At 50.2% G+C, this 435,611-nt stretch carries 348 protein-coding genes, 7 tRNA genes and 3 riboswitches; of the genes, 184 read left to right on the top strand and 171 right to left on the bottom strand.

Going from position 1 to position 435,611, the window contains the following annotated elements; translation table 11 throughout:
- Positions 1-458: 458 nt before the first annotated feature.
- From EFA69_RS13525 to EFA69_RS13550, 6 genes are all read right to left on the bottom strand, one after another.
- On the bottom strand, positions 459-932 hold the full coding sequence (locus tag EFA69_RS13525; RefSeq protein ID WP_123133652.1) for a hypothetical protein: 474 nt from the start codon (positions 930-932) through the stop codon (positions 459-461).
- Between the two features lie 49 nt (positions 933-981).
- Positions 982-2,019, bottom strand: coding sequence for a hypothetical protein (locus EFA69_RS13530; RefSeq protein ID WP_123133653.1), 1,038 nt, complete (start codon positions 2,017-2,019; stop codon positions 982-984).
- Between the two features lie 98 nt (positions 2,020-2,117).
- Positions 2,118-2,702, bottom strand: coding sequence for a hypothetical protein (locus EFA69_RS13535; RefSeq protein WP_123133654.1), 585 nt, complete (start codon positions 2,700-2,702; stop codon positions 2,118-2,120).
- Between the two features lie 180 nt (positions 2,703-2,882).
- Complete coding sequence (gene xerA / locus EFA69_RS20670) at positions 2,883-4,328, bottom strand: site-specific tyrosine recombinase/integron integrase (protein WP_123133655.1); 1,446 nt, start codon at positions 4,326-4,328, stop codon at positions 2,883-2,885.
- A 276-nt stretch (positions 4,329-4,604) separates the two neighbouring features.
- Positions 4,605-4,676 (bottom strand) — tRNA-Glu (locus EFA69_RS13545).
- A gap of 276 nt (positions 4,677-4,952) precedes the next feature.
- Positions 4,953-6,287, bottom strand: coding sequence for a hypothetical protein (locus tag EFA69_RS13550; protein WP_148041356.1), 1,335 nt, complete (start codon positions 6,285-6,287; stop codon positions 4,953-4,955).
- 284 nt (positions 6,288-6,571) lie between these two features.
- Between EFA69_RS13550 and yjjX the strand changes: the two genes are divergently transcribed.
- Positions 6,572-7,144: an inosine/xanthosine triphosphatase gene (yjjX, locus tag EFA69_RS13555; protein WP_123133657.1), complete on the top strand. Its 573-nt coding sequence runs from the start codon at positions 6,572-6,574 to the stop codon at positions 7,142-7,144.
- Here the strand turns inward: yjjX and EFA69_RS13560 are convergent.
- Both EFA69_RS13560 and EFA69_RS13565 read right to left on the bottom strand, forming a co-directional pair.
- A complete protein-coding gene (locus EFA69_RS13560; protein WP_123133658.1) occupies positions 7,131-7,337 on the bottom strand; it encodes a hypothetical protein in 207 nt (68 codons plus the stop codon). The two genes, yjjX and EFA69_RS13560, sit on opposite strands and share 14 nt — an antisense overlap.
- Before the next feature lie 56 nt (positions 7,338-7,393).
- Positions 7,394-10,612: a S41 family peptidase gene (locus tag EFA69_RS13565; protein ID WP_123133659.1), complete on the bottom strand. Its 3,219-nt coding sequence runs from the start codon at positions 10,610-10,612 to the stop codon at positions 7,394-7,396.
- A gap of 415 nt (positions 10,613-11,027) precedes the next feature.
- On the opposite strand from EFA69_RS13565, the gene EFA69_RS13570 reads away from it, so the two are divergent.
- Entirely contained in the window at positions 11,028-13,478 is a 2,451-nt protein-coding gene (locus EFA69_RS13570) for a TonB-dependent receptor (protein WP_221175747.1), read from the top strand.
- An 85-nt stretch (positions 13,479-13,563) separates the two neighbouring features.
- Positions 13,564-14,886, top strand: coding sequence for a PepSY-associated TM helix domain-containing protein (locus tag EFA69_RS13575; RefSeq protein WP_123133661.1), 1,323 nt, complete (start codon positions 13,564-13,566; stop codon positions 14,884-14,886).
- A gap of 358 nt (positions 14,887-15,244) precedes the next feature.
- Here EFA69_RS13575 and EFA69_RS13580 read toward each other — a convergent pair whose 3' ends face one another.
- Complete coding sequence (locus tag EFA69_RS13580) at positions 15,245-16,885, bottom strand: amidase (RefSeq protein ID WP_123133662.1); 1,641 nt, start codon at positions 16,883-16,885, stop codon at positions 15,245-15,247.
- A 154-nt stretch (positions 16,886-17,039) separates the two neighbouring features.
- On the opposite strand from EFA69_RS13580, the gene EFA69_RS13585 reads away from it, so the two are divergent.
- Positions 17,040-18,176, top strand: coding sequence for a DmpA family aminopeptidase (locus EFA69_RS13585; protein WP_123133663.1), 1,137 nt, complete (start codon positions 17,040-17,042; stop codon positions 18,174-18,176).
- Complete coding sequence (locus tag EFA69_RS13590; RefSeq protein WP_123133664.1) at positions 18,160-19,008, top strand: aminotransferase class IV; 849 nt, start codon at positions 18,160-18,162, stop codon at positions 19,006-19,008. Before EFA69_RS13585 ends, EFA69_RS13590 begins: the two co-directional genes overlap by 17 nt.
- A 176-nt stretch (positions 19,009-19,184) precedes the next feature.
- Here the strand turns inward: EFA69_RS13590 and EFA69_RS13595 are convergent, their stop codons facing one another.
- The 4 genes from EFA69_RS13595 to EFA69_RS13610 form a co-directional block, all read right to left on the bottom strand.
- Entirely contained in the window at positions 19,185-20,312 is a 1,128-nt protein-coding gene (locus tag EFA69_RS13595) for an endo-1,4-beta-xylanase (protein WP_123133665.1), read from the bottom strand.
- 202 nt (positions 20,313-20,514) lie between these two features.
- A complete protein-coding gene (locus EFA69_RS13600; RefSeq protein WP_123133666.1) occupies positions 20,515-21,273 on the bottom strand; it encodes an SDR family NAD(P)-dependent oxidoreductase in 759 nt (252 codons plus the stop codon).
- 23 nt (positions 21,274-21,296) lie between these two features.
- On the bottom strand, positions 21,297-23,462 hold the full coding sequence (locus EFA69_RS13605; RefSeq protein ID WP_123133667.1) for an alpha-glucuronidase family glycosyl hydrolase: 2,166 nt from the start codon (positions 23,460-23,462) through the stop codon (positions 21,297-21,299).
- A 195-nt stretch (positions 23,463-23,657) separates the two neighbouring features.
- Positions 23,658-24,710, bottom strand: a complete 1,053-nt coding sequence (locus EFA69_RS13610; RefSeq protein ID WP_123134832.1) for a LacI family DNA-binding transcriptional regulator — start codon at positions 24,708-24,710, stop codon at positions 23,658-23,660.
- Positions 24,711-25,458: 748 nt separating this feature from the next.
- On the opposite strand from EFA69_RS13610, the gene EFA69_RS13620 reads away from it, so the two are divergent.
- From EFA69_RS13620 to EFA69_RS13650, 8 genes are all read left to right on the top strand, one after another.
- A complete protein-coding gene (locus tag EFA69_RS13620; protein ID WP_245964583.1) occupies positions 25,459-28,599 on the top strand; it encodes a SusC/RagA family TonB-linked outer membrane protein in 3,141 nt (1,046 codons plus the stop codon).
- A gap of 10 nt (positions 28,600-28,609) precedes the next feature.
- Positions 28,610-30,562: a RagB/SusD family nutrient uptake outer membrane protein gene (locus tag EFA69_RS13625; protein ID WP_123133669.1), complete on the top strand. Its 1,953-nt coding sequence runs from the start codon at positions 28,610-28,612 to the stop codon at positions 30,560-30,562.
- 106 nt (positions 30,563-30,668) lie between these two features.
- On the top strand, positions 30,669-33,545 hold the full coding sequence (locus tag EFA69_RS13630; RefSeq protein WP_123133670.1) for a glycosyl hydrolase 115 family protein: 2,877 nt from the start codon (positions 30,669-30,671) through the stop codon (positions 33,543-33,545).
- Between the two features lie 13 nt (positions 33,546-33,558).
- A complete protein-coding gene (locus EFA69_RS20715) occupies positions 33,559-33,711 on the top strand; it encodes a beta-xylosidase family glycoside hydrolase (RefSeq protein WP_394342835.1) in 153 nt (50 codons plus the stop codon).
- Positions 33,712-34,151: 440 nt separating this feature from the next.
- On the top strand, positions 34,152-35,324 hold the full coding sequence (gene uxuA / locus EFA69_RS13635; protein ID WP_123133671.1) for a mannonate dehydratase: 1,173 nt from the start codon (positions 34,152-34,154) through the stop codon (positions 35,322-35,324).
- 5 nt (positions 35,325-35,329) lie between these two features.
- Positions 35,330-36,799: a glucuronate isomerase gene (gene uxaC, locus EFA69_RS13640; protein WP_123133672.1), complete on the top strand. Its 1,470-nt coding sequence runs from the start codon at positions 35,330-35,332 to the stop codon at positions 36,797-36,799.
- Positions 36,800-36,806: 7 nt separating this feature from the next.
- Positions 36,807-39,737, top strand: a complete 2,931-nt coding sequence (locus EFA69_RS13645) for a glycosyl hydrolase 115 family protein (RefSeq protein WP_123133673.1) — start codon at positions 36,807-36,809, stop codon at positions 39,735-39,737.
- Positions 39,738-39,936: 199 nt separating this feature from the next.
- The gene (locus EFA69_RS13650) at positions 39,937-41,703 is read left to right on the top strand and encodes a glycoside hydrolase family 43 protein (protein ID WP_245964585.1); all 1,767 of its coding nucleotides are present in this window, start codon (positions 39,937-39,939) and stop codon (positions 41,701-41,703) included.
- Positions 41,704-42,093: 390 nt separating this feature from the next.
- On the opposite strand, the gene xylA is transcribed toward EFA69_RS13650, so the two are convergent.
- Both xylA and EFA69_RS13660 read right to left on the bottom strand, forming a co-directional pair.
- On the bottom strand, positions 42,094-43,425 hold the full coding sequence (xylA, locus tag EFA69_RS13655; RefSeq protein WP_123133674.1) for a xylose isomerase: 1,332 nt from the start codon (positions 43,423-43,425) through the stop codon (positions 42,094-42,096).
- A gap of 26 nt (positions 43,426-43,451) precedes the next feature.
- Positions 43,452-44,933: a xylulokinase gene (locus EFA69_RS13660; protein ID WP_123134835.1), complete on the bottom strand. Its 1,482-nt coding sequence runs from the start codon at positions 44,931-44,933 to the stop codon at positions 43,452-43,454.
- A gap of 376 nt (positions 44,934-45,309) precedes the next feature.
- Between EFA69_RS13660 and EFA69_RS13665 the strand changes: the two genes are divergently transcribed.
- The 10 genes from EFA69_RS13665 to EFA69_RS13710 all read left to right on the top strand — a co-directional run bounded on the left by EFA69_RS13665 (position 45,310) and on the right by EFA69_RS13710 (position 55,893).
- On the top strand, positions 45,310-46,332 hold the full coding sequence (locus tag EFA69_RS13665) for a LacI family DNA-binding transcriptional regulator (RefSeq protein ID WP_123134836.1): 1,023 nt from the start codon (positions 45,310-45,312) through the stop codon (positions 46,330-46,332).
- A gap of 183 nt (positions 46,333-46,515) precedes the next feature.
- Positions 46,516-47,361, top strand: a complete 846-nt coding sequence (locus tag EFA69_RS13670) for an MBL fold metallo-hydrolase (protein WP_123133675.1) — start codon at positions 46,516-46,518, stop codon at positions 47,359-47,361.
- Positions 47,362-47,633: 272 nt separating this feature from the next.
- On the top strand, positions 47,634-47,933 hold the full coding sequence (locus tag EFA69_RS13675) for a hypothetical protein (RefSeq protein WP_123133676.1): 300 nt from the start codon (positions 47,634-47,636) through the stop codon (positions 47,931-47,933).
- A 492-nt stretch (positions 47,934-48,425) separates the two neighbouring features.
- Entirely contained in the window at positions 48,426-48,926 is a 501-nt protein-coding gene (locus EFA69_RS13680) for a CsgE family curli-type amyloid fiber assembly protein (RefSeq protein ID WP_123133677.1), read from the top strand.
- Between the two features lie 77 nt (positions 48,927-49,003).
- Complete coding sequence (locus tag EFA69_RS13685; protein WP_123133678.1) at positions 49,004-49,438, top strand: curli production assembly/transport component CsgF; 435 nt, start codon at positions 49,004-49,006, stop codon at positions 49,436-49,438.
- 141 nt (positions 49,439-49,579) lie between these two features.
- Positions 49,580-50,920 (top strand): CsgG/HfaB family protein, encoded by a 1,341-nt coding sequence (locus tag EFA69_RS13690; protein ID WP_123134837.1) that lies wholly within the window; start codon positions 49,580-49,582, stop codon positions 50,918-50,920.
- A gap of 574 nt (positions 50,921-51,494) precedes the next feature.
- Positions 51,495-52,244, top strand: a complete 750-nt coding sequence (locus EFA69_RS13695; RefSeq protein ID WP_221175748.1) for a hypothetical protein — start codon at positions 51,495-51,497, stop codon at positions 52,242-52,244.
- A gap of 130 nt (positions 52,245-52,374) precedes the next feature.
- Complete coding sequence (locus EFA69_RS13700) at positions 52,375-53,316, top strand: hypothetical protein (RefSeq protein ID WP_123133680.1); 942 nt, start codon at positions 52,375-52,377, stop codon at positions 53,314-53,316.
- Positions 53,317-53,674: 358 nt separating this feature from the next.
- Positions 53,675-54,202, top strand: coding sequence for a hypothetical protein (locus EFA69_RS13705; protein ID WP_123133681.1), 528 nt, complete (start codon positions 53,675-53,677; stop codon positions 54,200-54,202).
- A gap of 188 nt (positions 54,203-54,390) precedes the next feature.
- A complete protein-coding gene (locus EFA69_RS13710) occupies positions 54,391-55,893 on the top strand; it encodes a carboxypeptidase regulatory-like domain-containing protein (RefSeq protein ID WP_123133682.1) in 1,503 nt (500 codons plus the stop codon).
- Positions 55,894-55,981: 88 nt separating this feature from the next.
- On the opposite strand, the gene hrpB is transcribed toward EFA69_RS13710, so the two are convergent.
- Both hrpB and EFA69_RS13720 read right to left on the bottom strand, forming a co-directional pair.
- Complete coding sequence (gene hrpB / locus EFA69_RS13715) at positions 55,982-58,528, bottom strand: ATP-dependent helicase HrpB (protein WP_123133683.1); 2,547 nt, start codon at positions 58,526-58,528, stop codon at positions 55,982-55,984.
- 237 nt (positions 58,529-58,765) lie between these two features.
- Positions 58,766-59,257: a YciE/YciF ferroxidase family protein gene (locus EFA69_RS13720; RefSeq protein WP_123133684.1), complete on the bottom strand. Its 492-nt coding sequence runs from the start codon at positions 59,255-59,257 to the stop codon at positions 58,766-58,768.
- Positions 59,258-59,625: 368 nt separating this feature from the next.
- On the opposite strand from EFA69_RS13720, the gene EFA69_RS13725 reads away from it, so the two are divergent.
- On the top strand, positions 59,626-60,540 hold the full coding sequence (locus EFA69_RS13725) for a lytic transglycosylase domain-containing protein (RefSeq protein ID WP_123133685.1): 915 nt from the start codon (positions 59,626-59,628) through the stop codon (positions 60,538-60,540).
- Between the two features lie 90 nt (positions 60,541-60,630).
- Here the strand turns inward: EFA69_RS13725 and EFA69_RS13730 are convergent, their stop codons facing one another.
- The 3 genes from EFA69_RS13730 to EFA69_RS13740 all read right to left on the bottom strand — a co-directional run bounded on the left by EFA69_RS13730 (position 60,631) and on the right by EFA69_RS13740 (position 63,025).
- Entirely contained in the window at positions 60,631-60,987 is a 357-nt protein-coding gene (locus tag EFA69_RS13730) for a SpoIIAA family protein (RefSeq protein ID WP_148041357.1), read from the bottom strand.
- Between the two features lie 107 nt (positions 60,988-61,094).
- Positions 61,095-62,030: a gamma-glutamyl-gamma-aminobutyrate hydrolase family protein gene (locus EFA69_RS13735; protein ID WP_183906790.1), complete on the bottom strand. Its 936-nt coding sequence runs from the start codon at positions 62,028-62,030 to the stop codon at positions 61,095-61,097.
- Positions 62,018-63,025, bottom strand: a complete 1,008-nt coding sequence (locus EFA69_RS13740; RefSeq protein ID WP_123133688.1) for an amidoligase family protein — start codon at positions 63,023-63,025, stop codon at positions 62,018-62,020. Before EFA69_RS13740 ends, EFA69_RS13735 begins: the two co-directional genes overlap by 13 nt.
- 234 nt (positions 63,026-63,259) lie before the next feature.
- On the opposite strand from EFA69_RS13740, the gene EFA69_RS13745 reads away from it, so the two are divergent.
- Positions 63,260-64,624: an FAD-binding protein gene (locus EFA69_RS13745; protein ID WP_123133689.1), complete on the top strand. Its 1,365-nt coding sequence runs from the start codon at positions 63,260-63,262 to the stop codon at positions 64,622-64,624.
- Positions 64,625-64,642: 18 nt separating this feature from the next.
- On the opposite strand, the gene EFA69_RS13750 is transcribed toward EFA69_RS13745, so the two are convergent.
- Positions 64,643-65,431 carry an oxygenase MpaB family protein gene (locus EFA69_RS13750; RefSeq protein ID WP_123133690.1) on the bottom strand — a complete coding sequence of 263 codons (789 nt, stop codon included), beginning with the start codon at positions 65,429-65,431 and terminating at the stop codon, positions 64,643-64,645.
- A gap of 275 nt (positions 65,432-65,706) precedes the next feature.
- On the opposite strand from EFA69_RS13750, the gene EFA69_RS13755 reads away from it, so the two are divergent.
- A complete protein-coding gene (locus EFA69_RS13755; RefSeq protein ID WP_123133691.1) occupies positions 65,707-66,105 on the top strand; it encodes an NUDIX hydrolase in 399 nt (132 codons plus the stop codon).
- Positions 66,106-66,295: 190 nt separating this feature from the next.
- Here EFA69_RS13755 and thiD read toward each other — a convergent pair whose 3' ends face one another.
- Positions 66,296-67,126 carry a bifunctional hydroxymethylpyrimidine kinase/phosphomethylpyrimidine kinase gene (thiD, locus tag EFA69_RS13760; RefSeq protein WP_123133692.1) on the bottom strand — a complete coding sequence of 277 codons (831 nt, stop codon included), beginning with the start codon at positions 67,124-67,126 and terminating at the stop codon, positions 66,296-66,298.
- 164 nt (positions 67,127-67,290) lie between these two features.
- A riboswitch (TPP riboswitch) is annotated at positions 67,291-67,386 on the bottom strand.
- A gap of 243 nt (positions 67,387-67,629) precedes the next feature.
- On the opposite strand from thiD, the gene EFA69_RS13765 reads away from it, so the two are divergent.
- Complete coding sequence (locus tag EFA69_RS13765; RefSeq protein WP_123133693.1) at positions 67,630-68,256, top strand: thiamine phosphate synthase; 627 nt, start codon at positions 67,630-67,632, stop codon at positions 68,254-68,256.
- Here EFA69_RS13765 and moeB read toward each other — a convergent pair.
- The 7 genes from moeB to EFA69_RS13800 form a co-directional block, all read right to left on the bottom strand.
- Positions 68,242-69,345, bottom strand: a complete 1,104-nt coding sequence (gene moeB, locus EFA69_RS13770; RefSeq protein ID WP_123133694.1) for a molybdopterin-synthase adenylyltransferase MoeB — start codon at positions 69,343-69,345, stop codon at positions 68,242-68,244. The two genes, EFA69_RS13765 and moeB, sit on opposite strands and share 15 nt — an antisense overlap.
- A gap of 9 nt (positions 69,346-69,354) precedes the next feature.
- Entirely contained in the window at positions 69,355-70,488 is a 1,134-nt protein-coding gene (gene thiH / locus EFA69_RS13775) for a 2-iminoacetate synthase ThiH (protein WP_123133695.1), read from the bottom strand.
- A 162-nt stretch (positions 70,489-70,650) separates the two neighbouring features.
- Positions 70,651-71,424 carry a thiazole synthase gene (locus EFA69_RS13780; protein ID WP_123133696.1) on the bottom strand — a complete coding sequence of 258 codons (774 nt, stop codon included), beginning with the start codon at positions 71,422-71,424 and terminating at the stop codon, positions 70,651-70,653.
- Between the two features lies 1 nt (position 71,425).
- Positions 71,426-72,082: a thiamine phosphate synthase gene (locus tag EFA69_RS13785; protein WP_123133697.1), complete on the bottom strand. Its 657-nt coding sequence runs from the start codon at positions 72,080-72,082 to the stop codon at positions 71,426-71,428.
- A gap of 198 nt (positions 72,083-72,280) precedes the next feature.
- Positions 72,281-74,152, bottom strand: a complete 1,872-nt coding sequence (gene thiC, locus EFA69_RS13790; RefSeq protein WP_123133698.1) for a phosphomethylpyrimidine synthase ThiC — start codon at positions 74,150-74,152, stop codon at positions 72,281-72,283.
- Positions 74,153-74,164: 12 nt separating this feature from the next.
- Complete coding sequence (gene thiS, locus EFA69_RS13795; RefSeq protein ID WP_123133699.1) at positions 74,165-74,368, bottom strand: sulfur carrier protein ThiS; 204 nt, start codon at positions 74,366-74,368, stop codon at positions 74,165-74,167.
- A gap of 74 nt (positions 74,369-74,442) precedes the next feature.
- Positions 74,443-74,532: riboswitch (TPP riboswitch) on the bottom strand.
- A 188-nt stretch (positions 74,533-74,720) separates the two neighbouring features.
- Positions 74,721-76,025, bottom strand: a complete 1,305-nt coding sequence (locus EFA69_RS13800) for a DEAD/DEAH box helicase (RefSeq protein ID WP_123133700.1) — start codon at positions 76,023-76,025, stop codon at positions 74,721-74,723.
- 380 nt (positions 76,026-76,405) lie between these two features.
- Between EFA69_RS13800 and EFA69_RS13805 the strand changes: the two genes are divergently transcribed.
- From EFA69_RS13805 to EFA69_RS13815, 4 genes are read left to right on the top strand one after another with little or no spacing between them, the layout of a single operon-like run.
- Positions 76,406-76,843, top strand: coding sequence for a hypothetical protein (locus tag EFA69_RS13805; protein ID WP_123133701.1), 438 nt, complete (start codon positions 76,406-76,408; stop codon positions 76,841-76,843).
- An 11-nt stretch (positions 76,844-76,854) separates the two neighbouring features.
- The gene (locus EFA69_RS13810; protein ID WP_148041358.1) at positions 76,855-77,946 is read left to right on the top strand and encodes a toxic anion resistance protein; all 1,092 of its coding nucleotides are present in this window, start codon (positions 76,855-76,857) and stop codon (positions 77,944-77,946) included.
- Positions 77,946-78,122 carry a hypothetical protein gene (locus EFA69_RS20335; RefSeq protein ID WP_183906791.1) on the top strand — a complete coding sequence of 59 codons (177 nt, stop codon included), beginning with the start codon at positions 77,946-77,948 and terminating at the stop codon, positions 78,120-78,122. Before EFA69_RS13810 ends, EFA69_RS20335 begins: the two co-directional genes overlap by 1 nt.
- Positions 78,119-78,949 carry a hypothetical protein gene (locus tag EFA69_RS13815; protein WP_123133703.1) on the top strand — a complete coding sequence of 277 codons (831 nt, stop codon included), beginning with the start codon at positions 78,119-78,121 and terminating at the stop codon, positions 78,947-78,949. Before EFA69_RS20335 ends, EFA69_RS13815 begins: the two co-directional genes overlap by 4 nt.
- 49 nt (positions 78,950-78,998) lie before the next feature.
- Here EFA69_RS13815 and EFA69_RS13820 read toward each other — a convergent pair whose 3' ends face one another.
- The 3 genes from EFA69_RS13820 to EFA69_RS13835 form a co-directional block, all read right to left on the bottom strand.
- Positions 78,999-80,045: a COX15/CtaA family protein gene (locus EFA69_RS13820; RefSeq protein WP_123133704.1), complete on the bottom strand. Its 1,047-nt coding sequence runs from the start codon at positions 80,043-80,045 to the stop codon at positions 78,999-79,001.
- A 179-nt stretch (positions 80,046-80,224) separates the two neighbouring features.
- Positions 80,225-84,358 carry a chemotaxis protein CheB gene (locus tag EFA69_RS13830; protein ID WP_123133706.1) on the bottom strand — a complete coding sequence of 1,378 codons (4,134 nt, stop codon included), beginning with the start codon at positions 84,356-84,358 and terminating at the stop codon, positions 80,225-80,227.
- Between the two features lie 39 nt (positions 84,359-84,397).
- On the bottom strand, positions 84,398-85,954 hold the full coding sequence (locus tag EFA69_RS13835) for a GAF domain-containing protein (protein WP_123133707.1): 1,557 nt from the start codon (positions 85,952-85,954) through the stop codon (positions 84,398-84,400).
- A gap of 807 nt (positions 85,955-86,761) precedes the next feature.
- On the opposite strand from EFA69_RS13835, the gene EFA69_RS13840 reads away from it, so the two are divergent.
- On the top strand, positions 86,762-90,238 hold the full coding sequence (locus tag EFA69_RS13840) for a T9SS type A sorting domain-containing protein (RefSeq protein WP_183906792.1): 3,477 nt from the start codon (positions 86,762-86,764) through the stop codon (positions 90,236-90,238).
- A 99-nt stretch (positions 90,239-90,337) separates the two neighbouring features.
- On the opposite strand, the gene EFA69_RS13845 is transcribed toward EFA69_RS13840, so the two are convergent.
- Positions 90,338-92,230: an amidophosphoribosyltransferase gene (locus tag EFA69_RS13845; protein ID WP_123133709.1), complete on the bottom strand. Its 1,893-nt coding sequence runs from the start codon at positions 92,228-92,230 to the stop codon at positions 90,338-90,340.
- A 454-nt stretch (positions 92,231-92,684) separates the two neighbouring features.
- Between EFA69_RS13845 and EFA69_RS13855 the strand changes: the two genes are divergently transcribed.
- The 10 genes from EFA69_RS13855 (at position 92,685) to EFA69_RS13900 (ending at position 103,710) form a co-directional block, all read left to right on the top strand.
- Positions 92,685-93,575, top strand: a complete 891-nt coding sequence (locus EFA69_RS13855; protein WP_123134838.1) for a DMT family transporter — start codon at positions 92,685-92,687, stop codon at positions 93,573-93,575.
- 81 nt (positions 93,576-93,656) lie between these two features.
- Entirely contained in the window at positions 93,657-93,917 is a 261-nt protein-coding gene (locus EFA69_RS13860; RefSeq protein WP_148041359.1) for a hypothetical protein, read from the top strand.
- 176 nt (positions 93,918-94,093) lie between these two features.
- Entirely contained in the window at positions 94,094-95,506 is a 1,413-nt protein-coding gene (gene aspA / locus EFA69_RS13865) for an aspartate ammonia-lyase (RefSeq protein ID WP_123134839.1), read from the top strand.
- A gap of 197 nt (positions 95,507-95,703) precedes the next feature.
- Complete coding sequence (locus EFA69_RS13870; protein ID WP_123133712.1) at positions 95,704-95,958, top strand: hypothetical protein; 255 nt, start codon at positions 95,704-95,706, stop codon at positions 95,956-95,958.
- 314 nt (positions 95,959-96,272) lie between these two features.
- Positions 96,273-97,070 (top strand): alpha/beta fold hydrolase, encoded by a 798-nt coding sequence (locus EFA69_RS13875; RefSeq protein ID WP_123133713.1) that lies wholly within the window; start codon positions 96,273-96,275, stop codon positions 97,068-97,070.
- Positions 97,071-97,428: 358 nt separating this feature from the next.
- Entirely contained in the window at positions 97,429-98,742 is a 1,314-nt protein-coding gene (locus EFA69_RS13880) for a sensor histidine kinase (protein ID WP_245964586.1), read from the top strand.
- Positions 98,743-98,757: 15 nt separating this feature from the next.
- A complete protein-coding gene (locus EFA69_RS13885; RefSeq protein ID WP_123133715.1) occupies positions 98,758-99,135 on the top strand; it encodes a response regulator in 378 nt (125 codons plus the stop codon).
- A complete protein-coding gene (locus EFA69_RS13890; protein WP_123133716.1) occupies positions 99,135-100,178 on the top strand; it encodes an adenylate/guanylate cyclase domain-containing protein in 1,044 nt (347 codons plus the stop codon). Before EFA69_RS13885 ends, EFA69_RS13890 begins: the two co-directional genes overlap by 1 nt.
- 324 nt (positions 100,179-100,502) lie before the next feature.
- The gene (locus EFA69_RS13895; protein WP_123133717.1) at positions 100,503-103,277 is read left to right on the top strand and encodes an NTP/NDP exchange transporter; all 2,775 of its coding nucleotides are present in this window, start codon (positions 100,503-100,505) and stop codon (positions 103,275-103,277) included.
- A complete protein-coding gene (locus tag EFA69_RS13900; protein ID WP_123133718.1) occupies positions 103,264-103,710 on the top strand; it encodes a Crp/Fnr family transcriptional regulator in 447 nt (148 codons plus the stop codon). The genes EFA69_RS13895 and EFA69_RS13900 overlap by 14 nt, the downstream gene beginning before the upstream one ends.
- Here EFA69_RS13900 and EFA69_RS13905 read toward each other — a convergent pair.
- Both EFA69_RS13905 and EFA69_RS13910 read right to left on the bottom strand, forming a co-directional pair.
- Positions 103,694-104,293 (bottom strand): HD domain-containing protein, encoded by a 600-nt coding sequence (locus tag EFA69_RS13905; protein WP_123133719.1) that lies wholly within the window; start codon positions 104,291-104,293, stop codon positions 103,694-103,696. The genes EFA69_RS13900 and EFA69_RS13905 overlap by 17 nt on opposite strands.
- A 111-nt stretch (positions 104,294-104,404) precedes the next feature.
- Positions 104,405-105,217: a hypothetical protein gene (locus tag EFA69_RS13910; RefSeq protein WP_123134840.1), complete on the bottom strand. Its 813-nt coding sequence runs from the start codon at positions 105,215-105,217 to the stop codon at positions 104,405-104,407.
- Positions 105,218-105,759: 542 nt separating this feature from the next.
- Between EFA69_RS13910 and EFA69_RS13915 the strand changes: the two genes are divergently transcribed.
- The gene (locus EFA69_RS13915; protein ID WP_183906793.1) at positions 105,760-106,743 is read left to right on the top strand and encodes a helix-turn-helix domain-containing protein; all 984 of its coding nucleotides are present in this window, start codon (positions 105,760-105,762) and stop codon (positions 106,741-106,743) included.
- A gap of 10 nt (positions 106,744-106,753) precedes the next feature.
- On the opposite strand, the gene EFA69_RS13920 is transcribed toward EFA69_RS13915, so the two are convergent.
- Positions 106,754-109,507 (bottom strand): choice-of-anchor Q domain-containing protein, encoded by a 2,754-nt coding sequence (locus EFA69_RS13920; protein WP_183906794.1) that lies wholly within the window; start codon positions 109,505-109,507, stop codon positions 106,754-106,756.
- 1,071 nt (positions 109,508-110,578) lie between these two features.
- On the opposite strand from EFA69_RS13920, the gene EFA69_RS13925 reads away from it, so the two are divergent.
- The 3 genes from EFA69_RS13925 (at position 110,579) to EFA69_RS13935 (ending at position 113,377) form a co-directional block, all read left to right on the top strand.
- The gene (locus EFA69_RS13925) at positions 110,579-111,703 is read left to right on the top strand and encodes an acyltransferase family protein (protein WP_123134841.1); all 1,125 of its coding nucleotides are present in this window, start codon (positions 110,579-110,581) and stop codon (positions 111,701-111,703) included.
- 319 nt (positions 111,704-112,022) lie between these two features.
- Complete coding sequence (locus EFA69_RS13930) at positions 112,023-112,757, top strand: DUF6597 domain-containing transcriptional factor (RefSeq protein ID WP_123133722.1); 735 nt, start codon at positions 112,023-112,025, stop codon at positions 112,755-112,757.
- Between the two features lie 77 nt (positions 112,758-112,834).
- Entirely contained in the window at positions 112,835-113,377 is a 543-nt protein-coding gene (locus tag EFA69_RS13935; RefSeq protein ID WP_123133723.1) for a dihydrofolate reductase family protein, read from the top strand.
- A 310-nt stretch (positions 113,378-113,687) separates the two neighbouring features.
- Here EFA69_RS13935 and EFA69_RS13940 read toward each other — a convergent pair whose 3' ends face one another.
- The 4 genes from EFA69_RS13940 to EFA69_RS13955 form a co-directional block, all read right to left on the bottom strand.
- Positions 113,688-114,584: a helix-turn-helix domain-containing protein gene (locus EFA69_RS13940; RefSeq protein ID WP_123133724.1), complete on the bottom strand. Its 897-nt coding sequence runs from the start codon at positions 114,582-114,584 to the stop codon at positions 113,688-113,690.
- A 72-nt stretch (positions 114,585-114,656) separates the two neighbouring features.
- On the bottom strand, positions 114,657-115,664 hold the full coding sequence (locus tag EFA69_RS13945; protein ID WP_221175750.1) for an aldo/keto reductase: 1,008 nt from the start codon (positions 115,662-115,664) through the stop codon (positions 114,657-114,659).
- 140 nt (positions 115,665-115,804) lie between these two features.
- Positions 115,805-115,990, bottom strand: coding sequence for a hypothetical protein (locus EFA69_RS13950; protein WP_123133725.1), 186 nt, complete (start codon positions 115,988-115,990; stop codon positions 115,805-115,807).
- A 409-nt stretch (positions 115,991-116,399) separates the two neighbouring features.
- The gene (locus EFA69_RS13955) at positions 116,400-117,302 is read right to left on the bottom strand and encodes an SDR family oxidoreductase (RefSeq protein WP_123133726.1); all 903 of its coding nucleotides are present in this window, start codon (positions 117,300-117,302) and stop codon (positions 116,400-116,402) included.
- A gap of 111 nt (positions 117,303-117,413) precedes the next feature.
- On the opposite strand from EFA69_RS13955, the gene EFA69_RS13960 reads away from it, so the two are divergent.
- Entirely contained in the window at positions 117,414-117,791 is a 378-nt protein-coding gene (locus EFA69_RS13960) for a winged helix-turn-helix transcriptional regulator (RefSeq protein WP_123134843.1), read from the top strand.
- A gap of 817 nt (positions 117,792-118,608) precedes the next feature.
- On the opposite strand, the gene EFA69_RS13965 is transcribed toward EFA69_RS13960, so the two are convergent.
- A tRNA-Glu gene (locus tag EFA69_RS13965) sits at positions 118,609-118,680 on the bottom strand.
- A gap of 179 nt (positions 118,681-118,859) precedes the next feature.
- Here EFA69_RS13965 and gap point away from each other — a divergent pair.
- From gap to EFA69_RS13980, 3 genes are all read left to right on the top strand, one after another.
- Complete coding sequence (gene gap, locus EFA69_RS13970; protein WP_123134844.1) at positions 118,860-119,858, top strand: type I glyceraldehyde-3-phosphate dehydrogenase; 999 nt, start codon at positions 118,860-118,862, stop codon at positions 119,856-119,858.
- Between the two features lie 176 nt (positions 119,859-120,034).
- Positions 120,035-120,940, top strand: a complete 906-nt coding sequence (locus EFA69_RS13975; protein WP_123133727.1) for a diacylglycerol/lipid kinase family protein — start codon at positions 120,035-120,037, stop codon at positions 120,938-120,940.
- A gap of 4 nt (positions 120,941-120,944) precedes the next feature.
- Positions 120,945-121,289 carry a translation initiation factor gene (locus tag EFA69_RS13980; protein ID WP_123133728.1) on the top strand — a complete coding sequence of 115 codons (345 nt, stop codon included), beginning with the start codon at positions 120,945-120,947 and terminating at the stop codon, positions 121,287-121,289.
- A 497-nt stretch (positions 121,290-121,786) separates the two neighbouring features.
- Here the strand turns inward: EFA69_RS13980 and kdsB are convergent, their stop codons facing one another.
- A complete protein-coding gene (gene kdsB, locus EFA69_RS13985) occupies positions 121,787-122,539 on the bottom strand; it encodes a 3-deoxy-manno-octulosonate cytidylyltransferase (protein WP_123133729.1) in 753 nt (250 codons plus the stop codon).
- Between the two features lie 242 nt (positions 122,540-122,781).
- On the opposite strand from kdsB, the gene EFA69_RS13990 reads away from it, so the two are divergent.
- Positions 122,782-123,546: a YdcF family protein gene (locus EFA69_RS13990; protein WP_123134845.1), complete on the top strand. Its 765-nt coding sequence runs from the start codon at positions 122,782-122,784 to the stop codon at positions 123,544-123,546.
- On the opposite strand, the gene EFA69_RS13995 is transcribed toward EFA69_RS13990, so the two are convergent.
- Positions 123,537-124,916: an NAD-dependent succinate-semialdehyde dehydrogenase gene (locus EFA69_RS13995; protein WP_123133730.1), complete on the bottom strand. Its 1,380-nt coding sequence runs from the start codon at positions 124,914-124,916 to the stop codon at positions 123,537-123,539. The genes EFA69_RS13990 and EFA69_RS13995 overlap by 10 nt on opposite strands.
- Before the next feature lie 235 nt (positions 124,917-125,151).
- Between EFA69_RS13995 and EFA69_RS14000 the strand changes: the two genes are divergently transcribed.
- The 5 genes from EFA69_RS14000 (at position 125,152) to EFA69_RS14020 (ending at position 129,207) form a co-directional block, all read left to right on the top strand.
- Positions 125,152-125,685 (top strand): RNA polymerase sigma factor, encoded by a 534-nt coding sequence (locus EFA69_RS14000; protein WP_245964587.1) that lies wholly within the window; start codon positions 125,152-125,154, stop codon positions 125,683-125,685.
- A 2-nt stretch (positions 125,686-125,687) separates the two neighbouring features.
- Positions 125,688-126,527: an anti-sigma factor gene (locus tag EFA69_RS14005; RefSeq protein ID WP_123133731.1), complete on the top strand. Its 840-nt coding sequence runs from the start codon at positions 125,688-125,690 to the stop codon at positions 126,525-126,527.
- Between the two features lie 137 nt (positions 126,528-126,664).
- Positions 126,665-127,246 carry a DUF2064 domain-containing protein gene (locus EFA69_RS14010; protein ID WP_123133732.1) on the top strand — a complete coding sequence of 194 codons (582 nt, stop codon included), beginning with the start codon at positions 126,665-126,667 and terminating at the stop codon, positions 127,244-127,246.
- Between the two features lie 137 nt (positions 127,247-127,383).
- Entirely contained in the window at positions 127,384-128,073 is a 690-nt protein-coding gene (locus tag EFA69_RS14015) for a DUF2461 domain-containing protein (protein ID WP_123133733.1), read from the top strand.
- Positions 128,074-128,319: 246 nt separating this feature from the next.
- Positions 128,320-129,207, top strand: coding sequence for a TolB family protein (locus EFA69_RS14020; protein ID WP_123133734.1), 888 nt, complete (start codon positions 128,320-128,322; stop codon positions 129,205-129,207).
- 92 nt (positions 129,208-129,299) lie between these two features.
- On the opposite strand, the gene EFA69_RS14025 is transcribed toward EFA69_RS14020, so the two are convergent.
- The gene (locus EFA69_RS14025; RefSeq protein ID WP_394342828.1) at positions 129,300-130,613 is read right to left on the bottom strand and encodes a metal-dependent hydrolase family protein; all 1,314 of its coding nucleotides are present in this window, start codon (positions 130,611-130,613) and stop codon (positions 129,300-129,302) included.
- Complete coding sequence (locus EFA69_RS14030) at positions 130,603-131,532, bottom strand: PhzF family phenazine biosynthesis protein (RefSeq protein WP_123133735.1); 930 nt, start codon at positions 131,530-131,532, stop codon at positions 130,603-130,605. The genes EFA69_RS14025 and EFA69_RS14030 overlap by 11 nt, the downstream gene beginning before the upstream one ends.
- A gap of 349 nt (positions 131,533-131,881) precedes the next feature.
- On the opposite strand from EFA69_RS14030, the gene EFA69_RS14035 reads away from it, so the two are divergent.
- Positions 131,882-131,964, top strand: a tRNA-Leu gene (locus EFA69_RS14035).
- A 592-nt stretch (positions 131,965-132,556) separates the two neighbouring features.
- Entirely contained in the window at positions 132,557-133,036 is a 480-nt protein-coding gene (locus tag EFA69_RS14040; RefSeq protein ID WP_123133736.1) for a hypothetical protein, read from the top strand.
- 34 nt (positions 133,037-133,070) lie between these two features.
- On the opposite strand, the gene EFA69_RS14045 is transcribed toward EFA69_RS14040, so the two are convergent.
- From EFA69_RS14045 to EFA69_RS14065, 5 genes are read right to left on the bottom strand one after another with little or no spacing between them, the layout of a single operon-like run.
- Positions 133,071-134,642, bottom strand: a complete 1,572-nt coding sequence (locus EFA69_RS14045; protein WP_123133737.1) for an NFACT RNA binding domain-containing protein — start codon at positions 134,640-134,642, stop codon at positions 133,071-133,073.
- Between the two features lie 2 nt (positions 134,643-134,644).
- On the bottom strand, positions 134,645-135,406 hold the full coding sequence (locus tag EFA69_RS14050) for an MBL fold metallo-hydrolase (protein WP_123133738.1): 762 nt from the start codon (positions 135,404-135,406) through the stop codon (positions 134,645-134,647).
- Entirely contained in the window at positions 135,403-135,681 is a 279-nt protein-coding gene (locus tag EFA69_RS14055; RefSeq protein ID WP_123133739.1) for a hypothetical protein, read from the bottom strand. Before EFA69_RS14055 ends, EFA69_RS14050 begins: the two co-directional genes overlap by 4 nt.
- A 21-nt stretch (positions 135,682-135,702) precedes the next feature.
- Entirely contained in the window at positions 135,703-136,080 is a 378-nt protein-coding gene (locus EFA69_RS14060; RefSeq protein ID WP_123133740.1) for a response regulator, read from the bottom strand.
- A gap of 2 nt (positions 136,081-136,082) precedes the next feature.
- Complete coding sequence (locus EFA69_RS14065) at positions 136,083-141,350, bottom strand: PAS domain S-box protein (protein ID WP_123133741.1); 5,268 nt, start codon at positions 141,348-141,350, stop codon at positions 136,083-136,085.
- Between the two features lie 164 nt (positions 141,351-141,514).
- Here EFA69_RS14065 and EFA69_RS14070 point away from each other — a divergent pair, with 164 nt between their 5' ends.
- Both EFA69_RS14070 and miaA read left to right on the top strand, forming a co-directional pair.
- The gene (locus tag EFA69_RS14070; RefSeq protein ID WP_123133742.1) at positions 141,515-142,600 is read left to right on the top strand and encodes a glycosyltransferase; all 1,086 of its coding nucleotides are present in this window, start codon (positions 141,515-141,517) and stop codon (positions 142,598-142,600) included.
- Entirely contained in the window at positions 142,597-143,517 is a 921-nt protein-coding gene (gene miaA / locus EFA69_RS14075) for a tRNA (adenosine(37)-N6)-dimethylallyltransferase MiaA (protein ID WP_123133743.1), read from the top strand. Before EFA69_RS14070 ends, miaA begins: the two co-directional genes overlap by 4 nt.
- 103 nt (positions 143,518-143,620) lie before the next feature.
- On the opposite strand, the gene EFA69_RS14080 is transcribed toward miaA, so the two are convergent.
- Complete coding sequence (locus EFA69_RS14080) at positions 143,621-144,676, bottom strand: aldo/keto reductase (RefSeq protein WP_123133744.1); 1,056 nt, start codon at positions 144,674-144,676, stop codon at positions 143,621-143,623.
- Positions 144,677-144,849: 173 nt separating this feature from the next.
- Positions 144,850-145,821 carry a 6-phosphofructokinase gene (gene pfkA, locus EFA69_RS14085; RefSeq protein WP_123133745.1) on the bottom strand — a complete coding sequence of 324 codons (972 nt, stop codon included), beginning with the start codon at positions 145,819-145,821 and terminating at the stop codon, positions 144,850-144,852.
- 305 nt (positions 145,822-146,126) lie between these two features.
- Between pfkA and EFA69_RS14090 the strand changes: the two genes are divergently transcribed.
- The gene (locus EFA69_RS14090) at positions 146,127-146,555 is read left to right on the top strand and encodes a tellurite resistance TerB family protein (RefSeq protein ID WP_123133746.1); all 429 of its coding nucleotides are present in this window, start codon (positions 146,127-146,129) and stop codon (positions 146,553-146,555) included.
- Between the two features lie 14 nt (positions 146,556-146,569).
- Here the strand turns inward: EFA69_RS14090 and EFA69_RS14095 are convergent, their stop codons facing one another.
- The 10 genes from EFA69_RS14095 to EFA69_RS14150 all read right to left on the bottom strand — a co-directional run bounded on the left by EFA69_RS14095 (position 146,570) and on the right by EFA69_RS14150 (position 157,461).
- Positions 146,570-147,205 carry a hypothetical protein gene (locus EFA69_RS14095; protein ID WP_148041360.1) on the bottom strand — a complete coding sequence of 212 codons (636 nt, stop codon included), beginning with the start codon at positions 147,203-147,205 and terminating at the stop codon, positions 146,570-146,572.
- 103 nt (positions 147,206-147,308) lie between these two features.
- Positions 147,309-149,066 (bottom strand): SLC13 family permease, encoded by a 1,758-nt coding sequence (locus tag EFA69_RS14100; protein WP_123133748.1) that lies wholly within the window; start codon positions 149,064-149,066, stop codon positions 147,309-147,311.
- A 158-nt stretch (positions 149,067-149,224) separates the two neighbouring features.
- A complete protein-coding gene (locus tag EFA69_RS14105; RefSeq protein WP_123134848.1) occupies positions 149,225-150,418 on the bottom strand; it encodes an aspartate aminotransferase family protein in 1,194 nt (397 codons plus the stop codon).
- 442 nt (positions 150,419-150,860) lie between these two features.
- Entirely contained in the window at positions 150,861-151,316 is a 456-nt protein-coding gene (locus EFA69_RS14110; RefSeq protein WP_148041361.1) for a hypothetical protein, read from the bottom strand.
- Positions 151,317-151,326: 10 nt separating this feature from the next.
- Positions 151,327-151,767, bottom strand: a complete 441-nt coding sequence (locus EFA69_RS14115; protein WP_148041362.1) for a hypothetical protein — start codon at positions 151,765-151,767, stop codon at positions 151,327-151,329.
- A 38-nt stretch (positions 151,768-151,805) separates the two neighbouring features.
- Positions 151,806-152,345, bottom strand: coding sequence for an RNA polymerase sigma factor (locus tag EFA69_RS14120; protein WP_123133751.1), 540 nt, complete (start codon positions 152,343-152,345; stop codon positions 151,806-151,808).
- Between the two features lie 402 nt (positions 152,346-152,747).
- Positions 152,748-154,142, bottom strand: a complete 1,395-nt coding sequence (locus EFA69_RS14130) for a vWA domain-containing protein (RefSeq protein WP_245964588.1) — start codon at positions 154,140-154,142, stop codon at positions 152,748-152,750.
- 231 nt (positions 154,143-154,373) lie between these two features.
- Positions 154,374-154,820 carry a thioredoxin-dependent thiol peroxidase gene (gene bcp, locus EFA69_RS14140; protein WP_123133755.1) on the bottom strand — a complete coding sequence of 149 codons (447 nt, stop codon included), beginning with the start codon at positions 154,818-154,820 and terminating at the stop codon, positions 154,374-154,376.
- 141 nt (positions 154,821-154,961) lie between these two features.
- Complete coding sequence (locus tag EFA69_RS14145; RefSeq protein WP_123133756.1) at positions 154,962-156,863, bottom strand: M23 family metallopeptidase; 1,902 nt, start codon at positions 156,861-156,863, stop codon at positions 154,962-154,964.
- Positions 156,850-157,461: a fumarylacetoacetate hydrolase family protein gene (locus tag EFA69_RS14150; RefSeq protein WP_123133757.1), complete on the bottom strand. Its 612-nt coding sequence runs from the start codon at positions 157,459-157,461 to the stop codon at positions 156,850-156,852. The genes EFA69_RS14145 and EFA69_RS14150 overlap by 14 nt, the downstream gene beginning before the upstream one ends.
- A gap of 237 nt (positions 157,462-157,698) precedes the next feature.
- On the opposite strand from EFA69_RS14150, the gene EFA69_RS14155 reads away from it, so the two are divergent.
- A complete protein-coding gene (locus tag EFA69_RS14155) occupies positions 157,699-158,499 on the top strand; it encodes a M48 family metallopeptidase (protein WP_123134849.1) in 801 nt (266 codons plus the stop codon).
- A gap of 1,045 nt (positions 158,500-159,544) precedes the next feature.
- Here EFA69_RS14155 and EFA69_RS14160 read toward each other — a convergent pair.
- Positions 159,545-160,366, bottom strand: coding sequence for a 3'-5' exonuclease (locus EFA69_RS14160; RefSeq protein ID WP_123133758.1), 822 nt, complete (start codon positions 160,364-160,366; stop codon positions 159,545-159,547).
- Positions 160,367-160,376: 10 nt separating this feature from the next.
- A complete protein-coding gene (locus tag EFA69_RS14165; protein ID WP_245964589.1) occupies positions 160,377-161,729 on the bottom strand; it encodes a UDP-N-acetylmuramate--L-alanine ligase in 1,353 nt (450 codons plus the stop codon).
- 303 nt (positions 161,730-162,032) lie between these two features.
- Between EFA69_RS14165 and EFA69_RS14170 the strand changes: the two genes are divergently transcribed.
- The 16 genes from EFA69_RS14170 (at position 162,033) to EFA69_RS14250 (ending at position 175,867) form a co-directional block, all read left to right on the top strand.
- Positions 162,033-162,359 (top strand): hypothetical protein, encoded by a 327-nt coding sequence (locus EFA69_RS14170; protein WP_123133760.1) that lies wholly within the window; start codon positions 162,033-162,035, stop codon positions 162,357-162,359.
- A gap of 199 nt (positions 162,360-162,558) precedes the next feature.
- Complete coding sequence (gene dnaB / locus EFA69_RS14175; RefSeq protein ID WP_245964649.1) at positions 162,559-164,127, top strand: replicative DNA helicase; 1,569 nt, start codon at positions 162,559-162,561, stop codon at positions 164,125-164,127.
- 256 nt (positions 164,128-164,383) lie between these two features.
- Positions 164,384-165,079 carry a CFI-box-CTERM domain-containing protein gene (locus EFA69_RS14180; protein ID WP_123133762.1) on the top strand — a complete coding sequence of 232 codons (696 nt, stop codon included), beginning with the start codon at positions 164,384-164,386 and terminating at the stop codon, positions 165,077-165,079.
- Positions 165,080-165,125: 46 nt separating this feature from the next.
- The gene (locus tag EFA69_RS14185; protein WP_123133763.1) at positions 165,126-165,611 is read left to right on the top strand and encodes a hypothetical protein; all 486 of its coding nucleotides are present in this window, start codon (positions 165,126-165,128) and stop codon (positions 165,609-165,611) included.
- A 134-nt stretch (positions 165,612-165,745) separates the two neighbouring features.
- Positions 165,746-166,117, top strand: coding sequence for a hypothetical protein (locus EFA69_RS14190; protein ID WP_148041363.1), 372 nt, complete (start codon positions 165,746-165,748; stop codon positions 166,115-166,117).
- A 124-nt stretch (positions 166,118-166,241) separates the two neighbouring features.
- On the top strand, positions 166,242-166,802 hold the full coding sequence (locus EFA69_RS14195) for a hypothetical protein (protein WP_148041364.1): 561 nt from the start codon (positions 166,242-166,244) through the stop codon (positions 166,800-166,802).
- A 421-nt stretch (positions 166,803-167,223) separates the two neighbouring features.
- On the top strand, positions 167,224-167,685 hold the full coding sequence (locus tag EFA69_RS14205) for a hypothetical protein (RefSeq protein ID WP_123133767.1): 462 nt from the start codon (positions 167,224-167,226) through the stop codon (positions 167,683-167,685).
- A 168-nt stretch (positions 167,686-167,853) separates the two neighbouring features.
- Positions 167,854-168,447 (top strand): DUF4145 domain-containing protein, encoded by a 594-nt coding sequence (locus EFA69_RS14210; protein ID WP_183906795.1) that lies wholly within the window; start codon positions 167,854-167,856, stop codon positions 168,445-168,447.
- Positions 168,448-168,571: 124 nt separating this feature from the next.
- Positions 168,572-169,582, top strand: coding sequence for a DUF4932 domain-containing protein (locus EFA69_RS14215; protein ID WP_183906796.1), 1,011 nt, complete (start codon positions 168,572-168,574; stop codon positions 169,580-169,582).
- A 274-nt stretch (positions 169,583-169,856) separates the two neighbouring features.
- Positions 169,857-170,213 carry a nuclear transport factor 2 family protein gene (locus EFA69_RS14220; RefSeq protein WP_123133770.1) on the top strand — a complete coding sequence of 119 codons (357 nt, stop codon included), beginning with the start codon at positions 169,857-169,859 and terminating at the stop codon, positions 170,211-170,213.
- A gap of 193 nt (positions 170,214-170,406) precedes the next feature.
- Positions 170,407-171,162 carry an aminoglycoside 6-adenylyltransferase gene (locus EFA69_RS14225; protein ID WP_123133771.1) on the top strand — a complete coding sequence of 252 codons (756 nt, stop codon included), beginning with the start codon at positions 170,407-170,409 and terminating at the stop codon, positions 171,160-171,162.
- 306 nt (positions 171,163-171,468) lie between these two features.
- Entirely contained in the window at positions 171,469-172,092 is a 624-nt protein-coding gene (locus EFA69_RS14230; RefSeq protein WP_123133772.1) for a hypothetical protein, read from the top strand.
- Positions 172,093-172,158: 66 nt separating this feature from the next.
- A complete protein-coding gene (locus EFA69_RS14235) occupies positions 172,159-172,407 on the top strand; it encodes a winged helix-turn-helix domain-containing protein (RefSeq protein WP_394342836.1) in 249 nt (82 codons plus the stop codon).
- 113 nt (positions 172,408-172,520) lie between these two features.
- Positions 172,521-172,817, top strand: coding sequence for a potassium transporter KefB (locus tag EFA69_RS14240; RefSeq protein WP_245964590.1), 297 nt, complete (start codon positions 172,521-172,523; stop codon positions 172,815-172,817).
- Between the two features lie 48 nt (positions 172,818-172,865).
- Positions 172,866-174,110 carry a DUF4153 domain-containing protein gene (locus EFA69_RS14245; protein ID WP_123134850.1) on the top strand — a complete coding sequence of 415 codons (1,245 nt, stop codon included), beginning with the start codon at positions 172,866-172,868 and terminating at the stop codon, positions 174,108-174,110.
- A 383-nt stretch (positions 174,111-174,493) separates the two neighbouring features.
- A complete protein-coding gene (locus tag EFA69_RS14250) occupies positions 174,494-175,867 on the top strand; it encodes a B12-binding domain-containing radical SAM protein (RefSeq protein ID WP_123133775.1) in 1,374 nt (457 codons plus the stop codon).
- Positions 175,868-175,937: 70 nt separating this feature from the next.
- Here EFA69_RS14250 and EFA69_RS14255 read toward each other — a convergent pair whose 3' ends face one another.
- Positions 175,938-177,779: a glycoside hydrolase family 15 protein gene (locus EFA69_RS14255; RefSeq protein ID WP_123133776.1), complete on the bottom strand. Its 1,842-nt coding sequence runs from the start codon at positions 177,777-177,779 to the stop codon at positions 175,938-175,940.
- Between the two features lie 258 nt (positions 177,780-178,037).
- Between EFA69_RS14255 and EFA69_RS14260 the strand changes: the two genes are divergently transcribed.
- The 12 genes from EFA69_RS14260 to EFA69_RS14315 all read left to right on the top strand — a co-directional run bounded on the left by EFA69_RS14260 (position 178,038) and on the right by EFA69_RS14315 (position 186,886).
- Positions 178,038-178,484, top strand: coding sequence for a hypothetical protein (locus EFA69_RS14260; protein ID WP_148041365.1), 447 nt, complete (start codon positions 178,038-178,040; stop codon positions 178,482-178,484).
- Between the two features lie 288 nt (positions 178,485-178,772).
- On the top strand, positions 178,773-180,638 hold the full coding sequence (locus tag EFA69_RS14265; RefSeq protein ID WP_123133778.1) for a S41 family peptidase: 1,866 nt from the start codon (positions 178,773-178,775) through the stop codon (positions 180,636-180,638).
- A 344-nt stretch (positions 180,639-180,982) separates the two neighbouring features.
- On the top strand, positions 180,983-181,486 hold the full coding sequence (locus EFA69_RS14270) for a DUF3805 domain-containing protein (RefSeq protein WP_148041366.1): 504 nt from the start codon (positions 180,983-180,985) through the stop codon (positions 181,484-181,486).
- A 79-nt stretch (positions 181,487-181,565) separates the two neighbouring features.
- Entirely contained in the window at positions 181,566-182,072 is a 507-nt protein-coding gene (locus EFA69_RS14275; RefSeq protein WP_123133780.1) for a hypothetical protein, read from the top strand.
- A 153-nt stretch (positions 182,073-182,225) separates the two neighbouring features.
- On the top strand, positions 182,226-182,684 hold the full coding sequence (locus tag EFA69_RS14280) for a GNAT family N-acetyltransferase (protein ID WP_123134851.1): 459 nt from the start codon (positions 182,226-182,228) through the stop codon (positions 182,682-182,684).
- Between the two features lie 364 nt (positions 182,685-183,048).
- A complete protein-coding gene (locus EFA69_RS14285; RefSeq protein ID WP_148041367.1) occupies positions 183,049-183,687 on the top strand; it encodes a hypothetical protein in 639 nt (212 codons plus the stop codon).
- 424 nt (positions 183,688-184,111) lie between these two features.
- Positions 184,112-184,564 carry a hypothetical protein gene (locus EFA69_RS14290; protein ID WP_148041368.1) on the top strand — a complete coding sequence of 151 codons (453 nt, stop codon included), beginning with the start codon at positions 184,112-184,114 and terminating at the stop codon, positions 184,562-184,564.
- Between the two features lie 30 nt (positions 184,565-184,594).
- Positions 184,595-185,050, top strand: coding sequence for a GNAT family N-acetyltransferase (locus EFA69_RS14295; RefSeq protein WP_123133783.1), 456 nt, complete (start codon positions 184,595-184,597; stop codon positions 185,048-185,050).
- A gap of 84 nt (positions 185,051-185,134) precedes the next feature.
- The gene (locus EFA69_RS14300) at positions 185,135-185,515 is read left to right on the top strand and encodes a PH domain-containing protein (protein ID WP_123133784.1); all 381 of its coding nucleotides are present in this window, start codon (positions 185,135-185,137) and stop codon (positions 185,513-185,515) included.
- Positions 185,516-185,704: 189 nt separating this feature from the next.
- Positions 185,705-186,091, top strand: coding sequence for a methionine-R-sulfoxide reductase (locus EFA69_RS14305; RefSeq protein ID WP_123133785.1), 387 nt, complete (start codon positions 185,705-185,707; stop codon positions 186,089-186,091).
- 86 nt (positions 186,092-186,177) lie between these two features.
- On the top strand, positions 186,178-186,555 hold the full coding sequence (locus tag EFA69_RS14310) for an AAA family ATPase (protein WP_245964591.1): 378 nt from the start codon (positions 186,178-186,180) through the stop codon (positions 186,553-186,555).
- Positions 186,548-186,886 carry a peptide-methionine (R)-S-oxide reductase gene (locus tag EFA69_RS14315; protein ID WP_123133787.1) on the top strand — a complete coding sequence of 113 codons (339 nt, stop codon included), beginning with the start codon at positions 186,548-186,550 and terminating at the stop codon, positions 186,884-186,886. The genes EFA69_RS14310 and EFA69_RS14315 overlap by 8 nt, the downstream gene beginning before the upstream one ends.
- A 275-nt stretch (positions 186,887-187,161) precedes the next feature.
- Here EFA69_RS14315 and EFA69_RS14320 read toward each other — a convergent pair whose 3' ends face one another.
- On the bottom strand, positions 187,162-187,845 hold the full coding sequence (locus tag EFA69_RS14320) for a peptide-methionine (S)-S-oxide reductase MsrA (RefSeq protein WP_183906797.1): 684 nt from the start codon (positions 187,843-187,845) through the stop codon (positions 187,162-187,164).
- 121 nt (positions 187,846-187,966) lie between these two features.
- Here EFA69_RS14320 and EFA69_RS14325 point away from each other — a divergent pair, with 121 nt between their 5' ends.
- Positions 187,967-189,010 (top strand): flavin reductase family protein, encoded by a 1,044-nt coding sequence (locus EFA69_RS14325; protein ID WP_123133789.1) that lies wholly within the window; start codon positions 187,967-187,969, stop codon positions 189,008-189,010.
- An 87-nt stretch (positions 189,011-189,097) separates the two neighbouring features.
- On the opposite strand, the gene EFA69_RS14330 is transcribed toward EFA69_RS14325, so the two are convergent.
- From EFA69_RS14330 to EFA69_RS14340, 3 genes are all read right to left on the bottom strand, one after another.
- Positions 189,098-189,556 (bottom strand): hypothetical protein, encoded by a 459-nt coding sequence (locus EFA69_RS14330; protein ID WP_123133790.1) that lies wholly within the window; start codon positions 189,554-189,556, stop codon positions 189,098-189,100.
- 150 nt (positions 189,557-189,706) lie between these two features.
- The gene (locus EFA69_RS14335; RefSeq protein WP_123133791.1) at positions 189,707-192,175 is read right to left on the bottom strand and encodes a S9 family peptidase; all 2,469 of its coding nucleotides are present in this window, start codon (positions 192,173-192,175) and stop codon (positions 189,707-189,709) included.
- A gap of 144 nt (positions 192,176-192,319) precedes the next feature.
- Positions 192,320-193,492 carry a transglutaminase domain-containing protein gene (locus EFA69_RS14340; RefSeq protein ID WP_123133792.1) on the bottom strand — a complete coding sequence of 391 codons (1,173 nt, stop codon included), beginning with the start codon at positions 193,490-193,492 and terminating at the stop codon, positions 192,320-192,322.
- A gap of 155 nt (positions 193,493-193,647) precedes the next feature.
- On the opposite strand from EFA69_RS14340, the gene EFA69_RS14345 reads away from it, so the two are divergent.
- Positions 193,648-193,926 carry a hypothetical protein gene (locus tag EFA69_RS14345; RefSeq protein WP_123133793.1) on the top strand — a complete coding sequence of 93 codons (279 nt, stop codon included), beginning with the start codon at positions 193,648-193,650 and terminating at the stop codon, positions 193,924-193,926.
- Positions 193,927-194,117: 191 nt separating this feature from the next.
- Complete coding sequence (locus EFA69_RS14350) at positions 194,118-194,486, top strand: hypothetical protein (protein ID WP_123133794.1); 369 nt, start codon at positions 194,118-194,120, stop codon at positions 194,484-194,486.
- A gap of 90 nt (positions 194,487-194,576) precedes the next feature.
- Here EFA69_RS14350 and EFA69_RS14355 read toward each other — a convergent pair whose 3' ends face one another.
- Entirely contained in the window at positions 194,577-195,335 is a 759-nt protein-coding gene (locus EFA69_RS14355; RefSeq protein ID WP_123133795.1) for an MBL fold metallo-hydrolase, read from the bottom strand.
- Between the two features lie 160 nt (positions 195,336-195,495).
- Complete coding sequence (locus EFA69_RS14360) at positions 195,496-197,415, bottom strand: glycoside hydrolase family 2 protein (RefSeq protein ID WP_123133796.1); 1,920 nt, start codon at positions 197,413-197,415, stop codon at positions 195,496-195,498.
- A 425-nt stretch (positions 197,416-197,840) separates the two neighbouring features.
- Here EFA69_RS14360 and EFA69_RS14365 point away from each other — a divergent pair, with 425 nt between their 5' ends.
- Positions 197,841-198,956: a glycoside hydrolase family 43 protein gene (locus EFA69_RS14365; protein WP_123133797.1), complete on the top strand. Its 1,116-nt coding sequence runs from the start codon at positions 197,841-197,843 to the stop codon at positions 198,954-198,956.
- Between the two features lie 263 nt (positions 198,957-199,219).
- Here EFA69_RS14365 and EFA69_RS14370 read toward each other — a convergent pair whose 3' ends face one another.
- The 4 genes from EFA69_RS14370 to hppD all read right to left on the bottom strand — a co-directional run bounded on the left by EFA69_RS14370 (position 199,220) and on the right by hppD (position 206,716).
- A complete protein-coding gene (locus EFA69_RS14370) occupies positions 199,220-200,230 on the bottom strand; it encodes a PorP/SprF family type IX secretion system membrane protein (protein ID WP_123133798.1) in 1,011 nt (336 codons plus the stop codon).
- Between the two features lie 5 nt (positions 200,231-200,235).
- Complete coding sequence (locus EFA69_RS14375) at positions 200,236-202,869, bottom strand: gliding motility-associated C-terminal domain-containing protein (protein ID WP_123133799.1); 2,634 nt, start codon at positions 202,867-202,869, stop codon at positions 200,236-200,238.
- 729 nt (positions 202,870-203,598) lie between these two features.
- Positions 203,599-205,347: a phospho-sugar mutase gene (locus tag EFA69_RS14380; protein ID WP_123133800.1), complete on the bottom strand. Its 1,749-nt coding sequence runs from the start codon at positions 205,345-205,347 to the stop codon at positions 203,599-203,601.
- Positions 205,348-205,615: 268 nt separating this feature from the next.
- Positions 205,616-206,716, bottom strand: a complete 1,101-nt coding sequence (gene hppD, locus EFA69_RS14385; RefSeq protein ID WP_123133801.1) for a 4-hydroxyphenylpyruvate dioxygenase — start codon at positions 206,714-206,716, stop codon at positions 205,616-205,618.
- A 155-nt stretch (positions 206,717-206,871) separates the two neighbouring features.
- Here hppD and EFA69_RS14390 point away from each other — a divergent pair, with 155 nt between their 5' ends.
- Positions 206,872-207,270, top strand: coding sequence for a hypothetical protein (locus EFA69_RS14390; RefSeq protein WP_123133802.1), 399 nt, complete (start codon positions 206,872-206,874; stop codon positions 207,268-207,270).
- Between the two features lie 281 nt (positions 207,271-207,551).
- Here EFA69_RS14390 and trpS read toward each other — a convergent pair whose 3' ends face one another.
- From trpS to EFA69_RS14420, 6 genes are all read right to left on the bottom strand, one after another.
- Positions 207,552-208,526, bottom strand: coding sequence for a tryptophan--tRNA ligase (trpS, locus tag EFA69_RS14395; protein ID WP_123133803.1), 975 nt, complete (start codon positions 208,524-208,526; stop codon positions 207,552-207,554).
- A 102-nt stretch (positions 208,527-208,628) separates the two neighbouring features.
- A complete protein-coding gene (locus EFA69_RS14400; protein WP_148041369.1) occupies positions 208,629-209,327 on the bottom strand; it encodes an alpha/beta fold hydrolase in 699 nt (232 codons plus the stop codon).
- A 60-nt stretch (positions 209,328-209,387) separates the two neighbouring features.
- Positions 209,388-210,182, bottom strand: coding sequence for a queuosine precursor transporter (locus EFA69_RS14405; RefSeq protein WP_123133805.1), 795 nt, complete (start codon positions 210,180-210,182; stop codon positions 209,388-209,390).
- 365 nt (positions 210,183-210,547) lie between these two features.
- Complete coding sequence (locus EFA69_RS14410) at positions 210,548-211,465, bottom strand: ribonuclease Z (RefSeq protein ID WP_123133806.1); 918 nt, start codon at positions 211,463-211,465, stop codon at positions 210,548-210,550.
- Between the two features lie 19 nt (positions 211,466-211,484).
- Complete coding sequence (locus EFA69_RS14415; protein ID WP_062545662.1) at positions 211,485-211,862, bottom strand: STAS domain-containing protein; 378 nt, start codon at positions 211,860-211,862, stop codon at positions 211,485-211,487.
- A 68-nt stretch (positions 211,863-211,930) separates the two neighbouring features.
- Entirely contained in the window at positions 211,931-212,866 is a 936-nt protein-coding gene (locus EFA69_RS14420) for a phosphoribosylaminoimidazolesuccinocarboxamide synthase (protein WP_123133807.1), read from the bottom strand.
- A 204-nt stretch (positions 212,867-213,070) separates the two neighbouring features.
- Positions 213,071-213,185, top strand: a riboswitch (SAM riboswitch).
- 277 nt (positions 213,186-213,462) lie between these two features.
- On the opposite strand from EFA69_RS14420, the gene EFA69_RS14425 reads away from it, so the two are divergent.
- The 3 genes from EFA69_RS14425 to EFA69_RS14435 are packed head-to-tail and all read left to right on the top strand — an operon-like array spanning position 213,463 to position 217,087.
- The gene (locus EFA69_RS14425; RefSeq protein ID WP_123133808.1) at positions 213,463-214,800 is read left to right on the top strand and encodes an O-acetylhomoserine aminocarboxypropyltransferase/cysteine synthase family protein; all 1,338 of its coding nucleotides are present in this window, start codon (positions 213,463-213,465) and stop codon (positions 214,798-214,800) included.
- 5 nt (positions 214,801-214,805) lie between these two features.
- Positions 214,806-215,861: a homoserine O-acetyltransferase family protein gene (locus EFA69_RS14430; protein ID WP_123133809.1), complete on the top strand. Its 1,056-nt coding sequence runs from the start codon at positions 214,806-214,808 to the stop codon at positions 215,859-215,861.
- A complete protein-coding gene (locus tag EFA69_RS14435; RefSeq protein WP_123133810.1) occupies positions 215,840-217,087 on the top strand; it encodes a homoserine dehydrogenase in 1,248 nt (415 codons plus the stop codon). The genes EFA69_RS14430 and EFA69_RS14435 overlap by 22 nt, the downstream gene beginning before the upstream one ends.
- A gap of 452 nt (positions 217,088-217,539) precedes the next feature.
- On the opposite strand, the gene lysA is transcribed toward EFA69_RS14435, so the two are convergent.
- The 12 genes from lysA to EFA69_RS14495 all read right to left on the bottom strand — a co-directional run bounded on the left by lysA (position 217,540) and on the right by EFA69_RS14495 (position 237,433).
- Positions 217,540-218,685 carry a diaminopimelate decarboxylase gene (lysA, locus tag EFA69_RS14440; RefSeq protein WP_123133811.1) on the bottom strand — a complete coding sequence of 382 codons (1,146 nt, stop codon included), beginning with the start codon at positions 218,683-218,685 and terminating at the stop codon, positions 217,540-217,542.
- Entirely contained in the window at positions 218,678-220,012 is a 1,335-nt protein-coding gene (locus EFA69_RS14445) for an aspartate kinase (protein WP_123133812.1), read from the bottom strand. Before EFA69_RS14445 ends, lysA begins: the two co-directional genes overlap by 8 nt.
- Positions 220,013-220,142: 130 nt before the next feature.
- Positions 220,143-226,007: a cadherin domain-containing protein gene (locus EFA69_RS14450; protein ID WP_123133813.1), complete on the bottom strand. Its 5,865-nt coding sequence runs from the start codon at positions 226,005-226,007 to the stop codon at positions 220,143-220,145.
- 924 nt (positions 226,008-226,931) lie between these two features.
- The gene (locus EFA69_RS14455; protein WP_123133814.1) at positions 226,932-228,155 is read right to left on the bottom strand and encodes a beta-ketoacyl synthase N-terminal-like domain-containing protein; all 1,224 of its coding nucleotides are present in this window, start codon (positions 228,153-228,155) and stop codon (positions 226,932-226,934) included.
- 27 nt (positions 228,156-228,182) lie between these two features.
- Positions 228,183-229,481: an adenosylmethionine--8-amino-7-oxononanoate transaminase gene (gene bioA, locus EFA69_RS14460; RefSeq protein WP_123133815.1), complete on the bottom strand. Its 1,299-nt coding sequence runs from the start codon at positions 229,479-229,481 to the stop codon at positions 228,183-228,185.
- Positions 229,468-230,124: a dethiobiotin synthase gene (gene bioD, locus EFA69_RS14465; RefSeq protein WP_123133816.1), complete on the bottom strand. Its 657-nt coding sequence runs from the start codon at positions 230,122-230,124 to the stop codon at positions 229,468-229,470. Before bioD ends, bioA begins: the two co-directional genes overlap by 14 nt.
- Positions 230,082-231,236, bottom strand: a complete 1,155-nt coding sequence (locus tag EFA69_RS14470; protein ID WP_123133817.1) for an aminotransferase class I/II-fold pyridoxal phosphate-dependent enzyme — start codon at positions 231,234-231,236, stop codon at positions 230,082-230,084. Before EFA69_RS14470 ends, bioD begins: the two co-directional genes overlap by 43 nt.
- Before the next feature lie 9 nt (positions 231,237-231,245).
- On the bottom strand, positions 231,246-232,289 hold the full coding sequence (gene bioB / locus EFA69_RS14475) for a biotin synthase BioB (protein ID WP_123133818.1): 1,044 nt from the start codon (positions 232,287-232,289) through the stop codon (positions 231,246-231,248).
- 348 nt (positions 232,290-232,637) lie between these two features.
- Positions 232,638-233,969 (bottom strand): toxin-antitoxin system YwqK family antitoxin, encoded by a 1,332-nt coding sequence (locus EFA69_RS14480; protein WP_245964592.1) that lies wholly within the window; start codon positions 233,967-233,969, stop codon positions 232,638-232,640.
- Between the two features lie 69 nt (positions 233,970-234,038).
- Positions 234,039-235,223 carry an acetyl-CoA C-acyltransferase gene (locus EFA69_RS14485; protein ID WP_123134853.1) on the bottom strand — a complete coding sequence of 395 codons (1,185 nt, stop codon included), beginning with the start codon at positions 235,221-235,223 and terminating at the stop codon, positions 234,039-234,041.
- Positions 235,224-235,556: 333 nt separating this feature from the next.
- Entirely contained in the window at positions 235,557-236,468 is a 912-nt protein-coding gene (locus EFA69_RS14490; protein WP_123133819.1) for a hypothetical protein, read from the bottom strand.
- Positions 236,465-237,433, bottom strand: a complete 969-nt coding sequence (locus EFA69_RS14495; RefSeq protein WP_123133820.1) for a VWA domain-containing protein — start codon at positions 237,431-237,433, stop codon at positions 236,465-236,467. The genes EFA69_RS14490 and EFA69_RS14495 overlap by 4 nt, the downstream gene beginning before the upstream one ends.
- Before the next feature lie 355 nt (positions 237,434-237,788).
- Here EFA69_RS14495 and EFA69_RS14500 point away from each other — a divergent pair.
- The 6 genes from EFA69_RS14500 (at position 237,789) to EFA69_RS14530 (ending at position 241,782) form a co-directional block, all read left to right on the top strand.
- Positions 237,789-237,876, top strand: a tRNA-Ser gene (locus EFA69_RS14500).
- A gap of 114 nt (positions 237,877-237,990) precedes the next feature.
- Positions 237,991-238,064 (top strand) — tRNA-Pro (locus EFA69_RS14505).
- Positions 238,065-238,129: 65 nt separating this feature from the next.
- Positions 238,130-238,203, top strand: a tRNA-Arg gene (locus EFA69_RS14510).
- A gap of 747 nt (positions 238,204-238,950) precedes the next feature.
- Positions 238,951-239,952, top strand: a complete 1,002-nt coding sequence (locus EFA69_RS14520) for a phage/plasmid replication domain-containing protein (protein WP_123133822.1) — start codon at positions 238,951-238,953, stop codon at positions 239,950-239,952.
- Between the two features lie 69 nt (positions 239,953-240,021).
- Positions 240,022-241,236, top strand: a complete 1,215-nt coding sequence (locus EFA69_RS14525; RefSeq protein WP_245964593.1) for an XRE family transcriptional regulator — start codon at positions 240,022-240,024, stop codon at positions 241,234-241,236.
- 9 nt (positions 241,237-241,245) lie between these two features.
- Positions 241,246-241,782: a hypothetical protein gene (locus EFA69_RS14530; protein ID WP_123133823.1), complete on the top strand. Its 537-nt coding sequence runs from the start codon at positions 241,246-241,248 to the stop codon at positions 241,780-241,782.
- A 177-nt stretch (positions 241,783-241,959) separates the two neighbouring features.
- Here EFA69_RS14530 and EFA69_RS14535 read toward each other — a convergent pair whose 3' ends face one another.
- The 7 genes from EFA69_RS14535 to EFA69_RS14570 all read right to left on the bottom strand — a co-directional run bounded on the left by EFA69_RS14535 (position 241,960) and on the right by EFA69_RS14570 (position 252,223).
- Positions 241,960-242,580, bottom strand: a complete 621-nt coding sequence (locus EFA69_RS14535) for a recombinase family protein (protein ID WP_123133824.1) — start codon at positions 242,578-242,580, stop codon at positions 241,960-241,962.
- 163 nt (positions 242,581-242,743) lie between these two features.
- Complete coding sequence (locus tag EFA69_RS14540) at positions 242,744-243,538, bottom strand: cation transporter (protein WP_123133825.1); 795 nt, start codon at positions 243,536-243,538, stop codon at positions 242,744-242,746.
- 91 nt (positions 243,539-243,629) lie between these two features.
- On the bottom strand, positions 243,630-245,816 hold the full coding sequence (locus EFA69_RS14545) for a TonB-dependent receptor (RefSeq protein ID WP_123133826.1): 2,187 nt from the start codon (positions 245,814-245,816) through the stop codon (positions 243,630-243,632).
- Positions 245,817-246,261: 445 nt separating this feature from the next.
- Positions 246,262-247,764 carry a site-specific integrase gene (locus EFA69_RS14555; RefSeq protein ID WP_123133828.1) on the bottom strand — a complete coding sequence of 501 codons (1,503 nt, stop codon included), beginning with the start codon at positions 247,762-247,764 and terminating at the stop codon, positions 246,262-246,264.
- A gap of 292 nt (positions 247,765-248,056) precedes the next feature.
- Complete coding sequence (locus tag EFA69_RS14560; RefSeq protein ID WP_123133829.1) at positions 248,057-249,919, bottom strand: DUF2075 domain-containing protein; 1,863 nt, start codon at positions 249,917-249,919, stop codon at positions 248,057-248,059.
- Positions 249,903-250,244, bottom strand: coding sequence for a nucleotide pyrophosphohydrolase (locus EFA69_RS14565; protein WP_123133830.1), 342 nt, complete (start codon positions 250,242-250,244; stop codon positions 249,903-249,905). The genes EFA69_RS14560 and EFA69_RS14565 overlap by 17 nt, the downstream gene beginning before the upstream one ends.
- 2 nt (positions 250,245-250,246) lie before the next feature.
- The gene (locus EFA69_RS14570) at positions 250,247-252,223 is read right to left on the bottom strand and encodes a tetratricopeptide repeat protein (RefSeq protein ID WP_123133831.1); all 1,977 of its coding nucleotides are present in this window, start codon (positions 252,221-252,223) and stop codon (positions 250,247-250,249) included.
- A gap of 188 nt (positions 252,224-252,411) precedes the next feature.
- Between EFA69_RS14570 and EFA69_RS14575 the strand changes: the two genes are divergently transcribed.
- Together EFA69_RS14575 and EFA69_RS14580 are read left to right on the top strand one after the other, a co-directional pair.
- Positions 252,412-253,329, top strand: a complete 918-nt coding sequence (locus tag EFA69_RS14575; protein ID WP_245964594.1) for a DNA/RNA non-specific endonuclease — start codon at positions 252,412-252,414, stop codon at positions 253,327-253,329.
- A 13-nt stretch (positions 253,330-253,342) separates the two neighbouring features.
- Positions 253,343-253,786, top strand: coding sequence for a nuclease A inhibitor family protein (locus tag EFA69_RS14580; protein WP_221175752.1), 444 nt, complete (start codon positions 253,343-253,345; stop codon positions 253,784-253,786).
- 14 nt (positions 253,787-253,800) lie between these two features.
- Here EFA69_RS14580 and EFA69_RS20725 read toward each other — a convergent pair whose 3' ends face one another.
- Together EFA69_RS20725 and EFA69_RS14590 are read right to left on the bottom strand one after the other, a co-directional pair.
- Positions 253,801-253,989, bottom strand: coding sequence for a WCX domain-containing protein (locus tag EFA69_RS20725; protein WP_123134856.1), 189 nt, complete (start codon positions 253,987-253,989; stop codon positions 253,801-253,803).
- A gap of 132 nt (positions 253,990-254,121) precedes the next feature.
- Positions 254,122-255,516 (bottom strand): hypothetical protein, encoded by a 1,395-nt coding sequence (locus EFA69_RS14590; RefSeq protein ID WP_123133833.1) that lies wholly within the window; start codon positions 255,514-255,516, stop codon positions 254,122-254,124.
- A 1,141-nt stretch (positions 255,517-256,657) separates the two neighbouring features.
- Between EFA69_RS14590 and EFA69_RS14600 the strand changes: the two genes are divergently transcribed.
- Positions 256,658-257,590, top strand: a complete 933-nt coding sequence (locus EFA69_RS14600; RefSeq protein WP_123133835.1) for a translation initiation factor IF-2 N-terminal domain-containing protein — start codon at positions 256,658-256,660, stop codon at positions 257,588-257,590.
- A gap of 146 nt (positions 257,591-257,736) precedes the next feature.
- Complete coding sequence (locus EFA69_RS14605; protein ID WP_123133836.1) at positions 257,737-258,027, top strand: helix-turn-helix domain-containing protein; 291 nt, start codon at positions 257,737-257,739, stop codon at positions 258,025-258,027.
- A 95-nt stretch (positions 258,028-258,122) separates the two neighbouring features.
- On the opposite strand, the gene EFA69_RS14610 is transcribed toward EFA69_RS14605, so the two are convergent.
- Positions 258,123-258,524 carry a hypothetical protein gene (locus tag EFA69_RS14610; RefSeq protein ID WP_123133837.1) on the bottom strand — a complete coding sequence of 134 codons (402 nt, stop codon included), beginning with the start codon at positions 258,522-258,524 and terminating at the stop codon, positions 258,123-258,125.
- Between the two features lie 301 nt (positions 258,525-258,825).
- Here EFA69_RS14610 and EFA69_RS14620 point away from each other — a divergent pair, with 301 nt between their 5' ends.
- A complete protein-coding gene (locus EFA69_RS14620; protein WP_123133839.1) occupies positions 258,826-259,602 on the top strand; it encodes a hypothetical protein in 777 nt (258 codons plus the stop codon).
- Positions 259,603-259,645: 43 nt separating this feature from the next.
- Here the strand turns inward: EFA69_RS14620 and EFA69_RS14625 are convergent, their stop codons facing one another.
- Positions 259,646-260,269, bottom strand: a complete 624-nt coding sequence (locus EFA69_RS14625) for a recombinase family protein (protein ID WP_123133840.1) — start codon at positions 260,267-260,269, stop codon at positions 259,646-259,648.
- A gap of 125 nt (positions 260,270-260,394) precedes the next feature.
- On the bottom strand, positions 260,395-261,846 hold the full coding sequence (locus EFA69_RS14630; protein WP_123133841.1) for a toll/interleukin-1 receptor domain-containing protein: 1,452 nt from the start codon (positions 261,844-261,846) through the stop codon (positions 260,395-260,397).
- Positions 261,847-262,544: 698 nt separating this feature from the next.
- On the opposite strand from EFA69_RS14630, the gene EFA69_RS14635 reads away from it, so the two are divergent.
- The 5 genes from EFA69_RS14635 (at position 262,545) to EFA69_RS14655 (ending at position 267,658) form a co-directional block, all read left to right on the top strand.
- Positions 262,545-263,504 carry a hypothetical protein gene (locus tag EFA69_RS14635; protein WP_123133842.1) on the top strand — a complete coding sequence of 320 codons (960 nt, stop codon included), beginning with the start codon at positions 262,545-262,547 and terminating at the stop codon, positions 263,502-263,504.
- Positions 263,505-263,831: 327 nt separating this feature from the next.
- Complete coding sequence (locus EFA69_RS14640) at positions 263,832-264,560, top strand: hypothetical protein (protein WP_123133843.1); 729 nt, start codon at positions 263,832-263,834, stop codon at positions 264,558-264,560.
- A 68-nt stretch (positions 264,561-264,628) separates the two neighbouring features.
- Positions 264,629-265,468 (top strand): hypothetical protein, encoded by an 840-nt coding sequence (locus EFA69_RS14645; protein ID WP_123133844.1) that lies wholly within the window; start codon positions 264,629-264,631, stop codon positions 265,466-265,468.
- 405 nt (positions 265,469-265,873) lie between these two features.
- Positions 265,874-266,248 carry a response regulator gene (locus EFA69_RS14650; RefSeq protein WP_123133845.1) on the top strand — a complete coding sequence of 125 codons (375 nt, stop codon included), beginning with the start codon at positions 265,874-265,876 and terminating at the stop codon, positions 266,246-266,248.
- Positions 266,249-266,578: 330 nt separating this feature from the next.
- On the top strand, positions 266,579-267,658 hold the full coding sequence (locus EFA69_RS14655; protein WP_123133846.1) for a sensor histidine kinase: 1,080 nt from the start codon (positions 266,579-266,581) through the stop codon (positions 267,656-267,658).
- A 732-nt stretch (positions 267,659-268,390) separates the two neighbouring features.
- On the opposite strand, the gene EFA69_RS14665 is transcribed toward EFA69_RS14655, so the two are convergent.
- The gene (locus EFA69_RS14665) at positions 268,391-269,827 is read right to left on the bottom strand and encodes a hypothetical protein (RefSeq protein WP_123133848.1); all 1,437 of its coding nucleotides are present in this window, start codon (positions 269,825-269,827) and stop codon (positions 268,391-268,393) included.
- A gap of 409 nt (positions 269,828-270,236) precedes the next feature.
- Here EFA69_RS14665 and hsdR point away from each other — a divergent pair, with 409 nt between their 5' ends.
- The 7 genes from hsdR (at position 270,237) to EFA69_RS14700 (ending at position 280,053) form a co-directional block, all read left to right on the top strand.
- Positions 270,237-272,624, top strand: a complete 2,388-nt coding sequence (gene hsdR, locus EFA69_RS14670) for an EcoAI/FtnUII family type I restriction enzme subunit R (RefSeq protein WP_123133849.1) — start codon at positions 270,237-270,239, stop codon at positions 272,622-272,624.
- Positions 272,625-272,626: 2 nt separating this feature from the next.
- A complete protein-coding gene (locus tag EFA69_RS14675; protein WP_123133850.1) occupies positions 272,627-273,835 on the top strand; it encodes a PDDEXK-like family protein in 1,209 nt (402 codons plus the stop codon).
- Between the two features lie 22 nt (positions 273,836-273,857).
- Positions 273,858-275,297, top strand: a complete 1,440-nt coding sequence (locus EFA69_RS14680) for a type I restriction-modification system subunit M (protein WP_123133851.1) — start codon at positions 273,858-273,860, stop codon at positions 275,295-275,297.
- Between the two features lie 6 nt (positions 275,298-275,303).
- The gene (locus tag EFA69_RS14685) at positions 275,304-277,061 is read left to right on the top strand and encodes a restriction endonuclease subunit S (RefSeq protein WP_123133852.1); all 1,758 of its coding nucleotides are present in this window, start codon (positions 275,304-275,306) and stop codon (positions 277,059-277,061) included.
- Between the two features lie 170 nt (positions 277,062-277,231).
- Positions 277,232-278,188, top strand: coding sequence for a hypothetical protein (locus EFA69_RS14690; protein ID WP_123133853.1), 957 nt, complete (start codon positions 277,232-277,234; stop codon positions 278,186-278,188).
- A 105-nt stretch (positions 278,189-278,293) separates the two neighbouring features.
- Positions 278,294-278,650: a hypothetical protein gene (locus EFA69_RS14695; protein WP_123133854.1), complete on the top strand. Its 357-nt coding sequence runs from the start codon at positions 278,294-278,296 to the stop codon at positions 278,648-278,650.
- Between the two features lie 80 nt (positions 278,651-278,730).
- On the top strand, positions 278,731-280,053 hold the full coding sequence (locus EFA69_RS14700; protein WP_123133855.1) for a hypothetical protein: 1,323 nt from the start codon (positions 278,731-278,733) through the stop codon (positions 280,051-280,053).
- A gap of 207 nt (positions 280,054-280,260) precedes the next feature.
- Here EFA69_RS14700 and EFA69_RS14705 read toward each other — a convergent pair whose 3' ends face one another.
- Both EFA69_RS14705 and EFA69_RS14710 read right to left on the bottom strand, forming a co-directional pair.
- Positions 280,261-281,847 carry a M20/M25/M40 family metallo-hydrolase gene (locus EFA69_RS14705; RefSeq protein WP_123133856.1) on the bottom strand — a complete coding sequence of 529 codons (1,587 nt, stop codon included), beginning with the start codon at positions 281,845-281,847 and terminating at the stop codon, positions 280,261-280,263.
- A gap of 110 nt (positions 281,848-281,957) precedes the next feature.
- Positions 281,958-282,392: an acyl-CoA thioesterase gene (locus EFA69_RS14710; RefSeq protein WP_123133857.1), complete on the bottom strand. Its 435-nt coding sequence runs from the start codon at positions 282,390-282,392 to the stop codon at positions 281,958-281,960.
- A gap of 405 nt (positions 282,393-282,797) precedes the next feature.
- On the opposite strand from EFA69_RS14710, the gene EFA69_RS14715 reads away from it, so the two are divergent.
- Positions 282,798-284,594, top strand: coding sequence for a glycosyltransferase (locus EFA69_RS14715; protein WP_123133858.1), 1,797 nt, complete (start codon positions 282,798-282,800; stop codon positions 284,592-284,594).
- 136 nt (positions 284,595-284,730) lie between these two features.
- Here the strand turns inward: EFA69_RS14715 and EFA69_RS14720 are convergent, their stop codons facing one another.
- On the bottom strand, positions 284,731-287,136 hold the full coding sequence (locus EFA69_RS14720; protein ID WP_123133859.1) for a glycoside hydrolase family 31 protein: 2,406 nt from the start codon (positions 287,134-287,136) through the stop codon (positions 284,731-284,733).
- A gap of 239 nt (positions 287,137-287,375) precedes the next feature.
- On the opposite strand from EFA69_RS14720, the gene EFA69_RS14725 reads away from it, so the two are divergent.
- Entirely contained in the window at positions 287,376-288,737 is a 1,362-nt protein-coding gene (locus EFA69_RS14725; protein WP_183906802.1) for a glycosyltransferase family 4 protein, read from the top strand.
- 190 nt (positions 288,738-288,927) lie between these two features.
- On the opposite strand, the gene EFA69_RS14730 is transcribed toward EFA69_RS14725, so the two are convergent.
- Positions 288,928-290,949 carry an alpha amylase C-terminal domain-containing protein gene (locus tag EFA69_RS14730; RefSeq protein WP_123133861.1) on the bottom strand — a complete coding sequence of 674 codons (2,022 nt, stop codon included), beginning with the start codon at positions 290,947-290,949 and terminating at the stop codon, positions 288,928-288,930.
- A gap of 194 nt (positions 290,950-291,143) precedes the next feature.
- Here EFA69_RS14730 and EFA69_RS14735 point away from each other — a divergent pair, with 194 nt between their 5' ends.
- Positions 291,144-293,966 (top strand): DUF4961 domain-containing protein, encoded by a 2,823-nt coding sequence (locus tag EFA69_RS14735; protein WP_183906803.1) that lies wholly within the window; start codon positions 291,144-291,146, stop codon positions 293,964-293,966.
- 353 nt (positions 293,967-294,319) lie between these two features.
- On the opposite strand, the gene EFA69_RS14740 is transcribed toward EFA69_RS14735, so the two are convergent.
- Positions 294,320-297,133: a choice-of-anchor Q domain-containing protein gene (locus EFA69_RS14740; protein ID WP_221175753.1), complete on the bottom strand. Its 2,814-nt coding sequence runs from the start codon at positions 297,131-297,133 to the stop codon at positions 294,320-294,322.
- 665 nt (positions 297,134-297,798) lie between these two features.
- Between EFA69_RS14740 and EFA69_RS14745 the strand changes: the two genes are divergently transcribed.
- Positions 297,799-298,395: a porin family protein gene (locus tag EFA69_RS14745; protein WP_183906804.1), complete on the top strand. Its 597-nt coding sequence runs from the start codon at positions 297,799-297,801 to the stop codon at positions 298,393-298,395.
- A gap of 132 nt (positions 298,396-298,527) precedes the next feature.
- On the opposite strand, the gene EFA69_RS14750 is transcribed toward EFA69_RS14745, so the two are convergent.
- Positions 298,528-299,052 (bottom strand): SRPBCC family protein, encoded by a 525-nt coding sequence (locus EFA69_RS14750; RefSeq protein ID WP_123133864.1) that lies wholly within the window; start codon positions 299,050-299,052, stop codon positions 298,528-298,530.
- Positions 299,053-299,333: 281 nt separating this feature from the next.
- A complete protein-coding gene (locus EFA69_RS14755) occupies positions 299,334-299,786 on the bottom strand; it encodes an SRPBCC family protein (protein ID WP_123133865.1) in 453 nt (150 codons plus the stop codon).
- Positions 299,787-300,013: 227 nt separating this feature from the next.
- Here EFA69_RS14755 and EFA69_RS14760 point away from each other — a divergent pair, with 227 nt between their 5' ends.
- On the top strand, positions 300,014-301,006 hold the full coding sequence (locus EFA69_RS14760) for a GlxA family transcriptional regulator (RefSeq protein ID WP_123133866.1): 993 nt from the start codon (positions 300,014-300,016) through the stop codon (positions 301,004-301,006).
- Positions 301,007-301,098: 92 nt separating this feature from the next.
- On the opposite strand, the gene EFA69_RS14765 is transcribed toward EFA69_RS14760, so the two are convergent.
- From EFA69_RS14765 to EFA69_RS14790, 5 genes are all read right to left on the bottom strand, one after another.
- A complete protein-coding gene (locus tag EFA69_RS14765; protein WP_123133867.1) occupies positions 301,099-301,506 on the bottom strand; it encodes a VOC family protein in 408 nt (135 codons plus the stop codon).
- 302 nt (positions 301,507-301,808) lie between these two features.
- A complete protein-coding gene (locus EFA69_RS14770) occupies positions 301,809-302,546 on the bottom strand; it encodes an SDR family oxidoreductase (RefSeq protein ID WP_123133868.1) in 738 nt (245 codons plus the stop codon).
- Positions 302,547-302,623: 77 nt separating this feature from the next.
- Positions 302,624-303,190, bottom strand: coding sequence for a Crp/Fnr family transcriptional regulator (locus EFA69_RS14775; protein WP_123133869.1), 567 nt, complete (start codon positions 303,188-303,190; stop codon positions 302,624-302,626).
- Between the two features lie 264 nt (positions 303,191-303,454).
- A complete protein-coding gene (locus EFA69_RS14780; protein ID WP_148041370.1) occupies positions 303,455-304,294 on the bottom strand; it encodes a TlpA family protein disulfide reductase in 840 nt (279 codons plus the stop codon).
- Positions 304,295-305,199: 905 nt separating this feature from the next.
- The gene (locus EFA69_RS14790; RefSeq protein WP_123133872.1) at positions 305,200-305,973 is read right to left on the bottom strand and encodes an SDR family oxidoreductase; all 774 of its coding nucleotides are present in this window, start codon (positions 305,971-305,973) and stop codon (positions 305,200-305,202) included.
- Between the two features lie 111 nt (positions 305,974-306,084).
- On the opposite strand from EFA69_RS14790, the gene EFA69_RS14795 reads away from it, so the two are divergent.
- Positions 306,085-306,411, top strand: a complete 327-nt coding sequence (locus EFA69_RS14795) for a winged helix-turn-helix transcriptional regulator (protein ID WP_123133873.1) — start codon at positions 306,085-306,087, stop codon at positions 306,409-306,411.
- A gap of 406 nt (positions 306,412-306,817) precedes the next feature.
- Here EFA69_RS14795 and EFA69_RS14800 read toward each other — a convergent pair whose 3' ends face one another.
- Both EFA69_RS14800 and EFA69_RS14805 read right to left on the bottom strand, forming a co-directional pair.
- The gene (locus tag EFA69_RS14800) at positions 306,818-307,606 is read right to left on the bottom strand and encodes a transporter (protein WP_123133874.1); all 789 of its coding nucleotides are present in this window, start codon (positions 307,604-307,606) and stop codon (positions 306,818-306,820) included.
- Between the two features lie 221 nt (positions 307,607-307,827).
- Positions 307,828-308,166, bottom strand: a complete 339-nt coding sequence (locus EFA69_RS14805; RefSeq protein ID WP_123133875.1) for a tetratricopeptide repeat protein — start codon at positions 308,164-308,166, stop codon at positions 307,828-307,830.
- A gap of 60 nt (positions 308,167-308,226) precedes the next feature.
- Here EFA69_RS14805 and EFA69_RS14810 point away from each other — a divergent pair, with 60 nt between their 5' ends.
- The 4 genes from EFA69_RS14810 (at position 308,227) to EFA69_RS14825 (ending at position 311,965) form a co-directional block, all read left to right on the top strand.
- Positions 308,227-308,964, top strand: coding sequence for an electron transfer flavoprotein subunit beta/FixA family protein (locus EFA69_RS14810; RefSeq protein ID WP_123133876.1), 738 nt, complete (start codon positions 308,227-308,229; stop codon positions 308,962-308,964).
- Positions 308,965-308,966: 2 nt separating this feature from the next.
- Positions 308,967-309,941, top strand: a complete 975-nt coding sequence (locus EFA69_RS14815; RefSeq protein WP_123133877.1) for an electron transfer flavoprotein subunit alpha/FixB family protein — start codon at positions 308,967-308,969, stop codon at positions 309,939-309,941.
- A 10-nt stretch (positions 309,942-309,951) separates the two neighbouring features.
- Complete coding sequence (locus EFA69_RS14820) at positions 309,952-310,566, top strand: bifunctional nuclease family protein (protein WP_123133878.1); 615 nt, start codon at positions 309,952-309,954, stop codon at positions 310,564-310,566.
- 97 nt (positions 310,567-310,663) lie between these two features.
- Positions 310,664-311,965, top strand: a complete 1,302-nt coding sequence (locus EFA69_RS14825; protein WP_123133879.1) for a NupC/NupG family nucleoside CNT transporter — start codon at positions 310,664-310,666, stop codon at positions 311,963-311,965.
- A gap of 225 nt (positions 311,966-312,190) precedes the next feature.
- On the opposite strand, the gene EFA69_RS14830 is transcribed toward EFA69_RS14825, so the two are convergent.
- Entirely contained in the window at positions 312,191-312,994 is an 804-nt protein-coding gene (locus tag EFA69_RS14830) for an ABC transporter ATP-binding protein (RefSeq protein WP_123133880.1), read from the bottom strand.
- Between the two features lie 43 nt (positions 312,995-313,037).
- Positions 313,038-313,766 carry an MlaE family ABC transporter permease gene (locus tag EFA69_RS14835; protein WP_123133881.1) on the bottom strand — a complete coding sequence of 243 codons (729 nt, stop codon included), beginning with the start codon at positions 313,764-313,766 and terminating at the stop codon, positions 313,038-313,040.
- A 107-nt stretch (positions 313,767-313,873) separates the two neighbouring features.
- Here EFA69_RS14835 and EFA69_RS14840 point away from each other — a divergent pair, with 107 nt between their 5' ends.
- From EFA69_RS14840 to EFA69_RS14865, 6 genes are all read left to right on the top strand, one after another.
- Complete coding sequence (locus EFA69_RS14840) at positions 313,874-314,581, top strand: SDR family NAD(P)-dependent oxidoreductase (protein WP_123134857.1); 708 nt, start codon at positions 313,874-313,876, stop codon at positions 314,579-314,581.
- Positions 314,582-314,852: 271 nt separating this feature from the next.
- Entirely contained in the window at positions 314,853-315,566 is a 714-nt protein-coding gene (locus tag EFA69_RS14845) for an SDR family oxidoreductase (RefSeq protein WP_123133882.1), read from the top strand.
- An 8-nt stretch (positions 315,567-315,574) separates the two neighbouring features.
- The gene (gene gldA / locus EFA69_RS14850; RefSeq protein WP_123133883.1) at positions 315,575-316,495 is read left to right on the top strand and encodes a gliding motility-associated ABC transporter ATP-binding subunit GldA; all 921 of its coding nucleotides are present in this window, start codon (positions 315,575-315,577) and stop codon (positions 316,493-316,495) included.
- Positions 316,496-316,716: 221 nt separating this feature from the next.
- Positions 316,717-317,445: a gliding motility-associated ABC transporter permease subunit GldF gene (gene gldF, locus EFA69_RS14855; protein WP_123133884.1), complete on the top strand. Its 729-nt coding sequence runs from the start codon at positions 316,717-316,719 to the stop codon at positions 317,443-317,445.
- A complete protein-coding gene (gene gldG, locus EFA69_RS14860) occupies positions 317,439-319,142 on the top strand; it encodes a gliding motility-associated ABC transporter substrate-binding protein GldG (RefSeq protein WP_123133885.1) in 1,704 nt (567 codons plus the stop codon). The genes gldF and gldG overlap by 7 nt, the downstream gene beginning before the upstream one ends.
- Positions 319,132-319,557 (top strand): GNAT family N-acetyltransferase, encoded by a 426-nt coding sequence (locus tag EFA69_RS14865; RefSeq protein ID WP_123133886.1) that lies wholly within the window; start codon positions 319,132-319,134, stop codon positions 319,555-319,557. The genes gldG and EFA69_RS14865 overlap by 11 nt, the downstream gene beginning before the upstream one ends.
- A gap of 207 nt (positions 319,558-319,764) precedes the next feature.
- Here EFA69_RS14865 and EFA69_RS14870 read toward each other — a convergent pair whose 3' ends face one another.
- Entirely contained in the window at positions 319,765-320,811 is a 1,047-nt protein-coding gene (locus EFA69_RS14870; RefSeq protein ID WP_123133887.1) for a LacI family DNA-binding transcriptional regulator, read from the bottom strand.
- 341 nt (positions 320,812-321,152) lie between these two features.
- On the opposite strand from EFA69_RS14870, the gene EFA69_RS14875 reads away from it, so the two are divergent.
- From EFA69_RS14875 to EFA69_RS14895, 5 genes are all read left to right on the top strand, one after another.
- The gene (locus tag EFA69_RS14875) at positions 321,153-324,179 is read left to right on the top strand and encodes a SusC/RagA family TonB-linked outer membrane protein (protein WP_183906805.1); all 3,027 of its coding nucleotides are present in this window, start codon (positions 321,153-321,155) and stop codon (positions 324,177-324,179) included.
- Between the two features lie 17 nt (positions 324,180-324,196).
- Positions 324,197-325,789: a RagB/SusD family nutrient uptake outer membrane protein gene (locus tag EFA69_RS14880; RefSeq protein WP_123133889.1), complete on the top strand. Its 1,593-nt coding sequence runs from the start codon at positions 324,197-324,199 to the stop codon at positions 325,787-325,789.
- 72 nt (positions 325,790-325,861) lie between these two features.
- Positions 325,862-327,004, top strand: a complete 1,143-nt coding sequence (locus EFA69_RS14885; protein ID WP_148041371.1) for a SusE domain-containing protein — start codon at positions 325,862-325,864, stop codon at positions 327,002-327,004.
- A gap of 161 nt (positions 327,005-327,165) precedes the next feature.
- The gene (locus EFA69_RS14890; protein WP_123133891.1) at positions 327,166-328,734 is read left to right on the top strand and encodes an alpha-amylase family glycosyl hydrolase; all 1,569 of its coding nucleotides are present in this window, start codon (positions 327,166-327,168) and stop codon (positions 328,732-328,734) included.
- Positions 328,735-328,951: 217 nt separating this feature from the next.
- Positions 328,952-331,159: a glycoside hydrolase family 97 protein gene (locus tag EFA69_RS14895; RefSeq protein ID WP_123133892.1), complete on the top strand. Its 2,208-nt coding sequence runs from the start codon at positions 328,952-328,954 to the stop codon at positions 331,157-331,159.
- 371 nt (positions 331,160-331,530) lie between these two features.
- Here the strand turns inward: EFA69_RS14895 and EFA69_RS14900 are convergent, their stop codons facing one another.
- The 9 genes from EFA69_RS14900 to EFA69_RS14935 form a co-directional block, all read right to left on the bottom strand.
- Positions 331,531-332,856 carry an MFS transporter gene (locus EFA69_RS14900; protein WP_245964595.1) on the bottom strand — a complete coding sequence of 442 codons (1,326 nt, stop codon included), beginning with the start codon at positions 332,854-332,856 and terminating at the stop codon, positions 331,531-331,533.
- Positions 332,857-332,982: 126 nt separating this feature from the next.
- Positions 332,983-334,746 carry an alpha-amylase family glycosyl hydrolase gene (locus EFA69_RS14905; RefSeq protein ID WP_123134859.1) on the bottom strand — a complete coding sequence of 588 codons (1,764 nt, stop codon included), beginning with the start codon at positions 334,744-334,746 and terminating at the stop codon, positions 332,983-332,985.
- Between the two features lie 504 nt (positions 334,747-335,250).
- The gene (locus EFA69_RS14910) at positions 335,251-337,569 is read right to left on the bottom strand and encodes a glycoside hydrolase family 65 protein (RefSeq protein WP_123133893.1); all 2,319 of its coding nucleotides are present in this window, start codon (positions 337,567-337,569) and stop codon (positions 335,251-335,253) included.
- A 313-nt stretch (positions 337,570-337,882) separates the two neighbouring features.
- Positions 337,883-338,545 carry a beta-phosphoglucomutase gene (gene pgmB / locus EFA69_RS14915; RefSeq protein WP_123133894.1) on the bottom strand — a complete coding sequence of 221 codons (663 nt, stop codon included), beginning with the start codon at positions 338,543-338,545 and terminating at the stop codon, positions 337,883-337,885.
- 190 nt (positions 338,546-338,735) lie between these two features.
- A complete protein-coding gene (locus tag EFA69_RS14920) occupies positions 338,736-340,634 on the bottom strand; it encodes a glycoside hydrolase family 13 protein (RefSeq protein WP_123133895.1) in 1,899 nt (632 codons plus the stop codon).
- 782 nt (positions 340,635-341,416) lie between these two features.
- Positions 341,417-341,629, bottom strand: a complete 213-nt coding sequence (locus EFA69_RS20145) for a hypothetical protein (protein ID WP_148041372.1) — start codon at positions 341,627-341,629, stop codon at positions 341,417-341,419.
- A gap of 149 nt (positions 341,630-341,778) precedes the next feature.
- Positions 341,779-342,225 carry an NAD(+)--rifampin ADP-ribosyltransferase gene (gene arr / locus EFA69_RS14925; protein ID WP_123134860.1) on the bottom strand — a complete coding sequence of 149 codons (447 nt, stop codon included), beginning with the start codon at positions 342,223-342,225 and terminating at the stop codon, positions 341,779-341,781.
- A gap of 293 nt (positions 342,226-342,518) precedes the next feature.
- Complete coding sequence (locus tag EFA69_RS14930; protein ID WP_123133896.1) at positions 342,519-343,295, bottom strand: hypothetical protein; 777 nt, start codon at positions 343,293-343,295, stop codon at positions 342,519-342,521.
- A 230-nt stretch (positions 343,296-343,525) separates the two neighbouring features.
- Entirely contained in the window at positions 343,526-344,503 is a 978-nt protein-coding gene (locus EFA69_RS14935; protein WP_123133897.1) for an ROK family protein, read from the bottom strand.
- Between the two features lie 411 nt (positions 344,504-344,914).
- Here EFA69_RS14935 and gyrB point away from each other — a divergent pair, with 411 nt between their 5' ends.
- Both gyrB and ppk1 read left to right on the top strand, forming a co-directional pair.
- Positions 344,915-346,870, top strand: coding sequence for a DNA topoisomerase (ATP-hydrolyzing) subunit B (gene gyrB / locus EFA69_RS14940; RefSeq protein WP_123133898.1), 1,956 nt, complete (start codon positions 344,915-344,917; stop codon positions 346,868-346,870).
- A 135-nt stretch (positions 346,871-347,005) separates the two neighbouring features.
- A complete protein-coding gene (ppk1, locus tag EFA69_RS14945; protein ID WP_123133899.1) occupies positions 347,006-349,108 on the top strand; it encodes a polyphosphate kinase 1 in 2,103 nt (700 codons plus the stop codon).
- 207 nt (positions 349,109-349,315) lie between these two features.
- On the opposite strand, the gene EFA69_RS14950 is transcribed toward ppk1, so the two are convergent.
- Entirely contained in the window at positions 349,316-350,242 is a 927-nt protein-coding gene (locus EFA69_RS14950) for a Ppx/GppA phosphatase family protein (RefSeq protein WP_123133900.1), read from the bottom strand.
- A 267-nt stretch (positions 350,243-350,509) separates the two neighbouring features.
- Between EFA69_RS14950 and greA the strand changes: the two genes are divergently transcribed.
- Together greA and EFA69_RS14960 are read left to right on the top strand one after the other, a co-directional pair.
- Positions 350,510-350,983, top strand: a complete 474-nt coding sequence (greA, locus tag EFA69_RS14955; protein WP_123133901.1) for a transcription elongation factor GreA — start codon at positions 350,510-350,512, stop codon at positions 350,981-350,983.
- A gap of 11 nt (positions 350,984-350,994) precedes the next feature.
- Complete coding sequence (locus EFA69_RS14960; protein ID WP_123133902.1) at positions 350,995-351,387, top strand: HIT family protein; 393 nt, start codon at positions 350,995-350,997, stop codon at positions 351,385-351,387.
- Between the two features lie 154 nt (positions 351,388-351,541).
- On the opposite strand, the gene ruvC is transcribed toward EFA69_RS14960, so the two are convergent.
- A complete protein-coding gene (gene ruvC / locus EFA69_RS14965; RefSeq protein ID WP_123133903.1) occupies positions 351,542-352,114 on the bottom strand; it encodes a crossover junction endodeoxyribonuclease RuvC in 573 nt (190 codons plus the stop codon).
- On the opposite strand from ruvC, the gene EFA69_RS14970 reads away from it, so the two are divergent.
- From EFA69_RS14970 to EFA69_RS15010, 9 genes are all read left to right on the top strand, one after another.
- Positions 352,106-353,116, top strand: a complete 1,011-nt coding sequence (locus EFA69_RS14970; RefSeq protein ID WP_123133904.1) for a lysylphosphatidylglycerol synthase domain-containing protein — start codon at positions 352,106-352,108, stop codon at positions 353,114-353,116. The two genes, ruvC and EFA69_RS14970, sit on opposite strands and share 9 nt — an antisense overlap.
- A complete protein-coding gene (locus tag EFA69_RS14975; RefSeq protein ID WP_123133905.1) occupies positions 353,113-354,246 on the top strand; it encodes a glycosyltransferase family 2 protein in 1,134 nt (377 codons plus the stop codon). The genes EFA69_RS14970 and EFA69_RS14975 overlap by 4 nt, the downstream gene beginning before the upstream one ends.
- A complete protein-coding gene (locus EFA69_RS14980; RefSeq protein WP_123133906.1) occupies positions 354,243-354,500 on the top strand; it encodes a hypothetical protein in 258 nt (85 codons plus the stop codon). Before EFA69_RS14975 ends, EFA69_RS14980 begins: the two co-directional genes overlap by 4 nt.
- 202 nt (positions 354,501-354,702) lie before the next feature.
- The gene (locus tag EFA69_RS14985; protein ID WP_123133907.1) at positions 354,703-355,926 is read left to right on the top strand and encodes a PP2C family protein-serine/threonine phosphatase; all 1,224 of its coding nucleotides are present in this window, start codon (positions 354,703-354,705) and stop codon (positions 355,924-355,926) included.
- 168 nt (positions 355,927-356,094) lie between these two features.
- Entirely contained in the window at positions 356,095-356,700 is a 606-nt protein-coding gene (locus EFA69_RS14990; RefSeq protein ID WP_245964596.1) for a polysaccharide deacetylase family protein, read from the top strand.
- A gap of 3 nt (positions 356,701-356,703) precedes the next feature.
- Entirely contained in the window at positions 356,704-357,795 is a 1,092-nt protein-coding gene (locus tag EFA69_RS14995) for a glycosyltransferase (protein ID WP_123133908.1), read from the top strand.
- Between the two features lie 89 nt (positions 357,796-357,884).
- Positions 357,885-358,649: a TatD family hydrolase gene (locus tag EFA69_RS15000; RefSeq protein ID WP_123134862.1), complete on the top strand. Its 765-nt coding sequence runs from the start codon at positions 357,885-357,887 to the stop codon at positions 358,647-358,649.
- 3 nt (positions 358,650-358,652) lie between these two features.
- On the top strand, positions 358,653-359,726 hold the full coding sequence (locus EFA69_RS15005) for an asparaginase (protein WP_123133909.1): 1,074 nt from the start codon (positions 358,653-358,655) through the stop codon (positions 359,724-359,726).
- 75 nt (positions 359,727-359,801) lie between these two features.
- A tRNA-Ser gene (locus EFA69_RS15010) sits at positions 359,802-359,888 on the top strand.
- A 392-nt stretch (positions 359,889-360,280) separates the two neighbouring features.
- Here the strand turns inward: EFA69_RS15010 and EFA69_RS15015 are convergent.
- The 5 genes from EFA69_RS15015 to EFA69_RS20150 all read right to left on the bottom strand — a co-directional run bounded on the left by EFA69_RS15015 (position 360,281) and on the right by EFA69_RS20150 (position 365,207).
- Entirely contained in the window at positions 360,281-360,541 is a 261-nt protein-coding gene (locus tag EFA69_RS15015; protein ID WP_123133910.1) for a hypothetical protein, read from the bottom strand.
- 189 nt (positions 360,542-360,730) lie between these two features.
- The gene (locus EFA69_RS15020) at positions 360,731-361,819 is read right to left on the bottom strand and encodes an ABC transporter permease (RefSeq protein WP_148041373.1); all 1,089 of its coding nucleotides are present in this window, start codon (positions 361,817-361,819) and stop codon (positions 360,731-360,733) included.
- Positions 361,785-363,149 carry an ABC transporter permease gene (locus tag EFA69_RS15025; RefSeq protein ID WP_123133912.1) on the bottom strand — a complete coding sequence of 455 codons (1,365 nt, stop codon included), beginning with the start codon at positions 363,147-363,149 and terminating at the stop codon, positions 361,785-361,787. The genes EFA69_RS15020 and EFA69_RS15025 overlap by 35 nt, the downstream gene beginning before the upstream one ends.
- 8 nt (positions 363,150-363,157) lie before the next feature.
- Positions 363,158-364,900 carry an ABC transporter substrate-binding protein gene (locus tag EFA69_RS15030; protein WP_123133913.1) on the bottom strand — a complete coding sequence of 581 codons (1,743 nt, stop codon included), beginning with the start codon at positions 364,898-364,900 and terminating at the stop codon, positions 363,158-363,160.
- A 106-nt stretch (positions 364,901-365,006) separates the two neighbouring features.
- Positions 365,007-365,207 carry a hypothetical protein gene (locus EFA69_RS20150; protein ID WP_148041374.1) on the bottom strand — a complete coding sequence of 67 codons (201 nt, stop codon included), beginning with the start codon at positions 365,205-365,207 and terminating at the stop codon, positions 365,007-365,009.
- A gap of 278 nt (positions 365,208-365,485) precedes the next feature.
- Between EFA69_RS20150 and EFA69_RS15035 the strand changes: the two genes are divergently transcribed.
- Entirely contained in the window at positions 365,486-366,949 is a 1,464-nt protein-coding gene (locus EFA69_RS15035; protein ID WP_123133914.1) for a hypothetical protein, read from the top strand.
- Positions 366,950-367,098: 149 nt separating this feature from the next.
- Here the strand turns inward: EFA69_RS15035 and EFA69_RS15040 are convergent, their stop codons facing one another.
- The 4 genes from EFA69_RS15040 to EFA69_RS15055 all read right to left on the bottom strand — a co-directional run bounded on the left by EFA69_RS15040 (position 367,099) and on the right by EFA69_RS15055 (position 372,756).
- Complete coding sequence (locus EFA69_RS15040; protein ID WP_148041375.1) at positions 367,099-369,684, bottom strand: carboxypeptidase regulatory-like domain-containing protein; 2,586 nt, start codon at positions 369,682-369,684, stop codon at positions 367,099-367,101.
- Between the two features lie 509 nt (positions 369,685-370,193).
- On the bottom strand, positions 370,194-370,928 hold the full coding sequence (locus EFA69_RS15045; protein WP_183906807.1) for a head GIN domain-containing protein: 735 nt from the start codon (positions 370,926-370,928) through the stop codon (positions 370,194-370,196).
- A gap of 35 nt (positions 370,929-370,963) precedes the next feature.
- Entirely contained in the window at positions 370,964-372,025 is a 1,062-nt protein-coding gene (locus tag EFA69_RS15050; protein ID WP_123133917.1) for a FecR family protein, read from the bottom strand.
- Positions 372,026-372,096: 71 nt separating this feature from the next.
- A complete protein-coding gene (locus EFA69_RS15055; protein WP_123133918.1) occupies positions 372,097-372,756 on the bottom strand; it encodes an RNA polymerase sigma-70 factor in 660 nt (219 codons plus the stop codon).
- Between the two features lie 99 nt (positions 372,757-372,855).
- Between EFA69_RS15055 and EFA69_RS15060 the strand changes: the two genes are divergently transcribed.
- Entirely contained in the window at positions 372,856-374,175 is a 1,320-nt protein-coding gene (locus EFA69_RS15060) for an MFS transporter (RefSeq protein WP_123133919.1), read from the top strand.
- A gap of 90 nt (positions 374,176-374,265) precedes the next feature.
- On the opposite strand, the gene EFA69_RS15065 is transcribed toward EFA69_RS15060, so the two are convergent.
- Positions 374,266-375,918, bottom strand: coding sequence for an amidohydrolase (locus tag EFA69_RS15065; RefSeq protein WP_123133920.1), 1,653 nt, complete (start codon positions 375,916-375,918; stop codon positions 374,266-374,268).
- A complete protein-coding gene (locus tag EFA69_RS15070; RefSeq protein ID WP_123133921.1) occupies positions 375,911-376,681 on the bottom strand; it encodes an AMP nucleosidase in 771 nt (256 codons plus the stop codon). Before EFA69_RS15070 ends, EFA69_RS15065 begins: the two co-directional genes overlap by 8 nt.
- A 76-nt stretch (positions 376,682-376,757) precedes the next feature.
- Here EFA69_RS15070 and EFA69_RS15075 point away from each other — a divergent pair, with 76 nt between their 5' ends.
- The gene (locus tag EFA69_RS15075) at positions 376,758-377,213 is read left to right on the top strand and encodes a type I restriction enzyme HsdR N-terminal domain-containing protein (RefSeq protein ID WP_123133922.1); all 456 of its coding nucleotides are present in this window, start codon (positions 376,758-376,760) and stop codon (positions 377,211-377,213) included.
- Positions 377,214-377,327: 114 nt separating this feature from the next.
- On the opposite strand, the gene ald is transcribed toward EFA69_RS15075, so the two are convergent.
- Positions 377,328-378,443, bottom strand: a complete 1,116-nt coding sequence (gene ald, locus EFA69_RS15080) for an alanine dehydrogenase (protein ID WP_123133923.1) — start codon at positions 378,441-378,443, stop codon at positions 377,328-377,330.
- Positions 378,444-378,872: 429 nt separating this feature from the next.
- Positions 378,873-379,667: a DUF1573 domain-containing protein gene (locus tag EFA69_RS15085; RefSeq protein WP_123133924.1), complete on the bottom strand. Its 795-nt coding sequence runs from the start codon at positions 379,665-379,667 to the stop codon at positions 378,873-378,875.
- A 187-nt stretch (positions 379,668-379,854) separates the two neighbouring features.
- Here EFA69_RS15085 and EFA69_RS15090 point away from each other — a divergent pair, with 187 nt between their 5' ends.
- A complete protein-coding gene (locus EFA69_RS15090) occupies positions 379,855-382,266 on the top strand; it encodes an alpha-ketoacid dehydrogenase subunit alpha/beta (protein ID WP_123133925.1) in 2,412 nt (803 codons plus the stop codon).
- An 81-nt stretch (positions 382,267-382,347) separates the two neighbouring features.
- Here EFA69_RS15090 and EFA69_RS15095 read toward each other — a convergent pair whose 3' ends face one another.
- The gene (locus EFA69_RS15095) at positions 382,348-382,917 is read right to left on the bottom strand and encodes a hypothetical protein (protein ID WP_123133926.1); all 570 of its coding nucleotides are present in this window, start codon (positions 382,915-382,917) and stop codon (positions 382,348-382,350) included.
- Between the two features lie 78 nt (positions 382,918-382,995).
- Here EFA69_RS15095 and EFA69_RS15100 point away from each other — a divergent pair, with 78 nt between their 5' ends.
- On the top strand, positions 382,996-383,988 hold the full coding sequence (locus tag EFA69_RS15100; protein WP_183906809.1) for an acyl-CoA synthetase family protein: 993 nt from the start codon (positions 382,996-382,998) through the stop codon (positions 383,986-383,988).
- A 96-nt stretch (positions 383,989-384,084) separates the two neighbouring features.
- Here EFA69_RS15100 and EFA69_RS15105 read toward each other — a convergent pair whose 3' ends face one another.
- From EFA69_RS15105 to parS, 7 genes are all read right to left on the bottom strand, one after another.
- A complete protein-coding gene (locus tag EFA69_RS15105; RefSeq protein WP_123133927.1) occupies positions 384,085-385,239 on the bottom strand; it encodes a sigma-54-dependent transcriptional regulator in 1,155 nt (384 codons plus the stop codon).
- A 244-nt stretch (positions 385,240-385,483) separates the two neighbouring features.
- The gene (locus EFA69_RS15110) at positions 385,484-386,299 is read right to left on the bottom strand and encodes a PhzF family phenazine biosynthesis protein (RefSeq protein ID WP_123133928.1); all 816 of its coding nucleotides are present in this window, start codon (positions 386,297-386,299) and stop codon (positions 385,484-385,486) included.
- 155 nt (positions 386,300-386,454) lie between these two features.
- Entirely contained in the window at positions 386,455-388,215 is a 1,761-nt protein-coding gene (locus EFA69_RS15115; RefSeq protein ID WP_123133929.1) for a S41 family peptidase, read from the bottom strand.
- Between the two features lie 96 nt (positions 388,216-388,311).
- Entirely contained in the window at positions 388,312-388,737 is a 426-nt protein-coding gene (locus EFA69_RS15120; RefSeq protein WP_148041376.1) for a hypothetical protein, read from the bottom strand.
- Positions 388,738-388,826: 89 nt separating this feature from the next.
- A complete protein-coding gene (locus EFA69_RS15125) occupies positions 388,827-389,339 on the bottom strand; it encodes a hypothetical protein (protein ID WP_148041377.1) in 513 nt (170 codons plus the stop codon).
- A gap of 158 nt (positions 389,340-389,497) precedes the next feature.
- On the bottom strand, positions 389,498-389,959 hold the full coding sequence (locus EFA69_RS15130) for an RES family NAD+ phosphorylase (RefSeq protein WP_123133932.1): 462 nt from the start codon (positions 389,957-389,959) through the stop codon (positions 389,498-389,500).
- Entirely contained in the window at positions 389,956-390,384 is a 429-nt protein-coding gene (parS, locus tag EFA69_RS15135; protein WP_123133933.1) for a type II RES/Xre toxin-antitoxin system antitoxin, read from the bottom strand. The genes EFA69_RS15130 and parS overlap by 4 nt, the downstream gene beginning before the upstream one ends.
- Positions 390,385-390,732: 348 nt before the next feature.
- On the opposite strand from parS, the gene EFA69_RS15140 reads away from it, so the two are divergent.
- Complete coding sequence (locus tag EFA69_RS15140; RefSeq protein ID WP_123133934.1) at positions 390,733-391,995, top strand: dicarboxylate/amino acid:cation symporter; 1,263 nt, start codon at positions 390,733-390,735, stop codon at positions 391,993-391,995.
- A gap of 44 nt (positions 391,996-392,039) precedes the next feature.
- On the opposite strand, the gene EFA69_RS15145 is transcribed toward EFA69_RS15140, so the two are convergent.
- Positions 392,040-392,405 (bottom strand): winged helix-turn-helix transcriptional regulator, encoded by a 366-nt coding sequence (locus EFA69_RS15145; RefSeq protein WP_123133935.1) that lies wholly within the window; start codon positions 392,403-392,405, stop codon positions 392,040-392,042.
- 119 nt (positions 392,406-392,524) lie between these two features.
- Between EFA69_RS15145 and EFA69_RS15150 the strand changes: the two genes are divergently transcribed.
- Both EFA69_RS15150 and EFA69_RS15155 read left to right on the top strand, forming a co-directional pair.
- Entirely contained in the window at positions 392,525-393,157 is a 633-nt protein-coding gene (locus tag EFA69_RS15150) for a nitroreductase family protein (protein ID WP_123133936.1), read from the top strand.
- Between the two features lie 112 nt (positions 393,158-393,269).
- Positions 393,270-394,220, top strand: coding sequence for an aldo/keto reductase (locus tag EFA69_RS15155; RefSeq protein WP_123133937.1), 951 nt, complete (start codon positions 393,270-393,272; stop codon positions 394,218-394,220).
- Between the two features lie 923 nt (positions 394,221-395,143).
- Here the strand turns inward: EFA69_RS15155 and EFA69_RS15160 are convergent.
- Positions 395,144-395,629: an NUDIX domain-containing protein gene (locus EFA69_RS15160; RefSeq protein WP_123133938.1), complete on the bottom strand. Its 486-nt coding sequence runs from the start codon at positions 395,627-395,629 to the stop codon at positions 395,144-395,146.
- A 37-nt stretch (positions 395,630-395,666) separates the two neighbouring features.
- Between EFA69_RS15160 and EFA69_RS15165 the strand changes: the two genes are divergently transcribed.
- The 3 genes from EFA69_RS15165 to EFA69_RS15175 are packed head-to-tail and all read left to right on the top strand — an operon-like array spanning position 395,667 to position 398,049.
- On the top strand, positions 395,667-396,101 hold the full coding sequence (locus tag EFA69_RS15165; RefSeq protein ID WP_123134864.1) for a PaaI family thioesterase: 435 nt from the start codon (positions 395,667-395,669) through the stop codon (positions 396,099-396,101).
- 21 nt (positions 396,102-396,122) lie between these two features.
- Positions 396,123-397,553, top strand: coding sequence for an ATP-dependent DNA helicase (locus EFA69_RS15170; protein WP_123133939.1), 1,431 nt, complete (start codon positions 396,123-396,125; stop codon positions 397,551-397,553).
- A 46-nt stretch (positions 397,554-397,599) separates the two neighbouring features.
- Positions 397,600-398,049 (top strand): DUF1573 domain-containing protein, encoded by a 450-nt coding sequence (locus EFA69_RS15175; RefSeq protein WP_245964597.1) that lies wholly within the window; start codon positions 397,600-397,602, stop codon positions 398,047-398,049.
- 96 nt (positions 398,050-398,145) lie between these two features.
- Here EFA69_RS15175 and EFA69_RS15180 read toward each other — a convergent pair whose 3' ends face one another.
- From EFA69_RS15180 to EFA69_RS15200, 5 genes are all read right to left on the bottom strand, one after another.
- Positions 398,146-398,529, bottom strand: a complete 384-nt coding sequence (locus tag EFA69_RS15180) for a DUF423 domain-containing protein (protein WP_123133940.1) — start codon at positions 398,527-398,529, stop codon at positions 398,146-398,148.
- Between the two features lie 51 nt (positions 398,530-398,580).
- A complete protein-coding gene (locus EFA69_RS15185; protein ID WP_317125640.1) occupies positions 398,581-399,264 on the bottom strand; it encodes a YggS family pyridoxal phosphate-dependent enzyme in 684 nt (227 codons plus the stop codon).
- Positions 399,264-400,313, bottom strand: coding sequence for a VWA domain-containing protein (locus EFA69_RS15190; RefSeq protein ID WP_123133942.1), 1,050 nt, complete (start codon positions 400,311-400,313; stop codon positions 399,264-399,266). The genes EFA69_RS15185 and EFA69_RS15190 overlap by 1 nt, the downstream gene beginning before the upstream one ends.
- Entirely contained in the window at positions 400,294-401,226 is a 933-nt protein-coding gene (locus EFA69_RS15195) for a hypothetical protein (protein WP_183906811.1), read from the bottom strand. The genes EFA69_RS15190 and EFA69_RS15195 overlap by 20 nt, the downstream gene beginning before the upstream one ends.
- Before the next feature lie 112 nt (positions 401,227-401,338).
- Positions 401,339-402,220: a DUF58 domain-containing protein gene (locus EFA69_RS15200; RefSeq protein WP_123133944.1), complete on the bottom strand. Its 882-nt coding sequence runs from the start codon at positions 402,218-402,220 to the stop codon at positions 401,339-401,341.
- Between the two features lie 54 nt (positions 402,221-402,274).
- On the opposite strand from EFA69_RS15200, the gene EFA69_RS15205 reads away from it, so the two are divergent.
- A complete protein-coding gene (locus EFA69_RS15205; RefSeq protein WP_148041378.1) occupies positions 402,275-402,670 on the top strand; it encodes a DUF4296 domain-containing protein in 396 nt (131 codons plus the stop codon).
- Between the two features lie 14 nt (positions 402,671-402,684).
- Here EFA69_RS15205 and EFA69_RS15210 read toward each other — a convergent pair whose 3' ends face one another.
- Entirely contained in the window at positions 402,685-403,023 is a 339-nt protein-coding gene (locus EFA69_RS15210) for a tRNA-binding protein (protein ID WP_123133946.1), read from the bottom strand.
- Between the two features lie 144 nt (positions 403,024-403,167).
- Here EFA69_RS15210 and EFA69_RS15215 point away from each other — a divergent pair, with 144 nt between their 5' ends.
- On the top strand, positions 403,168-404,703 hold the full coding sequence (locus tag EFA69_RS15215) for an FAD-dependent oxidoreductase (RefSeq protein WP_123133947.1): 1,536 nt from the start codon (positions 403,168-403,170) through the stop codon (positions 404,701-404,703).
- Between the two features lie 153 nt (positions 404,704-404,856).
- Here the strand turns inward: EFA69_RS15215 and EFA69_RS15220 are convergent, their stop codons facing one another.
- The 5 genes from EFA69_RS15220 to egtB all read right to left on the bottom strand — a co-directional run bounded on the left by EFA69_RS15220 (position 404,857) and on the right by egtB (position 410,458).
- Positions 404,857-405,405 (bottom strand): DUF922 domain-containing protein, encoded by a 549-nt coding sequence (locus EFA69_RS15220; protein ID WP_123133948.1) that lies wholly within the window; start codon positions 405,403-405,405, stop codon positions 404,857-404,859.
- 62 nt (positions 405,406-405,467) lie between these two features.
- A complete protein-coding gene (locus EFA69_RS15225; RefSeq protein ID WP_317125635.1) occupies positions 405,468-406,802 on the bottom strand; it encodes an MATE family efflux transporter in 1,335 nt (444 codons plus the stop codon).
- Between the two features lie 150 nt (positions 406,803-406,952).
- Complete coding sequence (locus EFA69_RS15230) at positions 406,953-408,053, bottom strand: pyridoxal phosphate-dependent aminotransferase (protein WP_123133949.1); 1,101 nt, start codon at positions 408,051-408,053, stop codon at positions 406,953-406,955.
- Positions 408,054-408,151: 98 nt separating this feature from the next.
- Positions 408,152-409,159: an L-histidine N(alpha)-methyltransferase gene (gene egtD, locus EFA69_RS15235; protein ID WP_123133950.1), complete on the bottom strand. Its 1,008-nt coding sequence runs from the start codon at positions 409,157-409,159 to the stop codon at positions 408,152-408,154.
- 15 nt (positions 409,160-409,174) lie between these two features.
- Positions 409,175-410,458, bottom strand: a complete 1,284-nt coding sequence (gene egtB / locus EFA69_RS15240) for an ergothioneine biosynthesis protein EgtB (RefSeq protein ID WP_123133951.1) — start codon at positions 410,456-410,458, stop codon at positions 409,175-409,177.
- Between the two features lie 77 nt (positions 410,459-410,535).
- Here egtB and menC point away from each other — a divergent pair, with 77 nt between their 5' ends.
- The gene (gene menC / locus EFA69_RS15245) at positions 410,536-411,612 is read left to right on the top strand and encodes an o-succinylbenzoate synthase (protein ID WP_123133952.1); all 1,077 of its coding nucleotides are present in this window, start codon (positions 410,536-410,538) and stop codon (positions 411,610-411,612) included.
- Between the two features lie 48 nt (positions 411,613-411,660).
- Here the strand turns inward: menC and EFA69_RS15250 are convergent, their stop codons facing one another.
- Together EFA69_RS15250 and topA are read right to left on the bottom strand one after the other, a co-directional pair.
- Positions 411,661-412,350 (bottom strand): SIR2 family NAD-dependent protein deacylase, encoded by a 690-nt coding sequence (locus EFA69_RS15250; RefSeq protein WP_123133953.1) that lies wholly within the window; start codon positions 412,348-412,350, stop codon positions 411,661-411,663.
- Between the two features lie 123 nt (positions 412,351-412,473).
- Positions 412,474-414,924: a type I DNA topoisomerase gene (topA, locus tag EFA69_RS15255; protein ID WP_123133954.1), complete on the bottom strand. Its 2,451-nt coding sequence runs from the start codon at positions 414,922-414,924 to the stop codon at positions 412,474-412,476.
- A gap of 151 nt (positions 414,925-415,075) precedes the next feature.
- Between topA and EFA69_RS15260 the strand changes: the two genes are divergently transcribed.
- The 12 genes from EFA69_RS15260 (at position 415,076) to recQ (ending at position 431,574) form a co-directional block, all read left to right on the top strand.
- Positions 415,076-415,552: a SixA phosphatase family protein gene (locus tag EFA69_RS15260; protein ID WP_148041379.1), complete on the top strand. Its 477-nt coding sequence runs from the start codon at positions 415,076-415,078 to the stop codon at positions 415,550-415,552.
- Between the two features lie 123 nt (positions 415,553-415,675).
- Entirely contained in the window at positions 415,676-416,425 is a 750-nt protein-coding gene (locus EFA69_RS15265; RefSeq protein WP_123133956.1) for a ParA family protein, read from the top strand.
- 133 nt (positions 416,426-416,558) lie between these two features.
- Positions 416,559-422,024 carry a methyl-accepting chemotaxis protein gene (locus tag EFA69_RS15270; protein WP_221175754.1) on the top strand — a complete coding sequence of 1,822 codons (5,466 nt, stop codon included), beginning with the start codon at positions 416,559-416,561 and terminating at the stop codon, positions 422,022-422,024.
- Positions 422,024-422,524 (top strand): chemotaxis protein CheW, encoded by a 501-nt coding sequence (locus tag EFA69_RS15275; RefSeq protein WP_123133957.1) that lies wholly within the window; start codon positions 422,024-422,026, stop codon positions 422,522-422,524. Before EFA69_RS15270 ends, EFA69_RS15275 begins: the two co-directional genes overlap by 1 nt.
- 25 nt (positions 422,525-422,549) lie before the next feature.
- Complete coding sequence (locus tag EFA69_RS15280; protein ID WP_123133958.1) at positions 422,550-422,933, top strand: response regulator; 384 nt, start codon at positions 422,550-422,552, stop codon at positions 422,931-422,933.
- Between the two features lie 30 nt (positions 422,934-422,963).
- Positions 422,964-424,094 (top strand): chemotaxis protein CheB, encoded by a 1,131-nt coding sequence (locus EFA69_RS15285; protein WP_123133959.1) that lies wholly within the window; start codon positions 422,964-422,966, stop codon positions 424,092-424,094.
- Positions 424,091-425,722 carry a chemotaxis protein CheA gene (locus tag EFA69_RS15290; protein ID WP_123133960.1) on the top strand — a complete coding sequence of 544 codons (1,632 nt, stop codon included), beginning with the start codon at positions 424,091-424,093 and terminating at the stop codon, positions 425,720-425,722. The genes EFA69_RS15285 and EFA69_RS15290 overlap by 4 nt, the downstream gene beginning before the upstream one ends.
- 38 nt (positions 425,723-425,760) lie before the next feature.
- Complete coding sequence (locus EFA69_RS15295) at positions 425,761-426,384, top strand: chemotaxis protein CheC (RefSeq protein WP_123133961.1); 624 nt, start codon at positions 425,761-425,763, stop codon at positions 426,382-426,384.
- A gap of 191 nt (positions 426,385-426,575) precedes the next feature.
- The gene (gene speE / locus EFA69_RS15300; protein ID WP_123133962.1) at positions 426,576-427,859 is read left to right on the top strand and encodes a polyamine aminopropyltransferase; all 1,284 of its coding nucleotides are present in this window, start codon (positions 426,576-426,578) and stop codon (positions 427,857-427,859) included.
- Positions 427,860-427,863: 4 nt separating this feature from the next.
- On the top strand, positions 427,864-428,955 hold the full coding sequence (locus EFA69_RS15305; RefSeq protein ID WP_245964598.1) for an agmatinase family protein: 1,092 nt from the start codon (positions 427,864-427,866) through the stop codon (positions 428,953-428,955).
- A 21-nt stretch (positions 428,956-428,976) separates the two neighbouring features.
- Positions 428,977-429,312 (top strand): phage holin family protein, encoded by a 336-nt coding sequence (locus tag EFA69_RS15310; protein ID WP_123133963.1) that lies wholly within the window; start codon positions 428,977-428,979, stop codon positions 429,310-429,312.
- 120 nt (positions 429,313-429,432) lie between these two features.
- Positions 429,433-431,574, top strand: coding sequence for a DNA helicase RecQ (recQ, locus tag EFA69_RS15315; protein ID WP_123133964.1), 2,142 nt, complete (start codon positions 429,433-429,435; stop codon positions 431,572-431,574).
- A gap of 113 nt (positions 431,575-431,687) precedes the next feature.
- On the opposite strand, the gene EFA69_RS15320 is transcribed toward recQ, so the two are convergent.
- The gene (locus tag EFA69_RS15320; protein WP_245964599.1) at positions 431,688-432,980 is read right to left on the bottom strand and encodes a S8 family serine peptidase; all 1,293 of its coding nucleotides are present in this window, start codon (positions 432,978-432,980) and stop codon (positions 431,688-431,690) included.
- Positions 432,981-433,208: 228 nt separating this feature from the next.
- Between EFA69_RS15320 and EFA69_RS15325 the strand changes: the two genes are divergently transcribed.
- From EFA69_RS15325 to EFA69_RS15335, 3 genes are all read left to right on the top strand, one after another.
- Positions 433,209-433,970, top strand: a complete 762-nt coding sequence (locus EFA69_RS15325; RefSeq protein ID WP_123133966.1) for an XRE family transcriptional regulator — start codon at positions 433,209-433,211, stop codon at positions 433,968-433,970.
- A 142-nt stretch (positions 433,971-434,112) separates the two neighbouring features.
- A complete protein-coding gene (locus EFA69_RS15330; protein WP_123133967.1) occupies positions 434,113-434,829 on the top strand; it encodes a pirin family protein in 717 nt (238 codons plus the stop codon).
- Between the two features lie 404 nt (positions 434,830-435,233).
- On the top strand, positions 435,234-435,611 hold a 378-nt coding region (locus EFA69_RS15335), incomplete at its 3' end, for a hypothetical protein (RefSeq protein WP_221175755.1).

A 435,611-nucleotide genomic window follows, 5' to 3' on the forward strand; every position in this document is an offset into this window, starting at 1 on the left:
TTTATGCATTGTTGGCGGACGTTGTTCTTTTATTTTCCCGCGCGTTTTTCTTTTTCTGTTTTTGCCCGGATTTCAGAAAAACAGCCGCTAATCAGCTTCACGGAGAATTTTCCCCTTTTTACGTTTTAGGCCTCTTTTCGGAAAAACAGGCCTAAAACAGATTTCAGTTGTCCGTCCGCTTGCACGCATTGAGGATAAATTCATTTGCTCAAACGCAACGTCAATTCCTCTTCTGCCGGTCGAAGTCGGGTGGCGTTCCCAACTTCTGCTAAGCTAATCAAAATCCTCTGCTGATTTTCTTCTGCAAGTCCAGCCGAATTCCTCTAGAACTTCTGCTACTCTTGCTGATGTTTTTCTGCCGTTCCAGCTGGTAAAATGTTCTTTCAATGACCGCCAACGGCCTCGTGTAAAGAGCGTGCTAGGCCGTCGGCCGACGCATGGTATTTACACAATGTTAGCTAATGTGATTCTTTTACTTTATTGAAGTATAACTTTCTAGAGAAGTCTTGATTATGTGTGGTAATCTCTAGTTGATTTTCATTCACGAGCTTATAGTCAAAGGTTTCTTCCGTGTCGCTTTTGACAATAGTTATTTCTTTATGGGTTACACTATAATTGTCTGCAAGAGTATCTCCCGCGCAGAAAGCTGAAAGTCTGTTGTCGCTAAACTTAATTTGTAAATTCCCATCTGACTTCAAGCATCCTAAGAAAAGCGGTCGCTCGTCTTTTATACTGTTTATATACTGCTGTCCTTCATCCGTCAAATAAGCTGAATCTATTTTTGAAATTTCTTCTTTAGCTAATTGCCATACACCTACCAGTCCGTTGTTGAACTCTTTGTAAGTATCTGATTCATTATTCGTTTCAGGATGTTTAGTTTCGCATGAACAGAACAAGAAGGTAATTAAGAGTAGTATATTTATTTTATTCATATTAGCTAACGGTTGGACTAAAAAGCGTTTTAATGCTTTTTAGTTATTGTTAGATTTTGTTATTTTTATTAAACAACCAAGAGGTTATTCTATTTAAGATGGTTGGCATCTTTTCGACCTTTTGAATATTGTTGTTATTAAAGCCGGGTGAATTTGTAGTTTTATTTCTACTATAAGGAGAATAATAAGAATATTTGTTTAAATAATTTTTTATCAGTTCATTACTTCCATTAATAGCATTAGTAACGAGTTTTTCAGTTGGTGTTAAATTATAAACCATCCTTGCAAATTGATATGGTTGGACAACCTTGGATAAATCCTCTAAATTAGGCAATATTTCTTCCAAACTATTTGGTAAATGGCATATAATAATAGTTGATGGTGCTACGCCTGCTTTTTCATATGCTAATAATTTATGATGACCATCAATTACATAATATTCTGCACGAACAGATTCTTCTGAAATACTCCCGTCGAAATTTACCCTTCCTTTCTCAAAAAACGATGTAAATATTACTGCTGTCGGCTTTTTGCCAGCATTAATTTCTTCCAAATAATGCTCTACTCTATCTATATTTATTTCTCTTTGCGTTGCCGTAACCCAAAAGAATCGCCCATAAGGTTCAACTAGAAGATTATTTGCTTTAAAATCTTTGTCGTCAGATTCAAATTTATCATATCTGGAATAAAAGCTATGGTAGTCAATTGTTTCCTCAATGATAGGAGAAAATAATAATTTTGTATTTTCCTCCAGGTAAGTATGAAATATTGCGTATTTACCGTTTTCAAAAATATCCAATAGCGGTTCCAAACGCTCAAAAGCTAAACGATTGATTTCCTCAGGCGGGCCAAGCAGTTCCTGATTCATACTTTCATCAATCTCCTTTTTAATTTTCCAACTTAGAGGTAATGAGGTTAAATAATCACATAATGTCGTGGAAGGCCCACTATCCAACCAATGAATAATTTTTGGGGATTTATATTCAAGATAATCTAAGTATTCCGAACTTCTAATTTTCAGGAGCCCTTTTCCATTTGTTATCTCAAATTTATAGCCATATTCAATTTCGCATTCGATATCTCCCATAATTATAATAAAATCTAACGGCTAGTATAAAAAACGTGCGAGGCCGACGGCCGAAGCATGGTTTTTATACAATGTTATGTGCAGGCATTTCTTTCTTTTTATTCTGATTTTACGATGAAGTCATAGGAATGCTCTGTGAAGTACAAAGGCAACTCTGCCCACTCCATATTCTGCTCCTTAGCCTCCTTATGTGCTGCGCCCATCAATTCCATGAATCTAGCGATGACGAGTTGCTCGCACCAGTCCCTCGCGTCCTGTTGTTCGTCCGTGTCGAGCTCAATGTTCTCAAAAGCCTCTTGTAGGTTTTCATAACCAGTAATCACATATTCTTCAGTTGTCATGGTTTCTTGGCTAACGTCGCTAAGCCAGTCCATGTCCTCAAGGTTAAGTCCGCCGTCCTCGCTGAATGCGAATCCGTCTATGTACCAGGTGTCTGTGTTGATGTCGAACTCGTTCATCTCAAAGTACAGCGCCCTTGGCTCAATTACTTTGGAAACCGTCTTGTGAAAATTATCTATCCAATTTGCTACTCCGCCAGCCTGACCGACAAGAGATTGGCCGATAATTGAGTGGAAGTCCGTTGTCGGGATACTTTTGAGAGCTGTCTCCGCTATGCTCACTGCTTTTGAATAGTCCTTTTTTTCTAAGTCTGGATTGATTTGCTCACCGAAGTCAAAGTTCATGTTTTAATTTCTTAAAGATTATTTTATTGCTTGCACATAACACTTAGATAACATCACCGGTGATGTTATTTTCAATACCTCCGCACCTTCCGGGAGGTGATGTTATTTTTTTAATATTGGCTTAAATGTCTGATTGTCAGTGTGTAGTGTTTTCATAAAAACTCCTTCGTCTTCTAATAGTTATATCTCCAGATTATCAAGCGGGCTCTTTATCTTCTCCATACCCTTGCGGGTGATGTGGGTGTAGATCTCCGTCGTCTTGCTGGAGTGGTGCCCCAGCAGCGCCTGGATGTAGCGCAGGTCCGCCCCCTGCTCCAACAGGTGCGTGGCGAAGCTGTGGCGCAGGGTATGCAGGGACACCTTCTTTTTTATCCCCGCCGCATCGCAGGCCCGCCTGAAAACTTTCTGGGCGCTTCCGTAACTGTAGGCCTCCCCGTCCTGCCCCTCAAAGAGCCAGTCCTTGGCCCGGTATGCCCTGTAATATTCCCTTAAGTAAATGAGGATTTTCTCGGAAAGCAAGGTGACCCTGTCCTTTTTCCCCTTCCCGGCCCTTATGTTGAGGACCTTCCTGCCGGAGTCCACGTCGGCGACCCTGAGGTTGATCAGCTCACCGGCCCGCAGGCCAGCCGAGTAGATCAGCAGCAGGATGCACTTGTGCTTCAGGTTGACTACCGACCGCATGATGCGGGTGACCTCCTCCTCGCTGAGCACCTCCGGCAGGGTCTGCGCTTTCCGGGGCCTTTCCAGATGGTAGACGGTGCGGGGGCGGTGCAGCACCTTCTCATAGTAGAACTTGATGGCGTTCACCGCCGAGTTCTGGTGGGAGGCGGAGATGTCGTAGTCATCTATCAGGTGGAGCATGTAGGCCTTTATGTCGGCCTCGTCCAGGGTGTCGGGTTCCCTGTCCGGGAAGTGGTTGACGAAGTCGCGGAACAGGCTGCCGTACTGCCGCACGGTGCTGGGGCTGTAGCCCTTCAGCGTGAGCTTGTCCAGGTAATCCTGCGGGCACGGCTTCGCCTTCGCCGGCTTGGGTTTGGCTGCCGGGCTTGGCTTGCCTGGCATTGTTTCCTCCTTCGTGAGTGACAGCTGGAGGCCGTACCCCCCGAAATACTCCCGCAGCTCCTCCACGACGGCGCCGGAGTAGGGGAGCGTCCACAGCCTCAGCCCCGCATCCCAGAAATAGTAGGGGATGGACTTCACCTTGCGGATGTGGGCGGGGTGGAAGGGGAAGCGGAGCTGCATCCTGCGGTTGGGGAGGACCGTTACCGTCACCCCGTTCCCTGCCGCGGGGCTCCGGGGCTCGGTGGGGACTTCCCCCTTGGGCGCCGGGGGATCGCTGGGTGCTGCCGCGGCCTTAGCTTCAGGCGATCGCTTGCTCTGTGGCCCCACTTCTGGCCCTGCCGTAGCTATCTGCAGGCCTGGGAAGCTCTCTCGCAGTTGGGCGAATGCCTCCTTGGTATAAGGGACATGCCAGCACCGGTGGGTCTTGCTCCACTTCCTGCCGGGTATGGCCTTTATCCTGTCCGTGTGGGAACTGTCGGCCGGCAGGTCGACCCGTATCCTCCTCTCGTTGCGGTGCTCCAGCGGGCTGGCCTTCACCAAATTCCTGTTCACGGGTTCCTCCATGGCCTTGCTCCTGTTTTTCAGTGATGTACAAGCGGCGGGGCGTTTTCGTTCCGGCCCAGGGAGGTCACTCTATGGCCTAGCTTAGTGGGAACAGGCGAAGGGTCGCAGACGGATGGAGGAAAAGCCGCAAAACCTACACTTTTGGGGTAGGGCAGGCCATTGTTCCGAGAGTGGGGTTGTTGCGCTGAGGGTAGGGAATGAAAAATCCATCGGTGTCCGGATAGTGTCCGAGGGGCAATAAAAAAGCCCCTCGGCGTTTACTGAGAGGCTTTTTAGTAGTCCGTAGGGGAATCGAACCCCTGTTACCAGAATGAAAATCTGGTGTCCTAACCCCTAGACGAACGGACCATCTTTCGGTTTTGATGGTGCAAATATAGAGGAGGGATTTTGATTTGCAAAACTGAAGATCAAAAAAACTTAATTTTTTGCCGGTGAAAAGATTGATCTTAAACTAAGATGCTCATTGTCAGATTTTAAAAATAGAGGTTTTGGTTAGGGAATTTTTCCGTTTAGGGGCTCTTTTTTGAAAAAGAGCCCCTAAACGGAAGGAGCAAGTGGTAAGTGATTGCCTAAAGAGAATGGTTAGGCAGGCACTTTAGACTTAATTTTTATGAGAAAAGAAGCTTAGCCTAGATTCGGCTTTCCCCCAAATTTTTGGAGCGTGTATAGCTGTTGCGCCAAGGCAAATAGGGTAGGGTCTTCAAGGCCACTGTTTCTTCGGGCTTTTTTCTCACTTATTCCTTCCTGTAGCAGGAGCAGGTAGGAATAGTACGACTGGACAATGTGCTGGAGCAGACCCTCCACTGCTTCTTGGGCTGAAGCAAGGGCGGTGGCTTTGTAAGTTTCTTTCTCCACTACCTCGTCCACTAAATAAAAATCGTCTTCCATGATCTTATGGCGGCCGTTTTCATCTAGCATCAGGGGTTTGTACACTTTGAAGTAATGCTGGCTCGCCAACAGGGCATTGCCTATGGTGTCGGGGACGTGGATGATGGTAGGCGAATCTCTTGAAACATCTTTCTTTTCCTTTTCAAAGTACGCCAGAAGCCGTTCCCCCTGGTCTGGGTAGCCGCGGAGAAGGCGAATGAACACTTCCCGGTCAAACCCTAGTGAGATGGGGGCACTGCCATGGCTGGTGCGTAGTTTGCCATTCACCGTGACAGCGGTATCTTGATCATAGACGATTTCCTCCATTTCGAGCGTGTCGGTGAGGAGGATCATCTCCGGCAGGTACGTGGAAGGCTCAATGTTATCTGAGGCAGATTTCTGCTTTATTTGGGGAGCTACGGTAGCCGCTTCTTTGGCTTTCTGGAGCAAGGAGGCCGCGAAGACACTATGTCCCTCGTTATTCTCCAGCGCTTCCAGTTGTTGCAGGTAAAGGTCCAGAAACTGGAGATGCGGTTTTAAAACCTTATAACGCTTGGTTCTCTTATAGGACTTTCGGTGGTAGTATAGGAGAGTAGCCACATCTCCGTAACAGTCCAGCTCCTTTATCTTTTCCATTTCCTGCAAAATTGCTTCAGGTGAAAAGCTGCGGTTCAGGAGCAGTTCTTCGTACAGAAAGATGGGGTAGTCGTGGGTGGGCTGCCCTACTTCGGGTAAAAGATTGAAGGCACTGGGCCTTTCTTCCAGTGCTTCCTGTAAAATCTCCAGATTGGTTTTGACCGGTGCCATCAGGTGCTGGGTAGCCGTTTCCTGGAGTTGCTGCTGCGTTTGCTGCAGTACCTCCTCAGACAGATCAGGCGCCTCGGTCAGCTGCCAGAGAATCTGGAGATGGTCATGTGATGGGGGAAGGCCGTACGCAGACATGATATCTTCCTCCAGTTCTATCACCGTCTCAAATAACTCTGTATCTTCTTCAGGTCCGCCTTTTGCCTTCAGGTCCTGGTAATAGTGGTAGTATGTCTTCAGTTTTTCCGTCACCTGCATATCCAAGGTATTTCTGTCTGCATTAAGCATAGAGCCGCGCTTGTTGAAGAAGTGGGGCTGAAGATCCTTCAGGTTGCCTGAAGGACTGAGAATGCCGGCAGCCTTTCATTTTCTTCTCCGCGGTGTTGGCTTGTACGCAAATACCTGAAGGAAGATCATGCCAGCTCCTGGGTTGCCCACAGAAGTACTCCAAACGTTACCGGAAGGGGGGCGCCAGCAGAACCGAATAACAGCCTTCGGGAGGAAGTATTACCTTTGCCCGCCCGTTGGGTCTCTGGTGGGGAGCAGCGGGCAACTCAACTTTAGTGAACTTTATGAAGAGCAACGTGCTAAAAGTGGTGGTGGCTTCCACTAACCCAGTTAAAGGGAAAGCGGCATTGGGTGGTTTCCAGCGCATGTTTCCGCAGGAGCAATTTGAATTAGTGGCGGTAGAGGTGCCCTCCGGAGTGGCCGACCAGCCGATGACCAATGAAGAAACCTGGCAGGGAGCCCGTAACCGAGTTATGAACGCAAAGCAAGCGTATCCAGAAGCCCACTATTGGATTGGCATTGAAGGCGGCGTGGAGGAACTGGAGGGCGAATTAGCCTCCTTTTCCTGGGTAGCCGTTTGTACCGGCGATAAATGGGGGAAAGCCCGTTCGGGGATGTTCTTCCTGCCTCCCGCCATGACGGAGCTGATTGCGCAAGGAGTGGAGCTGGGCAAAGCCAATGACCAGGTATTCAGTCAGCTGAACTCAAAGCAGAAAGGCGGGGCCATTGGCATGCTCTCAGACGGAGCCTTAGACCGGAAAGAATTGTATGAGCAAGCCGTAATTCAGGCGTTGGTGCCGTTTAAGAATCCGGAGTTGTACTGGAAGGAGGCAGGAGAAGATCCTATGAAAAGATAAATGCGTTTAGGGGCTCTTTTTCCAGAATTTCGTCAAAAAGAGGAAGGCCATTGGCAAAGGCAACCTTATTGCTTGGGCGCCAGGCCAAATTATGGTTTTCACCTGATTTTGAAAAAAGAGCCCCTAAACGCTCTAAGGACGTTACCGCCCATTGTTCCTGCGTGGTCCAGGAAGACTTGGCAATGCGATTCATCTGCCCTAAACAAAAGAGCCCGGTACTACCGGGCTCTTTTGTTTGAAGGGATGGGGTTATTTTACTTCTTTCAGCAGCTCTTGTACCGCTATTTCCAGCTGTTGGTCTTTGCCTTTGCTCACCAGTTCGTATTCGTTCATCACTTTCACGTCTGGTTCAGTTTGGAGATTCTCCAGGTAGCGGCCCTGTACGTCTTTCACGCCCAGAGGGGGTACTCCCCAGCGCAGGCTGTTGTCCTGCAAGCTTTCCCAACCCGCGAAGGTACAGGTGCCGGGCACGGGCATCCCCACCAATTTACCTAGTTTCAGGTCCTGGTAACTGAACGCGAAGCAATGTCCGTCTGAGTAGTTGGCCTCGTTGGCTAGCGCAATGGAAGGTTTGGTCCAACGGAAAGAAGGCTCCAGGCCCACTGAACGGTTGTCTGTGGTATAGCTCAGGAACATTCGGCCGCTGAGGAACATGGCCAAATCAGCTACCAAGTCACCCCCGCCATTGTTGCGGGTGTCTACCACCATGCCTTTGCGGTTGGCGTATCTGCCCATTACTTCTTCATAAACAGTGCGGTAGCTGGGGTCATTCATGCCGGGGATGTGCACGTAGCCCAACTGCCCATTGCTGAGGCGGTCCACTTCCTCGGCGTTGCGGCGTACCCAGCGCTTGTAGAGCAACGCACTCTCTTCGCCCGCTGAGATAGGTTTCACGGTGATGTCTCTGCGCTTTTTGGTCTTAGGGTCATAGATACTCAGGAGCGTGTTCTTGCCGGCTTTGCGGTTCAGGAACTGGGCGTAGTCTTTGTCTGAGGTCAGGGTTTCGCCGTCAATTTTCTCAATCACCATACCGGCTTTCAGGTCAAGCCCGGCTTTCTGCAGCGGGCCTTCCAGTATGATTTCCTCAATCTTGAGTCCGTCTCCCGTGAAGTTCTGGTCATAGAAGATGCCCAGGGAAGCAGTGGCATCGGCGTTAGCCGGAACGTTAGAGAAGCTGGCGCCCGAGTGGGACACATTCAGTTCGCCTAACAATTCACTCAGAAGTTCAGAGAACTCGTAGTTGTTGCTGATGTGCGGCAGGTACTTTTCATAGTCTGGCTTCAGGGCTTCCCAGTTGGCGCCGTGGAAACCAGCGGTGTAAAACGTCTTCTGTGTGCGGCGCCACACGTGCTCCAGCATGAAGGCTCTCTCGGCGGCCACATTCAGGTTCATGTCTCCGCTGATGCTCACGTTTTCCTGTTTGCTAGCGGTAGGGTCTAGTTTGATCACGCGGCCATCGGCGAGCAGGAACATGAATTTCTGGTCTTTGTCCCAATCCATGCTGGCGCGGTTGGCGTTCAAGGTTACCGCCATTTTGGTTTCCTTTGTGCGCAGATTGGTGCTCCAGAGGTTGTAGCCTTTCTCAAAGCGGGCCAGGTAGTAAAGTGTTTCCCCGTCTTTAGACACCAAAGCGTCTCCCAGGTTAGAGGAATGTAGGGTAAGACGGGCTTTGCGGGTTTTCAGGCCTTCCCAGTCAATGGCCAGTGGCTCCTCCTCCTTTTTCTTCTTTTTGTCTTTCTCCTTCGCTGCTTTTTCCTCCTGCTCTTTGATGAGCGCATAGTCTTCCTTGCTCAGCCTGTACTTGTCAAAAGCGTCTTGGGTCATGAACAGGGCAAACATGTCTGTTTGGGCACCGCCGCTGTTGGCCTGGGAGCGCATGCCCTCGCGGGTGCTGTTCCAGATGAGCATCTTGCCGCCTAGCATCCACTGAGGCTCAGAATCCTGGTAGCCGCTCTCGGTGAGGTTGATTTTCTTGCCCTTGCCATCGGCTGCAATGATGCCCACCTCGCCGTTCCAGTAGCCGGGTTCAGAGAATTCAAAGGCAATCCATTTGCTATCTGGGCTCCAGGTGAAGTACTGGTCATTGTCGCGCATGGAGAAAAGCTCATTGGTGGTGAGCAGCGTGCGTACTTTCTTGCTGTCCAGGTTATAGACCTTAAGGGTCATGCGATCTTCTACAAAGGCGACCTCTTTCCCATCTGGCGAGTATTGGGGCTCGTAGTTTTCTTTGTCGTTGTCAATAAGAACGGTTTCTTTGAGCAGGGTAGAGGCGTAAAAATAGGGCTCCTCTTTACGGCTGATCTGGGTCTGGTAGATTTTCCAGCCTTTGCCGCGCTCACTGGCGTAGATGAGGGATTTACCGTCTGGCGAGAAGCTCACGCTGCGTTCCTGCTCCGGAGTGTCTGTAATGCGTTTGGTCACGCTGCCCTCCACCGCCGACACAAACACTTCGCCTCTATAGATAAAGGCTACTTCTTTGCCGTTGGGCGAAACTGCCAAGTCCTGTACCCCATTACCCGCTACGGGTACAATGCGCTCATTATTGATCTTGGCATCGGTGGCAATGGTCACGTTTACTTTCTGTGGCTGTCCGTTGCCCTGCAGCGTGTAGAGCTCGCCGTCATAGCTGAAGCAGAGGGTGCCGTTGTTAGACGAGGAAAGAAACCGCACCGGATGTTTGGTGAATTTGGTAACCTGAGTAGACGCAGCCGGATTGTTAGCCGCCATGCGGTGCACGTTGAAAGTGCCGCTTGCCTCGCTCAGATAATAAATAGTTTGGTCATTATCGGCTAAAACAGGGTTGCGGTCTTCTCCGGCGTAGGTGGTAAGCTTGGTGTGCTTGCCCGTTTTGGTGTCGTAGCTCCACAGGTCGCGGGCGATGGAGGACACTTGATGCTTCCGCCATTGGTTTTCGCCGCCTTTTTTGTCATGGTACAGCATCAGCTGGCCGTTCTGGCTCAGTTTTACATCTTCGGCGGGAGTCGTGAGTACCTGTTGTACCCGTCCGCCGGCCAGTCCTACTTTGTAAAGCTCCGGCTGAGAGAACGTTGGGAATTGCCGGTTGCTGGCGGCATCCATGCGGGTAGAGCCAAAATAGACGGTCTTGCCATCGGGGCTGAACTCATACGGATACTCATTGGCCGAGTGGAAGGTCATGCGCTGTGCCTCACCGCCGCTGGCGGGCATCTGGAACAGGTCAAAATTGCCGTAACGGTCAGAGGCGAAGACAATGGTCTTGCCGTCTCTGCTCCAGACCGGCATAAAATCATGCGCCTCATGGGCGGTGAGGGGAATGGCGTTACCACCAGAAGCGGCTACACAGTACAGATCCCCTTTGTAAGTGAAGACAATGGTTTGTCCGTCTGGGGAAATGGAAGGGTAGCGTAGCCAGGAAGGAGCGTTCTGGGCGTTCACCACACTCACAGAACAGGCCAGCAGGGCGCTGGCGCACATCAGTTGCTTAAGCATAGGTTTAGTTAAATGCGCAGTAAGTTACGGAGCTAGAGGGTTATTTAAAAGAGGCGCAGGCCCCAGGCACCCCTACCGCTTCCTCCTGTAAACAGGGAGCTGCATAGTGACTCTTCCTGCCCAGCAACACTCTCCGTTTTCAGCTTATACTAAGAGTTTACAGGTGTCTAGTCTAGGCTCTGCAAAGCGGTGCTGAAAAATTTTGGTAGAACCTTTCCCTAAGAATATAGCTGTAGCGTCTGAATGGGCACATTTTCAAAAGTTCAATAAAAACAAACTTAATTTTATTTGTAATAAATCTAAATAGGTGTTTAGTTTGCTACTGTTTAGAAGTAGTCTAAATAAAGTAAGCCCAGGTGGTGAACTGCATAGATTGCCAACTATGAGCGCCCATTATCTACTAAACCAGTGTGTGATGCATAAAAAAATTACCCTTTTCAGCTTCTTCTTTCTGTTCTTTGTGCAGGTCTCCTTTGCCCAACGCCATACCTCAGCGGTAAGAGGAACGATTCTACAGGAAAACGGAGTTCCGCTTGCCTTTGCCACTGTGGCACTGGTAGGTACTTCTTATGGTACTTCCACCAACGAGGATGGAACCTATGAGTTAAAGCCTCTGGCCGAGGGAACTTACCAAATCAGAATCTCCATGATTGGGTTCCAGACCATTGACAAGAAGTTCCAGTTGCAGAGCAACCAGGCCCTGGAGCTGTCCTTCTCCATGAAACCCGTGACCAACCAGATAGGCCAGGTGGAAGTTTTTGGCGAACGTGAAAAGCAGCCAGAAAAATTAGATGCCATTACCCGTCTGCCGCTTAAACCCATTGACCAGATTCAGTCTATCTCTGTTATCTCAGACAGATTAATTGAGCAGCAAGGAGCACTTACGGTGATGGAAGCCGCCCGTAACGTGCCTGGTGTGTACACTTACGCTACCTACGGCGGGGTACGCGAAAGTATCTCTTCCCGTGGTTTCAGAGGAATTCCTACCTTAAAGAATGGGGTACGTGTGCAAACTGACTTCAGAGGAATGGGCTTCATAACAGATATGCAGGGTGTTGAAAGTATTCAGGTTCTCAAGGGATCTAGCGCCGTTACCATGGGAGCAGCCACTGATTTAGGTGGGCCAGGGGGCATTGTGAACGTAGTCACCAAAACACCAAAATTTGAGAATTCAGGTAATGTCTCTATGCGAGTAGGCAGCTGGGGGCTGGTAAGGCCTACTTTTGATGTGCAGAATGTTCTGAATGAAGCAGGAACGGTTGCTTTCCGTCTCAATGGAGCTTATGAGACTGGTGGGAAATACCGCGCGCACATGAGCAATGAGTCTTTCTATATCAACCCATCTTTGGAGTGGCGGCCAAATGCAAAAACCACTATCACTTTGGAGATGGATTATTTGAATGACAACCAGTCTATTGATGCCGGGACGGTTAACATGTCAGTAGGAAACGTAGCCAATGAAATATTTGATATACCTAATGACATGAACCTGGGCTTCAGGTCAGACATTCAGATTGTAAAGCACACAACTTACGCTGCCCGATTCAAAAGATATTTGGACGATGAAAACAAGCTCTACCTGAGAGGTGCTTATTTCCAGTCAGATTATGACCAAGATGCAATCAGAACTTCATTAACAGCTCTACCTAAATCTGATGGGGTTAATGATAGACAGGTAACCAGATTCAAACGTTCTATTGGGCACAACCAAACCCGGATTGATAAGAACAAAGTGATCCAAATGGATTTAGTGGGCGATGAAATTGCAACCGGGCCTATCCGGCATACCTTCCAAGTAGGAGTTGACTTCCGTATCACAGATTTAAGACAACCTACTTTCAATACCATTGCAATTCCTGGAGAGATAGACATTCTGGATCCAAGCACAATTACCAATGATTTGCCAGCGGGAACGCCTAATTTTACATCTACAGGAGGCACCCAAGGCTATGATACCAGAATGGGAGTAACTATCCAAGATGTGATTCATATAACCAATTGGGTGAAAGTATTTGGAGGAATCAGATACAGCACTAACCAGAGCAATTCTCCTACCTCTTCGCTCATCAGTAGGTCAAAATACTGGAATCCGTTGGCAGGGGTAATGTTTACGGTAAAACCAGGGCTTAACGTGTTTGGCTCCTACACCAACAGTACTGCGCCTGAAAGCGCTACTCAAATGGATGAAGCCGGTAATACCTTTGGTAATTCTACCATTGATCAGTGGGAGACAGGTTTAAAATCTGAGTGGTTAAACCAGCGCTTGCGTTTCAACCTGACTCTCTATAGAATTCACGAGCAGAATATCGTGCAACAGCTGTATGACATCAACAACCAGCCTGTTTTAGTGAATGGCAGAGCTGTTTACCGTCAAGCTGGAGATGATATCAGAAAAGGAGCAGAAGTGGAGTTGACTGGCCGGGTGCTTGAGAATCTGGAAGTGATTGTAGGATATTCTTACATTGACGCAAAGTTCAAGAATACTTTGGTTAATGTAGAAGGTTCAGCGCCAAATAACACTCCTAAACATACTTACAATGCTTGGGCAAACTACAGAATCAATATGGGAGCTATGAGAGGTGTGAACTTGGGGGTAGGAGTGTACTATATAGGCAAACGTCCTTACAACGACTGGACACAAGCAGGTTACCTTACCCATGGTGTAGACACTAGCAAAAAGCCCTGGTATAACAAAGCCTACACTACGGTTAATGCTCAGTTAGGCTATGAGTTTGGCCAGAATTGGGGAGTGCGTGTTCTTTTCAACAACATTCTGGATGAAGTAGGTTATGACGCATACCGCACCTCTTTCATTGACAGAATCCAACCCAGAAACTTCTCCGGAACCGTTACCTACCGCTTTTAATATTTAAGTTCCTATTAACGTCCAATAGCTGCCGGTGCCTGGGTGCCGGCAGCTTTGCTGCTAAAAAACATAACCTTAAACTTATATGAAAAAGGAGTTCACCTGGCGAAAATTGTTCAATGACATCCACCTGTGGCTGGGGCTGGCCAGCGGGTTGGTGCTGTTTGTGGTCTGCCTTACCGGCACCATCTTCACGTTCCACACAGAAATTGAGGAAATGCTGGAGCCCGAGAAATACGAGGTGCAGGTACCGGCCAACGCAGTAGCACTCTCGCCAGATGAACTGATCAGTAAAGTTGAGAAAGCCCAGAAAGGGAAAGTGACCGCCCTGCAAATCGTGCAGGACCCTGCCAAGCCATACCGGCTCACCCTGAAGAAAGAAGAAGGCAAGCGTGGCGGGGCCGAAGGCGGGAAAGCCAAAGGAGAGGGAGCGTCTAAAGCCATAGCGGGCGCACCAGGGGCCGGAGGCAAAGGCGGCGAAGGCCGTAAAGGCGGCAAAGGTGTTCCGGGCGGCGGCGGTCCCGGGGGCGGACGCGGTACCGTTTATCTGGTAAACCAATACACCGGCGAAATCAAAGGCACCACCGAAGGCCCGGCCAGCAAGTTCTTCCACACCGTAGAAGACCTGCACCGTACGCTCATGGTAAAAGGAGAGCAGGGCCAACTGAACTGGGGCAAGATTGTGGTAGGTGCATCTACCATCATCTTCGTGTTCCTCATCTTGACTGGTTTGGTGATCTGGTTCCCCAAGAAAATCAAAAACTGGAAGCAGGGGCTCAAAATCAAAACCAGCGGCAACTGGAAACGCACCAACCATGACCTGCACAATACCCTCGGCTTCTATTCTTCCATGCTGCTCCTGATCATGGCTTTAACCGGCCTCTGCTGGTCGTTTGAGTGGTACCGTGATGGTGCCAGCGCCGTGTTGGGAGACAAGATCTTCAAACAACGCGGCGAAAAACCGCTTGATTCTAACCCACGTCCAGCCAATGCCCAGAAACTGGCGGTGGCAGATTACATCAGAATCACCAATGGGATTCTGCCCTATGAAGGGAATTACCGCATCACCTTGCCCACCGATTCTACCAGCGCCGTGGTGCTGAGCAAGAGCGAGAGCGGATTCTTCGCCCCATCGGCGGCCGACAAGGTGCAGTTAGACCAGCACACCGGGGAGTCCCTGAAGGTGGAGAAGTTTGAGGAGAAGCCGTTCAATGAGCAGGTAGCTGCCTCGGTGAGAGCCCTCCATTTAGGCGAAGTTTTCGGGACGTTCTCCAAAATCATTTACTTCATCGCCTGTCTTATTGCCACCAGCTTGCCTATCACGGGTACCTTTATCTGGCTGAACAAGCTGAAGAAGAAGCCCAAGAAAAAGATGCCTTACGTGAAACCATCGGTTTCCAGAGTTTAGTGCACGTTTCCGTTTAGGGGCTGTTTTTCCAAAAAGAGCCCCTAAACAGAAAAGGTAAGTTTAGCGGTACAACAAAAGGGCCTGCATATTGTATGCAGGCCCTTTTGTTGTAGACGCTGAAAAGGAGACCTAATAACTTGTCACCTTCCTGTGTATTCTCCCAGGCCAGGGGAAAACTCCATACCTCTGGATTGTTGGTAATAACACCAACAACGGCGGCTGCTCCTACTATTTTTCTGCTTTACGAAGTAGGCTCCATCTTAGAGCGCAGATAGGACGTACTGGAGGCGAACTTCGGCCTGTGGGTTCATTTGTGTTTAGGGGCTGTTTTCGGAAAAACGGCTCCTAAACGCAAGGATCAGGAGGGGTTGGTGGTTTTCAGGAACGTAGGCGCTTTTCGGTTCTTAGAGACTTGCTCATAGGCATAGGCAATGCGCAGCAACTCCGGCTCCGTATACGCCCGCCCAAAGAAGGAAAGCCCGATGGGTAGACTTTGTACCTGGCCCAGCGGCACCGTGATGTGCGGGTACCCCGAGATGGCCGCTGGGGTAGAAAGGCCGTAGCCCGTAAAGGAATCGCCGTTCACCAAGTCAATGCACCAGGAGGGACCGTAGGTAGGGCCGGTGATGGCGTCCAGCTTATGCTCCTGCATGATCTTGTCAATAGCGGCCCGGGAACCGCTCACCTGCTTGGCGACGGCCTCTTTATACTCCTTCGTGTTCAGGTCGCCTAGTTTCTCAGACATCTCCAGAATTTCCTGCTTAAAGTAGGGCATAGACTGGGCTTCGTGCTGCTTGTTGTAGGCAATCACGTCTTTGAGGGACTTCACAGGGGCGTTGGCGGTGGCCAGGTAGTTGTTTACGCCGTCTTTGAACTCGTACTGCAGAATCTTGAAGCTGGCACCAGACACCTCCCGGATGCTCTTCATCACTTCCACCTCCACAATGGTAGCTCCCTGGCTTTTGAGTTGTTCCAGCGCTTTTTGCAGCAGTGCGTCAATGGCGATGTGACCTTGCAGAAAGGATTTTTCTACGCCAATATGTTTCCCCTTCAGGCCGTTGGCGTCCAGAAACTTAGTATAGTCGGGGTGGGCTTTGCCGGTGCTTTCTTTGGTGACAGCGTCTGCGGGGTCAACAGCGGCCAATACGCTCAGGAGCAGTGCGGCATCGGTGACGGTTCTGGCAATGGGTCCGGCGGTGTCCTGCGTGTGCGAAATGGGGATAATACCGGAGCGGCTCACCAAGCCCACAGTGGGTTTAAAGCCAACCACTCCGCTCACGGCAGAGGGGCACACAATGGAACCGTTCGTTTCTGTGCCCACAGCCACCACGCATAGATTGGCCGACACCGCTACCCCGGAACCCGAGCTGGAGCCGCAGGGCGTTCGGTCCAACACATAGGCATTCCTGGTTTGTCCGCCGCGCCCGCTCCAGCCGCTGGAAGATTCCGTAGACCTAAAGTTTGCCCACTCGCTCAGGTTAGTCTTGCCAATGAGCACCGCGCCCGCTTCCCGTAGTTTACCCACAATAAAGGCGTCTTTGGCGGCTTTGTTCTGGGCTAGGGCCAGGGCTCCCGCCGAGGTAGACATTTTATCATGGGTATCTACGTTGTCTTTGACCATGACCGGAATGCCGTGCAGCGGCCCCCGCACTTTACCGGCCTTGCGTTCCTGGTCCATCGCCTCGGCAATTTGCAGGGCATCGGGGTTTACCTCAATCACGGAATTCAACTTAGGACCGGATTTGTCCACGGCCTGGATGCGGTCCAGGTAGCGTTGCGTAATGGCTTTGGAGGTCAGTTCGCCGGAGGCCATTCGGCGCTGAAGATCCTGGATGGTGGCTTCGTTCAGGTCAAAGCTTTCGGGATTGGCTTGTGCCGAGGAAGTTTCAGTGGTGGGCGGTTGGGTATTGGCAGTTGTGGTGGCACAGGCCCCCAAGCCCAGCGCGGAGAAAGAGAGTCCGGCCAGAGAGCCTGCTTTAAGAAAGTTTCGTCTGTTCATTCGTTTGGATTTTGTAGTAAGTTACTGCATCCGGAGCAAAAAAGAAACGGGCTTTTACAGAGGAAGAAAGGGGGAGGGGGAACAGTTTTTTGAGGTGATACAGCAAGAATTCGGACAGAACCAATAGATTTACCCAGTCATTCACCAGAGCCCTATGAAACATCGCCTGCTTTTTGTGCTGCTTATCCTTATGGTCACCGTAGCGGAGGCGCAGGAGCGCAAACGGGTGCGGGAATACGGCATCAAGATAGGGGTGCTCCCCACCGGGCAGTGGAACGCCATCACAGATGTGCCCGGGGTGCAGGTGGGGCAGGTAACGGTGGTAAAAGGTCAAGACGTGCGTACTGGGGTCACAGCCATCCTTCCGCACGGCGGCAATCTGTTTCAGGAGAAAGTGCCGGCGGCGGTGTTTGTGGGCAACGGCTTCGGGAAGCTGGCGGGCAGTACGCAGGTGCGGGAACTGGGTAACCTGGAAACCCCCATCGTCCTGACCAATACCCTGAGCGTAGCCACCGCCATGAACGCTGTGATCACGCACACCCTGCGGCAGCCGGGCAACGAAAAGGTGCAGTCTGTGAACGCACTGGTAGGCGAAACCAACGACGGCGGCCTGAACGACATCAGAGGACGGCATATCACCGAAGACCACGTGCTCACCGCCATCAGGAAAGCCCAGAGCGGAGCCGTGGAGGAAGGAAACACGGGAGCGGGCACAGGTACCATCTGCTTCGGGTTTAAGGGCGGCATTGGCACCGCTTCCAGAAAGCTGCCCCAGAGTTTGGGCGGTTATACGGTGGGCGTGCTGGTGCAGACCAACTTTGGCGGCGTGCTGCAAATAGCCGGAGCGCCGGTGGGCGAGGAGCTGGAAAAGTTCTCTTTCCGGCAGCAGATTCTGGAGAAGGCCGATGGTTCTTGTATGATCATTGTGGCCACCGATGCCCCCGTTGATGCCCGCAACCTGGAGCGCATGGCCAGTCGGGCTATGCTGGGATTGGGGAAAACCGGCGGAATTGCCTCCAATGGCAGCGGCGACTACGTCATTGCTTTCTCCGCGAACCCGGGGCTGCGGGTGCCATACGAGACCATCCAAAAAACGCAGACCGTTACCTTGTTGCGCAACGATGAAATGTCGCCGTTGTTCATGGCTACCATTGAGGCCACCGAAGAAGCCATCCTGAACTCCCTGTTCAAAGCCCAAACCACCCAAGGCAAAGACAAAACCAGCGTAGAGGCCCTGCCGCTGGAGAAAACCATACAGATTTTAAAGCAACACCATGTTATCAGACCATAAAAACTACGCCTACCTACACGGTGAATTCGTGCCGCTGGAGAACGCTTACCTGCACGTGAGCGACCTGTCCATTCAGCGCGGGTACGGCATCTTTGACTTTTTCAAAGTGCAGGAGGAAGCGCCCCTGTTTCTGGAGCACTACATCAGCCGATTCTTCCAGTCGGCGCAGCTGATGGGGTTGCCGGTGCCCTTATCTGAGGAGCAGCTGAAAGCCACGCTGGCGGAACTGCTCCAGAAAAACAAGCTGCCCAACTCCGGGGTGAAGATGATCCTGACGGGCGGATATTCGGCCAATGGCTATGACCCTGCGGCGCCAAACCTGCTCATCACGCAGCAGGCCCTCACCCTGCCCACGCAGGAGCAGGTGGCGCGGGGCATCAAGATCATCACCCATGAATACGTGCGGGAGCTGCCGCTGGCCAAGACCATCAACTATTCCATGGGTATCAGGCTGTTGCAAGAGGTAAAAGCTCGGCAAGCCGATGACGTGTTATACCACCACGGCGGCGTGGTCACTGAATTTCCTCGCAGCAATTTCTTCCTGCTCACCCAGGACAATGTGCTGGTTACCCCGGCGCAGGAGGTACTGCTGGGGGTAACGCGCCGAAATGTGCTGGAACTGGCGCGCCAACAATATCAGGTGCAGGAGAGAACGGTCACGTTAGAGGACATTGCCCAGGCCCGGGAAGCGTTCATGACCAGCACCACCAAACGGGTGCTGCCCATTGTGGAAGTGGACGGTAAGCCCGTGAACGACGGAAAACCAGGGCCAGTGACCCTGCAACTACTGGAGCAACTGCTGGAACTGGAACAAAAGCAGTTTATAGACTAAGTGCGTTTAGCGACCCTTTTTCTGAAAATTGGCCTAAACCAGAAGCGGCTCAAAACACTAGCTGTATTGATACAATAGAGCTTCATTTCCCTTAAATGAAAATCCCTGCGTTTAGGGGCTGTTTTTGGAAAAACGGCCCCTAAACGCAGGGATTTTCTGTACCACCTAGGTGATGCTTATTTTTTCTGCACGGCCTGCACAATGGCCTGGAAAGCTGGTTTAGGTTGGTAGTTGCGGTCAAAGATCATAGGGTAGCTGGTGCGGCCTTTGATGGGCCAATCGTTCAGCCAGGAATCTGCATCGGTGACGCCCCAGAAGGTGACGCGGCTGATTTTGTCGCGGTGCTTGTGGAAGAGGGCGAAAAGATCGGCGTAGCGCTTGGCCAGTTTCTGCTGCACGTCCTCCGGCAGGCCGTTGGTGTACAGGTTGTATTTCTGGTCAAATTCAAAGGTGGCATCAATGTCGGCGCCCTGGCGGTTGGAGGGGTTGGGCAGCACGTCAATGTCCAGTTCGGTGATCATCACTTTACCCAGCACCGAGAACTTGATGATGCTTTCCTCAATCTGCGCCAGAGACGGAGACTCCAAGCCGTAGTGGCCCTGCATGCCAATGCCGGTGACCTTCAGTCCCTTGTCTTGCAGACTTTTTACCAGTTTAATGGCGCCGTCACGTTTGGCAGGTTTCCAGAGGTTGTAGTCATTATAGTACAATTCAGCTTTGGGGTCTGCTTTGCGGGCAGCCTCGTAGGCTTTGGCCAGGTACTCTTCGCCGGTGATCTGGTGCCATTTGCTTTTCCGGAGGGTGCCATCGTCGTTGAGGGCTTCGTTCACCACATCCCAGCCGTTGATCTGGCCTTTGTACCTGCCGGCCACGGCGGCAATGTGCTCTTCCATGCGCTGGAGCAGTTGGGCTTTGCTGGCGGGTTTGCCGGCCTGGTCCTCAAACACCCAGTTGGGGGTCTGCTGGTGCCACACCAGCGCGTGACCCACAATGAACTGCTTGTGCTTCTTGCCCAAGGCCACGTAGGCATCGGCGGGCTTGAAATTATAGGTATTGGGCTGTGGATGCACACTTTGCCATTTGAGCAGATTCTCGGGCGAAACTGTGCTGAAATGCTGGGCAATGATGGCTTCGGCTTTGGGGTCCTGGCCCATGGCCTGCTTGTAGTTCAGCGCCGCGCCAATCACGAAGTCATCTTTGAAGACGTTTTTGAGCGATGGCTCCGCCGCGTTGTTTTGACTGGCCACACAGCCCAAGGCCGCAATAGCCACGGTGGCCGCCAACAAGATTCGGTTTTTTCTCATGGGCAATAGGTTTTATCTGCTGTTAGATGGGTGGGGAAGGAGGAAATCAAACTTGTGGGCAGCGTTGGGTCATCGTTCTGAAACCCGGACAAGAGGGGAGGTGCGGCGCCAAGGGCATCAAATTCCGGTGGCCAGTTGATGTTGCGTTTAGGGGCCCTTTTTTGGAAAAGAGCCCCTAAACGCAACATGAATCATGGTTGCGCTAGAACCCGATGGCGTTACCGCCGTCAACGGGCAGTACGGTGCCGGTCACGTATTTAGCGCCTTCGGTGGTGTAGAAGTAAACGGCCTCGGCAACGTCTGCCGGGCTCCCGAATTTCCCCATGGGCGTACGGCCCAAAGCCTTGTTTTTACGCTCGGGATCGTTGTCCATGGCCTTGGCCGACATGGCGGTGGCAATGAAACCGGGAGCCACGCAGTTGGTTCTGATACCCATGGGCGACAGCTCCGTAGCCATAGCCTTGGTCATGCCCTCAATCGCGGATTTAGACGCGGTATAGGCAATCACTTTGGGAATACCGTACTGCGAGGCCATGGAACTGATGTTGACAATGGAGCCTTCGCCGTAGGGGAGCATGTTCTTTACCACTTCGCGGCTCAACGCGAAAACGGCGGTCACGTTGGTGAGCAGAATGCGCTGAAAATCCTCGTCGGTTACCTCCACAAAAGGCTTCTTCATGTTGATGCCCGCGTTGTTCACCAAAATGTCTATTCTGCCGTGTTCCTGGGTGATTTTCTCCACCAGCGCCGGGATTCCGCTCAGGTCGCTCAGGTCATGCGCAACGGTGATGCACAGATCTCCGAAGGCTTCTTTGGCGCTTTTCAGCTTCTCCTCGTCGCGGCCAATAACAATGGTCTTGATCTTCTCCTGGATGAATTTCTCTACAATGGCCAAGCCGATGCCAGAGGCGCCACCGGTAACAATGGCGGTCTTGGTGGCGGGTGCGGTAGTTTGTGTCATATTTCTTGGGTGTTACTTCAAATTTAGATGCCTGGGGCAAATTTGGGGTCTATCTTCATATACTCCTCCAGGGTGCCCGCAGGTTTCTCAAGCGCTTGGGGAATAGGTCTTTTGGAGAACGTCTGGAAATAGAGCAGACAAGCGTCTCGCCACCATCTGGCGTCTTTTTCCTGTATGGCCAGGTATTGCTTCACTTGCTGGTATCTTTCCTTGTCTACCTGCCCTTGCAGGGAGTCCCAGTCTTTCTGCATGGCCCGTACCGAGTCTACCCCTTCAGAGTACTTATAGCATAACTCGTCCCATAACGTTCTACCCGACTTCATTTTCCAGTCCCAGGGCAGGTGGTGGAACCAGAGCAGCACGTCTTCTGGGCAGGTGGCGGGGTTTTGCAACAGCGCCTGTACTTCTGGGGCATATTGGGAGAGGGCATTGCTGCCGGTGCGGGTGCGGTCAAATCCAATGCCTTTCTCATCGGCGCGGTGGTAGTAGACAGAGGTCCAGTCGGCGCGGGGTTTGTCTTTGATCCAGGGTCCTGGGCCATAGTGGTGGCTCCAGCCCATGAGGTGGTGTAATCCCAGAGGCGTCATATAATTCACCACGGCCTCCCGGGAGCCCATCATCATCTGCTTCACGGTAGAAACAAGGGTAGGGGAACCGGAGAAGGTCATTTTAATCCATTCATCGGCAATCGCTTCTGACGTAAGATTGTAGTCCCAGGCCAGACGGCCGAAGGTGTACCAGTTGGCTTGCCCGAAGGGATGGCTGGTCCAGTTGCGGTCATTGCCAATGTTGGCTACCCCGGCCATTCCTGAATGGTAGTGGTTGTCTAAACTGCCGTCTACCACTTTGGCCACCGTTGAGCCTTTGCCTTTGGCGTAGGTGTCTGCCATGAGCGTCTCTTTGAACATGGGCGCCAGATAGGCCAGGTGCGTGCCCTGCCCCAGGTATTCCTGCGTGATCTGGAACTCCATCATGAGCGGAGTTTTGGGCATGGCCCCAAACAGCGGGTGGAACGGCTCGCGCGGCTGGAAGTCAATGGCTCCGTTTTTCACTTGCACCATCACGTTGGGCAGGAATTTTCCGTCTAGTGGCTTGAATTCAGTATAAGCTTGTTTATGACGGTCATCGGGTACTTTATCATCATACACGAAGGCGCGCCACATCACCAGACCGCCTTTAGGGGCTAACGCCTCTGCCAGCATGTTGGCGCCATCGGCGTGGGAACGGTTGTAGTTCTGCGGGCCCGGCTGACCCTCTGAATTTGCCTTCACCAGAAACCCGCCAAAATCCGGGATGTGACGGTAAATCTCCTCCACCTTGTTTTTCCACCAGGCTTTCACTTCCGGGTTCAGCGGATCGGCGGTTTTCAGTTTGCCTAATTCAATGGGCGAGCTGAAACGCGCGGTGAGGTACACCTTGATTCCGTAGGGCCTAAAAGTGTCAGCGAGGGCTTTTACTTTCTTAAGGTATTCTTCAGACAGTACCAGCGAGTTGGCGTTTACGTTGGTGAGTACCGTGCCGTTAATCCCGATGGAGGCGTTGGCGCGGGCATAGTCCAGGTAGCGCTGGTCTATATAGTCTGGGAGCTTGTGCCAGTCCCAGATGGAAAAACCCGCGTATCCGCGCTCTACGGTGCGGTCCAGGTTGTCCCAGTGGTTTAAGATGCGGTGCTGGGTTTTGGGGCTGCTGCTGATGTCTAAATTGTTGATTCTCTGTTGGGTTTGCAGGAGGCGCAGCAAGTGAAAACTGCCATAGAGCGCGCCCACTTCTGTGTTGGCGGCCACAACGGTATAGTTCTTTCCGCCAGCCTTGCGGCTTAGGAGCAAATAACCGTCCTTGCCCACTGCTTTCAGTTTATCTTCCAGTCCCAAGCCTTTGAGTACCGGAGAGGTAGCGGGAGTGCCCACCAACAGCACATTCTTCTTTTCTGGGTTCTCTGCCGCGGAGAAGGGTTGCCCTAAAAGTCCGCTCAGGCCTGTAGACAGTTCATCTTCAATAATGGAAAGGGTAGGCGAGGAACCTTGCACCACGAGTTGCCCCAATGCTTTCTGGTATTCCTTTACCAAAGGCTTGTTCTGGAGGAGGTCATACCGTTGCCACAGCCGGTAACCATCTTCGGCACGTGCCGCACCGGTAAACCATAAAAACAGGCATAGAAAAGAGAGAGGGGAAATGATCTTCTTGCGCATGACAGGGGAACAACTCAGGTTCAATAGATGAGACAAAACAATAGGTGCTGTATAGTTGCTTCGCTTTGCGTTTAGGGGCTGTTTTTCAAAAAACAGCCCCTAAACGCAAAGCGAAGAAGTATTCTCACAAGCAGAATGCCTACTGGCTTCACGCTATACCTTTGTAAGCATGATTTAATCTATATTGAAAAGGGCTTATAAATGAACCGCTTTCTTTTTCGCGTTGCTTTTACTCTTAAGGGAAGATTCCCGGATTATCAATTCTGAACGAAGGTTAATGGTGTTGCTAGGTACGTTGTCTCTGGAGCCATTCAACTGTAACAGCAATACCCGCAGGGCCACTTCCCCCATTTCCTGGCCCGGATAGTTGATGGTGGTCAGGTTAGGTTCAACCACCCGGGAGATGGCGTCATTGTTAAACCCTATCACCGCTATGTCTCTAGGAATGGAAATGTTGGCTTTTTTCAACGCTTTGAGACAGCTAACGGCACAGGTGTCATTAGACACAAAAATACCGTCTGGTAACGGGTCCATTTCCAGAATCTGTTGCGCAGCCAAGGTGCCCGCTTCCTCCGTCATTTTACTGATGATGACATTCTCCTCAGAGAATGGAAGATTATGGTCTATGAGCGCGTACTTAAAGCCCTTTAGGCGGTCTGCGTAAACATTCCTTTTAAGGTTACCGGTAATGTGTACAATGTTGGTGCAGCCCTGCTCAATTAAGTGCGAAGTGGCTTTATAGGCTGCCTGCAAATTGTCAATGACAATGCTGGTGCATTCTTTATGTTCGGCCACGCGGTCATAGAAGATCACCGGAATGCCTTTGCTCACGAAGTTCTCAAAATGTTCCAGCGTTTCCGTCTCAAAGGACAAGGATACCAATAATCCATCTACCCGGCTGTTGAACATGGTGTTGGCATTGGCGATCTCTTTCTGCAGCGTCTCCAGGGATTGGCTGATGATGAGGTTATAGCCCGCCTCATTGGCCACTTTCTCCATGCCGGCAATCACAGACGAATGGAAAGGACTATCCAGTCTGGGTACGATCAAGCCAATGGTGTTGGTGCGCTGGCGCCGGAGGTTACTGGCGAAAAGATTGGACCGATATCCCATTTGGGCAGCTGCCTCAGAGATTCGCTGTTTCGTCTTTTTATTCACCGCCGGATGGTCGTTCAACGCTCTGCTGATGGTGGTAGGAGACAGATCAAGTTCTCTCGCTATGTCATAAATGGTAATGTCTTTCTCCATGCCGCAATGTTCGTTCTGTAACAAATATATGAAATCGGTTTCAATAATTGCAATACTTGATAGGTTCTCTATTGTGATATTGTTAAAGAATTTAATATCTGCACAAATAAGAAACAGGGTTGTTTTGCACTAATCTGTTCAAAAATTAGGGGTAATTAACTAAATGCTTCCTTTGACTACTCCTTATAGATGTAAACTGCTTTTGATGTAGCCTAGTTGCAAAGTAAAAATAGGGGCATTTTGCATAATTCAAAAATAGGGGCTTTTGAGCTGCTGATTTTTTTGAGAATATTTATGAAATCGGTTGTAATATTTGAAAATTATATTCAAGTTTGTAGAGCAAGAGCAGAGGGGAGAGCTGCTACAGCTCTTTCGTGGAGGGAAACAAAGGCAGAGAAAGCGGTCAAAGTCTCTGAAATGCCTGTCTTTTGGTCTCTTGCTGTCTCCTTTTATGGCTGGAGATAGGTGGTTAGATGAAGTTGTTTTGAAATACTGTGAAGAACTGGGTCCAGGAGATGGTTGCCGGGCTTTGTTGCGAATTTGTCAAAAATTGCTGTTTCCTACTGTTGTGAAGATGGCTTGATAATGTAGTGCAAAGAGATGGAAAGCTGTAGTGCCAGCCTTTGTTGTATGGTGTAGGCTTCCCGTCTTTCATCAGGAATACATAAGAGTGAATTACCAAAGCTTTAATTGATATAATTCTACATCCTAATCCTTACTAGCACCTTTAACTTAAAAACATTCATGTATGAAAGGTAATCTTACCCAAAATCCCAGATCTACGATTTCGCTCCTCAGGAAATCGGAAATCATGAAAGTTGCTCTCTTGCTCTTTGCTGCCCTCCTGGTGAGTGTGCAGGTGTTTGCGCAGGGAGGGGTGACCGTAACCGGCCGAGTAACGGATAACACCGGGGCAGGCGTGCCCGGAGTGACCGTGATGTTGAAAGGTACCACCACTGCCGCACCAACTGATGTGGAAGGAAACTACTCCATTTCAGTTCCGGCTCCCACTGGTACTTTGGTCTATTCTTTTATTGGCTATGTAACCCAGGAAGTACCCATCAACAACAGAACTTCCATTAATGTGACGCTGGCCACTGACCAACAGACCATTGATGAAGTAGTGGTAGTAGGGTACGGTGTTCAGAGGGCAGAAGCGGTGACAGGTTCAGTTGCTTCCATTAGTGGAGAAGCATTAAATGAGGTTCCGTCTGCGAATATCTCTCAAGCCTTGCAAGGCCGTTTGCCAGGTGTAGAACTGACACAAACCTCTTCACAACCTGGTGCTGCTATGCAAATTAGGATTCGGGGAACGCGTTCGCTGACTGCTAGTAATGACCCACTGGTAGTTTTGGATGGAATTCCTTATCCAGGATCTATTGGTGATATAAATCCTAATGATATTCAGAGTGTTGATATCTTAAAGGATGCCTCGGCAACCGCTATTTATGGTTCTCGCGGTGCGAATGGTGTTATTCTGGTTACAACTAAAGGGGGTAAGGCAGGGCAAAAACCTCAGGTTAGCTACAACAGTTATGTTGGTGCAAGAACTGTTTTTTCCAAATTTCCCATGATGAATGGGCAAGAATTTGCTGCTTTACGTGAATATGCGAATCGATATGATAACGGTGTGGATGAGTCTTATGAAGTAAATACAGATTGGCAAGACTTGTTTTACAAAACCGGAATCACAACTAGCCATGACCTAGGGGTTTCTGGTGGCACTGAGCAGGGGCGCTACAACTTTAGTGTAGGTTATTATGAAGATGAGGGTGTGATTCCTACGCAGCAATATACGCGGTACTCCATGCGCGGTAGCATTGACCAAGGAGTAGGTAAATTGTTTCGCTTCGGCTTCTCTACCTACAATAACTACAACGTGACGGAGGGTTCAAACATAGGTTTGTATGGAATTCTAAGTGCGTCTCCCATTGTCAATCCATATAATTCTGATGGCACATTGAAAAGAGTTGTCAATACCGGAGGTGATGGCGATGTATGGGTGAATACTAGAGATGTAGTTGAGGGGCTAAAAGATAGATGGCTTAGCCAGACTAGAGCGTTCGGGACATACAACACGCTATTCGGTGAAATGAAGATTCCAGGAGTGGAGGGCTTAAAACTACGCACTAATCTAGGTGTCAATTACCGCCAAAGTCAGGGTGGGGCATTCACGGGAGAGGGAGTGAACAGTACCACTGATGATACCCCTTCGTCTGCTTCTTTAAGTAACCAGGTTACAACTGACTGGACCATTGAGAACCTGCTCACATATGACCGTACCTTTGCTGAGAAGCATAATGTGAATGTAGTAGCGTTATATTCCGCCTCAGATAACCAATTTAACCGTTCTCGCATAGCAGGAAGAGGAATTCCCAATGAAGACTTTCAATTCTACAATATTGGAACCGCTACCGAAGAACTTACCGTTGCCCCTAATGATCAGCTATATTCAAAGAGTGGCTTGATGTCTTGGATGGGACGCGTGATGTACTCCTATGATGATCGTTACTTACTGAGTGTTACCTTGCGCTCAGATGGCTCCTCAAGGCTGGCTCCTGGTTACAAATGGCATACTTATCCGGCTGTTTCTGTGGGATGGAATATTGCCAAAGAATCCTTTATGGAGAATGTGAAGCCTATTAATATGTTAAAACTGCGTGCGGGCTATGGTAAGACCTCTAATCAGGCTGTTGAGCCCTACGCTACCCTAGGTTTATTATCCACCAGACCTTACAATTTTGGTCCCACAGACTATCAGACTGGTTTCTATGTATCTGAACTACCTAATGCTAGCTTAGGATGGGAATTCTCTGAAACTTGGAATTTTGGGTTGGACTTTGCTCTCCTTAACCATCGTCTATCAGGTTCGGTTGAATACTATGTAACTGATACAAAGGATATTCTATTAAGAGTTGGTTTGCCTGCTACATCGGGTGTGGGAAGCGTTGTACAAAATATTGGTCAAACCCAAAACAAAGGTGTAGAACTCTCCCTTAACGGTGTGATTCTGGACAACCTTAACGGTTGGACATGGGAAGCCGGTGTTAATATGTATGCCAACCGCAATAAACTGGTGGCGCTTGCTTCAGGAGCGCAAAGGGATGAAGGCAACTGGTGGTTTGTAGGCCATCCTATTAATGTGATCTACGACTTTGAGAAAATAGGACTATGGCAAGAGGATGATCCATATAGAAACATTTTGGAACCGATTACGGGTAACAATGATCCTAATCAAACAATAGGTTCAATAAAAGTAAGATATACCGGAGGTTACAACCCCGACGGCACACCTGTAAGAGCAATTGGACCAGATGATCGGCAAATTATAGATGTAAACCCTAACTTTCAGGGAGGCTTTAACACCCGTGTAGCTTATAAAGGTTTTGACCTTAGCGCTGTAGGTGTTTTTCAAAATGGTGGAATCCTTAATAGTACGCTCTATGGTTCTTCGGGCTATTTGAACATGTTATCTGGCCGCCGGGGGAATGTTAAAGTGGACTATTGGACGCCAGAGAACACCGACGCCAAGTATCCAAGACCCGGTCAATATATAAGTGGCGATAACCCAAAATATGGAAGTACCCTTGGTTACTTTGATGCCTCTTATCTGAAGATACGTACCATCTCACTTGGCTACAACTTTGATAACAACAACTGGTTGAAAAACGCTGGTGTTAACAGATTGCGGCTTTACGTAACAGCACAGAATCCGTTTGTGCTATTCTCACCCTATCACAAAGAAACAGGGATGGACCCTGAAACCAACTCTTATGGCAACGAAAATGCGGCAGTACCACTGTCTGAAAACCTGCGCCGGATACTGACGATAGGAACTAATGCACCTGCCACGCGAACTTACTTGGTTGGTTTGAATGTCACTTTTTAAAAAGAAACAAATGAAACGTAGTAATATAAAATCAATCATTGGAACAGCCATGTTGGCTGTATTCCTGGGAGGGTGCTCTGATATTTTAGAAGAACAGCCACGTGGCAGGTACGAACCCAGCTTTTTTCAAACAGAGCGTGGTGTCTATGGCGGATTAACGTCTATGTATGCCCATCTTCGTTATATATATGGACAGGCCTACTATTATAATACCACTGAGACCGGCACTGATGAGGTAACACATGGGCAACAAGCAGACGAAAACTTTAGGGTTATGGATCTTTCAGGTCTTGGACCGATTACTCCATCTAATAGCCGTGCTGATGCCTTGTGGGGAGCTGCATTTCTTAACATAAACACTGCTAGCGGTATCATTGAGAATGCAGCCCTAGTAGGAACCATCTCACCAGCATTAGTTGCCGAAGCCAGATTCTTCCGCGCCTTTGATTACTTTCAACTGGTGCAAACCTTTGGTGGAGTGCCTTTGGATTTGGGTGCAGGAGAACTTAAGTTCAACACAAACCCAGTGAGAACCTCTGTGCGCAACACAGTACCTGAGGTCTACACCAAAGCCATTTTTCCAGATTTGCTGACCGCAGTAAATGATTTGCCCTCAAGCCCACGTGTTACTGGTGGTGCAACCAAAACGCTTGCACGTCTCTATTTGGCAAAAGCTTATTTGACCTATGCATGGTGGTTGGAAAACCCCAATAACATCCCTACTTACCCAGAAACTCCTCGTACAGATCCAGATGGACATAATGCTCAGTGGTATTTTCAGCAGGCGTATGATGTAGCCACAGCAGGTATTGAGAATCCAGGTCCATTCCGTCTACAGGAAACTTTCTATGACGTAAATCTTGGTTCCAATGACCGCAATAGTGAGATTCTGTTGTATGCTGACCATACTGAGACAAGTGAATTTTATAATGCATCTAGTCTTAGTTATGCCAATGGCGGTGCCCCTGATAACTTTGCTGGTTGGATGATGCAGTGGAATTATACTGAGATTAGAAGTAGTTCTTCCAATACAACATGGACAGCAGTAAGTTCTGTTCAAAGAGAAGCTGTACAGTCGCTTGGACGCCCTTGGACTCGTATGGCACCTACTATTGGAGCCATTAAAAACACCTTTTCTGATAAAACAAATGACTCGCGCTATGATGGTACCTTTGTAACTGTTTACCGCGGCAACTGGCCTAAAGGTGGTGTTACTAATACAACCTTGTACAATGCCAACTTTTTGCCCGTTCAACCAGGTGATGCTATACTTACTTTCTTGAATGATGAACCAGCAACTTCCATTACTTATCCATTAGGTGCAGGAAATAGCGGTGTAGGAGCAGGAGTTTTGCCTGGAAGAGCCGATTTTGTGGTCTCGCCGAATGGCATTAGTAGGATTATGTATCCAGGCCTTTGGAAACTTGGTGTCTACCGTACAGATAACGGGACTGGTTTGGGGCAGCCTAATGCTGCCAGTACACGCCCTTTTAACATAGCCAAATTTTCAGAACTTTACTTTATAGCTGCCGAAGCCGCTGTGAAGGGTGCAACAACGGTGGCTAATAAAAGTGCTGTAGACTTGATCAATGTAATCAGGGCTCGTGCTGGGAAATGGCGCTGGGACAACAACGGAAATGTGGCAAAAGTGGTAGATAATAGTGCCGCTATGATTGCAGCCACGCCAGCGACTATTGATATTAACTATATCTTGGCAGAACGTTCGCGTGAGTATTATGGTGAGGGCTACCGATGGTACGATTTGATTCGTACACAAAAATGGAATGAACTAGCTTCTACTTACCAAATTAGTGGTGCAAATAAAGGCGACCATACACCCCAGACAGTAACGCGTACCATTCTACCATATCATTATTTGCGTCCTATCCCACAAGGTCAGATTGATGCTTTGGATATTTCTGCAGCAGAAAAAACAGCGTATCAGAATCCAGGGTATTTATAGTTCTTATTAATGATCGTTTAAAAGAAATGGCTGCCTAATCTAAGCAGCCATTTCTTTTAAACGATAAAACCGACCATCAATAAGAATTAAGAATAACTATTTAAATATGAGATTTTTTTTGATTCTACTAGTGTTTTTGCCCTTAATGTCATTCTCGCAAATAAGGGTAAGTAACAAAAGTGAAAACCGGAGCAAGTACTTCGCGATAGCCGACAAAGACGCCACGCCAACGATTCTGTATGACGCCTCTGAAAACGTATTGGTGAAAAAGTCAGCCGGATTCCTGGCCGACGATATTAAAAAGGTCTCAGGCAGGAAGGCACCCGTCTCATCTACAGGCGACGCCCCGGAGGGTGACATCATTATAGTCGCCACGGTCGGGAAGAGCCCCCTTGTCGAAAGGCTAGTTGCTGCAAAGAAGCTAGATGTTGCCCCTATAAAAGGGCAGTGGGAACGGTTTATTATCCAAACTGTCAAGGACCCTTTCCCAGGGGTGAAGCAGGCGCTAGTGATTGTGGGGAGCGATAGGCGCGGGGCTGCCTATGGGGTATTTACCCTTTCAGAAAAGATGGGTGTCTCACCATGGTATTGGTGGGCTGATGTCCCGGTCAAAAAGAATGACAAAATATACCTTCAAAATGGCCGGCATGTTTCGGAGGGCCCGTCCGTAAAATTCCGTGGGATTTTCCTCAACGATGAGGCCCCGGCCCTTACCAATTGGGCAAAGGAAAAATTCGGGGGTTTCAACCACGTGTTTTACGAGAAAGTGTACGAGCTCCTGCTGAGGAACAAAGCCAACTACCTCTGGCCGGCTATGTGGCTCCCCAACGCCTTCTCCGCCGATGACCCAGAGAACCCACGCGTGGCCGATGAATACGGCATCGTCATCTCCACAAGCCACCATGAACCCATGATGCGGTCCCACCACGAGTGGAGCCGGTTCAACGGCGGGGCTTGGAACTACGAGACGAACAAGGAAAAACTGCGGGAGTTCTGGCGCGGCGGCGTCAAGCGCATGGGAAACTATGAGAGCGTGGTGACGGTGGGCATGCGGGGCGATGGTGACGAGGGCATGTCGGAACATACAGCTGTAGACCTGATGAAGACCATCATCGCTGACCAGCGGCAGATTATAGCAGAGGAGACCGGAAAACCGGCGAAAGAAACACCGCAAGTGTGGGCCATCTACAAGGAGGTGCAGGATTACTATGACAAAGGGATGCGGGTGGACGAGGACATCATCACCCTTTTCTCCGATGATAACTGGGGTAACATCCGTTACCTGCCCAAGAAGGAAGACCAGACAGCCAAAAGGAAGTACGGCATGTACTATCACTTTGACTATGTCGGCGCTCCGGTATCCTACAGGTGGCACAATGTCACCCAGATAGAGCGCGTCTGGGAACAGATGAACCTTACCTACGAATGGGGAGTGAGAGACCTGTGGCTGGTGAACGTGGGCGATTTAAAACCGATGGAGTTCCCCATCAGTTTCTTCCTTGACTACGCGTGGGATACCAAAATGAAAGCCTCTGATTTGCCTAACTATTACGTAAACTGGGCGGAGCAGCAGTTTGGAGCGGATCATGCCCGGGAAATCGCCCAAATCATGTCCCTCTATAACAAATACAATGCGAGGCGGACCCCGGAGATGCTGGCTCCGGACACCTACAGCCACCAGAACTACCGGGAAGCGGACAGGGTAATAGAGGAGTTCAACCAGTTGTTGAGCAAAAGCAAGGCCATCTATGAAAAACTACCTAAAAGTCATAAATCTGCGTTTTACCAGTTGGTTCATTCTCCCATAGAGATGAGCGCTAATCTAAACGAGATGTACGTGGCCGCCGGGAAAAACAAGCTATACGCTGAGCAGGGAAGGGCCTCAGCAAACTCCTATGCCGAAAAGGTGAAAGGCTTGTTCTTGAAAGATGCCGAGCTTACCCGCCAGTTCCATGAGGAATTGGAAGGTGGCAAATGGAACCACATGATGTCTCAGACCCATATCGGATACACCAGCTGGAACCACCCACCTGCAAACAAAATGCCTGCAGTATCATACATTCAAATGGATAGTTCGGCACTGCTTGGTTTTATGGTGGAACATGGGGTGAACCCCGCCTGGGGAGGATTCAGCGTAGAAGGGCATGGGCTTTTCAGCCCCGCGTTCAGCAGGTTCGATCCGATTAACAGGCAGAGCTACTACTTGGAGATGTACAACAGAGGTGGTGGTATTTTAAACTACTCAATAGAGCCTAAAAACGATTGGATTAAACTGTCTAAAAAAGAGGGCAGCATCAGGTACGACGAGAAGGTGTATGTCAGCATTGATTGGGACAGAGCCCCGAAAGGGAAAGCCACCGGAGCGATCCTAGTCAAAGGGGCCGGTAAGGAATACACTGTGGCAGTCCCTATCCGGAATAACCTGCCCAAAGCCTCCGGTTTCGTCGAGAACAATGGCGTAGTATCGATTGAGGCTGCCCGTTTTATAAGGAAATCCGACTCCAAGGACATCAGCTGGACTGTGGTCCCCAATCTGGGCCGAACCAGCTCCTCCATCACAATTGAGCCCGCGAATGCCGAGAGGCAAAAACCAGGCGAGAACGCGCCGCGGGTGGAGTACGAATTCACCATTTTCGATGGGGGTGACCTGAAGGTGGAGGCTTACCTTTCCCCAATCCAGAACTATAAAAAGAATGAGGGGCTAAAATACGCCATCGCCATTGACAACGAGGAGCCGCATATCGTCAATATCAACGAGGGGGAGGTTAAGCCGGACTACGAGTATGCCGAGTGGTGGTCAAAGTCCGTGGCGGATCACATCAAGAAGAAGACCTCCGTCCACAGGGCCGTCAAACCAGGCAAGCACACCTTAAAAATCTGGATGGTGGACCCGGGCGTTGTTTTCCAGAAGTTCGTGATTGACGCGGGTGGGCTGAAATCAAGTTACCTGGGGCCTCCGGAAAGTATCAATTTGAAACCATAATATAAAACTATCCATACCTGTCGCTTCTAACGAGTTTGCAGGTATGGTTGCCCTTCAGAGTGAGAAGCACTACTATGCCTTGGGCAAGACTAACTCCAATGGTCAGGAAGTGGTACAACTGAGCAATTCTCTGGACAGGCGACCCAGAAACCACCGTGCTGGCTGAGGCTCCTTTAAAAAGCAAAGACTCAAAAAAGCCGCTTTACCTTAAAGTAGAATTTAAAGCAGGACAACACGCCTTATATCATGGTACAAAAGAAGGCGCCTAGATGCTGCTAAAACACGAGGTAGTTAAAATGTTTTTGAGCACACGCACAGCAGGTGGCTTTGTGGGAGTAACCTTGGATAAGTATGCGAACTCATAAGAGAAGCCCTCCACCAATAAAGCTACTTTTGATTGGTTCAATTACGAGGGCAAAGACCCAATCTACGAGGCAATAACCACCGCAAAAGCTAAATAAGAGTACTTGTGCCTTCCGGTTAGCGGGGACGGATTCAGAAATGGAAGCTTCGCAACGTATAATAAAGAGTACTTTAAGACTCAAGATTCCAAAAAATCAATAATTACCATCAACTTAACCGTTGAGCTTTTAACCTACTAAAACTATGCCATTACTACAAAGCTGGAGATGGTACGGGCCAAATGACCCTGTAACCCTCCAAGATGTGAAACAGGCCGGGGCTACCGGTATTGTCAGTGCCTTACACCATATTCCTCATGGTGAAATCTGGCCATTGGAGGAGATACAAGAACGGAAACGCATCATAGAAGAAGCGGGCCTTACCTGGGCGGTGGTGGAAAGTGTGCCCGTACACGAGGCCATCAAAACTCGTACGGGTAACTATGAACATTACCTGGAAAATTACCGGCAATCGCTCCGTAACCTGGCTTCTGCTGGCCTCAAAACCATCTGCTACAACTTCATGCCCGTACTGGACTGGACCAGAACAAATTTAGGACTGGAACTCTGGAACGGGGCCAAAGCCCTTTACTTTGACTGGGCAGATCTTGCCGTTTTTGATCTTTATATTTTAAAGAGAGAAGGCGCGGAGCAAGATTATACGGAGGCTGTAGTACAGCAAGCCAAAGATCGTTTTAAATCTTACTCGCAGGAGAAACTGGAGGAACTAAGTGAAATTATCCGGATGGGCGTGCCCATGGAAGGATATATTTCATTGGAACACCTCACAGAAAGTATCGGGATATATAAAGAAATTGGTCATGCCGGACTGCGGGAGAACCTGGCCTATTTCCTGGAATCCATTATGGATGTGTGCGAGGAGAACGGCCTCAAAATGACCATTCACCCAGATGACCCACCTTACCCAATCCTGGGCCTGCCCAGAATTGCCTCCAATAAAGAAGACCTGGAGTATATCATCAACCGTGTAGACCGAGTGCCAAACGGTATCTGTTTCTGTACGGGTTCTTTGGGAGCCGGCGGACACAATAATCCGGTAGAGATTCTTAAATCAGTGGGGCACCGCGTGTACTTCGCGCACTTGCGCAACGTGAAGAAAGATGAAAATGGCAACTTCTATGAGTCTGACCATTTGGCCGGCGATGTGGACATGTACGGGGTCATGAAAAAGTTAGTGGCAATCAATCGGGACCGCCAGGAGCCTATCCCGTTCCGCCCAGACCATGGACATCAAATGCTGGATGATTTGCATAAAGTAACCAATCCTGGTTATTCCGCTATTGGGCGTTTACGCGGTTTGGCTGAATTGCGCGGATTGGAAATGGGAATTGAAAAGTCCATCTACAGTACTAACTAAATGCTATGCAAGAGAGCTTCATTTCAAGCCCCCCGGATGCTTCTCGCGCAGTACAGCCCGCTACCGCGAGCTTCCTCAACGAGCATTTCCTGCTTTATACTGAAACCAGCAGGAGATTGTATCATGAGTATGCTAAAAGCTTACCCATTATAGATTACCATTGCCACCTCTCGCCGGAGGCCATCGCCAAAAACCAGAACTATGAGAACCTGACCAGCATTTGGCTGGCAAGTGATCATTACAAGTGGCGCGCTATGCGCGCCCTAGGTGTTGAAGAGAAATTTATCACAGGCAATGCCACAGACGAGGAAAAGTTTCTGAAATGGGCGGCGGTAGTGCCTTATACTTTGCGCAATCCCCTGTACCACTGGACGCATATGGAGCTCCAGAATCCGTTTGGTGTGCACGAACTCCTGACTGAGCGGAACGCGCAACAAGTATATACCCATTGCAACGGATTGCTGCAACAGCCCAGTTTCACACCACAGGGTTTGCTTACCCATTTTGGAGTGGAAATGGTAGGCACCACAGATGACCCCACCGATGACCTGGCGTACCACCAACAGATAGCAGCTTCTGGCTTTAAAACGAAGGTGTTGCCCTCGTTCAGGCCAGACAAAGTTTTCAACTTAGCCGGGGGCGATGCCTTCCGAGAATACATCCGGCTGCTGGCAAACGTAAGTGGCGTGGACATCTTCAATCTGGATACGCTGCTGGAGGCTCTGGAAAAGAGAGTCACCTATTTCCATGATCATGGCTGCAGAATCTCAGACCACGGTCTTACTAACTTACCCAGCCTCGGTTTACCTACTCATCAGCTAGAAAGAGTTCTGACGGACGTACTAGCTGGAAATGATGCCGAGGCCGCTGCCCACCAGGAATCCTTCACGGCTTTTCTGTTGCTGGAGTTGTGCCGCATGTACAGCCATAAAGGCTGGGTACAGCAGTTCCATGTGGGGGCGTTGCGCAATAGCAATACCCGCATGCTTAAAGTAAATGGACCAGACACGGGCTATGATTCCATTGGCGATTACCCGCACATCCAGAACATGGCCAACTTTTTTAATGAGCTGGAGAAGCAGAACAGCCTTACCAAAACTATTATCTACAACCTGAATCCTGCAGACAATGCCGCTTTCGCGACCATGATCGGGAATTTTCAGGGGGGTGGAATCAAAGGCAAGATGCAGTTTGGTTCTGCCTGGTGGTTCCTGGACAACCTGGATGGTATGAAACAACAGTTGGATGCTCTTTCCACCATGGGGCTTATCAGCTGCTTTGTGGGTATGCTCACAGACTCCCGCAGTTTTCTGTCTTACTCCAGACACGAGTATTTCCGGCGTTTGCTTTGCAACATTCTGGGCGAGGAGATGGAGAAAGGACTGCTGCCCATGGACCTACCCTGGATTGGTAAAATGGTACAGGATATCTGCTACTTCAACGCAAAAGATTATTTCCCTTCTTCCACTCAATAACGCATTCATGAATACACCTAACCCAACTTACCCCGCAAAAGAGAGCCACCGCCATACGTTATGGAAAAGCCTGTTGGTGTTCCTGTTAACAGTAGTGGCAGCTCCTTCGGCGTTTGCTTTAGATGATGTTTCTTATATCTCCAGCGTAAAGAAAAACAGTTCCTTTCCCTTGGCGGAAGCCGGTAAGCCAGCCCAGTTCTTTATCAATGACAGTGACTTTCCGGGGGTGATCAGAGCGTTCCGGGATCTGCAGGCCGATGTGAAACGGGTCACCCAAACAGAACCTGTCTTTACCGTAGGCAAGAAAGCACCTAAATCCAGAACCTTAGTACTGGCCGGCACATTAGGCAAAAGTCCTCTCATTGACCAGTTGGTGAAAAGCAAAAAGCTGGATGTGCAGGACCTGAAGGGGAAGTGGGAGAATTTTGTGGTGCAGGTAGTGAAGAAGCCCATGAAGGGAATAGACGAAGCCTTGGTGATTGTGGGGAGTGATAAACGCGGCACCATCTACGGCATCTATGACGTATCGGCGCAGATAGGAGTAACCCCGTGGTATTGGTGGGCAGATGTGCCCGTAAAGCAGCAGCAGAATCTGTATGTAGCGGAAGGCCGCCACACCAAAGGAACTCCGGCCGTGAAGTACCGCGGCATTTTCATCAATGACGAGGCTCCGGCGCTTTCCAATTGGTCTAAAGAGCAGTTTGGCGGCTTCAACCACAAATTCTATGAGAAGGTGTTTGAGTTGATCCTGCGCATGAAAGGCAATTACCTGTGGCCCGCCATGTGGGGCAGCGCCTTCAACGACGACGACAAAATCAATCCGCAGGTAGCCGATATGTACGGGGTGGTGATGGGTACCTCGCACCATGAGCCGCTCATGCGGGCCCATGATGAGTGGCGCCGGTACGGCTCCGGTCCCTGGAACTACAACACCAACCCCGAGAAACTGAGAGAATTCTGGAAAGGCGGAATAGAGCGCATGAACGGGTATGAGAGCATCGTCTCAGTGGGCATGCGCGGCGATGGCGACGAACCCATGAGCGAGGAAAGCAACATAGGGCTATTAGAGAAAATTGTGGCCGACCAGCGTAAAATCATTTCTGAGGTAACGGGCAAAGACGCTTCGCAGCAACCGCAGCTTTGGGCGCTCTACAAAGAAGTGCAGGATTACTACGACAAAGGCATGCGGGTACCCGATGACGTAACTCTACTGCTGGCCGATGACAACTGGGGCAACATCCGGAAGTTACCCAAAGTAGGGGAAAAGCAGCACGCGGGCGGGTACGGCATCTACTACCACTTTGACTATGTGGGTGGACCACGTAACTACAAATGGTTGAACACCAATCCTATTGCCAGAATATGGGAGCAGATGCACCTTGCCTACCAACACAAAGCCGACCGCATCTGGATTGTGAACGTGGGAGACATCAAACCCATGGAATTCCCCACGGAGTTCTTCCTGGATTATGCCTGGAACCCTGAGAAATGGCCAGCCAGTAGGTTAGAGGAGTATACCCGACTCTGGGCCGAGCGTCAGTTTGGTGCAGAGCATGCCCCGGCCATTGCAGATCTTCTAGCCAAGTACACCAAGTACAATGGTCGCCGTAAGCCCGAATTGATATCTCCGAACACTTACAGCCTTACCAACTATCAGGAAGCCGAAACCATAGTAGCTGACTACAACCGTTTGGCGGAAGAAGCGGTGCGCGTTGGCAAAGCGCTGCCCGCCCAGTATCAAGACGCGTATTACCAGTTGGTGCTGTTCCCGGTTCAGGCCAGCGCCAACCTGAATGAGCTGCATGTGACGGTAGGCCGTAACCGCCTGTACGCCCAGCAGGGGAGAGCCACCACCAACGACATGGCCGCTAAAGTGAAAACCCTGTTTGACCGTGACGCAGAGTTGACCAGAATCTACCACCAAGACATTGCCGGTGGCAAGTGGAACCACATGATGTCACAGACCCACATCAGCTACACCTACTGGCAGCAACCGGAGAAAGATGTGTTGCCAGAGGTGAAGCAGTTAAAGCTGCCCGCCACGGCAGAGATGGGCGTAGCCATTGAAGGGGCAACCCAGTGGTGGCCACAGGAGAAAGCCGAGGCGGTGTTGCCTACGTTCACTTCCTTTGAGCCCAAAGTACATTACCTGGAGATCTTCAACCGAGGGCAGGAGCCGTTCAACTACAGCGTGAAAACGGGAGCACCCTGGCTGAAAGTATCGCAGGAAACCGGAACCGTGACTCAGGAGCAGCGCTTGTGGCTGAGCGTGGATTGGTCTAAAGCACCCGCCGGAACCCAACGCATACCGGTAACCATCACAGGTCCCAAAGGCAAAAAAGTGGTAGTGCAGGCCGTGGTGCAGAATCCGGCGGCTCCCAAACCGAATCAATTTACAGGTTTTGTGGAAAGCAACGGCTACGTTTCCATAGAGGCCCAACATTATACCCAGGCGGTAAACAACGGTTCCATCCAGTGGCTGCTGGTTCCAGATTTAGGACGTACCGCCTCGGCCATGACCACTACTCCGGTTACCGCGCCCAGCCAGACACCTGGCGGAAACAGTCCGCACCTGCAGTACAAAGTGCATCTGCAGAACAGCGGTGAAGTGAAAGTTCAGGTGTATCTGTCACCCACCCTCAACTTCCATAACACCCAAGGCCTGCGCTATGCCATCTCCTTTGACGATGAAGCGCCGCAAATCATCAACATGCACGCCAACCACACTGAGGGCGAATGGAACAGGAACGCGGGCAACAACATTGACATTGCGGTCTCTACCCATCAACTGACCAAACCCGGCGAGCACGTGCTCAAATTCTGGATGGTAGACTCCGGAGTGGTCTTGCAGAAGATTGTCATAGACACCGGCGGACTGAAACCTAGTTATTTAGGGCCACCAGAAAGTGCCTATCAGCCGGAGCAAGCGGGTAAATAATTGCGTTTAGGGGCTGTTTTTCCAAAAACGGCCCCTAAACGCAGTTGGCATTAAGAAAGTCAACTACTCCCGTTGTTAAGCCTAAACATTGAATTAGAAACAAGCACGAGGAGCAGGTTCATCGTTTAGAGCCTCTTTTTCTGAAATTCGCTCAAAACTGAGAACCGGCTCCTCGCGCTTGCCTAACTACCAAACGAAGATGAAAAAATCGTTCAACATGATCTGTTCAAATTTACGCGCGCGGCGACTCCAGAATTGGAAGCTACTCTTCAGTACCCTGCTTTTGGGGTTTCTTTTTGGGTTTACAGCGCAGGCCCAGCAGCAACGGCAAACGTTTCAGAACCCCATCTTCCCGGGCTTTTACCCAGACCCCAGCATCTGCCGGGTAGGGGAGGACTACTACTTGATTCACTCCTCGTTCGCGTATTTCCCCGGCGTGCCCATCTTCCACAGCAAAGACCTGGTGAACTGGAATCAGATTGGCAACATTCTGGACCGACCAGAGCAGCTGAACCTGGACGGACATGGCGTGTCACGGGGAATTTTCGCGCCCACCATTTCCTACAAAGACGGCACGTTCTACATGGTTACCACGCTCATAGACAAAGGGGGGAATTTTGTGGTGACGGCCACCAATCCGGCTGGGCCGTGGTCTAACCCGCACTGGATTCCCAACGTGAACGGTATTGACCCTTCGCTTTTCCATGACGATGACGGAAAATCTTACATCATCTACAACTCTGATGCCCCAGACAATAAACCCCAGTACGACGGGCACCGCACCCTCCGGATGTTTGAGTTCGACCTCAAAACCATGAAAACCGTGGGGCCTCAGCATCTGTTGGTCAACGGCGGCGTGGATTTCTCCAAGAAACCTGTCTGGATTGAAGGACCGCACGTGTACAAAGTGAACGGCTATTATTATCTCATGGCCGCGGAAGGCGGAACCAGCGTGCACCACTCAGAGGTGATTCTGCGCAGCAAGTCGGTTACCGGGCCGTATGTACCTTATGAGCAGAACCCTATCCTTACGCAGCGGGATTTACCGGCCAACCGTCCCAATCCGGTATCGGCCACTGGTCACGCCGACTTGGTGCAGACTCAGAAAGGTGAATGGTGGGCGGTTTTCCTGGCCACCCGACCCTATGACGGTGCCGGAGATCATTACAATACCGGGCGCGAAACTTTTCTGGCCCCTGTTGCCTGGAAAGATGGCTGGCCCATCATCAACCCCGGGAACGAGTTAGTGCAGTACCGTTATTCCGTTCCTAATTTGCCGGCGCAGAAAAAAGCAGCCTTCCCCCTGACCGGTAATTTCACTTACCGCGAGGAGTTCAAGAGCAAGACCTTGCCCATGTATTGGCTGCAACTCAGAACGCCGCGTACGCCGTGGTACAGCCTGAGCCAACCCGCCGGTAAACTGACTCTGGACGTAAGACCGGAGAGCTTCAATGAGAAAGTGAACGTCTCCTTCATCGCCCGGCGGCAGCAACACGTGAAAGGGAGCGCCAGTACGGTGGTGGAATTCACCCCGCAGAAAGAAAATGAGTTCGCCGGTCTAGTCGCTTTCCAGAACGACGAGCACTACTACACCATAGGCAAAACCATGAAAGGAAGCGAACCGGTGGTGAGGCTGTTCAAAGCTGACAACACCGTATTAGCTGAGAAAACCCTTACCTCCAAAGAAAACAAGCAACCGCTGTACCTCAAAGTGACGTTCAACGGCGGGAGTTATGCTTTCTATTATGCCACCCAAAAAGGGAAATGGCTCCTGCTGAAAGACAACGTAGATGGTAAATACCTGAGCACCCGCGTGGCCGGTGGTTTTGTGGGCGTGACGCTAGGCATGTACGCCACCTCTAACGGACAACCCTCCACCAACAAAGCCTCCTTTGACTGGTTTGACTACGAAGGAAACGATGCCATTTTTGAACCTGCTTCTGCCCCAGCTCAACCGGGGAAGTAAGTACGTTCACTACCTCTGTTTTTTTACCAAATCATTTAATTGTTAAGCATACAATTAAATAGGGTTCTACACGTATAATAAATGTAACTAAGCTCTCGCAAAGCCTTGAGAATTTACCTAGTTACGTCAGGATAAGTAAATTTTACACATAGGATTAGGGAAAAAGCGGGCTCTACTAGAGTCCGTTTTTTTTGCGCAATCTTGCGTTTAGAGGCTCTTTTTTAGGAATAATGCCCAAACCAGTCACTGATGGATTTCTTAAAAAAGAAGGCTGCCCTCGTGAGAGAGGCAGCCTTCTTTCTACTCTATCCACTGAAACTTCCTGTCTGGGCTAACCACACTAAAGACGCGGCTACCTTAAACAGTATATTCAGTTGGTCTATCTGAATGTTAGATAAACCGGTTGATCAGGTTCTCCAGGTACTCTTGGCGTCCGCTCTTCGCGGCTGGCTCACCCTGCTCAACGGCGTAATTGCGCAGGTCTTCCAGCGTCAGTTTGCCTTGCTCAAACTCCTGACCTTTGCCGCTGTCAAAAGAAGCGTAGCGCTCCTCGCGGATTTTCAGGTAATCTGAGTTTTGCAGGATGTTGTCAGCGGTGATGAGGGCACGGGCGAAGGTATCGGCACCACCAATATGGGCGTAGAAAAGGTCTGCCGGGTCAGTGGAGTTTCTTCTGATTTTGGCGTCAAAGTTCACACCGCCACCTTGCAGACCACCGGCCTGTAAGAAGATGAGCATAGACTCCGTAAGCTCATTCAGGTTGTTGGGGAATTGGTCAGTATCCCAGCCGTTCTGGTAGTCACCGCGGTTGGCGTCAATGGAACCTAACACACCGGCATCGGCGGCCACTTGCAGTTCGTGCTGGAAGGTGTGGCCTGCCAGGGTGGCGTGGTTTACCTCAATGTTGATTTTGAAGTCACCTATCAGATCATGCTGACGCAGGAACCCGATCACGGTTGCGCAGTCATAGTCATACTGGTGTTTGGTAGGTTCCATGGGCTTAGGCTCAATGAAGAACGTGCCTTTAAAGCCTTGTGAACGGGCGTAGTCTTTGGCAGTGTGCAGGAAGCGGGCGAAGTGCTCCTGTTCACGCTTCATGTCGGTGTTCAGGAGGGTCATGTAGCCTTCGCGGCCACCCCAGAACACGTAGTTCTCGCCGTCAAGGGCAATGGTGGCATCCATGGCAGCTTTCACCTGAGCGCCGGCGTGCGTCAATACGTGGAAGTCTGGGTTAGTGGAGGCACCGTTCATGTAGCGGCTGTGCGAGAATACGTTGGCAGTTCCCCAAAGTAGTTTCACGCCGCTTTCGGCTTGTTTCTGCTTGGCGTATTCCACCATGGTTTGCAGGCGACGCTCATTTTCGGCAATGTCATTGCCGTAGTCCACCACATCCACATCATGGAAGCAGTAGTAAGGCATGCCAATTTTGGTGATGAACTCAAACGCGGCGTCCATTTTCGCCTTGGCGCGGGTGATCACATCTGAGCTCTCGTCCCAGGCGAAGTGAAGGGTAGGACCCCCAAACGGATCAGACCCATTGGCGTTGAAAGAGTGCCAGTAGGCTACCGCAAACTTCAAATGCTCTTTCAGGGTTTTGCCGGCTACCACCCGGTTCTCATCGTACCAGCGGTACGCCAACGGGTTGTCAGACTCAAGGCCTTCAAATTTTATCTGCCCTATTCCTTTAAAAAATTCTTTTTCTCCTATCAAGGGATTTGCCATAGCTATGTTATGTAAGGTGTTTAAATTTAGTTGCTCAATTGTTTCAGTAGGAGGGTTTTCCAGTCTTGGTAAGCAGCCTCGTAGGCTTCGGTCTGGCTGGGCTCAATCACTTTGAGGCGCTCAAAACGGCTGAAGGCTTCCTGCGCCGACGCGAATACCTTAGACCCTATTCCCGCTCCAAGGGCCGCGCCCACGCTTCCGTCGTTCTGGTAGAGTTCTACCGGCACGTTGGTGGTGTTCACGAAGGCCTCGGCAAACAGGTCGCTGAGGAAGAGGTTGGCTTTCCCAGCCCTGATCACCTGCGGGTTCATGCCGTTCTCGCGCATAATGTCAAGTCCGTAGCGGAACGTGAAGGCAATGCCTTCCTGCACCGCCCTGAACACGTGGGCTTTGGAATGTAAGTTGAAATCAAGGCGGTGGAACTGGGCCCCGATGATGCGGTTGTTGAACACGCGCTCAGCCCCGTTCCCGAAGGGGAAGATGCGCAGCCCATTGCTGCCAACCGGCACTTTCTGCGCCTCTTCGTTCATCTGCGGATAGCTCAGCCCGTGGCCCATGTTTTCTTTGATCCAGCTGTTCATGATGCCCGTGCCGTTAATGTTCATGAGCACGCCCACGCGTTTAGATTCTGGGCTGTAGTTGACGTGCGCAAACGTATTCACTCTGGACTGCGGGTCATACACCAGTTGGTCGCTCACGCCGTAGATCACCCCGGAAGTGCCCGCCGTGGCGGCTACTTCGCCCGGGTTTAATACGTTCAAAGACAAGGCGTTGTTAGGCTGGTCCCCCGATTTATAGGCCACCGGAATACCGGCTTTAAGGGAGAGCGTACTGGCAATTTCTGGCTTCACCTCGCCGTGCGTGGAGAACAGCGGCCTCACCGCTGGGATAATCTCCTGGCTGAACCCGAAGAAGTTCATGACATCGGCGGAGACTTCGTCTTTCTGGAAATCCCAGAAGATACCCTCAGACAAGGCCGAGGCGCTTGTGGTAATCTCACCGGTCAATTTCATGGCGATGTAGTCGCCGGGCAGCATGATTTTGTGGATCTTACTGAACGTCTCCGGCTCGTTTTCCTTTACCCAGGCCAGTTTGGCCGCTGTGAAGTTGCCCGGAGAGTTGAGCAGGCGCGAAAGGCTCTGTTCCTGGCCAATGTGTTCAAAGGCTTTGGTTCCGTAGGGAACGGCACGGCTGTCGCACCAGATAATAGAATCGCGCAGCACCTGCTGGTCTTTGTCTACCACCACCAGGCCGTGCATCTGGTACGCAATGCCAATGGCGTTGATGTCCTGCGGGTTATAGGCGCCCGTGGCGTTGGCTTTCCTGATGGCCTGCTGCGTGTGCTCCCACCACATCTCCGGCGACTGCTCGGCCCAGCCGGGCTGCAGCGAGGTGATTTTGGATTCGGTTTCCGGGAACTGCGCAGAAGCCAGGCATTTTTGGGTGGTGGCATCTACCACCGATACTTTAATAGAGGAAGTGCCTACGTCTATTCCTAATAAGAGCATATAGAGTTGGTTATAAGTAGAACCAATGAGCCGCGGGTGGGGCAGTTGCACAACGGGAATAACCTTCTTGCCTGCCTTAATGCCAACGTTGGCATAAGTTTAAGATTAAAAATTGAAATTAGAAAATTTACCTCGCTATTTCTCTTTCTTTTTATGAAATCGGTGTCTTTTTTGAGGGATTCTTGTCAAACTTCATGAAGGGAGAGTTTATTTGACTTCTAGATGGTACAGGCTCTTTATCAAGAAGTTAAAGATGTAAGGAAAGAAGTGAAGCCGTTTAGCGGCTCTTTTTCCCAAAACAGGCTCAAAACGCAGGCGATCTTGGTGCTTTGGATAAAGAAATGTTTTAGTAGTTTAGTAGCCTTACCCCTTGAGCGTGAAGAAGACCACCATACATGACATTGCCCGGGAACTGAACGTGACGTTCTCCACCGTTGCGCGGGCCCTGAACGATCATCCGGCCATTAGTGTGGCTACCAAGGCGGCCGTGCTGGAGACAGCCAAACGCCTGAACTACCAACAGAACAAACTCGCCTCCTCGCTGCGGTCTGGGAGAACCAATGTGATTGGGATTATTGTGCCCAGTCTGGATACCAGCTTCTTCAGCTCCGTGGTGCATGGCATTGAGAAAGTCATGAATGAGAACGGCTACAGCGTGCTGCTGTACCAGACCGGGGAGTCGCTCACGCGGGAGCAGAAGGGGATAGAGACCTTTTTGCAGTCCAGGGTAGACGGGGTGCTTTCCTCGGTTTCGTCAGAAACGGACGGCCATGAGATGTACGCCCAGCTCCGGAAGCGCCAGGTGCCGCTGCTGTTCTTTGACCGTGCCATCCAGGAACTACCCGTACCGTCTGTGACCATCAACGACTACCAGGGCGGTTTTTCGGCCACGGAACACCTGATTGGGCAAGGCTTCCGGCGCATCGCCCACATCACCTCAGACCAGAACCTGACCATTTTCAATGAACGCTTAAGAGGCTACCGTGAGGCGCTGCTCAAGCACGGTCTGCCGTTTCAGGAAGATTTAGTGTTCAGGGGAAGGGTTTCGCTGGAGTTGGGAAAAACCTCTGTGCAGCAGCTGCTAGCTCAAGGCCACTCTTTTGATGCCGTGTTTGCGGCCGAGGATTACACGGCAATGGGTGCCCTGCAGCAATTACTGGAGAACGGGATACGTGTGCCGAAAGAGGTGGGCGTAGTAGGTTTCGCGAATGAGGCCTTCGGGGCGTTCGTGACGCCGTCGCTCTCCACCGTAGACCAGCAGACCGTGAAGATGGGGGAGGAGACGGCCCGCCTGTTCCTCAAACTCTTCGGGAGCAAAGACTACTACGGCACCAACCCTGAGCACATCGTCTTGGATCCCATCCTGATTCCGCGCAATTCCTCACAGCCGGTATCTTAATAATAGCGCACTTTCCGTTTAGGGGCTCTTTTTCCAAAAACAGCCCCTAAACGGAAAGTGCCCAACGTAGCTGCTGATGTGTCTTTGGGTGGTATTTTATGTTAAGTCTGTAGGTGGCAAAATTTTCTTTCCTTGAAAGGGTAGAGAGGAATTACCGGAAACTTAGGTTAATTTTGCAGCGCTATGGGATTGAAGATAACGGCGTTGGCATCTGGGAGTAACGGGAACTGCTACTACATTGGCAATGACCAAGAGGCGGTATTGGTAGATGCGGGCATTTCCTGCCGCGAAACCGAGACTCGGATGCGCCGCCTGGGCCTCTCCATGGAGAAAGTGCGGGCCATCTTTATTACACATGAGCACTCAGACCACATCAAAGGCTTGCCGGTGCTGGCCAAAAAACACCAATTGCCCGTCTACATTACGCCCGGTACGTTGCAGAATCTGCGCTTCGGGCTGGAGCGGCATTTGGTGAGGAGTTTCCAGGCGTATGCGCCCGTCCAGATTGGAGATTTGGCCGTGACCGCTTTCCCTAAATACCATGATGCCGCCGACCCTCACAGTTTCATCATTACCGGCGACGGAATTAACGTAGGCGTCTTCACCGATATTGGCACGCCCTGCGACCACGTGATCAGCCAGTTCAGGCAATGCCACGCCGCCATTCTGGAAACCAACTATGATGATGCCATGCTGGACCGGGGGCATTACCCGTACTACCTCAAGGCCCGCATCAGGGGCAACCACGGTCACCTTTCCAACAAGCAGGCACTTACTTTGTTTACGGGCTACAAGCCGGCGTTTATGAGCCATGTGCTGCTGGGCCACCTTTCCAGAGACAACAACAGGCCAGAGCTGGTGCAGGAGTTGTTTGCCGCCCACGCCGACGGAACGCAGGTGGTGGTGGCTTCCAGATACGAGGAGACACCTGTCTTCCACATCAGCGGTGAATTGGTGCCCACGCCTGCGGTGACCATGTCAGCTCCCCAAAAATTCGGAGCCGCCCAATTATCGCTGGAGCTGTTCTGATTCTGTGGAGGGCGTTTAGCGGCCGTTTTTCCTAAAACTGCTTTAAACCAGCTGGTCGGCAAGCTTCTCCATCTTTGCTTATACTTTCTTAGAGCGTGCTTTATAAATGGTAGTCCTCTGCGGTGGAACTAAGGGGCTGTTATATGCCCACTTATAGGAAAGAAGGGGTTTTACCTGGGAAGGAGGCACTTCTTGTTATTTTTTGCCAACCCTATAAATGCTTCCTACGTTTTCATAGGCATGTACCATCTATCATAACAAAAAATAACGCTATGGAAGCAAGAGATTTAAAAGACGCAGCTGATAACTTCAATCCAGAACATAGAGAAGGTCCAGTTGCCCGGACAATTGAAGAGTATACCGCAAAATTGCCTTCAGACCTTTTCCTGTGGGCCGCACTTGGCTCAATGGCTGTTTCGGCTACGCTTAAAATCATGAAAAAAGATGACGAGGCGCTGTTTGTAGGCCAGTGGCCAGCACCGTTCCTGTTGCTGGGCCTTTACAACAAAGTAGTGAAGGTGAAAGGCCACGAAGGCGAGAAAACCGGTGGCACAAGAGGTGGCTCCAGATAAGTTGTCTTCACCAACCCATGAAAGAAGAGGAGGCTTAGGCCTCCTCTTCTTTTTTATAGCCACACCGGTGCGTTTAGCGGCCGTTTTTCCAGAAGTAGCTCTAAAACAGGTCTAGGAAATAAATGCTCCCTTCTGCTGCTCAACCCAAAGATAGGGTGCTGCCTCCTGTTCAGGAGGTGGAAAACAGTGGCGGAATATTCCTATTCCTGAGGCATTAATCCTGAACTTCTTTTTTTAAGCGGAAGCAGATTTTCGCCTCTTTTCAATCTTTCCTCAGGCTAATACAACACACTTCTTCTCGCTTTCCTTCATTTGCTGATCGCTCCCCAGCCATTTTCCAAAGCGGGAGTAGAGCCTCCCCAATGGGACCAACGCATTGTATGGACCAAAAGCAGGGATATGACCTAAAATTATTTTAACTTGATCTAGGTTTTTAGCAAACTATATTGTAAATATGTTATCTGATCTAAGAATAAGACACAAATAAGAGCCATGACTCCAGCCCCAACCAAGAATTGGATTTTTATATTTCTGGCGGTGGTGGTATGGCTTTTGGGCAGTTCAGACGGGCACGCCCAGATTTACTTGCAGGTAGACACCACCCAAAGCCTGAACAACGAGCAGCAGAACCGGCTGAACGAGCAGCGCCTTAAAACGTCCGCCGATCTGGAGATTGACGGTTTGGTGATGGATGAGACGGTGACTAAAATTGGCCGCACCTTCTATGATGTGTTCCATATGCAGTGGGAGGCGCCGCAGGGCGTGCGAAACTTTACCATTGTGGTGAAGGAGAAGCCTGCCCGCGGCAACGGGGCCATTGTTTCGGTAGCCGTGAATGATGAAAACATATTTGAGTACCAGCTCCAGCCCCGGCAGGAAGTGATTGAGGAAGTGGCTTCCTACGTGGTGGCCCTTGTCACTGAGCACCTCATGAAAGACCAGTTGGCCAAACAATTGGAGGCCGAAGGCCGGAAAGCACGGGAAGTATATTAACCAGAATTCTATTACGCTTAAACTTATATACCTAAACCTTAAAAGACACTATCCCCTTACTACATCTACCGCTGCATATGAGAAAACAACTTTACGCGCTGGCTGCTTTCCTGTTAATTCTTTTGGTGGCTCCTACCGCAGACCTGCAGGCGCAGGACTTTGTGTATGAACCCCGTAACCCCGCCTTTGGAGGCTATTATTTCAATTACCAGTGGCTGCAGTCATCGGCGCAGTCTCAGGACAAACTCAAAGACCCAAACGCCACCACCGGCAACACCGGGGCCAACCAAGACCCGCTCAAGCAGTTTGAAGACAACCTGAACCGGCAAATCCTGAATCAGCTTTCCAGGCAACTGGTTTCTTCCCAGTTTGGCGACGAGGGCCTGGAGCCGGGCAGCTATAACATTGGCAATTACCAGATCAATGTCTCTGAAGGGGCTGGAGGGGTTTCCATTGTAATCGTGGATCAGAATTCCGGGAGCCAGACCACGGTGACCATTCCGTATTTCTAGGGAAGGGCCCTATTGCTACCCCTTCCGCCGCCCATAATCCCTTTTACAAGCTACACCCTTTCTTTTCCCATGCTTCACCGCAACTTTAAAACAATTACCCATTTATTGTTAGTGGCTCTGCTTGCCTCAGCAGTTTCCTGCATGCCTCTCTTCAACAAGTCTATGGAGACCTCCCGGGCATCTCTGGGGGTTGCCGCCCCAGGCAATGAGAATCTGGTGAATATGCCGCCGCCGCAGCAGAAAATTGTGGCAGCCGTGTATAAATTCAGAGACCAGACCGGGCAGTATAAACCCTCGGCTACCGGGGCCAACTGGTCTACGGCCGTAACGCAGGGTTCTACCACCATCCTGCTGAAATCTTTGGAAGAATCTGGTTGGTTTACCCCCATTGAGCGGGAGAACCTGGCAAACCTCCTCAATGAACGGAAGATAGTGCGCTCCACCCGCGCCGAGGCCGAAGCGGCCACTGGTAGGAAAGAACCGGCGCTGCCCTCGTTGTTGTTTGCGGGCATCCTTTTGGAAGGCGGTATTATTTCCTATGATGCCAACGTGATCACCGGTGGGGCGGGTTTGCGCTACTTCAGTGCCGGTGGGTCTGGGCAGTACCGCGAGGACAAAGTGACCGTGTACCTCAGGGCCATCTCCACCAGCACCGGCGAGATTCTCAAGACAGTATACACTACCAAGACCATTCTCTCCCAGTCGGTGGATTTTGGTTTGTTCCGGTATGTCAAGTTCAAGCGGCTGCTGGAGGCCGAAACAGGGTTCACCTATAATGAGCCCTCTGAAATGGCCGTGAAGGAAGCCATTGACAAAGCAGTGCAAAGCCTCATCATTGAAGGAATCCATGCCGGGTATTGGGGCCTCAAGAACAAGGATGACATGCAGTCTCCTATTATTAAGGAGTACCAGCGGGAAAGAGAGGATGTGAAGAACACCAACGTGCACGGCGAAGTCATGGCTAACAGAAGAGGTGTGGTGGGCGTGTCCATCGCCGGGGGCGGAATGTATTATAACGGGGACTATTCACGTGCCCAGGTGGAGCCCATGGCCGAGATAGGAGTCAGAGTCAGTACCCATAACAACCTGGGTTTTGATTTTAGGCTGGGGCGGGGAGACCTTTCCACTTCCCGTGAATTCTTTCACCGTACCCTCAGCTATGCAGAACTGAACCTGAATTACAACTTTGCTCCTAAACTGCGGCACACGCCGTATGTGCAGATTGGCGGTGGTGCCGCGGTGGTGCAACGCGACGGTGGTACCCTTCTGGATGGGTTTGGCTCTGCTGGTTTTGACTCCTATATTAAAGGAGGACTTGGGTACGAATACCTGATTACTCCGCGCATAGGCATAGATATAAACGCCTCTAGTTCCTATTTCCTGAATGACGAGGTAGATGGAGTAAAGCAAGGCCGGTTCAATGACTATTTCTGGACTGCCAAAGTGGGCGTCAATTTCTATCTGGGGCTCTTTAAGAAATAAGTAGTATCCCTCAATTCACCAAAACCAGAAGGGCCGCGCTTGCATGTGCGGCCCTTCTGGTTTTGGTGTGCTACATAATTTGTTTGCTGTTCCTGTAAGTGGCATTTCTGTTTAGGGGCTCTTTTCGCGAAAAGAGCCCCTAAACAGAAATGCCTGGCTGGTGGAGGTGCGTGGTGCAAGCTCCCCAGGCAGTTATTTCCCCTAAACAAGCATAGCTTTTAATCAAGACAGTAAAGAAGCAATAACCATTCATAACCCAAAAACTAGACAAAGAGAATTAGAAAGCTAATTTAGAATCTTTATAAATTATTGAGAATTATTTGTGTTTTGTAAAACATAATAGGATTATTTTAAAAATAGAATGCATAAATATAGATTTAAGCTCTTTTTTGGTATAATTATATCATAAAGTGAAATAGTATAAAAAATTAATGTATCATTTGTATGTTTTTTATTTTTTATTGATACATTTGACCTACAAATCAATCACATCTATCTTAAACCACTAAAACACAAACCAATGAAAAAATCTATCCTTCTATCCGCCGCCGTAATGTTTGCAGCTGGTACAGCTATGGCACAAAGCAACGTGAGCACCGTGAGCCAGTCTGGTGATTCTCATTTAGCCGATGTGCTCCAGTTGGGAAGCACCAACTCTTCAACCGTAACGCAGTCAGATTTCGCTAACTGGGCATTTGTAACCCAGGTAGGATCTACTAACTACTCTGCTATTACCCAGGTGAACAACTCTCAGATCAACACCGCTGAAGTATATCAGGAAGGCGATGGCAACTATTCAACCCAAGACCAGAGCAATGGTAGCCTTGCTAACAATGCCCTAACTGTGCAGTTGGGTAATGATAACACAGGTGTTCAGGTGCAGAGCAATACATCTGTGTTTAACAACGCTTATATCTACCAGTCAGGCGATGGTAACGTGGCCCAGCAGCTGCAAGACCAGGTGTCTGGTTACAACATTGCTGAAATTGAGCAATTTGGTTCTGATAACACTGCGCAGCAGTGGCAAGGGTTGAGCAGTGCTGATAACACTGCCTATGCCATGCAAAGCGGTACTGGTAACACCTCTGTTCAAATTCAGGATGAGGCCCTGGGTCTGTTTGGTTACAACTATGCAGAAGTAATGCAGTACGGTTCTTACAATGATGGTACTCAGTTACAGAGCGGTGCGGCTGACGTATCAGCTATCTTGTATCAAAGCGGAACTATGAACATGTCACTTCAAGAGCAAACTGGAACCTTTCACCAGTCTTCTGTAAGACAAATTGGTTCTTTCAACGAAGCTACTGTAGTACAAGGCAACTAGTAACCTAGAGGCGGGGGTGTTGAATTTCCGCCTCAGTTGCTGTAGAAGTACTTTAAATACCTTTTCTTTTACTTATGAAGATGATAATGGGAGAAACCTCTCCCATTATCATTTTTTAACAAACAGACCAATGAAAAAAGTAACTGTATTTGCGGCTGCATTAGTTTTTGCCGCCGGGGCCGCTATGGCGCAGGGCAATACCAGCACTGTAAACCAAACCGGAGAGGAACATCGCGCCGAAGTTCAACAGACTGGCGCTGCCAATAGCTCGGCTGTCACTCAGACCGACCTTTCCAACTGGGGCTTCGTGACGCAAACCGGGAACACCAACGTTTCCAGGGTTGAACAAGTGGCTGGTGCTGCTTATAATACCGCCTATCTGTTCCAGACCGGAGATGCCAACACCTCGTCCATCTCGCAGTCTGATGTTTCTGAGGGTAACTTGGCCTATGTAAGGCAAACCGGTACGGGTAACGCCTCTACGGTAGTGCAAGACATGGCCGCTTACGCTAACATAGCGGAAGCGTGGCAAATAGGTAATGCAAACAGCGCCAGCCAGGAACAAAGCGGCGAAAGCGAATCAAATGAGATGTACGTTGAGCAAAGCGGTAACCGCAACATGGCGCAGCAATACCAGGGGGGCGTTTCGTTGGCTAACACTGCCTACATCTACCAGTGGGGAGATAATAACATGGCCGTACAGAGCCAGGACGAGGTTTCAGGCTATAACAGCGCCATCGCCAGCCAAGACGGTAACAATAACTTAGCAGAACAGTACCAGGGCTTTTCCAGCGTGGCCAACACCGCCGACATCATGCAGAACGGTGACGGCAACATGGCGTTCCAAAGCCAGGATGACTTGAGTTATTATGAGAACTTTGCCGGCATCCAGCAATTCGGCTCAGATAACGAAGGTGCTCAGTACCAAAACACAGGCGGAGATCTGTATTCTACCTTGTACCAAGATGGTAGCCTTAACTCCTCACTGCAGAGACAGACTGGCCAGAGCCACAGTTCTGTGGTGAATCAGATTGGTTCCTTGAACACCTCTACCGTTATTCAGGGCAACTAAGCGTAACAATAGCAAAGGTGCTTAAGCAATTTGCACTGGCAGAAGTCTAACAGTTGGAAAGGAAGCAGTAGCCTCCTTTCCAACTTCTTCTGTTTTAATTTAGCAGGCGTAGTTTGTGCGTTTAGCGGCTCTTTTTCCAAAATGGACGTAAAACTGGAACAGAGCCTACTTAAAGTGCGATTGATTTTTCCGGGGTAAAGGGCTATCTTAACGTTTGTCAGTTGTTACATGATGAAACTATAACCTGAGGCAACTCTGCTAGCCAGAAAAAGTGTTGCTTGTGCCTGAATGTTACAAAGTGAAGGAGGTTAAGCGTGGATCTATCCCCGCTTGTCACAATCTGCCAAAGAAGATGAAAATGAAAAAGCTAGTTTTATTTCTGTTGTTCGCCCTGGGCGGATCATCTGCCTTCGCCCAGACAACCATTGCCGAAGAACTGCTCCTGAAGCAGGTAAACGAAGAGAAGAACTATATTCGGCAGAACCTCAACCAAACCTCGGCCGCCAACGGAGGGCTCACGTTCCAGCAATTGGCTTCCAATGTGGCCCGTGTCCAGCAGGAGGGGGAGCAGAACGTGGCAATGCTTCAGCAGTACGGAGTGGGCAATGTGGTGAACTTACAGCAGCAAGGCAGCGGAAACAGCTATGAGGGCTATGTGTCTGGCAACTACAACGTGAGCGATCTCTACCAGATTGGCAACGCCAACAGAATTGAGCAGGACCTGCAAACCAACAACCAGAATTATGTGATCAGGCAGCAGGGTTCGGGCAATGTACTCACCCAAATAGAAATGGGCAGCAACGCTAAATCCTATAGCGTTGAACAATTAGGAAATGACATGAAAATCACCATTGTCAACGGTGGTGCCACGGTACCTTTCCAGTAAAGAGTTGTAAAAAAGCCATCTGTACCTTAAGGGGGTAAAAAATCTGTATTTCTTGTTGTGTTGCCCGCAATTAATTATAAATTGCTGTAATATTATATTCTATCCCTTTATTATAACAGATTCTACGCAAAGCTAAGGCAGTCTTTCTATGCTCAAGCTTTGGGCTTTTAACTCTTATTCTTTACCACATGCTAAAAACAGCTTCTACCCTTTGGCTTGTTTGCTTCTTTTTCCTGTTTGTTTCCTGTAATGAAGACCCCATTGAGCCCACCGGCGAAGGGTCTATTGCCGGAATCGTTTTAGATGCCGTTACCGGAAGGCCTTTACCGGCGGTAACCATCAACACCAATCCCGCCACCTCCGCCATCATTACAGACTCAGAAGGGAAATTTGTGTTCAACAACATCCCCGGTGGCGATTATTCTATCTCGGCGAAGAAGACCGGTTATAAAGCAGAGACGGTGACCGTAGCGGTGCGTGATTCTGAGCAAACCCCCGTTACCATTCAGTTGGAAGTGGGCACTACCACAAGCAACAATGCGGCTCCCAACCCGGCAGCCAACCCCAGCCCCGGCACCGACAGCCAGAACCAACCCATTTCAGTTCTTTTGAAATGGTCAGGCTCAGACCCTAACCGCGCTGATTCTGTGCTGACCTATGATGTGTACCTGTTTGAAGCGGGTTCTACCCAAAAAAAAAAATTAGCTGAAGGCACTAAGGATACGTCTGTGGTGGCCCATGGCCTCCAGTACAACACTACGTATTTCTGGCAGGTTATTTCCAAAGACATCAAAGGAGACAGCTCTATTGGCCCTACCTGGAGCTTTAAAACCATTGGTTTCCCAGACCATAGATATTACTTTGCCCGTTCTGTAGACGGAAACTTTGACATTTATAGCTCAGATGGCACAGAAGCCGCTTCGGCGCGGTTAACCACGGCTTTCACCCGCGAGTGGTGGCCCATCATGAGCCCAAGAAGAGACCTCATCGCTTATTCTTCTAACGCTTCCATTGAACCGCAGATCTTCACCATGAACCGTGATGGCTCTGGCAAACGGCAGATTACCACCTTACCCGTAATTGGGTACCACAACCAGGGCATCGGGTTTGCCTGGTCGCCAGACGGCGGAAGAATTGTCTATGCCAACTATGACAAGCTCTACACCATTGACTACGACGGCTTCAATCTAACTTTGATAGCCACCGCACCCGCTAACCGCCACTTCCGGATGGTGGACTGGACGGCCCAGGGAAACAAAATAGTAGTGCAGACCATTGGCTCCAACATCAACGACTCTGAAATCTACCTCATGAACGCAGATGGTACCAACATGACCAAGCTGGTAGATAACCTGCCGGGCAGAGTGGAGAGTCCGTCCTTCTCCATTGATGGAAACTACGTGCTCTTCACCCGTGACGTAGACGGATTTGAGAACGCCACCGGCCGCCAGCTTAATTCCCATATCTATATGGTGAAACTGGATGGCACTGGCCTGGTAGATTTGTCAACCTCCAAGCCAGCCGGCACCAATGATGTTTTCCCACGCTTCTCACCAGACGGCGCCAAAGTAATTTTTGAGAACGTGTCTAATGACGGATTGGGCGAAAGCAGCATCTGGACTTTAGAGATAGCAGAGAAAACTAAGCGGGTGAAGCTCTTGTCAAATGCCACCATGCCTGAGTGGAAGTAGAAGCTACCCATAACTATCTATAACACCAAGGGCACCGAAACCATAGTTTCGGTGCCCTTGGTGTTCTTAAATCGCCTTATCCAAAATCTTATCCGGGTCGCTTCTTGGTGCCACGGGTGGGCGGGGCCGTGAGCGGATCATCGGGCCAATGGTGCTTGGGATAACGGCCTCTCAGGTCTTTCCTTACCTCAAAATAGCCGTTGCTCCAGAAACTCTTCAGGTCGCGGGTCACCTGCACGGGGCGGGAAGCAGGTGAGAGCAGGTGCATAAGCACAGGCACTTTACCGCCGCCAATGCGGGGAGTGTCCAGCATCCCGAATACTTCCTGTAGCCGAACAGCCAGTACGGGCGAATGCACGTCTGTATAATCCAACGCAATGCGGGAGCCGGTGGGTACTTCTAAGTGAGAAGGGGCCAAGCGATCCATTTCCTGCCGTTGTTCCCAAGAGAAATCGCTGAGCAGAATCTCCTTGAAATCCAGACGGCTGACCTGCTCCAAAGTTTTTAAGCCTACCAAATGGGGCAGAAGCCATTCCTCCAGGTTTGCTTCCAGGGTACTAAAAGAGACATCAGGCCACTGGTCTGGATTGAGTTGGTGCAGAAAGGTCAGCCTTTGCAGGGTGCGCAGGGCTTCATCGGGCCAGGGGAGGCGTTGGATGCCCTTTTCCTGGAGCCCCTGTAAAAGTGCCTGAGCCACTAAGGTGGCGTCTGGCTGGGTGATGGCGGTCTCGTCCAGCGTTAAGGCGCCCATGCGCGTGAACTGCCGGGCTACTACTTTCTCTGCGTTGGCATCCCAGCGTACTTCCGTTACCCGTTCCAGTTGGTCAGTGAAATGGGTGAGCAGGTCTCCCTTGGATACGGGTGCCGCCGAGAGCACCCTGGGTTTGGTACCCAACTCCAGATGCGCCACGGCGTAAAATTCCGCTTCCCCAAACAGCTCGGTCTGGAGCGAAGCACGCTGTCCGGAAATGAGTCTGATCCGTCCGGAGGTTTCGCGTTGGGCAATTCGGTCTGGGTAGGCCAGGGCGGTGAGCAGGCCGGTTGCCTCCAGCGCCAGCAGTCCCCGCTTCTCCCTGATTCTCTGCCGAAGGTTCTGGGCCTGTTCCTTTATTTTCCGGAGGGTGTTGGCGTCTACGGTATACCCGGGAGTGGGCGGAGTTTGTCCGTTCAGCAGTTCCAGACGCAGGGTAAGGTCAGGTAGGGGATCTGCCCAGGAAATCTGCATGGGTTTCAGGATGTCGCGGTCTGAGAGGAGAGCGGCCAGATCACAGGCGGTTGTTCCCAAGCCCAGGGCGTGCCCGCGCATGACCAAATGCCCAAGCCTGGGCGATAAACCTAATGCCGCCAGCGCTTTGCCGTGGGCCGTGGCTTTCCCATTTTTATCTATGGCTTCCAGCCGAACTAATAAATCGCGCGCCAGCGCCAAGGCCGCAGCGGGCGGTACATCCAGCCATTTCAGGTCTGTGGCTTCCTGGGTGCCCCAGATGGAGAGTTCCAGTGCCAGACCCGTTAAGTCTGCCTCACAGATCTCCGGGGTTTGACGGTCAGCGAGTTGGAGTTGGTCGGCGGAGGACCACATGCGGTAGCACACGCCCGGCCCCAGACGGCCCGCCCTACCGCATCTTTGATCGGCGGCGGCTCTGGAAACCGGAATGGTGGCCAGCGTGGTGAGGCCAATGCGTGGCACAAACTTGGGTACTCTGGCAAAACCTCCGTCTATCACAACTTTCACACCCTCAATGGTTAAGCTGGTTTCCGCAATGCTGGTAGCCAACACAACTTTCCTTCGACCCGCCGGGGCCGGACGGATGGCGGCCAGTTGCTGGGTCAGGTTCAGGTCTCCGTGCAGCAGGTGCAGGTCTACGGTAGAAGCCAATTTCCCCTCCAGGGATTGGGCAACGCGGCGCATTTCGCCCATGCCGGGCAGGAAAACCAGCACATCACCTTCAGGCTCCTGCGTAAGCGCCTGCCGGATAGCTTTGGGTACAAGGTTGTTCAGGCGCTCAGCGGGTTTCTGACCAGCCTGAGCCATTTCTGCCGCAGAGAGGTAATGGGTCTGCACCGGAAACTGGCGGCCTTCACTTTTGATGACCGGCGCCTGTAGCCACTGGGCCACCGAGGCCGCATCTAACGTGGCACTCATCACCAGCAGCCTGAGGTCGGGGCGTAGTACAGCTTGGGCATCCAGGGCCAGGGCTAATCCTACATCAGCCTGCAGGCTGCGTTCATGGAACTCGTCAAAGATGATGGCGGCAATTCCTTCCAGCCCCGGATCGCTCTGGAGCAGGCGGGTAAGAATGCCTTCGGTCACTACCTCAATCTTGGTTTTGTCTGAGACAATGTGCTCCATGCGTACCCAATACCCCACAGTCTGTCCTACTTCCTCGCCCAGAAGGTCAGACATGCGTTGCGCGGCGGCCCGGGCGGCTAGCCGGCGGGGCTCCAGCATCAGGATTTTACCCCCGCTACGCCAGTGGGCGTGCAGCAGGGCCAGAGGTACCAACGTGGTTTTACCTGCCCCGGGCGGCGCCTCCAGTACGGCGCGCGAATTGTTTTCCAGTGCAGTCAGGAGCCGCGGCAATGCCTCCGTGACGGGTAAATCTGGTAAATAGGAAGGAAGGGTTGTAACAGACATGCTGCCTCAAATTTCTGGATTCTCTCCTTAAACTCCCTAAGCCTGGCTATTATTTTTGCTGATTGCAGGAAAGACCGGGGCCTCAAGACGGAATATTTGCTGTTTAGGGGCTGTTTTTGGAAAAAGAGCCCCTAAACGCCTTTCGCTGCGAAGGGTGGTTTCAGGCACGTTCACTATAAAACAGAAGAGCCTGCTACCGGGGCAGCAGGCTCTTGCAGGAAAAGAAAGGAGTGAAGTCTATTCGGCTTTCTCGTTGATGTAGCTCTTGGCCAGTTGGTTCAGGAGCGTATCAGTTTTCTGTTCTTCTTCCAGGGTTTGTCTCAGCAGTTTGGCCGCTTCTGCGTGCCCTAGGCGCTCCGCGAAGTGGGCGGCAGTACCGTAACCGGCAATCTCATAATGCTCAATGCGTTGCGCGGAGGCAATAAGTCCGGCGTCTTTCACTTCTGGGGTGGCGTCTTCCTCAATGGTTTCCTCGCCTTCCTCTACCAGACCTTCCATGGCTTTGCACTTCATGCGGCCCGGGCTGATGCCTACCAGTTCGCACACTTTCTCCAGGCGGACTTTCTGCTCTTTGGTTTCCTCTAGGTGGGTTTCAAAGGCGGCTCTCAGTTTAGGGTCTTCCGTTACTTTCGCCATTTTGGGCAGGGCCGCGATGAGTTGTTTCTCGGCGCTGTATAAGTCTTTAAGCTGATGCTCAAACAGGTCTTCCAGTGTTTTTAACTTAGCCATAGGGTATAAATTCTGTTGTTAGTTTTCCTAGCTATACGCTGGGGTAGGCACAGGGTTAAGGCAGGTGGAGAAGCAAAGCTGATTTTTTTTGACGGTTTCAGACATGGCCAAAGACTTAGCGGGTGGGAGAGAAGCAGGCGTTTAGCGGCTCTTTTTCCTGAATTAGGCTTAAAACGGCGGTCTTCAAATCTAGCCTGTAAACCACCCAGAGGCACCGCTGGCCGTAAAGCCTAAGAAATTTTTGGCACGTATCCTGCACTCAGAGCGGCAGGTTGTGCGTAAAAAGAGAAAGAAGTGGCCCCAGCATAGACGAAAAAGGCACCTTTAGGGGTTAAGGAAGTAAGGGCACAGACCAGAAAGGAGGAAGTATGACACAAAACATCTGGAAATATTTTGGCGGGTTGGGCTTTATTGCCCTCACCCTCAACCTCTGCAGTCAGCAGCCTTTCTACCAGAGCACCGCTACGGGGGAGGCGGGGGCGGGTTTCGCGGCGCGTGAAGCGATCAAGAGTCCGGCGCTGCCAACGGCCATCTCCTTTGCCGGTGAGCCGGTTCCGCTGGAGGTGCCCGATGTGGCAGAACGCCTGGACCGAGAGCTGCTGGTCAACTCGTACCTGCACGCCACCACGCTCCTGGGCCTCAAACGCATGCAGCGGTACCTGCCCGAGATTGAGCGCCTGCTAAAGGAAAACGACATTCCCGCCGATTTTGTGTATCTGTCTCTGGCCGAGAGTCTGTTCAGTCAGGTGACTTCGCCGGCCGGGGCTTCGGGTTTTTGGCAGCTCATGCCAGACACGGCCCGCGGCTACGGCCTCCTGGTGAACGCCGAGGTAGACGAACGGTACCACGTGGAGAAAGCCACCAAGGCCGCTTGCCGGTACCTCAAATCTGCGAAGAAAAAATTCGGGTCCTGGACCAATGCCGCCGCCTCGTACAACCGGGGCATGAACGGGCTGGACCGGGCGCTGGAGCAGCAGAAAGTAAGCTCGTTCTATGACCTGTACCTGAACGACGAGACTTCCCGGTACATTTTCCGGATCCTGGCCCTGAAAGAAGTGCTGGGCAATCCGCAGAAATACGGTTTTGATTTGCCTAAGGAGCAGGGGTATGATGTTTTGCCTACCCGTACGTTCAAAGTGACATCCTCCATTCCAGACCTGCCCGCGTTTGCCCTTCAGCAGGAAACCAATTACAAAACGCTTCGGCTGTACAACCCCTGGATCAAAGGCTATAAACTCACGGTGCCCCCGGGCAAGGAATTTGAATTGCTCCTGCCCAAATAGAAACCAAGAAGTACATAAAAACTAAAATGCGTTTAGGGGCCGTTTTTCCAAAAACGGCCCCTAAACGCATTTACCGGTGGCACCTCTCGCTTATTGAGTGACCCACAGCATGGCTTGCGCGCTTTCTTCAGCGGGAAAGAACCTGACCTGCGCCGAGGTGAAAGGCTTCAAGGCTTGGGTCATCCAATCTTCCCACTTCTGGTCACCCACAATGGCTACTTTCTGAAAGCTGTTGGCGTGGGTTACGTCAAATTTGATGTCTTGCCAGAAGCCCGCGGGCTCCCAACCGTCAAAGTTGGTCATCTCCCAGTACAGGTTGATTTTGCCGTGCTGTTTAATCTTGGCCTCCAGGGCCGGAAGCAACTGGTCATAGTCTGCTTTATCTAACGTTCCGGTTGCCTTCACGGCAAACAGGTCTGAATTTTCAGTTTCAACGGTCTGTATCATAGTGTTTGAGTTCTTGCCTTCTTTACGGCAGGTGGTTCTGGCGAGTTGGATGACGTCAACTACAGGCAAGGTGGCTACTCTATAAGCTATTTCATCTTCTTCCAGCACTACCCCTGTTGCCGGATGGCTGCTTCTTCTTGCTGTTCAATGGCTTCCAGTTGGCTGTCTCTGGGGCTGTTGAGCGCTTCCTGCATGTCGGGTCCTTCTATCTGTTCCTGTACTTCCCTCGCTTTCCAGACCAAGGCCTTAAAGATGCGGCGCTGCTCGCGGTGCTGGGGGAGGTACTCAGGGTGCCACTGCACACCAATCATGAAGTCCTGCTGCGTATGTTCAATGGCCTGCACCACCTGGTTTGCTTCCTGGGCTACAATGGCAATGCCATTGCCGGGTGTATGTACTGCCTGGTGGTGCAGCGCATTTACCCTAAGCTGTGGTACGCCTACCACCTGCGCCAGTTGGGAGCCGGGTTTCAGCGTTACCGTTTTCACCGGGAAGATGCTGGAGGGGTTGGGTTCCTCGCGGTAAAAGGTGCCAATGTCTTGGTAAAGGGTGCCTCTGAAGTAGACATTCATGAGCTGCGAGCCCCGGCAGATGCCCAGTACCGGGAGGTTTTTCTTTACCGCCTGATGAATGAGCTGAAACTCCAGATGGTCCCGGTCCCGGTCTATGTGCCACTGGGGCTTTCGGCTGAAAACTTTGCGTACGAAGAACAACGCCGGATAGTAGAACCACCGGGTAAAACGGCTGATGCGCTGAAAAAGGTTTTTCCGGGGATGCTTTAAAGTGCGTTGCAGGTACTCGTTTAACACATGTTCCTGCTGGTATACTGCTGGGTCAATATCGGCCCCGCCGCCCACAATAAGCCCCTGCAGGCCGTCGGCGGTGCGGGGGCTCGAAGGGGTGATGCGCACGGGTTTGCCTCCCGCCAGCAGCACGCCCAGCGCCGTGAAGAGCCATGCAGCGCCACCACCCCGGTCTGGACCGGTAACGCCAATGGTGGGCCGGCCTCTGTTAATGCGGTATTTTTTCGTTAAGAGTGCCACTGTTCTATCTGTTGAATCCATTTCTCGTCAAAGCCCAGCAGGGTCTCTTTTTTAAGCGTGAGGTGCGCTTGGCTCAAGAGGTTGATCTGATCTGGGGCATTGGCTAGTTCCTCTATGCTTACCCAATTGTTCCATTCATGGGACAGCCTCCAGTCTGGGTCTGAGATACGGCTGTTGGGCAAGCGGTAATGGAATGTATTTCTGGCTTTCACGCTGCCCAGGTTGGTATAGCCATTTACTTTCTCCGCGTTCAGAAAGGCCAGCACAGGGTATAAATCCAAAGGCCTATTACGGTCAGGGTTGTACCGGTGGTAGTCGTCAATGAACGTGTCCAGGTCTGGGGCATAGGCGGGGGCTAGAACCAGCGCTGTATACTCTGCCGGATATGGATTGATAAAAGAGGTCATGCGCAAGCGGGCGAAATCCGTTTTCCCCACCTTGAGAAGCCAGGGGTAGAGCAGGAGAAAGGCGCGTAAATACCGTAGAATGGTGGAACAGTGCGTATCTGGCAGCTCAGGGTTGATATGGGTGCCAAACGCATTGGTCATGGAAGCCTCAGTGCCTTGGGCATGGTGCTCATACAAGGCCTGCCGCAGGTCTTCCAGTGGCTCTAGGTGGGTGCACGGCAAGGGAGGAGTGCCAATTTCATAGGGTATCACCTGCCGGATCATAGCCTCCAGCGCGTTTTCCACCTTCTCCTCCAAGGTGGTTTGCCCTACCTTAATGCTCTCCAGGTCAATGTTGAGCCTGTCAAAAATGTACTTGTATTTCTTTTCAGTTAGGAGCTTTAGGTCTATTTCAATAGAAAAATCGCCCAGCCTGGTATTGACCACTTTCTGTGAGAACCGGTGTTCCCTCTGGACGGTGCCGCCATACAGTTCCTGCACAATCTGGACGCACTCCTCTATTCCTACCTGGGAGAATTCCAGCTCAAAGCCCACCTTTCTAATCTCGCCCTGTGCATTATGTGTAATCGGGAGTTGTTTGAACTGCATATTTAAAACTTTAAAGCTCAGATATTTGCAAACGGAGTTTGGGAGAGCGTGTTGCAGCCCAATACAGAAACAAGGGCAAATCTGGATGAAACGCTGGCTCATTGGCCCAAACTAATGCGCTACCAGAAGAGAATAGTGCCACCACAGGCAAGTAGAATGCACGATGCACTTATTAATGGGGTAGAAACTTAAAAGCAGATTCCGTACCTTGATTCTTTCTTTTACTGGAGTAGTATGGCTAAAAAAGTCTTTGTTTCACTTGCCCTGGCTTTTGCCGGTGGAGTGGTTGTGTCAAAAATCATGGCTGCCAGGCGCCAGGCAAAAGAAGCCGCAACAACAGGCGATAGGCTAACCAACTGGGCGGGTAACCTTACTTACAGCACGCCCCAAATCTTTTTTCCAGCCACGGTGGAAGAAGTGCGGTCTATTGTCAGAAGATGCGCTAAACTACGGGCGCTGGGCTCCAGGCACTCCTTCAACACCATCGCTGACAGTGAAGAAAACCTGATTTCTCTCCAGAACCTGAACAAAGTAGTGGCGCTGGATAAAACAGCCCAGACGGTAACGGTTGAGGCCGGAATGCGTTACGGCGAGCTGGCCGAGTTTCTGCACGGGGAGGGTTATGCGTTGCCCAACATGGCTTCGCTGCCGCACATCACGGTGGTAGGGGCTTGCACCACGGCCACCCATGGGTCAGGCATACAGAATGGCAATTTGGCTACTTCCGTCTCAGCGTTGGAGTTTGTGAATGCTGCGGGCGAGTTGGTGACCATGTCGCGTAAGGAAGATGGAGATGTTTTCAAAGGAGCGGTGGTGGCGCTGGGGGGATTGGGTGTAGTGACCAAAATCACGCTCGATCTGGTGCCAGCATTTAACATGACCCAGATAGTGTACCGCAACTTGCCCATGCGCGCCCTCAAAGATCATTTTGAGGAAATCATGTCTGCAGGCTACAGCGTGAGTTTGTTCACCCATTGGCAAGACCAGAATATTAATCAGGTCTGGATCAAAAGCAAAGCAGAAGGCAAGGTGTCCGGTACGTTGACTCCCGATTTTTTCGGGGCGACACCTGCCAGCCTCAAGTTACATCCCATAGAAGACCAATCGCCGGTGAATGCCACAGACCAGTTGGGCAAAGTAGGCCGATGGTATGAGCGATTGCCGCATTTCAAGATGGGCTTCAAACCCAGTGCCGGCGCTGAGCTGCAGAGTGAATACTTTGTACCCTTTAGGTATGCCTATGAAGCCATGACGGCCATTGAGTCTTTGCACCAACAGATAGCGCCCCACTTGTTTGTCTCTGAGATAAGAGCCATACAGGCCGATGATCTGTGGCTGAGTCCGCAGTACAAGCAAACTACCGTGGCGTTTCATTTCACCTGGAAGCAGGACGTGGCCGCGGTCATGCAACTTTTGCCATTACTGGAGGAAAAGCTGGAGCCTTTTGAGGTTCGTCCGCATTGGGGCAAGCTTTTCACTATGGCCCCAAAAGCGTTGCAGGCACGGTATGAGCGCCTGGAGGATTTCAAGCAGCTGCTGCAACAGCACGATCCGGAAGGCAAGTTCAGAAATAAATTCCTGGCCCATTATCTGTATTAGGCACACGCTTGGAGTAGCTTAGGCCGCTTTGGGTACAGACGCTGAAGCGGGAGCTTTGTCCAGTTCTTTGATTTGGGCCATATAAGCGTTGGGCAGCAGCAGTGTTTTCAAAACCCAGTCCAGCTTGAGCTTCTGGCTGAATTTGTACACCGGCAGCAATGGCGCCACCAAGGAGACGCGCCCTAACTTGAGCATGGAATTCACGGTTTGGGGCACCACCAGAATTTGGGCCTGCAAAAGCACGTGGTACCGCACCAGCCCCAAATGTTTTTTGTACTGCCGAAACAGGTCCCGGGTGAAATGGCTCTGGACAAGGTTCTGCTCCAGGTGCTCCTGCCGCATAGTGAGCCAAGCCTGATAATCAGTAGGGAGGCCGGTGAGGCCCATGCGGGTGCCCACGCGGGAGAACACTTCAAAAACTTCTTCTTTTTCTAGGAGCGTCAGTTTCCTTTCCAGGAGCTCATAAGACCTTATAGAATAATCAATGAGCATGAAGAGCACATCGCGGTACGCCCAGTCTGGGATAGCCATACCGCGCTTGGCTTCCACCCCGGCGTGGATTTTGGCCATGGTGTCAATGGCCCGGTGGGCCGCGTCCTGCTCTGAGAAAACAATCTGGCGGGCGTAGCCTACGGTGGAGAACAATCGCCCCAGCGGGTCTTTGGGCAAACGGCCGGTGAAGTAAAGCCAGTCTACCGCTTTGTTCAGTGCGAACTCGGCGGCGGCGCCGGCAAAAATAAAGAGGATGGTATCGCCTTTTCCCCAGATTTCCCTTACCACAGAGTCTTTCGGTACAAAATAAATCATGGTCTTCATGGAAGCAACAAGTGAGGCGGCACGTGAAGATACGCTGCCGCTACAGAAACAAGAGCCTGAACTACCGTTTAGTTCCTGTGAGGGCGGCGGTCTTTCCTCTTTGAACGTGGTTGCCGGGCTTACCGGGATAGAACTTGCGTTTAGCGGCTCTTTTTCCTGAATTGGCCTCAAACCAGCGTTTCCCTGAGCAGCTTAATTTTTGTGCACGGATGGGGTAGAGGTACCGAAGAAAAAATTACCTTGCGTACCACCATAGCCGCAAACACATGAAGACCATAGACAAACTTGCCTGGATTGAGATCAAAGACGGCCAGATTCTAAGCACCCGCAGCAAAGGCCGCACCAAGTACTACTTTCCGGGCGGAAAACGGGAAGCGGAAGAAAGTGACTTTGCGGCTCTGTCCCGGGAAATTGCCGAAGAGCTAACGGTGCAGCTGGTGCCCGAAACGGTCAACTACTTCGGGACTTTCCGGGCCCAGGCCGACCAGCACCCCGAGGGCGTGGAAGTGAAAATGACCTGCTACACCGGCCACTATACCGGCACCATACAGGCCGCCAGCGAGATTGAGGAAGTGGTGTGGTTAACCTACGCCGACCGGGAGAAGGTGTCGGCGGTGGACCAGATTATCTTTGACTGGCTGAACGCCGAAGGTTTGCTGAACTGATCTAACTTGGGCCGTTGCGTTTAGGGGCTCTTTTTCAAAAAACAGGCTCTAAACGCTACAAAATACGGAGGCACCCCATTCCCGGGTGCCTCCGTATTTTGTAGCGTTTTTTGATTTAAGCGCGGTACAAGGAGACTGGGCCACATGAGGAGCCTGTCTGTAAATGCTGCCTACCGGTTACCCACTCAGTTCACTTCCGTTGCCTTTTCTGCATGGGCTGTGGACTGAAGAAATGGTTGAGGGGGCCGTGGCCTTCACCGGTTTTCACATCTTTGCCTTGATCAATGGCCTGGTACACGTAGTGGCGGGCGTGCAGTATTGCCTCAACCGTAGGGAATCCCTGGGCTAAATAGGCCGCAATGGCCGAGGAGAGGGTACAGCCGGTACCGTGGGTGTTCTGGCTTTGAATGGCGGCAGACTCGTACACGTGCCCTTCACCTTGCCGCGGAAGGTACACATCAAAAAGCCTGGCCCCCTTCAAATGACCTCCTTTGAGTAGCACTGAGCGGCACCCGGTGTGTAGAAGCTCTTGGGCGGCCGCCTGCATTTCTTCCACGTTTTGGATGGACATTCCCGTCAGAAGCTGGGCTTCATCCAGATTGGGGGTAATCACCAGGGCCAGCGGGAAAAGTTCCTGCTGCAGTAGTGCGATGGTCTCCTCTTTGATGAGCGGATCACCGCTGCTGGCTACCATAACCGGGTCTATCACCACGGGAACCTGGTATTGTTTCAGTTGTGCGGCAATGGCCAGGACTAGCTCCGGGCTGTGCACCATCCCAATCTTGATGGCGGCGGGCTTTATGTCGTCCATGACGGCCTTGATCTGGCCTTGCACAACAGACGCAGGAATGCTGTGGATTCCTGTGACACCGCGGGTGTTCTGTACGGTGACCGCCGTAATGGCCGAGGTCCCGAAGCAACCCAGCGCGGAAAAGGTTTTCAAATCGGCCTGAATGCCGGCTCCGCCGCCGCTGTCTGAGCCGGCAATGGTGAGCACGGCAGGGTATTGATAGGTTGTCATAAGCTTTCTCACGTCAGATCCTGAGTTTCCCGGCCGCTCAGGCAGAATCACGTCGCGTATGTGCGCAGACTGATCCAGATGAGTACCCGTTTGGGTGGGCGGCAAGGATGTGGCTCAGGAGCCTTCGGAGAGGAGGTAGAATTGAAAAGAGAGAAGGCTTGCAAAAGTGCTTCCGTGCTTTTCCCTACGCCAGTATGACCTGGATCAGGTTCAAAGGGTACTGTCTCAGCTCCTGTGTAGGAACGCCCCTAAAGCCGCTTCTAAGGTAGTGAATATTTTCTTCAAATGAGACACCTATGGTAGGGAATCCTCTGAGACTCCTGTTCGTCCTTGCTTTTCCGTTTAGGGGCTGCTTTTCTAAAATAAGCCCCTAAACGGAAAGGCGAGGAATATTATACATGAGCTTTCATCCTTCTGTATTTCAGTGGATTGGGGTAATGTGTCTTATGGCTATTCTTACTTCTGGCCTCAATGAAGTATCTTGATCGCCTATAGCCACAGCCATGTCTTTCCATCCGTTTCAGATTGTTGTTGTTACGCCAGATATTCCTTTGCAGAAGCAGGCAGGTTTTTGGCGGCCTCTGTTAGAAGCCGGGGCAGATTACCTGTATCTGCGGAGCCCCATAGTGTTGCCTGAAGAGAAAGTGCTCCTGAGAAATCTTTTAGATCATGGGTATGCTGACCGTTTGATTCTACCGATGGCTTCCGCCGGAGAGTTAGGGCCTGGTGGAGCAGGTTACCGGCATGTAAAGGAATGGGAGCGGATAAACCATGAGCAGGAATATAAGCCAGGAGTGGTCTATTCTACCTCAGTGCATGCCCTGGCAGACCTGCCCCATTTACAAGCTGTGTTTAAGATGGTTTTTTACAGTCCGCTGTTTCCCAGCATCAGCAAGGAAGGATACAGACCAAGCGCAGAGCTGTCCGTGATTCAAGAAGAATGGCAAGCACTGAAGGCTCAAACAACTTCTTTACCGAAAGTGATAGGTCTAGGCGGAATCACCGCGGCTAATATTCTTCAGGTAAAGCAAGCCGGTTTTGATGGGGCCGCTTTGCTGGGAGCTGTTTGGCAGGCCCCTGATCCGGTGCACGCGCTGCGCTCCATCAAAGCGGCGCTAACGGAGGTTTAAACCGCTTACCTTCTCAAACTGCTCCGGCGTTAAGGCGTTCAGGCCACCGGTTAGGTTATACAGGTTCGTAAATCCGTTTTTCTGCAAGATCTGGCAGGCCTTCCTGCTTCGCAGGCCGCTCTGGCAATGCACCAGCAAGGGTAAGCCAGTGCCAATCAAATGCCACTTCTCCTCTAATGACGATAACGGGAATAACTGCCCGCCAATGTTTTGCCGCTGGTACTCGTCTTCCTCCCTAACATCTAAAACAGTAAAAGTTTCGCCCCTATTTAACCTGCTCAGGAACTCAGTAAAAGCAATTTCCTGAATAGGTACATCACATAGCAGGGTATGCTGGGGTAGTTCTTGGATGTTCAGGTTATCCGGATTTAAACCGAAAACATAGGTGTTAAACTGAAGGGTAAGCGCATGAAGAAGTAGAAGCTTTCCTGTGGCCACCTCACCGATGCCTGTAATTACTTTGATGGCTTCATTGGCCATAAGGCAACCCACTAAACCAGGCAAAACCCCCAGCACCCCCACTTCTGAGCAGGAGGCCAGGTCGCTGGCCTCGGGGTACAGGCAGCGGTAAGTTGGGCCGCCCCGGTAATTGAAGACGCTTACCTGCCCCTCAAACTTGAAAATAGAACCAAAGACCAGCGGCTTGTGCAGCATCACGCAGGCATCATTGACCAGATATCTGGTAGTGAAGTTATCTGAACCGTCTATTACCAGATCATACTCGCGCATGATTTTTAGTGCATTCTGGGATTGAAGCTGAACCGGGTGGCTAATGATAGAGATATAGGGATTCTGCGCCAGCAGCCTTTCTTTGGCGGCATCGGCCTTTAAGCTGCCTACATCTGAGGTGGAGAAGAGAATCTGCCGTTGCAGATTGCTTTCCTCTACCCGGTCAAAATCAATAATGCCTAGGGTACCCACTCCGGCTGCCGCCAGATACTGTAACACCGGGCAGCCCAGGCCGCCCGCCCCAATGACCAGCACTTTGGCGGCTTTCAGTTTCTGCTGGCCCGCCAAACCAATCTCCGGCAAGATCAGGTGACGGGAGTAGCGGTTGGTTTCTTCAGGGGTGAGTGTTGCGGCAGACATAAATCTAGATTACTTTACTTGAAAGGAACGGTCCCAGTCTTTCCAGACAGGCTCATAGCCTTGGCGGCGAATCATTTGGGCAATTTCCTGGGGTGAGCGTTCATCAGAGATCTCAAACTGCTCCAGTGATTGTGGCTCCACGGCATAGCCGCCGGGGTTAGTTTTGGAACCTGCGCTAATGCTGGTGATCCCCAGTTTGATGACATGGTCACGGAAGCGTTCACTTTCGCGGGTGGAGAGGGAGAGTTCCACTTCTTCTTTCAGCAGACGGTAAGCGCAGATCAATTGCACCAGTTCCTTGTCCGTCATGTAGGTGTTGAAACTCTTCAAAGCGCTTTGTTCTGAGGTGCCTACCTCAATAGGCCTTAGCCGGGGGAAAGAGATGCTGTACTTTGTCTGCCAATAGGTTTTCTCCAGATAGTCCAGGTGCAGGGCGGTGTAGAAGCAGTCGGTGCGCCAGTCTTCCAGGCCTATGAGTACACCAAGCCCCATTTTGTAGATTCCTGCTTTGCCTAAGCGGTCTGGCGTACTGAGCCGGTAAGAAAAGTTTGACTTCTTGCCTTTGGGGTGATGCAGCTTGTAGTTCTCCTGGTGGTAGGTTTCCTGGTACACCAGCACCGTATGCAGCCCTGCCTCCATGAGCACTTCATACGCATCCTGATCCAGTGGCTGCACCTCCATGGAAATATGCGCGAAATGAGGCCTGATCAGTTCAATGGCATTCTTCAGGTAAGGAACGCCTACGGTGTGGTTGGCTTCGCCCGTCACCAGCAACACATGATCATAGCCCATCTCCTTCAGTACCGCTACCTCTTGCAGAATCTCAGTATCGGTGAGGGTGCGGCGCGGGATCTTATTGTCCAGGCTGAAGGCGCAGTAAGTGCAGATATTCTGGCATTCATTGGAAAGGTAAAGGGGCGCGTACATCTGTAAAGTTTTCCCAAACCGTTTTTGGGTTGCCAGGTGGCTCAGCTGGGCCATCTGCTCCAGGTAAGTCAAGGCGGCAGGGGAAACCAGCGCCTTAAAGTCCTCCAAAGAGCGTTTAGGTTTAAGCAAAGCACGTTCTACATCTGCGGCGGTTTTGCTGTAGATGCTGCGCTTCACCTCATCCCAGGAGTATTGATGAAAAACTGATTCAAACACAGACTTTTAATTAAGAATTAGGAATTAGAAATTAAGAATTAAGGCAGTACCTTTTGAGCTAGATGAGTCAAACTATCTGTGGTATGTCCCCCTTCAAAGGAGGACGGAATGCGTGCAGATCTAAACCACATCTAAACTCTGCTTCTAATTCAGGGCTTTTGATTAATCAAGAAATGCAGTTAAAGGACTGCTGGCTTCGGCATGGGAGCGGGGTTGGGCTAGCTTGGCCTCGTAAGCCATTCTTCCGGCCTCCACGGCCAGTTTAAAGGCCTGCGCCATTTTAACAGGGTCTTCAGATACGGCAATGGCTGTGTTCACCAGTACAGCATCTGCGCCTAGTTCCATGGCTTCTGCGGCGTGGGAGGGAGCGCCAATGCCGGCGTCTACCACCACGGGTATTTTGCTTTGCTCAATGATGATTTCCAGCAGATCACGGGTGCGCAGGCCTTTGTTGGAGCCGATGGGGGCACCCAAAGGCATTACCGCTGCGGTGCCGGCTTCCTCCAGATGCTTGCAAAGAACCGGGTCCGCGTGGATGTAGGGCAGCACAATGAAGTCCAGCTTTACCAGTTCTTCGGCGGCTTTGAGGGTTTCAATAGGGTCTGGTAACAGGTACTTAGGGTCTGGATGGATTTCCAGTTTCAGCCAGTTGGTCTCCAGAGCCTCACGGGCAAGTTGCGCCGCAAAGATGGCTTCTTTGGCGGTGCGAACGCCGGAGGTGTTGGGCAGCAAGTTAAACTGCGCATGGGACAGATGGCTGAGGATATCATCCTGGTCGTCGGCCAGGTCTACTCTTTTAAGAGCCACGGTGACCAGCTCAGAACCAGAAGCCAACAGAGCTTCCTGCATGGTGGCCGAGGAATGAAACTTGCCCGTTCCCGTAAACAGGCGGGACTGGAACGTTTTATCTGCTATGGTAAGGGGAGAAGAGAACATCTTACGCTTGTGTGAATGGGTGAGTAGTAGTTGATTCTTCCAAAGCTTGCCACAACGCCTGCACAGCTGCGGCCGCGTTATCGCTTTTGTTGATGACCGAGGATACCGCAATACCGTGCAGACCCGCTGCGAGCAAATCAGGGACATCTGCGGCGGTTACCCCGCCAATGGCAAGGAGGGGCTGCGTAATTCCGGCTGCGCGGCACCGGGAAATAATCTTCTGATAGCCTTCTAAGCCCAAAATTGGGCTCAGCTTCTCTTTGGTGCTGGTAAACCGGAAGGGCCCTACCCCAACGTAGTCAACGCCGGCCGCCGCATGCATCTGAATATCTTCGAAGGTGTTGGCTGTACCGCCAATGATCATACCTGGGCCAAGTTGCTTCCGGGCTTCCTTAGTAGACATATCCTGTAAGCCAAGGTGTATACCGTCTGCTCCAATTTCCTGCGCCAGGGCAACATTGTCATTGATGATCAGCTTGGCTCCGTAGTGTTGGCAAACTGCCTGTGTATCCAGGGCTTCCTGTCTCCAATGATCTGGGGAAACATTTTTTAGGCGCAGCTGAACCCAATGCACGCCTGCGGCACAGGCTCTGGCCGCTAACTGGGCATGCGTGTAGCCCGCAATATCTTGGGTGATGTAGTGAAGTCTGGAAATCATGGTCTAGTAAAAAGTGTCCCTTTAACGAAGGCAAAAGGAAATTTAGGTCATCTTCAGGATTGTCAATTTCAGGCGTGAGCGCTTGCTGGTGTTACTAGGTGTCTGAAAAGAAAGCGCTCTTCTGAGAGGCCGTTTAGGGGCTCTTTTTCCAAAAACAGCCCCTAAACGGTGATCTTGAAAACAGGCGTCTGCTACTCTTTACAGATACACTTCGCTGCCTTTTTCCTTGAATTCAGAAGCTTTCACCTCCATGCCTTTCTCCAGGGCGGCATCTGCTTCCATCCCCAGTTTATCGGCGTAGTCACGTACGTCCTGGGTGATTTTCATGGAGCAGAAGTGAGGCCCGCACATAGAGCAGAAGTGCGCGATTTTAGCACCTTCGGCGGGTAGGGTTTCGTCATGGAACTCGCGGGCAGTGTCGGGGTCCAGCGACAGGTTGAACTGGTCTTCCCAGCGGAACTCAAACCGGGCTTTGCTCAGGGCATTGTCGCGGTATTGAGCACCAGGATGGCCTTTGGCTAAATCGGCGGCGTGGGCGGCAATTTTGTAGGTGATCACGCCGTCTTTCACGTCTTTCTTGTTAGGCAGGCCCAGGTGTTCTTTAGGGGTTACATAGCAAAGCATGGCGGTACCGTACCAACCGATCATGGCCGCGCCAATGGCCGAGGTGATGTGATCATATCCCGGAGCAATGTCGGTGGTAAGGGGGCCGAGGGTGTAGAACGGAGCTTCGTCGCAGTGTTCCAGTTGCTTCTCCATGTTCTCCTTGATCAGGTGCATGGGTACATGGCCCGGGCCCTCAATCATCACCTGCACATCATGCTTCCAGGCAATTTTAGTCAGTTCGCCCAGGGTTTCCAGCTCGGCGAACTGAGCGGCGTCATTGGCATCGGCGATAGAGCCGGGGCGCAGACCGTCTCCCAGCGAGAAAGACACATCATAAGCCTTCATGATCTCGCAGATTTCCTCAAAGTGCGTGTACAGGAAGTTCTCTTTGTGGTGCGCCAGACACCATTTGGCCATAATACTGCCGCCGCGGGACACAATGCCGGTCACGCGCTTAGCCGTCAGCGGAATGTAGCGCAACAGCACACCCGCGTGAATGGTGAAGTAGTCCACGCCTTGTTCAGCCTGTTCAATGAGCGTATCCCGGAAGATCTCCCAGGTAAGGTCTTCGGCTTTGCCTTTTACTTTCTCTAAAGCTTGATAAATGGGCACAGTGCCCACCGGAACCGGACAGTTGCGGATGATCCACTCGCGGGTTTCATGGATGTTCTTGCCCGTGGAAAGATCCATGAGGGTATCTCCGCCCCAGCGGCAGCTCCAGACGGCTTTCTCCACTTCTTCCTCAATGCTGGAAGAAACCGCCGAGTTACCGATGTTGGTGTTGATCTTCACCAGGAAGTTACGGCCAATGATCATGGGCTCACTTTCCGGGTGGTTGATGTTGGCTGGGATAATGGCTCTGCCCGCGGCAATCTCCTGGCGCACGAACTCCGGCGTAATGTAACTGCGCGGCGTATTGGCCCCAAAACTGTTCCCCGCATGTTGCTGCCAGAGCGTGTGGTCATTCTTCAGCTCGTCTATGCGCTGATTTTCCCGGATGGCCACGTATTCCATTTCGGCGGTGATGATTCCCTGGCGGGCATAATGCAACTGCGTTACGTTATGCCCGGCTTTGGCGCGGTATGGGGGCTGAATGTGCTCAAAGCGCAACGAGTCTAACGTAGGATCTGCGGCGCGCATACGGCCATAGTCTGAGGATAGCGCAGCCAGCTGCTCCACGTCTTGCCGGGCATTGATCCAGGGCTCGCGCAGCCGGGGCAGGCCTTTTTGGAGGTCTACTTCATAGTTAGGGTCTGTGTAAGGGCCGCTGGTGTCATACACGGTCACGGGGGCATTCACTTCCCTGCGCTCACCGCCAATGACTTTGGAAACGGTGTCATTGAGCGAGATCTCCCGCATGGCCACCTGTATGGGGTGCAGTTGGCCGGGTACAAATACCTTGCGGGAATTAGGCAGGGGAGTACGGGTAATCACCTGCCGGTCTGGGGTTTTTTCCTCTTTCATGGCTGTTCTAGCTTAACCACCTTGCGTGGCCTGAATAATGGTTACTTTGTCGTTTTCTTGCAAGGGGTAGGTAGACCAGGTGCTCCTGTGAACAATCTGTTGATTGACCGCAACGGCAATGCCTTTCTTCTCCGCGAACCGGAGCTCAAGCAGTAGGCCAGACAAGGAAGTGCCCGAGGTAAACGGGACTAGTTGATTGTTGACAGAAATTAGCATGGCAGATTTACCTACATGTAAATGGGTACACCAATGCTTTAAGAGGCAGGAAATGGCAGAATGCCGGATGTGAAATACGGTAGCACACTTTTCCCTTCGCAGGCATTATCCTGTTCAGGTTCCAAGGGTATCATCTCAGCCTTTCGGCACCCCTAAAGCGTTTCAAACGTATGGATTTTTTATTCTGAAAACAAAAACTGCTGCCCTTAAATTATTTTCAGGAGCAGCAGTGGGCGTTGGGTAAATACTGTTTGGCGCTGAAATCCCTGCTTGCGTTTAGGGGCTATTTTTGGAAAAAGAGCCCCTAAACGCAAGCAGGCAGCCGGTACCGGGAGTACCGTGAAAGGCCAAATTACATGGCTTTTTCTATTTTTACTTTTTTGCCTTTGAGTTTCTCCTGCCGTAGGAGTTGTACTGCCTGGTCCAGCTTTTTCTTGGCCACGGCCACGTAGGCAGCATTGTCCTGCAACTCAATCTTGCCCAGTTCGGTTTTGTCCAGGCCGCCTTTCTGGAGCATCCAGCCTACAATGTCCACCTTGTTCACTTTGTCTTTCTTGCCGGCGCTGATGTAGATTGTCTCCCAGGGCGAGGGCGGGGGCAGCATAGGTTTGGCAGGCAGCTTTTCAATGGGCGGAATTTTAGTCAGATAAGACGGTTTCTCGCCGGGCTGGAGCAGCAGGTAGCTGGTGCCTTTGGCGTTCATGCGGGCAGTGCGGCCGTTGCGGTGGGTGTAATTGTCCTCATCGGGCACCTGAAAATGCACCACGTATTCCACCTCCGGAATGTCCAGCCCGCGGGCCGCCAGGTCTGTGCTCACCAGCGTACGGTACGTGCCGTTCCTAAATTTCATCAGGACACGTTCACGGTCGGGTTGCTCCATGCCGCCGTGGAAAATGCCGTGCGGTAGGCCTTTGCTTTGCAGGAAGTCGCTCACGGCCTCCACCGTTTCGCGCTGGTTGCAGAACACAATGCTGGGCGCGGTGCCAATGGCGCAGAGAACCCCCAGTAAAGCCTGCTGCTTGTTGCCTTTCTCCACTTCCACGGTTTTCACCTCCAGTGCCGGGGCATTGGCCGCCGCCTGCAGGTAATTAACCGTGATGGGATTTCGGAGCCCAGTGAACGCCGGAATTTCTTCCATGGCCGTAGCCGATACCAGAATGCGCCGCTTCAGACCTTTCAGGTGCCATATAATGGCGCCCATGTCATCTTTAAACCCGTATTCCAGAGATTTGTCAAACTCGTCCAGCACCAATGTCTTGAGGGCCGAAGTCTCAAAGTTCTGCTCCCGCAGGTGATAGGCAATGCGCCCCGGCGTACCTATGAGCAGGGCCGGCGGATTGGCGAGGCTGCGTTTCTCGGGGTTGGTGGCGTGTCCGCCGTAAAGGCAATCTACCTTAAAACCGGTGGCCATGCTCCTGAACACCTGCTCAATCTGTAGCGCCAGCTCGCGGGAAGGCGCCAGCACCAGCGCCTGCACTCCCTTTGCCTCGGGCTGGAGCCGCGGTAGCACAGATAGCAGATAGGCCAGCGTTTTGCCGGAACCGGTGGGGGAGAGCAGCACCACATCGCTTTTCTGGGCCGCCGCCAGGGTGGCTTCCTGCATGGCGTTGAGGTGCGGAATCTTGAGCGACTGCAGGATTCGGATCAATTCGTTCATAGGCAACAGTTAAGTACACGAAGGTACGCCGCTATTTCTGAAATACGGTGGCGGGAGAGTATTTCAGGGCAAAACCGTACTGTCGCTGCGGGTGAACCAGCGGAAGAACCTGCCGTTTAGCGGCTCTTTTTCCGGATTTAGCCCCAAACCAGCCATTGGGGTAAAGCCGGGTTATTATTTCATTGCGTTGATGTTATAATCAGTGCCCAACCACGACTAATATGCAGGAATAGGGCTGCCAGGGAGCGAATGTCGCAATTGGAAGCTACAGACTTGCAGAAGAATTACTATCTTGATTGGGAGAGGAGCGGCAATGCGACACGCATTCGCGTATAGAATGGGGTGATTTCATCGTTCTCAGATAAAACAGCTTACAACCTATGGCATTTTTCTTTGCATTTCTACTGGCCGCATTTTTAGGATATCTCTACGGCTACTACATTAGGCCCAACCAAAAGCTGCGGAAGGCGGTGGAAAAGGTGAAGGCCCAGTGTGTGGCGGCGCTGGAAGAGGGGAGGAAAGGCGTGTACAAAACCATTGTCACAGACCAGCAGAACGCCTCTGAGTTGGTGGTGGAGGTAAAGGAACTGGCCCTTACGCAGGGTGGGCAGGTGAAAGTGCAGTACCTGAACGCCTTCTACAAGAACCCAGAGTTCAGGACCCGCAAAGGCGAGGCGCTGCTGCAGGAAGTACGCGGCCTGCTGGGCGAGTATCTGCCCGCCAGCGAGGTGGAGTGGTATGAAACCGAAGCGCGCCATGCCCGCATCAGAGAGCTGGTGCAAACCATTGACCCTAAACACAGTACCCACTTAAGTTGATAATAGACACCATGGAAAATAACAACGAGATCACTCTGTCAGAGAACAAAGAGCTAGTGCAGCAGAAAGCGCTGGAAATCTCCAAAAGCATAGATCCCTCCAAACCCGAGAGCCTCAGCACCTTTGGCGTAGAGACGCAGCGCAAATTGGGCTATTACTCCAACGAACTGCTTTCTAAAGTGAAAGCCAAAGACTCCGGCGATGCCGGCGAGGCCATCAATGAGCTGTTGGCGCAGATCAACATGATCAAGATTGACGAGACGGAGAAACCCGGTTTCTTCTCGCGCCTGCCGTTCATGAAAAAGATCACCGACAAAACCAAGAAGCTGGCCAGCCAGTACAACACCGTGTCTGAGAACGTAGACGATGTGGTGGTGAAGCTGGAGAAAACCCGCCAGAGCGTCATGAAAGACAGCACCGGGCTGGAGGTCATGTTCAAACAGGTGGTGGAGTACATCCATGAGGTGCGCGCGCTCATTGCCGCCGGCAAGATGAAGATTGAGGAAATAGACACCGAGATCATCCCTAAACTGCGGGCCGAGGTGGAGAGCAGCGGCAACGATGAACTGGTGGTGCAGCGCCTGGCCGATATGGTGGCGTTCAAAGACCGGCTGGAGAAGAAAGTGCATGATTTCACGCTTTCGCACACCATTGCCACGCAGTCTATGCCGCAGATCCGCATGATCCAGACCACCAATGAAGTGCTGGCGCAGAAGATCCAGAACTCCATTGTGACCGTGATCCCGGTGTGGCGCCAGCAGGTGGCCATCGCGCTGGGGCTGGAAAAGCAGCGCAAGGCCCTGGAGATTCAGAAGAAAGTCACGGATACCACCAATGAGATGCTCATGAAGAACTCCCAGATGCTCAAGACCAACGTGGTCACGGCGGCGCAGGAAAATGAGCGCGGCATTGTGGACGTGGACACGCTCAAGAAAGTAAATAAAGACATGGTGGAGACGCTGGATGCCGTGCTCAAGATCTCTGAGGAAGGCCAGCGCAAACGCGCCGAGGCAGTGAAAGAGCTGGCGCAGGTGCAGGAGGAACTCAGCAGTAAAATTGTGGGTGCCCTGGGTACCAAATCCAAAAGAATTGAAACCGAATAATGGCCCATACTTCCCCCACCGGTACAGATCTGAACGCCATCCTCACACAGGAGCAGGATGCGCTCTTGGATCTGTACCTGCAAAACCTGGACAACTTCTTTGAGAATCAGAAAAACGCTGAGAAGATTCAGGTAGAAATTGAGACGCAGCACCTTAAAAAGATACTGTCTGAATGATGGATTTCATGCGCTCCCTGTTTGGGAGGAAAGAAGAGACGGGCAGCAGAAAAGTGGTGGGCGCTCCGGCCGATTTCGGGTTGCAGGAGGTGGCATACATGCAGGAATCCAATAGGCGGCTTAGTCAGTTGCAGGAACTCTCCACGCGCTTTGCCGGAACGCCGCACGCCCCCAAAATGAAGGCGGTGTATGAGAAGTCCCGCAACATCCATGCGTATCTGGTGTCGCGTAAGAAAGTGCATGAACTGGAAATGTTCCACCTCCAGAATACAGACCATTTCATTACCGCGTTCACCGCCATTCTGGATGTGCACCAAAAGCACCAGGACCTGTTGCTGGCCTCTACCCACGGCTCAGAAAAGGTAGAGCCCGCTATGAAAAGCAGCGCGGCGGAGCGCCTGAAACGCTTGGAAAAGGCTGCCACGCTGCCTGATCTGGTAAAGCCCGTGGAGACATCTGTGCAGGTGTACCATGACCGCGGCGCCAAAGCTACCGTGCCCCGCCTCTATGTGCCCGAAATCTCCATCAATACCTTTGAGCGCATTACGTACTATGCTCCCACTAAGGCGGAGGAACTGGTGCCTAAACAGGTAGGGTTCACTTCGTCCAAAGAAGAGAAAGAAGCTTTTCAGGATTTTCTCATGCTGCGGTTGGGGCTTAAGGATGTGTCTTATGTGGGCAACGCGCTGGTGACCATCCCCAACAACAACGGCATCACACCCACCGGACTGGTGCCCGTGCTCCACTGGGAAGGCTTTCTCTATGCCCTCAACCTGAATGACTACCGTCTGTTCCCCGTCAAGATTTACCGTTCCAGCGGAAAATAACGCATCTACTAACCAAGCCGTTTAGGGGCCGTTTTTAGAAAAACGGCCCCTAAACGGCTTGGTTGTTTGGGGCATACGTATACCGTAATTGGTGCACCGTAAGCAAAGTACTGGAGTAGAGAACCACCGCCACCACTTGGTGCAGCACTCCCAAACTTACCGGCACCTGCATTACCAAGGTGGCAATTCCTAAACCCACCTGCACCAATACCACCAGCAGCAGAACCTGAATAGTGTGTTTCGTACGCAGCGATATTGCCGCTGACCGGCTCATGAACCAGAACCGCAGGAACAGGAGCAGCACCAGCATGGCTACCCAACGGTGCACAAACTGCATGAGCGACCCGTTTTCCATGAAATTGCCCCAGGTGAGGATTTCGCCCAGCACAGATGGGAAGAACTCGTGATTCATGAGCGGGAAGGTGTTGTAATAGAACCCCGCCTTGAGGCCGGCCACAAATGCGCCTAAAACAATCTGTACCAGCACCGCGCCCAGCAGCCAATAAGAGAAGCGGGTTAAAGAGGTGGCGAAGTGTTGCCGTTGGTCATGTTTAAGCCGCAGGTCAGCCACTGTCCAAAGGATGGTGCCGATGAGCGCCAGAGCCAAACAGAAATGGGCAGCCAGCCGGTAATGGCTCACGTGGGGGTTGTCTACCAGTCCGCTTTTCACCATGAACCACCCCATGGCACCCTGGAGCATCCCCAGGAACAGAATGAACAGCAGCCGCTTGAGCAGCCAGTCCTTGAGCCTTTTCTGGAGCAGAAACACCCCGAACGGAATGAGAAAAACAATGCCTATGACCCGGCCCAGGAGACGGTGCAGGTACTCCCACCAGAAGATCTGTTTAAAGCCCGCCAGGCTCATGCTGTAGTTCACTTTCTGGAACTCAGGAAATTGCTGGTATTGCCAGAACGCTTTCTGCCAGGCTTCTTCAGAGAGCGGCGGCAGCGTGCCGGAGATGACGTTCCATTCCACAATGGAAAGGCCGGAACCCGTTAACCGGGTAATGCCCCCAATAACCACCATGGCCAGAATGAGAAAAGCGCCCGTGAGGAGCCAGTACTGTATGCTTTTGGTATTGCTTGCGGTATGCATGTGTCCAGAGAAATAAGGCAAAACTCTGGAAAAGGGCAGGAGGAATCAGTGACCAATCTCATCCCTAAAGATGACCTGCGTCAGTTTCTGGGAATGGAGACGGATGAAAAGGAACGTGATTCGTTTTTGCGTTTAGGGGCTCTTTTTCCAAAAAGAGCCCCTAAACGCAAATTACAGCTTTAATTAAGACTGCTGAAAGGGAAGCGGTTGGTGTTGAAGTATACTTTAAAGGTAGTGCCTTCACCCAGCGTGCTTTCTACCTCAATTTTGCCGCCTGCGTTGTTGATGATCTTTCTCACCATGTAAAGGCCAATGCCAGACCCGTCTACGTGGTCATGGAAGCGCTGGAACATAGAGAAAAGCTGTTCCTTTTGCTCCGGACTTAGCCCCAGACCATTGTCCTGCACGCGCAATACCACAAACTCGTCCTCTTTTTTGCAGGAAAGCTTGATGTGGACCGTGCGTTCTGGGGAGCGGTATTTCACGGCGTTGGAAAGCAAGTTGTAGACAATGCTCCGGAGGTTCTTTTCAGAGAAGGAGATGTAGGGGCAGGCGGCAATGTCAAGATCTATCTTGGCCTGCGCTTCCTTGAGCATAGGCTCCAGGTCAAGGGTGACGTCTTGTATCAGCTGGGCCAGGTCTATGGTGCTGACTTCGGTGGTGTTGTGCTCGTTCTGTAGTTTGGTGATCTCGGTGAGGTTGCCAATGGTTTTCTTGAAACGCTCCACCGCGCCCTGCATCATGTTCATGATCTGCTGCACGTCTACCATCTCATACTCTTCCTGCGGCAGCTCTACCTGCAACTCACGCAAAAGCGCCTCTATGTTATGGATAGGGGCCTTTAAGTCATGCGAGGCGGTGTACACGAAATTGTCCAGGTCATCAATCACGCGCAGCAGGTGGGCGTTGGTTTCCTTCAGCTTCAGCTGGGTGTCTTTGAGGTCTGAGAGATCAATGAACGAGCCCAACACGCGGTACGGCATCTGGTACTCGTTGTGCAGGATGTAGGCGCGGTTGTAGACAAAGGCGTACGTGCCGTCTGCCCTAATCAGCTTGAACTCCTCCACCCATTGGTCCTGGCCCGTGTTGATGGCTTCATTGATACTCTGCACCACGCGTTGCCGGTCCTCTGGGTGGATTTTGCTGAACCAGCTGTTCACGCCGGTGCCCATTTGGGCGGGTTCATAGCCTAAGATGCTTTTGAGGGTGTCACTCCACCACAGTTCATTGGAGATGAGGTTCCAGTCCCAGATGACGTCATTGGTAGCCATGGACACCAGCCGGAAGCGGTCTTGGCTGGCGGTTAGTTCCTGGGTTCTCTCGGCCACCCGTAGCTCCAGCTCGCTGTTGAGTTTGAGCAGGTTTTCCTCAGCTTTCTTGAGGTCTTCATAGGCCAGCAGGATTTTCTCCTCGCTGTTTTTCTTCTCGGTGGTGTCGGCCATGGTGAGGGTTAAGCCATCGCCCATTTTGGCGGCGGCAATCTCATACCAGTTGCGCTGGCCGTTCAGTTCCAGGCTCTGCTCTATGTGCAAAGGCTGACCGGTTTCCACCACCTGCATGAATTTACGGAACAGCCCCGTTTTCTTGAGGAAGGACATCTCAGACTGCACACTTTGGTGCAGCAGTTGCTCCTGGGGTTTGCCAATGAGCTGCTCGGCCTGCTTGTTGAGCAGGCTCCAGTTGAAATCAGTGATTTCCTGCTCCTGGTTACGCACCGCCGTAAAGGCCATGATGCTGCTCAGGGAACTGTTCAGGACTCCCTGCACCACATTGCTGAGGGTTTTAAGGGTGGTCACCTCCACAAAGCTGAGCACTACGCCGTCTTTGTTGCCGTCATGCTTCAGGTAGGGGATAATGCGCAGCAGGAAATATTTGCCGTCCATGGTTTCTATCTCCTGCTCAATCTCTGCTGAGGTGTTGTTCACCTTCTGGATGTCCTCGAGCCAGCGGGTGTACTTGAAGTTGTGCGACAGGTGATGGATGGGCCTGCCCAGATCAATGTCAATGATGTTGATGAGCTCTTTCACGTTGGGCATGAACTTCCTGATGACCAGATGGTGGTCCAGGAACAGCTGCCCAATGTTGGAGCTCCGGATGTAGTTGTCCAGGTCCTCGTTGAGTTCCTGCAGCTCTTTTATCTTGAGCTGGTGCTCAGAGTTTACCGTGTGCAGCTCCTCATTGAGGGATTGCATCTCCTCATTGGAGCTTTGCAATTCCTCATTGGAAGACATAAGCTCCTCATTGGTAGACTGCAATTCTTCATTGGAGGTACTCAGGTCCTGTACGGTGAGGTGCAGGCTTTCACGGGCCTCCTTCAGTTCCGCCTCCAGTACCGACAGCTGGTGGTAGTAATCTGTGTCTGCCTGTGTGACCAGAGAAGGCTCCAGGGTTTTGAGCGAGGGACTTAGTTTGCCCATTTCCTGCAGCAGCACCAAAATAACCTTGGGCAGGTCTTTTTCCACTGAAATGGGTTTGACCGTAAGGTGCACCAACTGGTTTTTAGTACCCATCTTCACCATCACCTGCCTAGACAGGGTTTTAGGGTTTTTCAGTACTTTCCTGATGTCTACGCTCAAGGTCACGGCTAGCTCTTTGGGCACCATTTTGAGCAGGTTCAGCTGCAGGCGCTTCTCAGGAAGTTTGAGGAAGCGGTTGAAATCACCTATGCCGTGCAGTAGCTGGTAGTTGTCGTCTATGTAGAGCCCGGTCATTTTGAGGTCCTCGGCCACGGCGTCCATGAACAGCTCGTTGTACCGTAGTACCTGGGTATTGCGGTAGTTGGGGCTGCCTTCGTCTGAGAGTGCCCGCGTGTGCTGCGTTACCCCATAGGTTTGTTGAAAGCCTTTGCTTTCCTTCACCTTCTGGAAGAGTTTCCATTTGCGGTTACGCTCCACAAAAAGAGATTTGAGGTCGCTCACCAGATGCTCGCTGGGCCCCAGAAACAGGAAGCCGTGCAGCTTTAACGCGTACGGGAACACAGACAGTACCTTTTTCTGCAGGTCAGGATTAAGGTAGATGAGCATGTTGCGGCACGAGATTAAGTCTATGCGGCTGAACGGCGGATCCTTCTGGAGATCATGTTGCGCAAATACCACCAGCTTGCGCAATTCTTCTTTGATGATATAGCGGTTGCTTTTGTGGTGGAAGAAGCGCTGGAGCCGGTCTTCAGACACATCCTTGGTAATGGAAGCAGTATAGGTCCCTTTGGAGGCCTGCTTAATGGCCCGCTGGTCAATGTCTGTGGCAAACAGCTTTACGTGCGGCTCACGTCCCATGCGCTCAAAGCATTCCTGAAACAGGATGGCAATGGAATAGACTTCCTCGCCGGTACTACAGGCGGTAACCCACACTTTGATGGTTTCTTCCGGCGGCGTTTGGGCTATAATCTGAGGGATCACTTCCTGTTCCAGCGTCTCGAAGGCTTCGGGGTCGCGGAAAAAACGGGTTACCCCAATCAGAAATTCCTGGCAGAGCTGCTTGATTTCGGCCGGGTTCTCATGGATGTAGTTCAGGTAATCGGGTAGGGTGGGTACATTGAGCAAATCCACCCGCTTTTTGAGGCGGCGGTAAATAGTGCCCTGCTTGTAGTTCTTGAAATTGGTCTGGGTATGGGTGCAAATAAGGTCCAGGATTTCCTGCAACACCTCATCATTCTCTTCTAAGCTATTATTCCGCTCAATTATGGTCTGTACCAGCGGGATTTGGCGGGTGTATTCCAGAATTTCATTGGGCATACGTTCAGGGGGAAAAACATAATCAACAAAACCAGCGTCAATGGCGCTTCTGGGCATGCCGTCAAACTTGGCGGTGGATGGGTCTTGCACCATCACCATGCCTCCGGCAGCCTTAATCATTTTCACGCCTTTGGTGCCGTCTGTGCCCGTCCCGGACAAGATAATGCCTATGGCGTAGCGGCCAAGGTCATTGGCCAGGGATTCAAAGAAAACATCTATGGCGAAATTGGGCTCCCGGTTCCTGATCTGGTCTGTCAGGCGAAGGCGCCCGTTCCGGATGGTCAATTGTTTGCCGCTGGGCAACACATAGATGCAATTGGGGCGGGTAGCCATTTTATCTTCGGCTTCCTGCACCCGCATTTTGGTGTGTTTCGTGAGCAGCTCGGCCATAAGACTCTTGTGGTCTGGCGAGAGGTGCTGGATAATGACAAAGGAAAAGCTTGAATTATTGGGGAAATGGTCAAAGAGTTTATGGATCGCTTCCAGTCCGCCAGCAGATGCGCCTATCCCAATGAGGTAGTGATCTGTTTTTGGGAGTATGTCTGGTTGTTGTACGCGTACCATAGGCAAATGACTCATTCTTCAAAATTCAATAGTAAAACAGGCAATGGTGCCTTCTCAGTACCTGTCTTTGATTATTTTTTCCAGTACAGCGCTCCGCAAGGTCTCAGCGGCCTCCACTTCCTCAGCCAGCCATGGCAACGATGTGTGCTTAACCGTCTGCTGGTAAATAGCAAAAGAATTACGCGGATGGTACGTTTTGCCATCTGGCTCCATCTGGATGGCCTGGTCTGGATTACCGCCCCAACTGATGGTCTGGAGCACTTCTGGCCGGAAGCCAAGAATGTACTCGCCCTGCTCTGCGTTGATGGGCAAGGCAATGAGGCCGCTGGCCAGCTCTTTGTAATCACGGGCCCGTACATATTGGTTGGGCAGTGAATCTGTGGCGTAACTCCGTTCGGTTTTATTTCGGCGGAGCCAGTAAATGAGCTCCTTCAGGTCCTGTGCAGAGGGTACGGAGCCGCTCGTCCATACGCCGCCTTCGTATAACACGGCTGCGCCTGATAGGTTTAGGAGCGTTGCCAGACTTGTGTTTCCGGTTAAAAGTCCATCGGCGAAGTTGGGGATGGTGTATAGCTGTTCCAGCAATTGGGCATGGATACCGCTTAAACGCGCCTTTCGCTCAATGGAGTTCTCGCGCTCCTTAGAGGCTAACTGCGCAGAGATAATGCCCGACAGCAACTCCAGCGCCGACCGCATCTCATAGCCGGGGTTTTTAGGCGTTTTGTTGTGGCAGGAGATGAGGCCCCACAGTTTGTTGTCAATGATCAACGGTAATGACATAGAGGCCTGAATCTTCAGGTTACCCAAATACTCTAAATGCACGGTAGCCACACTGCGCAGGTTGCACTCAGACAAATCTGTGAAACGCTGGGTAAACGGGTTTATAACAGGGTTTAAGCGGACCGGTGTATAATCGCGCGCCGGGATAAGCCGGTAAGGGTTGCTGAAGTACAGATCTCTGGCCTGTTTGGGCACATCTGAGGCCGGGAACCGGAGGTCCATGAAATCATCCATGTCCTCTTCCTTGGCCTGGCCCACTACAATGCCGTTCCACTGTGGGTCAAACTGGTAGGCGAGCACACGGTCAAAGCCCGTCATGTCCTTGAGGGCCTCCACGGCCAGCTGTGTGATCTGCTGGGTGCTGCGGGCCTGTTTCAGTTGCGACGTGATGTACTTGATCTGCTGGTAGAGCTTCAGGAAAGATTCCTGTTGGGGAGGATTCTGGTTGTCTTCCAGTTCCATGAGCACGTATTCCTCTTTGGGGTGCAGCAGCGCGGTATACGTCACCTCCTTGCCTTGCACCAGAAACGTGAGGCCAAACGGAATCTTCTCTCTGCTTTCAGCTTTCTGTAGTTTATCCTGGAGGTCCTCCAGTTGCTGTGCCGGAAGAAATTTGGCAATGGGTTCATTTAGAATATTGAGGACCTTATCCCCCAGCAATTGCTCGGCATTCTCGCTTACCTGTATCAACCGCAGGTTGGCCTTGTCTAAGGTGAGCAGTACTCCATGAGGCTGAATCAGGTTCACCAGGTGCAGCGGAATGCTGCCGCAGAACTCTGAGTCATAGTTCTTTTCTGGAGTAATACTGATGGGGGCTTGTAAATTTTCCATTGGTGAGGGATTTGTTAGGCAAACGAAATCAAAACGCACAGCGCAGGCGGCTCCTCTGCTGTGTACTAAACGTTGCCAGACCTCCGGAAAAACACGGATCTAAAATAGGTCTGCCAAAGCAAGGTCTTCTACCCAAATGTACGACAGGTTGGGAAACTTCAAAAATAAGGCAATAAGTCAAAGGAGGCGGATAGGGGAAAGAAAGGGAAGAAGAAGAACTGCGGAGACACAAAAATAAGCATACTGTAACCTGTGGTTGAGCTAATACTTACGAAAACAACCGGAGTATTGGATTTTGGAGCGCGCTTCTTCTCCGTTTTCACCTCACAAGTCGTTGCAATGCTTTCGTTCTCCTATGTCAGTTCCAATTGCGTTTAGGGACTGTTTTTCCAAAAATAGCCTCTAAACGCCATTGGAGTGCAATCCCTCTTCTCCGGTCTCACAACAGAAATACATCTGTAACAGGTGGTTCACGCTTAATTGATTATGGATTGAATATTTTATTTCATTTAAAAATACAATTATTGTTGTGCTGGTTTAGGGGGTGAATGATTGAGGATTGAGTTTAAATTCAATAGGAATATTTCTGAAGATGGTAAAGCTTAAATAGCATTGCTGGAGTACAATTTTATGAAATATAAATGTCTATGCAATAGGAGATTGGTGAACTTATGGGTGGCGTTTCTGGTTTGACCAATCAAGATAATTATACCATATAAAATAGTTTGCTAAATATAAATTCACTGTTGCATGTTGATGTCAGGTACTCTTAGAAAAAGGAAAAATCGGCTGTTTGCTTTCTTGCTGGTGTGGACCTCTACTCTTTTTACCAGTTCCCTTTCCTTTGCCCAAAGCTCCTTTACGTATACCATCGGTGATTACCGAACCACATCGGCCGGTACTCTCTCGCAAACCGGAGGAACTGTTGGGGTAGAACAATTAACCGCCCAAGGTGCTTGGGTACCCGCCACATATCCGCTGCCGGTTTCGTCCACTCTGTTTGTGGAGCATGCCGCACAACTTGCCGGACCATTGCAGGTTGGCCAACTTTATCTGGCGCAACAGAAAGAAGTTACAGTCCCATCCGGAAGCTCCCTGCTCACTTCCAATGGCCTCACGGTTGCGGCCGGGGCTGTTTTAACCCATGAAGGGGAGATAGAGAACCGGGGAGTGCTGCAATTGCAGGCCAATGCCCGGCTGGTGATCAAAGCACCTTCTTATCAGGCCACCTCCCTGCTTTGGGCGGGAACTGAGGTGATTGATGCCTCAGCAGAGGTGAGAATTGAGGCGGCGCAGGCAAACGCGCTCCTGTTTAGTGGCAGCCAACTTACTACCCAATCTCACGGGTACTGGTTTGGGAAACTGACGGTGGCGCTGGCACAGACCAGTAACCAGTGGAAATTAACTGATTCAGGAGCACCTTTGGCCGCCCAAACCTTTACCGCTACTCTTCCTGCTTCGTCCTCATTGCTCTTGCTTACCAAAGAGAGCCAAACCCTTTCCTTCGGGCAGGACGTGAACTTAACGGGCGGTACTTATTTTCTTCAGAACCAAAGTGCAGGTACGGCATCTGTGACGGTGGCAGGACAGCTTACCTTGCAGAATGCCACGCTTACATTAAATCAAGCAGCCAGTGCCACCGCCGTTTCTACTGTAGACCTCAAAGGAAATTTAGTGGCCGATGCCACTTCAATGATCAATAACAGCAGCACCGTGAATACCACCGCTACCAGCGGTATCAGGTTTACAGGATCAGCTTGGCAGACTTTGCAGATGGCCGGTACGGTTAACCATGTGTCTTTGGCAGTGAAGCCCGGGGCGATGGTGCGGTTATCTCAGCACCTGCGGCTCAACCCTAGCAACTCGGTTTATGCGGGTATTTTCTCTGTAGAGAATCTGGCATCATTGGATTTTGGAACTGATGCCGCAGGCAACGGATACCAAGTACAGGGCCAGGGCTACTTTAAGCTGGAACAGGGCGGCACCTTGTTCATCACCAGCGCCCAGGGGCTCAATGCCACCGGTGCTGCAGGTAACGTGCAGGTAACCGATGCGCGCCGCACCTTCAGTCAGGTAGCCACCTTTGTGTACAGCGGCAAAGTGCCTCAGCAAACCGGAAACGCCCTAGGCTCTACTTCCAGCGGGAAAGTGATCATCATAGATAATCCCACTACCGTAGCAGTGACCCAGAACATTGGCGTTTCCAGCAGTACTACTGTTTCAACTTTGGGAGCAAGGTTGGAAATACGGCAAGGTACTCTTATCGCGTCGCCCACGGCAGACATTACCGGGGCCGGTAAATTGGTCATGAGCGGTGGAACCTACCAAGTGGCTGCCAATACCAACGTTCCGCAATTGTCAGGGGCCTATGAGCTTACCGGAGGTACGGTTGAATTGGTAGGAGAGGAGCAAATCTTGAGAGGGAAAACCTACCATAAAGTCATTATTGGCGGAAGTAGCGCTCCCAAAAGTATTTCTTCCACCACAACCATCAACCAGAACATCAGCATTCTGCCTAATGCCGTTCTGGACATCAGTAACAAAGCCTTGAAAGGCGACGGTGGTTTAACCATGACGGGCGGCCTGCTCAGAATCAGTAAGACCTCCAACTCCCAACCAGAACTGACCGGGAAGAATGATGCCTATAAGTTAACAGGCGGAACAGTGGAGTTTTACGGTTCTATCAACGGGCAAACGCAGAGCATCAGGGGAACTTACGGCAGCTCGCAGAAGATCACTTACCACCATCTCCTGTTAACGGCCGCTGAAGCGAACACCTTGAATGATCAGGGCAATCACCTGATCAGTGCGAACCTGGATGTGTCCGGAACCATGACCGTTACGGCTCCGGCGGTGTTGCAGCTGGCCAGTAACCGTGCCATTGGCGGTACCGGAAACTTTGTGCTGGAAGCGGGGGCTACGTTGCTGTACGGTTCGGCGCAGGGTATTAAGATGAGCGGAACAGGCACCCAGGACGGAAACATCCGCGTAAGCGGTACCCGGTCCTTCTCTTCGCAAGGGAATTACGGCTTTATTGGTCCTGCTGAGATGGTGAGTGGAGATGGCTTGCCTGCCACCGTGGCCAACCTGCAGGTGGCCAAAACCGGTGCCGGCGTAGGAGTTACGCTTTCTAAATCAGTGACGGTAACCAATACCTTCTCGTTGAAAAGCGGTCTCTTCAAAACCGGGAATAATGAACTTTCGCTCGCCAGCCAGGCTGCTACGGCTTTGCAACTGGCAGATTCTACTTTCTACATTGAAGGAAACCTGAGACGGGCGGTGGGCAGTAGCGGTACGTATTCCTTCCCGGTGGGTAATGCGAACGGCAAACGGCAGTTGGATCTGTTATCAATAGGGCTGAGCGGGAATGGTTTTCAGAGCATTAGTGTCAGTTTCAGGCCGCTGACCCACCACCAGGATGCGGATTTACAACCCACGGATGGTGAGTACAGGTACATCCACCTAGAAACGGAAGGGGTCTGGTATGTGGAGCCTAACGCGCAGCCCAGCAGCGGCAGCTTTACTGCCATGGCCTTTTTGCAAGGATTTCCTAATCTGGTGGACAACAAGTTTGCGCTGCTCATCAGGCCTTTGGCCTCCACCAGTGGCCGCGACTGGACCACGGGCGGCGGTGTTCTGGACGCTCCCGGCAAAGACGGAAGAACAGTGACCAGCGGCTACGCCAAACGCAACTTCATCAAGCCCTTCGGGCAGTTGGGTATTGCCAACATGGAAACGGTACTGCCGGTAACGTGGCTTCAGGTAGCGGCCAACCGGACCAAACAACACGTGGAAGTAAAATGGGCAACGGCGACGGAGGTAAACAACGAGAAATTTGTGGTGGAATACGCCCCAGACGGTAAGAACTTTAAAACCGTAGGCGTGGTGGCCGGTGCGGGCAACAGCAATCTGGCCAAGGATTATATATTCCGGCATTTGGCACCTTCCGCCACGACAGGCTATTACCGCATTAAACAGGTAGATTTTGACGGCAAGTTTGAATACAGCAAAACTGTGGCGGTGCAGGCGATTTCCGCCAGTCTGGCGCAGGTAACACTGTATCCCAACCCCAGCCATGATTTTGTATATCTGAGCAATGTCTCCCTGTCTGGAGATGCTTCTGTGGAAATTCTGGATACAAACGGCAGGCGCGTGCTATACACCAAGCCGGTCATGACGGGAGCTACACCGGTAGTGGAAGTGCGGCATCTGCCGGCGGGCACTTATCTGCTGAAGATCCATTCCGGCAAACAGGTCACGCAGCAACGGTTCATGAAGCTGTAGGCATTTAGGGGCTGTTTTTGGAAAAAGAGCCTCTAAACGGAAAAAGGGGAAGGCGGTTCAAACTGAACCGCCTTCCCCTTTTTTTATCTATAGCTGAGTTTAATACGCTCTCCCGGCTTTGTTCTCCATGAAGTTCACAAAGGCGCGGTTTACGACGCGCATTCCGCCGGGGGTGGGGTAGTTGCCCGTGAAATACCAGTCACCCAAGTGGTTGGGGCAGGCCTGGTGCAGCGCGTCTACCGTCTGGAAAATCACCTGAACCTCGGCCTGTATGTTAGAGGCTTTCACTATCTGCGCCACCTTGCCGCTGATTTCCTCCGGGGTAAACTGGTCGTAGAGTTCCTGCACAAAGTTCTTCTCTTTGGCGGCACCCGAGGTCAGGGCTTCCTGGCATTTCTGGTATACTTCCTGCGCCAAACCTTCTTTCTGCTGGTCTTTGAGTAAGCCCATCATGGCCCGGAACGCCACAAACTCCTTCATCTTAGACATGTCAATGCCGTAGCAGTCTGGATAACGGATCTGCGGAGCGCAGGACACAATGATGATCTTCTTGGGGCCCAGGCGGTCCAGCATCTTGATAATGCTTTTCTCCAGCGTAGTACCGCGCACAATGGAATCATCAATCACCACCACGGTGTCAACACCTTTTTTCACCACTTCATAGGTAGTGTCATAGACGTGGGCCACCAGGTCATCGCGGGAATTGTCATCGGTGATGAACGTGCGGAGCTTGGCGTCTTTGATCACCAGTTTCTCCACCCGGGGCCGGAAGGAGAGGAGGTTGTCCAGTTTGGCTTCGTCTCCGTCGGCTTCCAGAATGGCCTTGCGGCGATAGGAGCGCAGGTAATCTTCCATGCCTTCCATCATGCCCATGAAAGAAGACTCGGCGGTGTTGGGGATGTAGGAGAAAACGGTGTTCTCCAGATCATAGTCAATGGATTTGAGCACCTGCGGACAAAGCAGTTTGCCCAGCATCTTGCGCTCCTGGTAAATCTCCGGGTCGTTGCCGCGGGAGAAGTAGATGCGCTCAAAGCTGCACGATTTTTTCTCCAGGCCGGCCAGCACTTCCTTCTCGGCGGCCTCGCCGTTCTTCTGGATGATGAGCGCGTGGCCCGGCGTTACTTCCTTGATCTGGCTATAGTCAATCCCGAAGGCGGTCTTGATGGCCGGTTTCTCAGAGGCGATCACCACCACCTCGTCATCCATATAATAGTAGGCCGGGCGGATGCCCGATGGGTCGCGCACCACAAAAGCGGCGCCGTAACCGGTGAGGCCCGCCATGGCGTAGCCGCCGTCAAAGTCTTTGCAGGCCCGGCGCAGCACGCGTTGCAGGTCCAGGTGCTCTTCAATGAGGGCGGTGATTTCCTCGTTGTTGTGGTCTGGCTTGAAATAATCAAAGAGGCGTTGGTTTTCCTCGTCCAGGAAGTGGCCAATTTTCTCCAGCACGGTCACTGTGTCAATTTTCTGGCGGGGGTGCTGGCCCAGGTCGGTGAGCACGTGGAAGAGCTCGTCTACGTTGGTCATGTTGAAGTTACCGGCCACCGCCAGGCTGCGGTTACGCCAGTTGTTCTCCCGCACCATGGGGTGGCAGTTGTCTACGCTGTTGAGCCCGTGGGTACCGTAACGCAAATGGCCCAGATACACATCGCCTAAAAAAGGCAGATTTTGTCTGAGCCACTCTAGATTCTTGCTTTCCTCTGGGTATTTCCGCTTGAGCTTGCCGTACTTCATGCTCATCTTGCCAAAGATGGCGTCAATGGCTTTGGTCTTGACCGAGCGGTAGCGGGAAATGTACTCGGTGCCGGGGTTGGTGTTGATCTTGATACTGGCAAACCCTGCGCCGTCTTGCCCACGGTTGTGTTGCTTTTCCATGAGCAGGTACATTTTCTGTACGCCGTACATGGGGGTGCTGTATTTCTCTGTGTAGTACTCTAAGGGTTTGCGGAGGCGGACCAAGGCAATGCCGCACTCATGTTTTATCGCATCACTCATTTTTATTGGCTTTAAAGCGAAAGCACGTGTCCCATGACTTTCGTTCGCCCGAGGTCCTTCTGTAACGGGAAGGCAGAACAGGCATGCAAAGTAAGGGTAAAAACACGTAACCCACTACAGTAAAAACCATTTTCTGCGCGCATTCATTCCTTTTGCCCAGCACAAAAACGGAGGTCGACCAGTGGGTTATTCCTAGGCGGGGAGGAAGATGTAAGGTTAGCGGGCTCGGTTTGGATTTTCTCATGTAGCAGAAGAATTGAGGACAGTTGGCGTTTAGCGGCCCTTTTTCCCAAATCGGCCTTAAACCAGAGAGTATAGGGTGAATACAGTCTTTCTCCTAAGTCTGGAGCAGGAGCCACCGGGAATTTGCGTTTAGCGGCCGATTTCTCCAAAGTAACCCCCAAACGCCCCCAGGCGTTATTGACCCAGTGGGTTGTTTTCTACCTTTGCCGCCATGAACAGACAAGTACAGGTACACAGTGCGTTATTTCTGGTGGCGCTCATCTACGGGGCCAACTACAGCATCGCCAAGGAGATCATGCCGGCCTATGTGCTGCCCTTCGGGCTGATTGTGATACGGGTGGTGAGCGCGGTGCTGGTGTTTGGGGCTATTTCGCTGTTCATCACCAAAGAGAAAGTAACGGGCCGTGATGATTGGGCGCGTATTGCCTTGTGCGGCCTCTTCGGGATCACCATCAACCAGCTTTCGTTCTTCAGCGGGCTTAACCTTACCTCGCCCATCAACGCCTCGCTAATCCAGACGGTATCGCCGGTGGTGGTGTTGCTCATGTCTTCGTTTCTGCTGAAGGAACGGCTCAAGATCTTCCGGATGGTGGGTATTCTGCTGGCTGGGCTGGGGGCCATGCTTCTGATTTCAGGTAGGGCCGGCCAAGATGCGCAGGGCCACATGCTGGGCGATTTGCTGGTGCTCCTGAACGCGGCTTCGTATGGGGTGTTTCTGGTGCTGGTGAAACCGCTCATGCAGAAGTACAACGCCATTACCGTGGTGAGCCGGGTGTTTCTGGTGGGGTCTCTGGGGGTGGTGCCGTTTGGTTTGCAGCAGGTGATGGCTCCTGATTACGCCGCATTCTCGGCGCACGTGTGGGCCGCTATTGCGTTTGTGATCATTGGCATGACCATTCTGGCGTACCTGTTAAACGTGTGGGCTATGAAGTACGCCAGTCCGTCGTTGGTGGGCGTGTACATTTACCTGCAACCGGTATTTGCCATTCTCATTGCTGTTGGCTTGGGCAAAGATGTGTTCACCTGGCAGAAGGCGCTGTACGCGGCCATGATCTTCGGGGGCGTGTACCTGGTGAGCAAACCCAAGAAAACAACCGTATAAGCAGAACAAATAAACAGTAAAAGGGCACAGGGCACCCAAACCGGCGCCGCTGCGTTGCCCTTACAAGACCAGCACCGCTACATGATGGAACAAACTAATTATGGAGAAGACGCATTGCACCACCTCTTCCTGCTGGTGGAGGCCCAGGACGCTACCTGTATGCTTAACTTGGCGGGCCACCCGCTGCGCATAAGGGAAGTGGTGTTCCAGATGGTGGAGAACGGGTGCCGCGTGAGCAAAGTAGAGGCAGACGGCTACAATACATTTCTCTATGATAAAGAAGTAACCGAGATCTATGATTACCTCACCACCATCATTAAGGTGAAGTTCATGCATGTCTAGTGCCTGCGTCATTGCGTTTAGGGGCTCTTTTTCCAAAAAGAGCCCCTAAACGCAATGACGTTCTAAAGTCTATCTCAGCCATCCTGCCTTCGGCCCCGGGCCCTCCCGTACAACAAAGTTCTGCCAAAAGCGGTACTGTAGGGTTGATCCCCAACATCCGTACATACCACTACCGCATGAACCCATCCTTTAGAATTGAACACGATTTCCTGGGCGAGAAACAGATTCCCAATACCGCGTATTATGGCGTGCAGACGCTGAGGGCGCTGGAAAACTTCAACATCACGGGCATTACCAATGCCTCAGAGCCGCTCTTTATCGTGGCCTTCGCCTACGTGAAGAAAGCCGCCGCCATGGCCAATTGTGACCTGGGCGTGCTGGACAAGAAAATAGCCGAGGCCATCATCTTCGCCTGCGACGAGCTCATTGCCGGCAAATACCGCGACCAGTTCATCACAGATTTAATCCAGGGCGGGGCGGGTACCTCCGTGAACATGAACGCCAACGAAGTCATCGCCAACATTGGGCTGGAGTACCTGGGGCACCAGAAAGGGCAGTATGAGTTTCTGCACCCCAACAACCATGTAAACTGTTCCCAGTCTACCAATGACACGTACCCCACCGCTATCATGATGGCCGTGCACCTGAAAGTAGACGTGTACCTGAAGGCGCTGGCCAGTCTGCGGGAGTCTTTCCTGAAAAAATCTGAGGAGTTCAAAAACGTGCTCAAGATGGGCCGCACGCAGCTGCAGGACGCCGTGCCCATGACGCTGGGGCAGGAATTCCACGCCTTCGCCACCACCATCCATGATGATATCAAGCACCTGGCCGAGGCCCAGCAGAAACTCACGGAGTGCAACATGGGGGCCACGGCCATTGGCACCAGCATCAACGCGCCGCAGGGTTATCCGGAGCTGTGTACCCGTTACCTGGCGCAGATCACCAAATTGCCCATCACCCTGGCGCCCGATCTGATTGAGGCTACTTCAGACATGGGTTCTTACGTGTTGGTGTCGTCTATGCTCAAGCGGAGCGCCATCAAAATCTCCAAGATTTGCAATGACCTTCGTTTGCTGGCCTCGGGGCCGCGGGCCGGGTTGAACGAGATCAAGTTGCCGCCCATGCAGCCGGGGTCGTCCATTATGCCTGGCAAAGTGAACCCGGTGATTCCGGAGGTGGTGAACCAGACGGCTTTCTACGTGGTGGGCGCCGACATGACCATTACCATGGCCGCCGAGGCCGGACAGTTGCAGTTGAACGTGATGGAGCCCGTGATTGCGTTCAGTCTGTTCACCTCCATGAATTATATGATCAACGCCATTAACACGCTGCGCACCAAATGCATAGACGGCATCACGGCCAACGTGGAGGTGTGCCGCGAGGAAGTGATGCGCAGCATTGGCATTGTCACGGCCCTTAACCCCCTCCTGGGTTATGAAACGTCTGCGTCTATTGCCAAAGAAGCCCTGGCCACGGGCAAATCTGTGCACCAGATTGTGGTGCAGGAGCGCAAGCTCATCACGCAGCAGAAATGGGACGAAATTTATTCGTTTGAGAACATGATCCACCCGGTGTATGTGAAAGGCTAACAGAACCAATTTTTGCGTTTAGGGGCTATTTTTCTAAAAAGAGCCTCTAAACGCAAGCCTTTAGGTTAAAAAGGAAAATGGTGTGCCTAGATTTTCCGGCGGAAGAGCGGGCTTTTCCAGAAGTTTGGCCATCTTTAGATGAAACTTTATGTGCCCCGTTAAGCTTATGGAGAGAAACCCCACCCGTGAAGGATGACATGTTAGAACATTCGCTTTTCCATAAATTACCCCCCTGGCGACAGGCCGAAATAGTGGAGCAGAAAGGAGTGGCGCTGGCGCAGCGTCAGTTCAAGGACTGGTCCATTACCCTGTTTTCCTTTGAGCACCGTTTTCTGGAAGTCTGGACGAAGCCCGGCACCGAGGTGGTGACTTCTTTCCGGCCCGGAGCCGCCTATATGGACATTATTGAGCCGTATATGCACGGCCTCCCCGTTCCCACTCCCGAGGCATAAGCAAATAAGGGAACAGCGTTGCCAAGGCCCTGCGTCCGCATTTTTTACGGTGCCGATTTACTTTTTTCAAGTCTAGACCCCATATAAGCGTTTAGGGGCCGTTTTTCTAAAAACGGCCCCTAAATGCTTATATGGGGTTCTTCAAAGGGAATAGGAACCTAGGATTTATCTATGGGCAGACCTTGGTTTTACTGCCAAGGGTAAAACGAAAAGCCCTAGTTTACAAGATTATACCAGAAATAGGTTGGATTGAATATTTCGAATACCGTACCTTTGCTCCTCCGCATACTTTGCAATCAATAATACGATTCCGGATGGATATTTTGAGTAGGAACAACGTACGGGTGTTCGGGAAGGGGACGCAGGCCATGGTGTTTGCGCATGGTTTCGGGTGTGACCAGAATATGTGGCGTTATGTGACGGCCGCTTTTCAGCAGGATTATAAAATAGTTCTATTTGACCACGTAGGGGCCGGTCTGTCAGATATTGCTGCGTACAGCAAAGAAAAATACTCCAATTTAAGTGGCTACGCTTCTGATCTGCTGGAAATTTGCCAGCACCTGGAGCTTGAGAATTGTATTTTTGTGGGACACTCCGTTGGGGCCATGATTGGGGTGCTGGCGGCCATACAGGCCCCGGAGCAGTTTGAGAAGCTGATTCTCATCGGGCCTTCGCCCTCCTATATCAATGACGGTGATTATATAGGCGGCTTTGAGCCCGCAGACATCCACGCCATGCTGGAGTTCATGGAGACCGATTACATGGGGTGGTCGGGTGCGTTTGGGCCGTTTATTATGGGCAACCCAGACCAACCCTCTCTGGGCCAGGAACTCACCAACAGTTTCTGCAACACCAATTCCACCATTGCCAAACACTTCGCCCGCGTGGTGTTCCTCTCAGACAACCGCCTGGACTTACCCAAGCTGAAGACCCGCTCCCTGATCATGCAGTGCGACCAGGATATGATAGCGCCCACAGAAGTGGGGGAATACGTGCACAAGGTCCTCAAGGACTCTACGCTGGTGCACCTGAAAGCCACCGGCCACTGCCCAAACGTAAGCGCGCCTTTAGAGACCATCTCGGTGATGGAGAAATACCTGGCGGCCGTATAGTAAGATCAACCTCCGCTAATAAGTTAATTCTATTTCTTGATTTACGTTTAGGGGCTGTTTTCTGAAAAACAGCCCCTAAACGTAAAAACAAACTGCCACGGGACATACCCGTGGCAGTTTGTTTAGTGAATGGCTAAAGATCTGTTTCGCGGGCTGCGCCCATTGAATGCGCTGCAACGGGAGCGGCTACCACTTGTCTATCGCTTGGAAGGTGAGGGCCATGCGCAAATTTACACAGTGCCTCTAAGGCAGATATCATTAAAAAAACTACCTTTAGCCAAAGATAAAGGCAGTTACCGTTATGTACTTTTTTTCCTTCCTGGCCGCATTCCTGCTGTTGAGACGTCTGCGGAAATCCATGCTTCTGACCGAGATGGGGTTCAAATGGGACAAACCCCTCAACACGGCCAGTTGGGTGAGCCTGGGGTTGTTTATTGTCGCCAGCGCCACTCTGAAGGAAACGCTGCAGGATTGGCTAGGGATTCTGTACCTGACGGGCATTTTGGCCTACATCAACCGCGAGCCGGATTTTAAGCCCATCAAATCACTGGTGCAGGCGTTTTACCCCTATGTGCTCATCTGCTTCTTCAGTCTGCTGCTAGAGTTGCTGTTCCCTGATTTCCATAGAAAGTGGGAAGATTTGATTGGCATGGGAGCCTTGGCGGGTTTTGTGTATTTCTTCGCCGCCTGGGTGAACTTCAACAAAGGCCAGAAAGCGCTGGAATCAGAGCGGCAGAAAAGGCTGGTGGAGGAAGAGCAGCGCAGAATCATAGAGGCCCACAAGTCTGAGCTGGAAGTGCTGGTGGCGCAACGCACTGCCGAGCTCACAAACCAAAAGGAAGAATTGCTGCAAACGGTGGAAGAACTCAAGGCCACGCAGGCGCAGCTCATTCAGCAGGAGAAGCTAGCCTCTTTGGGTGAGCTCACCGCCGGTATTGCCCATGAGATTCAGAACCCCTTAAACTTCGTGAACAACTTCGCAGAGGTGAGCGCCGAGCTGCTGGAGGAACTGGAGGAGGAACTGCGCAAAGGCGACATTGAGGAGGCCGTGGCCATTGCCGGCGATGTGCGCCAGAACCTGCAGAAAATAGGCCACCACGGCAAACGCGCCGACTCCATTGTGAAAGGCATGCTACAACACTCCCGCGTGAGCAACGGGCAGAAAGAACTCACCGATATCAATAGCCTGGCCGACGAATACCTGCGCCTGAGTTACCATGGTTTGCGCGCGAAGGACAAAACCTTCAATGCCGGGCTGGTCACAGATTTTGCCTCAGACCTGGAGAAACTGGAAGTGGTGCCCCAGGATCTGGGCCGCGTGTTGCTCAACCTGTTCAACAATGCCTTCTACTCTGTGCAGCAGAAACAGAAAACCTCTGAGCCGGGCTTTAAGCCGCAGGTCACGGTGTCTACCAAGAGAATAGGCGACGAGGTGGAGATACGGGTAAAAGACAACGGCTCAGGGATTCCGGAGAACATCAGGCACAAGATTTTGCAGCCGTTTTTCACCACCAAACCTACCGGACAGGGCACCGGGCTGGGCCTTTCCCTGAGCCATGACATCATTGCCAAAGGCCACGGCGGCACCCTGGCCATAGAGACCAAGGAAGGGCAGTTTGCCGAATTTATCATCCGTATCCCTAGCAAAAAAGAGAAAGAAGTTCTAATTTGATTTAAAATCACCCGCATGAAAGTATTGGTAGTGGATGACGAGGCAGACGTGCAGCCTTTGTTCTTACAGCGTTTCCGGCGCGAGATTAAAAACGGCGACATAGATTTCACCTTCGCCCAGTCTGGTGAGGAAGCGTATGAGTACCTGGTGGATCATTACTCAGAGGTGGTCATGATTCTGTCAGACATCAACATGCCCGGTATGAGCGGCCTGGACCTGCTGCGCCAGATCAGGGCTAAACATGAATCGGCGCCGCCAACCATCATGATGGTGACCGCCTACGGCGATGAGGAAAATTACCAGCAGGCCATGCAACTGGGCGCCGATGATTTTCTCACCAAGCCGCTGGACTTTAGTGTATTGAAAGATAAACTTAAAACTTTTGCTTCCTAATGGCCAAAATACTGGTGGTTGACGACGAGACCGATCTAGAGTTATTGATTAAGCAGAAGTTTCGGAAGAAAATCAGGGAAAACGCGTACGAGTTTGTTTTCGCCCACAACGGGGTAGAGGCGCTGGAGAAGCTGGCCCAGCACCCAGACATGGACATCATCCTTAGTGACATCAACATGCCCGAGATGGATGGCCTTACCCTGCTCACCAAACTGCCCGAAGCCAACCCCATTGTGAAAGCCGTGATTGTGTCTGCCTACGGCGACATGGACAACATCAGGATGGCCATGAACCGCGGGGCTTTTGACTTTGTGTGCAAGCCCGTGAACTTTGAGGACCTGGAGGTGACCATGGAGAAAACCGTGCAGCACGTACTTCAGCTGCGCGAGACCATGCAGGCTATTAAGGAGAATAACATCCTGCGCATGTACGTAGATGAGAACGTGCTCAAATTCATGACCCACAAGGAGTTTGAGAACAGCCTCATGGCCAATGAGACCATTGAAGGCACCGTGCTGTTCATGGACATCTGCGGGTTCACGTCCATCACAGAAAAAGTGCAGGCCAACACCGTGGTAAAACTCCTCAATACGTTCTTTGACCTCATGGTGAAGGAGATTATCGCGCAGGGGGGCCACGTAGACAAATTCATGGGCGATGCCGTCATGGCCGTCTTCAAAGGCGAATACCACCTGGACCGCGCCATAGACGCCGGGCTGGCCGTAAGGCAGCATTTCAAAGAGGTGGAAGAGGTCAACATGGACGGGGTGGCGTTTAAACCGCAGGTATCCATCGGGATCAACTCTGGGGAGATGGTGTCGGGGAACATCGGTTCGGCCTCGCTACGACGGCTGGACTACACCGTGATTGGCGATGCCGTGAACCTGGCGCAGCGGTTGCAGTCGGCGGCCCAGCCGGGGCAACTGGTGATTTCTGAAGCGGCTTACCAGAAGGCCAAAGAGTCTTTCCACTGCCAGAAAATAGGGGAGGTCTCCCTGAAGAACAAAGCCAACCCGGTGACTATCTATGAAGTGATGGAGTAGCGTTTAGGGGCCGTTTTTCCAGAATCAGGGCTAAAACAGAATTCCTTCATCAACTTGCCAGCCGCCGGTCGTGCTCCCTTACCCCGGGAGCACGACCGGCGGTTTTGCGTTTAGGGGCTCTTTTTGGAAAAACGGCCCCTAAACGCAAAAATAGAAATTGCGTGGCCTGTACACGGCGGTTTCAGAATGTCTGCTTATATTTATCAGTTAAGAAGGAATACTCCATTTTGGCTGGCAGGAGAGAAAGCAATGGCTTTGGGAGCGGGTGGCGCGGGGCAGCATCTGGAGAGAGGTACGGTAGAAACTGAGTAATTCGCTTATCCAATGAATAGCAAAATCAATTTGCTGTTGAATATAAAACCTGCCGAAGCCAAGCTGGTGAAGCAGTTGTTTGTAGTACAGTTCTTTTTAGGCGTAGCCACGGCCTTTCTCTTTACCAGCACGCTGGCTATGTTTTTGCATGCCTTTGAGGTGCGGGAAATCCCAAGGGTATACATCCTCTCGGCGGGCTTGCTGCTGGTGGCCAATGCATTCTATGCCAGGTTAGAGGCCAGGCTTCCGGCCAAGCGGCTCCTGCAGACCATTATCCTGTTCTCCACGTTTTCCATTCTCTTCACCTGGGCGGGTGTCTCTTTTCTGGCCGCTGAGTGGCTGCCGTTGGTGCTCTCCGCCTGGAACATGGTGGTGTACATGCTGGTGGGCTACGCGTTCTGGGGCATGGCCGCCATCATCTTCAACGTGCGCGAAAGCAAGCGCCTGTTCTCTGTGGTGGGCGCCGGCGATATTCCGGCCAAACTGATGGGCTATACGGCAGTCTCTGTGCTGGCGCCGCTGCTGGGGGTGGAGAATCTGCTCTGGTTTTCCATTGCGGGTTTTGTGCTGGCGTACTACTTCCTGAAAAAGTTGGAGCACCAGGCCATCTCCGGCCATGGGCACAGCCACTCCGATGATCCTCACCACAGCCATCACCACGCCCACGGATCAGCCCACGGCGGCGGTGAAAAGTCATTCATCTCAAGATATTTCCAGAACCGCCTGATCTTTGCCATTACCCTTTTTTCGCTGGCGGCTTTCACGGTTTATTCCCTCATAGATTATACCCTGCTGGCCGAGGTAAAATCCAGGTTCACCAGCAGTCCAGACTTAGCCACCTTCATTGGGGTTTTCTTCGCGGTGGGGCGGGTGCTGGCCATGCTCATTAAACTGTTGTTCAGCAGCAGGGTCATTAGCAGGCTGGGGCTCACCAACTCCCTGTTAATTGCCCCGGTGGTACTGCTGGCCATCTCTGCGTTCATGCTCATTCCGGGGGAAAGCGAGAAGACCATTCTCTATACGTTTGGGGTGATGGTGCTGCTGTCTGAGGTCCTGAAGTCAGCCGTGCAGGAACCGGCGTTTTTTGTACTCTTCCAGCCTCTAGATCCCCATTCCCGGCTCAAGGGTCACCTGGTTTCAAAGGGGTATACCATGCCCATCGCGCTCTTGGTCACTGGTGTGTTTCTGGCCGTGTACAAGAACTTCAGCGGGGGCAGTATTGCCATTACGGTGGTCTGCCAGATTTTAGCCGGCCTCATCATCCTCTGGATTGCCACCGTTTACCTCATTAAAAAAGAGTATGTCCGCTCGTTGGTGCAGGCGCTCAGGAAAGGCTATTTCACGGGGTCGGAGCTGTTCCTGAACGATGAGCCTGTCCGGAATTTATTGCTGGAAAAGCTGGAAAGCGGGAAAGCCAAGGAAGTGATTCTGGCCTTGGGGTTGCTGGAGCGTTCCGGCTACCGTAACCTGGAGAAGCGCATGTTGCCCCTGCTGCAAAGTCCATCGGGCACCATCCGGAAATACGTGCTTTCCAGAGCGGTTGACCTTAAGCTGAGCCAGGCCTATCCGCTGCTGGAACAGACCCTGGTGCTGTATCCGGAGGATGTGCATAAACCTGAGTTCACCAGAGCTCTGTATTTCCTGAACCCTGAGATTCGTACGGTGCCAGACACGAACAGGTTAGCTTTGAAAACGGCTGCCTTGACGGGTTTATCGCGGAGGACTGAAGCGGAGGCGCAACAAGTGGTGCTCCAGCAGTTACATGGAATGGTGCAGAGCCCTGTCACCGAAGAGAAGTTGGCGGCCCTGGATGTGATGGCGCAAGCCCCAGGTCCCGCGTTTCTGCCCCTCCTGACCAGACTTTTGCAAAATGCCCAACCGGCAGTTTACAAGAAAGCCTTAGAGACGGCCGGAAAAATAAAGGCAGTAACCTTGCTACAGACCGTTTTGGATGTGGCCCATGCCCGAAAAGCTCCTTATGCCCTGCAAACGGCGCTGGTATTCTACGGAGATGAAGCGTTCACGGCACATCATCTGCCACCCGCTAAATTACCTCCTGATCTGAAATTGCCTGTCATCAAAGCGGCCGGTAAAGTGAAAGGCGAGCATTCCACCCACTTCCTCATTCAGTTGCTGGAGCAAGAACAGGCGGAGCAAGACACCATTATAGAGGCGTTGTGGAGCAAGAATGCTGTCTTAAACACAGCTGAGAAAGATTTGGTGGAAGCCTGGTTTAAAACCAAGTTGAGTCAGAGCAGGCAGAAAGCACTGTACCACCAATGCCTGAAAAGAGAGCAGGCGCTTCCGCTGGTGGCGGAGGCGTTACTGTCTGAGTTGAAACAGGACCTCAAGAAGATGATGGAAAGTCTGGCCTTGTTGCATGACCGCGTGCAGGTAAACCGAATAATGGAACTACTGGCCGCAGATTCTCCTGAGAAAGTAGCCAATGCCATAGAGATGCTGGAGCAACTGGTGCCCAAGAAATACTTCCTGCCCCTGGAGGCGCTCCTGGATTACCGCCTAGACCCTTCTAAACAACTGGTGCCGCTAAGTGAGATGCGCAATCTGGATGTTTCTGCACTGGTGCAGGATATTCTGACCCAGAACTCGGCGGGCTGCTCTTCCTGGACCAGATCAGTCACCTGCTACGGGTTGCTGCAAATGCCTTCGCCTGAATTGGCGGAGCTGTTGGCTGCTGAGCCGCTCGCTGCCCCAGACGCACTTTATTCAGAAACCCGCAGGTTCGTTTTATCACAGCTTACACCTACTGCCCATGTTGTTAATTGAGAAGGTACTCACCCTGCATTCCTCCCGAATATTTCATGACACCCCGGAGTCTGATCTAGTGGAACTGGCCGGGGCTTTGGAAGAACTTCACCTGGAACCAGATACCCAACTGTTTGCCAAAGGTGACCAAGGTGATAGCATGTATTTCGTGTACAAAGGGAAGGTGCGTATTCATGACGAGGAGCATACCTTTGCCACCCTGGGCGAAAACGAGATTCTGGGGGAATTGTCTATCTTGGATGCTGAACCTCGGTCGGCCACGGCTACCACCCTGGAAGAAACTATTTTGCTGAAACTGGAGCGGGAACCGTTCTATGAGATCATGATTTCCAATGCCGAGGTGCTGAAAGGAATCCTGAAGACACTGTGCAAACGCCTCCGGCAAATGGACATTATGCTGGTGGAAAGCAAAGCGGCTACCGCTGCCGATTAAGTTTAGCCTTGACCATTTCCAGGTGTTTCTGCTTTTGCGTTTCGCGGCTCTTTTTTGAAAAAGAGGTGAAAAACGTATGGCTCTCCAGAAACTTCACCTGTAGTTGGTTCCATTGTTCCTCGTTGTGGACTATTCCATAGCAGAGAAACTCGCGGTAAAGCGTTTCGCCAATGGGGAAGAAGTCATCTCGGCCCAGGTAATCTAAATCTGCATCGCAGATAATCTCCTGTAGTTTGGTTTCTGGTCTTTGGGGTACTTTGGTGGCCATGATGAGCCCGCAGATGGTCTCTATCTGACCAGAGGTAAATCCAAAATCGGGTAATTCCGCTTGGGCGAAGCCACAGCCGCTCTCTTCGTGCTGCTGATAGGTGTCTAAAAAGCCGGTGTCATGGTAGAGGGCGGCTACCTGTAAGAGCAGAAGTTCTTCCGGGTCTTGGATTCCTTCCGCCTGCGCAATGATCGTTACCTGTTCGAACACATCCAGGGTATGCTGTAAGCTGTGGTACGTTAAATCTGAGGAAAGCCCTTGCTGGAGTTTCTTGACGATGTGCGTATAAACAGACGCTGTATTTGCCGGTAACATAGAAGCTGAATAGAAGACTTTGAACCAGCTATGGAATGACCGTAGCCTGGAGCCTGGTAAAGATATGCTTTTTCAGAAAAGATGCCAGTGCCGGGGTTAGCGCACTTTTATTTAGACCTGTTGCCGGACTGGGGCTGCGCTTCTGGTATTCCTGAGGAAGACTAAAACAACTGCCAGTGCTACCACTGCCAACCCAATCCATGCTGCGGTGATCAAATGAGGACTTTCCTCTACACCTATTTCACGCTGTTTTAAGATAATGCCGTAGAGTGCCCATACTCCAACCAGACCAACAATTGGATTAGACCTTGTGAAGACTACGAAGGTAACAATGCACGTGGCTACCGCTATCATGATGGTTGCCCAAGCTCCGGCACTCATGTTGAAACCATCCCAACCCAAACCCACCAAGGCAGAGCTTGCATTGGCAACAGTGGCAATCATGATCCAGCCGAAGTATAGGCTCAAAGGCACTTGTGTCAACCACCGTGAGGCGGCGGACCTATTTGTATCAAAAATGCCCAGCCGCAAATGTATGACCAACAATGTGACAAGCTGGGTGAGGATAAGGAATACAGATAGCACCAGCCATTCGTGTACCCAGGCAATGGTCCAGGCACCAGTGGCCAGGTTATTGATCATGAACAAGTAGCCCAACTTCTGGAGGTCCTGATTAGCCTCATGTGCAGCGGGCTCTTGATAAGCTTTCACCAGATGATAAATACAGAAGGCTGACAGTGCCAGGTAAATTACTCCCCAGATAGAGAAAGTTATACCGGCTGGCGTAAACAGGGCGGGATATTTATCAGAAACATCGCCAATAGTTTGGTTATTGAAGAGCTTAAGTTGCGTTAATTGCGAGGGTGCTAAATGCAGCAGGAAGAACAACGTGTTGAGCACCGCCAGAACCTTTATATTTTTCATAGTGAAAGACATTATTTTCAACCTTCATATTTTACGTAAATTCCAAGGCTTAGAGAACTATTCTAAATTGCCTTACACAACCATAGTAAGACTTGTTTAATTGACATAACCTACCTGGTCTTGTCAATATGTTTATCTAATTGCTGTTAGTTTTCAATTTTATAGGAAAACATGTTGGCAGAAGTAAACTTGGCTAAATATCTCTTTAGGTATAACCACCAAAGTAGCTTGACTGTTTTTTTAACTACTTTAAAAGGGGGGCAAGATAGTTTTCTTGTCTATAGAGCAACAGACACTTTATCTAAGAATCTAAATGTAGCATTAGCCTCTTAAATATTTTCGGTTAGGTGATTGAAGGCCGCTGTTATGTATTGAAGAGAAAGAACCTCATATTGGGAGGAGCTAGTAGCGTGAAATGGAATAATATTAAGTATTTTATATGTAGTTAGGGGAACTTTGGACATTGATTGCTGATGGAATATAACTTAGCGCAATACGCATTCCGTTGCTGTTGTTCTAAGTTAATTCTGCGGTGTAACCTGATGAACCATACCTGCGAGAAATACAAACCAGCCCAAGCCGAAGACGTTGCCCATGTCCTGACGTTACTGGAGGCCATACGTCCCATTACCCCTGACCTCAAGGAGGAGTTTTACGAACATGCGATCACACTGGAGCTGCAGGAGGGAGAGCATCTGCTCCGCCAGGGAGAGAGGTGCCACCACATGTATTTTATCCGGAAAGGCGCCCTGATGGCTTATTCCCAGCATAGGCAGAAGCAGATCACTACCTACATTTCAGTGGAGAATGAATTCGTCAGTTCCCTTTCAGGGTTATACGGGCAGCAACCTTCCCGGGAAGCCATCATAGCGGTGGAGCCAACCCTGCTAGTGGGAGTGTACACTGACATCCTGTTGGGCTGGTATGACCGTTACTTTGATCTAAACTATATTATCCGTCAGGTATACGAGAATTATTACCGCGATGCCCAGGAGCGGTCCCACGTGGTACGTATTGGCAATGCGAAGGAGCGTTACCTGTATTTCGTTAAATCCAAACCTGGGTTCCTGGACCGCCTGCCCATGGAGTGTGTGGCGTCTTTTCTAGATATGAAGCCAGAGACGCTCTCCCGTATCAGAAAACAAAGCCCGAGCACCTTGGATGCACAGGAAGCTAATAACCTCCTGCGGAAAGCAGCCCAGGTAATGCATGAGACGGAGTGCTTCAAAGAGAAAACGCTGAAAGTACAAGCCTTGGCTGAGCGGCTGGGTGTCCCGGCCTATAAGTTGTCGTGGGTGCTCAACACGTACTCCAAGACTAGCTTTACTGATTTTGTCAATCAGTATCGGATTGCATATCTAAAGGAGCAGCTTGAGCAGGGCGAGGGCCTGCAGAATTTCACCCTGGAGGCCCTCGCCCTGGAAGCCGGCTTCGCTTCCCGAAGCGGATTCTATAAGGCCTTCCGCAAGGCCGAGGGCATAAGCCCCAGAGCGTACATTAACTCTATGCAGAGCATGGATAAATAAAGGGCAGCCTTTACCACTTCCACAGCTTTCCTATGAGAACTCCTTCCTCCCCGTACAGCCGGAGTATGTAAGTGCCAGCCGCATGGCCGCCGATCTCCAGGTCAACACTGCCGGCGTTTGGCGCGATGTTGATGCGTTGCAGCACTCTTCCACGCACATCAGATAGTTCTGCCCTGCCGTACCTCCCTGCCCTAAAGCGTGCTTTTACTGTCTCACCAGCGGGGTTAGGGAAGAGAACCAGCCGGTCTTCGGTTGAGGTATGGAGCACGGCTTTGATACTGAACCGCTCCCTACTCCCGTCGTAGTCTTCCTGCTCCAGCCTGTAATAATTCACCCCAGGCTCAGGCGTTTCATCCCAGTAGGAATAATCCTGCTTGGCGGAGGTATTTCCCGCCGCCGGTATTCTGCACATCTCCACAAACTGCCTTCCATCTGTTGACCGGTAGAGGATGAATTCTTTGCTGTTTATTTCGGCGGCCGTTTGCCAGGTAAGCTTGGTTCGTCCTCCCTGGACCTGAGCCGTGAATTGGATCAGCTTGACGGGGAGTGGATCGTTCGCCTGCCATTCAAAGGCGCCCATATCCACCAAATTATTGGAGAGGCGCCCATGGCCGGCCAGGTCGGTGGCAAGTCCTGGCATCAGGTATCCGTTGTCGCCGGCGTCAATAGCGGGGCTAAGCGGCTGGAGCGAATAGTTGCCGGCTGCGCTTAATCCGGGGGACAGAGGCGAAGCGAAGAGGGGGGAAGTGGCGCCGGGGATGTTGCCGTTGGCGGTGTCGGTGCGGCCCTGCACCAGGCTGTGTGACACCTGGGCGGTACCCGAATAAATATACAGACCACTCTCCCCGTAGCCGCTGCTGTTGCCGTGGAGGATGCTGTTGCGGATAGCTACCGGGCCGCCCGACTGATAGATGCCGGCCCCTTCATATTTGGCTTTGTTCCCCGCAATGGTGACATTGGTCAGGATGGGTTGAGAGTCTCTGGTGTATATCCCTCCAGCGCCATTAGCTGATAGGTTGCCGCTGATGAGCACATTGTTTAACTGCGGTGAGGAATTCTCAAAATGAAAACCGGCCCCTTCAGCAGTTGCCTCGTTGCCAGACACCGTGACGTGGGTGAGCGTGGGGGAGGAATTTGTCAGATGCCCCCCTCCGCCGTACATTGCCCTGTTGCCACTGATAATTAGGTTTGAGAGCGTGGGGGAAACATTTAAATTATACATCCCGCCCCCAAAGCCTGAATTGCCCCCCGTGAGGGTGAAGCCATCCAGGACAGCATGCGGGGTTAGCCCGTTCTTCTCGTTGCGCAGAACACTGTTGCCGTTCCCCTTCAGAATAGAGAGGTTGGCTCTGTGGTCCCGCTCTGCCAGTGTCTGCTCGGTGCCGCTGAACCCGCCGTAGACTTTCACACCCTCCTTCATGGAGAAGGAGCCTCCAGAATTGGGCTGGTACTCCCCGGCCGCCACCCAGATCTGGTCCCCGGCGGCAGAGGCGTTGATCATGGCTTTTAGGTCACCGGAGGCCAGTGCCCAAGAACTGCCGTCCCCGGTGCCCCCCACCTTCACGTAACGAATGGAGGCAGGGGCTGTCTGGTTTTCATAAGGCCCCAGGTCAACGTTACTGTTGTTGAAGCGGCGCGGCTTCCCGTCCAGATCAGTGGTAATGGAAGACAAGTCTGGGATCTGGCCCGAGTCCAGGAAGGTGTTGTTGCCCGCGTTGATGGCTGGACTGCCGCGGAAAAGCCTGTAGTCACCGGCCTGTGGGTTCACGAAACGCGGGTCAGTAGTACCGGGTAGGTTACCGTCCGTGCCGCCGGCAACGCCCTGTGCCAAGCTATACGCAAGGGTAGTCTGGGAACCGGAGCTGTTGTAGATACCGCTTTCGCCGGAGGAATTGGTGTTCCCGTGGAGGATGCTGTTGCGGATACTGGCCGAGGTGATAACGCCATCGTAGGCGCCGTTGTAAAGGGCTCCTCCCTGACCTGCCGCTGTGTTACCGCTGATGGTGACGTGGGTTAGTACTGGCCAGGAGGCGGAGTTGAAGAGGCCACCTCCGTGGTTGCGTTCGGCTATGTTGCCTGTCACAAGAGCATTGGTAAGCACAGGTGAGGAGTCGTAGCTGTAGATGCCTCCGCCGGCGAAGGTACCGATGTTATTGCTGACAGTGATATAGGATAACAATGGATTTGAATCCCTGTTGTAGATGGCCCCACCGTTGGTAGCGCTGTTGCCCCTGAGGGTGGTGTGGGTGATGCGCGGAGAAGAATTGCTCTGGTTATTGATACCCCCGCCCCGTACGTCGGCCGCGTTGGCGGTCACAGTGAGTTGGGATAGGCCGGGGGAAGAAGCCGCCAAGAAAATACCGCCGCCATAGGATCTATAAATAGATTGGCCGTTGACGGTGATGCTGCCTGATCCGAAGGCATACCCGCCCGTAATGGTAAAGCCGCTAAGCTCAGCACTGCCCACATTACCCACAGAAATGACTATGTGGTGGGCGTTCTCTATATGCTTGTCAAAGCTGCCGGGCAGATCATCTCCGTTGTAGTCTCCGCTGAGCACAGTTGAATTGGCCATGGAGTTACGCTGAGCAAGTTGAGTCTCTGTACCGGTAAATCCGCCGTAGATTTTCACGTCTGCCTTGAGGACAAAGGCATTGTCGCGGTTATTAGGAGTTAAGGTGCCTAAGGCATCGGCTTTGCGGTTGGGCTTGTAGATGCCCTTTGCCACCCAAACTTGGTGGTTTGCTGAAGAGGCATTGATCATTGCCTGTAGGTCTCCTGAGGCCAGAGCCCAGGAACTGCCGTTACCGGTGCCCCCTGGTTTTACGTAACGAATTGTCTGTGCCAGAACAGGTCCGGCGACCAACCATAAGGAAAAAAAGAGTAGGGATTTGAATAAGGGGCTGAATGCGTGGAGATGGGGGATGAGTCGGCCTTTGGACATATTGAAGGGGTATACTGTGATTGAACTTTATAATGTATAAGAAGATAGCCCCTGGGGGTATATAGGTTCCTGTTGGCAGGTAAACATGAGAGTTTAGGTTTGCAAAAGCCGCTGTTTGGGTTGCTAAAGCAAAAATGGAGCGGCTAAGGCTGGTTGTACTTAGCTTAAACTAAGATTTTCTTGGAGACAAAAGTAAGATGTGGCGTATGCTTAAAGTATTTTGCTTAAGCCGTATTTGTCTCCGTTTTTAATCCGAGACAAATTTCTCTCTATGTAAACCACAAGATAGATTCATTTGCATAGCTGTCAATATTTGGTAGCTTGGGTGCGAGCTGAGGGAAGAAGAGATAATTGACTAAAAGTGAATTTATCAATGGTTGTACATTGGGAAAAAATCTAGCAGCATATTGACAGTGCTTAAGAGTGGGGACCTTGTTAAAGCTAAAATTTTATAATTTAACAATGAATTATCCTGTTTAATGCCTTCGTTAAAATTCTAAATAGTTGGTGCAACTTCTTAGAGAGCCTGCCCCTATTGCTTCAGAACTCCAATGGGTAAGCCTTTGAATGGAATGACTAAACAGAACAACTGCTAACAAAAGAGATTACTAGCTATTAGTAACAGTATGAAGGCGGTAGATCATGTTCTTTAAATAGTAATAGCCTCAATCAATGATTTGATATAGCGCCACGTCAATTAACAGATGTGTAAGGAAATAGAAGTTTCTGAATACCAATCAAGAGTAAGGAGCTTAGCTTTGATAGCGTAGCAGATACATCATTTCAAACGTCATCTCTGTGAGTAGCTGAGATAAACTTATATATTGAGCTTTTATCCAACAAATGCTATTGCGTAGATTGCTACCGGTAGCATATCTCTATAACATAATCATGCATAAGCTTAAATTAGCCCCAGTTAATCTGAAAGGCAGCCTCAGCCTTCAGAATACAAAACAACACTTTGTCATACTAGATGGGTTACGGGGAATTGCGGCATTGGCGGTGGTGGTTTTTCATTTCATGGAGTGGATTTTCCCAGACCCCAGCAAGAACTTCATTGGGCATGGCTTCCTGGCCGTAGACTTCTTTTTCTGCTTGTCTGGGTTTGTCATCGGGTACGCCTATGACGACCGCCTCGGGAAAATGGGCGTGTTGGAGTTCTTCAAGTCAAGGTTGATCAGGCTGCACCCATTAGTGGTTTTAGGTTCTGTATTGGGTTTGTTGGCGTATCTTCTTGATCCATTCGCCATCTATACAGAAGAGTTGGGTACAGGTAAACTTTTCCTATTGTTTCTCTGCTCCATCTTTCTAATTCCCTTCCCAGTGATGAAAGACCGGGCTTTCAATCTGTTTGGCCTTAATGCACTTTCTTGGTCATTGTTCTGGGAATATATAGCCAATATTGTGTATGGCGTTTTCCTCTACAAGCTACCCCGTCGCTATTTAGCCACTCTGACTGCACTGGCGGCGGTTGCTCTTTGCCTTGTTGGATACAGGGCCGGTAACCTCTTAGGAGGCTGGTCTGGGGAGAGTTTCTGGGATGGCTGTGCCCGGGTTTCGTACTCATTCTCGGCCGGTTTATTGGTCTACCGCTTTAACTGGATCATCAAAAACAGGCTGGGGTTTGTAGGCTTGGCCCTCTTGCTGTCGCTGGCTTTTGTAATGCCGCAGTTTGGTCAATGGAATTGGGTGGCAGAGGCACTGATTGTGCTGTTCTACTTCCCATTGCTTGTGGCTCTGGGAGCTGGCTCCAGTTTGCCATCAGGTCTGAAGAAACTCTGTGTTTTCTCTGGTGCTATTTCTTACCCCCTCTACATGACGCATTATGCCATTATGTGGATCTTTGGGAATTACTACACTAACTACAAGCCCGGTTCAACTGAGCTGTTCTTTATTGTGTCCATAGGTACCATTCTGTTGGTAGGGGCTGCTTATATCGTGATGAAAGTGTATGATATCCCGGTAAGGAAGTTCCTCAGAAGGAGATTGCGCACACTTAAGAACCCCTCCGCATAGAATGGGAAGCATTTACTAGGCCGGAGGATTCAGCGGGAGCATTAAACTACAATTATGGAATTCTTGCCATATGAGGGAAATAGGCGGCCGGTTCTTTTTAACCTGAAGAATGCAATGTCTTCATGATAGAACTAACCGACTCTTCAGTTTTTATTTCTGAAGTTCATTCCCCCTTGATCCAGAATTCTTGTAATCTATCATTTGTCACTTAGGGGGTTATGAGTTATAAATTGAGTTGCCCACTTTAGAAGTACTTATAAATCTGGGAACTTGAAAAATCAAAGATGGGGAGTTATGGAAGATTGATTGCCCTATACCTATGACATATAAAGAGGTAAAACCATATTTCGCATTAGAACCCTATATTCATTCCTACTGGGAGTTGAAAGGTGATAATAGCGACAGGCAATGGGAGCGAATCTTCCCTGACGGATGCGCGGGTTTGGTTTTCAATGCCGGGGATTCCTGTCTCACCGATAATGGGACAACTGTAATGGATTATGGTAAAACCTATGTGGTAGGAGCAATGTCCTCCTATAAGGACAATTTTATTGAAGGACACACGCATTTGTTTGGAGTATGCCTAAAGCCCGGCGCTTTCTCCAATTTTTATAGCTATGCTCCGCAACATGAACTGACAAATAAAACCATTCAGCTGGAAAAAGCGCATTCGTTTGATATAGACAAGTTCAATAATAACCCGGTACAATATCTAAATACTTTTTTTACACGCAGGTTTCAAAACAAGATTGGACCCTTGCAAGCGGTTCTTGATGACATCCATCAGTCCAAGGGTCAATTAAGCGTCACAGAAATAGCTAAAAGGAATTCCATATCTATAAGACAGGTAGAACGCACGTTTAAAACCCATATAGGCCTTACGCTAAAAGAATATGCCAACATTGTTCGTTTTCAGCACGCGTTGAGCCTCATCAAAAGCTCAGGCAGTAAGCGAAGTTTGCTGGACATTGCGTTGGAGTGCGGGTTTTACGACCATTCACATCTTACCAATGAAATCAGACGCAACACCGGGCGCGTGCCGTCACAACTTTAAATTGTCGTTTTTTTCCAAAGCAGAAATGAAGGCCCCATTCTATTATTGCAGGATAATTAACCCATACATAAAGAACAATGAGACACTTATCCCTTTTCATCGCGGCAAGTTTGGACGGTTACATTGCCAAGCCTGATGATGACCTCAGCTTCTTAAAATTGGTAGAGAAAGAAGGCGAAGATTATGGTTACGCAGACTTCACGTCAGAAATTGACACCATCATTATTGGTAGAAAAACCTATGATTGGGTGGATAGGGAAATAGGTGCCGCTCACTATGACAATGGCGAAAGGGACGTGTATGTTATAACACGAACGGAAAGGCCAAGTGTGGGCAGAACACAATTTTATACCGGAGATCTGACCGAATTAGTGCAACAGCTAAAGAGCGGTGACGGAAAAAATATCTATTGTGATGGCGGGGCAGAAGTGATCAACGAACTTTTAAGAAACGATTTAGTAGATGAGTTTATCATTTCAATCGTGCCGGTACTGCTAGGTGATGGAACAAGGCTGTTCAAATATGGAAGACCGGAACAAATCCTTGAGTTTATAACCGCAAAAACATTTGATACAGGATTAACGCAGCTGCGATACAGGAGAAGAAAATATGAAATCTGAAGGAGAAAAATAAAAAGCCTCTCAGCATGAACTGAGAGGCTTTTTAGTAGACCGTGGGAGTGAATTATCAAACCTTATCCACAGTGATTTGGCGCTCTAGAGTGATTTTTTAGAATAAAGGAGAGGAGGTTTAATCTTCTAAGGGAGGCTTGCTGGGCATAAGAGTCGTTATTTGCTTTACATAAGGGTCATCATAAGGCTCTATATATCATGATATGTTAATTTTGGCCAGATTCGTATTGCGTTTCGCTTCTGGGGCTGAGAGGCTTTTTTATGGTGCGCTCGTGATTGCCTTCCTAACCTGGGGGTGTCAGTTAAATGACTGTCGAAACTCCAGAGGTGACATCTCGGTTTTCTTCTTGAAAAGCGTGCTGAATGACTGTGCATGTTCAAAGCCCAAAGCATAAGCGATTTCGCTCACCGACAGATTGGTGGTGGATAGTTTCTCTTTTGCTTTTTCAATCAACTTCCCGTGGATATGTTGCTGAGTGTTCTGTCCGGTATGCAGGCGCAGGAAATCACTCAGGTAGTTTGGCGACAGGTTCATGCGTTCCGCAATGCGCTGTACCGTCAAAAGCCCCTGTTGCATGGTAGAATCAGTATTAAAGTACTCCTCCACCAAAAGTTCAAATTTAGCAAGCAGTTGATGGTTGTGATTTTTGCGGGTGATGAACTGCCGCTCATAAAAGCGGTTGGAATAGGTAAGCAGCAATTCAATCTGTGATAGTATAATTTCTTGCGTGTGTTTATCTATATGCTGGCATTCTTTGTCAATCTTGCTGAGTATAGAAATAAGATCATCTTCTTCCTCAGCGGAAAGGTGCAGCGCCTCGTGGACTGCGTAAGAGAAGAAACCATAATCTTTGATAGAGTTTGCCAAAGAATGAGCCAGCAAAAAAAACGGATGGAAGATGAGCAGATAGCCCGATCCGCATTCTGTCTGCTGCAGATCCAGATACTGCACCTGGTTGGGTGCCGTAAAACTCAGTACCCCATTGTCATAATCGTAGTGTTGCTGACCATACCTAATTTTACTCTTGGCTTCCCTTTTCAAGGCTACGCAATAGAACCGGTTTACAAAACCGTTCCAAACCTTGTCTTCCAGGAAAACGCTTTCCGCCAGATTAATGACACTCACCAGCGGATGGCGGGGCTCGGGCAAAGACAGTAACCGGTGGAACTCCGATACAGAATTGATGGCGTTCATAACACTACTTTAGATAACACAAATTATAAAAATAACGGCTGCATTGTCAAAAATGCAGCCGCGGGGAAAGAATCAATCAATTAGCCCCATGCTGAACTCATCATATGGTTTACCGGTATCTGTACCCAGCGGCACAATGCTCTCCAGCTTGGACAGGTCTGCTCCGCTTAGCTGGATAGCGGTGGCCGCCATGTTCTGCTCCAGGTATTTTCTCCGCTTGGTGCCCGGGATGGGTAAGATGTCCTTACTCATGATCCAGGCCAACGCCAACTGGGAAGGTGTAACGTTTTTCTCTCCCGCCAAGGTCTCAATAGCATTGACTAACTCTAAGTTCTTGTAGAAGTGGGCTTCCTGAAAGCGAGGGATTGCGCGGCGGAAATCGTTCTCCGGCAGGTCATCTATGCTACGGATCTGGCCAGACAAAAAGCCGCGGCCCAGCGGTGAATAGGCCACGAAACCTATGCCCAGATCATATAAGATTTGCAATACCCCCCGTGCTTCCACGGTGCGCTCAAACAACGAGTATTCACTTTGTACGGCGGTGATGGGGTGCACCGCATGCGCCCTTCTTACCGTTTCTGAGGAAACCTCTGACAACCCGATATAGCCCACTTTCCCTTCTTTCACCAGCTCGCCCATGGCGGTAACCGTTTCCTCTATAGGGGTGTTCTTGTCAAGCCGGTGCAGGTAATACAAGTCTATATAATCTGTGTTGAGGTTTTTAAGGGAACGTTCCACCGCTTTTTTCACATATTCCCTTTTGCCGTTGATTGCCCAGGTCACCTTGTTGTCATCGTCTATTTCCCAACCGAATTTGGTAGCGATGATGTACCTGCTGCGATTGCCCTTGATGGCTTTCGCGATAAGCTGCTCATTCTTTAGCGGTCCATACAAGTCTGCCGTGTCTAAAAAGTTACCGCCCAGCTCAAGGGACCGGTGGATGGTGGCAATGGCTTCCTGCTCGTCTGCCTCGCCGTACATATTTCCTTCTTCAAAGCCGGTCATGCCCATGCACCCCAAGCCGATACTTGGCACAACCAAACCCTGGCTTCCCAATGTCATTTTCTTTATTTCCATCATGCTGATTTTTTATAGGTCAAAGTTCGCTATGGTTATACTATTGGATGTAGGCAAAGCCCTGAACCTTGTATGCAAATCAAGGGTGCTGTGAAATGTGGGGACGAATGAGCTCTAACGACGCCAAAGGTGAGCCGCGGGTGTCAAATGTGGGCTGGTTTGTGGCAAGCCCCGTGCATGGCCGCAAAGAGCTTTTTAGTGCTGTTGCCGCTTACATAATGCTGTGCGGAAGAGTTCTTAAACTTTTTTCGCCCCTTTTTATTCTTCATTTTACTTTTTTGGGCTTCTTTTCCAGAAAGTAGGCCAGAACCAGTTTCTATGTTATCCATTTTCTGTCGTCGGCTCGTTTGGCTAAAATAAGGCCGGAAATTCAAACATAAAGACGGGCTGTACGCGTCGCTGATAATTTCATTCACTCGAACGCAGTGGCCATTCCTCTTTTACTTCTTTTACTGGTCAGAGTAGGGCAGTGTTCCAAACTTCTGCTAAGGTAATCAGTTCTTTTGCTGATTACCTTTGGTGGCTTTAACCACCCCAAAAGTTTTTCTTCTTGCTTTTACAGAGGGCGTCCCTGCTTGTGCTCTTTTTACCAAAACGGCTATTCCTTTCTGCTGAGAGGAATAGCCGTTGGGCTCCCTTGCGAAGTGAATAACCCCGGCATTGGCTTACTCAGGCATGGGACTTGAGATACTTGTTATAGACTTAATCTTGGCAAATGCTACTATCTTATTAAATAAGTTAATGGTTTTCTTCTGATCCAACTGACCCGTAAACCTGATCAATAAATTGTTTAACGGTAGTAGGTTTTCTTCCCAGTAAAGACTCCAAAGTAGTATCTTCTACATCCATCATTCCTTCGGCTACTGCTGTGCCCCACATGACAAACATGCCAATGTACATATCAGGCACCCCTGCTTTTCCCAGAATAGCTTTAAAATCCTCCACATTGGGAGAACTATAATGAATGTCTTTGCCCAGCGCTGCCGTAATGTATTGCGCTATCTCTTCAAAACCTACAGACGTGTTGTTAGTCAAATTGTACGTCTTGTTTTCATGGCCTTCAGTAGTCAATGCATTAATAGCCGCTTCAGCTAGTTCTTCCCGAAGTACCCAGCTGGCTTTGCCTGCCGCCGCCGGAAATAAAATTGCTCCTGTTTCAGCTACCTTTTCACCCACAAACGCCAGAATCATTTCCTGGTAGATGCCATTCTGGAGAATGGTATACTTGATGCCGCTATCTTTCAGGAACTTCTCTGACTCTACATGAGAATTCTCAAAGTCGGCGATAGCCGAATCCTCATGACCGGGCTTCCTTACAAAAGAAGTGTAGGCAATGTGTTTTACGTTTGCTTCTTTGGCTGCGGTAATCGCGTTGATGTGGTGCTTTGTTCGGTTTTCGACCGGCCCTCGGTCACTGCTGGAGATCAGTAACAATCTATCAACGCCTGCAAAGGCTTTGCGCATGGAAACTACATCCGCGTAATCTCCCATTCTCACATCGATTCCTTTGTCTCTAAGAGGTTGTGCGTCTTCTCCTTCTCTTACCAATGCTGCAATGTCTTTAGCAGGTAAGCCTTTGTTTAACAAGTGTTGTATGGCTTTAGAGCCAAAATTTCCGGTTGCCCCTGTAATTAAGATCATGGTTGCTTTTTTTGTTGGGCGGCAAGTTCATGAATTAACTATAGGAAGTATAGTTGTTTACTAAAAAGAACTCCTATACTTTTGTATAGTAAAATAGGTAGCATCTTCATTATGAGCGACTTTAAGGAATTAGTAGAGGAGGAAAAATTAAAGCAATGTCCCAGGCAGTACATACTGGCCTTGACGGATACCCTTCATGTGATTAGCGGGAAATGGAAGTTACCCATAATTGCATCCTTACTGTATGGTAGAAGCCGGTTTAAGGATCTACAGGAGAATATAGAGAAGATAACCCCCAGGATGCTTTCCAAAGAGTTGAAGGAGCTGGAGATTAATGGCATTGTACAGCGCAAAGTGTTTGACAAAACACCTGTCTTGATAGAATATGCGTTGACTGACTCTGGCAAACGCCTAATCAATGTGGTAGATACTATGCTTGATTGGGGGTTAGCACACAGAAATGAAGTAATACAACAAGATAGGACCTAACGTTTGGATATCTGCACCGGTGCAGACAGTTTTCATATGTTTTCCGGTGGTATAGCTTAGCCAATATAGGGCAACCTCACACTATTTCAGACCCTCGAGTGGGTGACCCGTCGGCGCTGCCCCCAGGAATTGGAAAGTGTTGGCATTCGCTGGGTATGTGGTTCTTCGTTGCCTACGCCTCCTGAGAGGCAACATTGATGCCCCTGGCAGTGGCTGCAGTTCATGGACGGAAGTCACTGCTTCGCAAAGTGCCTTCCCAAAAAATGGCCGTTTCATCGTACCGAAGTCTTTGGTAGATGAATCAGCAGGTATGCAGCACTTCTATCCGTACCATAATTCGGAATAGGTACGGGTACAAGACAGCCAGGTAAAGTCTGCTTTTCCGGATGGGGGATCTTACGTTGCCAGATTCTTTGGGAGGCCACGACAGCATTGGGCAGGAGCGGGAGGAATCCTAAATCTGCCATCACTTTTGGTGGAAGGTAGGGCATTGTAGAGGATTACCTCTGTCTACGCTTTGCCCAAGTGCCTTGGCACATCATGTTCTTCTGGGTGAATGGCAGGCAGGTAAACCTTGCGCACTTCGCTCTACCCCGGAACCCGGCACCCCTGGTCGGGCATAATGGGGCAGGGCACGGTCATCAGTTAATCACGGAAACCTGTATTTTGGGGAGGTGCATGCCTTTCCTTCCTGACTTTAAAGCTTGGCAGAGCCAGAAATCTGCTGCCCTAGTTCGGACTCTTGCAACATCCGGTGTCAGAATAGTGTCCAGGTGCAATAAAAAAGCCCCTCAGCGTTAACTGAGAGGCTTTCGTGTAGTCCGTAGGGGAATCGAACCCCTGTTACCAGAATGAAAATCTGGTGTCCTAACCCCTAGACGAACGGACCATCTGTCGGTTTTGATGGTGCAAATATAGAGGAGGGATTTTGATTTGCAAAGCACCTGTTTTAAAAAAAGTGCGTTTAAACGCTAAATAGCTCACAATGAGCCTGAAAATTTTTAATTTGTTTTGCCTGCCGGAACATGTAACTTGCCGGGGCTTAATAAGAACAAAAACTTACTCAACATGTCTAAAAAAATAAGAGTAGCCATCAATGGCTTCGGCCGCATAGGCCGTCTTACCTTTAAGACCCTGGTAGAACGTGGCAATGTAGAAGTAGTAGCCATCAATGACCTCACTGATAACGCTACCCTTGCTCACTTATTGAAATATGACTCTGTGCACGGACGCTTCAAAGGAACCGTTTCTGCCGACGAGTCCAGCATCACCGTAAACGGACAGCGCATTGAGGTGTTCGCAGAGCGTGAGCCTAAGAACCTGCCTTGGGGTAAATTAGACGTAGACGTAGTATTAGAGTCTACTGGCCGTTTCGTAGATGAGAAAGGCGCTGGCGGGCACTTAGAGGCTGGTGCCAAAAAAGTGGTGATCTCTGCGCCTGCCAAAGGCAACATCCCAACCGTAGTGTTGGGTGTGAACGAAGAAACCTTGAATGGTTCAGAAACCATCGTCTCCAACGCCTCTTGCACCACCAACTGCCTCGCTCCAATGGCGAAGGTATTGGATGAAGCTTTCGGGATTGAGAAAGGTTACATCACTACTGTGCACGCCTATACCGCTGACCAGAACCTGCAAGATGCGCCGCACTCAGATTTACGCAGAGCCCGTGCCGCCGCTTATTCCATTGTGCCCACCTCTACCGGCGCTGCCAAAGCCGTTGGTTTAGTGTTGCCGCACCTGAACGGTAAATTGGACGGCGTGGCCATGCGCGTTCCAATTCCGGATGGTTCTTTGACAGACTTAACCGTTATCCTGAAGAAAGAAGTTACCAAAGACGAAATCAACGCGGCCATGAAGAAGGCTGCTGAGAATGAACTGAAGGGCATTCTGGAGTACACCGAGGACCCAATCGTTTCTATTGACATCGTAGGCAACCCGCATTCCTGCATCTTTGATGCTCAAATGACTTCTGCCAACGGTACCTTGGTAAAAGTAGTAGGCTGGTATGACAACGAGTACGGTTACTCTAACCGCGCTGCCGACTTAATGGAGCGTTTAGGGGCTTAATTTCCTATTTTAGCTTCCAACTGAAGTGGTGTTGCCAACCGGCGGCACCACTTTTTTTATGTATTTTTACCCGAACACAAAGTACAGCCCTCTTTTTTAAGATCAGGTACTTTAAAGGTTAAACCTGTTTTCACGCAAAACACGAGCTGCTGCGTTGTAAGACAGAACACACAAGCATGAACTCAACAATAGCCCCAGAAAAAGTCTGCTTTATCTTGAACCCGAAATCTGGGGTGAAGAGTAGCGTTTCGGTGCCTGACCTTATTGCGGCGCACCTGGACCATTCCCGCTGGGCTCCGGAAATCATCTATACCCAGTATGCCGGGCACGCGCCCCAGCTGGCCCGGGAAGCGGCCGCGGCAGGGGCGCGTTTGGTAGTAGCCGTGGGCGGAGACGGAACCGTGAACGAAGTGGCCCGCGGGCTTTTGGGTACCTCAGCGGCGCTGGGGATTTTGCCCAAAGGATCTGGTAACGGGTTGGCCCGGCATTTGGGCATTCCGCTGGCCCTGCCCCAGGCCTTGGCGCTACTGAATAACCCGGTGTTTCACCGGATAGATTCCTGCGCCATCAACGGACACCCGTTCTTCTGTACGGCCGGCATTGGGTTTGACGGTTTGGTGAGCTCAGTCTTCGCGAAGAGCACCAAGCGGGGGCTCAGCAGTTATGTGCAGCTGGTGGTGCGGGAATTCCGGACGTTTCAATCAGAGGCCGCTACCGTGAGCATCAACGGCAAATCACTTTCCTCAGATTTCTTTGTGGTGGCGTTCGCCAATGCCTCTCAGTACGGCAACAACGCCTATATTGCGCCCATGGCCAACATTCAGGATGGATTGATGGACGTCTGCCTCATCCGGCACGTGGGCATAGCGGAGGCCATCCAGTTAGGGTACGGTCTCATGACCAAGCAGATTGCCCATTCCAGCCTGGCCGAGTTCCACACCTGCGCCACGGTGCGTGTGCAGAGCGAGAAGCCCCAATACTACCACGCCGATGGTGAGTTTATGGGGCAGGCGCAGGAGTTTGAAGTGCAACTCTTTCCGGAGTCTATAGAAGTAGTAGCGCCTTTACCGGCAAAGTCTTAAGAACATGAGTAAAAACAAAAAGAACCGGGAAGGGGTGGTATATTCCACCAACCCAGATTTCGATTATGAATACCAGCAGGAGGAAGCGGCGCAGACCCTGCCTCCGCAGCAGCAGAACCTGCGGGTGCAGCTAGACAAGAAAAGCCGTGGCGGCAAACAGGTCACCCTCATCACCGGTTTTGTGGGCCAGGACGATGACCTGCAAACCCTAGGCAAAACCCTTAAAACCAAATGTGGGGTGGGCGGCAGCGCCAAAGACAGCGAAATCACCATCCAGGGCGATTTCCGCGACAAAGTCCTGCAACTGCTCCTGGACCTGGGCTACAAAGCCAAGAAAGCCGGCGGCTGAGCCCGAGCAAATCTAGTTTTGGGCAGATTCTGGATAAAGAGCCCCTAAATAGAAGTCCTGAGTCTTGAGTCTACATCTACAGCAGAAACTGGCGCGGGACTATTGTCTCGTGCCAAAGGATGCTGCGAGTCTCCAGACTCGCCGGGACCCACAGGCCGGAACGCATGAGTCTGGAGACTCCACGCATCCCACGGCACGAGTCTGGAGACTCGCGCCAGCCTGTAAGGCCAGTGTTCAGGGATATAGTTCTTTTATAGAATATTCAATCAGTCTCCCGTAAAGACTGCCTTTGCCAAACGCACCTATTCCAGTCTTTCCCTAGAGCGCCTCGCTTGTGGCCAAGTAGGAAAGAGGCTAAGAGAAAGCTGTATTCCTTGGCCGCAAGGGCTTGCGAGAGGGGAAGACGGGGCCCCGCGGCCGTGAGCGCTTACCGTTAAAGATGAAACAACGCAGCACTTAAAGCCATAGACAAGCGGTTTAGCCAATGGTATCAGCCTTTACCGCCCCTCCATTCCCTGTAAAAAAGCCAAGGCCTTCTCCAAATCCGCCGGAGTGTCAATCCCGATGGTTTCCAGATCAGTGACTGCCGTCACAATCCGGTAGCCGTGTTCCAGCCAGCGCAACTGCTCCAGAGATTCGGCTTTTTCCAGTGGAGAGGGCTGCAATTGCGTGAGTTCCGCCAGCACCGTGCTGCGGTAGCCGTAAATCCCGATGTGCTTGTAGAACGGGTGGGCCGAAAGCCAATCGGGCTGCTCCACCCCGCGCAGGTAGGGGATAGGGTGGCGGCTGAAATAGAGTGCCTGCTGTTGCGCCCCAATCACCACTTTGGGGCTGTTGGGGTTGAAAAGCTCCTCAGTAGACTGCACGGCTTTGATAAGCGTGGCAATCTGCGCCTGGGGCTGCGCGAAACACTGCAAGACCCGGTTAATCTGCTCCGGCTGTATGAAAGGCTCATCGCCCTGGATGTTCACCACCACCTCGTAGGTTTGGCCAAGGAGAGAATAGGCTTCGTGGCAACGGTCGGTGCCGCTCTGGTGGTGGGTGGCGGTCATGACCACCTTTCCCCCGAAATCCTCTACGTGCTGCCTGATCCGCTCATCATCGGTGGCTATGACCACTTCCTGGAGATCGGCTTTTTGGGCCTGTTCGTACACCCTCTGAATCATGGATTTCCCGTTCAGAAGCACCAAGGGCTTTCCGGGGTAACGGGTAGAGGCAAAACGGGCGGGAATAATACCAACGGCTTTCATAGTCAAATAGGCGAATGGGTGGAACGTGGGGCTAAAGATAAGGTAATTTCAGAAGGAAGCAGAAAGGCGTTTAGGGGCTCTTTTTCTAAAAATAGGCCAAAACCAGCATCTCAGCCGTTGCGGCCAAAGCTAGCCGGAGAAACAAGCCACAGCGACTTGCAAACAGGTTTGGCGGTTTGGGCCCGGCCGCGTTACTTTGGGCGCAGGTACACCAAGCGCCGTGCCGTTACGTCTTCATATATATGTTCTTCGTTCTGTCTAAGCTGCTCCAGTACGCGGTGTCTCCGTTGCTCTGGATTCTGGGTTTGCTCGTTTTCGGGCTGATTTCGAAAAAAGCGCCCCTAAACCGGAATTGCCTGCGGGCGGCGGTGCTGCTGTTGCTGTTCTTCACTAACCCCTTCCTGAGCAATGAGGTGTGGCTGGCCTGGGAACCCGCACCGGTCCTGATGCGGGAGGTAAAAACCTACGACGCAGGCATTGTGCTCACCGGGGTCACCGAAGGAAACAAAGCCCCCTATGACCGCGTGCACTACGGCGAAGGCCCCGAACGGATCTTAGATGCCATTCAACTCTACAAAACAGGCCGGCTGAAGAAAATCATCATTTCCGGGGGCTCAGGCTCCCTCTCAGCGGTAACCCGCACGGAGGCCAGCAACCTGCGGCAGACGGCCCTGTACGCCGGGGTGCCTGCGCAGGATATACTGCTGGAAGAGCGGAGCCGCAACACGCGGGAGAATGCGCTGTACACCAAGGAACTGCTCCAGGGGCAGCCACAGCTGCACAAGCTGCTACTCATCACCTCAGCGTTCCATATGCGGCGGGCGCAGGGCTGCTTTGACCAGGCTGGCCTCCAGACAGACCCTTTCCCCACCGATTTCCGGACCCACAACCGTAGTTTTGCGGTAGACGATCTCCTCATCCCAGACCCGGAGGCCCTCCAGAAATGGTCGCACCTGATCCATGAGTGGGTGGGGTACGTTACCTATAAAGTGTTGGGTTACTCCTGAGGGTTGCTTACCCAGATGGTTTTCTGGTTCACAAACTCCCTGATGCCCAGATAAGACAATTCGCGCCCGTACCCAGATTTCTTCACGCCGCCAAAAGGCAGGGCCGGGTCTGAGGCCACAATGGCGTTCACGAAAACCGCCCCAGATTCTACCTGCCGGGCTAGTTCCTGCCCCCGTTGGATGTCACGGGTCCAGATGGAGCCGCCCAGGCCAAAGGGCGAGTCATTGGCTATTCTAACCGCATCCTCGGCATCCTCAGCAACGAACACCAAAGCCACCGGCCCGAAGAATTCTTCCTCATACGCCGGGTTGCCAGGTTTGATGTCGGTGAGGATGGCGGGGTGGAAGAGGGCGCTGTCGGGATCGGGCTGGCCACCCTTGAGGTAAAGTTTGGCTCCGGCGGCCACAGAGCGCTCCACCTGCTCCGTGAGTTCCTGCGCCAGGTCTACCCGGGCCAAAGGACCGTAATCAATGTCTTCGTCTTCCAACGGGTTACCGGTGCGTTTCTCCTGCATGTTTTTAGAGAAAGCGGCCATGAAAGCCTCGGCAATGGGTTTCTCCAGGATGAAGCGTTTGGCGGCAATGCAGCTCTGGCCGGTATTGATGAGGCGGGCGCTGGCCGCTTTTTGGGCCACGGCTTCCACATCGGCATCGGCTAAAACAATGAACGCGTCTGAACCGCCCAACTCCAGCACGGTTTTCTTGATCTGGGCTCCGGCCACGGAGGCTACGTTGGCCCCGGCGCCCTCGCTACCGGTGAGTGTCACGGCTTTCACGCGTTCGTCCTTAATAAGCTGTTCCACTTCCCGCGAACCGATGAGCAATGACTGGAAGCACCCTTTGGGGAAACCCGCCTTCTCAAACACCTCCTGAATAGCCAGCGCACACTGCGGCACGTTGGAGGCGTGCTTGAGCAAACCTACATTGCCCGCCATGAGCGCCGGGGCGGCAAACCGGAACACCTGCCAGAACGGGAAGTTCCAGGGCATGACGGCCAGAATGGTGCCCATGGGCTCATAGGAGATAAAGCTGCGCACGGCACTGGTCTGGATGTCTTCGTCTTGCAGGAATTCCTCGGCGTGCTGGGCATAATAGTGGCAGACCAGGGCACACTTATTTATTTCACCTCTGGACTGGTTCAGGGGCTTGCCCATTTCCAGGGAGATGATTCTGGCGTAATGGTCCTGGTTGCCGGCCAGCTCATCGCCGGCGCGCTGCATCAACGCGGCCCGGTGGGCGAAGGAAGTGGTGCGCCAGGCCCTGAAAGCATTGTCTGCGTGGTGCAGCGTTGTTTCTATTTCCTGTGCTGAGGCCGGCTCAAAAGTTTTCTCTACGGTATTGGTGTATGGATTAAGAGTTTGAATTGGCATTGTAAAGTGTTATTATTAGATGGGGAAAAGCAGCGAAAGGGGTAAAACCTGTAGAGGCAAAGTCCGTAGAAATACGGTGTTCAGAAACTAGCTCTACCTATCTTTCTTTAAACATATTCTACAGAACTGTGTTTAAAGAGTTACGTAAAGCATGAACTTTCATCTTTCCTGCTAAGTCTTCACCGCCGGCGCTGCATATTAGTTGGCTAAAATACGTTACTTGTTGGACTCAACATTGAATATTGCATCTGAAGAGGAACTGGTTGCCCGTTTGCGCGCGCAAGACCAACGGGCCATTACTCTTCTTTACCGTAATTACTCGGCGGCCCTCTATGGCGTAATTTTACGGATTGTAAAGCAGGAAGAGCTGGCTGAGGACGTGTTACAGGAGAGTTTCCTGAAAATATGGTCGGCTTTTGCCAGCTACGATGAGCAGAAGGGGCGCCTTTTCACCTGGATGCTGAACATTTCCCGCAACCTGGCCATTGACAAAATCCGGTCAAAGCAATATCGCGTAGGTTCTAAGACCCAACCCATGGAAAACACCGTTACCCACCACATGGTGAGCGGCGATGAAATTAAACCTGACCATATTGGGTTGCAGGAAATGACAGAACAATTGAATCCAGATCAAAAAGTAATCATAGATTTGATGTACTTTAACGGTTTCACCCAAAGCGAGGTGGCAGAGGAACTGAACATCCCGCTGGGAACCGTGAAAACCAGGGCCCGCATGGCCATCAAATTCTTGAGCAAATTAATCAAATAGCGTTGAACATTCAGGAGTACATAGAGTCAGGAGTACTGGAACTGTACGCAGCCGGAGGGCTTACGCCCCACCAAAGCGCAGAGGTAGAGCAGGTGGCGGCGCAGCACCCAGAGGTGCGTGCTGCCCTGGATACTTGTCTGCGTGCCATGGAGGCTTATGCCCTTACCCACGCCAGCGCTCCGCGGCCCGAGTTGGAAGATAGGATACTTAAACAGTTGCAGGCGGCATCGGCGGTCAGGCAGGAGGAAACTGCCCCGGCAGGCAAGGTCTTCCCGCTAGACACGTTTGCCTCTGCGGTGCCGCAGGCTAACACCAGCAACCGCTGGTGGCAGATTGCCGCCGTAGTGGTGCTGCTTATTAGTGTCGCCTCCAATGTGTACCTGTACACCAGCCTGCAGGAAACCCGGGAGGAGTTGTTCAGCTCGCGGCAGAATGCCCGGCAATATGCGTTGCAGGTGAACCGTCTGGAACAGCAGAACGTGCAGTCAGAATCCTTGCTGGGCGTGCTGCGCAACCCACAGACGCTGGCGGTGCAACTGAAGGGCGTGGCCCAGCATCCGCAGGCCCAAGCCATCGTGTTCTGGAACCAGGGTACCAAAGAGGTTTACTTTGATCCGTCTGGTCTGCCGGCAGCCCCCGCCGGGAAACAGTACCAGCTTTGGGCCTTAGTGAACGGGAAACCCGTTGATGCCGGGGTGGTCACCAGCACAGACAGCAGCCTGCTTCGCCTGAAAACCGTGGCAGAAGCCCAGGCGTTTGCCGTAACGCTGGAGCAGGAGGGAGGTAGCCCCGTTCCCACGCTGGAAGAAATGTACGTAATGGGCGAAAGCAGCGCCCGCTAGTTGGTCAATAACGGAGTTGCGTTTAGGGGCTGTTTTTGGAAAAACAGCCCCTAAACGCAACCGCTTTCTGCTGGGAAAGCCAGCACTTTTGCTGAAACCCTCGTAACAGAACCTATAAAACAGAACCAAGTAGCTGTATGAGCAAACGTTTACTGCTGATCATGGCGCACCCGCTGGCACAGGGGCAACCGGCAATGGACCCGTCGTTGGTTGGTGAGCAAGAAAAATCAGCGCTGGCAATGGAGCATATAACCAAACTCGCCTTAGCGGCAGCCCTTCCGGTAGATGCCCATCGGCGCATTTGCCATACAACCTCTAATGATCTTGAGAACGATACAATTCAGGAAGGATTTGAAGCCGTGGCGTTGCCAGCTGCGCCAGACACAGGTTCCCTGTTGCAGGCATTGTTCGCTCAGTCGTTGATTGACGGTTTTTCGCCCATTGTGCTGGTAAACTCCTGCTGCCCCGGAATTACCACCGCCCTGCTGGAAGAAGCGTTTCAGCAACTGGAGCAGCATGACGTGGTACTAGGGCCGGCGCAGGCGGGACAGTTCTATTTGCTGGGCCTCAATTACCTGGTGCCAGATTTCTTTACGCAAGTGGGTTGGGGAACCCAAACCGCGCTGGCCTCTGCCCAGGAGGTGGCCCGGCAACAGGAACTAACCCTGGCGCTTCTCCCGTCTCTGGACTTGGTGCCGGAGCAAGACCTATCTCAATAAAGCATTCTGTTTTACGTCTGATTTTGGGAAAAGAGCCCCTAAACGCAAGGGTGCTAGTGCTTGGTTTTGCGCTGTAGAACTTACTTTTGGGCAGGCTTGTTCACCATCAGTAGGCCGAGGCCTCAAGACCATACCACATGAAAAAGCATTTAGACCAATCTACCTTAGATTTCATCCGGGACCTGCGCCTGAACAACCAACGCGACTGGTTTGAACAGAACCGAAGCCGCTATGAGGCCGCCCGCAAAGACTTTATCTCTTTCCTGAAAACCCTGCTCCAGGGAGCATCTGCGTTTGAGCCCGCTCTGGACGGGCAGGAAGCCAAAGACCTCATGTTCCGGATTTACCGCGATGTGCGTTTCTCCCATGACAAACGTCCCTACAAAGACCATATCTGCGCCTACCTGGCCGATGGCGGACGCAAAACCATTAACCCCGGTTTTTATCTCCACATCAGTCCCAACGACGGTTCCTTTCTGGCGGGCGGGGTTTGGATGCCGCCGGCCCCTGAACTCAAAGCCATCCGGCAGGAGATTGACTACAACTATGAGGAGCTGAAAGGACTGCTCAACGCGCCTTCGTTCAAGAAATACTTCGCCGGTTTGGGAGGGGATAAGCTCAAAACTACGCCCAAAGGATACGATCCTGAGAATCCCGCCATTGACCTGCTTCGGCACAAAAGCTGGAACGCCACCTACATGCTCCCCGATGACGTGGTGACCAGCGAACGCCTCTATGACGAAGTTCTGGCCGCCATGCAAGCCGTAAAACCCATCAACGACTTCTTCATCAGGCCCATGCAAGAACTCAAAGCCGAAGAAGTGTAAAGCTGGTTTTGGCCTAATTTCAGAAAAAGGCCCTCTAAACGGTTATTCTAAGCGCCACCCCTGCCAGGGTGGCGCTTTTCTTTGATGCATGTACAAGGGTAGTTCTCCGGGCTTAATTTCCTGCGGCGTAGGTAGCTTATTCAACCAGATTCCCTTATCTTCCTCAGAGAGACTTGCAGGAAGTAAAAAGGAGATATTACGTCTTTGGCTGTTTTAATATGTTAAGTAAATAATCTTACTATCTCTATGCTGATTATTAAGAGAGGCTTGTTTATTCTGGGCATGGGCGCGTGCGCTACGTCTGGAATGGCCCAGGGAATTCCTGATACAGAGATTTTTCTGGTTTCTTTAAAGCCGCACAAACAGGGGCTGCAGGTAGGAACCCCCGTCAATTTCACCCAGAGAACGGGCTATGACAACCAACCCAGCTTTAGCCCAGACGGAAAGACGGTGCTCTACACATCGCAGCGCGATGGAAAACAGACAGATATTTACCAATATTCCATCAGCAGCAAACAAACCGTTCAGCTCACAGCCACGCCTGAAGCCGAATACTCGCCGCTGGTGATGCCAGACGGGAAGCGGTTCTCCGTGGTACGGGGGAAGGAGCAGCACTTGTGGCAGTTTCCGTTGAAGCCAGGCAGCAGTCAGCCTGGGGTGGTTCTGGAGCTGGACCAACTCATTGGCTACCACGTGTGGTACAACCAGGATACGCTGTTGGTGGCGGCGTTTAGGGGGCAACCGCCCATGGCGCTGTATCTGACGGTGCCTGCCGCTAAAACTGAGGTGAAAATGGAAGAATCCATCGGGCGGAGCCTGCACCGGGTGCCGGGTAAAAAAGCGATTTCTTATCTGGTGCCGTTGTCAGATTCACTGGGTGAGATAAAGCAGATGGACCTGAAAACCGGCTCCCGAGAAACGATCATCCAGACGCTGCCCGGCAGCCAGGACTTCGCCTGGACTCCTGACGGACGGCTGCTCATGGCCCAGGGTGCCAAACTGTACTTCTACCGCCCCGGCACCGACCGCCGCTGGCAGGAAGTGGCTGATTTCAGCCAGCAGGGTATTAAAAACATAACGCGTTTGGCGCTGAGCCTCAATGGGAGGCATTTGGCTTTTGTGGCTACATTGTAGCATGTAACACGTTATAAAGTGCGGCAGGCGTTTAGGGGCTCTTTTTCCAAAAAGAGCCCCTAAACGCCTGCCGCACTTCTCCAAAAATTACCTTATGGTTCCCGATAGATCTGGCCGCCTTTCATGACCAGCTGTACGTTGCGTAAACTGCTGATGTCCTGGGTAGGATCACCGGACACCGAGATAAGATCGGCTAGCAATCCTTCCTTAACCATGCCCAGGCGATTGTCCAAGTGGAAGCGTTTGGCGTTGCCCGCCGTGGCAGCCCGAAGCACGTCAAGAGTAGACATACCATACGAGACCAGCATTTCCAGTTCGCGGGCATTGTCGCCGTGCGGGAAAACACCCACATCGCCGCCCACGCAGATGGGGACTTTGGCGGCCAGGGCAGCTTTGAAGCTGGCGCGCTTCTGCACGATGCGGGCCGGTTCTGGGTCAATGCCTTTGCGCCAGCCGTTGTATTGCAGAATGGCATCGCCGGCGGCCAGGGTAGGGCAGAGCGCGACGTTCTTCTTGGCCATGAGCCGGAAAACCTCGGGAGTGCCGTTGTCGCCGTGCTCAATGGTTTCAATGCCCGCCTCGGCGGCGCGGCGCATGCCCTCTGGGGTGCTGGCATGGGCTACCACGGGTCTTCCGCTGCTGGCGGCAATTTCCACAATGAGTTTGAGTTCAGCCAGGGTAAAGGTGGGCATGGCCTCGCCGTTGGGTCCCCAGCGGTAGTCGGCGTAGACTTTGATGACATCGGCACCCTTGCCAATTTGGTCCCGCACCACCCGGGAGATATTGTCTATACCGTCGGCGGCCTCTGCGCCCTGGGGCACCTCAAACGCGGGATCGAACCCTTTGGGACCGTAGCTGCCGGTGGCGATCATGGCCTTGCCGGCCACCAACATGCGCGGCCCCGGAATGATGCCTTGGTCAATGGCCTGCTTGAGCCCTACATCGGCGTACTCGGCTCCCTCAGAACCCAAGTCCCGCACCGTGGTGAAACCAGCCAGCAAGGTGGCTTTGGCATGGACGGTGGCGCGGGCTACCCGCAGGGCATCGGCTTCTTTGAGGACCTGGTCGTTCCAAGAAGTTTCATTGTAGGGGTGCAGCAGGAGGTGCGAGTGGCCTTCAATAAGCCCCGGGAGCAGGGTTTGGCCGGGTAGTTCCAGCACGCGCGCCTGCGGCGGAATGGCTACGGAGGCGGCGGGACCGGCTGCGGTAATCCGTTCGCCCTCCACCACCACTACCCAGTTTCTGTGCAGGTTCTGTCCGTCAAAGACCTGGCTAGGTTTAAGCACGAGCGTCTCTGGTTTGGGCCTGTTTTGGGAAAAAGAGCCGCTAAACGTCATGAGAACCAAGGCCAGAGCAAGTAGCCAGGAGCGATTGGCGAGGATCTGCGGAGAGGCATTAATGGACATACCATTCTCCTTTCGCGATAAGCTGGACCTGTCCGCCCACCAGCAGTTCAAATTGATCTTCTTCCGTTAGCTGACCCTGTAGTTTTATGGTGGCGAAGCGGTTAATTTCATAGCCCTGTTCTACCAGCAGTTCCAGTTGGTTTTCCTGAAAGTAGCGGTGTTTTAGCAGATAGGCGAGCAGACAGCCGTTGGCGCTGCCGGTGGCGGCATCTTCAATGATTTGCCCATTCTCCAGCGCTAGCATGCGCGCGTTGATCTGGTGCTCCGGTTTATAGGTTTGGGGGCAGAAGAAGTAGAGCGCGACGGTAAGTCCATCGGGTCGTTGGGTTTTGTACAGGCCGTGCTGTTGCAGGAAAGCCAATAGTTTCTGGGGCTGCAGCTCGAGTTTCTGTATGTCTTCCAGCCGTTGCAGCGGGATGACCAGGAACGGCAAGCCCGTAGAGACTTCCAGTACAGGGTGGGTGGGGTGTAAGGCCTCTAACGGAAGCCCTAAAAGCGAAGCGAGTTCCTGCTGGGGAAGCGGCTCTCCGAAGAAAGGAGCCATTTGGCGCATGAGCAGGAAGTCGGGCTTATCCTGGGCATACGTGAAAGCGACGGGGATGCTGCCCACTTTCAGCTTTAGCTGCAGGTGGGGCACTGGCCTTTGCAGTAGAAACTGTTGCGCCACATAGGCGGTGCCCAGGGTAGGGTGACCCGCGAACGGAACCTCATATTCCACAGTGAAGATTCTGGCCTCAAAACCTTCGGGATGGGGAGTGTTCTTCATTAGAAAAGCTGACTCCGCGAAGCCAATTTCCTGGGCTATCTGTTGCATCTGCTCCGTTGAAAGGTGCTCTGCCTCCAGAAACACCGCCAGCTGGTTCCCTTTGTATGGCGCCGATGCAAAGACGTCTACAATGTAAAATGGTAAGGTTTGCATGTCCGAAGGTAGCAAGATCTACCCTAAGTTAGTAATGGTCTGTTAGCCCTGAGAAGCAAATGCGTTTAGCGGCTCTTTTTCCGGAAACAGGTTAAAACTGGTGTGGCACTTACTGACGCGTTGGTTGATGTGCTATCCTGTGCTGCTGGTTGAAGGAAGTAATAACGTTGCTGTACCGTAATGAATCTTGACATGGATATGGCCGGGCATCTAATTCTAAATTTTTGGGGTAGAGGGGAGGGGTAAGCTTAGTGCCGGAGGGAGTCAGAAAAATTTGCAGTGGACTTGCAGAAGAAAAAAGGAAGCAATACATTTGTACCACCAAATCAGGAAATGCCTTTTGGGACATGCGCACGTGGTGAAACTGGTAGACACGCCATCTTGAGGGGGTGGTGCCCTACGGGTGTGGGAGTTCGAATCTCCCCGCGCGCACTTAAACCTTATAAAAGCCCTGTAACTTAATTAGTTACAGGGCTTTTGCCTTTTTAAGGCATCTCAATTATACTCTGCTTTCTTTAAGTGAAGTCAAAAGAAAGTGCTATACTAATTTCTATTTATCCCTTCATCTCTTTTTCTCAACATTACAGCTGTTCAGGGTTTAAAAACATGTATTCTGCCCATCAGCACTTTAGTGTCTGTGATAATAGATAGAATAATCTAAGTTCAGGTTCTATTTCCATTGAACCTGCCTATAAATGCTACTGCAAGCATTCAATGTTGCATTGATAGTAGCACCCTTCTTTTATGTATACCTTCAAGGAGTTTTTGCTAAATGATTTACCTGTACCTCTTAAGGGTAATGCTTGTCTTAAGTGGGCTAAATCTTGTGAGAGAAATTAATATTTATCAGCCTTAAAGTGTATATTAGAAGACGTAAATAATGTACCTAAATACCTCTGTTAAACTGCATTACTACTAATAAGCTGGACGTTTGGCAGCGTCATAATAAGAGAGCATCAAAGCGATAACAACCATTTATCTAATATTCTAAATCTATTTGATCTCATATTTTCTAAGAATCAAGATGAAAAAGCACCTTTTATTGATTTTAGCCTTTGTACTGCCAATAAGGATGTATGCTCAGGCTCCCTTGGTCATGGCCCCCTCCAAGCAACTTAATACAAGTCTACAGATAAGTCTAGCACCTGAGACTAAAGAAGCTGCGCCACTATCCTATAGTAAACGTGCCGATACTTTTCTATTGTTTGGGTTAGGGCTGAACATCATCAGTGCCGGAACATATCTCATGGTACCGGGTCTTGTCAAGAAAGTGCACAATCCATCTGCTGAATATTTGTTTGCGCTGGATCAAAACAGGAACAACCCTGTTGTTTACCAGCAAATAACTAAGGAGTACGAATCAGCGATGGCTGCTTACGTAATTCAAAAAGCAGATAGGGACAAAAAAATCAAGAATGCCCGTTTAGCTTGCCTGGGTGCTTTCTCTTTAGGAGTAGCATTTGATTTGGCCAGTATCTATAATTTCAAAAAAGCGAAGCAGTAATTTCTAGTTACCAGGTTGAATGGTGTGAGCAGACTCAGGCTACAGTATATTGTGTCTTAAAGGGATTCTCTGGTTTAACCAACAATACTTTCTCCCGTTCTACAATCACAGACCCGGGAGTGGCGCCCTTGGGTTTCCGTACGTACTTCTTAGGTGTATAGAGCACTGGGCAGAGGCTATCATTTTTCCGTTTGGAGTAGAAGGCAGCCAACTGGGCCGCGGCTTCAATGACGGGCGTAGGAAAGCTTTTGCCAGCTTGAAACTTAATGACAACATGAGACCCCGGAACATCTTTGGCATGCAGCCAGAGATCATCTTTGTGGGTATGCTTTAGCGTTAGTTTGTCGTTGGCTTTGGCATTTTTCCCAACTAAAATTTTAAAACCCATTGTCTCAAACGTATGGTAAGGCAGGTCTACCTGGGCAACTGCTTGCGTTGGGGCATGTTGCTTCAAAAACTGTCTCAGTTGGTTGGCCGTTTCCAGTGTCTCCAGTTCTTGTAACAACTGTGAAAGGCGTTCTACCTCGGCTTCTTTACGGGCAGCCCGTTCCTCCAAGAGCTGCAGCTCTATTTTCTGGTTTTTAGCCTTTTTGTACAGGCGTTCGGCGGTCTTCTGAGGCGTTTCTGTGCTCTGTAACTTAATCAGACGAATGGTGTCTTGGTAAAAGTCATAGAGCTCCACTTCTTTGCTCCCGGGCGGGATGTTAGTAAGGTTAGCCATGATCACATCGGCGGTTTGGGAGTAAGGGGTGCCATGGTGCCAATGTTCTAACTGCTCCTGTATCTGCCACCAAATTTTCTGCGCCCCATCCAGTTGCTTTGTCAGCTGCTTATGGGCTGCTGCGTAATTCTTCTGAAAATACTCCTGTGCACGATACTGTAGTACAAAGGCATTCAGTGCAGAGATAGGATCCTGATAAGTCTCCAGAGTTTCGCCAACAGGCAGCAGCGAAAGACGTAACATTTTGTCTTTCTGCACCAGGTAGTAGCAGGTAGGGTTCTCCAGCACTTGGAGCATGACCTGCACCAAATCCCATTGCTGCTGGATCTCCATGGATGCAAAGCCGTTCTCTAGCAAGTACAGCCAAGGAAGGTCACCTAAGGTGGGAAGGAGCTTTCTAAGGCTTTCAGGAGCTTTAAAAAAGGCCTCCTTGTCCAGATGCCACGCCTGATCCATCTGCTGGTAGTCCAGGTTGAGGTCTTTAGCCAGCTTCTTGTGGAATAGCTCTACCGGCTGGTCTTCCACGTAGAGGACCACATTTGACCTGTTCCCGAACAGCTTGAACAGCAGCACTCGCTGATTGCTGAACGTGATGTAGAAACTACGTTCCTGCCGGTGCGCACGTACCTCCAACACTTCCTCCCCCACCAGAGGAACAAAAAGATCTACTGAATTCTGCCGGGCTCTGTTGAAGGTCTGCGGAAACTGCAGGCTGGAAAAAGTGGAGGTCTGGATGGTCTTAATGTAAAACTCCTGCTCTTTTTTGCAGAACGCCAGCATTAACTCATCCTTTTCTTGACTGAAAGCCGCTTGTAGCGTAAAGCCACGCAGAAGCCCATCTAGCTGGGTCGCTAACTGCCGGATAAAGAAATAATTCTGATGCACGCTTATAAGCTAATGGAAAGCCCGTCATAGGCCAGTTTCACATAGGGAGGCAGTTCTTTCTCCACCTCGCGGTGCTGGCCTAGGAGATGACTTATATGGGTTAAATATGCCTGTTCAGGAGCTAGTTCGTCTAATACCGCCAGCGCTTCTGAGAGGGAGAAATGGGAAATATGAGGTTCTTTCCTGAGGGCATTCAGGACTACTACCCGAGAACCTTTTATTTTCTCCTTCTCCTCAGGAGAAATGAAATTGGCGTCCGTGATGTAGGTGAAATCCCCGAATCTAAACCCGAAGACCGGTAACTGGTGGTGTAGAACATGAATGGGAGTAACCGGAACCCCCTGGGCCAGAAAAGGTTCGTTCTGGATGGGATGAAGCTCTACTTTAGGAACGCCCGGATACGTATGGTTTGTGAAAATATAACTGAATTCCTGCTGTAACTGCTTGAGCACACGTGGATCTGCGTACAGGGGCATGTCAATGTGCTGCATGAAATTGAAAGCCCGTATGTCATCCATGCCAGCCGTATGGTCTTTGTGCTCATGGGTGAAGAGGACAGCATCCACGCGTTTTACCCGTTCACGCAGCATCTGTTGCCTGAAATCGGGGCCAGAGTCTATAACCAGATTTTTACCGTCTGTTTCTACCAGAATGGAGACCCGCAAGCGCTTGTCACGGTAATCTAAAGAACGGCAAACCTCACATTCACACCCAATGACGGGTACTCCCTGTGAGGTGCCTGTTCCTAAGAAAGTGATTTTCACGCAGTGGTTATGGTTTGTTGTTTAATGGCCAAATACAGGTCCTGAGTTTCCGGACGCAGTTTGTCTGCCTGAATGTCCACGGCTTTGAGTATTTCCACCAGACAGTTGATCTTTCCCTCCAGCGGGAAGTACTTGTTCACTACTGCAACTTTGGTGTCTTTCAAAATGCAGAAACCAGATTTAAAAGTACCTTTCTCATACCGCAGCATGTACTCAGACTCCGCAAAAATATCTTCTAACCGGTTTAAGAATGGCCGGGTATACTTTAGCTGCATACGTAAGTTTAGTAGTATGTGCTAGTGCACGTATTCTTTCACCGTTTGCACCAGCATGTCAAAATCAAGTGGTTTAGGCAAATAGGCGTTAATGCCCGCTTCCTTGAACTGCTCAAGAGTGTAGTTGTTTGCATTACCGGTTACGGCAATGATTGGAATCTGTGCGATCTGCGGATCTTGATTGGCTCTGATCTCTTTGGTGCACTCCATTCCGTTCTTCACCGGAATGTTTAAGTCCATAAGAATCGCGTCAATTTTCTGATCCTGCACTTTCTTTAGAACTTCCCCGCCGTTCTTAGCTGAGACTACTTTGTAGTTCTGTAGTTCCAAAATTTTCTTCGTAAGATTCAGAATTACAGAGCTATCCTCTGCAATCAAAATGGTTTTAGACTCGGCCATGGTTAGTTCGCTATGATTTTATTTCTATAGTTTGCCTTAAAAATAGTAAAACTTGACTTTAAATCAGAAAATGTATCGCCAACAAATGTCATTTTACCTTTTAAAATATCATGTTCTAGCTCTTTAGCCAGCGTGGAAATGGTACCAAGACCCAAGGTAGAGGCAGTGCCTTTGATTTGATGCAGTGTACTTAAAATACCCTCATAATGTTGTGCGGCTACTTCTTTTTCAGCTTCAGCCAGCAGTTCTGCGGTTTCTTCCTCAAAGTCTATGTAGAGTTGTAGGGCAAACTCATCGCCGCCAATGCTCTTCAACTGGTCTACTACTCCCATGTCCAGCATCAGTTCATCTGGGGCCGGGGCTTCTTCTGGCGTTGGGGCAGGCGTTGCGTCCTGGTTTTCAGGAGTTATGCTGTTCCCGTACCACTTGGAGATACGGTTATGTAAATCTGAGATTTTAACGGGTTTAGAGATATAGTCATCTAAGCCTTCTTTGATGAATTTCTCCGCGTCGTCTTTCATAGAGTAAGCAGTCATGGCAATGATAGGAGGACAATCAATGCCTAAAAGCTTTTTCAACTCATGGGTAGCGGTAACCCCATCCATCTCCGGCATCTGAATATCCATGAAAATCAGATCATATTGTTTCTGAGTAGCTTTTTCAATGGCCTCAAAGCCATTGGAGGCTACATCTGCAAAACAGCCCATTCGTTCAAGCAGCTTGAGTGCTACTTTCTGGTTGATCTGGTTATCATCTACCAGAAGCAGGATGGGAGCAGGATCAAAGCTACCTATCTGGTCTAACTCTTTGGAATGCTGTAACTGCTCATTGATTTGGGTAATGTTCTCTGCGTCTTTGCAAAGGATGGTAAACCAGAACGTGCTGCCTTTGTCTGGCTGGGACTCCACACCAATTTGTCCCCCCAGCAACTCACTTAGTTGTTTAGAGATGGCCAGCCCCAGACCGGTTCCCCCAAAGGTTTTAGAAGAAGAATTGTCTAGTTGCGTGAAGTTAGTGAACAGCAACTGTATGTCTTCTTCACTAATGCCTATGCCAGAGTCATTGACTCTGAACAGTAGCAAGTGCTTGTCTTCTTCCCCGCTTACTCGGCTTACTTCCACGCTTACGCTGCCTTCGTTCGTAAACTTGATGGCATTAGAAGTGAGGTTAGAGAGCACCTGTAGTAAGCGAATTTCATCAGTTACAATATACCTAGGCGTATCTTCTGAGATGGAGTAGGTAAACGTAAGGTCTTTCTGTAAGGCACGGTTGGCAAACAATGAATGAATCTTGTCCAGTACATAGAAGAGGTCAATACCGGTCTCATTGAGTTGTAATTTCCCTGCCTGTATTTTAGATAGATCCAGAATGTCATTCAGGATTTCCAGTAGAGCATCTGAAGACTTGCGTAGGGTATCTATGTAGTCAATCTGTTCTTCATTGGCAGCGCTGTGGTGCAACAGGTCAATCATACCAATGATCCCGTTCATGGGAGTGCGAAGCTCGTGGCTCATGTTGGCTAGGAACTGGTTTTTCACCTGAAGGGAATTTTCGGCAAGTTCTTTGGCTCTGATCAACTCACGTTGCGTGTCTTTCAGCTCTGTGATATCACGGCATACGCCTTCAATGGCTATGGGTTCCTGGTCAGCGTTAAGGATAAGGCGTGAGTTGATCAAAACTTCTATCTCCTGCTGCTGGCTGGTTCTGAGGGTAGTCTCAAAGTTGCGCACACTCCTCTGGTTGAAGAGCATGTTCAAAAGGTGTTCCCGGTCCTCCGGATACACGTAAAGCTGACTCACGTTCATGCCCATGGCTTCGCTTTGGGAATATCCCAATACCTCTTGTACCGAAGGACTTATCAACTGGAAATCACCGCCAATACCGGTTTTGTAATACAGGTCCTGGAACGATTCAAAGATCTGCCGGAATTTCTCCTCATTCTCTGCCAGGGCTAACTGGGAGATTTTCTTTTCAGTGATATCCAGGGCTATGGCCGACACATCCTCGAAGCTACCATCTTCCAGGTAAATAGGGTTCAGGAGTACCTCACGCCAGGAACTGGTCCCGTCTGGCTGGTGCAATTCAATTTCAAACTGCTGGGCCTGGCCCGCAAAAGCCGACTCATACGTCTGCTTCATGAGGTCAAAGTATTCCTGAGAAACGAAGGAGCCTACCAAATCGCTCAACAAGACACCAAAGACGGGTAAGTTCCCTGTCCAAGTGTGGATGTCGTTGGAGAAGTTCTGGTTAAACGAGGTAAGTTGGTACTGGCGGTTAATGGACCACATCAAGTGCGTTCCGCTTTCAAAGATTGCTTTGAGGCGGGCGTTCTGGATGGTGATTTGCTCTTCGTTGCGCTTCCGTTCAATGGCTAGGGCTACCTGGTTGGAGATAAAGTGCAGTATCTCAATATCAGTTTGCACATAAGCTTCTGGATTCTTATAATCTCTAACGGCAATAACCCCAATGATACGGTCGCCAATGGAGAGTGGGGAGGAAAGCATTACTTCCGGTACCACACCGTTTACTTCAATTTTGCCTTGCTCCACTAACCGCATAAAGTCAGCCTTGGAGGCGTAGAGCGGCTTACCGGTCTGAATGATGTACTCGGTCATGCCTAGCGAAAACGGTCTGGGAGCGGCCGGAACGTTAGAAAGCTGATCTACATAGTACACAAAGTTGATGAGATTGGTATCTTCATCATAGAGGGCGATGTAGAAGTTATGCGTCTCAATGATCTTGCTGAGCTCCCGGTGGATAGCACTGTACAAAGACGGCAAGTCTTTGGAACTGATGGCTAGGTTGGCAATGCTGTAGTACACCTTCTGCAGGCGTTCTGCTTTGATGCGATCCGTAATGTCGTGTAGAATGGCGCGGGTGGCAATGGGTTTACCGTCTTGCCAGCTGCAGTTGATACTGCCAATCAGGTGAATCGGTTTGCCGCTTTTGGTAAGGAAAACGGTCTCTATTTTATTGACATCATCGCCTTTGTACAAATTCCGAAGCTGGTAGATGAGCTTGGCCTTGTAGTAAGGGTGCACAATGTCATTGAGGGTGAGGTTCTCAATGTCAAAATCGTTGTAGCCCAATTTCTCTTTCCAGGCCCGGTTTACGAAAATGAATTTGTTGTCTGTAGAGATGTTCTGGATCAGGTCGTGGGCATTGTCAAACAAGTCCTGCAGACGTATCTTGTTGTCTTTGAGGGCTTCCATGGCAATCCGTTTGTCGGTCATGTCTTTGCCCACGGCCGTTACCCCCACCGCTTTGCCTTCGGCATCCATCTCAAACATGATGTTCCAGCGCAGGATTTTCACTGACTGAGATTTGGTAATCAGGTCCCATTCATAATAGCTGCGTAGCGACTGGCTCTGCAATGCCTTCCGGATTTCCTGAATACGCGCTGGCCGTTCTTTCTCAGAAACAAAGAGGTCATAGTAGTTTTGGCCTATCACTTCTTCGCGCTTGTACCCGGTGTATTGGAGGAAATAATCATTTACATACACCACGCGCAGGTCAAGGTCCATACTGACGTAGGCCAGATTCACTTGGCTCAGGAAGGAACGGAACTGGTGCATTGACTCCCGCAGAACTTCCTGCCGGCGCATCAAGGCCTGAGCTTCTTTTCTAGAAGTGATATCCCGTACAATGCACTGCACAAAACTTACCCCTTCCAGCTGGATCGCACTAAAGCTGATTTCGCTGTCAACTACGGTGCCGTCTGTTTTCTCAATGCGCCATTCTAAACTATGTGGTTGCCCGTCTTTTATGGTGCTTTCAATCATCTGCAGAGATTTCTCCACCGATGAGGTGTTATCAGCCTGAAGCCCAGGGGAGAAATCAGCCAGTCGTTTTCCTATAATATTCTGCTTGTCACAGTCCAGTAACACGGTTGCCTGAAAGTTACAGTCGGCTATCTGGGTATTGTTCAGCAGGAAAATGGCGTCGTTTGAAGATTCAAAAAGCGTTTTGTATTTGCCCTCTGAGTAATGCAGCTCCTGGCGTAGTTCAAATCTGGTTAAGTAAGAGCTTAACTCAAATCCCACATAATTGATAAAATCTGTGAGGCTGCTGGTTATGTGGGCGGCATCATCTACCAGAAGTAAAATGGTAGCCAAGAAATGTTTATCTGTGCTGATGGGCATGGCCAGCAGTTCCCGCTTATTGAAGAGGTGCTGGAAGTTGCGTGATATGCTGAGCAGAGACCTGCTCTTGTTCTTGTTTTCCAGCTGGCTAATGAAGCCAGGTTTAAGCGCCAGCACGCTTTTCTCCTGCAGTAAAATAGATTGTTCCCCTTTGCTGGTAACCAATTGGACCATGCGGGTGGCGGGTTGGTAAACGAAAACGCCGCCCCCGTTAATGCAGGGGAGTTTGATTAATTCATCCAGCGTGGCAGAAAGAATATCTTCGGCAGTTTTCAGTTTCGTGAGTAAGGGTAGTAGCCTGGCCATGAATTCCTGTTGCTGCTGGCGTTGCAGACCTATTTCAACCTGACTGCGGGCATCTTCCATGGGCTTAGCGGTGCCCAATACTACTTCCTGGCCAAAGTACCTACCCCATTTGAGGCTGAGCCACAAAGGGAAAAGGGTATCATCCTGGCTCTTGAACCACCAGTCTAACCGTTGGGTTTTGCCGTTGCAGGCGTTCCGGAGTTTTCTCTTGAAAGCGATTTTCTCCGATGGATTTAAACCAAAGGCCTCAAACACACTTTCACCCAACAACTGCTGCTTGTCAATCTGGATAAGTTTAACGGCCTCTTTGTTGATATCAATAAACACTCCTTTCTTGTCCAGGATGAACAATGGATCTGTGCTGTCTTCAAAGATGCTGCGGTAACTTGATTCTGAGGCAAACATGTCGCCAATGGGCATTACCTCGGCAGAGGCGGCCCGTACGGCTATGTACAAAAACTCAAAGCCTTCCTGCTTTACCAAACTGGACTTGAAATAGAGTAAGTCGGCGTCCAGAACTTTGTACTTGGTTTGTAGGAAACCGCTTAGGTTTTTACGTTTCCGGAGCAGGCGCACGTTTCTGTCAAAGGCAGTCCAGTGCTTCTCCTCCAACAGTTCTTTGATATTGAATCCAGGCGGTACATTCTTGTAGTTTTTCAGCAAAGCTTCCTCAGCCTGCTTGTTGAAAGAAAGCAGCGTGCCATCTGGGAGGCAGACCAAAATGCATTTCCGGCTTCCGCTCACATGCTCGGCTAAATCAATCAGGTGCTCGGCGGCCGCTATCTGTGCTGTCTCTTCTACAGATGTGCTTAATGTGTTCATACCTAAGTATTTCTGTTGTGTCTGCTGCTAGCCCGTTCTCCTGTTGGCGGCACTTGGCTTGAAAAAACCTATTTTAGCAAAAATACTTTAAATATCTGTGAAATACACGGGATACAGAGCCAAAGAAGTCCGGAGGGAGAGAGGTAGTATTAGAAGCATTTTCCATGGGTAAATCCATTGTTTTCACGGTCACCACTGACCTAAACCACGACCAGCGCATGACCCGCATTGCGGGTTCTCTGGCCAGGGCCGGGTATCAGGTTACCCTGGTGGGAAGACGTTTGCCCCGCTCCTCAAAGCTGGAGGGTAGACCCTATAAGCAGCACCGGATCACGTGCCATTTCCACAAAGGACCCTTCTTCTATCTGGAGTATAACCTTAGACTGATGCTCTGGCTTTTCCGGAATCGGTTTGACGTGTATGGAGCAGTGGATGCTGATACCGCGCTGGCGGCAATATTTGCGGCTGTATGGCAGCGGAAACCCTTGGTATACGACGCACACGAGCTGTTCTCTGAGATGCCAGAGGTGGTGAACCGGCCTATGGTGAAAAACTGCTGGGCTTTTATGGAGAAACTCGCCTTTAGGCGGGCTACCTTGGCTTATACAGTCAGTGCTTCCTTGGTTTCATACTTTCACGCGAAATACCGACGACCCGTGCATTTGGTGCGGAACATGCCCCAGCGGCAGGCCACCTATGCCTTGCCAGATAATCCACCTTACTTTATCTATCAGGGCGCTCTGAATGAGGGGAGGGCTTTGGAAACGGTACTGCAAGCCATGGTACAGGTACCGGCCCGGTTCATTATCTGCGGAGACGGACCCCTGCTGCCGCAACTGAAGGCTTTGGCCAGGCAACTGGGCTTGGAAGATAAAGTAATGTTCAAAGGAAACGTTCCGCCGGCTGAACTAGTCAAAATCACTGCAGCCGCGTGGGCCGGCATCATGCTCCTGAAGCCGCAGGGACTCAGTTACTACTACTCATTGGCTAACAAGTTCTTTGACTATGTGCAGGCGGGCATTCCGCAGGTGTGTGTGCCGTTCCCGGAGTACCAACAACTGAACGCGCAACATGAAGTGGCGCTGCTGGCGCAGGCCGAAGTAGAGGAGGTACGGAATGCACTGTTAACTTTGCTGCAAGATTCAGAGACCTACCACCGTCTGCAACAGAACTGCCTGCGGGCGCGGGAAGCGTGGTGCTGGGAAATGGAAGAGCAGCAGCTGGTAGCGCTATACGCCAGAATTACATGAAACAGAACAGATTTTTAATAGTTGTAGTGGGGCCCACCGCCGTGGGGAAGACCGATTTCTGCGTGCAGTTGGCCAAGCACTTCGAAACGCAGATTTTGTCTATGGATTCCAGACAGTTTTTCAGGGAGCTGAGCATTGGTACCGCCAAGCCTACCCCGGAAGAACAGGCTGGTGTGGTGCACCATTTCATAGATTCCCATTCCATTCTGGAAGAATATAACGCCGGGGCCTTTGAAGAAGATGCCTTGGCTCTTCTCCAAGATTTGTTTCAGAAGCATGAAACCGTGATTGCCACCGGCGGGTCAGGGTTGTATGTGCGGGCGCTGTGCGAGGGTTTGGATGAGATGCCGGAGATCATGCCGGGTATCAGAGAAGAACTGACGCAGCGGCTCACGGAGGAGGGGCTTCCTGCTTTAGCGGAGCAATTGAAGGCTCTGGATCCTACATACGCCCAGCAGGTAGATGTACAGAACCCGCAGCGGGTTATTAGGGCCTTGGAAGTTTGCCTGAGCAGCGGCCAGCCATATTCTTCCTTCAGGATGAAAAGCACGGAGCGGGAGCGCAATTTCCAGATCATCAAAATAGGCCTGAACCGGGACCGGCAGGAACTCTACGACCGCATAGACCGGCGCATGGACCAGATGCTGGAGCAGGGGCTATTGGAGGAAGTGAAACAACTGTTGCCTTACCGCCAGCACCAGGCCCTGCAAACGGTTGGGTACACAGAGCTTTTCCATTACCTGGACGGAGCCTATCCCTATGAGGAAGCGGTACGGCTGCTGAAACGCAACAGCAGGCGCTACGCCAAACGGCAACTGACCTGGTTTAACCGTGACCCCCAAATCCAGTGGTTTCACCCCAATCAATATGAGCAGGTTGTGCTGTACATCCAGCAGCAGATAGAGGCAGTGAAGTAAGTCAGAGACTCATCTCACTGTTGTATAAAAGCCGTTTGCGTTTAGGGGCCGTTTTTGGAAAAACGGCCCCTAAACGCAAACGGCTTTTCACTTGCTAAAAAGCCTAAGACATCTTGTCTGAGGGATAAAACGGCGGCAGCGGGTTGAGTTTAGTGTTCTGTCTCTGGTGCCAGTAGGGGTAAATGGGAGGGGCGGCGCTGGCGGCATCAAGTTTCTTCACTTGTTCAGTCGTCAGGTTCCAGCCTACGGCTCCCAGGTTCTGCTTGAGCTGTTCCTCATTCCGGGCCCCGAAGATGATACTGGATACGGTGGGCCGCTGCAAGAGCCAGTTCAAAGCTACCTGGGCCACGGTTTTACCCGTTTCTTCGGCTACCTCATCCAGCGCGTCAATGGTTTGGTAGAAGAGTTCCTCATTGACCACCGCCTCCGGCACGGGGCTTCCGCCCTGGGCAACACGGCTATCCGGTGGCAGGGGCTGGTTCCGGCGGTACTTACCGCCTAACCTTCCGGCCGCCAACGGGGACCAGACAATGGCACCCACTTTTTGGTCCAGACCCAGCGGCATCAACTCCCACTCATATTCACGGTTGGCCAGGGAATAATATACCTGATGACCCACATAGCGGTTCCAGCCGTACTTTTCAGACACTCCCAGTGATTTCATGAGGTGCCAGCCAGAAAAGTTGGAAGCGGCAATGTAGCGCACTTTCCCGCTTTGTACCAGGTCATCTAGGGTGCGCAGGGTTTCCTCAACGGGAGTGTTACCGTCAAACCCGTGCATGTGGTACAGGTCTATGTAATCGGTGTTCAGGCGTTTGAGGCTGCCCTCTATCTGTTTCATGAGGTGCAGGCGGGAGGAACCCTGGTTGTTGAAGCCTTCGCCGAAGGGGAAGGTGCCCTTGGTGGAGAGAATCACCTGGTCGCGGAGGCCGGTGATGGCTTTGCCCAGGATTTCCTCAGACAACCCCTGTGAGTACGTGTTGGCGGTATCAAAGAAATTCACGCCAGCGTCCATACATAGGTTCACCAGGCGGGTGGCTTCGTCTACCTGCGTGCTGCCCCAGGCCTTGAAGAATTCGTTGCCCCCGCCAAAGGTGGCAGTCCCGAAACTGAGGACGGGTACCATCAAACCTGAGGCACCCAGCTGTCTGTATTCCATAGTTATAGTGTAGTTAGAGAATGTAAAACGGTGCCTGTCCTAATTGGTTAGGCAACCGCCGCGCCCATGCTGGTAAAGCAGCGCCAGGAGCAGCTAAAACACAAAATGCGTTTAGAGCCTTTTTTTCCAAAATCAGGCTCTAAACGCATTTCGTGTAAAATAGACCGAGGTCCTTACACGCTCAACACTTCCACCAGTTTGAGGAAGCTCTCGCTGATCGGTTTTTTCTTGGTGATGGTGTCATGGAAAGGCGTGTACACCACCTCGCCGTTGATCACGCCTACCATTTCATTGGCTCTGCCTTCAATCAGGCCTTCTACGGCGGCAACACCCATCTGGCTGCTCAGGAGACGGTCGGCGGCGGTGGGGCGGCCTCCGCGCTGCACGTGCCCGATGATGGTCACTTTGGCGTCCATCTGCGGAAGCGCCTCTTTCACTTTGGCGGCAATCTCAGTGGCCCCGCCTTCGTCGTCGCCTTCGGCCACAATAATGATGAAGGAGGTTTTGGAGCGGCGCCAGCCCTGCTGTAGGGTCTCAATCACTTCAGACATGGAGGTAATGGTCTCCGGAATCATCACCATCTCGGCCCCGCCGCCAATGGCGCAGGGGAGGGCAATGTACCCAGAGTCACGGCCCATCACTTCCACAAAGAACACGCGCTCATGGCTATCGGCGGTGTCTCTGATCTTGTCAATGGCATCTAGGGCGGTGTTCACGGCGGTGTCATAGCCAATGGTATAGTCTGTCCCGAACAGGTCATTGTCTATGGTGCCGGGCGCGCCAATGATAGGAATGCCATATTCTTCATAGAAAACCTTGGCGCCGGTAAAGGTACCGTTGCCGCCAATGGCCACAATGCCCTCAATCCCGAACTTGGAGATTTGCTCAAAGGCTCTTTTTCTTCCTTCCGGGGTCTGGAACTCAAGGCAGCGGGCCGATTTGAGGATGGTACCGCCTTTCTGGATGATATTGCTCACGGAGTGGGAGAATAACCTGTAGATCTCTCCCTGGATCATGCCGTTGTAACCACGGCCAATTCCGTACACTTCTAATTTATGGTAGACTGCCGTCCGCACCACGGCACGGATACAGGCATTCATGCCCGGGGCATCTCCCCCAGACGTAAAAACAGCTATTTTCTTCATCTTAACATCTAATACGGAGCCACAAAGTAAGGCATAACTTAAGAAAACTCAAGCTTTACGGCGGGTAAGGGGGCAAAAAGTGTCTGGCCAACGGCAATTGTGGCGTTTCCCGTTTGCCCAAGATGTGGCCGTAAAGGCATAAAAACCAGCGTGGCGGGAAAAATTTGAACACATTTCCAGGTTTGGGGCGGCTATTTTTCCAAAATTCCGTAAATTATGGGAGTATATCCCTTAGCGCAGAAATTTGCGCAGTAGCAGCACTACCCACATAAATCTTTTTGGACAACACCAACTAAAGGAACTCAATGTTTTCGATTTTTGAGAGTGAAGAAACAAAGCGGCTCAAGAGCCATATTGTGAATTTAGGGGCTCTGGCTAAAATTGATGGGCACATAGATGCGGCAGAAATGGAGCACATCATCTCTATTGGCGAACGAAAAGGCATGCGCGCCCAAGACGTGCGCGCCCTGCTGGCAGATAGCCACAACGTGAAACTGACCATGCCCAACAATGACATGGACCGGTTTGACCAGATTTACGACCTGGTGGAGATGATGCTCGCCGATGGCATTGTGGATGACAGCGAGATGGAGTTCTGTATTGACATTGCCACCAAAATGGGATTCAGGAAAGCCGTGGTGGGAGTACTGGTGAAGAAAATCACCACGGGTGTGAAAGATGGTCTTTCCCGTGAGGAAATCAAAAGCGAAGCCATCAGCTTTCTGGAGCTGTAGCGCGGGCTGTTAGGCTAATCACCGGTTTCAAATTTCCTGAATTTCCCTTTCTCCCAGACGTAGGTGGCCACGTAGTTCTCCGCCCCCACAGAGATGCCGTCTTGCGGAATAGTCATGCGCTTGCGGGTGGCGTAATCATAGTACTTGTCTGTTTTCTTGGCCAGTTTGAGGTACCGGATGCTTCTCTTTTTACCGTCTATGAGGTAAAGCTGCTCACGTTCCAAAAGAAATTCCTTCCACTCATCATCTGCTTGCCGCACAAACGCATACACAAAGGCAGAATCTCTTTCCACCAGCTGAATGGCGTAGTCGGTCTGTTGGTCGCCGTTGAAATCTGCCTGTAAAAAGTAAGGTCCCTGTTCTTCCTGGGGAATTCGCTGCACATCAGAATCTGTGAGGGTGGGGAACTGCCAGAGGCCGTGAGTGCGGTCTAAATGCACCTCCAGCTCAGAGGGCAGCTGCTGTTTTACGTCCAGGCGGGGTGAGGGGGTGGTGGCGGTGCCGTCTATGCGGGTATTGGCAACGGAGTCTACGGTTTCCTCCAAAGTGGCGGGCGCCGATGCGGCCGCAGGTAACTCAGCCTGTTCCTGTACTTTCTCCGGCTTGCAGCCCCACAGCAAAAGTAAACATACGCACAAGATTCGCATCATACACAAGAAAGGTGGTCTCTCTTCTGTACGTGGCTGCGTTGGCACTGTTCCGGTAAAGGTTGTTTTAGGCCCGTTTTCAGAAAAAGAGCCGCTAAACGCCCATTTATAGCGGCCAGAACATGGGCACTACAAACAAGATGATGGTTATGAGCAGCAGCGTAAGCCCGGAGCCTATCTTTAGGAAGTCTTTGAACGTGTACTTGCCCGGTCCATACACCAGAATACAGGACGGCTCAAACGGCGTGATGAGCGATACCGAGGCCGACAGCATGATGGCAATGGCGAAGGTGCGCGGGTTTACATCTAACTGAATGGCCGTTTGCAGGGCCACCGGAAGCACCACCAGCGCGGCGGCAGCATTGGACATGGGCTGCGTGAGGAACACCGTGAGCAGAATAAACCCAGCCATAATCACCAGTACCCCAAACGGCTCCAGCAACCGCACTATGTTCTCGGCCAGGAACTTGTCGGCGCCGGTGTTTTCCATGGCCAAGCCGAAGGCCGTCATACCGCCAATGAGAATGAGCAGGCGCCAGTCAATCACCTGGTAGGCCCTGTCTGTGGAGATGCACTTGAACAGGACGCTCAGCACCGCCGCACACAGAAAACTCACCGACAGCGGCAGCAGGTTCAGGCTTCCTACAATAATAGCCATAATAAAGAACCCCAAGGTCAATAGGCCTTTGCGTTCTTTAAACAGAATGGGTTTAAATTCATCCAGCACTGCCAGGTGTTGGTTCATTTTCAGGTATTCCAGCCGCTCACCTGAGCCCTGCACCAGCAGCAAATCACCTAGTTGCAGCTGCACATCGCCAATTTTGGTTCTGATAGTTTCGCCCTGGCGCGACACGGCCAGCACCACCAGCCCGAAGCGGCGCAGAAACTCCACCTGCCTGATGGTGTTCTTCAAGAGGTCAGATTTACCCGTGATCAGGATTTCGGCCAGCCGGATGTCGCCGCCCACCAGGTCATCCTCCACAATCACGTCGGCCAGAATCTGGATGCCTTTGGTTTCCTTCACCTTGATCAGGTCTTCAATTTCGCCCTCCACCAACAACACATCACTGTTTCTGATGCGGGTGCGGTAGTCTGGCAGAAAGTTCTCTTTGTTTCTGATGATGTTGAGAATCCGGAAGCTCATCTTGGAGAGATCAGACGCGAAGGCAATCTGGCCAATGAGCGGGGAGTCATCCTGCACAATGATCTCTGTGAGGTAGGTTTTGATGTTGTATTTGGAGGTAAGGCCTTGGGTAGAGGTCTCTGGCAACAGGCGCCGGCCAATGGTCATCATGTACACAATGCCCACCGCAAAAATAACCAGGCCAATCCCGGAGAACTCAAAGAAGCCGAAGGGCTCATACCCCGCCTTACTCATGTAGCCGCTCACGGCCACGTTGGTGGAGGTGCCAATGAGGGTACAGGTACCGCCCAGAATGGAGGCATAGGCCAGCGGCATGAGGTATTTGGAGCTGCTGGTGCGCATTTTCTTGGCTACCCCTACAATAGGCGTCACGAAAAGCGCGGTTACGGTGGTGTTGTTCATGAACGCCGAGACTATGCCCGGAATGACCATGATGAACAGCAGCAGGGTGAGTGGCCGGTGCCCCGTGTGCCGCATGAGCCAGTTTACCAGAAAGTCTAGCACGCCGGTGTCTTCCAGCGCCGCGCTAATGACAAAAATGGACGCCAGAATGATGATGAAATCACTGCTGAACCCGGCAAAGGCCTCGGCTGGGCTTATGATTTTAGTGGTGGTTAAGACAATAAGCAGAATAAGGGTCACCACATCCACAGAGAGTTTCTCTGAGGCGAACATTGCAACGGCCGCCAAAAGCAAAAACAGAACTAAGGCAATCTCCATGGGGGCGCAAAGGGTTATATAGGTGTAGGGGCGTTGTCTTAAAAGGGCGCACGTAACCAGTCGGCTTTTATGCTAAGTGGTGTGTTGTACTGTAACAGGGTTTAAAAGGTTCTAGATTAAACTGGACTTATTTTATTCCTGGGCGGGTGGTATAAATGCTAGAAACCCACTTCTTCCACAATGGCCTCTAACACAAGGTCACAGGCGGTGTCAATTTCTGGGAACGTGATGGTGAGGGGAGGGGCAATGCGCATGGAGTTGTCGCAGAACAGGAACCAGTCAGTGAGCACGCCCTTCAGGATGGCTTTGTCAATGATGCGTTTCAGGGTGTCAAAAGAGTCGAATTCAACGGCCATCATCAGGCCCAGGTTCCGGATTTCCCGGACGGCGGGGTGTACCAACCGCTCTTTGAACCGATTGGCTTTGGCCTCTACCTGTGCCAGCAGGCCTTCCTCCTGAATTACCCGCAAAGTGGCCAAAGAGGCCGCGCAGGAAACCGGATGGCCGCCAAACGTGGTGATATGCCCCAGCATGGGATCGTTCTTGAGCGAGTGCATGATTTCCTGTCTGGAGATGAAGGCCCCAATGGGCATGCCGCCGCCCATGCCTTTGGCGCAGGTAAGAATGTCTGGCACTATGTTGAAGTGTTCAAAAGCCCAGAAGGTACCGGTGCGCCCAAAACCGCTCTGGATCTCGTCCAGCACCAGCAGGGCTCCTACCTCCGTGCAACGCTGCCGCAGTGCCTGTAAGTATTCTTTAGTGGGTACGCGTACGCCCGCTTCGCCCTGCACCGTCTCCAGTATCACGGCTGCCGTGCGGGAGGTGATCTGGTCCAGGTCTTCCAGCTGGTTGTGGCGGATGTGGCGCACATCTGGCAGCAACGGCCGGAACGCCCGCTTGAAATTCTCTGAGCCGTTGAGCGAAAGCGAACCCTGAGTAGAGCCGTGGTACGCATTGTTGAACGCGATTAGCTCGGTTCGGCCGGTAAAGCGTTTGGCCAGTTTGCAGGCACCTTCCACCGCCTCACTCCCAGAGGAAACGAAGTACACGTTGTCCAACCCTTCGGGGAGCGTTTGCGCCAAAGCGTGCGCCAGTTGGGCAGGCGGGGCCTGTACTATCTCACCGTACACCATGAGGTGCAGGTATTTGTCTAGCTGCTCGTGAATGGCCTGCAACACCCTTGGGTGACGGTGTCCCACGTTGCTCACCCCAATGCCGGAGATCATGTCCAGGTACCGCTGTCCGGCCGGGCCGTACATGTACACGCCCTCGGCTTTTTCTACTTCTAGAAGCAAGGGGAAATCGGTGGTTTGGGCCTGGTGTTGCAGGAAAAGCTGACGGGGAGAAAGCATAGGATTCTGAATTTTGAGCCCCAAAGATACAAATATTGCCCGAAGGCGCTCTTCCACCGTAAGTTTCCGCCAGGAGAGTGCCTCCCCTTTATCCTGCGGAACTTACTATATTTCTTGTAGTTAGATTGAGACTAAAACTACCCATTTGCTCCTAAACCCATAGCCGATAGATGCTGCGTTTAGGGGCTATTTTCAGAAAAAGAGCCCCTAAACGGTAGTTGAGGTACGGGAAGAAACGGTGTTAAATAGCGGGAGCCAACGAAGGCGGGAGGAGCTGAAACGTACGGAGAATGGAGATCATTTAAAACCCGGCGGCAAGAGGAGCGGCTCTCTATACTAATATCAATTTTGCGTTTAGAGGCTCTTTTTCCGGAAACAGGGCCAAACCGCAAAAGGAAAAGGAGGCTTCTGCCTCCTCCTCACTCTACAAATAAAACAAAAATTATTTGCTGGCCGTTTGCAGTCGCTCCAGCAATAGCTTGGTGAACTCCCGCTCAGAGCGGTAGAACGTGGCCAGCTGCCGTGGCCTCATGATGCGCAGGTATTTCTCCATGTACTCCCGGTCTAGGTCCAGTTCCCGCTGCCTTATGCTGAGGCGGCTTTCCAGGGCGTCCTGGATCTGCTCTTCAGACAGGTTGTTCAGGTTTTCTTCGCGCAGCGATTGGGTTTTCTGGCGCAGCTCGTTCTTGCGGTTCTCGTACTCTTTGTAGACGGGCCAGAAACGCTGGGCCTGCTCGGTGGTGAATTTTACTTTGTCTGTGATAAACGCGATTTTGGCGGTCTCAATTTTCTCAATCCGGGCTTTGCGTTCTTCGGGGGTTTCTTTTTTCTGCCCCTGGGCGAAGGCGGCAGAACCCATCAGAAACAAAAACAGGAACAGCACTTTTGGGAATTTCATGCTTCTTTGGTTAACGGTACTCATACGCTTCTTCCAACAACTCATTAGTATGCTCTTCATTGACTATGTCCGTCTGCCGCACGTCCAGGAACTCCAGTGACTGGCGCGGCTTCACGGCCGGCACATCGGCCAGGTCTGCGGTTTCCAGGTCTACCTGCGTGGTGAGGTACTGGTAAATCTCCTTCTGGGACACCTGCGCCATCACATCCTGGGCGCTGGGCTCAGGGCTCAGGTACTCAGTGGCCAAAAACGCCACCGCGAACACGGCACCCAGCGAAACACTGGCCAGAGCGGTTTTCAACTGCCAGAACCTGGAGACGGCAGACGGCTTAGGCGCGGCGGCATAGGCCGTGCGCTGCATAATGCGGGTGGGCAGGGCGTCAAAATAACGCTCCGGCACCTGAAAGCCTGGGTCTTTGGGTAACTCTGTCATGTCAAACTCCTTTTTCATCTCGCTCTGTGGGTTAGATGGGATTGGCCCGCCGGGGTTTAATCGTGCTTCAAATATTCTTCAATTTTTTTCACGGCAATGTGATAAGAGGCTTTCAAAGCCCCCACAGAGGTGCCCAGAATCTCTGAGATCTCCTCGTACTTGAGGTCATCAAAGTATTTCATGTTGAAGACCAGCCGTTGCTTATCGGGCAGACGCAGAAGCGCCTTCTGGAGTTTCAGCTGAATCTCGTCGCCGGAGAAGGAATCAGTGGCATCCAGCTTGTCTGAGAGTACGGCGCCCACGTCATGGAGGGGCAGGAAGAAACGTTTCTTTTTGGCGCTCAGGAAGTTGAGGCACTCATTGGTGGCAATGCGGTAAATCCAGGTGTAGAGTTGCGAATCTTTGCGGAAATTCTCCAGGTGGGACCACACTTTCACAAAGACCTCCTGGGTGAGGTCATCGGCATCGTCGTGGTCAATGACCATTTTGCGCACGTGCCAATAGACTTTCTGCTGGTACTTACGCACCAGTTGGTTGAAAGCCAGGTTCCGGGACTCAGGCTGCTGGAATTTGTCTAAGATCTCTTTGTCTTCCAAAGGAAAGTCAGGTGTTTCTGCTGATGGAGCTCTTGCCGTAGGGTAGGAAGCGCTGGCGTTTAGGGGCTGTTTTTGCAAAAACGGCCCCTAAACGCCAGCTTCTTTCCGCCTAAGACAACGCTCTGCCGCCGGGGTTCTTGTCTATGGGTAAAGATTAAGCTACAAGATAGAACTTTATTTTGGGGCAACGGCACGTTGGGCGGCTTCTACACTGCCCACCTGGAAGAAACGCGCCTGAAACTCCCTCTGCCAATGACCCTAATTAAGAGACTCATTCTGGTGGACCAAGAGGATGGCTGTGTTTGGATTGGTGCGGCCAAGTGCCGGCAGACCAGCCCCAAAACCGGAGCGGGTGCTTTTCAACGCTGCGTAGCGGAAATCCTTCATCTTATTAATTAGTGATTAGTTGAAAAGTTTGATGGTGGTGGTGAGGTTTGATCTAATGGTGAAATCCTTTACATCTGTGAACTGGCTACCCTTGGCGGTCCTCATCCTGAACACCACGCGGTAACGGCCCGGCTGTAAGGGCAAACTGATTTTGCTGCTGCCTTCGGGCAGGTTCCAGATCCATTCCTGGGTGCCGTCGGGCCGGAGCACGTACAGGCTGCCGTAGCCTTGCAAATCCTGCGTGATGCTGAGCGAGCCCGGCGGTGCGAAAGTAACCTGGGTGGCCTGGCCCTGTTTTACGGTCACCGTCTGCCTGATGCGGGGCAGGGTCAACAGCTCCACGTCATAGGTGCCGGCCAAGTATTTCTGCTGGCTGGGGAACCGCTGGGTCTGTAGAATATAGGGGCTGCCTTTCTCGCGCACCAGCGCCGTCACGGAGCCGTAAGAGGTAGGCGCGTCCTGCCGCAGGTACAGATACCCTTGCGGTACCTTCACCTTGAACACGTTGTGCTTGCCAGGAACAATGTTGAGGTTGGGCAGCGTCACGGCCGGAATGGTGTTCACCTCCAGGTCATAGGAAAGGAGCGCGTCAATCTCCAGCACATCGGGCTTGCCCGCTAGGTCACGGTAATGCACAAAGTTGTACTCAGGCTGGCCGGTCACGTTGTTCAGGAAGGTCATGTTCACGTTGCTCTCCACGGAGCGGCCGGCGTCATCGGTGAGGTCTACAGACACGGTGGTTTTTTTGAGTGCGATGCTCACCACGTTGTCCAGCACCTGCTGGAAGGTTTTGATGTCTGAGGCATTGTAATACTGGCCCATGCACCCAAACTGCTGCGCGTAGCCGGGGTCGTCGCCCAGGCCAATGATGAATGGTTTCAGGAACACCCGCTTTTTCTGCAACGCCAAAGAGGTGGCACAGGGATCGCCGCCGCAGCTTTCCAGCCCATCGGTGATGATAATGATGACGTTTCGCGCGTTAGGATCTACGGGAAAATCGTTAGCCGATTGCTGCAGGGAGTACGTGATGGGCGTGTTGCCTTTAGGGGTGATCTGCTGCAGGCGTTTCTTGATGTTGCCCGCGTTGTGGGCGGCAAACGGGACCTCCAGCTTGGAGTCTTTGCAGTTCTTCTGCGTCACCGGCGACTGGTGCCCGTACACCCGCAGGGCAATCTCCAGGTTCGCGTAGGTGTCCAGGGAATCGGCCATGCGGACCAGCATGGTTTTGGCCACTGCCCAGCGCTGGCTGTTCTCCCACTTGGCCATCATGGAACCAGACGCATCCAGGAGAAACAGCAGGCGGGTTTTCTTAGGTACAGGGGCTTTGTTCTGCGCCGCCGCAGGCAGTACCATGAACGCCGCTAGCAGGAGGCAAACCAGATTCAAACCAAGAGTACGGGCCAGCTTCATACGCCAAGGAAAAGTAGAGGCAGGAGGGTGGGCCAGCCTGCCAGGTGAGGTAATAGTCGTTCAGGGTTTCTTTGAGTTGCGCCAGGGGGTTGCTCTGAAAGCCCGTTAGTTGGTTCACGAGCAGTGCAATGGGCAGATCTGAGCTGAGCTTGCGTTTAGGGGCTGTTTTTGAAAAAATAGCCCCTAAACGCAAAAGGGCCGCCCGTTCCGGTAGGAGGGCAACCCTTTGGCTTATTTCAACAGCTGCGCGGTGTGGTTCTTGGTGTCTACCTTGGTGACGATGTCTTCAATCTTGCCTTCCTCATCTATCACGAAGGTGTAGCGCATGGTGCCCATGTATTTGCGGCCGTACATGCTTTTCTCCTGCCACACGCCGTATTTCTCCACCACCTCTTTCTCGGTGTCGGCCAGAAGGGGGAAGGGTAGGTTGTATTTCTGGATGAACTTCTGGTGCTTCTGCTCATTGTCTACACTTACCCCCAATACCACGTAGCCTTTGGCCAAAAGCGCCTCATAGTTATCTCTGAGGTTACAGGCCTGGGCGGTGCAGCCCGGGGTATCATTCTTTGGGTAGAAGTAGAGTACCACTTTTTTGCCTCTGAACTGGTTGAGTGTCACCAGCTGACCGTTTTGGTCTTTCACTTCAAAATCTGGGGCGGCATCACCTATCTGTAGCATTGCTTTTTATTAAGTGTTTAAAGGTATTAGGTTGAGGTGAAGTCTTATATGTGTGATTAGCGGCTCTTTTTCAGAAAACAGCCGCTAATCACAATCTTAAAAGCGCAGACGTTTAACGCTTCACCTTCAATTCTCACCTCATTATATCTTGGTCTGGTACACGGCTTCGTTGCCCATGGCATCGCGCACGCGCAAGACCACGTCACCGGCCAAAGGTACGGTTTTATCCAATTTCTCTGAGGTGAGGGTGGCGTTTTTGTGCTCCCATTTGAGCAGCAGCCACTGGCCGTTCACCTCACAGCTCCAGGACGCAATTCCGGAGAGGTTGTCCCGGATGATGAACTTGAGCTGGTTCGGTGATTTGCTCGCCAGTTTAATGGTAGGGGCCACCGTATCACTCAGGACTTTGAACTTGCCCAGGTCGCGGGCGCTGAACGTGATGGCGTCACCGTTCCAGGTGCCTCCCAGAAACCCGGCACCCCGTCCCCAACCCAACGCGTACACGGCTGCCTTGGATTTGTCTGCGGGCAGCTTGCTGGGTCTAATGGTAACCTGCACCGGCCGGAACAGCGTGGTGAGTGGGTTGTTGATGGTGAACACGTCGTTAGCGTCCTGGCTCGTTTGCAGGATAAGCGTGTCATACAGCGAGTTATGCCCGAAGGTGATGTCCATAAACCGGTTAGAGTACAGGTATTCCGTCTTGGGCGGTACCAGGTGGTTGAACGGGAACCTGACCTTAGTCCCCGTCACTTCAGCGGAGTCCGGTAAACCGCCAATCAGGTTGTACAGGTACACTGAGCCGGCGCTGGTGGTGTAAGACGGAATCACGGCGTATTTGTAGTTGCCAATGTAGAGGTCCAGGTTGCGGGCGGCTTTGGCCGTGTCTGCTACCGTGATTTTAAGGATGCTCTCCATGATCTCGTGTCCAATTTTAGGCTTCGTGACAGTGGGTTTACCTAGTTCCTTATAGGCGCTGCCTTCTCCCCGCACGTAGAAACGCAGTTGGGTCAGGTTCTTATAGGAATCGGTAAGGTCAGCCACTACTTCATAGATTTTGCCTTCCTCAATCCGGAACCGGCCGCGGTTGTTGTCTATCTCATAGATAGGCAGGGTATTGCCATCTGCCACGTACAGGCGCTGGAACGCCCGGTTCTTGAGCTTGAACACCGGGAAATTGATGTGCACCGACACCTGCCGCTGTAAATCAAACGGTACGCCGTCAATGTTATGGCGGTAAATGGTCTCACCGTTGATCCTGAGTTCCATGGCCTGCACTCCGTTGGTGTTGGCCGCCCCGTTGTACTGGTCAATGGCCTGAATTTCCAGCCCCAGCAAACCCGCCGCCGAGATGGTGTCCGGAATGGTGTACGTGGTGCCTTGCTTGACCGGGGTAAACTCGCGGCGCTCAAACTCGCCTTTCACGCGGGCGTCAATGCTCTGCGGGGTTAGCGCGAAATTGTAGACCGTGGGCGGAATATTGTCTACTATCTCGGGGAAGCCGTAGCGCAGCGGGTTGAGCAGGTTGTCTTTGGTATCGCGTACCTCAAAGTGCAGGTGCGGACCGCCGGAGCCACCCGTGTTGCCGGAGAACGCGATCACATCCCCTTTTTTGACTGGAAACTGCGTCTCGTTCAGGGCCACCTCCACATCAAATGCCTTTTTCTGGTACTGCACCTGCAACATGTGCTCGGCCAGGGCAGGGGGGAAATGGTTCAGGTGGGCGTACGTGGTCACCAGCCCGCCCGGGTGGGTAATGTAAATGAGGTTGCCGTAACCGTAGCTGGAGACCTTCACCCGGGAAATGTAGCCATCGGCAGCGGCGTAGACCGGCAAGCCGATTTTTCCTTCGGTCTTGATGTCAATGCCCCCGTGGAAGTGGTTGGGCCTGATCTCGCCCATGCTCCCGGAGAGAAAGTTCTGGGTGCCGGGCTTAATGGGGAATAGAAACGGATTGGCGGCAAAAGGAGCCTGCTGGGCCACGGCGGCCGCGCTGCTCCCCACCAAAAAAGCGACGATGAACGAACGGAAACTATTTAACTTCAAAATTGAGTAAGGTTTTGTCTTCAATGAACGCCTCTAAACGGTCGCCTATTTTAACCGGACCAACGCCTGCCGGGGTGCCGGTGAAAATGAAATCGCCTTTCTTGAGCGTGATGAACCGGGACATATACGAGAGAATGGCGGCAAAGTCATGGATCATCATGCCGGAATTGCCCTGTTGCTTCAACTCGCCGTTCAGCATAAGCCCGAAGTTGATGTTGTCAAAGGCCGGGAATTCCTCTACCGGCAGAAACTCAGAGACCGGGGCAGAGCCGTTGAAGCCTTTGGCCAACGTCCAGGGCAGGCCCTTGTTTTTGGCTTTGGTCTGCAGGTCGCGCGCCGTGAAGTCCACACCAATACCAATGCCGTCAAAATACTTCGCCGCGAACTTAGGCTGGATGTTCTTGCCCTCTTTGCCAATGCGCAGCACCAGCTCCACCTCATAGTGGATGTCTGTGCTGTAGTCTGGGTAGTAGAAGGGTTCGTTGTTGCGCAGCACGGCGGTATCTGGCTTGAAGAAGATGACCGGCTCCTCCGGAACTTCGTTTTTCAGTTCGGCGATATGTTCGGCGTAATTGCGGCCTATGGCTAGTATTTTCATGGTTCAGTTTTATTTTCAAAGATAAGGCTTTCTGTCTGCTACCTCAAGGGAAGTAAAAAGACTTGGGACAAAATAAAATTGGCATGGAATTGTATAGCGGATAAAATAGATTTGCGCCCGGATTCTACAAAGGGTACTACACTTTGTTTTCTTTTCTCCGTATAGGTCAACGTTCCTATACAGCGGCGAGAGGCCCGGCGGAATCCAGTTTTTGTACCACTTAACCTATCTATGAAAATGCGTACGTTCAAAAATGCACTTTTTACCCTGGCGGTTCTGCTCATGGTAGGGTGTACCACGGTTCCTATCACGGGTCGGCGGCAGTTGTCGCTGGTAAGTGACCAGGAGGTGATTGCCATGTCTTTCCAGGCTTACAATGAAACACTGAAGCAAAGCAAGCTTTCTTCCAATGCCTCCCAAACCGCTATGGTGAAACGGGTGGGGCAGCGTATTCAGGGGGCTGTGGAGCGGTATATGTCCCAGAACGGGCTAGCGGGTCAGCTGGAAGGCTACCAGTGGGAGTTCAACCTCATTGATGACCCTAACCAGCAGAACGCCTTCGCCATGGCGGGGGGTAAAACGGCGGTGTACACCGGTATTCTGCCCATCACCAAAGATGAAACGGGATTAGCGGTAGTAATGGGCCATGAGATTGCCCACGCCATTGCCAAACACTCCAATGAACGCATCAGCCAGCAGATGGCGCAGCAGTACGGCGGCGCGGCGCTTGGCGCGGTAGTGGGGGCCAAGTCTGCGGCGGCCCAGGAAATAGCCAACACGGTGTACGGCATTGGAACCGGCGTGGGCTTGCTCAAGTATGGCCGCGACCAGGAGTCTGAGGCCGACCAGTTAGGCTTGATTTTCATGGCCATGGCGGGTTACAACCCCGAGAGTGCCATTTCCTTCTGGCAGCGCATGGCGGCCAGCGGCGGAGCCGGAACCCCGGAGTTCCTGAGCACGCACCCTTCCAACGAAACCCGTATCAGCAACATTCAGAAGCACATGCCCGAAGCCAAGAAATTCTATACCGCCCGTTAAGCCATGAAAGTGAAAACGAAGTGGTTTGTGTTTGGCGCGGTGCTCCTAGCGCTGCTGCTTAAGTCTGACAAAGCCAGATAGGCTATCTTTGATAGTGCCATGGTACGGCCTCTTTCTTTTGAAAGGGGCCGTTCTGTTTAGGGGCCGTTTTTACAAAAAAGTCCCCTAAACGCTTTTTACTATATTATTATGGATGGTTCTGAATGGATAGTCCTTTAAAAGTAGTGATTCCCCTCGCTCGCGTCCCGCGAGTGTGCGCTACGTGCGGCCTCTGGCCGCGTCTTTGTGTATTTATAATGCCTGCATAGCGGGGGGACGCCGCAGATAGCTCACACTCGCGGGACGCGAGCGAGGGTTTTGTTTTAGGCAATCATTACTTACAGAGGATAACCCCTGAATGAAGTAGAAGAATCTAATTTGGTTTAATTGCTGCTGTTGCCTTCGATTGTCAGCATTTCTATGGCTCTATAAGCTGCGTTGTTCCATCTCTGCTGGTAAGCGCTCACGGCCGCGAAGCCCCGTCTTCCCCTCTCGCACTGCCCTTGCGGCCATGTGAATGCAGCTTGTGCTTAGCTTCTGCCTTTCTTTGGCCACAAGCAAGGCGCTCGAAGGAAAGACTGGAAAGGGTGCGGGTAGTGGAGGCTGTTGGGGGTTGAAACAGAGCATCTTTGCCTGTCAACAGCCCTTCTGGCGCGAGTCTCCAGACTCGTGCCGATGGATGAATGGAGTCTCCAGACTCCTGTATTCTAGCACTTTCTTTTTGTAGTTCCCGGCGAGTCTGGAGTCTCGCGCCAGTTCCTTCTTCCAAGCATCAGCAAAGGATTCACAACCCTGGATTCATTTATAACCTCGTAGCGTCTGCGCCGATTTGTGTTTAGCGCCTCTTTTTCTAAAAACAGCCTTAAACCAGAATGCCCGGCTAATCCTGAGACAGCCGGGCATTGGGAAACGGTGCTTTTCGTTTAGGGGCTTATTTTGGAAAAACAGCCTCTAAACGAAAAATGTAAATCGTGATACCTGATACGCGCTACTAGATACGCAAAGTCTACTGCTTCATGGCGGTTTGCCGGAGGGCGCCGCGGAGTTTGATGCGGGTGAGTACTTTTTTGGTGTAGAGCGGGAAATCGCCTTTCATCATCCAGTCATAGTAGCTGGGCTCGCGCTTGAGCACGTCCTCCACGGAGATGTTCTTGTACTTCCCGAAGTTGAAGACTTCCACGCCCTCGGCGTTATAGATAATGCGGCCGGAGAGGTCGGCGGTTTTGGTGAAGGTGAACTGGTGCAGGGCCTGCATGTCGTTCTTCACCGGATAATTGGCTTGGTCCTCGGCGCCGGGCAGGGGCACGTTCTCGTAGAAAGCCACCTGGCTTTTCAGGATCTCGTAGGTGGCAATGGTATCGGCCTCCGCCGAGTGGGCGTTCTCCAGGGTTTTGTCGCAGTAGAACTTATAGGCCGCTGACAAAGTACGCTGCTCCATCTGGTGGAAAATGCGGCACACGTCTACAATAGACCGGTTCTCAATGTCAAAGTCAATATCTACGCGCAGAAACTCCTCGGCCAGCAGCGGAATGTCAAACTTGATGAGGTTAAACCCGCCCAGGTCACAGCCGCGCAGGAATTCTTCCAGCGAGCGGGCCACCTGCGCAAACGTGGGGCACTCGGCCACGTCATCGTCATAGATCTTGTGGATCATGCTGCTCTCAATGGGAATGGGAATGGTGGGGTTGATGCGCCGGGTCTTGAGGATTTCCTCACCGGTGGGCATCACCTTGAGCATGCTGATCTCCACAATGCGGTCTTTGCAGATGTCTACGCCCGTGGTTTCCAGATCAAAGAAAACGATGGGTTTGCGCAGATGTAATTTCATAGGCGGCTGGTTAAGAAGCGGTGATGGTATGGGACAGTTCCTGCAAGTCAAGGTTTCCGAAGTTGCCGGAGGTCATCATGAGCAGGTTTTTGTCTTTCCAGTTGGTTTGGAGCAGGTACTCCTGTAGGGCCTGGCTGTCGGTGAAGACCTGGATCTGGTCATCGCCGAAGGCTGCTTTCAAGTCCTGTGGGTCTAGCGCGGGCATGCGCTTGTGCTCCAGAGTCTTGGGGTTGAAATACACGATCTTTACGTCTGGGGCCAGGAATGTGCCGTGGTACTGCGGTAAAAATGCCTTGTTCAGGCTGCTGAAGGTGTGCAGCTCCAGGCACGCGATCAGTTGCCGCTCTGGGTACTGCTTTTTGAGCGCTTCTGAGGTGGCCTTGAGTTTAGACGGCGCGTGCGCGAAATCTTTGTACACCAGCGTGTGCTCGTTCTCGCCAATTTTTTCCAGTCTTCTGGCCGCCCCTTTGAACGTGGCCAGCGCCTCATAAAACGCCTGCCCTTTAATGCCAATCTGCTTGCAGACCTCCTTGGCCGCCGAGATGTTGCGCAGGTTGTGCTCGCCAAAGAGCTGGATCTCTACATCGTCTTTCTTGGTCTTGAGCACGGTTTTGCCGTTCTTCTTGATCTTGTGCTCATGAATGGTGTAGCCAATGTAGTTTACGTCTGAGTTGTTGGGCACGCACACTTCCAGCACCTGCTCATCGTCTTGGTTGTAGATCATGGTGCCGGCCTTGGGCGTCATGTCCACGAAGATGCGGAACTGCTCGCGGTAGTTTTCCTCGGTGGGGAACACGTTGATGTGGTCCCATGAGATGCCGCTGATTACGCCAATGTGGTGGTGGTATTTATGGATCTTGGGCACGCGCTGAATGGGGGAGGAAAGGTATTCATCGCCCTCAATCACCATGATGGGGGCTTCCTCGGTGAGCTTCACCATGAGGTCAAAGCCTTCCAACTGGGCGCCCACCGCGTAGTCAAACAGGCGGTTGTGGTATTTGAGCACGTGCAGGATAATGGACGTGATAGACGTTTTGCCGTGGCTGCCCGCAATGACAATGCGCTGCTTGTTTTTAGACTGCTCGTAGATGAACTCCGGGAACGAGAAAATGGGAATGTTGTGCTCCTGGGCGTAGAGCAGCTCGGGGTTGTCTGGGCGGGCGTGCATGCCCACAATCACGGCATCGGGGCGGGAGTGGAGCTTCTCGGGGAACCAGCCTTCCTGCTCGGGCAGCAGCCCGTCGGCCGCTAGTCGGCCCTTGGCCGGTTCAAAGATCTCATCGTCTGAGCCTGTTACTTTCAGGCCTTTCCGGTGCAATGCCAGTGCCAGGTTGTGCATAATGCTTCCCCCAATGGCAATCATGTGTATGTGTTGATACGCCGCTGTACTCATGTAGTCCAATTCAAAGAGAGCAAATGTAGTGATTTCTGAACTTGCTAAGTGGTTACGCGAACCACGGATTTGTGGATATGTAACCTCAAATTTGTGGATTACTCTCTTCCGGGCATTGGCAACCTGCCGCATCTGAAAGTAGAAGCCTGTCCTGTTTTACGCCTGATTTAGGAAAAAGAGCCGCTAAACGCCTACAGGGCCAAGCCCCCAAAGCCCCCGCCACTGGAAAACTCCGCCACTTTTGTATATTGCCGTGCACTACAATCCGCACCTATGAAAAAGCTGCTGTCTTTTCCGTTGTTCCTTTGCCTGCTGGTCCTGCTGTTGGGCTGCGGTGGACTCTCCAATGAAGACAAAGCCCGCGCCCTGGTGCAGGAGTGGAACGCGAAAACCTTGGACGAGGCCGGCTATGTCTCCCACGGCTTTACAGACCTAACCAAGTCTGAGTACAAAAAAACACCCGCCTACCGCATCACGCACAAATTCAATTACGGCAACCGGGGCCGCCTGCGCGAATACTACTATTTCATGGACACCACCTTCACCCAGGTACTGGGCCGCAAACGCACCGACTGGGACAAAGAGAACCAAGCCGAGTAAAAACGGTTTCCAGCGGTCTGCCGCTGTTTAGGGGCTCTTTTTGGAAAAACGGCCGCTAAACGCGCAGAAGAGCTAGTGTGCTGTTGGCCAGCGCGAAGCAGGCCGCGCGCCAGAAGAGTCCGAGGCAATGTGGATATGTAGCTGATTTTTGTGGATTACCTGTGGGTTATACTTCCTTACATTTGCTAGTATGGAGGAGATGAAAGTAAAAGCGACGCGAGGTAAGGCTGCCTGGACTCCCAAGCAGACCGTATCTCCGGGATTAGGAAAGCTTCCGCCCCAGGCCCTGGAGCTGGAGGAAGCGGTGTTGGGTGCGCTCATGTTGGAGAAAGACGCCCTTACGGCGGTAATAGACCTTCTAAAGCCCCAGAGTTTCTACAAAGACGCGCACCAGCGCATTTTCAAGGCCATTCTGAGCCTCTTTGACAAATCAGAACCCATTGATATTTTAACGGTTACCCAGGAACTGCGCGAGCAGGGCGAGCTGGAGTTTGTGGGCGGCGCGTTCTACGTGACCCAGCTAACCACCCGCGTCAACTCGGCGGCCAATATAGAGTTCCACGCCCGTATCATTACGGAGGCCGCCATCAAGCGCGACCTCATCTCTATTTCCTCTGAGGTGTTGGGCCGTGCCTACGAAGACACCACCGACGTGTTTGACCTGCTGGACTCCACCGAGGCGAAGCTGTTTGAGGTGAGCGAAAGCAACATCCGGAAGAACTTTGATGACATGCAGTCTTTGATGCACAAGGCCATCAAGGAACTGGAAGCCAAGAAAAGCCAGAAAGAAGGCTTAACCGGGGTGCCCAGCGGCTTTACGGCGTTGGACAGAGTTACCTCTGGCTGGCAACCGTCAGACTTAATCATTCTGGCCGCCCGCCCCGCCATGGGTAAGACGGCGTTTGTGGTGTCTGCCATGCGCAACGCCGCCGTGGATTTCAACAAGGGAGTGGCTATCTTCTCGCTGGAGATGTCGTCCATACAGTTGGTAAACCGTCTTATTTCGGCCGAGGCCGAGTTGGATTCTGAGAAAATCAAGAAAGGAAACCTGGCCGATTACGAGTGGACGCAGCTGAACCACAAGATTACCCGCCTGAGCCAGGCCCCTATCTTTATTGATGATACGCCGGGGCTTTCCATCAGGGAATTGCGTACCAAGTGCCGCCGTCTGAAGGCGCAGCATGACATCCAGATGGTCATCATTGACTACCTGCAGCTCATGAGCGGCAACGCCGAGGGCAGCAAGGGCGGCGGGAACCGGGAGCAGGAAATCGCCTCTATCTCAAGGGCGCTCAAGCAACTGGCCAAGGAACTGAACGTGCCCGTGATTGCGCTCTCGCAGTTGAGCCGGGCCGTGGAAACCCGGGGCGGCGACAAGAAACCAATGCTCTCTGACTTACGTGAATCTGGTTCCATTGAGCAGGACGCCGACATGGTTATCTTCCTGTACCGTCCGGAATACTACGGCATCACCGAAGACGAAATGGGTAACCCAACCTTAGGGGTGGGTGAGGTGATCATTGCCAAGCACCGGAACGGTGAGGTGGGTAGCGTGGCCCTGAAATTCATTGGTAAGTACACCAAGTTCGGGAACCTGGAAGATGGTTTTGGCGGCGCCCCCGGCTTTGACGGCGGCGGCGGTTTCCCAGTCTCTGATTTTGACGGCCCGGCCGCAGGCGGTGGCCCCAGCACCATTAGGCTAGGCAGCAAGATGAACGACGGCGGCGGCTTCCCGGCTTCCTCCTTTGATGATGCTCCTCCGTTCTAGAAACCAGTACTCTATCCAACATTTTAAAGAGCCGCCTCTGCACCAGAGGCGGCTCTTCTGTTTAGAGCCTGTTTTTGGAAAAAGAGCCGCTAAACGGGAGGTGTTTCATTAAGTGGTTGCTATATAGTATATTCGGTAGTGCGATTTATGTTATCTGCCAATTTTAGTGGATAAATGGATGTTTTACCATAGATATATTGAAAATAAATGCACCGGTGCATTTACTTAGACGTTGGGTGAAATTAAAAAATAAAAAATGGAAGAAATTTACGACGATTACGAACTGAATAGAAGAGCAAACACAATTCTCGACACCATTGAAAAGACAGGAGCACCAGTAGCAGCAGGTGGCATGATGGGCTCATTCAATGAAACTGGATTAAAGATAGCAAAAGGTTTACTTGATAGATGCTTGCCAGATTTAGCATTCATAAAAAGCAGAGTAAGCTCAAATGATGAAATATATCTTCAATTGTCAGACACATTAGCTGTAATGACATCTGGTATAATTAAAATGCCAGTCAGTTCAATCAGTATGTTAGCTAACACAAGTGGATTTCATTCAGATAGCACCAATGTTCAAAAAATGAAATCAGAGCTAGCGGAAGCAACTCGGCTTATGAGTATCATTTCAAATTTGGATTTAACACCTAGAGCTAGGCAAACAATAAATCAAAATCTAAACCAACTTAATGAAGCTGAAAAGAGAGTAAATAAAAAATCCGGCGGCTGTTATATTGCTACTTGTGTATATGGCAACTATAATTCAAAAGAGGTCATGGTGCTAAGGTCATTTAGGGACAATGTTCTCTCAACAAAAACTGGTGGTAAGCATTTAATTAGATTGTATTATCAGTTCTCACCTATTCTTGTAAAATATTTAGGTACTACTACATCATTTAGAAAACTAGCAAGGTTCTTTCTTGATAAATTCATTAACAGGTATAATTAAAACAATTTAAACTAGTTTACAGAGCATTAAAATTTTCAGTTAAATTATGGCAACCCTTGAAAAAAGATTAATTATTGAAAAACTACAAAACAATTTATCTCCTAGATTTAAAGAATGGTATGGGTTTGAGAGAATACAAAACTGGGATTCAGAAGATATTCAGATAAATTTATCGACTCTTGCTAGCATGATACTTCACCCGCCGAAAGATAATCCCAATGTCACTAAGGTCTTTATTGAAGATGCTAAATTTATTACTGAATATAGCTTAACATTAGGATTTGATGAGTTTGACACTGTTCCTTTCCGGACTTTGCTTGCTGAAGTATATATCATTAAAGGACAATTTAATGAAGCTCTTCATCAAATAAATTTAAATAAATCATTTCTAGAAACAGATATTGAAACATTTAGTTACGACCTTGAAGAGGTTTCAATTCTTGAATGGCAGATATACAAGCAGTTAAATGATTCAAATAAAATGCAAGAGGTTGTGAACAAAATTAATGCCTATAGAAAAGCACGCGCTTAACCGCATCTAAGTCTCATAACATAAAAAAAATAACTTCACCCAACATTGTGTAAAAGTCATGCTACGGCCGACGGCCTTGCACGTCTTTTACACGAGGCCGTTGGGCAAAATTGATAAAATTAAAAATCAAAGGATTGGAAACTGAATTCTTGATTACCTGCAGAGAGCTTTACTTTAAAAAGATACATCCATTCGACTTTGAGAAAACTACATCGGATGACTACCAAAAAGCATTAACATTAGGAAAAAGTATAATAGAAGAAAAAGGTCTTCATAGTTTCTTGTACTTTCAAATGGAAGGACAATACAGAGTCAACCTTTGGACAGCATTAATCGGACTTGAGTATGTAAATCCAAATGACTCTCTAAAAGTACCAGAAAAGTTAATCGACGAGCTTTTAAATTCTGTTAAAGCTGGAGAAATAGCAGAGCTTCCTGAAACAACCACGAGAAACAGAGACAACTGGATTAAAGAGCAAGAAGATAGGTTCGGCAAGAGTGAGTAAAAACAACTTTGCCCCTAACGGCTAGTATAAACGTCAGCATCGGCCGACGGCCTCCGCCGCCGTTTATACTAGCCGTTAGGGGCAAGTTAAAAAATCATTATTAAACAATTTAAACAAACAATTTATGGAAACATGTATACAATGCGGAAACATTGTAAGAAATCGGGTGATGATTCGTCATATGATTATGGTTACTGGCCCTTTTTGTTCAGTCGGTTGCAAAAACAAGTTTATTGAACATGAAAAATCACAAAAAGAATCAAAAAAAGAGCAAAAACATGTAAGTAGACAAATTGATAGTGCTAAAGCTGAAAAACTTGAGTACTTGAAACTTGAAAAGGAATTACTTGAAAAAGAAGAGGAGCGTGAAAGACGTGAAGAAGAAAAAGAAAAACAGCGATTAAAGAAAATTAGAGTTGCTGAATTAGAGGCGCAAAACCGCCCTATCCAAGCTTCTCTTCTTAAATACAGTGACGGTTTACTTATAACAGGATTTCTTTACTTAGTGGCGACCTTCTTTATTTCCCTATTCGTACAACCCAATAAAGATGACGGGCCGGCTGGTTGGGTATGGATTGTGTCAGGAGTAATATTTACAGGAGTGGCCGGTTTCATCTTGTGGAAATTTTTAAAAGAATATTTTAGAAAAGAAGAAGTAGAGCAAAAAGTAAAGGTAAAAGCATGAGAAGTCAAGAGTTTGAGCATTGGTTAATCACTAACATAAATTCAAGAGTGAATGGCAACTCCATTACGAGTTATATCAAATATTTAAATAAAGTTGAGGAACGGCTCGGATTGAACATTGATACAAGACTACCTCAAGGTATTGAACAGGTGATTAGTGAAATGAATGAACACCATCAAATGATTCATTACTCGAGAAAAACCCTTCAAAACTATTCTTCTGCGTTAAGGAAGTACAATTCTTTTCTTACATCTTAAAGAAAGAATAAAAAACCAACCCCTAACAACACCTAAACGTCAGCTGGGTTATCTCTCGGCTGACGTTTCCTTGCTTTCTATTACCGTTTTCACTGGCGATAATATTTTACAAGTAATTGTCCAGCCGCCGTTTAGCCTAACCGTTGTGTAGTATTTATAAAAACATGAAAGAGAGAAAAAATGTAATTATCGCAATCGGACTGTTCCTACCGCTGGCGATTTATGTAACTCTTTCTTTAACATTAATGTGCTTCTATTTTGGTTACCTTAACCAAGGTTACACAACCCAAACTGATTCAACTGCTTTCGACAAAGAACTAACTTTCTTAAATTACCTTTTGCCGTTCTTTTTGACAATTGGCTTTATTTTTTTATTTGTAATAGATTCCATTAAAAAATTCAATAGTAAAGACAAAGGAAGTGCCTTGATTGGATTATTAATCCTATGTATATCTGGAGAGACAGCAATCTTGTGGCAAATAGAACACCTTGAATGGCTTTATAAAAAGTCAAGAACGGACTATTACGAATGGAGTCCATTTGTAATAGGGATATCGATTACAATCTATGTTGTAGCTCAGAAAATAATAAATTTTAGAAAAAGAAAGAAAAACGTCGCACAATAAGGTGCATAAGCCATGCTACGGCCGACGGCCTCCGCCGCCGCTTACACTAGACGATATCGGGAGAATGAAACTGCGCTAATCTAAAGGTTAGCTCCAATTATAAAATACAAAATGTCAAAAAATCTTTCTAAAGCAATTTCGTGTGGACATTGTTCAAACTTATCACACATGAAAATTATTGGCAATGTAGTTGACAACAAAACAGAAATTGAACCGGACTATGGGCCAATGGGAGAATATGGAATAACTTATAGTGTTTTAGAGTGCCCTGCTTGTAAAAAAGTAAATATAGTAAGTTATGAATGGGAAGAGGCAATGGACCACGATGATATTGTCTATAAAGTTCTTTCTCCCCAAAGTACCCGCTACCCAGTTGGGCTCCCAGAAAATATTCTAAGCACTTTAAAAGCCGCCGAAAAAAATAAAACAATAGACGTTAATGCATATGTAATTCTACTTAGAAGACTTTTAGAACTAGTTTGTATAGATAGAAGCGCAACCGGTACATCATTAGCTTTAATGTTAAAAGATTTGGCCGACAAGAAAGAGATTCCTGAAAAGTTAGTAAGAGTAGCTAGCGGTTTAAAAGACTTTGGAAATATTGGGGCTCATGCAGGGATTGGCGAATTAAGCGAAAAAGAGATTCCAATTGTAAAAGCTCTCTGTTTAGCTATATTAGAATATACTTACAGTGCTCCTTATTTAGCTTCTATTGCAGAGAATAAATTACTTGCAATTAAGAGTAAAGCAAAAAAGAAATAACTGGAGCTAACACAGTATAAAAAACATGCTTCGGCCGACGGCCTCTCCGTCGTTTACACAAGTACGTTGGGATTAATAAAACATAATTATGAGGATTAAATCTTTCTTGTTTGGGCTATTTTTTATGGTAGCATCCAACGCCTTGCATGCTAAGAATGGTTTAACCGTGGAAATTGACCATAGGATGGAAGCGTTGAGTATCTTCTACACATTGGCGACGGCTGATACTTTTGACATCAAACCTACCCCATCAACTTATTACAAAGACCTGCAAGAATATTTCGCGCCGTTCAAGGATCACAGGTCCCTGAATTGGTATAGGAACCTGAAATCCTGGGATGGCTATGATATCGCCTCCCTGGGACTTTTCCTATCGGACCGGCACCCTCTCAAGGTAAAGGTACAGCCGGAGGGACACTATATCGTAAGTTCCCCAGTGGATACGTTCCTGTACCACTTCAACAATTTCTACAAAGAATGTAAAGTAGGAGAGTTCATCAGAAGGCACGGGGACCTATACAGATCTATCTGCGAGAGCGCAAAGGGAACCATTGACACATCGGGAATCTTAGGTGATATCCAGGCTTTCTACGGGAAAACATCCCCTGGTGAATTTGCGGTCTACCTGGATCTACTGAACAACATGGGGAATAATGCCATCCCCTCAGACAGCAAGAAATTCAAGGGGAAGAGAATGTTCCGCCTGGCCTATCTGAATGACAAAGCCAAGAGCCTGACCAATGATGACGCTGTGGCTTTTACACCCCAGCTCAATATCATCACCCAGGAGATCAGCCATCTTTTCCTCCAAAGCTTTATCCCGTCTTACCGGCAGGAGCTATTCACAATAAGGAACCTGTTTTTAACGACAAGCAAAGGAGAAACGCTTAAAGAGTCCCAATGGGAGAATGAAGCTGACGAGCTGATCGTGAGGGTGTGTACTGCGAAGATCCTGGAGCAGAAATTTGGCAAGGAGAAAGGGAGTAAAGAGATAGAAAACCAGTCACGCCACTTTAGGCTGGCCAAGCCTATGTATGCCTTCTTTGACACCTACACGTCCAACAGAAATGAGTTTAAAACCTTTGCAGATTTCTATCCAAATCTGTTGAGATATTTGGAGGGCTACAACGAATAAAAAGCCCGCGTACAACATGGAGCAGAAGCCATGCTTCGCCCGACGGCCGTAGCATGCCTCATGAACTAGACCTTGCCCATCATTCAAAGTGTTGATTTCTGGGAAAGTAAATAAATGATAAAAATTAACATTGTCTAAGCTATCTGGTAGCCACTATCATCCCAAATGCATAGATATGTTTTTAGGCAAGACGGAGGTGGGCCATTCTACCATAAATTGCTGAAGCAGTTCTTTTCAGTTAATCTATTTACATAAACCAAAATTAAATCCGACTATGAGTGAGACGAATATTGAAATATTGGAAAAAGCAAATGCGGCTATCACGGAAGGTAACTATGAGGGTTTTCTGGCTTACTGTACCGACGATACGGAATGGACATTTGTGGGGGACATCACGCTAAAAGGAAAAGAAGCCGTTAGAAAATGGATGGCCTCCGCTTACCTGGAGCCCCCAACGTTCATGGTGGAAAAATTAATCTCTGGGGGTGATTTTGTGACCGCATTGGGTAAAATCAGCTTGAAGGATGAATCTGGAAAGGTTGCTGATTACTCTTACTGTGATGTGTGGCGGTTCAGTGACGGGAAAATGGCGGAATTGAAAGCATTTGTCATCAAAACAGAAGGAGAGTAGGCCCGCAGCGGGATCAGGTTCATCAGACACAATATACATGCATTCTTTGCCAATTGGAGAAGCTTATGTAGGTATATCTATTGAATTTTTATGCTATTATATAGATAGGAAGCATAAAAATTCAATAGATATACCTACTACTCAGCAAATCCTCACGGTTGGCACAAGCGTGTTAGCAGCAAGCTAATTATATATGAAGATTCAGCAAATATTTGCAAACAACACCGTTCAGGTGTTGAAAGACGATGAGAATGTACTTGGTTTGGCGGTAGCCGGCTCTTGGCTGACAAACGAAATAGACGAGTTTTCAGATCTTGACCTTGTACTGGTGACAAGAGAAAAGATTGGTGGCCATAAGGACAAGATGGTAGAATATGCCAAACGTCTTCCGTATTTTCTTTCTGGTTTTACCGGTGAACATGTGGGTGAACCCAGAGTTTTGATCTGTCTTTATGATCAACCGCTTTTGCACGTTGACCTTAAATTCGTGACCCTTGAAGAGTTTAGGCACCGAATTGAAACACCGATACTCTTATTGGACAAAGAAGGGCAGTTGCAGAGGGTACTGGAAGAAACTGAGCCACATTTTCCGTACCCGGATTATCAATGGATAGAAGACCGCTTCTGGACCTGGATCCATTATGCCCTGCTCAAGATAGGAAGGGGAGAATTGATAGAAGCCTTTGACTTCTTTGGCTTTTTACGAATGGTAGTGTTTGGCCCTTTGCTGCACATCAAAAATGGAAACCTGCCTAGAGGTGTCCGTAAAGTGGAAACTCAACTTCCTATTGAAGATTTTGAGCAATTGAAGGAAACTTTACCAACCTATTCCAGAACCTCCCTGTTGAATAGTCTGGAACATTCTGTAGTCTTGTACCGGCAGTTAAGGAAGGAGCTTTTTGCAACAGAAGTAGTCTGGCACTCAGAAGCAGAAGGGAAGGTGATGTAATATTTTGATGAAATTAAGCTGCTGATCAATCCTCAAATAAAAGTGAATTAGCGTAAGCACGACAGGCAGGCAAGAATAAAAGCCCATCAGTGATTTAAGTTAACACAAGGATTTAAGTTAACACAAGACTATTATCGTCTCTCGTCTTGTTATCTACAAAAGGCCTTTGCCACTCTATTCAGGAAGGGCATATTAACTCATATTCCGTTAGGTAAAGCGTTTCCAATATTACTAATAGAAAAATTCATCACCAACACTTGCTTCTTCTGGTACAATTAGTAACTTTGAAACGCAAAGTACTTTAATATGAATCCACAGCATGAACAACTAGAAGCCCTGCACGAGATCCGCAGCATCATGGATCGTTCTTCCCGCTTCATCTCACTAAGCGGATTATCGGGGGTGTTTGCCGGTCTCTCTGCATTGGTTGGGGCGGCAGTGGTGAAGTGGTACTTTAGCCAACGTAACGTTAATTATTACTATGATGCGGGCCGCTCTTTCACCGCAGAAGACATTGTCTTTCTGTTGGGGGTAGCGGCGGGGGTGCTGGTTCTTGGATTTTGTACGGCTACGTATTTTACGGTTCGTAATGCCCGCAAAAAGAACCAACGCATTTGGGACAACCAGTCAAAACGGTTGCTGTTGAACCTGGCCATTCCATTGGCTTCTGGAGGCGCCTTCTGTGGCATTTTAATCTACCATAACATTTTATACTTGGTGGCACCGGCAATGCTCATTTTTTATGGCCTGGCGCTGCTGAACGGCAGTAAGTATACCTTAAGCGACATTCGTTACTTAGGTATCATAGAGATTATGCTTGGATTAATCGCGAGTATATTTGTGGGGTACGGACTAATGCTCTGGACCGTAGGCTTTGGGATGTTGCACATTGTTTACGGAGCGTTGGTGTATTTTAAGTACGAGCGTTAATCTATTGTGAAAAAGTATCTTGAGAATATAAACAAAGCCTTTGAAAGCAGGGCACGGTTGGGCATTATGTCGGTGTTGATGGTGGAAGACAGGGTTGATTTCAATACCCTCAAAGAAACCTTGCAGCTCACCGATGGCAACCTGGCAAGCCACTTGCGCGCTTTGGAAGACGCTGAATACCTGCGCGTGGAAAAGCAGTTTGTAGGACGTAAACCTCAGACTACGTATCAAGCCACGGAGGCGGGCCGCGAGGCATTTAAGAATCATTTAGATGCTTTAGAACAGCTGATTCTGAGCAATCGGCAGAACGAATAAATTTTTTTGAACCATAACTTTGAAAAGCAAAGTACTTTTAAAATAAACCATAAACATAACTAAAATTAAAAGCCATGACACAGCAAAAAGAATTAACCAATCCTGCACTTTCCATGGGATCATTTGTCAAACCCATGATAATAGGGGCGGGAATTGCGCTACTGGTGATCTCCTTCTTTGTTTTTGGAGTAGATGCACCGCATCCGGACTGGGGAAAGTATTGGAGGGCAAGACCACTCATTGTAACTCCTTTGGCCGGTGCTATGGGAGGGGCTTTCTATGCGTTCATGGTGTACCAGAGCTCACGGGGCTTTAACCGAACACTGGCAATTCTTCTTAGCCTGATCGTCTACGTCATTGGCTTGTGGCTGGGCATTGTGGCGGGGCTAGATTCTACCATGTGGGATTAGTAAACGTCATCTTCTGAAAGCGTTTTTACATCAATGACCAATAAGACCATGCGTGAAGAAATACTATCTAACCTGCATAACCCTAAACAGCTTGAGAAGCTTTACAGGGGGAACAAAACACCTTTCAAGCGTGAGTTCAACCAACTGTATCCTCAAATGAAAGGCAACATAGTGGCAGATTACTGGAATGAGCGGCTGCATTATGAATCAGAGGAAATCTCATGGGGTTCCAGAAATGAATTCCTGTTTGTACTCATCGCTGCGCTAATTGCTGGTACTATGGCCAAGTTGCCTGCCCTCTTCGCCATTCCTGAAGAATACTTTTATCCTAGAAATATAGGTTTTTTGGTGTTCCCCTTTCTGTCTGCCTACTTTGCCTGGAAAAACGGATTAGGAGTAAGTAAGATACTTTATCTGGCGGGTGCTATTGTCATGTGTTTGGTGTATGTCAATCTGCTACCAAATAATCTGAAAAGTGATACCCTAATTCTGGCTTGCCTTCATTTGCCGCTGCTGCTATGGGTGATTCTAGGGGTGACGTTTGTCGGTCATGAACTGAACAATTACAAGAAGCAACTTGAATTCCTGCGCTTCAACGGTGACTTGGCCGTGATGACGGCCCTGCTGCTAATTGCTGGTGGAATTATGACAGCTATTACTATTGGATTGTTCTCCCTCATCGGGTATAAGATAGAGCAGTTTTATGCCGAGTACATTGTAGCATTTGCTTTACCGGCAGTTCCAATCATGGCCTCTTACCTTACCCAAACCAATCCGCAACTGGTAAACAAAGTGTCGCCGGTAATTGCCAGAATTTTCAGCCCGTTGGTATTGGTGATGCTGGTGATTTACCTGGGAGCCATCATCTTCTCAGGAAAAGACCCTTATAACGACCGGGAGTTCCTCTTACTTTTTAACGTGCTGTTAGTAGGGGTAATGGCGTTAATCTTTTTCTCCGTGGCCGAGAATTCTATCAAATCAACCTCAACCTCGGGGGTATGGGTGCTGCTTCTATTGTCTATTGTCACCGTGATAGTGAATGGGATTGCCCTTTCTGCTATTTCTTTTAGAATCTCTGAATGGGGGATTACGCCTAATCGGGTAGCCATACTGGGGAGCAATGTTCTGATGTTGGTACATCTGCTGCTGGTTACAATGATGCTGCTAAAAACTGTCACCAGAAAGACAGCGCTTACCCAGGTAGGCAGGGCAATTACTTTTTACTTACCCATTTATTTCATCTGGACAATAGTAGTCGTGTTTCTCTTTCCGTTGGTGTTCAGTTTCAAGTAAAAGGGTCTGATTTCAAAAGAATACATTAAAGTTCTTCTACCTCAATTAGGTGATAAAAGAACCGGAAGCACAGCAGTTGTACAGCCTAATTTAATGTCTTTCATTTCCCTTTTCTCTTGCGGTATTCTGAGGATTGTCTCTTTTTTTGCTTCTCAACTTTGTAATGCAAAGTGCTTTTAAAGTGTGCTCGATGCTATCAGGTAAAACTATCTATCAAAAATGATGAGGTTACCATTGTATTACCTCGCCCAGGTAAGTTAGTGAGGGCAGATGCGCGGGAAGTATCTCTTCTAAATAATGCCCCTTGACTACAATAACCCAATAGCTCACAACATTAGAATTACCCGCAGGAGGGACCAGTCATTTAACTAGAAATATTCGGTATGAAAATAGACATCATCATCGCCTATGTTCAAAGATATGAGTTTGGACATGAACGGGATTTCGTGCCGCCCATCACCGGCATCCATTTGGCCGCCATCACGCCCCCTGAGCATGAGGTAAGGGTAATCCATCAGCAGATCGACAAAATAGACTTCAATTCCGATGCGGAGGTAATCGCCATCTCCTTTTTCAGTGGGTTTGCCATGGCAGCCTATAGGCTAGCGGTAGAATTCAAGGATAGAGGCAAAACAGTAGTAGCGGGTGGTCCGCATGTTACCTACTGCCAGGAAGAGGCTCTGACTTACTTTGATGCCATCGTGACGGGAGAGGCAGAAAATGTATGGCCCACCTTGTTGCAAGACATTCAGCTCGGCCGGTTGCAAACCATCTATTCCGGTACTCCCTGCGACATGACCGGTTTACCCACCCCCAGGTATGACCTTTTGCCCGACAGATTTTTCATCAAAAAAGTGATTCAGGCTACCAGAGGATGCCCGTTTTCCTGTTCGTTCTGCACAGTTCCCTCCCTTAACCCGGGTTTCCGGTTGCGGCCGGTGGAAGATGTCCTGCGAGATGCCTCTTATGATCATTTCCGGCATTGGTGGCAGAGAAAAATAGTCTGGTTCTGGGACGACAACCTCACCATCAGGAGACCTTACATCAAACAGCTTCTCACCCAAATGATCCCCCTGAAAAAGTGGTGGCTTACCCAAGCCAGCATGGACATCGCGAAAGATGCAGAGTTGCTGGATCTCATGAAGGCTTCCGGCTGTATAGGAGTTTTTCTGGGGATAGAATCCTTTGGCGCAGATTCCTTAGCCGATGCCAATAAAAGGCAAAACAAGATCACGCATTACAAAGAAGCGGTGAACGCGATCAGAAAACGCGGGATTGCCGTGATGGCCGGCTTCATTGCCGGATTTGACCATGATGATGAACAGAGCATCCTCCAGATGGCCGACCAACTCATGGAGATAGGCATAGATGTTCCTTTCCTCAGTATCATGACGCCTTTCAGAGGAACCCCCATTTATACCAAACTAGAGCTGGAAGGACGTATGCTCCCTGAACGGAACTGGAATTTTTACAATGGCTACAACGTGGCCTTCAAGCCTAAAAAGCTAAGCGAAACCCAACTGTTGCAGGCGCACCGGGCCTTGTGGAAAAAGTCTTTCTCGCCGCTGTATTCGTTCAAACGGATTTTGCGGGGCATCTTCACGTTAAGATTAGGAGCCTTTCTGCTATCCTTCTTCATGAATTCCTTTTATTCCTACAAAAGGGTGAGAAAGAACTACCCCATTGACATGAGCAAACGGATTGATGTTAACCAGATGGTACGGCCACGTGAGGTACAGACTCCTTTAAGCGCCTAGTTTTGCGTTTAGGGGCTGTTTTTGGAAAAAGAGCCCCTAAACACAAAAGATGGAAGGAGAACGTGTGCCCTCACACAAAAAAGTCATGGAAGCTTCCTTTGTTGTCGCCGTTGATCTGGCGGTTGAGCTGGTAAGCGGCGCTGATGAGGGCCAGATGGGTGAAGGCCTGGGGGAAATTACCCAGTTGCTCGCCCTGCTGGCCAATCTGCTCTGAATACAGGCCCAGGTGGTTGGCGTACACCAGCATGGTTTCAAAATGGAGACGGGCTTTGTCGTGCTGGCCGGCTTTGGAAAGGTTTTCGGCGTACCAGAAAGAACACATGCTGAACGTGCCTTCATCGCCGGTGATGCCGTCGGTGGCGCCGTCTTTGAGGTTGTAGCGGTACACCATGGAGCCCGCCATGAGTTCGTCTTCAATGGCTTTGAGCGTGGAGAGCCACTTAGGGTCTACCGGACTGATCATGCGCACCAGGGGCATGAGGAGCACCGCGGCATCTAGGGTGTTGGCGCCTTTGTACTGCACAAACGCCTGTTTTTCCTCGCTCCAGTGCTTCTCATAAACCTCTTCATAAATAGTATCGCGCACCTTGAGCCATTTCTCCAGCGGAGCGGGGAAGGACCGGTGCTGGGCAATCCGGATGCCGCGGTCCAGGGCAACCCAGGCCATGATTCTGGAGTAGGTGAATTCCTTCTGCTCACTGCGCACTTCCCAGATGCCGTGGTCAGGGCGTTGCCAGTTATCGGCCACGAAATCTATGAGGCAGGTAAGGTCTTTCCAGAAGGCGTAGGTGATGGGGCCGCCGTACTTGTTGTAGAGGTAAATGGTGTCAATGAGTTCGCCGTAAATGTCCAGCTGGAACTGCTGGGCCGCTTTGTTGCCAATGCGCACCGGGCCGGTTTTCTTGTAGCCCTCCAGATGGTCCAGGATGGTTTCGTGCAGATCGGTGGAGCCGTCTACGGCGTACATGAGCTGCAAATCTGAGGCTTTGGGCATTTCGCGGCAGCGCTCAATAACCCAGAGGCAGAACCGCCGGGCTTCTTCCATAAAGCCTAATCTAATAAAGGCATATACCGTGAAAGCGGCATCCCTGATCCAGGTGAAGCGGTAATCCCAGTTGCGGGGGCCGCCAATGTCTTCGGGCAGGCTGAACGTGGCAGCCGCCACCGTGGAACCGTAAGTGCAGGAGGTAAGCAGCTTGAGCGTAATGGCAGACCGCATCACCATTTCGCGCCAGTAACCGTGGTACGTAGTGCCCGCCACCCATTTGTGCCAGAAGCGGTAAGTGCGGCCCAGCGTACGCTCATAGTACTGCTGGAGCGTTTCCTGCGGTTTAGTGGGGGCCGAGGTGCCGCCCTCCAGCACAAAGCAGACGGTGTCGTTTTTGTGGAGCGTCCAGGTGCCGTGCAGGTTGCCTTTGCTGATGCGGCAGGGTTGGTCTGTAGTGAAAGTGAGCACCGTTTTGTCTGGGCCGTCGCTTTGCAACTGGTACGTATGGGCGTCTTTTTTGCTGATGGTATGCGAGGCGCGGGCGTAGTTAAACCGGGGTTGGAACTCCATCTTAAACGTCATGTGCCCTTTGATGATCTTGAGCATGCGCACCACCGTGCCGTTTTCCTCCTCGCCCTTGAGCGGCATAAAATCGGTGAGTTCGGCCATGCCTTCCTGCGTGAAGAAGCGGGTATGCAGAATGGCCGTGTCTGGGATGTACTGCTGCCGGGTACGGTAATCTTTGGAGGTAGGCACTATGGACCAATGGCCGCCTTTCTTATGGTCCAGCAGACTGGCGAAAATGGTGGGCGCGTCATACCGCGGGAAAGGCAGATAATCCAGGGAACCATATTTAGAGACTAAGGCCACCGTGTGCAGGTTGCCAATGAGTCCGTACTTTTCTATGGGCAGGTAGTGTTGCATGCGTTGGTAGATCGTATTTCTACTATAACGGCGGAAGGCGGTGAGTGTTCGGGAGGAGTAGGAGTTGCGTTTAGGAGCCGTTTTTCCGGAATTTGGCCTAAACCGGCAGACAGGGGAGAAGCGCTGGAATTATTCTGCCGCTCCCACTACTTTTTCTGCAACAAGCTTTCCTTATTTCGTACTACTACCGGACCGCTGCCATTTCCAAATTTGCGATGGTTGTGGTATGTTCGTGCATTGTTGGCTTAGTTACGCTCCATGAATACGTTTAGATTGAAAAGAGGCATTTTGAGGATTGAGGGAGACCGTATTTTCATTAGCGGTGACCAGGCCGGCGGCACCAAACTGCTGTACTTGCTGCTGGCGGTGGGCTGGATGGTTTTTTTCATGCTGCAGGCCCTCAAGCACTACAAAATGTACCTGCTTACCCAGGGCGCGTCGCAGCTCTTTTTCGCGGCGCTGGCCGCCCTCATTGTTTTATTCTGGAGTTATGTGGGCTATACCCGCGGCCTTAGCCCGGGGCCCGATGAGATACCGGTGCAGCACATCCTCAAGGCCCAGAAACAAGTCCGAGCCGCCGATGATACCCCGCTCATCACGCTTTTCCTCAAGAACAACCGCCGCCGTACCCTGGAGTTCCTGCACCTGGACGATCTGCACTTCACCCAGTCTTTGGCCGGTCATGGCGTGAAGATTGTGGACTGAGCCGTAGGACTAAATATAACTTGCCCGTGAGCTGAGGTTGGGTTTAGCGGCCGTTTTTCCAAAAAGAGCCCCTAAACGCAACATACCCTAAAATCTGTTTCAGCCGAAGTAATTCCGGTTCCTAAACTGTGCAGGCCGGTTCTTGCGTACAAGCGTCTGAATCTACCAAATCGGGAGCGTTGCGAGCACCCAGGGATTTTTTTACCTTACCTTAGCGCAATCGGCCACTGAAGGCTACGCCTAAGGAGCAGGAAAAGACTTTGGAGCCACCGCCCACGTTTTAAATACATGAGAGCACTCGTTAATTGTTACCGCCTCCTTTCCACCACCTGTCAACGCTGGGGCGCAGGATTACTGTTGCTGAGCCTATGCCTTCTGCACCTGGGCGGCGCGGCGGCGCAGGATTCCTTTGACACCGAGAAGCAGCTGTACTTCTTCCGGATCTGGGGACAGGTGAAATACTTCCATCCGGCCTCGGCCATGGGCAAACTCAACGCCGATTCTCTGTTCTTGACGCATTTGCCCAAGGTAGACTCGGCCAAGAATCAGAAGCAGGCGAATGCGGTGTTCCGCGATTTACTTAAAAACGTGGGGGTGCCGGCCAGCGAGAAAATGAAGCCGCAGAAGGATGATCCCAAAGGCGCATTCCTGCTCCAAAACGTAGACGATACCTGGCGCACCAAGAGCAAGTTCCTGAACTCTGAAAACCGCAAACTGCTGGATCAGCTCTTTGAGCGCCGCTACACCGGCGACCGCCACTACTACACCTACATTCGAAACAATCCTTACGGTGGCACCATGCCCCATGAGCCCTCCTACGCCGCAGAACCCAGGGAGAACCTGCCGTACGCCCTGCGCATGCTGGCGCTTGCCAAGTTCAAAGCCTTTGTAGACTACCTGTATCCCTACAAATACCTCATGGACCAACCCTGGGACCAGGTGATAAGCCAATACCTGCCGCTGTTCGCCCAGTGTCCTACCCGGCAGGAGTATGAGCGGCTGCTGCTGGCCGTGAACGCCCGTCTGGATGATACCCAGGCTTATCCCTTTTTCCGGCAGTTGCATTACCGTGAGCAGCTGTTCAAAAACCATTATTACCCGCCGTTTGATTACCAGGTGGCCGAACAGAAGATTATAGTAACCGCCATCATAGACGAAGCCCTCTGCAAGCGATCCAACATTCGCCGAGGCGATGTGATTGAAGCCCTGGACAGCGTGGCCGTAGGGGAGTGGGTAGGGGCGCTCAACGCACTGCTGTCGGTGTCTAATTCCTCGGCGCTGTGGGCGCGGGTTGGTGAGTGGGGCGACAACCTGCTGTTCCGTTCCGAAGACCCGGTAATGCAGGTGCGCCTCACGCGCGCTGAGGAGCAGATCAGTACCACGCTCAGGCTTATGGACCCCAGCCAGACGGCCAAGGCCAAGCTGATTGATGCCTATTTTAAGAAAAAGCAGACGGCACCGGCCAAGAAGAGCAAAGCCCTGGCCTACGCCGCCCGGGGCATTGTGCATTTCAAGATTGATGACACGTTCAGGCTGATCAAAGACGAATCCTCTGAAGAAGACCTCCGGCTCATGGATTCCCTGTTAAACCGGGCCATCAAAGCGAAGGGAATCATCTTTGACATGCGCGGCGAGCCAGACAACAGCGATTTCGTGTTTTATTACCTGTACAAGAAGTTCGGGAAGAAGAACCACCATTTCGCGCGGTATTACCAGCTGAACCCGTATCAGCCCGGCACGTACCGCCTGCTCACCCACCCCGAGGTCTATTACCCCACCGACCTCACTCCCGATGAAACCGAATACAAGGGCAAGGTAGTGATTCTGGTAAACGGCACCACCCAAAGCATTGCCGAGTGGCACACCATGAGCCTGCAACGCCTCTTCCCGGGCAGCATTACCCTGGGCCAGCAAACCGCCGGGGCCGACGGTGACGTGAAAAAGATGGTCTTACCGGGTAACTATGTAGTCTCCCTCTCCGGCAACGCGGTCTATTACCCCAACAATGCCGCCACCCAACGCGTGGGAATACGCCTGAATGAACAAGTCCAACCCACCGTGAAAGGCACCTTAGCCAAGCAGGACGAACTCCTGCAAAAAGCCGTAGACCTCATCAACAGCCAAGAAGAGAAGAAGGCGGAAGCGAAGAAGTAAACCATTGGGAAAGACTACTTCTATTTTATAGTTGTCTCTGAGAAGGTAACACAAAAAGCTGTGAAGTAAAATCTTTCTGGCTTAGCCCTAATCTATTCGGATAGTTACGGTTAATTACGGCTGTGTGAACGGAGACAGCTTATAGCCCGTTCTTGTCGTTCATTAATTCTATGTTATACCCGAGTGGCGCTCTGGAGCGACATTAGGTTGCTCGGGTATTTTCGTTTAGTAGAGGCTTTTTATTACCTTCAGCAAGTAAAACCGGATTCAGTATGTTCCAGCACTCCATCCAAAGTGCCAATAACCGGACAGTTCCGTTTATCTAGTAGTTGTATGTCATATCAATGATGAAGAGAACCATTATATTTTTAGCAATAATTGTCTGCTGCTTTAGTTGCAACAATGAAACGGGTTATAAAGAATTTACCTCTGAGCAGGATTGGTTCACAATTCAACTGCCTGACAACTGGAGTGAGACTAAAGATAATGAAGGGACTTACATTTTCTATGATGAAGAAAACTGGAAAGGGACCTTCAGGATAACACCCATAAGATTAGACAGTAGGAAAGTAAAAGACACGGTTACTGATTTGCTGGCAAGACAACTTAAGGATAAAGCTTCTAAGGGAGCTAAAATGGTTAAAATTGGTGACTTTGACTGTGTTTTCTATAAAGAATACGTTCAAGAAACATCAGGAGAGGTGTTAATGTACAAATGGACATTAGGAAGCAGTAACACCGTTTTTCTGGTATCATACGCCACCAAGAAAGAAATAGAGGCAACAGAGTCACACCCTGAAGAGTTGAGGCAAGTTGAAAATGTGATAAAGTCACTACAAATAAAATAGAAACATCATACAACAACAGCTAAACGTCAGCCTCGGCCGACGGCCTAGCACGTTGTTTACACGAGGCCGTTAGGTAAAAATGAAGATAAGGAAAAGTCTGATATTAGTTCACTTTATTCCCTTTTTAACATGTCTGCCAATATTTGGTCAAACCTATTCCACAAAAGTTTCTGATATAGAAGTAATAAACTTTATCAACAGCCAAGCTAAAGGAAGTTATAGTCAAAAGATAAATAGTTGGAAATTGGAGGAGGTGTACCAGCCCGACTCCGTATTGGAAAAACTAAAGCCTAGGAAAAACTCGACACCTAGTGAAAAACGGATTAATTCTTTTACTTACGGTGTGGCACCACTACTTAATGACTTCCTAAATAAAACCGACTTTGAGTTCATTAAAGAGCAGATTGCTGGATTACAGGGTAAGGAATGGCAAACGGTAAAAGAAATTATGAAAACGAAAAAGCCAGAGCATAGCAAGGACGAGTACTTCATTTATTCTTTCCCTTTGTTCAGCAAAGACAAAAATTACGCAATAATGAAAACCGACTTCTATTGCGGCAATCTATGTGGTTGGTCGTGCATATAAGTATGCAAAAAAGCAGAAAATGGGCAATGGGAAAATCAGGGATGTTATTCTAAAAAAGTATATCATTAAAACATTTTGCCTAACAACAACTAAACGTCAGCTACGGCCGACGTTTAATTGTTTATACTAACCGTTACCTATACCGCAAAGCAAATGAAATACAGAGAAGCTAACATCAATGACATACAGCAAATACAACTTGTTAGGCATTCAGTAAAGGAGAATATTCTATCAAATCCAGACCTGGTGACAGATGATCACTGCAAAGAGTTTTTGACCCAGCGAGGAAAAGGTTGGGTTTGTGAAATAGATAGTTTGATAGTAGGATTTGCAATTGCAGATTTAAAGGACAACAATATTTGGGCTCTGTTTTTGAAGCCCGAAGTTGAAGGGAAAGGTATTGGTCGTCAGTTGCACGAGCTAATGCTGGATTGGTATTTTTCTCAAGGGAAGGAAAAGGTTTGGCTGGGCACATCACCAGGTACCCGGGCAGAGAAATTCTACAGAAAGATGGGCTGGACAGAAACAGGATTGCACGGTGATCGTGAAATCAAGTTTGAAATGACAAGAGAAGATTGGCTGGAAAGGAAGAATCAGCCAAAAGAAGCATAGAAGGGAACATTGCACCTAACCATGCCCATAGCTTAGGTGATCTTTACTGTTGGTTATAGGAGGCCTTAAAAGTAAAATAACTAGGCCTGTACCCTACCTGATATTCCTAAGAACGATTAGTTCCAAATAACTGTACTTATTTGGAATGGTAATTGCTGTTCTCCTTTTACCAATATTTCTCTATTTGCATTTGCTTTACTTTTTGGGAGAATTCTGCTCAGTAATATTACTGGCAGAATAAGCTAGCAGAAGGGAGGATGGGTTCAGGATTGAACGCTTTGCCTTGTGTCTTCCTCTGGTGTTACTGATATATAATGCTCATCTTCAAATAAATGAAAGTATACCCTTTATAAATCAATTTTATATGAAGAACTATTTATTTATACTGTTAATAACCATAGTTAGTTTACAAGTACATGGGCAGCGTATCCAAACTGACATCTTCAATGATCTTCAGTATGAGTCTAAGGGGCAAAAGTATAAGGCAACTTTAAAGAAAGACATCTTCGATAACCTGATATTTTCTGATAATAACAACAATGAAATCACCTATACAAAGAAATATCTTGATCTGAATCACAAAGGGTTAATAACCGATGAAGAAGCTAAATTAAGTTTCTTTGGGTACTTTATTAACAGATATAGCTCAGGGAGAGACTACAAAGCCAAATATGATGTAGATATTTTTGATAAAGTCATTGTTGAAGACAATAAGAACAACCGGGTAGAAATTGGAGAAGATATCTTCGGGAATTTTACCTATGAAGAGAATAGAAATAATTCAAAGTTATCTATCAAAAGAGACCTTTCCGGTAATTTAGAATTCAATTCAGAGAAAGAACAAGCTTCTCTAAGGAAAGATATATTCAATAAATGGAGTTATAAAGATAGTAGTGGCAACAACTTGGAATTCAGTAACAAGTCATGGAGAAAATTAATGCAGAGGCATGGAAGCGATGAAGAAGTCTTCTATTATTTAGTGAAAAAACTCCTCCTTTTTTAAATTCCATAGGCATAACTATTCTTAGTAAGGAGCCAAAAAAGGCTATACTGTACGTGAGGTAAGTTTTGCCCAAGGGTACAAAGCCATACTACAAAAAGGTAACGTAACTCCTACGCATGTAAGGATACGTGAGGTGAATACCCCAACATTTTGCTGTAACGCCCTTTTCGCAATGTTATAAGACCTTTAAATCACAGCCAAGCAACTATTTAGAAACTTCGCACCCCCAAGCTCTTTTTGGGTCGTCCTGAAACTACTTAAGAGTGATTTCTGGCACGGCGGCTAAAACAAAGCTTGTGTGGGAGGCTAGTTTTCAGTAAAATGCACTAGATTAACGCTTCATGCTCCTGTGGCGGGCCAAATTACTGTCCATGGGCCGTCTTCTGTCGCGGAATAATGGTTCCTGCGCGTTTTAGTGATACCAATGAATACCCTTTTAACAATTTTACTTTTCGCTTTCCCATCGGCGGGCCCGGCAGTACCACCAGCGCAAGAGCTACAGCAGTGGAAGAAATTAGATCAACAGGCTTTGGTGCAGATTTACGCGGCTCCGGAAGACAGCGTGAAACGCAAGAAGGGTTTGGAGAAACTATACACCAAAACGTTGATCTCCATGACCGACAGCGAGAAAGCGGGGGTACGGTGTTCTGCTTTTCTGGCGCTGGTAAAGCTGGACCATGAGATGGTGAAGGAGATTTTCCTGAAACACCTAGACGACGATGAGCGCCTGTTGTTTGGCGTTGTCTGGAGCCTCTTCGCCAATTATGAGCAGGTAAACCAGTTTATGCTGGAGCAATTGCACCCAGAAAACTCCAAGAGCAGCTATAGACTTACCAAGCAGGAATACGAGAAATACCGGAAGCAGATCTACCGGTAAAGAATCCCTGCGGTTTCCAAAGGCAATAACATGCAGAATGTAGGTATTAGAGTGTATAATGTAGTAGATAAGCCCCTGGTGCTGCATTTGCTGCGGTTGAACACCCCCACTTATTTTGCCCCCGAAGAGGAAAAGGACCTGCTTTATTACTTAGCGCACGAAGTAGAGGAATATTATGTATTGGAGTGTGATGGGGAAGTGATTGGGTGCGGAGGCGTCAACTATGACCAGAACCGCACAATAGGGAAAATAAGTTGGGATATACTGCATCCAGAACATCAGGGGAAAGGGTTGGGGAGTCTGCTGCTTTTGTACAGGATCAAGAATTTACGGGAGCAGCCCCAGGTAAAGCAGATCACCGTCAGGACCTCGCAGTTGGTGTATCTGTTTTATGAGAAGCATGGGTTTCAACTCAGGCAGATAACCAGAGATTATTGGTCACCGGGGTTTGACCTGTATCACATGGAGTACGAAGGTGCGTTGTGAAAGCTTCCGCGTTCACCCCAGGCGGCTACCTTAACACCAGAGTTTATACGTATCAGAGTATCCACCTCTTAAACATATTCATCTATGGGATTCTTTTCAGCCATTCTGGGGAATGCGGGTGCAGTAAGCCAGGAAACTTTATTGAAAGACTACGGCAAACTCTTAGCCCAGGGCGAAGAGATTGAGCTAGGCTTTAAACTGATCAGGGATACGTTCATGTTCACCTCCAAACGCCTCATCCTCATTGAGCGGCAGGGCCTCACCGGCAACAAAACCGAATACCTGTCGGTGTCTTACAAGAGCATTTCCCGGTTCAGCGTGGAAACGGCGGGCACTTTTGACCTGGATGCCGAACTCAAGATCTGGGTTTCCAGTGAGCTGGAGCCCAGCATCCGGAAGAAGTTCAACAAGTCAGTAGACGTATATGAGGTGCAGAAAGTGCTGGCCCTGCATGTATTACGGTAGCTAGCCCCCTGCCGCGCCATTGTTTTTAGAACCGCCACTTCCCCAAAGGAGTGGCAGTTGCGTTTAGCGGCTCTTTTTCCCAAATGAACGCCAAAACGCAAAGCGGAATTCTCCCTACTTTTGTGGTGTTCACTCCGTAGCAACGTGCCTGGCCTAAAACCAGTACAAGTACCCATAACTCTTATACCCATGGAAAACCAAGAGAAAAAATATAACGACCTCACCCCCGAAGAAGAATACGTGATCCTGCACAAAGGCACTGAGCGGCCCTTCACCGGTAAATTGTACACCGTAAAAGAAGCCGGTACCTATATCTGCCGCCGCTGCAATGCGCCCCTTTACCGCTCCGAGGACAAGTTCGAATCGCACTGCGGCTGGCCCAGCTTCGATGATGAGATTCCGGGTGCCGTGACCCGCGTACCGGACGCAGACGGAAGACGCACCGAGATCATCTGCTCTAACTGCGGCGGTCACCTGGGCCACGTGTTCCTGGGTGAGCGCTTCACGTCCAAAAACACCCGCCACTGCGTGAATTCCATTTCCATGGCGTTTGTGCCCGCCACAGACAAAGCCTAAGCCATAGGTTGGAAGCGGTTCTCTTCATAGGGCTGCAGGCATCTGGGAAGTCTACATTTTACAGACAGCGTTTTTTCAACTCCCACGTGCGCATCAGCTTAGATCTGCTACGTACCCGCAACCGGGAGCGGCAGTTCCTGAACGTGTGCCTGCAAACCAGTGCCAAGCTTGTGGTAGACAACACAAATCCTACCAGAGAAGACCGGGCCCGCTACCTGGAGCCTTGTAAAAAGCGGCGGTATAAGGTAGTAGGCTACTATTTCCAGACCTCGCTGCCAGACGCCCTGGCCCGCAACAACGCCCGCGAAGGAAAAGAAAAAGTAAAAGCCATTGCTTTGTATGATGTGCGCAAGAAGTTGCAGCCCCCGTCTTTTGACGAAGGGTTTGACCAGATCTTCAGCGTGCGCCTGCACGGCGATGGCTTTTTGGTGGAGGAATGGACCCAAGGGCAAGATCATGTTTGAGAACCGCCACATAGATTGGGAGCAGAACGCCCGGCAACAGCCCCAGGGCGAGTACATCTGTAGCCGCTGCGGCACCCCCTTGTTCGGGGCCCATCAGAAGTTCGATTCCAAAACCGGCTTCCCCAGTTTCTGGTCGCACTTGGGTGATCATGTACAGCAGCATCTGCTCAGCACCTACGGCCGTGACAGAATCCAGCTCCTTTGCCACAATTGCGGCCTGCACCTGGGCCACCTGTTCCAGGACGAGAGAACACCCACCCAAGTACGCTACTGCATCAACGCCGAGTCTATCCGGTTCAACCCAAGCCAACCGGAGGAAGGGGAGAAGTAGTGATTTATACCAATCCGGCTTAAGCCTAATTCGAGGGTATGTCCATTTAACTTAGGAGAGTGAACAGCCATTACCTATGCAAGCTACCGTGCGTTTAGGGGCGCTTTTTCTGAAAACGGCCCCTAAACGCACGGCTTTTCCTATCTTCCTTCGGCTATCGTAGCTATTTTGTTCCTGTACTGGGCTTTATTGGGCAGCAGTGTGTTTGCCTGGTTTAGGCGTAAATTTCAAAAAAGAGCCGCTAAACGGATTCTGTATTGTCGGCTACCTCTTGGTCAGGAACAATATATCTGTGTTTTAGCTGGGGTACTAGAGAGTAGCAATTGGATTGCTTCTGCCGTAAGGGTCAGGTTGGGAAGCAGTTGTTCCAACTTTTCCCTTGGCCAAAATCCGGCCAGATAGGCGTTTAAACGGGCAGCAGTGGTAGTTTGGTAGAATCGGGGCAAATTTGGATGAGTTAGTTCCAGTTCCTGGCGCAAGGCATGGTGGCGTTGCAGGTACCATTTCTGGTGCCGCGCTTCGGCGAAGTAAAAATGTTGGAAGGGCAGTACCAGCGTGTGTAGGGGCTGGTTGCGTTTCTGTTCCTCCGTGGCAATGCGTTGCCGGGCTGCGGCTTCCTGTTCCTCAGAATGGCAGAAGATGGCGGAAGTGTACTGCCGCTTCCAGGGGAGTTTGCCGGGGCTATGGTTGGAGAAGAACAGGTCCAGCAGTTGTTCAAAACTAATAGTTGCCGGATCGGTTACTAACTGTACGGTTTCCAGGTGCTGACCCAGATTCCAATAGGTGGGCGCGTCTGAATCACCGCCCGCATACCCCACGGCTGTCTGTAGAACGCCCTCCTGACCGCCAAACAGAGCGTCTGGTTTCCAGAAACAGCCCATGGCCAGGGTCACCAGCTGCGGACGAACGGCTGAAGTTTCCGTGGAATAAAAGGAGTATTCTGGTTCTGTAAACTGCATATTGGTATAACGTGAAAAGCAACGGCATCGGCACATTATTTCCCGTTGCCACGCTAGCAACAGTACCTCAACTTGCCGCCGCCTCTTTTACGTAGAAGAACTCCAGCACTAAGTATTGTACATGAATACACCTTACCTGTCTTTAACCATTACCCAGATTATTGAAGAGATTCCGGAGGTGAAGACCTTTGTGTTTGGGGGGGCAGATGCCCAAGCCATCCGGTATCAACCGGGGCAATACCTCACGTTGGTAGCCCATGATGCCCACGGCGAAGTGAGAAGGTCTTATTCCATCACGTCTGCCCCCGCGGCCGGAGAACTGCTCTCCATTGGCGTGAAACGGATAGAGAACGGCTTCCTTTCCAGACAGCTGATTGACCACGCCCGGGTAGGCGATACGGTGCAGACCATAGGGGCCGCCGGTTTCTTTACCTTACCAGAAGATCTCTCTGCTTACGGTCAGATCTTTTTCTGGGCGGCGGGCAGTGGCATTACACCTATTTACTCCCTTATCAAAACGCTGTTGCACACCCAGCCCAATCTGCCCATGGTGCTGGTATATAGCAACCACTCGCCCCAGACCACCATCTACCGGCAGGAATTGATCCAGTTGGCCATGCAATACCCGGCGCAACTCCAGGTCAGGTTTATTGACAGCGTGACGCCTAGATTAGCTGAGGCTCGTTTGCACAGGCAGTTGCTGGAAGATTTGGTCCGGCAGTATGCTGTTGTGTCTCCAGATGAAATATTATGTTATGTATGCGGCCCCGAGAACTACCGCCGGTTGTGCTTGTATGGGCTTCGGGAGGTAGGGGTGCCCGCTGATAACATCCGGCAGGAAACCTTCAGTACCACCAAAGTAGTCTCCAAAATTACGCCGCCAGACACAGCTCCCCATTCGGTGGAAATCCTGTACCAGGGGCAGGTGTACCCGTTGCAGGTGCAGTATCCAGACACCATTCTGCAAGCCGCCCGAAACGCGGGGCTTATGTTGCCCTACAGCTGTGAGGCGGGCCGCTGCGGGAACTGCGCGGCCACCTGTCTGGAGGGCAACGTCTGGATGTCTTATAACGAAGTACTCACCGACCGGGACCTAGCCCGCGGCCTGACGCTGACGTGTGTAGGATACCCGGTAGGAGGGGACGTGAAACTGGAGGTGCGGTAGAAACAATCGTTTTGGCCCTGTTTTCAGAAAAACGGCCGCTAAACCCAAACACGAAAAAGGCAGCCCTGGTTGAGGCTGCCTTTCCTGTTACTGCTGAGGATTTGTTTTCTGCGGAGAATCTTTGGAAGTGTTCTCCTTGTCTACGCGCAGGAGCCAGTCCATTGCCGTAGGCACGTCTTCAAACATCTTGATCTGGAATTGATCACTGATGCGCTGGTGCAACTGGTGGAAAGACATTTTGCCGTAAATGCCCGGGGCCAGCACCTGGGCCATGTATTGCAGACCCAGTTCCATCACCTTCGGGGTCCAGAACTGTACAATCCAATCATTGGCGATATCCCAGGGGCCAATTAGTTCTTTGTGGTCGTTCAGCAGCCGGGGACAAGGCTGCTGTTTCAGCATCTCAATGTAAAAGGTGCCTCCCTCCATCACGGTGTCCAAGCTCTGGATCCCAACCCACTGGGCATGGATATAGCTATTGTCTGCCGCCCGCTCCGCCACCAGAAACACGTCCCCGTTCGGCTTTTTCAATTCAGCTTTTGTCATAAGTTATGAGCATCAGCAGCACCACACTACCCGTCTTGCCACTGATGGTACTTTTAGTCTTTTGTCTAAAACTTGTCTGTTTTTATCGTAAAACTAAAAAAAGAGCCCAATGTTATGGCAAAGGGCTCTTTTTTTTCTGAAATCAGTCTATTATTTCATGGTTTGGGGCTGAGGTTTGTTTTTTACGTATTTCTCCAGCCACTGGTCCATTTCCCAAAGCATGTGCATGATAGACTCCTTGGCGCCATAGCCGTGGCTCTCAGCGGGCAGCACCACGTAGCGGGTGGTGGCGCCGTGTCCTTTGAGGGCATTGTAGAACCGCTCACTCTGGATAGGGAAGGTGCCGGAGTTGTTATCTGCCTCACCGTGGATGAGCAGGATAGGCGTCTTGATCTTGTTGGCGTAGTTGAACGGCGACATCTTGGCGTACACCTCAGGCGCTTGCCAGAACGTCCGTTCCTCGGCCTGGAACCCGAAGGGAGTTAACGTCCGGTTGTACGCGCCACTGCGGGCAATACCCGCAGCAAACAAGTCTGAGTGCGCCAGCAGGTTCGCGGTCATGAAGGCGCCGTATGAGTGACCGCCCACCCCTACACGGGTTGGATCTGCAATGCCCATCTTGGCAACCTCGTCAATGGCGGCTTTCGCGCTGGCTACCAATTGCTCTACGTACGTGTCATTGGGTTCAGCATCGCCTTCGCCCACAATCGGAATGTCGGTGCGGTCTAGTACGGCGTAGCCTCTGGTTACCCAGAACAGCGGAGAGCCGTAGCTTACGCGGGTAAATTCATACGGTGAGGTTTTCACCTGGCCGGCCGAGGCGGCATCTTTGAATTCGCGTGGGTAGGCCCACAGAAGCATGGGCAGGCGACCCTGCTCTTTCTTGTAGCCTTTTGGGGTGTAGAGGGTAGCCGTGAGCGTAACGCCGTCATTGCGCTTGTAGGTGAGCAACTGTTTCTGCACGCCAATCAACTCTGGTGAGGGGTGTGGGAACTTAGTCACCGCCGTGAGCTTTTTGGAGCCCACCTGGCGCAGGAAGTAGTTAGGCGGAGTGTTCTCAGACTCGCGGCGGGTAATGAAAACGCCTTTCTCCGCGTCCAGCAAATCAACGGGTCGCTCATAATAGGGAGCCTCTGACCGCCAGAGAATGTCTGCTTTCTTAGTGGCCAGGTTGAATTTGCTCAGGTACGGCCGGTTGCCCTGCGGCGAGCCACCCTCACTGATCATGTAAAGGTGCTGGCCAGCTTTATCGGTGAGGAGCACGCTGCGCCCGAACTGGTTTTTGGTCATCACCGGAGATCCTGGATCAGTATAGAGGTCTTCATAGGAACGTTCTACCAATACCACCGGTTCAGCGCCCGGCTGGCTGGGTTTAATGCGCAGTTGGCGCTCCTGGCGGGTTTTCCACCAGCGCTCGGTCACCAGCGCCAGGTCATTGTTCCCCCAGGTGATGCCGCTGTAGCGCAGTTTGGTGCCTACCAACGCCACCGGTTTCTGATTGAAAGGGGCAGCCTGCAAATAGACAATGTCTCTCACGGGAACGTCTTTCTTGTCATCGCCGCCGTCCTGGGCTTCTACCCAGTACAAGGTGGCGGGTTGGTCTGCGCGCCAGGCAACGTTGCGGGGGCCGGCGGCCACGGCATTAAACCCAACCGGAATGTTTTCTCCCAGCGGAATGTCAGCGATCTGTTTCACCATTTTGCCCTGGCGGTCCCACACCTCTACGGCGTAAGGAAACAGGTAAGACGGCACCAGGTAAGAGTACGGCCGGTGAGTGGTAGACACCAGTACATACTGCCCGTCTGGCGATACGTTAAACGACCGGATGATGCCCTGCGCACCCACCTTAGTCTGTTGCCCGTCCAAGGTAACCTGTACCAGTTGGCTCGTGAGGTAATAGTCAAAGAGGGCCTCGTCCTGGCGGTTCTTGAGCAGATCCTGGTAGGTGCGGGAAGGGGCGGTGCGGCCCAGGTTCTCCTGGATCACGGGTCCTACGGGAGTGGTGTTGGTTTTAGGCGCCTCACCGCGCGCAGTGTTCACCAGTTTCACCAGCAGTGATTTACTGTCCGGGGCCCACCCGAAGGCGTTGCCCCAGGCATCGTTCACGGTGGCCGCCGTGAGTTTGCGGGCCGAGCGCTCCTGCACGTTCACCACCCACAGCTCAATGCCGTTGTTGATGGTGTTGAGGAAGGCGATCTGCTTTTCATCCGGTGACCAGGTTACATCAGAGATCTTGGCATTGGCCGGCAAGCCCTGGATGCTGAATTCCTGGCCACCTTTCACTTTCTTGAACTTCAGGTTGTTGAAGGAAGAACCACGGCTGGTTCCGTTTACGGCAGGGTTAATGCGCAAGCCACCAATCCGGGCCTCGGGGGCGGCCACTTCCTCAATAGACGGATAGCCGGGACGCTCCATCAGCAGCATCCACTCGCCTTTGGAGTCAAACGTCACAGAAGGAGTAGCCGGGGCTTCAATGAGATTGGCAATGGATTCAGCGGGACGCTGGTAGGGGAGGTTGAGGTCTTTGGCACCCTGTGCCATGACCGCCGGACCAGAAAGGGAAAGGGCCAGCAACCAGACCGCCAGCCTTGAACGGTTGGAAATAACTGATTTATACATGTTTGCAGGTTTGGTGAGAGAATAGAGGGGCTAAGATACAAAACTTCCTGTATTTGCGTTTAGGGGCTCTTTTTCCAAAAACGGCCCCTAAACACAAATACAGGAAGCCTTAACCACGGTTACCTGCAACCTTAGAACCAAATGTTATTGGCGCTCGGCAATGGCTTGCCGGTAGAACAGCGTGTGCCGCCTGGCGGGCGCAGTGCTGAAATACACCTCCAGAAACTTTTCCTGCTTTTCTATCTCCTGTAAACCCTCGGCCACTTTCTGGTGTAGGCTCTGCACCGACAGGAGCAGAGAAGTATTGTCCAGCGGGTGCAGGCGCTGGAGCAGTTCTCGGGCTTCAGAGAAATATTTTTTATGACCGGTGATCTGCTGCCGTATGTCCTGCTCTCTCTTAGCGGTTTTAAACTGATTGTTTTTAAGCCGGATGAACCCATTTAATCCGTCAATGCCTTTATTATAAGCGCTCACGGCAGTGTTGAATAGATCTACCGCCTCATTCTTCCGGAATACAGCCAGGTTTTTCTTAGACTGGTTCAGTTGCTCCAACACCACTGGCGGGATAACTTTCTGGCTTTCCATTCTCCTGATGGCTCCCACCAATCTTGCTTTCTCTGCCGCAGACGCATAAGCCTTAAGCGTGTCTTTATAGGCGAAAACAGTTTTCGGCTTTAAGGTGGTTGGCGAGGACGATAAAAACTGCTGATAGGAAACGGGTTGTTCCAAAAGCTGCCACAGCGGGTCAAAAGGCATGTGCGTCTTGATCATCTCCGCAGGGGAAACCTTGAAGTGGCGGGGATTAAGCTTCTTTACAAAAACGCCATTCTCCACAAAACCAGCGCCCCAGGTAGGATCAAACAGATACCATTGGCCGTTTACCTGCGCTGCGCACCAGGCGTGGGTCATGGGTTTGGCCGTGCCTTTGGGCAGGATAAATCCCGTGATCAAGTGAGCCTGAATGTCGGTTTTGGTGCAGAGATCCAGAAAGACTTCGGCGTAGCCTTGGCAGAGGGCTTTTCGCGTAGCCATTGTCTGCCTGATCAGAGCCTCGCGCTCATAATAGAGGGGGGCGTTGGTGAAGGTTTTTACGTCATAGGCAATGTTGGAGACTAGCCAGAAGAAGATGGCGTGTACCTTATCTTCCTCGGTCTCGAGGTGGCTGTTCAGGTAGGTAGCCAAAGCCTGCGTGGTTTTAGTCTGGGCCGAGGGAATTGCCAACGCAGAAACCACCGGCGTAGCCTTGGCCGGAACGCTCTGCGCCTGTGCCTGCAGAACAAGGGGCAGGAAGAAAAAAAGGAAAAGCAGCCTGGGCATGCGGGTCTTTAAATAGGAAGTAGGAACATTACCTCAACAAGAAGCAGATACAGAACGTTTCTGGGTTTCTCTTTAAATATACACAGGATAACAGGTGCCGGAAAAGATTTGGCTCTATACTTGCAGCCTCTTTTGCAGATGTAACCAATGCGTATATGAAAAGACAGTTTGCTCCCATACTGCTGATGCTGGTACTGCTGGTAAGTGCCGCCAGTTGCTCCAGTTCCAGAACCACTACCAGTACTTCCAGAACTTCATCAGTGAAGCGGGTTTCCTCTGTGCGCAACCTGCCTCCGGGCCAGGCCAAGAAAATCTACGGTGAGCAGTCGGCCAAGGCTTTTGCCCCCGGGCAGCAGAAGAAACTATACAAGGCAGATGATCATCCCGGCAACGGGCACAAAGGCCGGAAGAAGGGCAAAGGAAAGAAACACTAAGTACCAGCTTCGGTCCTGAGGCTTGTTATGATTTCCGTTTAGGGGCTCTTTTTGGAAAAACAGCCCCTAAACAGCTGCCCCTTGGTGAGTTTCTGGCGCTGTACAAGCCGTTTCGCCAATAGCAAAAGATAACGGGGTCTAACCCGCTTTGCTCGCTTGCGTAAACAGGTACAGAACTAAACAGCAAGACTATGGCAACCAAAGACGAAGAGCAACTGGGTTCAAAATCCACGGGCAATATAAACGACGATTACCACCAGCGGAACGCGCCGGGCAACAGCCCAGACCCATCGGCGAAGCGCAATATTGGCCTGGGGGGCGACACCGAACGCAACGACCAGAAAGACCGCCTGGAGAACCTGCACATTGGCGGGAACGAGATCACCGGTTACGGCGCTAACGACCCTAACAGCAAGGAATCTGATACTCAAGGGCCCGGTTTTGAGTACGAGGGTAGTTATCAGGCCATGGGCGGCAGCGCCGACGGTGTACGCATGCACGACCAGCCGCTGGACAGCAAAGACACCGATGAAGAGGAAACCGATTATAACCGCTTATAAAGAAAGAACCAAGAGAGCGCAAGGTTCTCCGTAACAAAAAGGGTTGCTGTGTGTACAGCAACCCTTTTTATTTTAATAGTCTTAATCATATTACTCAGTGGGGTACCACTGCCGGAGGCGCACATCTATCTTTTTCTTACCGGCTTCTACCTTGGTTTTGAAAGCGTTCACGTCACTGAGGCCGTTCTGACCCCGGTAATGGTAAGGGTACACCACTTTGGGTTTGAAAGCGAGCACGGCAGAGGCGGCCTGGTCAATGTCCATGGTGTAGGGCAGGTTCATGCAGACAAAGGCCACGTCAATGTTCTTGAGGGCACGCATTTCCGGAATATCTTCAGTGTCTCCGGACAGGTAGAGGTGCTTGTTGCCCAGATTCAGGACATACCCGTTTCCCCGGCCTTTGGGATGGCGGCTGTCGGCGGTTTCGGGCAGGTTGTACATGGGAATGGCTGTGATTTCAATTTCGTGCTGTTTCGTTTTTGACCCATTGGTGAGCACTATTGCCTTGGGTTTCATGGATGGGGGCAGTTGGTCTACCACCGCCTGCGGGGCTACAATGGTGGCGTTGCTTACGGGCAGGGCTTGCAGCGTTTTAAGGTCCAGGTGATCGCCGTGGATGTCGGTGATCAGGATCAGATCCGGGGTCGACTGATTCGTGTACAGCGCCGCGCCGCCGTAAGGGTCTACCCAAATGGTCTTGTTGTTCCATTTCAGAACCACAGAACCGTGCGTAATGGGCTGGATGGTTAGATCACCTTTGTCGGTTTTTACTTGGTCTGGGGTGGCTAAAGTCTGTGCCCCGGCCGCGTACGTGCCCAGGCATAAAAGAAAGAGCAAAAGTTTTTTCATAGATGACAATTAGGTTTGGTGCTGATGAAGGTAAGACAAGAAGGCGGAACAATTGTTTTACTGAAGGGAGAATTAATGACTAACCCTCCGGAGGAAAGTTTGCGTTTAGGGGCCGTTTTTCCAAAAACAGCCCCTAAACGCAAACTTTCCTCCGGGTGCGTTAGCCGTTCTTTTGATCGTCGTTTCTTTCCACAAAGTCTCTGGTGCTGAGCAAGCCGGGCGGAACAGACAGCTCGCCGGTGTGGAAGTCAATGAGGCCGTTTTTCTCTTCCTCAATATTGGTGGCCTGGGTGTACACATCGCCGGCAATGCGGCGCTTGCGGAGCTCTTTCTTGAACGCCCTGATCTGCTCCGTGCGCTCTTCAGAGCTTTTGGGCCCGCCATAGTCAGAGAACCCAAAGCCTCCCCACTCGCTCACAATGACCGGCGTTTGCCCGCGGTAGAAGTACTGGTCACCAATCACGAGCGGCAGCACGGCCACGCCCTCCATCTCGCCGGCGGTGAGTTTGTCCAGCAGGATTTTCCACTGGTCCAGTTCAGGCGTGTACAAGTGGGCCGTGAGCATGTCTGACTTGAGTTTGCCCTCATAGGAAATGTGCTGCCAGCCGTCATTGTCCACCACCAGGAACTGCGGATACCTGATCTTCATGAAATGGAACACCTCCATGATGTAGGCGCGGGTTTCCGGGTTAGTGGCAATATCCTGGGCACCCCAGTCTTCGTTGTACAGACTCCAGATGATGACCGAAGGATTCGTTTCAATGAGCGCCAGCATGCGCATGAGCTCCAGGCGGTGGTTTTCGCGGCTGCGTTTGGTGGAGGAGTGGGGGCTGGGCACTTCCACCCACAGCAGCAGCCCCATCTCATCGGCCAGGTTATAAATGCGGGGGTCAATACCGGCAATGTGTACGCGCACCAGATTGCAGCCCAGTTCTTTCATGGCGTACATGTGGCGCTTCATCTCGTCATAGGTGGCGGTGCCGGGCTGGTACAGAATACCGTCCAGGTAGATCTCCTGGTTATTGAGATAAAGATGGCGGCCCCGGGCTTCAATTTTGCGCAACCCGAAGTGCCCTTCAATCTCGGCGGAGTAGCCGCTGGCATCTATGAGCTGTGCCACAAACCGGTACAGGTGCGGATTTTCCGGGCACCAGAGTTCGGCGTTGGGCACTTCTATGACCACGTACTGCGATTTCTGCCCTGCTTCCAGTTTCAACGGATAGTCTGAAGTGGCCAGAGGCACGGCATTGTCGCCGCCGTCACGCTCGTAGATGTTCAGCCGGAGGGTGTATTGGCCGGGGTCCTGAATTCTGGTGGTGAAGTTGAACCGAACCAGCGAGTCTTCAATGAGCCCCTGCACGCCCACCCGGGAACGCAGACGGTTACGCTCCACCGTTTCCAGCCAGACGCTGCGCACTGCCCCGGCGTAAGTTTGGTACCAGATGCCGCCCCGTTTATACACATGCGATTCCTGCTTGCCGCGGGGTACCTCGGCATCCATGCTGTGCGAGATGCGCACCGTGAGCCAATTGACCGGCAGCAGGTGGTCTTCGTTTATCTCAAAGGAGAAAGAGTTATACTCGCCGTAATGCACCTCGCCGCCTTCAATATCGGTGAGGAGGCGGCCGTTGAGCCACACGCGGGTTTCATAACCGCAGGCGCCAAACGTGATTTGGTAGATGCGTTTGCCGCCGCTTTCCAGTTTTTCTGGGCGGGTGAACTCACGCTCATACCAGGCAATCACTTTGTCTTGCCAGGCCGGTGTTTGCAGCTCGTCTTTGTTTTGGGCCATGTGTTCTTCCACGGAGCCGGGCCAGTTGGCAGTGTGCGGATACTTGTAGCCCAGATACCAGGCTTCGCGTAGGCCTCGGTCGTCCTGGTCCAGGGAGAACTTCCACTCGCCGTCCAGCAGGGAATAAGTGTTGGGCCTAAGTACCACCCGGGGCAGGGGGTTCTCTGTGCTTCTGGGGGAACCGGCGCCGCCGTCTGCCTCCACCTCTCTGGGCTCCTGGATTTTTTTGACCGCGGTAGATTCCTCAAAACTCTCTGTAACGCTCAGGTTAGGATGTGTAGAACTCATAGTATGATGATGTTTTTGCGTGGCGTCTATGTTTCCTGTCTTTAACGAAGATTTTTTCCAGGAGGGTTGGGTTCTGGCCAAATGAATATCTGCCTTACTGCCGGAGCCACGAATTCTGCCTTTCATGCAGTACATCCGTCACAAAAAGTAAATGTGCGTTTAGGGGCTCTTTTTCCTGAATCAGGGCTAAAACAGAGAAGTATACTTTCTGGCAGTTTTGCTGATATTTTCAAAAAACGGCCGCTAAACTCCCGCAGAATATAGTTAATGAGCAGAGGGAAACCTCTTATTCGCTCAGGTGCGGAGGTTTCTTAACAGGCTGAGACAGAAGAAGGGGAGGAAGGTAAATTTTATTGAAATCGGTTGCAATTTTTGGGGGCTTTTGTCTATCTTCACCCATACAACCTAATAAACACAACCATAAGATGACGAGAATCAAACAAGCTAAATACCTGCCAATGGTATTTCTTGCGGCTTCTGCCTTCACCAGTGCGTGTAACAAGCAGGGCGGATCTGAGACGGCCACCACCGCAGAACAGAATACGTCTGCGTCCGCAGATTCAGCAGACGCTAAATATCTGTCCCAGCCCCTGGTGAGAGACATGTACACCGCCGATCCGTCTGCGCACGTGTTCAACGGCAAAATTTACATATACCCTTCGCATGACATTGACGCCGGCACCCCGGAGAACGACAACGGCGACCACTTTGACATGCGCGATTACCACGTCTTCTCCATGGACAGCGTCAATGGCAAAGTAACTGACCATGGCGTGGCCTTAGACGTGAAAGACGTGAAATGGGCGGCCCGGCAGATGTGGGCGCCAGACGCGGCCTATAAAAACGGCAAGTACTACTTCTATTTCCCGGCCAAAGATCCTCAGAACGTGTTCAGAATTGGGGTAGCCACCTCCACCTCGCCAACGGGCCCGTTCAAACCTGAGCCTACGCCTATTGCCGGAAGCTACAGCATTGACCCCGCCGTGTACACCGATGAAGACGGTACTTCTTACATGTATTTTGGCGGTATCTGGGGCGGACAGCTGCAACGCTGGGCTACCGGAAAATACGATTCCACTGCCGCTCCTGAGCCTACCACCGGCAACGCGCTCCTACCTAAAATGGCCAAAATGCGCGCCGATATGTTAGGCTTTGACGGTCCGGTGAAAGATGTGCAGTTGCTGGACAAGAACGGCAAACCGTTCCCGGCCTCTGACCATGAGAGACGTTTCTTTGAAGCGGCCTGGGTACACAAATATAACGGCAAGTATTACTTCTCTTATTCCACCGGCGATACCCATAACATTGCCTACGCCATCGGCGATTCTCCGGCCGGTCCGTTCACCTACCAGGGCGTGATCCTGAAACCGGTACAAGGCTGGACCAACCACCATTCCATTGTGGAGTCTAACGGCAAGTGGTATCTGTTCTACCATGACACGCAGCTCTCTAACAAAACTTACCTGCGTAACATCAAAGTAACTGAGCTGACCCACAACCCAGATGGTACTATCCAAACCATCAACCCTTTGAAGTCTTAATTAAACAGTTCTAGTGGTTTAACCGGCCCCACCTCTGGCAACGGAGGTGGGGCCGGTGCATTTAAGGGAACTTCGCTTCTGAGGCAAAAGCGATTGAAGAACCCACTGCCTGAGTCAACATAATGTAACATGCGTTTAGGGGCTGTTTTTGGAAAAAGAGCCCCTAAACGCACTGTGGTAGCAGCAGAATACAGCCATAAGAAAAGCCCCTCCGGAGATGTTCCAGAGGGGCTTTTTTCATGTGGTGTGATAACGGCTTAGGATTAGTGCATCCACCGGGGGCAGATCACTTTGCCTTTGTTGAAGAGCTTGAGCCCCAGCACCACCTCATGGGTACCGGTATTGGACACGTTCAGCTCTGAGGTGTTGTAGTCATAGGAGTAACTCACGTCCATGATGTGGCTGATGTTCACGCCGGCCATGGCCGCGAAGGCATCCTGGTTCCGGTAGGAAACGCCTGCCCAAACCCGCTCGGCGTACAGTGCCCGCAGGTTGAAATCAACGGTAGTAGGGCTGGGAGTGCTCAGCTTCACCAGCACCGAAGGAATAAGCGTGAGCTCTGGGGTGAGGCTATACTTATAACCGGCCGTGGCGATGAAGTGTTTCTGCAGCACTTCACTGGTCACGGAGGTTTCGGCGGAGTTCAGGTCACGGCGGCTTTTCAGGAGCTGTTGCCCAGACAAGCCCACGAAGAAGTTCTGCGCATAGATCCAGGTGCCCACGCCCAGGTCAAAGTAGTTCCGGTTCACGTAGTTGCCTGAAATAGCCGGGTCTGGAATGTCAGAAGAGTACGTGGCCTCACTGCTGTTGATGCTATTGCGCAAAATTCCGGCACTGGCTCCCATGGAGATGGTGATGGTTCTGGTAATGGGCAGGTGGTAAGCGTAGGTCAAGTTCACGTTGGTGCGCCGCAACACCCCGGTCCGGTCACTGATGGCCTGGATGCCCACCCCGTGGTGCGGATACGCCCGCGCAAAGCGGTTCTGATTTACACTGCGGGTGCTGGTAATGCCTTTGCCCACGTTCCGGATGCTGGCTACTTGTTTGTTGATGGGGGTGTGGGCGCTCACGGTGTAGGTTTTGGGCGCTCCCTCCAGCCCCACCCACTGCTGGCGGGTACCAATCTTCACATCGGTGTAATCTTCTATACCGGTAATAGCAGGGTTGAGCAGATAACTGTTGATCATATACTGGCTATACTGCGGCCGTTGCTGCGCCCATACCGGGGCAGAGAGAAGCAGCAAGGCCACAAAAGCACCTAAATATTTCGTCATGGGGATTATCTTATAAGGGTAACGCTACCCGTGAAAGGCTTTTCGTTTTTGTTTAACCTAATAATGTAGTAGTAGGTAGCCAGCGGCAACGGGTTTCCGTTGTGGGTACCATCCCACGGTTGGGAATAGCCAGACGATTTATACACTGGGGCTCCGTAGCGGTTAAAGATCTCCACCGTGGCCTCTGGGTAGTTCTGTATGTTCGGGATTTCCCAAGTTTCATTGATGCCGTCCCGGTTAGGGCTGAATGTGTTAAACACCGTAATCCTTGGAATAACCGTGATGGTAACCTCATCTATGGCTTCGCATTCTGCGCCATTGGAAACGGTTAGGGTATAAGTGACGGTAGTGGTGGCAGTGGTGTTACCGGCAGGCGTAGCCACCGGGTTGGCAATGTTAGGATTACTCAATCCGTCGGCCGGAGACCAGGTAAACGTGGCATTGGCTCCGCCGCCGCTACCTCTCAGGGTGACCGACTGCCCCTGGATAATGGTAGTGTCATTACCGGCATTGGCCGAGATAGGAGATACCGTTACTCGCACAGCGGTACGGCGGGTGCTTATGCATTCGTTCTCATTCTGTGCCTCCACGTAGAAAGTAGCGTCAGAAGTTAATGGAGGCGTGTTGAAAGGAGAGCCTGAGCCAATTGGATCGCCGCCGGTTGCCTCTGTGTACCAGACATAGGTAAGCGTGGCGGTACCACCGGTTACGGGCACCACTTCCAGCACCGCTGAACTGTTCTCACAGGTAGTCACGGCTGCGGCTTTCACAATTGGAACGGGCGGTAACTCGTCAATGGTAATCTCAATGGCTTCCGCCGATGGAACCGGTGCGCAATTGGTGTTTCTATACTTGGCCGTTCTGCGGTACCAGGTGGTTTGGGTAATAAATCTTGGCGTAAAGGAGGCCCCGTTGGTGTTATCTGAACCCTCCGCCGGAACCGCCGGAATAAAGCCTGCGGTGGCACTAGTGGTGCTGCTTTCCCATAGGTACTCAATGTCGCCGCTCAACAGGTTGCCCGTTAAGGTGGGTACTTCTCCCTTGCAGACCACTGGTTTATCTGCTTCTATTACATTGGTGCTTGGGTCAATGATGGGAAGTACCTCTACCGTCACAATATTACTGGAGTCTGGATTAGGACAGTTAGGGAAAATAACCAACCTTCTAAAATAAGTGGTTTCAGTCAATACCGGAGGTGAGTACGTCTGCTGATCATTTCTACCTGCTTGGGTAGACGCTGCTGCGTAAATAGGACTGCTGTCTGTGCGGCTCACCCACAGGTAAGAAGGATTGCTGTTGCCCACCCTGGCATTGGAACCACTTAAGGAGGCCGGTTTAGTATCGGCGCAGATAGTCTGATCGGCGGCAATGGTGTTTTCCAGGTCCTCCTGAATGATATTGAGGGTGAACATGGCCCGCTCCAGGCTTTCGCAGCCATTTTCAAACGCGGCAATGTAATACACACTTCTGGAGGAAAGTGGGCCTACCGTATAGATGGGAGCCGGACCGCCGGTGTTCAGCGCGGTGCCCCCCGTGGGCGTTCTGTAGAAGTTGTACAGCTTGGTAGAGCTGCTTGGGCTTGGCGAAATGGTATACGTAATGCCGGAGCATACAAACTCCTCGGCTTTGGGAAGCACAGGGGTAGGAGGTCTCGGGTTAAAATTGACCGTTATTACGCCAGGCTCCAACACAGACTCACATTCATTTCTGAAGGTGACCTTAATCTCATAGGAACCGCTTCTGGTAGGGAACGTGATCTCAGGATCTTCGGCCTGTATGTCTGAAATGGTAACTCCCGGCGGAACTGTCCAGATGATGGAGGTAGGATCAATGGTGCCTAAGTTGGCGTCAAAGGTAGCTAAGCTGCTTCCTCTCACGGTGTAAGGAGGCGCGGTGAGATCTTCGCATTCTTCAATGTTGTTTGGCGTGACCTGAGGATACACAATGAGTACTTGTTCTTCGTGCACGTAACGGCCATCTTTCTGCGTGTCTGGATTCTCAGGGTCGGCGGGATCATCCGGTCCTTCTTCGCCGTTGGGGTTGCAAGGTCCCTGAATTTTAAGTTTGACCGTGTACTGTCCCTTTTCATTGAACTGCAGAACAGGTTCAAACGAATTGGCATTGGTGCCGTCCAGAAACTTAAACAGGGGAGTCTTGCCGTCTTGCCGGGTCACTTCCCAGGTGTAGGTCAGGCCTGAGCCGCTACCTTCGGGCTTAGATTCGTTTTTGAGCTCCACTCTAACCGGTATACCGCACGTGTCAGCGCTTTGGGGTTGGATTCTCTCCTTCTGGTCTGCCGTGAAACTGGCCTCTTGCTCACTCACGGTTACTGTTACGGCATCAGAGGTGTCAGTAGCGCAGGAAGTACTTTGAACAATCACCCGGTAACTACCCGAACTGGTGAGACTATAGGTTTTCTGGTTTGCCCCAAAAATGTCTTCCCCATCTTTTTGCCACCGGTAGAATACATTGCCGGTAGCCCCAGTGGTAGCCGTGAGAGGAGTGCCGTAGCATAAAGTTCCAGACGGGGGCGGCGTAATGGCGGCATTGCAAGATGCCTGCGTCTGCCCGTACAGGAAGAAGGAAGAGCTATAGAGATACAGCGCTAAGAGCAGCAGATAGCTTTTGAAGGAATGCATTTAGTTTTCTGGAAAAAGTAAACAATACCAAAAAGGTAAGCTTGCAGAAGAAACAGAATACCGCGTACAACTATACCGTTGGCCTATCCAGGAGCTGGGTACTTTCTAATATTGGTCCAGATGGAGGGGAGGAGTAGTATCAGTTATATCAAATTCTTAGTTTCTTCTTAAGTGTATGAACCTCTTGTTATTAATCGTAAAAACAGCGGTTTTAGTATGCCAATGCCGCTAATAATTTCAGTAGAAAAAATTCATGGCTAATGACATGTTCAACAAGTAATTATGAATAAAAACTAAGTTGTTCTTAGCTAAAAATACAGGATAAACTTTAGATGTACAATGGAAAGGCATAAAACCTGCACTGAGGCCTTCTCATACTCCCGTTTGTTAAAGAAAGCTAATAATATAGTTGAACAGGTAACAAAGAAACGTTTGGCCGCTGCACCACCTATATCTTAATCCTGCTAACAAAAGTTACAAACTGTTATAATCAAATAAAAGTTTAGGATACAGAAGGTGAAAGTGATAAATATATTCTTGGCTAAGTACAGAAGTAAGTGCTTCTGATTCAGTAACCTTTACTGGGGAGCGGAAAGAGCAGCAGATTTTCCTAAATAAGGGCATAATATATTTCCTGTTTAGGGGCTGTTTTTAGAAAAACAGCCCCTAAACAGGAAAAGCTCCCTCGCTTATTTGCCAAGGAGCTTTTCTGTTATAGGAAGGAATAGATTACTTCAGTTTCAGGTCAGTGATGATGCGCTGGATTTTCTCATCCAGAGCTTTGCCAACCTGATCAAATTCCTGTGCAGAGGCCAGTGGCTCCCGTACGCTGAAGTAGAACTTGATCTTGGGCTCCGTTCCAGACGGACGCGCCGAAACTTTGGTGCCGTCCTCGGTGAGGAACTGGAGCACGTTGGAGCTTTCCAGACCGGTGGCACTTTCCTCATTGGTGCGCAGGTTTCTTCTGAACCCGGTTTTATAGTCAATGAGCTCCACCACCTCAGAACCGGCAATGGTTTTAGGTGGGTTCTCGCGCAGTTCCTGCATCATCTCCTGGATTTCCTGGGCCCCGCGGTGGCCTTTTTTGGTGAGCGAGATCAGGTCTTCTTTGTAGAACCCAAACTCCTGGTACATCTGGATCATGAGTTCGTAAAGGCTCTTGCCCTGGTCTTTGGCCGCCGCTGTCATTTCCGCGATCATGGCGCAGGAGGAAACGGCGTCTTTGTCGCGCACGAAATCACCTACCAGAAAGCCGTAGCTTTCCTCGCCGCCGCAGATGTACTGCGCCTGGCCTTCTTTCTCGCGCATGATGGTGGCAATGTATTTGAAGCCGGTCAGGGTCTCGTAGCAGTCCACGCCAAAGCCTTCGGCCACGCGGTTGATGAGGTCGGTGGTCACAATGGTATTCACCACATACTCTTTGCCGGTGAGTTTGCCCGCTTTCTTCCAGGCCTGTAAAATGTAGTAGGTAAGCAGGGCGGCGGTCTGGTTTCCGTTGAGGAGCACAAACTGACCGTTGAGGTCACGCACGGCAATGCCCACGCGGTCAGCGTCTGGGTCAGTGGCCAGCACTAACTCAGCGTTCAGTTCCTTGGCTTTCTCCATGGCTAGGTTCATGGCGTCTTTCTCCTCGGGGTTAGGGTACACCACCGTAGGGAAGTTTCCGTCTGGCGTGGCCTGCGCCTCCAACACGTGCACATTGGTAAACCCGAAACGCTCCAGCGCGCGGGGCACCAGCGTAATGCCCGTTCCGTGAATAGGCGTAAAGACGATGCTCAAATCCTGCTGACGCTTGATCATTTCAGGGTCCACGGAGAGGGTGGCCACTTTGTCCAGGTAGGCTTGGTCTACCTCGTCCAGGATGTATTCTATGTTGGCCTCATTGCGCTCAAACTTCACCTGGTCAAGAGACTGGATTTTGTTTACCTCGGCAATGATATTTTTGTCATGCGGGGCCGTTACCTGGCCACCGTCGTTCCAATAGGCTTTGTAGCCGTTGTATTCTTTGGGGTTGTGCGAAGCCGTGAGCACCACCCCGCTCTGGCAGCCCAGGTGACGGATGGCGAAAGACAATTCCGGCGTAGGCCGAAGCTCCTTAAAGAAATAAACTTTGATACCGTTGGCGCTGAACACATCGGCTACCACTCCGGCAAAATAGGGGCTGTTGTTGCGGCTGTCATGGGCAATGGCCACACTTATTTGCTGCTCAGGGAAGGACTTGAGCAGATAGTTGCTGAGGCCCTGGGTGGCCATGCCTACCGTGTAGCGGTTCATGCGGTTGCTGCCCACGCCCATAATGCCGCGGAGGCCGCCGGTGCCAAACTCCAGGTCTTTGTAGAAAGAATCGGTGAGGGTGTCGGTGTCTTGGCTGTCCAGGAGGCGTTGCAACTCCGTTTTAGTGTCTTGGTCATAGGCACCTTCCAACCAACTGTTGACCTTGGTTAACACAGCTGGCTCCAGCGATAGATTATTTTCCATAGTTATGTAGAAAAAGAGAATGCGTTTAGCGCACGTTTTTACGAAAACAGGCTCTAAACGTAAGTATTATTCAAGAAAAAAATTGCTTTCTTTTTATGTTCTGCCGCCAATTCAGTTTCTGCGGTTGTTTTTTCTCCACCGCTATCAGAGCAACTTCTTCCCTTTTGGTAGTAATATGTCTTTAGAAGTCAAGTAATTACAGGTAAAGCAGGAAAGCAGCCGTTTTAGGCACGTTTATCAGAAAACACGCCTAAAACGGCTCAGAAAATTATAGGTTGCCTCTCAGGGCCTGCTCGCGCTCAATTGATTCAAACAGCGCTTTGAAATTCCCTTTCCCGAAGGACTTGGCGCCTTTGCGCTGGATGATCTCATAGAACACGGTGGGCCGGTCTTCCACAGGCTTGGTGAAGATCTGGAGCAGGTAGCCCTCGTTGTCTCGGTCTACCAGAATGTTCAGGTCTTGCAGCGGTTTCAGGTCTTCTTCAATGCTGCCCACGCGGTCCAGCAGATCTTCATAGTAGGAGCTGGGCACACTCAGGAACTCCACCCCGCGCCGGCGCAACTCGCCTACGGTATGCACAATGTCATCTGTGGCAATGGCGATGTGCTGTACCCCGGGGCTGTGGTAATAGTCCAGGTACTCTTCAATCTGGGATTTCTTCTTGCCCTCGGCCGGCTCGTTGATGGGGAACTTCACGTACCCGTTGCCATTGCTCATCACCTTGCTCATGAGCGCCGAATACTCCGTGGAAATGTCCTCATCGTCAAAGGTGAGCAGCAATTGGAAGCCCATTACCTTGGCGTAGAAGTCTACCCAGGTGTTCATCTCGCCCCAGCCTACGTTGCCCACGCAGTGGTCTACGTGTTTGAGGCCCACCGGCGTTACCGGCACCGGGCTCTTGCGGGCCACGTAACCGGGCATGAAGGCGCCGGTGTAGTTTTTGCGCTCCACAAACGTATGGATGGTCTCGCCGTAGGTGTAAATGGAGGCTATCTTCACCTCCCCGAACTCATCTGTGAGCGTCTGCGGCTCGGCCGCCGGTCTGGCTCCTCTTTTCACCGTTTCCTCATAGGATTTATAGGCGTCATCCACCCACAGGGCCATTACTTTTACCCCGTCGCCGTGCAGGCGCACGTGCTCAGAGATAGGCGAATCTGGCAGCAGAGAGGTAGTGAGTACCAACCTTATTTTGCCTTGCTGCAACACGTAAGAGGCCCGGTCACGCACGCCTGTCTCAGGTCCGGCATAGGCTACCAGTTCATACCCGAAGGCGCTTTGGTAGTAATAGGCGCTCTGCTTGGCGTTGCCTACATAGAACTCAATGAAATCTGTACCGTTGAGCGGGAGAAAATCGGTTGCTTCTGCCATAGATGATCAGATAAGGATTAGGTTAGGGGATTCATCAACTACTGGTAAAAATAAGAGAATTGCGCAGGAAAGAAAACAGAATTTGACGCACTGATTTTAGCCATCTTCTTGGAATTAGCCGCAGATGTTATAAAATTTGTAAAAAATAAGAACGAATGAACATCCAGGAACTGAATACCGCGCTGGTGACCCTTATCCAGAAAAAGCAGGAATTAAGTAAACTCTCCTATAACGATGACCGCTACGATGACGTGGAGGAAGAGCTGCATGATTTAGAAGACGAGTTCAACGACAACTACGGGGAGTACCTGGAGGATGTCTTAGGCGATGTGCACCAGAAGATCTGCCCCGATACCGATGTTCTCCTGCCCACCGCTTACCTGCCGGAAACCCTCAACGCAGAAGGCCAGGCCGACCTGAGCGGCAAGCAAGGCGTTTGGGTGGAAGCCGATGCTTACCCTAACAAAGAAGCCCGCCTGGTGCTGGTGCCCAACCCCACCCGCCTCATCCTGAGCGTAGGCAAAACCGTGCGCGAAGAGGTGTGGAACGCCTAAACGCCAAACCTAGGTTAAGAAACAGGTAACAAACAGTAATCACTAAAACGGCTCTAAGCATAGGTACTGCCTACGCTTGGAGCCGTTTCCGTTTAGGGGCTGTTTTTGGAAAAATAGCCCCTAAACGGAAACGGCTTTAGCTCAAGTGAGTGGCAAGAATCACTTTCGTCCAAATTCTCATGAAAATGGCACGGGCATAAAAAGAGAAAGCCGAAGCAAACTGCCTCGGCTTTCTCTTTTTTATCTATCTTGATACGTGCTACACGCTACTTGATACGCTTCTAAAATCCCAGCTTCTCCCGCACCCGTTTCAGAATGGGGGCGCCAATGGCGCGGGCTTTGGCGGCACCTTCGGCGAGTTTGGCGTCCAGTTCCGGTAGATTGTTCATGTAGTAGTTGAAGCGTTCCCTGGGCTGGGCGTATTTCTCCAGGATCAGCTCATACAGCGCCTGCTTGGCGTGGCCGTATCCAAAACCTCCCGCCAGGTATTTCTGGCGCATGTCCTCTACCTGCTCCGGCGTGCCCAGCAGCGAATACAGTTTAAAGGTATTGTCGGTTTCCGGGTCTTTGGGATCTTCCAGGGCTTTGCTGTCAGAGACAATGCTCATGATGCGCTTGCGCAGTTCCTTCTCGGGCAGGAAAATATCAATGGTGTTGCCGTAAGACTTACTCATCTTCTCGCCGTTAAGGCCCGGCACGGTCATCACAGTCTCGTCTACTTTGGCCTCGGGGACAACAAAAGTATCGCCGTAGAGGTGGTTAAAGGAGCTGGCCAGGTCGCGGGTGATTTCCAGGTGCTGCACCTGGTCTTTGCCTACGGGTACAAACTCAGCGTCGTACAGCAGAATGTCGGCGGCCATGAGCACGGGGTAGGTGAACAGGCCCGAGTTCACGTCAGACAGCTGGCGGCGTGCCGATTTGTCTTTGAATGAGTGCGCGTTGGCCAGCATGGGGTAAGGCGCGAAGCAGCTCAGGTACCAGGTCAGTTCCGTTACCTCCGGCACATCACTCTGGCGGTAGAAAATATGCTTGTCGGTGTCCAGCCCGAAGGCGAGCCACGAGGCCGCTACCGCGTACGTATTCGCCCGGCGCTCTTCGGCATCCCGAATAGTGGTGAGCGAATGCAAATCAGCAATGAAGTAGAGCGATTCGTTTTCGGCTTTCTTGGAAAGCTCAATCGCGGGGAGAATGGCTCCCAGCAGGTTGCCCAGGTGCGGGCGTCCACTGCTCTGGATACCGGTAAGAATACGTGCCATGTCTGTTCTGAATAATACAGCTGCAAAGTAAGCGATTGGGAGCCAAACCAGAAAGTTTCTCCTGTTTTGGGGCCGTTTTTGGAAAAAGAGCCGCTAAACGCATCAGGTTAAGTGGGCGTTGATCAGGCTGCTCACTTCCGCCGCCCGGCGCATCACCATCAGGTGTTCCCCGCCTTTGATGAGCTGCACATGGGGGTAGTGGGGCACGGGTAAGATTTTGTCGCGGTCGCCGTGGATGATCACCAGCTTTTCAGAGACCTCGGCGCGGTGCCGCCATTCCAGAATAGCCCTGAGCGACCAGCGAAGAAAGTCAATGTCGGTTTCCCGGAGGATGGCCCGGAACACCTGTTTTTCCTGCGCCGTTCTGGCCCCGAAGAGCCACTCGCCGGGGGCGGGGCAGTATTGGGCCAGCCCGAACGGAAGCCACTTCTGGAGCCGCAGAAAACCACCCACGCGGTAATGCCAGGGCAGTTCTTCTGTGTTGGCGAGGCTGGAGAGCAGGATCACCTTACGCACCGGTATCAGTTTGGCTATCTCCTGCGCCACCATGCCGCCAAAACTGAGGCCCACCAGCACGGGCGGTTCCGTGGCAGCCTGTAGCTGCGGAAGTAGTTGCCGGGCATAGTGGGCCAGGGTGGCACCGGGCTCAGGCGAAACCCATTGCACCACCACCGGCGCAGGGTGCCGTAGCCGGAGGAACTGGAACATGCGTTCATCAGCGCCCAAGCCACTGAACAGGTACAAAGGCGGGAAATTCATGCCGAAGTCTACATACTTTTCGGGCAGATTCCTAACGGACAACTGGCTTCTGGTTTTACGTTTAGCGGCTTATTTCTGAAAAAGAGCCCCTAAACGCAACGTCTATTCTTTGGCGATGAAAGTGTCAAAGGGTACTTCTCTGTCGGCGGCCAGGTAGCGGTCAATCAGGTGGTGGGCCAGGTAAAGCACGGGAGTAAGCACCACGGCCACGGTAAACTTGTACAGGTAATTGATCACCGACACGGAGAGCACCATGGTCAAAGTCCAGTCCCCGAAGAGATAGAACGCAATAAACAGCACCACCACCGTGTCTACCAACTGCGAGACCAGCGTGGAGCCGGTGGCCCGGAGCCAGATTTTTTTGCTGCCCGTCAGGCGCTTGAGCCAATGGAACACGTGCGCGTCCAGCAACTGCCCCACCAGAAATGCCACCAGAGACCCGATGATGATGCCCAAGCCCTGGCTGAAAACCTTGTTGTAAGCAAAGTCCATGTCAAATGCGGTGCCGTTGGGGCCTTGGCTGTTCACTTCCTGCCAGAACTGCGCCGGGGGTAAAGCCGTGGCCGCCAGAATGACCACAAACGCATAGGCAATGAGCCCTGCCGTTAGGAAACTGATGCGCCGCACGCCGTCCTTCCCGAAGTACTCATTGATGATGTCTGTCGTGATGAACACCACGGGCCAGATGATGACGCCTGTTGTCAGGTTAAAATCAAACTTGGTGCCCAAGACCGGAATCTGCGCGCCTGGTAGGCCAAATACGCCCTCGCCGGAGAAAATCTTCACCCCAATCAGCTCGGCCAGCAGCGCGTTGGTCAGGAAGATGCCACAGAGAACCATGTACAGCTGCCGTTTGCGGGCGCCTAGTTGCGGGGCGATGGTGGAGGAAGATTGCATAGCGGAGAAGGAAGTTAACCGGGCGTTGTTCCTGTAAAGATGGAATAAACTGCTCTAATTTAAAAAGCGGCAGCCCTGGAGGGGCAGTTTCATCTTTGCATTTAGGGGCTCTTTTGGGAAAAACAGGCTCTAAACGCATTCCAGGTTTGGATGAAGCTTGGCTATCTTTCAGGGAATCGCCTATTCTTCAATATAGTGAACAGACTTAGGAAAAGGGCTTATGCTTCCAAAGGAAAAGCTGATAAGCTTTCCTATAATTATACGAATGCCACATTCGGCAGCAACTCAATACAAGTAGGGGAGGGAACTGTATACAGCTGTTTTGGGCGCTTTTTCAGAAAAAGAGCCGCTAAACGGGAAAGGAGCTATTCCAGGATACTCACCGTTTTACCTTCCACCGCCAGATTGGTGTTGGGGAAAATGGCCTGGGCTTCTTCCAGCAGCGGGTGTAGGTCTTTGTACCTGGCGGAGAAGTGGCCTATGAGCAGGCGCTTTACCTGGGCTTTCTGGGCCAGGGTGGCGGCTTGGGCGGCGGTGCTGTGGAAGGTGTGGGTAGCCCGGTGTTCCATGTCGCTCAGGAACGTGGATTCATGGTAGAGGAGGTCTACGCCTTTCACGTAGGGCAAGATGTCTTCCTTGTACTTGGTGTCTGCGCAGTAGGCGTAGCTGCGGCTATGTTTGGGATCTGACGTGACGTCCTGGTTCCGTACCAGAATTTCACCCTGCTCATTTCTGATGTCTTCGCCCCATTTCAAGCGCACCAATTGCGGCGGCGTGAGAAACGAAGGGAGCTTGCCTTTGAGTAGATGACGGGGTTTGGGTTTTTCTTTGAAGAGATAGCCGCAGCAGGGCACGCGGTGCTGCATGGGCAAGGTGTGCACGGTGAGGTATTTATCCTCAAAGATCTTTTTGCAGACGGAGGTGTCCACTTCCACAAAATTGATGCGGTAGGGGAGTTGGGTGCCGCCGTACTTGAATTGCAGGGTAAGGATCTCAGCGAGTCCCTTGGGGCCGAAGAGATTGAGGGAGGAGGTTCGCTGCTGCAGGTGCATGGTGGAGAGCAGGCCCGCTAACCCAAAGTAATGGTCCCCGTGGAGGTGACTGATAAAGATATTACAAATGCGCTGATGCTTTACTTTGTATCGCATCAGCTGCATTTGTGTACCTTCTCCGCAGTCTATGAGGTTGATCTGGTTGCCAACCGTTAAGACCTGTGCGGTATGATGTCGTTCAAAAGTAGGGGTGGCAGAGGAGCTCCCAAGTATTTTCAGCTCAAAATCCAAACTGCAGCCCGCTTAGAAACTATTCTTCCTTTTTGGTGAGGTCGCTTTCAATCTCGTGCAGGAACACACGGTCAATGCCCTCTTCCACGGTAGGCAGGATGTTCAGCACAGACTCCAGCTTAGAGATGGTGATCAGTTTGGTCACGTGCTCCTGTAAGCCAGTCAAAATCAGAACGCCCCCAGAGGAGTTGCAAAGGCGGTTGGCAATCAATATAGAGGACAGTCCGGAAGAATCAGTATATTTTACGTTGGTAAGATCCAGGATCAGGTTAGTTATACCTTCTGCATTCAACTTCACAAACTCAGACTTCAAATCAGGCGCGATTGTGGTGTCTAGTTTCTTTTCATCTATGGTGATGATGGTGTAATTCTCTTTTTTATCAATTGTGTACTTCATAAGTAACAGCAAAAAGGTTTAGAGTGCGAATCTACCAATTTTTGGTGGAATATCTGTAACAAAGTAAGCTAAAAAATGTTCGCGGCAATGCTTTCCTGCAGCGTATCTGGCTGGCTGGCATAGTCTTGCGGAACAAACTGCTTTCCTAACAGTTGTTCATACAATTCAATGTACCGCTGAGAGATTTCGGTGATTTTGGCATCCGTCATTTCGGGGACCTGCTGTCCGTCTTTGCCCTGAAAACCATTCTCAATGAGCCATTGACGTACAAACTCCTTTGAAAGTTGCCGTTGCGGTTGCCCATTTGCCTGTCTCTCTTCGTAACCTTCTGAGTAAAAGAATCTTGAGGAATCAGGGGTGTGGATTTCGTCAATGACGTAAATCTGGCCATCTGCCTTCCCAAATTCATATTTAGTGTCTACCAGAATCAAACCCCGCTCGGCGGCCAGTTCGGTTCCTTTTTGGAAGAGGGCTCTGGTGTAAGCCTCCAATTGTAAATAATCCTGTTCAGAGACAATTCCCTGCCGCAGAATCTCTTCGCGTGAGATGTCTTCATCGTGGCCTTCAGAGGCTTTGGTGGTAGGGGTAATGATGGGTTCTGGGAAAGGATCATTCTCGCGCAGGCCATCTGGGAGAGTTACTCCGCACAACGTGCGTTTCCCGGCGCTGTATTCCCGCCAGGCGTGCCCGGCCAGATACCCCCTGATGACCATCTCCACTTTAAAGGTTTCACACTGCCGCCCAATGGTTACGTTAGGGGCCGGTTGGCTCAGCACCCAATTAGGCACTACATGGGCCGTGGCCTCTAAGAAAGTGGCGGCAATCTGGTTCAGGACCTGTCCTTTATAGGGGATGGCACGTGGCAACACTACGTCAAACGCAGAGATACGGTCTGTGGCCACCAGCGCCAGTTTATCTTTGAAATAATAGACGTCGCGGACCTTGCCCCGGTAGAAGCCGGTTTGTTCTGGGAAGTGGAAGTTGGTTTCTTTTAAAGCTTGCATAGCAGATGACTAACAGCGGCAAAGTTAGGAAAGGATACAGACGGGGCAAGAAAAAATGCAAGGTTCCTTTGATGGTCTTTCCTGTTCTCCATTTACTAACATTTGTTGGTATTTAAAAGAAAATTCAAAAATTTTTTGAAAATTGTTTGCAGGTAAAGTTTTCGTTGATAGATTTGCAGCATCAAGTCAATTATTCCGGTAGTTGATTTATAAAGAAGAGTGGAGAGACAGGCTCTGAGAAGCTCTAGCAACCTACCAGCCGTGTAAGGTGCTAATTCCTGATCCCAGGGGACATATTGCCACCTGGGGAATATAAATTGATACGAAGATGGAAAAACAAACCAACGCCACTTCTGACAATGCAGCGCCGCGCCTGACCATGGCGGCAAAAGGTAGTACCCTTCTTTCTATTATTCCCACAACAACGCGAATGTGCACCATGTCCACAACGGGCATCTGTTGCTGTTGCCGTTAATTCCTACCATTTCAATTTTTTCTCTAGGGCCTGACGCATAGCGGCAGGGGGAATCCTGTTGTCTGTCCGTTTTCAAGGCTCTTGTTTTTGTTCAATTTTTCAATTGTAACCGGCTATTGTCATGTCTAATTCATTCCGTTTTGAAACTCTTCAGCTCCACGCTGGCCAAGAAATAGATCCTACCACCCGCTCCAGAGCGGTGCCTATCTACCAAACTACTTCCTATGTGTTTGAGAATGCTGAGCACGGAGCTAACCTGTTCGCACTGAAGCAATTCGGGAACATCTATACCCGCATCATGAACCCCACCACCGATGTGTTTGAGAAACGCATTGCCGCCCTGGAAGGGGGCGTGGCAGCGGTGGCCGTGGGTTCCGGTCAGGCGGCGCAGTTCATTGCCCTAAACAACATCCTGCAGGTCGGCGACAATTTTGTGGCGTCCAGTAACCTGTATGGCGGCTCCTATAATCAGTTTAAAGTTGCTTTTAAGCGCCTGGGCATTGAGGTAAGGTTCGCTAAAAATGATGAACCGGCCACTTACGCCTCTCTTATTGACGAGAACACCAAAGCCCTGTATATAGAGACCATTGGGAACCCCAGGTTCAATATCCCAGATTTTGAGTCTATTGCCGCCGTGGCCCAAGGGCACCAGATCCCGTTGGTGGTAGACAACACCTTTGGGGCAGGCGGTTACCTGTTCCGGCCACTGGAGCACGGCGCTAATGTGGTGGTTGCCTCCGCCACCAAATGGATTGGCGGCCACGGCACCAGCGTGGGCGGCGTTATTGTAGACGGCGGTAACTTCAACTGGGGCAACGGAAAATTCCCGCAGTTCAGCGAGCCCTCTGAAGGCTATCATGGCCTTAATTTCTGGGAAGTATTCGGAGCCGACGGGCCTTTCGGAAATATCGCCTTTGCCATCAGGGCCAGGGTAGAGGGACTGCGCGATTTCGGTCCGGCCTTGAGTCCGTTTAACTCTTTCCAACTCATTCAGGGGCTGGAGACGCTTTCCCTGCGGGTAGACCGCACGGTGCAGAACGCCTTGGCGCTGGCCGAATGGCTGGAGCAGCACCCACTGGTGGAGAGCGTGAATTACCCTGGTTTACCGTCCAGCCCGTACCACGCGCTGGCCAAGAAATACCTCAAACGCGGTTTTGGGGGAGTGTTCAGCTTTAACCTCAAAGGCGGCAAAGAAGAAGCCGAAGTGTTTGTGAACAGCCTGGAACTGGTGAGCCACCTGGCCAATGTAGGCGATGCCAAGACCCTGATCATTCACCCTGCTTCCACCACCCACCAGCAACTCAATGAAGAAGAGCAACTGTCGGCGGGCGTGAACCCCACGCTGCTGCGGGTTTCCGTGGGCATTGAGCATCTGGAAGACATCAAAGCAGATTTTGAGCAGGCGTTTGCCAAAGTGAAAGTGAGAGAACCGAAGTTGGAGGCATTTTTAAGTGAGTAGAAATCATGTTGAAGGGACGCGTTTATAACCACACAGAAGAATTCACCTTGGAGTCTGGGCAACTTTTGCCCGGTTTCCAACTCTTTTACACCACCTGGGGCACGCTCAATGAAGACCGCAGCAATGTGGTGTGGGTGTGCCACGCCTTCACGGGCAATGCCTTCGTGAAAGATTGGTGGGAGGGGCTTTTTGGCGAAGGGAAGACGTTTGACCCAGCCAAGCATTTTATTGTCTGCGCCAACACCTTAGGCGGTTGCTACGGCTCCACCGGACCCTTGAGTATTAACCCAGATACCGGTAAACCTTATTACCACAGTTTCCCCACGCTCACCAACCTAGATGTGGTGCGGTCTTTTGATGCGCTGCGCCAGCATTTGGGAATTGAGCAGATCAATGTACTCATTGGAGGTTCATTGGGCGGACAACAGGCGCTGGAATGGGCCATTGAGAACCCGCAGGTAACCAAAAAGCTGGTGCAGGTTGCGTCCAATGCCCGGCAGTCGCCGTGGGCCATTGCCCTGAATGAAAGTCAGCGGATGGCCATTGAGCAGGATGTGACCTGGCAGTTGGCTACCGATGATGCCGGCCTCAACGGAATGCGTACCGCCCGTTCTATGGCCCTGCTTTCTTACCGCAATTACCACGCCTACAACCAAAGCCAGCGGGAGCATGGTCCGGAGCTGAAGCGTACCTATAAAGCCGCTTCTTATCAGCAGCACCAGGGAGAGAAGCTGGCCAAGCGCTTCAACGCGTTCACCTACTGGCAGCTCACCAAAATGATGGACAGCCACCACGTGGGGCGGAACCGGGGCGGCCTGGAGCAGGCGTTACGGCAGGTACAGGCCGAAACCTTGGTGATTGGCGTAGACACTGACCTGCTTTTCCCCTTGAACGAACAGAAGTTTGTGGCCAACTATATCCCCAAGGCGCAGCTGCAGGTCATCCACTCTGAGGCTGGGCATGATGGTTTCTTACTGGAAACCGTACAGTTGGCGCACCACTTAGATACTTTTTTACAGAACAAACAATACAGAAAAACATGGATCCCCACCGTCTTCTAAAAATTGGTTTATTTGGCTTTGGCTGCGTAGGGCAGGGCTTGTATGACATCCTCTCCCGCGAAGAATCACTTCCTTACAAAGTAGAGCGCATCTGCGTGAAAGACCCGCAGAAACTGCGCCCGCTCTCGCCAGAGAGTTTTACCTATGACTGGCAGGAAGTGCTCTCTGATGACCGCCTGGATATCTTGGTGGAAGCCATCAGCGACGCTGATGAAGCCTATACCATCGTTTCTGAGGCACTGCGCCGCGGCAAGAAAGTGGTCACCGCCAACAAAAAGCTGGTGGCTTATCATTTGCCTCAGCTCCTGGCGTTGCAGCAGGAGTTTGGCGGGGTGCTTCTGTACGAGGCAGCCGTAGCCGGCGGAATTCCAATTATTAGAACGGTAGAAGAATATTTCGCCAATGAACCCCTGGAGCGGGTGCACGGCATCCTGAACGGTTCCTCCAATTACATTCTGAGCCAGATCTTCAAGCAGCAAAAGGCCTACGATGAGGCCCTGAAGGAAGCCCAGGACAAAGGCTTCGCGGAGCTGGACCCGTGGTTGGATGTGGCCGGTGCCGATTCTAGACACAAACTGTGCATCTTAACCGCCCACGCCTTTGGCCGCACCCTGGCGCCGGAGGAAGTGGCTTTCTTCGGGATAGATTTTCTGGGGCAGCAGGACTGGGAGTACGCCAAGCAGCACAACGCGGTGATCAAACTGGTAGCCTCTACGCACTTAACCTCAGACGGGGAACTGGTGCCGGTGGTGTTGCCCAGTCTGGTAGATGCCTCAGATGATTTATACGGGGTGGAGCAGGAGTTCAACGGCGTGGTAGTGCAGGGAGCTTATGCCGGTCCGCAGTTGTTCAAGGGCAAAGGCGCCGGAGGGCACCCCACCGGAGCGGCGGTGTTGTCAGACATTATTTCCATCAGCAAGGGGTACGCCTACGGGTATAAAAAATTAGCCAAGACCACGAACGCCCCTGCCCTGGCACTGGATTACGAGCTGGAAGTTTACCTACGCAGCAGCGAACCGGAGCTGGTGGCTTCCCTGGGCTTGACCAATCTCCAGAACGTGCAACGCGGCACCGATTCCTTCAGCGTAATTGGGACAGTTTCTCTGGGGAACCTGATCAAAGCGCAGGAAGAGATCAGAAAAGCGGGGGCTTACGTAATGGCTCTATCCTCAGACTTTGTGGGGGAGAAGGCGAAGCAAGCGAAAGAGACCGTAGCGCTTTCCTAAGCTGAACCATGTCCCCACTCCAGTAACCCTAAAATTCCCGGCAGCATTTGCCGTTTAGAAAGTAGCTTGTTTAGTTCGTTTCGTTTGCGCAGACACCTGGCACTTAGTCAGGTGTTTTCGTTTAGGGGATGTTTTTAGAAAAAGAGGCGCTAAACGCAAGGGCAGAGTGGGGGACGAAGAAATCAAAATTTTGCTTTCGGACTTACTAGTATTTCTCTGCGCTTTGTTTAGGAGCGATAGGAAAGCAGGATATGCAAAAGGGGTTTAGACGGGGAATCTGTGAAGGGCGTTTAGGGGCTGTTTTTCTAAAATTAAAGCTAAAACGTGAAAGAGGAAGGAACAGCTTTCTGGCAAATACTTAAATAAAAAACTTCCGTTTAGGGGCTCTTTTTAGAAAAAGAGCCCCTAAACGGAAGTAAAAGAGAAAGCAGCGGAAGGCTGACTTTAATAGATTAAAAAAGATAAATGGCTTGCACCCTGTCACGGAGGTTGTAGGCCGAGGCCATCACTTCGCCGTAGGCACCGGCGGTTCTGAGGGCCACCAAGTCGCCGCGTTTGGTTTCCGGCAGCTCCAGGTCTTTGGAGAAGCAGTCGGTTGACTCGCAGATGGGGCCCACCACGTCATAGGTTTTCACCGGAAGTGTACTGGTGAGGTTCTCAATGTGGTGGTAAGCCTGGTAGAGGGCGGGGCGCATCAGCTCGGTCATGCCCGCGTCCAGAATCACAAAATTGGTTTTCTGTCCGTGTTTCAGATACAGGACTTTGCTGATCAGGTTACCGCACGGAGCCACCAGCGCCCGACCAAGTTCAAAATGGACCACCTGTGCGGGGCGCTTCTCCAGCAGACGGTCAAAGATGGCGAAGTAGGCCGCAAAATCAGCGACCGGCTTCTCATCCGGTGAGCGGTAATCCACGCCCAGTCCGCCACCTACGTTCAGGTGCGGGAACACCAGGCCGCGGGCTTCAAACCAGTTTTGGATCTCGTTCACGCGCAGGCACAGATTTTCAAAGGCCCGCAGGTCTGTGATCTGCGACCCGATGTGGAAGTGCAGCCCAATCAGTTTGAGGTTGGGCCATGATGGAAATCTTTCCACCAACCCCTCCAACTCCCAGGTATTGATCCCGAACTTGTTTTCCTCCAGCCCGGTGGTGATGTGCTTGTGCGTGTAGGCGTCCACGTTGGGGTTGATACGCAAGGCCACCTGGGCCACTTTTCCTTTGGCGGCGGCCAACTCCTGAATTACCTCCAGTTCCTGCACAGACTCAACATTGAAGCAGAAAATATTGGCATCCAGGGCGAAGTTAATCTCGGCGTCAGACTTGCCCACCCCGGCAAACACTACCTGTTCGGCAGGAAAACCGGCTTCCAGCGCGCATTTCACTTCATTGCCGCTCACGCAATCGGCCCCGAAGCCTCTTTGCAGCACCTCAGCCAGAATGGGGGCGTTGGCATTGGCTTTCAGCGCATAGTGCACATGGTAGCCGTATTTGCCTGCCTCGGCCTTGGCAGTGTCCAAAATCTGCCGTAGCAACCGTAGGTCATAGGCGTAAAAAGGAGTTTGGTGCTGCGAGAACGTGTTGAGGTGTTCTTTAAGCATGGTTTTCCTCTCTTTCCTGAAACACACCTTCATTGATGGAAACCAAGGCCTCCACTTTGTGTTCCGTATTCACCAACACACTGATGTTGTTCTTGCTTCCGCCGTAGGAAATCATTCTGAGCGGGATGTTGCGCAGAGACTGCACCACGCGCAGAGAAGCACCCGGTTTGTCTTCCATGAAATCGCCCACCACGCAGATAATGGTCAGGTCTGTGTCAATCTCTACAGTGCCGAAGCGTTGCAAGGCCTCCGTGATTTGCGGCAGGTACGTAGGGTTGTCAATGGTGAGCGACACGGCTACCTCAGACGTGGTGATCATGTCAATAGGTGTCTTGAACCGCTCAAACACCTCAAACACGCTACGCAGGAAACCGTAGGCTAGCAACATGCGGCTGGATTTGATCTTGATGGCGATGATGCCGTCTTTAGCCGCCACCGCCTTGATCTCGCTGCCCGATTTCTTTGAGGAAATGGTAGTTCCCTGAGCTTCGGGCTGCATGGTGTTCAGCAACCGTACCGGGATGTTCTGCTGCTGGGCCGGCAGAATGCTGGACGGGTGCAAAATCTTCGCCCCGAAATACGCCAACTCCGCCGCCTCGTCAAAAGAAAGCTCGGCAATAGGGTAGGTGTTCTTCACCACGCGCGGGTCATTGTTGTGCATGCCGTCAATGTCGGTCCATATCTGAATCTCTGAGGCTTTCACCGCCGCTCCAATAATGGAGGCGGTGTAGTCGCTGCCCCCGCGTTTCAGGTTATCTATCTCATTCTTGGCGTTGCGGCAGATATAACCCTGCGTTATGAACAACTGGTTTCCTGGATATTGGGCTAATTGCTGTTGCAGGTGCTCTCTGATGTAGGCATGGTCTGGCTCTTCCTCCGGCGTTATCTTCATGAACTCCAGGGCCGGCAGCAACACAGACGTAGTTCCTTTCTCTTCCTGGAAAATCTGGAAGAGTTGGGTAGACAACAGCTCGCCCTGCGCTAAAATGATTTTCTCCTCCACGGGGGAGAAGTTGCGGCCCAAGCAGGCGCGGATGTCGTTGAAAACTACTTCCAGTACCTTGTGCGCCTTCTCCTTGGAGGAGTCCTGTTTATATAGTTCGGCAACTACCTGTTTATAGCGTTGCTCCAATTGGTTTGTGAGAGATTCTGCCCCGGCTACGTTAGCTTGGGCCAGCTGCTCCCCAATCTGCACCAGGTAGTTGGTGGTGCCGGACATGGCCGACAGCACTACAATCACGGGCTCCTGGGAAGGAAGTAACTGTGAGACGGCACCCATACGCTCCGCAGAGCCTACGGAGGTGCCCCCAAATTTCATGATTTTCATAGATGTTAAATAAAACATGCCAATTTACTAAAACAATGTGTAGATACCTGAAAAGGAAAGTCCCCACCCCCGCTATTTTTAAATTAAAGCGGGAGTGGGGACTTAAGGTAAACTCTATACCTAAAGTAGCTTAGTTTGTTTTCACAACTCTAATCGTCTCATTGATGGAAGGTCCTTTCACCCTAAGGATATAAACGCCTACCGCTACAGTTTGAAGATCTCTGGTTAGCATAGATTCACCCACCGGAACCTGTACGTTTTCGTGCAAGATCAACTTCCCGTTTAGGTCATGCAGCTCAACGGTGAGGGTGCGGGCCTGGGTGCTGTTTACGGTGAAGGATAACTTCTGGCTGAATGGGTTGGGGGATACTCCTACCTGCGCCAAGCCTTCGGTCATCACTGCCTTATTAACCACCACAGTTTTGGTGTACTCATGCTGCCCGTCAAAGTCTACTTGCTTTAAGCGGTAGTAGCTGGTACCCTGCGGGGCAGAGGTATCTAAGAAACCATAGTTCTGAAGGATGTTGCTGTTACCGTTGCCAGTTACTTTGCCAATAGCTGTAAAACTTTTGCCATCGGTACTACGCTCAACCTGGAAGTAGTCATTGTTCTTCTCCGTAGCTGTAGACCAGTGCAACTGCACATTTGCTCCTTTGGCCTTGGCTGTAAAGCTAATCAGTTCAACCGGAAGTGTTACCACAGTAGAAGAAGATCTGAAACCATAGTTTACCATTTCAGGAGTAGTTTCAGAGCCATAGGAATTAACATCCAGAAGGTCTACTAAACCATCATTGTCGCTGTCTTTGTAGAAGATGCTTTTGGTGTTTAGGAACAAGAAGCGAGTATCAGTTGCAAATTTCAACCAATCCTGCACTTTGCTACCCGGCGCTATGGAGCTAGGGTAAAAATCCTTAGCTGATGTCCCCTGAGCTCTTGAGGTGAACTCCGCACCTAATTTAGCCAAGTCATCACTGGAAACACCGTTCTTGTTAAAATCAAAGGCTTCAATGAAATCATGAATTGTATCATTATCGCTGTCTAAGTCTAAAAAGTCAGGCATGGTGTCACCATCGTGGTCAATGGGTACCAGAGCTATGTTACCTGTAGATCTGTAGGCGTCATCAATTCCATCTTGGTTGGCGTCTACTCCTGACGTTTTCAAAGTATTACCCTCTGCCTGTGCTTCAATAAAGTCTGGTATACCGTCACCGTCGGCGTCTATGTCTAAGAAATTAGGAATGCCATCATTGTCCATGTCTTCCAGGGTGGTGAAGGAGTTCTGAGGTGTACCGGAAGAACCTACACTAGTCAAGCGGCCGGTCAGGCGGTCATAGTTGGCGGGAAGAATGCCGCCTGTCTGTTCAAGGGCGTCAGGGATGCCGTCATTATCAGAATCAAGGTCAAGTGCATTGATAATACCATCACCGTCTTTGTCTAAACTGGCAACTACTCCCTTGCTGTTTAATATACCAAACTTGCTATCTCTGTAATTCAAGACACCATCATTGTCTGCATCTGCGAACGGATTGATACCATTAGATTCTAATAAATCTGAGATGCCATCATTATCATTGTCTAAGTCATTTGCATCTGCCACGGTATCTCCATCTGTATCTAATACGATTGGAATGGAGAAAGTGGCAGGAGTAGCGTCTTTCGCATTTTCTGCGTCTATAACGGTATAACTGAAAGTGACGGTACCGGTGTAATCAACAGAAGGTTTGAAACTGATCTTAGTTCTTGATGACCATGGGTAATTGGTGTTCAATGCCACTGCATTCCCATCAATAAATAAAGTGCCGCTTGTTGGTGCGGTGGTAATTTGAAAGTAGGAAGGGTTGCCCGCTGGATTCTCACCATCATTGCCTTCTAACGGAGACAAAAGGGTTGCTGGTGCGGTATTGGTTAAGAAAGTAGCATTTGTCACATTTTGGGTCACAGGTTCACCGTTGATTGGAATAGTGAACGTTGCATTATTGCTTTCTGCTCCTTCTGCATCAATTACGCTAAATATTAATTGTACATCTGCAAGATTAGTAGGGGCGGGGTCAAATCTTAAAGACATTGCTTCAGTCGCTGAGTACATTCTGCCTGCCACTACACCTATACCACCAATGGTAAGATTGCCTTGGTTCGAGTTTGGCAATGAGGCAAACTTGAACTTGAGCAGCATTACATCATTGTCATCTGTGGGATAGGCACTGATCGTGAGGGTGGAAGCCGCAGCTGTGTTAAGTAATGTTTGGGTTCTGATATTCAAAGCTACAGGAGCAGCATTCAGAGGGATAGTAAATATAGCTGGTGTTGCATCAGCCGCGCCTTCTCCATCCTTGACGGTATAACTGAAGGTAACATCTGTTGTATAGCCTGCCGCAGGATCAAAGCTGATCTTGTCTCTCAAAGACCAAGCATAGTCTGTGGTTGTATTGGCTGCAGCCCCATTAATGGTGAGTGCTCCACTGGCAGGTAATGCATTCAGGCGGAATGTAACAATAGAGACATCATCTGTAGCGTTCAGGGCATCCAGCAGAGTGGCATCGGCAGTGGTAAGAAGGGTTGCGCTATTGGCTTGATTATTCGCTACTGGTTCTCCATTAATGGGAATGGTAAAAGTAGCCGGAGTGGCATTAGTAAGACCGGCGCCGTCTTTTACTGTATAGCTGAAGGTTGCATCAGCAGTACTTGTCACGGCAGGCGCAAAAATGATTTGGTTTCTGCTAGACCACAAATAATCTGTGGTGGTATTAGCTGTAACTCCGTTGATAGTGAGCGTTCCAGAGGCAGGAAGAGTAGTTAATCTGAAGGTGGAGACAGCAAGATCATCAGTTCCGTTGATGGCGTCCAGAGGTGTTGCTGTAGCCGTATTCAGAAGTGTAGCTGAGTTTGTCTGATTAAAAGCGACAGGTGCTTCATTTACATTCGTCACGCTTACGGTTATTATTTGCTCATCAAACAAAGAACCACTGTCTGTTACCCTTACAGTTACCAGGTAGGAATTATTGCCATCTTCATCTGTGGGTGTTTCAAAGTCTGGAGCGGAAGTGAATATTAAAACTCCTGTTGCTGCATTGATACTGAATTTATCTACGTCTGCTCCCCCTGAGATACTATACGTACGGGTACTATTTTCAGGATCTATAGAGGTTACCGTAGTTACCGACGTTGTGTTCTCTGCTATAGAGATAGAAGCTGTGGCCCCTGCACCATTTGAAGTGATCACGGGAGCTTCATTTACATTGGTTACAGTAATAGTAAAGTTTGAAGTTGAGGAATAAAGCGCTCCATCATAAGCCCTTACAGTAATACTGTGAGATGTGGCTGTTTCATAATCTAACAATGATGCATTAGCCACGGAAACCACACCAGTGGAAGGGCTAATAGTGAATAGGCCATTTGCATTATTGGTAAGGCTATACGTGAGGGTGGTATTCGCGTCTACATCAGTAGAAGAGGCTGTAATGCCCACTTGTGTCCCATTTGCGGCATTCTCTGCTACCGTGTTTGTGGCTGAATTGATATCTGTAGGGGCGGTAGGAGCCTCGTTCACGTTAGTGACGTTTACGGTGAGTACCTGGTCCCTAGTGCCTGTAGGAGCGCCATTATCAGTTACCCTTACCGTTACTACATAGGTGTTATTGCGGTCTGTGTCTGTAGGAGCTTCAAAGTTGGGAGCTATTTTGAAAGTAAGGAGGCCTGTTGTGGCATTTAAATTGAATTTGTCCGCATCACCAGAAGATAATATGCTGTAAATGAGGGCAGATCCCGCATCTACATCTGTAGCTGTCACGGTAGTGACAGCAGCGGTAGAGTTCTCAGGGAAAGATATAGTGGCCGCGGCTCCTCCTCCGTTTGAGGTGATCACTGGTGCCTCGTTTACGTTGGTTACATTGATAGTGAACGTAGTGGTAGATGAAGTTAAGTAACCATCTGACGCACTTACAGTGATGATGTGGCTAGTTGCAGCCTCAAAGTTTAGTAATGCTCCATTGGCTACACTGACAACACCCGTCGTAGCATTGATCGTAAACCTGCCTTCTGCATCATTGATAAGACTATAGATGATGGTGGTGTTTGGATCAACATCCGTTGACATAGCAGTAATACCCACTAATGTACCTGTGGCAGAATTTTCAGGAACATTGTTTGCCGCAGAGTTATTGTCTGTTGGTGCTGCTGGAGCTGTGTTTGTTACCGTAAGCGTATAGGTTGAGTTAGATGAATAAGCACCGTCATTATCTCTTACCATGAAGCTAAACGTAACTGTTCCTGCATAAGCAGGATTAGGGTCAAACGTAAGCTGATCTATTTGAGCAGCCGTGTACCCAGTTTCTGTTGCAACGTTTGTGCCATTGATCTGCAGAACGCCCTGTGCAGCAGTAGGAAGAGACACAAAATGATAAGTTGCAATAGTTCCGTCTGTGTCATATCCTGTCAAAGGATTGATAGGTGTAGCAGCGGCTGAACTGCTCAGGCTAGAATTGCTTACGGCTAATGAAGATGGGGCACAGTTAGATGTATATGCAATCAATACAGGTCTGGTGATTGCTTGATTGACAGTCCCAATCGTGCCATTGGTGGCATTATAGGTAGTACCGCCTTGAGCATTTCCTGACACACCGGGGGCGACTGAAGTGCTTGCGAGAGCCGCATTTGAGTAGATGATGCCGCCGCCGCCGCCGCCGCCAGGACCATGCGGAGAATCTGCACCTGTATTAGAGCCTCCATTACCGCCTGCAGCTGAAGTTCTAACGGTATTTAAATCTCCTGTATTAACACTTATTAGAATACTTCCTCCAGCGCCGCCGCCGCCAGCGCCATCATTGGTTACTGTTAATGCATCTGCTCCATCTGCATTTATTGTTCCAATACCTGTTACTGAACCAGCTCTGATGATAGCAATACCTCCTCCGGCTGCCCCACTGCTGGATAAGCCGCTGGCTAGGTCTCCTGTACCGTCATTAGAGGTACCGGCACCGCCTCCACCACCTAAAATTAATTTAGAAACTGCGGGAGAAATAGAACGTCCCGCAATTCCCCCAATAGCTAAATTGTTTGACCAGCTGTTGCCTCCTCGTCCACCGGTACCTGCGTTTCCACCGCCGCCGCCGCCAGAGTTCATGGTGTTATTATTAGGGCTACCGTCTGTACCGCCGCCGCCTGCGTTTCCTGGAGCCCCACGGCCACTACTTCCATTGGCATATTCAAATCCTGTGGTGGTTGGTGTAGTACTGCCGGCTGTATAAACATAAGCTGGAGTTCCTGCTACACCTTCCCCTTTCTGAGCATTATTATTTACAGAGCTTAAAGTTCTATAATCTGTGTTAGCGCCAGCTCCACCTTGTAGTTGACGACCAGCCCCCCCTCTAAATCCTTTGCCGCTTACATCAATTGTTTGGTTATTGAAGTTTAAAATGCCTGCTATATCTAAAACGACTACACCACCAGTAGATCCGTTCCAGGCTGGTGCAGTGATAGTAGTGTTTAAAGTTGCGGAAGAATATTGAGGCACTCTAATTACCTGGAATTTCTCTACTGCAGAGGTGCTAGTGGAGTAGTTATATGTTTTAAATAACCTTGAAACAGTGATCGTCTTATTGCCTCCTGATAGGGTAGTGACAGCAGTTACAATAGCATATTCATATGTTCCCGCTGTAACCGCAGACAATGCACCATAACCGCTGTCATTGCCGGTTGTAATAGTAGCATCTTGCATTTGAATAATAAGTACCAGATCTCCTGTTGCAACCTGGGTGGTATTGCCAGTAGATGGACCTACGGAGATAGCTCTAGTACCTCCTGTGTTGGCAGTGGCATCTGCGAGACCGGGATAATAAGTGTTTACAACAGAAGTGGCACCACTTAAAACACCGTCTTGCCCTGGAGTAGCGCAACTCTGTGAATAAGCATGGAGTGATGCTACCAACTGAATAATGAATGTAAGTAGAAAAAACTTTTTTGGGCGTACCTCTCCCAGGGCCATTTTTATCATGTCCATTTTTGTAGATGATTAATTATATTCTCTAAGACGCTTTAACAATAATGAGGGAGGGGGATCCCAAATACTTCCTTAGCAGTAAACAAAGGATGATTATTCTTTTTACAATTATTTTTTCAAAATAAACTTCAGCAATGAAACCTTAAATGGTAGGGGTGCGTTTAAGGTTGATTTTTTCTAACGTGACAAATTTAAATATGATTCTGTATAATGCAATACAAATCGTTATAATTTTATATAAGCCTACAGATTAATTGTGGTTAGTAGGATAATATGTATTTGCAATGCTAATATTATGATACAGTAAGTTGAATTGATAGGAGTATTAGAAGAAAGCTGTATATTGTATTATTTCAGTTGAATGTTATTGTTTCCAAATAGCTAAAAGTCAAGTGCAAGATGTGGGATGCATAGTATGTATTGATTTTGTATCATTTATAAAAAAAATCCTTTTGTTTTTTAGTTGTGCATATACCTGCTGTCTATTAGTTTTAAGCACGTATTGAGATAATATAATCATGTTCTAATCTAAGTAGCAGAGTAAATAGCTTTTAAAGTGAAATTTGCTTGGATAATACAATGTATACTTGTAAAAATTTTATATTTGATTTGCTATTGTACTATTCTACTATAGAGTCTTTTTATTCAATAATTTAATATTAACTTTTTATATAAACCTTGTTTTATTTTTTTGGATTTATATCAATAGACACTTTGAGTTTGAAACTTATTTATTGGCGCCATCTTTCAAAATAGTACTAGTTGCGAAAGGTTTAGCAAGAGAGGCAGAAACAGGATAGAAGCAGATTTTAGAGGCAGTTGTTAGGTTTCTATGGAGTAGCAAGTCAATACCAAGATTAGGATGTACAAACTTTTTTGCATTCAGACGGAGCTATGATTCTGTGGATTAGCGGATTAAAAAGGTTAAGCCAAGATTTTTCTGATCAGGAGGCTGGCTGCATTGCCTCCAAAACCGGCGGCATTGATCATGATAGTTCGCATTGAAGCAGGTACTTCGTTGCCAACTAAGGCAGAGGCATACTCAGGGGAGGCGGAGGAGGGGCTACTTAGTAAATGAAGGGCTGTAATAGCGCTTAATGCCCCTGAAGCCCCTAGGGTGTGCCCAAGCAGCCATTTGTTGGAGAAAAGAGGCGGTAAATTATTTTCAAACACAGTTTCAAGCGCTGCCATCTCAGCCACGTCACCGGCACGGGTACCCGGTGCATGTGCCACAATCGCATCAATGCCTGATGGCGTAATAGAAGAATGAGCGAGTGCATCTTTCATAGCCTTCTGGAAATGCTGACCATCTTTAGTGATGCCTGTTTTGGAAGGGCTCCGCTCAAAACCCAGCCCCACAGCTTCCACTACCACTGCTTCATGCAAGTCTAAGCCCCGCAATTCCGTTAAAGTCATTCTCTCCAAGGCAAAAATAGCCGCGCCTTCCCCCAATACAAAAGTATTGAGCCCTTGCTGGTTGAACGGACGGCAAGGAGTGTCCTGTGCAGCAAGCTTAGAGTAAATGCCAACACCTTTCATCTGGGCAAGGGTGAAGGGGGTGAGCGGTGCTTCGGAGCCTCCTACCAGAAAACGTTTGGCCATGCCCGCTTTGAGCCAGGCCACCCCATTCGCGAAAGCTTGTAAGGCCGTACTGCAGGTAACCGAGTGACTGATAAGAGGTCCGGACGCCCCCAAATCATTGGCCACCCAGCTGGCTATATTGCCCAAGGTAGTGCTGGGGGAGGCGCTGGGCGGGAGCCGTTGTTCGGGTTGCTCCAGAAACTCGCGGTAATACTGTTCAAACAAGCCGGTGGCTCCACGGGAAGAACCTATATTGATACCTATGGCCTCTTCGTCAGTAGACCAACCAGCTTGGGCTACCGCTTGCCTGGCCGCTAAAATAGCCAGTTGAACCGAACGGTCTACAGAAGCATAGGCGGGTGTTTCCAGTAATAATTCCTGGAGCAGGGTTTCAGCAGCGGAAGAAAGAGGGGCCACCGGCGTGTCTGACCCCAGGGAAGGCAAATAGCTGAAACAGTTTTTTCCGGTAACCATTGAATGACGCACCTCCTCTAAGATACCTCCCAAGCCAGACACTGAGCCTGCTCCTCTGATCACGATCCACTCCTTTTCCTTTCTGCTTTCCATTTCCGTTTAGCGGCTCTTTTTTCTAAATCAGGCTGAAAACGATTGCAGCACCAGCAGGCGCATCTGGTCAATCGTTTCGTACACTCGCGTTAGTTGTTCCTGCGTAATGCAGTAGGGAGATAAAACGTAGATGATATTGCCTAAGGGGCGCAAAAGTACTCCGTTTTCAAGACCCAGCGCATAAAGCTGATCTCTCAAACAGTTGAAATAGGAAGTCTCCCCAACTTCAAACTCTATGGCCAGAATGGTACCCGTTTGCCGACAAGCCTTAATGCCAGGTTTACCGGTTAAGCTTTCGGCATAGGCCGTGTGTGCTGCACTGATTCGGTCTAGGTTCTGCTGGAAAGAAGCAGCTTCCACCAGATCCAAACTGGCCAAACCGGCAGCGCAGGCCACAGGGTTAGCAGTATAGGAGTGGCCGTGGAAAAGAGCTTTAGTTTTGTCATCGCTCAAGAATATGTCATACACCTGTTGGGAGCAGGTGGTCACGCCCAAGGCCATGGTGCCGCCGGTAAGTCCTTTGGAGAAACACATCAGGTCTGGCTGCCGCGTCAGGTAATCACAGGCGAAGCGTTTGCCGGTACGGCCAAAGCCGGTCATGACTTCATCGGCGATGGTGATCACGTGGTGTTCCTGGCAAAGTTGCAGCAGCTGGTCCAGCACCTCCGGAGAGTACATGACCATACCCGCGGTTCCTAGCACCAGTGGCTCAAACACGAAGGCCGCAATGTCATTCTGCGCAAGGATCTGCTTCAGTTTAACAAGCGTGGCAGCTTCTTGTCCGGGTACCGGAACGGGCAAAAACTCCACGTCAAAGAGGTATTGCTGGAAAGGCCGCGTGAACACCGACCGCTCGCTCACCGACATCGCCCCGAACGTATCGCCATGGTAGCTGCCTTCAAACGCGATGATCTTGGTCTTTTGGATGCCCTGGTTATACCAATACTGGAGCGCCATTTTCAGGGCCACTTCTACGGCGGTAGAGCCGTTGTCGGTGTAAAAGACGCGGGTTTGGTTGGCGGGTAACAGTCTGAGCAGCCTTTCAGAAAGTTCTACGGCCGGGGCATGGGTAAACCCCGCGAAGATTACGTGCTCCAGCGTGCGTAACTGCTGGCTTACCCGCTCCGCGATGTGCGGATGGGCGTGCCCGTGAATGTTAACCCACCAGGAGGAAACCGCATCTATGTACTCTTTGCCATCTTCGGCATACAAAACTGCGCCTTCGCCCCGAACAATCCCAATGGGTGGGGGAGCCGTCTGCATCTGGGTATAAGGGTGCCAGTTCACCAACTGGTCACGGGTGGAAAGGCTACTATTGGAGGTCATGGGCGGTAAAATAGGTGCGGAAGGTTTGGGCGTACCGCTGTACGGTTTCCTGGTTTAAATCGGTTTCTTCCAACAAACGGGGGAGGGCCGGGAGTTTGGTGTAGTTCAGGATGAATTCTTCTGTAGAAGGATTGGGCTCACCGTTGAACAAGATGCCGGCCACCGGAATGTTACGGTACCTGAGCACTTCCGCAGAGGTGAGCGTATGGTTAATGCTGCCCAGGTAATTGCGCGAAACCAGCACCACTTCCAGGTTCAGGTTCTGGATAAGGTCCAGCACCAGTTCCTGCTCGTTGAGGGGCACCATCAGTCCGCCGGCTCCTTCCACTATCAAATGGTTCTGGGTGGAGGGAAGGACAATCTGCTCCAGAGACAGTCGTACGCCTTCCGCGGCCGCCGCGGTGTGCGGGGAGGCGGGCATCTGCAAACGGTACGCCTCCGGATGAAACACTGATCTGGGGTTAGACACCAGCCGCTGTACGGTATGGGTGTCGGTGTGGTCCAGGCCGCCCGCTTGCACGGGCTTCCAGTAATCGGCTTGCAGGGCTTGGGTGAGGACGGCGGCGGCTACGGTTTTGCCCACGTCGGTACTAATGCCGGTCACGAAATATCTTTTGGGGTGTGTTGGGTAAGCGAATGACATAACTGTTCTAATTGGGCAGTGGTATTATAAGCATGCAGCACCAGCCTAAGCCGCTCCTTTCCCTCCGGAACGGTGGGGCTGAACACGGGGCGCACGTCAAAACCCTCTAGCTGCAACGCCAAAGCCAGCTTTCTGAGCTGTCCGGGGTCTGGCAACTGCCAAGCCTGAATGGGGCTTCCGTTTAGGGGCTCTTTTTCTGAAAACGGGCCTAAACCAGCAATATCTTGGGTGAGGGATTGGTAGTATTGGGCCAGTTTCTGCACCTTTTCCCGTTCCGGGTGTAGCTGGGGAAGTAGTTTATAGGCTTGCCTAATGGCCACGAGCGAAGCCAGCGGCAGGGCGGTGGTGTACACAAACGGTCGGCTGAAGTTGAGGAGAAACTGCTGGAGCGCAGCCGGACCCACCACAGCGGCCCCATGGCAGCCCAGCGCTTTCCCGAAGGTCATGACGCGGGCAAATACCTGTTCTTCCAGATGCAACGCAGAAACCAAGCCTTCGCCCTTGGGGCCGTACAGACCGTTGGAATGCGCTTCATCTACCACCAGAAACAAACCCTGTTCCTGACACAGCGCGGCCAGTTCCTGTAGCGGGGCAAAGTCCCCGTCCATGGAGTAGAGCGATTCCACGGCTACGTATACATCGCCCTGGGCGCGCTTCAGCTTTAGTCGCAGGTCTCCCAGATCATTGTGCCGAAACGGGAAGCTCTGCGCGAAACTGAGCCTGATTCCCTCTTTCATGGAGGCGTGGCTGGCCTCGTCATAGAAAATGGTGTCGCCGCGCTGGGGTGCTGAGGAGAAGAAGCCGCAGTTGGCCGCGTAGCCGGAGGTAAACAGAAGCGCCGCCTCCGTTCCATGAAATGCCGCAATCTCCTCTTCCAGTTCCTGCGCGTACCGCGAGTTTCCGCTCAGTAAACGGGAGCCGCCGGAGCCGTGCGCGGGAACAGATCCAATTTCTGCCAGAATCTGTTGCGCTAGCAGTTCAGAAGCCGCCAGCCCCAGGTAATCATTTGAGCTGAAGTCAACAAGACCTGGGGCGGGTGGCGTGAGTTTCCGGAGAATGCCTTTCTGGCTCCTGGTTTCCAGTTGGCGCAGCAGACGTTCCGGCACCTTCATGGCAGCAGTTTATTCGGCCAGGGCCGGGGTTTGGGCGGTGGCCGGTGCGTCTACGGTTCCACCGCAGGGCGTTTCGGCTTTGAATGATTTGCGGGGCGTGAGGCCCAGCAGCTCAAACATGGCTTTGTCATCGGCGAAGCCGGGGTTAGGCGTGGTCAGGAGTTTGTCACCGGAGAAGATGGAGTTGGCGCCCGCCAAAAAGCAAAGGGCCTGCTCGCTCACCGGCATTTCCTGCCGCCCCGCTGATAACCGGACCATGGTTTGCGGCATGAGAATACGGGCGGTGGCAATCATGCGCACCATTTCCCACACGCTCACGCGCGGCTGCTCGGCCAGCGGAGTGCCTTCCACGGGTACCAAGGCATTCACCGGCACACTTTCTGGGTGCTGCGGCAGGTTGGCCAGTACGTGGAGCATGGCAATGCGGTCATCATCGGTCTCGCCTAGGCCAATGATGCCGCCGCTGCACACGGAGATACCGGCTTTGCGCACGTTTTCAATGGTGTTGAGGCGGTCGCCGTAGGTGCGGGTGGTAATGATGTTGCTGTAGTTTTCCTCTGAGGTGTCCAGGTTGTGGTTGTAGGCGTAGAGACCGGCCTGCTTGAGGCGTTCGGCCTGGTATTCGTTCACCATGCCCAGGGTGCAGCACACCTCCAGACCCATTTCGTTCACGCCTTCCACCATTTCCAGTACGCGGTCAAAGTCTCGATTGTCGCGTACTTCGCGCCAGGCGGCGCCCATGCAGAAACGGGTGGAGCCGCCTTCTTTGGCCTGACGGGCCGCGTCCAGCACTACGTCATTGCTGAGCAGTTTGTGTACCGGCACATCGGTGTGGTATCGGGCAGCCTGCGGGCAGTATGCGCAGTCTTCGGGGCAGCCGCCGGTTTTCACACTTAGCAGCGTGCAGACCTGTACCTCACCGGTAGCCTGATATTGTTGGTGTACCTGGCTGGCTTCTACAATGAGTTCCAGCACTGGTTTATAGTAGATGGCGCGAATTTCATCCATGGACCAATCCGTGCGGAGAGGGGCGGTGTTCTGTGCGTCCGTCATAGTCTGTTTTGTCTGGTTTAGGCGGCTAAAGTACGGCGGAAAACGGAATAGGCGAAATTTTTTGCGCGGCTTCCTAACTACTGTTAGCACGTTTTAAGCTTGTTTTCTGAAAATCAGCCGCTAAATGCAAACAAAGGAGTGATGCACCCACAAATATGACCCTTGGCAACAGGATAGATTCCTCTTAGAAGAGGTTGATTCTATTAGGAATATGGGTAGGCGTTTGGCTGAACCGCTGGGGTTGAGGAGGGCGGGGCTGCTGGGTTTGACTAAGATAAAGCATTTGCGTTTAGGGGCTGTTTTTGGAAAAACAGCCCCTAAACGCAAATGCTTTATCTGTTCACCGACTTATTTTTTGTCTGCCACCACTACCTGACCGTTGCGATACTCCACTTTTTTGAGCGGTTTCCCGTTTTCATCAAAGTAGGTCCAGGTGCCGGTCTCGCGGTTGTTGCGGAAGGTGCCGGCCATTTCGGTTTTGCCGTTCTCGTAGAGCTGTTTGAAGGTGCCGTAGCGCAGGCCGTCTTTGTAGAAGGTCTCAGACTTCACCTTGCCCGATGGATAATAGGTCACCAGCGTGCTGATAATTTTGCCGTTCACGTAGTTTGCTTTGGAGGCAACCTGGCCGTTGTCATGGTAGGTGAGACGCTCGCCGTTGATCTTGCCGTTCTTATAGGGCTCCGTGGTTTTAGGCTGCTTGCTTTCATAGAACTCCTGCCAGGTGCCAATGGGTTTGTTTTCTTTGAATTCCTGCTGGGCGGCAATGGCCCCAGACGGGTAGTAGCTGGTGATTTTACGGTCGCGCTCGTTGTTGCTGTACCTAATCTCCTGCTGCAGTTTACCATTCTGGTCAAAGGACTGGGCCAGGCCCACGCGCGCGCCTTTGCTGTAGGTGAGGGTGGTACGTTTGTTCCCGTTCTCATAGTAGGCTACGGACGGTCCATCGGGCTTGCCCGCCACCACGCTGCCTTCGGTCATGAGTTTGCCGGAGCGGTAGTAGGTTTTGAAGCGGGCGGGTTTGGTGGGGCCTTGGCTCAGGGTTTCGGTTTCCAGCTGGCCGTTGTCATAATAGGTGCGGTAGTCGCCCTCAATCATGCCGTTGCGGTAAGTGGCCTCAGATTCCTTCTCGCCGTTGGGGTGGAAGGTGCGGGCCACCCCGCTCTGCACTTTGCGGGCGTAGGTGATCTCAGACCTCGGCTTGCCGTCTGGGAAATATTCTTTGATGGTGCCCTCCGGAAATCCCTCCAGAAAGGTAGTTTCCTGTTTCAGTTGCCCGCTTTCATAATAAGTCCGGAAGGGGCCGGTCTGCAGGTCATTGGCGTACTGGCCTTCCTGCATTTTATTTCCGTTGGCGTACACCGCCAGAAAAGGACCGTTCTTTTTGCCGTCTTTGTATGGGACCGTGAGCTTGGGTTTACCGTTAGGGAAAAACTCAGTGTACAAACTGTCGCGTTTGCCTTCCTGCACCTTCACCAGCGCCAGCAGCTCACCGGTGGGGTAGTACTTGCGGTAATAGCCGTGCATGACGGTGTCTGGACCGGCTTTGATGTAGTACACCTCCTTGATGGCCGACTGCAGCGAGTCATAATACGTAACCACGCGCGTCTGGGCATGGGCCTCCTGGAAGGAAAGGAGAACGAAAAGCAGCGGCGCGAAGGAAAACAGAATCCTTTTCATCATGGGTGCAAAACAATAAAAAAAGCCTTACATGTAACGTAAGGCTTTTTACTATTAGTATAGTTCAATGGGTTACAGGCGCTCCAGTACTAGCGCAGAGGCCCCGCCTCCGCCGTTGCAGATGCCGGTCACGCCAATCTTACCGTTGTTTTTGTGCAGCACGTTGATGAGCGTGGTCACGATACGCGCCCCGGAAGCCCCCAGTGGGTGACCCAGGGAAACGGCACCCCCGTACACGTTCACGTTGCCGCCCTCTAAGCCTAGTTTCTGGTTGTTGGCCAGCGAAACCACGGAGAACGCCTCGTTGATCTCATAGAAATCTACCTCAGAAGCTTCTACGCCGGCTACTTTCAAGGCTTTGGGGATGGCCAGGGCCGGGGTGGTGGTAAACCATTTCGGTTCCTGTTCGGCATCGGCGAAGCCTCTGATTTTGGCAATTGGGGTTACGCCCAGTTCCTCGGCTTTCTCTTTGCTCATGAGCAGAATGGCGGCGGCCCCGTCATTGAGGGTGGAGGCGTTGGCGGCGGTCACGGTTCCTTCCTTGTCAAACACCGGACGCAGACCCGGGATCTTCTCGAAGTTCACCTTGCTGTATTCCTCGTCTTCGGTAACCAGAATAGGGTCTTTGCCGCGCTGCGGAATCTCTACGGGTACAATCTCGTCTTTCAGGAAACCGGCTTTGGCGGCCTCAGCGGCTTTGCGGTAAGAGTTGATGGCGTACTCGTCCTGCATTTCGCGGGTAATGCCCAGTTCACGGGCGGTGTTTTCGGCGGCGCTGCCCATGTGGTAGTCATTGTAGACATCCCAAAGACCGTCTTTCACCAAGCCGTCAATCATCTGGCCGTGGCCCATCTTCGCCCCGAAACGGGCTTTATCTAAATAGTAAGGCACATTGGACATGCTTTCCATGCCGCCCGCTACAATAATGTCTTTGTGGCCCAGCATGATGGCCTGCGCCGCGAACATGATGGCTTTGGTGCCCGAGGCGCACACTTTGTTGATGGTGGTGCACTCCACCTCATATCCTAAACCGGCGCCAATGGCGGCCTGACGGGCCGGAGCCTGCCCCACGTTGGCCGACAGCACGTTGCCCATGATGACTTCCTGCACCAGGCTTTTGTCTATTCCTGCTTTCTCAACAGCGCCCTTGATGGCAATGGCCCCCAGTTGCGGGGCAGTAAGGCTAGCCAAAGCGCCGCCAAAGCTACCAATGGGAGTACGAACCGCTGAGATCACATATACTTCTTTTATCTGCATGGCAATATTGAGTTTATCTGTTATTGGGTTGAAGGTATAGCTTTCGGAAATAAAAACCAAACGCTTGTTAGGTTTGGTTCCGTTGCCCGGTAATTACGTAAAAGCTGAAGAAATAGAAAAATATTCAAACGTAGCCTTGTCAGACTAAAGAATGGTCCCGTTACGGATGGAGCCTTATGACTGTTTCGGGAGAGAGAATCAAGGACAAGGTCAGGCCGAAATTGCGTTTAGGGGCTCTTTTTCCGAAAACTGGTTTAAAACAGAAGAGTACTCCCAAGCGCACTCTGCGTTTAGGGGCTGTTTTTCAAAAAAGAGCCCCTAAACGCAGAGTGACTACCAGTCTGGTAGGTCTTTGTTTTTCTGGCGCGAGCTGCGGCGGGGCAGTTGCTGCAGGTATTGGGCCTCTTCCTGGCGCATGGCGTCCAGAAGCTGGCGGGCTTTCTCGGGGCTCAGTTGCAATTGCTTCAGGCGCTCCGCCCGGGTCTGGAGCAGCAGGTCCTGTTCTTGCCCAAGCTGGTTGCTGCGTTGATTACCGGCGGCTTCGTTGCTGTCTTGGTCGCCACGGTTGCTGAGGCCCTGGTTTTGGCCGGCATTGTTCCCGAAGTTCTGCTGCCGTTCAGATGCACCTCCACTGGTTTTGTTTTCGGCACCGCCCCCCGTGGCATTGTTGGCGCCCCCCGCCGATGACGCCTGCTCTGCTCCGTTTCCAGTTGGCGTACCGGCGGCCTTGTCTCTCTGCGTTCTGCCCGACCCGCTTTGGCGTTGGTTGCGCCGTTGGGGTGGGGGAGGTGTCTGCTGGAGCTCAGGGTGCAACAACAGGTATTTCTGGAGCAGCTCGTAGTTGTAGCGGGCGGCTTTATTCGTCTCATCAGCTTTAAGGGCCTGTTTGCTGAAAGCGATGGCCTTGGTGAAGTTGCCTTCTTCGGCTTCAATCACTGATAGTTGAGTGGTCACTATGGAGAGCAAGCCTCGGTCTTTGGTGTCCAGGAGGGCGCGGTACAGCGGTGAGGCGCGGCTATATTCATGCAGATGGAAATAGGAGTGCGCCAGGTTCAGCAACACCGAATGGGCGGGCGTTTCATCTTCGGCCTGCCGCACCCGCTCATACAGAACCGCCGCTTGCTGGTACTGTTTCCGCGCATAGGCTTCCTGGGCCTGCTGCACGTACAGGTTCCGGCGCGCAATGCGCTGCAGCCCGTCAAAAGGCGACAAAGCTAACAGGAAAGCTAATAACCAATACCTCATATGCGCAATACCTGTAGGGTCCATAAAACATCCAGGGCAATGAGGAAGAGGGCTACCAGCAGGGGGTACAGGTATTTGTTGGCGGCTACTTCCACCACTTTGGTCTGCCTGAACTCACTTTTAACGGCGTTTACGGCGCTGAGCAGGCGGGGCATCTCGCTCAGGTTGGGGTTTATCTCAAAGTAATCGCCGGAGGTGCGCCGGGCAATCTGCTTCAGGCCATCGGGCTCCAGCCGGGTAATGACCGTTTTTCCGTCGCGGTCCTGCTTGTATCGGCGGCCTTCCGGAATTTTACCCCCGGCGTATGAGCCCACGCCCATGCTGTAAATATGGACCCCCTGGTTCTGCAGCGCCAAAGTTGGGCCCCTCAGATTTTCCCCGAAGGTCTCGCCGTCTGAGAAAACCACTAGTATTTTGGAGCGTTCCGTGTCTCGGTTGTCTCCGCTGCCCCTAAATTTCTGCAGGGCCAGTTCCAGTACCGGGCTAAGTTGGGCGGCATCGGGCGGAGCCAGACTGGTACGGAGCGACTGGATATAGAGCTCCAGGGCGCTATGGTCATAGGTAAGCGGGCTGATGACGAAAGCCTCCGAGGAAAACCCGATCAGACCGATGCGGTCGGCGTTGGAATTCTTGATGAAGTCCAGTAGCTCCAGCTTTACCTTTTCCAGACGGGAGGGAGGCACGTCTACCGCGTGCATGGATTGGGACAGGTCAACGGCCAGGTACACATCTTTGCCGTTGGTCCTTATTTCTTTAGTCATAGCCCCAAAGGAAGGCCCCAGCAGTGCCACTACCAGCAAGGCCATATACAGGCTTCTGATGATTGCTTTTACCCAGATGGCGTTCGCTTTCTGGGAGAACTGGTGCGCCAGCCGTTTTATCCTGAACAGATACCCCCCATAAAGCACCACAAACAGGAGAAAGAAAAAAGACTCCATGAACGTGAAAGGCAGGTACCAGGTCATTTTTTACGTTAAAGTGAAGACGAAACGGTGAACATCCAGGTTCTCTTACCACTGCTGCGGCAAAGGAGCTGGCTGGGTTAAGGCTGGCAAGTTAAAACTTTAAGCCGGGCTAATAAAGCGCAGGAGCCAATTGCCGCTACACGAGGGGAGAGGCTTTGGCTTAATTACCGGCTCCAGGAGCCAAAACGGAAAGCGGCCCAAAATATTTTGAAAAAAATGTGCGTCTGTAAGGTGTTGGGAAATAAGTAAATGTCCGTAAACGGGTGCGGGAGCAGTAATTTTTTTTGGTGGGGCTTTGGTAATCTCATTTTTGTTAGGCTATATTTGCACACTCTTTAACCGAAAGAGCTAGCCCGGAGAGATGGGTGAGTGGCTGAAACCAGCAGTTTGCTAAACTGCCGTACCTCTAAAGGGTACCGGGGGTTCGAATCCCCCTCTCTCCGCGAAATTTTTCTGAAAATAAATTTTGACAGTTAAATTTCATTTTATATCTTTGCACCGCAATTCACCAGAAGGTTAGGGTTTGGTTAAGTTGGAAAACTGGTAATTGCAGGACTCGGGGTGTAGCGTAGCCCGGTATCGCGCCACATTTGGGATGTGGAGGTCGTAGGTTCGAATCCTGCCACCCCGACGAAAAAAGATGAGTAATGTTGGATGACTACAAAGACATTCTCCATTACTCATTTTTGTTTCGATGGTCTCGTAGCTCAGCTGGATAGAGCAACTGCCTTCTAAGCAGTAGGTCTTTGGTTCGAATCCAAACGGGATCACAATTTAAGTACTGGAAACCCCTCTTACAGCGCGTAGGAGGGGTTTTTTGTTGGTCTGTCCCATTTTTTGGGGACACGATATCGCGACAAGAGGTTATTTTAGGGACACGCGTTCATGGCTCGTCTCTTCAATAATTTATATGTACCGTAACTAGGTTTAACGGTACCATAACTGCCTTTTTGGACAGAAGAAGGGACCTAACCCCCCCTCCATCCCGTTGGTGCCCCCCCCCCGTATACACCCCAGACGTTAATCCACGGATGCCGTATCCTGTTCCAGCATGGAAAATAGGGGTACCCCCTCAAAATCTGTGTCACCTTGTTTATATCACTTGTGAATTTTTTTGTTTGAGAATTCGGGCCTTCTTGCCGTTCCACTCCAATATCCACGATCTTGCTCCGCTTAGGATTCAGGAGCCTTTGGGCCATATTCTCATGGGCAATCTCTATGGGTGCTATTTTTTGTCTTTTTATATAGTCGGGTATAAGATGGTTCGACTTTTTTCCATTAGTTGATAATCAGGTATTTGTAATATCGCGAATTTCCAGCTACCCGCCGTCGCTGGTTCTCAAATGGAAAAATAATTTCAGTATTCTTATTCGTCCTATTCTGTTTGTCGCAAAAAAGAAATATAATTGGTTTAACCTAAATTGAGAAGACCATGGTACCTGAGGCTTTTATAATTATAGGCTTAAACGCGACACATTTGTCGTGTAAGCATAATTTCTTTGAAATCACCAAACATAATGACCACACAAAAAGTGGACAGTGTAACTATTGTAATAGCAAAAGAATACCAATTCCATAGCCATGTCCTAACAACAGTAACAGCTAGTCCCGACGGGGACATTTCCCTCATAAAGTACAGTACGCATGGTATGACGATCTCCGTCTACCCCATTCAGAAACAAACAAAGATCACTCTCTCCAGCAAAGTCCTTGGACGGGACTACCTAAGCATGATCTCCAAGGAGAGTATTGGAAAGGTGCAGCAAACGCTTTCCATGTACACCGACATAAGCATGGACGAGTTGCTTGAAAGCGTAGTGTGCAAGGTGGACCCAAGCACCGATATACGGATCAAGAACAAGGAAGCGGCCATCTCGGCGCTTTACGCCCTTTCCGCTATGCAAACTAAATACAAGAGAAGCGCCAAGCTTTACAAGTCAGGAGGGCTTCCTTCCTCTTTCGGACTTAAAAGGGACAACAACGATCCTGAGAACGTGGATTATCTATCAATATACAAGAAGCTAGCCGAACTCTTTAATAAAAGCAAGAAGGGTAACAGGGACTTCTTAGAGACCCTCAGCGTACAGGAGAGGGAGAGACTAAAGGAGGAAGGGAAGGACATCGTGCGTTTCGAGACGAAACTCTCCAGTAGGCGCATGGTTAGAAAGCATTTCTGCCTCCCTGACAAGCATGTACCAAGGCTTAAGGACATACTATACTCAGAGGTTAATGTGAACGGGAACATGGTGGAAAACATCTATGGTCAGGCACTCAGGTTAGAAACCAAGTCTCCAGACTTAAAGAGCATTACGGACCTAGGTTATTACCACGCCCTATACAAAAATGACTTTTGCGTGGAGAGATCGTTCCATTACCTTCAACAGGCGGCAAGTGTAACCAACAAAGCTAGAACCATGAAAAGGCTAACATCCATACTTGCAGCGACGGAGAAGGAAAGGCACATGGGCCTTAAGCAAACCTACCATGAAGTTCTATCCCTACTAAGATTAGAAAGTTGAAATAAAATTCTCATAAATGAGAAAAAATGTCTTTTTTTTGCTATATTTGTCTAATTAAAGGGTTCAAATATGAGAGAAGACGACATGATGCTGGAGATTTACCAGCTGTTGAACAACCCATCGCCCCTCAGCCTGCATCGCATCCTCGAGGACAGGCGGGACGCGATGGGCCTCAACAACTTTCAGATGGCGAAGATTTTGGGGGTGGATAAATCCACTCTAAACAGGCAGATGGAGAAGTTGGGTAACGGCAACGTGAACAGCGTGGATTTTTTCTTGATCCTCAAGCTCTGCCAATTCTTAGGTATCAGAATTGAAGATGCGTCCAAGTTATTTGTCGCCTCTCTACCTCCTGACAACATCAAAGAGCTTGAGATGGCTCGTAAGGCCAACTACATCATGAGTAACTTCGATGTAAAAGGCTTGAAGGATCAGGGCTTCATTGATACAGCCACCGATTTCGAAAGGATCGAGGAAAGGATACTCAAATTTTTTGGTCTCAGCTCTATTTTCCACTATGGAACAGAGGTTGGGGCCGTTGCATTCAGCAGGACGAAAAGCACCTCCCACGACAAGATGCGAGAGTTCTGGGTACGGTCTGCCATTTTCCAATTCGAGAAAATAGATAACCCCAACGAATATAACCCTGACACCCTGCTCTCCCTGATCCCTAAGATGGCTCCCTACACCCGCTATGTAGAGAAGGGGTTCCACCATGTGATTCAGGCCCTATACAACATAGGGGTCACCGTCATCGTGCAGAGCTATCTTGCCAAGACTCAGGTGAGGGGCGGAACTTTTGTGGTAAAGGGGAAACCCTGCATTGTAATTACCGATTTCAATAAGTCCTACCCCCATCTTTGGTTTGCACTCATGCACGAGCTGTACCATGTCTACTATGACTTTGAACAGCTCAAGTCTTTGAAGTACCACCTGACAGGTGAGGCCCAGAGTGACCTGTACCTGTTCAGGGAGGATTACGCGGACATGTTCGGCTGGGAGATGCTTTTCCCTAAGGAAAAGCGCAAATACATCAAGCACATGATCAAGTCTGAGGCTTACGTCCACGCTTATGCCAAGGAGAACATGGTGCACCATGGGATTATCTACGCCAGCTATTGTGAGGAAAGGTTGAGCGAGGACAGTAAGAACGAGTTCGGCTTCTACCGACCCATGTTCGGCAGTTCGGAGAAAGCCCTGCAGTACGTGAAGTGCCAGCCATGGAACAAGGACTCTCTTCTGGAGGAGATCGAAAAAATCAAGAAATCATTCGTCGTTCAATAACCACTTAACATGGAGAAAAACACCAAAAAGTCTGGGGAACTTTCAGAGGAGGAATTTCTGGCAGACATGAAGAAGTTGTCTGATAGGGCAAAGGAAGTCACAGGGGTTCAGACAGGACTCTTCGACGGGGCTGATCTGGGCGAGGAGGACTTGGATACCTCCTTCGACATAGCCAACCTGAATGACACCGCAGACCCAGACGCCTCTCATAAGCTTTACTATACCATGATGGCAGTATTGAGGAGGCACCTCCCTAGCGGTAAAGAGAACGAAAAACTGCGGAGGTATATCTATGACGAGAAGTCGTTGTTTCTGAACAGGGGAAAGGCGAAGGATGAGAAGGGTGTGAGGGGCAGCGATGAGCGCATGGCCTATTTGGGCAACTTCCTCAACGTGGCGTTGAATACCGTGCAACGTTGGGTGGAGCAGGGGGCGGTACCGTACGATCTGTACATGGCTTTTAATACTCTCAACAGGGAGAGGGGCTACCATTCGACGGAAAATCAAAAAGAAGGCAGCACAGAGGTAGAAGCAAATTTTGAATAGCTCCAAACAGCAAGTTTCTAAACAGGGTGACATCCATTGAAGGATTGTTGCCCTTTTTAGTTCTAACGGTTTTTTGCAAGCCACGAAAAAGTAGACGGCCCTCGCGGTAGTTCCTGACACCCGTCTGAGGGAAATCCATGTCTAATTACTCTCATTAGGAGCAAGCCGTGCAGACCCTTAAAGCAGCTTCTTGACGCGTTGTACGGTAGAGACGCTAACCCCTGTCAGGGTTGCTGTTTCGCGTATGGTGTAATCGGCTTTTATGTACTTCACCACAGCCTTGTATTCCTTCAGCATGGCTTCCTTCCCCTTAGTGCTATCCTTGGGTCTTCCAACGTGTATGCCCTTGCGTTTTGCCTCCGCCATACCAGACTTCACTCGCGTGATGAGCGTGTCCCTCTCCATTCTCCCGATGTCAGTAAGAAGGGTGAACAGAAACTGGGCCATGGAGTTGAGGGAGCCATCGGGGTTTAAGGTTTCGATGTTATAGCTCTTAACAACCACGCTGACCTTGTGCTTGTGCAGTTCCTCAAGGGTGGCCAGTACCTGTGAGGTGTTCCTGCCCAGACGGGTAACCTCATGAACCAAGACCTTGTTGATCTTACCCGTTTGCGCAAGTTTTATAAGTCTTAGGATTGCTTGGCGTTCCTCATTGCGTTTGGCACCCGAAACCGTTTCCACGATCGTCTCAACAACCTTCAGGCCCATGGACTCTGCATACTCCGAAAGCTCGGTGAGTTGTCTGTCGTGTTGTTGGTCTTGTGTTGAAACTCGTACAAGGAGGGCTGCTTTTCTCATGGGTAAGGAGTTTTGCTTTGTTTAAACAAATATAATATAAACATCCTATATATAGCAAGAAACCTATACCTTATTTGAACACAAGGTGACCCTTTTAAAAAGTACCTCTATTCTCCATCAATGGGGTTTATTGCCACAACCCTTTTTTGCATACAAGAGCCAATTATTTTGCTAACCGAAGTATTCTGATAGCACCCCTAATTACGATCACGAAGACAATTGCCCCGATAACCAAGTCAGGAATGGCGGAACCTGTAAAAAGCACCAGTAGGCCCGCGAAGATCACGCCTCCGTTAATGATGATGTCGTTGGAGGTGAAGATCATGGTGGCTTGCATATGCGCCTCCTTGCTCTTGCTTTTCTGGAGTAGATACAGGCAAACCGCATTGGCTACCAAGGCTAGAACCGAAACAACGATCATGGTGCGGAAATCTGGGGTAGGCTCATCCCCGATGACCCTACGAACAACTTCTACGAAACCGACTATCGCCAACGTGAGTTGAAAGTAACCGCTCAGCCTTGCCACGCTCTTTTTCCTTGATACGGTACTGCCTACAGCGAACAAGCTTAGGCCGTACACCAACGCATCGGCCAGCATATCAAGGGAGTCGGCAATTAGCCCCATGGAAGAGGAGATGATCCCCGCGGTCATCTCAACGACGAAAAATCCGAAATTGATCATCAACACTGTCCATAGGAGTTTTCTCTGGCCCTGTGCGTCCTCCTCGAACAGTTCCTGCCCGTAAGTCTCGGTGGAAAGGAGCGATGACCCCAAGCCGAGTTCGCCGATGGAGGAGGAGATGGTATCCAGTTCGCCGTCGTGGATTACAGTGAGTTGGCGGTTCTGGAGGTCGAACTCCAAGGCTTTCACCGACCCCACGCTGTCGAGTTTCATGCGTACGAGGCTCTCTTCCGCCGCGCAGTCCATGTGCTGTATTTTGAAAGTTGATTTGTCCATAAGAGGTAGATGGGAGATTTGTTGCCGCGGTCTCACCGAGGTAATTTCGAGGTGACATGGCGGGTCACCGCGGCGTTATTCCAGAAAGTGTCTATAGCAGGTTGAGCTTGATGCCGCCGTTGATGATCCTGCCATCCGTGGGCGCGTAAATCTCATTGAACACTGGATCGGTGATGGAGCCTGAGTAGATGCTGCCGAAGCGGGTCTGGCGCGTATCGAAAAGATTTTCAAAATTGATGAACAGGGAGAGTTTTTCGAACATCTTCTCCACCATCAGCCCGTTGACCCAATAGGCTTGGCCTCGGCCCCCGTCTGACAATTGCTGCGGGCTGAAGTAGTACGCCTCCAATCCGATCCTAAAGTTGTCCTCCTTCTCCAGCATGAGCACCGTGTTGACCCTGTGTTTGGGCGTGAGAGGCATGTCTACCAGAGACCCACCGAAGTGTTGCTTGGCGTTGGTATAGGTATACCCAAGGAAGAGCTTGGCAATTCCGTAGCCGAACTTCATGTTCGTCTCCACGCCCTTAGTATCGATATGGCCGTCGGCGTTCCTGAACTCATACAGGTTGTCGGGCCGCAGCATCAGGATCAAGGGGTTGTTCAGGTAGGTGTAGAAGAACATATGGTTTACGCTGAAGGTAAACTCTTCGGTGATATTTGTAGCGAAGTTTAAATCCGCATTACCGCCTATGGATGTCTCCGCCTGCGTCTGACCGATGTTCAGCGGTAGGATGTTGCGGAAGGTGACTCTCTCCGCCTCTTCGGTGAAGATGGTAGGCGTTTTGTAGCCCATGCCGCCGCCGATACGGGAGGAAAGCTTGTCAGTGATCTTGAACAGGGCAGAGACGCGCGGCAGCACGAATAACCCCTTGGATTTATTTGCAGGAGAAGGGGTTACGTAGTCAGTCCTCAGGCCAGTCTCCACGGAGAACCACTCAACGGGTGTGAAGGTGTTCTGGGCGAATGCCCCCATCGTCGTGAATTCGAAATCCCTGGCACCTGTGGTGCCAGCGGTCTCCTCGCGGAACCGATCCGTCCACAGGTTGGCACCCAAGGCCCACTCGTGTTTTTCGCCGCGGAGACTATAGGAGACCTCCGTGAAGCTGGATACCTGATTGCCTTGGAACCTGAAGGTCGGTATAGTGATCTCCCTGTCGAAGAGGCTCACGCTGTTCTTCACCGTAAGCATACCCTTATCCGTCAGCCTGTGCTCGGCGTTGAAGAGGGTGGAGTAGCGGCGGGTATCGTTCCGCTCGAAATAAAAGCCTTTTTCCGTCTCGCCGTCAATATACCGCATGTCGCCGCCCAGACGGTCTTCCACGGTGGCGTTCAGGCCCAGTGAAATCCGAGTGCGGTCGGTTGGATAGAGGTACAGCATTGGATTAAGTGTATACCGCTCCAGTTCAGGGATCGCCGAAAAACCGATGTCCGCTGGGTCGTACGCCTTGGTTGTGTTACGCGCTGCGAACACCGTCACGCCCAGCTTTCCGAACCTTTTTCCGTAGTATGCACTTAGGTCAAGCCCTTTTGCGCTGGTAACGTTCCCCATGAAGCTGAGTTCCCCAGCCTCCGTGGGTTTCTTGGTGATTAGGTTGATAAGCCCTGCGATTGCCCCGCCGCCGTACAGGGTAGAGGACGACCCCTTGATTACCTCCACCTGATACAAGTTAAGTGGAGGAATCTGCATGATGCTGAGGCCGCTGGCGAAGCCCGAGTAGAGCGGGAAGCCGTCTTGCAAAAGCTGCGTGTAACGGCCCTCCAGACCTTGTATCCTGATGCCCGCATTGGCACTCGTGGCGGAGGTCTGCTGGGTCTGGATACCCGTACTTTCAGTCAGAAGCATGCGAATATCACTAGGCTTCATGTTGGCTTTCTCGCCCAACTCTTCCCCTGTAATGGCCTCTATGCGGGTCGGTGCGTCCTCAATGGTGCGGCTGCTTCGGGTGGAGGTAACCACGACCTCTTCCAACTTTTCGCCGCTGCGATTTAGCAGAACAGAAATAGGCCCAGAAGATGTAAGAGGAAACGTTAGGGTGTCTCGTCTGTCCTCAAAACCTATGTAGCTGAATTTGATGATTTGTGGGCCGTCTGGGATGCCTGTAAGCTCAAGTTGGCCATTTGCATCAGAACTGGCCCCAATGGTTGTTCCTTCTAGTAGGGCAGTGGCCCCGATCAGTGGTGCCTTGGTCTCGCTGTCCATAATGACAGCCTTCAATAGGTGTTGGCCATGCGCCAACGGGCCACTCACCAACATGAGCAGCACGAGTATATATTTCATGGAAAATAAGTTAATGCAGATTACTGTATAGGAGTGACAAGGGTACACACCGTTATGGTGTGACGGAGTGAAGGTCACATCAGAAGCATTAACCTATTTTGGAGGCTGCCAGATTGAATGGAAAAACTGGGGAAACATGCTCTGCTTGTAGAAGGCAGAGTATTCGTGAAATTGTGGAATTAGTAAGTGATCCCCGAAAATTAGATCGGGCAGTGTGAAGCCCGTGCAAACTGAACAACTAAAGAAGGGGGAGCAAAGGCCCATTTCCTCCTTTGAGTTATCCGTTTGCTGGGTTTTGGCAATCTCCTTGGCGCAGTTATCGGTTGCGCAGCACGGGGACACCGACAGCGTTATAACCAATAATACCAATATGATCGAAAAGAGCCTCACAATGCAAATATACTGAACTACTGCAAAATGGTTAACACGACCCAACTGAATTAGGTTAAACCGTGTTTCCCAACCTTTTTGCTTCAAGTTCTTCAAGTTCTTGAAACCTTCTTATTTTTCTTAATTTCTCAGTTAAGTGGTTTTCTTTTTTCTTCAGATACTTTTCAATTTCACGATCTGAAGAAGTGCCAATAATTTCCTTTATTTCTTTGATGTCATAGCCCATGTCATAAGCGTAGGAGACAAAACCACGGCGGTTGCAGTGGCTGGAGTACTCGTCCCAAAAATATACTTCTGTCGGGTAGCCCTTTTTTAGCTTGAATCTCTTTATCGGGACCGTATCTTGCCGTAGATCATGTTCTTTGCAGAATTCCTTAAGTATACCTTTTATCGATCTGTTGTACTCAGTATCAGAAAAGAGCCGAAGGTTAAAATTGTACTTATTAAGAATTTCCAGAATTCTATCGTCTATTAGGAGCGGAACTTTGAAGTGGTTGTTGGTTTTTATTGTGGTGCCCTTTAGGAATTCCCCATCTATTCTCATGTCTTGGACTTGAAGAACATCTGAAATCCTAAATCCTGTTAGAAATGAAAACACCGTAAAGTCTATGTACTTTTGGATATCTATAGCGTCCTTATGTGCTCTTTTTAGGGTGGGTTTCCAATTCCAAAGCAAATCGATCTCCTCAATTGTGAAGCATACAATCGTTTTCTTTTCTTCCAGAATTTTAAAATCCTTATATCTTCTATCTACGGCCTTGTTTTGGTCGGTGTCGCACCACCTTAGAAAAGTCTTCAGCTTTTTGACATGGGCACCAAACGTGTTGTTGAATAGGTCGTATGTCTCGGGATTCATTAAGAACGCGGCGTATGCGTCATAGAAATCACCGTTTAGGTTTTGGAGATCGAATGTTAATTCCGCGCTCTTAGCATGTTTGCTTTTTGTAAACTCAATAAGTGTGTTAGCCCAACTACGCCACTGCCTCTCCACCCCAGAGAACTTATCCCCGTTGTTTTTCTGCGTAACCTCCAACGGGACCCCCGTTCTCTTCCTGATATACTTGTATAGCATTTCGAGCATGAGGGGCGCAGAAGGAGTGGTGACCTCGTCTGGGGTTTCACGCCCTAGTTTGAATAAGGCTCTGTCAAGCTCTCTTTTTTTCTTTGCAAGCAATGCTTCAAGCTCCTCAATTTCTAAAGGCCTTGTGGACGCAATTCGCTCAAACATGGGTTTGTTTGCTTCGTCTCTTTCCTTATGCCATTTGTCCCCCGCTTGGCAGTAATCCCAATACTCCTTCACTAAAGCAACGGTTGGTTCCTCTCCCTTTTCCATAAGACTGTTGCTTCTGAATTCGATAGTCCTTATTGCTTCGTTGATCTTGTCATTGATTTCTGCGCTACCCTTAACTTTGGGATTCAGCTTTTTTTTCTTGCTATCCCAGTGCTTCATCTGGATTTTGATTCCCAACGAGAAGTAGTGTTTATAGTCATACCTGTAGAGAATATTTAGGTACCCGACTGTTTTATCTTTGTTCTCTCGAGGGTGTGCCTCAATCATAGGTTTTTTCATAGTTCCAACGGGCCGTAATTGCTTGAAGCTAAGGTACGGAAATTATCCATGATGTGTCCCAATATGTGTCCCATAATTAAAAAAATATCCCTTATTCAGCTCTGTATGGGGGTTTTTTGCTTTGGTTCGAATCCAAACGGGATCACCATCATGAATTGCAAAAAGCCTCTTAGATAACTCTAAGAGGCTTTTTTGTTGTAGCTTACGCCAAATATTTGGCGTAAGCTACTGATGATTTGGCGTAAATAAATTTAAATGAATCTTTAGATTCTATAGAAAATTACTCTGCTATTCTCGATCTGAAGTACATTTCTGTTTCCTTATCAGTAAAATAAACATAGCACCCTTTCATGCCCCTCGACATAAGGGTTCTATATGTGTTTTTGATTATGGCTCTAAGTAGTTCCTTCGTCTCCTCTGGCTTCTCCTTCAATCGCTTTTTGTAACCATGCACGGACTTGTCCATGCTAGATCTTTTTGCTGGGTCAACCAGTACGTCGCCATTACGGTAAATAAGATCAGAACCTATTATTACCCCGACATAATCGACTTCAAGCCCTTGGCAGGTGTGGATACAGCCAACCTCGCTGACAGACTCAGGTTTGACTATCCACAGCATACCGTCGCTTCCTAAATTCCACCTCATTGCAAAACCAAATTCAGGCATGACAATGTCCATCTCTTGCGGGTACTTCTTGCTGGTCCAGTCCCAGCAGTAGCCTGCAACTAACCGTGCTTTGTTCGCCTCCCTGTTTCTCTCGTAAATGGCATCCCTGAGGGCGTTAGGGTCGCTAAAAATTCTGAAATCATACCCGTCACTGTTGTCAAGGATGGTGTTTGCGGTTTCTCGTACCTGTAGCACGTCGTCCAGCCAAGCGAGGTATCCATCTGATCCTCCGCACCTGAACTGGGAGGTCAGTTCGTATTTATGTACGGTGGCCCCATGATGTAATGCCCACTTTTCAATTTCCTCCTCCTCTCCGATATCGCTCAAGGTAACCTTCTGGTTCTCATCGATGAAGAACACTGAGAACTTGGAGGCTCCGATAATTTCCTTTATTTGGTTTTCCCCCATGTTCTGGAACATGCCTGACTTCAGGTTCAGACGGTGGGCTTCATCAACTATTAGGGCATCGTACACGTTAGGGCGGGTGCTGGTGAAGGCACCTGAGCCTGAGAAGAAATTTGAGATCTCAGTCCTTTTTAGAGTACCCGTCAACTTGGTTTCATAGACAGTCCTTGGGGCTGAGTTCTTGGTGACGTATTGGGCCAACAGTCCTTTTTTAGTCAATGCCACTAACAGGTTTATGGCGACAACTGACTTACCCGTGCCAGGTCCGCCATGAACCACCATAACGTTTTTGTCGGTCACCGTTGACTTCTGGGCGAGAGCGAGGGCATTCTCGAAAACGATCTTCTGGGCGTCCACCATGATAAATTCCTGATTGCCTTTGATCATGGAAGCCATGCTATCCGCCAACCCCTTAGAGGGCTTTATTTTGCCATTCTCGATTCTTAGTATGAGGTTGTTCCTATCCCCGTGCTTTATGAAGCCGCTTATGAATTCCCTAAGCTTGATTTTGTCATCCTTGCAGAAAACTGGAGCCTTGGTGATGTAATCCTTATAAAAGCTGTTGGTGATCAACCCGTCATCGACGTAGTTGTGCAGGTACGCGCACGGCTTCAGTTGTATGTCCTCCTCGTAAACAGTTTCATTGAACCCGTACAACAGAGCGGAATAGGACCAAGCCTGATAGCTAGGGTGCAACTCCTCGCTCATCCCATGCTGGAAACGGGTACGCACCATGGCGTCCTTCCCCGTTAGCTCGATCTTGGACCACTGCTTAAGCTCCACTAGTACTGCATGCTCCTTGCCTTCCCCATTCTGGCCAGAGACGATAAAGTCGATTCTATTACTGGTACGGGGTATGTTGTATTCGATGGCCACGCCTGCATCTGGAGGTATGGAATCCGTCCTCAAGACGTTGGCCATGTACAGCAAAGAATTCTTCCAAGAAAGGTACTCGCTATCCCCGACCTTTCGGTTCAGCTTTTCCTGCACAGACTTGTGGATGATGTCCTCTATTATGAAATCATCGATGTCAGTCAGAAACTCACCTTTTGATTTATTGTATACGATCATAGTCGGTGTATTTCGTGGCGTTTCCCTTAGATTTATCTATTGGGTATTTGGCGGCGTTCTGGTCGATTTTATCCATGATGATTTGCCGCACGTCCAACCCGTGTTTTTCGGCCAGCAGAAGGCAATAGGATAGGATGTCGGCCAGTTCTTCTTTTAGTCGGTCCACGCTCACTTCCTCGTTTCCTTTCCAGAGGAAAAGCTCCAGCAGTTCTGACGCCTCGATGCTTACCGCTACAGCCAAGTCCTTGGAATTGTGGAACTGCCGCCAATCACGCGCGTCCCTGAACTTCAGCAAAGCCTCCGTTATCTCTTTTATCTCGCTCATGGTCAATCTTTTTTCTCAAACTGCTTAGCCACCGCGTATTCTTTGTCGAACGGGAGCTGTAGGTCATGTAAGAACTCTTTGTCTGCGATCGCCCAACTTACGTAGTAATAAGCCAACAGATGGTAGCCTGTGAAAACCTTGTTCGGGATATTCATCAGCCTGTAATCCTGTTTTTCTGGGGATATTCCACTCATGCCTTTCATGGCGATCTCCGTGCCGATTACCCGCACCTGTTTGGTTGACATTCCCTTGAAGAATTGCAGGGCCTCGACCATGAACATAACCACCGCCATATTCAAACCTTTGTCCCTGTGCTGCTCTTGGAAAATCCTCATCTGCCTCTCCTCATAGGAATCAGGCTCGCCTGAAGTAATGCCGTTTTCTTCGATCTCGGCGATCAGGTCCTCTGGGGTTCTTTCTTTTCTGTGCTCGGATTCTTGCACCAACTCGAAATAATCTGACAGCCCAAGGTCGTCTGCCCAGTTCTGGACCAACTCATACTCCTCCGCTGGCTCCCTGTCCAAGCGGTACTCCCCGAACTCCTCCATGAAGGTCTGGGCCAGCTTGATTTCTTTGGGGGTGGCCTTGAAGTCGGGAATGTAGTCTACGCCGTAAAGGTCTTTCAGCAGCATGGCATGCACTAGGTTATATACCTTGGAGGCGAAGAGAACCGCCCTTGGGGCGTTGGAGACGATCGCTTTGTCGGTGGTGGCTGTAATACCCTCCTGCACCAACCTCATGAGGGAAATGAACTGGTAGGGCCTCAAGGCGTCATAGGTGCTGTGGAGGTAATCCTCTATGAAAAGGTCGATCGGGGTATTGTATGCCTGAAGGTTAATACCGTTGAAAATGGCGGAAACAAATTTTGAGATGGATTCCTCAGGCACACCGTTTTTTCTGAGCCTTTTCATGTCTTCACCCAAGGCGGACTCGAATGCTTTCCTGTGGCTTTGGTTGTAGGTGAAAAGCTGGTTGCTCTGTGTCTGCCTCGCCTCATCGACTAATGAAAGGTGCATCAGTTCGTGCATAACCAAGTGCTCCACGGCAGGGTAGGAGGTCTTGTAGCGGATGATATGCTTGTCCCTGTTGTAATTCTCTGCGAACTCCATTTTGGCGGCAGTATCAATAGAATCATCTGCGATAGTCTCGATCGTAGTTCCCGTACGCCTCTCCAACCTTTGGGTGAATCTTTCCATGAGCACTTTACCTTTGCCTTCTCCGACCAGCTTTTGGGCCAGTACGCGGGAAAAGCTGACGCTCTCAGTGTAGAGCCTGTCCCTGTTTGCGTTTTTCTTGATTGACTCTATGGCGTAGTGGAACGCAGTTGAAAGATTTCCCATGCTCTCCTCCACAATGGCCAAGGCTTGGTAGGTGTTTGGATAGTCTGGATTTATTTCCTTCGCTTGGAGGAAATAGCGCAGTGCCTCCTCCTTCCTACCCACCTGCATCATGATGGCCCCGATGTTGTTTAAGGTGATATTATCGTCAGGGTTAGCCTTAGCTGCCTCGTCGTAATAGCGCAGGGCGGTTTCCACGTCGTTGTGATGACGGGCGAAGATATTTCCCATCATGAGGAGTGCCCATCCGTTTTTCCTGTCCCACTTGAGCGCGTCAATAAGGGAGTTCACCGCCTCTTCCTGATCGCCAAGCTCAGAGTATATTTGTCCTAGTACCCTGTGGTATTCAGAGACATGCGGGGCCTTCTGAATCAGTGGCAGGAGTTTATTTTTGGCCTGTTCGAACCTGCCTTTCTCGCTCAAGTTTAAAACTTCTTGGAATGTCTTTTGCTGTCCTTCAATTAAATCGGCATCGATCTCGACCTCTATGAATCCGTTTCTCACCGTTACTTTAGGTTTATATGGGCCGACGGTATAGAACTCAGACATGATGCCGATTAGATCTTCCACCTTGCTCCCAGATTTTTGGTCCACAGAGAAAAGGTCATAGGTAAATTCGTCTAATGAGTGGAGTATAAGCATTCTTGTTAAGTCAATTGTTGAAATTGGCTGGTACCCGACTAGAGGGTTAGACAGTAAAATTAAAGTTTATTTTTTGGTTTGTGTGTGAAATTTGGTGTATAGTAACAATCCTAAATCTCATTACTAAATAATGTAACACCTGTACAAGTAATGTTGTACAAGGTTATAAATTTTACTGCCTCCGTACCGTGGAAGCACCCAAGATCATTTCAAGAACAAATGATATTTCTTGCTTAATGAAACTGAAGACTATGGGGAATAGGATACATTATTACTTTATTTTATTCAGCATAGTCATATTCGGCTGTAAGGAAACGGAAGTCACACCACAGAAGTCTGCTGACCTTCCGCTTAGCGAGCACCTTACTTTAGGAAACCCCAGTGGGGCGACAGACAACATCACGGACATCAATAATTATTTGTTGCTAAAGCCGCAGTACGCGCTATCCTATAGCAGAGACAGGGGTATTCCGAACTGGGTGAGCTGGCACGTAAGTCCTGACTGGCTAGGCAGCGCAGATCGTCAAGATGACTTCAGAGCTGATATGAGTTTGCCAAGTGGGTGGTATAAGGTAAGTGCCACTAGCTATACTGGGTCTGGGTTCGATCGTGGCCACAACCTACCAAGCGCAGACAGGACGAAGACAGTCGAGGATAACTCCTCCACTTTCCTGATGACGAACATGATTCCACAGGCACCCAACCATAACCGCCAGACTTGGGCCAGTCTGGAGGACTACACCCGTGATCTGGTTAGAGTAGGAATGGAGGCATATGTGATTATGGGATCCTATGGTGTTGGGGGCACTGGCTCAAATGGACCGACGAATACGATTGACAATGGTAGGGTGACGGTACCGAGGAACATATGGAAGGTTGTGGTGGTACTGCCTCAGGGCGAAAATGACATCACTCGGATCAACGAGTCCACGCGTGTAATTGCCGTCAACACCCCGAATATCAATACCGTTAACACAGATTGGGGAGGGTACAGGACAACGGTTGACGAAATCGAGCAGGCCACGGGTTACGATCTGCTTTCGGCACTACCTGAGCAGTTGCAGAGGGTTTTAGAGGCAAAGGTAGATAATGGTCCTACCCGCTAAGCATTTTTTTATAGTGATTGAAAATATAGAAAGTTATATGGATACTCCCAATGCTGACAAAGAACAAATAATGGTAAAACTTGAAGAACTTACTAAGGATCTGTATTTTATTAGTGAAAGCGACTATCCTTTAGAACCTATCACCGTCGCTGTCGATAAATCAGGTGACCTTTCATATGAGGAGTTGCGTAGCATTGCTGGACAGGCTGCCGACGCTAGTGTGGAGGTTGTGGAGTTGACCTATTTCCTGCGCAACATGGTTAAGGTACCACCAGAAACGGATCCTAAGCAAAGAGAGACGGCCTTTCGGTTTCAGACGCTACAGGACTTCATGCTCAAGAGCCTATCAGATGTGAAGGTGTACAGAATTGGAAAGGTAGAGATCATTGCCTTGGCTTTGGGTATAGCTCCAAGCAGTGAATGTATTGGTTTTAAGACAAAGGTTATCGAAACATAAATAATCGATTAGATCTACACGTAGTGTCTAAGGCATTCTTCATGAATATCTTTTATTTTTTGTTTAAGGAGTTCAGGTCTTTCTACTATTACACCATTTCCAAATCTAAGAATTGTAGAGACTAATTCGTAGTTCAGGACTACGTTAAGCCTGATCCTGAACTCATTATCATCATCGATGAGCGTCTCCTGAGAGCTGTGCAGGTGCTGAGTCGTACTTCAACTCGAACAAAGCACCGCCGATGAAGACGCTCAGATATTTGAGACACCCTCATCGGTGGTGTACTTGCTAATCAAAAGGAGCATACAGCTAATAGGCAAACAGGGATAGTTCATTCATGCCGCCTGTTTTATCGCCTCCACATTCACTTTTCTCAAATATTCGTCGTCAAGACTAGGTCTAAGACTGTGCTCTTTCTGGAAATATTTGATTATAGTATCCCTTACCAGATCAACGTCGCTTTCTAGCGCAATGATAGAATCATGTACCGTAGTTAGGAATACTGAAGTGCGCATCAGGCTTTTCACTACTTTCTGAATCATCAAGTCTGCCTCTGCCTTCTGCATCATATGGGATAGTCTTTTATAATTACCCTTCTTAAAGTGGCTGATGCATCTGTACACGGACGGGAATCTCTCCCTGAAATATTCGGAGTGTATGCTCTTGTTTGAGGTGTAGTTCTTGCAGTAGAACAGGGTCGAGAAGAGGAGTTGCTTAAACTCTTTCCTGCTGCCTTTGTAGCCCATCTCATCCATAAGCATGTCATATAGCTTACCAGTAGAGCAAAGCATTATGTACTCTCTCGCGTCCAACGGCAACTGGTGCTGGTAATAGTCCTGCAACAGAGAACAAAAGATAAAGGGCTGGGAATTGCGGATGTCCACGTTTACCAGCGGTGTGTCAGGATAGTTGCGGTGGTATAGGAACTGTCTCAGATCCCTGCTCAGGTTAGTGACGAAGGAGTAAACCCGCCCAGATATTTTATCCACATCCCAGCTATAGTTGCGGTTCACGATGTTCTGGATGGAGTAGAAGTCGGCATTATATTTATCGATCATGATGCCCTTGAGAGTCACAGGGTCATTGAGAAAGGTGCGCTCATAATCATCCTCATTCTTGATTGTATAGACCATTTTGTCTGGCATCTGCCCTATAGCCTGCGTATACCGCTCATACAGGTTGTCCGAGGGCAGGGAATCGATCAGTCCAATGGTGGAAGCGTATTTGGCGTCTATATAGGTCATGGCATCGATATCGCGGATAAGGATGTTCTTCAGTTGGGAGAGGATGTAGTAAGCTGGCTTATTGCCTTTCTCCACCTGTTTCCTGTGGATTTTTTTGGCAAAATCCTCTTTCAGTATCATGATCTCAATCGCCTTGGACTGGAATGGTGAGGCGATGCCGTAGCCCTTGCTTACCGCGTTTTCGCTGTCATCGGCGGAGGTGATGTAATGGTTGTCTGTGACGATAACCCCCCAAGCCAGCAGGTCGTCCAGTACCTGTTTGTAAATATTGTTAATTACCTTCTTGAGCGTACCAGCATGGAGCGGAACCAACCCGTTAACTTTCTGGGTGGTGAAGATCTTCTGCTCAATTATCTTGGAGAGCACGTACGCGTATTTGTCTTGGTGGTCGTCACGGTACCTTTCGCTGCGATGGGCTAGGATCAGCTCTGGAAGGTTTACTTTGGATGGTATGTAGAGTCGTTTCTCTCTGTCTTTTGTCTTCATTTTTTGGTTTTCCTTTACACTATCTATCAGGGCTGAAGCCCTTCGTCGACTGTTGTATCATGGAAATCCAAAAAGTTTTAAACCATAACCATATTTATTTTTCTGGAATACTGATCACCCTCCTCCGCTGCCGCTCGGGAGGGTGAAAGAGTAATGGATGTAGCTTACCATGCAGTAGATCTTTATGTGTATAAAGGATTTATTTCAAAAAGGCCAAAATCATTATAACATCTATACCATTCATTTATCATTTGTTCTTCTCTCTTATGATTCACAGGTATGAAGATAATTTATATGAAAAAGTGGCAATACTCACTGGAATCGCTGATTTTGAACAACATCAGAGATGCAAGAATTTTCACAAGATTTCACATTTATAAAGCCGAGCGGGAGCGAGGTTACAGTTACCTCCAAGCGGAGCGGCAGGTAGCTTTCCAAAGAGGATAATAAAACCATAGAGATCTTATTGTTCGATTTCGGTGCCAGTAGTGATAATGTAGGTATATCATTATGTGGCATAATTTTCAGGCAGGAGACTTGATTCTGTTCTCAGGTGCGGTTACGGAAAGGGTCGCGGTACTGAGTTGCAAAGGATTTGTGGAGTACCGAAAGAAGCTGGTGCGGTTGATATATACATAAAAGAATATCATATATGTCACCACAAACCTTAAAGCAACGCACTATAGACCGCATCGTGGAAGACCATTTCAAGAGGACTAATCAGACAGATCGTTTTGCGCCGCTCCGCAAGGTCATCATCAAAAGGGCACTGGAGGAGGGCAGCATACCAAATGGCTGGGCTGTTAACAACAACTGGGTGAGCAGGGAGACACACTCCATCCTGTCACAGATGATCGACAGACACACGAGGTAACCTAGTAAATACTGCATTTGTCTGTTATCCCTGATGGCACCAATATGGGAAACTTCTTTCATATAGCACAGAAACATTACATGTCACGCAGACTCTCATGAATTTGTGCAATGATATTGACGGTATCGCATATCACTTTACATGAACAATTGATGACCGTGTCACGTAACATAAATAATGGCATAGAATTGATAATTGAATACAAAATACATGTTATGCTTGTATTTTTCATTATTATCCCTACCTTTGTCTTGAAGATATGATTCTATGAAAAAGCTCAGACTCAAGCATGTCGCCACATCACTCAACATAAGCGTTTCCACGATTGTTGAGTTCTTTGTCTCCAAAGGTATTGAGGTAGAGAATAAACCCACCAGCCTCATAACCACGGAGCAGTTTGACATGCTGGCCGATGAGCTTGCATTGGCGGCAAACCGAGCAGCCCAAAAAGTAAGACAGCAGGTAGAGCCAGTCACTGGAATAAAGGTTATAGGTAACATTAAATTCAAGGGGAGACAAAAGCCCCTGAATTGTGAATTAAACCTTGATTCTCTTATTCAGGCACTGCGATTGGCTTATGAAGGCTTACGTACTCCAAAAATAACTCCGCAGGATCTTTTCAGTTCCGATATCCTTACCTCTGACTTTGCTGAGTCAGTGAAGTGCTTTAAGCCGAAATCAGGTATAGCCCAGAGCACCATAATTTCCCTTATACAAAACCTCCCAAGTAAAAAAAGTGCTTTTGCTTATCCCAGCCTTGAAGGCTACAAAGAATTGTATAAATGGAAATCTGACTCTTCAAAAAGTGTATATAAGGATCTGTTTTTCAGTGAAGAGCATGTACAGCGTCTTACCGCAGAAATAGTCAAGGCGGAATGCTACGGGTTTGGTTCGGTGAAGCGATATATCAAAGCCTTAGCTTTGGGTAAGAGATGTGTCGACCATAGCGACAAACGACCCGACCTTGATAATAGACAGAGGATCCAGAGAATAATAACACCCCAACTTTTCCATGTCTTCTCGGGTGAAGAGGATGAAAGTAGAGCAGCAATCAACTCAAATGGCTTCTCTATTTTCAACTACAGACAACATAGAGAGGCTTGTTCAAACTTTACTGGTTTTAAAACAAGACTCCAACATGGAAGACAAAAAGATATTTATAGACAGGGTCAGATCATGCAACCTGTCGGAAGAGGATAAGGAGGTACTTATCCGCCTGATCGAAGGCGAAGATTTCGATTACGGCAAGTTAGTTGAAAAAATCATAAGGTTGCTCTCAATAGGCAAGGACGTAACAAAGCTGTTCGGCTTGGACGACCTGTGAAGGCAAAACTAAAACCCAGAATATGAATTTAGGCACCGCGGTAAAGATTCTCAGAAAGCAGAGAGGGCATTCACAGAAAGAGTTCGCTGAGAAATGCGGCATTTCTGTGAATGCACTCTGCCAGATCGAGACGAACGCCTCCTTCCCCCAGAAGTCCACCATCAAAAGGATCTGTGAGGAGTTGGGGATCCCCACCTCCTATCTGCTGTTTTTCTCTATAGACGAGGATGATGTGCCTGTGGAGAAACGGGAGATCTTCAATGCCCTAGGCGGGCCACTGAAGCAACTACTGCTTGGTGCCGAGAAGGAATAACGCAACGGAACGCACCAGTATAAGTAGGGGATGTCATAGTGCCATTTCCAAGGCTCTTCAATGGCATACTAGCTTGCTTAAATGGTCACCCTGTTTTAAAAATTAAAAATTCTCCTGTTGTGCTGGCAGACGTATCGAGTTCTTATTTTTCCGATTCCGCCACATGCAGTACAGCCTCCATTTAATTCCCCCTTTCCTGCGCAGACACACAGGCTGTACTTCAGTATGTAGAGACGATGCTCCCTTTCGTCTGCCGCTGCCATTGCGATCGTCTCCCATTTCAGGTTCACCCGCTTGAACTCATCACTCTGCGTAACTACCACGCATGTGCCGCAGTGGTCGAAGCTGAAAGTGTAGCGGAAGATCGCAGGCAGGAATTCTGTGCCATTTCCATCAACACGGCACATGCCGAACAGCTCTGTCTCTGTATCATATGTCTGGTATACTTCCGTTCCACCTCTGGCATGGAGAACCTGCTTGTCTAAAATCATTACCATATCCTCTATTTGTTTTCCTTATATATTACTGATATCAAAGCTTCCAGATTGATCAATCTGTAGAACCGCGGTAGAAATTTTCCATTGTTGGATACTGATATATAGTATAAATACAAATACCACATGAGGAATGAATTCAAATCAATTAAGGCGTACAAAAGGACGTGGTGCAAGTTGGATTATGTCAGAGATTTTATGCGTTGCATGGGCTACCGCCTTACTAAGAGTGAATGCTTGGACTTGGGCATCAACCTTATATTGAAAGGCTGCAAGTCACACCTTGAGAAAATAAAGAAGGAAGATGACGTTAAATAACAGCCCTAAAATTCAACTTTTCACGAACAGCAGCGGCGACGCGACTTTCAATGTCACAATAGTAGTAAAAACAGGATACAGAGGGTCTTATGACTATGTAGCCAACGTCGAGGAGATCAAGATGCTGACCCAAAAGGTGATAGATTCGCTCCAAGAGCCAGTCTCAGGCAACCCTATATCCTTTGACGTTCTTGGGAAGGCCACGGTGCCAGGGAGCCAAAAGATCTATATCTGCACCTATGTCGTCACCATCATGTTGGCGGAACCTTCCCGTAAAAAAGGTGGTAACCCTTTCTATGATTTCATAGAACCCAGTCAAGCAATGTCGGAGAAGAGTCACATCTGCCGTTACAACGACTTTCCGCCCGCGCGCCACCGTTACCAATTGGACGGTAAAGTCGCTATGCTAAACGAAGACGCGCAGGACTTGTATATAAATCGGTATTCAGTGCATGTTCAATTCTTGAGTAATAATATGGAGGAGCATCCGATCGCCTTTGCCACCGACCTTGACAATTTGCGGAACATGATAAACCTATACATTTTTCCAGACCTCAATCCATGTGACCGCACCTTCTATGCACGAGTTGACATGGGTGGTAACTTGATGACCTATGCGAAAGTGACGATGGCTTATAGGGGTGAAGAGGTTTATCCTGCTCCCGTGGCACAGATTGAGCCAACTACGGCAGATCAGCGGAAAATTGAATTCAGGGATATGATAGATGATCTATCCCGCAGGGGTGTTTTTCAAAACCTTTGATCTCAATCGGTACAGCCAGCGTGTAACCAGTGAGAAATACTGGTTACACGCTGGCTGCATTTGGCATCCCAAGCTTCTTCACCTTTGTAATGGTGTTACGGTGCAGACCCAATATCTTCTCAATTTCGCTCGCCTTGTACCCTTTCTTCAAGTAATCGAGAGCCTTCTTGTTTTTCTCTTTGCTCAAGAACTTCAGCGTGTCTTCACTACTGTTAAGCTTTCGGCCTTTATAGATACCCTTGAGTTTTGCGAGGTGTATCCCTTCCATCTGGCGTTCCTTCGACTGGGTACGCTCCATTTCCGCTACTATCCCTAATACAGAGATAATCAACTGAGCAATAGGATTCTCTTTACCGTTTCCGTCCAGTGTCACAAGCCCTTGATTCACGAAGTGTATTGCAATGCCGCGCTCGGAGAAATAGTGGATGGTGTTGAGGATGTCGCGGAGGTTCCTGCCGAGACGGTCAATCGTCCACACATGTAGACTTCCTATTATATTGTTGTCAACAAACTTTTGTATCTCCTTACCACCCTCACGATCGAAGAAGGGCACCGCACCACTTACTTTGTCTTCTATTACCAAGTCATAATCCTTCTCGTTTACCCGTTGGCGGTCTGTCTTCTGATCAATGCTTGAAGTTCTACAATAAAGGCAAGTCTTGTGCATATTTTTAAGATGGTTATCCTGTTACTTTAAATTTGTGCATAATATTTAATGAATCCAAAGTTTTCGCCCACTTTTCCTCTTGTTTGAATGCACACGGAAGAGTATACCTTTAAATCAAGCTTTCTTTATCTGACAGTTGCTAAGCTTTCGATTTCTACAACTGAATACAACGGTGATACGGAATCAAAAGAACCTGAATAACGGATACGGTTTGAGCTGGACTCTTCGGCTTTCATTTTAATGAGCTTCGCCTTGAATTCTTCAACCGTATCAAAGCCAAAAACACCCTTCACCTTCTCGAAATGCCTTTTTGACACCAACTTATAGAAGATCTCAGATTTGCCAGAAGAATCATAGATGTAGGTCATAGGGAACCAATAAACATCTTTGAGTTCTGCGACATAGTGGCAAAGCAAGTCGGCTTGGACTAGTTGGCTCTTGGAAACAGTCTCTGGTAGCCTTTTTATCATCAAGTCTGCCATTGGACTGAAGAAGTTCTGGGAGAATGTATCTTTATAATACTTATCAATCACGTCAACATGGTAATTGAACGCGTCAAAGCTCTTAGCGTCATTTCTGTAGTTCCTGCTGTCTTTTGTGAAATATCCCGAGTGAAGGGCATTCTCCACGAGCCAGTAACACTCGTTCTTCATGGCCACTGCGACGGTGTACAGAAATAGCTCGCGGATGAAAAGCCTAAAGTTGTCAAACTCGTGGTTCGTCCAACTGCCCCTTCCGTCGCCAGGGGCAGTTAATAAAGTAAGGTTCTCAAAAAACCTCACCATCACGTCAAAATCGAATTCTACCCCAAGCTTGGTCAATTTGTCGACAAAGGTAATATAGTCATCCCGCAGGGGCGTGTATTGGTTGACGCTGTCGCAAATTGCTTTTCCTACTCCAATGTGATCGTGGGTCTCAAACGTTATGCCGAACGCCTTCAGGTTAATGTAGAACTCGTCTAGGAATTCTCTGATCATTGAGTTGAGGCGGTTGGGGTGCCTGTCGTAATGGCTGTCGAAGCTCCTCAGAAGGAAGGACGTCTTGAAGTTCATCGGTGTCTCCTCGAAGAGATACTTCGGCGCGGCACCCACCTTTGGCTTACTGTACAATGGGCGGTCGTAGATGTTCCTGATCAGGGATTCGTAGTTCTTCTCGAATTGATCATTGTTAGACATATCTATGTATACCCTTCCTTCCAAAAACGTTGGCAGGAAGGCGTTGCCTAGATTATCCCGCTCGACTACGATCGGGATAAATTTCTCTTGTGAGGTATCCTTATAGATCTTAGGGCTTATTATCTGTGTCTCGGTACCGACCCCTCCACTTCTAGCGTCTGCCTTCTCAGAGTATTTCTTGTCAAGTATGATTAATACTTTATGGATGCCCTCCGATTTAACCATCGACTCCATGAAATCATAGAGGTCATGTCCTTCCTTCAAATCCCACTTATCAATCACGACCTCAATACCGTCAGCCATTAGTCTCTCCGCCAGGGCCAATACCCATTGCTCATGCGCTGGCGTCGTCCAACTGTAGGAGATAAATACTTTTCTGTTCATCTGTAATGGAGCCTCCATACTTAAATGCTTGTGGATCCCAATATACTATATGATCACATGACTATATAAATAGAATTAGGGTATATTCTTAATTATGGGCTTTTACTAAAAGCGCAAAAAAAGAATAGCCATACCAGTGTGACCCAGTATGGCTATAAAAATAGGCGGGGAAGTGCCTCTCAGATATAGATCATGTCGAGTAATTAACTTGACATCAATGACCTATACCTATCGAGTTATTTATGGTGAGTAAGTCGGTAGCGGGTATTACCCCGCTACCGACTTACTCACCATAAATCTACTTAGTTGCCCAAGTAGCCTACTAACAGGGGAAGCAGTTTTAAAATAGTCAGTAGTATTTGTGATACTACAACCATAAACTGCCTATCCACCTTCAGAGAGAACTCAATTTTCAGCTTCATCTGTTTAAGGATTAGGTATGCTTATACATACACCTCCCTACAACCTACTCTATCTCTTTATGTGATCAAATGCTATTGAGTATTTCAAAAACATAAATTTTTCCAACAAGTTCCAAATATATCATTTTATAACAAAATTGAAAGTTGAAAAGATTTCATAAAATGTATTTTCTCACGTGTAAAAATAAAAGAGCAAATCACAGTATCGGACTAAGGAATAGATAATCCTGAACAATAATGATTGTCTAACCATAAATAGCTATCATTTACACCGTAAGAAAATAATACTGATAAATGGAAAACCTAGATCTCCAGATCATGGCCGACGGTAAGGGATACCTTGATCGGGAATGCCCATCCGCCGAATGCGGCTTCAAATTTAAGGTGCTACTTGCAGATTGGACAGGAAAGCTGAAGGATCAGGAAGTACACTGCCCACAGTGCGGCCATACTTCAGCTTACGGGAACTGGTTCACCACCGAGCAGGTAGAGGAGATCAGAGATAGGGCCATGCAACGCCTTGCCAGCATGGTTAGGCAATCCCTAGCGGGGGCAGCCGCTGATTTCAACAGGAGGCAATACAACAACCCCTTTGTTAAAATGTCCATTTCTGTCCGAGGGCCATCTGCGACTTTCCTGCTGCCCATCCCAGCAATGGAAGAGATGCAGCAAGTGATAGCCCGCACCGAGTGTGCCACCAGTTACGCTGTCGTGGGCAGCGCATTCTTCTGCCCTTGCTGTGGGCACAATTCCGCGGAAGAGACGTTCGATAACTCCCTCGCCAATATCGTTGGTATGGTAAGGAATCTTTCGATCATAAAAGAGGCGGTGTCAGCCGTGAGCACCGACGAGGCCGAGAACACCTGCCGCTCCCTGCTGGAGAAAGGGCTGTCAGACTGCGTGGTCACCATGCAGAGATTCTGCGAGGTGACGTACGCTGGGTTATCTAATGCAAAGAAGGCTCCTTTCAACGCTTTCCAGAAGCTGGACGTGGGCGGGGATCTGTGGAGAGAGGTGTTCGGCACCTCGTACTCGGATTGGTTAGAGGAGCATGAGATTGAGAGGCTTACCGTGTTCTTCCAAAGGAGGCACCTCTTACAGCATACCGAAGGTATGGTGGACGAGAAGTATATCTCCAAGACGGGTGACAACACCTATCGGGAAGGGCAAAGGATCGTCGTGCGGGAAAACGATGTGCTAGAGCTATTAGGTTATATAAAGACCATCAAGGAACGAATCGTTCGTCAATTGTGAATTCAATATAATTAAGAAAATATGGCAACTATTTGCAGATTTTAATAGAAAATGCCTTTGCAAATTCTCTCATATTTATTTAATAACAAGCATTTATATCATATTTGTTATCTAAAAAATACTTCCAATCGGCAACGAACAAATCGAAGGGTGAGGCCGTTTAATACCGTGCAGAACAAAAGAATCTCATGGACATGATCAACAAATAGTACTCCGCGCACTTTCGATGGCCGCACCAATCACGGAGTAATAGTGCTTCCTTGGGCTTGCTGGCAAGTACCACGCGCTTTCCATATATTTGGAGAGATAAGTGATGCTGGTTTACAAATGAAGAAAAGCAAGGAACAGGAAGGCCAATGTGCGCTATGCGGTGAGGTCAGGAAGCTGTCTTTTGAGCACGTTCCTCCTCAATCTGCGTTCAACGACAAGCCCATCCTGATGCAGAGCCACGAGCACTTATTTGACGATAAGAGCTATCTGTACGGTAAGAAAAAGAAAAGCCCAAAGGGATTTGGGGGGTATACCCTCTGCGTGCAGTGTAATAACAACACTGGGGATTGGTACGCAAGGGATTTCGCGGATTTTGCCCAACAGGGGATGGCAATCATAAAAAGCTATGAAAGGCTTCAGTACACAATCCGCGGCACGTACCACATCAAACCACTTAACGTCATCAAGCAGATACTCACTATGTTCATGTCAGCGGACAAGGGTGGTCACCTACGATCCCAGAAGGATCTGGTTAGTTTCATCCTTGATAGGGATAGCAAGGCACTTCCCGAGAGGTATAAGGTTTTCCTGTATTCCACCCTGTCACCAATAAAGAGAATGATGGGATACTCTGCTGTTTACACTCCAGAACATGGTGTGCAGAAATGGTCAGAGATCAACTTCCAGCCATTTGGGTATCTTCTTGCCGAAGAATCCGCCGCCGCGCATGAACATATGTGTAACATCAGCAGCTTCGGAAACTTCGCTTACAATGAAAAGCGCACAGTAAAAATAACAACCGCATTCCTGAACGTGGAATCGCCATGGATCGGTGATTACAAATAAAGGCAACCAGCAGGTTGATAATGCTCCGTGAAATACTCACGCTGGGATTTGAAACAAAATAAAGGAACATGAACCAAGTGCCGCGCATCAATATTCCCTTCGAGCAGTTGAAATCGATTGTTTTGGACACTCTTGAACGGTTTGAAGGCTCTTTTGAGTTCAAGAACTTATGCAATATGATCGGGGCGACAGCGGTTCAGAAAGGGTTGGTATCAAACCCCCATCCCACCCATTACCAAACCTTTTATTTCCCTTTGCAAAGAGAGGATGAGAATCTTGTCCGCGAGATAATCTGGAACCTAATCGTCGAGCGGGTAGTCACGATCGGAGACTACCACAATGACTCATGGCCGTGGCTCAGCCTGACCGACTACGGTAAAACCGTTATCGGGTCTTTGCAGCCAACACCACACGATCCTTCAGGTTATATGGATCGGCTGAAAAGAGAAGTGCCCGAACTTGACGGTATCATCGAAACCTACCTGTCGGAGAGTATTAGGACTTACAGCATCAACCAGCTTCTCTCTTCGACCATAACACTGGGGTGCGCCTCCGAGAAGGCGTTGTTGCTTCTGATCGATACCTACGCGGAAACTTTCAGGAACGGGCAAGCAGGCCAGCGGTTCGGGAAAAGAGTTGAGGGGAAATTCATCAAAACCCAATATGAGGAGTTTGACAAGGATTTCAAGCGTCACCTCGGCCAGTTACCATATGAACTGAGGGATGGCTACACCAATACTTTGTTGGGAGTGTTCGAGATGATCCGAAGGAACCGCAACTCCGCAGGGCACCCCACTGGTAAACAGATCGACAAGGATACGCTTTTTGCCAACCTTCAAGTATTCATTCCATACTGCAAGTATATTTATGATTTGAAGGAGTATCTGGAGGAATCCTCCCATGATTGAGTCGCAGCACCAGCAATATAAATTTAACTATGCAGTGGCTGATCGTCAATTTGTCGCTATTGTTCTAGGGGGCACCGATCTTGACAGCTCGTTACCGTAAGGCCGATCCCCGCTTTCTCCAGTAACCGCACCCATGTGCTGTAATCATTTTTGCTCTCCGAGTACCGCTTCAGCAGCACGGAAATGGAGCAGTGAATCAGGTTTTGGATGCTCGTTTCAGTGGCCGTTTGGTTGTCTAGTTTCTAAATAGCTAAAGAAGAACCAAGGGATTGGAGCCAAGGCATCGTATTTTCACCATTCCGCCATGAGTATTAACACCTGATAACTTAATCCAAAGCGGTTCCCTGCCGTATATTATTGGGGTATAGCAGTAACGCACAATGCTGGCTTTCAAAATGTTGCCTGATGGGAGAGGTATTGATCATTGACGACGACGAGGCAAGTATCTTCCTGACCAAACGCATCCTGAAAGGGCTGGGTTTGGCTGAGCAAGTCCATTACGCGGGCAACGGGAAGAAGGGGCTGGAGTTGATTGGAAAGGAAGCCGACCAGCTTATCCCCGATCTGATCCTGCTGGACATCAACATGCCCGTGATGGATGGGTTCGGGTTCTTACAGGAGCTGGGGAAGCTGGGCTTCTACGACATGAGCGGCACAAGGATCGTCATGCTCAGCAGCACGGAAGACCCAAGGGAGATTGAGAGGGCCAAAAGCCATGGGGTGACGGCGTTCATCCCCAAGCCCCTGACGAGGGAGAAACTGCTTGCCGTCCTGGGTTAAGCAAAGCGGCGCGCCAAGATCCCTTCGGAAGCGTCAGTGTCTCCATTTACGTGTAGACTTTATTCTGGACGTGATTACAGCTTAGGCGACCTCGGCTCGAAGACCCAGAGCCATTGCCACCTTTTCCGAGAACCTTTTTGCATTCACCCAACGGGAATGCCATTTTTATGGGGAGATGATACGCTTGGCTCGAAAAGGCAGCGTAGGTTCACCTACACTTTGCCTTGTGGATACGTCGAATTGGAAATCAATTTTCATAAAAGGTCTGTTTCACATCATAGATAACAGGTATATTGCGGAAGATAAGCGGGTCATTCATTTACAAGGCTAATGGGAGAATTTAAAAGGCAAGCGGCGGAGAACAAGAGGCTGTCCGAGCTGAACGAGGAGCTGGAGAACTATTTCAACAACACCATCATCCCCCAGCTTTTCGTGGACGCCGACCTGATCCTGCGCAAGTACACCCCTGCCGCCATGAGGCAGTTCAGCCTCAGGGAAAGTGACATCGGCAGGCATATAGCCGATGTCTCCAACAACATCCGTTTCCCTACCATCATAGAGAACATTCATGAGGTGATCGGCACCCAGCAAAGTCTGGAGAAGGAGATCCAGACCGCGGACAAGGTATGGTACCAGATGAACATCCTGCCTTACCTCGTCAGGAAGGAGAACAGGACGAACGGTGTCATCATCACCTTCGTGGACATCAATGACCGTATCCTTACCCTGCAAGGGTATGAGAGCCTTAACAAGAGCTACAGGACGGCCATCTATACCATTGCGCACGACGTGAGGGGGCCGCTCGCCAATATGGGCAACCTGATCAACATGTTGGTAGAAAAGCCCGCCAGTGAGGAAGACACACAGGAGGTATTGGGTCTGTTGGCTAGGTCTGTGGAGCACCTCCAAAAAACGGTGAAGGAACTCACGGAGATAGGTGAAAACGACCATGACTTCGGCACCGCCGCCACGAGGGTGAACTTCGAGAATCTGATAGAGGATGCCATGCTTGCCCTCAAGGACATGATACAGGCATCAGGCGCAAGGATCAGGAAAGAGGTAAACCAATCAGAGGTGAACCTGTCCAGAAAGAACGCAAGGAGCATCGTCTACAACCTGCTCAGCAACGCCATCAAGTACAGGTCGCCAGACAGGCCACCTGAGGTGCTCATCAGCACGGAGCGGGTGGGGGATTCCATCCTGCTCTCGGTAAGGGATAACGGCAGGGGGATCGAGGAAGACAAGAAGTCCATGATCTTCGACCGCTACACCAGATTGCAGGATGACGTGGAGGGTTCAGGGGTTGGGTTGTACATCGTAAGAAACTTGGTGGAAGAGATGGAAGGCCAGATCCAAGTGGAGAGCACCGTCGGAGTAGGGTCTGAATTCAAGGTATACCTCAAAGGTTGAATAGCCTTGAGTCTGCTGCTGTACCTACGGCATATCAAAGCCCTTCAAACGAAAACATCGTTACTCGGGCGGAGGAAACCTCTCCTATATTTCAGGTGCTGTGCAACCAAGCAGCGTGACTGAAGGCATGAACGCACTTTGCCGATCATTAAATTACACAAGAGTGCTTCGCAAGTGGAACTGACGCGGCTCCAGAGGGGGAACCATACCCACAGGTGGTTATGCAAGTCTAGCTTTTCTGTTGCTGATTCTCCAGCTCTTTCAGCCGTTCGATCACCTTTTCCCGAATCGGTGCGCCCTCGGCTTCGTAAGCTTGGTTTGAGAGCTGTATTAAGTTCAAGTAGTAAAGGCACTGCTTAGCCTCTTGGTGTGTCAACCTGCTGATGTCAATCTCCCTGAAATATTCCAATAAAAAAGCCATATCCCAAGTGTACGACATTTAGCTGTCGTAGTATCGTGGAAAATACTGAAAAATGGAAAGGTAAACACAAACAAGGAAGGGTCGGGGAAACCTAATCCTGTCCAATACTGCTGGCATCAACCCACCGTATTAAATATAATGGGAGAGATTAGTGATGCTGGTATGGCATAGGTTCGTTTATGAAGGAAAACAAGGATCGGGAAGGCGTATGTGCGTTATACTGTGAGGTGCGCGAACTATCTTTTGAGCACGATTCCCCGCAATCTGTTCAAGTACTAAAAAAGGCTACCTTAAGCGGGTAGCCTTTTTTGCTATTCTTTTTCAAAGTGGTGCTGGAGAGAGGACAGAAGCTTCTCTGGTGACTTATCCTTGTACCGCTGAAGCTCGCGTAGACTGGAGCTGCCTAGCATACCGAGAATCAGATTGTCCTCCAACTTCCCCGCGTATCGGTTCACGAAGCCACGGCGACTTGAGTGGCTGGAGAAGCACTTGAAGTACGGTTTAGTTGTTTCGTATGCCTTCGAGAATTTATAGCGGTTAAAGGTCACGTCAGGTTTCACAATCTCGTAGTGGGCGAAGAACCGCTTCAGCAGCTCCTTCATATCTCTGTTGTAATCCTGTGCCACGAAGTAGTTCATCTTGCCCTCGTATTCCTTTAATATTTTCTTGATCCGACCCTGCTTGTCTATAAAGAAAGGAATCTGATATTTCTTTTTCTTTTTCTCGGCGACTCGCTTGTCCTGTTTTTTTGGTTGACCGACCAGCACACCATCGATCTCTTTCCAAGCGGAAGCCTTCATATCACTAAAGCGGAAGCCGCATAGATTCTGGAACACGATGTGGTCGATCAGCCGCTGCTTCGCCTCAGTCAACAGAGGACGGTACTCATAGTAGAGCTTGTCAATCTCCTCGTCAGTTAGGTACACCACTGGCGGCTCGTCCTCTAGGATCTTCCACTTTTTGAAGGCGGGGTTAACATCGACTTTATATTCGTCACGAATGTGACGTAGGAAGGTCTTCAGCCGCTTTACGGCGGTGCCGAACGTGCCATTATAGTAGTCCTTCGTGTTCAATAAGTAGTCGCCGTAGGCGATGTAGAAGTTGTTGTTCATTTGGCTGAAGAGGAGCGGGGTCTTCGTATCTGTTGAGAACTCCAGAAGAGTCTTCGACCACGTCTTGATCTGGTTCACCTGTGTCGACCCGTTCGTGGTGAACTTGATATGGTATGACTCTAGGTGCTTCCTGAACAACATCTCCTCCTCACTGATGTCGACGAGTCCTTCGGACTTCAGGCGGTTCAGCTCGGCATCGACTTCGGCTAGGGATTTGGTCAACTCTTGCTTCTTCTCCACCGCGTCGAAGAACTCAATCTTGGATAGCATCTCCAGACCCTTTGTTCCGACCCTGTTAAGTTCTTTTATTTTTGCTTCGTTCTCCCTTTTCTCTTTTTCCTCCTCAACAAGCTGATGGTATTTTTCCTTCACCAGCTCGCGGGTGGGTGTCTTGAAGCAGTCGGCGGCTTGGTGGACTAGATCCTGAATTTTGCGAATTTTCGCGTTCACCGCCGAGGCATTCGGGCGGTTGCTGATCACCTCCTCGTTTTTCTTATCCCAATCGTCGGCTGGTACTGAGTAACCGATTGCGAAGAGTTGTTTTAGACCGTCATAGGTGTAGCAGACGGACACGGGAGCGACACCCGCCTTGTTCACCTTCTGGATGATCGCCTTGACGGTGTATTTCTTGTTCATAGTTAAATAGTTAGCTTGTGGAATTCTTACTCCACAAAGGTAAAAACCTTACGCCAAAATGCCTAGGAGCTTACGCCAAAAATTTGAGAAATCATCGTTTAAACGCTAAAAAACGGGGTTTTGAATATGATGTAAATCCAAACGGGATCACAAAATTGTTTAGAAGCGCCTGTAAATCATTGATTTACAGGCGCTTTTTTATTGAGACAAGTTATAGGTCTTGATTGTAGTACCTAGCTTTCCATTTCATAGCAGATAGCCAATTCAAAGATTGATCAAGTTTGGAGCGATCATTCTAACAACTACTCAGTTGGGTGTATATCTTCTTGGATTAATAAAAATCTCCCTAAGACTCTCGAATCAAATATTTAACTTGGAGGACAAATAGCCTTTCTCCAGGTAAAATCCTATGTTTAATAAGCAATCTCTCTCAGAAAGAGACATTTGTACCAAATTCATTACCCCAGCCTTAGTAGCCGCCGGGTGGGATATTCAGAAACAGGTACGGGAAGAATGGTCGTTCACCGATGGCCGAATCATTGTAAGGGGCCAGAAGTACACCAGAGGCAAACAGAAACGGGCCGACTATGTGCTCATTTATAAATCTACGCTGCTGGCCATCATTGAGGCAAAGGAGAATAACCATTCTGTGGGCGCGGGCATGCAGCAAGCCAAAGACTATGCGGCTATTCTGGATATTCCGTTTGTCTATAGCTCCAATGGTGATGCCTTTCTGGAATTTGACTCCACAAAAGAAGAAGGGCAGGTAGAGACAGAGATTCCTTTGAGTGGCTTTCCGTCACCGGAAGAACTCTGGCAGCGGTATGCGGCCTTTAAAGGATTAAGCCAGCCGCAGCAAGAGATTGTTAAAGAAGAAAACCATAAAGACGAAACGGGCCTAGCCCCGCGCTACTATCAGCAGATAGCCATTAACCGCACCATTGAAGCCGTGGCCCGAGGAGAGAAACGCCTCTTGTTGGTGATGGCCACTGGCACGGGCAAAACCTATACAGCTTTTCAAATTATCTGGCGGCTCTGGAAAGCTAAGACCGTAAAGCGGGTTTTGTACCTGGCTGACCGCAATATTCTGGTGGACCAGACCAAGACTGGCGACTTCCGGCCGTTTGGGTCAGACATTATGACCAAGATCCAGAACCGCGAGGTGGATAAGTCTTACCAGATTTACTTTGCACTGTACCAAGGGCTCACAGGCTCAGAGGAAGAGAAAAATGTATTCAAGCAATTCTCCCGTGACTTCTTTGACCTGGTGGTAGTTGATGAGTGCCACCGTGGCAGTGCCAAGGAAGAGTCTGCCTGGCGTGAGGTGTTGACGTATTTTGATTCGGCGGTCCATTTGGGCATGACGGCCACGCCCAAGGAAACGAAGGATACCTCCAACATCACGTACTTCGGGGAACCCATTTATACCTACTCTTTAAAGCAAGGCATTGAAGACGGCTTCTTGGCTCCTTACAAAGTAGTGCGCCTAAGCCTGAACGTAGATGACGGCTACCGTCCCGAGAAAGGAAAAGTAGACAAGTACGGCCACGAGGTAGAAGACCGCATCTACAACACCAAAGACTTTGACCGCACCTTGGTCATAGATGAGCGTACCAAGGTAGCCGCCAGAAAGATTTCTGAGTACCTCAAACTCACCAACCGTATGGCCAAAACCATTGTGTTTTGCGTGGACACCGAACATGCCGAGCGCATGCGGCAAGCCTTGGTGAACGAGAACAGTGACATGCTGAAGCAGTACCCCAACTACGTGGTACGCATTACCGGCGATGACGACATAGGCAAGAAAGAGCTGTATAACTTTTCCTCAGTGGTAGAGGAGCAGCCCGTGATTGCCACCACCTCTAAGTTGCTCACCACTGGCGTTGACACCAAAATGGTGAAAGTGATTGCTCTGGAGGCAGGTATTCAATCCATGACAGAGTTCAAGCAGATTATTGGCCGGGGTACCCGCCTACGGGAAGACGACGGAAAGGTGTATTTCACTATCATGGACTTCCGGAAGGTAACTAACCTATTTGCCGACCCTGACTTTGACGGCGACCCCGTGGTAATTTATGAACCCAAAGATGACGAACCCATTGTACCACCTAACCCGCCAGAAGGAGGAGAAGATGATGAATTTACGGGTGGGAAACCTATACCCGGAGAAGACGAAGATGGAACAGATGTCCCTCCTCTGACGCCACCCACCATTGACCCAGGTACAGGCAAACCTAGAAAATACTACCTCAATGATGTAGCCGTGACGGTGGCTAATGAACGGGTGCAGTATTACGGCGCAGACGGCAAATTAATCACAGAGTCTCTAAAAGACTACTCACGCAATAAGCTATTGCTTGAATATGCTTCTCTAGATGATTTTCTGCAGAAGTGGAATGAAAGCGAGCGCAAAGAAGCCATTATCAATGAATTAACCGAGAAAGGCGTATTGTTTGAGGAACTGCAACAGGAGATAGGCAAAGACTTGGACGCCTTTGACTTGATTGTCCATATTGCCTTTGATAAACCGCCTCTCACCCGCAAAGAACGCGCTGAAGAAGTGAAGAAACGCAACTACTTTGAGAAGTACGGCGCAGGTGCCAAAGAAGTACTGCAGACGCTGTTGGAGAAATACGCCGATGAAGGCATCAGTTCTATTGAAACCACGGCGGTGCTTAACGTGAAGCCACTCAATCAACTGGGCACGCCCATGGAGATTGTAAAACGGTTCGGGAAGAAGGCAGACTTTGAGAAAGCGGTGCAGGAATTGGAGCAGGAGTTGTATAAAACAGCATAGCAATGGCAGAAATAACCGAACATGACCTGCAGAAGCAATATTTGGCTTTAATGAAAGACACCAATTTAGACAGATTGGAACTTGAGCTGAATGAGCCAAATATATTCTCTATTTTGGCCATAGACAACATGGAAATAAGGCACTCCAACTTTTTAGCGTGGCTCTTAAATCCAAAAGAAAGCCATGGCTTGAATGACCTTTTCTTAAAGAGATTCTTGCGAGAAATCTTTTTTGACAAGAAAATTAAAAATGTAACTCCGCTGGATGCTGAAATGTTAGATTACCGGAAGGTAGAAATTAGAAGGGAATGGCATCATATTGACCTTTTAATTTCTTTCCCAAACCTTGTCATCTGTCTTGAAAATAAGGTCTGGTCAAAGGACAATGGTAAACAGCTTACGGAATACAAAAATATCATACAAGCAGCGTTTCCTGAACCAACTTATAGGCAGGTATACCTTTACCTCACACCTTATGGAGAAACAAGTTCACATGAAACAGACATTTATTCATTTATCACCTATAGAAATATTATTACTATTCTAGATAGAATATTAAATATATACCAAGATTTGATTTCGACACAAGCAAAGATTTACATTAACGACTACATAAAATCTTTAAAACGAAATATTATGGGCAATGATAAAGCCAATGAAATGGCAAGGGATATTTATCGGAACCACAAGAAGTTGATAGATTATATTTTTGCAAATAGACCCAATGCTGCCGAGGAATATGCAGAAGTCGCTAATGAGGTAGTTAAAGCTGAAGGATTTTTATTAGGCTCTGAACAACCCAACTTTGTCAGATTCTTACCAGCATCAATAAGTGAATTTATACCTAAATACTCTAAACCTAATGGTTGGACTAACGCAGAAGGCCTACTTTTTGAAATACATTTTAGAGATAGAGATGTACTTTTAAAGCTCACAGCCTCACCAAGTATTGAACCCTTCAAAGCCAAAGTCAAAGAGTTATTACTTCCTGCGCTATCAGGTAAAAAATATCCATGGGAAGGGTATTATGTATTATTTGAACAAAGAGAAGTTATAAATTATAAAGACACTAAATTAGATAGACTTAGTGTAGAAAGAGATATTAAGTCCCTTTTACAGAAACTGAAACCTACAATAGATGCAGTTGAAGAAATATTACTTGCCCACAAAGACGAGTTAATCGCCCTCAAACAACAAGTAGAAAATAAATAAGTACGCTTACCAAACTTTACCAATGAGTAACCTTTCCGGTGTTATCAAATCCATCAGAGACATCATGCGCCAGGATGCGGGCGTGGACGGAGACGCGCAGCGGATTTCGCAGATGGTCTGGATGCTTTTCTTAAAAGTGTTCAGTGACAAAGAAGAAGAATGGGAACTGACCATAGAGAACTATAAATCACCTATTCCGGCGCATTTGCAGTGGAGCCAGTGGGCGGCCAATGAAGAAGGCATGACCGGCGAGGAGCTGTTGCAGTTTGTGAACAATGAGCTGTTTGAGACGCTCAAGAACCTGGAGGTATCGCCCAAGGCAGACCCGCAGGGCTGGATTGTGAAGCAGGTGTTTGAAGACACCTACAACTACATGAAAAGCGGCACGCTCATCAGGCAGGTCATCAACAAAATCAATCAGATAGACTTCAACTCGTCCAGTGACCGGCATTTGTTCAATGACATTTATGAGAACATGCTCAAGGAACTGCAAAGCGCGGGCTCATCTGGGGAGTATTACACGCCCAGGGCGGTCACGCAGTTTATGGTAGACATGACCGCGCCGCAGATGGGCGAAACCGTGCTGGACCCTGCCTGCGGAACGGGTGGTTTTCTCACCTGCGCCATTGAGCACGTGCGCGCGCAACTGAGCAACCCCAGTGACATCCAGACCTTGCAAAGCAGCTTTCAGGGGGTAGAGAAAAAGCCGCTGCCGCACATGCTGGCCACCACCAACCTCATGCTGCATGGCATGGATGTGCCCGTGATTCGGCATGACAACCTGTTGGTGCGCCCCTATGACAGCTGGACCGGCAAAGACCAGGTGGACATTATCCTGAGCAATCCACCGTTTGGAGGCACCGAGGAAGACGGCACCGATGCCAATTTTCCGCCTAAGTTCAAGACCAAAGAAACCGCCGATCTGTTCATGGCCCTCATCATGCGGTTGCTCAAGTCCAACGGCCGCGCGGCGGTGGTGTTGCCAGACGGTACGCTGTTCGGGGAGGGTGTGAAAACCCGCATCAAGGAAGAGCTGCTGAGCAAGTGCAACCTGCATACCATTGTGCGCCTGCCCAACGGCGTGTTCAACCCGTATACCAGCATTAAAACCAACCTGCTGTTCTTCACCAAGGGCCAGCCTACCAAAGAGGTGTGGTATTTTGAGCACCCGTACCCGGCGGGGCAGAAAAGCTACAACAAAGGCAAGCCCATCAACATCAAAGAGTTTGACCTGGAGAAAGCCTGGTGGCACCACCGCGAGGAGAATGCCCACGCCTGGCGCGTGTCTGTAGAGGACATTGCCGCCCGAAACTACAACCTGGACATCAAGAACCCGCACGCGCCGGAGCATGACCTGGGCGACCCCGCCGATTTGCTGGAAAAACTACAGGCCACGGCGCAGCGCGTAAAGGCGCTTCAGGCCGACATTGTGCACGCATTGGAAGAATCTTTACTCGCCTAAGCCCGCATGGTACTACTGGAGCAATTTGAACAACTCACCGGGCACCCCAAGAACGCCGCCAAACTCAAAGAGCTGGTGCTGCAATTGGCCGTGCAAGGCAAACTCACCGAAGCCTGGCGAAACCAACACCCAAACGTAGAACCCGCCTCAGAACTTCTGAAACGTGTTTTGGCTGAAAAAGCTAAGTTGGTCAAAGGGAAGAAATTTAAAACCACCAACTCAATTTCTATTTCAGTTGAAGACGAGAAGTACAATATGCCTACTTCTTGGGCTTCTTGTATGTTGGATGAACTAGGAATTGTAAATCCACGAAATCAAGTAGATGATGACACTCGGGTATCATTTATTCCTATGACTTTAGTCTCAGAAAAGTATGGAATAACACCTGTTTTTGAGGAACGAAGTTGGAAAGAAGTAAAAAGTGGATTTACACATGTAGCTGAAAATGATGTCGCGTTAGCCAAAATAACTCCCTGTTTTGAAAATTCTAAAGCTGGGGTTTTCAAAGGACTCATTAATGGCTTTGGGGCCGCTACAACTGAACTTCATGTTTTTAGGTCGATTTCAAAGGAAGTCTTGCCCGAGTACATTTACATTCTCTTTAAAAGTCCGAAGTTTTTGGAGGATGGAAAGCTAAATATGCGTGGGGCGGCTGGTCAGAAAAGAGTACCAACCGAATTTGTAAAATGTTATCCCGTTCCTCTTCCGCCGTTAGCAGAGCAGGAGGCCATTGTGGCGCGGGTAGAAGAGCTGATGCAGAAAATTGAGGAACTGGAAAAAGGTGCCCTTGAAAGAATACAGCTGCAAAAAAGCCTCGGCGAGGCCGCGTTACAGGCGCTTACTACCGCCCCGGCAGACGAACTGGAGCAGCAATGGCTTTTCCTGAAGGAGCATTTCCATCTTCTCTTCACCCAAGAGGCCAACGTGAAAAAGCTCCGCGAAGCCATTCTGCAACTGGCGGTGCAAGGCAAACTTACATCGGCGTGGCGCCAGCAAAACCCCACCGTGCAACCCGCCGCCCAACTCCTGCAACAGATTCAGGCCCAGAAAGCGCAACTGGTGAAGGAGAAGAAAATCAAGAAAGAGAAACCGCTAGAACCCATCGCAGAATCCGAAGTGCCCTATGTACTGCCGGAAGGTTGGGTTTGGTGTAGAATGAATGATATTTCACAATTTGAAAATGGTGATAGAAGTAGTAATTACCCTAGTGGTGTAGACATCAAAGCTGAGGGTATTCCATTTTTTAGTACTAAAAACATCAAGAATAAGTTAGTGAATTTTTCTAATCTTGATTTTATTACGCCAGCAAAGTTTGAATCACTTAGAAGTGGAAAAGCTCAAGATAATGATATCCTTTTTGTTTTAAGAGGTTCAGTAGGGAAAGTCGGTTTATTTAAAGCAAATGAACAGTATAAAAAAGGCTTTATTAATGCTCAAATAATTATTATAAGAAACTATTTAAGTGAGATAGTGTCATATTGTATGACATATTTAACTTCTTCTTTATTCAGCGAGTTATTAATAGATAAATCTTCAGGAAGTGCCCAACAACAGCTTTCTGCTGGTAACTTAAAATTTATTTTATTCCCTTTGCCCCCGCTCGCAGAACAAGAAGCCATCGTGGCCAAAGTAGACCAGCTTATGCAGATGTGTGAGGCACTGGAGAACCAGCTAAAGCAGTCTAACCAGCAGTCTGAGGCCCTGATGCAGGCCGTGGTGCACGCCGCCTTGCAACCGCAGGAAGAACCGGTCTTGGAGGCGTAAACTTTTCTTTGGTTTTAGTTTACCCATGCCTTTTCCGTTTTGGGCCTGTTTTTCAGAAATCAGGCCCAAAACGGAAATATTTCCCCGGCATCGTTTCCTTCTTTCAGGCGGTTTTCTACCATCTCGCTATCTTCAATACCCGTAAATCCTTTATTTCAAAGTTCCCGTACATGGCACCGCTTTCACTGTTTCACAAACTAGAGCTGCATTATTTCTTCACAGATAACTCCCACACCATGGATGCCGCTGTCCGGAACAAGTGCGAGGCAGAATTATTAGCCGTAGCCAGTGAGATAGCCGCCATTCTGGGCATCAAAATAAAGCTGGAAACTGAGCCTTATAGAGAGGGCGGCTTAAAGGAGAAGTTCAGAATCATTACCAAAAACCGGTTTCTGTCTGGTATTCTGGCCTCCATTATAGGTGGGGTTATTACCGCGGTGGTGTCTCACCAACTCAATTCAGACACTGATCTAGACGAACTGCAAAAGCAGAAGCTGCGGCTTGAAATAAAGAAACTGGAACAGGAGGTGAATGAGTTTAACCGGGCCCATGCCACGCTAGAAGTGGCCAAAGCGGCAGAGACCCTCAGTAACTACAGCTATAAAATTGTCAAGCATAAATCTAATTTCTACAAGACCTTACAGCACTATTCAAAAGTAACCCACGTCTCCTTTACCAGACTGAATGAGCAGGATGAGGAAATAGGCCAGCCAAAGGTGCTCCAGAAGAAAGACTTCGGTCAGTTTATTTTAGATACAGATGAATTGCCCTCGGTACTGGATGAGCAGGCCCAGATTGAAATCATCTCGCCCGTGCTCAGCACCGGGCCCTACAAATGGAAAGGCTTTTACGCCGCCACCGGTGAACCCATAGATTTCTACATGAAAGACGAGGACTTCAAAAGAGACATCATCCAGAAGGCCGTCTCCTTCAGAAGCGGTAGCCGCATAGACTGCCGCTTAGAAGTAAAAAGAAAACTCTCTGAGACAGGGTTGGTCATCCATTCTTCCTACGCAGTTTTAACCGTACTCAGCGTACAAGACGGCCAGGCCACCGTTGAAACCCCGCAGGGCAAGAAGCTCAAAAAAGAGAAAGAGTTACTCAAGAACCAGCTGGCCTTGTTTTAAACCTTCATCCCATTAACCTCTTTTCTGTTTTGGGCTAGTTTTCTGAAAAACAGGCCCAAAACGCCCCTGAGATTTCTCTGTGCGCAGAGAACTGAGCAACCTTTTATGATGGCATTTGAATTCTTTTTGGGTGGCTACGGCCGAAGCAACTTTTGGGTGCGCCTGCAAGATGGTTACTTGCATTGCGCAGAAGGCATGGGGCCTTACGTAGAGCAGGAGAAAACTGTCTCCATCACAGACCGACCCGTCTGGCAAAATTTGGTGGTCTTTCTGGAGAACTGCCGCTGGAAGAAGAAGTATGTTGAGATGATCTGTGATGGCACCCAATGGGAGCTGAACTGGCAAACCCCGCAGCAAAAACTCAAAAGCTACGGGTCTAACCATTACCCCGCAGACTTTGACCAGTTTCTGATTTTACTCAATGCCTGCCTCCTAGAAGCAGGATTTACCATTAACCAGTAAAACGGTAGTTGCCGTGCGTTTAGAGCCTGTTTTTCAGAAAACAGGCTCTAAACGCAATTTAATTTCAATTACAAATTACCATGTCTCATCAACAAGAAGCAGACCTGCTAGAATATTTCAGACAATACAAACTCTTAGAAGAAAAGGGAGGTCCTGAACAGGACGGAGATCTATTTGAAGAAGTCCTTGCCAAAGAAGAAGAGATCCTGCAATCGTTTGGCTTACCGCCTGCTCTGAAGCACCTCAAGCTCCTGCACAAACTGGCTAACCGGAAATCTGTAACCGTTGCAGTTCTTCAGAAAACCATAGCCGCCCTACAGAAAGCCGCTGAGGCCCATCTGTCAGGTCCGGTCCTCACCGACCTGGAACTCCTGCAGAAAGCCAAAGAAGAAGAACTCAGCCCCTATGACATTCTGCCGGAACTAGGGATCATCACCCACACGTACCCGATCTTCTTGATGGAGGTGGCTCTGAATTTTGTTCATCCGCAGGCTATTCTGGATGAGTTCTACGCCCTTAAGCGATTAGACTGCTACGGAGAGTTGTATCAGCTAAAAAGCAAGCACCCCAAATCCTTTAAGCGCACCAAGCTCTACAAGCAACTAAAGCCTTACCTCAAGTTCATAGACCAATATGTGCGCTATAACCCAGATGAGCCTGTGTTTATAGAGGATTGGGTAGAGGAGGAGGTGCTGGATATAGCTGAAGGTCTGACTTATAAAGAAGACATGGCGAAACCCTATGACAGCGGCCCAGCCAGTCTCTTTGATGAGCCAGCACCGGCAAAAGCCCCCGCGGCTTGGAACCCAAAGTACACCGTACTCACCGACTCTGTAGTCATAGAAGAAATCATGTTCAGCCGAGATTCAGGGGTAACCGTCTCCGGTCATTTAGCGCAATACTACCGGCCCACCCGCCTGATGCTGGGCTTTGAGTTTGATCAGTTGCTGGAAGTCATTCAGGTTTATCGGGCAGATGGGCAAGATGTGCTGCTCTATTTTAACAAGAACCGCCAACAAGTAGCCGGAGATGAGCCTGTTATTTTGAACCTGAAAGATAAATTAGGAAAGGAATTATGCTTGGACCAACACTACTTCAAGATATACAAATCTGAGTCGCTGGACCGGGAAGGCAATGCTCTCCCTATGGAAGAGGAATTTTACATAGTGGAGGAAGTGCTTGAGAAAGCCAAACATGACCAACAAGAGGTTCAACAAGCCAAAGGAGAACTACATGGCCTCTTCCATCATGTAAGAAACCATTACTATACCTATCTTAACGACCTACGCAGCGGTATGAGTGACGCACAGGCACGCAAGGAGAATGGAATAGATGACTACGTGAAGTTTGAGTTGGCCCGATTGCTCTATACAATAGACAAGCACGGCGGGAAGATCGATTAAGTTTATTTGTCTGGTCTTTGTGCTAGGGTAAGGTTCTATACAAATAATATGCTGTTGTAGTTTTATGACCAGATAGACAATTATCTGTTCATAAAAACGAGCCCATCAAAACCCAAAAAGAAAAAGCGATTAGGGGCTGTTTTTCCAAAAACAGCCCCTAATCGCTTTTATAGTTATCGCCTAATTAGCGAAGTTCAGTACAGTACTTTAGTCTAAACCGCCTCTGCGGGTGGGCTTGTTCTGGCTGGGCCAGGTGCCGGGTTGGCCAGTTCTGCCGTTCACCGGCAACACGCTTTTCTCGCGTGAGGTGGTGGTGGGGTCTTCGCTGGCCATGTAGGCAAGGATGGCGGTTAAGATGGCGTTGCTGCGCACATCGTCAAATGCGATCTTGTCATACGTGTCGCGGTTGGTGTGCCAGGTGTAGTTGCCGTAAGACCAGCCCAGGGAACTGAGCGAAAACGCAGGAGCACCTGCGGCCACAAACGAAGCATGGTCAGACCCGCCGCCGCCCGGCATGCCCGGGAAGTTGGTCTGGATCTGGTTTCTGATCTCGGCGGGCACCTTGGCCAACCAACGGTTGAGGTATTCATAGGAATGCAGGAAGCCGGAGCCGGATAAATTCACCACGCGACCGGTACCGTTGTCCTGGTTAAATACTGCCTGAATTTTCTGCACAATCTCGGGGTGGTCTTCCACAAACGCGCGGGAACCGTTCAAGCCTTGCTCTTCGCTGCCCCAGTGGCCCACCAGAATGGTACGCTTCGGGTTAGGGTAGATTTTCTTCAGGATGCGCATAGCTTCCATCATCACCAGCGTGCCGGTTCCGTTGTCGGTGGCACCGGTGGCTCCGTCCCAGGAATCGAAGTGTGCCGAAAGGATCACGTACTCATCCGGTTTCTGGGTGCCTTTGATCTCCGCGATGGTATTGTAGGTAGGAACTACGCCGCGCTCCTTAGACTCGGCCTGGATGGCGAGTTTGGGTTTCTGGCCCGAGGCGGTGAGGCGATACACCAAGCCGTAATCTTCCAGGGAAAGGTCAACGGTAGGAATCTTTTTGGTGTAGGCGCTGAAAATCTTGTTCACGCCAAAACCCGCCGACCAGTTAGACATCACAATACCGGCGGCACCGGCTTTTTCCAGGGCAACCGGAAGGGTGCGGGCGGTATAGCCGGTTTTGCTCATGCGTTGGCGCCAGGCTTCGGTCTGGGCGGTGCGCTCGGCCTTCATTTTCTCAAAAGAGGCCGCGGTGGCAAATTCCTGCCAGTTGTAGTCGGGGCGGCCGGTGGGCTGGGGCATGGAGATGAGCACCAGTTTGCCTTTCACCGTAGGCAGCCACTTCTGGAAGGCCACAGAATCGGCCACATCGGCTAGAATAATGGTTTCGGCGGTCACGCCTTTGCCTTTGGTGCTGGGGCTCCAGGCCAGTTGCATGCCTTCCAGAGAACGTAGGCGCGGGTGCACCAGGTCAATGTGGGAGATGCCTCTCTGCCAGCCGCGCCACTCGCCCCACTTCTCGTTGCGGGCGCTGATGCCCCAGCCTTGGTACTTGGCCACGGCCCAGTCATTGGCCTGCTGCATCTGCGGGCTACCTACCAGGCGCGGACCAATCTGGTCCATAAGCTCGTGGCCCAGGCTTTCCAGTTGGGAATTTTGAGTGGCTTCCTTCACAATGGCTTCCACTATGGGGTCTTTGGTTTGGGCAAGGCCCACCTGCGCTGAGAAGAGGAGGGACAGCAACAGGAGCTTTGGCGTTCGTTTGTTCGCCAGTCGGGGAGGGTGTAGTAAACTTTTCATGCCCCTAAATTAGGAAAGCTATGAAACATTGAAACCAAAGGGCCCAAATTAAAGGGGGAGTTTTGCGTTTAGGGGCTGTTTTTGGAAAAAGAGCCCCTAAACGCAAAGGCTTATTCTTCCAGCACGAAATCCTCTGCGCGGGGTAAGGTCATGAATTTCTGGGCCAGGTCTTCGGGCAGCGCCCCCAGCTTGCGCTTGAACAGGTCAATCCAGGCGCCGTCTACGTGAATGATGGCCGCCTTCACGCCGTCGCCGCGGTAGAGTTCATGCCTGATGGACCAGCGGGAGCCGTCGGGCCGGGACTTGCTCAGCACCGAGTGGATTTTGACGGTGTCATTGATGCCCACTTCGCGCAGGTATTGCAATTCTTCCCGGAACAGGATGGGCCCCAGGTGCAGCTTCTGGAACGCCTTCACATCCAGCCCCAGGCTGTCTAACATGGAAATACGGGCCTGGGCCGCGAAATCGGCGTAAGCCGAATGGCGCAGGTGCATGTTGGCATCTACCTGTGCCCAAATGACGTGCCCTTCATAAACAATGCTCATAGTTGTAGGTCTTAAGTGATGGGTGCTGGCCGTACCAAATAAGAAGTACAGACTAAGAAGTACAGACAACACGCGTAATCAAAGATACGGCAAACGGTAGTACGTGAGAAAATCCCTTTTAGCGGCCAAGCCGGCCAAGGGGTTGCATGGAGCGGCGGGTAGAGAAAAGGGGAGACTGCCGGGCACAAGGGAACAAAGGCGGCTTTGGCCGAATGTGAAGCACTTGTACCCCTGCCGGTAGCAGCCAAGACAGCGCCCGCCATTGAGTTTTTTGTCTGATTTAAAAGCGATTAGCAACAACGGCTTTAGCCCCTGAAACTTTCAAGAGGAAAAAAAGTAAATAAATGGCTTTTTCTATATCCGTTTTAACCTAATTTGAGTAAAATACCTCAAAAATGACCTCCCATGCAATATAAGTCTTCTGCCTCGCCGCATCTTCTGGAAATAGCCTGGGAAGCGTGTAACCAAGTAGGTGGTATCTACACGGTGATCCGCTCCAAAGTACCCGCCATGATTGAATACTGGGGAGACCAGTACTGTCTTGTTGGGCCTTACTTCCCCCAGCAGGCCGCCAATGAGTTTGAGCCTACAGATGATTATTCAGATGTATACGGGCAGGCGGTGCTGGAGCTGCGGGCCCAGGGCGTGGAGTGCTATTACGGCACCTGGTTGGTGACGGGGCGGCCGCGCATTGTGCTTATCAATCCGTTCAGTGCGTTTAACCAATTGGGGGAGATCAAGTATTTCCTGTGGGAGAACCACCGGATTCCTACTTCCAACGAAGACCTTTTAAACCAGGTGCTGGCGTTTGGGCAGCAGGTGAAGCGGTTCATCTCCATCTTAGCCCAAAAGGCGCAGGTGGTGGCGCACTTCCACGAGTGGATGGTGGGCTCACCCATCCCTGATCTGCGGCGCGAACAGGTGCCCGTGAAGATTGTGTTCACTACCCACGCCACCTTGCTGGGCCGCTACCTGGCCATGAACGACCCCAACTTCTATGACCAGCTCACCTCCGTAGACTGGCAGAAAGAGGCGAGGCATTTCAATATTGAACCGGCGGTTTCCATAGAGCGGGCGGCGGCCCACGGAGCCCACGTGTTCACCACGGTGAGCGAGGTAACGGTGCGGGAATGTATCTACCTGCTGGACCGGATTCCGGACACGGTATTGCCCAACGGCCTCAACATCCGGCGGTTCACGGCCATGCACGAGTTCCAGAACCTGCACTTAACGTACAAGAAACGCATCCATCGGTTTGTGATGGGGCACTTCTTCCAGAGTTTCCCCTTTGATCTGGAGAAGACGGTTTACTTCTTCACCTCGGGCCGGTTTGAGTACCGGAACAAAGGCTTTGACCTTACCCTGGAAGCCCTGGCCCGCCTGAACTACCGCATGAAGCAAGCCAAGAGCGACATGACGGTGGTGATGTTCTTCGTGACCAAGCAGCCTTTCTATTCCATCAACCCGGGGGTGTTGCACTCCAAGGCGCTCATGGAGGAGATTCAGGAGACCTGCGAGGCCATCAAAGACCAGATAGGGGAGCGGCTGTTCTATGACGCGGCCACCAGTTCAGACCACAAGCTGCCCCAGATCAACGATTTCGTGGACGATTACTGGAAACTGCGTTACCGCCGTACCATCCAGTCCTGGAAAACGCACCAGTTACCGCCGGTGGTCACGCATAACCTGGTCAACGATCAGTCAGACGAAATCCTGCATTTTCTGCGGAGTTCCAACCTGGTGAACAACGCCGATGACCGGGTGAAAATAGTGTATCACCCAGACTTTATCTCGCCCACCAACCCGCTGTTCGGGATGGAGTACGGACAGTTTGTGCGGGGTTGCCATCTGGGTATTTTCCCGAGCTACTATGAGCCGTGGGGCTATACGCCGCTGGAATGCGTGGCCAGCGGTATACCGGCAGTGACCAGTGATCTGTCTGGTTTCGGGGATTACGTGAAGAAGCACATCAAGAAATACAGCGACAAAGGCATCTACGTGATTGACCGCCATGAGCGGGGCTTTGATGAATCTGCGGAGCAGCTCGCCGACCACCTGCTGGATTACGTGGAAATGAACCGCCGGGAGCGTATTTCCCAACGTAACCGTGTGGAAGGCCTTTCTGAGATGTTTGACTGGAAGAAACTGCTGGTGCATTATGAGCGGGCCTATCAACTGGCGCTCAGTACCAGCCAAGAATAAAGAACTTCACTCTTCTTTACCTAAGCGAGAGGGACCATAAACTAAAAGAGGAGTTTGCGTTTAGGGGCTGTTTTTCCAAAAACAGCCCCTAAACGCAAACTCCTCTTTTACTGAGCACTTCAATCTGCTTTCTTGATTATGCTTTCGTGCTTAACTGAAGTTGTAGTGTTTTAAACGCTGCCGGTACTCTAAGGGTGGGCACGGTTTCTTCAGAAGAAGCTTCCAAAGTGACTTCCTGGCCATCTACCGTTACAGAAACAGGCGCGGCCATGAAACCATGCAGCACAATTTTGTACTGGGAATAAGCATCCTGGCCGTTGCCCTCCCGTTCCTGAGTAAGGGTAAACGCGTCTGGGGCGGCCGTGGTCTGGAAGGTCTTGTGCAGGTAATTGCCTTCGGCGTAGCCATATCCTTCACCACCGTCTTCATAGAGTTCGCTCACGCAGGCATCTGGGTTGCTGTGGTAGTAGACATGCAAGGTTACCTCTGGTTTTTCCAGCTCGCCTACATACTGTTGCACCGGGTAAAAAGGAAGCACCGCACCGGCTTTGATGAACATAGGGATTTTGTCCAGCGGCGCGTCTGCCCAGACTTCACGCTTGCCATCTACCAGCGCATCGGTCCAGAAGTTATACCACTGGCCTTGCGGCAGGTACAGGATGCGGCCTTCTACGTCTGGCTGCGTGATGGGGCAGACCAGCACATTGTCGCCTAAGGCAAATTCCGCCATGCGGTGGAAGCACTCTGGGTCTGTTTGGTCTATGAACGCCAGGGGCCGCAGCATAGGCGTACCTTGGGTGGCATACTGCCAGAACGTGGTGTACAGGTACGGCAGCAGTTGGTACCTTAACTCAATGAACTTGCGCGCCAATGAAGTATAAGGCTCCCCAAACGACCAGGGCTCCTGGTCGCCGTGGTCACCGGAAGAGTGGGTGCGGCAGAACGGGTGGAAAATGCCTAGTTGCAGCCACCGGATGTACAGCTCGCCGTCCGGTGTTTCAATGAACCCGCCAATGTCTGACCCCACAAAGGACATACCCGAGATGCTCAGGCGCTGGCACTGAATGTTGGCGAGCCACAGATGATCCCAGGAGGCAATATTGTCGCCGGTCCAGCCCGAGGCGAAGCGCTGCACCCCGGCGTAGCCTGAGCGGGTAATAGTGAACGGGCGGTCTGGGTAGGCGAAGTTCTTTACGCCCTCATACGTGGCCCGCGCCATTTGCATGCCGTAAATGTTGTGGGCTTTGCGGTGACTGCCGGGTTCTCCGTCAAAGTGGTGGCGTACGTCATTGGGGAAGGTGCCAATCTCAAATACCGCGGGTTCGTTCATGTCATTCCAGACTCCTTTCACCCCGGTCTCGGCAATGAGGCCTTTGAACAGACCAGACCACCACGTGCGTACGTCTTCGCGGGTAAAATCTGGGAAGTGGCAGAGGCCGGGCCAAACGGTTCCTTTGTAGAGCGGGCCATCGGCGCGACGGCAGAAGTAATCATTTTCCACGCCTTCCTGGTACACCCAATAGTCATGGTCAATCTTAATGCCGGGGTCTATGATCACTACCGTTTTGAAACCGTCTTCCTTCAGTTCCTGCACCATGCGCTTGGGTTCCGGGAAGTAGCTTTTGCTCCAGGTAAAGCACCGGAAACCTTCCATATAGTCAATGTCCAGGTAGAGGGCATCGCAGGGAATTTTGCGGTCGCGGAAGCCTTTGGCCAGGTCTTTCACTACCGTTTCGGGGTAATAGCTCCACTTGCACTGGTGGTACCCCAATGCCCACAGGGGCGGCAGTTCTGGGGTGCCGGTAAGGGTAGTGTATTGCTGCGTTACCTGGGTGAGGGATGGGCCGTAGATAAAATAATAATCCATGGTGCCGCCCTGAGCCCAGAAACTGCTCACTTCCTGGCGCTCGCTGCCAAAATCAAAGAAGGTTCTAAAGGTATTGTCAAAAAATATTCCGTAGGCCTGGCGGCGGTGCAGCCCCATGTAGAAGTTGATGTTCTTATACAAGGGGTCAGTGCCTTTGGTGTAACCGTAGGTGTCTGATCCCCAGTTCTCAAAGCGCTTGCCCCGCAGGTTCATGTTGGCGGCTTTATCGCCTAAACCATAGAAGTATTCCTGGGCTTGCACCGTCTTGCTCATCTTCACAATGTCGCCGCCGTACTCTTTGTGCTCTTCCCAGTGGAAACCCTTTTCGTCTTCATTGAGTACATTGCCTGACTTGTCCAGAATACGTGTAACCAATCCCACTTTGGAGATCGTACAGATGAGCTCCTTAGTAGTAAGCCTGATATGGTCAGAAAGAGTCTTTACTTTGAAACGGGTAGGTGCCTGCGCCTGGCCCGGGGCAATGGCGTAAGAGAATTCCCGGGAGAAGGTGCCGTCTGTGGTGAACTTGAACCGCAGAATGCGCGGCGAGAGTACCTCCACTTTCAGCCCTACGCGGTTGTCGCAGAGAAGAATGAGGCTGCGTTCTGAGGTATCTATCTGGGTAACGGTCCCGGCGAAGAATTCCTCGCGTCTGGCCCCCAGATCGTTGATCATATAATTAGTGTCCTGAATACTATTGTCCATGAAAAAATAACAGAGAGAAGAAAAAAATGGGACTGTATGATTCGTATTAATTCACAAAATTAAATGAATAATTACGGAATATTTCCCAAATCCTGCTTTTATAGAATAAAGTAGTAAAAAATTCATGTGGGGTTTCTTGAACAAGAGGAATGCTTACCTATCTTTACAAGATACCTCTCCCCGTGCATCATAAAGATGAAAAGAGTAAAATGAAAAAATTGCGAGTACTAATGCTAGGCTGGGAAGATCAGCCTATTTTAAATGGAGGAGTAGGCAAAGCCTGTTTTCATTTAGCCGAAGCAATGGCCAAACAAGTGGAGCTTACTATGATAGTGCCCCAGGCCGACCATATTGCTCTAGACCAGCATGCAGAAGTGGTAGGCTTGAATTCTCTGGACCTTACTGAAGTAAAACAGGCCCCCATTGCCAAAACTTTTGAACGTTTTGCCACCACCCACCGCGTACCGGCTGCTTTGTTCCCCTATGAAGACCCTAACGTGTACTATACCGGCGGTGCCCAGGAAGAAGAGGTAGAACTGGACGAAGAAACTGTTTCAAGCTTGGAAAATACAGCTGCTCCAACTGAAGCGCCTAAGGCGGCAGAGACAACGTTTTCAGACGGGAAACCTGAGATTAAGATTGTGAGCGGCGCCAAAGGAACCATGAACTTTGAGGTGATTCAGTTTGCCCGCTACGCCGCCCGTTTGGCTTCCCATAAACAGATTGACGTAGTCTACGCCCATGACTGGATGACTTTTTTGGCCGGCATGGAGATCAAGACCCAGCTCAAAGTGCCTTTGGTGGTACACGTGCACAGTCTTTCCTTTGACCGCCAGGTGGGCGAGCCTTTAGGGTGGGTGTATGAACTGGAGAACAAAGCCCTGCATGAAGCCGACATGATCCTGACCGTGAGCGAAAGAACCGCCCGCATGATCTCTAAGCGGTACGGCGTGTCTGCCAAGAAAATAAAAGTCATTTACAACGGTGCCGACCGCGTAGCCCCTTCTGCGGTAACGTCTACCAAGCGCAAGCAGGTGACGTTCCTGGGACGTTTGGTGGCGCAGAAAGGTCCGTTACAGTTCCTGAAGGTAGCCAAACAGGTGCTCAAGAAAGACCCTGAGGTACGCTTTGTGGTGGCCGGGCACGGTCCGCAGTATGAGGAAGCCCAGCAGATGATGCGCCGTTTGGGCATTGAAGACGCGGTTACCTTTACAGGTTTCTTACCGCCCGCCCAGGCCGAAGCCTTGCTCAAAAACTCCAGCGTTTTCTGTTTGCCTGCCTTGTCTGAGCCTTTCGGGTTGGCCGCCTTGGAAGCGACGCAAGCCGGTCTGCCGGTGGTCATCACGCACCAGACCGGTGCTGCCGAGGTACTACCTGAAGCCAGCGTGGCCGACTGTAACGATACCGAAGGTCTGGCCGAGCACATTCTTCAACTGTTGCAGGATAAAACCCTTCGCAAGAAGCAGGTAGAAGCCAACCAGCGTGCCGTTCAGAAACTAACCTGGGAATCTACCGCCGATCAAATCATGGAAAGCCTGCACCATGTGCTGCTGCTACAGGAACAGAACTAAAACTATAAAATCTCTCTTTGCCAGGTCTTGAGTAAAGACTAGCAAGAATTTTTCTTCTTAAAAGGCTTACCCCCAAAGAAAAGGCCGCTGCGATAATACCGCAGCGGCCTTTTCTTTGGTTTTTTTGCCAGAGTAGGAGTTTGCGTTTAGGGGCTCTTTTTCCAAAAACAGCCCCTAAACGCAAACTATTTCAATCTACCTTTTTCAGTACTAAGGCCGTACGGTTGGGCAGATAAATGCTTAACCTTGGACCATATTGGGTAGGCTGAGTGAAGTAGCGAAGAGTAGTGTCTACCCTATCATGGCCTCCGGTCTCCGGCGTGTCTGAAGACAAGACTACTGAGTAACTACCGGCCTCTTCCACCGGAAACAGATAGTCTGGCACCGAGTTCTTGGGGTGGAAGTTAAACAGGAAAATCAGGCCTGCCCTTTGGTAAATGATGACGTTGTTGTGGTTGTCCTGGTGGAGCTTGTGCACGGGACCGGGCGCTAATATCTGGTATTGTTGCGCCATAGTAAGCATGTCTTTCTCAAACTGCCACATGTGCCGGTAGCGAAGGTCTTTGTTATCTACCAGCGACCATTGGCGGCGGGCATACTGGTAACTCCAGTTGTTACCCAGCCTCGGAAAATCTACCCATTCCGGATGCCCAAATTCATTGCCCATGAAGGTAAGGTAAGCTTCGCCGCCTAAGGACATGGTGAGCAGCCTGATGAGTTTGTGCAGCGCAATGCCTCGGTCAATGACCGGGTTCTGGTCTATGGTGCGCATGCTGAAATACATGTCTTTGTCCATGAGCCAGAAGGCAATGGTCTTGTCACCCACCAGCGACTGGTCATGGGACTCGGCGTAGGCCACCGTTTTCTCGCCAGAGCGGCGGTTGGTGAGTTCGTGCCAGATTTCGTCCAGATTCCAGTCTTCGTCCCGTTTATGTTTGAGCGTTTTAATCCAGTAATCTGGTATGCCCATGCCCAGGCGGTAGTCAAAGCCAATGCCTCCGTCTTCCAGCGGGCGGCAGAGGCCCGGCATACCGCTCATGTCTTCGGCAATGAGAACGGAACCCGCTTTCAAAGTATGGCTAAGGTGGGTGGCCAGTTGCAGATAGAGAATGGCGTCTTCGTCTACACCCTGGTCAAAATAACGGTCATAGTGCCCGAAGGCCACGCCCTCGCCGTGGTGGTGGTAGAGCATAGACGTGACTCCATCGAACCGGAAGCCGTCAATATGGAATTCCTCCAGCCAGTACCGCACGTTAGACAACAGGAAACGACGCACCTCAGGCACTCCATAATTGAATAATTTGGAATCCCAGCCGGGGTGATGACCTCTTCTGCCGGTATGGAAATACTGTCCGCCGGAACCATCAAAATCAGCTAGCCCCTCCGCTACGTTTTTCACGGCATGGGCGTGGATGAGGTCCATGATCACGGCCAACCCAAGCTGATGGGCACGGTCCACCAGGTATTTTAAATCTTCGGGGGTGCCAAATCTTGAGGTGGGGGCAAAGAAACTGGAGACATGGTAACCAAAAGAACCATAATAAGGGTGCTCTGCCAGAGCCATCAACTGCAGGCAGTTGTAGCCGGTGGCAGCAATGCGGGGCAGTATCTCATCGGCAAACTCGCGGTACGTGCCCACGCCGTGCTTCTCCAGGGCCATGCCAACATGGCATTCATAAATTAGGGGCTGGTTCAGCTGGCGAAGGTCAAATGAAGCATCTGACCAGGCGTAAGGCTCCTCCGGTGCCCAGTACTGGGCCGAGAAATCATACGTTTCGGGGTCCTGAACGGCACGGGTGGTGAAGGGCGGAACCCGGTCGCGGCCTTCGCCGGTGGCGCCAATCACGTGTACTTTGTAGCGGTGCCCGTGTTGGACCTGCACTTGGTCTTCCGGAAGAAAAACTTCCCAGATACCGTTCTCTTGTTTCTTTAAGGGATGGGCAGCCCGGTCCCAGAAATTGAAATCACCTATGAGGGAGAGCGACTGCGCGGCCGGAGCCCATTCACGGTAGCGCCAGCCCTTGTTCTGCGGCTCATAATGGAGCCCCATCTGCTGGTGCCAAACCGCATAGTCTGGCAAGGAGCCATAATCTTGGGCAATAGCCTGCTGCGTCTTTTCCAAACGAGCCTTCCGCTGAAGAAGCTGTGGGGCATAGGGCGCCAGCCAACTGTCTAACTGAATCAACGGGAGAGTGGGGGTTGCTTTGGGCATAGATGCAGGATTGGATGTGGGTTAAGTTACGCTTCCTTGTTCTAAGGAGCAACTGTTCAAGTTGAATTGGATAAGCGGCTGAAAACTTGTTAAAAAATAAATGCTACTGCCGGTAAAATTTGATAGATTCGCAAAGAAATCGATTTCCTAAGATTGAGATTGTCCTTCATTTCTAAATAACCAATGCCTATTGCATGAAAACTACGTTACGTTTGCTTGGCTTGTTGCTATTGTTGATCATAGTGCAAGCGGTACAGGCACAGGTAGTGACGGTTTCGCCCGCCTTTCCTGTCCAGAATGAACCTGTTACCATCACCTTTGATGCCACCAAAGGATCCGGCGGTTTGGCTAACGCAACCGGCGATGTCTACGCCCATACCGGGGTGCTCACCAACCTGAGTACCTCTGATTCTGACTGGAAATACGTGAAAGCCGACTGGAAGACGAACACTCCGGCGGCCAAGATGGAGTCCTTGGGGAATAACCTGTACCGCATTACCCTCACGCCCCGCACGTATTATAATGTAGCAGCGGCTGAGCAGATCACAGCTTTGATGTTCGTGTTCCGGAACAGTGACGGGAGCAAAGAAGGCAAAGACACCGGTGGGAAAGACATCAAGGTGAACCTGTATGCCGCCGGAGCGGTGAATGTGTCGTTCACGCAGCCCACGGTGGGCATCAACGGCTTGTTTGTAGACCAGGACCAGACCATTCAGGTGAAAGGAAGCGCGTCTGTGAGCTCCACCATTTCCTTGTTCCTGAACGGGGAGAAGGTGAAGGAAGTGTCGGCCGCCACTACGTTGGAAACCAATCTGAAAGCGGAGAAGCCGGGGGCCAACAAAGTCAAATTGATTGCGCAGAATGGAAGTACCACCGCCGTTGATTCTTTTAACTATGTAGTGCGCACCGCTGCCCAAACCCAGGCCTTGCCAGCCAATGCCAAAGACGGAGCCACCTACCTAAGTACCACCAGTGCCTTGTTAAATCTGTATGCTCCAGGCAAAAAAAGTGTCTATGTGGTAGGCGATTTCAACAATTGGGAAGTAGGAGCCACGCCCCTGCACCGCACCGCTGACGGGAAGAACTTCTGGGTGCAGCTAGATAACCTCAAACCCGGACAGGAATACGCGTACCAGTACCTGGTAGACGAGAACCTGAGAGTTGGGGACCCTTACACCCAGAAAACGCTGGACCCTAACGAAGACCGTTTCATTGCCCCGGAGACTTACCCTAACCTGAAACCTTACCCTACCGGCAAAGCCACCGGCATGGTGTCCATTCTCCAGACAAACCAGACGCCTTACACCTGGAAGGTGACCAACTTTGCCAGACCCAAGAAAACAGATTTAGTTATTTACGAGTTGCTGGTGCGTGATTTTATCCAGAACCATGACTACAAAACCCTCACCGACACCCTGGATTACCTCAGCCGCCTGGGCGTGAACGCTATTGAATTGATGCCCATCCAGGAGTTTGAGGGTAACTTGAGCTGGGGCTATAACTCGGCCTATTATTTCGCGCCAGACAAATACTACGGTCCCAAAGAAGCCCTTAAACAGTTCATTGACGAAGCCCACAAGCGTGGCATGGCGGTCATTCTGGACATGGTGTTGAACCACTCCTTCGGGCAATCGCCTATGGTGCAGCTGTATTACAACAACGCTACCGGCAAAACCACTCCGGAGAGCCCCTGGTTTAACCCAGACCCCACCCATGACTACAACGTGGGCCATGACTTTAACCATGAGAGCGCAGCCACCAAGTACTTTGTGGACAGAGTCACGGAGTTTTGGCTGCAGGAATACAACGTGGATGGTTACCGTTTTGACCTCTCCAAAGGCTTTACCCAGAAGAAAACCATCGGCAGCGTGAGCGATTGGAACCAGTACGACGAAAGCCGTATTGAGCTGCTCAAGCGCATGGCCGACCACATCTGGACGGTAGACCAGGAGGCCTACATCATTCTGGAGCACCTGGCAGATAACAGCGAGGAGAAAGTGCTGGCCAATTATGGCATGATGCTCTGGGGCAACCTGCACCACAATTACAAGCAGGCGGCCATGGGGTACACCTCAGAGTCTAACTTCAACTGGATCTCCTACAAACAGCGCGACTGGAACGATCCGCATGTGGTGGGTTACATGGAAAGCCACGATGAGGAACGCCTCATGTATGAAGCCCTGAACTACGGAAATTCCTCCGGCACGTACCGGGTGAAAGACCTGAACACGGCTTTGCAGCGCATGCAGTTAGCGGCAGCATTCTTTTTTACCATTCCGGGTCCTAAGATGATCTGGCAGTTTGGAGAGCTGGGCTATGATGTTTCCATTGAGCAGAATGGCCGCACCGGCACTAAACCCATTTACTGGAACTACTATGAGAACGCAGAGCGGAAGAAACTCTACAACGTATACGCGGCCCTCATTAATCTGAAGATCAAGGAACCTGCGTTTGAATCTGGCACCTACACGCTGAACCTGGGCGGAGAAATGAAAACCATCCACATCCAGCACCAGGACATGGACGTGGCCGTTCTGGGTAACTTTGGCGTGACCGCGGGCACTATTGATCCTAAGTTCCAGCGCACGGGTACCTGGTATGATTTTGTCACCGGCGAGTCTCTCAACGTGACCAATGTGAACCAGAGCCTGGCTCTTAAACCCGGCGAATACCGCGTGTACACCACCAAACGACTCACAACCCAAAGCATTCTGTTAGCCTCTAAGGAAGAAGAGAAATCGTTGGCGAAGAATGTGGTGCTGTACCCTAACCCTTCCGGTACCGGAGAGGTGCAGGTGAGGTACCAATTGGTAGCTCCTTCTGAGGTGACCGTGCAGCTCTATGATCAGCTGGGGCGTCTGGTTTCTAGCCGCTCGCTGGGCAGACAAACGGCAGGCAGCCATACCATTACGCAAAGCCTTACTACCCAAGGTAAAAGACGTTTGTCTGCGGGGATTTACTACTGCAAATTGCTCACCGGTAGTACCGCGAGAACGTTGCAAGTGGTAGTGCAGTAATAAGAGGCTTCTGCCTGCGGAATGTTGACAATGTGACAAGGGCTAAAGCAATTAGTCAGGCCAAGTAGAAGGGCACTACTTAGGAGATATTTTGTTGGTCTGCTGCTTTTACTGATTTAGTGAACCAGTATCTCTTACCTGAAAGAACAGCTGGAAAAGGAGGAATCGCTCCAGAACCTTACATTGGAGGGGCTTGCCCTTAAAGCTGGCTTTTCGCATTCAGGAATGGATTTTACAAAGCCTTCAACAAAGACGAGGGCATCAGTCCAAAGGCATATCTTTCTGCAAAAAAAGTTGCTGAATAAAAGTCTCCCAAAGCCCTGCTGCTTACTTGAGAGGGCTTTGGGAGACTTTTACCATTTCAGAAGTTTTCCAGTGATAGCGCCTTTCTCACTGTAAAGCCTCAGAATATAGGTGCCGGTGGCATAATGGCCTATCTCCAATTCTAAACTTGCGGTATCCATATTGATAGGAATGCTTTGTAGCACACTTCCGTGCAGGTTCAATAGCTCAGCGCGATTGTATTTTCCTGCCTTGAAGCGTGCCCTTACCTTGTCCTTCTCACTGGCTGGATTAGGGAAGAGAGTAAGACGGTCTTCGTCCTGAGAAAAATAAACCGCTCTGACGTTGAACTGCTCCTGGCTTCCGTCTATGTCTTCCTGCCCCAGCCTATAGTAGTTAGTCCCAAGGGCAGGTGCCTCATCCCAGAAAGTGTAATCTTGCCGGATGGAAGAAAACCCTGCTGCTGGTATTCTGGCTATCTCTGTGAAGTGATGGATATTGGTGGCACGATATACTATAAACTCCTTGCTGTTCTGCTCAGAAGCGGTCTGCCAGGTAAGTTTTGTCTGATTCCCCTGGAGCTTTGCCGTAAAATGAATTAAGGTTACCGGAAGCGGGTTATTATTCTGCCACTCATAGGCACCCATGTCCACGGTGCCGTTAAGGAGGCGTTGATTGCCTGCCAGATCAGTGGTTAGGCCTTTGGGCAGGTGTTCATTAGAGCCTGCGTTTAGTACGGGGCTGCCAACGATAGGTACAAAATTGTTGTTAACAGGATCGGTGAACAGGGGGTCTTGGGCCAGTAAATTTCCTCCCAGATCTTGGCTTCCAGACGGTAATGTTGCATCCTGCACTAAGCTGTGAGCAATGTTGAATTGCCCGCTGCCGTCACAGTGAATGCCTTTGCCCGTGTTGCCATAGACAATGCTATTGAACAGGGTGATGCTGTTATTGAGGAAGTTGAGCGTGCCCTTGGCGGTGTTAGCAGTTGTGTTACCGTAGAAAGTGCTGTTGATGATTACCGGGTGGCCTGTATCTGCTGTGAGCGCCCCACCGTTTGAGGAGGCATAGTTACCATAAAAGAGGCAGTTGACCAACTGCGGGTTAGCATAGCTGTCATAGTTGAACCAGCCGGCACCAATGCCATTGCCTCCATTGCCAATGGCTTTGTTGGCGGTGAAAATACAGTTACGCACAATTGGGCTGGCTGTGTTATAAACGCCAGCCCCGGTACGTTCAATCACCGTACTGGGGCCGCTGGCGTAGCCGTCTCGGATGGTGAAGCCGTCAAGCTCAACATTAGAAGAAATATGAAGCACAGTAAAGCTGTTGTCGGTCTCTAAGTCAGGATTGCCAATGTTGCCGCTCAGCACGGTGGGGTTCGAGACAGGGTCGCGCAGGCCGGTAACTGCATCATAGCCGCCCATGATCTTAATGGCTTTATTCAAAAGGAAGGCCTGTGTACGGGTAGTGCCACTCTGGGTTTGTGTAGGGTAATATGTGCCCTTAGCCACCAATACTTCGCCTCCTGTATTAGAGATGTTGATCATGGCCTGTAGGTCGCCAGAGGCGCTTTCCCAGGAGATGCCCTCGCCCGTGCCGCCCGCCTTCACATAGCGGGGACCGTTGTAGGGGAGGGTAGTGAAGGGAGCTGACACCAGCCACGCTCCTGGGTTGGTGTTGGAACAGAGGCCACGTACCCACAGATAGTAAGTGGTGCTGGGGGAAAGACCAGTGAGAGTAGCTGTTGTGTTCTCTGTATAGGTGAGTGTGCTTACCGCCGGCGGAAGTGCAGATGAGGTACTGAGGCCATATTGGTAACCGTTTGCCACTCCTTCCGCAGGGGCCAGCCAGAGAGCCTCTGCACCCGAAATGGTAATGCTCTGGGGCAATATGGTTAAAGATTGAGGAAGAACCTGGCAGCTCGTTTCCTGGTTTTCATATGCTCCCATGTCCACTGCGGCGTAGGCGGTGCGGGGGTTACCGGCTAAGTCAGTGATTAGGCCCTGGGGCAAATACGTGTCGTTGCCTGCGTCCACGGCTGGGCTGTTTGAGAGCAGTGAGTAATCTCCGGCTGTGCTCAAGCCTGGCGAAATAGCATTCCTGAAGAGCGGATTTGAGGAGCCACTGATATTGCCATTCTCGGTATCCGTTCTGCCTTGTATTAAGCTATGCGATATCACTAAGGTGGGGGCATAGCTAATACTAATATACAAGCCGCTTTCGTTAGCATAATAGACGCTGCTGTTGCCATGGATAACGGTATTGTAGACGGTAAGCTTGCCTCCAGATTGATAGATACCTCCTCCCTCATAAGTGGCTTTGTTCCCCGCAATGGTGGTGTTGATCAAGATAGGGTTGGAATCATTGGAATAAATCCCCCCGCCGCCGCTGGTAGAAAGGTTACCGCTTATGAGTACATTGATTAGCTTAGGCGATGCTAGAGTTAATTCAAGTCCTGCTCCTGAGCTTGCCTCATTGCCTGAGATGGTGACGTTGGTTAGGGTAGAGTTAGAACCAAGAAGTGCAATGCCCCCGCCCAGCCCATTTGACTTGTTACCTTTAATGATGAGGTTGGCAAGGGTAGGTGAAACGTTGTAATTATAAACCCCAGCCCCTCTTTCTGATTTCCCCCCTGTAATGGTGAAGCCGTCCAGCACGGCCTGGGAGGAAAGACCGTTTCTGTCATTTTGTATTACCCTGTAGCCAATTCCTTTTAAAACAGTAAGGTTTTCTCTATGATTTCTTTCTGTCAGATGTTGTTCATTGCCGTTGAACCCACCGTAGATCTTCACACCTTCTTTCATATAGAAGAAACCACTCCCTGGCTGATATTCCCCGGCGGCCACCCAGACCTGGTCACCGGCCGCGGAGGCGTTAATCATGTTCTGCAGCGCACCTGAGGCATTCTGCCAAGAACTGCCATTGCCCGTACCTCCAGCCTTCACATACCGGATAGTCTGTGCCGAACTTTGTTCTGCCAGTAGAAGTAAAAAGGCAAAGATGAATAGGCATTGCAGAAAGTTGGCTGTGCGGAAATGGGTGGGAGGTAGTTTTTGTCGCATGATTCAATGTAAAGACCGTAATAAGTCGGGTGTATTGTAAATAGAGTAATGGTATCCTGTATGGCAAAAATGATAGGACGTAGGCCCCTGCGTACTTGCTGGCCAAAGCTGATTCTTGCACCTATTGATGCTAGACTTGTATTAAGGCGATTGTTTTGGTGCAAAACTAGCCCTCTATGGTTTGCGGCAAGAACAATGCCTACGCTTATTTGTCTCCGTTTTTAAAACGAGACAAAGTTTATATGTCAATATCTGTAGAGAAAGCTGCCATTGCGGTCTCAGCCGTTGGCTTAATTGGGGAAAGCGTAAAGTGAAAGAAATCGCAGAAGTTAACCTGGGCTTTTGCACCTGGTTATCGGCTGTATTGGCTAATACAGCCGATAACCAGGTAGCGCACCTAAAAGAGAATGAACATACTTGTAAATACAAGACCAACCATTTTATTTAGTTTAACCATAATTTTAGAATCAATTTATCCTCATGTTATGAAAAAGATTGTTTTTGTATTGTCCTTGCTGCTCACCACGGGGCTGGCCGCGCAGGCGCAAATCTTCACCCTCGGGATTAAAGGGGGGATCAGTTCCTCCAGCGTAGACCTGAAAAACCCCAAGGGGAATTTTACCCAGTTCAAAGACGATGACAACATCACGGGCTTCCATGCCGGGGTGTTCACGCGCTTCAACATTCTTGGGTTCATGCTGCAACCGGAGGCGGTGCTGTCTTCCTCGGGCGGTAAATTCAACCGGCCCGATGATTTAGGCAACACCACCATTGAGGAAATAGGGTTCACCAACCTGGATGTGCCTATTCTGGTGGGGTATAAATTATCCTTCCTGCGGGCTTACGCGGGGCCAGTGGCCTCTGTGCTCATTGACAGCGATTCTGACCTAGACGAGGTGAAAGAGTCCCTGAACTCCGCCGACTGGGGGTACCAGGTGGGCGCCGGGGTAGACATCTCCCGTTTCACCGCCGATGTGCGTTATGAGCGCCTGAAACGTTCCTACACCAACGCAGACAACAGCGTAGACTTCAGAAACAAACAGGTGATCCTGAGCATCGGCTATAAGCTCATCGGTAACTAAGGACCGCTTTTTGTTTGATAGCAGGATCGCCCTGCGTTTAGGGGCCGTTTTCCCAAAAACGGCCCCTAAACGCAGGGCGATCTCTTTAGAGATTCTACCAGTTACCTATTACGGTAAGTGGCGGGCTAAACCCTAGTTTACTTTTGCCAGATACGCAGCCAGTTGGTCCATGGTGCCGCTAAAAGCCTGATGCATGGAAGTATGCCCCTGCGCATAGGTCTGCCGTTCTTCCTGGGTGGCGTTGAGGGGCCGGCCCCTGAGGGTGAGGGTGGTTTGGCCGTCTGGCTCAGTAAGGGTAAGGAAGTTGAGCATTTCCAGCGGCCAGGTGGCGCTGAAGGGCGCGCGGGTAATATTGCCGTCCTCGTCTGCAAAGGTGTTCACATACACCAATTGCTCTGGGGAATTGATTTCGCGGTACACAAACTTGCCCCACATCTTGGGCCCACTGCCCATCCGAATACTGTAGTGGAGGGCGCCGCCCGGTTGCAGGTTGAATTCAGAGATGCCTAACGTGTAGCCTTTGGGGCCATACCACTGCTTCAGGCTGTCTTCCTGGGTCCAGGCCTTGAACACCTGTTCGCGGGGAGCGTCAAAAACGCGGGTAATCACGAAGTCTTGTTCTTCGGCGGTGGCGGGAGCGTGGGTTTGATTTTCCATGGTATTGTCTTTAAGTGAAGGTGACTACTGTAGGGAGAATTTGCTCACCGGCAGGGAGCCGAGGTATTTTCCGTTTAGGGGCTGTTTTTCCAAAAACAGCCCCTAAACGGAAAGGGGAAGCGACTGAATCTTTGGTTTAATTTCAGAAATTCAGAGGGAGATTCCAAGGGAACAGACGTTTATCTTCAGGGCCACTTGCACGTGCCTTAGGACTTAAATCTGTGCTGCACATGGGTAGCCGCTATCAGAACTGGTGCTGTCTAAGTTGCAGCCCCGCTAGATTAAGATGCTTCCGCCAATTCTTTGATTTTGAGCAGGGCTTTGTCCCACATGGCAGACATTTCCTCAAAATAGGCCGGTGACAGATCGGCTTCAATAGAGAGTTGGGTACCGCTGTGGGTGGGAGTGAGGTAGTAGCCTTCGCGTCCGCCTTTCATGGCTTGGGCTTCTTCGCTTTCCAGGTCTTCGCGTCCGTTCGCAATCAGGCCTTCGTAAAGGAGGGTGAGCTCTTCCTGGGGTTTGTGGGTGACTACCGTACTGAGCATGCCATTGTTGCTAGGGTCCAGGAACAGCGCTTTGCTGCCCTCGGCCCAGGTGGTTTCAACATAGATTCCTTCGCAGAAGGCAGTGTACCAGAGGCGGGTGTAGCGGTCTTGCAGCAGTACATCCCATACTTTTTCTTTGGGGGCCTGAATGGCCAGCGACTTTTGGATGGTGAGGTTTTCGGTTTCCATGGCTATTTTTTTTAGTGATGAAATAATTTGAAGACTGGGTGCTGTGCTTTATGCGCCGCGGTGGCTGCTTTGGCCCTGTTTTCAGAAAAAGAGCCCCTAAACAGACATTAGCCGCCGGAGGTGTTTCTCTATGTTTCAAATTTACAGCCATTTACCTTGGAAAGAGGCGGACGATTGCGGCAAATGCAGGGGTTGTTTGCGTCAGGAATCCTTGTTAGATTTAATCTATGAAGCACATCTCACTACTTATTCCGGAGGGCGACGTTAGTTTCAGCAACCTTGAGGCTACCTACAAGATGTTCACCAAAGTGAACGAGGCGCTGCAACGCACCGGGCAGGAACCGCTGTTCCAGGTGCAACTGGTGGGGCTTACCCAAGACGCAAGAATCACGAACGGCCTGTTCAGCATACAGCCCGAACGGGTGGTGCGGGAGGTCTCCAAAACCAATGTAATTATTATCCCGGCCGTGCACGGCGACATGCCGCAGGTCATTGCCGCCAACCGTGATTTTGGGCCTTGGATAGTGCACCAGCACCGGCAGGGGGCCGATGTGGTGTCTTTGTGCATTGGAGCGTTTATTCTGGCCTCTACCGGCCTGCTCAGTGGCCGCAGCTGCACCACCCACTGGCTAGCCGCCGATGAGTTCAGGAAGATGTTCCCAGACGTGCACCTGCTGCCCTACAAGATCATCACCGATGAAGGCGGCATCTACACCAGCGGTGGAGCTTACTCGTCTCTCAACCTGATTCTGTACCTGGTGGAGAAGTACGCTGGCAGAAACATGGCCATTCGGGCTTCCAAGATCTTTGAAATTGACATTGACCGCCACAGCCAGTCGCCGTTCATTATTTTCCAGGGGCAGAAAGAACACCATGATGAGGCCATCAAAAAGGTGCAGGAGTACATTGAGCAGAATTTCCAACACAAGATGACGGTGGAGGAACTCGCCGAAATGGCTTTCCTGAGCCGCCGTAACTTTGAGCGCCGGTTCAAGAAAGCCACTTCCAATACAGTGATGGAGTACCTGCAACGGGTAAAAGTGGAAGCCGCCAAACTGAGCCTGGAAACCTCACAAGACAATGTGAACGAGGTGATGTACTCTGTGGGCTACTCAGATACCAAGGCCTTTAGAGCCACTTTTAAGAAAATAACCGGCATATCGCCGCTGGAATACCGCAATAAATACCACAAGGCAGTGGCAGAACCCATTATGCGGTAAAACACGCAGCACCTCCAACACTTTGTTCTAAAAGCAGGAAGGGCTTACTTATGTGGCAAGCCCTTCCTGCTTTTAGAGGTAGTTATAATGGATTACGCTTGCTGAACGGCGCTGGGGTCCATGTACATAACTTCCCAGTGGTGGCCGTCCAGATCATAGAAGGTGCGGCCGTACATCCAGCCGTGGTCCTGCGGCGGGGCAGGCGAGGTACCCCCGGCAGCCAAGGCTTTATCCAGCAGGGCATCCACTTCCTCCCGACTTTCGGCAGACAGGGCAATCATGGCCTCCACGTGGGTGGCCGCATCGCAGATTTGTTTCTTGGTGAAGGTCTGGAAAAACTTTTCCACCAGCAGCATCACGTAAATGTCTTCACTGATGACCATGCAGGTGGCGTTTTCATCCGTGAACTGAGGGTTGAACTGGTAGCCCATCTGGGTAAAGAACGCAATGGATTTATTGAGGTCTTTAACGGGCAGGTTTACGAAAATTTTAGTAGCCATGGCCTTTTCTGGTTAAATAGTGATAAGGCAAAAGTACAGACTTGATACCCAGCGGAGGCGGTGCAATTCTGCCAAAATCAGGGGTGCTTTGCGGCAAGTGAGGTAGTAGTAAATTGAGGTAAGAGGACGGTGTCATAGCGTTAGATGACCACTGCTTCTTTGCGGCTGGCACTATTTTTTGTTCTGGTAAGACTGAGATTTCACCTTAGTTAATTTAAAAATAGGGTGAAGTTTACACTTCGTCTCCAAAACAAGACCTCATTAGAGATTGTTTGTTTGCTTCATGTTTTTACTATTTATAACTACCAGGGTATTTCACCCGTTTCAGGATTGCTTTCTTCGCTAAAGAATTGGCCAGATGGCCCATCTTGGTTAATTAAGGCGTATTTAACAATGCGCTTCCCTGCTTCTTCCACTTCGCCTCCCAGATAATTAGTGAAATCTGTTTTGGTATATCCAGGGCAAACCGCATTAACCTTGAAAGCTGTATCACGCAGTTCGTAAGCCAAGTGAACCGTATACATATTCATAGCCGCTTTGGAAGCAGCATAAACCGCATATTTTGCGTAATGATAGGCTGGCCAGTTAGGATTGCTTTGCAGGGAAAGAGAGCCCACACTGGTACTCACGTTCACAATTCTTGGTTCCGGCGATTTGCGCAATAGATCCATAAAAGCTTGAGTCACATTTATAACGCCATATAAATTGACCTCAAACACTTCTTTATAATGGTCTGTGGTTGTTTCAAGTGCATTTTGCGGAACAATGCCACTAATACCGGCATTGTTAATCAGCACATCTAAATGCCCCTGCTCTTTTTCAATAATATTCTTAGCAGTTAAAATGGTGTCGGGTTTAGTTACGTCTAGTTCAATCGCCTGCACGTTTGAAAAGCCATCATTCAATAATTTATTTATAATTGCTTTTCCTTTCTCAAGATCACGGCTTCCTACATAGACAAACAGGCCTTGTTTTAAAAGTTGCTTTGCTGTTTCCAAGCCAATGCCTTTGTTGGCTCCGGTAATTAATGCTGATTTCATTTTTTCATTTTTTATGATGACTAAGCAAAAGTGCCACGTTCAAAAATGAAATCATTTACCAATTGATAAAAAGACGTTTAGCGAATATTGTTTCTTATTCTACTCAAGGATTGTTGCGTAACCCCCAGATATGATGCAACGTGAGCCAACAGAACACGATTAGAGAGCGATGGGTAATTCTCTAAAAATGCTAGATAACGGGTAGTGGCATCCTGCGAAACGACTGGTCCCTTTCTGGATTTTTGGTACATACAACTTTGAACCATCTTGTTTTTTATAGCATCCCAACCCACAATGGTATGGGAAAGCTCTTCCCAGTTTTGTTTAGAAAAAACAATGAGTTTGCAATCAGTACAGGCCTGTAAGTATTCAGAAGAGGAAGTGTTTGCCTCAAAATTAACATAATCAACTACTAAGCTGTTCTCACTAACAAAGCAACGTGTAATTTCCTCTCCTTTGTTGTTGTAATAGCAGCCCCGGATTACCCCTTCTATAATGAAACCAACTTGTGAGGGAGTTTTACCTGCTTCAGAAAAGTAGGAATCTTTATGAAGTTGTATTTCTGTCGCCTTTTTCTGGATCAGATTAATTTGTTGTCCGTTCAGGTTGCCAAACTGCAAAATGTATTCAATTAATTCTTTCATAGATGAAAGGTAGGCAAGATAAAATTTAATGCGTTTACCATTAGGTAAAAAGTGACCGGTTCAATGACTGCTAACTAATACAAGCTTGAGGCGTGCGAACAATACTAAAGTAGCGACAACACAGGTTCCACAATAAATTAAATACAAAATTCTTAGTGGACTCATATTTTTTATGTAATACGCTTATCGGTTTGACTAAAAGCGTTTCAATGGTTTTTAGGTGTTGTTGCGCGGCGTAATTCTCTAAGAAGTTATCTGCAGTGATTATAATAAAGCTTTGATCTGTGCAATAACTACTTTACCGGTACTAGGTCTTTTAGCATCATACGAAACAAGATTCCCATTCTTATCAGAAAGCAAATATCGTGGATAAGCAGCCGTAGTGCTATCCTGCTGATTTCCTAAAATAGTTTTCCAAACTTGTTGTTCCAGTGGCTTACTCATATAAATATGCCAACCTTGAAGGTTATACTTTTTTACGGCGTTTATCCAGCGTTGGCGACTATTGGGATGGCTGGTCTCACGGGCTAAATACAGGTATGCTATTTCTTTCCCTTTCAACTGCTCTTTTAGGCTAACTAAGTGCTGAAATTCTTGAATACAGGGCGAGCAGGAACTATACCATAAATCAATATATACCACCTTACTCCGGAACTGCGGTAGCTGTAGCACTTCATCTAAGCTTTGGTATTGATGTTCAATAAACATGGTCTGCTGGTCTCCCTTGTATTTCAGGTCCATTTGCATATTGATAAAAAAAACGGCACCAATAATAAAAATAACAGCGATAGAATAAAAGGTAATCTTTTTTAACAAGATGAATTTCCGGGCTAGTATCAAATGTTTAATACCAGCGTAGATAAAGCTAAAGAATAAAACAAAGACTAGTAACGGTAAACTATCCTGTACAATGGTGGGGTGGAATAAATGGGAAACTAAAAATTTATTTTTGAAAACGTCGGCCATCCAAGAAGCATATAAAAAAGCCGAGGTGAAATAAGTTATGGCCAGAAGGAAAAGATTTAGCAGCAGATACCTTTTTAATTGCCCTTTTTGAAATAAAGAAAATAGAAAGTAAAGGTTTGCGAAGAATATGGCTCCCATACTTATATATAAGCAAGAACTATAGAGCAACATGAATATAGACCTTTCATCAGTCTTATTTATGATAAAGGTGCCCAATAGCATATATAGAATAACTAAAACAACCAGTTCAATATTTCTTTTCATGGAATAAAAAAATTAAATTTTCTTATATGTTTATTTATAAATATCTCATGACTTACTACGACTAGTACATGAGGTAAATAATACCGATGTTTAAATATCTATATATTTAGTTGTTATTCTACATATATGCGTGCTTTTTATATAATGTTGGGCTACATATTTATTTGAGGTTGCTCCAAACTATTTAATTGTTTCTCATGGTGAGCCGTGGAAGAAAGTTAAAAATCGTTGGGGTGTCTATCTGTGGCTCAAGAGTAAACCATATATCAACATTTTTACTCTTCAGTGTAATAGTAGATAGAAAATACATTTTTTTCAAGTCCTGTTCAGCGCTTTGCCACTTTGCCCTTCAAAACAATCTTGAATGTATTTATAAATTACCCGCTCTGTGCTTTCAATTTCTTTGGAGAATCGCTTTAATAATTCTACCTGTTCATGCGAGGGAGGTGAATTGTCCTCTACTTCAATCGATAATTCTACAGTATTATTTTTAGAAATATTCTGTACGTTCCCAAAACATTCATTCACACTTTTGTCGGAATGTAGTTCTAATAGATCAAGTCCTTTTGAGTCGATTACAGGTTTGTTATGTTTCTTTTGAAAGAACATTTTCTTTTTAATATGATGCCCAACGGGATAGGTATTGCCGAAGGCGGGGGATTTTTAGCCCAAATGTTTAATCAGAGAACTAAAGGAGAGCTTTGGATATAGGCCTAATTGAAACCGCTCAGCCCCGCATTCGGCAATACCTTGTTACCAGCCGTATTTCTTTCGGTTGTTTAGGTAGTGGGTGATGCACCGCCATCAACTGAATAATTGGTGCCTGTGATATATTTAGCTTCCGAAGAAACAAGGAATGCTACCAGGTTAGCCACTTCTTCGGGTTCTGCCATTCTACCCATTGGAACACCTACTTTGTCCATTACTGCTTTAAACGCCTCATCTGATGTGATGCCTGAAGATTTTGCCATATTTTCAATGAACTCCAACATCAACGGTGTTTCTACCACTCCCGGTGAAACAACATTTACCCGTATTCCTTTGGCGCCCAATTCGTTTGCCAATGCTTTACTGTAAACATTCAGCGCTGCTTTTGCAGAAGAGTAAGACATTGTCATTTCCCAAATGGGTTGTTTTGCGGCACCGGTAGAAATGTTGATGATTACACCGCTTTTTTGCTCAATCATTGTTGGCAACAACGCTTTGTTAACACGAACAGCTGACATAAAATTGAGTTGCCAATTATTGTTCCAATGTTCATCAGAAAGAGCGCTGAAACCACCGGCCGGACTTAAATTAGCACCTGCGTTATTGATGATAATGTCTATCCTGCCATATTTCTCCAGAATCTCTTTTGCAACTCTTTCTGCACTGTCGGGGTAGGCAAGGTCCGCGGAAATGAAATACTGTCCGGTGGTGTTTTCTTTTGGCGCAGTTCGTGCCGTTACCACCACCTGCATTCCTGCATTGCTTAATTTATCGGCTATAGCTTTGCCAATGCCTTTTGTTCCGCCTGTTATTAAGGCAACTTGTCCTTTTGATAGAGTTTCCATATAGCTTTTAAAATGAGTTGCAAAGCAATAGACAATACTTTACTTTTGAAAGTGGTTACATGAATGTACAGTAATACCAAAAAGTAAAGCATTGAACAGAATCAAGTCTATATGGACAAAAAAAAGTGCAGCAGCTCCAAAGAAAAATGTGCCCTTCAGGAAATCTTAGGTGTAATCGGCGGAAAATGGTCAATGTCAATTATCTATGCCTTATTTACAGGTAAAAAGCGTTTTAGCGAGTTAGAACGGATGGTGCCAAATATAAATACCAGAATGTTGGTCAAGGAACTGAAGAATATGGAAGCCAATGGAATAGTTGTCAGAGAAGTTTTTGCAACCGTGCCACCAACAGTTGAATACACCTTAACAACAAAAGGAAGAAAATTAGAGCCAATTATCAACGAGCTGTATAAATGGGGTGTTGAGTATGTTGGCTAACCGTGACGGTGGTGATAGGTGGTAGCCCGTCCGTGATAATTTTTTTCTAAAATCAGCGAAGAGCTGTCCAGTCCAAATGTAGATGATAGATGTTTGTCTGTTGAATTTCGGTAGTGTCAGCCGAATAGCAAACAGTCAGCGGACGGTTCTCCGCAGACTTTAGAACTGCCGGATCGTGTGGTCGTCTTTAATGGCTGATAACTACTGGATAACCTGAGTACCTTACTCCGTTTATTGGCTCTATTCCGGTTATCAGCGCTATAGCTATGGTCAAACATCCGGTTGTCCTCCAGAATCAGCCGTTAACCGGAGAAGCGCTACCCAATATACTAGATCGCTACCACTTATAGAAGCACCTCCCGTTTAGGGGCTCTTTTTCCAAAAAGAGCCCCTAAACGGGAGGGAATTAACGCGGCATGCGCAGACTGAGACCGGCACTTAGAAAGTAGTCAGGGGCAAGATGGTTTAAACTCACCTCGGCGGAGAGGTCTAGCTGCATGTTGTGGCGGGGCATGAAGGTAAAGCCACCGTCGGCGGCGTGGCGCCAGTGTCCGTGGTGGGGTTTATCGCCGTACAGTTCTACAAAAGCCCCAAAGTGGTGCGGGAGATCAGCGCCCAGCGAGAGGGTGTAAATGCCGGAACCGTGGGAGTTGTCGCCGTTCCATTCATAGCCCATATTGTACCCCAGCTCCAAGCGTTGGGAAAGGGAGTGGGAGAGGGAGAGCCTGAAATCTGGGGCAAAGGTGGCAGGCCTGAAGACCGAGGAACCCGAGGGCAGGGTAAGGTGCCCCAGGAAAGCAATAGCTGGTAGTAAACCTTTCTCTTCAGATACTTTGATTTTTGTACCCACCGTGATCGCGTCCAGACCTTTGGCCTCATTGGAGCCTTGCGGAGAGGTGAGTCTCTGCCGGTGGTAATCGGTTTTGAGGCGCAGTTCCAGGCGCTCCCATACGCCCACCCGCAGCAGAACCGCCGGGTAATAAAAATCTGTGGTTCTTTCCCCATCCTGTAGATCCGTTTGCCGGAGTAGCCCGCTTTCCAGTTGCAGCGTACCCACGGGTACCACTTTAGCCGATTCCGTCTGGTTAGGGCGGTCTGTATCAATGGGGGGAGAGGTCTTGAGGTTGTCGGGGCCGGATTGGGCGTAGCTTAGAGCAGGCAGCAGCGCGGCCAACAGGAGGAGGCGTAGTTTCATGGCAGAGGTAGTGTCATCTTAGAACCCTACAGGAAACGTGCACCTCACCGTTTGGTTGGGCAGCAGAGAAGCAAGGCCAATAAGAGCTTCCTTTGGCCTTGCTTCTCAAGATTTTGTATCTATTCTTAGCTGAGCTGGCCTAGCGGCAAATGGGGCAAAACCAGCGCTAAGGGATAAAAATTTAGGAAAAACGTAAAAATAGTATGCATGCCAACTATTTTTTAATCATCTTCGTAATCTAAACCCATCATCTTGTTGTAGGCTTGCTGCAACTCAGAGAACGCGTGGAGCTGGCCCAGCTGTCGGCTGATCTGCATGCCTTTCTGGTAGGCCTGTTTCGCGAGTTCCGGTTCCTCTAACTGCAGGTAGAGGCTGGCGGCGTGGTAGTAAGTACCTACATACTCGGGATGTTCGGCTAACAGTTTCTCGTAGAAAAAGCGCGCCTTTGCGGTGTCTGTGGGGCGGTATTCCGTCGCGATGGCGTACATGGTGAACGGATCATGGGGATCGTCCTCATAGAAGGCCAGGAGTTGCGTCAATCTGCTGTTAGTCGTTTCCATTTGGTGAAATATTCTTAAATTGCCCACAAAATTAACTTAAATCCGCTAACCCTAAGTTAAATGAAGATCTTAGTTTGTATTAGCAACGTACCTGATACCACCACCAAAATAACGTTTACCCCTGATGGCAAAGCGTTTAACACGGCTGGGGTACAGTTCGTGATCAATCCATATGATGAGTACGCGCTCACCCGTGCCATTGAGCTCAAAGAAGCGCAGGGCGGAACGGTAACCGTGCTGAACGTAGGTGAGGCTGAAACGGAACCAAACATCCGCAAGGCCCTGGCCATTGGCGCGGACGACGCCATCAGAGTTAATTTGAAACCCACAGATGCTTTCCTGGTAGCCCAGCAGATTGCCCACTACGCCAAAGAAGGCGGCTATGACCTGATTTTGATGGGCCGTGAGTCTATTGACTACAACGGTTTCCAGGTGCACGGCATGGTAGGCGAGTTGTTAGGCATCCCAACCATTGCGCCGGCCATTAAGCTGGACGTAAACGGTTCTACCGCCACGCTGGAGCGCGAGATTGAAGGCGGAAAAGAGATCATTGAGGTTGCCCTGCCTATTGTAGCCAGCGCCCAGCAGCCCATGACCGAGCCACGCATCCCTAACATGCGCGGCATCATGACCGCCCGTACTAAGCCCCTCCAAGTGGTGGAGCCGGTAGGGCAGGAAGCCAAAACCAGCGTACAGGCCTATGAGTTACCACCCGCTAAATCTGGCGTGAAAATGATTGACGCTGAGAATGCCGGTGAGTTGATTAAATTATTGCGTAACGAAGCTAAAGTTCTATAAGCATGTCAGTATTAGTAGTGATAGAATGCGCGAACGGCGAAGTGAAGAAGTCTTCTCTGGAAGCAGCTTCGTACGGGAGCAAAGTAGCGGCCGCGCTGGGTACCTCAGCCACCGCCGTCGCCATTGGCGATGTGCAGGCAGATGCCCTTACCCGTTTGGGAGAGCAAGGCATTACCAAAGTATTGTTAGACAATGACAGCCGCCTGCATAACTTTGTGGGAGCGGCCTATGTGAAAGTGATTTCCAAAGTGGCAGAGTCTGAGAACTCTAGCGTAATTGTGCTTTCCAATTCCAATATTGGGGCGGCCATAGGGTCACGCCTGGCGGTGAAATTAGGTGCCAGCCTGGCTACTAACGTAGTGGCGCTGCCGCAGATCAACGGTTCTTCGTTCACGGTGCGCCGCGGGGTATTCTCCGGCAAGGCTTTCTCAGACGTGGAATTGTCTTCAGACAAAAAAATCATTGCCGTTAAGAAAAATGCGTTGGATATTGAGACCGCTGCCGAGGCCACTGCCACAGTAGAGAATTTCTCCGCAGATTTGTCAGACGCAGACTTCGCCACGGCGCCTAAAGAAACCATCAAACAGTCTGGCGATATTCTTTTGACCGAGGCAGATCTGGTTGTTTCTGGCGGCAGAGGCTTGAAAGGGCCAGAAAACTGGCATTTAATTGAAGATTTAGCCAAAGCCCTGGGGGCGGCCACGGCCTGCTCTAAACCAGTGGCAGATGTGGGCTGGAGACCTCACCATGAGCACGTTGGCCAAACGGGCATCACCGTAAGCCCTAACCTGTACATTGCCGTGGGTATCTCCGGAGCCATCCAGCACCTGGCGGGGGTTAACTCTTCTAAAGTAATTGTCGTTATCAATAAAGATCCGGAGGCACCGTTCTTCAAAGCCGCAGATTACGGTATTGTGGGGGATGCAACTGAGGTTGTCCCTAAATTGATAGAAGCCGCCAAAGCTTTAGACAAATAGAAGAGAAACTGTGAAGAAAATTGAGCTAGAGATTCTGGGTTTGTCCTCAAGCCAGTCGCAATCTGGATCCTTCGCCTTAGTGTTGGGTGAAAAGGAGGGAACTCGTCGTTTGCCTATCATTATTGGCATGTTTGAGGCGCAGTCCATTGCCATCCAGATTGAAAAGATTAATCCTACCCGCCCACTTACGCATGACTTGTTCAAGTCTTTTGCCCAACAAATGGCCGTGAGCGTGCAGGAAATTATGATTTCGGATTTAAAAGAAGGGGTGTTCTTCTCCAAGATTGTCTGCACAGACGGCGAGAAGGAGTTTGAGCTGGATGCCCGCCCGTCAGACGCCATTGCCATTGGCCTGCGGTTTGGGGTGCCTATTTACACGGTAGAATCGGTTCTGTCAGAAGCTGGTATCATCTTGAGTGATATGGAAGAAGAGGACGAAGACGAGGAAACCGATGAAATCCCTACTTCTTCGGCCGCCGGTTCCTCTTCCTCGGGCAGCAGCGCGAAAAGCAACATCACAGAAGTTTCTGTGGAGGAGCTCAACAACATGCTCAACGAAGCCCTGGAAAAGGAAGACTATGAACGCGCCGCCAAAATTCGCGACGAGCTGAACAAACGGAATTAAGCTTAATTCACACGCATAAGAAGAAAGTCTTGGGCCCTACCCAAGACTTTTTCTTTTTCAGGAGAATTTGGTTTAATTTTGAGGATATTTCTCTTCTATGTTATCTGTCTTTCAGGGCCTCATTGGCTACTTCATCCTCATAGGAATTGCCTTTCTCTTCTCCACTAACCGCAAAGCCATCAGCTGGAAACTGGTTGGGGTTGGGATTCTAATCCAGATCATTTTCGGTACGCTGGTAACAGAGGTTGAATTTGTGAAGCGGGGCTTTGAGATTGTGAGCGAAGGCTTTGTGAAACTCCTCAGCTTCGCCGATGCCGGCGCCGAATTTCTCTTCGGGGAGCTGGCCAAACCAGATTCTCCGGCCGGAACCGGCTATATCTTCGCCTTTAAGGTACTACCCACCATCATCTTCTTCTCCACGGTAACGGCTGGTTTGTATTACCTGGGCGTGTTGCAGAAAATTGTGTACGGAATTGCCTGGGTTATGTCTAAAGGCATGCGTCTCTCCGGAGCCGAGAGCCTCTCTGCGGCGGGGAACATCTTCCTGGGCCAGACAGAGGCACCTTTGCTGGTACGTCCGTTCATCCAGAACATGACCCGCTCTGAGCTGATGTGCTTGATGACGGGCGGGATGGCTACCTTGGCGGGTGGGGTACTGGCCGCTTACGTGGCGTTCCTGGGCGGCGATGACCCGGCGCAACAGGCTATCTTTGCCGCGCACTTGCTTACGGCCTCCATCATGAATGCCCCGGCGGGTATTGTGATGGCCAAAATCCTGGTTCCGGAGACGGAAGCAGACAAAATCAACACCACGCTGGAAGTAAGCAAAGAATCTTTGGGCGTGAACGTAATTGATGCCATGTCTACCGGCGCCGCCGATGGACTAAAGCTGGCCCTGAACGTAGGGGGGATGCTCTTAGCCTTTATTGCGGTCATTGCCCTGTTAAATTCTATCCTGCTGTGGCTGGGTACTTTCTCAGGCCTGAATGAAATCATTGTGAGCAGCACCGGCGGGCGGTTTGAGGGGCTCAACTTCCAGTACATCCTAGGCCAAATCTTTAGAGTGTTCGCGTTCCTGATGGGGAGCCCGTGGCAAGACACACTGCAGGTGGGTAGTCTCTTGGGGCAGAAAACGGCGGTGAATGAGTTTGTGGCGTACATGGATCTTGCCAACATGAAAACCCAGGGCACTCTCTCTCCCAAGTCTGTGATTCTGGCAACCTACGCCTTGTGCGGTTTCTCCAATTTCAGCTCTATTGCCATCCAGATTGGCGGGATTGGGGGGATGGCTCCGGCGCAGCAGGGAAATCTTTCCAAACTGGGGCTACGGGCGCTGCTGGGGGCGTCTATTGCCTGTATGATGACCGCAACCATAGCCGGTATCCTCTTTGAATTGTAAGGCTTGAGATAGCCAAAAGCGCGGCTCCCGTTTAGGGGCTCTTTTTCCAAAAAGAGCCCCTAAACGGGAGCCGCGCTTTTATACAAGTTTTATCTGGTGGATTGATCCTATTTCATGTCTGGGGTTATCACAAAAAATAACCTTCATTGCGTTTAGGAGCCGTTTTTGGAAAAACAGCCCCTAAACGCAGCGCTGAATCTTGAAGAGGATAAAATAGGGTGCTATTTACTTTTTGGCGTTCTGTTCGTCTTCCTGCCGTTGTTCCTCTTCCTCAATCTGTTCAATTTTCTTCGCATCGCGCATGAGGCGGTTAGAGAAGATGAAGTCATTGAGTTCGCGTACGTTGGTGTCCATAATGGTGCTGCTGTGGCCTTCCCAGAGTTTTTTGCCCTTGTAGAGGAACATGACATTGTCTCCGTACTCCAGCACTGAGTTCATGTCATGGGTCACCACAATGGTAGTGATGTCATACTCCATGGTGATCTCCTTGATAAGTTCGTCAATTTTGATGGCGGTGAGCGGGTCCAGGCCTGAGTTAGGCTCATCACAGAACAGGTAGGTGCAGTGTGGGGCAATGGCGCGGGCAATGCCCACGCGTTTCTTCATCCCGCCGCTAAGCTCAGAGGGCATTTTCTTGCCGGCATTCTCCAGCCCTACACGTTTGAGACAGAACTCCACCCGCTCAGCGCGCTCGGCGCGGTTCATGTCGGTGAGCATCCGGAGGGGAAATTCCACGTTCTCGTACACGTTCATGGAGTCAAAGAGGGCGCTACCCTGGAAGAGCATCCCAATCTTCCGCCTTATTTCCTGCTTTATGTCCAGCTTGTTGTTGGTGAAGATTCGGCCGTCATAGGTGATGCTGCCAATGTCTGGCTTCACCAGCCCCACAATGCACTTGAGGAGCACACTTTTACCGGTACCGCTGGCGCCCAGCAGCATGTTCATCTTGCCAGACTCAAACACGCCGTCTATGCCGTCCAGCACCTTGTTGCCGTTAAAGGTTTTATGGATGTTATGGATTTCGATCATGGGAATTCAACCTAAGTTCCGCCTTTGGCTCTTTTTAGAAGCCTTAGAGCAATATCTGTGCGCAGACAAAGTCTGCAATTAAGATGGCAATGACACTGTTGGTCACGGCGTTGGTACTGGCTTTCCCTACCTCCAGGGCCCCGCCAGAGGTAAAGTAGCCTTGGTAAGAAGAGATGGAAGAAATGAGGAATGCGAATACCACTGATTTAATCAACGCAAACGTAATGTTGTAGGGGATAAAATCAGACCGCAAACCGGTGATGTACTCCTGGCCGGAAAGCGCGCCAGACAAGCTCCCTGCCAAATAACCGCCCAGTATGGAAAGGAACATGGCCAAAATCACCAGCATGGGAAACACCAGCAACGATGCCAATATCTTTGGCGACACCAGATAGGAGGAAGCGTTAATCCCCATCACCTCCAGGGCGTCTACCTGCTCCGTGATGCGCATGGTGCCCAGCCCGCCGGCAATGTTGGAGCCCACTTTCCCGGCCAGCACAATGGACGTGATGGTAGGAGCCAATTCCAAAATGGTCATTTCGCGCACCATAAACCCAATGGTAGATCTGGGGATAAGTGCGTTTGTGAGGTTATAGGAGATCTGTACGCAAGTTACGGCCCCAATGAAGGTAGACACCACACCCACGATAAAGATGGAGTCAATGCCTATCAGGATGGCTTCGTCTATGGTTCTTTTGAATAAAATCCGGGGAGACTCACCTCGCTTGACAAGGCTAGACAGAAAGAGCAAAAATGCACCAAACGTTTTCATGCAGTAGGTAAAAGGAATGTCAGGCAGAAAGGCCGCTATAGGTGTTGTGGGGCCATTCTTATTTCAAATGCCTATATTACGTTGAAAAAAGAAAAAACATCATTGCCATGCAAAAATATATAGTGGTAACGGGTGGCACCAAGGGCATTGGACGGGCCATCATTGACCGTTTCGCGGCCGAGGGCTTCCATATCATCACCTGCGCCCGGCAGGAGCAGGACCTGGCTAAACTCAAGCTGGACATTGAGCGGGATTACACCTTCTCCAAAGTCTTCTACCTGGCCACCGACGTAAGCCAGGACGGCGAGGTGAAGCGGTTTCTGGAGTACATCCACTCGCTCAAAGTGAAGGTAGATGTGCTGGTGAACAACGCCGGTTTCTTCATCCCGGGCACCATCCATGACGAAAGCGACACCGTGCTGCGCGAGATGATCAATACCAACCTCTACAGCGCCTATGACCTCACCAAAGGCCTGGTGGGCGACATGATCAAACGCCGCGACGGCCACATTTTCACCATCTGCTCCACGGCCAGCATTACCGCCTACACCAACGGCGGCTCCTACTGCATTGCCAAACACGCCCTCTACGGCATGACCCGCGTGCTGCGCGAAGAACTGAAACCACACAACATACGCGTCACGGCCGTGTTACCCGGTGCCACCTACACCGCCAGCTGGGAAGGCGTTGACCTCCCCAAAGACCGTTTCATGAAACCCGAAGACGTTGCCCAGGCCATCTGGAGCGCCCATTGTCTCTCTAAAAACTCGGTAGTGGAGGAGTTGTTGCTGAGGCCGCAGTTAGGTGATATTTAGTTTTAAATAGCGAATTCTGTTAAGCAAATAGCGTAAGAGATTTACATGTAAGTTGATGAAACGAACAAGTTAACTCGGGTGAAGGTAAGTGGAGTGAAGGTGTAATTGAAGAATCCGTTTAGCGGCTCTTTTTCTGAAATAGAGGCTAAAACAGATTGTCTTGAAAAAGAGTAAAAACCAGATACCCTAAAGCAGAGGGATTAGTGCCGGAGCAAGGATAGTTTCAGCTTAATATTCACTCTTTTCATTAAATTTGAGCAAATTCTAAAATATGGAACTAGAAGGAAAAGTAGTAGTCATTACCGGGGCCAGCAGCGGGATTGGTCTGGCTGCCGCCAAAATGTTGTTAGAGCTTGGCGCCACGGTAGTGAGCTGGAGCCGCTCGCGGCCCAAGATTTCCCACCCAGATTTCTATTTTTTTGAGTGTGACGTGCGCCATGAGCATTCGGTTTGGGCGGCGTATGAGCAGACCGAGGAGCGTTTGCGCCAGAACATCAGCGTGCTCATCAACAACGCGGGACTGGGCATCCAGGGCGCATTGGATACCATGAGTCCCAAAGATTGGCACACCATGATGGACACCAACGTGAACGGCATTTTCTACTGTACCCGCTTGGTGTTGCCCGCCATGAAACGCCTGCGCGAAGGCCACATCATCAACATATCTTCCATTGCCGGTTTAATGGGCAGCGAGAACCTGACCGGTTACTGCGCCTCTAAGTTTGCCGTGCGTGGTCTGTCTGAGGCCCTGTACAAGGAAGTGCGCAACTACGGCGTGAAAGTGACCTGTATCTACCCGGGCTCCACAGACACCAGCTTCTTTGACAACTTTGACGGAATCACGAACAAAGAGTACATGATGCAGCCCGAAGACATTGCCTCCACCATTGTGCATGCCCTGCAGTCGCCGCCTAATTACCACCAGGTAAACATTGAGGTACGGCCGCTCATGCCCAAAGGTCCAATGCCTACTAAAAAAGCCTAAGCCCTTCCATGGGAATTGAAATAAGAGACCTTACCAAAGTATACGGGCCGCAGGCTGCCGTAGACCACGTGTCGTTTACGGTGAATACCGGCGAGATTGTGGGCTTTCTGGGGCCTAACGGCGCGGGCAAATCCACTACCATGAAAATTGCCACCTGTTACCTGCCGCCCAGCAGCGGAACAGTGTTGGTGAACGGGCATGACGTGCTGGAGGAGCCCAAGGAAGTCCGCCGTCAGGTGGGTTATTTACCCGAGCATAATCCGCTGTACCTGGACATGTACGTGCGCGAGTACCTGCACTTCGTGGGTAAACTGCACGGCCTGGGCAGCAGCCAGGTGAAAGCCCGCACCGAGGAGATGATTTCCCTCTGCGGACTCACCCGGGAGCGGCACAAGAAAATCGGGGCTCTGTCTAAAGGGTACCGGCAGCGGGTAGGGTTGGCGCAGGCCCTTATCCATGATCCGCAGGTGCTCATCCTGGACGAGCCCACCACCGGTCTGGACCCTAACCAGATAGTGGAGATCCGTCAGCTAATCAAGGAAGTGGGGCAGGCCAAAACCGTGCTCTTCTCCACCCACATCATGCAGGAAGTAAGCGCCCTCTGTGACCGCGTGCTCATCATCAACCAAGGCAAACTGGTAGCCGACAGCCCCGTGGCCGAACTGAAAACCATGGGCCGGCAGGACACCAGAATCCTGGCTGAATTTGAAGCCGATATCAATACTGACCTGCTGCTGTCTTTGCCGGGGGTGCAGCGGGTGGAGCCCGCGGGGCCGCTCAAGTACAGAATCATCGCCTCGGCTAAAACAGACCTGCGTTCGGCTATTTTCAGGCTGGCCGGGGAACAGGGCTGGCCGTTGGTGGGGCTGCAGCAGGAAGAAAACTCTCTGGAGAAACTGTTCCAGGAACTGACCAAAGCACTTAAGTAATGATGCGTTTAGGGGCTCTTTTTTCAAAAAAAGCTCCTAAACGTATGGAGTCTTCTTCGTACGCTCAACAATTTACTAGCAAAAGCTTGAGTGTATGCGAAAGTAGCTCACGTTTAACCATTCGTTTAGGGGCTGTTTTCCCGAAAACAGCCCCTAAACGGGAATACATCACCAAACCAAAAATCTTGATACTTGTGTCTTGATGCTTGTATCCAATTTATATGTTGGCAATTCTCTCAAAAGAATTTAATTCCTACCTCAACTCCCTCATTGGCTACATTGTCATAGGGGTGTTTCTGGTGGCTACGGGCCTGTTCATGTGGGTGTTCCCAGACAGCAGCGTGCTGGACTACGGCTACGCCGATCTGCAATCTGTGTTTCTGCTGGCGCCCTGGCTGTTCCTGTTTCTGATTCCGGCCATCACCATGCGGGCCTTCGCCGAGGAGCGTAAAGGCGGCACCATGGAACTGCTGCTCACCAAACCGCTTTCAGACACGCAATTGCTGCTGGGTAAGTACTTCGCGTGTCTGTTGCTGGCGCTGTTCGCGCTGCTGCCGTCCTTGCTGTACTACGTGAGCGTGTACCAATTAGGCGACCCGGTGGGCAATATCGATTCTGCCGCGGTGGCCGGTTCTTACCTGGGGCTGGTGTTTCTGGCGGCGGTATTCGTGGCTATGGGAATTTTCGCCTCCTCGCTCACTGAGAACCAGATTGTGGCGTTTATCCTGGCCGTTTTCCTGTGTTACCTGGTGTACACGGGCTTTGATCTGCTGGCCTCTATTGACGCCTGGGGCACCGCTTCCTACTACATTGCGCAGCTGGGCATTTCCTATCACTACAGCTCCATCAGCAAAGGGTTGATTGACTCCCGTGATGTGCTGTATTTCCTGAGCGTAATCACTGTGATGTTATTGGGTACTAAACTGGTGTTGGAGAGCAGAAAATGGTAGAGCAGACACAAAACCAGAAACCGGTGGTAGAAAGCCGTCGCCGGCAGGATTGGACTTTCTTTTTGGTGGCTGTGGGGCTGCTGCTGGTCCTCAACTTCGTGGCCAGCCGCTATTTCTTCCGCCTAGACCTCACCGAGGACAAGCGCTACACCATCTCAGAACAGACCAAGAACCTGCTGGGCAACCTGCAGGAACCGGTTCAGGTGACGGTGTACCTGGAAGGGGAGTTCCCGGCCGGGTTCCGGCGGCTCCAGAACAGCACCCGCGAGATGCTGGAGGAATTCAGGCTGTACTCAGACGGTCGGGTGCAGTACCAATTTGTAGACCCCAGTGCAAATACCAATGAGCAGGCGCGTAACCAATTTTACACCCAACTGGCCCAGAAAGGACTGCAGCCCACCAACTTATTTGCCCAGGAAGGCGACAAGAAGGTGGAGAAAATTGTGTTTCCGGGAGCGCTTATCTCGGCGGGCAATAAGGAAACGGCCGCTACTTTGCTTAAAGGAAGCCAGGCCGCCGCGCCCGAAGAACGCCTGAACCAGTCTATTGAAGGGCTGGAATATGAATTGGCCTCGTCCATCAGGAATGTAGCCTCCACCAGCGCCGGAAGAATTGGGGTGTTGCAGGGCCACGGCGAACTGTGGTTGCCGCAGGCCGCCGATTTTCTGGGTACGCTCTCTGAATACTACACCGTGAACCGGGTAGACCTTTCGCAGGTGCCTGACCTGAACAATTTCAATCTGGTGGTGCTCATGAAGCCCACGCAGCCTTTCTCTGAGCTGGACAAATACAAAATGGACCAGTTCCTGATCAGGGGCGGGAAAATGCTGCTCCTACTGGACGGCGTGCGGGCTTCTCTGGACAGCATTAGTGAGCAGGGGGCCGTGGCTTTTCCGTATGAACTGAACCTGCAGGACATGCTGTTCCGCTACGGCGTGCGCGTGAATCCAGATCTGGTGCAGGACCTCAACGCCAGCTTCATTCCTATGGTAACGGGCTATATGGGCAATCAGCCGCAGACCCAGCTGGTGCCGTGGCGCTATTACCCGCTTATCTCCAACTTCAGCTCTTTGCCACTCACCCGCAATCTGGACGCGGTGCAGACAAGATTTGTGAGTTCCCTGGACACTGTGAAAGCCGTGGGCATCAGGAAATCGCCTTTGCTCTGGACCTCCCAATACTCCCGCAAGCGCGAATCGCCGGTTTCCATTTCCCTCAACGACCCGCGCGTAGACCGTGACCCCAGACTATTTAGCCAAAACGCCATTCCGGTGGGGTACTTGCTGGAAGGAAAATTCCAGTCGGTGTTCAAGAACCGGCCGGTGCCCGCAGGTTCCAACATTCCGTTCCAAGCGGAGGGAAAGGCATCCCAGATCGTGATTTTCTCTGACGGAGACTTAGGGGCTAATGATGTGGATCCCCGCAACGGCCGTCCGTTGGAGTTAGGCTTTGACCGCTTCACCCGCTCCCGCTTCGCCAACAAGGAGCTGCTCAAGAACGTAGCCGATTACCTGCTGGACGAGAAAGGGCTGATTGAATTGCGCGGAAAGGAAATCAAACTTCGGCCGCTGGACAAAGCTAAACTGCGCGAAGAACGCACAAAGTGGCAAGCTATCAATTTGGGCATTCCGCTGGTCCTGTTGCTTCTCTTTGGGGTAACTAAGTTCTGGTTGCGCAAACGGAAATATGCCCGCTAAACTCAGAATAGAAGAAATTACCGCCGCCCAGACCTGGCCCATCCGCCAGGAAAGCATGTGGCCCAATGAACCGCTGGCCTTTGTACAGCTCCCCGAAGATGAATCAGGCGTGCATTTCGGGGCTTTCGTGGGGGAGGAGCTAATCTCTGTTATTTCTCTGTTTCTGGAAGGGGAGCAGGCGCAATTCAGGAAATTTGCCACAAGGCCGGCTTTTCAGAGACAGGGAATAGGGCAACGGTTGCTCCAGCATGTATTTACTTATGCAGCAACCCACCACGTTTCTTCAGTGTGGTGCCATGCCCGCATAACCGCGCAGAGTTTCTATCAGAATGCAGGAATGGAAGTAGTGGGAGAGCCCTTCCAGAAAAACGGGCTTATGTATGTACGCATGCAAAAATTTCTTACCAATGGATGACGTCTCTCCTTGTCTGTTGCCCTTCCCATGGTGTTTAGCGCCTGTTTTTCAAAAAAGAGCCGCTAAACGCATATCATTACCACGGAAGCGCTAGAGCATTTTCTGTTATAGTTGACCCGCAGTAGTCTTAAAAGCAGTGGTCCCGTTTAGGGGCCGTTTTTCTAAAAACGGCCCCTAAACGGGACCACTGCTATATGAATTGTTGACTTATGCCTGCGGCGTTCTAACGGATGATTCCCTGACCACCAGCACCGGGTCCAGTACGATTTTTTTAGGTTCAGCATTAAGCTCCGGAGAAGCTGCTCCATTCGTTTTTTCGGCCATGGCTTCCAGAAACAGGGTGAAGGCTTCTTCGCCCATGCGCGCCGGTTGCTGGTCAATGGTGGAGAGGCTGGGCGTTACATAAGGGCTGAAAGATTCATTCCCGAACCCGATCATCCCAATCTGACCGGGCATCCTGATCCCGATCTGCTTCAAATATTGCAAGGCGCCCAGCGCGGTGAAATCCTCTACCGCAAAGATGGCATCCACATGCTTGGTTCTGCCTAGGAGACGCTCCGCGCTGAACTTCCCAGACTCAATGGAGTTGCGGCCATACTGAATCAGGTCTTCATCAATAGGCAGGTTGTTCATTTTGAGGGCATCTACATACCCTCTGAGGCGGTCATTGAAGATTTTGATGTGCTGAGGGCCGGAGATGTGGGCAATGCGGGAGTATCCCTGCTGGATTAAGTGCTCGGTGGCCATAAAGGCACCTTTATAGTCGTCTACCACCACGGAGGGGGCGTTGAGCTCTTCCTTGATCCGGTCAAAAAGTACCAGCGGCACCTTGCGCTTCTTCACATCAATGAAGTGCTCCAGGTTGGGCGTGTCTTTGGCAATGGAGGCAATGATACCGTCAACACTGGTTTGCAGCAGCGTTTCCACTCCTTCCACTTCATATTCGCCGGTTACGTTAGACTGGAACAGCAGAATGTTGTAGCCGCTGCTACGGGCAATTTTCTCAATCCCGTGCACCACCGCCCCAAAGAAACCAATGTCTGAGCTGGGAATAAGAATGCCTATGATATTGGTGCGCCCAGACCTGAGCGAGGATGCCAGGCGGTTCTGGCGGTAGTTCAGGTTTTGGGCGGTGGTCTTGATCAGCTCTTTCGTGGCAGCACTAATGGAGGGATGATCGTTCAAGGCTTTCGAGACAGTGGAAGGGCTTGTGTTAAGCTCTTTGGCTATGTCGTGGATAGTAGTTCTAGACATGGAGGAACATCGATTTCCTGAAAGGGATGATCGCCGCTTGCAGGTAATGGGGGTAAATAATAGCTACAAAAGCAAATCTAATTAAACATCTCTTAATAAACCGGTCTTTTGTCCGTCTTTTTTTCAGGGGAAACTAATGCAGGGAGTCTTTTTTTATGAATTCGAAAAAAAACTTACCCTTAAGTACGCCTTAATCCTTTGAGATATGGTTTAAAATTCCTAAATCGCTAAGGAAATCGATTTCCTAATGACTGGTTTTTGACATTCTAGCAATGACTCTCAGTGATTTAGCTCAAAATCGGGTTTCTGTAGAATCAACAAACAACCTTAATTCTCACTTTATGTCAGATTTAGTACTAACTAATTTGCCGCCGGTAGACAAGCTGCAGGACAAGTGGCTACACAGGAAGCTTACTACGTTCGTGGCGCTGGTACTGGCCTTCCTGTACCTGGGTAGCAGCTTCGCTTATGCGCAGCAAAGAACCGTGACCGGTACAGTAACCGGCGAGGGCGGTTCACCTCTAATTGGGGTAACCGTCTTGCTCAAAGGAACCTCTACCGCCACAGCCACAGATGCAAACGGTGGCTTCTCATTACCTGTCACCGGTAATGCCGCTACCCTGGTGGTTTCCTATATTGGTTACGTGACCCAAGAGGTACCTGTAGGGAGCCAGTCAACGGTGAACGTTAACCTGCAGACAGATGCGAAGGCTTTGGAAGAAGTAGTGGTAGTGGGGTATGGTACCCAGCGCCGCGAAGACGTAACCGGGTCTGTAGCGACCATCTCTGAGGAAAACTTCAACAGAGGTCAGGTAACAACCCCAGAGCAATACCTGACTGGTAGAGTGGCCGGGGTGCAGATCACGAATAATGGCGGGGCACCTGGTTCCGGAAGCACCATCAGAATCAGGGGCGGAGCTTCTTTGGGGGCCAGCAATGATCCTCTTATTGTGATTGATGGAGTGCCTGTAGAAAACGGCACTATTGCTGGTTCACCCAATCCTTTGAGTCTTATTAACCCCAATGACATTGAGTCTTTCAACATTTTGAAAGATGCTTCGGCGGCCGCTATCTATGGTTCACGTGCCTCTAACGGGGTAATCATTATCACCACAAAGAAAGGTCAGGCAGGGGAGCGTTTTAAAGTTAATTTCAGCACCCTGGGTTCTATCTACAAAATCACAGATAAGGTTGATGTCCTTTCCGCTGGTGAATTCCGTGACGCGGTAATGAGAGAAAAAGGTTCTGATCAACAAGCTCTCTTAGGAAACGCCGATACGGATTGGCAGGATCAGATTTACAGAACAGCCTTTGGTGTTGATAATAACTTGGTTTTCAGTGGATCTGTTAAAGATTTACCTTACAGAGTATCTCTTGGTTACTTAGACCAGCAAGGAACCCTCAAAACAGGTAACCTTAAAAGAAGCTCTGTCGCTTTAAACCTTAACCCAAGCTTTTTAGATGATCACTTGCGGGTTAATCTAAACGTGAGAGGTTCCCTTTCTAAAAGTCGTTTTGCAGACCAGGGTGCCATTGGTTCAGCCGTAGCGTTTGATCCCACACAGCCGGTTTATTCTGATGACACTCGTTTTGGCGGTTATTTTGAATGGGCAGATGGAAATGGCCCAAAACTGTTAGCGCCCAGAAACCCATTAAGTATGTTGGAGCAAAGACGTGATGAGGGAGAGGCTAAACGAAGCATTGGTAACCTGCAATTAGATTACCGATTCCATTTTCTCCCAGAACTGCGCGCTAACCTTAACGTTGGTTATGATATTTCCAGAAGTGAAGGAGGAACTGTGGTTGCCCCAACCTTGGCATCTGGCTATTCCACCGGTGGTAGCCGTAGCCAATATGAGCAGGAGAGAGACAACAAACTGTTAGATTTCTACCTGAATTACGCCAAAGACATTACGGCTCTAAAAAGCAGGGTAGATGTAACGGCAGGTTATTCTTACCAGTCATTCAGAACCTATAGCCCTACGTTTGCCACCTTCAATGAGGCAGGTGACGTGCAATTATCTGAACCTGCTCCTTTCCCTAATGAGGTTGAAAATGCTTTGATTGGTTTCTTCGGCCGTATCAACTACACTTTCAATGACAAGTATGTTTTGACGGCTAACATTAGGAGAGACGGGTCTTCCAGATTCGCACCAGATGCAAGATGGGGTACTTTCCCGGCTTTGGCTTTTGCCTGGAGAATCAATGAGGAAGGTTTCCTGAAAAATGTTTCAGCTATCAGTGACCTGAAACTTAGAGTAGGGTATGGTGTTACTGGCCAGCAGGACATTGGTTCTTATTATCCTTACCTAGCCCGTTATACGTTCAGTGAGAACACTGCCATGTACCCGTTTGGAGATCAATTTTATAATTCCTTACGACCAGCTGGTTATGCTAGCGATATTAAATGGGAAGAGACGAAACAATACAACCTAGGTTTAGACTTTGGTTTCTTCAACGGTAAATTCTCTGGTACAGTAGAATATTACAAAAAGGAAACAGAAGACCTGTTAGGCACTGTTATACCGGCAGCAGGTTCTAACTTATCTAACAGCCTTTTCACTAACGTGGGAAGCCTTGAATCTGAAGGGGTGGAAGTAACCTTGAATTTCAATCCTATCTCAACTGAGAACCTTAACTGGAATTTCGGGGTGAACGGTACTTACACAGATGTTACCATTACCCGCTTAACCAACGTAGACAGTGAGAACAGCGTAGGCAGCCCACAAGGCGGTATTTCTGGAGGAACGGGTAACACGGCTCAGGTACATACCGTGGGGTATACGCCATACGCTTTCTATGTATACAAGCAGGTGTACAATGAGCAAGGCAATCCGGTTGAAGGAGTGTACGCCGATTTGAACAATGATGGAATCATCAACCAGAATGACCTGTACCGTTACAAATCGCCAATGGCTCCGGTTTACCTGGGCTTCAGCAATGACCTTACTTATAAGAACTTCAATCTGAACTTTGTTTTACGTGCTAATCTAGGGAACTACGTTTACAATAACGTATTCTCAAACAATGGCACGTACCAAAACATTAACCGCACAGACTTCTTGACCAACATGTCTAGAAATGTGTTAGAAAGTAACTTCACAGGCTCAAGTGCTGAACAACAACGTTTGTTATCTGATTACTACGTGCAGAACGCCTCTTTCCTGCGCATGGATAACATTTCCTTAGGGTATAACTTCGGGAAAGTGGCCAGAGAAAAAGTGAATCTTCGCTTATCTGCCACCGTGCAAAATGTGTTTGTGATTACTAACTACAAAGGGTTAGACCCAGAGGTAGGCGGTGGTATTGATAATAATCTATATCCTAGATCGCGTGTGTTCTCTTTAGGAGCTAACCTTGATTTCTAACATCTAACAAGAAACCAATGACTACAAATATTTTAAAGAAAATGGTGCTGGCAGGAGTAATCGCATTTGCGGTTACCTCCTGTACAGATGATCTGGAGCTTACCCCAAAATATGAGGTTACTTCAGCCAGTTTGTACAAAGACTTCGCTAACTATAAGCCAGTATTGGCAAAGGTTTACGGCGGGTATTCCTTAACTGGATTGAAATCTGACGGGGCTCCAGACTTGTCTGGTTTTGATGAAGGTAAATCAAACTACATTCGGGCCTTTTGGACACTTCAGGAACTGTCTACAGATGAAGCGGTCATTGCTTGGAGTGATGTTTTTCCAGTACATAATATGAACTGGAATTCAGGTACTGAGGCGGTGCGCATGATGTATGATCGTATTTTTTATCAAATCGCCCTGTGCAATGAGTTCTTAAGAAATACTACTGATGCTCAACTGGCTGAAAACGGGATTACCGGTAATAACCTGGAGGAAGCGAAGAAATACAGAGCTGAAGTTCGTTTCTTGAGAGCCATGTCCTATTGGCATGCACTTGATCTGTATGGTAACGTTCCTTTTGTGACAGAAGCAGATCAGGTCGGCTTTTTCAACCCAACTCAGATTTCGCGCACTGAGCTGTTCAATTTTGTTGAATCTGAGTTGAAAGCGGTGGAAGCTGAATTAGTAGCCCCACGGCAGAATGAATACGCCCGCGCAGATAAGGCCGCTGCCTGGATGGTTCTTGCAAAATTGTACCTAAACGCTCAGGTCTACGTTGGGCAGGATAGAAATACAGATGCCGTTACTTATTCTAAGAAAGTCATTGATGCCGGGTTCTCTTTAGCGCCGCAATACAAGAATTTATTTCAAGCAGATAATGACAGGTTTGCCAGACAAGGTGCTTCACCTCAGGAAATAATCTTACCAGTGGTTTTTGATGGGAACAGAACCAGATCTTACGGAGGTACCACATTCCTGATCCATGGTTCTTTAGGACCGGAGCATAATGCAGCAGATTATGGTATGAACGGCGGCTGGGGTGGTTTGCGTACTACGCCAGAAATCATAGATCTTTTCTCTACCGCTGACAGCCGTGCCATTTACCATACAGCAGGCCATACCAAAGAGATCGAATCCATCAGTAATTTCGCCAATGGCTATCCTTTGAACAAATACACGAATGTTACCTCTGACGGTAAACCTGGTTCTGACCCAGGGCTTAATTTCCCAGATACTGATTACCCGCTTTTCCGTTTGGCAGACGCTTACCTGATGTATGCTGAAGCTGTTCTGAGAGATGGTGCAGGTGGAGACAGAGCCATGGCTTTGGGATATGTAAATCAGCTAAGAGAAAGAGCTTTCGGAAATGTGAACGGCAACATTACAGATGCTCAGCTTACTTTAGATTTTATTCTGGATGAAAGAGCCAGAGAACTTCATTGGGAAGGACACCGTCGTACTGATCTAATCCGGTTTGGGAGGTTTACATCTGCCAGTTACCTCTGGGCCTGGAAAGGGGGCGTTGAAGCAGGAAGAGCAGTGGCAGATTACCGCAGGTTGTATCCAATTCCAGCCTCAGATTTAGCGGCCAACCCTAATCTAAAGCAGAATCCAGGTTATTAATATGTAAGGTACCCTCGTCGGCAACATTTGGCTGCCGACGAGGGTCTAACTAAAAGCCATAAAAAGAATTTTATGAAAGCAATTTACAACAAGCTGTTAATGCTTTGCTGCTTATCACTTACGCTTTGGTCTTGTGATAAGGACGAAGACAGGATCATCATGCAGGAGGGGGTGGCGCCTATTCTTTCCTCTACCCAATCTAATCTGGTACTGTTAGAGGCAGACAAGGCCAAAGACGCGGTTACGTTCAACTGGCCCAAAGCAGAGTTTGGGTACAACGCTGCGGTAAGTTATACGCTCCAATTTGACAAAGCGGGCGGTGACTTTACGGCACCAGTAAAAGTGGAAGTAGAAAATGCTCAGTTCAGAACGGTGAAAGTTGGAGAGTTGAATGATATTGCCAACTCACTTGAAATGGAAGGTGAAAAGGCCGGGGAGATGCAGGTAAGGGTTATGGCTTCTGTAGGAGCTGCCGCCGCACCAGTGTATTCAGATCCTATTAGTATCACGGTTACTCCGTATTTGGCAGAGCCTCCTTACGCTACTTTATATCTGGTTGGCGCTGCTACTGAAGGAGACTGGGATAATAACAAAGCTACTCCAATGTTCCGTAGTGCAGATGATGCCTTCCTATTCACCTATACCGGATATCTGAAGTCAGCAGACTTTAAGGTTCTGGGCCAGTTGGGCAAATGGGGACCAGCATGGGGCATGGGTACGGTGAACACTGACAAGAGCGTAAACATCAGGTTCCGTCCAACAGAAGGAGATGCAGATGTTCCCAATTTCTCTGGCTTGATTCCAGCAGCGGGTTATTATACCATCACCTTAGATATTAGAAAGAATAGCTTGACCGTTGCCCCATATGATGCTACAGGAAAACCATCTTATACGGTCATGGGAGTGTTAGGGGAGTTCAACGGCTGGGATGCCACACCAAACAATGACCAGTTGATGACCACTACCTCCGTAAACCCGCATATCTGGAGAACTACGGTTACCATACCAGCGAAAGCCGATGCAAATGCCAAATCAGAGTTAAAAATTAGAGTAAACAACAGCTGGGGCACCAACTGGGGAGCGAAAGAAGGAAATCAGGAAAAACTTTATGGCCAAGGCCAGGCAGGTGGACCTAATTTCAAGATAACCCCTGGCAAATATTTGCTGGTATTCAATGACCTAACTCTAGATTACGTCTTCATTCCTCAGAACTAATAGAACTGTTTCTTAAGATTCCCTCCTACAAGAGAGTTCATTGAAAGAGGAAGCACGATCATTCATTTACATAAACCCGGTGCTTCTGGTGCCGGGTTTATTTTTAATATCCTCCTTGGCTCCTTAAGGCCAAGTAATTTTCTTCAACAACAGTACAATTCATGAAAAAGCCCAATTCATTCCGCTCTATCATGGCAGGAGCTCTTCTCCTGTTGTCTGGTGCAACCATCCCCAACGTTCAAGCCCAATCTGTCCAAGCCAGCCAATGGCCCCGGGGAGTTACCTATGAGATCTTTGTTCAGTCCTTCGCCGATTCAAACGGGGACGGGATTGGCGATATCAAAGGCATGACCTCCAAGTTGGATTACCTCAAGAACCTGGGTGTGGAGGCAGTGTGGCTAATGCCTATGAACCCTTCGCCGTCTTACCATAAGTATGACGTTACCGATTACTACGGCATCCACCCAGATTACGGCACTTTGGAGGACTTTAAAGCATTCATTAAAGAGGCCCATAAGCGGAACATCAAAGTGGTGATGGACATGGTGATCAACCACTCGTCTAGCAAACACCCTTGGTTCCTGGATGCCGCCAAAAATGAGAACAGCCCTTACCGTGACTACTATGTCTGGACCCACAAGAACGATCCTCAGACCCAAAAAGAGGGCAGACCTACGGGCGCTGATTCAGACAATACCCAGCATTGGCATAAGTTAGAAGGCAGTGATTGGCTGTATTACGGCTACTTCTACGGCGGCATGCCTGACCTCAACTTTGACAGCCCTAAGCTGCGCGAGGAGGTCTTCAAGATTGGACGTTTCTGGTTTTCAGAAGTGGGGGTAGACGGTTTCCGGTTAGATGCCGCCCGCCACATTTTCCCCGATGAGCGGCCAACGGATAACCACAACTGGTGGGTGTACTTCCGCAATGAGATGAAGAAGGTCAACAAAGACGTTTATCTGGTAGGGGAAGTGTGGGCTCCCGCCGAAGTGGTGGGCCCGTACCTGAAGGGCTTGCCTGCGCTCTTCAACTTTGACATGGGCTACGCCATCACCAAAGCCGTGAATGAGGAAGAAGCCGGAGATCTGGTGGCCAACCACAAAAAGATCAGAGACTTCTACCAGAACGTAAACCCTGAGTACGTAGACGCTACCTTCCTCACCAACCATGACCAGAACCGCATCATGAGTGCCGTGAACGGTGACGTGAACAAAGCCAAAATGGCCACGGCCCTGCTCTTGACTTTACCTGGTTCGCCGTATCTGTATTACGGGGAGGAAATAGGCATGAAAGGTATGAAACCCGATGAGAACATCCGGGAGCCGTTTCTGTGGGATGCCAAAGCCAAAGACAAGAACCGCACCACTTGGATGCAGCCTAAATACAACGCCGAGGGCATGGTAAAGCCATTGGCTGCGCAGATGAAGGACAAGAACTCTATGTACCATCACTACAAGACGTTCCTGCAGCTGCGCAACAACAGCCAGGCCCTAACCTACGGTGAACTGGAGCCACTGAACCTGAATACCAAAGGCCTCTCGGCGTTTGTGCGCGCAAATGAGCAACAGTCGCTGCTGGTGCTGCACAACTTGTCTAAAGAAACTCTTACGGTGAACCTGCCCCAGAACCTGGCTGGCTATGATGACATTTACTTCAAGAACAAAGGAGCCAAGGTGAGTAAAAGCGCTGTTTCTATTCCGGGCTACAGCACCGTGATCCTGAAGAAGTAAACCCAGAAGCGCAAGTGTGTGTGCTGCCGTTTAGAGCCTGTTTTTTCAAAATCGAGCCCAAAACGCAAATCGCCATAAGTGAGTGTTATTTAAATCTCTTCCTGTTTAGAGGCTGTTTTTGGAAAAAGAGCCCCTAAACAGGAGCAAGGGCAGCAGCGGTAGAGCCGCAGGTATGGCTGCCAATCCAAATAAAATTCTTTACCCTTACCTAGTACCCATGAAGAAAATTTTATTGTTGACGGGCGTGCTGCTCTGTTGCCTGGGGTTTGCCAAGGCCCAAGATTTAAAATCGCCGAACGGAAAGTTGGTCATGAAATTTACGCTGCTCCAGGACGGCTCCCCCAGCTACAGCCTCACCTACAAAGGCAAGCCGGTGATCAAGCCCAGCAAGATGGGTTTCGATCTGAAGACCAAGCCGCGCGATGAAGCTTCCGGTGGCTCAGACGCCAACATGGAGCAGAAGAACGTGAACCTGCAAGGTTCCCTGCACAGTAATTTTACCTTGGTCAGCAACCAGACTACCAATTATGATGAGACCTGGGCTCCCGTTTGGGGCGAAGTGAAAACTATCCGGAACCACTACAATGAACTGGCAGTGACCCTGAACCAGCAACAGACCAACCGCCAGATGGTGATCCGTTTCCGGCTGTTTGACGATGGCCTGGGCTTCCGCTACGAGTTCCCTACCCAGAAGAACCTGACCTACTTCGTGATCAAGGAGGAGCGGACGCAATTTGCCATGGCCGGTGACCACACCGCCTACTGGATTGCGGGCGACTATGACACGCAGGAATACGATTACACCACGTCCAAACTGTCGGAGATCAGAGGCATCATGGCCAAAGCGGTGACCGCCAACATCTCCCAGACACCTTTTTCGCCCACCGGCGTGCAGACCTCGCTCATGATGAAATCCAAAGACGGCCTGTACATTAACCTGCACGAGGCGGCGCTCATCAATTACCCGGTCATGCACCTGAACCTGGACGACAAGAACATGGTGTTTGAGTCCTGGCTCACGCCCGATGCCGTGGGCGACAAAGGCTACATGCAAGCGCCGTGTACCACGCCCTGGCGCACCGTGCTGGTGAGCGATGACGCCCGCGACATTCTGGCCTCTAAGATGACTTACAACCTCAACGAACCCAACAAGATCAAAGACGCCGCCTCCTGGATTAAGCCTACCAAATACGTGGGCGTCTGGTGGGAAATGATCACCGGCAAGAGCACCTGGTCTTATACCAATGATTATCCCACCATTCAGCTGGGCATCACAGATTACACCAAGGCCAAGCCGCACGGCAAGCACGGGGCCAACAACGCCAACGTGAAGCGCTACATTGATTTTGCGGCTAAGCACGGTTTTGACGGGGTGCTGGTGGAAGGTTGGAACCAGGGCTGGGAAGACTGGTTCGGGAACTCCAAAGATTACGTGTTTGATTTCGTGACGCCGTACCCAGATTTCAATGTGCAGGAGATCAGAGACTACGCCAAGTCCAAAGGCGTGAAAATGATCATGCATCATGAGACCTCCAGCTCGGTGCGCAATTATGAGCGCCACCTGGACAAAGCCTATCAGTTCATGAAAGACAACGGCTATGACGCCGTGAAAAGTGGCTACGTGGGCGACATTCTGCCGCGCGGCGAGAACCACTACAGCCAGTGGATTGTGAACCACTACCAGTACGCCCTGGAGAAAGCCGCCGAATACAAGATCATGGTCAATGCCCACGAAGCCGTTCGCCCGACCGGTATCGCCCGCACGTATCCTAACCTCATCGGGAACGAATCTGCGCGCGGCACGGAGTATCAGTCATTCGGGGGTTCTAAGCCGAACCACGTGACGGTGTTGCCCTTCACCCGCCTGATTGGTGGCCCGATGGACTATACGCCCGGTATCTTCGAGATGGATCTGAGCAAGCTGAACCCCGACAACGGCTCTCACGTGAACAGCACGCTGGCTAACCAATTGGCCCTGTACCTGACCCTGTACAGCCCGCTGCAAATGGCCGCCGATTTGCCAGAGAACTATGAGCGATTCATGGATGCGTTCCAGTTCATCAAAGACGTAGCCGTAGATTGGGACGACAGCAAGTACCTGGAGGCCGAACCCGGCGAATATGTGACCGTAGCCCGCAAAGCCAAAGGCACCGGCCAGTGGTTCCTGGGCAGCGTAGGCGGAGACAACGCCCGCACCTCCAACATCAAGCTCGATTTTCTGGACAAAGGCAAAACCTACATCGCCACCATTTACGCAGATGCCAAGGATGCGCATTATAAAACCAATTCGCAGGCTTATACCATTAAGAAGGTAGTAGTAACCAATAAGTCCAAACTGTCTCAGTTCGTAGCCCCGGGCGGCGGATACGCCATCAGCTTTGAGCTAGCCACCAAAGACAAAACCAAAGGCTTACCTAAACTGTAGCTTTCATTTAATCCAGTAACAAAAAAGCCCCGTCGCAGAAATGCGGCGGGGCTTTTTTGTTACAGATGTGCGCTGCAGAATGTGACCTCTTTACGCATTCCGTCCCCCTTTGAAGGGGGTAGGGGGATGATTACGCGTGCTGAGTTAACTTTTTGCAGAATTACGCATTCCCGAGAATCTACTTTTCATTTCGTTTAATGAAATCTCACGTTTCTTCTACTGCCTTTGTCATCCCCCTACCCCCTTCAAAGGGGGACGGAATGCGTGCAAATGTACCTTTCTGTTTAGGGCCTCTTTTTCCAAAAACGGCTCCTAAACAGCAACGCCCGAGGGACTCCCTCGGGCGTTGCTGTTTTCAGAATGATCTAAGGTTACGCTTCCTGCTCATCCACGTCCCTTACCACCAGCGTTAAGAAACCCGCCAGCAAGAGGGAACAACCCGCCAGAACCAGGGTGTAGATAGACTCACCGTTGAAGAAGTGTTTGTTGATGCTATCCAGAACGCCCCCGGCAATGAGCTGCGGAATCACGATGAAGAAATTGAACACGCCCATGTAGTAGCCCATTTTGTTGGCAGGAAGCGAACCCGCCAGAATAGCGTAAGGCATGGACAAGATACTGGCCCAGGCAATTCCTACGCCCACCATGGAGACCAGCAGCATCTTGGGGTCCTGGATAAAGTAAATCGAAATCAGGCCCAAGCCGCCAATCACCAAGCAGATCAGGTGCGTCATGCGGCGGCTGGTGGCCTTCGCAATTTTGGGGAGCAGCAACGCGAAGATGGCAGACACCCCGTTGTAAACGGCAAAACAGATGCCTACCCAGTCGGCGCCCTCGTTGTAGAGTTTGGAGGTGGTGTCTGAGGTGCCGTACACGTGACTGGTGAGGGCAGGGGTGGTGAAAATCCACATGGCGTAGAGCGCAAACCAGGTGAAGAACTGCACGGCCGCCAGTTGTAACATGGTCTTCGGCATCTGGAAAATCCCGAAGAACGTTTCTTTCACGCCAGTCAGGAACGTGGTCTGGTTTTTCTCGGCTTCAAAAGCGGCCATATCCTCCGGCGGATATTCCTTCGTCTTGAGCACGGTCCAGAGCACGGCCAAAAAGAAAACCAGACCGCCGCAGTAAAACGCCCACTTCACCGAAGGCGGAATCTCGCCCGCCGGAGCCGTGTTGGCCACGCCAAACCAGTTGTTCAAGATCCAGGGCAGGGCCGAGGCCACCACTGCGCCAATGCCAATGAAGAAGGTCTGGAACGCAAAACCCGCAGTGCGTTGGCTTGACGGTAACAGATCACCTACCAGCGCCCGGAAAGGCTCCATGGAAACGTTGATGGAAGAGTCCATGATCCAGAGCATACCTACCGCCATCCAGAGCACCGAGGAGTTGGGCATGATGAGCAGGGAGATAGAGGCGAGGATGGCCCCGATCATGAAATAAGGCTTTCTGCGGCCAAAAGTAGGGGACCAAGTGCGGTCAGATAAATATCCGATGATGGGTTGCACCAGCAAGCCGGTGGCGGGGGCGGCCAGCCAGTAAAGCGCGATTTCGGTTCCGCCAAGTGTTTCAAAAATGCGGCTCACGTTGGCGTTCTGCAGCGCAAACCCGAACTGAATCCCCAGAAACCCGAAGTTCATGTTCCAGATCTGCCAGAAACTCAGGCGTGGTTTGGCTTGCGCCTGTATTGTTTGTGCCATGGGCAATTTGTTTGGGTGTAGGTTTTATTTTGGTTTCCGTTTAGGAGCTCTTTTCCGAAAAACGGCCCCTAAACGGAAATGGGTAGTAAGTGAAATTACGCTTTTCTGCTTGATTCTGCTCTTGTATTATTTCTTCTGCAACAGGAAAATATGCGCACTCATTGGTGCCAACGTGATGCTGGTCTTCACGCCAGGCTGCAAGAACAACGGCGGCGTGTCAAAGAGTAAATCCTGTAGAATGAACGAGCCTTTAGCATCGGCGCCCACGGCGGCCAGCGCCGATGCCGGTAAGGAAAGCCCGTAGTTGGCGGCTTCGCGGTTAAAGTTGACCAGCACCAGCACTTGTTCCTTTTCTGTATGCCGAAGATACGCATAGACTCCAGCCGGTGCTGTACCCGCTTCTGCAGTAAGGGCATAAAATTTGCCTTTCCGGATGGCTTCGCGGTTGGTGCTTAGGTTCAGGAGTTTGGTGTAGAACTCGCGGAGGCGCAGTTGGTCTTCGGTGAGTTTGCCGCCGTCAAATTTGCCGCCGTTCATCCAAGCCTGGTGGGCGGGAACGCCCCAATAGTCAAAGATGGTGGTGCGGCCGTCTTCGCCCTGAAAGCCTTCGTGGCCTTTACCGGGTTCGCCTACTTCCTGCCCAAAATACACCATCACGGGGCCGCTGCCCAGGGTGGTGCTCACGGTCATAGCAGGCACGGCGGCCCACGGCGTACCGGCAAACTGCTCAGAGGCAATGCGCTGCTCATCATGGTTCTCCAGGAAGCGCAGCATGTGGTTAGAGATGCCCCGGCTTTCTTCGCGCCATACTTTGGTGATGTCAGCAGTGTTGCCCTGACCACGGTTCTCCATCAATCGGCGCACGCCGTCATAGAGGCCTACTTTGTCATAGAGGTAGTCAAAGCCGCCGGTGGTTAGGTAATTGCGGTACTCCTTAGGGTTGTAAATTTCAGCGATGAACTTGAGGTCTGGGTGTTGGGCCTTCACCTGCGGAATGACCCAGGCCCAGAACTCCACGGGCACCATCTCGGCCATGTCGCACCGGAAACCGTCCACGCCTTTGCCTGCCCAGAAGAGCAGAATGTCGCGCATTTTGAGCCAGGTGTTTGGAGTAGGCGAGAAGTGTTTGCTGCGGTTGTTCTGGTAATCTACTCCGTAGTTCAGTTTCACGGTCTCAAACCAATCGTCCACACTGGGGCTGGCGCTGAACACATCGTTGCCCGAGGCCTTGGCCGGATTCTCATTAAACTTACCGTCTTCCTGCGGACCTTTGAAAGCCGCGCTCAAGGGGTTGTACGCCGCCGGAATCTGCAATGGCTGGCCCGGCAGGTAATAGAAGTTATTGCCGGGTTTGAACGGAACCGTGGTGTCATCCTTCGCCCCGAAATCTTCCACCCCGGCCGGTTTAGCGTCTGAACTGTACTTTCTGGCCACGTGGTTGGGGACGAAGTCAATGATGACTTTCAGACCGTTATGGTGGGTGCGTTCTACTAAAGCTTCAAATTCCTGCCGGCGCTTATCCACATTCACGGCCAGGTCTGGGTTCACGTCATAGTAGTCTTTGATGGCGTATGGCGAGCCCGCGCGTCCTTTCACCACATCGGCATCGTCTAACGGAATGCCGTGCTTGGTATAGTCGGTCATGAGGGCGTGTTCCAGCACGCCGGTGTACCACACGTGCGTGGCGCCCAGCTTTTTGATTTCCTGCAGGGCCACCTCGGTGATGTCATTGAACTTGCCCACGCCGTTTTCCTGCACCGTGCCATAAGTTTTGTTCAGCGTCTTCTTATTCCCGAACAGGCGCGTCATGATCTGGAAAATGACCAGCTTGTGGTCCTGCACTTCCTCCTGGGTGGTGTTGGGGTCAACGGGCGGGGTGGGTGTTTCCATAACGGGGGCCGAGGTTTTATTTTCCGGTGCCTTGGTGGCCGTGGGTGCCGTGGTTTTACACGCACCCGCCAGCGCCGCCAGCAGCAGGAAAGACAGAAAAGAACGGTTGGTCTGAGTCATTGTTGGTATCGGTAGCAGATTTCCTTTTCTACTGGCGCGAGTCTCATGACTCGTGCCTTGGGATGAATGGAGTCTCCAGACTCCTTGGTTTCAACTGGTGGTTCCCGGCGAGTCTAGAGACTCGCATCACCCCTTGTCACGAGACTTTAGTCTCGCGCCAGATTAAACTTCTGTTTTTGGCCTGTTTTCCTGAAAGTAGCCCAAAAACAGAACTATGGCACGGAAGTTACTTCCGTGACTTTCATATACAGTCCATCTTTAGTCATGGAAGTTACTTTCCCGCCATAGAGGGAAAAGTAACCATTTTCTGGTTTCCTTTTTTGGCCTGTTTTCTGAAAAACAGGCCAAAAAAGGAAACCAGGATTTACCGCCTAAAGCAGAGGTTTACGCTAATTGGTGCGCAATTTCCGCTTTGCTGTGGGCGTCAATGGTCTGGGCCTGGTCAAACACCTGCAAGGTCAGCGGCTGCGCCGATTGGTTCTCAATCTGCACGTTGTCTTTGGTTACTTTGATGTTGAGCAAGTGACCTCTGAACCGAATCTTGAAGGAATATGAACTCCAACCGGCGGGGATGAACGGATTGAAATGCAGTTGGTTATCGCGCACGCGCATGCCCCCGAAGCCCTGCACCACGCTCATCCAGGTGCCGGCCATGCTGGTGATGTGGCATCCGTCTTCGGTGTCGTTGTTATAGTCGTCCAGGTCCAGGCGGGCGGTGCGCAGGTAGAACTCGTAGGCACGTTCCTCATCGCCTAGCTTGGCGGCCAGAATGGCGTGCACGCACGGCGACAGCGACGACTCATGCACCGTACGCGGCTCATAGAAGTCATAATTCCGCCGGATGGTCTCCAGGTCATAGCGGTCCTCGAAGAGGTAGATGCCTTGCAGCACATCGGCCTGCTTGATGAACACCGAGCGTAAGATGCGGTCCCAAGACCATTTCTGGTTCAAGGGTCGGTCAGATGCTGGCAGGTCTTTTACCAGGGTCTGTTCTTTGTCCAGGAAACCGTCTTGCTGTAGAAAAATTCCTAGTTCTTCATCCACGGGGTAGTACATGTGGTCAATCACGTGCTGCCACTGTGCGGGTTCTTTTTCCTCGTTCAGGTTCAGTTTGGAAACCAGTTCCGCGTAGCGGGCGGGCTCAGTTTCCTGCACGTGCTGGAGGGCTTTTAGAGTGTATTCCAGCGTCCAGGTGGCAATGGTGGAAGTGTACCAGTTGTTGTTGACGTTGTTCTCGTACTCGTTGGGGCCGGTCACGCCCAGCATCACGTACTGGTTTTTAGCCGATGACCAGTTCACGCGCTGCGCCCAGAACCGGGAAATGCCCACTAAAACCTCTACACCGTATTCCGCTAGATAAGAATCATCGCCGGTGTAGCGGATGTAGTCATGGATGGCGTGCGCGATGGCGCCGTTGCGGTGGATTTCCTCAAACGTGATTTCCCACTCGTTGTGGCACTCCTCGCCGTTGATGGTCACCATGGGGTACAGCGCTGCGCCACCGGTAAAGCCAAGTTTCTCAGCGTTCTCAATGGCTTTTGGCAGGTGCTTGTAACGGTAAATCAAAAGGTTACGGGCTACCTGCGGATCGGCGGTGGCCAGGTAGAAGGGCAGGCAGTAGGCTTCGGTGTCCCAATAAGTCGTGCCGCCGTATTTCTCGCCGGTAAAGCCCTTCGGGCCGATGTTCAGGCGCTCGTCTTCGCCGGTGTAGGTCTGGTTCAGTTGGAAAATATTGAACCGAATGCCCTGCTGCGCCGCCGCATCGCCCTCAATCATGATGTCGCTTTCTTCCCATTTGGCGGCCCAGGCAGCGGCTTGTTCCCGCAAGAGCTGCTCAAACCCTTTTTCGGCCGCCGCCGAAATCACTTTCTTGGTGTTGGTGAGCAAGTCTTCTTTGGGGTGGTTTTCTGAGGAAAGGTTGGCGGCGTACTTGTACAGCACGGTCTCCTGGCCTTGCTGCACGGCCACCTCAAAGCGGGAGGCGATGTATTTGGTGCGCTCCGTTGGGCTGGCGTTCACGGCTATTTCCTGCCCGTTCTGTGTGACCACAAACTTCTGGCCGGTGCACACGTGGAAGAAGGTCTTCTTTGTCTCGGCAATTACGTAGCCTTCGGTGGGCTGGGCTTCCTGCAAGACCTCGGTCCAGAACTTCTCGTCATAGTTGGAGTCGGCGTTCATGATGTCGGCGTCCACGTAAGGGGTGAGGGTGAGCGTGCCGCTGAAATTGAGCGGGGTCACACTGTACTTGATGGCACCCACTTCATCGTCCACGATGCTGGTGAACCGTTTGGCTTCCACGCGCACTTGTTTGCCGCTGGGCAGGGTGGCGGTGAAGCGGCGCTCCAGCCAGCCTTCGCGCATGTTCAGCTCCCGCCGGAAATCGGAGACTTCGCACAGGTTCAGGTCTAAGGTTTCCCCGTCCAGCTGCACGTCAATGCCTATCCAGTTGGCGGCGTTTAAGACCTTGGCGAAGTATTCTGGGTAGCCGTTTTTCCACCAGCCCACGCGGGTTTTGTCTGGGTAATATACGCCCGCCACGTAATTGCCCTGCAGGGTTTCGCCGGAGAAAGTCTCCTCAAAATTGGCGCGCTGGCCCATACGGCCGTTGCCCAGGCTGAAAACGCTCTCGGTAATCTGGTTATAGTCAGGATGGAAGCCTTCTTCAATGATAGACCACTCATCAACGGTCAGGTATTGTTTCATAGGTTGGTATCAAGTATCAAGGACACACGTATCAAGATGGTTTTAATCTATATTTTTGTTTTTGGTCTGTTTTTGGAAAAACAGGCGCTAAACGCGGTTTTGCTTTTTCGTCCCCCTTTGAAGGGGGTAGGGGGATGATTACTCGTGCAGAGTGTAGCATTCCCGAGAATCACTCGGTTCTGCCCTTAGCTAAGGCATTCGGTTCTTCGTCTGGCTTGGTCATCCCCCAACCCCCTTCAAAGGGGGACGGACCTGCCGGAACGTTTCTCTTTCCGTTTTTGGCTTGTTTTCGGAAAAACGGGCCAAAAACGCTTTATGCTTTTTGCTCTAGTTCTCTCAGGCGCGCCACCGACATTTCGGTCAGATCCTTTACCACCACATCTGCCTGGATGAGTACTTCTGGTTGGCCTACGCCCACGCACAGCATGTCTCCGTTTTTGGCGGCTTCTACCCCGGCTACGGCATCTTCAAATACAACGCATTCCTGGGGTGTAACTCCCAGGGCTTCGGCGCCTTTGAGAAACACCTCCGGGTCTGGTTTGCCGTTGGTCACGTGTCGGCCGTCAATGATGGCGTCAAAGTAGGGCAGGAGCTGGGTGCGCTCCAGAATGAGTTGGGCGTTTTTGCTGGCCGAACCCAGGGCGATTTTGATGCCTTCGGTTTTGAGGGCTTTGAGGAAGCCCACCACGCCGGGCAGAATCTCCTCCGGGGTCATTTGGGCTACATCCAGCAGGTACTCGGTGTTTTTCTGTTCGCAGAGGGCCAGCATCTGTTCCTGCGGCAGCGTTTGGCCGCCAATCTCCAGAATGATTTCCAGGGAACGCACGCGGCTCACGCCCTTGAGGCGCTCGTTGTCGTGTTCGGTGAAGTCAATCCCCAGGGTCTGGGCCAGGCGGCGCCAGGCTTTAAAATGGTAAACCGCCGTGTCTACCAGCACTCCGTCTAAATCAAAAAGGCAGGCTTTAATGGTACGCATTGTATTTTGTTTTATGTCTTCGCCCGCTCAAGGGCTTTCTTCTTTTCTGGTTTAGGGCTTTTTTCTGAAAAAGAGCCTCTAAACCCGTTCGTTCTAATTCTCTCTGGGCTATGCTGGTTCGAATTTCCGTTTAGCGGCTCTTTTTCCGGAATCGGCGCCAAACCAGGTTGCTCTGTTTTTCATAAGCCGCCTACGGCTGAAGCTCCAGCACCAGCGCCGTTTTGGCGGGTATTTTAATGGTGGTCAGGGTGTTCAGGTTCTGGTCTGTAAGTACGTTTCTGGCTTTGCTGAACCCTTGCAGGCGCTCCTTATAACGTTCGGTTTTCAGTTCGGCTTCTTTGTCTGTGCTGTTGGTGGCCACCATCACGGTTTTCTTTTCATCATGGCGGAAATAGACGTAGATACCCTCCTGCGGCACAAACTGCGTGAGCTTGCCGCTGTGCAGGGCGGGGGTGTTCTTGCGGTACTGGGCCAGTTTCTTTACAAAGTTGAAGGCCTCGTTCTCGCGCTCGGTACGGCCGGCGGCGGTGAATTTGTTTTGCTTGTCACCGGCAAAACCGCCGGGGAAATCTTTGCGCACCTCGGCGTCTGACGGGTCTTTGAAGTTCTTCATCAGAATCTCGGTGCCGTAGTAGAGTGAGGGGATTCCGCGCTGCGTGAGGAGCCAGGTCATACCCATTTTGTACTTGTTCAGGTCCTCACCGATGACCGAGAAATAGCGGTTCATGTCATGGTTGTCCAGGAACGTGACCAGCTTCATGGGGTCTTGGTACACGGCGTCCTGCGCCAGGGTCTGGTGAATTTTGCTCACGCCTTCGTCCCACCCGAAGTTCTGATTGAGCGCGTCATTGATGGCATTGAACAAAACAAAGTCTAAGGTGCCGGGCTGGTTGCTCTTGAACGGGAAGTTGATGGTATTCTGCACAAAGCGCGCCTGCGCCACCACGTTGTTCACCCAAGACTCCCCGAAGATGTGCAGGTTAGGGTACTCGTTGAGCAGCGCCTGGTTGCAGCGGTTCATGAACGCGTCTTCATTGTAAAGGTACGTGTCAATGCGCCAAGCATCTACCCCAAAGTGCTCCACCGTCCACAACGCGTGCTGAATGAGATAGTTGGCCACGAAGGGGTTGTTTTGGTTCAGATCTGGCATGTGCGGCACAAACCAACCTTTCCGGAGCACTTCATAGTCTGCCTGGGCGGCGTGCGGGTCTATGGTAGGCTGAAATTTATGCGAGGTGTTGGTGTAGGCGGGCCATTGGTTCAGCCAGTCTTTAGAAGGCAGGTCTTTGATAAACCAGTGGTTGCTGCCCACGTGGTTGTACACCGCATCCTGCACCACTTTCATGCCGCGGGCGTGCGCCGCATGGATGAGTTTTTTATACGCGTCATTTCCGCCCAGGCGGCGGTCCACCTGGTAATGGTCGGTGAAGGCGTAGCCGTGGTAGGCACTGCGCTGGGTGCCGCCTTCCTCCGTGAGCGGTTGGTCATTTTCAATGATGGGGTTCAGCCAGAGCGCTGTGGCGCCCAGTTCCTCAAAATAGCCCAAGTGGTTCTGAATGCCCTTCAGGTCGCCGCCGTGGCGTAGGAACGGATTGCTGCGGTCAGCCTGGGTGTCGGCCATGTTCTTGAAAGCATCATTCTTGGGGTCGGCGTTCGCGAAGCGGTCGGGCAGTACCAGGTAGATGAAATCAGCAGCGGTGACACCTTGTGCTTTGGGCTCAGGGGTACGGGCTTTGAGCTGGTACTGGCGGGTGAGTTTCTGCTTGCCCTTGCGGCCCGTGAGGGTGAAAGAACCGGGTTTAGTCTGGGGCGCGAGGGTGAGGTCCAGAAATGCATAGTTGGGGTTCTCCACTGTATGCGTCTTCACCAGCGTCACGCCCGCGTAGTCAATGGTATAGGTAAAGGTGCCGGCGTTGGGACCGTACACCAATAGTTGCAGGTTCTGGTCTTTCATGCCCACCCACCAGAAGGTTGGATCTACGCGGGTGATGGCGGCTTTCTGCTGGGCCCGCCCCGTGAAGGCCAGCAGCACCAACACCAGGAGAAGGAATAAATTAGAGACAAGTCTTTGGATATGTCTTTTCCTCATTGCGTTTAATTTTCTAGTTCAGATGAAGACGGAGCGCTGTATCGATTGCCAAAACTACATTGAGCTGGTTTAAGCCAGATTCTGGAAAAAAGGTCGCTAAACGCCAAACACAGCGCTTGCCCATTGCCGTCATCCCCACCTTGGTATTGTCTCGTCTGTAAGTTCTAAGTACCGATTTGGGTTTTCCTGGGGCCGGAGACGTTAGGAAATCGATGTTCGGCGCTGTGGAAGCGGTTTTGCCTGATACCCAGCAACTCCAGGACAGCATGGTGCCGCTGAGATTATGTCTCAGAGAGAGTGATTCTTCCTGCGCCCGTGTCTGTCTTAGCGTCTCCACCGCGTCAATTGTTAATATGGTAATTTGACGGTGGTAAATCTAAGCATTTTTAATTAAGAAATCGATTTCCTTCTTTTGAAAATGCCAAATTACGAATTGACTTCAGGGGAAATGTCCTTACTAAGCCTTTTATACCTTAAATAATAGAAGATTGACCACCGCGGGCGGCTGTTGAGTTACGTGCCGCAGCCTGTATAGGCAGTGGAGAGATTTAAGGTTTATACACCACAGTACAAGACCAGGCAATGACAGTAGATGTAGCTGGCTAATGTGTTGCTGTAAACTGAAGCGTGCGTTTAGCACCTGTTTTTCAAAAACAGGCGCTAAACGCACGCTTCGGGTAGATGCAGAAAGAAGGCTTATGAAAGCCAATTATAAGAGAGCGGTCCCTGGAAGATGCTTGCGCGTTTCTACGGGACCAGCAGAGCTTAGAGGTAAATTATTCCTATAAGGTCACGCTGTTGGCCGAGTCGGGGGAGGTTCCGGAGGTAGTGTCGGCGGGGAGATCCAGGGAGTCTAAGCCGCCGTCAGCGCCGTCTACCATGTCTTCGGTGTTAGTGGTGCCGGTCGTTTCAGCGGGTTTGCTGTCTCCGCAGGCGGCCAGGGAGCTGGTAAGCATAGCTGCGGCTGCCCATATTGCAATGCAATTCTTTTTCATAGTTGTTTTGGTTAGGATGGTGCTGGGCCTCTTTTAAGCGGAAGCCTTTTTTATTTGTACGGAAATCTTGGGCAAGGGTAGGGAAGTGCCTATCTCCGAAAGGCCAGACGCGTAGGCGTCTTCTATGGAAGAGTGGAGTGAGGGGACCGTCAATCCTCAATCGCCTCAATGCCACGCTCCTTCAGGCGCTCCAGGTTGTCCTTCATGGTCTTGAGTTGCTCTGGAGAGTGCCCCTGCCAGTCGGTAACTTCTCCCGCCACCCGCAGTGCGTCTCGGGTGCGGTAAGACTTGGTGGGATTGCCCGGGAATTTCTTGTCTGTCAGGTTGGGATCGTCTTCAAAAGGGCCGGTGGGTTCTACCAGATAGATTCTGCCGGGAGTATCACCGAGAGCCAGTTCGGCTCCCCAAATGGCTGCGTCCAGAGTAGCGGCGAAGTAGACAAAAGCTGCCTTCTTCCTCTGTCCGTAGTTTGAGTGAAACCCTGGAGTGATCAAGTCGCCCGGCTTAAGGTTGGCTTTGGTGCCATGGAAATACCGCTCAGAACCTGGGTGGAGGGGAGTGGTTTGGTTTTTTTCCTCGTTTCCGTGTGTGCTCATGGTCATAGTTTATTGCCTAATTATTGGTTTAGGTGTAATAGTATTCTTTTGAATGTGTTCACTATCTTCATCCATTAGTTTCCCCATGTGCAGTATCATATACTTGATTCTTTGTGAATTGCTCAGCTCAATCTATAGAGTCGGTAGGCTATTCAAATGCTCCCAGTTCTGTGGTAATGGATAATGGTGTCATAACGGTAAATTCCTTATGACTACCACAAACTATTGCTCATTAATTTATTGCTGTAGGTTTTAAAATAAATTATACTGCTCCGTTAATCCATGGTCTCTTTTTAATCATAATAGTTTTTTACTTCAAGATTATGGTTTTTAAGCAATTCAAGTAGTGCATATTTATGATCGTTGCCAACTAGCACTACTATACTCTTCCCTTTAAACTCGTTAGCGTATTTAATTATATTATTGGCCATGGCGCGGTTTCTTCTGTTCCAGTACTCCATTCTGAGTTCAGCAAAATTTAGCCAATTTTTCAATCCTTCGGTTCTCTTGATAATTGAAAGCATGAGCTCAAAATTGATTTTATTCTTTAGCGCAAGGAATTTAGTTGCCACATCAGAATTTGATTCTCTCAAAGAACTGAAATGGAGTTCAGAGTAACTGCTCAAGGCAGAAAGCAAGATTTCAAAATCAACTTTACAGCTTTCAGATAACTTGTTGTTTTTGTAGATGTTCAGCATTTCGCTGAACATCTTGTTCTCCCGTTCTTGGTAGTTTTCTTTCTGGTAGAATTCATGTCTTCCATTTATGTCAAATGGCCGGAGCTGAGTGCCATATTGTTGTTGGTATTTATAAATAGCAATATTCTCAATGCCTACAAGAAAGTCTTCCAATGGGTACTTTTCTGTATTGAACTTAAAGTCTTTTGTGAAATGCTTGTCTTCAAGTTCCATTAATATTAAATCAGGTTTTATTCTGCTTAAGGCAGCCGTTAAGCTATCTGTATTTATATAGTTTTTCTCTTGATGGACTGTTCCAATCAACCATATATGGTTTTGGCTGTAGCCTGATGAAGTGACCAGTAATGCAAGGACTAAGAATATAAATTTCATGTAATGGTATTTTTTATAATTATTTTGAACGGCTATATTTATACCTTTTTTATATATGAAATAGTAATCTATAATATTTGAACAGCTAATCTTATGAAGCAATCTTTGCGTTTATACCTTTAAGGTAAAAAATTAACCACACAGTTATACTTCTATTAGGTATAAAAAAGAAGCGCCTGCGGATTCCTCCACAGGCGCTTCTTTTTCAGCAATTTTATAAAAAAGTAGACTTATGCCACAGACACACGCTCTAATTCTTTCCAAGCCAGGGCGGCGGCGCCCATAACAGCGGTATTGTTTAGACCTAGGCCAGAAGGAAGGATTTTTACTTTGCCTTTGAAGATGCTCAGCAGGTTTTTCTCCATGTGGTAACGCACAGGGTCAAAGAGGAACTCCTCGGCACGTACCAGTCCCCCAAACAGGAAGATAGCCTCAGGGCTCAGGTGCGCCACGGTGTCGGCCAGTTTCATGCCCAGCACTTTGCCGGTATACTCAAAGCAGTCAATCGCGATTTTGTCGCCGCGTTTGGCGGCTTGGGTAATCATTTCAGCGGTAAGGTCGTTGAAGCTCACGCCACGCAGCTCGCTGTAATCGGTATAGTCGGCCAGGAACTTGTACACAGTACGCTTGATACCGGTGGCAGACACATACGTTTCCAGACAGCCGCGGCGTCCGCAACCGCACACGCGGCCGCTGCCTTTCACGTTCACCAGGGTGTGGCCCAGTTCGCCGGCGTTACCGTCATGGCCATACACCAGTTCGCCGTTCACTACAATACCGCTGCCAAGGCCGGTACCCAGGGTTACCACCACAAAGTTCTTCATGTTTTTGGCACCACCGTAGATCATCTCGCCAATGGCGGCCGCGTTGGCGTCATTGGTGAGGTACACCGGAAGCTTGAAGTAAGCCTGCAGCAGTTCTACCAACGCCACGGAACCATGCCATTTCAGGTTAGGGGCATTCTCAATGGTACCGGTGTAGAAGTTGCCATTAGGAGCGCCCACGCCCACACCAATCACTTTGGCCTCGTCTTCAATTTTTTTGTATTTGGTTTGCACCTCCTGGTAGAGGAAGCGCAGAAAATCATGTACGGTTTCCCCTTCAGTGGTTGGGATTTCGCCTTGGGTTAGAATGATGCCATCACGGTCAATGAACCCGAATTTGGTGTTCGTGCCACCGATGTCAATGCCTAAAATTACGTCCTTCATGAGAGTTTGTAGAGATTGGTGCGGGTAAAGGCACGAGGTACAATGGGTATTCGTGCGGTTACTATTTTTTTCAGACGGAAACTTAAGAAGAAACCTGCATTTTGCCAAATTATCCCCCTCACCGGCCCATAGGAACTGTAAAAATATTGCTGGCCCTAGAAATCTGGTCAATATTTCCGTTTAGCGGCTCTTTTTTGGGAATTAACCCTAAAACAGTAAAAGCCTCTTTGGGGCGGGACGTGCCGCGGCGAGCCTTTCCTGCAGATTGAGCATGGGCTGTCCCCGCTCCGGTACACACCTGTTTTTTTGTACTCCTAAATAATTAAGCAAGTGCTATATTTAGCCAATTTATGCTGGTGAAACCCGATAAAAATGCGTATTTTTGCATGTTAATAACCCACCGAAATCTCAATGAGTGACATCGAACAAAATAACATGACCGCCTATTCCGCAGACAGTATCCAGGTGCTTGAAGGCTTGGAGGCGGTGCGTAAACGGCCCGCCATGTACATCGGCGATATCGGCATAAAAGGTCTCCACCACCTGGTTTGGGAAGTGGTAGACAACTCTATAGATGAAGCCCTTGCCGGACACTGTGATGAGATCAACGTCACCATCCACACAGACAATTCTGTTTCCGTGTCTGACAATGGCCGCGGTATTCCGGTAGATTTCCACCAGAAAGAGGGCCGTTCCGCCCTGGAGGTGGTCATGACCGTACTACACGCCGGCGGTAAGTTTGACAAGGATTCTTATAAGGTATCTGGCGGTTTGCACGGCGTGGGGGTTTCCTGCGTGAACGCCCTCTCCACTGACCTGCACGTAACCGTTCACCGCAACGGGAAGGTGTATGAGCAGCACTATAATATAGGCGTACCAGCCTATCCGGTGCGCGAAATTGGTACCACAGACATTACCGGCACTACGGTGCACTTTCAGCCAGACGCCAGCATCTTCACCGTTACCGAATATAAGTATGAAACTGTGGCCAGCCGTCTGCGGGAGTTGGCCTTCCTAAACAAAGGCATCAGAATCAACCTCACTGACCTGCGCGAGGAAACCGCCCCCGGTGAATACCTGAGCGAGTCTTTCTACTCAGAGGGCGGTCTGCGCGAGTTTGTGTCTTACCTGGAGGAAACCCGGGTGAACCTGATTCCGGAGCCCATCTACGTGGAGAGCGAGAAAGGTGGTATTCCCGTGGAGATTGCCCTTAACTATAACACCTCTTACACAGAGAATATTTTCTCTTACGTAAACAACATCAATACCCACGAGGGAGGTACCCACGTGGCCGGTTTCCGTAGGGCCTTAACGCGTACGTTAAAAGCGTATGCTGAGCGTTCCGGAATGCTGGAGAAAGCTAAAGTGGAGATTCAGGGCGATGACTTCCGCGAGGGGTTAACGGCCGTGATCTCCGTGAAAGTGCAGGAGCCGCAATTTGAGGGCCAGACCAAAACCAAGCTGGGCAACTCAGACGTGATGGGGGCCGTGGACCAGGTGGTAGGCGAGATCCTGAACCAGTTCCTGGAGGAAAATCCCAAAGAAGCCAAAATCATCATCCAGAAAGTGATTCTGGCGGCGCAGGCGCGTCTGGCGGCCCGTAAGGCCCGGGAGATGGTGCAGCGTAAGAACGTGATGGGCGGCTCCGGTTTACCGGGCAAACTGGCCGACTGTTCTGACAACGATCCCGTGAACTGCGAACTCTACTTGGTGGAGGGTGACTCTGCGGGTGGTTCTGCCAAACAGGGCCGCGACCGTAAGTTCCAGGCTATTCTACCGTTGCGCGGTAAAATCCTGAACGTGGAGAAAGCCCAGGAGCACCGCATCTACGAGAGCGACGAGATCAAGAACATGATCACCGCCTTGGGCGTGAGCTTCGGGACGCCGGAAGACGATAAAGCGCTGAACATCTCTAAACTGCGTTACCACAAAGTTATCATCATGACCGATGCGGACGTGGACGGTTCCCACATCAGAACCCTGATCCTGACGTTCTTCTTCCGCTACATGCGTGATCTCATTGACAAAGGCTATATCTACATTGCGCTTCCGCCGCTTTACCTGGTGAAGAAAGGCAAGGAAGAGCGCTACTGCTGGACAGAGCAAGACCGCATTGAAGCCATTGCGGAGCTTGGCAAAGGCAAGGAAGACAGCGTTGGCGTGCAGCGCTACAAAGGTCTTGGGGAGATGAACCCTGAGCAGCTTTGGGAAACCACCATGCGCCCAGACACCCGCAGCCTTAAGCAGGTTTCCATAGAGTCGGCGGCTGAGGCTGACCACCTGTTCTCCATGCTGATGGGGGATGAAGTGGCCCCGCGCAGAGACTTTATTGAACGGAATGCGAAATACGCCCGCGTAGACGTTTAACTACCAGTCACCGCAACAGAAAAGCCTGCCGCAAGCAGGCTTTTCTGTTGCGGTTGGCCTTAAAAAAGTATTACTTAGCAAGTAAAGAGACACTACTCACAGAGGAACCGAAAAAGCGAAGTTGACCACCTGCTTATGAACTCTATCAAGGCATCGGAGCAAATCCGGAGAAGTAACTACATTAGCCGTGACCTTAGCTGGTTGCGATTCAATTACCGGGTGCTGGATCTGGCGCGCAACCCAGACATGCCGCTTTTTGACCGGCTTAAATTTCTGGCCATTACTGCCTCCAACCTGGACGAGTTCTTCATGATCAGGGTGGGTAGTCTGTACAATTACATAGACTACGGCAAGGAGCGCATTGACTACTCCGGGTTGCGGGAGTTGCCGTTCCGGAAGAAGTTGCTGGACCTGGCCCACCGCTTTGTGGGGGACCAGTGCCAGGCGTATGATGACCTGAGACCCGAGTTTGAGAAATTCGGTTTCAACATCTGCAAAGTAGAGGACCTCACGGAGTCTGAGCAGCACAAAGCGGCTTCTTACTTCAAGAACACCATATTTCCGCTGCTTACGCCCATGGTGTATGACAGCTACCACGGCTTCCCGCTCATGATGAACCAGTTGCTCATCTTTGGGGTGATCACCCGCAACGCGGAGGAGGCCAAACCGCAGAGCCGGACCACATTTGTGCAGATTCCGGCTAATCTGAACCGTTTCTTTGAGATCTCGCGCAAGAACAAGATCATTTTTGTGCCCATTGAGGAGATCATCCGCTGGAACATGCACAAACTGTTCCGCAATGTGGAGATTGAGTCAGTGAACCTGTTCCGGATTACGCGCAACGGCGACTTCACGCTGGAGGAAAGCGATGACATGGACCAGGACTTTGTGTATGAGGTGAAGCAGAAGCTCAAGAACAGGAAGAAGGGGAGAGTGGTGCGCCTGGAGTCTGAGAAAGCGCCATCGCCGTATATCTTGAAAATGCTGAAGGAGCGCTGGAATATTGACAATGGCAACATTTTCACCATTGACCGGCTCATTGACCTGAAGGCGCTTTGGCAGATCATCAAGCACCCGCACTTCGCCAATAAAATCCAGCGTCCGCCCGCGCCGGTTCCCGCGCCCAGCTTACCGCCCGGGGCCATGGACAATATCTTTGAGTACCTCAAGGAGCATGATGTGCTGCTGCACCACCCGTACAACAGCATTGACCCGGTGGTGGCCCTGCTGGAGAAAGCCGCCGAGGACCCGTACGTGCTGGGAATTAAGCAGACCATCTACCGGCTGGCGGATAATTCACGGGTGACGGCCGCTTTGCTCAAAGCCGCCGAAAACGGGAAACACGTATCGGCGCTGTTTGAGGTGAAAGCCCGCTTTGACGAGGAACGGAACATCAAAGAAGGGGAGAAGCTGGAGAAAGCCGGCTGCTTTGTCATTTACGGCATCAGCAAGTACAAAACCCACACCAAGATGATGATGATCATCCGGAAGGAAGGGGAGAAGGTGACCCGGTACGTGCACATTGGCAGCGGAAACTACAACGAGCAAACCAGCCGCCAGTACACCGACATCAGCCTGCTCACCACCGATGACGTGTATGCGCATGACGTGTCTGAGTTTTTCAACGTAATTACGGGCCACTCCTTCCCGGAGAACTATGAGTACCTGATCACCGCCCCCAAAGACATGCGGCAGCAGCTCATTGAGCTCATCCGGCAGGAGAGACGCAACGCAGAGAACGGCTTACCATCGGGTATTGTGATCAAGATCAACTCGCTGGAAGACAAGGATGTGATTGATGAGTTCTATGCCGCGTCGCAGGCGGGGGTACAGATAAAGCTGATTGTACGCGGGATCTGCTGCCTGAGACCCGGCCGCGAAGGCCTGAGCGAAAACATTCAGGTAAGCTCCATTGTGGGGCAGTATTTGGAACATGCGCGTCTGTTCTACTTCCATAACAACGGAGCCCCGCTGGTGCTGGGCGGCAGCGCCGATATTATGGTGCGCAGTTTTGAGCGGCGCATTGAGGCCCTGTTCTACATTGTGCATGAAGATCTGAAGCGGCAGGCCATCAACATCCTGCGTTACAACCTCATGGACAACCAGAACTCTTACCTCATGCGCGAAGACGGCTCCTACATTAAACGCCAACCCGCCGAGGGGGAAGCGACCTTTAACATGCACCGCGAGTTCTACCACCTCAGCACTGAGATGGAGGTGGAAAGCTGCCTGTTTTAAGGCTAATTTCAGAAAAAGAGCCGCTAATCAGCAAACCTAAATATAATGCCCGGTAAGGTGAGATCTTACAGATTCTCCATGCCGGGCATTCTATATTCACAGAGATGATCATCTGTAAGTCTAACACAGATCAGTTTTGTTTAAGGCAAAAGAAAAGGTAGCTAAGTTGAGCTACCTTTGAAGGAGAGTGCGTTTAGGGGCTCTTTTTTAGAAATCGAGCTTAAAGTGGTGTTGGGTCGCGCCTTGGTGGCGTTCATACAGAGACTGCAAAATTCCGTCTTTTAGTCCTACCTGCGGCACCTGCATGGTGTCTACCTGTGCCCATTTCATGGCTGAGAGATAGATTTCGGCGGCGGGAACAATCACATCGGCGCGGTCGGCGTTGAGCAGGAGCACTTTTACCCGTTCTTCCATAGAAACACAGGCAATACGGTTCACTACTTCCTCAATCTGATCCCTATAGATAGGTTTACCGCCCATTTTGCCGGCCATTTCATAGATCTTGTTGATGTTACCGCCCGTGCCTATTGCCTGAGACACATGGTACAGCCGCGCTTTTTCGGTAACCCAGTTCTGCATGGCCTGCCATATCTCCATAGAGTCCTCGCCCTGCATGTGCCGGATGGAGCCCTGCTCAAACGACTGGGACGCCACCTTCATGCGGTTTACATAGATGTTGAACTCCGTGCTGCCGCCGCCTACGTCAATGTGCAGGTAGTTTTGGCTGTCCAGCTGCTGCCTAATGACCAGGTTAATCAAATCTGCCTCGGTGGTGCCGTCAATCACCTGTATCTGGAGGCCCAGTTTCTGGTGGATTTCGTCCAGGAGTTCCGGTGCATTGGTAGCCGAACGCATGGCCGAAGTGGCGCAGATCATAAAATCATCTACCTCATGCACCTGCATCAGGAGATGGAGGGCGTGCAGCAGCTTCATGAATTTTTCGGCCTTAGGCCGGGAGATCAAACCGGTGGCAAAAACATCTTCGCCCAGGCGCATGGGGTACCGGATGTATTCCACGCGTTTGAAGAGGGTGTGGTCTTCAAACCTGAAGATGTTGGAGATCTGGCATCTAACCGCGTTAGATCCTATGTCTATGGCGGCCAGTTTAAGAAGGGGTTGGGTTGCTTCTGACATACGTTTGTAAAACTATAACCAAATGCGCTAAATAATTACAAATACCCGCTACTTTTTAGCCAGGCAAGCGCAAAACAGGTAAAAAAATGCTTACGTGAAAAGCATACCGGCAGAGCCAGGCAGCGGCTGCAACGGCACCGTGTAAACGCAAAATATTGGCGGGAATTTGTGGAGTTTAGAAAAAATGTAATACCTTAGCATAAGAACGGTCTCCAGCACGGAAGGCCGTTCTTCTTTTTTTAATCATTGTACTAACCCATTACAGATATGGCATCAGTATCTTATTACACTCCAGAGGGATTGCAGAAGCTCAAGGAAGAGTTACATGAACTGAAGACAAAAGGCCGTGCCGAAGTGGCCCGTCAGTTAGCGGAAGCCCGCGACAAAGGTGACCTGAGTGAAAACGCTGAGTATGATGCTGCCAAAGATGCCCAAGGGCACCTGGAACTGAAAATATCCAAACTGGAGGAAGTAATCGGTAACGCTCGTCTTATAGATGAGTCTAACCTGGATCTTACCAAAGCACTCATTCTCTCCAAAGTAAAGCTCAAGAACCTGGGCAATAACATGGAGATGCTCTATACTCTGGTAGCCGAGGAAGAGGCTAACCTTGCCGCCGGTAAAATCTCTGTGAAGTCACCCATTGGCAAAGGTCTGCTGGGGAAATCAGTAGGCGAGATCGCGGAGATCACGGTACCGGCCGGTAAACTTCGGTTTGAGATTCTAGAAATTTCACGGTAAGCCGCAGCCACATGGAAACCATTTTCTCTAAAATCATCAGCGGCGAGATTCAGGCCTACAAGGTGCTGGAAGACGACCGCTTTTTGGCTTTTCTGGATGTGTTCCCGCTGGTGAAGGGGCACACTCTGGTCATTCCCAAAGAGCCGGTAGACTATATTTTTGACATGGACCCCGAAGCCTTGGCCGACCTGCACAAGTTTTCCCAGAAAGTAGCCGCCGGCGTTAAAAAGGCAATCCCTTGCAAAAAAGTGGGGGTGGCCGTGATTGGGCTGGAAGTGCCGCATGCCCATGTGCACCTGATTCCCATGAACCAGGTGGCAGACATGAACTTCAGCAACCCGAAGCAAAAGCTGGAAGCCTCAGAAATGGAGGCCATCGCGGAGCAGATCCGGAAGGCTATCTAACCCAAGAGATACAAAAAGCGCGTTTCCCGTTTAGGGGCTGTTTTTCCAAAAACAGCCCCTAAACGGGAAACGCGCTTTTAAGCATTATGCTACCTTGTTCTCAATCTTGCAAACGGATTGGCCTTTGATATCTGCTCCTGAATTGATGTAACAGTTAGCCAGAAATGCGGTCAGGATTTTCAGTGAGAAAGGCTTTCCAGGATTTTCCTCCGGCTTTCTGGTTGTTACCTTGCTGGTAGTGGTGGCAGAGCGCCACGGCCAAGGCGTCTGTGGCATCCAAAAACTTGGGCGCTTCCTTTATTTTCAGGATTTGCAGCAACATGGCGGCTACCTGTTCTTTAGAAGCGTTTCCGTTGCCGGTCACAGATTGTTTTACTTTCTTTGGGGCGTATTCCACGAAGGGAATGTCGCGGGAGAGGGCGGCGGCAATGGCCACTCCCTGCGCCCGACCCAACTTAAGCATAGACTGTACGTTAGTGCCGTAGAACGGAGCTTCAATGGCCATCTCATCGGGGAGATACTCGGTGATGAGCCGAAGGATGCTGTCGTAGATCTTTTTGAGCTTTACCGCATGGTTGCTGTAGCTTTTAAGCTGGAGCACCCCGTACTGAAGCACGGTGATCTTGGACCCGTTCACCTCTATGAGGCCGTAGCCCATCACATTGGTGCCAGGGTCTACACCTAAGATTAACTTATTATTGGGAAGAACTGCGGTTGAATGAATCATAAAGTGCAAAATTACAAACATTCCGGCAGACTGCTGTTATCCAGGCGCTTTTTGGTGGGCCTTGGCAAGCTGGTTGTTTTCTGCCTGACACTTTATTACCTGCGGCAGGCCATTCTGGAAGCCAGCACCCACAGCGTTTTCTCCCTGGCTACTTTCTGGAAAGTCTGGGCCGATAGAGGAGTAGCCTTATGCCTGGCAGCGTTTCTATTGCCTGTAAACTGGGGGGTGGAAGCGCTTAAGTGGCAGTACCTGTCCAGAAAAATTGAGCACATCACTTTTTTAGAAGCCTATCGGGCGGTTTTAGTAGGACTGACCTTGGGCTTTGTGACCCCAAACCGGGTGGGGGATTACGCCGGACGCGTACTGACCCTGCACCAGAAAGACCGCGCCGATGCCATAGGCGCCATTCTGCTGGGCAGGCTCTGTCAGTTATACGCAACGGTGCTGATAGGCTCTGCCGCGGTGGCATACTTTATATATAGGTATTATGTGCCTTTGGCTTCGCCGGTGGGCGTGTCCATAGGGGGGGCGCTGCTCTTAGTGAACGTATGGGCTTTGGCGTTGCTGTTCAGCTTCAAATGGGCGGTGGTCCTGCTGGAACGCGTGAAGTACTTCCGAAAATGGGGCCATTATGTTTCCGTGATTGGGAGTTACTCCGGCAAAGAACTGCGGGAGGTGCTGCTCATTTCCGGGCTGCGGTACATGGTGTTTGCGGCGCAATTCATCCTGCTGCTCTGGGCGTTTGGGGTAGAACTCACTTTGCCGGAGTACATTTGGGGCGTGGCGGGTACTTTCCTGATTAAGTCTGCGGTACCATCCATCAACGCGTTGGCAGATATTGGCATGCGCGAGTTGTCGGCCATGCATTTCTTCGGGTTGATGGGGCAAGACCCGCTCTTGGTGTTAGGTGCCAGCCTCACGCTCTGGACCTTGAACATTGCCTTGCCCAGTGCGGTGGGCCTTCTTTTTGTGTTGCCTCTTAAACTCTCCAGTTCCCGTTGATTCTGCTGCCGCTGCTTCTGTTAGTTTTTCTGTATGCAGTGGTGGTACTGCGCTGCTGGTACGCCTGGAGAAAACTATCGGAATTAACCCAGCAAGCGGAAGTGCCGCCGGTGTTCTTCACCGTCATCATTCCTGTGCGCAACGAAGCATCCAATATTCTCCGGCTGCTGCAAGACCTGGAGCAGCAGCGGTACCCGGTAGATTCATTTGAAGTATTGGTGGTAGATGATCACTCCCAGGATGCCACCCCAGCGTTAGTCGCTCAATATAAGGCCCAGAGTTCTGTATTAATCCGATTGATAGAGTTGCACCACTTCCCGGGGAAGCGGCAGAAAAAGGCAGCCGTGGAAATAGGGATCCAACATGCCTCCGGCTCCTGGATTGTCTGCACCGACGGCGACTGCCGGCTTCCTCAAGGTTGGCTTCAGGCGTATAACCAGATGATCCACGCGCAGCAGCCCAAAATGATCAGCGGCCCTGTGGTGTACGCACCCATAGACACATTGTGGCAGCGGCTGCAAGCCTTAGAGTTTTCGGCATTGATTGGGGTAGGGGCCGCGTCCATTGCCCTGCAGAAACCCACTATGTGCAACGGCGCCAATCTGGCCTATGAGAAAGCGGCTTTTGAGGAAGTGAACGGTTTTGCTGGCAATGAACAAATCCCTTCCGGCGATGATGAATTCCTGCTGCATAAAATCCACAGCCGGTATCCGGGGAAAGTAGCTTTTCTTAAATCCAAAGCAGCCATAGTGCAGACTCCGGCGGCAGAGAAAGTACGTCAGTTTCTGCACCAGCGGGTGCGATGGGCCAGCAAGTGGCGACATTACCAATCCTGGGCATCCAGCCTGTTGGCGCTGTTGGTGCTGGGGGCGAACGTGGCGGTTTTGGCCATTTGCCTGGGTTGTTTAAGCGGTATTTGGCCCTGGTATTCCTTTGCCACCGTTATCTTCCTCAAACTGGGGGCAGATGCGGTTCTTTTACGCCAGATTCTGCTTTTTTTTGAGAAAAAGCGGCTACTTTCGTTACTCTGGTTGCTACAACTTGTGTACGTACCGTATATAGTACTTACGGCCATTTTAGGGTTAAAAGGAACCTACGCCTGGAAAGGCCGACAACTGAAAACAACATGACCGATCAGGAGTTCGATATCTTAGACGAGCTGTATTTTGTGGTTTCCTATGCGGAACTACAGTCCAAACTGGGGCTACCGGAGCCCGAGTTACGGGAGGCGCTCAGGGGCCTCATCAGCATGAATTATATCAAATGCCTTTACCCCGACCAGGATACCGAAGTACCCTTTGACCCCGAACACTTTGAGCGGGAAGGGCATGCGTACTATTTTCTGGCCTCTAAAGAAGGGCTGCTTTCCCATAACTCCAGATAAGGCTTAGAAAAAGGCGTTTAGCGGCTCTTTTTTCAGAATTAGGGCCAAAACAGATGGGGCGGCAGACGTAGATTTAACATAAAGGGAGTAGGTTATTCATTACATTTGCCTATTCTTACAATTAACCGAAGTGCCCGCCAAACCTCACGCAGGATAGGGGCTGGTACTGGTAAGAACCTAGAAAAGTAAAGAGCGATCATAAATGTCAGATTTGAAGTTTCCTACAGTTGAGCAGGAATTGAACCTGAAAAAGTTGGAGTTGGCTGCCCTGTTGGAAATTACCAAAGCCATCAATAACAACCTGCCCGAAGAAGCGCTGTACAAAATATACCACTTCACGCTGCTGGCCCAATTGAACATCCGCCGGCTGTCTCTCTTTCTCATTGATGAGCAGTGGGAGTGTAAAGTATCTTTCGGGACGGAGCATAATTTCAGGGAGATAGAGTTACCGCCGGCCATTACCGAGCTGCGGGAAATCACCTCGCTGGCCACGCTCAACATTGACCGCCGCTGGCATGACTTTGAAACGGTCATTCCCATCATGCACAACAACCGCATTCTGGCCTTTGTCATGATTGGGAACGTGAACGCCTACTACACTACGCTGGGCGCCCTGAGCTTTGTGCAGACCCTGAGCAACATCATTCTGGTGGCCATGGAAAACCGGCGGCTGGAGCGCCACAGGCTCACGCAGGAAGCCATGCGCAAAGAGATTGAAATTGCCCGCGAGGTGCAGAACATGCTCTTCCCCAAATCATTGCCCAATAACAAAGACGTGGCCATCCATGCCACGTACATCCCACATTCCTCCATTGGCGGCGACTATTATGATTACATCGCCATAGACAAAGACCAGTTCCTGTTCTGCGTAGCCGATGTTTCTGGGAAAGGGGTGCCGGCGTCTTTGCTTATGTCAAACTTTCAGGCGGGCCTGCGCACCATCCTGCGGCAAACCACCAACCTGAGCACCATTGTAAGCGAGCTCAACGACCTCATTTACCGCAACGCGATTGCCGAGAAGTTCATCACCTGCTTTCTGGGCATCTACAATTGCACCACCCGCGAGCTCAGCTACGTCAATGCCGGGCACAATGCCTCCATTCTGCTCTATGAGAACAACACATACCAACTGTTGGAAGATGGTTGTACCATGTTGGGCATCTTTGATGAGCTACCGTTCCTGAACGTGACCAAGGTACACGTGCCGCACAATTCCTTTGTTTTCTGTTACACCGATGGACTCACCGAAGTGTTCAACCAAGAGGAAGACGAGTTCGGGATTGAGAACACCATTAGGGTCTTGCAGAGCTGCCGGTACGTAAGCTCTAAAAACGTGCACCGTCATTTGCTGCATGAAATCAATACCTATAACAGCGGTACTACCTTCAGTGATGACATTACGCTGCTGTCTTGTAGGTTTAAATAGCACCGTTTTATTTTGTGTTTTTGCGTTTAGGGGCTGTTTTTCCAAAAACAGCCCCTAAACGCAAAAACGGATTCTGGTAGTTAACCTTCTTAGGGAAGGGTGTATTCTTGTAGAGATGTAACCATAAAACCTTTGCCTGTGCTGCGCTTCCACAGAACCCCGCCTGTTTTGCCCTGGCTCTTCCCCAAGGTTTGGTGGAGAAGGCCGGTGCAAGACAAAACCATCTTCCTCACGTTTGATGACGGTCCCATCCCTGAGGTGACTCCGTTCGTCTTGCAGCAGCTAGCGCAGCATCAGGCGAAGGCAACGTTCTTTTGCGTGGGTGAAAACCTGGTGCGCCACCCAGAGATTGCCCGGCAGGTGTTGGCGCAGGGGCATTTGCTTGCCAACCACACCCACCAACACGTGAAAGCTTGGAAGACTTCACCCCAGGCGTATCTGCAACAGGTTCATCAATGCCAGGCTGAGCTGGAAAAGGTTGGAAGAAACTTATCGGACAAAAAGCTTTTTCGTCCCCCACACGGCCAACTGACGCGGCAGCATGTGCGTATCCTTTCACCAGAGTACCAGATTGTGATGTGGAGCGCGCTCACCTATGACTTTGACGCCACGCTGTCGCCGGAGAAATGCTTGGCCAAAGCCTTGGAAATTATCAAACCAGGTGCGGTGGTGGTCCTGCACGACAGTCTGAAGGCGGAGCGAAATCTGCGGTTTGTGCTGCCCCGGCTGCTGCACCATTTCTCTGGCCTCGGTTACGCTTTCAAAACCCTGTAGCGGATGCTTTTTTCCCTTGGCTTTCTGGTTCTGTATTTCGTTTTGTTTGTGCTGTTGCTGGGGCTGTGGTGGTTCAGGGAGGAAAGGCCAATTCCGCCTCTGGCTGAATTCCCAAGCGTCAGTATTTTGATAGCTGCCCGGAACGAGGAAGAGCACATTATCACCTGCCTGCAAGCCATTGACCGGCTGCACTACCCCAAGGAGAAGCTGGAGGTGCTGGTAGGCGATGACCGTTCCACCGACCGTACCCGGGCATTGGTGGAAGCGTATCAGCAGCAGTTTCCGTATGTACGCTGCCATGCCATCACCTATGATGTACCCGGCACCAAAGGAAAAGCCAACGTGCTGGCCCAACTTGCCCGGCTGGCCACCTCTAACTTCTTCTTCATCACCGATGCCGACATTGAAGTGTCGCCGCTGTGGGTGGAAACGCTGCTCCGCCAGGTAACAGATAGAACGGGTATTGTGACTGGAATTACCACCACCAAAGGCTCCGGCCTCTTTAACCGCCTGCAAACTCTGGATTGGCTCTATAACCTGGGGCTCATGCAAGTGGTGGCAGACAGAGGCGTAGCGGTTTCTACCATGGGTAACAACATGCTGGTGGCCCGGGAGGCTTACGAGGCCGTGGGAGGATTTGAATCCATTCCATTCTCCGTGACCGAAGACGTGCAACTCTTCAAGCAGGTGCTTCAGAAAGGATACAAAACGGCTAACGTCTATTCAGCTCAGGTGCTGGCGTTGTCGCTCCCGGCACCCAATGTAATGACGCTGCTGCACCAGCGCCGCCGCTGGATGCGCGGCTCGGTGCATCTGCCTTGGTACATGCTGCTGCTTTTTGTACTTCATTCAGCGTATTACCCGGTGTGGCTGCCGTTTTTCCTGCATACCTCGGTGGAGATTTGGCTTGGCATTTTTTGCGCGAAGGTGGTGGTGCAGGGTTTGTTTGTGCATCTGTGCCTGAGGCGCGTGGGCCGAAAGACCAACTGGCCAGACCTTTTTCTGCTGGAAATATATCTGTTGGTGTCGGGCTTCATCCTGATCATTTACTTTTTTCTGCCGGTTAAGATCCGGTGGAAAGGGCGGCTCTATTGACTCAAATGGCGCAGGAAAACCGTAACTTTGGCGTTTAGAGGCTGTTTTTGGAAAAAGAGCCCCTAAACGCATCCATTCAGAATACGCACATGTTTTTTATAGATTCACACGCCCACGTCTTTTCCCCCGAGTTCAACCCTGATCTGGAGGAAATGCTACAACGGGCCCAAGAGGCGCAGGTAGCCGAAATCTACATGCCCAATATTGATCTGGCCTCGCTGGAACCAATGTTCCAACTGGAGCAGCGTCACCCTTGGTGCCATTCGCTGCTGGGGCTGCACCCGTGCCACGTGTTTCAGGATTTCCGGCAGGTGTTGCAGGAGATGGAGCTGTGGTTTGAGAAGCGTTCCTTTAAAGGTGTAGGGGAGGCGGGCCTGGATTATTACTGGGATAAAACCTTTGTGGCGGAGCAGAAAGAGGCGTTGCGCATCCAGTGCGGTTGGGCTAAAACCCATCAGATTCCTATTGTACTCCACACCCGTGAGGCGTTTGCAGACACGCTGGAGATCATCAAAGAACAGCAGGACGGTAACCTGCGCGGGATCTTCCACTGTTTTTCTGGTACGGTAGAAGAGGCGCAGGCGGTCATTGACCAAAACTTCCTGCTGGGGATTGGCGGCGTGAGTACCTTTAAAAATGGAGGGTTGGGGCCGGTGCTGGAACAAATCGATCTGCAACACTTAGTTTTGGAAACCGACAGTCCGTATCTTGCGCCTGTTCCTAAGCGCGGCAAGCGGAATGAGCCTGCGTACCTCCCCTATGTGGCGCAGAAATTAGCCGATACCAAATCAATTTCCTTAAATGAGGTTGCGGCGGTCACCACGGCCAATGCCAGAAATCTCTTTTCCAGATAGTATATGAAGTTTTTAAAGGTAAATATCAATACGGCAGCCCCCCGGGATCCCGAGGCTTCCATCTTGCTTATTTACACCGGCGGTACCATTGGCATGGTCTCAGACAAAGAAGACCAGCACCTGGTGCCTTTTGATTTCAGCGAGGTCATTCACCGCGTGCCGGAGATGCGTCAGTTCAAGGTGATGCTGACGGTGCTCAGCCTTGACCCGCCCATTGACTCTTCCAATGTGGGAGTGGAGCACTGGGTCAAGCTGGCCCAGGTGATTCAGGTGAATTACCATGAGTACGATGGTTTTGTGATCCTGCATGGCACCGATACCATGGCCTATAGCGCATCGGCGTTGAGCTTTTTGCTAGAGAACTTAAGCAAACCCGTAATTTTCACCGGCGCGCAGGTGCCTATTGGCCGCATGCGCACCGATGCCCGGCGTAACCTCATCACGGCCATGGAAATTGCCTCTGCCTACAAAGTGGGCAAGCCGCTGGTGCCAGAGGTTTGTATTTTCTTCAATACGGTTTTACTGCGCGGCAACCGTTCCACCAAGGTAGAGAGCCGCCACTTCAACGCTTTCCACTCAGGTAAATACCCAGAACTGGCCAAGGCCGGAATTGATATTGAATATGACGAAACGGCCATTCTGCCACCGCCGTCTGCTCCGCTCCGCATTTTTCAGGATTTAGAAAGCCAGGTAGCCGTCCTGAAGCTTTTCCCAGGCATTAATCCCTCCGTGGTGAAAGCCATTCTGGAAGCCGAAGGTTTAAAAGGAGTGGTGTTGGAAACTTTTGGGGCCGGAAACGCACCAACCTATCCCTGGTTCCTGACGCTGTTGCGCGAGGCTATTGAACGAGGCATTACTATCCTGAATGTCTCGCAGTGTGAGGAAGGGGAAGTGCACCAAGGGCAGTACGAAACCAGTAAGTACTTGAAAGACATGGGTGTAGTTGGCGGCTCAGATCTGAGTACCGAAGCAGCCGTCACCAAGTTGATGTTTGTGTTAGCCCAAGACCTTACCCGCGAAGAAATTGCCACGGCTTTAACCACCGATCTGAGAGGGGAGATGTCCAGCAGAATTTAGCTAAAAAAGCGGGAAAGGGGTTGCAAAAGCAATTGCTTCTCACTTTCTTTGCATTCCTAATTATAAGAGGGCCACGGAGAGGTGTCAGAGTGGTCGAACGAGCACGCCTGGAAAGTGTGTATACTGGTAACGGTATCGAGGGTTCGAATCCCTCCCTCTCCGCAAATAAAAAAGCCGCAGATGTAATGTCTGCGGCTTTTTTATTTGTACATGCGGTGATTCCCTTTCCAAAAGCTTCCAGCATCCTGAAGAATGGCGATTTGCTCCTTCTCTCAAGGAACTGGTTTACCCCCAATTTCAGAAAAAGAGCCTCTAAACGCCATTACAGTTTGCCTTTATCTGGTAGTTATTATTCTCTGGTGCTGAAGAAGAGGTGTGTAAGTAAACCTTTGAAGATGATGTTTCTAATTAAACTTTTGTAACTTAGGGTGCTGCTGATGGGGCAAAAAAATGCCTGCCGGTGACAAGTCGGCAGGCAAACAGACAAACAACAAAAAAAACTAAAACAAGAAACTAACTTCCGCATGGGGGGCTACGGAAGACAACTCAAAATCCTAATATCTGATACCCGGATGACCGGTTAATGAATCAAATTCAAAAGTTCCCAGAAAAAAACCGTCCACAACGATTCCTTCTGAAGACGAACCGGCCTTGAACTCCAGGTTATTACTCAAAGTGATAGTGGAATTGCCTTTCAAGTGACCGAAGAGCAGTTTTGAGGTTTGTCCGCCCGGTTTTTTAGGTACAGAGATGCTAACATGCGTGTAAGCTCGCTCGTTGATGGCACCTTTTAATGTATAACCTTTAGCTTCCATTTCTCTTTTTGCTCTTTAATATGATACAATATTAAAGCCTTCCATGATTAAGATATAGGAAACGATAAGGTAGTTGGTAACTTTAATTTATAGTATATTTAATTGTGTTATTTATATAAAATATTAAGCTTAGATGTGATGTAAATAAAAATACAAGGGGCGTTTATTAAAGGATAGATAGAAAATGGTTTATCTATAACGTTTTCTGTCTAGAGGCTTTTGAAATTGTTGCCCAATTGTCTGCAAGCTCAAGATACTAACAAGGAGTAAAGCCGCAGGAAAGGCAATAAGCCACCAGGCTTCCACAGAAAACCGGGCATTCGCCAGCATTTTTCCCCAAGAAGGAATATCTGCCGGAACGCCAATTCCCACATAGGCAAGGGTGGATCCAATTCCTAATAAACCAGAGGCCGCAAAGCAGAAATTGGTAAGAATAGGACCTTGCAATGCGGGCCAGATAAAATTCAAGAATTTAGTTTGGAAAGGAATACCTAGTGCTTTAGCAGTTTCATAGTAAGGCTCTTGTTTTATCTGCAGCACTGTTGTACGGGCTACCCTGGCAGGAAGGACCCAATACCCAAGACAGATCCACCCCATTAGGCTATAGAGTGAGAATGTACCAAAAGCACTTAGAAGAAGCAGGAGAAGTAACTTAGGCAAAGCAGACCAAATGTTGATGCTTTTTTCCAGAACTTCATCTACCGGAATAGTAATGTGTTTGCTCACTTTAGACGATGAGCCTCGGAATATTAAAAGGTAAAGCAGCAGCCCCATGCAGGTTAACCAATAGGCTGTTCTGGCCAGCGGGATGTAACGGATGGGAACTAAGCCATCTAAAACTGGAGAGAGGTAAAGAAAGACAAGCAGGAGAAAAAGACTGACATAAAAGTTTACTCTGTTTATTCTCATGCCTGTATTACCTAAAATTGCCGCTCCGGTCCCCCCTGCAACTCCAAGAATGGTAGTAAGCACAAGCGGCGGAAAAGACAAAAGCCAAGCGGTACGGCAACTCAAAAATAAATAGAGTAAAACATCACGGCCCAATTGATCTGTTCCTAATAGATGAGCTGGGTTGGTAAATGGAGGTAGATAAGCCAGTTCTGGAGTTGCCTCCATCTCTCTTCCCTGCAGTATTGCCCAGTGGGCAAAAATGGCCGCCATCGTAAACAGCAATAGCCAGAGCAGGCTAATTTTTCCTGCTAATGTGAAGGATTTGAATAACACCTTTTTCCCCATAGAACCGCTATCCGTTTCTGAGGCGAGGATCAAGTAGAACAAAGGCAAAATGGGTCAAACTTACCACCACTTGCCTGAAGATTAACAAGAGAAGCGTTATCCCAACAATCACCGGATAGTCGGCGGTCAAAATAGATTGCGCAAGCAAATTTCCTAAGCCTGGTAAAGAGAAGGTAATTTCTATAACCAAAGCACCTGCCATAATACCAATGGTAACTTCGCTTAAAAGTGTAAGGGAAGGTAGCAAGGCATTGGGCATGATATGTTTTTTTAGCGTTTCTTTTTGGGAAAGCCCTTTTGCCCGTGCCGTGCGGTAGTATAGTTGCCCCAATTGCTCTTCTAAACTTCTATGAAGCTGCAGTGTAAGGTGGGGTGTCACCAGTAATGCGATACAGACACTTCCTAAGACCACTGAAGGATTGGAAAGCAACGATGCGGTATGAGCGATAAAAGAACCTTCCTGCGGAAAGATAGGCAGCATAGAACCGCCAGCCACCACATAAATGGTTAGTACTAGTAGGGCAATGAGGAAGGCCGGAATACTATCCAGAAGATAAAGTACCTTCAGGGCTAAGCGGGTGGCTATTCCTCTGCTGTGGTGCGCGAAATAGAAGCCAACAAAATAAGCGACGGCAGTTGCCATAATGAGACCAAGCAATCCAATGATTACTGTTGTTCCAATTGCATGGGAAATTCTGGCTGAAACCTGCTGATAATCCTGGGTGGAAGTGCCTAAATTGCCCTGTAAGAGGTTCATCAACCAGTGGTGATATGCATTATTCGTTCCTTGCCACTGTACTGCCGGTAGATGATAGTATAAGGGGGCGCGTTGATTTTGTAGGTTCTGCCAGTGTGAGAGCAGTTGAGCAGATTCTAAACTAGGTTGAGCTTTCAGCAGTTTGGTTATTTCCTGATAAGGAGCAGCTCTTGCAATAGGAGCGTTATCATTAGTCCATAGGAGCAAATGATGGGTAAGGGTGCTGTGAACAGTATCGGGGACTAATTTCTTCCAATCATTCCAGACCCCATAGAATTTGGCAACTTGATTGAACCCATGCCTTAGCACTGCTTTTTCTACCCAAACCTTGTCAAGTTCATCAGGTTTCAGCTGTGCAGCCAGTACCTTTCCTTTGAGGGAAATATCTATGTAAAATAGAGGATCAAGTAAGCCGTTTCTCTTTAAATAATCACTTTTTACTTTTGCCAGTGTAGCCGCATTGGCGGCTCCATAAATGACGGTATCTGCCTCTTGCATGCCTTTAGGGGCATTGATAGCCGGCAATAGGCGGCTCAAAAGAAATACACACGATACGGTGAGCCAAAGTGTGAAAAGGAACTTCAGCAGTGAAAGAGATACGCTTCTGAAATTCATTCAATTCACTATTTTTTTATAAACCTTAAGACATCATACCCTGGCTTCAAGGCTGATACTACCACAGAATCGATCTTTTTACTTACAACAATCTTGCTTTGTTGAAAATAAAGAAAAACCATATTGCTTTCTTCCTGCATCTTCTGCTGCAGCTCTTTCAATAGAATTGCTTTTTCAGTAGTGCGCTCCTCTTTCGCAATTCGTTCAAGTAAGAGATCGGTCTGTCTATTGCCGAAACCCGTTACGTTTGCGCCACCTACTTTAGCATTAGAGGTATGCAGCAAGGGAACCAGATTATAGGAAAACGGATTGCCTACTAAGGTTCTGAAATAGAGATCAAAATCACGGCTCAAGAGCTTCTCGTTGATCTGACTACTCTCCATTGCTTGCAATGAGATTGGAATTCCAACTTTGCTGGCATTCTGCTGAAATAGAAGCGCCATGTTCTCGAAATCTGTGTTGCCTGCCCTATATAATAAGTTAAGTTTTAAAGAGCGGGTTTGACCGTTTATCTTTTTCTCCCATCCAGAGGAGGATTTTCTCCAGCCAGATGCAGTTAATAATTGTATAGATTTCTGAGAGTCAAATTTCAGCGGCTGCAATTCTGAATTATAGAATGTCTTTTCCTGCGGATGGACAAGCCCTACGGTAGGAGTGGCCAATCCACCGTGCAGGGAGGAAACGACGAGAGGAACGTTGATCAGATGGGCGAGCGCCTGCCGGGTGGCCTTATCCTTTAGCAGCGGATCTTCACCATTCATTCCCATAAAAATAAGATCATAGGAACTTGGTGTGTAAAAATTGAATAGTTGCCTGTATTTAGGATCTCTCTGCATCTCCTGAAACGACACTAAGGGAATATTGTCCATTACATCAACCTGCTGGCTTTTTAAGGCCAGTAAGGCAGCAGCGTTGTCGGGAACGACTTGATATACTATTTTCTCAGGATTAGCGTGCAGACCAGATTTTTGGGAGGATAGATTCTTAGCCCACCAGTTTTTCTTTTTCTCTAATAGCAAAGCTCTTCCAGAACTCCAGGAAGTTAGTTTATATGGGCCACTACCTTTCACAAAAGAAGTGTCTCTGGCTATTGCGGCACTGCTTAAGAAAGCTGCAAACTTCTTGAAGTTTTGAGTTAGGGCTAGAGAATCATGTTTCTGCCGCACCAGACGGTAAGGTATGGAGGAAAGTAAACCTTCAGGATCTAATTGATAGGCCGGTAGAACAAAGAAATCTCCGGTCATCAATTTCATTTCTGGAGAATATCCAGTGCAGGTAATGGTAAATGTAGTGGGAGAAGCAGTGGAGTACTCTATGTCTTTCATAAAACCATATTGCGCACGCCAACGCTCATTTTCCAGCAAAGGACTATGCAGCAACTTAAGGGTGAATGCTACATCTGCGGCTGTAATGGGAGAACCATTGTCCCACTTTGCTTCTGGCCTTATCGTATAGGTATAGAAAGACAATGAATCTTGCACCCGAACGCTTGGCAAGTCAACTGCCAAAAGAGGTTTTATCGTTTTATCTTTGAAGTCAACAGTTAAGAGACTTTGATGAACCAAGTTGAGCAGTTGTAAGGCAATTGCATTGCCATAACTTAATGGATGTAAAGACTCTGGATCCTGAGGTATTCTTATTCTAACAGCTGGATCAGAAGCTGGCGTTGAGCAAGAAAAAAACCATAAAAAAAAGAAGCCAAGGCTCTTTGCACAGAAGTTTTTCATATTGAGCAAGACAAGTAGGGGCATACCCTGCTCAATATTACGAAACTTGACACAATTAGCCTTGGCCCTTGATGCAGTAACTTAAAGGAATATTATCTTCCCTTAATTGCTGATATAGTATTTTTATTAATTAGTCTCTTGTTTCCCAAGTGCCTGAACCACCATAGCCAAGATCAGTGTTATTGTCACCACCTTCATTTGACTGTGAAGTAGAGGTTGTTTGAACAGATGTAGCGCTACTGGCTGAAGTTGCATTTACATCTTTTTTATCTGTAGAAATACCTGTAGCAACTAAAAGTTGAAGAAGGAGGGAGAGAAGTAATTCTGCCATGGCTTTTATTAGATTTAAGTTTATATGACAAATTTCCTACAATTAGCCATCTGCGGAAAGGAAACATTTAGTTATATTGTAACTATGAATATTTAAAGGATTTATTATATTTTTATAATATATAATTGTGTTATTTTTATAATATGGTTTAAATTTAAATATTTTTGAGAGCTATTTTTTATAAGCGTAACGATTCTATAGATCTTTGCATGAGTATTGTTTAGGGATTAAATAAAGTTAATAGTAAATCTAAATATTTACAGCAGTATGTGTGCTTTATGGAAGAATTGAGAAAATTAATACAAATTGTTGAAAAAAGAGCTGGTAAGCCAAATCATATATTTATATACAAGTCTAAAGAAGAACGTCTGTATGATGAAATTGTTAACGGAAAAATTACCGATGACCATACAGGATATTCAATTTTATATAAGAGTGGACAAGACGGCAAGGGTTTAAAAATGATTAAGTCACGTCTGAGAAAGAAGCTGATGAATCAGCTTTTTTTCTTAGACGAAGATAATGATGATATAGGTGCAGCGATAGAGCAATCTTGTTTAACTAAATATTACCAGGCGAAGGTTTTGGTAGATTCAGGAGCTAATGATCTTGCTGCTCCAATATTACATCAAGTAATAAAAAAAGCTAAAGAATTTGATTTCAATTACATTGTATCACTTTGTACAAGGACCTTGCTGCAAGTCTACATGAACTTAAACGAAAGAAGCAAGTTTTATAAAGTAAAAGAACAATTAGAGAAGATTGCCCCCCGTTTAGAAGCTGATCAAGAGTCAGAGATTCTATTTATGGAGGCTAAGGTTGAGCTAAGTTATTCTGTTTCCGCCAGAAAAAATTACTTAACAAAAGTAAAGCCAGTGATTGAGAGGCTATTGACTATCTGGACGGAAGCTCGTACGTTCAAGGCCTTTAATAATTACTACAGATTGTCTGTCTGGTTACATGAATTGCAGGGTAATTTTGAAGACATCATCACGCTAACAAATCAATTCAATGAGCTTACAGCCGATAATGATGCCTTCGCCAAGCGGTTTGACATTAAGTTCAATCAATTTATTCAGGTATATGCTTACCTAAGATGTAAAAGACTGGAGGAGGGGTTAGCGCTTGCGAATACTTACTACTCCTCATTTGATCAGAGCAGTAACAACTGGTTCGCGTACATGGAGAATTATATTCTTCTAGCCATACATGCTAAAAAATATGATGTGGCTCATTTACTGTTGCACCAAGTACAGACGAATCCTTTCATTAAAAAAATAAACAAACTGGCACAGGAGAGATGGGTGATTTTTGAGGCCTATCTGCACTTTGTAGCTCCTCAATCTGAACAACCTACTAAATGGATTACTTTGCTTCAAAATGCCCAAAATTACAGTAAAGACAAAGAGGGCTTCAATGTGGCCATCTTGATCTTGCAGGTGATGTATTATTTGGAAATAGTGGATTTTGAAGCTTTGGAATATAGAGTGGAGTCTTTGAAGAAATATGCGCAAAACCACTTTAAAGACAGCTTTAGCGAACGGAGTAGGACGTTCTTCAAATTACTGGCTGTATTGGTTCGTTCAAACTTTGATCCACTGGTGACTCAGAAGAAAGGGCAATACCTCTACACCAAACTGCAGCGTACCCCAACTCCCGGTGACGCCTATGCCGAAATAGAGATTATTCCGTACGAGCATCTATGGGAGCTTATTCTGGAACGCTTGAAAAGGGTCAACTAATCTCTCATTCTATTAAAATAAAGAGAATGGAACCATAAAGCACTTTCGTTTAGCGGCCATTTTTCCTAAAAAGCCACTAAACGGAAGTGCTAATTCTAACACTGTAAATCATTATCAATTCAGGAAGGAAGCGCGAAGATCTTTTGGTTTTAAAACTGAATTCTATATCCCAAATACGGATAAATTCCTAGCTGATAGTAAATTTTGGCCCTGTTTTCCTCTAAATCCCAGCCGTAATAAAGCTCATTTTTCTTGTTCAGCACATTGTCAGCTGCTGCAAAGATCCAGTGGGTTGTTTTTTTTGTGTTGAGCTGGTAAGACACCCGAATATCTGTTCTGAAGTAATTCCTTAGCTGAGGCCGGTAGGCGTTGGAAACGTCATAATAAATCTTGTCGGTGGATTCATTCAAGGTTTTTTCTTCGTCAATGGGAATAATTCTTCTGCCGCCAGAGTAGTTTACTCTTAAATCAAGGGAGAGGTGGTGGCGCTTATTAGGATCCAGATCAATCTCCTTTCCAATTAGGAAATTGGAGATGTAGCCAATGCTGAAGGTGGTTGGCCTTCGTTGGCCATCGCCGCCGGTAAAAGTTGACCGTAGCAGGGAGAGGTTGGCCAGCGCATAGAAACCTTTCTTTAGAAATCGTTCAGCGGTAAGTTCCAACCCATAGTTCCTGCCGGTTCCTTTGCTGACCACACTGTCTACGGTCACAAAACTGTAGTCGGTACCCAGGTTGAGCATGGAGAACGCTTCCTCGCCAGCTCGTTTGCTCACGGGCACCTTAAAGTGGTACTGGTAATATCCTTCGGCTTTCAGACGCCACGTAGGGCTCAGGTTGTAGTTATAGCTAAGTACGGCCTGTCGGCTTCTGGTGAAATCTAACTTGTTATAGGGCTGGTTGAATTCTGGACGTTCCTGGGAAAAAAAGCGATATTCATAATACACCAATGGCTGGGTTTGGCTATGGAAACCGGCTGAAAAGTTCAGTTTCTGCGCATCGGTGAGGTAGTAATCAATGGATAACCGGGGTTCAATAGCCAATCGTTTGCCTATTGAAAAGCGTTGGGCATAAACACCTGTCTGGACATCAAGGCGGGGAGAGACGGAGAACTTAGTGAGCAGGTACCCCTGCCACAGCGAGGCAGACCCTTGGGCATCGAGCGGAATTTCATAGACATCCTGCTGGTCCTGGTACATGATCTCCTGGTTGTTGTAGTACATTTTCTGCCAGGTCAATCCGCTTTTAACCAACAGCCGGGCATTGGGTTTATGGGTGATGTTGAAGCGGGTGATGAGCTGTTTCTCAAAATTCCGGAGGTAGTAGAACAGCCGGTTGCTTAGGTTACGATAGGTGGCAATGCTGGTGGCTTCCACTTGGCTCCCAGAGGTGGATACGATCAGTTCAGTAACCGTTTTGGGGATGTGGGTATAGGTGTGCTGCAGGCCAAACGCGTACATCTGGTTGTTGAGGGTAGGCTCCAAGCGGTACCTGAGCTTTCCCCAGGTGGTGGTGTCTTCGTCAATGTCATAGATAGTGACGTTGCTGCTGCCGGCAATACCCCAAGCCGAAAATTTACCGGCTTTGGGCGTGGGAATAACGGCCTTGAAAGAACCGTCTTGGTAGCGGGGTAAACCTTCGTATCCAATGTCCACACCCAATTTTTCTAAAGGTCGGAAAGTGAACAGGCGCATACTGCCCAAAAAAGAGCCCCCCCACTTTTTCACCAATGGTCCTTCCGTGACCACTTCCATTCCGTTGAGGCCCAACTGGAGCGTGTTTTCTACTTTCTTATTGTTGCCTTCCCGCAGTTTCACATCCATGACCGCTCCAATCCGGTTGCCATATTCTGCCGGAAAAGCACCCGTCAAAAAGTCTGAATTGTCGAGTAAGTTGTTGTTCAGCAAGCTAAAGGCACCGCCGGTATTAGGGGTGAAGGTAAAGTGGTTTGGGTTAGGGATTTCAACTCCCTCTAACCGCCACAGAACTCCCAGGGGAGAGTTACCCCGCACAATGAGGTCGTTGCGTTGGTCTGAGGCACTGGAGACGCCGGCATAATTGGCGGCCATGCGGCTGGGGTCTTGGCGTGACCCGGCAAAACGGTTAATTTCTTCTGTTCTGAGCGTATGCACGCTGGAGGAAATTAATAAGTTCTGAGGCAGTGTCTTATCTCGTTCTGCCACCACCAATACTTCAGCTTCCTGGATGTAGCTTTCGGCTAGTTGGACGGAGACTACCGTTTCTTTTCCAGACACGACCATGATATTGGAAATCTGGCTTTCTTTATACCCCAAGTACGTGACCTTAAGGGAGTGCCGACCGATGGGGAGCCGGTCCAAGGCGAAAGAACCGTCAATTCCAGTACTAACGGCGCGGTTAGGCTCCACTGAAATCAGTTGCACGGTAGCTCCAATCAATGGCGTTTTTAAGCCCGCATCTATTACTGTGCCACGAAGGGTTTGGGTGTAGTTTTTTAGAGCTGAGGAAGCATCGGGGTCTTTGGGCGTAAGAACAATCTGTTCCCCAATGATGCGGTAGGAGAGTTCCGCGCATTCACAAAGTTCGGCTAATGCATTAACCAGGGAAAGAGCGGTGGCCATACAGGAAACCGGTGCGTTCAGGGGCAGCTGACTGTTACTATAGGAAAAACGGAGCTGGTACCGCTTCTCCAGGTCTTGGAGCACCTGCTCCAGTGGGGTTTTCTCGTAACGGAACGAAACAGGTGTACTTAGTGGCACATCCTGCGCCCCAGCCTTCTGCCAAGAGAGAAGCCAAACGATGGCGCAAAGAAATATGACAACCTGTTTTGGCAAAGCCCTTAAATTGAGGAAAGCTATTTTGGTAAATAGGGTGAAGTAGATTGCTAATTTCCATATTTCGGGTATATCTACAAAATCATAGCATTAAAATAGCTGGAATACAGTCTTTTTATCTACTTCTGAATGTTGACAAGACTTTCCTATGGCTCAAGTAGGACAAAACGCCAAAAGAATAGTTTTGCCCTGATTTTGGGAAAAGAAGCTCTAAACGTAATTCAGCGGTGTTGATTAAAGTTATAGTACCGCTTCCCTTCATTGTTAAAGACTTGCCGGTTCTTTTATTGTTTTAGCTAGAGTTCTCTGTCTCTACTGAATTTGATATAGAGCAATGACTAGAGCAATGACAAGCGTTTAGGGGCTGTTTTTCCAGAAACAGCCCCTAAACGCTTGTCAGTCAAAAATGAAAATTAAAAGTACAGCGGAGGGTTTCAATTACCGTTTACTACTTTGCCCGAACCTGTGACGTAGGTGGAGATGGAAGCCGGATTGCCCCTGTAGTAGATATTGCCGCTGCCCGTGACGGTGGCATCAAAGGTACCGTTCACCCAAATCTGCTGTATGCCAGACCCGCTGGAAAGTACCTTTGCCGTATCTGCGTTCATGAAATAGCCTTCAATTTTGCCAGAGCCACTAAGCGTGGTCTCCAGATGATTGGCAAAGCCTTCTAAGGTGATTTGACCCGAACCTGAGTGCAGTAAGTTAATTCTTGCTATGCTGCCCAAATAGTGGATAGTACCAGAACCAGATAAACCCACCCGCAGTTTCTGTGAAGAAGGCACTGCCTGTACACGTACATGGCCAGAACTCTTTAGTTCCACATGCTCAATATCGGGCATGGTGATGTAAACCGTGGCTTCCTCGTTGGAGTACTCTAAGCAGGACTCGGAACGAATCACCAGTGTTTGGTTCACCACCTCAGTCTTAATCTCCTTCAGCAGGTTTGAGTAACTTTCTAGGCTTACTTCGGGGGCTTTCCCTTCGGTGATGACCACGTTGCCGGCAATGCGCATGTCTACTCCCTTGAAAGCAACTACGTTCCGGACTTCTTTTTTAATAGAGCCGCTGCCCTCCAGGCAAGGGCCAGAACCTAAAATATCACAAGAGAGGAGAAACCCTGTTAAGCAGAAAAGCGAGAGATAATTAAGCGTGGCTTTAAGGTGCATGTTTTTAGAATATGGCCTATCAAAGACCAGCGGTACTAGTTGCAGCCTGTACCCTCCAGGGTGTACGAGCCAGCTTCGGCTTTCACTTTTAGGTCTGAGGATATTTCCAGAATGGACAAGATCTCTTTGAGTTCCGGATTGGCGAAGGTACCCGTGAACGTACATTGCTGTACCCCCTTATTAGGAACTTGGATGGACACGTTGAAGTACTCCCCCAGTTGCTTGGCCACCTCTGAAATGGAAGTGTTCTGGAAAACCAGTGCTTGCCAATCTGGCTGTGCTGTTCTCTGGGTTTGTTCTTTGCCCAGTGAACCATCTGCTGCCAACACGCCCGTAAAACCAGGAGTAAGAATTACCTGTTTCTGGTTCTGTAAGGAGGCGAAAGCAACCTTGCCCGTCACTACAGCCACAGATACGTCTGAGGTACCTTTGGGAGCCTTCACGTTAAAAGATGTTCCCAGGACGGTGGTTTGGGCATTGCCGCTCTTGATCACGAAAGGCTGGGCTGGATTCTTGCGCACTTCAAAAAATCCTTCGCCTATCAGTTCCACTTTTCTTTCAGAGCCTCTAAAGGCGGTCTGGTATCTGAGGGTGGAGTTTTCATTTAAGGTCACCTGGCTGCTGTCTGGGAGGTAAATCAAATGACGCTCACCGGCAGCGGTGGCAATCTGGGTCCAGGCAGGGGAGGAGTTAAACTGCAAATACCCTAGCCAAGCCAAACCAGCGGCCAACACAAAGGCTGCGGCGTACTTGTATAGGGTATTCCACGGGAAGTGTGAAGCTTCTTGCGGGGCTGGTTCTGTGGCGGCTGTATTAGCCTGATGGATAGGAATCACTTTGCTGGTTGGGGTAATCTCTGCTTTGGCGCAGAACTTGCTCCAGGCAGCCTCTACATTGGGTTCAAAGGTATGGTTCTGTTCCTCGCCTACCTCGTCCCAAACCTCTAGTGCGTTGGCCCATTGCTGGGAGTGGGAGTCATTCTCATTTAACCAGGCGGTAAAAGTCTGCTGCTCTGAATCTGAAAGTTCCCCCCGAAGTGCCTTCGCCATTAAAACCCATTCTGGGCCCTCATGGGTTTCAAGTATCGGTTTTGTCATGTTTGTTGGTGTCGTGGTATATAAGTGACAAATAATAAGGTTATTACCCCTATGTCTGCCTCAAGAAAATGTTAAAGTAATGTTAATATTTGGCTGGCCTCTGATAAATGCAGTAAGAATGAGGAAGTTAAGCACAGTAACAGTAAGTGTTCCCGTAAGATCTTGAGAGCCTTTCCCATTTGGTTTTCAACCGTTTTAGGAGAAAGTTGAAGCGTATCTGCTATTTCTTTGTAGGTGAGTTCCTCAAAACGGCTCATCTCAAAAATAAGTCGGCACTGGGGTGGTAACGCCGCCAAGGCCTGTTGAATTCTAGCCTCCATCTCTGTGCCTGCCAGCAGTTCCATAGTGGTGTTGGCTGAGAGGGAAGATTCAAAAGCAGTGGTGTCTTCTGCCAGTACCAACCGCTTCTGCTTCTCAAGGTAGTTAAGGGCTTGGTTGGTGACCGAACGGACTAAGTAGGCTTTATAGGAAGTACTAATTTCCAATACTTCCCGGTTTTGCCAGATTTTGCAGAAAACTTCCTGTACCAAATCTTCGGCGGCTTCCGTGTCTTTGGTAAAACGCACAGCCGTTCGGCACAGAAGAGCGTAGTACTGCTTAAACAACGTTTCCATAAAAAGGGACTCGTTCGTTTTGAGCAGGGAATGCAATTCCTGGTCTTGGGTAAGTAAAGGTGTACCCATTATCGTAAAATTAAGTGTAATGCAAAGATAGAAGAAGCTGAATGGCATCCTATATTTCGGCCTAAAATCAAAGCTGAGGTAGGGCTTAATTACTTAATTTTGATTAACTAGAACCCAAATATCCCTTTGAAAAGGACAGACGTTCCTATGACCCAACATTTTCCTAAAAATGACCCTAAAGTGATGAGAGCCTGGTGCTTTTATGACTGGGCCAATTCTGTTTATTCCCTTGTAATTACCACCGCCATTTTCCCCATCTATTATGATGCCCTCACCAAAGGGGAGAACGGGGGCATCGTGAGCTTTTTTGGGCTGAATATTACCGCCTCTGTGCTGTACAGTTATGCATTGACGGGAGCTTTCCTAACCATTGCTTTTCTGAGTCCCTTGCTCACGGCCATCGCCGATTACGGGGGCAACAAAAAGACGTTTATGCGTTTCTTCTGTTACATGGGTTCTTCGGCGTGTATGGGGCTCTTCTTCTTCACGGAGCAGACTTTTTCCATTTCTGTGCTGCTGTTCATGGTGGCTGCCATCGGCTTTAGTGGGAGTATCGTCTTCTACAATGCCTATCTACCGGAGATAGCCACCGAGGACCAATTTGACCGGCTGAGCGCCCGCGGTTTCTCCTTAGGCTACATTGGCAGCATGATCCTGCTCATTCTCTCATTGTGTCTGGTGTTGTTTCCTGAGGTGGTGGGCATTGAGGACAAAGGCCTCCCCGCGCGTATCTCTTTCCTCATGACGGGGCTGTGGTGGTTTGGTTTCTCCCAGTATTCTTTTGCGTATTTACCAGACAATGCAAACGGCACCGCCGAAGGGAAGGAAGACAAAAGCTATCTCCTGAATGGTTTCAAGGAGTTGGGGAGGGTTTTCCGGATGCTGAAGGGGCTTCCGCTGCTCAAGCGCTTTCTGCTGGCTTTTTTCTTCTATAACATGGGCGTACAGACGGTGATGTACATGGCCTCACTGTTCGGGTCTAAGGAATTAAACCTCCCGGAGACTGCTTTGATTACGGTGCTACTGATTATCCAGGGGGTAGCCATAGGCGGGGCATACTTCTTTGCCTGGCTCTCCGGAAAAGTTGGAAACACCATGGCCTTGGTGTGGGCGGTGCTGGTGTGGGTAGGCATTACCGTAGGCGCGTATTTTGTGACTACCGGAAACCAGTATTATGTGCTGGCTTTTGTGGTGGGAGCGGTGATGGGCGGGGTGCAGTCGCTTTCCCGTTCTACCTACAGCAAACTGCTACCCGAAACCACGGACCATGCTTCCTTCTTCAGCTTTTATGACATCTGTGACAAAGTTGGCTTGGCCCTTGGCACGCTGGCGTTTGGGGCAACCGAACAGTTCTTCGGGTCAATGCGGAACAGCATTCTAGCGCTACTGGTCTTCTTCGTGATTGGGTTGGTCTTCCTTTTCACCATCAGGACCCGCAAACTGGCCCCGGTTGAGCCGGTGGCTTAGGTACAATTTTTATAAAAACAGCGGGGGCATCCAAATTAATGGATGCCCCCGCTGTTTTAGGCCTAATTTCAGAAAAACAGCCCCTAAATGCTATTTGGCGACGTAGACTTTCTCTCCGTTCAGGTACGTGCTTACTACTTTCACGTCTCTGATGGCTTCAGGCTTTATGATCATGATGTCCTGCTCCAGGATCACAAAATCAGCCATTTTACCGGGTTCAATGCTGCCTTTCTGCTTTTCCTCAAAATTGGCGTAGGCCGCCCAGATAGTGGTGCCGCGTAAAGCTTCTTCGCGGGTGAGGGCGTTCTCCATCTGGAATCCCCCATCAGGATAGTTCTTGGCATCCTGGCGGGCAATAGCCGCATGGAAACCGTAGAGCGGATTGATGTGCTCCACCGGGAAATCTGAGCCCAACGGAATCATGTTATTCTGCTGTAACAGTGCTTTGAAAGCATACGCATGTTTTACCCGGTCAAGCCCCAGGCGTTCGCTGGCCCAGTACATGTCTGAGGTGGCGTGGGTAGGCTGCACCGATGGCAAAATGCTGTACTTCCCGAACAGCGGCACATCCTGCGGGTTCACCACCTGGGCGTGTTCTATGCGCCAGCGCCGGTCATTTTTGCCTTTGAGCAGGTTGCCGTAGATCTGGAGAATCACTCGGTTGGCAGAGTCTCCAATGGCATGGGTGTTCATCTGGAAGTTATGCTCATACAACTCCGCGGCCAGGTCTTTGTACTCCTGCACCGTCTCCAGCAGGAAACCCGTTTCATTTGGCCGGTCTGAGTAGGGGTGAAGCAGGCACGCGCCCCTTGAGCCCAAGGCACCATCGCCATACACTTTGAAGGATCTAATGTTTAGCCGATCAGTGGTATAAGGACCGTTCTTGAAGTAATGGCTCTTGTTCTCAGGTGTAGGGCTGAGCATGGCGTACACACGCACGCGCAACTCCTCCTTTTTCTGCAGGGAGTCCAGCAGGTTCACCGAGCTTTTGGGCAAACCGGCGTCTACCACGGTGGTAATCCCCACCGCGAACAGGTTTTGCTCTGCCTGTTTCAGCGCTTCGGTCATTTCTTTCGCCGAAGGTGCCGGGATCTTACTGAATACCTGATCACCCGCTTTGTCTACCAGAATGCCGGTGGGCTGACCGTTTTTCACTTCCACCAGGCCACCGTTCACCTTGGTTTGGGCCGTGATGCCTGACAGGTCAAGGGCTTTCTGGTTCACGAGATAGGCATGGCCGTCTACCCGTTCAATCACCACCGGGGTGTCTGGAAAGAGTTGGTCCAAGGTGTCTTTCGTGGGGAACTGCTTTACCTGCCAGTCGTTCTGGTCCCAGCCCCGGCCAACCAGCCACGTCACTTCTGGGTGCTTCTGGCGGTGCGTTTGCAGGCGCTGCACTACCTCGGCAAAGGAATTAGTGCCCACCAGATTGGCTTCCCGCAGGCCGGTAGCATACCCGTAGAAGTGCGCATGGGCATCAATGAGGCCCGGGTAAACGGGTTTGCCTTGGGCATCTACTTTCTGGGCGGCTTTGTATTTCTTCCGGAGTGCCTCAGAGGTGCCCACTTCCAGGATTTTTCCGTCTGCCACCGCAAAGGCCTCGGCTTTCTCAAACTGAGGATTAACCGTGTAAACAGTAGCGTTGTATACCAACAGATCTGCTTTTGTGCCCTGGCTACAGGAGGAGAGGAGCGACAGAGACACCAGCGCCGACAGCCCCAGAGAACCCCACTTTTTAGTCATAGCGCAGGTGTTTTACAGATTCACCGGAGTCACGCAGTTCCAGCAAGGCGTCAATGCCTATCTGTAAATGCTTGGTCACGAAATCTGCGGTGATGCGGAGGTCACTTTCGGCGGTTTTCACGCCGTCTGGGGTCATGGGGTTGTCAGAAACCAGCAAGAGCGCACCGTGCGGGATATCATTCATAAAACCTACCACAAAGATGGTGGCGGTTTCCATGTCTACTCCCAGGGCTCTGATGGAGCGCAAATATTCCTTAAAATCCTCGTCATGTTCCCAAACGCGGCGGTTGGTGGTGTACACGGTACCGGTCCAGTAATCCATTTCGTGTTTCTTGATCATGGAAGAGACCGCCCGCTGCAGGCGGAAAGAAGGCAGGGCCGGAATTTCCGGTGGAAGGTAATCGTCTGAGGTTCCTTCCCCTCTGATGGCGGCAATGGGAAGAATGAGATCACCCAGCTTTGATTTCTTCAGGCCACCGCATTTGCCCAGGAACAAAGCAGCTTTGGGTTTCACGGCAGAAAGCAGGTCCATCACCGTGGCGGCCATGGCGCTCCCCATCCCGAAGTTGATGATGGTGATGTTCTCTGCGGTAGCGGTTTGCATGGGCTTGTCGGTGCCTTTGATCTCTACCCCGAAGTGATCGGCGAACATGACCACGTAGTTGATGAAGTTGGTGAGCAGGATGTACTCCCCAAATTCATTTAGAGGACGGCCCGTGTAGCGAGGGAGCCAGTTCTCTACAATCTCCTTTTTGGTTTTCATAATTTTACTTTTGATCAAATTTCAGAAAAACGGCCGCTAAACAGCATTGCTGCCACCAAACCGCTATTTTTGGGCAATGGAACAACTTTCTCTGCCCGCATATTCCCACAAACTTAAGGATTCTGAAGGGAAAACATTTATTCTGGACCAGGTAAGGCGCAAATATGTAGTGTTAACCCCAGAGGAATGGGTGCGGCAGCATGTGATCCATTTTCTACACCAGTACCTAGGTTATCCGCTTTCGCTCATGAGTGTGGAAAGGGGCACCAAGTACAACGCGCTGCAGAAACGCACCGACCTTAGAATCTATACCACCGCCGGGTCTCCGCTTCTGTTGGTGGAGTGCAAGGCCGCCCACGTGCCTATTACGGATGCTACCGTACGGCAGGTTGCCGTGTACAACCAAACGGTTGCCGCACCTTATTTAATGGTAAGCAATGGCCTGCAACATTACTGTTGGCACGTGAACCCGCAGAGTAAGCAGATAACTCCTATCTCAGTTTTGCCTTCTTTTTCAGAAATTAGCCTCTAAACGCAAATTAATGTTGTTCAAAGAACTCATAGCTGAACGGTTTTTGTAGAATGTGCTATAAAAAGAAAGGCCTCCTGTTACTGGAACAGGAGGCCTTTCTTTTTATAGGGCAAACTAAGCTAATACTTCCGCTACGTCTGTCAATGGAAGGTTGAAGGCTTCAGCAACACCTGGATACACCACTTTGCCGTCTACCACGTTCAAGCCAAGCTTCAGCTCGTCGCGCTCAATGCAGGCTTGTTTCCAGCCTTTGTTGGCCAGTAATAGAGCGTAAGGCAATGTGGCATTAGTCAGCGCAAGGGTAGAGGTGTAAGGTACCGCACCTGGCATGTTGGCTACGCAGTAGTGTACCACATCATCAATGATGAACGTTGGGTTCTCGTGCGTGGTTGGTTTACAGGTTTCAATGCAACCGCCTTGGTCAACGGCAACGTCTACCAACACCGTACCTGCCTTCATGTCTTTCAACATGTCGCGGGTGATGAGGTGAGGAGCTTTGGCACCTGGTATCAGTACCGCACCAATAATAAGATCAGCGGTTTTAATGGCCGCCTTGATATTGTAGTGGTTAGACATGACCGTAGTCACGTTGGCTGGCATGATATCATCCAACTCGCGCAGACGCTTCAGGCTGATGTCCATGATGGTCACATTGGCCCCGAAACCAGCCGCGATTTTAGCTGCTTGGGTACCCACAATACCACCACCTAAGATTAATACATTGGCTGGTTGTACGCCTGGTACGCCACCTAACAGAATTCCGCGTCCTTTCAAGGGTTTCTCCAGATACTTGGCACCTTCCTGCGGAGCCATACGGCCTGCTACTTCACTCATAGGAACCAGCAAAGGCAGAGAGCGGTCTTTCAGCTCAACGGTTTCATAGGCAAGGCAAGTGGCTTTGCGTTCAATCATAGCGCGAGTAAGCGGCTCATAAGAAGCAAAGTGGAAATAGGTGAATAATAATTGGCCTTCCTTGATAAGGCTATATTCCTGCTCAATCGGCTCTTTTACTTTTACGATCATGTCGGCGATGCCGTACACTTCTTCAATGGTAGGAAGAACGGTAGCGCCGGCAGAACGGTACTCCTCGTCCTGGAAGCCACTGCCTTCACCGGCGGTAGCCTGTACATAGACCGTGTGCCCGTTCTTTACAAATTCCGCCACGCCTCCGGGGGTAAGGGCCACGCGGTTTTCGTTGTTTTTTATCTCCTTTGGAAGACCAATAATCATTTTGCAGATTTTTATAGAGTGGTGAAAAAGTGCGTAAATATACACCAAGCTCCTATCAATATAGCAACTTTTGAGGCTAATTAAATTAACGTTTGTTAGGAGATAGCCGTTTTAGGCACCTTTTTAGCAAATATCATCAGATTTGTTCCTCTTATGAAATGTGTAGGAGCTACCTTGTTTATGCTGCTGTCTTGGAGTAACACTGATAGGGCTTCCTCTACTAGTGCTGTTTCTATTTTACTAATAAGCTAAAATAGAAACGCCCTGCTTTGTAGCAGGGCGTTTCTTAAGACTGAAGTAATAGTTTTACTAGTGTCGTTCTAAGTTTAAATTTATCGGCTGTATAATCTATTGATTATCAGTATTTATAAATAAAAAAAGGCAGTAGCTGTGCCACTGCCATTAGTACAAAATAAAACTATGAAAAAACTATTTAAAAGGCACAGACGCCTTATTGATCTTTACGCTGCTTTGCTTTGCTAAGCTTTCTACCACTTTGGCCTTAAGAGTAAGGGTGGCGGCAGTACCTGTGATGTCGTTAGAAACTAAGGTTACTGTCTCAATTCTGTCCTGTAACACCTGCGGGCTGTAGATAAGTTCCAATTTTGCAGACTGACCTGCTTTTACCACAGATGGGCTCATTTTGTAAGCAATACAGTTGCAGGCGGCTTGTATACCTGTAATGTTTAGATCAGACTTCCCTGTGTTTTTCACAGTGAATTTGGCAGTGGCTTTCTGGCCTTTTTCTAATTTACCGAAATCAAAGGTGGTGCTGGTAAAATCCACTTTAGGGGAGTTGGCGATTTCTTCTGCAGACGCAGCCGGGGCGGGGGCAACAGCGGCAGATTTCTGCACTACTGTACCTTTGATAAACAGAGAAATAGACTCTGGCTGACCGTTAGAAGTGACCGTTAAAGTTTTGTTAAAGGCCCCTGGGCGACCTGCACTGTTATAGCCCGCTTTCACTACGCCGGTTTTACCTGGCAGAATGGCTTCTTTGGGCCACTCTGGGGTAGTACAGCCGCAGGAAGCCTGCACGTGTGAAATAGTTACCGGTTGGTTACCGGTATTCTTGAATTTGAATTCGTAAATGGCTTGTACCCCTTCAGTTACGTTGCCAAAATCATGTAAGTCTTTCTCAAAAGTCAGCACGCCTTGTGCTGAGACCATTCCTTGAGAGAGCACTACCAGTGCCAATGCCAGAAAAAGATAAATTTTTTTCATAATTTTTAGATGATTTGCTTCGGTTTTGCTGCCTAGCTACAGGCAAAACAAAAATAGAAAAAATAAGTTCGGATAGCTACAAATATTGTGTATTGCTTGCTAACGTATGTTAGTTAAATTTGAAAATGGCTGAAAACTTAGTTAGTTTTGGCTTTAAAAATCCTTTTAGGACCTTATAAAAGAACGCATGCAAACCGTTGAACGGATCAATCACCTTTCCCTTACCAGAGAAGAGATGTTGCAGGACTATCGCATCGCCTGCGAGAGTCGGCAGGCCAGTTTAACCGGCCGAAAGGAAGTGTTCATGGGCAAAGCCAAGTTTGGGATTTTCGGAGACGGGAAGGAAGTAGCTCAATTGGCCATGGCCAAATTTTTCCGTCCCGGCGATTTCCGCTCAGGATATTACCGTGACCAAACCTTTATGTTTGCCATTGGGGAACTGACCGTCCAGCAGTTTTTCGCGCAGCTATACGCCCACACAGATGTGGAGCAGGAGCCTTCCACGGCGGGCCGCAGCATGACGGGCCATTTCGGTACCCGGCTGCTAGACGAGGAGGGAAAATGGAAGCCTCAGACTACCTCCAAAAATTCCTCAGCAGATATTTCTCCCACCGGAGCGCAGATGCCTCGTTTGGTAGGGCTGGCTTATGCTTCCAAATTATATAGAGAGAACCCTGAGTTGCACCAATTCACTGATTTCTCCATTAACGGGAATGAAATTGCCTTCGGGACCATAGGGAACGCCTCTACTTCTGAAGGAGTTTTCTTTGAAGCCATCAATGCCGGTGGTGTCTTGCAGGTGCCCATGTTAGTTTCTGTGTGGGATGATGGCTATGGTATTTCGGTGCCAGCCCAATATCAAACCACCAAAAGCAGCATTTCTGAGATCTTGGCTGGCTTTCAACGCGAAGCCCCGGGGGAACAAGGCTATGAGATCTTCAAGGTAAAAGGCTGGGATTACGCTGGGCTCTGCGAAGTATACCATAAAGCTACGCAAGTTTGCCGTGAGCAGCACGTACCTGTGCTTATCCACGTGGAAGAGGTAACGCAACCGCAGGGGCACTCTACCTCAGGCTCGCACGAGCGCTATAAGTCTAAAGAGCGCTTGGCTTGGGAAGAAGAGTACGACTGTATTAAGCAGATGCGCAACTGGCTTATCTCCAACGGCTACGCAGACCATGCAGAATTAAACCAGATTGAAGCTGAGGCGAAAGAGGCCGTGAAAATTGCCCGCGCCAATGCCTGGAATTCTTTCAATGCCGCTATTCAGGAAGACCATCAGCAATGTCTGCACTTGCTGGAGCAGCTGTCGGCAAGCATGGAACAGAATGCCTCTGAAATAGCTTCTCTGCGCGATGAACTGCACAAAACTGTCAATCCCCTGCGCTCAGATGCAATCAGAACAGCCCGTCGGGCCTTACGCATTGCCCGTACTGTGAAAACGGCGGCCAAGCGCGACCTGGTGAAGTGGTTGGAAGCGGTACAGGGAGAAAACGCGGAACGTTATAATTCTTACCTCTACAGCCAGTCAGATGAGTCTGCCCTGTTGGTGGAGGAAATTAAGCCGGAATACACAGAGAACAGCCCCTTGGTAGATGCCCGCGAGGTATTACAAGCCTGTTTTGATGCCGCTCTGGCCCGTGAGCCCCGTCTGTTCGCCATTGGTGAGGACGTTGGGAAGATTGGGGATGTGAACCAAGCATTTGCCGGTTTGCAGGAAAAGTACGGTGAGCTTCGTGTCACTGACACAGGTATTAGGGAGTGTACCATTGTAGGACAGGGGATTGGCGCGGCTCTGCGTGGTTTACGTCCTATTGCCGAAATCCAGTACCTGGATTACCTGCTCTACGCCATCCAGATTCTGAGCGATGATGTGGCTAGTCTCCAGTATCGCACCAAGGGTGGGCAGAAAGCGCCGCTGATTATCAGAACCCGCGGGCACCGTCTGGAAGGGGTTTGGCACTCTGGTTCTCCCATGGGCATGATTCTGCACAGCCTGCGCGGCATGCACGTGTTGGTGCCCCGCAACATGACCCAGGCCGCTGGTTTCTACAACCTGCTCCTGAAGTCAGATGAGCCGGCCCTGGTGGTGGAATGCCTCAATGGCTATCGTTTAAAAGAAAGAATCCCCGTCAATATTGGTGAATTCACTGTGCCACTGGGCCAGCCCGAGATCCTGAGAAAAGGAACCGATATCACTATTGTAACCTATGGTTCAATGTGTCGTGTAGTAATGGAAGCCGCTGAACAACTTCAGTCTGTAGGCATCTCTGCCGAAGTGATTGACGTTCAGACGCTGCTTCCGTTTGACTTGGAGCATACCATCACAGACTCTATCCGGAAAACCAACCGTGTATTGTTTACCGATGAAGACGTTTCTGGCGGAGCCACCGGTTTCATGATGCAGAAGGTAGTTGATGAGCAGGAAGCCTGGCGCTGGTTAGATTCTAAGCCGGTGGCGCTCGCGGCGCAGGACCACAGACCTTCTTACTCTACAGACGGAGACTACTTCTCTAAACCAAGCATAGAAGATGTGTTTGAAACCGCTTATGCCATCCTGCACGAAGCAGATCCGGCTGCGTTTCCTTCTTTATACTAATTCACTGTCTTTCGCATAAAAGCCGGGGGCTGCTTTCAATAAAGCAGCCCCCGGCTTTTATGCGAAAGACAGATAGTTAACCTATTGTTTAGAGAAAAGAATCACTTCTGAGGTAGTAACCGTAGGACTTTCATTGTGGCTTCTGTCCAAGATTTTTACATCAAAGCGGATGGTGTCTCCGGCTCTTAAAGGGTAGAAAGAATCTCTGGGGTTGTCAAAAATATTTAAGCTGTATCTGATATCGCCCTCCAGAGGCTCCTGCCGCTCAATGGTTGAGACTCTTGGGAAGCGGCTATGGAAGACTAGCGGTGTAGTCCCCGGATAAAGTACCCGCTCATACTGCCCATTCACTTTCTTGTAGATATTGCAAAAAATATTGTTGAAGTAGGGATCTCTGCTGGAAAAAGGCGGTTGTATATCTTTTGGGAATATGGTTTCAGATAAACCTAAATCTCCATCGCCGTCCTGAAACCGAACTACCAGAATAAGCGAATCGTAGATCACATTCTGCGGATTCCGCAACGTGCGCTGCTCTATATCTCTAAAGGTAAGGGTAGGGGCTAGGTCAAACTCAGGCTCGTCATAGCAGCTGCTTAAGCCCAGAGAACCAAACACAAAAGCTAAACCTAAAAAGAGTCTATGTTTCTTCATAGCATAATTATGTGCTTCTAAGGTACAAATCCTAACGCGCACTTACTTACTTTGTTGTAAATTTTACTATCAACTCCCATGGGATTTGCCCAAGAATATAAGAAAGATATCCTTCAGAAAGGTCCGCAGGATTTCCATGCCGCCGCTCTTGATCTGTTCCAGTACCAAGCTAACCATAATGCTGTTTACAAAGAATACCTCCATTTCCTGAAGATAAACCCAGCGGAGGTGCGGCACCTGCATCAAATTCCTTTCCTGCCAATTGAATTCTTTAAGACGCATACAGTGCAGTCTCATGCTTTTGAGCCGCAGGTAATTTTTAAAAGCAGCGGAACCACCTTACAGCAACGGAGCCAACATATGGTAGCTGATGCCGAGTTCTACAAAAAACACGCACAGGCCCTATTTGAGGAAACTTATGGTGTGCTGAAGGAATGTGTGGTGCTGGCGCTGCTGCCATCTTACCTGGAGCAGGGAGATTCTTCTCTGGTCATGATGGTAGACCATTTTATACAGGCCACCGGACAAACCCAGGAAGGCTTTTATCTCAGAAACCACGCAGATCTGCGGCAGGCAGTGCAGGAAGCCAAAACTAACGGACAAAAGGTGTATCTGTTTGGGGTAACGTATGCATTGCTGGACCTGGCGGAGGAGGTAACCCCAAATGAATTTTCTGGCGTCACTATCTTTGAGACCGGTGGTATGAAAGGCCGACGCAAGGAAATGGTGCGCGAAGAACTGCACCACGCTTTGAAAGCCGCTTTTGGGGTGGATGCCATCCATTCTGAATACGGCATGACTGAGCTACTTTCCCAGGCCTATTCTACCGGCGAGGGTATTTTTACGCCGTCCCGCACGCTGCGGGTGCTGGTGCGGGAAGTCAATGATCCTTTCTCCGTGAGCAGTGAGGCGGGCTCCGGAGGGGTAAACGTGATTGACTTGGCCAATGTAGATTCCTGCGCCTTTATTGAAACCAAGGACCTGGGCAAACTTTACCCCGATGGCTCCTTTGAGATTTTGGGTCGGTTTGACAACGCCGACATCAGGGGCTGCAACTTGCTGGTGGGGTAGCGTTTAGCGGCTCTTTTTTCAGAATTTGCCTTAAAACGGAATCGGCTCCTAATGATCAATTGGGAGCCGATTCCGTTTAAAAAAAAGGAAGTAGTTCTACTTGGCGTAGGCGCGGGCATCTTCTTCTGTGATAGTGTCTTCGCTCATAATGACCAAGCGTTCTACCACGTTTCTGAGCTCGCGCACGTTGCCGCGCCAATCCAGGCCTTGAAGGTAGGTAAGCGCTTCCGGCGATATTTTCTTGGGCTTATTGCCATAGTCGCGGGCTACGTCTTGCAGGAACTTGTTCACCAGATCAGGAATGTCTTCGCGGCGTTCGTTCAGTGGGGGCACGTGGATGAGGATCACGCTCAGGCGGTGGTACAAGTCTTCCCGGAAGTTCTTGGCCTCAATTTCCTCCAGCAGGTTTTTATTGGTAGCCGCTACCACACGCACATCCACCGTAATGTCTTTGTCGCCGCCCACGCGGGTGATTTTATGCTCTTGCAGCGCCCGAAGCACCTTGGCCTGCGCCGAAAGGCTCATGTCGCCAATCTCGTCCAGAAACAGGGTACCACCGTTGGCCTGCTCAAATTTGCCTATGCGCTGCTTTACCGCCGAGGTGAAAGAACCTTTCTCGTGGCCGAACAATTCGCTTTCAATCAATTCACTGGGAATGGCGGCGCAGTTCACTTCCACCAACGGGCCGCTGGCGCGGTTGCTTTGCTCGTGCAGCGAGCGGGCCACCAGCTCTTTCCCGGCGCCATTGGGGCCCGTGATGAGCACGCGGGCATCTGTGGGGGCTACTTTGGCAACCGCCGATTTTACTTTGCCTAACGCTCCAGAGGTACCTACCATCTCATAGGTCTTGGAGATCTTTTTCTTCAGCGTCTTAGTCTCAGTGACCAGCGTGGCCTTGTCCAAAGCATTGCGCACCGACACGAGGAGCCGGTTCAGGTCCGGTGGTTTCACCAGGAAGTCATAGGCGCCTTTCTTGGTGGCCTCTACGGCGGTGTCAATGGTGCCGTGGGCCGAAATCATGATAAAAGGGGTGTCTGGAGCCAGAACAGTGGCGCGTTCCAGTACTTCCATGCCGTCCATTTTAGGCATTTTGATGTCACAGAGCACCACGTCGTATTTACTTTTCTGCAGCAGATCAATGCCGCGCTCGCCGTCCTCGGCCTCGTCTACGGTATAGTTTTCGTATTCCAGAATTTCTTTGAGGGTGTAGCGGATGCTACGCTCGTCATCAATGATCAGAATCTTGGGCATGTGTGTCTTCTTTACGGTCCGAACGGTTAAAGTTCGTGAATTATTTGAGACGGATACGGGAGAAACAACGTTGTGGATGTTTTAGGGCTAATTCTGGAAAAAGAGCCGCTAAACGCAAACCGTTGAATACTGCGGGTAACCCTTGGCATTACCTTGGTGTTTAGCGGCTCTTTTTCTGAAATCTTGCCTAAACCAGCGCCCTCTAGAAAATGAGACCATGTTTTTTGGGGGCAACATTACGGCATCAGGAAAGGGTGAGCAAACCCTCCAGCACAATCTGGGCCTGACTGCGCACCTCCAGGGAGTTTGGTCCGGTAATAGTAAGCTGCATCTGCCCACCCCGCGCCGAAAGCTGGGCGGCCACTAATTCAGTTTTTGCCAGTTGGTCGGACCAGTACTTGGCTAGTACGCTGTGGGCGGAACCAGTGACCGGGTCTTCATTGATGCCTACCCTGGGCCAGAAGCAGCGAGAGTAAAAATCGAAGCCGGGGTCTGTGGACTTGGCCGTCACCGCCAGCCCGTTTACGGAGATGGGTAACTGGAGCAAGCGGGCAAAGTCGGGCTTAATCTGGAGCAGCGTCTCTTTGTCGGGTACTTCCAGCACCAGCATTTGAATGGCTTCTGAGAAGTACAACGGATACGTACCCGCCAAACCTAAGGCTTCCAAGAGCATGGGGAGGGGAGCCAGTGCTGCGTAGGGGTACAGCGGGAAATGCATGAGAATGGCGTCTTCCTCTCTAAAAGCGCTTAACACCAACTGCTCCTGCGTAACAAACGTGACCTGCGGAAGGCCCTGTTTCTCCAGCACTACTTTACTGGATGCCAGCGTGGCGTGGCCGCAGAAAGCAATTTCCACGGTGGGAGTGAAATACCGGATGGAATAAGTGGCGTCTTGGTGCTGCATAGGCACCAGAAAAGCAGTCTCTGAAAGGTTGAGTTCAGCGGCGATGGCCTGCATCTGCGGTTCTGCGAGCGACTGGTCCAAGAGGCAAACGCCAGCCGGATTCCCTTTGAAGGACTCCCGCGTAAACGCGTCTACAATAAAGGTCTTTACGTTCATGTTCCTCCTAAAAATGGATTGGGTAAGTTCGCGATTTGCCCTAGATACTTGATGAGGTAGTGGCTGAGGCTGTAGATTGCTTCTAACGGCTGGGCTAAACGGTGGGGGAGGCAGTCGGCCGAGGCTGACGTTAATACGATGTTAGCTGTAGCATTTTATTCCTCAATTGCCTCTATAGCTTTTTTGAGCATGTAGTCTTGTTTATTTATGATATATTCTTTGGGAGTCATTAAAGGAATATCAATTTTTACGCCTGCTCTTTGAGCTTCCGAGCCATCATTGTAGAAAATAGCGTTCCCTGTAAAATTCAGCTGATATTTTCCAGGAAGATTCAATATTTTTAAATCCCCGTCAGCCCCTGCGCTCTGTTCCCCCATTCTGATTGCATTAGGAAATAAATGCTGCAAGTTCATGGTATTCCATTCGCTTTGGCTTAATGTTTCAGAGTTAACAATAATGACCACTTTACCATTATAAGGAGTATTCTTTATATTTATATCAGCATTGTAATAGGTGTTTATATCTTGATTATGGACATAAGTGCCAATTTTTTCCTTGTTTAGCTCATAATACTTCGCGTAGAGGTGTGGAGTAGAACCAAAGTTTTTGATGAGGTATGTGTACGCAAAGCCTCCCCAGTCAGGATATCCACGCATATCGAAAATAATGCCTTTTTGCTGTCTCGCTTGCGCAAATATGGAATCCATGTGAGTCTCAACTTTCTCATCGGCCACATTTTCAATGAACCTAAAAGTGTCACTAATCTTAAAATAAGCTATGTCGTTATTCAAAATAGTCAAGTCATCGCTACTTGATTTCTTTTTTTGAGTAGATGCAAGGTAGGCATTAACAGGTTTCAAAGCATCGCTATCTCCTATCTCTATAAAGGGAACCGACTTAGAGGTTTTGATACTATCTCTTACAATCTCCACATCTACTTGCTTATTATCCAAATTCCAGATTAGGTTTTCTGCATAGTAAGAAAGCCGGTGGAGAAGCGCCTGATGATTTGAAGCAGATAGCAGAGAAGATAAGTCTCCGATACGATGTTCCACACTTCGCCGGTCTATAGCTGTGATAAAGTCGCCCTTTTGGATATCAGATATTCGGCATGTTTCTGGGACAATGATATCGGTCACCAGTATTCCATCTTCAAATATTTGGTAAGCAAAAGGAGGATAAAATGAATTTTTGAAAATGTCTCTTCTGTGCTTCAGTTGTTTGAAAAAGCCAAAAGAATGAGTGTCTTGCAGGGAAGCTACAAGTTTCAGAAGAAGTAGCTCATATTCCAACATACTCTTACATTTCACCATTGAAGTTATTGCTGGCTTCAACACGCTGTCAAAGCTTTGCTCCATCAGGTACTTGTGGGGGTATAAATAATCTACCGCGCCTTGCATTTTAGCTAAAGCTAATAATCTGAATTCTAACGGGATAGTTTCTTTATCAGCGAAATCATAAACTCTTTCATTAGGTACTTCTGACTCATATCTGAGTTTAGGGACATAATGATGTACTGGCTGGGTATAGCGGTTTTCAAGTATCTCTAGATAAGCTTTCTTGTTTCTATTAGTTATCTGAGGATTTTTAAGAAACCAGTTAAAGTCAAGGTTATTGATTAATACTTCACTAGCATTATTTACTTCTATATCTGTGTTATGTGATGCAGGAAACTGTTTTAAAAGTTTACTCAAGCTTTTATTTAAAGTCTTTTTATCTTTCGTAGATTCAATTTCAGTTAGATAGTTAAAAAATAAACTATCCGCGTCTATTCTTCCTAAGGCTAGATTCGGGTGATAATATTTGATAAAATTCCAAGTTTTAAAATATAAAAAATATTTATCTGCTTGTTCAATCTGTTGCCCATAAGAATTCAAGGCAATGAATAATAGAATGAATAGTAATTTAAATCTCATTGATTTTTAATTATGTTACAGCTAACGGGCTAGTATAAACGGCTGCGAGGCCGTCGGCCGAAGCTGGCGTTTATACAGTGTTGTATGGTGTTTTTTTTACATTCTTCTATAAGCGGGACTTGTTCTGTATTCCATCATTTCTGGATTATTTATTTCATTTTGGATGATTGTCCAATTAGTCTTAAAGCCATTCGGGATTTCAGCCTTCTTCCTTACAAACAAGATTAGTGAATCTTTTCTTACTTGATACAGGAATGGCGATAATCCATGGAAAATAATATCTGCTGTTGAATCCGCTTCAAATTCAGGTTCATTATCCGTTGAGATGACAGTAAGCTGGCTGTCGCCAGTCACTCCCCAATTCTTTGACTTTAAATATAATTTGGAGTTGCTTTTTTCATATACCAATTCTACCTGCGAGTAAGTCGGCCCCATAGAGTCAGCTAAATTACTTACAGCAACCAAAAAGACGACTGCAAGAACTATTATGATTGAAATAATTAAGATGCCTAAGCTTTTCATATTTAAAATACCATACAACGGCCTCGTGTAAAAGACGTGCAAGGCCGTCGGCCGTGGCATGACTTTTACACAATGTTATGGCGCGTTTTTTATTTTGGATACCAGTTGGAGTCATAGCTTTTGACACCTGCCATCAAGTTGCCTAAATCTATGTTTATGTCACCGTCCATTGACTCTCCCATATCAAAGGTTAGGAATAGTGCGAGGAGTAGCAACTTGTTCTCTTCGTTGTCTGCGACTATAAAGCCAGAATCATAATCCCAGAAGTTTACCTTCCCTTTATCATGCTTTGCAACCTGATTCCCGTTCCTGAACAGAGACTTTTTGTGTCCTTGATGGAAATAGAAGTCGTAGCTGTCCGTGCCGTAAAGGAAAGTCCAGTGTCCTTTGTAGGCGTTTACCGCTTTAAGCGTTATCTCTGTGCTTTCTCTATGGAGGAGTATTTTATATTCCGTTTTGTTCAGGTTCCAGAAAAAAGGTGAGTTGGATAAGTTTACTGATACTAATTCTTCTTTCTCGCTGGACAGGATTTTACCGAACAGGCCTACTTTCCTCTTCCTGTCCCAAAAGCCAGTAAAAGCTTCTTCCTTGTCATCATTCACAAAGAATTGGTAACTGTGTCCCTTCTGTTTGATGTAGAGCCTCAATTCTTTCTTATTTAAAATGCGCCATAACACTTAGATAACATCACTGGTGATGTTATTTTAAATATATCTATATTGAATCCATTCAAGCTATAATATACCACCTTCCGACAATTTTATCTTATAAAGAGCCGCACGTCAAATGGGAAAGGTTCAGAATCCAGTAATTTTACTTGGTGGAAGTCTGGGTGGCGAGGGTTGAACAGGAAGTTGTAGTCGCCGTGCACTACCGCTGAGGGAACCTTCATGCCCACGAACCGGCCATCGCGCACGAAGGCGTCGCCTATCAACTGAGTGGCGTTGGGGTGGGGGAAAGATCTCCAGTCCTCAGGCAGGTCTTCTACCAACACCTCACTCAGCAAGAGTTCGTCTGGCACTTCCAGCCGGATGAGCCAATAATCCACAGGCACTATCCCCAGGGGGGTATGTACGGCTATCTCGGTGGTGCAGAGCGCGCGTGATTCGCAGGTGTAGAGCAGAGCAGTGCCTCTGCTGTTCCAGCGTCCGCCCACCAACTCTGCCCCGCGGCCCGACAGGTCATTTTTATAGAGGCCTTTGCTCAGGCGGTACACGATCATGCCAGCACCCCGTGTTCAATACGCGTGAGTTCGTCTTTTAACAGGCTGATGCCGAAGGTGGTGTCCAACAGGCTCTTAGGAGTGATGCCGCCCAGGGCCACGTTCTTCGCCTCCAGCCAGGCATTGAAACTCTCCGCGCTGCCAAAAACCTCAGTGCCGCGTTTGTACAGCAGGGTTACCTCCAATATCTTCTCAGAGTGAATGGGGTCAAAGGTCTTTTTCTCCTTCTTGTACCGTTGAATGGTGCGCTCAGACAAATGCAGAAACACCGACCATTCGCTTAGGTTGAACGGGCTTTGGCTCGCAATCTTCACAAAAAGCGGGTACTTAATTCCCTGCCGCACGGTCTGTACCAGCAACAATATGTCGCGGTCGTCTACAGAAGTATTGGAGAGATTGGTTTCAAGGTTGAGTGCTGCAGCCATAGCGGTAAAATTTAAATCAAAGGTAACAATTGTCTTTAAATTAACGACACTTGTCATAAATAAGTTTGTTTTCCGCTTCTATAGACTTCTAGTTTCCAAGAGCAATCCAATTTATAGAGGAGGTTATTTTAAGGCTTTGTAAATGTTTTATTTAATTAATTTAACTTATTAAAAAAATTTAATAAAATAGGTTTCTCAGTAGGAGAAGGTATACATTCTTATAATCAGCAAGTTATAACTACTAAAGACTGGTGCAAGTCTTATGAGGAATGTACTGAAAGCGTTCCTTTATTTGCAGCTTCAGGTAAATCTGGTTATCCTTATAGCTTGATTTAACTTCACCAGTATATGATCAGGAAGAAGCCTATCTATGAGAGCCTCTACTTTCAGGTAATCTCAGCTATTGCTATCGGTATTGCTTTGGGCCATTTTGTGCCAGATCTGGCGGTACAGCTCAAACCGCTCGGCGATGCCTTTATCAAACTGGTGAAGATGATGATTGGGCCGGTGGTGTTCTGTACCATTGTCACCGGTATTGCCGGCATGCAAGACATGAAGCAGGTGGGCCGGGTAGGCGTGAAAGCCTTGCTTTATTTTGAGGTGCTCACCACCGTGGCTTTGATTTTAGGCTTAGTGGTGGTCAATGTGCTGAAGCCCGGGGTTGGCATGCACGTGAACGCCGCCAGTTTAGACACAGACGCCCTTTCTGCCATGACCAGCGCCGCCAATCAGGCTGAGCACGATGGCGCAATGAGCTTTTTCATGCACCTCATCCCCAACAACATCATTGATGCCCTGGCCAAAGGCGATTTGCTGCAGATCCTGTTTTTCTCGGTGCTGTTCGGGTTTGGCTTGTCTAAGATTGGGGAAAAAGGCAAACCGGTGTATACGGCTATTCAGTCTATTGCCAATGCGCTGTTCGCGGTCATCCACATCATCATGAAAGTGGCTCCGCTGGGCGCACTGGGGGCTATGGCCTACACCATTGGGAAATACGGCTTGGCTTCGCTGGGGGCGCTAGGGCAACTGATGGGAGGGTTCTACCTTACCTGCATCCTTTTTGTGGTGCTGGTATTGGGGCTGGTCATGAAACTGATAGGCTTCAGTATTTTCAAGCTACTGCGTTTCATTAGGGAAGAATTACTGATTGTGCTGGGCACTTCCTCCTCAGAGGCCGCTTTGCCAAGTCTTATTGAAAAGCTGGAGCGGTTGGGCTGCTCCAAACCAGTGGTGGGGCTGGTGGTGCCTACCGGCTATTCTTTCAACCTGGACGGAACTTCCATTTATCTCACCATGGCCGCTGTGTTTGTGGCGCAGGCCACAGATACTCCGCTGGATCTGGGGCACCAGCTCACGCTACTGCTGGTATTATTGCTCACCTCCAAAGGCGCGGCCGGGGTGACCGGAAGCGGGTTTATCACGCTGGCGGCTACCCTGCCGGTAGTGGGTAATATTCCGGTGGCTGGTCTGGCGCTCATTTTAGGCATAGACCGGTTCATGAGCGAGGCACGGGCGCTCACCAATTTAATAGGCAATGCCGTGGCAACGCTCTTTGTGGCCCGCTGGGAGAAAGAGATTGATCTGGAGCAGGCTAAAAAGCTGATAGGATAAAGTGCGTTTAGGGGCCGTTTTTCCAAAAACGGCCCCTAAACGTATTATGCCTCCTCTGGGTGGTAGATGATTTTATCACGGTGCTTCATGCCCCAGTCGCGTAGTTCGTTGATGACCGGGGTGAGGCTGTGGCCGTATTCTGTGATGGAGTATTCCACAGTGACCGGGGAGGTGTCATGCACGGTGCGTTTCACCAGTTTGTTCAGTTCCAGCTCTTTCAGTTCCTTGGAGAGCATTTTGGCGGTAATGCCCTGCACGTCGCGGTGCAGTTCTTTGAAGCGTCTTTTGTGTACGCAAAGGGCCACAATAATCGGGATTTTCCATTTACCGCTTAAAATATCCAGTGCATCTCTAATAGGTAGGATGTGGGTGATGCACAAATTGCGTTCTTGTTTGATAACAGCTTCCATGATGTTTTGCTTTCGTACAGGATACTAGTATACAAACGTAAACCAGTATCAATCAGAAACCAAATGTACGTAAATTTGTTTATACAACTATCGTAGCAACATATATTTTCTTTAAAACAATGAATTTACTACAGGACCTGAACTGGCGGTACGCCACCAAACGCATGAACGGCCAGAAAATTCCGCAGGAGAAACTGGACATCATTCTGGAAGCCATTCGGCTGTCTGCCTCGTCTATGGGCTTTCAGCCGTACAACGTGGTGGTGGTAGAAAACCTGGAACGCAGGAAAGAGATTCAGGCCAAAGCGGCCAACCAACCTCAGGTGGCAGAAGCGTCGCACCTGCTCATCTTCGCCGCCTGGGACACGCTCACGCCCGCACAGGTAGAAGCTTATATGCAGCAGATTGCCCAGGAAAGAGGGGTGGCGCTGGAAACATTGGCCGGTTTTGCCAGCAGCATCAATAACCTGATCTCCAGCCGCACGCCAGAAGAGAACTTCCAGTGGACTGCCCGCCAGGCGTACATCGCCTTGGGTACCGGTTTGGCCGCCGCCGCCACAGAACGGATAGACGCCACGCCCATGGAAGGATTTAACCCCGCCGCCCTGGATGAACTGTTGGGCCTGAAGGAGAAAGGCCTGCGCAGTGTGGCCCTGCTAGCCCTGGGCTACCGCGATGAAGCCAAAGACCCCCTGGCCAATGCCAAGAAAGTGCGGCGCCCGTCTTCTGAATTTTTTGTGACGGTGGCGTAACCAAACCCGTTTAAAAGAGAATAACAGATAGAGAGAACCCGCTGCACACTGAGACAGGAAGCAAGGCGGGTTCTCCCGCACACCAGATGTAGAACCCAACACCTGTAATCCTATGAAAAAACATACCCTTGGGAAATCCGGGATAGAAGTGGCTCCTTTGGCCTTTGGCGGAAACGTCTTCGGCTGGACCATTGACGAGAAAACCTCCTTCCAACTGCTGGACGCCTTTACAGATGCCGGCTTCAATTTAATTGACACCGCCGACGGTTACTCGGTGTGGGTACCCGGCAACACCGGTGGCGAATCGGAGACAATAATCGGCAACTGGCTTAAATCACGCGGCAACCGCGACCAAGTAGTCATCGCCACCAAAGTGGGCTGGGAGATTGGCCCTAACCAGAAAGGGCTCAAAAAAGACTACATCATGAGCAGGGTAGAGGAGTCTCTGCGCCGCCTCCAGACCGATTATATAGACCTGTACCAATCACACGTGGATGACGCCAGCACCCCGTTTGAGGAAACGCTGGAAGCCTATGACCAACTCATCAAAGCCGGCAAAGTGCGGGCCATTGGGGCCTCCAATATTTCGGCAAGCCGATTGAAACAGGCGCTGGAAACAAGCCAGCAGCATCAACTGCCCACCTACCAAAGCCTGCAACCCGAGTACAACCTCTACAGCCGCCAGGACTTTGAAAAGGAGCTGGAACCGCTGTGTCTGGAGGAAGGCATTGGAGTGATCTGCTATTATTCATTGGCCAGCGGTTTCTTAACCGGTAAATACCGTTCTGAGGATGACCTGAACAAGAGCCAGAGAGGCGGCGGCGTAAAGCGCTTCCTGAACGAACGTGGCTACCGCATCCTTTCCGCGCTAGACCTAGTGGCTGCCAAGCATAACGCTAACCCCGCCCAGGTTTCCCTAGCCTGGCTGATGGCTCGCCCCAGCATTACGGCTCCCATTGCCAGCGCCACCAGCCTCGCCCAACTAGAAGACCTGACCAAAGCCGCCCACCTAGAACTGAGTCAGGAAGATATCGCGGCGCTGGATGAGGCAAGTGCTTATTAATTCAAGACTGATTGAAGTATTTCAGAAACCACTTTGCGTTTAGGGGCTCTTTTTCCAAAAAGAGCCCCTAAACGCAAAGTGGTTTTTTTACAGGAGGCAGGTCATTTGAATCTAAACTGATGGTAGAGACGCTTGCCTAGTTTTGACGCAATTCCAAAAAAAAGAGCCGCTAAACGCACTTTACCCACCCCTACCCCTCCCAGGAGGGGAGTCTCGCAGTCAAGGATCAAGATGCAATGCCTTAACTCATGCGCCCAGCACTCCAACCGCATCCACAGGACGAGGAAGGCATGTAAAAGGCATGGCGGCGGTCCCTCTGGCAGTAGGCTTCCTGCGGGAGCGGGCAACGCAGGGGCAATATGCCCCGAGGCGCTTAGCGGGAGCACGCCTAGACGGTGAAAGCCTGCAACGGCCTACGCTCCCGATGGAACAGAGGACAGTTGCCCGGTGGTACCTCAAGTGAAGAAAAGACTGTTTGAGCGTCAGCGAGTTTCTTTTCTTCTTGATTCTTTTGGTTACTTTTCTCATCAAGGAGAAAAGTGACAAACGCAGGCAGAGCGCATCAGCCGCCAAGAGGCTTGGTAAGAAAAGGCGTAAAGAGCAAAGACGGATAGCTAACCGGAGCGGCAGTCCTGGTTGTCGGTGAGAACACCAACAACGGCGAAAGGAGCAGGAGGTTCGGCAGGAACGGGAGTGAAAGGTAGTTGCCCTTGCCGACAGTTCAGCAGAATAGAGACCGACAGGTGTAAACATCCCCCTACCCCCTTCAAAGGGGGACTCTGCACGCGAGAAGCAGTTATCTTGGAATAAACTCTTTAGTAAATGTGGAACGCAGCGGGCAATCCTTCAGCAGACAAAAAAGAAACAGACTTTGCGTTTAGGGGCTCTTTTTCCAAAAACAGGCGCTAAACGCATACGCGCAGTTAATCTAAAAACTGCTGCCTTGGAATATACAAATCATCCAGATTCACCAGCGCATGCAAAATAGGATGGAGTTCTTCCCGTTTCAGCTGGTACAAATCCCTGATGCTGAGGAACTGGACCTCCTCCAGCAATTGGGCGTGGGGAGCCAGTTCGGGGTCAGTGCCCAGGGCCAGGTTGCCGCGCACCAGTTTCACCTCAAAGAAAAGCTCAATGGCGTGCAGCGGCGGACGCAGAAACTCATTCAGGTAAAGGAACCGACCTACCTCCACCTCCAGCCCGGTCTCCTCCAGAAACTCGCGCCGCAGGCAATCCTTCACCTTTTCGCCGTAGTCAAGGCCCCCGCCCGGCGGCACCCAGAAGTAACCATCCCCAAACGCCGCTTTGTGGCGGGCCAGCAATAACTTGTCTTCCTGCACCAACAAACCGCAGACTCGGGTTCTGGTTTTGTTGGAATAGGATTCTGCAAACGGATGAATGTTCTCCATAGGTTGTGGCTAAGGACCGGAGGGTGTACTTTTGTTCATGCTAAAAACGTACAACCCAGAATTTAAAGATACGGTGAAAGAAAAACTTCAGCGGCAATTTTACATGCATTTGCTGGGTTTTGAAATAGAAACCGTAGAAATTGGGCTGGTAGAGGGGCAATTAACGCTGGAAGAGAAGCATAAACAGAACAAAGGCTTCGCCCACGGCGGCGTTATTGCCACCCTGGCCGATATTGTGATGGGTTTTGCCGTGGTCACCCTGGTGCCCGCCGACCAGCACGTGGTCACCGCCGATTTGAAGATTTCCTTCCTGAACCCCGGCGTGGGCACCGCCCTTTTCGCCAGAGGCTGGGTCCTGAAACAGGGCAGAAAGTTGAACTTTTGTGAGGCCGAAATTTTTAGTATAGATGGGCAGGGCGAGAGAAAACTCATTGCCAAAGCCTCGGCTACCATGGCTACCTTAGCCCCTTAAGCCGCCAATCCCAGAACTGATATGACCCCAGCAGAAGCGCTCCGCAAGAACTTCCCGTTTGAACCCACCCAGGACCAGGCCCAGCTTTTCCAGAAGCTGGACCAGTTCATCATGCGCCGCACGGGCCTCAAGGAGGTGTTCCTGCTCAAAGGCTACGCCGGTACCGGTAAAACCACGGTGGTGAGCGCGCTGGTGAAAATCCTGAACAAGTTTGGGTACAAATATGTGCTGCTGGCGCCCACGGGCCGGGCGGCCAAAGTCATGTCTACCTATTCAGAGAAGCCGGCCTCAACCATCCATAAGAAAATCTACAAGCAGACCGCCAACCCGTATTCAGACGGACTGGCGTTTGCGCGGCAGCCCAACAAGAGCGAGCAGGTTCTCTACATTGTGGACGAGGCCTCCATGATCTCAGATGACAAAGCCTTCGGCGATAATGGCCTGCTCCAGGATTTGCTGGGCTATGTGTTTGAGAAACCCAGCAACAAGCTGCTGCTCATTGGCGACACCGCGCAGCTGCCGCCCGTGAACCAGACCATTAGTCCGTCTCTGAATGCGGCGTATCTGCAGAGCAATTTCAACTGCCACGTGCACGAGATGGAGATGCGGCAGGTCATGCGGCAAGCCGAAGAATCTGGTATTCTCATGAATGCCACCCGTCTGCGCAACGAACTGCTGAAAGAAGCACCTGAGCTGGCCTTTAAAACCCGCGGCTACCGCGATATCTTCTCCATGCGCGGCGATAAGCTGGAAGACGGCCTGCGCTACGCCTATGACAAGTTCGGGATTGACAACACCACCGTTATCTGTAGATCCAACAAAACCGCTAATCTGTACAACCAGCACATCAGGCGGCAGATTTTCTTTTCTGAAGATGAGATAGGGGTAGGAGATTACCTCATGATTGTGCGCAACAACTACACCTGGCTGCCCAAAGACTCCAGCATCGGGTTCATGGCCAACGGCGACTTCGTGGAGATCACCAAGATCATCCGCTATGAGGAAATGTACGGCTTGCGCTTCGCGGATGTGCGCATCAGGTTTGTAGATTACCCCAACGAGGAAGAACTGGACACCAAGATCATGCTGGACACGCTCTACTCAGAGGCCCCCGCCTTGCCCACTGACAAGAATAAAGAGCTCTACCAACAGGTGCTCCTGGATTACCAGCACATCACTAACAAGCGGCAACGGGCGCAGGAGATGCGGCAAGACAAGTACCTGAACGCTTTGCAGGTGAAATTCGCCTACGCCCTCACGTGCCACAAAGCCCAGGGCGGGCAGTGGCAGGCGGTATTCGTGGACCACGGCTTCCTGAAGGAAGACCTGGTGACGCAGGAATTCGCACGTTGGCTGTACACCGCCGCCACCCGGGCCTCTGAGCAGCTGTTCCTGGTGAACTTCAACGAGAAACTGCTGGAGAACGCCCCGGAGCGGGTAGAAGAAGGGTAATTGAAAAGTATTTTATAGCTTAGCGGTAGAGTTAACCCATCAAAAGATGAAGAAAATAGTATTTGGAGGTTTGTTTCTGTTTTTCGGAGCCGCTTCGGCCATGGGCCAGACCACTGCGGTGGCTCAGGATTCAGCCGGACAGGTAGCTCCGGTAGAGGCCGTGGCGCCGCCCGTAGCCGGACCTTCCATTCAATTCGCGGAGCAGAAGTTTGACTTCGGGGATATCAAGCCCGGTGATGTGGTGGAGCATACGTTTCAGTTTACCAACAATGGTACTCAGCCCCTGATCATCTCCAACGTGCGCACCACCTGCGGCTGTACGGCCACAGATTACCCCAAAGCACCCGTCATGCCCGGCGCAACTGCTTCCATTACCGCCCGCTTCAACAGTGCCGGCAAAAGAGGCAAGCAGAACAAAGTCATTACCGTAGAGTCTAACGCGGTGCAAGGTTCTACTCAAGTGATTATTGCCACTAACATTGCGGCGGCGCAGTAGCGTTTAGCGGCTCTTTTTCCAGAATTTACGCCAAAACGCCTCTCTTGCTTTGCGCAGGAGAGGCGTTTTGGGTTCTTGATGGATGGGATAGATAGCTTATGGAAGGTTCTTCGCCAGCGCCCACACCAGGTTCAGCCAGCCGCCAATCAGGAACAGACCGCCCACTGGCGTGATGGCTCCCATCCACTTGATGCCGGTGAGGCAGAGGATGTACAAGGAGCCGGAGAAGATGAGGATGCCAATAAGGAAGCAGAGGCCCGAGATTCGCATACCGGTGGCACCGGGGAACTGCGTCATGAGAATACCCACCAGCAGCAAGCCCAAGGCGTGGTACATCTGGTATTTCACGGCCGTCTCAAAGGTATCGGTTCTACCGCTTTCCGTCAGCATCTTGGCCAGGCCATGCGCCCCAAAAGCACCTATCATCACGCCCAACCCACTCAGCAGGGCACCTAAAATCAGAATTGTCTTAACGCTCATGTTGTGTCTATTTTTTACTTTGAATGGAAATAAAGGGGCTGTCTGGAGCAGCTACTGTTGCTGGTAGTTCCGGTAGCCGAAGATGGCGCTGCCCACTCTGATCATGGTGCTGCCCTCGGCGATGGCCAACCCGTAATCTGAGCTCATGCCCATGGAAATCTCCTTGAAATACGGCGCTTCTGAGAAGAATTCCTGTTTTAAGGCTTCAAAAATGTGCCGCAGGCGGGAGAATTCCTTTTGCAGGTGCACTTCGTCCTGGGTGTTAGTGGCCACGCCCATCACGCCGCAGATGCGCATGTTTTGCATCTGCCGGAATGCGTCTGAGCGGAGCAGCTGCCTTGCTTCTTCCAGATCCAGCCCGAATTTGGTTTCTTCATCGGCTATGTAGAATTGCAGCAGGCAGTTGATGACGCGGCTGTGTTTTTGGCCTTGTTTGTCAATTTCCTGCGCTAAACGCAAACTGTCCACTGACTGGATCAGGTGCACGAACGGAGCGATGTACTTTACCTTATTCGTCTGCAAGTGCCCAATCATGTGCCACTCCACATCTGCCGGCAACTGGGGCTGTTTGAGCATCATTTCCTGGGCTTTGTTCTCCCCGAAGGCCCGCTGGCCGGCATCATAGGCTTCCTGAATCAGCTCCACCGGGTGGGTTTTGGAAACGGCAATAAGCTGGCAGTTGGTACCCTGCAGCCGTTGCCGGAAATCCTGAATATTTTCCTCTATAGACATCATCAATCTTCTAGCGCGTTGGTGAAAAAGGTGTTTTTGAGCAAGAGCCACAGCAACAGCAGGACAATTGCCCAGCGCAAATATATCTGGTAATAGTCACGGGTGTCGCGGTAGCGGGTTTCTTTTATCTCGGTTTTCTCCAGGCCGTTGATGCGCTGGAAGATTTCCTGCAAGGCAGATGCGTCCTGCGCCCGGAAAAATTGCCCCTCAGAGAGAGAAGCCAGCTGCCGAAGCGTTTTCTCTTCCAGGCCCGTTTGTACGGTCACCGTTTTACCCGCCGAGTCAGTGGGCATCTGTACGGTGCCTTCCTGCCCAATGCCAATGGTGTACAGCTTGAGCTGGAAAGCATGGGCCAGTTGTGCCGCCAGTTCCGGGGCCAGACTACCGGCGGTATTTTCCCCGTCGCTGATCAGGATGCAGACTTTGGATTTGGCTTTGGACTCGCGCAGGCGGTTAATGGCCACGGCCAGGGCGCTGCCAATGGCGGTACCGTCCTCAGAGATCATGTTCAGCCTAATGCTTTTGATGCTTTCCCGCACCAGCTCATAATCAGTGGTGAGCGGGGTGAGGGAGTAGGCGTGGCCGGCAAACACCACCAAGCCAATGCGGTCCTGCACCCGGCCATTCACAAATTGCAGCGCCACCTCTTTGGCGGCCTCCAGGCGGTTGGGTTTAAAATCAGTGAGTTCCATGGAGCCAGACACGTCCATGACCAGAACAATGTCTATGCCCTCAGAGGAGAGCTCCACGGTTTCATCTGTTTTCTGGGGCCGGGCCAGCGCCACCAGCACTAACATCAGGAATAGCCCAAACACAATGTCTGGCACGTAGCGTAAAACGCTGGTCCAGTGCCAGGTGGCGTTGCCCTCAAAAAGAGCCACGTCCAGTTTCTTGCGCAGGCGCACGTGCAGAAGCCAGCGCAGCAGGAACAGCAGCGGCACGCCTAGCAGCGCGTACAGAAAACCTGGGTTGGCCCAGTCAAAAGATTGCCAGGTGCGCCAGGAGAACCAGCTTAGGTTGAGCCAGGAAAAATCAGCGGGGGCTTGCCACATTGCGCAGGGAGTCTCTAATTAGAATGTATCTGTAGGCCGCAAAGTCGGCTAGCTGGCTGAGGGAGTCGGTTACTTCGGTTTCATCATCAGAGATAATGTTGCCGTAGATGGCCCGGTCACACACCTTGAGGGAGTTACTTACCCGTTCATCTTCTTCATAGTAAGTGGTGATTTCCTTGGTGGTGAAGGAATTGATCTCGGTGTCTTCCAGTCGGGTTAAGTAGTTCTTCCAGAGAGTAGTAGCCCGCTCCAAGTGATCCAGCGTTTTAAGTCTTCGGAAGCGCTCCTTAGAGATCTGGAAGCGGTACTGGAATTGAGCTTGGTCTTTCTGGAGCACATACAGTTTGTACCGGGTGTTAATGGATTGCCCGAACAGCACCCAGATACCGCCAACCAGAATGGCAGCGGCGATGGCGCCCATTCCCCAGTAGAGGTAGTTGAACTGCTCGGCCACGGGTAATAGCTTGGTAGTGGCCCGTAGGGGCAATTCGTCCTCGGGTATGGCAACCACGTGCTGGATCAAGTACACAGAGTCGGGTTGGGTTTGCAGCTGCAAGGTGTCTCCGTTATAAAACAGCTGCGCCGAAAGCTGCAAAGTCTGCACGGGTTGCAGCTGGAAGGTGCGCAGGGTGTAAATGGTGCTGTCTGTGCTGATGCCTTTGCTGGTGCGGGTAGGGTAAAACTCCTTTCGTACCAACTCAAAGCTTGAGAATTGTACGGCGGTATCTGGGAACACCACCTCCGCGGTAGGGGAGTGCCGGGACAACAGCACGTATTTCACAGATTGGCCAAGCTCCACAGAGTCTTTCAGGAAAAATCCTTCCACCTGCACAGGCGGAATCTGCTGCGCCCCCGCCAGGAAGGGCAGAAGCCAGAGCATGAGCCAAACGCTTAGTTTATGGGTTGAAGACAAATTCAAATTGGGTTATTGACCACCGTTGCAGCGGCAGTGCATGTTGTGAACGTAGCTACCTCAGGTTTGCGTTTAGGGGCTGTTTTTAGAAAAAGAGCTCATAAACGCAAACTCAGGCGCTGCGCTTGAATATCTTGTTCCTGGCCCTGAACAGGTTAACCAACTGCGGCACATAATCCTGCTCCACGTAAATAGGCAAAAAGTCTGCCTGGTACTGGCGGCAGATTTTACTGAGCCGCTCCTGGTTCTGGGCGTAAGGCAACAGGTACTTCTGCCGGAAATCCTTGGAAGACGTATTGATCCAGATGGTTTTGCCGGTCTCTTTGTCCAGCAGCGGCACAATACCCAGTCTAGGGAAATCAATCTCCCGCTTGTCCATGAGCTGCAGCACAATGAGGTCATGTTTCTTGGCCAGCATCACCAGTTCCCGCTCATAGTTGAGGTCTATGAAGTCTGAAATGAGGATGATGATGCTCTTGCGCTTGACCACGTTAAGGCAAAGCTTGATGCCTGCCCCAATATTGGTCTTCAAGGACTGGGGCTGAAGTTGTGCCAGGGTTTTAATGAGGCTGTAGGCGTGCTCATTGCCTTTGCCGGGTTTGAGGTAGCGCTCTTTGCCGTCAGAAAAGCAGATCATGCCCAGCTGGCTGCCCTGCTTCAACGCTGACAGTGCCAGAATACCGCCAATCTCTTTGCCAATATCCATCTTTTGGGCACCCGGAGCACCCAAGGCATGCGAACCGCTCACGTCCAACAGCAGGAACACGTTCTGCTCTTTCTCCTCGCGGTACGTCTTCACAAACGTGCCGTGGCCTTTGGCGGTCACGTTCCAGTCTATGGCCCGTACGTCATCGCCGTACTGGTAGGCGCGCACATCGTCAAACTCCAGGCCAGAGCTTTTGAACACAGATTTGAAGTCGCCCTGCATTTGGGCATCAATTGCCTTTCTTATCTGTATCTCGTACTTTCGTAGCTTCCTGACCAAGTCATTCATACCTGCTAAAGGTTTGTGCAGCGTCTAAAATTACCAAAACTTACAAACAACCGCGTGAAAAAACGTTTGTGCCTTCTTTTGCTGCCCCTTTCCATCCTGTTTTCCTGCGCAGAGGATAAAGCGAAACCCGCAGACCTGATTGCGGGGGAGAAGATGGCCAACATCTTGGTAGACATTCATTTGCAGGAAGCCGTAATCGGCCGCACCATCCACCATTATGACACTTCGCGGGCCGCGTACAAGCAGGCGCACAAACAAATCTTAAAACGTCACGCCATCTCAGATAGTGCGTTCAAGCACAGTTATGACTACTATTTGGCCCACCCAGACCAAATGGATAAAATCTATGAGGTGGTACTAGACAGCTTAAGCCTGCGGGAAGCCAAACTCACTTCTCAAGGTTCCAAAGGAGCCAGAACTCTCACAGTAGATACCGCCGCAGTGGAGTAAGCCAGGCGGAATGGCTAGATTAGCCTTTTCCCGTTGGGCACCTTTGCCTGGGGCTGGGATAGCACAATATTACCGTCTTCGTCTTCAAAACCGGTTACCAGCACCTCAGACATTAAGGGGCCAACCTGCTTAGGTGGGAAATTGGTCACACAGATCACTTGTTGCCCAAGCAGGGATTCAACCGTATATCGTTTTGTTATCTGTGCGCTTGATTTTTTTATGCCCAGTTCTCCTAAATCAATCCATAGTTTATAAGCGGGTTTGCGGGCTTCGGGGAATGGCTCTGCCTGTACAATGGTGCCCACCCGTAGATCGACGGCCGTAAACTGTTGCCAGGTAATTGTATTTTCCATTTGTCTTTTTTGCGGGAAAGATAAGCTACGGCTTTTGAAAGGACAAATACGGAGGAGACTCCGTAGAAACCTCTGGGGCAGGTGTGCGTACCCAAAAAGGCGGTGCCTGTGTGGGTACTGCCTTGTGCTATACCTCTCCAAGCTATGAAAAACAATACGGGTACAACTCTGTCTGTGTGGCAGCCGGGCGTAGAAATGCCTATTACTCAGCCTCTGCAAACCAATATCACAACCGATGTCTGCGTAGTAGGCGCCGGTATCTCTGGTCTTACCACCGCGTATCTGCTGGCCAAGGAAGGCAAGAAAGTAGTGGTGCTGGAAGCCGGTGAAATCTGCGGCGGTGAAACCAGCCGCACCACGGCCCACCTTTCCTGGGCCTTGGACGACCGCTATTCCCAACTGATCAAGGTATTCGGGAAGCCGCAGGCCTTGCTGGCTTACCAAAGCCACCGCGAGGCCATCCAAAGAATTGAGCAGATTGTGCGGGACGAGAAGATTCAGTGCGATTTTGAATGGCTGCCGGGTTACCTGTTTTTAGGCGCAACGGATACAGAAGGCCAGCTGGACCAGGAGTTGGCGGCGTGTCAGGAACTGGGAATCACTGATGTGGTGAAACTGAAAGAGTGTCCAATCCCTACCCTAAGCAGCGGACCCTGCCTGCTCTTCCCCAATCAGGCCCAGTTCCACCCCGTGAAATACCTGTCGGTGTTAAGCCGGTACATTTTAGACCACGGCGGCGAGATTTATACCAACAGCCGCGTGAAAGAGTTTGACACGGGGGCGGTGCACCGGGTGGTCACTGAATCTGGTTTCGCGGTCACGGCCAACCATCTGGTGGTATGTACCAATACCCCAGTTAACGACCAGGTAACCATGCACACCAAACAGGCGCCTTATAGAACATACGTGATAGGGGCCCGCATTCCCAAAGGAAGTATCCCCACCGCTCTCTACTGGGATGATTCTGATCCTTACCATTACGTACGTCTGGGTTCTATTGCCGGCGAAGAGAACCTTGATTCTGAGATACTGATTGTAGGCGGCGAAGACCATAAAACCGGCCAGAGCAACGGCGATGAACATGAACGTTTTGATTGTCTGGAAGAATGGACCCGGAAGAAATACCCTATGGTGCAGGAAATGGTGTTCCGCTGGTCTGGACAGGTGATGGAACCCGTGGACTACATGGGATTCATAGGCCGTAACCCCGGCGATGAAAAGAATGTCTACATCGCCACCGGCGACTCGGGCCACGGCATGACCCATGGTACCATTGCCGGTATACTCATTACAGATTTAATCTGCGGTAGGGTGAACCCTTGGGAGAAACTCTATGACCCGGGCCGCATTACGCTCTCCGCAGACTCCGCTAAAGAGTTCCTGAAGGAAAATCTGAATGTAGCCGGTCAATACCTGGACTGGGTAAAACCCGCCGAGAAAGAGGAGGAGATTGCCCCCGGTACAGGAGCCATTGTACAGAAAGGAGTTGGCAAGGTAGCCGTGTACTGTGATGCCCAGGGCATACGCCATGAATGCTCTGCAGTCTGCACCCATTTAGGCTGCGTAGTACACTGGAACAATCTGGAGAACTCCTGGGATTGTCCCTGCCACGGTTCCCGCTTTGACCCCTACGGCAAAGTAGTGGCTGGCCCCGCCCTTAAAGACCTGGAGAAATTGTAGCAGAACTAGTGATAGATGCACGAGGCCGTTTAGGGGCTGTTTTTCTAAAAACAGCCCCTAAACGGCCTCGTGCTTTTTAATGATATAGTGCTAAGAATCAACTAAAAGTGTGCGGTGTGTTCAGTTTTAGTTGAAGTGATGCAGCCGCTGTAATTATTTGTACGCCTCCAGTTGCTTGAGCCTTACTTCCACAGAAGCTATCCATTCCAGCTGCTGTTCTTTGTCCAGGCCGTGGCGGCTTTGGGCGTCATAGAGATCCTGTTCCTTATGCCAGTTGTTGAAGGCCTCAGAGGCGTATTTGTTCAGATCGGCGGCGCCGCGGTTGCAGGCGTTGGGTAACTCCGCCAGACGTTTCCGCAGCATACGGGCGTGCAGTTCAGTTAAGTCAAAGTGTAGCTGCTCATGGGCCAGCAACATCACAGAGGACTTGTTCCGGCTCCAGGATTCCTTGGGGTTGAAAACCGCTTCTACCTTGAACTTGAGTTTATTGTTCTCGCACTTCACCTTCATCTCCATGTTGGTGGAGGTAAGGGCATGGTGCTGGTTGTCGGGTGCAGGCGTGCCGCCAAAATCATCCCAGGTGAGGCGCTTTTGCACCGTCCAGGGAATTTCGGCGGAGAGGGTTGTCGGTTTAGGTTTGTTTTCCAGAAAAGGGGCAATCAACAGCGCGCTTATCCAGAGGGGTAAAAATGAAAATGACATAGCTGCTTCCGTAACGCAATTGTTCCTGAAAGTAGTTTCCTAACGTCACCTAAGTTACAATATTATCTGGGGCTAAACGAGCGGAATCTAAAAAATAGCAGCACCGCCGCTATGGTTAATCCGGTGAACAAGCCCAGCCAGATGCCTATGGCGCCCATGTCCAGCCAAAAACCCAATGCGTACCCTACCGGCAAGGCAATGAGCCAATAGGAGAACAAGGAAATCATGCTGGGTACTTTCACGTCTTCCAGCCCACGCAAAGCGCCCAGACCCACCACCTGCACCCCGTCAGACAGCTGGAAAACAGCCGCAATGATCAGCAGCTGGGCCGCCAGGGCATGCACCATCTCGTCTTTCACGTAGAGGTGTGGAATCAGGTCTTTGCACAGGATGATGAGCGTGGCGCTGGTGGCCATGAATACAACACCCATGATGAGGCTACTGTAGCCGGCCGTTTTAGTGCCTTCCAGATCGCCGGAGCCGCGTAGTTTGCCCACCCGTATGGTGGCCGCCGCCGAAATACCGCTGGCCATCATGTAGGTAACGGAAGCTATGTTGAGCGCGATCTGGTGCGCCGCCAGTTCCATGGCGCCCACCCAACCAATCATGACCGCCGAGAAACTGAAGGCTCCCATCTCAAAGATCATCTGCAGCGAGATAGGGAACCCGATTTTGAGCATACGGACGATGTGGGTCCAGGAGATGCTCTGAAAACGCAAGTAATGGCGGTAACGGGCAAAACGTGGGGCCATGAACACAAACATCCCCATCATGATGGCCATAATGACCCTGGAGATAAGCGTGGCCCAGGCGGCGCCGTTAAGTCCCAAAGCGGGCATTCCCAATTTCCCGTAGATGAGCACGTAGTTCAGCCCCACGTTAAGCACATTCGCGAAGATGGAGATGTACATAGATTGCTTGGTAAGCGAAAGTCCTTCGGCAAACTGCTTGAACGCCTGAAACACCATGAGCGGCACCATAGACAGAAACAGGATGTTCACGTACGGAATAGCCAGGCGCACCACCTCCTCGGGCTGGTTCAGGTAGGCGATGAGCGGCGAAAGCCCCCAGAACGCCAGAAACAGCAGAACTCCCATGATGGTGTTCAGGAAAAGCCCGTTGAGCAGGACCAGGGCAATGCGCGTGTGGTTTTTGCGGCCATCGGCCCGGGCCACCAGCGGCGTGATGCTGAACGAGATGCCCAACCCAAACACCAGCGTTATGGTGAAGATGCTGTTGCCCAGGGAAGCCGCAGCCAATTGCAGGGTTCCAATACGGCCGGCCATGACGCTGTCTGCCACGCTCACAAGAATGTGCCCCAGTTGACTCAGGACCACCGGATAGGCCAGCCAGAAGGTGTTTTTATAATGTTCGCGGTAAAGGGCGGAGAAAATCACAGGCTTGAAAATTTTAGGAGGCCGCAAAGCTACGGCTATTTTCCCTAATCAAGTACGGACAAATGTCTGCCCCGGTAGTACAGTGTTGCGCACTCCTTTGCGTTTAGGGGCTGTTTTTTCAAAAACAGCCCCTAAACGCAAAGGAAATGATCATGAGACAAATGCTTGAAGCCGAAGGAGAGCGTTCTCCAGCACGTCATCTGGCAGCGCGAACGACATCCGGACGGCGCCGGGCATGCCCATGTTGGTGGCGGGAAGTACTTCCAGCCCCACCTGGTCTTTGAGCGCGGCGGCCCATTCTTCCACCAGCTGAAACGGTGAGGCAGGGTCTTGTGGCCGCAGGCAACGGTCTACTTGCAACGTCACGTAATAGCCCGCGTCTGGCACCGTGAACTGGAGCTTGGGCATCTTTTGGAGAACCGTGGTTACCCGCTCGCGCTTGGCTTCCAGCTCTGTTCTGAACTGCTGCCAAATGCGGTGCCGCTGGCGGATGGCTTCTACGGCTCCCGCCTGCAGAAACGGTGACACCCCAGAGATCCATTTCTGTTGCAGCTCTACCGCTTTTTCCAGAATGGGGAAGGGTGCAATGAGGTAGCCAATCCGCCAGCCAGACATGGCGAAAGACTTAGAGAAACCATTCACTACAGCTACCCTATCGCGCAGACTTTCAAATCGTAAAAAGGAGGGGAGCGGGCCTTTGTATCCCAGGCCGTCATAGATCTCATCTGAGAGTAGGTGAAGGTTGGGAAACTCCTCCAGCAGGGCAGCCACTTGCTGTAATTCCGCCCATGAATATACCTTTCCGGTAGGGTTGCCGGGGTTGGTGAGCAGGAGCAATTTAGTGGCCGGAGTAATTCTGCTCCGCAGCTCTTCCACGTTCAGACGGTATTCTTCCTCGGGGTTGGCCGGCACTGGAACCAGCTTCCCACCGCTCTGCCGAACAAGTTCCGGAAATGCGAACCAATAGGGGGCCGGGGCCACCACCTCGTCGCCGGGCTGCAGCAGGCTGTGCAGGTACAGGTGCAGGGCGTGTTTGGTGCCGTGCGTGATCAAAATTTGCTCAGCGGGAATAGGAACGCCGTCATCTTCCAGGTACCGCTGCGCCAGGGCATACCGCAGTTCCGGCAAGCCTTCGTTGGGCCCGTAGAAGGTCTGGTGCTGGGCCACCGCCTCCTGCATGGCCTCTATGGCTACAGACGGGGTGTGGAAGTGACTAAGGCCCAGGTGCAGCGGTATAATGTCTAGATTCATGTTCTTGAAGTTCGTTTCCTCTACCCAAGATAGTAATCCTGTACGGGTTGGGTGATGCGTTTAGCGGCTCTTTTTCTGAAAACAGGCCAAAACCAGGTTCAAGACTCCACCGGCCGCAGCAGAACATCGGCGAAGCCGTGGCTGGCATCTGTGTACACATCCTGCACGCGGTAGCCGCAGGCCTGCGCCATTTCCTCCACCTGCCGGAGTGAAAATTTATAGGAGTTCTCGGTATGGATGGCTTCCCAGGCTTCAAACTCAAAGGTTTCATTCAGCGCGCCAATGTGCACCTGCTGGGCTTTCCGGCTGATGAGGAAACTGCGCATGGTGCCCTCCAGCGGGTCGTACTCCGCGAAGTGCTGAAACTGGTCCAGGTCAAAATCGGCGTGCAGTTCTTTGTTGATGCGGTGCAGGAGGTTGAGGTTGAAGGCCGAGGTGACCCCGGCGGCATCGGCGTAAGCGCGTCGCATTTTTTCGGGGTCCTTTCTCAGGTCCAGGCCCAGCAGCAGGGAGTCGTGGGGATTCAGGCTCTTTCTGAGGGTACACAGAAATTCCTGGGCCTCCTGCAAATGGAAGTTCCCGATGTTGGAGCCCAGAAACAGGACCACCTTGCGCTGGGGTTTCTCCTGGTTCAGCCAGGCCAGCCCCTGGAAGTACTCGGCGGCCAGCGCCGTAACCGGGAGCTGGGGCCAGCGGTGGTGCAAGTCCTCCAGCAGCAGGTTGAGCTGGTCTTCGGAAATGTCCAGCGGCACGTAGGAGAAATCTACCTTAGAGGCCACCAGTTCTGAGAGCAGAAGCTTGGTCTTGTACGCATCGCCGGCTCCCAGATCCACCAGTTGGAAGGGCGTGGCGGTGTCTATGGCGTACAGGATTTCCTTGCGCTGCCGCGAGAGAATCTGGTGCTCCAGTTTGGTGAGGTAATACTCGGGCAACTCCATGATCTGCTGAAACAGCTGGCTCCCTTTGGCGTCATAAAAGAATCTGGATGAGAGCTTTTTGGGGTTTTGGCTCAAGCCTTGCCTTACATCCTGCGCCAACCCATTGTCGGTGGATACGAGCTGGGGCAATAGGTTTACCAGTGACTTGTTCGTAGTAGGTTGGGTCATAGAATCTTGCTTGCGTTATCTTTTCGCCAGCCTGATGCCGGTGAACTGCCAGCGCTTGTCTGGGTGGAAGAAATTACGGTAGGTGGGCCTGATGTGGCTTTGGGGAGTGGCGCAGGAGCCGCCCCGCAGTACCATCTGGTTCACCATGAATTTACCGTTGTACTCGCCAATGGCGCCCGGCGCTGTCTCAAACCCTGGATACGGAAAATACCCGCTGTAGGTCCATTCCCAGGTGTTGCCCAGCAACTGCGCGGCCGCCGATCCACCGTTGGCCGGCACTGATTGGTACTGCTCGCTTTCCAGAAAATTACCTTGCTCTAAGGAATTGGCGTGCCGCTGGGCCAGCGCCTCCCACTCAAACTCCGTGAGCAACCGGTGCCCAGACCAATTGGCATAGGCCTGCGCTTCATAGAAACTGATATGCGTGACCGGAGCCTGCGGGTCTACAGGCTGGAGGCCGTGCAGCGTGAAGTGCCACCAAGAGCCGTCTTGCTTTACCCAATACAGGGGAGCCTGCCATTGCTGCTGCTGGGCCAGTTGCCAGCCTTCCTCCAGCCAATACGTGAAGTTAGCGTAACCGCCCGCCTCCATGAAGGCCAGATATTCGGCGTTGGTCACGGTTCTTTGGCAGGCTTCAAACTGGGCCAGGTAGACCTGGTGCGGCTGCTGTTCATTGTCAAAGCAGAAGCCGCTGCCCTGGTGCCCAATGGTGTAAAGACCGGCCGGTACGTGCAGCCACTCGTTTAGGGGCTCTTTTTCTGAAATCTGCCCCGAAACGGAAGGCGCTTCCGGCAGGTACGCGGGCAGCAGCGGATTACAGCTCAGGATGTACTTAATGTCGGTGAGCAGAAGTTCCTGGTGCTGTTGTTCGTGTTGCAGGCCCAGTTCCAGAATAGCAGCCACGGTGGGGTTCGCCAGCAGTTCGTCCCGTTGCAAGGCTTCTTCCATGTGGGCGTCTACGTGGCGGCGGTACGCCAGAATGTCTTCCAGCGGCGGACGGGAAAGTGTTCCCCGTTCAGACCGGGCCACGCGGCTGCCCATGCTGTTGTAGTAGGAGTTGAAGAGGAACGCGTACTGCGGGTGAAAGACGCTGTAGCCCGGCAAATGGGGCAAAAGCAGGAAGGTTTCAAAGAACCAGGTGGTGTGCCCCAGGTGCCACTTGGGCGGACTCACGTCTACCATAGGCTGCATGACAGTGTCTTCGGGGGTAAGGGGGGCGCAAAGCTTCTCGGTCTGGTGCCGGATATGCTGGTAACGGGAAAGCAGAGAGGTTTTGCGGTCTGGAGTGGCAGAAAGCATGTGTTTTACGTATTTATACCTTCTAAACTTGATTTAAGAGGAAAGGTTGTACCTTCAAACCCTCTAGCGCGCATTCTATGGCCCTTGTTTTGACTCCATACCACCGGGAACTGATGTTCAAGTTTGACGCCCGCACCTCGCGCGGCGCCATGCAAACACACCAGGCACATTTCCTGCGGTTAAATGACACTCTAAAACCCGCCGTCTGTGGTTGGGGGGAAGCTTCGCCTTTGCCCGGCCTAAGTCCTGAATTTACTACTGATTACAAGGAGCAGATACAGCGTATCTGCGCGGAATTCAACGCGCTACAACTTCAGCGGCACCAGCAGGAGGAGTGGGAATGCTTCTGGCGAAACTACCAAAGCTGGCCTTCCCTGCAATTTGCCTGGGAAACCGCGCTGGTGGATTTGATGCGGGGCGGCAAACGTTCCCTGTACCCTTCTGCGTTCTCCAGCGGGCAGAAAGGCATCAGGATCAACGGCCTCATCTGGATGGGAGATCTGGCCTTCATGCGGGAGCAGATTGAAAAGAAACTGGAGCAGGGCTTTACGTGCATCAAACTCAAGATTGGCGGTCTGGATTTTACCCAGGAACTCAAAATCCTGAAGGAGATAAGGAGCGTGGCGGGGCCAGAGGCGCTGGAGTTGCGCCTAGACGCTAACGGGGCATTCTCAGTGCAGGATGCCGAGGAAAAGCTCCGTCACCTGGCCAAATTCCATATCCATTCGTTGGAGCAACCCATCAAAGCAGGTCAGTTAGAGGCCATGCAGACGCTGTGCGGCGTTTCACCCATTCCCATCGCCCTAGATGAGGAATTAATAGGAGTGACGGGCAAAGAAGCCAAGTGGATGCTGCTGGATAAGATCAGGCCCGCCTATATCATCATCAAGCCTACGCTGGTGGGTGGATTGATCAGTAGCCGCGATTGGATTCAGGTGGCCGAATCGTTGGGGATTGACTGGTGGCTCACTTCGGCGCTGGAATCAAACATTGGGCTAAACGCCATCGCTCAGTTTGCCGCCGATTCAGGAAATCCGCTTCCCCAGGGCTTGGGAACCGGCCAGCTGTACCACAACAACCTGAATTCGCCGCTGGAGATACGGGGCGAAGAGCTTTGGTACAACCCGCAAGAGACCTGGGAGTTACCAAACTAATTAGTGCGTTTAGGGGCTGTTTTTCGAAAAAGAGCCCCTAAACGCACTTTACGTGGCCAGCAGTTGCCGTACCAGCGCCGGAACGCCTACGGTGGCTTTCTCCTGTATGATGGTGAGGTTGCGGTGATGGGTCAGGGCTGGAGTGTTGGGGTCAATGAGGTAGATGGGCGTGTCATGGGGCGCGTAGGAGAGCAGCCCGGCCGCGGGGTACACCTGTAAAGAGGTGCCAATCACCAGCAGATAATCGGCGGTCATGGTTTCCTCGGCGGCCTGCTCAATAAGCGGAACCGCTTCCCCGAACCAGACAATGTTGGGCCGCAATTGTGAGCCTTTCTCGCAGAGGTCGCCCAGTTTCAGTTCCCAGCCTTCCATGGGATAAACCAAATTCTCATCCTGGGTGCTACGGCTCTCAAACAGTTTACCGTGCAGGTGCAGAATGTGCGAGGAGCCGGCCCGCTCGTGCAGGTTGTCTACGTTCTGGGTGATGATGCGCACGTCAAACTTCTGCTCCAGTTCCATCAGCGCTTTGTGGGCTGCGTTGGGTTCTACCCCTTGGGCGCTTTTACGGCGCTGGTTGTAGAACTCCAGCACCAGGGCAGGGTTTTTGCGCCAGCCTTCCGGCGAAGCCACCTCCATCACATCATGCCCTTCCCAAAGGCCGTTGGCGTCCCTAAACGTGGCCAGTCCGCTTTCGGCGCTAATGCCGGCACCGGTCAATACGACTATTTTCTGTTTCATAGCTGCCAATTGTTTCTGATGCTGCTTACGTAGGGTTGCCCGTAAATGCTGCGCTCCGTTTAGGGGCTGTTTTTCCAAAAACAGCCCCTAAACGGAGCGCAGAAGTAGAGGAGAAGGAGCGGTTTAGCTGGCCTTCTTTTTGGTGGCCGTTGTTTTCTTAGCTGTAGCCGCTTTTTTGGTTCCGGTTTCTTTCTTGGCGGCTGCCTTTTTGGCCGGGGCTTTCTTAGCGGCCGGAGCATCTGCCGGGGCTGCTTTTTTCTTGAACCCGCCCCGGGCTGGTTTGTCCGGTGTTTGCTCGGCTAGTTCCAGGCACTGCTCCAGCGTCAGTTCAGAAGGCTCCTGGCCTTTCGGGATTTTCACGTTCTTCTTGCCCACCACAATGTAAGGCCCGAAGCGTCCGTTCAACACCGTCACCTCTGGGTTTTCGGGGAAGGACTTGATCAGTTTCTCGGCATCGGCTTTGCGTTTGGCTTCAATCAGCTCCACGGCTTCGGCCTCCGTTACCAGCAGCGGGTCCAGGTGTTTCGGGAGCGAGTAGAACTTGCTGTTGTGCTGGATGTACGGACCAAACCGCCCGATGGCGGCCTTCATGTCCTTGCCTTCGTACTCACCCACTACCCGAGGTAATTTGAATAATTCCAAGGCTTGCTCCAGGGTGATAGACTCCAGGAACTGACCTTTGCGCAGGCTGGCGTAGGCGGGTTTGGCATCGGTCCCTTCTACCTCTTCGCCCAACTGCACATACGGCCCGAAACGACCCAATTTAGCAATCACTTTCTGGCCTGAGATAGGGTCTACACCCAGTTCCCGCGCGCCGCTTACGGAGGAGCGCTCTACATTGGCACTGGTTTCAATGGTTTGATGGAAGCTTGAGTAGAACTTATCCAGCATCTTGTCCCACTGCTTTTTACCGGCGGCTATCTCATCAAATTCTTCCTCTACCCGGGCGGTGAAGGAATAGTCAATCACACTTTCAAAGTGAGCCACCAGAAAATCGGTCACCACCATGGCGATGTCGGTGGGGAAAAGTTTGGCTTTCTCGGCCCCGGCCATCTCCGTTTTCTTTTGGGTCGCGATCTGGCCGTTCTCCAGGGTTAGGACATTATAGGCTCTTTCCTTGCCTTCTCTATTGTCTTTTTCCACGTAGCCGCGTTTCTGGATAGTGGAGATGGTAGGCGCATAGGTAGACGGACGGCCAATACCCATTTCCTCCAGTTTCTTCACCAAACTGGCTTCTGTGTAGCGTGGGGCAGGTCTGCTGAAGCGCTCGGTGGCCTGCAGGCGCTGCAGGTTCAGGGTCTGGCCTTCCTGTAGCGGGGGCAGCATTCCTTTCACGTCGTCATCGGCGATTTCCTCGTCATCTGTAGACTCGGTGTAGACTTTCAGGAAGCCTTCAAACCGGATCACTTCACCGGTGGCCACCAATTTCTCGGGTTGGCCGCTGATGTTGATGGTAGCGGTGGTTTTCTCAATCTCGGCATCGGCCATTTGGGAAGCGATGGCTCTTTTCCGGATCAGGTCATACAGGCGCTGCTCGTTGCGGTCCGCGCTTACTTGTACCGCCGAAAAATCGGTGGGCCTGATGGATTCGTGTGCTTCCTGCGCCTGCTTGGATTTAGTCTTATAGTTACGCGTCTTTACGTAGTTGTCACCGAAAGACCGGGCAATCTCGGCGGCGGCGGCTGTCATGGCCTCTTGGGAGAGGTTCACGGAGTCGGTACGCATGTAGGAGATCTTACCGGCCTCGTACAGACGCTGGGCCACGGTCATGGTCTGCGCCACCGAGAAAGACAGTTTGCGGCTGGCTTCCTGCTGTAGGGTTGAGGTGGTGAAGGGCGGGGCCGGGCTGCGTTTGGTGGGCTTCTTCTCCAGGCTTTCAATGGCGTAAGCGGCACCAATGCAGCGCTGCAGAAAGTCTTCGGCCTCGGCCTGGGTTTTGAAACGGGTGTTCAGTTCGGCCTCCATGCGTTTGCCGCCGGCGTCAAACTGAGCCACCACTTTATAGGTAGACACCGCTTTATGCCGCTCAATCTCGCGTTCACGCTCCACAACCACCCGCACGGCCACAGACTGCACGCGTCCGGCAGACAGACCGGTCTTAATCTTCTTCCAGAGCACCGGCGACAGCTCAAACCCCACCAGGCGGTCCAGCACGCGGCGGGCCTGTTGCGCATTGACTAAATTGGTGTCAATGCTGCGCGGATTCTCAATGGCGTTCAGGATGGCGTTCTTGGTGATTTCCCGGAACACGATGCGGCGGGTTTTGGCCTCATTCAGGTTCAGGGTCTCAGACAAGTGCCAGGAAATGGCTTCCCCCTCGCGGTCCTCATCCGATGCCAACCAAACCACTTCGGCTTCCTTGGCTAATTTTTTCAGTTGTGAGATCACCTCCCGCTTATCTGGGCTCACCACATAGGTGGGCTTAAAGCCGTTCTTGATGTCTATGGCATTGTTGTCTTTGGGGAGATCGCGCACGTGCCCGAAGCTTGATTTCACAATGAAATCTTTGCCCAGGTACCCTTCAATGGTCTTTGCCTTAGCCGGCGACTCCACAATTACTAAGTTTTTTATCATACAGGAATAGGGGGGGGCTTTGCCCAAATTTTATTCAAAGATGTAGTAATTTTCTGAGAGAATCCAACCACTATCTTTATACACGTTGCTTCAATGGGGTAAAAGAATATACCTTAGGGTGGTAAAAAGGTTTTTTTTAGTATACTTAAGCATGAAGAATCTTTTATTGATGCGGCACGCCACAGCGGCGGAGAAAACTTTTGGACAGACAGACTTTGAACGTGAGATTACCCTTTTTGGCCAACGCAAGGCCGGCGAGGCAGGCCTGTGGTTGAAAAGCCAGTCGTTGGTGCCTGAGCTGGTGCTTTGCAGCTCTGCGGTGCGCACCCGCATGACTTTGGACAGCATGTTAGAGCAGATAAACCAAAAGGTACCCGTGCAACTGGAACGCTCCATCTATTATGGTGCCGAGGCGGAACTTCTGGAGCTGCTGCACGGCGTGGACGATAGCGTAGACACGCTGCTGTTGCTGGGGCATAACCCTACCATTTCCTTTTTCGCATCGGCGTTAGCCCATGAGGAAGTATCTTTCAACCCTGCTACCATCGCGCACCTGCAGTTCATGGGCTACTCTTGGGAAAACCTGCGGGCGGGTACCTGCAAACTTCATTTTCTATACCAGAAGTAGCGGTTGCCGTTTAGCGGCCGTTTTTCTTAAAACAGCCCCAAAACAGGCGGCTGCTCCTGATTAATTTGTAGTTTAGCGCCCCATCAAGCACCCAAGAAAAATATTTATCCATTTCTGTAACCTATGGCAGCAACTATCGTATCGGTCATCAACCAAAAAGGGGGTACTGGTAAAACCACCACTACCATTAACCTGGGAAGCGCCCTGCAGAAACTGGGCAAACGCGTGTTGTTAATCGATCTGGATCCACAAGCTAACCTCTCTTATTCTCTGGGCATCACAGAGCCCTCCTGCACCCTGGCCGATGTATTCACCGGCCAGGCCAAGCTACAGGACTGCCTTCAGGAAAGGAACGGGTTGTATGTGGCCCCCGGCTCCAATGAATTAGTTGATATTGAGATTTCTCTGGTGACCCAGCCGGAGCGGGAACGTTTCTTGCAGCACATGCTGGAGGAAGTGGTTGAGTATGACTATATCCTTATTGACTGCCCGCCCTCTCTGTCTCTGCTTACGGTGAACGCGTTGGCTGCCTCAGACGAGGTGCTGATTCCGTTGCAGATGGAGGTGCTCACGCTGCAGGGGCTGGGCCAGATTCTGAACACGGTGCAACAGATCAAGACAGCGCTGAACCCAAAGTTGCGGGTGAAAGGAATAGTGGTGGTCATGTATGACAAGCGTAGGAAACTTAGTTCTGAGATAGAGGAGTACCTGAAGGAGAACATGGATGAGTACATCTTCCAACAGCGCATCCGGTTAAACGTGAAACTGGCGGAAGCGCCTTCATTTGGCCAGAGCGTGCTGGATTATGACGCTTCTTCTTATGGCGCAAAGGATTACTTGGGATTGGCTAAGGAATTTGTATCACTTGGTTAGCATTGGCGCTACCATACAATTCTTTTTTGTAGTAACTTGCATAGTTTCCTGGTCCGCCAGACACAAAAGATAAAAGATTTAGCAAAGTTTTTTGCTTTAAGAATACGAAAAACGCTCTTCAATCATAGATAAGATGGCTTTAGGTAAGAACTTAAAACTCAACAAAGACAAACTGATTGGGAAGACAGAGGCGGAAGCGCCTGCTGAGCAACCCGCAGCTGCGGCTGCTGCTGCGCCCCCGGCAGCAGAGGCTCTTCCGGCTGAGGAACCGGCCGTTGAGCAACCCACTGCGGAACAGCCTTCGGAGAATCAGGAACCTGTAGTTGAGATTTCTTTGGAAGACGCTCCGGTATCTCCCAAAAAAGCCCGTGCAGAAGGAAAAGATATGGAAAAAAGTGCCCGATCCCAGGCGAGCAAAATAAGCCCAATGGACAACGAGGTAACCGTGAACCATTCACGGAAGAGCAATGCGCCACGTCTGGCAAATGTGACCCAAGACTCTGATTACATCAATGAGCAGCTGAACCGTGTGCTCTACGCATTAGATGCCTTTAAAAAAGGTGACGTATCTGTGCGGCTTACCAAGCAGAACAATGACATCTTCTCAGAGATAGCCGAAGCCTATAACTCCATGGTGGAGATGATTGGTGGCGTAGGGGGCGAAGTGTCCCGTATCTCTAAAGTAGCCGGGGTAGAGGGAAACCTGAAAGCCCGTGCTTCTGCTGAGAGCGCCTCCGGTTTCTGGAAGGATATGATCAACAACATCAACGGCCTGGTAGACTCCATCGCCGTTCCGGTATTGGAGGTAGGCAAGGTATTGAAGAACATCTCCCGGGGTAATCTGGATGAGACGTTTCAGATTCCGGTATCCGGTGACTTCAAAGTCATGGCCGAAACCATTAACCGTACCATTGACAACCTGAACCTGTTTGCCGGTGAGGTAACCCGCGTGGCCCTTGAAGTGGGTACCGAAGGGAAACTGGGCGGACAGGCCTCCGTGCCGAACGTGGCCGGTATCTGGAAAGAACTAACCGATAACGTAAATGCGATGGCCTCCAACCTGACTTCTCAGGTACGGGACATTGCCAAGGTAACCACGGCGGTAGCCCAGGGAAATCTGGACCAGAAAGTAACCGTTGACCTGAAAGGGGAAATGCTCCAGATGAAGGAGAATATTAACCAGATGGTGGACTCCCTCAATATTTTCGGGGATGAGGTAACCCGGGTGGCCCGTGAAGTGGGTACCGAAGGGAAACTGGGCGGACAGGCCAAAGTGCCGAACGTAGGCGGGGTATGGAAAGACCTCACCGACAACGTGAACACCATGGCCAGCAACCTTACCTCTCAGCTGCGCGACATCGCCAACGTGGCGACCGCGGTAGCGAAAGGTGACCTCACGCAGAAAATTACTGTAAATGTGAAGGGTGAGTTGGCCGAGCTGAAGGACAACCTGAACCAGATGGTGGACTCGCTCAACATCTTCGCTGATGAGGTGACCCGTGTAAGCCGTGAAGTAGGAACGGAAGGTATTCTGGGCGGACAGGCGAATGTGCCTAAAGTAGCCGGTATCTGGAAAGAGCTGACCGACAACGTGAACTCCATGGCCTCCAACCTGACGCTGCAAGTAAGAGACATTGCCAACGTGGCAACCGCCGTTGCCCGTGGCGATCTAAGTCAAAAGATTACAGTGAACGTAAACGGTGAGCTGCTTCAGTTGAAGGATAGCTTAAACCAGATGGTGGACTCCCTGAATATCTTCGCCGGTGAGGTAACGCGTGTGGCGCTGGAAGTTGGTACTGAGGGTAAACTAGGCGGTCAGGCCTCTGTGCCGAATGTAGGCGGGGTTTGGAAAGACCTCACTGATAATGTAAACTACATGGCGTCTAATTTGACGCTGCAAGTAAGAGATATTGCAAATGTTGCTACGGCCGTTGCCCGTGGCGACCTGAGCCAGAAAATCACCGTTGGAGTTAAAGGCGAGTTGGCCGAACTGAAGGACAACCTGAACCAGATGGTGGACTCCCTCAATATCTTCGCCGGTGAGGTGACCCGGGTGGCCCGTGAAGTGGGTACCGAAGGAAAACTGGGCGGACAGGCTAGTGTACCTAACGTGGGCGGGGTATGGAAAGACCTCACCGACAACGTGAACTACATGGCATCTAATTTGACGTTGCAGGTGCGCGACATTGCCAACGTGGCGACCGCAGTTGCGAAGGGTGATTTGACCCAGAAGATCACGGTGAACGTGCGCGGCGAATTAGCTGAGCTGAAGGACAACTTGAACCAGATGGTGGACTCGCTCAACATCTTCGCCGGTGAGGTAACTAGAGTGGCCTTGGAGGTAGGAACTGAGGGTAGATTAGGCGGACAGGCTAGTGTGCCTAACGTGGCCGGTACCTGGAAGGCGCTCACCGACAACGTGAACTCCATGGCCTCCAACCTGACGTTGCAGGTACGCGACATCGCCAACGTGGCGACTGCGGTGGCAAGAGGTGACCTGAGCCAGAAAATCACAGTGAATGTAAATGGTGAGCTCCTCCAACTGAAGGACAACCTCAACCAGATGGTGGACTCGCTCAACATCTTCGCCGGCGAGGTAACCCGTGTGGCGAAAGAGGTAGGAACCGAAGGGAAGCTGGGCGGCCAGGCCTCCGTGCCGAATGTGGCCGGTACCTGGAAGGCGCTCACCGACAACGTGAACTCCATGGCCTCCAACCTGACGCTGCAAGTACGCGACATCGCCAACGTGGCGACTGCCGTTGCCCGTGGAGACCTGAGCCAGAAGATCACCGTTGATGTAAAAGGTGAACTCCTCCAGTTGAAGGACAACATCAATCAGATGGTGGACTCGCTGAACATCTTTGCCGGGGAGGTGACCCGCGTGGCCCGTGAGGTGGGTACCGAGGGTATCTTGGGCGGACAGGCGAATGTACCTAACGTGGGCGGGGTTTGGAAAGACCTTACAGAGAACGTGAACTACATGGCCGGTAACCTTACTTCACAGGTACGGGACATTGCCAATGTGGCGACCGCCGTTGCCCGTGGGGACCTGAGCCAGAAAATAACCGTTGATGTAAAAGGCGAGTTGGCCGAGCTGAAGAATAACCTGAACCAGATGGTGGACTCGCTCAACATCTTCGCTGATGAAGTAACAAGAGTTGCTCGTGAAGTGGGAACCGAGGGTAAGCTTGGCGGTCAGGCATCAGTACCAAAAGTACGTGGAACCTGGAAAGAGTTGACCGACAACGTGAACTCCATGGCGTCCAACCTGACACTGCAGGTGCGCGACATCGCCAACGTGGCGACCGCGGTGGCGAAAGGTGATTTAACTCAGAAGATCACGGTGGATGTAAAAGGAGAGCTCCTGGAGCTGAAAAACATCCTGAACCAGATGGTGGACTCCCTGAACATCTTCGCCGGCGAGGTAACCAGAGTGGCCTTGGAAGTAGGTACCGAAGGGAAACTGGGTGGCCAGGCATCCGTGCCGAACGTGGCCGGTACCTGGAAGGCGCTCACTGACAACGTGAACTCTATGGCGTCGAACTTAACCTCTCAAGTGCGTGACATTGCCAATGTGGCAACTGCCGTGGCGAAGGGTGATTTGAGCCAGAAAATGACCGTAAATGTGAAGGGTGAAATCCTTCAACTGAAAGATATATTGAACCAGATGGTGGACTCGCTGAACATCTTTGCCGGCGAGGTAACCAGAGTGGCCCTGGAAGTGGGTACCGAAGGAAAATTAGGTGGTCAGGCTTCTGTACCAAATGTAGGTGGGGTATGGAAAGCATTGACTGACAATGTAAATACCATGGCGTCCAACCTGACACTGCAGGTGCGGGACATCGCCAACGTGGCGACCGCGGTGGCGAAAGGGGACCTTACCCAGAAGATCACGGTGAACGTGCGCGGCGAGTTGGCTGAGCTGAAGGACAACCTGAACCAGATGGTGGACTCCCTGAACATCTTCGCCGGCGAGGTGACCCGCGTGGCGCTTGAGGTGGGTACCGAGGGTAGACTGGGCGGCCAGGCCAAAGTGCCTAATGTGGCGGGTGTTTGGAAAGACCTTACGGATAATGTAAACGTAATGGCCTCTAACCTTACCACACAGGTACGTGGTATTGTGAAAGTAGTAACCGCTGTATCTAAAGGTGACTTAACGCAGAAACTGACACTGCAAGCCAAAGGTGAATTAGCTGACCTGGCTGACACCATCAACAGCATGGTTGAAGACCTGAACCGCTTGGCGGGTGAGGTAAGCCGGGTAGCTAGAGTTGCAGGGGTGGAAGGAAAACTGACGGAACGCGCCACAGTACATGGTGTGAGCGGAAGCTGGAAAGAATTGGTAGATACTTTGAATGACCTATTAGAGTCTATCGTGACGCCGGTTCTGGAAGTATCACGCGTAGTACGTTCTATCTCTGAAGGTGATTTAACCCAAAAAGTAGAGATACACACTGCTGGTGATATTCTAGCTATGTCTAATGCCTTGAACCTGGCGGTAGATAACTTGAATGCCCTATTGGGTGAAATCAATGACTCGTCTTTGATTGTGGGTAGCTCTTCTGAGGAAATGGCGGCCAAAGGATTGGAGATGAGCCGCGTTACAGTAGATGTGGCCTTGGCCATGCAGCAGATGGCGGAAGGTGCGCAAAACCAAGCCTTGAAAACAGACCAGGCCTTTAAACTGATTGAGGAAATCATGAAGGCCACCAAAGAGACGGCAAACAAGGCCGACGTGGTAAACCGTTCTGCGGTAATGGGGGAGGAAACTTCTCAGTTAGGTCTTAAAACAGTAGCCGAGGTGGTGCGTAACATGGAAGAGATTTCTTCTTCTGCCGCGCTCACTGCCAAAACCATTGAAGTTTTAAGTACCCGTAGCCAAGAAATCTCTAAGTCACTTGGGGTGATCACAGACATTGCAGCCCAAACTAACTTGCTGGCCTTGAACGCGGCCATTGAGGCAGCCCGGGCCGGAGAAGCAGGTCGTGGTTTTGCGGTAGTAGCCGAGGAAATCAGGAAATTGGCGGAAGGTTCACGTAAGTCAGCGAGTGAGATTGCCACTCTGGTAGACGATGTGAAGAAAGATACTTCCTCTGCCGCCGCCGCGATTGCCACCATGGAAGGACGCGTATTGAAAGGAAAGAATGCTACGTTTGAAGCATCCGGTGCCTTCAAAAATATTGCAACTTCCAGCGGTGAAACGCTCCGCAGTGCCCAAGATATTCTGGTTTCTACGGAGGTGCAGAAAACCTCCATTGGAGACGTGGTAAAATATGTGGAAGAAGTGGTAGCTATTGCTGAACAGACTGCTTCCGGTACTCAACAGGTGGCTGGAACGGCGAAGCAACTGTCGGCCTCCATGCAAGAACTCACGTCCTCCAGCCAGCGTCTGAATGACATTGCGGATGATCTGCAGGTAAGTATTTCGGCCTTTAAGCTTGTGAATGGGAATATTGTATTCCCTAACCGCAATGCCCGTAAACTGACGGCTGTGCCTCCTGCCCGTAAACGCTCCTATCTAGGAGAGGACTTCACTGATGAGGAGCTAGCTAAGAAATCAACCAGTAAAAAAGTGAATAAAAGTAGAGGACAGGAATAATGGAGCCTCAGAACATCAGAGATAAAAAGGACGTTGCCGTTGAGGAAAAGGTGCATCTCATTGTTTTTAAACTAGGCAATGAAGAATACGGCGTACGGATAGATCAGGTAAAGGAAGTAACCATTACCCCTGAAATAACCCGTATGCCCAAAACACCTTCTTTTATCAAAGGGGTTTCTAATATCAGAGGAGATATTATTGCGATCATGGATCTGGAAGAACGCTTTAAAATTGAGCGTCCTTCCGGATGGCATGCCCAACATACCTATACCCTGGTGATGGAGGCAAAGGAATTCACGATGGGTTTTATTGTCCGGGAAGTTCCGCAGTCTCTTACTCTGCCGGTATCCAGCATTGATAAAGCTCCTTCTTTTATCCAGGATATAAATATTAACGAAAATTTCATTGAGGGAATAGGCAAATATGATGACCGGCTCATTATTGTGCTGGACATCTATAAAATTCTTACCTCAGATGAAATTTCGCAGTTGAAGTCATAGTGCCCAATTTTTGATTTTAAGACCTATGGAAATCACCGATAAAAAAAGAATTCTCATTGTAGATGACTCCTTCTACATGCGCACTATGTTGAAGAACATGCTTCTAGATGCAGGTTATGACGTGGTGGGGGAAGCTCCAGACGGCAAAACCGCTTTGCAGATGGCCAGGGAGAAAGTGCCAGATCTGGTAACACTTGATGTGATTTTGCCAGACAACACTGGTTTAGATGTATTGAAAGGCATCAAGCAAGACAATCCAGATATGAAAGTTGTGATTGTGAGCGCTGTTGGACAGGAGGTCATCATGACAGAAGCTGCCGAATATGGAGCGTTGCATTATATCATCAAACCTTTCTCTGAAGACAAAGTGTTGGAGGCGTTGAGCAACGCTTTCAAGGAAGAAGAATAATTTAAGTAGTACTACGCCACTCCTATACACGTGCAGCAAACGCAGAGAGATAAGATCAGGGTGCTGATTGGGGATACGTCTGTACGCTCCCGGCTGGTGCTTTCAGGCATGATTGATGCCGAGCCTCACTTGGAAGTGATAGACACCGCCAAGTCTAAGGAAGAACTGCTGGATAAAGCATTTTCTGCCAAACCAGATCTTATTGTGGCCCATTATGAACTTACTGTGAGTGGTTCATTGCCACTGTTTGAAACCGTTAATGGAGGAGATTCTTCTATGTTACTCATGGTTTCACAGGAGATGGCTGTGGAAACTTCTTCTTTTCCAAAGAAAGCGGTTGCAGTACGTAGGCCTATAGGTCAAAACTCTTATAGGATTGCTGGAGATTCTGTCAAAGCAAGACTCATGTCTTCTCTCAAAGATTTCCTGATCAAGTATTCTGTCGTCAAAGCTTCTACCAGGAAAAAAAAGGAAGTTCTGACTACCGGTGAGGGGAAACTGCATTATCATCATCTTTGGTCTACAGCCGTTGCAAGAGCAGAGGTACCGCTCAACGTGGTGGTTGTAGGCGCTTCCACGGGTGGTTCCACGGCTATAGAATACCTGGTCAAGGAAATCAATGTTCAGCAACCTACCGTGTTATTAGTAGCGGTACACATGCCTGAGAAATTCACCAAACGCTTGGCAAGGAGATTACAGAAATTAACCTCATGGCGGGTAGAAGAAGGATATGAAGGCATGAAGCTTGCTCCTTATACCGTTGTCATTGCTCCCGGAGGGCAGAACATGCGGGTGTGTAACAGCCCTTTGTTCCCTAATCAGCTTAGTGTGAAACTTGAGCGCTCTAACGACATGGATACGCCTTCTGTAGATGTCTTAATGTTGTCTGCCGCCCAATGTGCCCACGAACAGGTACTTGGAATAATCTTGACCGGTATGGGAACAGATGGGACAGTAGGCGCACAGGAAATAAAGAAAAGAGGAGGCATAGTGATTGCCCAGAATGAAGAGACATCCACCATTTTTGGGATGGCGAAATCTGCCATTGAAAATGGCTACGTACATGGAGTGCTTGCTTTAGGCCAGATCAATTCTATCATAAACCGGTTTGCAGCAAACCGTAGCAGGAACCACATGCTCCAACGCAAAGCTATAGGATGAAGGGAAGAGAGCAGGAATACAGAGAAATATTCATAGCTGAAGCGCTAGAGTACTATGATGCCCTTAGCCGGCATATCAGTGATCTGGAGAAAGCCCCTCAGGATGAGCAGGTATTGGCAGAAATTTTCAGGCTTTTGCACAACCTGAAAGCAAACGCCAAAGCCATTGGTTTTATAACGATTGCGGATGTGTCACATAAGCTGGAAACGGCTTTTGGCATGATTCGGAACAAGGAGCTGAACTTCAGTGATGAAGTGGTAACCGTTCTCTTTGATGGGATAGACATGTTGGGTGAGCTTATCACCAGCATTGACAGTCCTAAAGAAGTAGAACCCAGCCCCGCGTTGCTCCGGAATCTGGACATCATTATTAACTCACTCTCAGATAATTCTGCTGAACTGTCAAAGGTTCAGAAATACTATAACTCCAAAAACCTGTCGCTCTCTGATCTGATTTACATTCAGATCAAGAAGCTGGACCACCTGTTGAATCTGGTGGGAGAGTTGATTATTGACCGTGACCGCATCTTCTCTATTAGTAAGGAACTGGACAATGACGATCTCAAGAACGTAAGTGCCCACCTATACCGCATCACTGAGGAGCTGCAGTATAGTGTCATGGATGCCCGATTGGTAAACGTGGGTTCGCTGTTTAATAAGTTTCCGCGTATAGTGCGGGACATAGCAGTGGCGGAGAGTAAGGAGATCAACCTTGACATCATTGGGCAAGACATTCAAATAGACCGGAATATCCTGCAGATCATCACAGACTCTCTGTTACACCTCATGCGTAATGCCATCTCCCATGGTATTGAGAAAGCCGATGTTCGGAAGAAAGCGAAAAAGTCGCCGCAAGGAAACATCACTCTGTCTGCGCAGAATGACCGTGATACGGTAATTCTGCGTTTGATTGATGACGGAAAAGGAATAGACCAGCAAGAGGTGAAGCGCGCCATTGTGCAACGGGGCTTCCTTTCTGCCGATGCCGTGAATGACCTAAGGGAAACCGAGGTGCTGTCTTACCTGTTTGAACCGGGTTTTTCCCTAGCCAAGGAAGTGACCGAAGTCTCTGGACGAGGGGTAGGGCTAGATGTAGTGAAGAATGCCATAGACTCTATAGGCGGACGCATACGGGTGGATTCTAAGAAAGGAGAGGGAACCACATTTACGCTCTTCCTGCCAACGTCCATCGCCGTAAAAGGAGCTTTGCTCTGCCAGGTTGAGGAAAATTTTTACGCAATTCCGCTCATGCACACAGATTCAGTGGTTGCTTTGCCTACTGCTGAACTACATGAGGTCGGCGATTTGCTGGTGGCTGACATCAACAGTGAAACCATTACCATTGTCTCGCTAAAAGAGCTGTTTAACACAGACATTAGTGAGTACAGCGTAAGGAAGAATGATTTGGAAAGTGATGTGCAGAACATCATCATTGTGACCTACAACAACCGGAAACTAGGCCTGATTGTAGACAAGCTCCTGCGCCAGCAGGATATTGTGATCAAGGCCCTGAGCAGACCGGTGAACACGATAGAAATTTACGCGGGGGTAACCCTCTTGGGGTCAGGCAAAGTCTGTCTGGTACTGGATGTGGCCGCCATTACCCGCTATTTTATTGCCAGAAGGTAAATCCTGACGGAACAAAGACATTGTATAAAGCCTGATTCATGGAGCTTCAAGTAAATGAACTAGAGCGGGATATCATCAAAGAAATCCTGAATATAGGATTGGCCAGGGCGGCTGACTCTTTTGCTGCCATTGCCAAAGACCGTGTACTTTTGAAAGTGCCAGACCTGCAGTTGATGGAGGCGGAGGAGCTTCTTAAAATTGTAAGAGCTTACGAGAATTCCCATACTATCATCCAGTCAGATATCAAAGGTGAATTGAACGGCTCCACCCTCATGCTTTTCTCAGAGAGGCACGTGGAGCAACTTTCTTCCGTTTGCCTTGGCATGTCTGTGAAAGGAAACGAGCCTTTGACTGAAATGCAGGAGTCACTGCTGTTGGAGGTTAGCAACATCATTACCGGGGCCTTAGTCACGCAATTGGCCAATATTCTGAAGTCCAGCATCTACGGTTCTCCGCCCGTTGCCCCTAAGCATGACATTGCCGAGTCTTTGAAAGACATCTTCACGGACCACCCGCTGTTTCAGCCTTTAGTTTTTACGGTCATCACCCAATTTACCAATAACTCTAAAATGGTGGAATTGCCTTTGCTCTTGTTCTTTGACACCTCCACGTTTATTAAAATTTTGGAAATTATCCGCTCCTATAACTTCCTCACCAAATAGTTTATACTTTCTTTACAGGCAAAAGAAAGGTGTTTCAAATCGTTTTTGCTTGGATTAGAGGCCATTATTGCGTTTAGGGGCTGTTTTTGAAAAAACAGCCCCTAAACGCAATAATGGCCTCTGGCTTTCCATTCCAGTATCTTTTTTGTTGTTTTGCGCGTCTGAATTAAAAAAAGATTAAAGATTAGCCTATGGACGCTTTAGGGAGACATATTCTGGTGGAGTTTTACAATTGTTCACCTGAGTTGATGAATGATGTGGTACACATTGAGAACAGCATGGTAGCGGCCGCTGAAACGGCTGGGGCCACGGTCATCAACAGTACTTTCCACCACTTTTCTCCCTATGGTGTGTCTGGGGTGGTTGTGATCCAGGAGAGCCATCTAGCTATCCATACCTGGCCAGAATTTGGGTATGCGGCCGTTGACCTGTTCACCTGCGGTGACTCCGTAGATCCTTGGATTTCCTATAATTACTTAAAAGAAGCATTTGAGGCCAGCCACGGTTCCTCAATGGAGTGTCTGCGTGGGCAGCAAAGTCTCCTGCAGCGCACCGACTTCACGGTAGAAGCCCGCGATTCAGGTCAGGCTATAACGCCTATTCCGCGCATTACCCGCGATGTGTGGTTCACAGAGCGTGATGAGAACATTGCACTTTCTTTAAAGCATACTGGTAATCAACTGTACAAAAAACAGTCGCCTTACCAAAAGGTGGAGGTATTTGAGACCTTGGCGTATGGCAACATGCTTACCTTAGACGGTATGGTCATGTGTACCCAGAAAGATGAGTACGTCTACCATGAAATGATTACCCACGTGCCAGTATTCAGCCACGGAAACGTGAAGCGTGCATTGGTCATTGGCGGCGGCGACGGCGGTACCGTGCGTGAGTTGCTGAGACATGAGGGGATTGAGGAGGTAGTATTGGTAGAGATTGACGAGTTAGTGATAGAAGCCTGCAAAGCGCATTTACCTGAAACCGCCAGCGCTTTTGACCACCCAAGATTAAAGCTCCTCATAGAAGACGGGATCAAGTACATTCAGGAATGCGCAGATGCAGCCTTTGATCTGATCATTGTGGACTCTGCAGATCCGGTTGGTCCGGGTGAGGGGCTGTTCACGGCTGAGTTTTATTCCCAGGTGTACCGCTGCCTGACGCCGGAAGGGGTTATGATCACGCAGAGTGAGTCGCCTAGATTCAACACCAAGGTATTCGTAGAAATTTTTGATACCTACAAAGGAATCTTCGGGCAGGAGAAAGTGCATTGCTATTTAGCCGCTATTCCAACTTATCCTACCGGTACCTGGAGTTTCTCTTTCTGCTCCAAAGGAAATGTGCTTCCAAAACAATTTAACGCAGAAGCCGCCGCCGCCTTCTCCCGTACCCAGGGACTCAGATACTACAATGAAGACATTCATGTGGCCGCCTTTGCTTTACCTAACTTCGTAAAAGACTTACTTTCCTCTAAAGCTTAATTTTATGAGTATAAACATGCCTACCATGTGTGACTCTAAACATGCTAAAATTGCTTCTTTTGACCAGAACGGTGTAGGAGAGGTAGGAAGCGGTTTGTTTGGCCTTCCGTTTACAGAGGAAGAATCTGAAGTAGTCATTTTCCCTATTCCGTGGGAAGTGACGGTGTCTTACAATGCTGGTACAGCCCAGGGACCTGCCGCGGTGCGGGATGCGTCTCCCCAACTAGACCTTTTTGACCCGGAACTCCCTAACGCCTGGCACTTGGGCATTCATATGCCTACCGTTCCGAAAAACTGGGCCCATGAAAGCGAACGGCTTCGGGAGAAAACAGAAGCATACATTGAGTGGCTGGAAGGCGGCTGCCAGGGAGAAGGCAATCAATTTGATGCTACTTTGGCCGAGGTGAACAAAAAAGGAGAGGAGCTGCTGCAATGGTCTAAACAGGAAACTCTTGCTCTTCTGGAGAAAGGTAAATTAGTAGGGGTGTTGGGTGGTGACCACAGCACACCGCTAGGCTTTATGCACGCTTTAGCCGAGAAGCATGAAGAATACGGTATTTTACAGGTAGACGCGCACGCTGATTTGCGTGATGCCTATGAAGGCTTTACCTATTCCCATGCCTCCATTATGTTCAATGCCCTCAAACTTCCACAGGTAAAGAAACTAGTGCAGGTAGGCATTAGAGATCTTTGCCAGGCAGAGGCGGAGTTGGTGGACCAGTCCAATGGCCGTATCACTACGTTCTATGACAGCAAGATCAAAACCAAGCTGTATGAAGGGAATTCCTGGCGCAAGCAGTGCAAGAAGATTATTGCTCAGCTTCCGCAGAAAGTTTACATCAGCTTTGACATTGACGGACTAGATCCTAAATTGTGCCCCGGCACCGGTACTCCGGTACCAGGAGGATTTGAGTTTGAGGAAGCCGTTTACCTGATTAAAGCGTTGGTGAAATCTGGCCGGGAGATCATTGGTTTTGACCTTTGTGAGGTAGCACCCGGAGACAGTGAGTGGAATGGTAACGTTGGGGCTCGGCTCCTGTACAAGCTTTGCAACTGGATGGCCGTCTCCCAAAAAAGACTTGAAGCAGCAAACTAACCACTTATTCATAGATCAAATATGGGTTTTATCCTTAAGATCATCATCACAGGTATAGTAGCTATTATCCTGACCAAGTTCTTCCCGGGCGTTACTATAGACGGCGTTGTCAGCGGTATCTTGCTGGCGTTGGTACTGGCGTTGCTGAACGCGGTTGTCCGTCCTATTCTGGTTTTCCTGACGGTGCCTATCACCTTTTTCACCTTGGGGTTGTTCCTGTTGGTCATTAATGCCATTATTCTTTACCTGGCAGATTATATTCTGGATGGAGTGGAAGTGAGTGGTTTCATTACGGCAGTGCTTTATAGCCTGGCGCTTGCGGTTGCCACTTATATTATAGACAAGATTGTAGGATAAACCTTCGTTTAATTCTTACTTTCAATAGCCCGGAAGCTTTTCCGGGCTATTCTTGTTTATAGGCAGCAGGCAAAAGGATAAGATGCGTTTTTACCGTATTTTTGTAAAAAGAGCACTTAAATGGAAGTAAGGGAAGCACGGGAGGTTCTGAAACTTTATTTCGGGTATGACCAGTTCAGGCCGGGGCAGGAGGATATCATTCAGAATGTATTGTCTAAGCGGGACACAGTTGTCCTGATGCCGACCGGAGGCGGGAAATCTGTCTGCTATCAAGTACCTGGTTTAGTGATGCCGGGGCTTACGGTAGTGGTATCGCCGCTTATTGCCTTGATGAAGGATCAGGTGGAAGCATTGCTGGCAAATGGGGTAAACGCGGGCTACTTAAACAGCTCACAGTCTACCAAAGAACAGCAGTTGATTGAGCAACAGTGTTTAGATGGCAGACTTAAAATGTTGTACGTGTCTCCTGAGAAACTGCTGTCGGCGGGTTTCTTTTCCTTTCTGAAGCGGTTGCAGATCAATCTCTTCGCCATAGACGAGGCACACTGTATCTCGGCGTGGGGACATGACTTCCGCCCGGAGTATTTACAGCTCAAGAACCTCAAGTTACAGTTCCCAGAGGTACCCATTATTGCGCTTACCGCTACGGCAGACCGCCTGACCCAGCGCGATATCCTGACGCAGCTGTATCTGCAGGACCCTAAGGTGTTCATCTCTTCTTTTGACCGGCCTAACATCCACTTACAGGTGCAACCGGGGCAGAAACGGATGGAAGCCATTCTTGATTTTTTGGAAGATCGGCCTTTCCAGCCGGGTATTATTTACTGTTTAAGCCGAAAAGCCACCGAGTCTCTTGCTGCCAAACTGAAAGAAAAAGGCTATAACGCCGATTATTACCATGCCGGTCTTTCAGCTGCTGCGCGTGAACAGGTGCAGGAAAAGTTCCTGCAGGACAATATCCAGATCATGTGTGCCACCATCGCGTTTGGGATGGGGATTGACAAGTCCAATGTGCGTTGGGTGATTCATTACAACCTACCTAAAAACCTGGAGAGCTACTACCAGGAGATTGGAAGGGGAGGGCGCGATGGGGCCTCTGCGGAAGCTTTACTCTTCTATAGCCTCGCTGATGTCATGACCTTGCGCGACATCATCATGCAGGGGGAGAACAGCAAAGAGCAGGCACTTTCCATTGCCAAGTTGGACCGTATGCAGCAGTTTGCGGAGAGCACCAGTTGCCGCCGCAAGACCCTGATGCACTACTTTGGTGAGGAGTACAACAAGGACTGCGGCCACTGCGACATCTGCGACAACCCACCCACCTCGTTTAATGGCACAGAGTATGCCCAGAAAATCCTGTCGGCGGTGGCTCGTACCAAAGAAACCATCCCTTCTGCCCAGGTAGTGGACATACTGCGGGGCTCCCGCAACCAACAGAGCCTGGCCAAGGGATATGACCAATTGAAAACTTTCGGGGCTGGACGGGACGTGCCTGCCATGGAGTGGCAACGGTACATCCATCAGTTGATCAACCAAGGTATCTTGGAAGTGGCGTATGATGAACATGGTGCACTCAAATTAACGAATGCGAGCCAAGAGGTGCTGTTTAAAGGGCGAAAGGTGGAGTTGGTTAAATTCCAACCGCCGGTAGCAAAGGAAGAAAAAGAAAAGCGGCAGAAGAAATCCAGAAGCGGGGTAGAGACCGCTTTGTTTGAACACCTGCGGCAATTGAGGAAGCAACTGGCTACGGAGCGGAACCTTCCGCCTTATGTGGTTTTCACAGACAATACGCTACAGGAGATTGTAGAGCAGCGGCCCACTAACCGTCCGGCTTTTCTGGCAATTTCTGGGGTGGCACAGGCTAAGTATGAACAGTACGGAGAGATTTTCATCAACGCCATCCTGAGTTTTCTGGCCCAGCAAGCTGAACAGCAGCAGGCCCGCCTGAAAGGTACCACCCACTTAGTCACCTATGAAATGATCCGGCAGGGAAAAACGCTGGAAGAGATTTCGGAGCAAAGGCAAGTGCAACTGAATACTGTCTACTCCCACCTTGCCACCTTGTATCAGCAAGGGTATGATGTGGAGCTGAAGCCGTACCTGTCTGACTGGGAGTACAGCCGCGTACGCGAAGGAATTCTTAAAACAAACCAGACTGCGGCGCTCAAACCTATTTTTGAGTATCTGGAGGGTGAAATAGATTACCTTAAAATCAGGTTAGGTATTGGGCGTTTTAACAAAGAGAACAGCCAGGGGAGCTGACGTTTTATGCTGCTATAGTTAAGGCTAATTTCCAGAAAAAGAGCCCCTAAACGCCCAGAGTTGTGAAACTAGGCGCTTAGGGGCTCTTCTTATTCCTAATCTATACTGTCTATCTACTTGAGCGCGATTGGGTCTGGCTTTCCGTCCGGGTCTGCGGTGACGGTTCCCTGGGAGCGGAGGTTGCCCCCGGAGAGGGCGAGCAGGCCGGCCACGTGCGGGGCGGCGTAGGAGGTGCCGCTGCCGGTGGCGTAGCCCGAGCCCTTCCAGGTGGTCCTCACGTTCGTTCCGGGGGCGGCGTAGCGCACGGAGGCCCCGAAGTTGGAGGTGGGGCTGAACTTGCCGTTGCTGTCCATGTTGGAGACCACGTACACGTTGGGGGCCACCACGCGGGCGGGGGAGTCGGCCTTGCAGTCCACGTAGGAGTTGCCGGCGGCCACCACCACGAACATGCCCTTGGCGGCGGTCTTCTTCACCAGGTCGTCGAGCATGGTGGAGCCGTCCACCCTGAGGCTCATGTTGACCACGTCGCCCGCCTTGCCGTTCTGGTAGGCGTAGTTGAGGGCCGAGTAGATGCGGGTGAGCGTGCCGGCGCCCTTGTCGTCGAATACCCTGAGAGCCACGATGGTGGCGTTGGCCGCCACGCCCACCACGCCCAGGCCGTTGTCCTTGGCCCCGATCACCCCGGCCACGCCGGTGCCGTGGCCGTAGCCGTCCTCCCAGGAGCTAACCCCGGAGATGAAGGACTTGCTGCGCGCCTTGTCCACGTTCAGGTCGGGGTGGGAGGACTGCACGCCCGAGTCGATCACCCACACCGTCTTGCCCGTGCCGTCGCCGTAGCCCACCCGCGCCACGCCCCACGGGATCTCCTGCGTGGAGCTGGTCGTGCTGGTCGCGGAGGTAGAAGACGGTGTGGCTTTCCCCAGCAGGACAGCCTGCTCAGGCTCCACGTAGGCCACGCTTTCGTCTTGTCTCAGCTGCTGGACCTCGTCTTTGGAAAGGTTTCCGGTGAAGCCGCTGGCGCTATTGCCGTTGAACAGTTCGCTTACCCGGCTCCGGCTGATGCCTAATCTCTGCATAAGCCGCTCCCGGCGCTCCTGGGTAGAACTCAGGTTGCCGTCCTTCATCACCACGATGTACTTGCCGTCAACGGCGTTGGACACGGCGGCGGGCGCCATGGGCGCGGTGGCCGTCTCCTCCAGGAGCTCGTCTTTCTGGCAGCCCGCCATGGAGAACACGGAGGCCAGGGCGAAGAAGGAGACCGCTTTTTTGAAGTTGTTGGATTTCATAGTCCAGATTTTATTGGTTAGTAAAAATTCATTCATAGGATCAATGCAATTGGATTCCAGCAGGTGTCTGTGTTGCCGCTGCATAAGCCAAATGTAATGAATAATACAAAAAACTAGCAAGCTGATGGATAAAATAATTGCTTGATATGAAACCCGTTATATAGAACTATATAAATGTATAAGTAAGATAATGTTCAAGTACAAGATTGATAAAACACTTCAGATTTGAGAGTAGTATTAGCTTTTATGCCTTTTCAAGCAAAAAAAGAAAATATCATTGCCAAAATAATTAGTGGTTTGCTAAAGAATTAGTACTTTTACTAAGTCAAAAAATCAACAGATAATTTTATGCTGAGCACTAATCTGAAATATCTAAGAAAGCAATCCAATCTAACCCAGGTACAACTGGCTGAGAAGCTGGAGATAAAGAGATCTTTGATTGGTGCCTATGAAGAGGGGCGGGCGGAGCCTAAACTGGCTACACTTATGAAAATGGCGCAGGTGTTCAAACTGTCTGTGGATGAGTTGATCAACCCAGATCTTCCCAACCTTTCCAAAGCAGCAGGAACCAGCCGTCAGCCTAACGTAAAGGTGCTCTCTATTACCGTAGATAGCCAGAACCGTGAGAATATTGAACTAGTCCCTTATAAGGCCAGTGCCGGTTACCTGAATGGCTACGCCGATCCTGAGTTCATGGAAGAGTTGCCTAAATTCAGGTTACCCATGATTCAGAGCCCCGGCACCTACCGCGCCTTTGAGATCAAGGGTGATTCCATGCTGCCCATCCCGTCAGGTACTGTCATTGTAGGGCGGTATGTGGAGAATTGGCAGGAAATCAAAGACGGTACTCCGTGTATTGTGGTGAGCCTGCAGGAAGGGATTGTCTTCAAGCGCATCTATCACCAACAGAAGCAGACCGCTTTGCGCCTGCATTCAGACAACCCAATCTATGAACCATATGAAGTGCCTTTGGAAGATGTAGTGGAGCTGTGGGAAGCCAAAGCTTATATTAGTACTACATTCCCTATGGCTGAAATTTCTCTGGATAAACTTACTTCATTGGTTTTGGATCTTCAGCAGGAAGTGAAGAAATTGAAGACTTCTAGATAATAGACTTCTTCGTCATGCTGCCGTTTCGGGGCCGTTTTTTCAAAAACAGCCCCTAAACGGCAGAACTGTTTTTAGATCAGCAGCAGAAGAATAACCCAGCAAGCAGGGGTGCGTATTTATTCCTAAATATAACGCTATCTCCATGATCAAAGTGATTCCTGCCTCAGACCGCCACCATTCCGCCCATGGCTGGTTAGACTCTTACTTTCTGTTTTCCTTCGCAGATTATTATGATTTAAACAATGTGCAGTGGGGACCCCTGCGGGTTTTTAATGACGACTACATCCAGGGCAACAGCGGGTTCCCAGAGCATGCGCACAGTGAAATGGAGATAGTCACCATTGTGTTGGAAGGAGAGGTAACCCACACTGACAGCCTGGGCAACAACACCGTGATCAAGGCAGGAGAAGTGCAGCGCATGACCGCTGGTACGGGAATCAGGCACTCAGAGCACAACCATTCAGACAAAGACCTGCATTTATACCAATTGTGGTTTCTGAGTAATAAAAAAGGATTAGCGCCCAGTTATGAGCAGAAAGCCATTGATTACACCGGGGAGAAAAATGAGTTGATTCCGTTGGTAACGGGGCAGAGAGTACTGGAGGATGTTCTGTATATGAATTCAAACTCTACGGTGTACCATGCCAACCTCAGAGATGGCAAAGAGATTGATTTCAAGACTTTCCCTATCCGGAAGAGCCTCCTGTACGTTACGTCCGGGGAGTTGTTCGTCAATGGAATGCAGGTGCAGAAAAATGACCAGGTACGAACTGCCGATGTAGATGCCTTACGCATTAAAGCCACCGCCGACAGCTCTTTTATTCTGATAGATTTACCAGGAGTGGAGGCTAATTTTTAGATACATCTATTTCCTTAAGAACATTACAAGAAGGCGCTCCAGCAAAGGGCGCCTTCTTGTTTTAGGCATCTACGAGATTTACCTAGAGGGTAAGAGACAACTCTATATTCTTTAGAGGTTAAGCCTTTAGAACTTGATCTACAGCTCTTTCTTAATATAAAGATATTAAAATATTTATTTTACTGAGTATATAAGTATTGGATTTTAATGATAAAATTAAAGGGGTAAATACGTAAAAATCATTATAAAAATTTAATAGAATGCTGTTACTTAATTTATTAGGCACGTATAACTCCAATGTTACTACTTTTTAAAATATTATTTTTAAAAGACTATGAAAAAGAAATGGATATCACTCATGATGGCCCCAGTATTTGTGGCTAGTTTATCATTGGCATCTTGTGATGATGACGACGACGCAACTGCAAGACCATCAGGAACTACTGGTACTACTGGCACAACGGGTACTACTGGCACAACGGGTACTACTGGCACAACCGGAACTACGGGTACAACCGGAACTACAGGTACAACTGGAACAACCGGAACCACAGGTACAACCGGAACCACAGGTACAACCGGTACTACAGGTACAACCGGAACCACAGGTACAACCGGTACTACAGGTACAACCGGTACTACAGGTACAACCGGTACTACAGGTACAACGGGTACAACCGGTACAACTGGAACCACAGGTACAACCGGAACTACAGGTACAACTGGTACAACCGGAACTACAGGTACAACCGGAACAACTGGAACTACAGGTACAACCGGAA

Origin of the sequence: Rufibacter immobilis (assembly GCF_003721565.1) — a bacterium.
Classification (GTDB): domain Bacteria; phylum Bacteroidota; class Bacteroidia; order Cytophagales; family Hymenobacteraceae; genus Nibribacter; species Nibribacter immobilis.

What these genes read in the sequence shown, in the direction of transcription:
- EFA69_RS13910 (WP_123134840.1), bottom strand. Translation starts at nt 105,217, where the DNA reads ATGAAAAATATAAAGGTTCTGGCGGTGCTCAACACGTTGTTCTTCCTG.
- EFA69_RS15220 (WP_123133948.1), bottom strand. Translation starts at nt 405,405, where the DNA reads ATGTCATTTTCATTTTTACCCCTCTGGATAAGCGCGCTGTTGATTGCC.
- EFA69_RS13940 (WP_123133724.1), bottom strand. Translation starts at nt 114,584, where the DNA reads ATGAACGCCATCAATTCTGTATCGGAGTTCCACCGGTTACTGTCTTTG.
- EFA69_RS13720 (WP_123133684.1), bottom strand. Translation starts at nt 59,257, where the DNA reads ATGGCTAAGTTAAAAACACTGGAAGACCTGTTTGAGCATCAGCTTAAA.
- EFA69_RS13725 (WP_123133685.1), top strand. Translation starts at nt 59,626, where the DNA reads ATGACACAAAACATCTGGAAATATTTTGGCGGGTTGGGCTTTATTGCC.
- EFA69_RS14740 (WP_221175753.1), bottom strand. Translation starts at nt 297,133, where the DNA reads ATGATTAACGCCTCCGCGGCCGGTGACCAGGTCTGGGTGGCCGCCGGG.
- EFA69_RS13670 (WP_123133675.1), top strand. Translation starts at nt 46,516, where the DNA reads ATGGGATTGAAGATAACGGCGTTGGCATCTGGGAGTAACGGGAACTGC.
- EFA69_RS14795 (WP_123133873.1), top strand. Translation starts at nt 306,085, where the DNA reads ATGGACAAAAAAAAGTGCAGCAGCTCCAAAGAAAAATGTGCCCTTCAG.
- EFA69_RS14695 (WP_123133854.1), top strand. Translation starts at nt 278,294, where the DNA reads ATGATGGCATTTGAATTCTTTTTGGGTGGCTACGGCCGAAGCAACTTT.
- EFA69_RS13805 (WP_123133701.1), top strand. Translation starts at nt 76,406, where the DNA reads ATGGCATTTTTCTTTGCATTTCTACTGGCCGCATTTTTAGGATATCTC.
- EFA69_RS14425 (WP_123133808.1), top strand. Translation starts at nt 213,463, where the DNA reads ATGTCTAATTCATTCCGTTTTGAAACTCTTCAGCTCCACGCTGGCCAA.
- EFA69_RS13820 (WP_123133704.1), bottom strand. Translation starts at nt 80,045, where the DNA reads ATGCATACCGCAAGCAATACCAAAAGCATACAGTACTGGCTCCTCACG.
- bioA (WP_123133815.1), bottom strand. Translation starts at nt 229,481, where the DNA reads ATGACCTCCAATAGTAGCCTTTCCACCCGTGACCAGTTGGTGAACTGG.
- EFA69_RS14730 (WP_123133861.1), bottom strand. Translation starts at nt 290,949, where the DNA reads ATGCCCAAAGCAACCCCCACTCTCCCGTTGATTCAGTTAGACAGTTGG.
- EFA69_RS14610 (WP_123133837.1), bottom strand. Translation starts at nt 258,524, where the DNA reads ATGGTAATGATTTTAGACAAGCAGGTTCTCCATGCCAGAGGTGGAACG.
- EFA69_RS14370 (WP_123133798.1), bottom strand. Translation starts at nt 200,230, where the DNA reads ATGACGAAATATTTAGGTGCTTTTGTGGCCTTGCTGCTTCTCTCTGCC.
- EFA69_RS14800 (WP_123133874.1), bottom strand. Translation starts at nt 307,606, where the DNA reads ATGAAACTACGCCTCCTCCTGTTGGCCGCGCTGCTGCCTGCTCTAAGC.
- egtD (WP_123133950.1), bottom strand. Translation starts at nt 409,159, where the DNA reads ATGACCCAACCTACTACGAACAAGTCACTGGTAAACCTATTGCCCCAG.
- EFA69_RS13595 (WP_123133665.1), bottom strand. Translation starts at nt 20,312, where the DNA reads ATGAGAAAAAACCGAATCTTGTTGGCGGCCACCGTGGCTATTGCGGCC.
- uxuA (WP_123133671.1), top strand. Translation starts at nt 34,152, where the DNA reads ATGCCATTACTACAAAGCTGGAGATGGTACGGGCCAAATGACCCTGTA.
- EFA69_RS13990 (WP_123134845.1), top strand. Translation starts at nt 122,782, where the DNA reads ATGTTCTTCGTTCTGTCTAAGCTGCTCCAGTACGCGGTGTCTCCGTTG.
- bcp (WP_123133755.1), bottom strand. Translation starts at nt 154,820, where the DNA reads ATGCTACAGATAGGTGATGCCGCCCCAGATTTTGAAGTGAAAGACCAA.
- EFA69_RS15030 (WP_123133913.1), bottom strand. Translation starts at nt 364,900, where the DNA reads ATGCCCCTACTTGTCTTGCTCAATATGAAAAACTTCTGTGCAAAGAGC.
- EFA69_RS13675 (WP_123133676.1), top strand. Translation starts at nt 47,634, where the DNA reads ATGGAAGCAAGAGATTTAAAAGACGCAGCTGATAACTTCAATCCAGAA.
- EFA69_RS15305 (WP_245964598.1), top strand. Translation starts at nt 427,864, where the DNA reads ATGAGTATAAACATGCCTACCATGTGTGACTCTAAACATGCTAAAATT.
- bioB (WP_123133818.1), bottom strand. Translation starts at nt 232,289, where the DNA reads ATGACGGACGCACAGAACACCGCCCCTCTCCGCACGGATTGGTCCATG.
- menC (WP_123133952.1), top strand. Translation starts at nt 410,536, where the DNA reads ATGGCCCTTGTTTTGACTCCATACCACCGGGAACTGATGTTCAAGTTT.
- EFA69_RS14765 (WP_123133867.1), bottom strand. Translation starts at nt 301,506, where the DNA reads ATGGCTACTAAAATTTTCGTAAACCTGCCCGTTAAAGACCTCAATAAA.
- EFA69_RS13980 (WP_123133728.1), top strand. Translation starts at nt 120,945, where the DNA reads ATGAGTAAAAACAAAAAGAACCGGGAAGGGGTGGTATATTCCACCAAC.
- EFA69_RS13740 (WP_123133688.1), bottom strand. Translation starts at nt 63,025, where the DNA reads ATGCAGTTCAAACAACTCCCGATTACACATAATGCACAGGGCGAGATT.
- EFA69_RS14770 (WP_123133868.1), bottom strand. Translation starts at nt 302,546, where the DNA reads ATGAAATCAGCATTAATTACCGGAGCCAACAAAGGCATTGGCTTGGAA.
- EFA69_RS15090 (WP_123133925.1), top strand. Translation starts at nt 379,855, where the DNA reads ATGCAAACCGTTGAACGGATCAATCACCTTTCCCTTACCAGAGAAGAG.
- xerA (WP_123133655.1), bottom strand. Translation starts at nt 4,328, where the DNA reads ATGGAGGAACCCGTGAACAGGAATTTGGTGAAGGCCAGCCCGCTGGAG.
- EFA69_RS13845 (WP_123133709.1), bottom strand. Translation starts at nt 92,230, where the DNA reads ATGAGTGATGCGATAAAACATGAGTGCGGCATTGCCTTGGTCCGCCTC.
- EFA69_RS14570 (WP_123133831.1), bottom strand. Translation starts at nt 252,223, where the DNA reads ATGCTTATACTCCACTCATTAGACGAATTTACCTATGACCTTTTCTCT.
- ald (WP_123133923.1), bottom strand. Translation starts at nt 378,443, where the DNA reads ATGATTATTGGTCTTCCAAAGGAGATAAAAAACAACGAAAACCGCGTG.
- EFA69_RS14380 (WP_123133800.1), bottom strand. Translation starts at nt 205,347, where the DNA reads ATGGAAAATAATCTATCGCTGGAGCCAGCTGTGTTAACCAAGGTCAAC.
- EFA69_RS15230 (WP_123133949.1), bottom strand. Translation starts at nt 408,053, where the DNA reads ATGAATCTAGACATTATACCGCTGCACCTGGGCCTTAGTCACTTCCAC.
- EFA69_RS14485 (WP_123134853.1), bottom strand. Translation starts at nt 235,223, where the DNA reads ATGCAGATAAAAGAAGTATATGTGATCTCAGCGGTTCGTACTCCCATT.
- EFA69_RS14880 (WP_123133889.1), top strand. Translation starts at nt 324,197, where the DNA reads ATGACTACAAATATTTTAAAGAAAATGGTGCTGGCAGGAGTAATCGCA.
- egtB (WP_123133951.1), bottom strand. Translation starts at nt 410,458, where the DNA reads ATGCTTTCTGCCACTCCAGACCGCAAAACCTCTCTGCTTTCCCGTTAC.
- EFA69_RS14215 (WP_183906796.1), top strand. Translation starts at nt 168,572, where the DNA reads ATGGTAGCATCCAACGCCTTGCATGCTAAGAATGGTTTAACCGTGGAA.
- EFA69_RS14960 (WP_123133902.1), top strand. Translation starts at nt 350,995, where the DNA reads ATGGAAACCATTTTCTCTAAAATCATCAGCGGCGAGATTCAGGCCTAC.
- EFA69_RS14210 (WP_183906795.1), top strand. Translation starts at nt 167,854, where the DNA reads ATGAAAATTATTGGCAATGTAGTTGACAACAAAACAGAAATTGAACCG.
- EFA69_RS20145 (WP_148041372.1), bottom strand. Translation starts at nt 341,629, where the DNA reads ATGAAAAAGAATTGCATTGCAATATGGGCAGCCGCAGCTATGCTTACC.
- EFA69_RS14415 (WP_062545662.1), bottom strand. Translation starts at nt 211,862, where the DNA reads ATGAAGTACACAATTGATAAAAAAGAGAATTACACCATCATCACCATA.
- EFA69_RS14015 (WP_123133733.1), top strand. Translation starts at nt 127,384, where the DNA reads ATGAAAAAGCATTTAGACCAATCTACCTTAGATTTCATCCGGGACCTG.
- EFA69_RS14040 (WP_123133736.1), top strand. Translation starts at nt 132,557, where the DNA reads ATGAAAAAGCACCTTTTATTGATTTTAGCCTTTGTACTGCCAATAAGG.
- EFA69_RS14030 (WP_123133735.1), bottom strand. Translation starts at nt 131,532, where the DNA reads ATGCAAACCTTACCATTTTACATTGTAGACGTCTTTGCATCGGCGCCA.
- EFA69_RS13915 (WP_183906793.1), top strand. Translation starts at nt 105,760, where the DNA reads ATGAACCATACCTGCGAGAAATACAAACCAGCCCAAGCCGAAGACGTT.
- EFA69_RS13800 (WP_123133700.1), bottom strand. Translation starts at nt 76,025, where the DNA reads ATGAACGAATTGATCCGAATCCTGCAGTCGCTCAAGATTCCGCACCTC.
- EFA69_RS14680 (WP_123133851.1), top strand. Translation starts at nt 273,858, where the DNA reads ATGAGTAACCTTTCCGGTGTTATCAAATCCATCAGAGACATCATGCGC.
- EFA69_RS14195 (WP_148041364.1), top strand. Translation starts at nt 166,242, where the DNA reads ATGGAAACATGTATACAATGCGGAAACATTGTAAGAAATCGGGTGATG.
- EFA69_RS14600 (WP_123133835.1), top strand. Translation starts at nt 256,658, where the DNA reads ATGAAAAAGCTCAGACTCAAGCATGTCGCCACATCACTCAACATAAGC.
- EFA69_RS14655 (WP_123133846.1), top strand. Translation starts at nt 266,579, where the DNA reads ATGGGAGAATTTAAAAGGCAAGCGGCGGAGAACAAGAGGCTGTCCGAG.
- EFA69_RS13765 (WP_123133693.1), top strand. Translation starts at nt 67,630, where the DNA reads ATGTCTTTCCATCCGTTTCAGATTGTTGTTGTTACGCCAGATATTCCT.
- EFA69_RS14355 (WP_123133795.1), bottom strand. Translation starts at nt 195,335, where the DNA reads ATGAAAAAACTTTTGCTCTTTCTTTTATGCCTGGGCACGTACGCGGCC.
- EFA69_RS13975 (WP_123133727.1), top strand. Translation starts at nt 120,035, where the DNA reads ATGAACTCAACAATAGCCCCAGAAAAAGTCTGCTTTATCTTGAACCCG.
- ruvC (WP_123133903.1), bottom strand. Translation starts at nt 352,114, where the DNA reads ATGATTCATTCAACCGCAGTTCTTCCCAATAATAAGTTAATCTTAGGT.
- speE (WP_123133962.1), top strand. Translation starts at nt 426,576, where the DNA reads ATGGACGCTTTAGGGAGACATATTCTGGTGGAGTTTTACAATTGTTCA.
- yjjX (WP_123133657.1), top strand. Translation starts at nt 6,572, where the DNA reads ATGAAGAGCAACGTGCTAAAAGTGGTGGTGGCTTCCACTAACCCAGTT.
- EFA69_RS14375 (WP_123133799.1), bottom strand. Translation starts at nt 202,869, where the DNA reads ATGCATTCCTTCAAAAGCTATCTGCTGCTCTTAGCGCTGTATCTCTAT.
- EFA69_RS15150 (WP_123133936.1), top strand. Translation starts at nt 392,525, where the DNA reads ATGAATTTACTACAGGACCTGAACTGGCGGTACGCCACCAAACGCATG.
- EFA69_RS13925 (WP_123134841.1), top strand. Translation starts at nt 110,579, where the DNA reads ATGCATAAGCTTAAATTAGCCCCAGTTAATCTGAAAGGCAGCCTCAGC.
- EFA69_RS14105 (WP_123134848.1), bottom strand. Translation starts at nt 150,418, where the DNA reads ATGCTTTCTCCCCGTCAGCTTTTCCTGCAACACCAGGCCCAAACCACC.
- EFA69_RS15325 (WP_123133966.1), top strand. Translation starts at nt 433,209, where the DNA reads ATGCTGAGCACTAATCTGAAATATCTAAGAAAGCAATCCAATCTAACC.
- EFA69_RS13890 (WP_123133716.1), top strand. Translation starts at nt 99,135, where the DNA reads ATGGCCAAAATACTGGTGGTTGACGACGAGACCGATCTAGAGTTATTG.
- EFA69_RS13605 (WP_123133667.1), bottom strand. Translation starts at nt 23,462, where the DNA reads ATGCGCAAGAAGATCATTTCCCCTCTCTCTTTTCTATGCCTGTTTTTA.
- EFA69_RS14335 (WP_123133791.1), bottom strand. Translation starts at nt 192,175, where the DNA reads ATGTATAAATCAGTTATTTCCAACCGTTCAAGGCTGGCGGTCTGGTTG.
- EFA69_RS15155 (WP_123133937.1), top strand. Translation starts at nt 393,270, where the DNA reads ATGAAAAAACATACCCTTGGGAAATCCGGGATAGAAGTGGCTCCTTTG.
- EFA69_RS14445 (WP_123133812.1), bottom strand. Translation starts at nt 220,012, where the DNA reads ATGAAAATCATGAAATTTGGGGGCACCTCCGTAGGCTCTGCGGAGCGT.
- EFA69_RS14325 (WP_123133789.1), top strand. Translation starts at nt 187,967, where the DNA reads ATGAATACACCTTACCTGTCTTTAACCATTACCCAGATTATTGAAGAG.
- EFA69_RS14835 (WP_123133881.1), bottom strand. Translation starts at nt 313,766, where the DNA reads ATGAAAACGTTTGGTGCATTTTTGCTCTTTCTGTCTAGCCTTGTCAAG.
- EFA69_RS14830 (WP_123133880.1), bottom strand. Translation starts at nt 312,994, where the DNA reads ATGATCGAAATCCATAACATCCATAAAACCTTTAACGGCAACAAGGTG.
- EFA69_RS13835 (WP_123133707.1), bottom strand. Translation starts at nt 85,954, where the DNA reads ATGGAAAATTTACAAGCCCCCATCAGTATTACTCCAGAAAAGAACTAT.
- EFA69_RS14840 (WP_123134857.1), top strand. Translation starts at nt 313,874, where the DNA reads ATGCAAAAATATATAGTGGTAACGGGTGGCACCAAGGGCATTGGACGG.
- EFA69_RS13935 (WP_123133723.1), top strand. Translation starts at nt 112,835, where the DNA reads ATGAGACACTTATCCCTTTTCATCGCGGCAAGTTTGGACGGTTACATT.
- EFA69_RS13645 (WP_123133673.1), top strand. Translation starts at nt 36,807, where the DNA reads ATGAATACACCTAACCCAACTTACCCCGCAAAAGAGAGCCACCGCCAT.
- EFA69_RS14545 (WP_123133826.1), bottom strand. Translation starts at nt 245,816, where the DNA reads ATGAAATATATACTCGTGCTGCTCATGTTGGTGAGTGGCCCGTTGGCG.
- EFA69_RS15170 (WP_123133939.1), top strand. Translation starts at nt 396,123, where the DNA reads ATGACCCCAGCAGAAGCGCTCCGCAAGAACTTCCCGTTTGAACCCACC.
- EFA69_RS14295 (WP_123133783.1), top strand. Translation starts at nt 184,595, where the DNA reads ATGCAGAATGTAGGTATTAGAGTGTATAATGTAGTAGATAAGCCCCTG.
- EFA69_RS13780 (WP_123133696.1), bottom strand. Translation starts at nt 71,424, where the DNA reads ATGTTCTCTTCTCCCCTTACCATAGCAGATAAAACGTTCCAGTCCCGC.
- dnaB (WP_245964649.1), top strand. Translation starts at nt 162,559, where the DNA reads ATGAAAGTAAAAGCGACGCGAGGTAAGGCTGCCTGGACTCCCAAGCAG.
- EFA69_RS14285 (WP_148041367.1), top strand. Translation starts at nt 183,049, where the DNA reads ATGAAGAACTATTTATTTATACTGTTAATAACCATAGTTAGTTTACAA.
- EFA69_RS14970 (WP_123133904.1), top strand. Translation starts at nt 352,106, where the DNA reads ATGAATCATAAAGTGCAAAATTACAAACATTCCGGCAGACTGCTGTTA.
- EFA69_RS13945 (WP_221175750.1), bottom strand. Translation starts at nt 115,664, where the DNA reads ATGATGGAAATAAAGAAAATGACATTGGGAAGCCAGGGTTTGGTTGTG.
- EFA69_RS14780 (WP_148041370.1), bottom strand. Translation starts at nt 304,294, where the DNA reads ATGGGAGCCATATTCTTCGCAAACCTTTACTTTCTATTTTCTTTATTT.
- EFA69_RS13815 (WP_123133703.1), top strand. Translation starts at nt 78,119, where the DNA reads ATGATGGATTTCATGCGCTCCCTGTTTGGGAGGAAAGAAGAGACGGGC.
- EFA69_RS13580 (WP_123133662.1), bottom strand. Translation starts at nt 16,885, where the DNA reads ATGAACAGACGAAACTTTCTTAAAGCAGGCTCTCTGGCCGGACTCTCT.
- EFA69_RS13685 (WP_123133678.1), top strand. Translation starts at nt 49,004, where the DNA reads ATGAGAAAACAACTTTACGCGCTGGCTGCTTTCCTGTTAATTCTTTTG.
- EFA69_RS14110 (WP_148041361.1), bottom strand. Translation starts at nt 151,316, where the DNA reads ATGAAATTCCCAAAAGTGCTGTTCCTGTTTTTGTTTCTGATGGGTTCT.
- EFA69_RS14635 (WP_123133842.1), top strand. Translation starts at nt 262,545, where the DNA reads ATGGAAAACCTAGATCTCCAGATCATGGCCGACGGTAAGGGATACCTT.
- EFA69_RS14590 (WP_123133833.1), bottom strand. Translation starts at nt 255,516, where the DNA reads ATGAAGACAAAAGACAGAGAGAAACGACTCTACATACCATCCAAAGTA.
- gldF (WP_123133884.1), top strand. Translation starts at nt 316,717, where the DNA reads ATGTTGGCAATTCTCTCAAAAGAATTTAATTCCTACCTCAACTCCCTC.
- EFA69_RS15180 (WP_123133940.1), bottom strand. Translation starts at nt 398,529, where the DNA reads ATGAGCGTTAAGACAATTCTGATTTTAGGTGCCCTGCTGAGTGGGTTG.
- EFA69_RS15005 (WP_123133909.1), top strand. Translation starts at nt 358,653, where the DNA reads ATGAAGTTTTTAAAGGTAAATATCAATACGGCAGCCCCCCGGGATCCC.
- EFA69_RS13585 (WP_123133663.1), top strand. Translation starts at nt 17,040, where the DNA reads ATGAAACATCGCCTGCTTTTTGTGCTGCTTATCCTTATGGTCACCGTA.
- lysA (WP_123133811.1), bottom strand. Translation starts at nt 218,685, where the DNA reads ATGCTTAAAGAACACCTCAACACGTTCTCGCAGCACCAAACTCCTTTT.
- EFA69_RS14810 (WP_123133876.1), top strand. Translation starts at nt 308,227, where the DNA reads ATGAAGATCTTAGTTTGTATTAGCAACGTACCTGATACCACCACCAAA.
- EFA69_RS15290 (WP_123133960.1), top strand. Translation starts at nt 424,091, where the DNA reads ATGAAGGGAAGAGAGCAGGAATACAGAGAAATATTCATAGCTGAAGCG.
- EFA69_RS15265 (WP_123133956.1), top strand. Translation starts at nt 415,676, where the DNA reads ATGGCAGCAACTATCGTATCGGTCATCAACCAAAAAGGGGGTACTGGT.
- EFA69_RS15280 (WP_123133958.1), top strand. Translation starts at nt 422,550, where the DNA reads ATGGAAATCACCGATAAAAAAAGAATTCTCATTGTAGATGACTCCTTC.
- EFA69_RS14060 (WP_123133740.1), bottom strand. Translation starts at nt 136,080, where the DNA reads ATGGCCGAGTCTAAAACCATTTTGATTGCAGAGGATAGCTCTGTAATT.
- EFA69_RS15130 (WP_123133932.1), bottom strand. Translation starts at nt 389,959, where the DNA reads ATGATCGTGTACCGCCTGAGCAAAGGCCTCTATAAAAATGACCTGTCG.
- EFA69_RS13705 (WP_123133681.1), top strand. Translation starts at nt 53,675, where the DNA reads ATGAAAAAGCTAGTTTTATTTCTGTTGTTCGCCCTGGGCGGATCATCT.
- EFA69_RS13575 (WP_123133661.1), top strand. Translation starts at nt 13,564, where the DNA reads ATGAAAAAGGAGTTCACCTGGCGAAAATTGTTCAATGACATCCACCTG.
- hppD (WP_123133801.1), bottom strand. Translation starts at nt 206,716, where the DNA reads ATGGCAGAAGCAACCGATTTTCTCCCGCTCAACGGTACAGATTTCATT.
- EFA69_RS14230 (WP_123133772.1), top strand. Translation starts at nt 171,469, where the DNA reads ATGAATCCACAGCATGAACAACTAGAAGCCCTGCACGAGATCCGCAGC.
- EFA69_RS14755 (WP_123133865.1), bottom strand. Translation starts at nt 299,786, where the DNA reads ATGGAAACCGAAAACCTCACCATCCAAAAGTCGCTGGCCATTCAGGCC.
- pgmB (WP_123133894.1), bottom strand. Translation starts at nt 338,545, where the DNA reads ATGCGTACCATTAAAGCCTGCCTTTTTGATTTAGACGGAGTGCTGGTA.
- EFA69_RS14565 (WP_123133830.1), bottom strand. Translation starts at nt 250,244, where the DNA reads ATGAGCGAGATAAAAGAGATAACGGAGGCTTTGCTGAAGTTCAGGGAC.
- EFA69_RS13610 (WP_123134832.1), bottom strand. Translation starts at nt 24,710, where the DNA reads ATGGAGAAAGACATTACCATTTATGACATAGCGAGAGAACTTGATCTG.
- EFA69_RS14455 (WP_123133814.1), bottom strand. Translation starts at nt 228,155, where the DNA reads ATGGAAAGCAGAAAGGAAAAGGAGTGGATCGTGATCAGAGGAGCAGGC.
- EFA69_RS14365 (WP_123133797.1), top strand. Translation starts at nt 197,841, where the DNA reads ATGACGAGAATCAAACAAGCTAAATACCTGCCAATGGTATTTCTTGCG.
- recQ (WP_123133964.1), top strand. Translation starts at nt 429,433, where the DNA reads ATGGAAGTAAGGGAAGCACGGGAGGTTCTGAAACTTTATTTCGGGTAT.
- EFA69_RS14265 (WP_123133778.1), top strand. Translation starts at nt 178,773, where the DNA reads ATGAGAGCACTCGTTAATTGTTACCGCCTCCTTTCCACCACCTGTCAA.
- EFA69_RS20150 (WP_148041374.1), bottom strand. Translation starts at nt 365,207, where the DNA reads ATGGCAGAATTACTTCTCTCCCTCCTTCTTCAACTTTTAGTTGCTACA.
- EFA69_RS15160 (WP_123133938.1), bottom strand. Translation starts at nt 395,629, where the DNA reads ATGGAGAACATTCATCCGTTTGCAGAATCCTATTCCAACAAAACCAGA.
- EFA69_RS14180 (WP_123133762.1), top strand. Translation starts at nt 164,384, where the DNA reads ATGGAAGAAATTTACGACGATTACGAACTGAATAGAAGAGCAAACACA.
- EFA69_RS14420 (WP_123133807.1), bottom strand. Translation starts at nt 212,866, where the DNA reads ATGCAAGCTTTAAAAGAAACCAACTTCCACTTCCCAGAACAAACCGGC.
- EFA69_RS14305 (WP_123133785.1), top strand. Translation starts at nt 185,705, where the DNA reads ATGGAAAACCAAGAGAAAAAATATAACGACCTCACCCCCGAAGAAGAA.
- EFA69_RS14315 (WP_123133787.1), top strand. Translation starts at nt 186,548, where the DNA reads ATGTTTGAGAACCGCCACATAGATTGGGAGCAGAACGCCCGGCAACAG.
- uxaC (WP_123133672.1), top strand. Translation starts at nt 35,330, where the DNA reads ATGCAAGAGAGCTTCATTTCAAGCCCCCCGGATGCTTCTCGCGCAGTA.
- greA (WP_123133901.1), top strand. Translation starts at nt 350,510, where the DNA reads ATGGCATCAGTATCTTATTACACTCCAGAGGGATTGCAGAAGCTCAAG.
- EFA69_RS15115 (WP_123133929.1), bottom strand. Translation starts at nt 388,215, where the DNA reads ATGAGATTTAAATTACTATTCATTCTATTATTCATTGCCTTGAATTCT.
- EFA69_RS14675 (WP_123133850.1), top strand. Translation starts at nt 272,627, where the DNA reads ATGGCAGAAATAACCGAACATGACCTGCAGAAGCAATATTTGGCTTTA.
- EFA69_RS13620 (WP_245964583.1), top strand. Translation starts at nt 25,459, where the DNA reads ATGAAAGGTAATCTTACCCAAAATCCCAGATCTACGATTTCGCTCCTC.
- EFA69_RS13870 (WP_123133712.1), top strand. Translation starts at nt 95,704, where the DNA reads ATGTTAGAACATTCGCTTTTCCATAAATTACCCCCCTGGCGACAGGCC.
- EFA69_RS15035 (WP_123133914.1), top strand. Translation starts at nt 365,486, where the DNA reads ATGGAAGAATTGAGAAAATTAATACAAATTGTTGAAAAAAGAGCTGGT.
- EFA69_RS14625 (WP_123133840.1), bottom strand. Translation starts at nt 260,269, where the DNA reads ATGCACAAGACTTGCCTTTATTGTAGAACTTCAAGCATTGATCAGAAG.
- EFA69_RS14435 (WP_123133810.1), top strand. Translation starts at nt 215,840, where the DNA reads ATGGATCCCCACCGTCTTCTAAAAATTGGTTTATTTGGCTTTGGCTGC.
- EFA69_RS13710 (WP_123133682.1), top strand. Translation starts at nt 54,391, where the DNA reads ATGCTAAAAACAGCTTCTACCCTTTGGCTTGTTTGCTTCTTTTTCCTG.
- EFA69_RS15060 (WP_123133919.1), top strand. Translation starts at nt 372,856, where the DNA reads ATGACCCAACATTTTCCTAAAAATGACCCTAAAGTGATGAGAGCCTGG.
- EFA69_RS13900 (WP_123133718.1), top strand. Translation starts at nt 103,264, where the DNA reads ATGTTGTTAATTGAGAAGGTACTCACCCTGCATTCCTCCCGAATATTT.
- EFA69_RS14090 (WP_123133746.1), top strand. Translation starts at nt 146,127, where the DNA reads ATGTTTTCGATTTTTGAGAGTGAAGAAACAAAGCGGCTCAAGAGCCAT.
- EFA69_RS13875 (WP_123133713.1), top strand. Translation starts at nt 96,273, where the DNA reads ATGGATATTTTGAGTAGGAACAACGTACGGGTGTTCGGGAAGGGGACG.
- thiC (WP_123133698.1), bottom strand. Translation starts at nt 74,152, where the DNA reads ATGAAAGAGGAAAAAACCCCAGACCGGCAGGTGATTACCCGTACTCCC.
- EFA69_RS14640 (WP_123133843.1), top strand. Translation starts at nt 263,832, where the DNA reads ATGAAGAAAAGCAAGGAACAGGAAGGCCAATGTGCGCTATGCGGTGAG.
- EFA69_RS15165 (WP_123134864.1), top strand. Translation starts at nt 395,667, where the DNA reads ATGCTAAAAACGTACAACCCAGAATTTAAAGATACGGTGAAAGAAAAA.
- EFA69_RS14760 (WP_123133866.1), top strand. Translation starts at nt 300,014, where the DNA reads ATGAAGCACATCTCACTACTTATTCCGGAGGGCGACGTTAGTTTCAGC.
- EFA69_RS15295 (WP_123133961.1), top strand. Translation starts at nt 425,761, where the DNA reads ATGGAGCTTCAAGTAAATGAACTAGAGCGGGATATCATCAAAGAAATC.
- EFA69_RS13895 (WP_123133717.1), top strand. Translation starts at nt 100,503, where the DNA reads ATGAATAGCAAAATCAATTTGCTGTTGAATATAAAACCTGCCGAAGCC.
- EFA69_RS13860 (WP_148041359.1), top strand. Translation starts at nt 93,657, where the DNA reads ATGATGGAACAAACTAATTATGGAGAAGACGCATTGCACCACCTCTTC.
- EFA69_RS14845 (WP_123133882.1), top strand. Translation starts at nt 314,853, where the DNA reads ATGGAACTAGAAGGAAAAGTAGTAGTCATTACCGGGGCCAGCAGCGGG.
- EFA69_RS13905 (WP_123133719.1), bottom strand. Translation starts at nt 104,293, where the DNA reads ATGTTACCGGCAAATACAGCGTCTGTTTATACGCACATCGTCAAGAAA.
- EFA69_RS15000 (WP_123134862.1), top strand. Translation starts at nt 357,885, where the DNA reads ATGTTTTTTATAGATTCACACGCCCACGTCTTTTCCCCCGAGTTCAAC.
- EFA69_RS14815 (WP_123133877.1), top strand. Translation starts at nt 308,967, where the DNA reads ATGTCAGTATTAGTAGTGATAGAATGCGCGAACGGCGAAGTGAAGAAG.
- EFA69_RS15015 (WP_123133910.1), bottom strand. Translation starts at nt 360,541, where the DNA reads ATGGAAGCTAAAGGTTATACATTAAAAGGTGCCATCAACGAGCGAGCT.
- EFA69_RS13855 (WP_123134838.1), top strand. Translation starts at nt 92,685, where the DNA reads ATGAACAGACAAGTACAGGTACACAGTGCGTTATTTCTGGTGGCGCTC.
- EFA69_RS14095 (WP_148041360.1), bottom strand. Translation starts at nt 147,205, where the DNA reads ATGATGCGAATCTTGTGCGTATGTTTACTTTTGCTGTGGGGCTGCAAG.
- EFA69_RS14900 (WP_245964595.1), bottom strand. Translation starts at nt 332,856, where the DNA reads ATGGCACAAACAATACAGGCGCAAGCCAAACCACGCCTGAGTTTCTGG.
- EFA69_RS15100 (WP_183906809.1), top strand. Translation starts at nt 382,996, where the DNA reads ATGGGATTTGCCCAAGAATATAAGAAAGATATCCTTCAGAAAGGTCCG.
- EFA69_RS15075 (WP_123133922.1), top strand. Translation starts at nt 376,758, where the DNA reads ATGGAACAACTTTCTCTGCCCGCATATTCCCACAAACTTAAGGATTCT.
- EFA69_RS15145 (WP_123133935.1), bottom strand. Translation starts at nt 392,405, where the DNA reads ATGGAAGCTGTTATCAAACAAGAACGCAATTTGTGCATCACCCACATC.
- EFA69_RS14330 (WP_123133790.1), bottom strand. Translation starts at nt 189,556, where the DNA reads ATGACAAAAGCTGAATTGAAAAAGCCGAACGGGGACGTGTTTCTGGTG.
- EFA69_RS14875 (WP_183906805.1), top strand. Translation starts at nt 321,153, where the DNA reads ATGTCAGATTTAGTACTAACTAATTTGCCGCCGGTAGACAAGCTGCAG.
- EFA69_RS14720 (WP_123133859.1), bottom strand. Translation starts at nt 287,136, where the DNA reads ATGATCAACGATCTGGGGGCCAGACGCGAGGAATTCTTCGCCGGGACC.
- EFA69_RS14700 (WP_123133855.1), top strand. Translation starts at nt 278,731, where the DNA reads ATGTCTCATCAACAAGAAGCAGACCTGCTAGAATATTTCAGACAATAC.
- EFA69_RS14235 (WP_394342836.1), top strand. Translation starts at nt 172,159, where the DNA reads ATGTCGGTGTTGATGGTGGAAGACAGGGTTGATTTCAATACCCTCAAA.
- EFA69_RS14430 (WP_123133809.1), top strand. Translation starts at nt 214,806, where the DNA reads ATGTTGAAGGGACGCGTTTATAACCACACAGAAGAATTCACCTTGGAG.
- EFA69_RS14705 (WP_123133856.1), bottom strand. Translation starts at nt 281,847, where the DNA reads ATGAAAAGTTTACTACACCCTCCCCGACTGGCGAACAAACGAACGCCA.
- EFA69_RS15025 (WP_123133912.1), bottom strand. Translation starts at nt 363,149, where the DNA reads ATGAATTTCAGAAGCGTATCTCTTTCACTGCTGAAGTTCCTTTTCACA.
- EFA69_RS13535 (WP_123133654.1), bottom strand. Translation starts at nt 2,702, where the DNA reads ATGAACTTTGACTTCGGTGAGCAAATCAATCCAGACTTAGAAAAAAAG.
- EFA69_RS14255 (WP_123133776.1), bottom strand. Translation starts at nt 177,779, where the DNA reads ATGCAACACTACCTGCCCATAGAAAAGTACGGACTCATTGGCAACCTG.
- EFA69_RS14805 (WP_123133875.1), bottom strand. Translation starts at nt 308,166, where the DNA reads ATGGAAACGACTAACAGCAGATTGACGCAACTCCTGGCCTTCTATGAG.
- EFA69_RS15140 (WP_123133934.1), top strand. Translation starts at nt 390,733, where the DNA reads ATGATCAGGAAGAAGCCTATCTATGAGAGCCTCTACTTTCAGGTAATC.
- EFA69_RS14150 (WP_123133757.1), bottom strand. Translation starts at nt 157,461, where the DNA reads ATGAAAATACTAGCCATAGGCCGCAATTACGCCGAACATATCGCCGAA.
- EFA69_RS14470 (WP_123133817.1), bottom strand. Translation starts at nt 231,236, where the DNA reads ATGAAGGTGCCGGAACGTCTGCTGCGCCAACTGGAAACCAGGAGCCAG.
- EFA69_RS13885 (WP_123133715.1), top strand. Translation starts at nt 98,758, where the DNA reads ATGAAAGTATTGGTAGTGGATGACGAGGCAGACGTGCAGCCTTTGTTC.
- EFA69_RS14905 (WP_123134859.1), bottom strand. Translation starts at nt 334,746, where the DNA reads ATGGAAACACCCACCCCGCCCGTTGACCCCAACACCACCCAGGAGGAA.
- EFA69_RS13695 (WP_221175748.1), top strand. Translation starts at nt 51,495, where the DNA reads ATGGCACAAAGCAACGTGAGCACCGTGAGCCAGTCTGGTGATTCTCAT.
- gldG (WP_123133885.1), top strand. Translation starts at nt 317,439, where the DNA reads ATGGTAGAGCAGACACAAAACCAGAAACCGGTGGTAGAAAGCCGTCGC.
- EFA69_RS15210 (WP_123133946.1), bottom strand. Translation starts at nt 403,023, where the DNA reads ATGGAAAATACAATTACCTGGCAACAGTTTACGGCCGTCGATCTACGG.
- gldA (WP_123133883.1), top strand. Translation starts at nt 315,575, where the DNA reads ATGGGAATTGAAATAAGAGACCTTACCAAAGTATACGGGCCGCAGGCT.
- EFA69_RS14020 (WP_123133734.1), top strand. Translation starts at nt 128,320, where the DNA reads ATGCTGATTATTAAGAGAGGCTTGTTTATTCTGGGCATGGGCGCGTGC.
- gap (WP_123134844.1), top strand. Translation starts at nt 118,860, where the DNA reads ATGTCTAAAAAAATAAGAGTAGCCATCAATGGCTTCGGCCGCATAGGC.
- EFA69_RS14735 (WP_183906803.1), top strand. Translation starts at nt 291,144, where the DNA reads ATGAAAACTACGTTACGTTTGCTTGGCTTGTTGCTATTGTTGATCATA.
- EFA69_RS13755 (WP_123133691.1), top strand. Translation starts at nt 65,707, where the DNA reads ATGAAGACCATAGACAAACTTGCCTGGATTGAGATCAAAGACGGCCAG.
- EFA69_RS13565 (WP_123133659.1), bottom strand. Translation starts at nt 10,612, where the DNA reads ATGCTTAAGCAACTGATGTGCGCCAGCGCCCTGCTGGCCTGTTCTGTG.
- EFA69_RS13600 (WP_123133666.1), bottom strand. Translation starts at nt 21,273, where the DNA reads ATGACACAAACTACCGCACCCGCCACCAAGACCGCCATTGTTACCGGT.
- EFA69_RS15250 (WP_123133953.1), bottom strand. Translation starts at nt 412,350, where the DNA reads ATGAAACAGAAAATAGTCGTATTGACCGGTGCCGGCATTAGCGCCGAA.
- EFA69_RS13785 (WP_123133697.1), bottom strand. Translation starts at nt 72,082, where the DNA reads ATGATTTCCAGACTTCACTACATCACCCAAGATATTGCGGGCTACACG.
- EFA69_RS14920 (WP_123133895.1), bottom strand. Translation starts at nt 340,634, where the DNA reads ATGAGGAAAAGACATATCCAAAGACTTGTCTCTAATTTATTCCTTCTC.
- EFA69_RS15045 (WP_183906807.1), bottom strand. Translation starts at nt 370,928, where the DNA reads ATGCACCTTAAAGCCACGCTTAATTATCTCTCGCTTTTCTGCTTAACA.
- EFA69_RS15070 (WP_123133921.1), bottom strand. Translation starts at nt 376,681, where the DNA reads ATGAAAACCAAAAAGGAGATTGTAGAGAACTGGCTCCCTCGCTACACG.
- EFA69_RS13590 (WP_123133664.1), top strand. Translation starts at nt 18,160, where the DNA reads ATGTTATCAGACCATAAAAACTACGCCTACCTACACGGTGAATTCGTG.
- pfkA (WP_123133745.1), bottom strand. Translation starts at nt 145,821, where the DNA reads ATGAAGAAAATAGCTGTTTTTACGTCTGGGGGAGATGCCCCGGGCATG.
- hrpB (WP_123133683.1), bottom strand. Translation starts at nt 58,528, where the DNA reads ATGTCTGTTACAACCCTTCCTTCCTATTTACCAGATTTACCCGTCACG.
- EFA69_RS14560 (WP_123133829.1), bottom strand. Translation starts at nt 249,919, where the DNA reads ATGATCGTATACAATAAATCAAAAGGTGAGTTTCTGACTGACATCGAT.
- EFA69_RS14185 (WP_123133763.1), top strand. Translation starts at nt 165,126, where the DNA reads ATGGCAACCCTTGAAAAAAGATTAATTATTGAAAAACTACAAAACAAT.
- EFA69_RS14745 (WP_183906804.1), top strand. Translation starts at nt 297,799, where the DNA reads ATGAAAAAGATTGTTTTTGTATTGTCCTTGCTGCTCACCACGGGGCTG.
- EFA69_RS14290 (WP_148041368.1), top strand. Translation starts at nt 184,112, where the DNA reads ATGAATACCCTTTTAACAATTTTACTTTTCGCTTTCCCATCGGCGGGC.
- EFA69_RS13745 (WP_123133689.1), top strand. Translation starts at nt 63,260, where the DNA reads ATGGCTAAAAAAGTCTTTGTTTCACTTGCCCTGGCTTTTGCCGGTGGA.
- EFA69_RS14525 (WP_245964593.1), top strand. Translation starts at nt 240,022, where the DNA reads ATGAGAGAAGACGACATGATGCTGGAGATTTACCAGCTGTTGAACAAC.
- EFA69_RS13960 (WP_123134843.1), top strand. Translation starts at nt 117,414, where the DNA reads ATGAGCGACTTTAAGGAATTAGTAGAGGAGGAAAAATTAAAGCAATGT.
- EFA69_RS15105 (WP_123133927.1), bottom strand. Translation starts at nt 385,239, where the DNA reads ATGCCCAAGATTCTGATCATTGATGACGAGCGTAGCATCCGCTACACC.
- EFA69_RS14930 (WP_123133896.1), bottom strand. Translation starts at nt 343,295, where the DNA reads ATGAAATTTATATTCTTAGTCCTTGCATTACTGGTCACTTCATCAGGC.
- EFA69_RS15065 (WP_123133920.1), bottom strand. Translation starts at nt 375,918, where the DNA reads ATGACTAAAAAGTGGGGTTCTCTGGGGCTGTCGGCGCTGGTGTCTCTG.
- EFA69_RS13560 (WP_123133658.1), bottom strand. Translation starts at nt 7,337, where the DNA reads ATGAATCGCATTGCCAAGTCTTCCTGGACCACGCAGGAACAATGGGCG.
- EFA69_RS14980 (WP_123133906.1), top strand. Translation starts at nt 354,243, where the DNA reads ATGACCGATCAGGAGTTCGATATCTTAGACGAGCTGTATTTTGTGGTT.
- EFA69_RS14555 (WP_123133828.1), bottom strand. Translation starts at nt 247,764, where the DNA reads ATGATTGAGGCACACCCTCGAGAGAACAAAGATAAAACAGTCGGGTAC.
- EFA69_RS13530 (WP_123133653.1), bottom strand. Translation starts at nt 2,019, where the DNA reads ATGGGAGATATCGAATGCGAAATTGAATATGGCTATAAATTTGAGATA.
- EFA69_RS14450 (WP_123133813.1), bottom strand. Translation starts at nt 226,007, where the DNA reads ATGGACATGATAAAAATGGCCCTGGGAGAGGTACGCCCAAAAAAGTTT.
- EFA69_RS14130 (WP_245964588.1), bottom strand. Translation starts at nt 154,142, where the DNA reads ATGAAGCTGGCCCGTACTCTTGGTTTGAATCTGGTTTGCCTCCTGCTA.
- EFA69_RS14725 (WP_183906802.1), top strand. Translation starts at nt 287,376, where the DNA reads ATGAAAAAATTGCGAGTACTAATGCTAGGCTGGGAAGATCAGCCTATT.
- EFA69_RS13810 (WP_148041358.1), top strand. Translation starts at nt 76,855, where the DNA reads ATGGAAAATAACAACGAGATCACTCTGTCAGAGAACAAAGAGCTAGTG.
- EFA69_RS15120 (WP_148041376.1), bottom strand. Translation starts at nt 388,737, where the DNA reads ATGAAAAGCTTAGGCATCTTAATTATTTCAATCATAATAGTTCTTGCA.
- EFA69_RS14935 (WP_123133897.1), bottom strand. Translation starts at nt 344,503, where the DNA reads ATGAAGGACGTAATTTTAGGCATTGACATCGGTGGCACGAACACCAAA.
- EFA69_RS14890 (WP_123133891.1), top strand. Translation starts at nt 327,166, where the DNA reads ATGAAAAAGCCCAATTCATTCCGCTCTATCATGGCAGGAGCTCTTCTC.
- EFA69_RS14665 (WP_123133848.1), bottom strand. Translation starts at nt 269,827, where the DNA reads ATGAACAAGAAATACACCGTCAAGGCGATCATCCAGAAGGTGAACAAG.
- EFA69_RS13550 (WP_148041356.1), bottom strand. Translation starts at nt 6,287, where the DNA reads ATGCTTAATGCAGACAGAAATACCTTGGATATGCAGGTGACGGAAAAA.
- EFA69_RS13625 (WP_123133669.1), top strand. Translation starts at nt 28,610, where the DNA reads ATGAAACGTAGTAATATAAAATCAATCATTGGAACAGCCATGTTGGCT.
- EFA69_RS13955 (WP_123133726.1), bottom strand. Translation starts at nt 117,302, where the DNA reads ATGATCTTAATTACAGGGGCAACCGGAAATTTTGGCTCTAAAGCCATA.
- EFA69_RS14630 (WP_123133841.1), bottom strand. Translation starts at nt 261,846, where the DNA reads ATGGAGGCTCCATTACAGATGAACAGAAAAGTATTTATCTCCTACAGT.
- EFA69_RS14895 (WP_123133892.1), top strand. Translation starts at nt 328,952, where the DNA reads ATGAAGAAAATTTTATTGTTGACGGGCGTGCTGCTCTGTTGCCTGGGG.
- gyrB (WP_123133898.1), top strand. Translation starts at nt 344,915, where the DNA reads ATGAGTGACATCGAACAAAATAACATGACCGCCTATTCCGCAGACAGT.
- hsdR (WP_123133849.1), top strand. Translation starts at nt 270,237, where the DNA reads ATGTTTAATAAGCAATCTCTCTCAGAAAGAGACATTTGTACCAAATTC.
- EFA69_RS14710 (WP_123133857.1), bottom strand. Translation starts at nt 282,392, where the DNA reads ATGAGCATTGTTTATGAAGGGCACGTCATTTGGGCACAGGTAGATGCC.
- EFA69_RS14530 (WP_123133823.1), top strand. Translation starts at nt 241,246, where the DNA reads ATGGAGAAAAACACCAAAAAGTCTGGGGAACTTTCAGAGGAGGAATTT.
- EFA69_RS14345 (WP_123133793.1), top strand. Translation starts at nt 193,648, where the DNA reads ATGAAAAGACAGTTTGCTCCCATACTGCTGATGCTGGTACTGCTGGTA.
- EFA69_RS15200 (WP_123133944.1), bottom strand. Translation starts at nt 402,220, where the DNA reads ATGAATGACTTGGTCAGGAAGCTACGAAAGTACGAGATACAGATAAGA.
- EFA69_RS20335 (WP_183906791.1), top strand. Translation starts at nt 77,946, where the DNA reads ATGGCCCATACTTCCCCCACCGGTACAGATCTGAACGCCATCCTCACA.
- EFA69_RS15275 (WP_123133957.1), top strand. Translation starts at nt 422,024, where the DNA reads ATGGAGCCTCAGAACATCAGAGATAAAAAGGACGTTGCCGTTGAGGAA.
- EFA69_RS14350 (WP_123133794.1), top strand. Translation starts at nt 194,118, where the DNA reads ATGGCAACCAAAGACGAAGAGCAACTGGGTTCAAAATCCACGGGCAAT.
- moeB (WP_123133694.1), bottom strand. Translation starts at nt 69,345, where the DNA reads ATGTCTGCCGCAACACTCACCCCTGAAGAAACCAACCGCTACTCCCGT.
- EFA69_RS15270 (WP_221175754.1), top strand. Translation starts at nt 416,559, where the DNA reads ATGGCTTTAGGTAAGAACTTAAAACTCAACAAAGACAAACTGATTGGG.
- EFA69_RS14025 (WP_394342828.1), bottom strand. Translation starts at nt 130,613, where the DNA reads ATGTCCATTAATGCCTCTCCGCAGATCCTCGCCAATCGCTCCTGGCTA.
- thiS (WP_123133699.1), bottom strand. Translation starts at nt 74,368, where the DNA reads ATGCTAATTTCTGTCAACAATCAACTAGTCCCGTTTACCTCGGGCACT.
- EFA69_RS13570 (WP_221175747.1), top strand. Translation starts at nt 11,028, where the DNA reads ATGCATAAAAAAATTACCCTTTTCAGCTTCTTCTTTCTGTTCTTTGTG.
- EFA69_RS14865 (WP_123133886.1), top strand. Translation starts at nt 319,132, where the DNA reads ATGCCCGCTAAACTCAGAATAGAAGAAATTACCGCCGCCCAGACCTGG.
- kdsB (WP_123133729.1), bottom strand. Translation starts at nt 122,539, where the DNA reads ATGAAAGCCGTTGGTATTATTCCCGCCCGTTTTGCCTCTACCCGTTAC.
- EFA69_RS13920 (WP_183906794.1), bottom strand. Translation starts at nt 109,507, where the DNA reads ATGATCAATGCCTCTTCAGCAAACCACCAAGTTTGGGTGGCAAAGGGC.
- xylA (WP_123133674.1), bottom strand. Translation starts at nt 43,425, where the DNA reads ATGGCAAATCCCTTGATAGGAGAAAAAGAATTTTTTAAAGGAATAGGG.
- EFA69_RS14715 (WP_123133858.1), top strand. Translation starts at nt 282,798, where the DNA reads ATGCAATATAAGTCTTCTGCCTCGCCGCATCTTCTGGAAATAGCCTGG.
- EFA69_RS14170 (WP_123133760.1), top strand. Translation starts at nt 162,033, where the DNA reads ATGAAAAAGCTGCTGTCTTTTCCGTTGTTCCTTTGCCTGCTGGTCCTG.
- EFA69_RS14055 (WP_123133739.1), bottom strand. Translation starts at nt 135,681, where the DNA reads ATGCAGCTAAAGTATACCCGGCCATTCTTAAACCGGTTAGAAGATATT.
- EFA69_RS15085 (WP_123133924.1), bottom strand. Translation starts at nt 379,667, where the DNA reads ATGAAAAAAATTTATCTTTTTCTGGCATTGGCACTGGTAGTGCTCTCT.
- EFA69_RS14495 (WP_123133820.1), bottom strand. Translation starts at nt 237,433, where the DNA reads ATGACCTGGTACCTGCCTTTCACGTTCATGGAGTCTTTTTTCTTTCTC.
- EFA69_RS14115 (WP_148041362.1), bottom strand. Translation starts at nt 151,767, where the DNA reads ATGAAAAAGGAGTTTGACATGACAGAGTTACCCAAAGACCCAGGCTTT.
- EFA69_RS14910 (WP_123133893.1), bottom strand. Translation starts at nt 337,569, where the DNA reads ATGAAACAATACCTGACCGTTGATGAGTGGTCTATCATTGAAGAAGGC.
- EFA69_RS13830 (WP_123133706.1), bottom strand. Translation starts at nt 84,358, where the DNA reads ATGAGTCATTTGCCTATGGTACGCGTACAACAACCAGACATACTCCCA.
- EFA69_RS14520 (WP_123133822.1), top strand. Translation starts at nt 238,951, where the DNA reads ATGACCACACAAAAAGTGGACAGTGTAACTATTGTAATAGCAAAAGAA.
- EFA69_RS14885 (WP_148041371.1), top strand. Translation starts at nt 325,862, where the DNA reads ATGAAAGCAATTTACAACAAGCTGTTAATGCTTTGCTGCTTATCACTT.
- EFA69_RS14160 (WP_123133758.1), bottom strand. Translation starts at nt 160,366, where the DNA reads ATGAAATTACATCTGCGCAAACCCATCGTTTTCTTTGATCTGGAAACC.
- EFA69_RS13950 (WP_123133725.1), bottom strand. Translation starts at nt 115,990, where the DNA reads ATGGATAACATAGAAACTGGTTCTGGCCTACTTTCTGGAAAAGAAGCC.
- parS (WP_123133933.1), bottom strand. Translation starts at nt 390,384, where the DNA reads ATGGCTGCAGCACTCAACCTTGAAACCAATCTCTCCAATACTTCTGTA.
- EFA69_RS14775 (WP_123133869.1), bottom strand. Translation starts at nt 303,190, where the DNA reads ATGAAAGAATTAATTGAATACATTTTGCAGTTTGGCAACCTGAACGGA.
- EFA69_RS15095 (WP_123133926.1), bottom strand. Translation starts at nt 382,917, where the DNA reads ATGAAGAAACATAGACTCTTTTTAGGTTTAGCTTTTGTGTTTGGTTCT.
- EFA69_RS14240 (WP_245964590.1), top strand. Translation starts at nt 172,521, where the DNA reads ATGGGATCATTTGTCAAACCCATGATAATAGGGGCGGGAATTGCGCTA.
- EFA69_RS14100 (WP_123133748.1), bottom strand. Translation starts at nt 149,066, where the DNA reads ATGGAGATTGCCTTAGTTCTGTTTTTGCTTTTGGCGGCCGTTGCAATG.
- EFA69_RS14620 (WP_123133839.1), top strand. Translation starts at nt 258,826, where the DNA reads ATGACGTTAAATAACAGCCCTAAAATTCAACTTTTCACGAACAGCAGC.
- EFA69_RS14995 (WP_123133908.1), top strand. Translation starts at nt 356,704, where the DNA reads ATGCTTTTTTCCCTTGGCTTTCTGGTTCTGTATTTCGTTTTGTTTGTG.
- EFA69_RS14205 (WP_123133767.1), top strand. Translation starts at nt 167,224, where the DNA reads ATGAAAGAGAGAAAAAATGTAATTATCGCAATCGGACTGTTCCTACCG.
- EFA69_RS14275 (WP_123133780.1), top strand. Translation starts at nt 181,566, where the DNA reads ATGAAGATAAGGAAAAGTCTGATATTAGTTCACTTTATTCCCTTTTTA.
- EFA69_RS14010 (WP_123133732.1), top strand. Translation starts at nt 126,665, where the DNA reads ATGAGCAAACGTTTACTGCTGATCATGGCGCACCCGCTGGCACAGGGG.
- EFA69_RS14985 (WP_123133907.1), top strand. Translation starts at nt 354,703, where the DNA reads ATGTCAGATTTGAAGTTTCCTACAGTTGAGCAGGAATTGAACCTGAAA.
- EFA69_RS15310 (WP_123133963.1), top strand. Translation starts at nt 428,977, where the DNA reads ATGGGTTTTATCCTTAAGATCATCATCACAGGTATAGTAGCTATTATC.
- EFA69_RS14605 (WP_123133836.1), top strand. Translation starts at nt 257,737, where the DNA reads ATGAATTTAGGCACCGCGGTAAAGATTCTCAGAAAGCAGAGAGGGCAT.
- EFA69_RS14405 (WP_123133805.1), bottom strand. Translation starts at nt 210,182, where the DNA reads ATGCAATCTTCCTCCACCATCGCCCCGCAACTAGGCGCCCGCAAACGG.
- EFA69_RS13750 (WP_123133690.1), bottom strand. Translation starts at nt 65,431, where the DNA reads ATGATTTATTTTGTACCGAAAGACTCTGTGGTAAGGGAAATCTGGGGA.
- EFA69_RS13995 (WP_123133730.1), bottom strand. Translation starts at nt 124,916, where the DNA reads ATGCCAATTCAAACTCTTAATCCATACACCAATACCGTAGAGAAAACT.
- EFA69_RS14490 (WP_123133819.1), bottom strand. Translation starts at nt 236,468, where the DNA reads ATGAGGTATTGGTTATTAGCTTTCCTGTTAGCTTTGTCGCCTTTTGAC.
- EFA69_RS14165 (WP_245964589.1), bottom strand. Translation starts at nt 161,729, where the DNA reads ATGATTGCCATTGGGGGAAGCATTATGCACAACCTGGCACTGGCATTG.
- EFA69_RS15190 (WP_123133942.1), bottom strand. Translation starts at nt 400,313, where the DNA reads ATGTGGCAAGCCCCCGCTGATTTTTCCTGGCTCAACCTAAGCTGGTTC.
- EFA69_RS14320 (WP_183906797.1), bottom strand. Translation starts at nt 187,845, where the DNA reads ATGCAGTTTACAGAACCAGAATACTCCTTTTATTCCACGGAAACTTCA.
- EFA69_RS13700 (WP_123133680.1), top strand. Translation starts at nt 52,375, where the DNA reads ATGAAAAAAGTAACTGTATTTGCGGCTGCATTAGTTTTTGCCGCCGGG.
- EFA69_RS15215 (WP_123133947.1), top strand. Translation starts at nt 403,168, where the DNA reads ATGAAAAACAATACGGGTACAACTCTGTCTGTGTGGCAGCCGGGCGTA.
- EFA69_RS13630 (WP_123133670.1), top strand. Translation starts at nt 30,669, where the DNA reads ATGAGATTTTTTTTGATTCTACTAGTGTTTTTGCCCTTAATGTCATTC.
- EFA69_RS14300 (WP_123133784.1), top strand. Translation starts at nt 185,135, where the DNA reads ATGGGATTCTTTTCAGCCATTCTGGGGAATGCGGGTGCAGTAAGCCAG.
- EFA69_RS13525 (WP_123133652.1), bottom strand. Translation starts at nt 932, where the DNA reads ATGAATAAAATAAATATACTACTCTTAATTACCTTCTTGTTCTGTTCA.
- EFA69_RS14950 (WP_123133900.1), bottom strand. Translation starts at nt 350,242, where the DNA reads ATGTCAGAAGCAACCCAACCCCTTCTTAAACTGGCCGCCATAGACATA.
- EFA69_RS14870 (WP_123133887.1), bottom strand. Translation starts at nt 320,811, where the DNA reads ATGTCTAGAACTACTATCCACGACATAGCCAAAGAGCTTAACACAAGC.
- EFA69_RS14225 (WP_123133771.1), top strand. Translation starts at nt 170,407, where the DNA reads ATGAAGATTCAGCAAATATTTGCAAACAACACCGTTCAGGTGTTGAAA.
- aspA (WP_123134839.1), top strand. Translation starts at nt 94,094, where the DNA reads ATGAACCCATCCTTTAGAATTGAACACGATTTCCTGGGCGAGAAACAG.
- EFA69_RS13730 (WP_148041357.1), bottom strand. Translation starts at nt 60,987, where the DNA reads ATGATACAGACCGTTGAAACTGAAAATTCAGACCTGTTTGCCGTGAAG.
- EFA69_RS14340 (WP_123133792.1), bottom strand. Translation starts at nt 193,492, where the DNA reads ATGCCCAGGCTGCTTTTCCTTTTTTTCTTCCTGCCCCTTGTTCTGCAG.
- trpS (WP_123133803.1), bottom strand. Translation starts at nt 208,526, where the DNA reads ATGGCACGTATTCTTACCGGTATCCAGAGCAGTGGACGCCCGCACCTG.
- EFA69_RS14535 (WP_123133824.1), bottom strand. Translation starts at nt 242,580, where the DNA reads ATGAGAAAAGCAGCCCTCCTTGTACGAGTTTCAACACAAGACCAACAA.
- arr (WP_123134860.1), bottom strand. Translation starts at nt 342,225, where the DNA reads ATGAGCACACACGGAAACGAGGAAAAAAACCAAACCACTCCCCTCCAC.
- EFA69_RS15175 (WP_245964597.1), top strand. Translation starts at nt 397,600, where the DNA reads ATGAAGAAAATAGTATTTGGAGGTTTGTTTCTGTTTTTCGGAGCCGCT.
- thiD (WP_123133692.1), bottom strand. Translation starts at nt 67,126, where the DNA reads ATGACAACCTATCAATACCCTGCCGTGCTCACCATTGCCGGCTCAGAC.
- EFA69_RS15110 (WP_123133928.1), bottom strand. Translation starts at nt 386,299, where the DNA reads ATGAACGTAAAGACCTTTATTGTAGACGCGTTTACGCGGGAGTCCTTC.
- EFA69_RS14280 (WP_123134851.1), top strand. Translation starts at nt 182,226, where the DNA reads ATGAAATACAGAGAAGCTAACATCAATGACATACAGCAAATACAACTT.
- EFA69_RS14220 (WP_123133770.1), top strand. Translation starts at nt 169,857, where the DNA reads ATGAGTGAGACGAATATTGAAATATTGGAAAAAGCAAATGCGGCTATC.
- EFA69_RS14825 (WP_123133879.1), top strand. Translation starts at nt 310,664, where the DNA reads ATGTTATCTGTCTTTCAGGGCCTCATTGGCTACTTCATCCTCATAGGA.
- EFA69_RS14155 (WP_123134849.1), top strand. Translation starts at nt 157,699, where the DNA reads ATGCGTACGTTCAAAAATGCACTTTTTACCCTGGCGGTTCTGCTCATG.
- topA (WP_123133954.1), bottom strand. Translation starts at nt 414,924, where the DNA reads ATGATAAAAAACTTAGTAATTGTGGAGTCGCCGGCTAAGGCAAAGACC.
- EFA69_RS14065 (WP_123133741.1), bottom strand. Translation starts at nt 141,350, where the DNA reads ATGAACACATTAAGCACATCTGTAGAAGAGACAGCACAGATAGCGGCC.
- EFA69_RS14245 (WP_123134850.1), top strand. Translation starts at nt 172,866, where the DNA reads ATGCGTGAAGAAATACTATCTAACCTGCATAACCCTAAACAGCTTGAG.
- EFA69_RS13650 (WP_245964585.1), top strand. Translation starts at nt 39,937, where the DNA reads ATGAAAAAATCGTTCAACATGATCTGTTCAAATTTACGCGCGCGGCGA.
- EFA69_RS13690 (WP_123134837.1), top strand. Translation starts at nt 49,580, where the DNA reads ATGCCTCTCTTCAACAAGTCTATGGAGACCTCCCGGGCATCTCTGGGG.
- EFA69_RS15055 (WP_123133918.1), bottom strand. Translation starts at nt 372,756, where the DNA reads ATGCCATTCAGCTTCTTCTATCTTTGCATTACACTTAATTTTACGATA.
- EFA69_RS13930 (WP_123133722.1), top strand. Translation starts at nt 112,023, where the DNA reads ATGACATATAAAGAGGTAAAACCATATTTCGCATTAGAACCCTATATT.
- EFA69_RS14790 (WP_123133872.1), bottom strand. Translation starts at nt 305,973, where the DNA reads ATGGAAACTCTATCAAAAGGACAAGTTGCCTTAATAACAGGCGGAACA.
- EFA69_RS14645 (WP_123133844.1), top strand. Translation starts at nt 264,629, where the DNA reads ATGAACCAAGTGCCGCGCATCAATATTCCCTTCGAGCAGTTGAAATCG.
- EFA69_RS13660 (WP_123134835.1), bottom strand. Translation starts at nt 44,933, where the DNA reads ATGCTCTTATTAGGAATAGACGTAGGCACTTCCTCTATTAAAGTATCG.
- EFA69_RS14750 (WP_123133864.1), bottom strand. Translation starts at nt 299,052, where the DNA reads ATGGAAAATCAAACCCACGCTCCCGCCACCGCCGAAGAACAAGACTTC.
- EFA69_RS14250 (WP_123133775.1), top strand. Translation starts at nt 174,494, where the DNA reads ATGAAAATAGACATCATCATCGCCTATGTTCAAAGATATGAGTTTGGA.
- EFA69_RS14270 (WP_148041366.1), top strand. Translation starts at nt 180,983, where the DNA reads ATGATGAAGAGAACCATTATATTTTTAGCAATAATTGTCTGCTGCTTT.
- EFA69_RS15050 (WP_123133917.1), bottom strand. Translation starts at nt 372,025, where the DNA reads ATGACAAAACCGATACTTGAAACCCATGAGGGCCCAGAATGGGTTTTA.
- EFA69_RS15330 (WP_123133967.1), top strand. Translation starts at nt 434,113, where the DNA reads ATGATCAAAGTGATTCCTGCCTCAGACCGCCACCATTCCGCCCATGGC.
- EFA69_RS13680 (WP_123133677.1), top strand. Translation starts at nt 48,426, where the DNA reads ATGACTCCAGCCCCAACCAAGAATTGGATTTTTATATTTCTGGCGGTG.
- EFA69_RS14650 (WP_123133845.1), top strand. Translation starts at nt 265,874, where the DNA reads ATGGGAGAGGTATTGATCATTGACGACGACGAGGCAAGTATCTTCCTG.
- EFA69_RS14360 (WP_123133796.1), bottom strand. Translation starts at nt 197,415, where the DNA reads ATGAGTTCTACACATCCTAACCTGAGCGTTACAGAGAGTTTTGAGGAA.
- EFA69_RS14390 (WP_123133802.1), top strand. Translation starts at nt 206,872, where the DNA reads ATGAACATCCAGGAACTGAATACCGCGCTGGTGACCCTTATCCAGAAA.
- miaA (WP_123133743.1), top strand. Translation starts at nt 142,597, where the DNA reads ATGAAACAGAACAGATTTTTAATAGTTGTAGTGGGGCCCACCGCCGTG.
- EFA69_RS15185 (WP_317125640.1), bottom strand. Translation starts at nt 399,264, where the DNA reads ATGATGTCTATAGAGGAAAATATTCAGGATTTCCGGCAACGGCTGCAG.
- EFA69_RS14080 (WP_123133744.1), bottom strand. Translation starts at nt 144,676, where the DNA reads ATGGAATACAGACAGCTGGGTGCCTCAGGTTTGATGGTACCCGTCCTC.
- EFA69_RS14690 (WP_123133853.1), top strand. Translation starts at nt 277,232, where the DNA reads ATGGCACCGCTTTCACTGTTTCACAAACTAGAGCTGCATTATTTCTTC.
- EFA69_RS14480 (WP_245964592.1), bottom strand. Translation starts at nt 233,969, where the DNA reads ATGATGAAAAGGATTCTGTTTTCCTTCGCGCCGCTGCTTTTCGTTCTC.
- EFA69_RS15260 (WP_148041379.1), top strand. Translation starts at nt 415,076, where the DNA reads ATGAAGAATCTTTTATTGATGCGGCACGCCACAGCGGCGGAGAAAACT.
- bioD (WP_123133816.1), bottom strand. Translation starts at nt 230,124, where the DNA reads ATGTCATTCGCTTACCCAACACACCCCAAAAGATATTTCGTGACCGGC.
- EFA69_RS14260 (WP_148041365.1), top strand. Translation starts at nt 178,038, where the DNA reads ATGAATACGTTTAGATTGAAAAGAGGCATTTTGAGGATTGAGGGAGAC.
- ppk1 (WP_123133899.1), top strand. Translation starts at nt 347,006, where the DNA reads ATGAACTCTATCAAGGCATCGGAGCAAATCCGGAGAAGTAACTACATT.
- EFA69_RS14540 (WP_123133825.1), bottom strand. Translation starts at nt 243,538, where the DNA reads ATGGACAAATCAACTTTCAAAATACAGCACATGGACTGCGCGGCGGAA.
- EFA69_RS14685 (WP_123133852.1), top strand. Translation starts at nt 275,304, where the DNA reads ATGGTACTACTGGAGCAATTTGAACAACTCACCGGGCACCCCAAGAAC.
- EFA69_RS13880 (WP_245964586.1), top strand. Translation starts at nt 97,429, where the DNA reads ATGCTTCTGACCGAGATGGGGTTCAAATGGGACAAACCCCTCAACACG.
- EFA69_RS14070 (WP_123133742.1), top strand. Translation starts at nt 141,515, where the DNA reads ATGGGTAAATCCATTGTTTTCACGGTCACCACTGACCTAAACCACGAC.